The organism is Nisaea sp. (genome assembly GCF_039990255.1).
GTDB lineage: Bacteria > Pseudomonadota > Alphaproteobacteria > Thalassobaculales > Thalassobaculaceae > Nisaea.
In genome coordinates, this window is record NZ_JBDXGG010000004.1 from 1 (window position 1) to 452,348 (window position 452,348).

446 protein-coding genes, 3 tRNA genes, 1 other RNA gene and 1 riboswitch are annotated in these 452,348 nt (G+C 59.2%); of the genes, 204 read left to right on the forward strand and 246 right to left on the reverse strand.

The window, feature by feature from the left end:
• Nucleotides 1-371 precede the first annotated feature (371 nt).
• From ABJ076_RS00625 to ABJ076_RS00675, 11 genes are all read right to left on the reverse strand, one after another.
• Nucleotides 372-1,463, reverse strand: a complete 1,092-nt coding sequence (locus tag ABJ076_RS00625; RefSeq protein ID WP_348197901.1) for a polyamine ABC transporter substrate-binding protein — start codon at nt 1,461-1,463, stop codon at nt 372-374.
• 272 nt (nt 1,464-1,735) lie between these two features.
• Entirely contained in the window at nt 1,736-2,749 is a 1,014-nt protein-coding gene (locus ABJ076_RS00630; protein ID WP_348188267.1) for an Ldh family oxidoreductase, read from the reverse strand.
• Between the two features lie 94 nt (nt 2,750-2,843).
• Nucleotides 2,844-2,981, reverse strand: coding sequence for a hypothetical protein (locus tag ABJ076_RS00635; RefSeq protein WP_348188268.1), 138 nt, complete (start codon nt 2,979-2,981; stop codon nt 2,844-2,846).
• A gap of 13 nt (nt 2,982-2,994) precedes the next feature.
• Complete coding sequence (locus ABJ076_RS00640) at nt 2,995-5,028, reverse strand: TRAP transporter large permease subunit (RefSeq protein ID WP_348188269.1); 2,034 nt, start codon at nt 5,026-5,028, stop codon at nt 2,995-2,997.
• 88 nt (nt 5,029-5,116) lie between these two features.
• A complete protein-coding gene (locus ABJ076_RS00645) occupies nt 5,117-6,142 on the reverse strand; it encodes a TRAP transporter substrate-binding protein (RefSeq protein ID WP_348188271.1) in 1,026 nt (341 codons plus the stop codon).
• 447 nt (nt 6,143-6,589) lie between these two features.
• Nucleotides 6,590-7,189 carry a 2-hydroxychromene-2-carboxylate isomerase gene (locus tag ABJ076_RS00650; RefSeq protein WP_348188273.1) on the reverse strand — a complete coding sequence of 200 codons (600 nt, stop codon included), beginning with the start codon at nt 7,187-7,189 and terminating at the stop codon, nt 6,590-6,592.
• A 111-nt stretch (nt 7,190-7,300) separates the two neighbouring features.
• Nucleotides 7,301-8,233, reverse strand: a complete 933-nt coding sequence (locus ABJ076_RS00655; RefSeq protein ID WP_348188275.1) for an ornithine cyclodeaminase family protein — start codon at nt 8,231-8,233, stop codon at nt 7,301-7,303.
• Nucleotides 8,230-8,769, reverse strand: a complete 540-nt coding sequence (locus ABJ076_RS00660; RefSeq protein WP_348188277.1) for a GNAT family N-acetyltransferase — start codon at nt 8,767-8,769, stop codon at nt 8,230-8,232. Before ABJ076_RS00660 ends, ABJ076_RS00655 begins: the two co-directional genes overlap by 4 nt.
• A 3-nt stretch (nt 8,770-8,772) precedes the next feature.
• On the reverse strand, nt 8,773-10,401 hold the full coding sequence (locus ABJ076_RS00665) for an acyl-CoA synthetase (protein WP_348188279.1): 1,629 nt from the start codon (nt 10,399-10,401) through the stop codon (nt 8,773-8,775).
• 106 nt (nt 10,402-10,507) lie between these two features.
• Nucleotides 10,508-12,538: an elongation factor G gene (locus ABJ076_RS00670; protein ID WP_348188281.1), complete on the reverse strand. Its 2,031-nt coding sequence runs from the start codon at nt 12,536-12,538 to the stop codon at nt 10,508-10,510.
• A gap of 183 nt (nt 12,539-12,721) precedes the next feature.
• Complete coding sequence (locus ABJ076_RS00675; protein WP_348188283.1) at nt 12,722-14,437, reverse strand: FAD-dependent oxidoreductase; 1,716 nt, start codon at nt 14,435-14,437, stop codon at nt 12,722-12,724.
• Nucleotides 14,438-14,543: 106 nt separating this feature from the next.
• On the opposite strand from ABJ076_RS00675, the gene ABJ076_RS00680 reads away from it, so the two are divergent.
• On the forward strand, nt 14,544-15,290 hold the full coding sequence (locus ABJ076_RS00680; protein ID WP_348188285.1) for a glucose 1-dehydrogenase: 747 nt from the start codon (nt 14,544-14,546) through the stop codon (nt 15,288-15,290).
• Between the two features lie 15 nt (nt 15,291-15,305).
• On the opposite strand, the gene pyrF is transcribed toward ABJ076_RS00680, so the two are convergent.
• The 3 genes from pyrF to ABJ076_RS00695 form a co-directional block, all read right to left on the reverse strand.
• Nucleotides 15,306-16,214, reverse strand: a complete 909-nt coding sequence (gene pyrF, locus ABJ076_RS00685; protein ID WP_348188287.1) for an orotidine-5'-phosphate decarboxylase — start codon at nt 16,212-16,214, stop codon at nt 15,306-15,308.
• 83 nt (nt 16,215-16,297) lie between these two features.
• Nucleotides 16,298-17,713, reverse strand: a complete 1,416-nt coding sequence (gene pyk / locus ABJ076_RS00690) for a pyruvate kinase (RefSeq protein WP_348188289.1) — start codon at nt 17,711-17,713, stop codon at nt 16,298-16,300.
• A gap of 72 nt (nt 17,714-17,785) precedes the next feature.
• Complete coding sequence (locus ABJ076_RS00695; protein ID WP_348188291.1) at nt 17,786-19,087, reverse strand: glycerate kinase; 1,302 nt, start codon at nt 19,085-19,087, stop codon at nt 17,786-17,788.
• A 131-nt stretch (nt 19,088-19,218) separates the two neighbouring features.
• Here ABJ076_RS00695 and ABJ076_RS00700 point away from each other — a divergent pair, with 131 nt between their 5' ends.
• From ABJ076_RS00700 to ABJ076_RS00710, 3 genes are all read left to right on the forward strand, one after another.
• On the forward strand, nt 19,219-19,989 hold the full coding sequence (locus tag ABJ076_RS00700) for an N-formylglutamate amidohydrolase (RefSeq protein ID WP_348188293.1): 771 nt from the start codon (nt 19,219-19,221) through the stop codon (nt 19,987-19,989).
• A gap of 47 nt (nt 19,990-20,036) precedes the next feature.
• Nucleotides 20,037-20,360: a DUF1244 domain-containing protein gene (locus ABJ076_RS00705; protein ID WP_348188295.1), complete on the forward strand. Its 324-nt coding sequence runs from the start codon at nt 20,037-20,039 to the stop codon at nt 20,358-20,360.
• Nucleotides 20,361-20,439: 79 nt separating this feature from the next.
• Entirely contained in the window at nt 20,440-20,685 is a 246-nt protein-coding gene (locus ABJ076_RS00710; protein WP_028466638.1) for a DUF2312 domain-containing protein, read from the forward strand.
• A gap of 3 nt (nt 20,686-20,688) precedes the next feature.
• On the opposite strand, the gene ABJ076_RS00715 is transcribed toward ABJ076_RS00710, so the two are convergent.
• Nucleotides 20,689-21,138 (reverse strand): PAS domain-containing protein, encoded by a 450-nt coding sequence (locus ABJ076_RS00715; protein ID WP_348499771.1) that lies wholly within the window; start codon nt 21,136-21,138, stop codon nt 20,689-20,691.
• Between the two features lie 160 nt (nt 21,139-21,298).
• Nucleotides 21,299-22,450, reverse strand: coding sequence for an alpha-D-ribose 1-methylphosphonate 5-triphosphate diphosphatase (locus ABJ076_RS00720; RefSeq protein WP_348188299.1), 1,152 nt, complete (start codon nt 22,448-22,450; stop codon nt 21,299-21,301).
• Nucleotides 22,451-22,543: 93 nt separating this feature from the next.
• Between ABJ076_RS00720 and ABJ076_RS00725 the strand changes: the two genes are divergently transcribed.
• Nucleotides 22,544-23,287, forward strand: a complete 744-nt coding sequence (locus ABJ076_RS00725) for a DUF1045 domain-containing protein (protein WP_348188301.1) — start codon at nt 22,544-22,546, stop codon at nt 23,285-23,287.
• Between the two features lie 5 nt (nt 23,288-23,292).
• Here the strand turns inward: ABJ076_RS00725 and hisC are convergent, their stop codons facing one another.
• Both hisC and mntR read right to left on the reverse strand, forming a co-directional pair.
• On the reverse strand, nt 23,293-24,423 hold the full coding sequence (hisC, locus tag ABJ076_RS00730; RefSeq protein WP_348188303.1) for a histidinol-phosphate transaminase: 1,131 nt from the start codon (nt 24,421-24,423) through the stop codon (nt 23,293-23,295).
• A 102-nt stretch (nt 24,424-24,525) separates the two neighbouring features.
• On the reverse strand, nt 24,526-25,074 hold the full coding sequence (gene mntR / locus ABJ076_RS00735; protein ID WP_348188305.1) for a manganese-binding transcriptional regulator MntR: 549 nt from the start codon (nt 25,072-25,074) through the stop codon (nt 24,526-24,528).
• A 120-nt stretch (nt 25,075-25,194) separates the two neighbouring features.
• Between mntR and ABJ076_RS00740 the strand changes: the two genes are divergently transcribed.
• Genes ABJ076_RS00740 through ABJ076_RS00755 form a run of 4 tightly spaced genes read left to right on the forward strand, consistent with a single transcriptional unit; the run spans nt 25,195 to nt 28,753 of the window.
• Nucleotides 25,195-26,109, forward strand: coding sequence for a metal ABC transporter substrate-binding protein (locus ABJ076_RS00740; protein ID WP_348188306.1), 915 nt, complete (start codon nt 25,195-25,197; stop codon nt 26,107-26,109).
• Between the two features lie 15 nt (nt 26,110-26,124).
• On the forward strand, nt 26,125-27,024 hold the full coding sequence (locus ABJ076_RS00745; protein WP_348188308.1) for a manganese/iron ABC transporter ATP-binding protein: 900 nt from the start codon (nt 26,125-26,127) through the stop codon (nt 27,022-27,024).
• The gene (locus ABJ076_RS00750; protein WP_348188310.1) at nt 27,021-27,905 is read left to right on the forward strand and encodes a metal ABC transporter permease; all 885 of its coding nucleotides are present in this window, start codon (nt 27,021-27,023) and stop codon (nt 27,903-27,905) included. The genes ABJ076_RS00745 and ABJ076_RS00750 overlap by 4 nt, the downstream gene beginning before the upstream one ends.
• The gene (locus ABJ076_RS00755) at nt 27,905-28,753 is read left to right on the forward strand and encodes a metal ABC transporter permease (RefSeq protein ID WP_348188312.1); all 849 of its coding nucleotides are present in this window, start codon (nt 27,905-27,907) and stop codon (nt 28,751-28,753) included. Before ABJ076_RS00750 ends, ABJ076_RS00755 begins: the two co-directional genes overlap by 1 nt.
• Here the strand turns inward: ABJ076_RS00755 and ABJ076_RS00760 are convergent.
• The 7 genes from ABJ076_RS00760 to ABJ076_RS00790 all read right to left on the reverse strand — a co-directional run bounded on the left by ABJ076_RS00760 (nt 28,735) and on the right by ABJ076_RS00790 (nt 36,014).
• A complete protein-coding gene (locus ABJ076_RS00760) occupies nt 28,735-29,283 on the reverse strand; it encodes a GNAT family protein (protein ID WP_348188314.1) in 549 nt (182 codons plus the stop codon). The two genes, ABJ076_RS00755 and ABJ076_RS00760, sit on opposite strands and share 19 nt — an antisense overlap.
• 79 nt (nt 29,284-29,362) lie before the next feature.
• Complete coding sequence (locus ABJ076_RS00765; protein ID WP_348188316.1) at nt 29,363-29,563, reverse strand: hypothetical protein; 201 nt, start codon at nt 29,561-29,563, stop codon at nt 29,363-29,365.
• A gap of 320 nt (nt 29,564-29,883) precedes the next feature.
• A complete protein-coding gene (locus ABJ076_RS00770; protein ID WP_348188318.1) occupies nt 29,884-30,312 on the reverse strand; it encodes an iron-sulfur cluster assembly scaffold protein in 429 nt (142 codons plus the stop codon).
• A gap of 10 nt (nt 30,313-30,322) precedes the next feature.
• Nucleotides 30,323-30,772: a SufE family protein gene (locus tag ABJ076_RS00775; protein WP_348188320.1), complete on the reverse strand. Its 450-nt coding sequence runs from the start codon at nt 30,770-30,772 to the stop codon at nt 30,323-30,325.
• A gap of 117 nt (nt 30,773-30,889) precedes the next feature.
• Nucleotides 30,890-31,924: a methylmalonyl Co-A mutase-associated GTPase MeaB gene (gene meaB, locus ABJ076_RS00780; RefSeq protein WP_348188322.1), complete on the reverse strand. Its 1,035-nt coding sequence runs from the start codon at nt 31,922-31,924 to the stop codon at nt 30,890-30,892.
• Between the two features lie 26 nt (nt 31,925-31,950).
• Complete coding sequence (scpA, locus tag ABJ076_RS00785; protein ID WP_348188324.1) at nt 31,951-34,107, reverse strand: methylmalonyl-CoA mutase; 2,157 nt, start codon at nt 34,105-34,107, stop codon at nt 31,951-31,953.
• Nucleotides 34,104-36,014 (reverse strand): methylmalonyl-CoA mutase subunit beta, encoded by a 1,911-nt coding sequence (locus tag ABJ076_RS00790; protein ID WP_348188326.1) that lies wholly within the window; start codon nt 36,012-36,014, stop codon nt 34,104-34,106. Before ABJ076_RS00790 ends, scpA begins: the two co-directional genes overlap by 4 nt.
• A 216-nt stretch (nt 36,015-36,230) precedes the next feature.
• Here ABJ076_RS00790 and ABJ076_RS00795 point away from each other — a divergent pair, with 216 nt between their 5' ends.
• Nucleotides 36,231-37,706: a glycosyltransferase family 39 protein gene (locus tag ABJ076_RS00795; RefSeq protein ID WP_348188328.1), complete on the forward strand. Its 1,476-nt coding sequence runs from the start codon at nt 36,231-36,233 to the stop codon at nt 37,704-37,706.
• A 6-nt stretch (nt 37,707-37,712) separates the two neighbouring features.
• On the opposite strand, the gene ABJ076_RS00800 is transcribed toward ABJ076_RS00795, so the two are convergent.
• From ABJ076_RS00800 to ABJ076_RS00815, 4 genes are read right to left on the reverse strand one after another with little or no spacing between them, the layout of a single operon-like run.
• Complete coding sequence (locus ABJ076_RS00800) at nt 37,713-38,930, reverse strand: class I SAM-dependent methyltransferase (protein ID WP_348198640.1); 1,218 nt, start codon at nt 38,928-38,930, stop codon at nt 37,713-37,715.
• The gene (locus ABJ076_RS00805) at nt 38,894-39,733 is read right to left on the reverse strand and encodes a phytanoyl-CoA dioxygenase family protein (protein WP_348188331.1); all 840 of its coding nucleotides are present in this window, start codon (nt 39,731-39,733) and stop codon (nt 38,894-38,896) included. The genes ABJ076_RS00800 and ABJ076_RS00805 overlap by 37 nt, the downstream gene beginning before the upstream one ends.
• A complete protein-coding gene (locus ABJ076_RS00810) occupies nt 39,734-40,495 on the reverse strand; it encodes a TylF/MycF/NovP-related O-methyltransferase (RefSeq protein WP_348188333.1) in 762 nt (253 codons plus the stop codon).
• On the reverse strand, nt 40,488-41,300 hold the full coding sequence (locus tag ABJ076_RS00815; protein WP_348188335.1) for a phytanoyl-CoA dioxygenase family protein: 813 nt from the start codon (nt 41,298-41,300) through the stop codon (nt 40,488-40,490). Before ABJ076_RS00815 ends, ABJ076_RS00810 begins: the two co-directional genes overlap by 8 nt.
• A gap of 353 nt (nt 41,301-41,653) precedes the next feature.
• On the opposite strand from ABJ076_RS00815, the gene ABJ076_RS00820 reads away from it, so the two are divergent.
• From ABJ076_RS00820 to ABJ076_RS00855, 8 genes are read left to right on the forward strand one after another with little or no spacing between them, the layout of a single operon-like run.
• Nucleotides 41,654-43,189, forward strand: a complete 1,536-nt coding sequence (locus ABJ076_RS00820; protein ID WP_348188337.1) for a PfkB family carbohydrate kinase — start codon at nt 41,654-41,656, stop codon at nt 43,187-43,189.
• 56 nt (nt 43,190-43,245) lie between these two features.
• Nucleotides 43,246-44,376: a DegT/DnrJ/EryC1/StrS family aminotransferase gene (locus ABJ076_RS00825; RefSeq protein ID WP_348188339.1), complete on the forward strand. Its 1,131-nt coding sequence runs from the start codon at nt 43,246-43,248 to the stop codon at nt 44,374-44,376.
• Between the two features lie 16 nt (nt 44,377-44,392).
• The gene (locus tag ABJ076_RS00830) at nt 44,393-44,713 is read left to right on the forward strand and encodes a hypothetical protein (protein ID WP_348188341.1); all 321 of its coding nucleotides are present in this window, start codon (nt 44,393-44,395) and stop codon (nt 44,711-44,713) included.
• A gap of 7 nt (nt 44,714-44,720) precedes the next feature.
• Nucleotides 44,721-45,461, forward strand: a complete 741-nt coding sequence (locus ABJ076_RS00835; RefSeq protein WP_348188343.1) for a hypothetical protein — start codon at nt 44,721-44,723, stop codon at nt 45,459-45,461.
• Between the two features lie 33 nt (nt 45,462-45,494).
• Entirely contained in the window at nt 45,495-46,616 is a 1,122-nt protein-coding gene (locus ABJ076_RS00840) for a radical SAM protein (RefSeq protein ID WP_348188345.1), read from the forward strand.
• Nucleotides 46,617-46,632: 16 nt separating this feature from the next.
• Entirely contained in the window at nt 46,633-47,601 is a 969-nt protein-coding gene (locus ABJ076_RS00845) for a thiamine pyrophosphate-dependent dehydrogenase E1 component subunit alpha (protein ID WP_348188347.1), read from the forward strand.
• On the forward strand, nt 47,588-48,694 hold the full coding sequence (locus ABJ076_RS00850) for a transketolase C-terminal domain-containing protein (RefSeq protein ID WP_348188349.1): 1,107 nt from the start codon (nt 47,588-47,590) through the stop codon (nt 48,692-48,694). The genes ABJ076_RS00845 and ABJ076_RS00850 overlap by 14 nt, the downstream gene beginning before the upstream one ends.
• Nucleotides 48,694-49,842 carry a DegT/DnrJ/EryC1/StrS family aminotransferase gene (locus ABJ076_RS00855; RefSeq protein ID WP_348188351.1) on the forward strand — a complete coding sequence of 383 codons (1,149 nt, stop codon included), beginning with the start codon at nt 48,694-48,696 and terminating at the stop codon, nt 49,840-49,842. Before ABJ076_RS00850 ends, ABJ076_RS00855 begins: the two co-directional genes overlap by 1 nt.
• Nucleotides 49,843-49,847: 5 nt before the next feature.
• Here the strand turns inward: ABJ076_RS00855 and ABJ076_RS00860 are convergent, their stop codons facing one another.
• The gene (locus ABJ076_RS00860) at nt 49,848-50,828 is read right to left on the reverse strand and encodes a lysylphosphatidylglycerol synthase transmembrane domain-containing protein (RefSeq protein ID WP_348188353.1); all 981 of its coding nucleotides are present in this window, start codon (nt 50,826-50,828) and stop codon (nt 49,848-49,850) included.
• Nucleotides 50,829-51,073: 245 nt separating this feature from the next.
• Between ABJ076_RS00860 and ABJ076_RS00865 the strand changes: the two genes are divergently transcribed.
• Entirely contained in the window at nt 51,074-51,781 is a 708-nt protein-coding gene (locus tag ABJ076_RS00865) for a GNAT family N-acetyltransferase (RefSeq protein ID WP_348188355.1), read from the forward strand.
• A gap of 36 nt (nt 51,782-51,817) precedes the next feature.
• On the opposite strand, the gene ABJ076_RS00870 is transcribed toward ABJ076_RS00865, so the two are convergent.
• The 13 genes from ABJ076_RS00870 to ABJ076_RS00930 all read right to left on the reverse strand — a co-directional run bounded on the left by ABJ076_RS00870 (nt 51,818) and on the right by ABJ076_RS00930 (nt 70,124).
• Nucleotides 51,818-53,041 carry a TIGR04372 family glycosyltransferase gene (locus tag ABJ076_RS00870; protein ID WP_348188357.1) on the reverse strand — a complete coding sequence of 408 codons (1,224 nt, stop codon included), beginning with the start codon at nt 53,039-53,041 and terminating at the stop codon, nt 51,818-51,820.
• Nucleotides 53,042-53,115: 74 nt separating this feature from the next.
• Nucleotides 53,116-55,788: a methionine synthase gene (gene metH / locus ABJ076_RS00875; protein WP_348188359.1), complete on the reverse strand. Its 2,673-nt coding sequence runs from the start codon at nt 55,786-55,788 to the stop codon at nt 53,116-53,118.
• A complete protein-coding gene (locus tag ABJ076_RS00880) occupies nt 55,785-56,849 on the reverse strand; it encodes a homocysteine S-methyltransferase family protein (RefSeq protein WP_348188361.1) in 1,065 nt (354 codons plus the stop codon). The genes metH and ABJ076_RS00880 overlap by 4 nt, the downstream gene beginning before the upstream one ends.
• Nucleotides 56,846-57,715, reverse strand: a complete 870-nt coding sequence (locus ABJ076_RS00885; RefSeq protein ID WP_348188363.1) for a homocysteine S-methyltransferase family protein — start codon at nt 57,713-57,715, stop codon at nt 56,846-56,848. The genes ABJ076_RS00880 and ABJ076_RS00885 overlap by 4 nt, the downstream gene beginning before the upstream one ends.
• Nucleotides 57,712-58,578, reverse strand: a complete 867-nt coding sequence (metF, locus tag ABJ076_RS00890; RefSeq protein ID WP_348188365.1) for a methylenetetrahydrofolate reductase [NAD(P)H] — start codon at nt 58,576-58,578, stop codon at nt 57,712-57,714. Before metF ends, ABJ076_RS00885 begins: the two co-directional genes overlap by 4 nt.
• Complete coding sequence (locus tag ABJ076_RS00895; RefSeq protein WP_348188367.1) at nt 58,578-59,540, reverse strand: metalloregulator ArsR/SmtB family transcription factor; 963 nt, start codon at nt 59,538-59,540, stop codon at nt 58,578-58,580. Before ABJ076_RS00895 ends, metF begins: the two co-directional genes overlap by 1 nt.
• Before the next feature lie 234 nt (nt 59,541-59,774).
• Complete coding sequence (locus ABJ076_RS00900; RefSeq protein WP_348188369.1) at nt 59,775-60,956, reverse strand: nucleotide disphospho-sugar-binding domain-containing protein; 1,182 nt, start codon at nt 60,954-60,956, stop codon at nt 59,775-59,777.
• Nucleotides 60,956-62,764: a tetratricopeptide repeat protein gene (locus tag ABJ076_RS00905; protein WP_348188371.1), complete on the reverse strand. Its 1,809-nt coding sequence runs from the start codon at nt 62,762-62,764 to the stop codon at nt 60,956-60,958. The genes ABJ076_RS00900 and ABJ076_RS00905 overlap by 1 nt, the downstream gene beginning before the upstream one ends.
• Nucleotides 62,761-64,248: a glycosyltransferase family 4 protein gene (locus tag ABJ076_RS00910; RefSeq protein ID WP_348198638.1), complete on the reverse strand. Its 1,488-nt coding sequence runs from the start codon at nt 64,246-64,248 to the stop codon at nt 62,761-62,763. Before ABJ076_RS00910 ends, ABJ076_RS00905 begins: the two co-directional genes overlap by 4 nt.
• Before the next feature lie 337 nt (nt 64,249-64,585).
• A complete protein-coding gene (locus ABJ076_RS00915) occupies nt 64,586-65,899 on the reverse strand; it encodes a glycosyltransferase family 4 protein (protein WP_348188375.1) in 1,314 nt (437 codons plus the stop codon).
• 286 nt (nt 65,900-66,185) lie between these two features.
• On the reverse strand, nt 66,186-67,304 hold the full coding sequence (locus tag ABJ076_RS00920) for an ABC transporter ATP-binding protein (protein WP_348202574.1): 1,119 nt from the start codon (nt 67,302-67,304) through the stop codon (nt 66,186-66,188).
• A 14-nt stretch (nt 67,305-67,318) separates the two neighbouring features.
• A complete protein-coding gene (locus ABJ076_RS00925) occupies nt 67,319-68,140 on the reverse strand; it encodes an ABC transporter permease (protein ID WP_348188379.1) in 822 nt (273 codons plus the stop codon).
• A 259-nt stretch (nt 68,141-68,399) separates the two neighbouring features.
• On the reverse strand, nt 68,400-70,124 hold the full coding sequence (locus tag ABJ076_RS00930; protein ID WP_348188381.1) for a hypothetical protein: 1,725 nt from the start codon (nt 70,122-70,124) through the stop codon (nt 68,400-68,402).
• 194 nt (nt 70,125-70,318) lie between these two features.
• Between ABJ076_RS00930 and ABJ076_RS00935 the strand changes: the two genes are divergently transcribed.
• From ABJ076_RS00935 to ABJ076_RS00950, 4 genes are all read left to right on the forward strand, one after another.
• Nucleotides 70,319-71,092 carry a SapC family protein gene (locus tag ABJ076_RS00935; protein WP_348188383.1) on the forward strand — a complete coding sequence of 258 codons (774 nt, stop codon included), beginning with the start codon at nt 70,319-70,321 and terminating at the stop codon, nt 71,090-71,092.
• Between the two features lie 129 nt (nt 71,093-71,221).
• Nucleotides 71,222-71,818, forward strand: a complete 597-nt coding sequence (locus ABJ076_RS00940; protein ID WP_348188385.1) for a hypothetical protein — start codon at nt 71,222-71,224, stop codon at nt 71,816-71,818.
• Nucleotides 71,819-71,861: 43 nt separating this feature from the next.
• Nucleotides 71,862-74,936: a glycosyltransferase gene (locus ABJ076_RS00945; protein WP_348188387.1), complete on the forward strand. Its 3,075-nt coding sequence runs from the start codon at nt 71,862-71,864 to the stop codon at nt 74,934-74,936.
• A gap of 4 nt (nt 74,937-74,940) precedes the next feature.
• Nucleotides 74,941-76,023 carry a methyltransferase domain-containing protein gene (locus ABJ076_RS00950; RefSeq protein ID WP_348188389.1) on the forward strand — a complete coding sequence of 361 codons (1,083 nt, stop codon included), beginning with the start codon at nt 74,941-74,943 and terminating at the stop codon, nt 76,021-76,023.
• A gap of 128 nt (nt 76,024-76,151) precedes the next feature.
• Here the strand turns inward: ABJ076_RS00950 and ABJ076_RS00955 are convergent, their stop codons facing one another.
• From ABJ076_RS00955 to ABJ076_RS00995, 9 genes are all read right to left on the reverse strand, one after another.
• Nucleotides 76,152-77,708, reverse strand: coding sequence for an O-linked N-acetylglucosamine transferase (locus ABJ076_RS00955; RefSeq protein ID WP_348188391.1), 1,557 nt, complete (start codon nt 77,706-77,708; stop codon nt 76,152-76,154).
• Between the two features lie 506 nt (nt 77,709-78,214).
• Nucleotides 78,215-79,741, reverse strand: a complete 1,527-nt coding sequence (locus ABJ076_RS00960; RefSeq protein WP_348188393.1) for a methyltransferase regulatory domain-containing protein — start codon at nt 79,739-79,741, stop codon at nt 78,215-78,217.
• A 102-nt stretch (nt 79,742-79,843) separates the two neighbouring features.
• A complete protein-coding gene (locus ABJ076_RS00965; RefSeq protein ID WP_348188394.1) occupies nt 79,844-80,068 on the reverse strand; it encodes a hypothetical protein in 225 nt (74 codons plus the stop codon).
• A 191-nt stretch (nt 80,069-80,259) separates the two neighbouring features.
• The gene (locus ABJ076_RS00970; RefSeq protein ID WP_348188395.1) at nt 80,260-83,184 is read right to left on the reverse strand and encodes a hypothetical protein; all 2,925 of its coding nucleotides are present in this window, start codon (nt 83,182-83,184) and stop codon (nt 80,260-80,262) included.
• A 231-nt stretch (nt 83,185-83,415) separates the two neighbouring features.
• Nucleotides 83,416-83,700 (reverse strand): hypothetical protein, encoded by a 285-nt coding sequence (locus ABJ076_RS00975; RefSeq protein WP_348188397.1) that lies wholly within the window; start codon nt 83,698-83,700, stop codon nt 83,416-83,418.
• 43 nt (nt 83,701-83,743) lie between these two features.
• Nucleotides 83,744-85,102 carry an HlyD family type I secretion periplasmic adaptor subunit gene (locus tag ABJ076_RS00980; protein ID WP_348188399.1) on the reverse strand — a complete coding sequence of 453 codons (1,359 nt, stop codon included), beginning with the start codon at nt 85,100-85,102 and terminating at the stop codon, nt 83,744-83,746.
• A 42-nt stretch (nt 85,103-85,144) separates the two neighbouring features.
• The gene (locus tag ABJ076_RS00985; RefSeq protein WP_348188401.1) at nt 85,145-86,863 is read right to left on the reverse strand and encodes a type I secretion system permease/ATPase; all 1,719 of its coding nucleotides are present in this window, start codon (nt 86,861-86,863) and stop codon (nt 85,145-85,147) included.
• A 163-nt stretch (nt 86,864-87,026) separates the two neighbouring features.
• Entirely contained in the window at nt 87,027-88,250 is a 1,224-nt protein-coding gene (locus tag ABJ076_RS00990; protein WP_348199504.1) for a hypothetical protein, read from the reverse strand.
• Nucleotides 88,251-88,687: 437 nt separating this feature from the next.
• Nucleotides 88,688-89,008, reverse strand: a complete 321-nt coding sequence (locus ABJ076_RS00995) for a helix-turn-helix transcriptional regulator (protein WP_348188405.1) — start codon at nt 89,006-89,008, stop codon at nt 88,688-88,690.
• Between the two features lie 165 nt (nt 89,009-89,173).
• Here ABJ076_RS00995 and ABJ076_RS01000 point away from each other — a divergent pair, with 165 nt between their 5' ends.
• From ABJ076_RS01000 to ABJ076_RS01015, 4 genes are all read left to right on the forward strand, one after another.
• Nucleotides 89,174-89,599: a hypothetical protein gene (locus ABJ076_RS01000; protein WP_348188407.1), complete on the forward strand. Its 426-nt coding sequence runs from the start codon at nt 89,174-89,176 to the stop codon at nt 89,597-89,599.
• Nucleotides 89,600-89,800: 201 nt separating this feature from the next.
• Nucleotides 89,801-91,111 carry a Zn-dependent hydrolase gene (locus tag ABJ076_RS01005; protein WP_348188409.1) on the forward strand — a complete coding sequence of 437 codons (1,311 nt, stop codon included), beginning with the start codon at nt 89,801-89,803 and terminating at the stop codon, nt 91,109-91,111.
• Nucleotides 91,108-91,767, forward strand: a complete 660-nt coding sequence (locus ABJ076_RS01010) for a phosphoribosyltransferase family protein (RefSeq protein WP_348188411.1) — start codon at nt 91,108-91,110, stop codon at nt 91,765-91,767. Before ABJ076_RS01005 ends, ABJ076_RS01010 begins: the two co-directional genes overlap by 4 nt.
• Nucleotides 91,768-91,916: 149 nt before the next feature.
• Complete coding sequence (locus tag ABJ076_RS01015; RefSeq protein ID WP_348188413.1) at nt 91,917-92,837, forward strand: pirin family protein; 921 nt, start codon at nt 91,917-91,919, stop codon at nt 92,835-92,837.
• Between the two features lie 116 nt (nt 92,838-92,953).
• On the opposite strand, the gene ABJ076_RS01020 is transcribed toward ABJ076_RS01015, so the two are convergent.
• Nucleotides 92,954-93,820 carry a phytanoyl-CoA dioxygenase family protein gene (locus ABJ076_RS01020; RefSeq protein WP_348188415.1) on the reverse strand — a complete coding sequence of 289 codons (867 nt, stop codon included), beginning with the start codon at nt 93,818-93,820 and terminating at the stop codon, nt 92,954-92,956.
• A 54-nt stretch (nt 93,821-93,874) separates the two neighbouring features.
• Here ABJ076_RS01020 and ABJ076_RS01025 point away from each other — a divergent pair, with 54 nt between their 5' ends.
• The 4 genes from ABJ076_RS01025 to ABJ076_RS01040 all read left to right on the forward strand — a co-directional run bounded on the left by ABJ076_RS01025 (nt 93,875) and on the right by ABJ076_RS01040 (nt 99,854).
• Nucleotides 93,875-95,203: a nucleotide sugar dehydrogenase gene (locus ABJ076_RS01025; protein WP_348188417.1), complete on the forward strand. Its 1,329-nt coding sequence runs from the start codon at nt 93,875-93,877 to the stop codon at nt 95,201-95,203.
• A 175-nt stretch (nt 95,204-95,378) separates the two neighbouring features.
• A complete protein-coding gene (gene goxA, locus ABJ076_RS01030) occupies nt 95,379-97,433 on the forward strand; it encodes a CTQ-dependent glycine oxidase GoxA (RefSeq protein WP_348188419.1) in 2,055 nt (684 codons plus the stop codon).
• Complete coding sequence (gene goxB / locus ABJ076_RS01035) at nt 97,430-98,560, forward strand: glycine oxidase maturase GoxB (protein ID WP_348188421.1); 1,131 nt, start codon at nt 97,430-97,432, stop codon at nt 98,558-98,560. Before goxA ends, goxB begins: the two co-directional genes overlap by 4 nt.
• Nucleotides 98,561-98,837: 277 nt before the next feature.
• Nucleotides 98,838-99,854, forward strand: coding sequence for an SDR family NAD(P)-dependent oxidoreductase (locus ABJ076_RS01040; RefSeq protein ID WP_348188423.1), 1,017 nt, complete (start codon nt 98,838-98,840; stop codon nt 99,852-99,854).
• Between the two features lie 132 nt (nt 99,855-99,986).
• Here the strand turns inward: ABJ076_RS01040 and ABJ076_RS01045 are convergent, their stop codons facing one another.
• The gene (locus ABJ076_RS01045; RefSeq protein ID WP_348188425.1) at nt 99,987-101,000 is read right to left on the reverse strand and encodes a matrixin family metalloprotease; all 1,014 of its coding nucleotides are present in this window, start codon (nt 100,998-101,000) and stop codon (nt 99,987-99,989) included.
• A gap of 450 nt (nt 101,001-101,450) precedes the next feature.
• On the opposite strand from ABJ076_RS01045, the gene ABJ076_RS01050 reads away from it, so the two are divergent.
• A complete protein-coding gene (locus tag ABJ076_RS01050) occupies nt 101,451-102,086 on the forward strand; it encodes a putative 2OG-Fe(II) oxygenase (RefSeq protein WP_348188427.1) in 636 nt (211 codons plus the stop codon).
• Between the two features lie 3 nt (nt 102,087-102,089).
• Here ABJ076_RS01050 and ABJ076_RS01055 read toward each other — a convergent pair whose 3' ends face one another.
• Nucleotides 102,090-102,467 carry a hypothetical protein gene (locus tag ABJ076_RS01055; protein ID WP_348188429.1) on the reverse strand — a complete coding sequence of 126 codons (378 nt, stop codon included), beginning with the start codon at nt 102,465-102,467 and terminating at the stop codon, nt 102,090-102,092.
• A gap of 117 nt (nt 102,468-102,584) precedes the next feature.
• Nucleotides 102,585-102,813: riboswitch (cobalamin riboswitch) on the forward strand.
• A 102-nt stretch (nt 102,814-102,915) separates the two neighbouring features.
• Between ABJ076_RS01055 and cobW the strand changes: the two genes are divergently transcribed.
• The 3 genes from cobW to cobO are packed head-to-tail and all read left to right on the forward strand — an operon-like array spanning nt 102,916 to nt 108,440.
• Nucleotides 102,916-103,944 (forward strand): cobalamin biosynthesis protein CobW, encoded by a 1,029-nt coding sequence (cobW, locus tag ABJ076_RS01060; protein ID WP_348202575.1) that lies wholly within the window; start codon nt 102,916-102,918, stop codon nt 103,942-103,944.
• A gap of 36 nt (nt 103,945-103,980) precedes the next feature.
• Nucleotides 103,981-107,739: a cobaltochelatase subunit CobN gene (gene cobN, locus ABJ076_RS01065; RefSeq protein WP_348202576.1), complete on the forward strand. Its 3,759-nt coding sequence runs from the start codon at nt 103,981-103,983 to the stop codon at nt 107,737-107,739.
• Nucleotides 107,740-107,789: 50 nt separating this feature from the next.
• Nucleotides 107,790-108,440 carry a cob(I)yrinic acid a,c-diamide adenosyltransferase gene (cobO, locus tag ABJ076_RS01070; protein ID WP_348202577.1) on the forward strand — a complete coding sequence of 217 codons (651 nt, stop codon included), beginning with the start codon at nt 107,790-107,792 and terminating at the stop codon, nt 108,438-108,440.
• A 14-nt stretch (nt 108,441-108,454) separates the two neighbouring features.
• On the opposite strand, the gene ABJ076_RS01075 is transcribed toward cobO, so the two are convergent.
• From ABJ076_RS01075 to ABJ076_RS01085, 3 genes are all read right to left on the reverse strand, one after another.
• A complete protein-coding gene (locus tag ABJ076_RS01075; protein ID WP_348191535.1) occupies nt 108,455-109,744 on the reverse strand; it encodes an FAD-dependent oxidoreductase in 1,290 nt (429 codons plus the stop codon).
• Nucleotides 109,745-109,924: 180 nt separating this feature from the next.
• Complete coding sequence (locus ABJ076_RS01080; RefSeq protein WP_348191533.1) at nt 109,925-111,148, reverse strand: adenylate/guanylate cyclase domain-containing protein; 1,224 nt, start codon at nt 111,146-111,148, stop codon at nt 109,925-109,927.
• A gap of 84 nt (nt 111,149-111,232) precedes the next feature.
• The gene (locus ABJ076_RS01085) at nt 111,233-112,117 is read right to left on the reverse strand and encodes an SDR family oxidoreductase (protein WP_348191531.1); all 885 of its coding nucleotides are present in this window, start codon (nt 112,115-112,117) and stop codon (nt 111,233-111,235) included.
• Nucleotides 112,118-112,250: 133 nt separating this feature from the next.
• Between ABJ076_RS01085 and ABJ076_RS01090 the strand changes: the two genes are divergently transcribed.
• The 7 genes from ABJ076_RS01090 to ABJ076_RS01120 all read left to right on the forward strand — a co-directional run bounded on the left by ABJ076_RS01090 (nt 112,251) and on the right by ABJ076_RS01120 (nt 117,604).
• Nucleotides 112,251-112,385: a hypothetical protein gene (locus tag ABJ076_RS01090; protein ID WP_348191529.1), complete on the forward strand. Its 135-nt coding sequence runs from the start codon at nt 112,251-112,253 to the stop codon at nt 112,383-112,385.
• Entirely contained in the window at nt 112,376-113,281 is a 906-nt protein-coding gene (locus ABJ076_RS01095) for an NAD(P)-dependent oxidoreductase (protein WP_348191527.1), read from the forward strand. Before ABJ076_RS01090 ends, ABJ076_RS01095 begins: the two co-directional genes overlap by 10 nt.
• Before the next feature lie 168 nt (nt 113,282-113,449).
• On the forward strand, nt 113,450-114,232 hold the full coding sequence (locus ABJ076_RS01100; RefSeq protein ID WP_348191524.1) for a phytanoyl-CoA dioxygenase family protein: 783 nt from the start codon (nt 113,450-113,452) through the stop codon (nt 114,230-114,232).
• A 746-nt stretch (nt 114,233-114,978) separates the two neighbouring features.
• Entirely contained in the window at nt 114,979-115,500 is a 522-nt protein-coding gene (locus ABJ076_RS01105) for an SIS domain-containing protein (protein ID WP_348202587.1), read from the forward strand.
• A complete protein-coding gene (locus tag ABJ076_RS01110) occupies nt 115,500-116,252 on the forward strand; it encodes a transaldolase (RefSeq protein ID WP_348191519.1) in 753 nt (250 codons plus the stop codon). Before ABJ076_RS01105 ends, ABJ076_RS01110 begins: the two co-directional genes overlap by 1 nt.
• A 46-nt stretch (nt 116,253-116,298) precedes the next feature.
• Complete coding sequence (locus ABJ076_RS01115; protein WP_348191516.1) at nt 116,299-117,312, forward strand: SDR family oxidoreductase; 1,014 nt, start codon at nt 116,299-116,301, stop codon at nt 117,310-117,312.
• A 34-nt stretch (nt 117,313-117,346) separates the two neighbouring features.
• Nucleotides 117,347-117,604, forward strand: coding sequence for a hypothetical protein (locus ABJ076_RS01120; protein ID WP_348191513.1), 258 nt, complete (start codon nt 117,347-117,349; stop codon nt 117,602-117,604).
• 6 nt (nt 117,605-117,610) lie between these two features.
• Here ABJ076_RS01120 and ABJ076_RS01125 read toward each other — a convergent pair whose 3' ends face one another.
• Genes ABJ076_RS01125 through ABJ076_RS01145 form a run of 5 tightly spaced genes read right to left on the reverse strand, consistent with a single transcriptional unit; the run spans nt 117,611 to nt 122,941 of the window.
• Nucleotides 117,611-118,267, reverse strand: a complete 657-nt coding sequence (locus tag ABJ076_RS01125; RefSeq protein WP_348191510.1) for a class I SAM-dependent methyltransferase — start codon at nt 118,265-118,267, stop codon at nt 117,611-117,613.
• The gene (locus ABJ076_RS01130; RefSeq protein ID WP_348191507.1) at nt 118,260-119,147 is read right to left on the reverse strand and encodes an NAD-dependent epimerase/dehydratase family protein; all 888 of its coding nucleotides are present in this window, start codon (nt 119,145-119,147) and stop codon (nt 118,260-118,262) included. Before ABJ076_RS01130 ends, ABJ076_RS01125 begins: the two co-directional genes overlap by 8 nt.
• A 1-nt stretch (nt 119,148) precedes the next feature.
• Nucleotides 119,149-120,441, reverse strand: a complete 1,293-nt coding sequence (locus ABJ076_RS01135) for a nucleotide sugar dehydrogenase (protein WP_348199178.1) — start codon at nt 120,439-120,441, stop codon at nt 119,149-119,151.
• A 4-nt stretch (nt 120,442-120,445) separates the two neighbouring features.
• On the reverse strand, nt 120,446-121,372 hold the full coding sequence (locus tag ABJ076_RS01140) for a Gfo/Idh/MocA family oxidoreductase (RefSeq protein ID WP_348191501.1): 927 nt from the start codon (nt 121,370-121,372) through the stop codon (nt 120,446-120,448).
• A gap of 15 nt (nt 121,373-121,387) precedes the next feature.
• Entirely contained in the window at nt 121,388-122,941 is a 1,554-nt protein-coding gene (locus ABJ076_RS01145; protein WP_348191498.1) for a PfkB family carbohydrate kinase, read from the reverse strand.
• Between the two features lie 321 nt (nt 122,942-123,262).
• Here ABJ076_RS01145 and ABJ076_RS01150 point away from each other — a divergent pair, with 321 nt between their 5' ends.
• The 8 genes from ABJ076_RS01150 (at nt 123,263) to ABJ076_RS01185 (ending at nt 131,078) form a co-directional block, all read left to right on the forward strand.
• Nucleotides 123,263-124,378, forward strand: a complete 1,116-nt coding sequence (locus tag ABJ076_RS01150; RefSeq protein WP_348191496.1) for a sirohydrochlorin chelatase — start codon at nt 123,263-123,265, stop codon at nt 124,376-124,378.
• 14 nt (nt 124,379-124,392) lie between these two features.
• On the forward strand, nt 124,393-125,046 hold the full coding sequence (locus tag ABJ076_RS01155; protein ID WP_348191493.1) for a precorrin-8X methylmutase: 654 nt from the start codon (nt 124,393-124,395) through the stop codon (nt 125,044-125,046).
• Nucleotides 125,043-126,275 carry a precorrin-6y C5,15-methyltransferase (decarboxylating) subunit CbiE gene (gene cbiE / locus ABJ076_RS01160; RefSeq protein ID WP_348191491.1) on the forward strand — a complete coding sequence of 411 codons (1,233 nt, stop codon included), beginning with the start codon at nt 125,043-125,045 and terminating at the stop codon, nt 126,273-126,275. The genes ABJ076_RS01155 and cbiE overlap by 4 nt, the downstream gene beginning before the upstream one ends.
• A 4-nt stretch (nt 126,276-126,279) precedes the next feature.
• Nucleotides 126,280-126,999 carry a precorrin-2 C(20)-methyltransferase gene (gene cobI / locus ABJ076_RS01165; RefSeq protein WP_348191488.1) on the forward strand — a complete coding sequence of 240 codons (720 nt, stop codon included), beginning with the start codon at nt 126,280-126,282 and terminating at the stop codon, nt 126,997-126,999.
• Nucleotides 126,996-128,792, forward strand: coding sequence for a precorrin-3B C(17)-methyltransferase (cobJ, locus tag ABJ076_RS01170; RefSeq protein WP_348191486.1), 1,797 nt, complete (start codon nt 126,996-126,998; stop codon nt 128,790-128,792). Before cobI ends, cobJ begins: the two co-directional genes overlap by 4 nt.
• Nucleotides 128,789-129,553, forward strand: a complete 765-nt coding sequence (cobM, locus tag ABJ076_RS01175; protein ID WP_348191483.1) for a precorrin-4 C(11)-methyltransferase — start codon at nt 128,789-128,791, stop codon at nt 129,551-129,553. Before cobJ ends, cobM begins: the two co-directional genes overlap by 4 nt.
• A gap of 33 nt (nt 129,554-129,586) precedes the next feature.
• Nucleotides 129,587-130,552 (forward strand): DMT family transporter, encoded by a 966-nt coding sequence (locus ABJ076_RS01180; protein WP_348191480.1) that lies wholly within the window; start codon nt 129,587-129,589, stop codon nt 130,550-130,552.
• A 73-nt stretch (nt 130,553-130,625) separates the two neighbouring features.
• The gene (locus ABJ076_RS01185) at nt 130,626-131,078 is read left to right on the forward strand and encodes a GFA family protein (RefSeq protein ID WP_348191478.1); all 453 of its coding nucleotides are present in this window, start codon (nt 130,626-130,628) and stop codon (nt 131,076-131,078) included.
• 85 nt (nt 131,079-131,163) lie between these two features.
• Here ABJ076_RS01185 and ABJ076_RS01190 read toward each other — a convergent pair whose 3' ends face one another.
• Nucleotides 131,164-131,922 carry a cobalt-precorrin-6A reductase gene (locus tag ABJ076_RS01190; protein WP_348191475.1) on the reverse strand — a complete coding sequence of 253 codons (759 nt, stop codon included), beginning with the start codon at nt 131,920-131,922 and terminating at the stop codon, nt 131,164-131,166.
• A 2-nt stretch (nt 131,923-131,924) separates the two neighbouring features.
• A complete protein-coding gene (locus ABJ076_RS01195; RefSeq protein ID WP_348191473.1) occupies nt 131,925-133,016 on the reverse strand; it encodes a cobalt-precorrin-5B (C(1))-methyltransferase in 1,092 nt (363 codons plus the stop codon).
• Between the two features lie 162 nt (nt 133,017-133,178).
• Between ABJ076_RS01195 and cobA the strand changes: the two genes are divergently transcribed.
• Both cobA and ABJ076_RS01205 read left to right on the forward strand, forming a co-directional pair.
• Nucleotides 133,179-134,021 (forward strand): uroporphyrinogen-III C-methyltransferase, encoded by an 843-nt coding sequence (gene cobA / locus ABJ076_RS01200; RefSeq protein WP_348191472.1) that lies wholly within the window; start codon nt 133,179-133,181, stop codon nt 134,019-134,021.
• Between the two features lie 5 nt (nt 134,022-134,026).
• A complete protein-coding gene (locus ABJ076_RS01205) occupies nt 134,027-135,355 on the forward strand; it encodes a cobyrinate a,c-diamide synthase (RefSeq protein ID WP_348191469.1) in 1,329 nt (442 codons plus the stop codon).
• A 71-nt stretch (nt 135,356-135,426) separates the two neighbouring features.
• On the opposite strand, the gene ABJ076_RS01210 is transcribed toward ABJ076_RS01205, so the two are convergent.
• Nucleotides 135,427-135,930, reverse strand: coding sequence for a transcriptional repressor (locus ABJ076_RS01210; RefSeq protein ID WP_348191466.1), 504 nt, complete (start codon nt 135,928-135,930; stop codon nt 135,427-135,429).
• A gap of 223 nt (nt 135,931-136,153) precedes the next feature.
• On the opposite strand from ABJ076_RS01210, the gene ABJ076_RS01215 reads away from it, so the two are divergent.
• From ABJ076_RS01215 to ABJ076_RS01225, 3 genes are all read left to right on the forward strand, one after another.
• The gene (locus ABJ076_RS01215) at nt 136,154-136,684 is read left to right on the forward strand and encodes a hypothetical protein (RefSeq protein WP_348191463.1); all 531 of its coding nucleotides are present in this window, start codon (nt 136,154-136,156) and stop codon (nt 136,682-136,684) included.
• 181 nt (nt 136,685-136,865) lie between these two features.
• Nucleotides 136,866-137,933, forward strand: coding sequence for a hypothetical protein (locus ABJ076_RS01220; RefSeq protein ID WP_348191460.1), 1,068 nt, complete (start codon nt 136,866-136,868; stop codon nt 137,931-137,933).
• Nucleotides 137,934-138,100: 167 nt separating this feature from the next.
• Nucleotides 138,101-138,176 (forward strand) — tRNA-Thr (locus tag ABJ076_RS01225).
• A gap of 25 nt (nt 138,177-138,201) precedes the next feature.
• Here the strand turns inward: ABJ076_RS01225 and ABJ076_RS01230 are convergent.
• A complete protein-coding gene (locus ABJ076_RS01230) occupies nt 138,202-139,044 on the reverse strand; it encodes a hypothetical protein (protein WP_348191457.1) in 843 nt (280 codons plus the stop codon).
• 199 nt (nt 139,045-139,243) lie between these two features.
• Between ABJ076_RS01230 and ABJ076_RS01235 the strand changes: the two genes are divergently transcribed.
• Together ABJ076_RS01235 and ABJ076_RS01240 are read left to right on the forward strand one after the other, a co-directional pair.
• Entirely contained in the window at nt 139,244-139,600 is a 357-nt protein-coding gene (locus ABJ076_RS01235; protein ID WP_348191455.1) for a hypothetical protein, read from the forward strand.
• A gap of 4 nt (nt 139,601-139,604) precedes the next feature.
• Nucleotides 139,605-140,102, forward strand: coding sequence for a hypothetical protein (locus ABJ076_RS01240; protein ID WP_348191452.1), 498 nt, complete (start codon nt 139,605-139,607; stop codon nt 140,100-140,102).
• A 30-nt stretch (nt 140,103-140,132) separates the two neighbouring features.
• Here the strand turns inward: ABJ076_RS01240 and ABJ076_RS01245 are convergent, their stop codons facing one another.
• Both ABJ076_RS01245 and ABJ076_RS01250 read right to left on the reverse strand, forming a co-directional pair.
• Nucleotides 140,133-140,573 carry a hypothetical protein gene (locus ABJ076_RS01245; RefSeq protein ID WP_348191449.1) on the reverse strand — a complete coding sequence of 147 codons (441 nt, stop codon included), beginning with the start codon at nt 140,571-140,573 and terminating at the stop codon, nt 140,133-140,135.
• A 165-nt stretch (nt 140,574-140,738) separates the two neighbouring features.
• Nucleotides 140,739-141,461, reverse strand: coding sequence for a Bax inhibitor-1/YccA family protein (locus ABJ076_RS01250; protein ID WP_348198236.1), 723 nt, complete (start codon nt 141,459-141,461; stop codon nt 140,739-140,741).
• Nucleotides 141,462-141,635: 174 nt separating this feature from the next.
• Here ABJ076_RS01250 and ABJ076_RS01255 point away from each other — a divergent pair, with 174 nt between their 5' ends.
• Nucleotides 141,636-142,007 carry a hypothetical protein gene (locus ABJ076_RS01255; protein ID WP_348191444.1) on the forward strand — a complete coding sequence of 124 codons (372 nt, stop codon included), beginning with the start codon at nt 141,636-141,638 and terminating at the stop codon, nt 142,005-142,007.
• On the forward strand, nt 142,004-142,645 hold the full coding sequence (locus ABJ076_RS01260) for an SIS domain-containing protein (RefSeq protein ID WP_348191441.1): 642 nt from the start codon (nt 142,004-142,006) through the stop codon (nt 142,643-142,645). The genes ABJ076_RS01255 and ABJ076_RS01260 overlap by 4 nt, the downstream gene beginning before the upstream one ends.
• 5 nt (nt 142,646-142,650) lie before the next feature.
• Here the strand turns inward: ABJ076_RS01260 and ABJ076_RS01265 are convergent, their stop codons facing one another.
• Complete coding sequence (locus tag ABJ076_RS01265) at nt 142,651-143,046, reverse strand: VOC family protein (RefSeq protein WP_348191438.1); 396 nt, start codon at nt 143,044-143,046, stop codon at nt 142,651-142,653.
• Nucleotides 143,047-143,209: 163 nt separating this feature from the next.
• Between ABJ076_RS01265 and ABJ076_RS01270 the strand changes: the two genes are divergently transcribed.
• Nucleotides 143,210-143,662 (forward strand): hypothetical protein, encoded by a 453-nt coding sequence (locus ABJ076_RS01270; RefSeq protein WP_348191435.1) that lies wholly within the window; start codon nt 143,210-143,212, stop codon nt 143,660-143,662.
• A gap of 193 nt (nt 143,663-143,855) precedes the next feature.
• Complete coding sequence (locus ABJ076_RS01275; RefSeq protein WP_348191433.1) at nt 143,856-144,800, forward strand: hypothetical protein; 945 nt, start codon at nt 143,856-143,858, stop codon at nt 144,798-144,800.
• Nucleotides 144,801-144,815: 15 nt separating this feature from the next.
• On the opposite strand, the gene queC is transcribed toward ABJ076_RS01275, so the two are convergent.
• Nucleotides 144,816-145,511: a 7-cyano-7-deazaguanine synthase QueC gene (gene queC, locus ABJ076_RS01280; protein ID WP_348191430.1), complete on the reverse strand. Its 696-nt coding sequence runs from the start codon at nt 145,509-145,511 to the stop codon at nt 144,816-144,818.
• 422 nt (nt 145,512-145,933) lie between these two features.
• Between queC and ABJ076_RS01285 the strand changes: the two genes are divergently transcribed.
• Nucleotides 145,934-146,749, forward strand: coding sequence for a hypothetical protein (locus tag ABJ076_RS01285; RefSeq protein WP_348191427.1), 816 nt, complete (start codon nt 145,934-145,936; stop codon nt 146,747-146,749).
• 278 nt (nt 146,750-147,027) lie between these two features.
• On the opposite strand, the gene rlmN is transcribed toward ABJ076_RS01285, so the two are convergent.
• Nucleotides 147,028-148,197, reverse strand: coding sequence for a 23S rRNA (adenine(2503)-C(2))-methyltransferase RlmN (rlmN, locus tag ABJ076_RS01290; RefSeq protein ID WP_348191424.1), 1,170 nt, complete (start codon nt 148,195-148,197; stop codon nt 147,028-147,030).
• 111 nt (nt 148,198-148,308) lie between these two features.
• Between rlmN and ABJ076_RS01295 the strand changes: the two genes are divergently transcribed.
• Nucleotides 148,309-149,379: an FAD-dependent oxidoreductase gene (locus ABJ076_RS01295; RefSeq protein ID WP_348191421.1), complete on the forward strand. Its 1,071-nt coding sequence runs from the start codon at nt 148,309-148,311 to the stop codon at nt 149,377-149,379.
• 13 nt (nt 149,380-149,392) lie between these two features.
• On the opposite strand, the gene ABJ076_RS01300 is transcribed toward ABJ076_RS01295, so the two are convergent.
• Nucleotides 149,393-149,971 (reverse strand): invasion associated locus B family protein, encoded by a 579-nt coding sequence (locus tag ABJ076_RS01300; RefSeq protein ID WP_348191418.1) that lies wholly within the window; start codon nt 149,969-149,971, stop codon nt 149,393-149,395.
• Between the two features lie 227 nt (nt 149,972-150,198).
• Here ABJ076_RS01300 and ABJ076_RS01305 point away from each other — a divergent pair, with 227 nt between their 5' ends.
• Nucleotides 150,199-150,738 (forward strand): sigma-70 family RNA polymerase sigma factor, encoded by a 540-nt coding sequence (locus tag ABJ076_RS01305; protein ID WP_348191415.1) that lies wholly within the window; start codon nt 150,199-150,201, stop codon nt 150,736-150,738.
• Between the two features lie 2 nt (nt 150,739-150,740).
• Nucleotides 150,741-151,430 carry a ChrR family anti-sigma-E factor gene (locus ABJ076_RS01310; protein ID WP_348191412.1) on the forward strand — a complete coding sequence of 230 codons (690 nt, stop codon included), beginning with the start codon at nt 150,741-150,743 and terminating at the stop codon, nt 151,428-151,430.
• Here ABJ076_RS01310 and ABJ076_RS01315 read toward each other — a convergent pair.
• Nucleotides 151,427-152,008 (reverse strand): RNA methyltransferase, encoded by a 582-nt coding sequence (locus ABJ076_RS01315; protein ID WP_348191409.1) that lies wholly within the window; start codon nt 152,006-152,008, stop codon nt 151,427-151,429. The genes ABJ076_RS01310 and ABJ076_RS01315 overlap by 4 nt on opposite strands.
• A gap of 104 nt (nt 152,009-152,112) precedes the next feature.
• Here ABJ076_RS01315 and ABJ076_RS01320 point away from each other — a divergent pair, with 104 nt between their 5' ends.
• Nucleotides 152,113-153,174: an asparaginase gene (locus ABJ076_RS01320; RefSeq protein ID WP_348191406.1), complete on the forward strand. Its 1,062-nt coding sequence runs from the start codon at nt 152,113-152,115 to the stop codon at nt 153,172-153,174.
• 188 nt (nt 153,175-153,362) lie between these two features.
• Entirely contained in the window at nt 153,363-155,147 is a 1,785-nt protein-coding gene (gene aspS / locus ABJ076_RS01325) for an aspartate--tRNA ligase (protein WP_348191403.1), read from the forward strand.
• A gap of 72 nt (nt 155,148-155,219) precedes the next feature.
• Here the strand turns inward: aspS and ABJ076_RS01330 are convergent, their stop codons facing one another.
• From ABJ076_RS01330 to rfbC, 5 genes are read right to left on the reverse strand one after another with little or no spacing between them, the layout of a single operon-like run.
• Nucleotides 155,220-156,341, reverse strand: a complete 1,122-nt coding sequence (locus ABJ076_RS01330; protein WP_348191401.1) for a M23 family metallopeptidase — start codon at nt 156,339-156,341, stop codon at nt 155,220-155,222.
• Between the two features lie 24 nt (nt 156,342-156,365).
• Nucleotides 156,366-157,232 (reverse strand): glucose-1-phosphate thymidylyltransferase RfbA, encoded by an 867-nt coding sequence (gene rfbA, locus ABJ076_RS01335; protein ID WP_348191399.1) that lies wholly within the window; start codon nt 157,230-157,232, stop codon nt 156,366-156,368.
• A gap of 23 nt (nt 157,233-157,255) precedes the next feature.
• Complete coding sequence (gene rfbD / locus ABJ076_RS01340) at nt 157,256-158,134, reverse strand: dTDP-4-dehydrorhamnose reductase (protein WP_348191396.1); 879 nt, start codon at nt 158,132-158,134, stop codon at nt 157,256-157,258.
• A 5-nt stretch (nt 158,135-158,139) separates the two neighbouring features.
• Nucleotides 158,140-159,213: a dTDP-glucose 4,6-dehydratase gene (gene rfbB, locus ABJ076_RS01345; RefSeq protein WP_348191394.1), complete on the reverse strand. Its 1,074-nt coding sequence runs from the start codon at nt 159,211-159,213 to the stop codon at nt 158,140-158,142.
• A gap of 13 nt (nt 159,214-159,226) precedes the next feature.
• Nucleotides 159,227-159,787, reverse strand: coding sequence for a dTDP-4-dehydrorhamnose 3,5-epimerase (gene rfbC, locus ABJ076_RS01350; RefSeq protein ID WP_348191391.1), 561 nt, complete (start codon nt 159,785-159,787; stop codon nt 159,227-159,229).
• Nucleotides 159,788-159,954: 167 nt separating this feature from the next.
• Here rfbC and ABJ076_RS01355 point away from each other — a divergent pair, with 167 nt between their 5' ends.
• The 3 genes from ABJ076_RS01355 to ABJ076_RS01365 all read left to right on the forward strand — a co-directional run bounded on the left by ABJ076_RS01355 (nt 159,955) and on the right by ABJ076_RS01365 (nt 161,950).
• On the forward strand, nt 159,955-160,806 hold the full coding sequence (locus tag ABJ076_RS01355; RefSeq protein ID WP_348191388.1) for a glycosyltransferase family 2 protein: 852 nt from the start codon (nt 159,955-159,957) through the stop codon (nt 160,804-160,806).
• A complete protein-coding gene (locus ABJ076_RS01360; RefSeq protein ID WP_348191385.1) occupies nt 160,806-161,234 on the forward strand; it encodes a YqaA family protein in 429 nt (142 codons plus the stop codon). Before ABJ076_RS01355 ends, ABJ076_RS01360 begins: the two co-directional genes overlap by 1 nt.
• Before the next feature lie 185 nt (nt 161,235-161,419).
• Nucleotides 161,420-161,950 (forward strand): DUF4347 domain-containing protein, encoded by a 531-nt coding sequence (locus tag ABJ076_RS01365; RefSeq protein WP_348191382.1) that lies wholly within the window; start codon nt 161,420-161,422, stop codon nt 161,948-161,950.
• Between the two features lie 150 nt (nt 161,951-162,100).
• On the opposite strand, the gene ABJ076_RS01370 is transcribed toward ABJ076_RS01365, so the two are convergent.
• The 8 genes from ABJ076_RS01370 to ABJ076_RS01405 form a co-directional block, all read right to left on the reverse strand.
• Nucleotides 162,101-163,024 (reverse strand): glycosyltransferase family 2 protein, encoded by a 924-nt coding sequence (locus ABJ076_RS01370; RefSeq protein ID WP_348191379.1) that lies wholly within the window; start codon nt 163,022-163,024, stop codon nt 162,101-162,103.
• Nucleotides 163,011-164,060, reverse strand: coding sequence for a glycosyltransferase family 2 protein (locus tag ABJ076_RS01375; protein ID WP_348191376.1), 1,050 nt, complete (start codon nt 164,058-164,060; stop codon nt 163,011-163,013). The genes ABJ076_RS01370 and ABJ076_RS01375 overlap by 14 nt, the downstream gene beginning before the upstream one ends.
• 270 nt (nt 164,061-164,330) lie before the next feature.
• Nucleotides 164,331-165,185, reverse strand: coding sequence for a polyamine aminopropyltransferase (gene speE / locus ABJ076_RS01380; RefSeq protein ID WP_348191373.1), 855 nt, complete (start codon nt 165,183-165,185; stop codon nt 164,331-164,333).
• A complete protein-coding gene (gene speD / locus ABJ076_RS01385) occupies nt 165,182-165,691 on the reverse strand; it encodes an adenosylmethionine decarboxylase (RefSeq protein WP_348191370.1) in 510 nt (169 codons plus the stop codon). The genes speE and speD overlap by 4 nt, the downstream gene beginning before the upstream one ends.
• Nucleotides 165,692-165,976: 285 nt before the next feature.
• Nucleotides 165,977-166,375, reverse strand: a complete 399-nt coding sequence (locus tag ABJ076_RS01390) for a RidA family protein (protein ID WP_348191367.1) — start codon at nt 166,373-166,375, stop codon at nt 165,977-165,979.
• Between the two features lie 15 nt (nt 166,376-166,390).
• Nucleotides 166,391-166,618: a DUF1289 domain-containing protein gene (locus ABJ076_RS01395; protein WP_348191364.1), complete on the reverse strand. Its 228-nt coding sequence runs from the start codon at nt 166,616-166,618 to the stop codon at nt 166,391-166,393.
• A 110-nt stretch (nt 166,619-166,728) separates the two neighbouring features.
• A complete protein-coding gene (locus tag ABJ076_RS01400) occupies nt 166,729-167,298 on the reverse strand; it encodes a DJ-1/PfpI family protein (protein ID WP_348191361.1) in 570 nt (189 codons plus the stop codon).
• A 384-nt stretch (nt 167,299-167,682) separates the two neighbouring features.
• Nucleotides 167,683-167,756, reverse strand: a tRNA-Gly gene (locus ABJ076_RS01405).
• Nucleotides 167,757-168,030: 274 nt separating this feature from the next.
• Here ABJ076_RS01405 and apaG point away from each other — a divergent pair.
• The 6 genes from apaG to ABJ076_RS01435 all read left to right on the forward strand — a co-directional run bounded on the left by apaG (nt 168,031) and on the right by ABJ076_RS01435 (nt 174,732).
• Nucleotides 168,031-168,423 (forward strand): Co2+/Mg2+ efflux protein ApaG, encoded by a 393-nt coding sequence (apaG, locus tag ABJ076_RS01410; protein WP_348191358.1) that lies wholly within the window; start codon nt 168,031-168,033, stop codon nt 168,421-168,423.
• Between the two features lie 110 nt (nt 168,424-168,533).
• Nucleotides 168,534-169,157 (forward strand): GTP cyclohydrolase I FolE, encoded by a 624-nt coding sequence (gene folE, locus ABJ076_RS01415; protein ID WP_348191553.1) that lies wholly within the window; start codon nt 168,534-168,536, stop codon nt 169,155-169,157.
• Between the two features lie 134 nt (nt 169,158-169,291).
• The gene (locus ABJ076_RS01420; RefSeq protein ID WP_348191356.1) at nt 169,292-170,743 is read left to right on the forward strand and encodes a TrkH family potassium uptake protein; all 1,452 of its coding nucleotides are present in this window, start codon (nt 169,292-169,294) and stop codon (nt 170,741-170,743) included.
• Between the two features lie 25 nt (nt 170,744-170,768).
• Nucleotides 170,769-171,938 (forward strand): acetylornithine deacetylase, encoded by a 1,170-nt coding sequence (gene argE / locus ABJ076_RS01425; RefSeq protein ID WP_348191355.1) that lies wholly within the window; start codon nt 170,769-170,771, stop codon nt 171,936-171,938.
• A 122-nt stretch (nt 171,939-172,060) separates the two neighbouring features.
• Complete coding sequence (araD, locus tag ABJ076_RS01430; RefSeq protein WP_348191352.1) at nt 172,061-173,809, forward strand: L-arabinonate dehydratase; 1,749 nt, start codon at nt 172,061-172,063, stop codon at nt 173,807-173,809.
• 257 nt (nt 173,810-174,066) lie between these two features.
• A complete protein-coding gene (locus tag ABJ076_RS01435; RefSeq protein ID WP_348191350.1) occupies nt 174,067-174,732 on the forward strand; it encodes a HAMP domain-containing sensor histidine kinase in 666 nt (221 codons plus the stop codon).
• Nucleotides 174,733-174,741: 9 nt separating this feature from the next.
• On the opposite strand, the gene otnK is transcribed toward ABJ076_RS01435, so the two are convergent.
• The gene (gene otnK / locus ABJ076_RS01440) at nt 174,742-176,010 is read right to left on the reverse strand and encodes a 3-oxo-tetronate kinase (protein ID WP_348191347.1); all 1,269 of its coding nucleotides are present in this window, start codon (nt 176,008-176,010) and stop codon (nt 174,742-174,744) included.
• Between the two features lie 131 nt (nt 176,011-176,141).
• On the opposite strand from otnK, the gene otnI reads away from it, so the two are divergent.
• Together otnI and denD are read left to right on the forward strand one after the other, a co-directional pair.
• A complete protein-coding gene (gene otnI, locus ABJ076_RS01445) occupies nt 176,142-176,921 on the forward strand; it encodes a 2-oxo-tetronate isomerase (RefSeq protein ID WP_348191344.1) in 780 nt (259 codons plus the stop codon).
• A complete protein-coding gene (gene denD / locus ABJ076_RS01450) occupies nt 176,918-177,910 on the forward strand; it encodes a D-erythronate dehydrogenase (protein ID WP_348191341.1) in 993 nt (330 codons plus the stop codon). The genes otnI and denD overlap by 4 nt, the downstream gene beginning before the upstream one ends.
• A gap of 6 nt (nt 177,911-177,916) precedes the next feature.
• Here the strand turns inward: denD and ABJ076_RS01455 are convergent, their stop codons facing one another.
• From ABJ076_RS01455 to ABJ076_RS01465, 3 genes are read right to left on the reverse strand one after another with little or no spacing between them, the layout of a single operon-like run.
• Nucleotides 177,917-178,606 carry a sulfur transferase domain-containing protein gene (locus ABJ076_RS01455; protein WP_348191338.1) on the reverse strand — a complete coding sequence of 230 codons (690 nt, stop codon included), beginning with the start codon at nt 178,604-178,606 and terminating at the stop codon, nt 177,917-177,919.
• A gap of 38 nt (nt 178,607-178,644) precedes the next feature.
• Entirely contained in the window at nt 178,645-178,938 is a 294-nt protein-coding gene (locus ABJ076_RS01460) for a hypothetical protein (RefSeq protein ID WP_348191336.1), read from the reverse strand.
• A gap of 59 nt (nt 178,939-178,997) precedes the next feature.
• Nucleotides 178,998-179,927: a VOC family protein gene (locus ABJ076_RS01465; protein WP_348191333.1), complete on the reverse strand. Its 930-nt coding sequence runs from the start codon at nt 179,925-179,927 to the stop codon at nt 178,998-179,000.
• An 80-nt stretch (nt 179,928-180,007) separates the two neighbouring features.
• Between ABJ076_RS01465 and ABJ076_RS01470 the strand changes: the two genes are divergently transcribed.
• Entirely contained in the window at nt 180,008-181,249 is a 1,242-nt protein-coding gene (locus ABJ076_RS01470; protein ID WP_348191330.1) for a nucleotide disphospho-sugar-binding domain-containing protein, read from the forward strand.
• A 74-nt stretch (nt 181,250-181,323) separates the two neighbouring features.
• The gene (locus tag ABJ076_RS01475) at nt 181,324-181,800 is read left to right on the forward strand and encodes a hypothetical protein (RefSeq protein ID WP_348191327.1); all 477 of its coding nucleotides are present in this window, start codon (nt 181,324-181,326) and stop codon (nt 181,798-181,800) included.
• 95 nt (nt 181,801-181,895) lie between these two features.
• Here ABJ076_RS01475 and bfr read toward each other — a convergent pair whose 3' ends face one another.
• Both bfr and ABJ076_RS01485 read right to left on the reverse strand, forming a co-directional pair.
• Nucleotides 181,896-182,378 carry a bacterioferritin gene (gene bfr / locus ABJ076_RS01480; protein WP_028465942.1) on the reverse strand — a complete coding sequence of 161 codons (483 nt, stop codon included), beginning with the start codon at nt 182,376-182,378 and terminating at the stop codon, nt 181,896-181,898.
• 129 nt (nt 182,379-182,507) lie between these two features.
• Nucleotides 182,508-182,735, reverse strand: coding sequence for a (2Fe-2S)-binding protein (locus tag ABJ076_RS01485; protein ID WP_348202578.1), 228 nt, complete (start codon nt 182,733-182,735; stop codon nt 182,508-182,510).
• Nucleotides 182,736-183,056: 321 nt separating this feature from the next.
• Here ABJ076_RS01485 and ABJ076_RS01490 point away from each other — a divergent pair, with 321 nt between their 5' ends.
• The 3 genes from ABJ076_RS01490 to ABJ076_RS01500 are packed head-to-tail and all read left to right on the forward strand — an operon-like array spanning nt 183,057 to nt 185,617.
• A complete protein-coding gene (locus tag ABJ076_RS01490) occupies nt 183,057-184,526 on the forward strand; it encodes a cobyric acid synthase (protein WP_348191550.1) in 1,470 nt (489 codons plus the stop codon).
• A 49-nt stretch (nt 184,527-184,575) separates the two neighbouring features.
• Nucleotides 184,576-185,106: a peptidylprolyl isomerase gene (locus tag ABJ076_RS01495; protein WP_348191322.1), complete on the forward strand. Its 531-nt coding sequence runs from the start codon at nt 184,576-184,578 to the stop codon at nt 185,104-185,106.
• 46 nt (nt 185,107-185,152) lie between these two features.
• A complete protein-coding gene (locus ABJ076_RS01500) occupies nt 185,153-185,617 on the forward strand; it encodes a peptidylprolyl isomerase (protein ID WP_348191319.1) in 465 nt (154 codons plus the stop codon).
• Between the two features lie 69 nt (nt 185,618-185,686).
• Here ABJ076_RS01500 and ABJ076_RS01505 read toward each other — a convergent pair whose 3' ends face one another.
• Nucleotides 185,687-186,028 carry a DUF1491 family protein gene (locus ABJ076_RS01505; RefSeq protein WP_348191316.1) on the reverse strand — a complete coding sequence of 114 codons (342 nt, stop codon included), beginning with the start codon at nt 186,026-186,028 and terminating at the stop codon, nt 185,687-185,689.
• Nucleotides 186,029-186,188: 160 nt separating this feature from the next.
• Here ABJ076_RS01505 and ABJ076_RS01510 point away from each other — a divergent pair, with 160 nt between their 5' ends.
• The 10 genes from ABJ076_RS01510 to ABJ076_RS01555 are packed head-to-tail and all read left to right on the forward strand — an operon-like array spanning nt 186,189 to nt 196,099.
• Nucleotides 186,189-187,181: a BMP family ABC transporter substrate-binding protein gene (locus ABJ076_RS01510; protein WP_348191313.1), complete on the forward strand. Its 993-nt coding sequence runs from the start codon at nt 186,189-186,191 to the stop codon at nt 187,179-187,181.
• Nucleotides 187,182-187,200: 19 nt separating this feature from the next.
• Nucleotides 187,201-188,802, forward strand: a complete 1,602-nt coding sequence (locus tag ABJ076_RS01515) for an ABC transporter ATP-binding protein (RefSeq protein WP_348191310.1) — start codon at nt 187,201-187,203, stop codon at nt 188,800-188,802.
• Nucleotides 188,799-189,905 (forward strand): ABC transporter permease, encoded by a 1,107-nt coding sequence (locus ABJ076_RS01520; protein ID WP_348191307.1) that lies wholly within the window; start codon nt 188,799-188,801, stop codon nt 189,903-189,905. The genes ABJ076_RS01515 and ABJ076_RS01520 overlap by 4 nt, the downstream gene beginning before the upstream one ends.
• Before the next feature lie 9 nt (nt 189,906-189,914).
• Nucleotides 189,915-190,892, forward strand: a complete 978-nt coding sequence (locus ABJ076_RS01525; protein ID WP_348191304.1) for an ABC transporter permease — start codon at nt 189,915-189,917, stop codon at nt 190,890-190,892.
• On the forward strand, nt 190,889-191,713 hold the full coding sequence (locus tag ABJ076_RS01530) for a purine-nucleoside phosphorylase (RefSeq protein ID WP_348191301.1): 825 nt from the start codon (nt 190,889-190,891) through the stop codon (nt 191,711-191,713). Before ABJ076_RS01525 ends, ABJ076_RS01530 begins: the two co-directional genes overlap by 4 nt.
• Complete coding sequence (deoC, locus tag ABJ076_RS01535) at nt 191,706-192,434, forward strand: deoxyribose-phosphate aldolase (protein ID WP_348191298.1); 729 nt, start codon at nt 191,706-191,708, stop codon at nt 192,432-192,434. The genes ABJ076_RS01530 and deoC overlap by 8 nt, the downstream gene beginning before the upstream one ends.
• 12 nt (nt 192,435-192,446) lie before the next feature.
• Nucleotides 192,447-193,760 carry a thymidine phosphorylase gene (gene deoA / locus ABJ076_RS01540; RefSeq protein WP_348191295.1) on the forward strand — a complete coding sequence of 438 codons (1,314 nt, stop codon included), beginning with the start codon at nt 192,447-192,449 and terminating at the stop codon, nt 193,758-193,760.
• On the forward strand, nt 193,760-194,983 hold the full coding sequence (locus ABJ076_RS01545; protein WP_348191293.1) for a phosphopentomutase: 1,224 nt from the start codon (nt 193,760-193,762) through the stop codon (nt 194,981-194,983). Before deoA ends, ABJ076_RS01545 begins: the two co-directional genes overlap by 1 nt.
• A gap of 11 nt (nt 194,984-194,994) precedes the next feature.
• The gene (locus ABJ076_RS01550) at nt 194,995-195,519 is read left to right on the forward strand and encodes a DUF2937 family protein (RefSeq protein WP_348191291.1); all 525 of its coding nucleotides are present in this window, start codon (nt 194,995-194,997) and stop codon (nt 195,517-195,519) included.
• Nucleotides 195,512-196,099 carry a uracil-DNA glycosylase family protein gene (locus tag ABJ076_RS01555; RefSeq protein ID WP_348191288.1) on the forward strand — a complete coding sequence of 196 codons (588 nt, stop codon included), beginning with the start codon at nt 195,512-195,514 and terminating at the stop codon, nt 196,097-196,099. The genes ABJ076_RS01550 and ABJ076_RS01555 overlap by 8 nt, the downstream gene beginning before the upstream one ends.
• A gap of 8 nt (nt 196,100-196,107) precedes the next feature.
• Here ABJ076_RS01555 and ABJ076_RS01560 read toward each other — a convergent pair whose 3' ends face one another.
• The 6 genes from ABJ076_RS01560 to ABJ076_RS01585 all read right to left on the reverse strand — a co-directional run bounded on the left by ABJ076_RS01560 (nt 196,108) and on the right by ABJ076_RS01585 (nt 201,028).
• Complete coding sequence (locus ABJ076_RS01560) at nt 196,108-197,025, reverse strand: DMT family transporter (protein WP_348191285.1); 918 nt, start codon at nt 197,023-197,025, stop codon at nt 196,108-196,110.
• A 164-nt stretch (nt 197,026-197,189) separates the two neighbouring features.
• Nucleotides 197,190-198,365, reverse strand: a complete 1,176-nt coding sequence (locus ABJ076_RS01565) for a YeeE/YedE family protein (protein WP_348191282.1) — start codon at nt 198,363-198,365, stop codon at nt 197,190-197,192.
• Nucleotides 198,366-198,377: 12 nt separating this feature from the next.
• Nucleotides 198,378-198,860: a DUF302 domain-containing protein gene (locus tag ABJ076_RS01570; RefSeq protein ID WP_348191279.1), complete on the reverse strand. Its 483-nt coding sequence runs from the start codon at nt 198,858-198,860 to the stop codon at nt 198,378-198,380.
• Between the two features lie 93 nt (nt 198,861-198,953).
• Nucleotides 198,954-199,370: a nuclear transport factor 2 family protein gene (locus ABJ076_RS01575; protein ID WP_348191276.1), complete on the reverse strand. Its 417-nt coding sequence runs from the start codon at nt 199,368-199,370 to the stop codon at nt 198,954-198,956.
• A gap of 38 nt (nt 199,371-199,408) precedes the next feature.
• Nucleotides 199,409-200,155 (reverse strand): SDR family NAD(P)-dependent oxidoreductase, encoded by a 747-nt coding sequence (locus ABJ076_RS01580; RefSeq protein ID WP_348191273.1) that lies wholly within the window; start codon nt 200,153-200,155, stop codon nt 199,409-199,411.
• 24 nt (nt 200,156-200,179) lie between these two features.
• Nucleotides 200,180-201,028, reverse strand: coding sequence for a fumarylacetoacetate hydrolase family protein (locus ABJ076_RS01585; RefSeq protein ID WP_348191270.1), 849 nt, complete (start codon nt 201,026-201,028; stop codon nt 200,180-200,182).
• A 116-nt stretch (nt 201,029-201,144) separates the two neighbouring features.
• Between ABJ076_RS01585 and ABJ076_RS01590 the strand changes: the two genes are divergently transcribed.
• Nucleotides 201,145-202,062 (forward strand): 2-dehydro-3-deoxygalactonokinase, encoded by a 918-nt coding sequence (locus tag ABJ076_RS01590; protein WP_348191267.1) that lies wholly within the window; start codon nt 201,145-201,147, stop codon nt 202,060-202,062.
• A 25-nt stretch (nt 202,063-202,087) separates the two neighbouring features.
• Entirely contained in the window at nt 202,088-202,999 is a 912-nt protein-coding gene (locus ABJ076_RS01595) for an NAD(P)-dependent oxidoreductase (protein ID WP_348191264.1), read from the forward strand.
• Between the two features lie 6 nt (nt 203,000-203,005).
• Here ABJ076_RS01595 and ABJ076_RS01600 read toward each other — a convergent pair whose 3' ends face one another.
• The 6 genes from ABJ076_RS01600 to ABJ076_RS01625 all read right to left on the reverse strand — a co-directional run bounded on the left by ABJ076_RS01600 (nt 203,006) and on the right by ABJ076_RS01625 (nt 210,951).
• Complete coding sequence (locus ABJ076_RS01600; protein WP_348191262.1) at nt 203,006-204,058, reverse strand: SDR family oxidoreductase; 1,053 nt, start codon at nt 204,056-204,058, stop codon at nt 203,006-203,008.
• Between the two features lie 93 nt (nt 204,059-204,151).
• Complete coding sequence (ppdK, locus tag ABJ076_RS01605; RefSeq protein ID WP_348191259.1) at nt 204,152-206,815, reverse strand: pyruvate, phosphate dikinase; 2,664 nt, start codon at nt 206,813-206,815, stop codon at nt 204,152-204,154.
• 10 nt (nt 206,816-206,825) lie between these two features.
• The gene (glyS, locus tag ABJ076_RS01610; protein ID WP_348191257.1) at nt 206,826-208,892 is read right to left on the reverse strand and encodes a glycine--tRNA ligase subunit beta; all 2,067 of its coding nucleotides are present in this window, start codon (nt 208,890-208,892) and stop codon (nt 206,826-206,828) included.
• Nucleotides 208,885-209,811 (reverse strand): glycine--tRNA ligase subunit alpha, encoded by a 927-nt coding sequence (locus tag ABJ076_RS01615; protein ID WP_348191254.1) that lies wholly within the window; start codon nt 209,809-209,811, stop codon nt 208,885-208,887. The genes glyS and ABJ076_RS01615 overlap by 8 nt, the downstream gene beginning before the upstream one ends.
• 116 nt (nt 209,812-209,927) lie before the next feature.
• Complete coding sequence (locus ABJ076_RS01620) at nt 209,928-210,332, reverse strand: hypothetical protein (protein ID WP_348191252.1); 405 nt, start codon at nt 210,330-210,332, stop codon at nt 209,928-209,930.
• Nucleotides 210,333-210,525: 193 nt separating this feature from the next.
• Nucleotides 210,526-210,951, reverse strand: coding sequence for a hypothetical protein (locus ABJ076_RS01625; RefSeq protein WP_348191249.1), 426 nt, complete (start codon nt 210,949-210,951; stop codon nt 210,526-210,528).
• Nucleotides 210,952-211,597: 646 nt separating this feature from the next.
• Here ABJ076_RS01625 and ABJ076_RS01630 point away from each other — a divergent pair.
• Complete coding sequence (locus tag ABJ076_RS01630; RefSeq protein WP_348202579.1) at nt 211,598-211,810, forward strand: hypothetical protein; 213 nt, start codon at nt 211,598-211,600, stop codon at nt 211,808-211,810.
• A gap of 89 nt (nt 211,811-211,899) precedes the next feature.
• On the opposite strand, the gene ABJ076_RS01635 is transcribed toward ABJ076_RS01630, so the two are convergent.
• The gene (locus ABJ076_RS01635; protein WP_348191243.1) at nt 211,900-212,274 is read right to left on the reverse strand and encodes a DUF4170 domain-containing protein; all 375 of its coding nucleotides are present in this window, start codon (nt 212,272-212,274) and stop codon (nt 211,900-211,902) included.
• A 150-nt stretch (nt 212,275-212,424) separates the two neighbouring features.
• On the opposite strand from ABJ076_RS01635, the gene ABJ076_RS01640 reads away from it, so the two are divergent.
• The gene (locus ABJ076_RS01640) at nt 212,425-213,933 is read left to right on the forward strand and encodes a UbiD family decarboxylase (protein WP_348191241.1); all 1,509 of its coding nucleotides are present in this window, start codon (nt 212,425-212,427) and stop codon (nt 213,931-213,933) included.
• Nucleotides 213,934-213,942: 9 nt separating this feature from the next.
• Here the strand turns inward: ABJ076_RS01640 and ABJ076_RS01645 are convergent, their stop codons facing one another.
• Nucleotides 213,943-214,497, reverse strand: a complete 555-nt coding sequence (locus tag ABJ076_RS01645; protein ID WP_348191238.1) for a hypothetical protein — start codon at nt 214,495-214,497, stop codon at nt 213,943-213,945.
• Between the two features lie 167 nt (nt 214,498-214,664).
• Between ABJ076_RS01645 and ABJ076_RS01650 the strand changes: the two genes are divergently transcribed.
• Nucleotides 214,665-216,011: a TldD/PmbA family protein gene (locus ABJ076_RS01650; RefSeq protein WP_348191236.1), complete on the forward strand. Its 1,347-nt coding sequence runs from the start codon at nt 214,665-214,667 to the stop codon at nt 216,009-216,011.
• 104 nt (nt 216,012-216,115) lie between these two features.
• Nucleotides 216,116-216,601 (forward strand): YHS domain-containing (seleno)protein, encoded by a 486-nt coding sequence (locus ABJ076_RS01655; RefSeq protein WP_348191233.1) that lies wholly within the window; start codon nt 216,116-216,118, stop codon nt 216,599-216,601.
• Here the strand turns inward: ABJ076_RS01655 and ABJ076_RS01660 are convergent.
• Nucleotides 216,562-217,584: a diacylglycerol kinase family protein gene (locus ABJ076_RS01660; protein WP_348191230.1), complete on the reverse strand. Its 1,023-nt coding sequence runs from the start codon at nt 217,582-217,584 to the stop codon at nt 216,562-216,564. The genes ABJ076_RS01655 and ABJ076_RS01660 overlap by 40 nt on opposite strands.
• A gap of 228 nt (nt 217,585-217,812) precedes the next feature.
• On the opposite strand from ABJ076_RS01660, the gene ABJ076_RS01665 reads away from it, so the two are divergent.
• From ABJ076_RS01665 to lpxK, 5 genes are all read left to right on the forward strand, one after another.
• The gene (locus tag ABJ076_RS01665) at nt 217,813-218,583 is read left to right on the forward strand and encodes a UDP-2,3-diacylglucosamine diphosphatase (RefSeq protein ID WP_348191227.1); all 771 of its coding nucleotides are present in this window, start codon (nt 217,813-217,815) and stop codon (nt 218,581-218,583) included.
• A 13-nt stretch (nt 218,584-218,596) separates the two neighbouring features.
• Nucleotides 218,597-219,631 (forward strand): glycosyltransferase family 1 protein, encoded by a 1,035-nt coding sequence (locus ABJ076_RS01670; RefSeq protein WP_348191224.1) that lies wholly within the window; start codon nt 218,597-218,599, stop codon nt 219,629-219,631.
• A gap of 102 nt (nt 219,632-219,733) precedes the next feature.
• Entirely contained in the window at nt 219,734-220,447 is a 714-nt protein-coding gene (locus ABJ076_RS01675; protein ID WP_348191222.1) for a lysophospholipid acyltransferase family protein, read from the forward strand.
• Entirely contained in the window at nt 220,444-221,718 is a 1,275-nt protein-coding gene (locus tag ABJ076_RS01680; RefSeq protein WP_348191219.1) for a 3-deoxy-D-manno-octulosonic acid transferase, read from the forward strand. Before ABJ076_RS01675 ends, ABJ076_RS01680 begins: the two co-directional genes overlap by 4 nt.
• A gap of 44 nt (nt 221,719-221,762) precedes the next feature.
• Nucleotides 221,763-222,692, forward strand: a complete 930-nt coding sequence (gene lpxK / locus ABJ076_RS01685) for a tetraacyldisaccharide 4'-kinase (protein WP_348191547.1) — start codon at nt 221,763-221,765, stop codon at nt 222,690-222,692.
• Here lpxK and ABJ076_RS01690 read toward each other — a convergent pair.
• Nucleotides 222,689-223,507, reverse strand: coding sequence for a M23 family metallopeptidase (locus tag ABJ076_RS01690; protein ID WP_348191216.1), 819 nt, complete (start codon nt 223,505-223,507; stop codon nt 222,689-222,691). The genes lpxK and ABJ076_RS01690 overlap by 4 nt on opposite strands.
• Complete coding sequence (gene xseA / locus ABJ076_RS01695; protein WP_348191213.1) at nt 223,504-225,105, reverse strand: exodeoxyribonuclease VII large subunit; 1,602 nt, start codon at nt 225,103-225,105, stop codon at nt 223,504-223,506. The genes ABJ076_RS01690 and xseA overlap by 4 nt, the downstream gene beginning before the upstream one ends.
• Before the next feature lie 51 nt (nt 225,106-225,156).
• Here xseA and purD point away from each other — a divergent pair, with 51 nt between their 5' ends.
• Both purD and ABJ076_RS01705 read left to right on the forward strand, forming a co-directional pair.
• Nucleotides 225,157-226,446: a phosphoribosylamine--glycine ligase gene (purD, locus tag ABJ076_RS01700; protein WP_348191210.1), complete on the forward strand. Its 1,290-nt coding sequence runs from the start codon at nt 225,157-225,159 to the stop codon at nt 226,444-226,446.
• A 202-nt stretch (nt 226,447-226,648) separates the two neighbouring features.
• Complete coding sequence (locus ABJ076_RS01705; protein WP_348191207.1) at nt 226,649-228,382, forward strand: bifunctional diguanylate cyclase/phosphodiesterase; 1,734 nt, start codon at nt 226,649-226,651, stop codon at nt 228,380-228,382.
• Nucleotides 228,383-228,431: 49 nt separating this feature from the next.
• On the opposite strand, the gene ABJ076_RS01710 is transcribed toward ABJ076_RS01705, so the two are convergent.
• The 3 genes from ABJ076_RS01710 to ABJ076_RS01720 all read right to left on the reverse strand — a co-directional run bounded on the left by ABJ076_RS01710 (nt 228,432) and on the right by ABJ076_RS01720 (nt 231,825).
• On the reverse strand, nt 228,432-228,707 hold the full coding sequence (locus tag ABJ076_RS01710) for a hypothetical protein (RefSeq protein WP_348191204.1): 276 nt from the start codon (nt 228,705-228,707) through the stop codon (nt 228,432-228,434).
• A 117-nt stretch (nt 228,708-228,824) separates the two neighbouring features.
• Nucleotides 228,825-229,757: a diguanylate cyclase gene (locus tag ABJ076_RS01715; RefSeq protein ID WP_348198838.1), complete on the reverse strand. Its 933-nt coding sequence runs from the start codon at nt 229,755-229,757 to the stop codon at nt 228,825-228,827.
• Between the two features lie 109 nt (nt 229,758-229,866).
• Entirely contained in the window at nt 229,867-231,825 is a 1,959-nt protein-coding gene (locus ABJ076_RS01720) for an acetoacetate--CoA ligase (RefSeq protein ID WP_348191201.1), read from the reverse strand.
• Between the two features lie 202 nt (nt 231,826-232,027).
• Here ABJ076_RS01720 and ABJ076_RS01725 point away from each other — a divergent pair, with 202 nt between their 5' ends.
• Both ABJ076_RS01725 and ABJ076_RS01730 read left to right on the forward strand, forming a co-directional pair.
• Nucleotides 232,028-232,573 carry a GNAT family N-acetyltransferase gene (locus ABJ076_RS01725; RefSeq protein ID WP_348191198.1) on the forward strand — a complete coding sequence of 182 codons (546 nt, stop codon included), beginning with the start codon at nt 232,028-232,030 and terminating at the stop codon, nt 232,571-232,573.
• A gap of 170 nt (nt 232,574-232,743) precedes the next feature.
• Nucleotides 232,744-233,709, forward strand: a complete 966-nt coding sequence (locus ABJ076_RS01730; RefSeq protein WP_348191195.1) for a DMT family transporter — start codon at nt 232,744-232,746, stop codon at nt 233,707-233,709.
• 353 nt (nt 233,710-234,062) lie between these two features.
• On the opposite strand, the gene ABJ076_RS01735 is transcribed toward ABJ076_RS01730, so the two are convergent.
• On the reverse strand, nt 234,063-234,560 hold the full coding sequence (locus ABJ076_RS01735; RefSeq protein ID WP_348191192.1) for a DUF3429 domain-containing protein: 498 nt from the start codon (nt 234,558-234,560) through the stop codon (nt 234,063-234,065).
• A 138-nt stretch (nt 234,561-234,698) separates the two neighbouring features.
• On the opposite strand from ABJ076_RS01735, the gene ABJ076_RS01740 reads away from it, so the two are divergent.
• On the forward strand, nt 234,699-235,460 hold the full coding sequence (locus ABJ076_RS01740; protein ID WP_348198836.1) for an SDR family NAD(P)-dependent oxidoreductase: 762 nt from the start codon (nt 234,699-234,701) through the stop codon (nt 235,458-235,460).
• A gap of 139 nt (nt 235,461-235,599) precedes the next feature.
• Here ABJ076_RS01740 and cobB read toward each other — a convergent pair whose 3' ends face one another.
• Both cobB and ABJ076_RS01750 read right to left on the reverse strand, forming a co-directional pair.
• On the reverse strand, nt 235,600-236,325 hold the full coding sequence (cobB, locus tag ABJ076_RS01745) for a Sir2 family NAD+-dependent deacetylase (RefSeq protein WP_348186962.1): 726 nt from the start codon (nt 236,323-236,325) through the stop codon (nt 235,600-235,602).
• Between the two features lie 9 nt (nt 236,326-236,334).
• A complete protein-coding gene (locus ABJ076_RS01750; RefSeq protein ID WP_348186960.1) occupies nt 236,335-236,790 on the reverse strand; it encodes a nucleoside deaminase in 456 nt (151 codons plus the stop codon).
• 77 nt (nt 236,791-236,867) lie between these two features.
• Here ABJ076_RS01750 and ABJ076_RS01755 point away from each other — a divergent pair, with 77 nt between their 5' ends.
• The 3 genes from ABJ076_RS01755 to ABJ076_RS01765 are packed head-to-tail and all read left to right on the forward strand — an operon-like array spanning nt 236,868 to nt 238,962.
• Nucleotides 236,868-237,938 (forward strand): pseudouridine synthase, encoded by a 1,071-nt coding sequence (locus ABJ076_RS01755; RefSeq protein WP_348186958.1) that lies wholly within the window; start codon nt 236,868-236,870, stop codon nt 237,936-237,938.
• Nucleotides 237,889-238,461, forward strand: coding sequence for a 16S rRNA (guanine(966)-N(2))-methyltransferase RsmD (gene rsmD, locus ABJ076_RS01760; RefSeq protein ID WP_348186956.1), 573 nt, complete (start codon nt 237,889-237,891; stop codon nt 238,459-238,461). The genes ABJ076_RS01755 and rsmD overlap by 50 nt, the downstream gene beginning before the upstream one ends.
• Nucleotides 238,462-238,491: 30 nt before the next feature.
• Entirely contained in the window at nt 238,492-238,962 is a 471-nt protein-coding gene (locus ABJ076_RS01765; protein ID WP_348186954.1) for a GFA family protein, read from the forward strand.
• Between the two features lie 20 nt (nt 238,963-238,982).
• Here the strand turns inward: ABJ076_RS01765 and ABJ076_RS01770 are convergent, their stop codons facing one another.
• From ABJ076_RS01770 to ABJ076_RS01795, 6 genes are all read right to left on the reverse strand, one after another.
• Nucleotides 238,983-239,867: an ABC transporter ATP-binding protein gene (locus ABJ076_RS01770; protein ID WP_348186952.1), complete on the reverse strand. Its 885-nt coding sequence runs from the start codon at nt 239,865-239,867 to the stop codon at nt 238,983-238,985.
• The gene (locus tag ABJ076_RS01775; protein ID WP_348186950.1) at nt 239,867-240,616 is read right to left on the reverse strand and encodes an ABC transporter ATP-binding protein; all 750 of its coding nucleotides are present in this window, start codon (nt 240,614-240,616) and stop codon (nt 239,867-239,869) included. The genes ABJ076_RS01770 and ABJ076_RS01775 overlap by 1 nt, the downstream gene beginning before the upstream one ends.
• Nucleotides 240,613-241,671, reverse strand: coding sequence for a branched-chain amino acid ABC transporter permease (locus ABJ076_RS01780; RefSeq protein ID WP_348186948.1), 1,059 nt, complete (start codon nt 241,669-241,671; stop codon nt 240,613-240,615). The genes ABJ076_RS01775 and ABJ076_RS01780 overlap by 4 nt, the downstream gene beginning before the upstream one ends.
• Nucleotides 241,668-242,564, reverse strand: coding sequence for a branched-chain amino acid ABC transporter permease (locus tag ABJ076_RS01785; protein WP_348186946.1), 897 nt, complete (start codon nt 242,562-242,564; stop codon nt 241,668-241,670). Before ABJ076_RS01785 ends, ABJ076_RS01780 begins: the two co-directional genes overlap by 4 nt.
• A gap of 113 nt (nt 242,565-242,677) precedes the next feature.
• Complete coding sequence (locus ABJ076_RS01790; RefSeq protein WP_348186944.1) at nt 242,678-243,928, reverse strand: amino acid ABC transporter substrate-binding protein; 1,251 nt, start codon at nt 243,926-243,928, stop codon at nt 242,678-242,680.
• Nucleotides 243,929-244,087: 159 nt separating this feature from the next.
• Nucleotides 244,088-244,924, reverse strand: coding sequence for a nitroreductase family protein (locus ABJ076_RS01795; protein ID WP_348186942.1), 837 nt, complete (start codon nt 244,922-244,924; stop codon nt 244,088-244,090).
• 261 nt (nt 244,925-245,185) lie between these two features.
• On the opposite strand from ABJ076_RS01795, the gene ABJ076_RS01800 reads away from it, so the two are divergent.
• From ABJ076_RS01800 to ABJ076_RS01845, 10 genes are all read left to right on the forward strand, one after another.
• Complete coding sequence (locus ABJ076_RS01800) at nt 245,186-245,332, forward strand: hypothetical protein (RefSeq protein ID WP_348186940.1); 147 nt, start codon at nt 245,186-245,188, stop codon at nt 245,330-245,332.
• Nucleotides 245,333-245,393: 61 nt separating this feature from the next.
• On the forward strand, nt 245,394-246,830 hold the full coding sequence (locus tag ABJ076_RS01805; RefSeq protein WP_348186938.1) for an amidohydrolase family protein: 1,437 nt from the start codon (nt 245,394-245,396) through the stop codon (nt 246,828-246,830).
• 119 nt (nt 246,831-246,949) lie between these two features.
• Nucleotides 246,950-247,684, forward strand: coding sequence for a 2Fe-2S iron-sulfur cluster-binding protein (locus ABJ076_RS01810; protein WP_348186936.1), 735 nt, complete (start codon nt 246,950-246,952; stop codon nt 247,682-247,684).
• Complete coding sequence (locus tag ABJ076_RS01815) at nt 247,684-248,013, forward strand: succinate dehydrogenase (protein WP_348186934.1); 330 nt, start codon at nt 247,684-247,686, stop codon at nt 248,011-248,013. Before ABJ076_RS01810 ends, ABJ076_RS01815 begins: the two co-directional genes overlap by 1 nt.
• The gene (locus tag ABJ076_RS01820; RefSeq protein ID WP_348186932.1) at nt 248,010-248,351 is read left to right on the forward strand and encodes a succinate dehydrogenase; all 342 of its coding nucleotides are present in this window, start codon (nt 248,010-248,012) and stop codon (nt 248,349-248,351) included. The genes ABJ076_RS01815 and ABJ076_RS01820 overlap by 4 nt, the downstream gene beginning before the upstream one ends.
• Nucleotides 248,348-250,105 carry an FAD-binding protein gene (locus ABJ076_RS01825; protein ID WP_348186930.1) on the forward strand — a complete coding sequence of 586 codons (1,758 nt, stop codon included), beginning with the start codon at nt 248,348-248,350 and terminating at the stop codon, nt 250,103-250,105. Before ABJ076_RS01820 ends, ABJ076_RS01825 begins: the two co-directional genes overlap by 4 nt.
• Nucleotides 250,106-250,262: 157 nt before the next feature.
• Nucleotides 250,263-251,567, forward strand: coding sequence for a DUF3422 domain-containing protein (locus tag ABJ076_RS01830; protein ID WP_348186928.1), 1,305 nt, complete (start codon nt 250,263-250,265; stop codon nt 251,565-251,567).
• Between the two features lie 304 nt (nt 251,568-251,871).
• A complete protein-coding gene (locus ABJ076_RS01835) occupies nt 251,872-252,414 on the forward strand; it encodes a hypothetical protein (protein WP_348186926.1) in 543 nt (180 codons plus the stop codon).
• Nucleotides 252,411-253,688 carry an XRE family transcriptional regulator gene (locus tag ABJ076_RS01840; protein WP_348186924.1) on the forward strand — a complete coding sequence of 426 codons (1,278 nt, stop codon included), beginning with the start codon at nt 252,411-252,413 and terminating at the stop codon, nt 253,686-253,688. Before ABJ076_RS01835 ends, ABJ076_RS01840 begins: the two co-directional genes overlap by 4 nt.
• Entirely contained in the window at nt 253,675-254,760 is a 1,086-nt protein-coding gene (locus ABJ076_RS01845) for a beta family protein (protein WP_348198837.1), read from the forward strand. Before ABJ076_RS01840 ends, ABJ076_RS01845 begins: the two co-directional genes overlap by 14 nt.
• Here ABJ076_RS01845 and ABJ076_RS01850 read toward each other — a convergent pair.
• Complete coding sequence (locus ABJ076_RS01850; RefSeq protein WP_348186920.1) at nt 254,702-255,319, reverse strand: sce7726 family protein; 618 nt, start codon at nt 255,317-255,319, stop codon at nt 254,702-254,704. The two genes, ABJ076_RS01845 and ABJ076_RS01850, sit on opposite strands and share 59 nt — an antisense overlap.
• A 189-nt stretch (nt 255,320-255,508) precedes the next feature.
• On the opposite strand from ABJ076_RS01850, the gene ABJ076_RS01855 reads away from it, so the two are divergent.
• The 5 genes from ABJ076_RS01855 to ABJ076_RS01875 all read left to right on the forward strand — a co-directional run bounded on the left by ABJ076_RS01855 (nt 255,509) and on the right by ABJ076_RS01875 (nt 258,887).
• A complete protein-coding gene (locus tag ABJ076_RS01855; protein WP_348186918.1) occupies nt 255,509-255,760 on the forward strand; it encodes a hypothetical protein in 252 nt (83 codons plus the stop codon).
• 28 nt (nt 255,761-255,788) lie between these two features.
• On the forward strand, nt 255,789-256,214 hold the full coding sequence (locus tag ABJ076_RS01860) for a hypothetical protein (protein WP_348186916.1): 426 nt from the start codon (nt 255,789-255,791) through the stop codon (nt 256,212-256,214).
• A gap of 267 nt (nt 256,215-256,481) precedes the next feature.
• Entirely contained in the window at nt 256,482-257,093 is a 612-nt protein-coding gene (locus ABJ076_RS01865; protein WP_348186914.1) for a hypothetical protein, read from the forward strand.
• 190 nt (nt 257,094-257,283) lie between these two features.
• Nucleotides 257,284-258,246 carry a fumarate hydratase gene (locus tag ABJ076_RS01870; RefSeq protein ID WP_348186912.1) on the forward strand — a complete coding sequence of 321 codons (963 nt, stop codon included), beginning with the start codon at nt 257,284-257,286 and terminating at the stop codon, nt 258,244-258,246.
• Nucleotides 258,210-258,887 carry a fumarate hydratase C-terminal domain-containing protein gene (locus ABJ076_RS01875; protein ID WP_348186910.1) on the forward strand — a complete coding sequence of 226 codons (678 nt, stop codon included), beginning with the start codon at nt 258,210-258,212 and terminating at the stop codon, nt 258,885-258,887. Before ABJ076_RS01870 ends, ABJ076_RS01875 begins: the two co-directional genes overlap by 37 nt.
• A gap of 90 nt (nt 258,888-258,977) precedes the next feature.
• Here ABJ076_RS01875 and ABJ076_RS01880 read toward each other — a convergent pair whose 3' ends face one another.
• From ABJ076_RS01880 to ABJ076_RS01920, 9 genes are all read right to left on the reverse strand, one after another.
• The gene (locus ABJ076_RS01880) at nt 258,978-259,949 is read right to left on the reverse strand and encodes a reverse transcriptase family protein (RefSeq protein ID WP_348186908.1); all 972 of its coding nucleotides are present in this window, start codon (nt 259,947-259,949) and stop codon (nt 258,978-258,980) included.
• A 145-nt stretch (nt 259,950-260,094) separates the two neighbouring features.
• Complete coding sequence (locus ABJ076_RS01885; RefSeq protein ID WP_348186906.1) at nt 260,095-260,808, reverse strand: helix-turn-helix domain-containing protein; 714 nt, start codon at nt 260,806-260,808, stop codon at nt 260,095-260,097.
• Nucleotides 260,805-261,287: a hypothetical protein gene (locus tag ABJ076_RS01890; protein WP_348186904.1), complete on the reverse strand. Its 483-nt coding sequence runs from the start codon at nt 261,285-261,287 to the stop codon at nt 260,805-260,807. Before ABJ076_RS01890 ends, ABJ076_RS01885 begins: the two co-directional genes overlap by 4 nt.
• Before the next feature lie 344 nt (nt 261,288-261,631).
• Complete coding sequence (locus ABJ076_RS01895) at nt 261,632-262,168, reverse strand: GNAT family protein (protein ID WP_348186902.1); 537 nt, start codon at nt 262,166-262,168, stop codon at nt 261,632-261,634.
• A 262-nt stretch (nt 262,169-262,430) separates the two neighbouring features.
• On the reverse strand, nt 262,431-262,715 hold the full coding sequence (locus tag ABJ076_RS01900) for a HigA family addiction module antitoxin (protein ID WP_348198629.1): 285 nt from the start codon (nt 262,713-262,715) through the stop codon (nt 262,431-262,433).
• A 12-nt stretch (nt 262,716-262,727) separates the two neighbouring features.
• Nucleotides 262,728-263,012 carry a type II toxin-antitoxin system RelE/ParE family toxin gene (locus tag ABJ076_RS01905; protein ID WP_348186898.1) on the reverse strand — a complete coding sequence of 95 codons (285 nt, stop codon included), beginning with the start codon at nt 263,010-263,012 and terminating at the stop codon, nt 262,728-262,730.
• A 309-nt stretch (nt 263,013-263,321) separates the two neighbouring features.
• On the reverse strand, nt 263,322-263,702 hold the full coding sequence (locus tag ABJ076_RS01910; RefSeq protein ID WP_348186896.1) for a ribonuclease domain-containing protein: 381 nt from the start codon (nt 263,700-263,702) through the stop codon (nt 263,322-263,324).
• A gap of 334 nt (nt 263,703-264,036) precedes the next feature.
• Complete coding sequence (locus ABJ076_RS01915) at nt 264,037-265,110, reverse strand: Gfo/Idh/MocA family oxidoreductase (protein WP_348186894.1); 1,074 nt, start codon at nt 265,108-265,110, stop codon at nt 264,037-264,039.
• A gap of 230 nt (nt 265,111-265,340) precedes the next feature.
• On the reverse strand, nt 265,341-266,240 hold the full coding sequence (locus tag ABJ076_RS01920) for a LysR family transcriptional regulator (protein ID WP_348186892.1): 900 nt from the start codon (nt 266,238-266,240) through the stop codon (nt 265,341-265,343).
• A gap of 178 nt (nt 266,241-266,418) precedes the next feature.
• On the opposite strand from ABJ076_RS01920, the gene ABJ076_RS01925 reads away from it, so the two are divergent.
• Nucleotides 266,419-266,829 (forward strand): DoxX family protein, encoded by a 411-nt coding sequence (locus ABJ076_RS01925; protein ID WP_348186890.1) that lies wholly within the window; start codon nt 266,419-266,421, stop codon nt 266,827-266,829.
• A 70-nt stretch (nt 266,830-266,899) separates the two neighbouring features.
• The gene (locus ABJ076_RS01930) at nt 266,900-267,775 is read left to right on the forward strand and encodes a VOC family protein (RefSeq protein ID WP_348186888.1); all 876 of its coding nucleotides are present in this window, start codon (nt 266,900-266,902) and stop codon (nt 267,773-267,775) included.
• Nucleotides 267,776-267,821: 46 nt separating this feature from the next.
• Here the strand turns inward: ABJ076_RS01930 and ABJ076_RS01935 are convergent, their stop codons facing one another.
• From ABJ076_RS01935 to ABJ076_RS01945, 3 genes are read right to left on the reverse strand one after another with little or no spacing between them, the layout of a single operon-like run.
• Nucleotides 267,822-268,118, reverse strand: a complete 297-nt coding sequence (locus ABJ076_RS01935) for a YciI family protein (protein ID WP_348186886.1) — start codon at nt 268,116-268,118, stop codon at nt 267,822-267,824.
• 57 nt (nt 268,119-268,175) lie between these two features.
• Nucleotides 268,176-269,051, reverse strand: a complete 876-nt coding sequence (locus ABJ076_RS01940; RefSeq protein ID WP_348186884.1) for a prephenate dehydratase — start codon at nt 269,049-269,051, stop codon at nt 268,176-268,178.
• Between the two features lie 19 nt (nt 269,052-269,070).
• On the reverse strand, nt 269,071-269,856 hold the full coding sequence (locus tag ABJ076_RS01945; protein ID WP_348186984.1) for a 3-deoxy-manno-octulosonate cytidylyltransferase: 786 nt from the start codon (nt 269,854-269,856) through the stop codon (nt 269,071-269,073).
• A gap of 267 nt (nt 269,857-270,123) precedes the next feature.
• On the opposite strand from ABJ076_RS01945, the gene ABJ076_RS01950 reads away from it, so the two are divergent.
• The 8 genes from ABJ076_RS01950 to ABJ076_RS01985 all read left to right on the forward strand — a co-directional run bounded on the left by ABJ076_RS01950 (nt 270,124) and on the right by ABJ076_RS01985 (nt 276,334).
• Nucleotides 270,124-270,723 carry a cytochrome c family protein gene (locus tag ABJ076_RS01950; protein WP_348186882.1) on the forward strand — a complete coding sequence of 200 codons (600 nt, stop codon included), beginning with the start codon at nt 270,124-270,126 and terminating at the stop codon, nt 270,721-270,723.
• Nucleotides 270,724-270,793: 70 nt separating this feature from the next.
• Nucleotides 270,794-271,570, forward strand: a complete 777-nt coding sequence (gene hisN, locus ABJ076_RS01955) for a histidinol-phosphatase (RefSeq protein ID WP_348186880.1) — start codon at nt 270,794-270,796, stop codon at nt 271,568-271,570.
• A 583-nt stretch (nt 271,571-272,153) separates the two neighbouring features.
• A complete protein-coding gene (locus ABJ076_RS01960; protein WP_348186878.1) occupies nt 272,154-272,690 on the forward strand; it encodes a hypothetical protein in 537 nt (178 codons plus the stop codon).
• 310 nt (nt 272,691-273,000) lie between these two features.
• Nucleotides 273,001-273,294, forward strand: a complete 294-nt coding sequence (locus ABJ076_RS01965; RefSeq protein WP_348186876.1) for an inositol monophosphatase family protein — start codon at nt 273,001-273,003, stop codon at nt 273,292-273,294.
• Nucleotides 273,295-273,534: 240 nt separating this feature from the next.
• Complete coding sequence (locus ABJ076_RS01970; protein ID WP_348186874.1) at nt 273,535-273,744, forward strand: hypothetical protein; 210 nt, start codon at nt 273,535-273,537, stop codon at nt 273,742-273,744.
• A gap of 512 nt (nt 273,745-274,256) precedes the next feature.
• Nucleotides 274,257-274,712: a hypothetical protein gene (locus ABJ076_RS01975; RefSeq protein ID WP_348186872.1), complete on the forward strand. Its 456-nt coding sequence runs from the start codon at nt 274,257-274,259 to the stop codon at nt 274,710-274,712.
• Nucleotides 274,687-275,181, forward strand: coding sequence for an ImmA/IrrE family metallo-endopeptidase (locus ABJ076_RS01980; RefSeq protein WP_348186870.1), 495 nt, complete (start codon nt 274,687-274,689; stop codon nt 275,179-275,181). The genes ABJ076_RS01975 and ABJ076_RS01980 overlap by 26 nt, the downstream gene beginning before the upstream one ends.
• 220 nt (nt 275,182-275,401) lie before the next feature.
• Entirely contained in the window at nt 275,402-276,334 is a 933-nt protein-coding gene (locus tag ABJ076_RS01985) for a glyoxylate/hydroxypyruvate reductase A (protein ID WP_348186868.1), read from the forward strand.
• 27 nt (nt 276,335-276,361) lie between these two features.
• Here ABJ076_RS01985 and ABJ076_RS01990 read toward each other — a convergent pair whose 3' ends face one another.
• Nucleotides 276,362-276,724, reverse strand: coding sequence for a MarR family transcriptional regulator (locus tag ABJ076_RS01990; RefSeq protein ID WP_348186866.1), 363 nt, complete (start codon nt 276,722-276,724; stop codon nt 276,362-276,364).
• Between the two features lie 127 nt (nt 276,725-276,851).
• Complete coding sequence (locus ABJ076_RS01995) at nt 276,852-278,240, reverse strand: leucyl aminopeptidase family protein (RefSeq protein WP_348186864.1); 1,389 nt, start codon at nt 278,238-278,240, stop codon at nt 276,852-276,854.
• A 160-nt stretch (nt 278,241-278,400) separates the two neighbouring features.
• Here ABJ076_RS01995 and ABJ076_RS02000 point away from each other — a divergent pair, with 160 nt between their 5' ends.
• Nucleotides 278,401-279,060 (forward strand): glutathione S-transferase family protein, encoded by a 660-nt coding sequence (locus ABJ076_RS02000; protein WP_348186862.1) that lies wholly within the window; start codon nt 278,401-278,403, stop codon nt 279,058-279,060.
• Between the two features lie 21 nt (nt 279,061-279,081).
• Here ABJ076_RS02000 and ABJ076_RS02005 read toward each other — a convergent pair whose 3' ends face one another.
• On the reverse strand, nt 279,082-280,398 hold the full coding sequence (locus ABJ076_RS02005; protein WP_348186860.1) for an MATE family efflux transporter: 1,317 nt from the start codon (nt 280,396-280,398) through the stop codon (nt 279,082-279,084).
• Nucleotides 280,399-280,551: 153 nt separating this feature from the next.
• On the reverse strand, nt 280,552-281,529 hold the full coding sequence (gene cbiB / locus ABJ076_RS02010) for an adenosylcobinamide-phosphate synthase CbiB (RefSeq protein ID WP_348186858.1): 978 nt from the start codon (nt 281,527-281,529) through the stop codon (nt 280,552-280,554).
• Nucleotides 281,530-281,935: 406 nt separating this feature from the next.
• Between cbiB and ABJ076_RS02015 the strand changes: the two genes are divergently transcribed.
• Nucleotides 281,936-282,076 carry a hypothetical protein gene (locus ABJ076_RS02015; RefSeq protein WP_348186856.1) on the forward strand — a complete coding sequence of 47 codons (141 nt, stop codon included), beginning with the start codon at nt 281,936-281,938 and terminating at the stop codon, nt 282,074-282,076.
• A gap of 31 nt (nt 282,077-282,107) precedes the next feature.
• Here ABJ076_RS02015 and cobU read toward each other — a convergent pair whose 3' ends face one another.
• Nucleotides 282,108-282,638 carry a bifunctional adenosylcobinamide kinase/adenosylcobinamide-phosphate guanylyltransferase gene (cobU, locus tag ABJ076_RS02020; RefSeq protein ID WP_348186854.1) on the reverse strand — a complete coding sequence of 177 codons (531 nt, stop codon included), beginning with the start codon at nt 282,636-282,638 and terminating at the stop codon, nt 282,108-282,110.
• 99 nt (nt 282,639-282,737) lie between these two features.
• Here cobU and ABJ076_RS02025 point away from each other — a divergent pair, with 99 nt between their 5' ends.
• Entirely contained in the window at nt 282,738-282,941 is a 204-nt protein-coding gene (locus ABJ076_RS02025) for a hypothetical protein (RefSeq protein ID WP_348186852.1), read from the forward strand.
• 18 nt (nt 282,942-282,959) lie between these two features.
• Here ABJ076_RS02025 and ABJ076_RS02030 read toward each other — a convergent pair whose 3' ends face one another.
• Nucleotides 282,960-284,480, reverse strand: coding sequence for a gamma-glutamyltransferase (locus ABJ076_RS02030; RefSeq protein WP_348186850.1), 1,521 nt, complete (start codon nt 284,478-284,480; stop codon nt 282,960-282,962).
• A 232-nt stretch (nt 284,481-284,712) separates the two neighbouring features.
• On the opposite strand from ABJ076_RS02030, the gene ABJ076_RS02035 reads away from it, so the two are divergent.
• On the forward strand, nt 284,713-285,711 hold the full coding sequence (locus ABJ076_RS02035) for a 2-hydroxyacid dehydrogenase (RefSeq protein WP_348186848.1): 999 nt from the start codon (nt 284,713-284,715) through the stop codon (nt 285,709-285,711).
• 275 nt (nt 285,712-285,986) lie between these two features.
• Here ABJ076_RS02035 and ABJ076_RS02040 read toward each other — a convergent pair whose 3' ends face one another.
• Together ABJ076_RS02040 and ABJ076_RS02045 are read right to left on the reverse strand one after the other, a co-directional pair.
• On the reverse strand, nt 285,987-287,087 hold the full coding sequence (locus tag ABJ076_RS02040) for a porin (RefSeq protein ID WP_348186846.1): 1,101 nt from the start codon (nt 287,085-287,087) through the stop codon (nt 285,987-285,989).
• 128 nt (nt 287,088-287,215) lie between these two features.
• Nucleotides 287,216-288,094 carry a LysR substrate-binding domain-containing protein gene (locus ABJ076_RS02045; protein WP_348186844.1) on the reverse strand — a complete coding sequence of 293 codons (879 nt, stop codon included), beginning with the start codon at nt 288,092-288,094 and terminating at the stop codon, nt 287,216-287,218.
• 148 nt (nt 288,095-288,242) lie between these two features.
• Here ABJ076_RS02045 and acdA point away from each other — a divergent pair, with 148 nt between their 5' ends.
• The 3 genes from acdA to ABJ076_RS02060 all read left to right on the forward strand — a co-directional run bounded on the left by acdA (nt 288,243) and on the right by ABJ076_RS02060 (nt 292,520).
• Nucleotides 288,243-289,478, forward strand: coding sequence for a 3-sulfinopropanoyl-CoA desulfinase (acdA, locus tag ABJ076_RS02050; protein WP_348186842.1), 1,236 nt, complete (start codon nt 288,243-288,245; stop codon nt 289,476-289,478).
• Nucleotides 289,479-289,502: 24 nt separating this feature from the next.
• A complete protein-coding gene (locus ABJ076_RS02055; protein WP_348186840.1) occupies nt 289,503-291,110 on the forward strand; it encodes a thiamine pyrophosphate-binding protein in 1,608 nt (535 codons plus the stop codon).
• Between the two features lie 261 nt (nt 291,111-291,371).
• Complete coding sequence (locus ABJ076_RS02060; RefSeq protein WP_348186838.1) at nt 291,372-292,520, forward strand: Fic/DOC family N-terminal domain-containing protein; 1,149 nt, start codon at nt 291,372-291,374, stop codon at nt 292,518-292,520.
• 40 nt (nt 292,521-292,560) lie between these two features.
• On the opposite strand, the gene ABJ076_RS02065 is transcribed toward ABJ076_RS02060, so the two are convergent.
• The 4 genes from ABJ076_RS02065 to ftsE form a co-directional block, all read right to left on the reverse strand.
• Entirely contained in the window at nt 292,561-294,897 is a 2,337-nt protein-coding gene (locus ABJ076_RS02065) for an adenosylcobalamin-dependent ribonucleoside-diphosphate reductase (protein ID WP_348186836.1), read from the reverse strand.
• Nucleotides 294,898-295,027: 130 nt separating this feature from the next.
• Complete coding sequence (locus tag ABJ076_RS02070) at nt 295,028-295,699, reverse strand: YdcF family protein (protein WP_348186834.1); 672 nt, start codon at nt 295,697-295,699, stop codon at nt 295,028-295,030.
• Nucleotides 295,696-296,601 (reverse strand): hypothetical protein, encoded by a 906-nt coding sequence (locus tag ABJ076_RS02075; RefSeq protein WP_348186832.1) that lies wholly within the window; start codon nt 296,599-296,601, stop codon nt 295,696-295,698. Before ABJ076_RS02075 ends, ABJ076_RS02070 begins: the two co-directional genes overlap by 4 nt.
• A gap of 3 nt (nt 296,602-296,604) precedes the next feature.
• Nucleotides 296,605-297,348, reverse strand: coding sequence for a cell division ATP-binding protein FtsE (ftsE, locus tag ABJ076_RS02080; protein WP_348186830.1), 744 nt, complete (start codon nt 297,346-297,348; stop codon nt 296,605-296,607).
• Between the two features lie 212 nt (nt 297,349-297,560).
• Between ftsE and ABJ076_RS02085 the strand changes: the two genes are divergently transcribed.
• From ABJ076_RS02085 to ABJ076_RS02095, 3 genes are all read left to right on the forward strand, one after another.
• A complete protein-coding gene (locus ABJ076_RS02085; protein WP_348186828.1) occupies nt 297,561-298,376 on the forward strand; it encodes a zinc-ribbon domain-containing protein in 816 nt (271 codons plus the stop codon).
• 126 nt (nt 298,377-298,502) lie between these two features.
• Nucleotides 298,503-299,390, forward strand: a complete 888-nt coding sequence (locus tag ABJ076_RS02090; RefSeq protein WP_348186826.1) for a class I SAM-dependent methyltransferase — start codon at nt 298,503-298,505, stop codon at nt 299,388-299,390.
• Nucleotides 299,391-299,414: 24 nt separating this feature from the next.
• The gene (locus tag ABJ076_RS02095) at nt 299,415-300,326 is read left to right on the forward strand and encodes a cyclic nucleotide-binding domain-containing protein (RefSeq protein ID WP_348186824.1); all 912 of its coding nucleotides are present in this window, start codon (nt 299,415-299,417) and stop codon (nt 300,324-300,326) included.
• Nucleotides 300,327-300,351: 25 nt separating this feature from the next.
• Here the strand turns inward: ABJ076_RS02095 and ABJ076_RS02100 are convergent, their stop codons facing one another.
• From ABJ076_RS02100 to argH, 4 genes are all read right to left on the reverse strand, one after another.
• Complete coding sequence (locus ABJ076_RS02100; RefSeq protein ID WP_348186822.1) at nt 300,352-303,021, reverse strand: TIGR02302 family protein; 2,670 nt, start codon at nt 303,019-303,021, stop codon at nt 300,352-300,354.
• A gap of 167 nt (nt 303,022-303,188) precedes the next feature.
• Entirely contained in the window at nt 303,189-304,436 is a 1,248-nt protein-coding gene (gene lysA, locus ABJ076_RS02105; protein WP_348186820.1) for a diaminopimelate decarboxylase, read from the reverse strand.
• A gap of 42 nt (nt 304,437-304,478) precedes the next feature.
• Nucleotides 304,479-304,625 (reverse strand): hypothetical protein, encoded by a 147-nt coding sequence (locus tag ABJ076_RS02110; protein WP_348186818.1) that lies wholly within the window; start codon nt 304,623-304,625, stop codon nt 304,479-304,481.
• A 23-nt stretch (nt 304,626-304,648) separates the two neighbouring features.
• Nucleotides 304,649-306,064: an argininosuccinate lyase gene (argH, locus tag ABJ076_RS02115; protein ID WP_348186816.1), complete on the reverse strand. Its 1,416-nt coding sequence runs from the start codon at nt 306,062-306,064 to the stop codon at nt 304,649-304,651.
• A 14-nt stretch (nt 306,065-306,078) separates the two neighbouring features.
• Between argH and ABJ076_RS02120 the strand changes: the two genes are divergently transcribed.
• Together ABJ076_RS02120 and ABJ076_RS02125 are read left to right on the forward strand one after the other, a co-directional pair.
• Nucleotides 306,079-306,657, forward strand: a complete 579-nt coding sequence (locus ABJ076_RS02120) for a TlpA disulfide reductase family protein (RefSeq protein WP_348186814.1) — start codon at nt 306,079-306,081, stop codon at nt 306,655-306,657.
• Nucleotides 306,658-306,709: 52 nt separating this feature from the next.
• Nucleotides 306,710-307,744: a TAXI family TRAP transporter solute-binding subunit gene (locus ABJ076_RS02125; protein ID WP_348186812.1), complete on the forward strand. Its 1,035-nt coding sequence runs from the start codon at nt 306,710-306,712 to the stop codon at nt 307,742-307,744.
• Between the two features lie 90 nt (nt 307,745-307,834).
• Here ABJ076_RS02125 and ABJ076_RS02130 read toward each other — a convergent pair whose 3' ends face one another.
• The 6 genes from ABJ076_RS02130 to ABJ076_RS02155 all read right to left on the reverse strand — a co-directional run bounded on the left by ABJ076_RS02130 (nt 307,835) and on the right by ABJ076_RS02155 (nt 311,785).
• The gene (locus tag ABJ076_RS02130) at nt 307,835-308,062 is read right to left on the reverse strand and encodes a hypothetical protein (RefSeq protein ID WP_348186810.1); all 228 of its coding nucleotides are present in this window, start codon (nt 308,060-308,062) and stop codon (nt 307,835-307,837) included.
• A gap of 134 nt (nt 308,063-308,196) precedes the next feature.
• Nucleotides 308,197-309,072 (reverse strand): 3-hydroxybutyryl-CoA dehydrogenase, encoded by an 876-nt coding sequence (locus tag ABJ076_RS02135; protein ID WP_348186808.1) that lies wholly within the window; start codon nt 309,070-309,072, stop codon nt 308,197-308,199.
• Nucleotides 309,073-309,162: 90 nt separating this feature from the next.
• Nucleotides 309,163-310,098, reverse strand: coding sequence for an FAD-binding protein (locus ABJ076_RS02140; protein ID WP_348186806.1), 936 nt, complete (start codon nt 310,096-310,098; stop codon nt 309,163-309,165).
• Nucleotides 310,098-310,847 carry an electron transfer flavoprotein subunit beta/FixA family protein gene (locus ABJ076_RS02145; protein ID WP_348186804.1) on the reverse strand — a complete coding sequence of 250 codons (750 nt, stop codon included), beginning with the start codon at nt 310,845-310,847 and terminating at the stop codon, nt 310,098-310,100. Before ABJ076_RS02145 ends, ABJ076_RS02140 begins: the two co-directional genes overlap by 1 nt.
• Nucleotides 310,848-310,972: 125 nt before the next feature.
• Nucleotides 310,973-311,542 (reverse strand): cob(I)yrinic acid a,c-diamide adenosyltransferase, encoded by a 570-nt coding sequence (locus ABJ076_RS02150; RefSeq protein ID WP_348186802.1) that lies wholly within the window; start codon nt 311,540-311,542, stop codon nt 310,973-310,975.
• A 39-nt stretch (nt 311,543-311,581) separates the two neighbouring features.
• Nucleotides 311,582-311,785 (reverse strand): twin transmembrane helix small protein, encoded by a 204-nt coding sequence (locus ABJ076_RS02155; protein WP_348186800.1) that lies wholly within the window; start codon nt 311,783-311,785, stop codon nt 311,582-311,584.
• Between the two features lie 277 nt (nt 311,786-312,062).
• Between ABJ076_RS02155 and ABJ076_RS02160 the strand changes: the two genes are divergently transcribed.
• The 3 genes from ABJ076_RS02160 (at nt 312,063) to ABJ076_RS02170 (ending at nt 314,144) form a co-directional block, all read left to right on the forward strand.
• Nucleotides 312,063-312,773 (forward strand): J domain-containing protein, encoded by a 711-nt coding sequence (locus tag ABJ076_RS02160; protein ID WP_348186798.1) that lies wholly within the window; start codon nt 312,063-312,065, stop codon nt 312,771-312,773.
• 176 nt (nt 312,774-312,949) lie between these two features.
• Complete coding sequence (locus ABJ076_RS02165; protein ID WP_348186796.1) at nt 312,950-313,267, forward strand: hypothetical protein; 318 nt, start codon at nt 312,950-312,952, stop codon at nt 313,265-313,267.
• A gap of 28 nt (nt 313,268-313,295) precedes the next feature.
• Nucleotides 313,296-314,144: a DUF4743 domain-containing protein gene (locus ABJ076_RS02170; RefSeq protein WP_348186794.1), complete on the forward strand. Its 849-nt coding sequence runs from the start codon at nt 313,296-313,298 to the stop codon at nt 314,142-314,144.
• A 20-nt stretch (nt 314,145-314,164) separates the two neighbouring features.
• Here ABJ076_RS02170 and ABJ076_RS02175 read toward each other — a convergent pair whose 3' ends face one another.
• The gene (locus ABJ076_RS02175; RefSeq protein WP_348186792.1) at nt 314,165-314,869 is read right to left on the reverse strand and encodes an SDR family oxidoreductase; all 705 of its coding nucleotides are present in this window, start codon (nt 314,867-314,869) and stop codon (nt 314,165-314,167) included.
• A gap of 102 nt (nt 314,870-314,971) precedes the next feature.
• Here ABJ076_RS02175 and ABJ076_RS02180 point away from each other — a divergent pair, with 102 nt between their 5' ends.
• The gene (locus tag ABJ076_RS02180) at nt 314,972-315,865 is read left to right on the forward strand and encodes a LysR substrate-binding domain-containing protein (RefSeq protein WP_348186790.1); all 894 of its coding nucleotides are present in this window, start codon (nt 314,972-314,974) and stop codon (nt 315,863-315,865) included.
• Nucleotides 315,866-315,880: 15 nt separating this feature from the next.
• Here the strand turns inward: ABJ076_RS02180 and ABJ076_RS02185 are convergent, their stop codons facing one another.
• On the reverse strand, nt 315,881-316,507 hold the full coding sequence (locus tag ABJ076_RS02185) for a gamma-glutamylcyclotransferase (RefSeq protein ID WP_348186788.1): 627 nt from the start codon (nt 316,505-316,507) through the stop codon (nt 315,881-315,883).
• Nucleotides 316,508-316,542: 35 nt separating this feature from the next.
• Between ABJ076_RS02185 and ABJ076_RS02190 the strand changes: the two genes are divergently transcribed.
• The gene (locus tag ABJ076_RS02190) at nt 316,543-317,628 is read left to right on the forward strand and encodes a DUF2125 domain-containing protein (RefSeq protein WP_348186786.1); all 1,086 of its coding nucleotides are present in this window, start codon (nt 316,543-316,545) and stop codon (nt 317,626-317,628) included.
• Here ABJ076_RS02190 and ABJ076_RS02195 read toward each other — a convergent pair.
• From ABJ076_RS02195 to ABJ076_RS02215, 5 genes are all read right to left on the reverse strand, one after another.
• Nucleotides 317,605-318,579, reverse strand: a complete 975-nt coding sequence (locus ABJ076_RS02195) for a prephenate/arogenate dehydrogenase family protein (protein WP_348186784.1) — start codon at nt 318,577-318,579, stop codon at nt 317,605-317,607. The two genes, ABJ076_RS02190 and ABJ076_RS02195, sit on opposite strands and share 24 nt — an antisense overlap.
• On the reverse strand, nt 318,576-319,718 hold the full coding sequence (locus ABJ076_RS02200) for a histidinol-phosphate transaminase (protein WP_348186782.1): 1,143 nt from the start codon (nt 319,716-319,718) through the stop codon (nt 318,576-318,578). The genes ABJ076_RS02195 and ABJ076_RS02200 overlap by 4 nt, the downstream gene beginning before the upstream one ends.
• Nucleotides 319,719-319,781: 63 nt before the next feature.
• Complete coding sequence (locus tag ABJ076_RS02205) at nt 319,782-320,573, reverse strand: chorismate mutase (protein WP_348186780.1); 792 nt, start codon at nt 320,571-320,573, stop codon at nt 319,782-319,784.
• Between the two features lie 212 nt (nt 320,574-320,785).
• A complete protein-coding gene (locus tag ABJ076_RS02210; protein ID WP_348186778.1) occupies nt 320,786-321,070 on the reverse strand; it encodes a putative quinol monooxygenase in 285 nt (94 codons plus the stop codon).
• The gene (locus ABJ076_RS02215) at nt 321,067-321,849 is read right to left on the reverse strand and encodes a class I SAM-dependent methyltransferase (RefSeq protein WP_348186776.1); all 783 of its coding nucleotides are present in this window, start codon (nt 321,847-321,849) and stop codon (nt 321,067-321,069) included. The genes ABJ076_RS02210 and ABJ076_RS02215 overlap by 4 nt, the downstream gene beginning before the upstream one ends.
• Before the next feature lie 125 nt (nt 321,850-321,974).
• On the opposite strand from ABJ076_RS02215, the gene gloB reads away from it, so the two are divergent.
• From gloB to ABJ076_RS02230, 3 genes are read left to right on the forward strand one after another with little or no spacing between them, the layout of a single operon-like run.
• On the forward strand, nt 321,975-322,745 hold the full coding sequence (gene gloB / locus ABJ076_RS02220; protein WP_348186774.1) for a hydroxyacylglutathione hydrolase: 771 nt from the start codon (nt 321,975-321,977) through the stop codon (nt 322,743-322,745).
• A gap of 57 nt (nt 322,746-322,802) precedes the next feature.
• Complete coding sequence (locus ABJ076_RS02225) at nt 322,803-323,414, forward strand: glutathione S-transferase (protein WP_348186772.1); 612 nt, start codon at nt 322,803-322,805, stop codon at nt 323,412-323,414.
• 7 nt (nt 323,415-323,421) lie between these two features.
• Complete coding sequence (locus ABJ076_RS02230; RefSeq protein WP_348186770.1) at nt 323,422-323,865, forward strand: cupin domain-containing protein; 444 nt, start codon at nt 323,422-323,424, stop codon at nt 323,863-323,865.
• Nucleotides 323,866-323,879: 14 nt separating this feature from the next.
• Here the strand turns inward: ABJ076_RS02230 and ABJ076_RS02235 are convergent, their stop codons facing one another.
• The 5 genes from ABJ076_RS02235 to ABJ076_RS02255 form a co-directional block, all read right to left on the reverse strand.
• Nucleotides 323,880-324,773, reverse strand: a complete 894-nt coding sequence (locus tag ABJ076_RS02235; protein WP_348186768.1) for an EamA family transporter — start codon at nt 324,771-324,773, stop codon at nt 323,880-323,882.
• 2 nt (nt 324,774-324,775) lie between these two features.
• A complete protein-coding gene (gene recR, locus ABJ076_RS02240) occupies nt 324,776-325,363 on the reverse strand; it encodes a recombination mediator RecR (protein ID WP_348186766.1) in 588 nt (195 codons plus the stop codon).
• A gap of 31 nt (nt 325,364-325,394) precedes the next feature.
• Nucleotides 325,395-325,718 carry a YbaB/EbfC family nucleoid-associated protein gene (locus ABJ076_RS02245; RefSeq protein WP_348186764.1) on the reverse strand — a complete coding sequence of 108 codons (324 nt, stop codon included), beginning with the start codon at nt 325,716-325,718 and terminating at the stop codon, nt 325,395-325,397.
• Nucleotides 325,719-325,722: 4 nt separating this feature from the next.
• Nucleotides 325,723-327,507: a DNA polymerase III subunit gamma/tau gene (locus ABJ076_RS02250; RefSeq protein ID WP_348186762.1), complete on the reverse strand. Its 1,785-nt coding sequence runs from the start codon at nt 327,505-327,507 to the stop codon at nt 325,723-325,725.
• 125 nt (nt 327,508-327,632) lie between these two features.
• Nucleotides 327,633-328,547: a LysR substrate-binding domain-containing protein gene (locus tag ABJ076_RS02255; protein ID WP_348186760.1), complete on the reverse strand. Its 915-nt coding sequence runs from the start codon at nt 328,545-328,547 to the stop codon at nt 327,633-327,635.
• Nucleotides 328,548-328,642: 95 nt separating this feature from the next.
• Between ABJ076_RS02255 and ABJ076_RS02260 the strand changes: the two genes are divergently transcribed.
• Together ABJ076_RS02260 and ABJ076_RS02265 are read left to right on the forward strand one after the other, a co-directional pair.
• Complete coding sequence (locus ABJ076_RS02260; RefSeq protein WP_348186758.1) at nt 328,643-329,821, forward strand: hypothetical protein; 1,179 nt, start codon at nt 328,643-328,645, stop codon at nt 329,819-329,821.
• Nucleotides 329,818-330,339, forward strand: a complete 522-nt coding sequence (locus ABJ076_RS02265; RefSeq protein ID WP_348186756.1) for an N-acetyltransferase family protein — start codon at nt 329,818-329,820, stop codon at nt 330,337-330,339. The genes ABJ076_RS02260 and ABJ076_RS02265 overlap by 4 nt, the downstream gene beginning before the upstream one ends.
• 49 nt (nt 330,340-330,388) lie before the next feature.
• On the opposite strand, the gene ffs is transcribed toward ABJ076_RS02265, so the two are convergent.
• The 7 genes from ffs to greB all read right to left on the reverse strand — a co-directional run bounded on the left by ffs (nt 330,389) and on the right by greB (nt 334,548).
• Nucleotides 330,389-330,486: signal recognition particle sRNA small type (ffs, locus tag ABJ076_RS02270), an RNA gene on the reverse strand.
• 50 nt (nt 330,487-330,536) lie between these two features.
• Nucleotides 330,537-330,746 (reverse strand): hypothetical protein, encoded by a 210-nt coding sequence (locus ABJ076_RS02275; RefSeq protein ID WP_348186754.1) that lies wholly within the window; start codon nt 330,744-330,746, stop codon nt 330,537-330,539.
• Between the two features lie 111 nt (nt 330,747-330,857).
• Nucleotides 330,858-331,778: an NAD(P)-dependent oxidoreductase gene (locus tag ABJ076_RS02280; RefSeq protein WP_348186752.1), complete on the reverse strand. Its 921-nt coding sequence runs from the start codon at nt 331,776-331,778 to the stop codon at nt 330,858-330,860.
• Nucleotides 331,779-331,781: 3 nt separating this feature from the next.
• Complete coding sequence (locus tag ABJ076_RS02285) at nt 331,782-332,162, reverse strand: carboxymuconolactone decarboxylase family protein (protein WP_348186750.1); 381 nt, start codon at nt 332,160-332,162, stop codon at nt 331,782-331,784.
• A 134-nt stretch (nt 332,163-332,296) separates the two neighbouring features.
• Nucleotides 332,297-332,980, reverse strand: coding sequence for a gamma-glutamyl-gamma-aminobutyrate hydrolase family protein (locus ABJ076_RS02290; RefSeq protein ID WP_348186748.1), 684 nt, complete (start codon nt 332,978-332,980; stop codon nt 332,297-332,299).
• Nucleotides 332,977-333,960, reverse strand: coding sequence for an amidoligase family protein (locus ABJ076_RS02295; RefSeq protein ID WP_348186746.1), 984 nt, complete (start codon nt 333,958-333,960; stop codon nt 332,977-332,979). The genes ABJ076_RS02290 and ABJ076_RS02295 overlap by 4 nt, the downstream gene beginning before the upstream one ends.
• Before the next feature lie 33 nt (nt 333,961-333,993).
• Entirely contained in the window at nt 333,994-334,548 is a 555-nt protein-coding gene (gene greB, locus ABJ076_RS02300) for a transcription elongation factor GreB (protein WP_348186744.1), read from the reverse strand.
• A 143-nt stretch (nt 334,549-334,691) separates the two neighbouring features.
• Between greB and ABJ076_RS02305 the strand changes: the two genes are divergently transcribed.
• The gene (locus ABJ076_RS02305; protein ID WP_348186742.1) at nt 334,692-335,717 is read left to right on the forward strand and encodes a proline racemase family protein; all 1,026 of its coding nucleotides are present in this window, start codon (nt 334,692-334,694) and stop codon (nt 335,715-335,717) included.
• 28 nt (nt 335,718-335,745) lie between these two features.
• Here the strand turns inward: ABJ076_RS02305 and ABJ076_RS02310 are convergent, their stop codons facing one another.
• From ABJ076_RS02310 to ABJ076_RS02325, 4 genes are read right to left on the reverse strand one after another with little or no spacing between them, the layout of a single operon-like run.
• On the reverse strand, nt 335,746-336,810 hold the full coding sequence (locus tag ABJ076_RS02310) for a DUF4340 domain-containing protein (RefSeq protein WP_348186740.1): 1,065 nt from the start codon (nt 336,808-336,810) through the stop codon (nt 335,746-335,748).
• Between the two features lie 10 nt (nt 336,811-336,820).
• Nucleotides 336,821-338,830, reverse strand: a complete 2,010-nt coding sequence (locus tag ABJ076_RS02315; protein WP_348186738.1) for a Gldg family protein — start codon at nt 338,828-338,830, stop codon at nt 336,821-336,823.
• 1 nt (nt 338,831) lies between these two features.
• Complete coding sequence (locus ABJ076_RS02320) at nt 338,832-339,566, reverse strand: ABC transporter permease subunit (protein ID WP_348186736.1); 735 nt, start codon at nt 339,564-339,566, stop codon at nt 338,832-338,834.
• The gene (locus tag ABJ076_RS02325; protein ID WP_348186734.1) at nt 339,559-340,284 is read right to left on the reverse strand and encodes an ABC transporter ATP-binding protein; all 726 of its coding nucleotides are present in this window, start codon (nt 340,282-340,284) and stop codon (nt 339,559-339,561) included. The genes ABJ076_RS02320 and ABJ076_RS02325 overlap by 8 nt, the downstream gene beginning before the upstream one ends.
• A gap of 158 nt (nt 340,285-340,442) precedes the next feature.
• Here ABJ076_RS02325 and ABJ076_RS02330 point away from each other — a divergent pair, with 158 nt between their 5' ends.
• Nucleotides 340,443-342,158, forward strand: coding sequence for an adenylate/guanylate cyclase domain-containing protein (locus ABJ076_RS02330; RefSeq protein WP_348186732.1), 1,716 nt, complete (start codon nt 340,443-340,445; stop codon nt 342,156-342,158).
• On the opposite strand, the gene ABJ076_RS02335 is transcribed toward ABJ076_RS02330, so the two are convergent.
• Together ABJ076_RS02335 and ABJ076_RS02340 are read right to left on the reverse strand one after the other, a co-directional pair.
• Nucleotides 342,151-343,983, reverse strand: a complete 1,833-nt coding sequence (locus ABJ076_RS02335; RefSeq protein WP_348186730.1) for a methyl-accepting chemotaxis protein — start codon at nt 343,981-343,983, stop codon at nt 342,151-342,153. The genes ABJ076_RS02330 and ABJ076_RS02335 overlap by 8 nt on opposite strands.
• Nucleotides 343,984-344,051: 68 nt before the next feature.
• Nucleotides 344,052-344,882, reverse strand: coding sequence for a helix-turn-helix transcriptional regulator (locus ABJ076_RS02340; RefSeq protein ID WP_348198468.1), 831 nt, complete (start codon nt 344,880-344,882; stop codon nt 344,052-344,054).
• 58 nt (nt 344,883-344,940) lie between these two features.
• Here ABJ076_RS02340 and ABJ076_RS02345 point away from each other — a divergent pair, with 58 nt between their 5' ends.
• Complete coding sequence (locus ABJ076_RS02345; RefSeq protein WP_348198466.1) at nt 344,941-346,116, forward strand: MFS transporter; 1,176 nt, start codon at nt 344,941-344,943, stop codon at nt 346,114-346,116.
• A gap of 27 nt (nt 346,117-346,143) precedes the next feature.
• Here ABJ076_RS02345 and ABJ076_RS02350 read toward each other — a convergent pair whose 3' ends face one another.
• Nucleotides 346,144-348,156 (reverse strand): HAMP domain-containing methyl-accepting chemotaxis protein, encoded by a 2,013-nt coding sequence (locus tag ABJ076_RS02350; RefSeq protein ID WP_348186724.1) that lies wholly within the window; start codon nt 348,154-348,156, stop codon nt 346,144-346,146.
• 229 nt (nt 348,157-348,385) lie between these two features.
• On the opposite strand from ABJ076_RS02350, the gene ABJ076_RS02355 reads away from it, so the two are divergent.
• On the forward strand, nt 348,386-349,192 hold the full coding sequence (locus ABJ076_RS02355; protein ID WP_348186722.1) for an N-acyl homoserine lactonase family protein: 807 nt from the start codon (nt 348,386-348,388) through the stop codon (nt 349,190-349,192).
• A gap of 5 nt (nt 349,193-349,197) precedes the next feature.
• Here the strand turns inward: ABJ076_RS02355 and ABJ076_RS02360 are convergent, their stop codons facing one another.
• From ABJ076_RS02360 to ABJ076_RS02395, 8 genes are all read right to left on the reverse strand, one after another.
• The gene (locus tag ABJ076_RS02360) at nt 349,198-349,641 is read right to left on the reverse strand and encodes a MarR family transcriptional regulator (RefSeq protein ID WP_348186720.1); all 444 of its coding nucleotides are present in this window, start codon (nt 349,639-349,641) and stop codon (nt 349,198-349,200) included.
• Nucleotides 349,634-350,737 (reverse strand): hypothetical protein, encoded by a 1,104-nt coding sequence (locus tag ABJ076_RS02365; RefSeq protein WP_348186718.1) that lies wholly within the window; start codon nt 350,735-350,737, stop codon nt 349,634-349,636. Before ABJ076_RS02365 ends, ABJ076_RS02360 begins: the two co-directional genes overlap by 8 nt.
• A gap of 87 nt (nt 350,738-350,824) precedes the next feature.
• Nucleotides 350,825-351,226 carry a carboxymuconolactone decarboxylase family protein gene (locus tag ABJ076_RS02370; protein ID WP_348186716.1) on the reverse strand — a complete coding sequence of 134 codons (402 nt, stop codon included), beginning with the start codon at nt 351,224-351,226 and terminating at the stop codon, nt 350,825-350,827.
• Between the two features lie 63 nt (nt 351,227-351,289).
• Nucleotides 351,290-352,012 (reverse strand): acetoacetyl-CoA reductase, encoded by a 723-nt coding sequence (gene phbB, locus ABJ076_RS02375; protein WP_348186714.1) that lies wholly within the window; start codon nt 352,010-352,012, stop codon nt 351,290-351,292.
• Nucleotides 352,013-352,104: 92 nt separating this feature from the next.
• Entirely contained in the window at nt 352,105-353,280 is a 1,176-nt protein-coding gene (locus ABJ076_RS02380; protein ID WP_348186712.1) for an acetyl-CoA C-acetyltransferase, read from the reverse strand.
• A 139-nt stretch (nt 353,281-353,419) separates the two neighbouring features.
• Complete coding sequence (locus tag ABJ076_RS02385) at nt 353,420-354,535, reverse strand: alpha-hydroxy acid oxidase (RefSeq protein ID WP_348186710.1); 1,116 nt, start codon at nt 354,533-354,535, stop codon at nt 353,420-353,422.
• Nucleotides 354,532-355,650 carry an alpha/beta fold hydrolase gene (locus ABJ076_RS02390; protein ID WP_348186708.1) on the reverse strand — a complete coding sequence of 373 codons (1,119 nt, stop codon included), beginning with the start codon at nt 355,648-355,650 and terminating at the stop codon, nt 354,532-354,534. The genes ABJ076_RS02385 and ABJ076_RS02390 overlap by 4 nt, the downstream gene beginning before the upstream one ends.
• Nucleotides 355,607-356,122: a hypothetical protein gene (locus ABJ076_RS02395; protein WP_348186706.1), complete on the reverse strand. Its 516-nt coding sequence runs from the start codon at nt 356,120-356,122 to the stop codon at nt 355,607-355,609. The genes ABJ076_RS02390 and ABJ076_RS02395 overlap by 44 nt, the downstream gene beginning before the upstream one ends.
• 247 nt (nt 356,123-356,369) lie before the next feature.
• Here ABJ076_RS02395 and phaR point away from each other — a divergent pair, with 247 nt between their 5' ends.
• Complete coding sequence (phaR, locus tag ABJ076_RS02400) at nt 356,370-357,074, forward strand: polyhydroxyalkanoate synthesis repressor PhaR (protein ID WP_348186704.1); 705 nt, start codon at nt 356,370-356,372, stop codon at nt 357,072-357,074.
• 23 nt (nt 357,075-357,097) lie between these two features.
• Here phaR and ABJ076_RS02405 read toward each other — a convergent pair whose 3' ends face one another.
• From ABJ076_RS02405 to ABJ076_RS02425, 5 genes are all read right to left on the reverse strand, one after another.
• Nucleotides 357,098-358,078 (reverse strand): DUF2333 family protein, encoded by a 981-nt coding sequence (locus ABJ076_RS02405; RefSeq protein ID WP_348186702.1) that lies wholly within the window; start codon nt 358,076-358,078, stop codon nt 357,098-357,100.
• 98 nt (nt 358,079-358,176) lie between these two features.
• On the reverse strand, nt 358,177-358,938 hold the full coding sequence (locus ABJ076_RS02410; protein ID WP_348186700.1) for a TVP38/TMEM64 family protein: 762 nt from the start codon (nt 358,936-358,938) through the stop codon (nt 358,177-358,179).
• 126 nt (nt 358,939-359,064) lie between these two features.
• Nucleotides 359,065-361,014, reverse strand: a complete 1,950-nt coding sequence (locus tag ABJ076_RS02415; RefSeq protein WP_348186698.1) for a PAS domain-containing sensor histidine kinase — start codon at nt 361,012-361,014, stop codon at nt 359,065-359,067.
• A 410-nt stretch (nt 361,015-361,424) separates the two neighbouring features.
• On the reverse strand, nt 361,425-362,300 hold the full coding sequence (locus ABJ076_RS02420) for an isocitrate lyase/PEP mutase family protein (protein WP_348186696.1): 876 nt from the start codon (nt 362,298-362,300) through the stop codon (nt 361,425-361,427).
• 58 nt (nt 362,301-362,358) lie between these two features.
• Entirely contained in the window at nt 362,359-363,132 is a 774-nt protein-coding gene (locus ABJ076_RS02425) for an NADPH-dependent oxidoreductase (RefSeq protein ID WP_348186694.1), read from the reverse strand.
• A 201-nt stretch (nt 363,133-363,333) separates the two neighbouring features.
• Here ABJ076_RS02425 and ABJ076_RS02430 point away from each other — a divergent pair, with 201 nt between their 5' ends.
• From ABJ076_RS02430 to ABJ076_RS02440, 3 genes are all read left to right on the forward strand, one after another.
• Nucleotides 363,334-363,795, forward strand: a complete 462-nt coding sequence (locus ABJ076_RS02430) for a flavodoxin family protein (RefSeq protein WP_348186693.1) — start codon at nt 363,334-363,336, stop codon at nt 363,793-363,795.
• 158 nt (nt 363,796-363,953) lie between these two features.
• Nucleotides 363,954-364,277, forward strand: coding sequence for a hypothetical protein (locus ABJ076_RS02435; RefSeq protein ID WP_348186691.1), 324 nt, complete (start codon nt 363,954-363,956; stop codon nt 364,275-364,277).
• Nucleotides 364,258-364,461: a hypothetical protein gene (locus tag ABJ076_RS02440; protein WP_348186689.1), complete on the forward strand. Its 204-nt coding sequence runs from the start codon at nt 364,258-364,260 to the stop codon at nt 364,459-364,461. Before ABJ076_RS02435 ends, ABJ076_RS02440 begins: the two co-directional genes overlap by 20 nt.
• On the opposite strand, the gene ABJ076_RS02445 is transcribed toward ABJ076_RS02440, so the two are convergent.
• Nucleotides 364,458-365,156, reverse strand: a complete 699-nt coding sequence (locus tag ABJ076_RS02445; protein ID WP_348186687.1) for a DUF599 domain-containing protein — start codon at nt 365,154-365,156, stop codon at nt 364,458-364,460. The two genes, ABJ076_RS02440 and ABJ076_RS02445, sit on opposite strands and share 4 nt — an antisense overlap.
• Before the next feature lie 71 nt (nt 365,157-365,227).
• Nucleotides 365,228-366,481 (reverse strand): phosphoglycerate dehydrogenase, encoded by a 1,254-nt coding sequence (gene serA / locus ABJ076_RS02450; protein WP_348186685.1) that lies wholly within the window; start codon nt 366,479-366,481, stop codon nt 365,228-365,230.
• 303 nt (nt 366,482-366,784) lie between these two features.
• Here serA and ABJ076_RS02455 point away from each other — a divergent pair, with 303 nt between their 5' ends.
• On the forward strand, nt 366,785-367,423 hold the full coding sequence (locus ABJ076_RS02455) for a hypothetical protein (RefSeq protein WP_348186683.1): 639 nt from the start codon (nt 366,785-366,787) through the stop codon (nt 367,421-367,423).
• Here the strand turns inward: ABJ076_RS02455 and ABJ076_RS02460 are convergent.
• A complete protein-coding gene (locus tag ABJ076_RS02460) occupies nt 367,420-368,067 on the reverse strand; it encodes a VOC family protein (RefSeq protein ID WP_348186681.1) in 648 nt (215 codons plus the stop codon). The two genes, ABJ076_RS02455 and ABJ076_RS02460, sit on opposite strands and share 4 nt — an antisense overlap.
• A gap of 179 nt (nt 368,068-368,246) precedes the next feature.
• Between ABJ076_RS02460 and ABJ076_RS02465 the strand changes: the two genes are divergently transcribed.
• From ABJ076_RS02465 to ABJ076_RS02480, 4 genes are all read left to right on the forward strand, one after another.
• Nucleotides 368,247-369,110, forward strand: a complete 864-nt coding sequence (locus ABJ076_RS02465; protein ID WP_348186679.1) for a PhnD/SsuA/transferrin family substrate-binding protein — start codon at nt 368,247-368,249, stop codon at nt 369,108-369,110.
• A gap of 81 nt (nt 369,111-369,191) precedes the next feature.
• A complete protein-coding gene (locus tag ABJ076_RS02470) occupies nt 369,192-369,947 on the forward strand; it encodes an ATP-binding cassette domain-containing protein (RefSeq protein ID WP_348186677.1) in 756 nt (251 codons plus the stop codon).
• The gene (phnE, locus tag ABJ076_RS02475) at nt 369,937-370,746 is read left to right on the forward strand and encodes a phosphonate ABC transporter, permease protein PhnE (protein WP_348186675.1); all 810 of its coding nucleotides are present in this window, start codon (nt 369,937-369,939) and stop codon (nt 370,744-370,746) included. The genes ABJ076_RS02470 and phnE overlap by 11 nt, the downstream gene beginning before the upstream one ends.
• A 142-nt stretch (nt 370,747-370,888) precedes the next feature.
• Complete coding sequence (locus tag ABJ076_RS02480; RefSeq protein ID WP_348208791.1) at nt 370,889-371,185, forward strand: hypothetical protein; 297 nt, start codon at nt 370,889-370,891, stop codon at nt 371,183-371,185.
• Nucleotides 371,186-371,262: 77 nt separating this feature from the next.
• Here ABJ076_RS02480 and ABJ076_RS02485 read toward each other — a convergent pair whose 3' ends face one another.
• The 5 genes from ABJ076_RS02485 to ABJ076_RS02505 all read right to left on the reverse strand — a co-directional run bounded on the left by ABJ076_RS02485 (nt 371,263) and on the right by ABJ076_RS02505 (nt 377,714).
• Nucleotides 371,263-372,051 (reverse strand): hypothetical protein, encoded by a 789-nt coding sequence (locus ABJ076_RS02485; protein WP_348186671.1) that lies wholly within the window; start codon nt 372,049-372,051, stop codon nt 371,263-371,265.
• A 21-nt stretch (nt 372,052-372,072) separates the two neighbouring features.
• Nucleotides 372,073-373,239: an alanine--glyoxylate aminotransferase family protein gene (locus ABJ076_RS02490; protein WP_348186669.1), complete on the reverse strand. Its 1,167-nt coding sequence runs from the start codon at nt 373,237-373,239 to the stop codon at nt 372,073-372,075.
• 119 nt (nt 373,240-373,358) lie between these two features.
• Complete coding sequence (locus tag ABJ076_RS02495) at nt 373,359-374,000, reverse strand: hypothetical protein (RefSeq protein ID WP_348186667.1); 642 nt, start codon at nt 373,998-374,000, stop codon at nt 373,359-373,361.
• 122 nt (nt 374,001-374,122) lie between these two features.
• Nucleotides 374,123-375,904: a sulfotransferase gene (locus ABJ076_RS02500; protein ID WP_348186665.1), complete on the reverse strand. Its 1,782-nt coding sequence runs from the start codon at nt 375,902-375,904 to the stop codon at nt 374,123-374,125.
• A 109-nt stretch (nt 375,905-376,013) separates the two neighbouring features.
• On the reverse strand, nt 376,014-377,714 hold the full coding sequence (locus ABJ076_RS02505; protein ID WP_348186663.1) for a S8/S53 family peptidase: 1,701 nt from the start codon (nt 377,712-377,714) through the stop codon (nt 376,014-376,016).
• 394 nt (nt 377,715-378,108) lie between these two features.
• Between ABJ076_RS02505 and ABJ076_RS02510 the strand changes: the two genes are divergently transcribed.
• From ABJ076_RS02510 to ABJ076_RS02530, 5 genes are all read left to right on the forward strand, one after another.
• The gene (locus tag ABJ076_RS02510; RefSeq protein ID WP_348186661.1) at nt 378,109-379,794 is read left to right on the forward strand and encodes a site-specific integrase; all 1,686 of its coding nucleotides are present in this window, start codon (nt 378,109-378,111) and stop codon (nt 379,792-379,794) included.
• Nucleotides 379,795-380,143: 349 nt separating this feature from the next.
• Nucleotides 380,144-380,392, forward strand: coding sequence for a hypothetical protein (locus tag ABJ076_RS02515; RefSeq protein ID WP_348186659.1), 249 nt, complete (start codon nt 380,144-380,146; stop codon nt 380,390-380,392).
• Between the two features lie 238 nt (nt 380,393-380,630).
• The gene (locus tag ABJ076_RS02520; RefSeq protein ID WP_348199044.1) at nt 380,631-381,455 is read left to right on the forward strand and encodes a hypothetical protein; all 825 of its coding nucleotides are present in this window, start codon (nt 380,631-380,633) and stop codon (nt 381,453-381,455) included.
• A 442-nt stretch (nt 381,456-381,897) separates the two neighbouring features.
• Nucleotides 381,898-382,437, forward strand: a complete 540-nt coding sequence (locus ABJ076_RS02525; RefSeq protein ID WP_348186655.1) for a recombinase family protein — start codon at nt 381,898-381,900, stop codon at nt 382,435-382,437.
• Between the two features lie 106 nt (nt 382,438-382,543).
• On the forward strand, nt 382,544-384,010 hold the full coding sequence (locus ABJ076_RS02530) for an ATP-binding protein (protein WP_348186653.1): 1,467 nt from the start codon (nt 382,544-382,546) through the stop codon (nt 384,008-384,010).
• 295 nt (nt 384,011-384,305) lie between these two features.
• Here ABJ076_RS02530 and ABJ076_RS02535 read toward each other — a convergent pair.
• Both ABJ076_RS02535 and ABJ076_RS02540 read right to left on the reverse strand, forming a co-directional pair.
• A tRNA-Ser gene (locus ABJ076_RS02535) sits at nt 384,306-384,395 on the reverse strand.
• Between the two features lie 64 nt (nt 384,396-384,459).
• On the reverse strand, nt 384,460-384,909 hold the full coding sequence (locus tag ABJ076_RS02540; RefSeq protein ID WP_348186651.1) for a DUF1801 domain-containing protein: 450 nt from the start codon (nt 384,907-384,909) through the stop codon (nt 384,460-384,462).
• Between the two features lie 315 nt (nt 384,910-385,224).
• Between ABJ076_RS02540 and rplU the strand changes: the two genes are divergently transcribed.
• From rplU to ABJ076_RS02610, 14 genes are all read left to right on the forward strand, one after another.
• Entirely contained in the window at nt 385,225-385,638 is a 414-nt protein-coding gene (gene rplU / locus ABJ076_RS02545) for a 50S ribosomal protein L21 (RefSeq protein WP_348186649.1), read from the forward strand.
• 3 nt (nt 385,639-385,641) lie between these two features.
• Entirely contained in the window at nt 385,642-385,908 is a 267-nt protein-coding gene (rpmA, locus tag ABJ076_RS02550; protein WP_028466096.1) for a 50S ribosomal protein L27, read from the forward strand.
• 147 nt (nt 385,909-386,055) lie between these two features.
• Nucleotides 386,056-387,159, forward strand: coding sequence for a GTPase ObgE (gene obgE, locus ABJ076_RS02555; protein WP_348186647.1), 1,104 nt, complete (start codon nt 386,056-386,058; stop codon nt 387,157-387,159).
• Nucleotides 387,156-388,301 carry a glutamate 5-kinase gene (gene proB / locus ABJ076_RS02560; RefSeq protein ID WP_348186645.1) on the forward strand — a complete coding sequence of 382 codons (1,146 nt, stop codon included), beginning with the start codon at nt 387,156-387,158 and terminating at the stop codon, nt 388,299-388,301. Before obgE ends, proB begins: the two co-directional genes overlap by 4 nt.
• Before the next feature lie 39 nt (nt 388,302-388,340).
• Complete coding sequence (locus ABJ076_RS02565) at nt 388,341-389,630, forward strand: glutamate-5-semialdehyde dehydrogenase (protein ID WP_348186643.1); 1,290 nt, start codon at nt 388,341-388,343, stop codon at nt 389,628-389,630.
• Nucleotides 389,631-389,661: 31 nt separating this feature from the next.
• Complete coding sequence (locus ABJ076_RS02570; protein ID WP_348186641.1) at nt 389,662-390,279, forward strand: nicotinate-nucleotide adenylyltransferase; 618 nt, start codon at nt 389,662-389,664, stop codon at nt 390,277-390,279.
• Between the two features lie 69 nt (nt 390,280-390,348).
• Nucleotides 390,349-390,798 carry a ribosome silencing factor gene (rsfS, locus tag ABJ076_RS02575; protein WP_348186639.1) on the forward strand — a complete coding sequence of 150 codons (450 nt, stop codon included), beginning with the start codon at nt 390,349-390,351 and terminating at the stop codon, nt 390,796-390,798.
• Between the two features lie 86 nt (nt 390,799-390,884).
• The gene (gene rlmH, locus ABJ076_RS02580; RefSeq protein ID WP_348186637.1) at nt 390,885-391,343 is read left to right on the forward strand and encodes a 23S rRNA (pseudouridine(1915)-N(3))-methyltransferase RlmH; all 459 of its coding nucleotides are present in this window, start codon (nt 390,885-390,887) and stop codon (nt 391,341-391,343) included.
• A 61-nt stretch (nt 391,344-391,404) separates the two neighbouring features.
• A complete protein-coding gene (gene gpmI, locus ABJ076_RS02585; protein WP_348186635.1) occupies nt 391,405-392,964 on the forward strand; it encodes a 2,3-bisphosphoglycerate-independent phosphoglycerate mutase in 1,560 nt (519 codons plus the stop codon).
• A gap of 28 nt (nt 392,965-392,992) precedes the next feature.
• Nucleotides 392,993-394,354: a peptidoglycan DD-metalloendopeptidase family protein gene (locus ABJ076_RS02590; RefSeq protein WP_348186633.1), complete on the forward strand. Its 1,362-nt coding sequence runs from the start codon at nt 392,993-392,995 to the stop codon at nt 394,352-394,354.
• Nucleotides 394,351-395,685 carry a S41 family peptidase gene (locus ABJ076_RS02595; protein ID WP_348186631.1) on the forward strand — a complete coding sequence of 445 codons (1,335 nt, stop codon included), beginning with the start codon at nt 394,351-394,353 and terminating at the stop codon, nt 395,683-395,685. The genes ABJ076_RS02590 and ABJ076_RS02595 overlap by 4 nt, the downstream gene beginning before the upstream one ends.
• The gene (locus ABJ076_RS02600) at nt 395,682-396,962 is read left to right on the forward strand and encodes a divergent polysaccharide deacetylase family protein (protein WP_348186629.1); all 1,281 of its coding nucleotides are present in this window, start codon (nt 395,682-395,684) and stop codon (nt 396,960-396,962) included. The genes ABJ076_RS02595 and ABJ076_RS02600 overlap by 4 nt, the downstream gene beginning before the upstream one ends.
• A 27-nt stretch (nt 396,963-396,989) precedes the next feature.
• Nucleotides 396,990-397,469 carry an RNA pyrophosphohydrolase gene (locus ABJ076_RS02605; RefSeq protein ID WP_348186627.1) on the forward strand — a complete coding sequence of 160 codons (480 nt, stop codon included), beginning with the start codon at nt 396,990-396,992 and terminating at the stop codon, nt 397,467-397,469.
• A 120-nt stretch (nt 397,470-397,589) separates the two neighbouring features.
• Nucleotides 397,590-398,810: a hypothetical protein gene (locus tag ABJ076_RS02610; RefSeq protein WP_348186625.1), complete on the forward strand. Its 1,221-nt coding sequence runs from the start codon at nt 397,590-397,592 to the stop codon at nt 398,808-398,810.
• A gap of 86 nt (nt 398,811-398,896) precedes the next feature.
• Here the strand turns inward: ABJ076_RS02610 and ABJ076_RS02615 are convergent, their stop codons facing one another.
• The 7 genes from ABJ076_RS02615 to ABJ076_RS02645 all read right to left on the reverse strand — a co-directional run bounded on the left by ABJ076_RS02615 (nt 398,897) and on the right by ABJ076_RS02645 (nt 407,233).
• Nucleotides 398,897-399,298, reverse strand: a complete 402-nt coding sequence (locus ABJ076_RS02615; RefSeq protein ID WP_348186623.1) for a F0F1 ATP synthase subunit epsilon — start codon at nt 399,296-399,298, stop codon at nt 398,897-398,899.
• Between the two features lie 32 nt (nt 399,299-399,330).
• Nucleotides 399,331-400,755 carry a F0F1 ATP synthase subunit beta gene (gene atpD, locus ABJ076_RS02620; RefSeq protein WP_348186621.1) on the reverse strand — a complete coding sequence of 475 codons (1,425 nt, stop codon included), beginning with the start codon at nt 400,753-400,755 and terminating at the stop codon, nt 399,331-399,333.
• A gap of 77 nt (nt 400,756-400,832) precedes the next feature.
• A complete protein-coding gene (locus ABJ076_RS02625; RefSeq protein WP_348186619.1) occupies nt 400,833-401,717 on the reverse strand; it encodes a F0F1 ATP synthase subunit gamma in 885 nt (294 codons plus the stop codon).
• Between the two features lie 35 nt (nt 401,718-401,752).
• Nucleotides 401,753-403,288 (reverse strand): F0F1 ATP synthase subunit alpha, encoded by a 1,536-nt coding sequence (gene atpA, locus ABJ076_RS02630; RefSeq protein ID WP_348186617.1) that lies wholly within the window; start codon nt 403,286-403,288, stop codon nt 401,753-401,755.
• Nucleotides 403,288-403,839 (reverse strand): F0F1 ATP synthase subunit delta, encoded by a 552-nt coding sequence (locus ABJ076_RS02635; RefSeq protein WP_348186615.1) that lies wholly within the window; start codon nt 403,837-403,839, stop codon nt 403,288-403,290. Before ABJ076_RS02635 ends, atpA begins: the two co-directional genes overlap by 1 nt.
• 228 nt (nt 403,840-404,067) lie before the next feature.
• Nucleotides 404,068-406,293, reverse strand: coding sequence for a primosomal protein N' (locus tag ABJ076_RS02640; protein ID WP_348186613.1), 2,226 nt, complete (start codon nt 406,291-406,293; stop codon nt 404,068-404,070).
• 70 nt (nt 406,294-406,363) lie between these two features.
• Nucleotides 406,364-407,233: a LysR family transcriptional regulator gene (locus tag ABJ076_RS02645; protein ID WP_348186611.1), complete on the reverse strand. Its 870-nt coding sequence runs from the start codon at nt 407,231-407,233 to the stop codon at nt 406,364-406,366.
• Between the two features lie 92 nt (nt 407,234-407,325).
• Here ABJ076_RS02645 and ABJ076_RS02650 point away from each other — a divergent pair, with 92 nt between their 5' ends.
• From ABJ076_RS02650 to ABJ076_RS02665, 4 genes are all read left to right on the forward strand, one after another.
• Complete coding sequence (locus tag ABJ076_RS02650) at nt 407,326-407,619, forward strand: YciI family protein (RefSeq protein ID WP_348186609.1); 294 nt, start codon at nt 407,326-407,328, stop codon at nt 407,617-407,619.
• Nucleotides 407,620-407,791: 172 nt separating this feature from the next.
• On the forward strand, nt 407,792-408,445 hold the full coding sequence (gene fsa, locus ABJ076_RS02655; RefSeq protein WP_348186607.1) for a fructose-6-phosphate aldolase: 654 nt from the start codon (nt 407,792-407,794) through the stop codon (nt 408,443-408,445).
• A 16-nt stretch (nt 408,446-408,461) separates the two neighbouring features.
• Entirely contained in the window at nt 408,462-409,211 is a 750-nt protein-coding gene (locus ABJ076_RS02660; protein WP_348186605.1) for a DUF484 family protein, read from the forward strand.
• On the forward strand, nt 409,190-410,137 hold the full coding sequence (locus ABJ076_RS02665) for a tyrosine recombinase XerC (RefSeq protein WP_348186603.1): 948 nt from the start codon (nt 409,190-409,192) through the stop codon (nt 410,135-410,137). The genes ABJ076_RS02660 and ABJ076_RS02665 overlap by 22 nt, the downstream gene beginning before the upstream one ends.
• On the opposite strand, the gene ABJ076_RS02670 is transcribed toward ABJ076_RS02665, so the two are convergent.
• Nucleotides 410,134-410,550 (reverse strand): RidA family protein, encoded by a 417-nt coding sequence (locus ABJ076_RS02670; protein WP_348186601.1) that lies wholly within the window; start codon nt 410,548-410,550, stop codon nt 410,134-410,136. The genes ABJ076_RS02665 and ABJ076_RS02670 overlap by 4 nt on opposite strands.
• A gap of 37 nt (nt 410,551-410,587) precedes the next feature.
• Nucleotides 410,588-411,091 (reverse strand): hypothetical protein, encoded by a 504-nt coding sequence (locus ABJ076_RS02675; RefSeq protein WP_348186599.1) that lies wholly within the window; start codon nt 411,089-411,091, stop codon nt 410,588-410,590.
• Nucleotides 411,092-411,252: 161 nt separating this feature from the next.
• On the opposite strand from ABJ076_RS02675, the gene ABJ076_RS02680 reads away from it, so the two are divergent.
• Nucleotides 411,253-412,611, forward strand: a complete 1,359-nt coding sequence (locus ABJ076_RS02680) for an FAD-binding oxidoreductase (protein WP_348186597.1) — start codon at nt 411,253-411,255, stop codon at nt 412,609-412,611.
• 164 nt (nt 412,612-412,775) lie between these two features.
• Here the strand turns inward: ABJ076_RS02680 and lpdA are convergent, their stop codons facing one another.
• The 11 genes from lpdA to ABJ076_RS02735 form a co-directional block, all read right to left on the reverse strand.
• Complete coding sequence (gene lpdA / locus ABJ076_RS02685) at nt 412,776-414,182, reverse strand: dihydrolipoyl dehydrogenase (RefSeq protein ID WP_348186595.1); 1,407 nt, start codon at nt 414,180-414,182, stop codon at nt 412,776-412,778.
• 69 nt (nt 414,183-414,251) lie between these two features.
• Complete coding sequence (odhB, locus tag ABJ076_RS02690; protein ID WP_348186593.1) at nt 414,252-415,535, reverse strand: 2-oxoglutarate dehydrogenase complex dihydrolipoyllysine-residue succinyltransferase; 1,284 nt, start codon at nt 415,533-415,535, stop codon at nt 414,252-414,254.
• A gap of 89 nt (nt 415,536-415,624) precedes the next feature.
• Nucleotides 415,625-418,546, reverse strand: coding sequence for a 2-oxoglutarate dehydrogenase E1 component (locus ABJ076_RS02695; RefSeq protein ID WP_348186591.1), 2,922 nt, complete (start codon nt 418,544-418,546; stop codon nt 415,625-415,627).
• Nucleotides 418,547-418,774: 228 nt separating this feature from the next.
• A complete protein-coding gene (gene sucD / locus ABJ076_RS02700; protein ID WP_348186589.1) occupies nt 418,775-419,650 on the reverse strand; it encodes a succinate--CoA ligase subunit alpha in 876 nt (291 codons plus the stop codon).
• The gene (sucC, locus tag ABJ076_RS02705) at nt 419,650-420,846 is read right to left on the reverse strand and encodes an ADP-forming succinate--CoA ligase subunit beta (RefSeq protein WP_348186587.1); all 1,197 of its coding nucleotides are present in this window, start codon (nt 420,844-420,846) and stop codon (nt 419,650-419,652) included. The genes sucD and sucC overlap by 1 nt, the downstream gene beginning before the upstream one ends.
• 179 nt (nt 420,847-421,025) lie before the next feature.
• Nucleotides 421,026-421,979 (reverse strand): malate dehydrogenase, encoded by a 954-nt coding sequence (mdh, locus tag ABJ076_RS02710; RefSeq protein WP_348186586.1) that lies wholly within the window; start codon nt 421,977-421,979, stop codon nt 421,026-421,028.
• A 154-nt stretch (nt 421,980-422,133) separates the two neighbouring features.
• A complete protein-coding gene (locus ABJ076_RS02715) occupies nt 422,134-423,177 on the reverse strand; it encodes a hypothetical protein (protein WP_348186585.1) in 1,044 nt (347 codons plus the stop codon).
• 64 nt (nt 423,178-423,241) lie between these two features.
• Complete coding sequence (locus tag ABJ076_RS02720; RefSeq protein ID WP_348186584.1) at nt 423,242-424,249, reverse strand: hypothetical protein; 1,008 nt, start codon at nt 424,247-424,249, stop codon at nt 423,242-423,244.
• Nucleotides 424,250-424,444: 195 nt separating this feature from the next.
• Nucleotides 424,445-425,569, reverse strand: coding sequence for a cell division protein ZapE (zapE, locus tag ABJ076_RS02725; RefSeq protein WP_348186582.1), 1,125 nt, complete (start codon nt 425,567-425,569; stop codon nt 424,445-424,447).
• 149 nt (nt 425,570-425,718) lie between these two features.
• The gene (locus tag ABJ076_RS02730; protein ID WP_348186580.1) at nt 425,719-426,468 is read right to left on the reverse strand and encodes an SDR family oxidoreductase; all 750 of its coding nucleotides are present in this window, start codon (nt 426,466-426,468) and stop codon (nt 425,719-425,721) included.
• 48 nt (nt 426,469-426,516) lie between these two features.
• Entirely contained in the window at nt 426,517-427,218 is a 702-nt protein-coding gene (locus tag ABJ076_RS02735) for a hypothetical protein (RefSeq protein WP_348186578.1), read from the reverse strand.
• A 174-nt stretch (nt 427,219-427,392) separates the two neighbouring features.
• On the opposite strand from ABJ076_RS02735, the gene ABJ076_RS02740 reads away from it, so the two are divergent.
• Nucleotides 427,393-427,521, forward strand: coding sequence for a hypothetical protein (locus ABJ076_RS02740; protein WP_348186576.1), 129 nt, complete (start codon nt 427,393-427,395; stop codon nt 427,519-427,521).
• Nucleotides 427,522-427,636: 115 nt separating this feature from the next.
• Here ABJ076_RS02740 and ABJ076_RS02745 read toward each other — a convergent pair whose 3' ends face one another.
• Genes ABJ076_RS02745 through sdhC form a run of 4 tightly spaced genes read right to left on the reverse strand, consistent with a single transcriptional unit; the run spans nt 427,637 to nt 431,060 of the window.
• Nucleotides 427,637-428,416, reverse strand: coding sequence for a succinate dehydrogenase iron-sulfur subunit (locus ABJ076_RS02745; protein ID WP_348186574.1), 780 nt, complete (start codon nt 428,414-428,416; stop codon nt 427,637-427,639).
• 35 nt (nt 428,417-428,451) lie between these two features.
• Nucleotides 428,452-430,242: a succinate dehydrogenase flavoprotein subunit gene (sdhA, locus tag ABJ076_RS02750; RefSeq protein WP_348186572.1), complete on the reverse strand. Its 1,791-nt coding sequence runs from the start codon at nt 430,240-430,242 to the stop codon at nt 428,452-428,454.
• A gap of 5 nt (nt 430,243-430,247) precedes the next feature.
• A complete protein-coding gene (gene sdhD / locus ABJ076_RS02755; RefSeq protein WP_348186570.1) occupies nt 430,248-430,637 on the reverse strand; it encodes a succinate dehydrogenase, hydrophobic membrane anchor protein in 390 nt (129 codons plus the stop codon).
• 39 nt (nt 430,638-430,676) lie between these two features.
• Nucleotides 430,677-431,060 (reverse strand): succinate dehydrogenase, cytochrome b556 subunit, encoded by a 384-nt coding sequence (sdhC, locus tag ABJ076_RS02760; RefSeq protein ID WP_348186568.1) that lies wholly within the window; start codon nt 431,058-431,060, stop codon nt 430,677-430,679.
• A 740-nt stretch (nt 431,061-431,800) separates the two neighbouring features.
• On the opposite strand from sdhC, the gene ABJ076_RS02765 reads away from it, so the two are divergent.
• The gene (locus ABJ076_RS02765; protein WP_348499772.1) at nt 431,801-432,256 is read left to right on the forward strand and encodes a pentapeptide repeat-containing protein; all 456 of its coding nucleotides are present in this window, start codon (nt 431,801-431,803) and stop codon (nt 432,254-432,256) included.
• An 11-nt stretch (nt 432,257-432,267) separates the two neighbouring features.
• On the opposite strand, the gene ABJ076_RS02770 is transcribed toward ABJ076_RS02765, so the two are convergent.
• On the reverse strand, nt 432,268-433,161 hold the full coding sequence (locus ABJ076_RS02770; RefSeq protein WP_348186564.1) for a CoA ester lyase: 894 nt from the start codon (nt 433,159-433,161) through the stop codon (nt 432,268-432,270).
• 143 nt (nt 433,162-433,304) lie between these two features.
• On the opposite strand from ABJ076_RS02770, the gene pdxY reads away from it, so the two are divergent.
• On the forward strand, nt 433,305-434,144 hold the full coding sequence (pdxY, locus tag ABJ076_RS02775; RefSeq protein ID WP_348186562.1) for a pyridoxal kinase: 840 nt from the start codon (nt 433,305-433,307) through the stop codon (nt 434,142-434,144).
• An 8-nt stretch (nt 434,145-434,152) separates the two neighbouring features.
• Here pdxY and ABJ076_RS02780 read toward each other — a convergent pair whose 3' ends face one another.
• From ABJ076_RS02780 to leuC, 5 genes are all read right to left on the reverse strand, one after another.
• On the reverse strand, nt 434,153-434,908 hold the full coding sequence (locus ABJ076_RS02780) for an RNA polymerase sigma factor (RefSeq protein WP_348186560.1): 756 nt from the start codon (nt 434,906-434,908) through the stop codon (nt 434,153-434,155).
• 185 nt (nt 434,909-435,093) lie between these two features.
• Complete coding sequence (locus ABJ076_RS02785) at nt 435,094-436,119, reverse strand: aspartate-semialdehyde dehydrogenase (RefSeq protein ID WP_348186558.1); 1,026 nt, start codon at nt 436,117-436,119, stop codon at nt 435,094-435,096.
• A gap of 101 nt (nt 436,120-436,220) precedes the next feature.
• A complete protein-coding gene (gene leuB / locus ABJ076_RS02790; RefSeq protein WP_348186556.1) occupies nt 436,221-437,339 on the reverse strand; it encodes a 3-isopropylmalate dehydrogenase in 1,119 nt (372 codons plus the stop codon).
• A 129-nt stretch (nt 437,340-437,468) separates the two neighbouring features.
• Complete coding sequence (gene leuD / locus ABJ076_RS02795) at nt 437,469-438,083, reverse strand: 3-isopropylmalate dehydratase small subunit (protein ID WP_348186554.1); 615 nt, start codon at nt 438,081-438,083, stop codon at nt 437,469-437,471.
• 15 nt (nt 438,084-438,098) lie between these two features.
• Nucleotides 438,099-439,508, reverse strand: coding sequence for a 3-isopropylmalate dehydratase large subunit (leuC, locus tag ABJ076_RS02800; RefSeq protein ID WP_348186552.1), 1,410 nt, complete (start codon nt 439,506-439,508; stop codon nt 438,099-438,101).
• A gap of 200 nt (nt 439,509-439,708) precedes the next feature.
• Between leuC and ABJ076_RS02805 the strand changes: the two genes are divergently transcribed.
• Nucleotides 439,709-440,467 carry a sulfite exporter TauE/SafE family protein gene (locus ABJ076_RS02805; protein ID WP_348186550.1) on the forward strand — a complete coding sequence of 253 codons (759 nt, stop codon included), beginning with the start codon at nt 439,709-439,711 and terminating at the stop codon, nt 440,465-440,467.
• A 92-nt stretch (nt 440,468-440,559) separates the two neighbouring features.
• Here ABJ076_RS02805 and rplS read toward each other — a convergent pair whose 3' ends face one another.
• From rplS to ffh, 5 genes are all read right to left on the reverse strand, one after another.
• Complete coding sequence (rplS, locus tag ABJ076_RS02810) at nt 440,560-440,940, reverse strand: 50S ribosomal protein L19 (RefSeq protein WP_348186548.1); 381 nt, start codon at nt 440,938-440,940, stop codon at nt 440,560-440,562.
• A 168-nt stretch (nt 440,941-441,108) separates the two neighbouring features.
• Nucleotides 441,109-441,822 carry a tRNA (guanosine(37)-N1)-methyltransferase TrmD gene (gene trmD / locus ABJ076_RS02815; RefSeq protein ID WP_348186546.1) on the reverse strand — a complete coding sequence of 238 codons (714 nt, stop codon included), beginning with the start codon at nt 441,820-441,822 and terminating at the stop codon, nt 441,109-441,111.
• On the reverse strand, nt 441,812-442,375 hold the full coding sequence (gene rimM, locus ABJ076_RS02820; RefSeq protein ID WP_348186544.1) for a ribosome maturation factor RimM: 564 nt from the start codon (nt 442,373-442,375) through the stop codon (nt 441,812-441,814). The genes trmD and rimM overlap by 11 nt, the downstream gene beginning before the upstream one ends.
• 6 nt (nt 442,376-442,381) lie before the next feature.
• The gene (gene rpsP, locus ABJ076_RS02825; RefSeq protein WP_348186542.1) at nt 442,382-442,792 is read right to left on the reverse strand and encodes a 30S ribosomal protein S16; all 411 of its coding nucleotides are present in this window, start codon (nt 442,790-442,792) and stop codon (nt 442,382-442,384) included.
• A gap of 46 nt (nt 442,793-442,838) precedes the next feature.
• Entirely contained in the window at nt 442,839-444,302 is a 1,464-nt protein-coding gene (ffh, locus tag ABJ076_RS02830; RefSeq protein WP_348186540.1) for a signal recognition particle protein, read from the reverse strand.
• 342 nt (nt 444,303-444,644) lie between these two features.
• Between ffh and ABJ076_RS02835 the strand changes: the two genes are divergently transcribed.
• A complete protein-coding gene (locus ABJ076_RS02835) occupies nt 444,645-445,862 on the forward strand; it encodes a mandelate racemase/muconate lactonizing enzyme family protein (protein WP_348186538.1) in 1,218 nt (405 codons plus the stop codon).
• A gap of 1 nt (nt 445,863) precedes the next feature.
• Here the strand turns inward: ABJ076_RS02835 and ABJ076_RS02840 are convergent, their stop codons facing one another.
• On the reverse strand, nt 445,864-446,934 hold the full coding sequence (locus ABJ076_RS02840; protein ID WP_348186536.1) for a malate/lactate/ureidoglycolate dehydrogenase: 1,071 nt from the start codon (nt 446,932-446,934) through the stop codon (nt 445,864-445,866).
• Between the two features lie 88 nt (nt 446,935-447,022).
• Between ABJ076_RS02840 and dapF the strand changes: the two genes are divergently transcribed.
• On the forward strand, nt 447,023-447,868 hold the full coding sequence (dapF, locus tag ABJ076_RS02845; RefSeq protein ID WP_348186534.1) for a diaminopimelate epimerase: 846 nt from the start codon (nt 447,023-447,025) through the stop codon (nt 447,866-447,868).
• On the opposite strand, the gene ABJ076_RS02850 is transcribed toward dapF, so the two are convergent.
• Nucleotides 447,869-448,285, reverse strand: a complete 417-nt coding sequence (locus ABJ076_RS02850; RefSeq protein ID WP_348186532.1) for a hypothetical protein — start codon at nt 448,283-448,285, stop codon at nt 447,869-447,871.
• Nucleotides 448,286-448,398: 113 nt separating this feature from the next.
• The gene (locus ABJ076_RS02855) at nt 448,399-449,133 is read right to left on the reverse strand and encodes a hypothetical protein (RefSeq protein ID WP_348186530.1); all 735 of its coding nucleotides are present in this window, start codon (nt 449,131-449,133) and stop codon (nt 448,399-448,401) included.
• 249 nt (nt 449,134-449,382) lie between these two features.
• Between ABJ076_RS02855 and mtaB the strand changes: the two genes are divergently transcribed.
• Together mtaB and ftsY are read left to right on the forward strand one after the other, a co-directional pair.
• Entirely contained in the window at nt 449,383-450,666 is a 1,284-nt protein-coding gene (gene mtaB, locus ABJ076_RS02860) for a tRNA (N(6)-L-threonylcarbamoyladenosine(37)-C(2))-methylthiotransferase MtaB (RefSeq protein WP_348186529.1), read from the forward strand.
• Complete coding sequence (gene ftsY / locus ABJ076_RS02865) at nt 450,663-451,610, forward strand: signal recognition particle-docking protein FtsY (protein ID WP_348186527.1); 948 nt, start codon at nt 450,663-450,665, stop codon at nt 451,608-451,610. Before mtaB ends, ftsY begins: the two co-directional genes overlap by 4 nt.
• A 119-nt stretch (nt 451,611-451,729) precedes the next feature.
• On the opposite strand, the gene ABJ076_RS02870 is transcribed toward ftsY, so the two are convergent.
• On the reverse strand, nt 451,730-452,266 hold the full coding sequence (locus tag ABJ076_RS02870) for an NUDIX hydrolase (protein WP_348186525.1): 537 nt from the start codon (nt 452,264-452,266) through the stop codon (nt 451,730-451,732).
• Nucleotides 452,267-452,348: the final 82 nt, after the last annotated feature.

Here is a 452,348-nt window from a genome sequence, read left to right on the forward strand (position 1 = left end):
AACCATTCCAGAGACTTCGGCCCCCGCCGCCGCGCCCCACTCAGTGGTCCGCTCCGCAACGGGAGGCGCCTTATACGACCCACCCCAACAAACCGTCAAACACTTATTTGCAAAAAAATGACGATCATAAAAAAATAATCCGAAAACCGAGGAAAACAGCCAAACACGTCAGCCAAATTCCCCGTTAATAACCGCACCATCTCTCCATCGCCCCCCGGACATTCGGACAATCAGTTCGGCGAGTCCGCTCGCAAGGTCGTCCTGCCCCATAAAATCAGGATGCAAAGAAGTTCGGGCGTCAGGATTCTCTCCTGACGCCCGAACAGACATCTTCAAGCCCACCCCGCTTTTGCAGAGGCTCTCGTCGGTCGCTACTGGCCGGCCTTGAGCTTCGTCCAACTACGCTTCAGCAGCCGATCGTATCGAGCCGAACGGGCCAAGGTCGGGAACAGGTTCTTCTTGATCTCGTCGGTCGGATAAATCGACGGGTTCGTCCGGACCTCTTCGTCGACCATCGGCAGCGAAGCCGCGTTCGCATTGGCATAAAGCACATAGTTCGAAATATCCGCCGCGATCTGAGGTCGCATCACGAAATCGATAAAGGCATGAGCATTATCCGGATGCGGTGCATCGGCCGGGACGGCCAGCATGTCGAACCAGACGACAGCACCTTCCTTCGGGATGACATACTTCACCTCGACACCCTGATTGGCTTCCGCCGCCCTATCAGACGCCTGCAGGATGTCTCCGGAGTACCCCATGGCCAGACAGATCTCGCCGTTCGCCAGGTCGTCGATATATTGGGATGAGTGGAAGTAACGGATGTGGGGCCTGACCTTTGCCAGCATTTCTTCCGCCCTGGCCAGATCTTCCCGGGATTCGCTGTTGGGATCGAGACCGAGATATTTCAGCGCGGTCGCCATCACATCGACTGGAGCATCCAGCAAGCCAACACCGCAGCTCGCCAGCTTGGAGACCACCGCGGGGTCGAAGAACAGGCTCCAAGTATCGGCCGGCATTTCTCCGAGCCGCTGCGTGATAGCCTTCACATTATAGCCGAACCCAGTTGTGCCCCACATATAGGTCACCGAATGTGCGTTATCCGGATCATGCAGCGCCACGCGTGCGCTGATCACCGGGTCCATGTTCTTCAGGTTCGGCAGTTTCGCCGGATCCAGCTTCTGGAACACACCGGCCTTGATCTGGCGCTCCAGGAAGTTAGCGGTCGGCACAACCACGTCATAGCCGGTCGATCCGGTCAGCAATTTTGCTTCCACGATCTCGTTGCTATCAAAGACGTCGTAATTGACCTTGATACCAGTTTCCGCCTCGAACGTCTGGATCGTGTCCTCGGCGATATAATCGCTCCAGTTATAGACGTTCAGAACCTTTTCTTCGGCGTTGGCAGCTCCGCCAATCATTGTTGCGGCAACGGCGACCGCCGCGAATAACCCTCGTGACACCATAACGGCTGCTCCTCTCACGCCTCTGCTGATCCCTGATATTCCTATTGCCATAGCTCGGTTTGCCGGTCACGCGGAATGCAGGGCCCATCATAACGGATGAGGAGAAATTATTATTGAATACTCGCCCGCATACGTTATGATGACATTACTCCAAATGCCTTCAGGGCAAGAACAAGCCTCCGCCCTGTTCGACTTGGCCCGGGCGCGTCAAAACGCGACCCGGTCCACTTTTATCCAACGTCGGCATCCCCGCTCGCCGGCAACCAGACTCAATTGCCAATGAGCTCCTGTAATGTACGCGACAGGCTCTCCTGAACATGGATGCCGTCCCGCGCAGTTTCCTCACGCGCCTTGCGCCGTCGGTCCCCCGGCAGCCGTACACCGTCATCCGACAACATCCGCTCGAACAGCAGATCCGCATGGGCCGCGAACCCTGCGCCGTCCCCGAACCGGGCCGGATCGAGAGCGATGATCAATTCTCCTCCAACCGGCGGGCCGCCATCGCCGTTATCCGCTGCCTTTGCCTCAAAGCTCAGCTTGTCACCAATCAGGGCCCCGACCAGCAACTCAACCATCATCGCCAGCGCCGCGCCCTTGTAGCCGCCGAAGGCCAGCTGGGCGCCGCCGTCGAGAATTGCCTTGGGATCGGTCGTATCCTTGCCGTTACGATCTATCCCTGCCCCATAGGGTACGGAATGACCGTCGCGGGCGGCTATCATGATCTCACCCCGCGCCATGGTAGAGGAGGCCTGATCGAAGACCATGGGATGCTTGCCCGGCCGCGGCCAAGCAAACGCCATCGGGTTGGTCCCGAAGATCGGCGTCCGACCTCCCGGTGCCACCACATAAGGAAAGGCCGCAGTGAAGGCGAATGCCGCCAGCCCCTGCTCGGCCAATGCTTCTGTTTCCGGCCAGAGGGCTGCGAAATGATAGATATCGTTCAGAGCCAACGCCGCGATACCGTTGCTCTTCGCACGCTCAACAAGCGCCGCACGCCCGACTTCCAGCGCGAGAGGTGCAAAGCCGCCATCGCCCGCAACCTGAACCACCGAGGGAGCAAGATCGCTAACCGCAGGCCGCGCCTTACCGTTCACCTTGCCGCTTTTCAGCGAGGCGACATAGCCGGGGATCCGGAATAGCCCATGGGAATGACAAAGATCGCGCTCCGCCGCCGTTACGATATCGGCGACCGCGCGCGCATTCTCCTCATCCGCTCCATGCTGCATGAGGCACCGCACCGCAAGCGCATGTGCCTCTTCCAAACTCATCTTGACTGACTGCATCGACTCCCTCCATCCGTCTCTCCTCACAAAAGCACGGAAAGACGGATCTTGGAATCCGGTTGCTCCGGATTATCGGTGCCCCGACGGCCAGGGTTCAGGAAAACCCGTCAGCGATCGCGAACATGAAGACGATAAGGGCAAGGCCTATGAGGATACCGATCACGGTCGGCGAAATCCCGTAGGACCCGGCGATAGCGTCTTCGTCATCTTCATGCTGGTCGTACATCGACATAAATGATCTCCGATCAATTCAGCAATTGTGGCATCCACAAAGCGATCTGGGGGAACACCATGACCAGGAGCATGCCGATGATCTGCAGACAGATGAACGGAATGACACTGACAAATATCTCCTGCAGCGTGACGTCCCGTGGGGCAACCGACTTCAGCCAAAAACAGGCCGGCCCGAATGGCGGGCTGAGGAAGTAGATCTGAATGTTCATGACAAACAGAATCCCGAACCAGACCGCAGCCCATTCCGGCTCCATCCCAAGCTCGGGCGCCAGGTCCCGCACCACCGGCGCGAAGACCGGCACGGTAATGAAGATGATCGCAATCCATTCCATGAAGGTGCCAAGGATGACCAGGATCGCCATCATCACGAAGATCGTGCCGAAAGCCCCCAGACCGGCCCCCTTGATCAGATCCCGCATGAAATCTGCACCGCCGATCAGGTTATAGAGACCGACAAACGCCACCGCACCGAGGATCAGCCAGATGATAGTCCCGACCACGGACATCGTGTTGGCGAGACAATCGCGGATCAAGGCGTAGTTGAACTGGAACCTCACAGCGGCAACGACGATCGCTCCGAAGACACCGACCGCAGCCGCCTCCGTAACACTGGTGATGCCGCCATAAATCGAGCCCATCACACAGAAGATAAGCAGAATACACAGGACAACTGCCCAGACCTGATGACGACCGAGCTTGGTCTCCTCACCGGTTTTCGCAGCAATCTCGGCGGCAGTCGGCGCCAAGTCGTGATTAAGATTGCAGCGGACCAGGACATAGGTCACGTAGAATGCGGCGAGCATCAGCCCGGGGATGAAACCGGCCGAAAACAGGTCGCCGATACCGACATTGGCGCTCAGACCGTAAACGATCATCACGATTGAGGGCGGTATCAGGGTTGCCAGGGCGCCCGCCGCGCAGATCAGGCCGATCGTCAGCTTACGGTCGTAGCCGAGACGCAGCATCTGCGGCAGAGCCACCAGTCCCAGCATCACAATCTCGCCTCCCATCACACCGGACATAGCGGCCAGAATCACAGCCACGATTGTCGTCTGGAGTGCGACGCCACCGCGCAACCCGCCAGCGAAGATCGACATGGCATCGAACAGATCCTGTGCAATACCGGATCGTTCCAGAATAGAAGCCATCAGAACGAAGAACGGCACGGCCACCAGCGGATATTTTTCCAGCAGGTCCATCGCGTTAGTCGAGACCAGGTACATGCCGGTGGTGCCGTAGAACATCAGCGCACAAACGACGGAGATAATCAGGGTCACAATGCCCAGAGGCATTCCTGTCATCATCAACGCAAGCAGCGCGGCAACAATCAGAAACGAGATCGTCGCGATCCCGATCTCATCACGGTCGACATTGAAATGATCGACAAAGGCGCTGCCATTCTCGGCAAGTGTCTCCTCGAAACCATACCAGAGGCTCTCGGTACCGCCGTAATGACCAAAGATTTGCAGCAACAGACGAAGGCAGATCAGCGCCATGACGGTCAAGACGGCTATCTGAAGAGGGCGGGTTCTAAAATGGCGCCTCAGATTGACCAGCAACTGCATGAGATAGAGGAATAGTCCGCTGACCAACACGGTCTTCAAGACCATCGGCAAAGGCGAATTCCACGCTGTCCCGCCGCGTTCCGTCAGATCGATGCTTTCGAGCGCACGAATCAGAGTGTCCGACACCAGCATATAGAGAGCGAAGACCCCAACCACCATTGCGAACAGATCGAGCCACCACCGGACCCTGTCGGACGCCATCAGGTAGAAAACCGTGATCCCAATATGTCGTTTGCGGAGCGTCACGAAGCCGGCCGACAGCATCCATGCGGAGGCGCAAAGGACCATAACGACTTCAAAGACCCACTGGGTGGGGCTGTTGAAAACGTAACGGGCGATCACCTCCCACAAGGTACAGGCGGCCGCCAGCAAATAGAGATTGCTTACGGCCAGACCGAGAAACCTGCTGACATGGTCAACAGAGCGGCTGAAGGCCGCAGCAACCGGTGCCCCGACCATTAATTCAGTATGTCCGGCCATCGCGCGTGCGCTCCGTATGGTCGTCAAAAAAACTGGAAATGAAAGGAGCCGCCGCGCCCAGGAAGAGCGCGGCGGCATGCAGAAGGTTTTATTCCTTCAGAAGGCCGACACTGCGCATGTATGCGAGATGCGCGTCCAGAGCTTCCTTAGCCAACGGAGACTTGGCAGCGAAATCGTTCCAGGCACCGACGGCAATTTCGCGGAACTTGGCGCGTTCTTCCTTCGACCAGTCGACCACAGTGATGTCGCCACCAGCCCGCTGCTCGGCAGCGATCGCACGATCCTGCAGGTCGGCTTCACGCCGCATGGCGTCGTAAGCGGCCGAATACCAGACCTCAAGCGCAGTCTGGCCTTCCGCGCCGAGCTTGTCCCAAACCTTCTTGTTCACGATGAACTGGAGGACAGCCATGGAGTGAATCCCCGGATAGATCGGGAACTTGGCCACCTTGTACATGCCTGAGGCATGGTTGTTGACGTGGGCCGACGCATCGGCAGCGTCGATCACACCTTTCTCAAGTGCGGTATAGACTTCGGAGAACGGCAGCGACACCGGAGCTGCGCCCGCGCGCTTGAACACTTCAGCCGCAAGACCCTCCGGAGAACGGACCTTAACGCCTTTCATATCGGCAACGGACTTGATCGGAATGGTGGAAACAAAAGCTTCCTTGGCATAGGGGCCACAGCCGACGACATGGACTTTGCCCTTGGTGTACTTGTCATACAGCTTCTGGAGAATTTCCTTGCCGCCACCATGCATGCAAAAGGTGCGGACCTGGTCCACGGTATCGTATCCGGCGATCAAGTCGCCGATCACCGCGAAGGCCGGGTCACGGCCGGAGAAATAGCTCACTGCGTTCAGGTCACCGTCGAGGATCCCGTTCGCCACCGCGTCGATCGTCTCGCGATGAGGGACAACTGCCTTCGTCGGCAGCACCTCAATCTTGACTGAACCACTGGTCATCTCACTGAGCTTCGGCGCCCAGGTCTCCCCCATGAACCGGTGAGCCCAGTCGCCTGACTTCGAACTTGCCTGTACTTTGAGTGTTTTCGCATCGGCTACGCCCGCAAAAGCGACAAGCATAGCAGCGCTCAGAATCGCGATTCCGCGTTTCATTGTAGTCCTCCCTGTTATGGTCGGCCCGCTTATGCTGGACCGCTTTTTTGGAGCCTTATCCGAGACAGCTGTGGTTTCACCGCCAGCCACAATAAATGCTCATTACACCAGTAACCGTAAGGGAGGAGACGCGCATAGCCAAGCAACAACGTATGCGTAAATCGTTTCAAGATGGAATGATTGCCATTACGGAACCCGCAGCCCGCACTAAAACGCGGCGCGGAAATCGCACAAGTGCATTCGGACAACGCCACAAAAAACAGAGGAAAACCGAGCTGTCGCAAGGCTATCACCCGGAGTTCCCGGCCCCGATCACTTGCGGAAAAAAGAGTCCTTCAAGGCCGACACAACCGCTTTGGGGACCAAGAGAACTTTCTGCTCAGTGAAATCTTCATGCCTCCATCGCGTCAAAGCCCGTCAAATATCAACGGTCGGATAAAGTTGCATTCAAACAACGCCCAATTTCTCGGCAACGAAATCGAGCCGGTCCTGCCCCCAGAACAATTCCTCGTCGATGATAAAGGACGGTGCACCGAAAACGCCGCGATGGAGAGCCAGTTCTGTGTCTTCCTCGAACGCTGCCTTGGTCTCTTCGCTCTTGGCTGACTGCATCAAAGATACGCCGTCGAGACCGGCCTTCTGACAACACTCCACCAGAACGCTGTCATCGTCTATTGACCGGTCCTGCTCCCAGAGGGCTTCCAGTATCAGGGTCGACAAGGTCAGGGCATCGCCTCCGGCAAGGCGGGCGGCGGTGACCAGATGAGCCGACAGAGGGGTTCTCGCCGGAAAATTCTCCGGCTCAATGACTATTGGCAAACCGAGATGCCGCTTCCAGCGGGCGAGCTCGACAAGCCGGTAGGCCCGCCGCTGTGGCGCCCTCTTTGGCAGCGGCAAACCTCCAGATTGCGAAAAGATCTGTCCAAAATCGACCGCATAGACGTTCACCTCGGCGCCGACTTTCTCCGTCATAGCCATAAACCGCCGAGCACCAAGATAACTCCACGGACTGGACGTGGTCATAAAATAGTCGACGGTCACGGTCATGATCCGGTTCCCTGCTGAAACATTTAGTCTGGTTATCAGGAACGCACATTCTAAACAGCTTTGGGCCGTACCGCGAAGCAGATAGAGTCCGGATTCTGGACAAAAACCAAATCAGACACCAGCGATCGTCATTATGGCCCGCGCGGTCATCAAATCGAGATGCGCGCCGCCACCATTCTTGAACAGGGTTATCTCCGCATCGCCGGTCCGGCCTTGCTGTCCGGCAGCGAGATCGTACAAGTCAGCCCGCACATCGCCCGGTCCGACAAGTCCAGCCGCAATCGGAATGGCAAAATCGCCCACATCCGCGAGCGTGGTCTCCCGGCAATCGACAAACAGGCGCGCTTTACCGATCAGTGCATCGTCAGCCTCCCGCATCTCCGGTGTAAAACCACCAACCAAATCGACATGGGTTCCAGAGGATACCCATTCCCCCATCAGAACCGGAGCGCGCGCCATGGTCGCCGTAGCGACGATGTCGGCATCGCCGACAGCGGCCGGCAGACTGTCGACCCGGATGACAGGCAAACCATCCCGGCGCAATTGCTCACAGAGGTTTTCTGCCCGTTGCTGGGAGCGATTGTGGATCTCGATCCTCTCAAGGCCAGGAAACAGTTCCGCATAGGCCCGGGCCAGAGTACCCGCGACCTTTCCCGCACCGATAATGACCAGTTTGCGGCTGTCAGGGCGAGCGAGAAAACGGGCGCCTAGAACGGAATCGGCCGCCGTTTTCCAGTCTGTCACCATGGTGCCGTCCAGCACAGCTTCGGGCGTTCCAGTGCCGTCCGCAAAGACCAGCATCGCCGCCTGCACGGTCGGCAATCCTTCGCCGGCATTGCCCGGCACCACACTGGCGGACTTCACCCCCATACCAAGCCCGTCGATCCAGGCACAGCGTGTCAGCAGCGCTTTACCCTCTCTTTCAAGCATCTGGTCTCCGATCCGCGCACGCGGCAACCGGTGACCGTCCTCAAGTGCATCCACGATCTTCCGCCAGGACAGGCGTCCAGCGACATCCTCGGGGCCGATAGAACGGAGCGTCATGCCATCTCTTCCCGTTTGATCCGGTAGAGCACATGCCGCCGGAGCGGGTCGCCCGGCTCCAGCAATGGGTGGTCGAAATCGTCCGCCCTGTCGTGATGCAGGCCGATCTTCTCCATAACGCCGCGCGAGCGGATGTTAATCGGCACAGTGAAGGAGACGATTTCCTCCAAACCAAGCGACCCGAAGCCGTAGGCCAATGTTCCGCATGCCGCTTCCGTAGCGAAGCCCAAACCCCAATGGGCGTGGTCCAGCCGCCAGCCGATTTCCACCGCCGGCATGAAAGGCGCGTCGAAGCGCGGCACGGAGAGACCGGTGTAGCCAATGAAATCGCCGCTATCCTTACGCTCAACCGCATAGGGACCAAAGCCGTGCTCTGCGAAATGACCCTCAATCCGGTCTGCAAAGGCGTCCGATTCTTCCCGGTTGAGCTGCTTCGGCAAAAACTCACAAACCTCAGCCGAGGCGTTCAGCGCCGCGAAGGGCTCCCGGTCCGCCTCCTTCCAACGTCTTAGGATCAGCCGTTCCGTCTCGATCATTATTCACTCACCCTCCGCATCGTGCAGGGCGCGCAAATCCTTGCGCACGATCTTGCCTGTCGTGGTCATCGGCAGGGACGCCACGAACGCGACATGGCGGGGATATTCATGCGCCGCCAGCCGGGTTTTCACATGATCCTGGATATCCTTCGCCAATGCATCGTCGCCGGAGACACCCTCTTTCAGGACGATGAACGCCTTCACGGCCTGGGTGCGTAACGGATCCGGCACCCCAATCACCGCCGCCATCGCCACCGCCGGATGCCCCACCAGGCAATCCTCGATTTCTCCCGGGCCGATCCGGTAGCCCGCCGAGGTGATGACGTCGTCGTCACGGCCGACATACCAGAAATAGCCATCGGCATCGCGCACCGCCTGATCGCCGGTCAGCAGCCAGTCGCCGGCAAACTTTTTCTCCGTCGCTTCGGGATTATTCCAGTACTGCAGGAACATCACGGGATCACCTTTCGCGATACCGACATTTCCCTGGGTGCCGTCCGGCAAAAGCTTTCCGTCATCATCGACAATGGCAACATCGTGCCCCGGAATGGCCCGACCCATCGCCCCCGGACGGACTTCCATAACGTCGGCGCAATTACCGACCACGACATTGCATTCGGTCTGCCCGTAAAACTCGTTGATGGTGAGCCCGAAAGTCTCCCGGCCCCACTCCAGCAATTCAGCGCCAAGAGTCTCTCCACCGGATACGACAGAGCGCACATCATAGCTGTATCGGTTCCGTGGGCTCTCCACCTGGCGCATCAGTTTCAGCGCGGTCGGCGGCAGGAAGCTGTTCCGTACGCCATGCTCCTGCATCAGCCAGAAAGCCTCTTCCGGGTCGAACTTGCGCGCCCTGTAGGCCAGCACCGGCACACCGTGATGCCAGGCTGGCAGCAACACGTCGATCAGCCCACCAATCCAGGCCCAGTCCGCCGGGGTCCAGAACAGATCGCCTGGCTTCGGGAACAGCCGGTTCGGAAATTCCACACCCGGTAAATGGCCGAGCAGGACCCGGTGGGCATGCAAGGCGCCCTTGGGCGGTCCTGTCGTGCCGGAGGTATAGATAATGAGAGCCGGATCATCAGCTTTTGTATCGACGATCTCGAACCCGTCCGACGCCCGCTCCAGCGCGGGCGTGAACGCGGTAAAATCATCACCGTCTACCGCCACGTCGGTCACGAAGATATGACGGAGCGCAGGCACCTGATCCCGGAAGGTCCGGATTTTCTCCAACCCAAGCTCGTCGGTAACGACCGCCGTGGCGCCGGAATTGACCAGCCGGTAGACCAAAGCCTCTTCTGCAAACAGCGCGAAGAGTGGCACCGCTATCATCCCGGCCTTGTAGATTGCCGTATGGGCGAAAGCGGTTTCGGGACGCTGCGGCAGCAAAATCGCTACCCTGTCCCCGCGCTTGATACCGCTGGCAGTCAGCACATTCGCGAAGCGGCTTGAAGCTTTCGCGATATCGCCGAAGCTGTAGCGGGCAACCGCGCCGTCCTCTGTCCGGTAGATCAGCGCCGGGGCGTCTGGCTTCTGCCCGTCCGCAATATCGCGGCCAATATTATAGTGCTCCGGAATGCGCCATTCGAAGGTATCGCGGATCCCGGTGTAAGTACTGCCGTTCGGAAGCATGTTCTGAGTTCCCTCCCAAGAAGTCAGGACGGGAAAAAGATCATGGAATGAGGCGCCCGGCCAGTGGAAAGCCGGACACCCCTATTACACTGTTCCAGTAGCGGCGTCAGACAGTTGCGACGGCGGTTCTGCCTTCCACCACCTGATCGGCGATCCGGCCGGTCAACTCCGCCAGATGATCGAACGCGCCGTTATAGAAGCCGATCCCGCCGGTGTGTGAGCGGATCTCGATGATCAAGTCACTGGTTTCGCTTTCCGGCAGGTAGGCCTCGACCTCGTCCCAACCGCTCCAGTCCGCCTTTGCCTGGAAACCGAGAATCTGGCCGCGCCGTCCGCTGATGATCCGCTGCACCCGCGCCGTCGCATCGTTCGGCACGGAGATAACGACTTTCATGACCGGCTCCAGCAGCACCGGCTTGCATTTGGGGAGCCCCTCGTTCATGGCCATGCGCGCCGCGGCCTTAAAGGCCATGTCGGAGCTATCAACTGCATGGGCCGAGCCGTCGCAGAGCTCCACCGCGACATCGACAACCTCAAAGCCGAGCGGCCCCCGCCGCATGAAGTCCTTCACCCCTTCCTCAACGGAAGGAATGTATTGCTTCGGTACCGAGCCGCCGACAATGCTGTTCTTAAAGGCGAATCCCTTGCCACGGCCAAGCGGCGCGATCTTGATCTTCACGTCGCCGAACTGCCCGTGCCCGCCCGTCTGTTTCTTGTGCCGGGCGTGCTGCTCCGCGCCCTTCCGGATCGATTCTTTATAGGGCACACCGGGCTCCCGGGCCTCGACATGCAGTTTGAACCGGCTCTCCAGCCGTTCGATCATCACCCTCAGATGTGTATCGCCCTGCCCCCGGATCACCAACTCGCCAAGGGCTGCATTTTGCTCCACCCGGAATGACGGATCCTCCTCCGCCAGCTTGGCAAGCGCGCCGGAAAGCTTGACCTCGTCACCGCGATTTGTCGGGGTGATGGCGAGGCCATAGACCGGAGCAAGCGGTGCGGGCCAATCCAGCGCGGCCACGCCGCCCGGAGTCAGCAATTCGCCCGTCTCAATCACGTCCATCCGGCCGAAAGAGACAACATCTCCTGCCGATGCAGAGCCGCATTTTTCCAATTTCACGCCCGTTACACGGTTGATGCCGCTGACCCGCTGGCCGTTCAACTCCTCACCGTCCTTCACCGTGCCGTGCCAGACCCGGACATAGGAGAGCTTGCCCATATGCGCCGCGTGTACGGTCTTGAAGATCTGACAGACCGCATTATCGACAGCGCTAATGCCAAGCCGCCCGGCAGTCGCAGCGACATCCGGCGTCTCATGGCGCAGCGTCTTGAGCAGCCGCTGCACACCATGATCCTTTTCCGCCCCGCCGAGCAGGACGGGGACAACCAGATCGCCCTGAAGCGTTTCAGTGAGCTGGCCATAGACATCCGGCGCGGCCGGCTCGACATCCTCAAGCAGTTGTTCCAGCAACGCGTCGTCGAAGTCCGACAGGGTCTCCAGCATCTCGTTCCGGGCTTCCTTCTCCCGATCTGTCACAGCCTCCGGGATCTGCACAAGCTTTGACGGCTTGCCGTTCTGGTATTGGTAGGCCCGTTCGCTCACCAGATCGACATATCCGGTCACCGCATCGCCACTGTCCCGGATCGGCACCTGGCGCAGTGCCACAGGCCGGTCGGAGACATCCTGCAGGGCATGCACGATGTCGCGCATACGATCGTTCGAGTCCTCTATCTTGTTGACGAAAATCACATGCGGGATGTCATGGGCATCAAGGAATTTGAGATAGGGAGTGAGCGCTGCTGCCTTGCCGATTTCCGGATCGGCTACCACGATCGCAATATCGGCGACCATGCAGGCGTTGCGCATGTCCTGATTGAAATCGAGACCGCCGGGTGTGTCGATGAAGATCCAGTCCTCATCCAAATATCGACCGCGCCCGAGGGTAGTCTCGGTGCTCGCCTGGCGTTTGCGGGATTCTTCGGCATTGTCACCGACGGTCGAACCATCCCTGACAAAACCTTTCTTGTGCAGGGTCCCTGTCGCCAGAAGCAACGCCTCGAATAGCGAGGTTTTACCGCTCAGATAGGGACCCACGAGCACCGCGCAACGGGGGGTGTTTCCACTCTTGTCTGCCATTGTATCCTCCCTGTGGTTTGCCGGTTCCGGATCCTTGATCGGATCGGTCCGTCCCCGCTCTTTTTCAAGCGGGTTTCAAGCCGGCGGTAGGCGCCAGCACCAGGGAGCGGCGCGAGCGCACACGCCACCGTCATTCCCGCACTTCCGGCGGCAAGAGGCAAGGAGATTCGCCGATTCGCGGGTTCAGGCATTACCTCCCGACATGTGCCGGGCCGCGATGTAACCGAAGGTCAGGGCAGGTCCGAGCGTGATGCCACCACCGGGATAATTTCCCCCCATGATGCTCGCCGCATCATTGCCGGCGGCATAGAGGCCGGGGATTGGCGTGCCGTCCTCATTTAGGACACGGGCACTACCGTCCGTCGACAGGCCGGCAAACGTCCCGAGATCGCCGATCTCCAACCGGACAGCGTAATAGGGTCCATCGCCGATCGGGGCGACGCAGGGATTTGGTTTATGCTCCGGATCTCCGAGCGAGCGGTTATAGGACGTGTTGCCCTTGCTGAACTCAGGATCTTCTCCCCGCGCCGCCGGGCCGTTAAAGGCCTCGACGGTTGTCCGCAAACCGGCTGGATCGGCGCCGATGGCCCCCGCCAGCTCCTCCAGCGTCTTGCCGGTCTGCAGGTAACCGCTTTTGATATGCGGACGGAACGGCACCGGATAAGGCTTCACATAACCGAGCCCGTATTTCCGGAGCGTACGGTGATCGACGATGAAATAGGCACAGATCTCCCCGCCTTCCTCAGTACATCGCGCATACATGGCCTGGCAGAAATCATGATAGGACTCTGCCTCGTTCACAAACCGCCGGCCCGAACGGGTAACCGCGATCACGCCGGGCTTCGAACGATCGACGAAATGCGGAAAAGTACCCCGTGTTCCATCCGACCAGACCGGACGCGAGATCGGCACCCAGGCTGCAGCATTGGGCAGGTCATCCTGCACCGTCGCGCCGACACTCTCGCCCAGGCGCAACCCGTCCCCGGTATTGCCGGGAGGGGCCGGACTCAGATGTTCATGGCCCGAAGGCGCGTGGGGAAAGAGCGCGGCGCGGCGCCGGACATCCTGAGGAAATCCGCCGGCAGCCAACACGACTCCCTTGTTGGCCATAACCTCGACACGGCCTTCGGGTGTTTCCACGACAGCGCCGACAACACGGCCAGCATCATCCCGCAGGATCTCACGCACCGGTGCACGGATCCGGATCTCAACGCCCTTGTCGAAACAGGATTTCGCCAGCCGGGCGACCAGCGCATTGCCGTTCATCAGGCGCATGGAACGGCCATGAAACAGCAGGTCGCGCATATATTTGCAGAACAGGACGGCGACAAAGAAAGCAGACACAGGCGAGCGTGTCACGTTGAAGAAATGCAGCAGCTCCTTGCCGGTGCCGATCATCATGCCAAGGAAGGTTATTTCCTTCAGCGGCTTGCGCAGCCGCTTGATCTCCGGGCCGAGCGCGCGGCCGTCGAAGGGCCGGGCGACGATGGACCGGCCGCCATCAAGGCCGCCCGGTGCATCCGGGTGATAGTCGGCGAAGGTCGGCCCAAGATCGAATTGCAGACTGGTCTCGCTCTCGAAGAACTCGACCGCCTTTGGGCCGGCATCGAGGAAAGCATCCACCCGTTCCGGGTCGTAGAACTCTCCGGCTTCGTGCTTGAGGTAGGTTTGCGCTAGCTCGCGGCTGTCCTCCACCCCGGCACGCCGGGCGGGAGCATTCATCGGGATCCACATCCAGCCGCCGGAACGGGCCGAGGTGCCACCGAACACCGGCTCCTTCTCCACGACCAGGACCTTCAGCCCGCGATGCGCTGCAGACACCGCGCTGGCAAGTCCGCCAGCGCCGGACCCGACCACCAAGACATCGACGGCTTCCTGCCGGCGCACCTGTTCCGTCATTCACTGCCTCCCCATGTGTGCTCTTTTCTTTCGACTCTACCCCCTTCCCGAGACCGGTCCATCGCCGTAATTGTCATAGAGCCATTCGTGGCAGGGGAGGAATGACATGATCGAAGGAAAACTGGCGCTCGTAACCGGCGCCGGACAGGGACTTGGTGCTGCCATCGCGGGCGGCTTCGCGGGAAAAGGCGCCCGGGTGATCTGCGCGGACATCGACGAAGAGGCCGCCCGCACGACAGTGCGCGCTATCGAAACCGCTGGCGGCACCGCATATCCGGTGCAACTCGATGTCTCGGAGCGTGCAACAGCGGATCGCACAGCCACGGAATGCGCGTCAGCTTACGGTCCCATAGATATATTGATCAACAATGCCGGGATCTGCCCACGCAACCGGATCGACAGTCCGGACGTGGAGGAGACCTGGCGCCGGGCGATGGCCGTCAATCTCGACGGCACCCTGCACATGACGCTGGCGTTCGTCGCGCAGCTTCGCGAGACTCGAGGCACGGTCGTGAACATGGCTTCCGTCGCGGCCTTCGTGTCGACCGCCACCTCGCTTGCCTATTCAACGTCAAAAGCGGGGGTGAAAATGCTGACGCAAAGCCTCGCCCAGGAACTCGCGGCCGACGGTATCCGGGTCAATGCCATCGCGCCGGGGCCGATGAAAACGGATATCACCCTTCCGACCCGGGAAGACCCGGAACGTTATCGGCAATTCCTGACCCGCATCCCGCTCGGCCGGTTCGGCGATCCGAATGAACTGGTCGGCCCCGCCCTGTTCCTTGCATCGGACATGTCGAGCTATGTCACCGGCACCACGCTGGTAGTCGACGGAGGATATCTCGCGGTTTAGACCCAGTTCGCTTTTTTAAACCGAAACGGCCTCGCCCAACTCGGTCTCGGCCTTGTCGATGGCCGCGTCGATGGCCTGCTCCCAATCCAGCGCGCTGGCGGTATCGCCGCCTGCCGGAAAAAGGATGCCGCGCGAGGAGCTGACGATCCCGCCTTCGAGGCCGTTCGGGCCTTTGACAAAACCGTTCACGGCAGCAGCCGCGCTGCCGCCCTGTGCGCCATAACCCGGCACGAGGAAAATCGTGCGCGGCATGATTTCGCGAATGCGCTCCGCTTCGCCGGGATAAGTCGCACCAACGACAACGCCGAGGGAAGACCAGCCGGTCTTTCCTCCGGTCAGCGTGTCCGCTTGGGGGGTCAACGTGCTTGCGACAGTCTCGGCAAGACTGTGATCGCCGATCCTCAGATCCTGGAAATCTCCCGACCCCGGATTGCTGGTTTTCACCAGAATGAAGAGGCCGCGCCCATGCGCCTTCGCTGCCGTGAAAAACGGCTCCAGCGTGTCCATGCCAAGATAGGGGTTAAGCGTCAGGGCGTCGGCCGGAAGCGGTGCATCTCCGGTTAGATAGGCACCGGCATAGGCATCGGCGGTGCTCCCGATATCGCCACGCTTGGCATCGAGCAAGACCAGCATGCCAAGTTTTCGGGCATGGGAGCAGACCTCCTCAAGCGCCCGCAGACCGCGCCACCCCATCCGCTCGAAGAAGGCAATCTGCGGCTTCACAACCGCCGTCTTGTCCTCCGCCCGATCCAGCACTGCCTTCAGAAAGGCTTCCACTGCCGGCGCCGTCAGCGGATTGCCGGGCGACATGTCACCGTCGCGGAACAGGGGCGGGATACGGTCGAGATAAGGGTCGAGACCAACACAAAGCGGGTTTCCGAGCGCGCGCACGCGTTCGATTAGGGCATCGCCAAAATGTTGCATGGAAATCTCCGGAGAAGTTTCCAGCTTGTAAGGCAAACCCTCCTGCTCTGTCCAGAGCTAGAGCTCAATGCCAGAATGAGCGCTCAGAGAATGCGCTCAACCCGAAGCACGTTGGTCGACCCCGGTGTGCCCATCGGGACTCCCGCCGTGATCACGATCTTATCGCCGGCATTGCCGAATTCCTCGGCCTTCGCCACCTCGACCGCTCTCTTCACCACCGCCGAGAAGCGCTGTTCCTGCTCGACATGCACCGCGTGCACACCCCAGGCCATGGCCAGACGCCGCGACGTACGCTCGTTCGCGGTCACGCAGAGGATCGGCACCGCCGGCCTTTCGCGTGAGGCGCGGACCGTGGTCGAGCCGGAGGTCGTGTAGGTGACGATGCAGGACGCATTGACCGTCTCCGCCACATGCCGCGCGGCCAGCGTGATCGCATCGGACACCGTCGGCTCAGGCTCATCATGGCTGGCATTGATGATCTGCCGATAGTTTCGGTCCCCTTCAACCTCAAGGATGATGCGGTTCATCATCTCGACTGCTTCTACCGGGTAGTCGCCTGCTGCCGACTCAGCCGAGAGCATGACCGCATCCGCAGAGTCATAGACCGCCGTTGCCACGTCAGAGGCCTCAGCCCGGGTTGGGGTCGGGCTGGTGACCATGGAATCCAGCATCTGTGTCGCAACCACCACCGGCTTGCCGAGCGAGCGACAGAGCTTGATGATACGCTTCTGCAGCATAGGCACCTTTTCAGGCGGCATCTCCACCCCGAGATCACCACGCGCAACCATGACGCTGTCCGTCAACTCGCAGATTTCCTCCAGCCGGTCGATTGCCTGAGGCTTCTCCAGCTTGACGATGATCGAAGCCTGATCTCCGATCAATTTGCGCGCCTCGGCGACATCTTCCGGGCGCTGAACGAAAGACAGCGCGACCCAATCGACACCAACACTGAGTGCGAATGAAAGATCCGTACGATCCTTCGCACTCAGGGGCGAGAGCCCAAGCATGACATTCGGAACATTAACGCCTTTATTGTTGGAGAGCGGCCCACCGGTGATCACCTTGGTCTCCGCGAACCCATCGCCGCATTTCGTCACGGTGAGGCGGATCTTGCCGTCATCCAGCAAGAGGTCGGTGCCCTTGTGGATTGCTTCGAAAATCTCGGTATGTGGCAAGCAAACCCGCTTCTGGTTGCCCGGCGCCCGGTCCAGATCCAGCCGAAACTTGGAGCCCGCCGTCAATTCGATCTTGCCGTCCGCGAAACTTCCGATGCGGAGTTTCGGGCCCTGCAGATCCGCCATGACGGCGATCGGGCGACCGGTTGTCTTCTCGAGTTCCCTGATCACCCGCAGCCGTTCGGCGTGATCCCGGTGCGATCCATGACTGAAATTCAGGCGGAATACATCCACCCCGGCCCGGAAGAGCTCTTCGATGCGCTTCGGGGTTGAACTCGCGGGCCCAAGGGTCGCGACGATCTTCGTGTTTCTATATCTTCTCATGACACCAGTTAAGCGCGCCCATGATTACAATTCAAATCGTCTTTCAAGACATTCCACGAACAGTCACTCGAATCACTCGATCAGGATAGCGCGAAAATCGTTCACATTCGTGAGGGTTGGCCCCGTCATAACGAGCCCTCCGGCCTTCTCGAAAAACCCGTAACCATCATTATTCGCGAGATAAGGCTTCGGATCGTCGAGGCCGCTCACCAGAAGGTCGAAAATCTCGCCGCTCATGATACAACCGGCATTGTCTTCCGTCCCGTCAATACCGTCCGTGTCGCAGGCAATCGCGGAGATTCGGCGGCAACAATCGGGCATCCGCTCCTGCAATGTGACCAAAAACGAGAGCAGGAACTCGGCATTGCGTCCACCCCGGCCGGAACCGCGCACGGTTACCGTGGTCTCACCACCGGAAAACAGCACCAACGGTGCCTTTGCCGGCTGGCTGTGCCGCGCGACCTGGGCCGCGATGGCCGCGTGCATTTTCGCGACTTCCCGGCTTTCCCCCTCGATGGCATCGCCAAGAATAAGGGCGCCATATCCTTTCGCCGCCGCAAGCTCGGCCGCCGCTACAAGGGAGCGTTGCGGTGCCGCGACCAGGTGAGTCTCGGTCCGTTCGAACGCAGGGTCGCCAGCTTTCGGTGTCTCGGAGCCGGCATCCATCAGCAAAGCCGAGACATGTACGGGCAGCTGGATATCGTACTTCGTCAGGATGGCGCGCGCATCAGCGAGCGTCGACGGGTCCGGTACGGTCGGGCCCGAGCCAATCACATCAAGATCGTCGCCCGGCACATCGGAAATCGCCAGCGTCACCAGCCGGGCCGGGGCTGCCGCAGCCGCCAGCCTGCCCCCCTTGATCGCCGATAGGTGCTTCCGGACACAATTCATCTCGTGAATGGTCGCGCCCGATTTAAGCAGCTCGCCGTTCAGCGCCTGTTTCTCCTCAAAGGAAAGACCATCTGCAGGTGCGGTCAGCAGCGCCGAGCCGCCACCCGAAATCAAACAGACAGCGAGATCGTCAGCGCCGAGCGTTTCGGCAAGCTCAAGAATACGTGCGGCCGCGGCACGGCCTTGCTCGTCCGGCACCGGATGGGCGGCCTCGACGATCTCGATCTTTTCGCATGGAACGGCATGATCGTAACGGGTCACGACAAGCCCTTCGAAGGCACGCCCCGGCAAGGTCTCGGTGAGATAATCCTCCACCGCCTTCGCCATAGCCCCACTTGCTTTGCCCGCGCCAAGGATAACAATACGGCCCTTCACTGGGCGCTCGAACAGCGTATCGAGGAACGGTCTCAGGCAACGGACAGGGTCCGCAGCGGCAACGGCAGCGTCAAACAGCTCCCTCAACAGATTACTCTGCGGTCCCATGTCTCATCCCCCTAAAAGAGGCGGGAGTCTAATCGGGCGATCTGCGCCGGGCAAGCATCTGCATTTGCTTGTCAGCACGTGGCAAAGAGACTAGATCGCAGCGACACAATTTCTTCCAACTCCGGGCTATCATGACTGCCATCCTGACTGATCGGGACGCTTGTGCCTTCGGCGAACGCAACCCAGAAGGCCGCGGGACCATTCTCTTCATCTCGGACCACCACCGGAATCGCATCCCGGCCTCACTTAACAATCTCGGCTTGTCCGAAACAGAGCTGGCGCAGCATATTGGCTACGATATCGGTGTCGCCTGGATTGCAGAGTATCTGTCGGACCGGTTCGATTCTCCGCTCGTCCACGCGAACTATTCCCGCCTCCTGATCGATTGCAATCGAGTTCCCGGCACGGAGGGATCGATCCCCGAGATTGCGGACGGCACGCCGGTTCCAGGCAACCTAGGACTAAGCGAGGCAGATCGGGAACATCGGCGGATCGCGTTTTTCGAGCCCTATCACAATGCCGTTCGCCGACGCATGAAGGCAATGGAAGCGGAAGGACGGGCGCCGATCACGGTCGCCCTGCACAGCTTCACGCCAATGATGCAACACAATGGTATACCTCGACCCTGGGAAATCGGTTTTATCTGGAACCAGGACGGCCGTCTGGCCCTGCCGCTAATCGAGGCACTACGAACAGACCCCGCACTTACCATCGGCGACAACGAGCCCTATTCCGGGCGCGACGGCGGCTACTCGCTCAATCAGCATCCGGAGGCTGCCGGGCATCCCCATGTCGGTGTCGAATTCCGTCAGGACCTCGTCGCGACCCGGGAAGATGCGCACAAATTGGCGCGGGTTTTCGGAAACGCACTGGAATTCGTCGTTTCGTCGCTTACTCTCTAACTCACTAAGAGAAGAACGGAACCGTCAGGACCGAGGGAGAAGACATCATGGGGAATCCGGCAGAGAAGTTCGACGACCAGACACGACTGGAGTTGGAAGCAGCTGCCTTCCGACGGTTATTGTCACATCTGGACGAACGCAAGGACGTGCAGAATATCGATCTGATGAACCTCGCCGGGTTCTGCCGTAACTGCCTGTCGAAATGGTATCTGGCAGAAGCCGAGTCGCGGGACCTTGAACTCGATTACGGTGCGGCCCGCGAAATCGTCTATGGCATGCCCTATGACGACTGGAAGGCAAAGTACCAGTCCGAAGCCAGTGGCGACCAGAAGAAGGCCTTCGACGCCGAGATGGCGAAACAAAATCACTGAGGCCCGATGCGGCGCTTGATGGGATCGGGCGCCGCGACTATTGTCCGGGCGATTTTCCTTCTATTGACGAGGATATTCCATGACCGAAGTCGGTGGCATCGCTGCGGAACAGCTTGTTTCATACATTGAACGGATCGAGCGGCTCGAAGAAGAAAAGGCGGCTCTCTCCGCGGACATCAAGGATGTCTTCGCCGAAGCCAAGGGCAATGGCTTCGACGTCAAGACGATGCGTCAGATCCTGAAGCTTCGGAAGCTGGACAAGGACGACCTGCAGGAGCAGGAGCACCTGCTTGAACTCTACAAACGCGCGATCGGCCTCGAATAGGATTCAGTCCAGAACCGCGTGATATCCGAGGACCCGGCTGATTAGTTTTCCGTCCTCGGATATCGGCACAAGCGCGACTTCGAGATTGACCTCAACCAGCTTCAATGTGCGCGCCTTGTCCCAAAGTCCATGCACTGGCTTCTTTGACTCAACGCAAAGCTTCAAAGCATCCAGAAGCGCATCCTTGGTTTCAGGCGCGCAGTCCACTTGCGACACGATTTTCCGGGTCACCAGCCCGTAAAGCTTCGCGAGGCCGGTCCCCAGAAGGCTGAATTCAAAATCCGAACCTTCATCGATCACCTTGATCATTGAGATATTCGGCAGGAACTCGAACAGATCCAGTGGGTCGACTTCCGCCCTTTTCGGCGCCATCCTGTCCTTGCGAAGGGTGTCCCAATGGGAAACCAGCCTCTCAACGACGGGGCTATCAAATACGGTTGTCTCGTCGATCACCGCATTGCGTCTTCCGGAATCCGTCGACGTCACTTTGTTACCGCTTCACAGTTGTATCGGTTGATAAAAAATTCTCCACTTATAGCATTGCACGATAGCGACGATAAGTCGGTCAGCCAAGGTTGCATTTAACAATAATGCAGTGAATTCACCATGATCGCTAAATCCAATCCGAGACCATGACAGGTTTGCCGGTGCAAAAGGTTGCCTTGACCCTCGCGCGCCCGCCATCCGGCAGCGCCACGAGAAGAAGGTCGGCGCGTTTGCCGACAGCAATTTCCCCTCGATCATGCAGACCGGCGGCATGCGCCGGATTGCATGAGACAAGATCCCAGGCATCTGCCAGCGAGGCATCCCCTGCTTCGGCGAGAATAAACGGCGCCTGCGGCAGTGCCGGATAATAGTAATCGGAGACCAGCGCGCTGCACCGGCCTGCCCGGACCTCATCTGCCGCGCGAATGCCGCCGTCTTTCATATGACTGCCGCCACGCAGCACATTGGGTGCGCCGAAGATTGCCGTATTGCCAAGCTTGCGGCTTTCCTCCGCCGCACCCAGCGTCAGCGGGAATTCGGCGATACCGCAGCCGAGCGCGTTGAAGTGCCGGCGCTCGTCCGGCGTGCGATCATCGTGAGAGGCCATCGGAATATTGTTTGCCTTGGCAATCTCAGCCAGCCGGCTCACCGTCGGCGCAACTTCATCCGTGCGGGCCTCGAGGCCACGCACCAGGGCGAGGAAATCCTCCTCGGACAGCCCCGTGCGGCCGGTATAGGTACCAAGCGACTCACCCCTGTCCGCCTTGCGCAGGATTGGCGCCATATGCTCGTTGAAAGCCAGCAGATCGACCCGGCCGCGCTGCATCCAGTCCGCTACTTCGTCCGCGACATCCAGATTGTAGAGTTCAAACCGCAGGTGAAAGCGCGAATCGGCCAGCAACCGCGGCCGGGCTTCTTCCAGTCCATCCACGATTGCGACCACGGTGTCCCGCCCGCGCAAGCCAGGCTCCCAGGAAAAGGTGACGGCGTGATAGGCCGTGGTGATGCCATTGGAGATCAGTTGCCGGTCGGTATCGGCAAAGGCCACCTGCATCGGAAAATGCACGCCGGGCCGCGGCATGATCTGACGTTCAAACGCATCGCCATGAAGATCAACAATGCCCGGCAGAAGCAGCAGACCACGCGCATCGACAAGGCGATCCCCCAGCCGGGCATCGACACCGACCCCCGCGATCTTCTCACCCTCGATCCGCACGCTCGTCTCAACGATACCCTCGCCCGGGACCAGCACCCGAGCCCCCTGAACCAACGCCCCCAACACACTTCTCCAAACGCCAGCACCATGCCATAAGTGCTCGACTATACACGGTCGGCCTGACAGTTAGATGACCCTTTCGGAACCAATCTGATCATGACCAGCAGCTCGCCACAGTTCCCGGCATTCGCCCCAGCCACGAACCCGGACGGTCCGCGTTATGCGATCTATTTCGCACCGGACACCAACACACCGCTACACCGCTTCGGCTCGACCTGGCTTGGCCGCGATGCAGTGAGCGGCGCAGAGGTGACGCAACCCAAACTTGATGGGATCGATGCCACACGGCAAACCGAGCTGACAGCAACAGCGAACAATTATGGCTTTCACGCCACGCTGAAGCCGCCGTTTCATCTGAGAGACGGCACTACGGCCGACCAGTTGCTCGAAGAAGCGGCGGCATTCGCATCGGCGCGCGCACCGTTCCAGACACAGCTGGTAGCCCGTGATCTCTCCGGCTTCCTCGCGCTGATGCAAAAGCAAAGCAAGGCGGAGATGCGAGAGCTTGCCGCCGATTGCGTTCGCCATTTCGATCCGATGCGCGCTCTGCCCGGCGATGCGGAGCTTGAGAAACGGCGGGCCGCAGGGCTCTCGGCACAGCAGGAACAGATGCTGCAGCGCTGGGGTTATCCTTATGTGATGGGGGAGTTCCGTTTCCACATGACCCTGTCAAAGCGGATCAAAGACGACAGCGAGCGCAACGCGCTGATGCAGGAAGTCCTGAAACACGGCGCCGAGGCACTGGCGACACCAGTCACGGTGGACGCCATATCGATCTTCCATCAGGAAAACAAGAAAACGCCCTTTACCCGTCTTGGCTGCTTCGTTTTCGGAAGCTAGCCGGCTCAGCTGGCCAGAACGTCTTTAAGGGCAGCGAGAAAACCGTCGGTATCCTCATCGCTGCCGACAGTGACACGGATGTAATTTTCATATCCCGGATGCATCAGCCGTCCAATCATGACGCCCTTTTTTAGAAGCGCCGCTACGATATCAGCCGCCGGCCGGTCCATCTTCGCTGTGACGAAATTCGCCACCGTTGGGAACGGCTCGGCGCCGAGCGCCGTCAGACCCGCGACCAGACGCTCCCGCTCGATGCGGGTCTTCTCCAGCAGCATGTGGCGATGATCCTTATCATGCCACGCCGCCAGCGCACCTGCCTGGGCCACCGCGTTGACATTGAACACGCTGCGCATCTTCTGGAAGGCATTCGCGATCTCATCCGATCCAGCCAGGATGTACCCGACGCGAATGCCGGCAAGGCCATAAGCTTTGGAAAAAGTACGGAACACGGCCCAGGGGCCAGTACGTTTCGCCATCACAGCCAGATGGTCCTCGCCTCCATCATGAATGCCGAACTCGTAATAGGCCTCGTCCAGCACCAGCAGCGTCGTATCGGGAATACCGAGAGCCAGCCGTTCCACCTCTTCGGAGGTCAGCACGTTGCCGGTCGGGTTGTTCGGAGAGGCTGCGAAGACGAGACGGGTGCGATCCGTCGCAGCGGCGATCATCGCGTCGACATCGTTACTGCCATCCGCCTTCAGCGGCACCGTCACAAGCGTTCCGCCATTAACCGCGGCCGCATTGTTATAGCTCGGGAAGGACGGCACCGGCACCAGCACCTCGTCGCCCGGCGAGACAGACAACCGGCCAGCGGAAACAATCGCCTCATCGCTGCCATTGCCCATGACAATCCGGTGCTGCGGGATACCGGTCTCTTCCGAGATTGCCGCCGTCAACTCACGCCATTGAGGATCGGGGTAGCGGTTAACCCGGGTGCAGGCTTCCTGCATCGCCACGATGGATTTCGGGGACGGTTGGATCGGCGACTCGTTCAGGTTCATCCGCCGGATCACCAGATCCGGATTGTCCCGCGCAATATCCGCCTCCACCGGCGGCCGCCCAGGACTGGGCAACGCCCGCAGCGCGGGTTTCGGGATGGTCGGCTCGTTGGAATTGTCGGCGGAGAATTCAGCCATCGGATGGCTCCTGGACGTCATTCGAATGGAAGAGGGAACGCGCTGCATTCCCGAAGAGATATCTGATCCTATGGTCAATCAGAGAAGCCGTACAGACGGTTTTCAGCCCTGATTGTCACCATGCCCGGACACTTTCTTAAGCGCTGCGGTCGCCAGCGCCAAACAATCCAGCGTTTGCTCCGACAGATGATGCTCCAATCCTTCCGCATCGGCTTCCGCGATATCGGCTGGCACGCCGATCGTATGCAGGAAATCGAGAACCATGTGGTGCCGTTGACGGGCATGCTCGGCAACGGTCCTGCCCTTATCGGTCAGAAAGATCGAACGGTAGGGTTTGCTCTCGACATAACCTTCTTTCTGCAATCGCTGGATCGTGTTGTTTACGGTCGGGCGGCTCACTCCGAGCAGATCCGCCAGATCGACCAACCGAGCCTCCCCGTTGGTCTCTATCAGATCCGCGATCAGCTCTACATAATCCTCGGCGATCTCGACGCTATGGTCACGCCGGATACGCTCAAACAGAGCCGCGCGCTTGCTGGAATCCTGCAGATCGATAACCGGCACGTCCCTATCTTCCGCCGCCTTGCTGTTCCGACTTCTGACCAAATCCCGACCCTTTTGCCCGATTATATTTATGCCATAAGTTAGCACATACTAATTTTATATTGACTCACTAATCATATGAGCCATATCTATCATACACCTATCCTAACACGAACCATCCAAATGACCTGTTCTGTCTTGCAGGTCACCCATGGGAGCAATCGCTAAATGAATATCGGCAATCGCCTTTCAGCTCTGGCCGCGATCAGTGCCATCCTGATCATGGGGACGTCGCTTTCGAACGCCGCCAACGCGAAGATGAAGGTCGTAACGACCTTTACCGTGCTGGCTGATATGGCCTCGAATGTCGCGGGCGAAACGGCGGAGGTTGTCTCAATCACAAAGCCGGGCGCCGAAATTCATGGCTACGAGCCGACACCCCAGGACATCGTGCGCGCCAGCGGTGCGGATCTGGTGCTCTGGAACGGGATGAATCTCGAACTCTGGTTCGAACAGTTCCTCTCTCATCTCGGCGACAAGCCGTCGGCGACCCTAACGGACGGCATTGTACCAATCTCGATTGCCTCTGGTGCTTATGAAGGCAAACCGAACCCACATGCCTGGATGGGACTGAGCAACGCCCTAGTCTATATAGACAATATCGCCAACGCCTTCTCCAAATATGACCCATCGAATGCAGCGACCTATGCAGCCAACGCCGCCGCTTACAAGGACAAGCTGCGCGCAACCATCGAGCCACTCAGGGTCCGGATCGACAGCATCCCAGAGTCTGAACGCTGGCTGGTCACCTGCGAAGGGGCCTTCAGTTACCTCGCGCGGGATTTCGGTTTGAAAGAGCTCTATCTCTGGCCGATGAACGCCGATCAAATGGGCACGCCGCAGCAGGTCCGGAAAGTCATCGACGGCGTACGCGAAAGCAAGATTCCGGTCGTATTCTGTGAAAGCACCGTAAACACCTCACCGGCGAAACAGGTTGCGCGGGAGACGGGAGCGAAATATGGGGGTGTACTCTATGTCGACTCTCTCAGCGAGCGGGACGGCCCCGTGCCGACCTATCTCGACTTGCTGACTGTCACCTCCAAGACCGTTGCCGACGGCCTCACCGCTGCCGCAGCAGACTGAAACCGGATATTTCCAATGCGTCCCCGCAAGGATCAACAGAACAGCCCGCCCCCGGAAAAGGATAGCGCCGGAGGTATCTACGCCCACGACGTGACCGTGACGTATCGCAACGGTCAGACAGCCCTTTACGACGCCAGTTTCGAGATTCCGCGCGGCACGGTGACAGCTCTGGTTGGAGTGAATGGCGCCGGAAAATCGACCCTATTCAAGGCCATTATGGGTTTCGTGCCCACAGGCAAGGGCGAAATCAGGCTACTCGGCCGGACCGTCAAGGAAGCAATGCGGGAAAGCCTGGTCGCCTATGTGCCGCAATCCGAAGATGTCGATTGGGCCTTCCCCGTGCTGGTCGAGGATGTGGTGATGATGGGCCGTTACGGCCATATGGGCTTCCTGCGCCGCCCCTCGGCCTCCGATCATGAAGCGGTCGAGCAGGCTCTAGCGCGGGTCAACATGCAGGACTACCGGAAGCGGCAAATCGGCGAACTTTCAGGAGGCCAGCGCAAGCGCGTGTTCCTCGCCCGCGCCCTTGCCCAGGATGGCCAAGTGATCCTGCTGGATGAGCCCTTCACCGGCGTCGATGTGAAGACCGAGGATCAGATCATCGCGCTCTTGAGGGAACTTAGGGGCGAAGGCCGGGTCATGCTGGTCTCCACACATAACCTTGGGTCCGTTCCGGAATTCTGCGACCGCACGGTACTGGTTAAAGGCACCGTGCTGGCCTATGGGCCTACCGAGACAACCTTCACACGTGAGAACCTTGAACGCGCCTTCGGCGGCGTGCTCCGGCACTTCACGCTCGGCGGCGATGTCCTGCACGAAGACGGCGACCCTCGGGAAGTCACTATTTTCACCGACGACGAACGGCCTTTTGTCCAGTATGGCGAGCGGACCGTACGCGGCGAGGACCTGCCGTGATCGCATATCTCCTCGAGCCGTTCGGCTATGGCTATATGACCAACGCCATGTGGGTCTCGGCACTGGTCGGTGGAGTCTGCGCCTTCCTGTCGGCTTACCTGATGCTCAAGGGCTGGTCGCTGATCGGCGACGCACTGTCTCATTCCGTCGTGCCCGGCGTGGCCGGAGCTTACATGCTCGGCCTACCGTTCGCCCTCGGTGCTTTCATCGCAGGCGGATTGGCCGCCGGTGCCATGCTGTTTCTCTCCGAGCGTTCAGGCCTGAAGATCGACGTCATCATCGGGTTGATCTTTACCTCCTTCTTCGGCCTCGGCCTGTTCATGGTTTCGATCAATCCGATGGCTGTCAGCATCCAGACCATCACCATGGGCAACATCCTTGCCATAACGCCGGAAGACACGTTGCAGCTCGCCCTGATCGGGTTCATCTCGCTGGCTGTCCTGCTGGCGAAGTGGAAGGACCTGATGGTCACGTTCTTCGACGAGGACCATGCCCGTTCCATCGGTTTGCGGCCCGGTATGCTGAAAGCAGTCTTCTTCGTCCTGTTGTCCGCCTGCGTGGTCGCCGCGATGCAGACGGTCGGCGCTTTCCTCGTAATTGCTATGGTGGTGACGCCGGGCGCAACGGCCTATCTGATCTGCGACCGTTTCCCGCGACTGATCATGACCTCGGTTGCCATCGGCACCTTGACCAGTTTCTTCGGCGCTTACGTCAGCTACTTTCTGGATGGCGCCACTGGCGGCATCATCGTTACCTTGCAAACCCTGATATTTCTGGCGGCCTTCGTTTTCGCTCCGAAACACGGACTGCTCGCCGCAAAACGCAAGGCCGCCGAGGCGCTGAAGCGCGGTAGCGGACGACCGGCAGGAAACCCAGTCTGATGGACCTTTCCCTCGAAACATTACTAATGCCGTTCCGGTTCGGTTTCATGCTGAACGCCTTCTACATCTCCCTGCTGGTTGCAATTCCGACCGCCCTTCTCTCCTGCTTTCTTGTACTGAAAGGCTGGGCACTGATGGGGGATGCGGTAAGCCATGCGGTTCTTCCCGGGATCGTGCTCGCCTATATTCTCGGCTGGCCTCTGATCATCGGCGCTTTTCTGGCCGGCATGACCTGCGCGCTCGCCACTGGCTACCTCTCGCACAACAGCCGGGTGAAACAGGACACGGTGATGGGCGTGGTATTCTCCGGCATGTTCGGGATCGGTATCGTGCTCTATGTCTCGATCAAGACGAATGTGCATCTCGACCACATTCTTTTCGGCAACATGCTCGGGGTTGATTCAGGGGAACTCTGGACAGCCGGTCTGATCTCGCTCGCCGTTTCCGGCGCCGTGGCGCTGAAATGGAAGGACCTGCTGCTGCACGCTTTCGATCCGGCGCAGGCTCAAGCCATCGGCTTGCCGGTTGCCTGGCTACATTACGGCCTGTTGGCAGCGTTATCTCTCACCATCGTCGCCACGCTCTCCGCCGCCGGACTGATCCTTGCCATCGGCCTGCTGATCTCTCCGGGCGCCATCGCCTTTCTGCTGGTCCGCCAGTTCGGCGCGATGCTCGTTGTCGCAATCGGTGTCTGCATGGTCTCAATGCTGCTCGGCACTTATCTCAGCTTTTTCATCGACAGCGCTCCTGCACCGACCATCATCCTGATCCTGAGTGGACTTTTCGTGATCGCGTTCGCCCGGCGTCTGATCCTGACACGTGAGGCCTCTCAGCGGAGAGCAGCCTGATTGCCCAACGCTTCATATTCGGGCCGAAGGATACTCATGATCCAGTCATCATGTCTGACGCCATCGATGAAGGCAGACTCTCGTTCCGTTCCCTCGTGCCTGAAACCGCAGGCCCGATAGCACCGGATGGCACGGTCGTTAAAGGAAAGCACGCGTAGGTCCACGCGATGCAGCCTCATCTCGCCAAACGCCTGATCCAGCACCAGACGGACGGCCACCCGCCCTATGCCGCGCCCGAGACTGCGGTCGCTGAACAACCCCATCGCCATTCTGGCTCGTTGATCTTGCCGGTTGATGTTGTCCAGCCTCGCCTCACCGGCAAGCACACCGTCCACCTCGATGATCCAGCCACAGGGATGCTCTGCAAGTTGACGGTACCAGTCGGAAGCCTGCTCGAGCGTCATCTCCGTATCAGTTCGGGCACTGCCGCCGAACATACGTGTCACTTCCGCTGAATATCCAAGCGCAAGCCGGGCCTCAATGTCAGGTGGTTGCGGCGCACGCAGCGTCACCGAGTGGTCCGGTCTCATGGCGCTAAACCGAAAACAATGCTGAAAAACAAAAAGGACGCTCGAAAGCGTCCTTTACAAACCCTGTTTGCGCCAGACTTCAGTCGAGCCAGTCGGCAATCACATAGGGTGCGCGATCAACCGGAACTTCCGGGTGATGATGGCGATAAACCGCAACGGCGGAATTGAAGCAAATCTGCTCCTTCTGCCCCAGCCTCTTCATTTGGGTGTAAGCGGTTCTCACGGCCCTATAACAGGTGTCCGACGGCCCGCAGCCCAGCTCTTCGTCACATGAACTCATGATATGTTCCAACAACAACAACCACCGTTCGAATACATCGGCAGGATATGATTCCGCCTCCCGAACGCAAGGAAAATCTTTTGTCTTTCAACATTCTAGAACGATTCTAAGAATCAATCTGTGAAGTTCAAAATCCAATAGGGACCTAAAATGGTCTTATTTCAATGAATTATACTGCAGTTTCCAACCGAGCGCGTTGTCCGTCGATCACCTGTTCCATAATGCCGTGCATATTGTATTGCAGGCTCCAGTCTGGGGAATCGGTCTTGAACCTGGAGATATCGCCATATCTCACCCAAGAGCGCCGCATGTGCCACAGCTCATGATTTGGAATTCAGCGCCCTGACCGAGGCATCCAGCGCCAGCAACATTGAGCTGTGCCGGTTCGTCAGAGAGCGCGCGGACTGCAACAAGCCGAGTTCAGCAAATTCCCCATTGGGAACTGCCCCGTCATCTTTCAGCATCGCGCGCATTTCGTCGCGGGCCTGCTCAACCTCGACAGGCGAGCGGCCGACAATCGCACGTGCCACGATGGAGGCTGCCGCAGAGCCAAGTGCACAGGCATCGACCTTCTGCGCATAGTCGACTATCAGCCCGTCTTCGAGCCGCAGATAGACACTGATTTCGCTGCCGCAGGCCCGGCTGACCGCTTCACCCTTGTGGGTCGCATCCGGCAACTTGCCGAGCCTTGGAATATCCGCGGCGTAGGCGAGGATCTTGTCTTGATAGATCGCGTCGATACCGCTCACGAGCCGATCCCTATCCGCCAGCGGCGGCGCGCGCCTCAGCCTTGATCTTGTTCAGCATCGCGCCGAGGCCGTTCTTGCGGGTCGGGCTCAGATGCTCCTCAAGACCAACCTCGCGGATGAAATCCGGCTCCGTCGCGAGGATCTCGTCCGCGGTCCGGTTGCTATAAATGCGCAGGATAATGGCGATCAGGCCGGAAACGATGGCGGCGTCGCTGATGGCCTTGAACACCAGCCGGTCGCCATGTCGCTCTCCTACCAGCCAGACCTGGCTCTGACAGCCCTTCAGCTTGAACTCGTCACGCTGGAATTCCTCATCCAGCGGCGGCAGCTTGCGCCCGAGATCAATCAGATACTGATATCGGTCCATCCAGTCGTCGAAGAAGGCGAACTCGGAAATCAGCTCTTCCTGTTCCTCGGCGATAGAATGCGCCGGAGCCTGCATCTCGGTCTCAGCAACCATGTCTCTTCCTGTCTTGTCGATCTGGTTTCGAATTGGCGCGGAACCTGTGTCTTGTCAACGTCAGGGCGAAAGAAAGCACTTGTTCATCAGCAAAGACCTACGGAAAAACTAAATCCGTCATCCGGCTTCCGGAGACGGCGACAAGCCGAATGTCTGCAACAACCGGTCGGCGGCTGCGCTCGCGGTTTGGCGATTGCCTGCGACATCCGCTTCAAGATCAGCCACAAGCGCGCGAACGGCCTCATCTTCCTCGAAGCGTGCCATCAGTCGATCCCGCACCATGGACCACATCCAGCGCACCTGCTGGTTCTGGCGTTTTGCCTGAAACTCCCCGGTGGCGCTGAGCGTCTCGCGATGCCGCGCGATCTCGGCAAGAATATCCTCGAGCCCGACCTTACCGAGCGCGCTGCAGGTGGTCACCGGCGGCTGCCAGTTCGGGCTGGCCGGGGTCATGATTTCCAGGGCGCGGCGATATTCGGAAGCGGCCCGGCGAGCGCGTGACTTAACCTCGCCATCCGCCTTGTTGACCGCGATCATGTCTGCGATCTCAAGCACGCCCTTCTTGATGCCCTGCAACTCGTCACCGGCACCGGGCAGCATCAGGACGAGGAAAAAATCCACCATTTCGGCGACAACCGTCTCCGACTGGCCAACCCCCACCGTCTCCACCAGCACATGGTCGAACCCAGCGGCCTCGCATATCACCATGGTCTCGCGGGTTGCCCGCGTCACCCCACCGAGCGTGCCCGCCGACGGGCTCGGTCGAATATAAGCATCGGGATCGCGGCCGAGTTCCTGCATCCGCGTCTTGTCGCCGAGGATCGAGCCGCCGGTCCGATTGCTCGACGGATCCACCGCCAGCACCGCGACCTTATGGCCGGAGCCGGTCAACATCTTGCCGAAAGCCTCGATGAAGGTGCTTTTGCCAACACCCGGCACGCCAGTGATGCCGATCCGTCGCGCTTCACCGGAGAAAGGCAATAAAGCCTGCAAAACTTCCTGCGCCTGGCGGCGGTGCTCTGGATTGCGGCTTTCTATCAGGGTAATGGCGCGCGCCAGCACGGCACGGTCGCCCGCACGGACGCCGGAGACATAATCGTCGACACTCATCTGGCGCCGCTTCGGCGTGACGTCGGCTTGTTGAGAGATCATTTAACCCACGCGAACAGGGTAAAGGCTCACGCTGCCTCGACCGTATGGCCGAGCACTTCACCGATCTTGGCAATCAAATCCACCGCCGCGTCACTGATCACGGTGCCTGGCGGGAAGATCGCCTTGGCGCCAGCTTCATAGAGCGCACCGTAATCCTGCGGCGGCACCACCCCGCCGACAACGATCAGGATGTCCCCGCGCCCAAGCTTCTCCAATTCAGCCTTGAGCGCCGGAACCAGCGTCAAGTGACCGGCGGCAAGCGAGCTGGCACCGATCACATGCACATCGTTCTCCACCGCCTGCCGCGCTGCTTCTTCCGGCGTCTGGAACAGTGGGCCGATATCGACGTCAAAACCGAGATCGGCGAAAGCCGAGGCAATCACCTTCTGGCCCCGATCATGGCCGTCCTGCCCCATCTTGGCGATTAGGATACGCGGACGCCGACCTTCAACTGCTTCGAACGCGTCGACTGCTTTCAACACCCGATCCACGGATTCGGCTCCCTTGCCGACTTCACTTGCATATACGCCTGACACGGTCTTCACCTCCGCGACATGTCGCCCATATACTTTTTCCAGCGCATCGGAAATTTCGCCAACCGTTGCCCGCGCCCGTGCCGCATCGACCGCGATCTCAAGCAGATTACCCTCGCCGGAGCCGGCAGATTCCGTCAACCGGTCCAGCTGGCGCTTTGTCTCGCGCTCATCCCGTTCGGCCCGAAGCCGTTCCAGCTTCTCGAGCTGCTGGCGGCGCACCGACTGGTTGTCGACCCGCAGCACCTCGACATTATCAAGCTCGTCCGTGCGGTATTTGTTCACACCGACGATGGTCTGCCGGCCGCTGTCGATCCGCGCCTGAGTGCGGGCGGCGGCTTCCTCGATCCGCATTTTCGGGATACCGGCCTCAATCGCCTTGGCCATGCCGCCGAAGCTCTCGACTTCCTCAATATGCTCCCACGCACGCTGCGCCAGATCGTGGGTCAGCCGCTCGACGTAATAGCTGCCACCCCAGGGATCGATGACGTTACAGGTGCCGGTTTCCTGCTGGATCAGCAGCTGGGTATTACGGGCGATGCGGGCGGAGAAATCTGTTGGTAGAGCCAACGCCTCGTCCAACGCGTTGGTGTGCAAGGACTGGGTGTGTCCGTGCGTCGCCGCCAATGCCTCGACGCAGGTGCGGACCGAATTATTGAACACGTCCTGTGCGGTCAGGGACCAGCCGGAAGTCTGGCAATGAGTCCGCAAGCTGAGGCTTTTCGGGCTCTTCGGATCGAACTGCTTCATCAGCCGGGCCCAGAGCAGGCGCGCGGCGCGCATCTTGGCGACTTCCATGAAGAAGTTCATGCCGATGGCCCAGAAGAAGGACAGGCGCGGCGCGAACGCATCGATACCGAGCCCTGCTTCCATCCCGGCGCGGGCATATTGCACCCCGTCCGCCAGCGTATAGGCCAGCTCCAGATCCGCCGTAGCGCCGGCTTCCTGCATGTGATAGCCGGAAATACTGATCGAGTTGAAACGCGGCATCTTTGTCGAGCTATAGCCGAAGATGTCGGAGATGATCCGCATCGAAGGCGTCGGCGGATAGATGTAGGTATTGCGGACCATGAACTCCTTCAGAATGTCGTTCTGAATGGTGCCGCTGAGCTTTTCCGGGGAAACGCCCTGTTCTTCCGCCGCGAGGATATAGAGCGCCATCACCGGTAGAACGGCACCGTTCATGGTCATGGACACGCTCATCTGGTCGAGCGGGATACCATCGAAAAGCTGGCGCATGTCCAGAATACTGTCGATCGCGACCCCGGCCATGCCAACGTCGCCGACGACTCGCGGATGATCACTGTCATAGCCTCGATGGGTCGCCAGATCGAATGCGACTGAAAGTCCCTTTTGACCGGCTGCAAGATTACGCCGGTAGAAAGCATTCGACTGCTCGGCCGTGGAGAAGCCTGCATATTGCCGCACCGTCCAGGGCTTGTTCACATACATGGTCGGATAGGGCCCGCGCAGGAACGGCGGCAGGCCCGGCCAGGTCTTCAGGAAGTCGAGACCCTCGATGTCTTCGGCTGTGTAGAGCGGCTTGACCGCAATACGTTCCGGGGTCTCCCAGACGGCGCCCTCCGCAGTAGAGCTGCCGCCAACAGGTTCACCGAGTGACACTGTCGAAAAATCGGGTATCGCGCTCATTGTTCGATCACTCCCAATCCGGCCGCCAGATCGCGAAGGGTCGACAGCGTCTGGTCTCCCACATAGATGAAACCGTCGATCCCCGCTGCCCGCCAGGCATCTTCATTATCGCCGGGACGCCCCGCCAGAAGAATGCGCTCCGCCCCGATTTTTTTCAGGGCTGCAGCAGTTTCCACCACAGCCTCGTCATAGATTTTATCAGAGGAGCAGAGAACTGCAAAACGGCAGCCGCTCTTTTCAAAGGCAGCTGTCAGATCGCCATCACCAGTTTCCGCCGGAACGCTTTCGATACCGCCCGCCGCGAAATAGTTCTGCGCGAAGGTTCCCCGCGCCGTGTAATCCGCAGGAGTGCCCAGATTGACCTGGAAGATTCGGGGCCGTGCACCTGATTTCTCAAGCGCCGCATCGCTCGCAGCCCGCAGGGCTTCAAACCCTTCGCCGAGCGTGTGCCGAGCCAGCGGCGCCATCTCCACACCAGCTTTCGCACGATCCGGCAGAGCACCTTGCCCAAGAGCCGCGCGCAGCGCGTCCCGGTCACAAACAACGCCTACCGCCGTTTCCTCACTCAAGTTCGGGAAGGTGCTAACGCCCGTGACCTCGTCCTTGCGACGGGCGAGGTTCCGTTCCCGTTCGGCCCAGCCATCGGCAACCATCGAAGCAACCCGGCCAGATGTAAGCGCAGCGACCATGCCACCATCAGCCTCTATCGATTGCAGGATGTCCCAGGCCCGGACCGCATATTCCTCGCTGAGCGTTTCCACATACCAGGACCCGCCCGCCGGATCGGTCACCCGATGCAGGCCGGATTCTTCCATCAGGATGATCTGGGTATTGCGGGCAATGCGGCGGGCAAACCCATCCGGCAAACCAACCGCATGATCATAAGGCAGCACCGTCAGACTGTCCGCCCCGCCAACACCGGCAGCGAAGGTCGAGACCGTGGCGCGCAGCATGTTGACCCAGACATCCCGCCCGGCAATCGCCCGTTCCGCCGTCACCACATGCAGGCTCATCGGAGCTTCTACGGCATCAGCTCCGGATGCCTCAAGCACCCGAGCCCAAAGCCGCCGCGCCGCGCGCAGCTTTGCGATCCCCTGAAAGACATCGACTCCGAGCGCAAAAGTGAATTCCACCTGCTTCGCCGCTCCCGCGACATCGAGACCTGCGGCGGTCAGCGCACGCAGATAGGCGATACCGGTCGCCATCGCGAAAGCCAGATCCTGAACCTCGTTGGCTCCCGCTTCGTAATAAGGCGCGGTGTCCACAGCGACGGACCGCACCTTCGTGTAATTGGCGGCGCATCGCTTGGAGATATCCGCCATTTCCATGAGCGCGTCTTCCGCCGCCTTCGGCAGCCAACCTTCCCGGGCCAGCGTGCCGAGCGGATCGATCCGAAAACTGCCAGAAACCTCGCTCGCATCACAGCCGCGGCGGGTCCAGAGCTCTTCCAGCATGGCGGAGGCGGCAGGGGCGTAAGCGCCAGCGTCGAGCGCGACCGGCGCCATGTTCAGGTGAATGCCGGCGAGCGCCTTGTCGAGATCGTCAACCGAACCAATGACCACACCCTCAACGCCGGGCCGGTCGACCCGCAGCAGAACCGATGTCGCGCCGCGCTCGAGATCCTGTTTTACCGTCTTGGCAACCTCCACCGGATCGCCATGCGCCTGCATCTGCCGCACGTCCCAGCCGGTCTCGGTCCGGTCGCCGCACGGAGTTGGCGCAGTCCTCCCAGCCGGCGCGTCATCGCCGGTATAAATCGGTTGCAGCTTCAGGCCTTCATAGGTCTGACGGGTGAGAACCTTGTCGAAAGACGCACCTTTCAGGACCGTTTCGAGGGCACTCATCCAAGCTTCACGAGACGTTTCGGGAAATTCCTCCGCGAGCGTCATCAAGGTTTTTTCATCCATGGTCTTCATCGCCGTGGTCGCCTCTTTGTCACGCTATTGCGTTTGTCCTACTGGGTTGCGGCTCCTTCGGCAAGAAACTCTGGCGGCGGGTTCGAGGCGTCTGATCAAGGTCAATTTACCGCACCGCACCGATTCCCGATTGTTTCGGAGGCGCGCCTCAGCTAAGGCGGGGCATCTCCGGTGCGCATTGCCGGCACGTAAGGAAAGCATCGACGCATGCCAACCGTGATCAAAGATGACAGCCGCCCCTACTTCCTGTGGCTTCTCCTCGCCGTCGCCGCTTTAACGGCCGTGCGGCTTGGCGTTCTCGCAGGCAGTGGCCTTGGATTGCATGGCGACGAAGCACAATACTGGTCCTGGAGCCGCGATCTGGAATGGGGCTACTACACAAAGCCGCCGCTGATCGCTTTCATCATCGCCGGAGCCCAATCCCTCTGCGGTGACGCCACGGCCTGCATTCGCGCGCCGTCACCCTTGCTGCATGCGGGCACGGCGCTCGCCATCTACGGCATTGCCGAGACCCTGACAGGGAGCAAAAGGATCGGTTTCTGGTCTGGGCTGAGTTTCGCGACGCTGCCAGCCGTCTCCCTCTCCAGTCTCCTGATCTCGACCGACGTGCCGCTGCTGTTTCTCTGGGCCATCGCACTTATGGCATTCGTGCGTAGCCTGAAAAGCGATGCCCTCGGGTGGCCGCTGCTGCTGGGCCTCGCTCTCGGCGCCGGGTTCCTCGCCAAATACGCCATGGCCTATTTCGTCCTCGGCCTGGTGCTGTTCACACTGATCACGCCTGCACACCGGTCCTGGCTGACAAGCCGGAAACCGCTGGTCGCGCTCGTCATCATGCTTGCTGTGTTCTCGCCGAACCTGATCTGGAACTTCGAGTCCGGCTGGGTGACCTTCACTCACGTCAAGGACAACACGAACCTGAAGGGCGACCTGTTCCATTTCGGCAAGATGCTGGAATTCGTCGGCAGCCAGGCAGGTGTCTTCGGGCCGGTGCTTTTCGTCGCTCTGCTCTGGCGCCTCGCCGTGCTGCGGCGGGATCCGGCGGCGCAAACAGAAAAGCTGCTGCTCTGCTTCTCCCTGCCGGTGCTGCTGATCATCACCGGCCAGTCCTTCCTCAGCCGCGCGAATGCCAACTGGGCGGCCACCGCCTATGTCGCGGCAACGATCCTGATCGTCTCATGGCTGCTCCAGCGTGATCGACTGAAGCTGGTTGTCACCGGTATCGGCATCAATCTCACCGCCGCCGCCGTGCTGGGCTTCTTCTTCCTTGATCTGCCGGGCGTCGACGTGCCGCTGAAAAAAGACCCGCTACGCCGCTTGCGCGCGTGGGATCAGGTGGCGGACCAACTACGCCCCGTTATTGCAGCCCACCCGGACGCCGTGTGGCTGACCGAAGACCGCAAGACCATGGCCTCCCTGCTCTACGCCCTGCGTGACCTGAAGCATCGGCCAAAGATGTGGGATTACGACGGCCATCCGGACCATCATTACGAGTTGACGGAACGCTACTTGCCGCAGCCAGGGGATACAGTGCTGCTGGTCGCGAAATGGGACAATCCGTTTCCAATTCTTGAGCAGTTTGGAGAAGTTACGCAGCTGGCCCCAGTTGAAGTGCATACTGGCGAAAAGGCATTACGCCGCTTGCACCTATTCTATCTAGCCAGCCCCAAGACCAATCGCGACTAAACCAGCCTATACCGATGCCTTGGCATCATCCGCGCCGATCTTCGTAAATGTTTCCGGGAAGTCGTCTGGAATAGCCACAGTCTCAAATCCCGTAAGCCTCTCGCTAATCTGGGCAGCAAGAGCCGGAACAAGTGGGATATAGACCGATGATGGTCTTTGCGCGTCTGCCGGAGCTAGGATAGGTCTATCAAAGAACGTACTGCCGACCCGCGAGCGATCTTCGTCGAGATAAAAATCGACCTTGCGCTCAAGATTGGATGAGGCCCATGCCGCCGCGATGGACGTGCCAAATAGCCCGAACCCGCCATCGCCGAAAGTTTCCATCGACTTCTTGACCGTTCCAAGCCAGTCCAGCGCTGCATGGAGACCGCGAACAGTCGCACCGACATCAACAGATGGTGCCTGCCAAGTTCCTGTCCCCGGGCGGGCCACAACTGTTATCTCGCGCTTCAATACATCCACCCGCAAAGCTTCGATGTCATAGCCCGCGCTTGCAACTACAGAGGCAATACTCGTCTGGGTGAAATGGCTGCTATGATCCGCGATCATCAGATCAAACGGGTTGTGAGGAAAATACGGGACCTGAATGAACAAGCGTCCTTTGGTCGGATCGAGCAGCCTGCGAATCTCACGAATGGCTTTCGCCGGTGACGGAATATGTTCGAACACATGAATAAGCGTAACGAGATCGAAGCTCTTGTCGATATCATCAAGTCGCTCATAGATGTTTTCGACCTTCTCGATCCCAGAAAGAGCATCAAAGTCTTTGATGTTCGGGTCATATCCGCTGAGCCGCCAGTCCGACAACTCCTGCGCGAAGGCCCGCAGTGTGGAGCCCGTGCCGCATCCGAAATCTAGCAGACGACCACCGCCGTCCAATTTCAATTCTCTGCGCATCCAATCAATTAGGTGGACAGATCTTGAGCTGAGACCAGACTCTCCCGCGATCAGTTGTTCCACTCCTGACCGGGACTGATGATAGAGCACATAGCCTTCATAGATCCTATCCGCTTCACGCGACCACTCATCCGTGATTGGCTTCTGAACCAGACCGCATGCGCTGCAAATCGCTAACGCGCCGCCCTTCGCCCAACCACGGCAATCCGACGTGACCCGGCACCAATCGGAATAACCCTCAACTGTTTCAAGCTTATTGGAACCGCAATGGTGACAAGCAACTGAGGTCATTAAGGTTTTTCTTTCTGATAGACGACAGGAAAACATTGGTTGGTCACGAGTTCCCCCGGGGCTTCACAAATCTGCCGCACAAAGGTCGCCGACTTCCCGCTCTCCGGAGCATAACGGCTTGGCTGCGTCAGAAACCGGAGGGACATCCCCCGCCGATCACTGATGAGCGACCTGTTCGGGGGACTGCAGTGCATTGTGTACCCATTGAAGAACACGACATCACCAGGCTGCATGTCGACACGACGAATCTCCAGGCCGAGGGCCGATGGATCGGACAACGCCTCTGTCCCGGCGCCGCTGTCAGTTAAGCGCTCTCCGGTCTTCACGTTAACCGAGCCAACATCCTTGTAGACTTGGGAGCCGACAGCAAACTGCAATGCTCCGGTTTCCTCGTTACACGTATCGAGCGCGATCCACGCCGAGATATGATCTACAGGATCAACGGGATAGAACGAAGCATCGTTATGCCAAGCAAAAGCTTCCCCAATCCCGGCCGGTTTGCTGAAAACAACTGCTTCCATCAGTTGAAGGTAGTCCGACTTCGATAACTCAGAACAAAGACCCAGAAGCTGGGTCCTATCAAATACCGATTGGCAATAAGGTGCAGCGCTCAACGGAAAAATACTGCGGTTGCCGTCCGGGCGATGTCGCCAACAAACCAGCATGGGCTCGTTCGTAGGGACGGTCTCCTCTACCGGCGCATCGAACAGCACCTCCAGCTCGGCCTGCACATCTCGCGTAAGTTTGGGCGAAAGCAGCCTCTCAACGTGAACAAAGCCGTCTTCGCGAAATTTCTCGACAACTCCTCCGGCGATCAATTTTTGAGTCACCGTATTCATTCAGGTTTTAACCAAGTACGCTGCCGGAGCATTGGTCCAGGTCAGTGTTTTGAGTTGAGCTCCCGGTAAGTCATCCAGAAATTCATCTACGGCTTTTGTCTCTCCTGGCCATTCTTTAATTGCATATTCATCAAACATAATAATGCCACCGCGGCTCAGCCGGTCCCAGATAGGCTTTAGTGCAGCCTTTGTCGGAGCGTACATATCGCAATCAAAGTGTATTAAAGAAAACCGCACGCCGGGAAACTCGTCCAAAAATGCTGGGACCGTTTCCGAGATGTCTCCTTCGATGAGCTTTATTCTTGGTTTTTGCGGAATAAACCGGTCTGCATCGAAAATCTCAATTGCAGCCAAAAGCTCTTCCTTGAAGTGCGCAGGTGAATAGCCTCCGACCTTGCGCTGCATAGTCGGATCTTCGCCACCATCTTGCTCGTCAACAGAAACAAAGCCCTCCCAGTTGTCGAACCCATAGATAGTCTTGGTGCGGTTCCCAATCGCGTAGGCTTCCAACAGATTTGCCCATGTCATCAGGTCAAAACCCCGGAAAACTCCAAGCTCCGCTATGTCTCCCGGAACCTCAAGAGTCATCTTGAACAGATCAATATGGGCGAAGAATCGCTTCAGCAACTGCCGCCTGGCCAGCACAGGAAAATGTTTGACGGCATCGAGAGGAGATACATCGAACCGTTCGGTGTGCTCTCCCAAAAGCCGCTCTACATCCTCATCAGTCTTGTGCTTAACAAAGCCGTCGAAATTAGACATGACGCTCACCCGTCAATGGTTCAAAAATTTTCTTTTCCTGCAAATCCAGGTAGTGCTTAGTCGTTGAGTCCCGGTCACCAAACACTCGAAGATCGGCGCTCAGCCGTACATATCCTGATAAATTTAAAGCCGATTCATGGACAAGATCTCTGTGCAAGAGAAGCGCACTTCCTTTGGTGACTGTCGCCAAAACTCCGTCACCCAAGTCACTTCGTATCGGTGCGAACCACAAATCGTTTTCCAACCGCGCACTTTCGTCTATTTCGGGATTGCGAGCGACGTCATGACTTTTGGGAAACACCCGGACACCGCCCATATTTTCCGAGAAAGCCTCGATCGGCACCCAAACAGTCACGAAATTCGACATATGACCGTTATACTGACGATCAACATGGCGCGGAACCGCTGCCAGGGTTGAACTCGGCGCCACATGCCTCGGAGACGGAAACATATGCAGGTAGAGACGCTCCGCGACAAGAATACGCTTCAGCACGGAAGTCAAACGCTCGCCCCCAAGGAGCTCCCAAAGAGCCGGGTGAGCCTTGATATTCCGGGGAAAGTTGCCGGAGACAAGCGCCTTGAGCTCACTAAACTCACTTGCGTCAATGTCGGCAGGCGGCTTTGCTAAAAAACTCTCAACATTACCGACCCCAACCCCTCTCTCACGAAGAATCTTACCGATCTCGGCGCTTGATGACGACAAGAGCGTCTTGACAGACCCAAGCGATGGTAACGGGATGCAATCGTCAAGAATCAAATATCCCTCACGATGGAATTTTTCAGCCAAGTGCGCTGTTGAATCCATAGGTCCTTCCGTGAAGAAAATTTTATCTAGCCTGCGTACTAAGTACTTAAGCAGCAATAAACTGTGGAACAACTTTGCGCATAATACGATTAATTTAATTGTCGCAATCTAACAGGCTGTCGATGTTCGCGTATAACCTGATCTGAGATTACGGCTTCGACCGGACCATGCCCCCTCCCTAATATTTCCCGCTCAACGCCCCGTTGAAACAACCTGAATCAAAGGCCGAAAGCCGGTCTACGCCACGGTGCGCCTCAAGGCTGAGAGTAAACGCTTCAATTAGATTTTGTTTTCCCGGCACGCGATGAAACTGTGATACGCTTTGCGTGTTTTTAAACAGTTGAATCAATCGGATGCAGGCATCAGCGAGAGACAAGATCAAACCCGTCTCAGAACTCTCTGAGATAGCGCAAAAAATTCGGTCTTCAGGTGAAAAGATCGCTCATGCTCACGGCACCTTCGATCTGCTGCATATGGGGCATGTCCGGCACCTCGAGCAGGCGCGCCGGGAAGGCGATGTGCTGTTCGTGACCGTGACCGCCGACGAGCATGTTCACAAGGGGCCTGGACGGCCCGTTTTTGCCGATCAACTCCGTGCCGAAATGCTCGCCGCACTCGAATATGTCAGCTGGGTCGGGATCAATCACGACGCATCGGCGGAGCAGGTGATCCACGCGATCAAGCCGGACGCCTATATCAAAGGCTCCGACTATGTAGATGCTGAGCAGGATGTCACTGGCAAGATTGTTGACGAGCGCAACGCCGTCGAAAGCCATGGCGGCAAAATTGTTTTCACCAGCGACATCACCTTCAGCTCCAGCGAGTTGATCAACCGGCATGTCGATGTCTTTGAACCGGAAGTCCGGGACTATCTGGACCAGGTCCGTAACCGGGTCGGTCTGCGACAATTGCTGGATTTGGTCGACAGCATCAAAGACATGAAGGTCCTTTTGATCGGTGACACGATCCTGGATGAATACCAATACGTCTCGCCCTCGGGTCAGCCGTCCAAAGAAAACATTATGTCCACCCGTTATCAGGACATCGAGATTTTCGCGGGCGGCGTTATCGCGGCGGCGAACCATGTCGCAAGCTTCTGCAAACAGGTCGATATCATCACGTGCCTTGGCGAGGACGATCCGCGGGAAAATTTCGTCAATAAGCAGTCGCGCGAGAATGTGAATATCATTCCCGTCTACAGGCCAAATGCACCGACCACCCGGAAGGTCAGGTTCGTCGACAATAGCTATCTGCGGAAACTCTTCGAGGTGCAATTCATCGAGGACTCGCCTCTGCCTCCGGAACCGTTGGCCGATCTTCACGCCAAGATCGCCGAGCTCGCCCCGGGGTACGATGTCGTCATGGCGGCAGATTTCGGCCACGGGTTGATCTCCGGCGCCACCGTGGATCTGATTTGTGAGACCGCCCCATTCCTTGCCGTCAACGCACAGACCAACAGTGCCAATCGTGGCTACAATCTGATCACCAAGTATCCCCGCGCGGATTATCTCTGCATCGACTCGCCCGAAGCACGGCTCGCGGTCGGCGACCGGTTCAGCGATCTCGGGGAGATTGCCCAAAAGATACTGCCGAAGCAGATTGATTGCCCCCGCATGATCCTGACCCATGGCCGTCACGGATGTGTCGCCTACGACGCGGGGAGTCCGATAACCCAGATCCCCGCTTTCACCCGCCGGGTAGTCGATACGATGGGTGCTGGCGACGCTTTTTTCTCAATCACCTCACCTCTGGCCAAGGTTGGAACGGATATTGCTAGTATCGGGCTGATCGGGAATATCGCCGGTGCCATAAAGGTTGGCATCGTCGGACACCGTGACTCGGTCGACAAGATCAGTGTGGTCAAGGCTTTAACCGCGCTTTTGAAGTAACAGCGCCACGATGGGGCAGGATAGCTAGCAGGTGAAGTTGGCACGGACAGGAAAATATGACCAATACGAGCGTGACACAGTCTCCGATACCCTATGTCGATATAGGCACCCAGTTCGCCCAGGAACGCGACGATTTGATGCCGATCATCGAAGAAGTTCTCGCCAGCGGCATGTATGTCGGGGGACCGTGGAACGATAAACTGGAAGTCGCTCTGGCGGAGCGCTGCGGTACGAAACACGCGGTTGCCGTGAATTCCGGAACGGATGCGCTCATCCTCTCTCTCGCCGCGCTCGGAATTCGTGCGGGCGATGAAGTGATCACGCCGCCCAACTCATTCATTGCCTCTGCTGCAGTGATCTCCCATCTCGGCGCAATACCGGTTTTTGCCGATGTGCTTCCCGACCAAAATATCGACCCGGTGGAAATCGAGAAAAAGATCACGCCAAAAACCAAGGCAATCATGCCCGTGCATCTGACCGGACGGATCGCCGACATGGGACCAATCCGGGAAATCGCAGAGCGGCACGGGCTCGCCGTCGTCGAAGATGCAGCACAGTCCATCGGCTCGCTCTATGACGGCAAACCGAGCGGCGCGCTTAGCGACGTAGGCTGCTTCTCTGCCCATCCGCTGAAAAACCTGAATGCCTGCGGCGATGCCGGCTTCCTGACCACCGACAGGGACGATATCGCCGAGTTTGCCCGTCTCTACCGCAATCACGGGCTGATCGATCGCAACACAGTCGTTCGGTTCGGCTCAGTTTCGCGTATGGACCACATCCAGGCCGCCATTCTTTATTACCGGCTCGGAAAGATGGACGACCTGATCGAGCGGCGCCGTAGCAATGCAGCGCTCTATAGAAACTTACTCGACCCAGCGCTTGCCTTCTCCCCGCCGTGCCGGGATATCGAATTCAACAGTTTCCATATCTTCGTCATCCAGGTTGATCATCGAGATGCGTTGCAAGAGCATCTTTCCAGCCTCGGGATCGGCACAGCGGTTCATTATCCGGTGCCAATCCATCTGCAACCGGCGGCGGCCTATCTGGGGCACAAGGCCGGGGATTTCCCGGTAACCGAATTGCAGTCGGAGCGGATTCTCACCTTGCCAATCCACCAGAACCTGACCGAAGACGAAATCCGCCGAGTGGCGGGCGCGGTCAACGCCTTCCTTGCAGCGGCAGCGTAACGCCGGAGAAAGACAGATGAGCGAGCAAGCAATTAATTACGAACAGCTTGTCGAGTCTTACGAGAACCGACTGCTGAACCAGTTGCGCAGCCACGGCGTGGATCTGGATTTTCTGGAGATGTGGGTTCCGGACGAGGACACGGTCTCAAGTGTCCTGAACATGGTCGAGGCCGCCGGTGCGTTCGGCGTTGAGAGTTTCACCATCCGGGTCAATCGCACGACTTTACCAGCAGCTCGAACCGACGACCTAAAGAGCGCACTCGCCCCGATCTGCGATGTCGAAGTCGACGAATATGAGGATCATTGTCTTGTCCAGATCAGCAGCATTACCGCGTGAGACGGATGTGAGCGTACGCTCCGACATTCCGCAGGCCTTCGCCGGGCCGATAGAAGACCGGCTCCGGCGTTTGACTCATCTTGGCAGGGCATCCGCGTCGGACAGTGCGAAAATCTCCGTCAACGCCGATGGCATGGAGCTGACGGTTGTTCTAGACGGCGAGACCGAGACCATCTCAGATGCTTGCTTTGAGGCGCCGGCCGATGCTCCTGAAGCTGCTGTACTGGATTTACTCTGCGATCATGCCATCGGCGCCCCGGTGCGCGAAATGGCCGAGCACGGCTTGATCTATGCGCTGCAGGCGCTCAGAAACCCTGACATGCCGGCACCGGTTTCCGGAATTCTCACCCCGCGCAATGCAGCAGCCTGCTTCGCAACGCCTTTGCGCCTCGTATCTGCCATCCGGCGCGAGATCGAGGCCAAATCCGGACGCCATACCGATACAAATTTCTTCGACCAGCCTTACAGCGAGGCCTGGAGAAAACTCGACAAGACGGGCAAGCGTGATCTTGTTCTGCCCCATATCACTGTTTTCAAGGCAGACAACGGACTTTCGGACAGTGCCTTTGAACTGGTCGAGATCGACCAATATGATCGTCTGTTCCTCGCTTTCACCGACGAGATTGCAGCGTGGCACAAGCCCGTGCTGCTGATGAGACTTGAACGCTGGCTTCGCGAGCAGACCGGCGAACGCATTGAACTCTTCACCGAGGTGGTGAAGGACGCGAACCGTATCCGGCGCCTCTGAAAAACCGGGACCAACAGTCCAAGGAACGAAGCCATGACCGGAATGACTGATCACGTCGAACTGATTCTTGATGGCACCAAAATCGCCTGGCATCAGGACCGCGTCAACGCCTGGGAGCGTGGCGAACGCATCGCCCCGATCACCATCGACATGTCGCTGACACGTGCCTGCAATTTCGCCTGTCACTTCTGCTACGCGATGTTGCAGGAAAATGAGCGCAAGGTGATCGACAAGAAGGCAATCTTCGAATTCCTTGAGGATTGTGCCGAGATCGGCGTCAAGGGCATCAGCCTGGTTTCAGACGGCGAGAGCACGATCTCACCTGTCTTTGTTGATGCCTGCAAATATGGCCACGAACTCGGCCTTTCGATGGCCGTCGGCACAAACGGCTTCGTGCTGAACCGGCGCAAACTGGAAGAGGTCTTGCCGTCCCTCACCTATCTCCGCGTCAACATTTCGGCCGGCGAGCGCAAGCGTTATGCCGAAATCATGGGCGTGAAGGAGCACTGGTTCGACCGGGTCGCGGAAAACATCAAAGCCATGGGCGAAATCAAGCGGGAGCAAAATCTCGATGTAACCATCGGTATGCAGATGGTGCTGATGCCGGAGTATCATGATCAGATCATGCCTCTTGCCCAACTCGGCAAGGAGTTGAGGCCGGACTATCTGGTCATCAAGCATTGCAGCGACGACGAGGACGGGTCTCTCGGCGTCGATTACAGCGGCTATGCCAGCCTCTATGAGACCCTGCACGCAGCCGAAGCGCTTTCGGATGAGACCTATAAAGTGCAGGTCAAATGGTCGAAGATCGAGACCGAAGGCACACGCAGCTACCAGCGTTGCTACGGAGCGCCCTTCATGCTGCAGATGTCCGGCTCCGGCCTGGTCGCGCCCTGCGGCATGCTGTTCAACGAGCGCTACAAGAAGTTCCACATCGGCAACATCACCGAGGAACGGTTCCGCGACATCTTCTACAGCGACCGCTACTGGGAAGTGATGAACTACCTCGCCAGCCCGGATTTCAACGCCCAGAAGATGTGCGGCAGCCTGTGTCTCCAGCACAAGGTTAACGAGTTCCTCGACGGCTACCAGAAGGGCGATTTCGAGTTGCCGGAAATGAAGGGCGAACAGCCCATGCATATCAACTTCATCTGACGCCGGAGCTGGAAATATGACCGACACCGGGAACGATTACAGGCTGCGCTGCCTGAAACAGATGCTGCGGATCCGTCTGGTCGAGGAGACCATCGCGGAACGCTATGCCGAACAGGAAATGCGCTGCCCGGTGCATCTTTCCATCGGCCAGGAAGCCTCCGCCGTCGGCGTCTGCGATGCCCTACGATCCGATGACCGGCTCTTCAGCAGCCATCGCTCCCACGCGCACTATCTTGCCAAGGGCGGGAATCTGAACGCCATGATGGCCGAGATCTACGGCAAACGGGATGGCTGCATCGGTGGCCGTGGCGGCTCCATGCATCTGATGGACCCGGATGTCGGCATGATGGCCAGCATCCCCATCGTCGCAAGCTCGATCCCTCTAGCAACCGGCACAGCACTGTCTGACAAGTTCGACAACAACGGGAAGGTCACGATCTCCTTCCTCGGGGACGCCTGCCTTGAGGAAGGCGTGTTCCACGAATCCGCCAATTTCGCCAAGCTGCGCGGCCTGCCGATCGTCTATGTCTGCGAGAACAACCTCTATTCGGTCTATACCAACCTGGCCGACAGACAGCCAGACCGCCCACTGACGAGCATCCCCGCCGCGCACGATATCGAGCATCGCCATATCGACGGCAATGACCTAGAGGCTGTCCGGGAGGCCGCACTCTGGGCCGTAGAGGCCGCGCGCTCCGGGAACCCTACATTCCTGCAACTCGACACCTACCGGTGGCGGGAACATTGCGGACCGAACTACGACAATCATATTGGCTACCGAACCGAAGAAGAGTTTCAGACCTGGCGCCTTCAAGATCCTCTTGAACGCTATCGCAAGGTACTTGAACAGAATGGGACGCTTGGCGCCGGAGTCTTCGAGAAACTTGAACAAGATACTCAGACCGAAGTGAACGAGGCGTTTGCTTTCGCCATCAATTCCCCACTGCCGGAACCGACCGAGGCCCTTGCCCATGTCTATGCCTGACACAACCAGTGCGCCGGACGCGCCGGTGATAAACATGGGCACCGCCATCCGTGATGGCCTGCTTGAAGCGGCACGCCATGATCCGTCGGTCATCTTCTTCGGCGAAGGGGTCGAGGATCCGGCCGCTCTTTTCGGCACACTTAAGGATATCGGCAAACATATAGGCCACGACCGGATGATCGAAATGCCGATCGCCGAGAACGGGCTGATTGGCGTCGCCATCGGGGCCGCCATGGCGGGCAAGCGCCCGGTGGTAAGCCTGCAGCGCGTCGAATTCGCCCTGCTCGCGCTGGAGCAGATCCTGAACAATGCAGCCAAGACCCGCTATGTCAGCAACGGGCGCCACAGCGTGCCTCTTGTACTGCGCATGATTGTCGGGCGCGGCTGGGGTCAGGGACCGGAACATTCACAAAGCATGGAAGCGATCTTCGCCCATGTACCCGGCCTGAAAGTCATCATGCCGGCCTTTGCCGAGGACGCGAAAGGCATGATCGCCGCCGCCGTCGTGGACGACAATCCAGTGATCGTGATCGAGCATCGCTGGTCTCATTATACAACAAGCCCTGTCGCGGAAGGCTATATCCACCGCCCGCTCGACGGCCCTCGCACCGTGCGCGAGGGCGACGGGCTGACCATCGTTGCCACCTCCTACATGACGCTGGAAGCCGTCCGCGCCGCCGATAAGCTGGCAGAAGCCGGATACCCGGTCGAAGTGCTAGACCTGCGCGTCATCCGCCCGCTCAATCTCGATCCTATTGTCGAAAGCGTAGCCCGTACCGGGCGACTGCTAACCGTCGATACCGGGTTCCGGATGTTCGGTATCGGCGCCGAGATCGCTTCCGAGGTGACAAGCCGCTGTTTCGACCTGCTGGAAGCAGCACCCGTTCGCCTCGGCCTGCCGGATCACCCCACACCGAGCTCGCGGGGGCTGGTCAAGGGATTCTACCCAGATGCCGCCAGGATCGCCCGCACTGCGGCCGAAATGATGGGGCTGGACGATGCCAGGATCTCTGCCATCGAGGAAGGCATCCTGGCCGACCGCAAAGACCTCCCGCTTGACGTGCCTGATCCTTTCTTCAAGGGGCCATTCTGATGACCTCTGAGGCGGGCGGGGCCGCTAACCAACTCATGCAGGTCCGTTACTCTCCCCTGGAACAGCAGTTCGCCGACGTCGACGAGATCTTCGACGAGTTGCGCACGCTGGTCCGCTCCACCGATTTCACCCTCGGCAAAGTCGTCGGTGAGTTCGAGGAGATGTTCGCGGCGGCCGCTGGGTCGAAATACGCCATTGGTGTCGGCTCCGGCACGGACGCCCTCAAGATCCCGTTGAAGGCGCTCGGCATCGGGTCCGGCGACGAGGTCATCACCGCCGCCAATACTTTCTACGCCACCGCAGGTGCCATCGCCGAGACCGGTGCACGGATCGTTTTTATCGATTGCGACGACACGTTCGGGATCGACCCTGACCAGATCGAGGCTGCGATCACGCCGCGCACCAAAGCGATCATGCCCGTTCATCTGGCAGGTGACATGGCAAACATGACCAGAATCACGGAGATTGCCGAAAAGTACGGCCTGCCGGTCGTTGAGGATGCCTGCCAGAGCCTGCTTGCTACCGAAGCCGGACGTCCGGCTGGGACCTGGGGCATCGCTGGCGGGTTCTCCATGCATCCTCTAAAGATCATCAATGTCTGGGGTGACGCCGGTGTCATCGTCACCGACGACCCCGAGATGGACCGGATGTGCCGGCTCTTACGAAATCACGGTCTGCGCAATCGCGATGAGATGGAAATCCTTGGCTACAATACACGCCTCGATTCCGTGCAGGCGGTGGTTGGCAAATGGATTGTCGCTCGGGTTGAGGATATCGTCAGCGGCAGGATAAAGGCAGCCGAGCGCTACGATGCGGCCTTCGCAGATATTCCTGAGATCACGCTTCCGATCCGGCGCGCCACAAAAGGCCCGGAAGAACGCTCAGTCTATCTGAACTATGTGGTTTATGTCGAACGGCGGGATGAATTACTGGCCCATTGTCACGCACACCGGGTCGACGCGAAGGTGCATTACCCGATCCCGCTCTACAAACAAGATGCCCTGCGTCATCTCGGCTATCCGGACGGAGCATTTCCAGTGACTGATCGGCATGCGGAAACGATCATCAGCTTCCCGGCGGACCAGCATCTTTCAACGGCTGAGCTGGATTACCTTATCGGTGTGGTTCGGAATTTTTACGGACGCTGAATTGTTTATGAGCGTTCGCTGACCGGGCCGCCCGCGACTTCGCTCAATTTCTCGGAGCGTTCCGAAATTGGGCGGCTCAACACCCAAAGCAAACCACCCAGGCCCGCCGCCACCATGACTGACAGTCCCCAGAGGATAGAGGCTGCGAGCGCATGTTCCAGTGGCATACCGGTCATCGCGAAGATACCAACCATGAGACCTTCCCGCACGCCCCAGCCACCGACAGAGATCGGCAGCAAAGTGCCGAGAATCACCAGAGGTAAAGCGCCAAGCACCATCAGAAAATCGACTCCGACCGAAATCGACTGGAACACGACCCAAAGCCCGAACGCACTGATGACGTGTAGTAGGTAGCTGAGGCCGATAATGATGGCGGATCGATATCCTGCTCGCCAGAGCAAACGGGAATCCCTGAGCATGGCGGCCAAAGGCCGCCCGAACCGATGATCTTCGATCATGGCGGCGAGGCAATCTGCGCAGGAAAGCCCAAGGGCAAGTAGCGTAATCGCTCCGCCGACAACAAGGATCGCTACGGTACTGATCTTAGCATCAGGTGCGACCTTCGCGACTGTCACGCTGGTCACAACCAGAAGCGTCAGAATAGAGACAAGCCCGGCAGTTCGGTCAAGAAGTACCGTGCTTGCTGCGCGAGACATAGGCAGGCCGTGCCGGCTGACAAGCCAGATGCGCACAGTATCGGCACTGAGAGAGCCAGGAAGTGCCTGATTGAAGAACATTCCCGCCAACAGAATTCGGAATGTCTGCCAAGGAGACAGAGGCACCCCGGTGCCCCGGATGAGCAGAAACCAGCGACAGGCACCGACAAAGAACTGAAGGATGACGACTCCGACAACGCAGGCCAGCAACGGAAGAGACGGCGACCGCGCTGCGGAAATCAGGCGTGAAAGATCGACCTGATAGATAAGGGAGCCAATCAGGAGACAACTGACAGCAAGTTTCAGGAACAGTTTCGCTTTTGCCGTCAACTGGATACGCCTACTCCAAGCTTTACATACGGGCAGCCAGGAAAAATCTACATGCGCCCACACGATGCCCGGCAAGCTATACGCCCTACTTGGTATGATCCACGGAAATTAAAAAGGTAATGCCCGCAATATTGATCACAATTATATTTTCATAATCCGATCAAACAATCGCTACCGTTACGCGGTTGGGCCGTGCAATCTTTTTGCAGCAATGATTTCGGGCGTTTGCTACAGGAACAGTCACGATGGCAAGTCAGGTGAAACAAGCTTTCGACACCTCCATACTCGGGGGGCCTGTCTATCGCCTGGAAATCACCAGCGAGTCCGAACTCTCTGACATACGAGCTTTAGTGCCGGACGATGCGATTCTGGTATCCGCTAGACTGCCAGTGGCTTGGTCCAAGCCGGCGGAGGAAAGCGGTTTCCGGGAAATCGAGACACTCGTACAGCTCAAACGAGATTTCGTCGAAGACGATCGCCAGCCCTCTGCCCCCAATATCAGGCCTTCAAATCCCAAAGACGGAGACTTTTGCTCTGTTATCGCTGAAGCCGTTTTCCGCTCTGACAGGTATCACGCCGACCCGATGGTCTCGGAGAAGGTCGCAAGCCGGGTCAAGGCCGCATGGGCTCAAAACGAAGTCAATGGACGAACGGACAGGACCTTCATCTGGGAAGAAAGCGGGGGAATTGCGGGCTTCAACGGGTGCCTCCTTCAAAACCGCATAATGACCGTCGACCTGATCGCTGTTTCGCAGGCCCATCAGGGACGGGGTATTGGCGCTGCACTCATAAAGGCAGCGTTTTCCCATTATGCCGGTTTAGCTGATTGCGCCCTTATTGCGACCCAGGACAGCAATACCGGAGCACTTGCGCTATATCGTAAGCTTGGTTTTGTTGAGACTGCCCGTTTCCGGACGTTCCACTATGTGCCAGCGCCGATTGGTTTGCATTAAGCGCCATCACCTAAAACGTCACGGGTTTCCTCGTCATCACATCAGAAATCTTGGATTGAGTTCCAGATAAGCAGAACACAAACGCTGGTGCCATCGCAACGGAGTGGAGCCCTGCGTTGCAGTACCGCGGACGTTTTCGTCGAACTCGGCTGTGATTTGCAGAAACCTATTCTGCAGTTCCAAATCCGGCTCTATCTGTTCCTCAATGAACCTGATCATTTCTTTAACCCCTGCGAGGACTTCCTCTCCGCTGTTGCTTTCAACCCGAAGGCCTTCGGCTTCGAGTGCCCCGGTAGTGGCAATCCCCTTAAGGTTGGCGTACCCCATTTCTCGATACGAGAGCCGCCCACCATCATCCCGCACATAATGGGTGAAAATTGACAACTCGTGAGGCAGGAACCCCCAGGACGAGACTGGATAAGCATTGGTGAGCAGGAACGGCTTGCCCAACGCCTGGAACATCGAGAAGGGTCCCGATTGAGTGCAAATGCCAAACGCAGCACCACCAATCAACCCGAAATCAAGCACTCGATCATGTGCTTCGTGCCGCATGGCTTCTATATAATTCGGATCGGTAAGGTCGAGTGCGGGACTCGCGACATCTCCGATCCGGACGACAGCGTATCCGTTGTCGAGCAGAAACCTCACTCCCTCGCGATAGGCTTCGATAGGCGTAAATCTGAACGAGTGATAGTCCATTTCCGGTGCGTAACCAGCATCGCGAACATGCAGCACCACGTAGGGTCGTGACGGATCTTCTATTGAGCTCGTGAGAAATCTCTTCGCTGCTTCACGCACGTGTTCCGGCGCGGAGAAAAACCGATGCGGCAGACCATTCGCCAATTGCTTGGTGAATTCCTTATAGAGCGTCTGCGGAGACCTCAGATAAAGATCGTAGTTACCGAGCCCAAAAGCTCCGGCGTCAATGAACCCCATTGTCGTCAGAACGATGTCGTCGGTCTCGACAACCGTAAACTCTGATTTCAGATACTCAAAAACCGCCGTATTGGCCGCCTGCTCGCCAGGGCCGGTGACAATCACAATCTCGTCGTAGCGCTCTCGGAACATCGTGTTCAAGCACCACGGCTCCGCTATCAAGTGACCCAAACGGCTCTGCTGGGCGAGCACATAGACAAGGTAGCGTTTGTCGCTATTAAGGCGCGCGTTGAGTAGCTCGACGAGCCGGCCAACATGTATTTTCAAACGTTCAGGATCGGCCAGTTCCTCACGGAACACTCTATCCCTCGGTGTTTCCTCCAAGACCAGCCTCCGGCTCTTGCACGAACATAGCTCCAGAACCTAACCCGTCTGAAGAGAGACGGGAATCCCTGAAGCTACGCAGCTACAGCCTTTGGGTCATAGTCGAGGTTGGAGGCCAGCCAGCGCTCGACTTCCTGCACTGAAGCTCCCTTGCGCACGGCATAGTCGGCAACTTGATCACGGCCGATCCGGCCAAGGCCGAAATAGCGCGATTCAGGATGCGAGAAATAGAGCCCAGAGACGGAGGAAGCCGGCCACATGGCATTGTTTTCGGTCAGCGACACACCGGTAACCGATTCAGCGTCCAGCAGGCGGAACAGTTCGGGCTTTTCCGTATGGTCCGGACAAGCCGGATAACCCGGCGCCGGACGGATACCCCGATAGTCCTCGGCGATGAGCTGCTCGTTGCTCAGGGTCTCGCCAGGAGCATAGCCCCAGAATTCGGTCCGCACCCGCTCATGCATGCGCTCGGCAAAGGCCTCGGCCAACCGGTCGCCGATCACTTTCATCAGGATCGCGTCATAATCCTCGTGCTCGGCTTCAAGAAGCTTCGCCCGCGTGTCGAACTCCTTACCAGCCGTCACCACGAAGCCACCGATGTAATCGGCCACACCGGTATCCTGCGGCGCGATGAAATCAGACAGCGCCAGATTAGCCCGGTCCGCGCGGCTGTGAATACGCTGCTGACGCAGCGTATGCAGCACGCTTCGACGCTCGGCGCGGCTATCGTCGCTGAACAATACGATATCGTCCTTGTCCGCAGCGGCCGGCCAGAAGCCGACAACCGCACGAGCCCGGACCCAGCCCTCGGAGATCATCCGGTCGAGCATGCGGCGCCCGTCATCATAGAGTGACCGCGCCGTCTCCCCGACTTTGGGATCATCCAAGATGTCCGGGAACCTGCCATGCAGCTCCCAAGCCTGGAAGAATGGCTTCCAGTCGATCCGGTCGGCCAATTCGGTGAGATCGTAATTATCGAAGACCTTGGTTCCAAGGAAAGACGGCTTCGGCGGTTGATAGGAGCTCCAGTCGATCTGGGTCGCGTTCTCCCGCGCCTCTTCTAGCTTTAGGCGTTTCGCCCCGCTGTTGCCGCGAGCGTGATGTGCCCGGATCTTTTCGTATTCGTTCGAGACTTCACCAGCGAAATTCTGGCTGTTGCTGGCCGAGAACAGATTCCCAGTCACACCAACCGCCCGCGATGCATCGGTGACATAGACCACCGGCCCGTCATAATTCGGGGAAATCTTGACGGCGGTATGCACTTTGCTCGTAGTCGCGCCGCCGATCAGCAGCGGCAATGTCATGCCTTCCCGCTTCATCTCCGAAGCAACATAAGCCATCTCTTCCAGGCTCGGCGTGATCAGGCCGGACAGACCGATAGCGTCAACCTTCTCCGCCTTGGCGGTTTCCAGAATCTTGGCCGACGGCACCATGACGCCGAGATCGATGACCTCGTAATTGTTACACTGGAGGACGACACCGACGATGTTCTTGCCGATATCGTGAACGTCGCCTTTGACGGTCGCCATCAGGATTTTGCCGTTCGACCGGGCCTTGCCGTCCGCCGCCTGCTCCATGTAAGGCAGCAGGATCGCGACCGCCTTCTTCATCACCCGCGCGCTCTTGACCACCTGTGGCAGGAACATCTTGCCCGCCCCGAACAGATCGCCGACGACATTCATGCCGGCCATCAGCGGGCCTTCGATCACGTCCAGCGGGCGGCCGAGTGAAAGCCGCGCCTCCTCGACATCCTCGTCGATAAAGTCGGTGATACCGTGCACCAGGGCATAAGAGAGCCGGCCCGACACATCCTGTTCGCGCCAGGTGAGATCCGCTTCCTTCGCCTTGGCCTGGCCGCGGAAATTCTCGGCAACTTCCAGCAGGCGCTCGGTGGCGTCCTCGCGGCGGTTGAGAACCACATCCTCGGCCCGCTCACGCAGATCTTCGGGGATATCCTCATAAACCGGAAGAGCACCCGCATTGACGATCGCCATGTCCATGCCCGCCTTGATGGCATGGAACAGAAAGACGGCATGGATCGCTTCGCGGACGGAATTGTTCCCCCGGAAGGAGAAGGAGAGGTTCGAAAGGCCGCCGGAAACATGCGCGCCCGGAAGCTCTGTCCGAATTCGTCGCGTTGCCTCGATGAAGGCCCGACCGTAATCGTTATGCTCCTCGATCCCCGTCGCTACGGCAAAGATATTAGGGTCGAAAATAATGTCCTCGGGGGCGAAACCGACAGTCCCGACAAGAAGATCGTAGGACCGCTTGCAGATCTCGAACTTGCGGTCGGCGGTATCCGCCTGCCCTTCCTCGTCAAAAGCCATGACGACGACGGCGGCGCCATAGCGCCGGACCAGCCGAGCCTGCCGCAGGAACGGCTCTTCACCCTCCTTAAGGCTGATGGAATTCACCACCGATTTGCCCTGAACGCATTTAAGGCCTGCCTCGATGATCTCCCATTTCGAGCTGTCGATCATCACCGGAACCTTCGAGATATCCGGCTCGGACGCGATCATGTTCAGAAAGCGGATCATCGCCGCTTTCGAATCCAGCATCGCCTCGTCCATGTTGATATCGATGATCTGGGCGCCGCTCTCGACCTGCTGGCGGGCAACGTCCAGCGCCGTTTCATAGTCGCCTTCAAGGATCAGCCGCTTGAAGCGGGCGGAGCCGGTAACGTTTGTACGCTCGCCGATGTTGACGAAGCGGGCGCCGGTTTCGGTCACTACTGTTTCATCACTCATGCCGGCACCTCGAACGGCTCAAGGCCGGAAAGCCGCATACGTCGCGGCGGATTTGGAATGTCACGGGGCGGTATGTCCATCACAGCCTCCGCAATGGCCCGGATATGATCCGGCGTGGTGCCACAGCAACCGCCGACGATATTGACCAACCCGTCGCTGGCCCAAGCGCCAATCTCGCTGCCGGTCTCTTCGGGGGTTTCGTCATAGCCGCCAAAAGCATTCGGCAGACCGGCATTCGGATAAGCACTGACGCGAGTCTCGGCGACGCGGGAAAGCTCCGCCAGGAAACCGCGGAGCTGATGTGCCCCCAGGGCGCAATTCAGCCCGACGCTAATTGGCTTGGCGTGGCGCACCGAGTTCCAGAAAGCTTCAGGTGTCTGGCCCGAGAGTGTGCGGCCGGAAAGATCGGTGATTGTGCCGGAGATCATTAGCGGCAACCGGATACCGGTCTCTTCCGCCAGCTCGTCGATACCGAAGAGAGCCGCCTTCGCATTCAACGTGTCAAAAATGGTTTCCACCAGCAGCAGATCGGCACCGCCCTCGATCAAACCGCGTGCGGCTTCCTTGTAGGCTCCGGCCAACTCGTCGAAGCTCGTGTTCCGGAAAGCCGGATCGTTGACGTCCGGGGAGATGGACGCGGTCCGGTTGGTAGGGCCAAGCGCACCGGCAACAAGACAGATCCGGCCCGGCTCATCTTCCTCGGCTTGGTCTGCGGCTTTCCGTGCAAGCCGTGCGCCCTCGAAGTTCAGGTCATAAACCAGATCCTCGGCGGCATAATCCGCTTGGGCGATTGTGGTCGCGCTGAACGTATTGGTCTCGACGATGTCGGCACCGGCCTCGAAATATGCTTGATGGATTTCCTCGACGATTTCCGGTCGGGTCAGGTTCAGTATATCGTTATTCCCGCGCAGGTCGGAGCCATGCCCCGCCAAGCGCTCACCGCGATAGCCGGCTTCGTCCAGGTTATAGCCCTGCACCATTGTACCCATGGCACCATCCATCACGAAGATGCGCTCGCCGAGCAGGGTCTCGAAAGCTTTGATCCGGTCTTCCCGATTCATTTTCTTTTCCGTCTCCGGACCAGCGTCGTGGCCCCCAGGCTTGTTTTGATAATGCGGCGAAGATCGCGCGGAGAGGAGGACGGCAGATAGGCGAGACGCCCGCCCAGCAACGGGTCCTCACACAGCGTCCGCACCGTAATGGCATCAGCAGCCGGACTGAGAGCCACGGCCCCTTTCCAGTACGGCAACACGTGCTCCAGCAGTGCCGGGGCAGTTTCGGGAATATCGCCGGGATTCACACCGATCGCCGCAACCTGCATGGTCGCGGCAAGCGTGGCCGCCTGGGCGAGGTCTTCATGGATCTGGTCACGGTCAAACTTGCCAGGATGCAATGCAGGGCGAAGTAAAAGCATCAGGGGAACCTTCTGCTTTGCCTCCGTCATGCCCCAGCGCGCCCCGTTAATCGCCGCCGCGACATGCGCGGGACGGGCCGCGACATCAATCAGCACCGCATCGACACCACCGGCAACTTGCGCGGAGACAAGGCAGCGCGCGGCGGATTCGATTTCGTCCTCCGTCATGAAGCCCGTGACCGGAACCCTCGCCGGCAAGCGGACATCGCCGATCACCAGCACCTGATGGGCCGCTTCGTCCGCCACCGTCCGGGCCAGCTCGGCGCCGAGATAGCTGACGGCGAAAGCCTCGTCGAACATGCGGAAACTTCGCAGAAGCTGCGGAGCAGCGCCGCCGGAATTGGTGAAAAGCACCTCTGCGCCCGCTTTCACGAAACGCCGATGCACCTTCATGACCAGCTTCGGTCGCTCAATATTCAGCGCCTCGACACAGCCGCTCTTGCCGACCCATCGCGCAAGCTGCGAGGCCGGCGCCGGAGCAGCGTGCGGGATGCGCTCTCCCACTCCCGTCATGCGGCCTCCGACAGGTTCGGCCGCATGCCGAGCAGATGGCAGGTCGCGAAGGTCAGCGACGGCACATTGAGGGTGTAGAAATGGAAGTCAGACACACCTTCCTCGATCAACCGGTGGCAGAGATCAGCAGCGGTACTTGCCGCAACCAGCTCGCGCGTCTCCGGATCCTCGTCCAGCCCCTCGAACCGCTCAAACAGCCAATCCGGAACAGACGCGCCACAGCGCTTGCTGAAGTTCACCATCCGTCCAAAGTTCGTGATCGGCATGATGCCCGGTACCAGCGGTGCATCGATACCAGCCGCTGCGACCTTGTCACGAAAGCGCAGGAACAGATCAACATCGAAGAAATACTGGGTGATCGCACGGTTCGCGCCATTATCGATTTTTGCCTTGAGGTTGGCGATATCCGCCACCTCTGACGCAGAGTCCGGATGTGCTTCCGGATAGGCCGCGACGGAAATATCGAAATCACCGATCTTGCGCAGGCCGGAGACCAGATCCGCCGCATTCGCATACCCATTCGGGTGCGGCTGATAGCGACCTGAGTCCTGAGGCGGGTCGCCACGCAGTGCGACCAGCCGGGTGATACCCGCCTCAAGCCAGCCTTTGGCAATGCCGTCGACCTCAGCCTTGTCGGCACCAACACAGGTCAGGTGCGCGGCGGGCTCCATACGCCCGTCGCTCTTCAGTTTCTGCACCACTTTCAGAGTTCGTTCCCGCGTGGTTCCGCCAGCCCCATAGGTAACCGAGGCAAAGGCCGGGCCGAGGGGGGCAAGCTTTTCGACCGTGTTCCAGAGGCGCGCCTCGGCAGCTTCGTTGGAGGGCGGGAAAAATTCAAAACTGACAGAAAGATTATCGGTCATCAGAGCGCCTCCGCCACAAGATCGTTGGCAATTTCAATCCGGCTCTTACCGGTCCAGATACACACTGTGAGGTCTCCACCGTCGATCCTCTCGACGTCCTGAATTTCAAGGCCGGCCTTTGCGAACAACCGCTCCACATCGGCATCGGAAAACCCGAGCCAGCGATGGGCATGGCGTTCCCGCAAGTCCGCGAGGTCATGAGAGGCAAAATCGACCAGCACCAAACGGCCGCCGGGGCGCAAAACCCGCGCTGCCTCGCGCACCATGTCCGCCGGACTGTCGGCGTAATGCATCAGCATGTTTGCCGTGACGGCATCGAACCGGTGCGCAGGGAATGGCAGGCGATACATGTCCGCATGCCGGACCTGACAGTTCCGCAGCACTTCCTGATCGAGATAGCTGCGGGCAATTGCCAGCATCTCGCGGGAATTATCGACACCGACCGCAGCCCGGACATCCTCACCGACAAGGCGCAAGACGCGGCCCGTACCGGTGCCTATATCCAGAAGATCGCGCACCGGCGCGCTGAGGATGCGGCGTTTCAGACGGGCATCGACGCTCTCGTCATCAATATGCTGACCGCGCATATCCTCCCAGTTCTGGGCATTGCGTCGGAAATACTCCTCAGCCACCTGGGCGCGTTGCAGCTTGATTTCGTCCAGCCGCTCCAGATCGACGGAGATGACATCGTCATCATCCGGCGTCAGGTCGACCAGCATGCGGGCGAGATCCGACACATCGCTGTCCTCGCTCATCCGGTAGAAGGCCCGGCTGCCTTCCTGATGGCGTTCCAGCAGATTGGCCTCGACCATCAGCTTCAGATGACGAGAGACCCGAGGCTGGCTTTGCCCCAGAACCTGCACCAGCTCCGTCACGGACAACTCCGCATGCGCACACAGCATCAGGATGCGCAATCGCGTCGGCTCGGAGACGGCTCGGAGGCCCTGTAACAAAGTTTCCATCGGGTCAGTTAACCAGTTCGGTTAAACACAATCATATAAAGATGTCTTTATGTTTTTATATCTCTAAATTTCAGGAGTCAAGTCGAACCGATTTCGCAGACGGGTTTGCCGGTCGGCAAAAGAACACCGGGTGCGCGACCAGATATCGCGACCAAGAGCGGGCGGGTTTGGCGACGTGCGGGGGCTATCGAGCGAATTGTCGGTGGTCAGGTCTTGACCGGAAGATCTTTGTCTTCAGCGTGCGTTTAATACTGCCAAGACATAGTCCGTGATCCGGGTATACAGATTGAATGGCCCTCGGCGCTCAAGGTCCGCCGCTGCGATCCTGGCATTCTCGGCAAACCGTTCCTCAGTGAGGGTGGCCGTGATCGCCTGCGCTATATGCTCGGGCTGGAACCTGTTGCCGCTTTTCATCGCGGTGGCAGCGCCGGTCTTGCCGAGATATTCACTGTTCTTTTGCTGTTCGAAATGGCGTGGCACGATGCATTGCGGTCGGCCGATCGCCATCACCTGCTCCAACGTCCCGATGCCGCCATGATGGATAACAACCCGGGCACGTTCCACCGCCTGTTCTATCGGGCGGGGCGCGTTGTGTATCGTCAATCCGCGATCGCGCCACCGGCTTCTGATCTCATCGTTCGCATCGCGTAGATAGATTTCGCCGCTCCAGTTCGACCGGGCCAGAGCCTCCAGAGCTTTCGGCGTTCCCGCATAACCATTGGAGAGATAAGCGAAATAGTCCTGCTCCGGCTGCCTGCTGGCAGCTGCAGGCAGCGGCTGTAGCGGGGAAGTCTCCGTGTCCACACGGTGTTTCTGATAGGGGTCCAATTCAGGAACCGTCACGACGAAATTGCGGGCACCATGCATCAGCGCGGGAACCCGGTCAGGAAGTGCCTTGCCGCGACGGCGCTGTACCTCATGTACGGTTTCCAACAGACGTTCCGGGTCGACCCGGTTTGGCGCATCCTTGAACGTCCGGAACTCCGACCAGTTTCCCGGCGGCAGCGTGAACCAGTCCCCTATCGGTACCACTGGCCTCTCGCCAAAAGCGGCGAGCCCCGCCGTCGGCGAATAATCTGCAATCACAAGGTCGGGGTCGAAACTGTCGATGATCGCAGCCCACCCATCGGTTAGAGCGGTCAGTTTGTCCGGCTCGATATAACCGACAGTCGCCAGGACGTCCCCGATGGACGCGATCACTTTACCCCGTACATCCGGCGGCGCGTATGGCGTCACAAACGGGGCCTGGAAAACTCTGTGTCCCTCACGCACGATCATTGAATGCGTGACGACCAGATTGCGAACAGCAAAGGCACACTCGACGCCGCGAACCCTCAGGGCGTTCGCTATCGGCAGCAATCGGCTGACATGACCAAGCCCGTCACCCAGCTCCCAGGCAAACAGGACTTTCTTCATCAGGAGGTCTTCGCTTTTCGCATTTCGTTAAGCGCGACGCCGATCTTCTCAATGACACCCGGCCAGTCACCCGGTTTGGCCTGCCGGAACAGGCGCGCGGACGGATACCAAGGGCTGTCGTCGCGATGCTGCAGCCAGCGCCAGTCCGGGTTGTGAGACAGCAGCACAAAGACCGGGCAGCCCATACCGCCGACAAGATGGGCGACCGACGTGCAGGTGGTCACGGTCACGTCGAGCTGGCGGACGATGGAGACCGTGTCGGCGAATGATTTGATATCCCGGCTCAACGGAATGAGCGAGGGTGGAGCGTCGGCAAGATCGGCTTCTCGGGGTCCCTTCTGCAGGCTGTAGCACTGCACGCCATCGAGCCCGAAAAGCGGTTCATAATACTCGACCTTCGAAGACCGGATATCATCCCCGGGGAAGGCCGGGTTACCGCCCCAGACCACGCCTACATTCAGTTTGGCCGGATCAAGGTCCGGAACAGGAAAGCGGTCCGGGGAGATCGAATTGATGTAAGGCGCTTTTGGCAGGTCTTCGGTTGTCTTTACACCCAGGAGCTTCGGCAGAGACAATTGTGCGATGTGGCAATCGAAGTCCGGCTCCTTCCCGGGCCGCCGCGGGACCAGCTCAACCATGTCCTTGTAATAGGCATAAACGTCGAGAATCTCGTCATGCGCTTCGAGAAGAACACGGCCTTTCTTGGCGCCCGCCTGCGCCCGTTTGATAGCCTCCGGCACGAAACGGAGAAACTGAAGGGCATCGCCGATGCCTTGCTCAGACACAACCAATAGCGTTCGACCTTCAAGCGGAGAACCATCCCATTCCGGCTGGGTTACATCTCGCTTCTTGGTCGGGAATGACTCCGTCTCCCAGCGCCATTCATACTCGTCGAACCCCTCGCCGAGCTGGCCGTCCGCCAGCAAGGCGAGTGCCAGGTTCCAATGGAATGTCGCTTCCCCCGGTCGGCAGGCCACAGCACGGCGGAATGCCGTGATCGACGGCTTCAGGTTAGCCGCCTCTTTCTCCAAATTTCCAAGATTGTAGTAGCCACCAGCATTCTCCGGCTCGGCCAACAGCGCCCGCTTGAGAGTTTGCGCACCTTTCCGGAACTGCAAACTGTGGCGGTATGCTGACCCCAAATTTGAGTAGGCCGGGGAGTAATCCGGCTCGAGCCGGGTGACCGTTTCATAAACGACCGCCGCCCCGTTGTAATTCTTGACACGATACCGGGCATTCCCCAACTCCAGAAGGGACTCCCGAAGCTTCGGATCGAATTCACAGGCCCGACGGAGAACGCGGAGCGCGCGGTCTTTTTCACCTATTTCGTAATAGAAAATGCCAAGATCGCGCATGGCAGGCACAAATCTGGGCTTCAGATTTACAGCCGCCTCATAATGCGTCCGCGCCGCCGGAATCACGCCTTTGCGATAGCAAAAGCCCGCCGCAGCGTACCGTATTTCCGCGTCGCTCGGCGTAGTCTTGAGAGCAACCCGCAGCACAGTTTCAAAAAATGCGTCATCACCTATCTGCCGCCCTAACTCAACAGCAATCCGGTTAAAGACCAGATCGCCAACAACAGACATTTCCAGGCCTTTTTCAAGATATTGACGCGCCGCTTTCGGATTCTTCTGCGCCCATGCCGCTTTGGCTTCCACGCCCATCAATATGGCGGTCTGCCCAGCCTCCTTAAGCAAATCCGCAGTCGCCTTTTGGGCTTCATCAAACTTGCCTTCAGCAATATGCTTGAGAGCGGTTTTAGCACCTCTGAAGAGTTTCGAACGGGTGCGAAGATCGATTGGTTTCATTGTTCACTCAATTTGATGAGGCCGAACTTGGCCAACCAAGGCAACGTACGGTGCAGTGCAGACAATCCCCGGCCATCGATCCATTGCTCGATCTCTCCGACAGTGACAACTCCGCGTTCTGACACTCTGTCGAGCAACGCAGCCACCTGCTTTCTCGGAAGCATGTGTTCTTGTGAAAAGGTACAGAACCCGTGACTGAGAATTGTCTGGAAATCCGCTTCCCCCTTGCCGCCTCCAACGGCGACAACAGTTTCGGCCCCGAGAACAAAACTCGGATGCGGAGCAAAAACATCGAAAGGATCCGGATAGAACGGACTGGCCGTTTCGTTAGGCTGGCGCGGCGCGACTTCCGGGGCCTTTGCGCGAATGTCCCTCAGCTCCAGCCAAAGATCCTCGTAAGACCGGATGATAACGGACCAGTCGTAATGCGTCCTGGCACGGGCGCGGCCCGCCTCGCCCATCCTTGCACGCAACTCTGGATCTTCCGCCAATCGGACCAAAGCGTCCGCCGCCGCATCGAGGTCACAGGACGTCATCATGCAAGCGCGCCCGATGAAGCGGTCATAGTTGTCCCGGCCGGTCTGGTAGCGGACAGCCAGATCGACGCCATGGCCCGCTGCCGGAGTTACAGTCGGAACCCTGAAGCCCGTCTCGCCATCGATGATCGTATCCTTGTAGCCGTCCCAGTCGCTAACAACCGCCGGCAATCCCGCCGCCATCGCTTCGATTGGCGTCAAACCAAAGGTTTCCTGAATATTGTCTGAAAGAGAGAGGAAAACATCGGCACCCTGCCAAGAAGCCCCCACAAGCTCGTCGTCCTCACCATCGACAAAATGGACGGATGCTGTCTTCGCGAACTGCTCCGCCCCCTCTTTGTACATTGCCATGATTCGATCGTTCGGCGCCTGCCCCGCCATGACGAGATGAACCTTCCGCCCCGGCATCCGTCTTGCCGCCTGTTCCGCTGCGAGATACATCGGCACGGGATGCGCCTTGGCATGGAAGGTGAATCGGCCAAGGAAAAGGATAACGAAATCCTCCGCAGCAGCGCCAATCCTCTCCCGCATCATCTGCCGGGCAGCATCGTTCGCTGCATACCGGTCACCATCCACGCCGAGAGGAATGACCGGCAGTTTCAATGCCGCTTCGATCTGCATCCCGGACCGGCGGCCAAGATATTCAGCGTAGTTCTCCAGTGTGCGCATCACCACGTCGCGCGCGACATGCGATGTACAGACGAGCGCGTCCCATGGCTGGAGCGGTAACAGAAGGTAATTCGACAGGCTGGCAATAATCCGGTCGGACGACAGCGTGTGGGTCACGCCACAGAGGCTGTAAGCGCGCTGGCTCCCAGCTCGGCGTTCCCATGCAACCTCATCGAACGAGGGGCCGGCGACCATCAGACATTCTGCCGAGGGCCCGGCCCGCAGCATCGAGTCCACCCCTTTGACCGGCCTGTTGTTCGGGTCACGCTGCCGCGCCATCGCAGCAAACTCGGCTGCGTGATTGTCATTCCTCGTAACGCTTACGAGCTGATCCGCGCGGCCATGCTGGAACATCCCTGTCAGGAAGCCTGCCCCTGCGGAGTGTCGCCCCTTGAGGCGGGGACGGTCCGCCCGGTAGGCGTCAGGATGGTATTGAATTGCGCATACGGGTACTGGCGACACTTGGAACCTGCCGAACTCGAAAAGAGTCAAAACCAAACATAAAAATCATTGCGTTCATAGAGGACGGCGCGACAGATCGGGAGGACCGGTGCGAAATGCGGTCCGGCGCGCGCCTTGAGCGCAGAACGTTCTGCCTCGGCGATGCGGATCTGCCTCACCTGCCCAGCTCTGACCATAGTGTCAGATCACTCGTGCGCGTCACATCCCACCCCAAGGCCTTAGAGATATCGGCTGGAATGGTGTCAGTCGGGCGGGGTGATTCACCGAGACCAAGTTTCTCGACCATTTCCTTTTGTTGCGGGAGGCATACGCGCGTGAGATCGTAGCGCTCAACCACGGTCTTGCGCGCAGCCTTGCGCACGCGATCGAGCTTCTTCCCTTTCGCGAGCGCGCCGACAACAGCCGTCGCGAGCGCGTCCGCATCGCCATACTCGACCAGAATGCCGTTCTTTCCGTTCCGAACAACCTCACGTACGGGAGCCGTGTCACTCGCCACCACGACACATTCCTTCGCCATGGCCTCAAGCATCGACCAGGACAGGACGAAAGGGTAGGTCATGTAGATATGCGCCCGGGAGATCGACAGCATCCGGCCGAATTCCTCATACGGTAGGCGCCCCAGAAAATGAAGCCGCGAAGTATCGAGCGACCGATGCGGGATCAGGGCATCTTTCCAGCTTTCGGCATAGCCCGGACCGTTCCCATAACTTACGTCTTCGCCTCCGGTGATCAGAACGTGAGCGTTCGGCCTGCCATTCAGAATTTTCTCAAGAGACCGGGCGACCACATCGAAACCGCGATAGGGCTCAAGGTTGCGCGCCACATAGGTTACCACTTCATCCTTGGCAGTAAGGCGGCGTCCGTCGGCGAGGTCGATATAGGCATCCGGGTCCCTGACGCAGGCATCCGTGTCTATCCCGTCATGCACTACCGTCATGTTTTCCCGAAAAGCCTTCGGGTGCGTGGACCACTGCCAATAGGTCGGGACATACCCCCAGTCGGACGCCGCCATGCTCAACAGCATGTGGGCGTTTCTGGTCCGGGTCCGGCAGTCACGGTCGATATTCGATTTCTTGTCCACAAAATCGGTATCGGTGCCATGCGCCCGATAGAAAAACTCATTGAAGCCCAAAAGCCGAGCCTCCGGAAAAACGTCTTTCAGGAACATGGCCTCGCCCCATCCTGTATGGGCACAGATGACATCCGGCTCGAAGCCGGATTCCTGTAGCTTGACGCAAGCCTTCGCCACTCCCTGAGCATGCAGAATCTGATCCTCGTAACGATCAAAATACCGGTGCGGTGGCTGCCCGGCCTGGCGATGCAGATCGTACTCGACCTTGCGAACCCCAGGGAGGCCAGGCTTGCGCGGCTTTGTCAGGAAAACGACTTCATGCCCATCACTCGCAAGAGCCGGCGCCAGATGCTTGAATTGACCGGGCATATTCTGATGAACGAACAGAACTTTCATTGGCGCAGAACCTTAAGTTCACAGGAGATAGAATACCATGAACACTCTATCTTCACGCGTTGATGGATGCCTTAAAAACCTTGACGCAAGGGCAGTGCCAAGCAAGCGTCCACATACAGATTTTATCTTGTTAAAGTGCCGGCGCTGGAACCAAGGCTACGTTGAGCATCCGATGCATTTTGACCGGCTTGCAATCTCTTGCGCAAAATCCCGGCCGTCAATTCTTCCGTGCCGCCGAAAGATGATAGCAGCCAGAAGATGGTGAACCGGGACTTTTACCCGCGCGTTACGCGAGATCTGGATACAAACGTCGCGCCTCGTTGGGAGTAATGAGAGGGCAATCCTGGGCAGGAACAAAGTTTTCAGGGTATTTCAAGTTTCGAGCAGGTTTCCATTCCTGGGCGGGCCTAAATGTTTCCAGGAACGGCGCTATCTCTTCGATCCGCTCCGCTGCGGACAACCCGTCATGGGCGGCAAGAGCACGCTGAAAGACAGTGTCATTCGCAAATGCTTCGATTGTGATCCCGCGTCCCGGTGAACGCCCTTCAAAAATGCCGTACCGGATGAAATGCATCCATGGCGCCATTCCTGGCTCCGACATAGCTTCCTGCAGGTCTGGATACATGTCGATATACTGCTCTATATCGAAAAAATGGCTCGTTCCGAAAAAATGATAATGATGGAACACGTCCTCAACCGAGCCGACGGCCAAGACTTGACCTTGACCAAGCAAGATCGCCTTGTTGCATGTGGCACGAATTAGTTCCTCAGAGTGCGAGGCCAAAACCATAATGCTCGAACCGCGGATAAAATCGTCCAGCCGTGCCTTGGCCCGCTCAACGAATTGTGTATCCCCAACGCCGATCCATTCGTCCATCAAGATGATCTCGGGCTCGATCTCAGTCGCGATGGCAAATGCCAATCGCAACAGCATGCCGCTCGAATATGTTCGTAGCGGCATATCCAGGTAATTACCCAGCTCGGTGAACTCTGCGATGTCATCGACCCGGGCCTCTATTTGGGCTTTTGACAGTCCGAGGAACAATCCACGCAGAATAATGTTTTCGTAGCCCGAAGATTCGAGATCAAAGCCCAGTGAAATATCGAACAGCGGCGCGATGCGTCCCTCGCATCTGATATGCCCGCTCGTTGGCGTATAAACGCCAGCAAGGACCCGCAGCAGCGTCGTTTTACCGGCGCCGTTATGGCCAACCAGACCAACACGGTCACCTTTCTCAAACGTGATCGAAACCTCATCCAGCGCCCGAACACTTGTTCCGCGCTTCTTGCCTTTGGATAGGCGTCCCCCGATGACCTTGTCCAAGAGGCCGAGCCGAACCGAACGGGCAGAGGCATTGAAAATCGGAAAATCAACGCTGACATTATCAAGCTGTATGCTGGCCATTTTCTACAATCCTGTCAGAGCCAGTAGACAAGCTGGCGCTTCATCACGCCCAGCGTCGGTATAACAATAGCCCACCCGACGACAGCAATTCCGATCAGAACCAGCCATGTTTCCACCGGCACCGCGCCGCCCATCAATGGCGCTCGGACACTCTCTACAAAATGAAAAAACGGATTGAAAAACAGGATGAATTTCTTGTCGGGGATAAGAACGGGATTCCAGATTATCGGCGTCACGAAGAAGCTCAATTGAACAATACTGCCGATAATAGGGTTAAGGTCCCGAAACCGCGCGCAGAGCAGCCCCAAGAGCAATGCGACCCAAATGCCGTTTAGGATCAAAATCGCAAGCCCCGCCAGAACGAACAGACTGCTCCAATCAACAGGGACATCGAAAATAACAATGACGGCAAGAATAACGACCGCGTTGTGCAGGAACGTCAAAAAATTCCGCCATAGAACTCTGTAAACATGCAGTGATAGAGGTAAATTTACCTGCTTGATAACCCCTTCAGCGCCGATAAAAACAGTGCAGCCATCCAGCAGGATACCGGAAATCATCTGCCACAGAACAAAACCTATGGTCAAAAAAGGCAAGTATGTATTGATATCCATCTTAAAGAGGCTGGCATACAAAAACCCGAGGGCCGCAATCATCACGGCCATGCTGATCGTAAGCCAGAGCGGTCCAAGTATTGAACGGCGGTAGCGCTGCAGGATGTCCGTCCAACCGAGACGGCCCCAGAGCGGGAACATGTTCAAGCCGTCAATAATGTCAGCCCACGCGGATGTTAAAACTGAGCGTGAATTGTCAATTATATGCTTAGTGTCCGACACCGGTTTTCCTTAATAGAACGCCTTGTTCGGGTTGTAGGGGTATACCCCCCCGGACTGTCAAGTTTTATCCGGGGAATCGGCAACGTCGGGTTTACCCCGAAAAGAACCGATTATTTTCAGAGACATGTGACGAGATCCGGTTTGCGGAACTTGAGAGTGTCAGGGTATCTCGACCTGAGTGCTCTTTCTGTCGCCACATCAAAGCCCTGCCTGACGATGGGCCGGGGATCAGCTGTAGATAATGAGCAATCAAGATCATTCAGCGCACGATCGCCGATATTTCTCGCCTCACGGTCTCTTCGAAAGCTCTTACAGCCTCAGTATCTTTATAAAGTCGATCCCGTCGCTCGAGCACACGCTCCCGCAGAGCGGTCCGCAATTCCACGTCGCTCCCCATACGCACGGCAATGCGAACATAGTCAGCCTCATCGACAGCGATCAGATCATCAATCTCCATCAATTTCAGCATCGCCATTGTGTGGCGGCCTCTCATAAACCGCCCAGGTAAGGTGACAGGTGGCAAACCTTGGGCCAAAGCCTCCAGTGTCGTGTTCCCACCCGACCAACCAATTGAGTCAAGAAAGACATCAGAGACGCTGCAAAGCCGAAGGAAATCCTGCCACTCCTGCCACGGGAGAAAAACCAGATGCTTGTCGGAGTCCAAACTCTCCGCCCTGAAAGCCGCCTCAATCCGCTGGCGAAATGCTTGGTTCACTTTGGAAAACTGGCGATGCTCGATAAAGACGAACCGGGCCTCCGGTACTTTTGCGGCGATGGCAGGGAACAGGTAGTCATACTGAGGCAGGTATTTCTGCTGCGCCTGGCAACAGAGATAGACGATTGCCTTCTCGGGTAAGCCAAATGCTGCACGGTTGCCAGAAGTTGCATGGGTCGGATGATAATAGATGCCAAGCCTCGGCAACCGGACCAACCGCTCCGAATAAAAAGCCTCACCACCCTCTGGCTCCATAGCATCCGAGGTCAGGAACACGTCCATGGTCGGCAGACCGGTTGTCACCGGATGTCCCCACGAAACCATCTGCAACGGCGCCAACCGGAAGGCCGCAAGGACGAAGCTGTTCTTGCCCATACCAAGATCGGGAAAGACCAGACAGTCCAGTTCATCGTTACGGATTGTCCGCGCCATGTCCTCAATCGATGCATTTCGGAGGTCTCGAAAGACGGACTGTTTAGCCAAGAGTTCTGAGGAGGCGTCGCGTGCGCCTCCAACCATATAACTGTGAATTTCTACACGCGAGGTATCCGCCTGAAGCACCCAATGGCCGAAAAGAAGCATGATTGTGTGAGAATAGAGGTGCTCGGATACCAAACCGATCTTGAGACGTCTTCCTTTTAACGGGGCTGGCGGGGGACAGGGGGCGGTAAGATCCAGAAACCTCTTCGCCACCGAGGCGTGAACAAACTTTCCCCAGGCTTCTTGTAACGGCCTGTCATCCTCGCATTGGTAGGCCAGCTGGAAATTGGTCATCAACAGGACCCCAGCGAGAGCTAATTCTGCCTGCTCCGGAGTTTCAAGCGGCGTGCCCGTCAGGCTATGCAAAGCTGCTGAGAAGCGTTCGCGCCAGTGCGAAATCTCCGCGTTGTCCTGATAGACCCGAGGCAGTAGTCGCCCGCCGATCCAACGGGCTCGGAGGTCTGATGGGTTCGAGATTAAGGCTGCATGATAGGCTTCATAGGCGGAGCGGGTATCGCCTGTATCCTCCATTGCATTTGCAAGAGCAGAGCGAGCCTGACCCACCGCTGGCTGCACTTCGAGTAAGTCCTTTAGAATCTCTATCGCTTCGGCTGCACGGTTAAGCGCTATTAGAGAAAGCCCCAATAGAAAGCGTGGCACCGTAGCCTCACGCGGCGTGGCATCGGTCAGCTTCCGCATCAGGACCTCGGCCTCAGCTGGCCGGTTTTGATTCAGTGCTTTCTCGGCAATCGCGATGGCTTGATCACTGGTTATTGTCTGTTGGCTCACTGATCGCCTGCCACTTGGAAACTGTCCGTCATTACACCACCAAATACATTCTGGATCCGGGTATTCTGATCCTGACGCTCAAAAACTCTAAACTCATTTTTCCATGGCAGCGTGTAAGGCAAATAACTAGATAAAAGCCCATCTTGGGGTATAAGCCTCTTGAATCCAGCGCTTGCGAACAGGAATGCCTTCCAATGTCATTGATTGCCTTGACCAGAACCGCTCACGAGAACAAGAGTTGGGCTCGTTACTCATCATATGAATTTGCGATGCAGCAAACGCTTGCTGCTCTGGTTGCCTCCGAATTGCCGAAGGCAGTAATGCATCTACCTGTAGCGTTCGCGCGAATCCAGGATCGGTTTCATCCCGTGGCCGTCCTGAGTTTCGAGGAAAACCGCAATCTCTTCGTTACCAAAGAAGGAAAATGGATTGGCGGATATATTCCAGCCGGTTTCCGCGCTTTTCCTTTTGCACTCGCCAACACCGAAAATGATGAGAAAATCCTTTGCTTTGAAGATAGTAGCGGACTGCTTGTCGATGGCGCCGAAGGGGAGCCCTTTTTCGACAGCGAAGGTAACCCATCCGCCTCCACCAAGCAGGTCCTAGATTTCCTGCAACAGGTTGATGCGGACAGGCAACGAACTGACGCCATGTGCGCAAGCCTTGGAAAACACGATGTGATCGAACCATGGCCAATCAACCTTAAAACAGGGGCCGGCGAGAAGAATGTTGAGGGGCTGTTTCGTATCAATGAAAACGCTCTGAACGACCTCCCTGACGAAGCCTTTCTTGAGATTCGCCGTTCTGGCGCCCTTGCCATGGCATACATGCAGTTGCTTTCAATGACCCATCTGCCGCTGATCGGGAAGCTTTACGAGGCTCACGCAGCCAACGAAGCCGCGCTCAAGAATCTCGGGAACGAGATTTTCCAGATGCCACAGAATGACGAGCTTAATTTTAACTTTTAGCAGCCGGCAGCTTCATATCTTGAAATGAGAACACAGTTCGCCCTGCGGCCTTAAACCTGCTGACGGCATGTCCTCGGAACGGGGTGAGATTATCCCGGTCACAGCACCCCACGAGAGGGATCAGATTTTATGCCAAGTGAACAGACATCGATCACATTTCCGTCCGCCTTGAAACTGGACCTGGGAATCAATCCGACAGAAGATCGACTGGTCATGGTGGCTCATACAGCGGCAAACGGTGTCAGAGCCATGCTTCTGACCCGGCGTATGCTTGTTGTTCTGATGGACCATTATGGCAACATCCTCAAGCAAACGAGTCCGGCAGCCAAAGCGCAGCTAAAGCATCAGAACGAAATTCTCCAGATGGAGCATATTGGCGCGCTCTTCTCCGACAAAACCGCAAGCACATCCGCCCCGATTGAACAGCAATCGCCAGCCTCAAATGCGTTGCATCCGGAGACCATTCATCTTGTGACCGAAGTCACCATGCAGATGAACGACGATCACCTCTTAATCGGGTTTTCCGGTCAGCGTCAGAACACAGCCAACGGCAATGAAGCTGAAGTGACGCCGGTGGCCGCAGTCAACCTAGACCGTACCAACGCACATAAAGTGCTGGCCCTGTTGAACGACAAGGCCAGAGAAGCTGGATGGGGACTGGACAATCTATATCCCTGGCTGAACAATTCCCAACTCGTAACCTCGGAACAAAAGCCAGCCAACTAAGTTGGCCATCAAGGAAACACTTTCGCGAAAGCCCGATGCCCCAATGAAAAAACCTACCGACGACACCACTCTTTCGCGGAAGAACGACGAACTATATGACGCGTCGTACTACGAAAATTACAATGGCGAATCATACGGTCACACTGAGCACTGGACTTCGTTTTTTAACGGTATTGCTGACAATATCGTTCGCAGCATTCAGCCCAAAACGGTTCTTGAGGTTGGCTGCGCTTACGGCCTTTTAGTTGCAGGTCTCCGAGATCGTGGCGTTGATGCATTCGGCATGGATGTCTCTCAGCATGCTGTTTCTCAAGGGCGCCCGGACATTCGGAAATATCTGTCAGAAGCCTCTATTCTGAAGCCCCTTGATCGCCATTACGACTTAATCGTCACCATCGAGGTCATAGAGCACATCCAGGAAGAGGATTGCGATCTAGCCATTAAAAACATGTGCGACGCTGCCGACAGCGTTTTGCTTGCAACGACCCCGGATGGTTTTGATGACCCGACGCATTTCAATGTGAATGCGCCCTTCTACTGGATTAAGAAATTTTCGAAATTCGGTTTTGAGCCGGATGTCAGGCACGACGCCGGCTACATCACACCCTATGCGATGCTATTCCGGCGGAAGGATTCGATCTCGCTCGAGGATGTGCACGCGCTTTTCGGTGAAAAGAAGCTCCTGGATCTCAGTTTTTCGCGCGTTACGCATGAGAAAAATCTGCTGAATCGAGATTTGATCAACAAATCCAACGAGGTGGACAGCCTAAAGAAGGAGGTTTCCAAGCAAGCTGCGACGATTTCCGACAAGAAAAACCACATCAAAAACCTCGAAGCCACCATAGATGAGCTGCGACACGAAAACATAAATCTCGACCACGCTTATCGATCGTCAACATCATGGCGCATCACAGCACCCATCCGGTATGGCGCCCGTCTCCTGCAAGCCTTTTTCCCGCTATTCCCGAAGACCATTGCGGAAGCAAAAGGCGAAACGACTGTCTTGCTGGATTCGGGAAAATTCACCAAATGGGCGCTGATCGAGCTTGAAGACACAAAGAACTCTGATTGCCATCTGGCTCTTACGGCGGACACGAGATCAGGAAATCAGCGATTATCGCTCCTCAGATTATCTCCGCATGACCGTAATGTTTGGCTGGCCCGGGCACAGAGGGGCGCAAGAGGACATTCCTTAAGAGTTCTCAGGGGCGCGCCCTCCTCCATCAACGTGCTGCAGATCAGTGCACTCTCCGCATGGCGGACAATCATCCTCGATCGATGGCAGCGCGGTCAGGGCCTCACATCGGCCTTACGGTTCGCGCGCAATACTGTGCGCTCGCTTACACGCCGGGGCCTCGGGGCAACTCTCAACGAGTTCTGGCCTAACGCATCTGAGCCGCATCAGGATTATGATGATTGGGTGCTGCGCCATGACACACCTGAACAGCATAAATCCATAGCGTCATGGGTCGCGGATCTCGATTACCAGCCACTGGTCTCGATTATTCTGCCGACATACAACGCCAATCTCGATTGGCTGTCTCAAGCAATCGCATCGGTAACCAGTCAATCCTACGGCAATTGGGAATTGTGTATCGCTGACGATGCCTCAACGGATTCCGCCATTCGCTCGTGGCTCGACTCCATCGAGAAGGACGACCGGATAAAGATCACCTTTCGACCGGAGAACGGCCATATCTCCGCGGCAAGCAATTCGGCTCTTGCCCTTGCGACAGGTGAGTTCGTCACTTTTCTGGACCACGATGACCAGTTGCACCCCCATGCTCTCGCGGCCGTTGTCGCGCAGCTGAACAAGGCGCCCGACCTCGATCTTGTCTACACGGACGAAGACAAGATTGACGAAAACGGAAACCGGTTCAGCCCTAACTTCAAATCCGACTGGAATCCTGACCTTCTTCTGTCACAGAACTATATTTGCCATCTGGCCGTCTATCGGCGCGCGCTCGTGGAAAAAGTCGGCGGACTGAGAGAGGGGTATGAAGGCGCCCAAGACTATGACCTCGCGCTGCGGGTTTCTGAGAACACCACGCGGATCGCTCATATCCCCAATATTCTCTATCATTGGCGCGCAGTCAGTGGGTCTACGGCACTGGCGGCAGGCGAAAAAGACTATGCTCATGAACGGTCAAAGCAGGTTGTTGCCGACGCTCTTGAACGTCGAAGCGTCGACGCGGAAGTCCTGGAAACAGGGATCGGTGCGTACCATCGCGTTCGCTACGCCCTCCCAGGCACGCCTCCCCGGGTCACTGTGATCATCCCGACAAGAGACCAGGTCCAGTTGATGGAAACCTGCATCGGCGGCCTGCTCAACGACACCGACTACCCGGACCTGGAAATCCTCATCGTCGACAATGACAGCCAGTTGTCTGAAACGCGCGCTTTCTTCGACAGGGTCAGGAGCGACACAGTGCGCATCCTCGACTATCCGGGGGCGTTCAACTATGCGGCCATCAATAATTTCGCGGCAAAACAGGCAACCGGTGAGGTTCTGGTTCTGCTCAATAACGATATCGAGGTGATCCACCCCGACTGGCTAAGCGAACTCGTCTCCCATGCGCTGCGTCCCGGCATCGGAGCCGTTGGTGCCCGCCTTTATTATCCGGATGATCACGTTCAGCATGACGGCATCATCGTCGGCATGGGGGGTGTTGCAGGATATGCCCACCCGAGGCTCGAACGATCCGCCTCCGGCGCGTTCGGCGGGAGCCGTATTATCCGGAATTATTCCGCTGTGACAGCGGCCGTCCTCGCCATACGCAAAGAGATTTTCGAGGAAGTTGGCGGTCTGGACGAGATCAACCTGGCGATCGCCTTCAACGATGTGGATTTCTGCCTGCGTATCCAGGAGGCCGGTTACCGCAATCTCTACACGCCGTTCGCGGAGCTCTATCATCACGAGTCTGTCTCGCGGGGGCACGATACGACGCCCGAGAAAGCAGCACGGTTCGAGCGGGAAGCCCTGTATATGAAAGAGCGATGGGCTGCCCTTATTGAGAACGACCCCTGTTACAACCCCAACCTCTCCTTGATGCGCGGCTTCTCGCTCGAGCTGGAGCGGGGGAACGCATGGCCATGGCAACAGAAAAAAGAGGGCTGAAACCATGACGGAGTCGCGCCGGGCATTTCTTCATGAACTCGTGGACATCGACGGACGCACCGGGCTTGAAATCGGGCCGCTGGACCGACCTCTTGTCGAACCGGCCGTCGAGGGCAAAGAGCGTAAGATCTCTTATCTTGATCACCTCTCCACCGAGGGTCTGCGCCAGAAATACGGAGCGGACGAGTCGGTCGACACCGACAAGATCGTCGAGGTCGATTTCATCTGCCCGGATGGCGACATCCTGAAAGCCGTCGGCGACCAGACGTTCGACTATATCGTCGCCTCTCACGTCGTGGAGCATGTGCCGAACCCGATTCAGTGGCTCAAGGACCTGTTCCAGATCCTCAATCCCGGCGGCATGCTGTTCCTCGTCGTCCCGGACAAGCGGTTCACGTTCGATATCCAGCGTCCCCTCACAACTTTCGGGCAGATGGTCGAGGCCTATCTGAACAAGCGCTCCATCCCCCCGGTCTCTGCGGTATATGACCAGTTTTCCAGTGCGATGAGTGTCGATGGCGGCGGGGTCTGGGCCGGGTCGATGAACAGTGAGAACGTTCTTCCCATGGGAACCAGCACGGACGCCTGGGCAGCGGCTCAGGATGTCCATGCGAACCAGGCCTATTATGACGTGCATGTCAGCATCTTCACCCCCTGGAGCTTCTTCGAGGTGATCCGGAAACTGATCCAGAACGGTATTCTGTACTGTCAGGTTGGCGGTTTCTCGGACACACTGCCCGGCCAGATCGAATTCATGGTCGGTCTGAAAAAACCAGAGGCCGTGACGGACGCACGCGCTGACACCTGTATCGCCAGCATCCCCAGACTGCCCTTTGAAAGCTTCATGGCGCCGTATATGCAGCAGGTCCATTCTCTGAGCGAATCCTACCACAAACTAACGGCCACCCTCACCGAGACGAATGAATTACTGCACAAGGCCAATTTCTCCCTTGCCCAGGAACGCGAGCGCAGCGAGCACATACATGATCTGCTGCGCAAGGCGAACGCCGAAAAAGAAGCCATTTTCCGCAGCCGAAGCCTACGGCTAGCCCGTAGACTATCGCGCTACCTGAATTTTTGGCGGTGACGACCGCGTGGCCCGGATCGGCTGGCCCTTCAGACGATCCGGAGAAGTTACGGAGTATTGGAAAGCCGCAGTGGGTTATGCGCCGTTATCAAGATGACCGGGTCGAAAGTGTAAAACTGCTTTAAGACTCAACGAACCTCGTCTGTGCCAGCTTCGACCCGCGTGTAAAGCTCACTCAATGATTTTTCCAATTCTCTTGTAAACCCATCTACGTCACCAAACCGGGAAACCTGCATGCGCTGACGCAAGGTGCTGCGGAGGTGCTTCAGTTGCGCTCTATCTTCAGCCAGTTCCAGCGCTATGCGACTGTAGTCATCTACATCTTTAGCCACCAATCCCGACAAACCGATCTGATGTAAAAAGGCTGTCGTCTGCCTACTGACGACGCGGCTCTGCGGCCATGTGATCACGGGCACTCCCATCCACAACGCTTCACAACTTGTGAGACCACCCGTGAAAGGGAAGGGATCGAGTGCGATATCAATATCGCCATACTCCTCGAGCATATCGACGTGAAAACTCGGGCCTCTGAGGTCAATACGACTTTCGGAAACTCCATGATTGGTGAACTTGGCCAGCACCTCTTGTTTATAGAGTTCGTCGTTGAAGGTGCGCCATTTAAGCACCAATCGGGAATTGGCAACGCTACTCAGAATCCTGGCCCACAGGTCAATGACCCCGGCATTGAGCTTTGCGGTGTTATTGAAGCTGCCAAAGGTGATGTGGCCGTTCCGAATGAACGCCCCCGGTACAACCTCCGGCATCCAGGGCACCGGAGTATAACAGAGGCGCTGAGGCAACCGAATGATCGGCTCAACGAAGTTCTTTTCGGTCCCCGCTGGCGCATGCCATTCATCCAGAAGAACCGCATCCATGTAAGGTAAGCCAGTCGTGGCGAAATAACCGAGCCACGAAACCATCACTGGTGCAGGCCTATGTGCAAACATAGTGAGCCGTGAACCGGAAGTGTGGCCGGAGAGATCAACCAGAACATCGATTTTGTCTGCGCGAATGAGGTCGGCCAGGGCTGTGTCATCCAAAGCAGCCACATTACGAAACCTGCAACAGGCAGAAACGGCCTCTGTGACCCAGTCTTTGATGTGACCGGCGCTGTAGGCAAAGACATTCACGTGCACGGGGTCATGTGCTTTGATCACGTCTTTCACGAACAAACCGACTGTGTGCTGGCAAAAGTCGGCTGACACGTAACCGACGCGCAAGGGTCGACCCTGATACGGCTGTCGCGGCGGACGTTTACGCAGGCCGGCCGCTTGTGCGATGGACCAGTCACCCCATGCTCGGGCCGCAGCTATCCGATCTTCGTCCGGTACATCGGGATCGTATTCCAAACTGACGACAACATTTCGCTGAATTACCGGGTGGTTGGGTAGCGATTCCAGAAGTGAAATGTAGAGAGAGCGAGCCTCTTTGTGGTCTCCACAATCACGGCTCAGATTGGCGAGATTCACAACTGCTCGAAGGTCGCGGGGGGCAATCGCACGCGCCTGTTCAAAGCACTCTCGAGCGGATGAAACAAACCCGAAGCTGGAGAGGAGAGCGCCGACATCAAGAAGCGTTGTAAGGTCATTAGGGCGCCCTGCCGTAATCTCAGTGCAAAGAGCGAGAAACTCTGTGAAGCGGGCGGCTTGAGCGTGCGCTTGGGCTGTTTGCAGCAATGCGTCCATTGTTCACATCTCTCGTGCGTTGCTGTCCATGTTTGACCGAGAAACCACTTGTCCGACAGGCAAATGCCAACGCCCCTATTCTGCCTCCCTCTAAAATTGGCAGTCCGTTGAAGATGGCATTATTGGAATATCAAGTTTCTCCATGGCTTATCGTTGCGGCAGAGAGAAGGACGTCAAGATATTCTGATGCAGAATACCACTTGGATATCCTCCATATGCTTCGCTTACATTTATCAAAATTGCCGGTTTCTAAGATGTCTGGCCCGGCGAGATCTAGTTCACGGCCGGAAACTGGCGTGGGCCGTTTCGGAGACGGGCGAACTGCTGCACAAGGCCAAATTCTCCCCTGCCCAGATTCGTGAGGAGAGCAGCGAGCACATCCATGACCTACTGCGCAACGCGCGGATGCCGAGCATGACAGAAAAGTCGTCTTGCGGCGCCGGAGCATCCGACGTGCCCTTAAGCTTGCACACGATCTGAAATTCTGGAGATCGACGAGTGGCCTGTCAGGCGATTCCGAGAGACTTCAGGACAGGTAGCCTATTGGCCTCGAACGAGTCGTGTTGGGCGCGCAGCTCGACCAGATTGGCATCGTCACCTTCGAGGGCCTTCCCTTCCTTCAGGATGCTTTGGCCCTGCACTTTCAGGAGACGCCAAGCATAACCGGGCGCGTCTTTTTCCTTCAGTTCGATAGCGCGGAGGAACAATTGTTCGAATCGGTTAACTTGAACCCCGGCGCCGGTTACAGGCGATGCCAGATGATTGACATCGGTCGAGGCCTCGGCCCGTCGGCATAGTTCGCTATTCAGTAATTTCGTGGCCTTTCGGGAGCTCTGGATAGATGACTTGTCCTGCGTTGGGGCGACAGCGCCTGCCCCTATCAGGACCTGAAGGGCCTGAATGATCTGGTTAAAATCCACCCCCTCACAGAGCGACTGGAGCTGTACGATCGTCTTGGGTGAATTGCCATCGGAGGCGAGAGCGTCGAATATCGGTTTGTAGACCGTCTCCTGGAGGTTTGCCTCTCCGAGAGACCCGGTGACTTTTTCCGGGCGTTCCTCGGTTGAAACCATTAGTGCGAATGCCTGTGCCTGAAGCCGTCGAATACGTTCGAGCGGGGGCAGGGGACGTGCGCCTTTGATGAAGACGTCGCGGCGAAATTGCTGGTTGACGAAATAGTCCCGCACTGTTTGCCGCAAAACCGGGTCTGGAATTTCACCGAGCAGTTTTTGCGCGTCGGCGCTGAGATTGACCGCATCGACATTGTCCAACAGATGCGCTGAGGCGGCAAAAGTCAGCTTCGCGGCTTCGAGCATCGCGGCAGTACGGCTGAACGGCATCGGATGCCAGTCCGCATTAAAATACTCATGGGCGAGATAATTGCGGTTGTGGTCTTTGATCTTCCCCAACCGCTCAGCGACTGCGGGGTTTGCCTTGAAGTAGGTGGCACCGGTATCGACGACCCTTTGTGCGAATTCGAGCGAATTGTTGATTCGGTCGGCGATCGGTCCCTGCCCGGAACGTTCAGCATGCTCCGTCAGGAGATGGCGGAGGGGCATGGCGGGTGACCAGCCGGGAGTGACGTTGTAGCTGATGTAAAACAGCCCGGCTGGCTTGAGGTGGCGCTTTGCGATATCGACAATCAGTGCCCGATTTGCGTCGGATATCCACGACCAGATACCGTGCAGGGCGATGATGTCGAACTTGGGTAGATCCGTGCGCGCAGCCAGCTCTCCGAACGAATCGTCGAGAGCCGTCAGTTCGGCTCCGCTGGCCGCCGCAAGACTTTGCGCATTGGCAGCGTGGGAAGGATTGAAATCGGTTCCGCAGAACCGCCCCCCCGTTGCAGCCGCATGAATGTTGACCGACAAACCCTGGCCAAACCCCAATTCAAGGTAGCTGAGCGCGCCGGGCTTGCATTCAGGAACATCATAACCTGCAGTGAGGGCGGCAAGTTGAAGCCGAGCGGGCGACAATTCGGGATAGTATCCGTGTGTGTAGTCGATGCCAGAAACATATCCCTCAGTCCACATGTCCCTCACCTAAAGTAGTATCGAAAATTAAGTACCTCCCATTTCTTTAAATCGTTCGGTCGCGTCGTGGAAGTCTGTTTCTCCGGATAGAAACAATTAGGATTAGATCTGGAGTTGGCTCCCCGCGTCACCCGGCCGGTCCAGCGCGATCGTGAGCGCTTGTCCATAGGCCGCCAGAGCGGTTTGCGCGATCGCAATTTGCGAATTGAGTCGCTGGATTTCAAGTTCGGTGATTTGAAGATTGTTGAGTTGCTCCTTCGCCTCGTCGGACATCTCGCTCAGCGCGTATTCCTTGCCATTGATGGTAATCTTCTGATCTTCGGTCATAGCCGCTCCTTGCGGTTCTTGGCTTTTCACAGTGTTTTTTTTACACGGGGCATAGAAGTTAAAACTGTCTCAGTATCGTTAGGTCAAGACCAATTCATGAACAAAAAACCCCTGCAGCTTAAGCCACAGGGGTTCCTTGATGCTTAGGTTACACAGCTAGCTATAAAACCAGCAGTGTACTTTTAAGCGATTTAGACGATCGTGATTGCTGTCGCAAGCTGAGCGCTCGACATAGCAAGGTCAATCGTACCAACAAGCGTCAACTCGCCTGCTGCAACTTCATTGGCACTTGCTGCTGTATCGGTCCACTCGTAGATAGCCGTCGAGTTGTCATCCGAGATTGCAATCCATGCCGTTGCATTAGCATCCGTGAATGTAGCAGCTGCATTCAATGCAGTTGCTGCAGCTGACGCACTGTCCGCAGAGCCAGCAGCCTGACCACCAAGTTGATAGAAGACATCAGCAGTGGTCGTCAGAGCACCCGTAACTTCCGTTTCTGCTCCACCCTGGACCCAATTGATGATGTCCGTAAGCGCGAAGCCGGTAATGGTGTCTGCTCCGTTAAGCGCAGCTGTGTTTTCAAACACCGCCGTGTTTACGCCAGAGCTTCCGAAGACAAGGGTATCGTCCCCAGCACCACCAGTGACTGTCGTTGCTTCAGCACCTGCAGATGTAATTTTATCGTTACCTGCGAAGGTCTTCACAACAGAAGTATCACCGGCCGCCGCTGCAGTCACTGTAATCGTGTCAGCACCTGAGCCAGTTTGAATGTTGATCGCACCCTCACCACCACCGGTACCAACAGTCGTTGCTGCAAGAGTGGCTGCTCCCGAGAATGAGGTCATGTCGATTGTGACATTACCAGTCGTCGAGTTTGTCGTCAGATTGACACCGGTTGCTTTGAAGTTGGTGTCAAAAAAGCCACCGGTCGTGATCGACTGGGCTGCAGTTCCTGACGTGCTGACAACAATTTCCTCAACTCCGGTGATCTTGCTGAGGTTGTTATCTACGATCGTAACCGCAGTGTTTGCACCATTGTTGATGGTCAGCTTATCAGTGCCGTCGCCAGCGTTGATGTTGTTGTAGTTTGCTCCAGTATTGATCTGAGCCACGGTACCGGTGATCGTGTCATTGCCCGCACCGAGATTGAAGGTAGCGCCGGCGGCGGTGCCCAGAGTAATCGCGTCGACAACAGCCGAACCAGTCACAGTGGATGCTCCGACCAGGTTACCAGCGATTGTCAGACCAGCAGTCAATGCCGAACCATCAATGGCGACAGCCTTTGTGGTTGCTGCGTTTGTAAAATCGAACGCACCACCAGTCAGATTAATTGCCGTGACAGAATCCGCAGCAAGCGCTGCGATGGTCGAGGTCTTAAGGGCGGTCGTGGTCGCCGTAGTACCATGGTTAGCGACCAGGTTCAGTGTTTCGAACCCGTTAACCGTCAGAGTACCGGTGTCGGTTGCCTCAGTTGCATCAGCAGCACCTGTACCGAGCGTAAGCGTCAAGCTATCGGCGGTACCGGTCGCATCACTCAGCGCCAAAGTGGTGGCAGCGATGTCTACTGTACCAGTCACAGCAGAGGCCTGCGTAGCGGACATCTTCGAAATGTTGTTAGTCGCGCCGGTCAGCTCGATAGCTGTAATGCCTGCAATCAGCGACGCATCGAACGTGCCATTCAGCGACAAGGTTTCGAAGTTGGTGTATTTGCCGCCCAAAGAAGACGTATTGGCATGAGCAACGTTCGTACCAAGCACAAGCTTGTCTGTACCGGCACCACCATCAGCGGTACCCGTCGTGAGAACGGCACCCGTCGTAAGGGTATCGTTACCTTCACCACCTGTGAACTTCGTCGTTGTCGCGGTACCGAGAGTCGTGGTGACTCCGCCAGTGTTAGCTGACGCATCAACAGTAACCGTAGCGTTATTCAACGTGCCCAGATTAACTGCGCCAGTTGTATTCGACACCGTTACAGCCGTCGCAGCGACAGCAGCAATGTTCGTGGTCACGTTTGCCGTACCTGAAACAGTCAGGTTAGCGCCAGTGACGCCAGCAGCAGTAATGGCACCAGTTGTCAAAGCGCTGGTAGCATTAATGGTGAGCGATGTTGACGATGCAGCAGCCGCAATCGTGCCCACAGTGTTTGAGGCACCAGTGGAGTTAATGGTGGTAGCAAGAACACCCGTTCCGGTGAGAGCGGTTGCTGCCGTGCCGACCATGCCGCCGGAAATGTTGAGCGTATGCGCTGTCGCACCCGCCACACTGCCGAAGCTGTATGTACCAGCAGTGGTCACTGTACCATTGCCGATCAGGCCGAAAGCCGTGCCATTAGCAGCATTTGTAGCGGTAATGTTTCCATTCGACCGGTCTGACGCAAAACTTGTCAGGCCGGAAACGTTGGAGAGATCGATGCCTGTGAGAGCGTTGGATGTGGCATTACGAACATTGATTGCTTCAATGTTAGAGATGCTTGCCACCGGGAGACCGGTGTTGGTTGCAAACGCGCCTGAGTAAACGATGTTCAGTGTATCGTTACCAGCACCGCCATCAAGCTGATCGGCCGCGCCCAACGTTGAGGTCGCCCCAACGGTGTTGGCCGCTGTCAGATCCTGCGTCGAGTTGAAAATGTCGTTGGTTGCAGCACCAGTGAAATTGTCCGCACCGGTCGTCAGGGTGAAAGTCGTCCCCGTCGGAGCCGAGACGCCAGCACCAGAACGCGTTTCATTCTGACCAAACGCGATGTAGTGCTCGAGAGCGGAGGTAATCGTGCCTGCAGTCAGGGCAGCCTGCACGTCAGCGTTCGCAGCCAGATAAGCATCGGCAGTGAAGCCTTCAAAGGCAGAGGACGGCGCACGGTTTTCAGTTTCACCAAAGGCCTGGTAATGCGTGAAAACGTTTGCGACCAGGCCGTTTGAAACAGCGGTCAGAACGTCCGGGTTCTTAGATGCGTAGTAGGATGCATCGAAGGTCGAGTTCGGATCGCGCAGCTCGCTCTTACCACCGAAGAGCTGGTAGTGCTGCAGCGCAGACGAAAAATGACCCTGGGAAATGGCAAGAACCACATCCGCGTTGTTCGAGAGATAAAAACTCTCGTCAAATGTTGTAGCGACTGACATGGGAATAACTCCACTTTTTTGGTTTTGACGTCACACCAGACGGCAGGCTGCTACCCCTTCCGCCAGACGGTTAGCGACCGCCCCGAAAACAGACTTCGTAATATCTGCTTTCGGGGCTGCCGCCAATAAATATTCCGGAACTTAACGGACCCCCCGTTCTGATCCCAAGTACAGTAATTACTATACCAGGCATCGCTCCGCAAGAGCGGAAATTCCGGAATGGAAAAATATTTAGTGTTTTCCGGCCATTGCCGATTTCTCTTCAAGCGAATCGATATGATCGGCATGGGCCCGCAAGAAGCCGGCGGCGGGCTTCGCGCCAAGGGTCTCGATCAGAAGGGCCGCATAGGCATTTGCGATCGCGCTGATGACTTCCATCTCAGGAGCTTCGGCCACCGCCTGCGTGATGGCTTTCCGCAATGCAGGCTCCATGATGTCCGCCGTCAGCCGGCTGACGCGTTCCTTGTCTTCGGCCGGCAATGTGGCTGTTTGGCCCGGATTTTCAGAATCGCTCATTTCGTTTTCCTTGAATTATGTCCTTATAGACGCGGGTGGCGCCTTACTCCTCGTTCAGCCCACGCGCATAAGCGTCGAGAATGGGTTTTATCAGGTATTGCAATGCCGTGCGCTCGCCTGCCTGGATCAGCACCTCGGCCGGCATCCCCGCCGAGAGTTTGACAGGCCCCAACTTCTGGAGCTCGTCATCCGGAATTTCGACACGGACACGGAAATATTGTTGCCCGGTATCCCTGGCGGTCAGCGCATCGCCCGATATTGTTTTCAAATTTCCGTAAATAGCTGGCGTGTTGCGCAAATTGAGGGCGGTAAGTCGCACTTCCGCGCTTTGACCAATGCTAACACTGTCGATGTCCGTGGTCGAAACCCGGGCGTCAACGACAAGTCCCTTATCCTGGGGCGCGATTTCCATCAATCCTTGGCCGGGATTCACCACGCCACCGATTGTATGGACCTGCAGGTTCTGGATGATTCCGGACTGTGGCGCGCGGATCTCAATGCGCTGATAGATATCGTTCGCGACAACCACGCGCTCTTTCAGATCCGCAATTTCCGCCTGCACCTCATGCAGTTCGGCAACAACCTCCTCCCGGAAGCGTTGTTTCATATTGATGATCTGGCTTTGCGATTCGCCGGCCCCGCTTTGAGCGCGCGCGATATCCGCATCGTCGCTGCCAACCGCGCCCTTGAGCTGCACCAGCGCGCGCTCCATCGCAAGCACCTGAGAGCGCGGATAGAATCCCTTCCTGTACAGATCGCGAAGACCAACGATTTCGTCTTCGAAAATGTCGATCTGATCGAGTCGCGATTGCCGCTGGATATTCAGGCCGGAAATCTGAGCGTTATACTGCTCTATCCGCTGCTCCAGGATCGTAATGTTCCCGTTGAAGCTCTCCTGGCGCGCGTTAAGCTGATCCTGCTCATCCGCCACCATATTCGAGATCTCCGGAACCGCGGATACGCGCTCCTGAAGCTCCCCGCTCAATGTGATGCTATCGTCGCCTCTCAGTTCGGCCTCCAGCCGCGCAGCACGGATCAGGGCCTGGTCAAGCTGGTATCGGAATCGGGAAGCCGTTGCGCCGGCCTGTATCGGGTTCAAACGAAGAAGCAATTGATCCTTCGTTACGTGCTCGCCTTCCTCGACATAGACGTTTTCAACAATACCGCCTTCGAGATGCTGCACGACCTTCAGCTCTCCCTTGACCGCGAGAACCGCCGGCGCCAGTACGGCGCGCGCCAAAGGTGCAACAGCCGACCAAACGCCGATCCCGCCAAAAATGGCCAAGACGACAATCAGACCGAACGCAACCACTCCGGATATGCTCGAAGAAGGGCGCTTCAGGGACGGCTTTCTCGGCATGATTTCCGGCGCGGATTGGGGCGTCGCTTCCTGAATGGACATTACTGTAATCCTCTGGTCTTCAGAAATTGCGTCTGGCGGCAATTACGAGCGGGTCCCGTCAGCGGTTGCCAATGCCTTTACGGGCGTCGGCGCGCTCAATTCATTCATGATCCGGTCTCTCGGCCCATATTTCACCAGCACTCCGTCCTTCAGAACGGCAATCTTGTCTACGCCTGCCAGCAGCGAAGGGCGATGGCTGATCACAACAACTGTGCAGCCGTCGGCCTTGGCCTGCTGCAACGCAGCTGACAAAGCCTGCTCGCCGTCCGTATCCAGATTGGCGTTCGGCTCGTCAAGGATGAGAATGCGCGGCTCGCCATAAAGGGCACGCGCCAAAGCGACACGCTGGCGTTGACCACCGGAAAGCGCCTGTCCGCCGGCACCGATGCTCGTATCGTAGCCGTCGGGCAACTCGAGAATCATATTGTGCACGCCCGCCTTCTGGGCGGCCGTTACCACGTCGCCCGGATCGAAATCCTGGAAGCGCGCAATATTCTCGGCGACCGTGCCATCGAACAATTCAACATCCTGCGGCATATATCCAAGGTGCGGGCCGAGAACTTCCGGATCCCACTGAGCCAGCTCGGCGCCATCATACCGGATTGATCCCGCCACGACAGGCCAGACGCCCACAAGCGCACGGGCCAGGGAGGATTTACCGGAACCACTCGGCCCGACAAGCCCGACCGATGTTCCCGGTGTCAGATCCAGTGTCAGACCCTTTACGACGGGGACACGCCCGCCCGGCGGCACCACCGTGACAGTCTGAACGGAGATATGTCCTTTCGGGGCAGGCAGTTCCATCGGAGCCGCTGTGTCGGGAATGGCTTCGAACATTGCGCTCAGGCGTTGATAGGCGCTTCGGCTGCTCGAGAAATTTTTCCATTGCCCGACGGCCAGCTCGACGGGCGCCAGAGCACGGCCCATGATAATTGACGCAGCAATCATGACGCCGGGAGAGATCTCGTTCTCGATCGCGAGAAAGGCGCCTGTCCCCAGAATGGAAACCTGCAGCGCCATGCGGACAAACCGCGAAGCCGCCATGATGCCGCCGGCACGGTCACTCGCGCGCGACTGATGCGTCAGTGTGTTGCCGTGGCTCCGGGTCCAGCGGTCCTTGATTGCCGAGATCATCCCCATTGCATGAACGACTTCGGAATTACGCAGGCTCGCCGTCGCGGTATTCGTCGCCTGTATGCTAACCGCGCCGCCCTTCGCCAGAAGCTTCCGGGTCAACAACTCGTTCGCCAATGCCAGGGCAAAAATTATTATCGCTCCACCGAGCGAAATTAAACCAAGCACAGGGTGCAGCAGAAAACCGGCAAAGATGAAAATCGGAACCCAGGGCGCGTCACAAAGCGCAATAATGGCCCCGCCGGAAATGAACTCCCGGACCATGTCCATATCGCGCAGGGCCTGACCGGTTCCCATTGCGGGATTGCGCACCGAGCCCCGGAAAACAGCTCGAAACAGCCGGTCGTTCAGAATTTCATCAAACTTCAGACCCGTCCGAACCAGAATGCGCGAGCGCACACCTTCCAGGATCCCATAAATTGCCAGCAGCCCCAACGCGAGGACTGTCAGCACAATGAGCGTTACCTCGCTTCGGCTTACCAAGACGCGATCGTAGATTTGCAGCATGTGCAACGGCGCGACGAACATCAGCAGATTGATGAAAAAGCTGAATAGGATCGTAACGCCCAGATTAGCCTTGCAGGCTGCTACAGCCTCTTGAAGGGCGGTCGTGTTCTTTTTTTTCATATTCTACTGAGACCGTAATTAGCGTTACGTCATGCCAATTCAAAGACTGTCCGGGCGAAAAACCGGGACAACGATATATCTCGCCCCTCCATAAGCCCTCGACACTCGATAAGCAATGACTCTATCGCTCCGTGGACACGCGCTCCTGGATCAAGAACAGCCATCAAATCAGTTCTGCTGCCGCAGCCCCGCCAAGGACATCTACGAACGTCAATGTCCCCACACCCTCAAAGGAAATCATCATATCGTCCCCATTGATGATCTCACTCTGCGCTGCGGAAATCTGATCCGGGGTCAGGAAGAACCACAAAAGGTCCTTACCGAGCTCAAATCCACTGACAGTGAAGTCTCCGCCGTCATAGAACAGAACATCAATGGAATCGGAAAGAGACACTCCCTCTCTTCCCAGATAATGACCCGCAATTGGAACAGCCGGGGTTTCCTGGACGGTAATCTTCTCTTCCCGATATGAAAAAGGGGTGCCGACCGCCTCCTCGGCATCGTCCGGCTCCGCTATTTCCGAGGCGTTGCGGAGGACAGGCCCAACGACAACTTCCCCCGACAGCATACCGACCGTGAACAGTTCGCCGCGACTATCAGTGGAGATGCCGATATTGGCCAGTTGAAGGCTACCTGAATCCTCTTTCAACAGTGACACCGTCTCTAAAGCTTCACGGGCGACCGCAGAGAGCGACGCAAGGTCGTCATCCTCAGTATCACTGACCTCAACAGTATCTGCACTCTGCTGATTGTCGGCCGCCTCTTGGGGGGCGTCTTGAAGCTTGTCTTGCGCAGAGTCCCCTCTGAGGACAATGAAGTCGGCAAGCTTCTCTTCAAGCTTCCCTGAAGAATCAGCTGTTTGCCCCGCATCAACCGGGCCATCATCAGCGTGAAGCAAAAGAGTAGGCCAATTATTGGCAACTAGAATCGAAGTCTTTTGGTCGACGTTTTCCGCTCCGCTCTCGCCTGTCGTTTCGGCGACAATGGCTCCAGCAGGTTTGTTCCTAATAAAGAACTCGGCCGCAGCATCATCGCCACGGGACCAGTTTTCATCGGCGACAAAGACTGGCTCGAGATCCGGCACCAGCTCATGCCCATCGCCCGTCACTTCAGCTCGATCATCCCAGACATCATTCAGGTTAAGGCGTTCCACCTCTTGAGACATGAGGCTGTAAGCCATCATCACCACGCCGAGCAGTGCCGCGTGACTATATCCAGTGTTGTCTTCACCCGTAGCGTCCATTCGCGCCCCAAGGATTTCGACCTCCGGAGCACCCGAAACACTTTTACCGGAAGCGCTCAAGGCAGGCGTGCTTCCGTCGGAAGGGGCCAGGACTTCAGCAAAAACATCTTCGAGCGATTGCGCCCGCGCTTCGTCGATCGCCATCACAAAAGCGGCCGCGACAAATGCTGTGAGCACTACACTTGGATGCAAGAAGAGCTTTCCGCCCTCCTCTGACCGAGGCACCATAAGCGGATGACGTTCCAGCATCTGATTGATGACGCTGCGGACATCGCGTCCCCGATAGACATCCTGGGTCAGAGAGCTAACGGAAACGAAGAAACCGTCGATCCGCGCAAAATGAGCGACGACGTCATCGGTCTCAGGACGCACGAAGACAAGCCAAGGCTCACCTTCGTCGGTTACTCCCTGATCGATCTCAACACGGAGACCGGCACGCGCCATGATGTCCGAGATCCGGTAGAACTCCGCGATCTCTTGAGTAGACCATCCTTGAGGCTGCTTTTCACGGCTTGGGCCCCAATGAAATTGGAGAATCGACATTCCGACTCCTCTAATGCCCGCTGTCTAACGAACGAGAACTATAGAGCTTCTTCTTCGGAAGCCGGAAAAATCAGTCGGTACATGTATGGATCATAATATTGCATGAGAGTTTTCGCCAAATTACGAGGCTCAAGCTCCAAGGCTTCAGCCCAGTCTTCCAATCGCTCGGCCGGCACACGTCCACGACCACTCTCAATCTGAGAGATAAAAGTATAGTATTCCATATTGACCCGTCGCGCCAACTCGCGCTGAGACAGGCCCAGGTCTTCACGGCGCGCCCGGAGCCAAAGTCCCGCCTCTTTGCGCAATTCTCCGGTAACAGCGGAGCCTCGCGTCTTTGCTGACAATTGAATGGACATCTCAGCCCTTTCTGGCCAGGTCGACCGTGGGTTTATGGGTTAACAATCTACTGTACATCGCCGGCATTGTCTAGTCTGTTGCGCCGCAAAATACGGGGCCGGGAAAGACAGGCAACTGAAGCAGCCCTCAGGCGTCTGGATTGACATGACTCGCCTGCCTGGAAAATGCCGCGCCGCGTCATCGACTGGCAAGACAACGGCCCCCCGCGCACGCAGGCGGGGACCAAGGTCAAATCGGCACTCAGCAGTCACGGGACCATCACATTCGGCCAGTCCGATTTCTTCTTCGATAATTTAGTCGCGGGCCAACAATTCGGCGTCGATGCAGCGGCACCTCGCTTTCAATCAATCAAGAATGCCAAACAGGTGGCTGATTTGCTGCGGTCAGCCCAGAAAGCCGCTCGACCCAAGAACAAATTGTCCCTGCCTGCCCCCCTTCTCCCAATCTGCTATCATCAGCCCATCACTCACTTCAGCGCCGCAGTTCCGCCGTGCTCTGAGTTTTGGAGACCTGTCATGTCGATCCGTGCGGTGAAGCTCGAATCCCATGCTCAGCCGTCCATGGAGAGCTTAGGCGTGCATCTGCATTGAGGTTCGGCTTCGGGGATACGTCCGAGACCGATCCGTTCCCAAAGATGGGCGGTTTCAGCAATGATGATCCGGCGAAATATGCGCGTTGATTTCTATTGAAGCACCGCTCCGATTTGCCTAGGCTTAACCGCTTTCTCGCCTCGAATCGGCGCCATCCGGCGCCGATTTATGTTTTCTAGGCTGTTCGCCAGGAGCCATGACATGCTGAAAGCATCCCCTGAAGAGTCCGGTTTTGTCGGTCCCGGTCTCCGCGCCTTGTCGCGGGAGCTGATGGACACGCTGCGGGAGATGTCCTTCGACGGTGTCGGTATCAGCCGGGAGACCTATGGGGCCAAGGAAACCGAAGCGCTCGAGCTGATCGAGACGACCGCACGCCGCTATGGTCTGGAGACCGCCTGGGATCAGGCGCGGAACCTCCGGATATGGCTGGCGGGCGAGGACACGTCATTACCGGTCATCGCCACAGGCTCTCACATGGACAGCGTCCCGCAAGGCGGAAACTATGACGGGTCGGCGGGCGTGATTGCCGGCCTCGCAGCCCTGATCGCGGCGAAAGAACAGGGCCGGTTCAGCCGGACGCTCGAGCTTTACGCCCTCAGGGGGGAGGAGAGCGCATGGTTCGGCGGTCCCTGCTATTTCGGCTCGCGGGCCATATTCGGTCTCCTGGAGGAAGCGGATCTGGCGAGCAAGCACAGGGACGGGAAGGTCACCCTGGCGCAGCAGATGGCGGCCTGCGGGGTGGACATGGACCTCGTCGAGCGGCGGAAGCCCCTCCGGCGTCCCGAGGAGTTTCACGCCTGGATCGAGCTGCATATCGAGCAGGGGCCGGTCTTGCTCGCCAAGGAGAGTCCGGTCGGCATCGTCACCGGCATTCGCGGGAACATCCGTCATCGCCGCGTGATCTGCCGGGGGCAGCCGGCCCATTCCGGCGCGGTGCCGCGCTGGTTGCGTCACGATGCCGTGCTCGCCATGTCCGAGCTTCTGATGCGTCTGGACGAGCATTGGCGGATACTCCTGGCCTGGGGCGAGGATCTTGTCTTCACGGCCGGTATCGTGGAGACGGACCCGCGCGAGCATGCGGTCTCCCGCGTGCCCGGATATGTCAGCTTCGCGGTGGAATACCGGAGCCAGGATGCCAAAACGCTCGAGAGTTTCAGCCGCATCCTGGAAACCGAATGCCAGAAGATCGGCGGCGAGCGTGGTGTGACCTTCGAGCTCGGGGACGCGGTCTCCTCGCAGCCCGCCCGCATGTCGCGGCCACTGGTCGCCCTTGCCGAGGAACAGGCCAGGGCCGCCGGGATCGACTACGAGATCATGCCGTCCGGGGCCGGGCACGACACGGCCGTCTTCGCAAATAGCGGGGTACCATCGACGATGATCTTCGTCCGTAACGAGCATGGCAGCCACAATCCGGACGAACATATGGAGATGGACGATTTCTATGCGGGGGCTGAAGTGCTCGCGCGGGTCATGATTGCCGCCGCGGGTGCGGAAGAGGATAGCTTCAAATGAGTATTTCGCCTGAACAGACGCCCGCCTGCGAGGCGGCGAAGATCATCCTGGATGGCGGCGCGGTTCATGTCCGTACCGGCGGCGAGCCCTATTTCTTCTCTTCCGGCTGGGCGAGCCCGCTCTTCATCGATCTGAAACGGCTGATCTCGGTGCCGAAGGCAAGAGGCCGGCTGATCGATCTGATGCTGGGTCACATCCGGTCGATCTATGGTGACGACGGGTTTGACCAGATCGCCGGATGCGAGCTTGCCGGCGTGCCCTTCGCGACCATCGCCGCCCACAGACTGGGCCTGCCGCTGGTGATCGCGCTGAAACAGGCGCGCGGCTTCGATCGTCTGTCTCAGTGCGAAGGCACGTTCGAGCCCGGAACACGGACGCTGCTCCTGGATGACCTGACGACAGACGGAAAAACAAAGGCGAATTTCAAGGATGCGCTGGAGCGTGCCCAGGCGGATGTCGTCGGTATCTTCGTGCTGTTCAATTACGGCATTTTCCCGGCCGTGCCGGAGGTGGGATCACTGACCTGTCTGACCGATCTCATCGCGGTTGCCGAGGCGGAAGGAAGCCTCGGAGAGGAAGCGCTTGCCCAAATCAAGACCTTTGCCGAGGATGCCGCGCACTGGTCCCGTTTCCATGGCGGCATAGGACGGACTTGAGCCAGAGGTCTGTCTCTCGGCGGTATGACGATGAAGGGGAACAGATTGTCCGTGTCTGCGAACAATCCACCTCTCCCAATCTGCTATCATCAGTCCATCTCTCATGAGGCACAGCAGTTCCGCCGCGCCCTGAGTTTTGGAGAAATCCCATGTCGATCCGTGCCGTGAAGTCCGAGTCCCATGCCCAGCCGACCATGGAGGGCGCAGGGGTGCATCTGCATCGGGTGTTCGGGTTCGGGGATACGTCCGAGACCGATCCGTTTCTGATGATGGACGACTTCCGAAATGACGACCCATCGAAATATGCGGCCGGATTCCCCTGGCATCCGCACCGTGGCATCGAAACCATCACCTATGTTTTGGCGGGTGAGGTCGAGCACGGAGATTCTCTCGGTAATCACGGGGTGCTCGGCGCAGGCTCGGTGCAGTGGATGACGGCGGGATCGGGGATCATGCATCAGGAGATGCCGCGCGGGAATGCTGCAGGCCAGATGCACGGCTTTCAGCTCTGGGCCAATTTGCCGTCCGCGCACAAGATGACCACGCCTCGCTATCAGGATATTTCCGGTAGTGATGTTCCGGAGATTACGGATGATGACGGCACGAAGGTGAAGATCATCACCGGGAATTTCTGGGGCCAGCGCGGCCCGGTCGACGGTATCGCCGCAGATCCGCTCTATCTTGATATCTCGGTGCCGCCAAACACGACCAAGCGGCTGCCGGTCGACACCCATGCGAACGCCTTCGCCTATATCTTTGCCGGCGCCGGACGGTTCCGGGACGCGTCGAACCCGGTGGGTGTGCTGGTAGAGAAGGAGTTCGCCGGAGAGGAAATGACTGTTCGCGACATGTCCGGCAACCGCACACTTGTGAAGTTTGACAGCGGCGACGAGATCAGCGTCACGGCAGGGCCGGAGGGCATCCGCTTCCTGCTCGTCGCGGGCAAGCCGATCAGGGAGCCGGTCGCCTGGCACGGCCCGATCGTGATGAACACGAAAGAAGAGCTGCGGCAGGCGATTCATGACCTGAACAGCGGCACCTTCATCCGTGAAGGCGCGACGGGTATTTGATCTTAACAGTCGTCACCCCGGCCGGAGAGCCGGGACCTCTTGGATCGAAGCGGCCGCCCAATCGTCGGGAGATCCCGGATCAGGTCCGGGATGACGGTTTGAGGCGGAGCCACTCCCTACTTCTTATGCTGCGCCTGCTGGTCAAAGAAGGACGCAGTGGACGGCAGTTGCGGCAGCGTAATTTCGTAGGGAATCGCACGGACACGTCCCGTCCGGATGCCACGCACGATGGTGCCCTCGAACTTGTTCGGCATCGGGCTGGGTGAGACCGGAACTGAATCTTCCGCAGAATAGACCGAGATGAACAGCGTGCGCGGGCTTGCCGAGCGGTTCGGGGCGGAGCCGTGCAGCAGGCGGGTGTGCATCAGGCAGACCGAGCCTGCGGGGCCAATGCTGCGGACGGCCTTTTCCTGGCATTCCGCCGCGATATCATCGTCGATTGCGCCGGTAAAAACGCCATCATGCCAGAGCCCGTGTATCTCGCCCTTGTGCGAGCCGGGCAGGACTTCCAGCGGGCCGTTCTCTTCCGTCACCTCGTCCACCATCAGCAGGGCCGTGATCACGTCATCATTGGTGTGCGGGGTGAAGGGGAAATCCTGGTGCCATTTCACCTGGGTGGCGCCACCGGGAAGCTTCGAGTTGATCTTCGAGTGATGGAACTTCAGATTCGGGCCGATCAGGTCGGCGACACAGTCAGTCATGTGGCTGGAGGCCATCGCCTCGTAATAGGCCTCGGAGACCTCGACCGGCGCATTGACCCGGCGCAGGCCCGGCTTTTCCGCAGTGTGGCCCGGCTCGACGTCAAAGCGCGGCTTGGCATTGATGGTCTCACCATAGGGGGAGGCATGCCCCCTGCTCTCTTCAACCCAACCGCTGAAGGTATCGCGCAGCCGGCCCAGAAGGTCTGGCGATACCGCGTTCTCGATCGTCAGATAGCCGTCTCGCCAGAAAGCATCTTTTTGCGCGTCGCTGAGACCGGCCATCGCATCATCTCCCGTGCTTGCGTGTGAACCGTCTTCAGGCTACGGACTGAGCCCATGATGGTGCAAGCATTCCTCGACAAAATTTCTGACAAGAGCGCCCGCATTGGCGTGATCGGGCTCGGCTATGTCGGCCTGCCCCTGGCACTCGCCTGCTTGCGCGCCGGGTTCCGGGTGACCGGTTACGATATTGATGCCGCGAAGATAAAAGCGCTGACGGCGGAGCAATCCTACCTGCCGCATATTCCTGTGGATGGGCTTGGCGCGAAGATCGCGGCAGGGGATTTCCTGCCGACGGACCGGATCGCGGATCTCGGCGACGCGGACGCGGTGCTGATCTGCGTGCCAACACCGCTGACGCCGGAGCGCGACCCCGATCTGCGCTATGTCCGCGACACGGCTGCTTCACTGGCGCCGATATTGAAGCCGGGCGCACTGGTGGTGCTTGAATCGACAACATATCCAGGCACTACGGACGAAGTGCTACGGCCGATCTTGGAAGAGACGGGCCGCTCGGTCGGCGAGGATCTGTTCCTTGCTTTCGCGCCAGAGCGTGAAGACCCTGGCAACGCGGATTATTCGATAGGCCGTATTCCGAAGGTGGTCGGCGGCGTTGACGTGGCCTCCGGGAAACTCGCCGTCGCGCTCTACAGTGCCGTGCTGGAAAAGGCCGTGCCGGTCTCTTCGGCGGCGACGGCGGAGGCGGTGAAGATCACCGAGAACGTGTTCCGGGCGGTGAATATCGCGCTGGTGAATGAGCTGAAGGTTATCTACGGAGCCATGGACATCGATGTCTGGGAAGTCATCGAGGCGGCATCGACCAAGCCGTTCGGTTACATGCCCTTCTATCCCGGTCCAGGCCTTGGCGGTCACTGCATCCCGATCGATCCGTTCTATCTTGCCTGGAAAGCCCGCGCCGTAGGCCAGTCGACCCGCTTTATCGAGCTTGCGGGCGAGATCAACCGGGCCATGCCGGATTATGTCATCGACCGGCTGCGTGAAGCCGTCGACCAGCAAACCGGCAAGGGCCTGAATGGCGCAAACATTCTGCTGATCGGTATGGCCTATAAGAAGAACGTTGCCGACCAACGCGAAAGCCCGGCGCTGACGATCCTGGAAAAGCTCCGGGCGGCAGGAGCCAAGGCCGGCTTCCACGATCCCTGGATTCCGGAAATCCTGCCGTCACGGGAGTTTGGCGTTTTGGCTGGCGGCAGAAGCGAGAACTTAACGGCAAAGCGGATCGCGGTGGCGGACGCCGTGCTGATCGTTACCGATCATGACGATGTGGATTATGGCCTGCTGGCGGAGCATGCCCGGCTCATCGTCGACACCCGCAATGCCATGCGGGCAAGAGGCCTTGAGGGACAGCATATTGTTGCGGCCTGACGGATAGCTCTGCTGACAACACATCTCTTGTGAATAGCCTAACCGGATTTCGCCATGGGTCGCGTAAAAGGACCATTCGAGATTCTATTTTTACAAGAAATAATAAATTTATATTCTATCAATATGCACGTAATGATGGCACTCTTTGCCCAGTCACTCAGACCGGGAGGGCATCATGGGACAGAAGACCGAAAACAAGAAATTGCACAGCAAAATAGTGCGCCGGAGGGATTTTCTCGCAGGCGCGGCCGTGGGGGTTCTTGGCGCAAATCTGGTGTGGCAGCCGAAGGCCGCTGTGGCGGCTGGCAACGCAAAACCAGCGCCGTCCGGGGCCGAGATTGCCAAGGTCCGGATCTACCCAGCCATTGGCATTTGCCGAGTTGGCGGCAGCGATGAGTGGTTCTATGCGCCTGAAGTGCCAGGCCTGCCACCGAAACCAAATGGCGGCTTCAAGGATGATGACGGTAAGATCAAAAAGCAGGTCCAGCGGTTCCGGGTTTACGCCTTTGACGCGCTGGATCGGGTGATCGGCGAAGTCACGGACGCTGAGGCGACGATCTCCTGGTCTGCCCATCTGGTGAATGCGAAAGCAGCCTGGTACGGCTTCAATAACCCGCTGGACAATGGCGATCTTGCTCCGGGGCTGCCAGGGCAAAAACGGAACCAGTATTTTACAGACAATGCAGAGCGCCAGCGGATGCTGGTGATTGATGGCGGGGAGAAGGATATCTCCGGGCCAAACGTGAATCCGGACGGAACCGACCCCGCCTATGCCTTCGAGGGCGAATTCTGGGGGGAAGAGAGAGTCGGCCTTGGCAAGGTCCGAACCGACGACGAGGGCAGACTGCTGGTTGTGCCGCCTTCCGGTGTCTCGAACTCTCCGACCAAGGCGGCGATCACCAGTTTTGCGGACAATGACGGTTGGCACGACGACTGGTGCGATGGGCCGGTGACAGCAACGGTGCAGCTTGCCAACGGTGTTACCTTCAAAGCCGACCCGGCCTGGGTCGCGTGTGTGGGCCCCAATTTCGCGCCTGACATTCCGCCGATCTCCACCATGTATGACGTGGTCAGCAACCTTAATGTCGAAGAGGGTTGGGTGGAGCCGCCCGAGGCGCCGATCTCGTTCCTGAAATATATCTACCCGACCTTCCGGCGCGCGGCGCTGATGGTTTGGCTGACCGATGCGGCGAATCTGCGGCAGGGCTGGCTGGATAGTGGTGACTTCTCCGACCCGGCCTTTATCGAGAAGCTGGCGGACCCGAGCGATAGCAACAAGGCGTTCCGGCTCGCCGTCTTCGAGAAGTTCCGCAATCCTTACAACACCGGGCCGGATGCCTTCAAGGAAGAGCGCCTGAAGATTCCCTACATGATGGGGGACGGGGTGAACTATTCCGGCAGTCCGCTGCAATGGTTCCAGTTCCCGAAACAGCAATACGAGCATCTGCGGATGTGGGCGGAAGGGCAGTTCTTCGACGACTGGAAGGATTCCGAGGTGGACGCAATCGAGCGGCTGGAGGACCTGCCCGTCGAGTTACAGCCCCATGCGCTGACGGAAGCCGCGCTGGAGCCCTGTTCTGGCGGTGCGTTCCATCCGGGAGTGGAGCTGACCTACTATCTCCGTCTGGCGCCGATGTATCAGCGGAATACAGACGAGAATGCAGAGCCGTTTCGGCTAGCCCATGGCGACCGGCCAAGCTTGATCCAGGATCTTGGTTTCCTGTTGACGCCGGAGATTGCCTTCAACGGTTACGGCGACACGCCGCCACCGATCGGCCCGCAAATGGCGGGCGATCTGACCCGGTGGATGGGGCTGCCGTGGCAGTGCGATGCTTTCTCGTGTCAGCAGGTGCTGATGCAGGAGAATTATCCGACCGCGGTATGGTGGCCTGCCCTGTTGCCGATCGATGTGCTGCCGGAGACTTATTACAAGGAACTGATGGACGTGACGCTCCCGGCAAGCGAGCGCCGAAAGTTCTTCGATAACCGCGTGGCTTGGTCTCGTGCGGTGGCCGGGATCGGATACCATGCCAATGGCAGTTACTGGGACGGCATCACCAACATGATCACCCTTTGGGAGCGGATGGGCTTTGTCGTGAAACTCCCCGGTCCGAAAGATGACAAGGCACCGGCAGGTGTACCGAAAGATGTCTATGTCGAGGTCGGGCGTGCGGACACGATGGAGTTCCGCTTTGACTGGAAACCGAAGGACGGCATGTTGCCTAAATGACGTCTGCGGCTTTTTCGACAGCGGAGATCGCGGTTGTTGGTGGCGGTATCGCTTCGACTGCCGCCGTCCTCCGTCTTCTCCGGACTGGTCACTCTCCTCTCTGGATCGCGCCAGCACAGAAAGAGGGTAATTTGCCGGGGGAGCATCTGTCCCCGGCAGCAAGACCCATGCTGGAAGAGATTGATGCGGCAGGACTACTTGGCGCCGCATATCATCGTCCGGAGCAATCCGTGTTTTCTGCCTGGGGCAGCGACCAATTGGCGGAACGCAGCGGGATCGTTCATCTCGAAGGGCCGGGCACGGTTCTTGAGCGCGCCGCGTTCGAACGCGATCTGAGAGCCTTGGCCGTTGCCTCTGGCGCGGCACCCGTCGAGGCCCGGCTGACAGGACTTGACCGGAATGGTGATGGCTGGGTTCTTGAGGTAGATGACGGTGACCGGTTGGGCCGCTGCGGAGCCCGGTTCGTTCTGGATGGCTCGGGCCGGGCCGCTGTGGTAGCCGGAATAGAGGCGCCGGATCATGCCGCCCGTTTCCGTGCGGATAAGCTTGTCGCGCTCTGTGCCGTTCTTTCGCAGGAGAAAAATGCCGGGGTGGAGCCCACCCGGGCGACCCTGCTTGAGACAGTGCCGGAAGGCTGGTGGTACGCAACCCTCTTGGCGGATGGCCGGCTGGTTCTGAATTTCTATACGGACCCCGATTTACTGCCTCTTGAAGTGACACGACATGCCGATGTTTTCCGGGCGATGCTGGAACGCACAAACTATGTCGGGCGATGGTTGCGTGACGCCGAATTCAACCTTGATGCCCCACCGGAGCTGGCGAGCGCCGGTACAACCTGGCTGGCCCCTGCGACTGGCGAAGGCTGGGCCGCTATCGGAGATGCCGCGGCGGCCTTTGATCCATTGTCCTCACACGGCATGACAACAGCGCTCTGGACCGGAATCAAGGGCGCTGATGCGGCGGTGGCCCGGCTTGGCGGCGATGCAGAACCGCTTACAGAATACGCCGAGAAGGTTGGTCAAGGCGTACAGGAATTCTTGCAAAGCAGAGCGGCGCTCTATGCCGAGGAGCGGAGGTTCATTACATCTCCATTCTGGGAGCGCCGCACCGGCAATTGCGAAGCTTAAAACTGATTCCGCTAGCCCATTACCCTTGTGATTACTGAGCGAAAACCAAATTCCAGCTCTCACTGCAACGCTTTTTCAGCGTTGCCTGCGCATCACCCCGCTATAGAAACAGAACACTATTTAAAAGGTACCGATCCCAGATCGGATTCAAGAACCCACTGGACCAAATTGTCATAAAAAATCGATCTATGGGCATCCTGTCCGGAATGCTCTGACTTGTGCTATGCAACGGGTTAGTTTGAGGGCGGCGTCGGTGTTCAACGGAGACTAGAAGTCAATGCGAAAAAACAGCGTGCTTGGGATCGCGGTAGTCACTGGCGGCGCCGGTTTCATTGGCAGCCACATGGTCGATCTCCTGCTGGAGCAGGGGTTCAATGTGCATGTGGTCGATAATTTTACCGGCGGGCATCGCTCGAATTTACAGCATCACGCGAACACCCCCGAACTCAAGGTATTCGAAGCGGACATCCGGGACATCGAGTCCATAAAGCCAGCCTTTGAGGGCGCACGGTTTGTATATCATTTCGCTGGCATAGGGGACGTCGTGCCATCAATCGAACGGCCGATTGATTATATGGAGACGAACGTGCAGGGCACGGTTCATGTCCTCGAATGCGCGAGAGCTGCAAACGTCGAAAAATTGGTTTATGCAGCCTCGTCATCCTGCTACGGGCTGGCGGCAACGCCAACGGTAGAATCTCACCCGGCACAACCTGAATATCCATATGCCTTAAGTAAGTTCCAGGGTGAACAGGCGGTGATGCACTGGCATCAGGTTTACGGTCTGCCAGCAAATTCGGTCAGGATATTCAACGCCTACGGGACCCGAGTCCGGACCACTGGTGCATATGGAGCTGTTTTCGGGGTCTTTCTTCGCCAAAAACTCGCGGGCAAACCCTTCACTGTTGTTGGCGATGGTACACAAAGGCGCGATTTCATATATGCATCCGATCTGGCGCGGGCATTTCATGCGGCGGCTCTGACCGAGGCAAATGGGGAGATCTACAATGCGGGCGGCGGCAACCCACAATCGATCAACCGACTTGTCGAACTGATCGGAGGCGAGGTGGTCTATGTCCCGAAACGTCCTGGAGAGCCAGACGATACCTGGGCCGACATCTCCAAGATTCAAAAAGATCTTGGGTGGGCACCGCAGGTGTCCTTTGAGGATGGCGTGGCCCGCATGCTGGCCGACATCGAGCATTGGAAGGACGCCCCGCTCTGGGATCCGAGTTCGATTGCGGATGCGACAAAGTCATGGTTCGCCTATCTGGGAGATGGCGCGAAAGCCTAGAGAGCGGAAGCCGAGCGGCAGTTCATGCCAAGAGCGCTAATCACCTTCAAACTCGTCCAGCTCACGAATCGTTGAGCATAATCCCCACACCATTGAGAATGAACCACACCCGCTGGCTGTGATTTCAGATTATTAGGCGATGTCCGTATTCAGATAGGCATAAAAACCGACACCTTCGAAACGAAAACCTTCAAAGTTCATAACAGCGGCTTGTTCATTACTATCAGCGGTAAAGAAATGCCCACCTGTGTTTATATTGAAAAACCTGTAGACAGGTTCCGTTGACGCCGTGTCTTCGTTAAAAGCACGAAACCCGACACCTTCAAAATTAAACTCGTCCATCAACTCAACTTGTGACTTCTCTTCCTCGCTTGCTGTGAAAAAATGACTGCCGAGATTTTTGTTGAAAAATCGATAAATTGGGATCGATAGCTCAACATCTGTCGCGGTTTGAGAAAGAGCCTCAAACCCGATCCCCTCCGACTGAAAAACAGAACTCGCCACAACACTGTCTTTTTCCGATGTTTCAGCAGTAAAGAAATGCCCTCCAACGGAGCTGTTCAAAAATCTAAAAACATCTATTTTTTCGATATTTGACGACCCATAAATTGCTTCAGCTGCTGCAATATCATCAGCTTGAAGACCGGATATATCGCGATTGTAAAATTCACTCATCAAAGCGCTGGTGTCGGTCGAATGGTCAATGCCTATCGCATGGCCGATTTCATGTGTAGCCACATATACAAAATCGGTTTGCGAAGGCGGTGAACTCCCCCCCGTAAACCAGTTTTCATCTCGGTCGAACCTAATGATCACGTTATCAAGCGGGCCGCTTGAAGGAACTATCGCCGCGCCAAGCGTACCGCCTTCTCCATCAATATTTGCCCACCCTATTCGAATGTCTACATTGGATGAATCCGAAACCAGTTTAAACTGAACGTTCGCGACATCTTCCCATGCTGCAAACGCTGAGGTGATGTCTGTTTGAAAGGCATCTTCGGTTATGAAGGAATCGAAATCGGCAAACTGATTGCCAAAATTCGCATTTGCATAACTATAGGTAACTGTCCCACCTGTCGTTTGCGCGACCTGACTAACGCCCCATTTCTGGCCAAAGATTTTGAATTCTTCTGTAGAGTGGCTCAAAATTCTAAATCCATTTAAGTGAATGGGTTATGTCGCATTGGCCAAAATTTATTCGAAAAGAGTAAATAGCGAATAAATGTAAGAGTCTTCAAAAGGCCTCACATTCCCACCGATCTTTACTGTCCTCTACAGGGATTACTCGCATGAATGGCCCCTCCCCCTATTCGGCGAAACTCGTTCAGACGAACAGTCATTTCACGAATATCGATTTCAAACCGCCAATCCGTTCGAAATTACTGCTGCGGGTGCAATTCTTGACCGTCAGAGCCAGCCACCCTTAACCGGTCGCCGATTAGCTCACGGGGGCGATGCGCGCGAAAGCGGAAAACTGCTAGCCATGCCTTTCCCCGCTTTAACAGAATAGCCACACAGCGCGGTTTGACCAGCGCCCCCACCCGCGTGTTAAGGAAGATGAAGTCGAATAGAATTGAGATTGTCCGGAGCCGCACTATGGAACTGAAATTCGATTCTCGTACGGATATTCTTGAGGTCTTCCCGACCAGGTTGTTCATGTTTGCAATCGACGGCTGCACGCCATTGAACGATGCATTGAAGGCCGCCGTTCTGACGCGTGAAACATCCGCACAGCCAAATGCCGGTGGCGTTATCGGCGGCTGGCGATCCGGCGGTGATCTGTTCGACTGGCCGGACAAAGGGATCGACACCATTCGGCAAACCGCCCTCGGCGCCGCCCAGACTGTTGTGCCGCAGATCGCCGGAGGTGACTGCACATTCGATGTCAGGCTCTTTGGCTCAGCGACGGTGCTACGCTACGGCGCCTACGAAAAAAGCCATTTGAAACCGGGGCATCATCTGACGATGATCTATACGGTGGAGGCTGGCGATACACCCAACGCCGACGCACCCGAGAGTGGGACCATAGAGATCGATGATCCCCGTGGTGCCGCATCTCTGACTGGACTGCCCATAGATCCTGTTGGCAGCCCCTTGCGCGTCGCCCCCAAGAACGGTCAGCTCACGGTTTTCCCGAGCTGGCTCACTTTCCGCACGAACCCATACTACGGGGATGGCGAGCGCGTGACACTGACACTCACGGCAGAAATCCTGAACATGAAACGGTCCTGATTTTCAGACAGAAATATTGACCAGAGAGCCTCGCTGAAGGTCTTCAGCAAGAGCCACCCGTTCGGCTCCCTCCGCCTCGGACAAAGTCCGGCGGCGCTGGTCGGCACGGTCTGAAGCAGCAGAGACTGCACTTTGCGCATCGCTTAATTCGGCCTCGCGCCGGGCGACGACATCCTCTGCCGAACGCAGCGCGGACTGGGCTTGCGAGACGGCGGCACTCTGTTGGTTGGATGACCCGAGCACTGCACTGGCAGCAACGGCCGAGCTGTTCTCCGCAGCCACAGGTGCTGGCGATTCAGCGGGCGCGTTTGCTTGCCCCGTTCCATTGCGGTTCAGGGTACTGAGTTGAGGCGCTATCGAAGCCGTCGCTGTGATGGCCATTTCTGGATGTCCGGTTCCGGCCCGCCGGGGCGGGGCTTCCCTTCGATATAGTCATGAATGTAGACGATTTAAGCCTCTCCGTCGACGCGCTCCCTTGACACTGCCCCCGCGCCGTCCGACAAGGGATTTGCTGACGGTTCCCACCCTTTCATTCGGAGGGGGGATCAAAAGGGAACGCGGACGGTCTAGCATCCGTGCCAGATCAAGCCGCGGCTGCCCCCGCAACTGTAGCCGGCGAGCGGTCTGTCCCAAAGCCACTGGACGCAGGATTTCCTGCATCCGGGAAGGCGGACAGAACGTTATGACCCGGCGAGCCAGGAGACCTGCCGTCAGCATCGTCGCCCGCCTTGATCCGGGGTGTGATCTGGGCACGGTCTTCCGTTCGGTGACGAGAGCGCAACGCACCGGCCCAAGGCATTTGCCGCGGAAGGCCCAGGAGACAGAAGACATGACAGAGAAAATTCCCGCCACCGTCATCACCGGCTTTCTTGGTGCCGGCAAAACCAGCCTGATCCGGCATCTGGTGGAAAATAACGGCGGCCGCCGCTTCGCCTTCATCATCAACGAATTCGGCGATCTCGGCGTCGACAGGGAACTGCTGACGGGTTGCGGCATAGAGGGTTGCAGTGACGATGACGTGGTGGAACTCGCCAACGGCTGCATCTGTTGCACCGTAGCGGACGACTTCTTGCCCGCCATCGAAGCCATTCTGGCGCGCCCGGAACGCCCCGATCACATCATCATCGAGACATCCGGCCTCGCCCTGCCGAAGCCGCTGGTGAAAGCCTTCGCCTGGCCGGAAGTACGCACCCGCACGACGGTCGATGGCGTGGTTACGGTGATCGACGCGGCCGCTGTTTCAGAAGGCCGCTTCGCCGACGATCACGACGCGGTACAGGATCAACGTACGGCGGACGAGTCACTCGACCATGAAAGCCCGCTGGAAGAGCTGTTCGAGGAACAGCTTCAGTGCGCCGACATGGTAGTACTGAACAAGACAGACCTGCTGGACGACGCGGGGCTCGCGAAAGTACACGAGACTGTCGCGCCCTATCTCAGGAGCGCGGTGAAGACCATCACCAGCGCCCATGGGCGGCTTGGTGCGGACGTGCTGCTCGGCCTTGGCGCGGCAGCGGAAGACGACCTCGACAGCCGCCCCTCGCATCATGACGACGGGCATGAACACGACCACGAGGATTTCGACAGCTTCGTGATGCCGCTCGGCGTCGTCGATGACGCCGACGCACTTGAGGAACGCATCATCGCCGCCGTCGAGAGTCACGATATCCTGCGCGTAAAAGGCTTTCTCGACATTCCGGGCAAGCCGATGCGACAAGTGATCCAGGGCGTCGGACCGCGTATCCAGCGCTATTTCGACCGCGACTGGCAGGCAGGAGAGACACGCGCCTCCCGTCTCGTGGTGATCGGCCATCACGGGCTCGACCGGGACGCCATCTCCAGCGCCATCGCCGGGTAACACCCACCCCGCAGACTCGCATAAGGCGGAGGCTCCATGCATCTCCTCGCGGCTACTCCCGGCTCGGTCACCGACGGCAGCGAAGCTGTTGATCTCGGCCAGACGCCAGGCGATATCCTGTTCCTGAGCGCAGCGGACACTGAACTTGCCTGCCTCGCCCAGGGCTATGCGCAGGTGACAACAAATCACGACTGCACTTTCCCCAGCCTGCGGCTGGCGAATCTGATGCAGCTCGGGCACAATCTTTCCGTCGACCTCTATGTCGAGGAAATGGTTGCCCACGCAAAGCTCGTCGTGGTGCGGGTGATCGGCGGAACCGGCTATTGGCCCTATGGCGTCGAGCAGCTCGCGGCCATCTGCCGGAAGAAGAAGATCCCACTCGCCTTCCTGCCCGGCGACGATCAGCCAGACCCGGAATTGACCGGGTATGGCAGCCTCGATATGGCCGCCACCCAGCGGCTCTGGCGCTACATGATCGAGGGCGGGATCGGCAATGCCGCCGAGGCCATCCGTTTCGCCGCCAGCCTGATCGGAACCGAGACTGAATGGCGCGAACCTGCGCCGCTGCCGAAGGCAGGATATTACCTGCCCGGCCGGGCTCATCCGTCTCTGGAAGATGTACTGGCCGCTTTCGAACCTGACGCGCACCCGGCGCCTATCGTGTTTTACCGGGCGCTGGTGCAGGCCGGGAACACCGCCCCGGTCGACGCCCTGATCGAGGCGATGCGCATTCAAGGTCTTGCCCCGGTACCGATCTTCGTTTCCAGCCTGAAAGACCCGGTTTCCGCCGGCCTCGTGCGTGGTGCCATCGAGCAGGCACCGCCGGGCGTGATCCTGAACGCCACCGGGTTTGCCGTCTCCAAGCCGGGCGCCCCCGGCGCTGAAACCCCGTTCGACGGCGGCGACTGCACGGTGCTGCAGGTTATCTTCTCCGGCGGAAACCGGGAGAGTTGGGAGGCCTCGACCAACGGCCTTTCCGCCCGCGACATCGCCATGAACGTGGCCCTGCCGGAAGTCGACGGGCGGGTGCTGACCCGCGCCGTTTCTTTCAAGGCGGAAGCCCGGCGGGACGATGCGACGGAATGCTCCCTCGTCACGTACGAGCCCGTCCCGGATCGCATTACCTTCACGGCGAGGCTCGCAGCGTCTTGGGCCAGCCTGCGCGCGGCCACTCCGAAAGACCGCAAGCTGGCCATCGTCCTTGCCAATTACCCGAACAAGGACGGGCGGCTCGGCAACGGCGTCGGGCTGGACACCCCGGCCGGCACGGTCACCGTGCTGCGGGCGCTGGCCGAGGCCCGCTATGGAATTCGCGATATCCCGATCAACGGCGATGCCCTGATCGGCCGACTCTCCGTCGGGCCGACCAACGATCTCTCCGACCGGGCCACCCGCAAGGGCGGCGCGCTGCTGTCCCTCACCGATTACAAAGCTGCTTACGACAAACTCTCGGAGACTGTCCGTACCGAGATCGAGGAGCGCTGGGGCGCGCCCGAGAGCGATCCCTTTGTCTCCGGCGATGCCTTCCAGCTTTCGGTACTCAGTCTCGGCAACGTGCTCGTCGGCATCCAGCCAGCACGCGGCTATAATATCGACCCGACCGAGACCTATCACTCCCCGGACCTGGTTCCGCCGCACGGCTATCTCGCCTTCTATATCTGGCTGCGTGAGCAGTTCGGCGCCCACGCGATCGTGCATATGGGCAAGCACGGCAACATGGAATGGCTGCCGGGAAAATCACTGGCTCTGTCCGAAAGCTGCTATCCTGAAGCCGTATTCGGCCCAATGCCGCATCTCTACCCCTTCATCGTCAACGATCCGGGCGAGGGCACACAGGCGAAGCGCCGCTCCGCCGCCGTCATCATCGATCATCTGACACCACCGCTGACCCGTGCGGAGAGCTACGGACCGCTGAAAGAGCTGGAAGCGCTGGTGGACGAATATTATCAGGCTGCCGGGGTCGATCCGCGCCGCCTGAAGCTGTTGTCACAGCAGATCCTGGAAAAGATGGCCGCCATTGGCATCGACAAGGATCTCGGCCTCTCCGACAGGGATGACGAGGCAGAGAAACTGAACCGGCTGGACGGTTATTTGTGCGAGCTGAAGGAACTTCAGATCCGCGATGGTCTGCACATCTTCGGTGCCGCTCCGGAGGGCCGCCTGCTGGAGGATCTGCTGACCGCGCTGGTCCGTGTGCCGCGCGGTAAGGGCGACGGCGGCGACGCCTCCCTGCAGCGGGCGCTGGCCCGTGACCTCGAACTTGAGCTGGATGGCGAGCCCTTCGACCCGCTGGCCGCCGACATGGGACTGCCATGGAACGGTGCCCGTCCGGACGCACTTGCGGGTGTCGATGAGCAACTCTGGCGAACCCATGGCGACACGGTCGAGCGGCTGGAACTGCTGGCACACGATCTCATTGCCGGACGTCGGGAAGCGCCTCAGAGGTGGGAACGCACACGGTCCGTACTGGAGACAGTCGACTGCCATCTTCGCCCAACCGTCTCAAGCTGCGGTGATGCGGAACTGAAAGGCTTGCTGACCGGCCTCGCCGGGTGCTTCGTTGTGCCCGGTTCCTCCGGCGCGCCGACACGCGGACGGCCGGACGTGCTGCCGACGGGCCGGAATTTCTATTCCGTCGATACCCGCGCGGTACCGACCCCAGCCGCCTGGCAGCTCGGCTGGAAATCCGCCTGCCTGCTGCTGGACCGCTACCGGCAGGAGAACGGTGCCTGGCCGGAGCGGCTGGCGATCTCTGCGTGGGGCACGGCAAACATGCGGACCGGCGGCGACGATATCGCCCAGGCCCTCGCCCTGATGGGCGTGAAGCCGGAATGGGACGTCGCCAGCGGCCGCGTCACCGGCTTCGAGATCCTGCCAACCTCCGTGCTCGACCGGCCACGCGTCGATGTCACTTTCCGCGTCTCCGGCTTCTTCCGGGATGCCTTCCCCTATCAGATCGACCTGCTGGACAGCGCCGCCCGTGCGGTTGCGAAGCTGGATGAGCCCGCAGCACAGAACCCGCTCGCAGCACGCTACAAAGCCGATGCGGACGCGTTCGAGAAAGCTGGCGCCAGTCGCGAGGCGGCGGAGAAGCAGGCCGGTTATCGCGTCTTCGGCTCCAAGCCCGGCGCCTATGGCGCGGGCCTGCAGGCGATGATCAACGAGCAGCTCTGGGAAAATGAGGAAGACCTCGCAAACGCCTATGTCGCCTGGGGCGGTTATGCCTATGGCCAGGGCGCCGAGGGCGAGGCCGCGCATGCGCTGTTCGAGTCGCGCCTGAAGGATGTGGAGCTGGTGCTGCACAATCAGGACAACCGCGAGCACGACCTGCTCGACAGCGACGATTACTACCAGTTCGAGGGCGGCATCACCGCCGCGATCCGGCATCTTTCGGGTGCCCAGCCGACGGTCTATCACAACGACCATTCCCGGCCTGAACATCCGCGTATCCGCTCGCTCGAAGAGGAAGTCGCCCGCGTTGTGCGAGCACGGGTGGTCAATCCGAAATGGATCGCGGGCGTGATGCGGCACGGCTACAAAGGCGCCTTCGAGATGGCGGCGACCGTCGATTACATGTTCGCCTTCGCCGCCACCGCGCGCTGCGTTGGCGATCACCATTTCGATGCCGTATTCGATGCCTATCTCGGCGATAACGAAGTCCGCACTTTTCTGGAACGGCATAATCCGGCTGCACTGAAGGAAATGGCGGCGAAACTCAGGGAAGCGCTGGATCGTGGGCTATGGCGTCCGCGCCGGAACGCAGCGCATGAGGAATTAATGGCGCTTGCCGGTTGACCCACGCGGGTCGCCGGGCACCACGATGGACGGCAACAGGGAGTGAAGCGATGAGCGACGAAAATACCGAGACCGGAACTGAGACCGACAACGAGATTGATCCGGAAAAGGCCGCCCGCCACGCCGAGAAAATGGCGAAGAAGAAGGCTGCCCGGAACAAGATCATGGCCACCAAAACTGAGACCGGAGGCCTGCTGATCGTCCATACCGGCAAGGGCAAGGGCAAGAGCACGGCCGCCTTCGGCATGGTCTGCCGGGCCCTTGGCCATGACATGAATGTCGGCGTCGTGCAGTTCGTCAAAGGCAAGTGGGAGACCGGTGAGCGCAAGGTGCTGGAAGCCTTCGCGGATCAGATCTCCATCCGCACCATGGGCGAGGGCTTCACCTGGGACACCCAGGACCTGAACCGGGACATCGCAGCCGCCCGCGCCGCTTGGGAGCAGGCGAAGGAGCTGATGGCCGATCCCGAAATCGACATGGTGCTGATGGACGAGCTGAATATCGTCCTGCGCTACGATTACCTGCCGCTAGAAGAAGTTGTCGAGACCCTGAAGAACAAGCGTCCGGACCTCCATGTCATCGTCACCGGCCGGAACGCCAAGGAAGAGCTGATCGAAGCGGCCCATTTGGTCACCGAGATGACCCAGATCAAGCATCCCTTCCGTCAGGGCTTCAAGGCCCAAGCGGGGATTGAGTTTTAAGCCGGGATCGAGTTCTAGGACGACAGCAGAGACAGCCGGGACCTCAGGGTCGATGCAATGCCGTTGATCTTCGGGTCTCGGGCATAGCTCTCCCATGCCCCGTCGACGAAATTGAGATAGCGCGTCATGCAGAGGCCACGGAAAGCGTCGAACCGCGCACGATCCGCCGGAGAGAAGAAGATATGGCGCCGCTGTGGCTGCTGGACCGCGATCTCGATCCGGACATCGCCATAGAACGACCGGCTGATCTCCTGCACATGCGCCTGCAAATCCGGCAGACTCCACCCGTCCGGCACATGTTCCACCGTGACGCAGTGCCCACCCTCGCGCGGATAGGTGAAAATACGCGTTACCGGGCTGCCGGTGCTGTAGACCTGCATATAATGCGGATCGGCAGGAAGCCCGGGGCCGAAGATGTGACCCGCACTTACAGTGACATCGACAAAATGATCATCAAGACGCCCCAATCCGGCAGCGGCAATCACAGGGGTCGGGTTGGCTGCCCAGACGACCAGATCCGGCCGCGAGGCCTCTCCGCGCAGCCTCAGGATGGCAGTGTCATTCTCGAACCGAGGCACCACCGGTTGCCCTTTATGAATGGCGACACCTGCCTCGGTCAAAACGCTTTCGAAGACGTCAAAGAATGCATTGTAACCATTGACCGGCAGACTGCCGATAGGCCGCCCCTCGCCCCGGACAGTGCGCGGTAAGCCCAGCAGATCGCCCGCAACGGGAGAGTTGGCCTTGAGAGCATCGACTGCTTTATCGTCACCGCGCAGATAGAGGCGGCCGAGCTGAACATAGTAGGCGTTCCCCGCATCGATCGCTTCCGGATCGGCTCCGAGATGTCTGAGCCATCCAAGCACGGCCTCTCCGATCGCCGGTGGATAGCAGCGCATCCGGTCCGCCAGACTGGCGCGTGCGCGGTAGGTCTCAAGATCGGCAAGACCATCCGTCGGAGCATCGAAAACCGGCGACTCGAAATCCTCATGTGAGACGGGACCGAAACCGAGATCCGTGTAGGAGCCTTGATAATGTTCAAACCTGTAAAGACTGGCTTGCAGCGTGTCGGGCAAAGCCTTGTGCCACGCCTGCTCCGTTCGCAGATACTGGCAGCCGTTGAAATACCATTTCCCGTCGCTCTCGAGGTCCCGAAGGATGCCGCCAAGCAGCGGTTTAGCCTCGTAAAGTGTCACCTGAAACCCGAGACGAGCAAGATCGAGAGCCGTCGCGCAACCGGTGATGCCACCGCCGACAACAGCAGCTGTTTTAGCGCCCCGCGCCGTATCGCCACACATCGTCATTACCTCGCCCGAGGGGCCGGGTCGGTTTCGACATCAGATATCAACAAAGCGGCATTCAGGGGCACTCGGCGATCCTCTTCACGCGCCGGCACTCTGGTATCGAGGCCGACCATCTCTGCAATCCTATAGGAAGAGGCCTATCAGGAGGCAACCCGCGTCTTCATTATGCGGCACACAGTCTCACGCCGGGACGAAGATATCCTGCGTGCCGGGCAGGCCGCGCAGACTGAAATCGCCAAGTTTGCGGACGGGAACCGGCAGGCATTCGGCGAAGGTCTTCGACATCAGGATCGGCTCGTGCAGGGTGCGGCACTTGGCGCCGAGCCGGGCAGCAAGATTCACGTCCTTGCCGATCACTGTGAAATCCAGCCTCTCGCCGGAGCCGACATTGCCGAAAGCAACCTTGCCGTGATGCAGGGCAACACCCGCCTTGACCTCGACATCCGCTCCCCATTGCGCGGTGTCCAACGCATCGAGACAGGCCTGCCCTTCTATCGCGGCCTCAAGCGCACCGCCCCGGCATAGCTGACACTCCCCGATACCCGAGGGATCCTGGAAAATCGCAAGAATCCCGTCACCGGTAAATTTCAGCACCTCGCCGCCATGTTTCAGGATCGGCGGGATGATGCAGTCGTAATAGGCGTCCAGCAGCTCCACTGTCTGCTTGTCGCCGAGCCGGTCCGACAGCAGAGTGAAATCGCGCATGTCCGCGACCAGAATCGCCGCTTCCATCTTGTTGACCACACCACGCCGGACCTCACCAGCAAGGATACGGCCGCCGGGCTCCCGCCCGACATACATGGCGAGCACATCGTCCATGCTGCGATAGACGGACATCAGCTCCAGCACGATCTTCGCCGTCGGCATGGTGTGCCGAAGCAAGGCTATATCCCGCTCGGAGAAACCGTTCGGCTCTCGACTGGCAAACGTCAGGGCATTACGCATGCCATTGGCGAAGATAACCGGCACACAAATGTAGTCCGAGTATCCGAGCGCCTTGAGATCAGAAAGAATCGGGAATTCCGCCGCACTCTTCTCGTCAATCGCTCGATGCAGCCAACTCCCGGTCTCATGCACCAGACGGAGCGGGCTATCGTGATAGATCCTGGCATTCCCGGGCGCATAATGCCACGGCTTAACCTCGGTCTCCTGTCCCAGACGCCACTCGCAATGCACGCCTTCCTTGATCGCGTGCAGAACCATCAGGATCGCCGTGCCACGCTCGACGGGAACACCGGCCAGAGCCAGACGGCGGCAAAACTCATCCCAGAGTCGTCCGAGATCACAGCCTTCGCGGGATACCAGCAACAACCAGTCGGATATTTCACGCGCGACCAGCACATCCTCGGCGCTGAGGATAAACGGCAGAGCTGCCGGGCGGGCAGAGTCGGTAATTGTTCTCATGCGCGGGTAAATGGGGCGAGCGGGGCGCCACAGCAAGCTGTTTCACGAACCCTTGTTCAAAGCCCTTCGTTTTGTGACTAAGCGCTACAATTCAGACTGAAGAATCGACTGCAGTCCTTCTCGATATGTTGGGTACGCCAGCTTAACGCCAAGTTCGGATTTGATCCGCCCGGTATCGAGCCTTTTGCACTCAGAGTAAAACGACCGGGCCATCGGAGACAATTCCGCGCTATCGAACGGTATCGGCTCCGGCGGCTCCATTCCCAGAAGCGCTGCCGCATAGCGGATGACATCCCCACTGGGGCAAGCTTCATCATCCGCGACATTGTAAATCTGGCCATGGTTCGGTCGCTGCATCGAGGCCAGCAATATGGTCCCGATATCGTCGACATGGATGCGGTTGAAGACCTGACCGGGCTTGTCGATGATCCGCGCTTTGCCGGAGCGCAACTGGTCTATGGCGCTCCGGCCGGGTCCGTAAATCCCCGAGAGCCGGAACACCTGAACGGGGGCGCCCTTATTATCGACCCATGCACGTTCCGCAGCTAGGCGTCTTTTGCCGCGTGTAGAGCCGGGATTAGGGTCGTCATCCTCATGCACTAAGGCGCCGCCACGGTCACCATAGACAGCCGGCGTCGAGAGATAGCCAACCCAACGAAGCGATGGTGCGTGCGACACCCAGTCCAGCTCCGCAGCCAAAGCCGGATCTCCTTCAGGTCCCGGAGGAATGGAACCGATGACATGTGTCACATCCGCAAAAGCTCTTTTGTCGAGCGTGTCTCCAGAGACGCCACCAAAAAGCGATGCTTCGATTCCGTCCTGTCTGAGGATGTCAGCTCCATCGTCTGACCGGGTCGTCCCAGAAACACGCCATCCCTGGTTCAGAAGCCGTTGCGCCAAGCGGTGGCAGGTATAACCAGCACCAAAGCAAAACAGGTGCCCCGGCGCAAGATTGGATGGAAAAGGCATCTCGGACAAATCGCTCAGACTCACTTCCAGAGGGCACACTTGCCAGAGTGGCAACAGTCCGGCGTTCTTTACCGGAATTAGCGATTCTGTTACTCGCTAAGTTTAGGAAGAGTCCACAAATTAGAAGGCATTCATGGCCGTGCAAGTCGCAAAGACATTGAATCTCCAGAGTGAAGAAGAGGTACGCGATGGCCATGCTCGCATCCTGCTTACGCGCGCCGCCGTCAAAACAGAACTTGGCGCTTTCTTCGGACTGCGATGGCTGTGACCAAATCGGTTATCGTCACCGGTGCCGGATCGTTTCTGGGCGAATATGTGCTCAAGGCACTTGATGCGGCAGAAATAGACACAATTGCCCTTTCCCGGCAGGCGGTAGCCGCATGCAGACGCTACGGCCTGTCGGCGAGGGTTAAGCCGGTTGATGTTGATCTGTCTGCTCCCAGACTAAATTGGTCCCTGCCTCTGGACAGACCGCATACAATTATCAACCTTGCTTTCGACCGTATGGTGGCAAACAGCAGCGCGCATGGTGCTGAAATTAACGAACGGCTTACACGCAACGTCCTCCGTCTTTGCCGAGCCTCTAAAGACTCCAAGATCGTTAATGCATCGAGTATGTCGGTATATGGAAAGCCGGAAGGCGGACTGGTTTCCGAAGACACTGCGCCATTATTTCCGTCAGACTATGGAATTGCAAAACTGCAGGCGGAACAGCTCTTCGCCGACGCGCCGGAAGTCGTTTCTGCTGTTTCAATCAGGCTTCCCGCCCTTCTGGGACGCGACGCCCATTCTGAAAACTGGCTGGTGCGCGTAGCACAGAGCTTGATACAGAACGAAGACCTGACCTACTCCTCGCCGCACTTCAGATTCAACAACGCGGTCATGGCATCGGACGTAGCAATGTTCTTCGTCGGACTTGCCATGAGAGACACTTTGCCCCCCGACGTCAGAGTGCCCATTGGATCCGCCCCAGGTCCATGCCTCGCAGACATCCTGGAACAGATGCGGAGCGATCTCAATTCGAAGTCCAGGCTGAAAATCCTGCCATCAAAAACCTCATCCTTCGGAATTGACAATTCCGCTGCTAAAAAACTTGGCTACCGCCCCCGCGATGTAATGGAAACAATCAAGCTGTTTGTTCAGGATTTCGCCCAAAACGCTTAAAGACATGCTCAATCAACAGAGGCACTCCAGCGCACTTCATCTGATTGGCACGACAAAGGGACTGGACAGCGAAAGCCTACGCCAGCAGCAATCATTGTGCCGCTAAAACGGTTATCATATTATTGGGGGTAATATAAAAACCTTCCCTTAGATTAGAGTGACATCGGAATGCTTGAACTCAGTCCGGAACAGTTAATAGACTATAAAAAATCAGGAATTTTCTCTTTTAAGATGCACCAGGAAAGCAGCCGATTAATTTCGGATGTTCGAGCACGGGTGAACAGCTATTTTTCTGAGCCATCGCAGCATTACGCATTAATGAGTGATTATACCTACCGGACGATCGTCGCCGAAGCGCAAGATGAAATAAACGCCCTCTCTTTGACAACTGAGTTTTGCCGCATCGAGAAACAAAGAATCAAAGAAATTCTTCAAATTGATGATTTACTGGTCACCAGAACTTCATATCTTCGGGCAACGCGGCCAAATAAAAAACAAACCCAGGAAAGTGTCGGATTTCACCGAGAATCGTTCTGGCATGAAAATATGAAATATGGTGTTAATATTTGGATTCCACTACTCAACGTAACACCTCTTAATAGTTTGCAGTACGTTCCCGAGAGTCAGAAAATTTCTGATTCGAATATTGAAACTATAAACGAAGGCGAAAAGAGCAGCACAGTTGAAAAACATTCAGCAGGCCACAAAATCGGGCTGCTTTATGATGTTAAAACCATTACGGGAGGTGTTGATTTTTCAAATATTAAGCGAATCTCCCTGCCCGAGGACCATTATGTAATCTTCGACACCAATCTCATTCACGGCGCAGCAAGTAACGAGAGCACACACATCCGCTTCAGTCTCGACTTTCGAGTTCTCCCGAGTGGCAAGGTCGACGAGAATCCCAGCAACTTCGCGTCACAAGGGAAAATGTGGACCCGCTTCGAATAGCTTCACGATGTGACAACGAAGCACAGGTTATGACGAATGGCACGCTCCTCTCATTCTCGAAGTCTCTGATAACGGATTGGAATTTCTGCTAACTCTCACCCGCGATCGTCTGTACGCAGGCCGCTCCTTTCAGGTGAGCGACGCCCTGAGGCTAGCATTCTTTTCGTCCAGAACCGGGAACGCCTTGGTCATGTATGGCGAAGGCTTGGAAGCTTCGAACAGAATGGACGCTTTCCGGTCAGATAAAGAACAGCCTTGATAGTACCGTCCGTAGCGGAACTGGCACGGCAGAATCAGATGTTCGAGAAAGGCTACCAGCCATCGCCTCCGGCAAAGGCCCCACGGTATGTGCGCCCAAGCCTCAGATGGTGATCGGACGCAGCCAATTGCACGAGAAATCCTTCCGCGACGGCGACCGGTCGAGCTTCCGATTGGCCGAACAGTGCAGGCCGCCCCCAAACGCCAAAGCCAATCGGGCCCCGTCTGTTTGAAGCATGCAGAAATACGCATTCAGGACCACAGAAAGACCACTCTCCTATCCGTCAATGACGGAGCCGACCTGTGAGATTCACCAAAGAATGGCAACGGCTTGAAACTTGCATCACCCGTCCAATTCTGGGAAAATCGTCCATGTGGTCTCGCTTTCCCAGTTTCGATGCGAAACGGGATGTTTGGAGATAGGTTTGCCGCATATTCAGCGTTTTCTTGAACTAGCAGGCGAAGTTTGCCGGTCCCTCAATCCAACGGTGATAGAGGACATGGCGTTAACCCTTAAACGCGTTCGTGAAGGCGGCGGTCGCCTGTTTATTCTCGGCGTCGGCGGCAGCGCCGGAAATGCAAGTCATGCGGTGAACGATTTCCGCAAGCTCTGCGGTATCGAAGCCTACGCTCCGACCGATAATGTTTCCGAACTCACGGCCCGCACCAACGATGAAGGATGGGAAACCGTCTTTCGTGAGTGGCTGAAGACCAGCCGGGCACGTGCTCAGGACGCGTTGCTGATATTTTCAGTCGGCGGCGGCGATGCTGAGCGCGGTGTTTCAATGAATTTGGTACATGCAATCGATCTGGCTCGCGACCGCGGCATGACAATCTGCTCTATTGTCGGACGCGATCAGGGCCACGCGGCACAGCACAGCACCCACGCAATCATCGTTCCTCAGGTTGACCCGACCCTGGTCACTCCGATTTCAGAGGCGTTTCAGTCGGTGATTTGGCACGCCCTTGTAAGCCACCCGGAATTGCAGATTGCCGAGACGACATGGTGATGTCAGAGCGCACAGACGCCCTCTCCATGGCTTCCATCTCCGCCCTTTCCGTTGCTGTCTATGCCGACGGCGCCGACCTTGAGACCATCGCGGCGCGCGCCAAGGACCCTTTGATCAAGGGGTTCACAACAAACCCGACCCTCATGCGCAAGAGCGGTATCCAGGACTACGAACGCTTCGCCAAGGACGCGCTTGCTCTGGTTGATGGCCGGCCGATCAGCTTTGAGGTTTTCGCCGACGATTTTCCGACAATGGAAAAACAGGCCCGGCGGATTGCCTCATGGGGCAGCAATATCTCCGTGAAGATTCCGGTTTCCAACACGAGAGGCGAGTCCGCAACCTCGCTGATCCATCTGCTATCCGCCGAAGGCATCCCGGTAAATGTAACGGCGATCATGACCGAGGCGCAGGTCGAGGCCATCAGTGCGGCATTGAATGCCGACACACCGGCAATCGTCTCCGTGTTTGCCGGTCGTATCGCCGATACCGGCCGCGACCCCGTGCCCACAATGCAGCGCTGCAAGAGCCTTCTCAGTGACAAGCCAGCAGCGAAACTGCTCTGGGCGAGCCCCCGTGAAGTGCTGAATCTGTTCCAGGCCGATGCCGCCGGCTGTGACATCATCACAGTGACCGACGACCTGCTCATGAAGTTGGTTTATATCGGCAAGGATCTGGACGAGTTCTCTCTGGAGACAGTGAAAATGTTCTTCGATGACGCGACATCAGCGGCCTACGACATCGTCGTCGATTAGAATTTAGAGTAAGTCTGAAGCAGACAAATTCAGGGGAGTGTACCAGTTGGCAAATCGATTCAAGAAGGTCCTGGTTACGGGTGGGGCCGGATATGTGGGAAGCCTGCTGATACCCCAGCTGCTGGATCAAGGCTACGAAGTCATATCGTACGACATTCAATTCTTCGGAGATGACTTTCTGCCGAAGAACGATCCCAAGCTGACCTCGGTTAAAGGTGATATCCGCGACACAGCGGCCCTCTCGGAAGCCCTCAAGGGCTGTGACGCGGTAATCAATCTCGCTTGTATCTCCAACGATGCCAGTTTCGAGCTGAACGAGTCGCTGAGTGAAACCATCAATTTCGATGCGTTCGAACCGATGGTGATCGCCGCCAAAGCCGCTGGCGTAAAGCGCTTCGTCTATGCCTCCTCCAGCTCGGTTTACGGCGTCTCTGACGCGCCCGACGTGAAGGAAGATCACCCGCTGCTGCCACTGACCCTCTATAACAAGTTCAAGGGCATGTGCGAGCCGCTGCTGTTCCAGCATCAGAGCCCGGATTTCGTCTGCGTCACCATCCGGCCGGCCACAGTCTGTGGCTACGGCCCGCGCCAGCGTCTCGATCTCTCGGTCAACATTCTGACCAATCACGCCATCAATAACGGCAAGATCACCGTGTTCGGCGGCGACCAGCTGCGCCCGAACCTGCACATTCAGGACATGTGCAATCTCTACAAGCTGCTGCTTGAAGTCGAGGACGAGAAAATCGCCGGCGAGACCTTCAATGCCGGCTACCAGAACCAGTCGATCATGGATATCGCCAAGATCGTCAAGAAGGTGGTCGAGCAGGAAATGCCGGAGCTTGGGGACATCGAACTGGTCACCACGCCGAGCGATGACAACCGCTCCTACCACATCAATTCCGACAAGATCGCGGAGAAGCTCGGCTTCCGACCGGCACATTCCATTGAGGACGCCGTCCGTGATCTCGTCACCGCGTTCAAGGCAGCCAAGCTGCCCGAGCCGATGACCGACGATTTCTATTACAACGTCAAAAGACTCAAGGCGATCAACGCGTCCTGACCATGTCCTGCCGAGATTCCGGAGCTGCCGCAGAGTGGCTCAGGATCACGCGATCTTCCGGACAGGCGGAGAGAAAAGAGTAACATGGGAGAACCTGAACTCGGCACCTCATCCCTCCGGTCAGCCTGCCATGCCGACACCGCCGCCTCAGGCCTTGAGCGAGCATTTCCATCCGCGCGTCATTGATACAGCGGAAGCGGGGGCGGTAACTTTCGGAGCCAAGGTCCGGCTCGCCGAGTCCAAGGCAGGCAAGTGGCACAACGTGCCAGAACCAAGCTTCACTGGACCCTAATGAACTCTACGAGATAATTGTCCAGGCCCAGTCACCCTGGTAGCCGGCTTCCTTGAAAACATCGAGCCAGCCATCCGGGTAATCATGGAACTCCGCCGTCAGTACCCAGTCTTCAAAGACGGCCTTCTGCTCAGGCGTGCGATAAGAATCCACACGGACGAAGGCATTGCCCTTGCCGACCCTGACGATCTCGCGGAGCGCCCGGATCGCGCCATCCCTCTTCTGATTGTGAATCACATCCAGCCCAAGCACGAGATCGAAGATCCCATCCGGAAAAGGCAGGAACTCACAATTACCGAGATGCAGCCGCCCGCCTACCTCCGGCGGGCAATGCTTCAGGGCATATTCCGAGATATCGAGGCCGAATACCTCAAGTCCGGAACAGGCATAGAGCAAGTCCTTGACCAAGAACCCTTTCGCGCACCCGACATCGAGCACCCGCATTCCCGGCTTCAACCCATAATGCGCAATGATATCCCGGGCGACCGGCTGCCACCGTCCGTCATAGCGGTACCCGCCATAGCCGTATTCCCGCGGCCCGTCGAAATAAAGCTCCCCGAATTGCTTGGAGAGCCGAACAACTTCCGGGTCCTTGCCGATCGTGCGCTGCTGGAGGTTCCGTTTGGTCTTCGGCAGCGCCCTCAGAAGATCGATCTCAGGCATCGCGCATCCCCCTCGACAGCGTCTTCTTCAGCCCCTCTTCAAGCGGCGTGAACCGAAAGTCAGGAAATGCGCGGGCCACATTGGCCGGATCGAACGCCCGATAGCCATTATGCGGCATCGCACCCTGTCGCGGCTGACCGATCACCGCACTCGACGATCTACACAGACGGATCACGGTCTCGGCGATGTCACAAAAGGCGTGAACGGCGCCGGTCGCGGCGTTGATCACGCCGGTGCTGCGGCGGAGCACCATCCGCCGGACCAGATCCGCAACGTCATCGACAAGAACATGATCGCGACGCTCCTCGCCTTCTCCGAAAAGCCGGATTTCCTCGTTCGCGTCAGCAAGCCGCATGAAGCGGTTTGGGCCATAGCCGTTATGCGGGTCGGAGGCTCCGTAAATCAGGGTCGGCCGGATAATCCCAAGCGGTACATCGAGCTCGGCCGCCAGCGCGACTTCACGGGCGAGATGCATGGCGCCGTGCAGGCTGGCCGGCTCGGCGACGGCACTTTCCGACATCGGGTAGAGGACGTCGCGATAGACTGCGTCGGAGCTGACATTGATCAGATGCGCAGGCACCTTCACACGGAGAGCCTCGATAACATTCGCAACAATCGTCATGTTGTCGCGGAGCATGGCGGTATTCCGCACAGGTGCCATGGCAGACACGAAGACAACCGTATCGCCTGGCTCAAGAAACGCGGACAATTTGTCCGCCGCATCAGTGGCAAGAAGATCGACATCGGACCGGCCGATCGACGCTACCGCGACGCCTTCCTTTTCCAACGCGTCGACCACCGCCCCGCCGACGAAGCCAGCCCCGCCAATAACCGCGACACGGCCTGGAAGAACATTGCTCTCGTTCAGATGTTTCAGCATGTCAGTCACTTCCCAATGGTCGGCCGAGCACGAAATGTGCAAATCCCATTGAACGCGCAGCGGAATTGTCCAACAGGCCGTAAGGATCGACCACAGCGCGTCCCCGCATTACTTCCGCAAGACGGCTGATATTCAACTTCCGAAATTCGGGCCACGGTGTTGTCAGGAAGAGCACATCGGCTTCCCGGCAGGCCTCCAGCGCACTCTCACAATGTGTCAGCTCCGGAAGCGCGTCAGCCTGCACCACTGGATCATAAGCCATGATCTCGGCGTCGCCGCCGAGGTTTTCGAGCAGAGCAAGAGATGGCGCATTCTTCAAGGAGTGGGTGTTTTCCTTATAGGCGAGTCCCAACACCGCAAGACGTGGTGCAGCACGGATCATCGGACGAATCAGATCCCGGTACGTCCTGAATGGCCAGTCCTTGCGCCATTTGCTGTTCGTCAACCAAGCCTCGACCACGCCCGCATCCGTGTCCTTCGCTTCCGCGAACCGGATGACGGTCGCGAGATCACGCTCCAGATTGCCTCCTGAAAGACCAAGGCCCGGCGTGAGGTATGAATATTGGCCAATTCGTCGATCAAGTTTCAGAGCCGGGACTATCTCCGACCAGTCAGCACCGATCCGCTCGCAAAGCTCCGCCAACGTATTCGCCGTTGATACGGACGCGACAAGACAGCAGTTGATTGAGATCTTCGCCAGCTCCGCACTCTCGTAGCGCATCGGCAGGATCGGGCACTCAAATGCGCCGAGCAGCGCCGTATAGGATTCCGGTAGCGGCCTCGTCGCATCGGCACAGCCGACGATATACCGCTCGGGATAGCGTGCCCGCTCGATTGCCCGACCGAAGACGAGCGTCTCAACCTGGTAAAAAAGGCGCTCTGTAGGGAAATCTAGCGCACGCGTGAAACCTGGCGGCACCTGACAGAGAATAACCAACAAGGCATCAGGGCCAAGCTCGGGCATGACCCGGTCCAACAAAGCTCGAATCTGCGTCAGGTCGGACTGGCCCTCATCATCCGTCGGCACATCGACGGAGATGTAGACGATATCGGCCCGTCCAAGATCGGAGACTTGAGCCGAGAAATTCAGGCGCTTCTTGTTCCCGGACAGCATCTCCGGCAGATCAGGTTCCATCACGGGAAGTTTTCCCCGGCCAAGCCGGCTTGCCTCTTCTTCCGTTTCAGCGAAACCGACCACCTCAAAGCCAAGATCCGCGACGGCGACGGCGGAGGTCAGGCCGAGATGGGTCATCCCTGCAAACCCGATAACGGGCTTTGTCACACCACTTGGCATTGTCTCACGCGGCTCCCTGAATTTCAGAAGAGAGGCGTCCAAGTGACCTGTAAAGCCACCGGTCATTTTCGAGATTGGATGCTCCCTGTCCTAAACAAAGCTCTTTGAAATGCGCGTACTCGGCTTCCCAGGTCGGGTCCTCCCGCTCCAGTGTTTCGACGTCTTCCGATGGCCTCCCGCTTGGCAGCACGCGGCGGCGGTGAGTGAAGCGGGACGGTCCCCATTTGCAGAGTGATTCAATATGGGCCGTGCCACGCTCCGCAAACACATCACAGGTGAAGTGGTTTCGCCAGGACAGCAGGGACATCTCAAGTTCGATCCGGGGACCTGCACCGTCCGAGACGATGACCACATGATCCGGCGCCAGATTCTCGAACCGGTCGGCGGAGACGATCCGGAAGTCGTCGACGATATCGCCAAACCAGAACCGTGCCGTGTCAAGCAGGTGGCTCCCAAGATCCGGCAGCACGCCCGCCCCCGAGTCGCGCCACGCCGAATCCCTGACGAGGCGCGCCGTGCCATTGCCGTAAAACATCCGGCACCGATAAATTTTACCGAGAGCGCCGGACGATATCAGGTCGTGCATCCGGACAAAATGCGGCTCGAAACGATGATTATAGGCCGTGTAACAGACCGCACCTGACGAGGCGGCTATCCCTGCAAGAACATCCGTCTCTGCCTCGTTGGAAAACCAGAGCGGCTTTTCCACCAGCACATGCTTGCCGTTACCGAGCAGGTATTTCAGCAGAGCGAATTTAGGATCGTCCGGGGTACAGACCAGCGCCGCGTCATAGCTGTCCAGCGAAACGCTTTCAAGAGTCCGGAAATCGGCTTCTTCATGAACCGGATCAACGGCACCGACACAATCAGTACCCGCAACACGGCGTCTTTTATGGCCCTGAATACCGAGGCCGACGACAAGGGCTCGCATGGCCGCAACTCCGTCCTAGCTCTCGAATTTGGCGCGCCGCTCGACGGCGGATATCTTCTTCAACACATCCGCCGGTGTGACCGGAATATTACCATCCTGCTCGCATTCGATTGCCGCCGCGAAAGAGCCGAGAATCGTCGCGATCGGCGCGCTACCCCGTGTCATCATCGCTAGAGTCGCATAAGCAAGAAGGGCATCGCCCGCTCCAACCGCGTCTTCCACCCGGTCCGCAAAGCTGTCTACAACAAAGAAGGAATCGAGCGCTTCGTGATCCGCGTTCCGGCAGGTCAGCACACCGCGATCAGCCAGTTTAAGGATAAGTGTCCGGCATTCCGCCTCGTCATAAATCCTGGAAGAAAGCGGACGGATACCCGAATCCTGATCTGCGATGCTGAACCGTGCTTCCCGTTCGTTCGGGGTGATCAAATCGAAGCCCTTGAACTCGGTGATATTACCCCACCGGCTCGCCACCTGGCTGTCGGCAACCTTGAACAGGTCCGGCTGGATCGCTTCGGTTAAGGACGGGATGGTCCATCGGTTGAAAATGCCGTGACGGAAGTCGCTGAAGACAACCGCCCCCTCTTTTGTCTCGCTGATGTGCTCGATTAAGCGCAAGCGGATGTCATCGGAAATACTGGAATTGTCGAGCGTGTCGATCTTCAGCAACCGATATCCACCGGCGACGATGGCATTCTTGTTCGTGGTCGGCCGCGTCGGGTCAATGATCGGCTTCAGCCTGATACCGGATTGCTCCAGATCTGCGATGACGAAATCCTTGTATTCATCATCACCGAGAACCGTCGAGAAAGTCACATCGGCACCGGCAGCAGCCAGATGTTTCGCGACGATCGCCGCACCACCGATATAATCGCGCCTGCCCTCGTAAGACACGCTGATCGTCGGTGTCTTCGTCTGACCGCCGATCATCGAGGTTTCCGTATAGCTATCGACGATCGTGTCGCCGATCACATGAACCTTATGCCCCTCCATCGAGCTGAGAGTGGAGGAAAGATCGTCGAACCCGCACCCTTCCTGATCCATCAGGGTCAGAAGCTTTTCCATCGGGATCTGCGGCGCTTTAAGATCGATCAATCTGGAAGATGAATAGACGATATCCCCTGGCGTGAAGATCACCTCCCCACCATAGGACTGGACCGTATCCAGCTCTTCCTTTGTCTTTGGGGGCAGACCTTGCGCCGTGTATTCGTAACCCTTCGCGAAAAAATCCGGCTGGATCTCCAGCAGATTGTCGAGCGGTTTGGCGTTCTGGTCGATGACGACATAATCAACCATTTCAAACGCGGCCAGATTGAGAGCCCGCAATTGCTCGGGCACGTGCGGGCGATAAACGCCCTTCGCGATGTGCCGGTCGGCGGTGAGGCTCGCGATCAAGATCTTGGCCTTGCTCTTGGCAAAGCCCAGGTGACGGAGATGCCCCGGATGCACGACATCGAACACCCCGTGGCACATGATCACCTTCTTACGACGCGGGAAGCCGCCGACAATCTCGGCGATTTCGGCCGCAGTCTTGATCTTGTGTTTGTAGCGGTCAGCGAATTCGGCACTCATAAAGAAGGTTTCCTGATCATCCAGACCGCCTCGCGTACGGGAAACAAGTTCTTGTAATCGCCTAGGATAACCTCTTCGGGATCAAGGGGCAAAGCCATGGCATCACCGAAGCAAAGGTCGCAGTGGCGACTCTATTGGTCCGATCCGGACTTGCCCCCATCCACCCTACCCTCTATCCAGAACGCTTCGGCCCGGGACACTGACGTGACGGGCGCCCCGGAACCTCCGGGGCCGGATAGATCCAGCAAGGATATCCGCGGCGGCTCGTGGCCGGGATCGCAACATTCCCGAGCCCCCGTGCACGCGGCGGTGGGGGATGAGATGAGCGTTTCAGATAAAAAAATCACCGGAAAACAGGGCGTGATGATCTGCGGACATGGCAGCCGCAATCAGGACGCCGTGGACGAATTTGCGAAACTCGCGGTTCGAATCAAGGAGCGTATGCCGGACATGCCGGTGGATTACGGCTACCTGGAGTTCGCAACACCGATCATCCGGACAGGGCTTGATGCACTGAAGGAACAGGGCGTGACGGATGTACTGGCAGTGCCAGGCATGCTGTTCGCCGCCGGTCACGCCAAAAACGATATTCCGTCGGTGCTGAACACCTATCAGGCCCAGTCGGACGGCATGACCATCCATTACGGGCGCGAGCTCGGCATCGATGTGAAAATGATCAGAGCCGCGTCGGCCCGCGTCGAGGAAGCACTGCAAGCGGCAGGCGATACCATATCCCGGCACGAGACCATGCTTGTCGTGGTCGGTCGTGGCGCGTCCGACCCGGACGCCAATTCGAACGTCTCCAAGGTCATGCGCCTGCTCTGGGAAGGCATGGGCTTCGGTTGGGGCGAAACGGCCTATTCCGGCGTCACCTTCCCGCTGGTCGAACCCGCCCTCGAGCATGCCGCCAAGCTCGGTTACAAGCGCATCGTCGTGTTTCCCTACTTCCTCTTCACCGGCGTTCTGATCAACCGGATCTATGATTATGTGGACAAGGTCGCGGCCCGGCATCCGGAGATCGAGTTCGTCAAGGCGCCGTACCTGAACGACCACCCGCTGGTGATCGAGACTTTTATCGACCGGGTAGCGGAGATTACCGACGGCACCGGCAACATGAACTGCCAGATGTGCAAGTACCGCCAGCAAGTACTCGGCTTCGAGGACGAGGTCGGCCTGCCGCAGGAAAGCCATCACCATCATGTCGAGGGCATCAACGACAGCGGCGGCCATAGCCAAGATCACGACCATGGGCACCATCATGATCATGATCACAAGCACGGACATTCCCATGACCATGGGCACGATCACAGCCATGAGCATGCAGATGGACATTCGCATGGACATGATCACGGGCACGGACACGGTCATGACCATCATCATCACCCCTATCCCCATGCGGACCATCCCCACGGCCCGCGCACGCTGACCGATTCCTGATCCGGTCTGCCGTCATGACCGCGCCAGTTTTCGAATATGAGAAAGATCCGGCCGCCATCTACCGGCGATCCTTCGAGATTGTCCGGGCGGAGACCGATCTTTCCCGCTTCGACACCGACGAGGCCGAGGTCGCGGTGCGCCTTGTGCATGCCTGCGGCATGCCGGAGATCGCCCCCGATCTGATTTTCTCGGCCGGCGCCGTCGCGGCTGGGCGGACGGCACTTGCCTCGGGAGCACCGATCATCTGCGACGCGGCCATGGTCGCCCATGGCGTGACACCGAAATTGCTTCCGGCAAGGAATGAGGTGATCAGCCTGATCCGTGATCCGCGCCTGCCGGATCTGGCGAAGGCCGAAGGAACGACACTCTCCGCCGCCCAGGTAACGCTCTGGCAGGAGCACCTTGACGGTGCGGTGGTTTCCATCGGCAATGCACCGACGGCGCTGTTCCGACTGATGGAGAGCATTCTTGCCGGTGGCCCGTGCCCGGCCGTCATTCTCGGCTTCCCGGTCGGCTTTGTCGGCGCGGCGGAATCGAAGCAGGCGCTGGCGGCGACGGATAACCTGCCGCCCTTCCTCACCCTGCCGGACCGGCGCGGCGGCAGCGCCATGGCGGCGGCGGCGGTGAATGCTCTAGCGATCCTTGCCGGGAAGGATGCCGCCCGATGACGCGCGAGACACCCTGGCTGCGCGTGATCGGCATCGGCGAGGACGGGCTGGACGGCCTCACCCCCACCGCCCGCGCCCTGGTCGACAGCGCCGAGGTGCTTATCGGCGGCGCGCGGCATCTGGCCATGGTGCCGGAGGACGGACGCGAGCGGCATGAATGGCCCTCCCCGCTCAGCAAGCTGGTCGAAGCAATTATCGGAATGCGCGGCCGCCCGGTCGCGGTGCTGGCGACGGGCGATCCGATGCAATTCGGCATCGGCGCCACTCTTGCCAAGCATCTCCCGGCCAGTGAAATGGCGATCCATCCGGGACCGTCCGCCTTCTCTCTCGTCGCCGCGCGCCTTGCCTGGCCGCTGTCAGAAGTCCGGACGCTGACCCTGCATGGCCGCCCGCTTGCGCTGCTCGCCGCCGGACTGCAGCCGGGCCTGAAACTAATGCTGCTAAGTGACGGGCGAGAGACGCCAGGGCAGGTCGCGGCCTATCTCACCGGGGCGGGGTTCGGCGCCAGTACCATGAGCGTGTTCGAGCATATGGGTGGCGCGTCCGAGCGGCGGTTGGACGGCTCGGCATCGGACTGGCCGCACCAGCCCGGTGCCGATTTCAACACCATTGCCGTGACGCTGTGCCAGCCGGACAAACCCGTCGCCCTCGGCCCTACACCTGGGCTCGATGACGATTTTTACGAAAGCGACGGGCAGCTGACCAAGCGTGAGGTGCGCGCGGCAACACTCTCGGCACTCCGGCCAGGGCCGGGACAGTTGCTCTGGGATGTCGGCGCGGGCTCCGGCTCCGTTGCCATCGAGTGGATGCGTACGGACCCGCTGGCGAAAGCCATCGCCATCGAGAGTAATCCGGAACGGATCGAAACCATCCGGCTCAATGCACACGCCCTCGGCGTGCCATTCCTCAGGATCGTCGAAGGCCGGGCACCGGCGGCTTTGAGCGACCTTGAAGCACCGGACGCGATCTTCATCGGTGGCGGGATCACCGGCGACAATGTGCTTGACGCCTGCTGGTCCGCGCTGAAACCCGGCGGAAAACTGGTCGCGAACGTGGTGACGCTGGAAGGCGAAGCGGCGCTCTTCGCGGCGCAAGCCCGGCTCGGCGGACACCTCTCGCGAATCGCTGTCTCCCGGGCAGAGCCTGTCGGCCCCTACCAGGGCTGGCGGCCATTGATGAGTGTCACTCAGTGGGCTGTGATCAAGCCCGCAGATGAAAAGGCGGAGTAGCGGCATGACCGGTTTGCTCACGGGCATCGGTGTCGGGCCGGGCGATCCCGACCTGATCACGCTGAAGGCACTGAAGCGGCTGCAAGCGGCGGATCTGATCTGCTATCCGGCACCTGAGGATGGCGACAGTCTGGCGCGCGAGATCGCCGCACCGCATATTCCGGAAGGCCGCGCGGAATACGCCATCCGCATGCCGATGGTGACCGCGCGGTTCCCGGCGGCGCAGGTCTATGACGCGGCCAGCCTGCATATTGGCGACGCGCTCGACGTCGGCCAGAATGTCGTCGTGCTGTGCGAGGGCGATCCGTTCTTCTATGGCTCCTTCATGTATCTCTATGAACGGCTGGCCCCGAAGCACCGGGCCGAAGTCGTGCCGGGAATCTCCTCGCTGATGGCTTCCGCCGCCGCGCTCGGCGCCCCGCTGGTCTCCCGCAATGACGTGCTGACGGTTTTGCCCGCCCCCCTGCCGGACGACATCCTGCGGGACCGGCTGGAAAACACGGACGGCGCCGTCATCATGAAGGTCGGCCGCCATCTAGAGCGTGTCCGTAACCTTCTGGCCGATCTCGACCTGCTCGACAGTGCCCGCTATATCGAGCATGCCACGATGGACAGCCAGCGCTGCCTGCCGCTCGCCGAAGTGGATGCGTCCGCCGCCCCCTATTTCTCCATGATCCTCCTGCATAAACGCGGTGAGGCCTTCCTTGAGGGAAGCCGCCTATGACAATCGTCGTTCTGTCCCCGTCCGGCCGCGAGACCGGTGAAAAACTCGCTAAGGCGCTGGAGATGGAGTTGCATGCCCGCACCGCGCCTGCCGACCGTATCTTCACCGAAGTCGCTGAGCATCTGCGTGATCTCTTCACTATCGGCTCACCGATCCTGTTCGTCGGCGCTGCCGGAGCGTTGATCCGCATCCTGGCGCCATTGCTAGCCAACAAAGAGTCGGAACCGCCGGTGCTGGCCATCGCCGAAGATGGTTCAGCCATCGTTCCGCTGCTCGGCGGTCACCACGGCGCCAACGATCTGGCACGACGGGCCGGTGAAGCCCTCGGCACCGCGCCATCGATCACCACCGCCAGCGACCTCAGCCTCGGCGTCGCGCTCGACAATCCGCCGACTGGCTGGCACCTCGCGCACGACGCCGATTACAAGAGTGTTGCCGCAGCCCTGCTGGCCGGAGAGCCCGCCGCCATCGACCCGGCGCTGGACTGGCTGGCTGACGCGGGCCTCAAGCGGGCCGATACGGCCGATTGCCGGATCACGGCCTCCGTCAAAATCGCCGATGCCGCACCGAAAAGCCTGACCTATCACCCCGAACGCCTCGCCCTTGGAGTCGGCTGCGAGCGGGATGCGGAGCCGGAGGAACTGATCCGTCTGGTCGTGGAGACGTTGGCCGAAAACAATCTCGCCCCCGAGGCGATTGCCAGCGTCTATTCCATCGACGTGAAGATGGACGAGGCGGCAGTGCATGCCCTCGGCGCCCATCTCGGCCGGCCAGTCCGGTTCTTCGATGCGGCCCGGCTGGAAGAGGAAACCCCGCGTCTCGCCACACCGTCGGACGTGGTGTTCCGGGAAGTCGGCTGCCATGGCGTCAGCGAAGGCGCGGCCCTTGCCGCTGCCGGGCCGGACGCGGCCTTGATTGTGCCGAAGCGGAAATCGAAACGCGCCACCTGCGCTATCGCTGAAGCTCCGGCACTGATCGACGTCACCTCCACCGGCACGGCGCGCGGACAGCTCGCCCTGGTCGGCATCGGCCCCGGCGCTGATTACTGGCGCACGCCGGAAGCCGATATGGCCATCCGCAATGCCGATGTGATTGTCGGCTATGGCCTCTATATCGATCTGCTCGGCCCGCTCGCAGCGGGCAAGGAGCGGCATGACTTCGCACTCGGAGAAGAAGAGAAGCGCGCCGCCTACGCCCTCGATCTCGCGGCGGAAGGCAAATCGGTGGTGCTGGTGTCTTCCGGCGATATCGGCATTTATGCCATGGCGACGCTGGTCTATGAGTTGCTGGACAAGGCGGACCGGAAGGACTGGGAACGGCTGCATGTCTGGGTCACGCCCGGCATCTCCGCCCTGCAGGCCTGCGCCGCCCGGATCGGCGCGCCGCTCGGCCATGATTTCTGCACCATCTCCCTCTCCGACCTGCTGACACCGTGGGAGGCGATCCAGCAGAGGGTGAAGGCCGCAGCCGAAGGGGATTTCGTGATCTCCTTCTACAACCCGGTCTCCATGCGCCGCCGGACCCAGCTCGCCTATGCCCGCGACGTGCTCCTGCAGCACCGCCCGCCAGAAACGCCAGTGATCCTCGGCCGTTCGCTCGGCCGCGAGGAGGAGAAGATTACCGTGACGACGCTGAAGGATCTCTCGGTAGATCAGGTCGACATGCTGACGCTGGTTATGGTCGGCTCCAGCGAAACCCGGTTCAACGGCAAACACGTCTACACCCCGCGCGGTTATGCCGGGAAGGCTGGCACCAGCATTCGGGCGGACAAGACTTCAGAGGCTGCACAATGACTGTCTATTTCATCGGCGCCGGACCCGGCGATCCTGACCTGCTGACCATCAAAGGCCGGGATCTGATCGCCCGCTGCCCGGTCTGCCTCTATGCCGGATCGCTTGTCCCTGAAGCGGTCGTCGCCCATGCGCCGGACGGCGCCAAAGTGATCGATACCGCGCCGATGACGCTGGACGAGATCCTGAGCGATATCGAGGCTGCCGATGCAGCGGGGCATGATGTCGCCCGGGTGCATTCCGGCGACCCGTCACTCTATGGCGCCATCGCTGAGCAGATCCGCCGCCTGCGCGCGGCAAGCATCCCGTTCGAGATCATCCCCGGCGTGCCCGCCTATACGGCTGCCGCCGCCGCGCTGGAAACCGAGCTGACCCTGCCGGAAATCAGCCAAACCCTGATCCTGACCCGCACCACCATGCAATCGAGCGCGATGCCAGAGGGCGAGGAGCTGGAAGAGCTGGGCCGCTCGAAAGCGACGCTGGCAATCCATCTCTCGATCCGCAATCTGCGCCATATCGAACGCGCGCTGACACCGCATTACGGCGCGGACTGCCCGGTCGCCGTGATCTACCGCGCCAGCTGGCCGGACCAGCAGATCATCCGGGGAACGCTGTCGGACATCCGCGGCAAGGTGCGCGCGGCAAAGATCACCCGCACCGCACTGATCATGGTCGGCCGGGTGTTGAGCGAAGAGGATTTCCGGGATAGCGCGCTCTATGACGCCGAGCACACGCATATTCTAAGGCCGGAGGTTAAGGCCTAGACCGCGAGACCACGGCACAGGGACCATAGGGACATGGAACAGGGCGACGATACGCGGCCGGACCAGATTGCTTTTGGCATCGCGTGCATTCTCGTCTCAGTGCTGTTTATGGCCTTCGCAGATGCGGTGGTGAAGCTGGTCAGTGCCGAGCTCACTCTGTGGCAGGTTTTTGCCGCACGCGCACTCATGGCACTTCCTATTCTGGTCCCCCTGATGCTTGTGAGGAAAGCCGGATTTTGGCCACATACGCCAAGCTGGACCTGGCTGCGCAGCGCCTTGCTGGTGCTCACCTGGATCGCGTTTTACGCCTCGCTTCCGGAACTCAAACTCTCTGTCGCCGCCGTCGCCGTCTACACAAACCCGATCATCACCGCCCTGCTCTCCGCCGCGTTGATCGGCGAGAAAGTCTCGCCGCGCCGCTGGGGCGGTGTCCTACTCGGCTTTCTCGGTGTTATCGCTATTCTCCGGCCAGGTACTGACGCCTTTTCCTGGTACGCGCTCCTGCCCTTGCTGGCTGCCCTGCTTTATTCCCTCTCGATGATTCTGACCCGGAGCAAGTGCCGCGGCGAAACACCGCTAACGCTCTCCTTCACCCTCAACAGCACGTTCCTCGTCACCGGGCTGATCGGGACGATACTGCTCACGCTCGCTAATCTTGGCGCGGAGACACAAGCCAGCGCGCCGTTCCTGCTCGGCGACTGGGGAGCCATGGGAGTCCGAGAGTGGAGTATAATGGCACTTCTCGGCGCACTCATGGCGCTCTATTCCGCCGGAACAGCCAAGGCCTACCAGATCGCGCCGCCATCGATCATCGCGACATTTGACTATGCCTATCTGGTCTCCGCAGCGCTCTGGGGCTTTGTCTTCTTCGCCGAACAACCGGACCTGCTGACAATTTGCGGCATGATACTGATCACTGCAGCGGGCCTGCTTGTCGCAGCACCGGGGCGAAGGAACCCCCCAGCCATAGTTACGGCCGGAGAATCAGGCCCCAGATGATCGGGGCAGCCATCCAGGACTGCAGTTCGGATGTCTGATAAACTTCGCACTCTACCTCAGCAGGAATTTCACAATGAACGCTCCCAAGCTTCCTTTGGAAGGCTCATGCCTTTGCGGATCGGTGCAGGTCCGTGTGACCGAACAACCGCTTCTGACGCTCGCATGTCACTGCAAAGATTGCCAGAAGCTCAGCGCAAGCGCTTACTCCTTGACGGTGATGTTTCCAGCCGAGGGCTTCTCGGTAACCGGCGAACTTGTGACCGGTGGCTTACGGACTGAACAGCGAGAGCACAACTTTTGCGCCAAGTGTCTGAATTTCATATTCACACGTATCAAAGGCGCAGACACCCGGATGAATTTACGCGCGTCTGTGCTTGATGATCTAACGTGGTTTGAACCCTTCATCGAACTGATGACGGAAGAAAAACTGTCATGGGCGAACGTTCCTGCAGTCCATAGTTTTGCCCGGTTCCCGGGAAGTAAGGAGGAGCTAGAGGCTTTTCTGCTGGACTATTCAAAGCGCTAGCGCATATCAGGTAAGCTCCCAAGTGGATGGGCTGATTGAAGCCTTTCGGACTATTCAGCGCGACCATTTGTGCTACGCGCAGCGACTAATGAAGTCGTCCCCCTACCCAGACGAGAGCGCTTTCCAAGTCTCCGACTATCTCTCCTTCTGGCAGCGACGGGCGTTCCACCATCACTACCGGCATGCGGAGCGAGCGGGCAGCGAGGATCTTGCCGTAGGTGGCCGTGCCACCGCTGTTCTTCGAGACGATGACGTCGATCCTGTTTTCCTTCAGGAACGCGGCCTCGTCCTCTTCCCTAAACGGCCCGCGTGCCAGCACCACGCGGGCGCCGGGCGGCAATTCAGCCTCGTCCGGCTGCTCGACCGAGCGGACGACGTGGGTGCAATTCATCAGGTGATGAAACGGCTTCAGCTCCTGACGACCCACAGTCAGGAAGACCGTCAGCGGATGGGTTTGGGAGAGTTCGTCCAGATGCTTTGCCGCCTCCTCATAATCCCGCGCATGATGCCAGTTATCGTAAGGGGCCTGCTCCCAGGTCGGGCGCACCAGATGCAAGCATGGCGTTCCGGCTTCGACGGCGGCTTTCGCGGCATTGGCCGAGATTTGCGCCGCATAGGGATGGGTCGCATCGACCAGCGCTGTGATGCCTTCTTCCCGGAGATAGTCCGACAATCCCTCGGCACCACCAAAACCGCCCGTCCGAATCGTGCAGTCCGGCAGCTTCGGGCTGCGGGTCCGCCCCGCCAGCGACAGCACGATCTCAAGATCCGGGTGTGCCGTCTGAAGCGCTTTGATAAAAGCATTGGCGAGATCCGTCCCGCCAAGCACCAGAACGCGTGGCATCCTCAAACCTCTCCCGCCGCGCCGACCAGAGTGCCCTTGCGGTCGAACACCTCGACGATGATTTCCGTCTCCGTGCCCGCGACCATGGCCGCCGCCTCTGCACGGGCCAGCGCGCCAATCCGGTCGCCCAGCGGCAACCCGGCCTCGAGCGCCATATTCAGGATTTCGAGCGCGGTGTTCGCGACCTTCGCCCGTTCGACCAAACCAGCTTCGCCGCCCACCGCCGCAAGCTGCTCTGCCAGCCAGTCCATATCCACTTGGCTTCGGCCAGAATGCAGATCCATATGGCCCTGCGCCAGCTTGGTCAACTTGGCGAAACCACCGCCGATCAGCACCTTCGGCAGCGGATGACGGCGCAGATATTTCAGCATGCCACCGACGAAATCGCCCATATCCAGCAAGGCGGTCTCGTCCAGACCGTGGCGCTTCACCACCGCTGCTTCCGAGGTCGAACCGGTGCAGGCCGCGACCAGTGGGAACCCGCCGGCGCGGGCGACGTCGATGCCGCGATGAATGGAATGTATCCAGGCCGAGCAGGAGAACGGGATTACCACACCGGTGGTGCCGAGGATCGACAAACCGCCGGCAATGCCGAGGCGCGGGTTCCAGGTTTTTTTCGCCAACGCCTCACCGCCCGGCACGGAAATCTCGATTTCCACATCGCCACTGCCGCCATGGGCGCGGGCAACCTCCGCCACAACACCACACATCAGCTCACGCGGCACCGGATTGATGGCAGGCTCGCCCGGCGGGATCGGCAGGCCCTCGCGGGTCACCATCCCGACGCCCTCACCTGCCCTGAACACCACACCACTTCCGGGGGCGCCGGGCCGCACCGTGGAGACGATGGTCGCGAGGTGCGTCACATCCGGATCGTCGCCCGCATCCTTGACGATGGCGGCGCTTGCCTCACCATCGCACAGCGATTCGCGCGCCAATGCAAAACCCGGTTGCTCGCCTTTTGGCAATTTTATGGAAACAGGATCGGGGAACTCACCGGTCAACAGCGCCGTGTAGGCAGCCTTTGTCGCCGCCGTCGCGCATGCGCCCGTGGTCCAGCCTCTTCTCAGCGGTCCGTCCGGTTTTCTTGCCATGAAATCTCTTAACCGGTCCGGCGCCGCGCATCCATGTCGAATTCACGCGGCTTCAAGACGCAGAGGCAGTAGATCATCGACTTAACCACCGGTATTTTCACCATGAAATATCATTGTCCGCCGTGCTGGAAAACACTCCGGCGCGGGAGTAGGGTCTAAGCCATGACAAACGTGACAGAATTCGCCGCTGACTTCGCACCGGGCAGCGTCTGGCTGGTCGGTGCCGGGCCGGGACATGCCGGGCTTTTGACCCTGCAGGCCCACGCCGCCATGCAGGCCGCCGATGTGATCGTCTACGATGCGCTGGTCAGCGAGGATATCCTGGCTCTCGCGCCCGCCGACACACCGCGCGAATATGCTGGCAAGCGTGGCGGCAAACCGTCACCGAAACAGGCCGATATCACACTTCGCCTGATCCAGCTCGCCCGGCAGGATCTTCGCGTGCTGCGGCTCAAGGGCGGCGATCCGTTCGTCTTCGGACGCGGCGGCGAGGAAGCCCTCTCCCTGGTTCAGTCTGGTATTCCGTTCCGAATCTGCCCTGGTATTACCGCCGGCATCGGCGGCCTTGCCTTCGCCGGCATTCCGCTCACCCACCGTGACACAAACCACGCCGTCACCATGATCACCGGGCACGATGCCACCGGCAACGTCACCGGGGTCGACTGGGATGCAGTTGCCAGAGGCTGCCCGGCTTTGATCCTCTACATGGCGATCAAGCATCTGGGCGCGATCGCGGACAAGCTTATGGCTGCGGGGCGCAGTGCGGACGAGCCGGTTGCGCTCGTCACCAATGCCTCGATGCCAGAGATGCAGGTGCTGGAGACAACGCTCGGCCGCGCGGCAGAGGATATACGCCTGCATAACGTAAAGCCGCCCGCAATCGTCGCCATTGGCGAGATCGTGCGTCTGCGCGCTGGTCTCGACTGGCTCGGAGCCACTACAGGAAAAAGTCTGGACGCTGACCCGCTCGGGCTCTCCAAAAACGACACCCTGCAGACCGGATAACAAATGTGTCCAAAGGCCTGATCATCGCGGCACCGGCCTCGGGCAGCGGCAAGACCACAATCACGCTTGGTCTGTTGCGGGCGTTGCGGCGGAAGGGCATCGACGTTTCCAGCGCCAAGGTCGGCCCGGACTATATCGACCCCGCGTTCCATGCCGCCGCGACCGGTCGTGCTTGCATCAATCTCGATAGCTGGGCGATGCGGCCGGAAACGCTATCGGCAACGCTCTCTCCCGAACCGGTGCTCACCATCGTAGAAGGTGTGATGGGACTGTTTGACGGCGCTCATCTCGGCAGCAGCCCCGATCCTCTGGCCGACGGCTCGACGGCCAGCCTTGCACGTCTCACGGGTTGGCCGGTGTTGCTGGTCGTCGATGCGGGACGACAGGCCCAATCCATCGCCGCGCTCACAGACGGTTTCGCCCGGTTCGATTCAGATGTCCGGTTGGCGGGTGTGATCCTGAACAAGGTCGGCAGCGAGAAGCACGAGACGATATTGCGCCAGGCGCTTGTCAGAGCCGGGCACGCCGTGCTCGGCGCCGTCCGCTCGGATACGCAGATCGCCCGGCCAAGCCGTCATCTCGGACTGGTTCAAGCGGGTGAGCATCCCGACCTTGAAGGGTTTCTGGAAGCTGCCGCTGACCGGATGGAGAATGACCTCGATCTTGATGCGATCATGAAAACCGCATCACTCCGCACCACAGCAACTGGCGCCGCTCCCGCCGCAATATCGCTGCCGCCGCTCGGCCAGAGAATCGCCGTTGCGCGGGATGCCGCCTTCGCCTTCTCATATCCTCATGTTCTCGATGGCTGGCGCCACGCCGGGGCGGAGCTATCTTTCTTCTCGCCGCTCGGTGACGAAGCGCCAGCCCCGGATGCCGATGCAATCTATCTGCCCGGCGGCTATCCGGAGCTGTATGCAGGGCGCCTCACAGTGGCAACGATCTTCATGGAAGGACTGCGCACGCACGCCCGTGTCGGCGCGCCGGTCTATGGAGAGTGCGGCGGCTACATGACGCTAGGACAAACTCTGACGGACGCAGATGGTGTGGTTCACCGGATGTCCGGTTTGCTTCCTCATGCGACAAGTTTCGCGGAACCCAAGCGCCATCTCGGCTACCGAATCGCCACGATGCTCGCAGACACCCCGCTTGGCGCTGCGGAAAGCAGCTGGCGCGGGCATGAATTCCATTATGCCACCACGGTCGGGGCAACGGGCAGCGCGCCACTGTTCCAGGTCTCCGATGCTTCAGGGTCGGAGATCGGCAAGATTGGTGCTCAAATCGGAACCGTCTTCGGATCCTTCATGCACTTGATCGACCGCACGGATGCCTGACATGACCCACGCGCGGCTTCACTCGGCCGGCGCTTCACGCACCAAACACCCATGATGGAATTAGAAAAGGCTCAGGCTGGCGGTTTGCCGCTGATGATTTTCGTTTTGGCCTTTGGCTTGTATTTCGGCGCCGTTTTCGCCTCCGCCTTTTTCAGCGGAACGCCAAACAATTCGAGATGATGATCCACCAGCTCGAAACCTAACTCCCTGGCGATGTAGTCCTTAAGTGCCTCGAGTTCCTCGTTATAGAACTCGATCACATTGCCAGTCGTCACATCGATCATGTGATGGTGATGGTCTTCCTCACCATTGATCTCCTCATAACGCGCCCGGCCATCGCCAAAATCGCGCTTGGTGACGATCTGTGCTTCCTCAAAGAGCTTCATCGTCCGGTAAACGGTTGCAATCGAGATCGAACGATCAATCTCTCGCACCCGCTCATGCAGGGATTCCACATCGGGATGGTCCTCTGCCTCGGACAGGACGCGCGCGATCACCCGGCGCGGCTCCGTCATCTTCAGTCCTTTTTCGAGGCACAGGGCCGCGACCCTGGATTCCATACTGGCTTCAGCCATTCCCTGACAACGCTCCGTATCCTGTCGGGACCACAGTCTGCTGGGGAGGGTATACCAGCGCTACGGTCATGACAAACCAGCTTTCCGCATGCCCCTCAGAGCCTTGGGATCGCAGTCCCTTTACGAAGGCACCAGAGATCCGTTTTACATCCGAATCCAATAAAAATTGAATTTCGACGATATTGTACTAAAATACTTATCCAAGTTCAGGAGTCAGGCTGTGATGCAAGAGAGCACACAATTGCTGTTGAACCGAGACAGCATATGCAGACTATACAATGTCTGGTCGACGTTACCGGCTGGAAAGCCGCGCACCTCGCTGGATCCGCTGCAATTTGGCTCCCGCCTGCTTCCCCATCTCGCCTTGCTGAAAGCAACTTCTGACGATTATCGATACGAGCTTGTCGGCCAACGTATTGGGGAACTGTCCCGCAGCCTGAAACCCGGCAGTACGGCCGGAGGAAAGTACCAACCAGCCGCCTGCCGCTCCAATATGTTCCGACTGATGCGTTCCGTTGCGGATTCCCGAAAACCCGCAGCCCAAACGGCTGCCTTTGAAGGCACTAACGGTATTCCAAGGCGCTGCTTCAGCATGGTGCTTCCGTTATCGATGGACGGCATGGTGGTGAACGACTTGCTTCTCGGCTTGTGGCCCGTCCCCAATCCCGCTGAGTACAGCCTCAATATCCAGGTTGAGCCTGTCCCATCGGTTCCAGATCTTGTCGAAGAGCTGGATCACTCCCACACAGCATAGCGCTCTCGGTAGCTGAATACCTCGCACTGACAGAAATCTCTTGCCCGCCGCTAGGCAATTCCGACCCTATTCAACGAATGAGTATACGCCGCAGTTTCAGTTTCCATCTCGCCTCTGCACGGTAAGTGCTTGGAGTCGTAAAGAGTCCTCCAGCAGGCACCAAAATTGCTCATACGGTGGCATGGCATTTTCCCTTTCAGAGGTTGGCGCCACCGAACCCGGTCCCGTCGGCTCGCACATCGACACTGCTGATATGGACAGCCTGTACCGGCTGCCGCTCGGTTTGCTTCCGCTCAAGACCCTGGCTCTGAAACGCCATTCCTTGATCAAGAACGCACAGCTTCACGCTGTTGTGGAACTGTTCAAAGACAGCGGCTCCGGCAGCGGGCAGATCAAGCCGGACCACCTGCCCAACCATTTCAATTCCCAAGCCCCTGAATTGATAAGCGACGTTGCGATCCTGAAGCGCCTGGCGGCGATCGGCAGCTACGATGTCTACACCCTGCGCGTGGCATTGCGGGAGTTGGATATAGGGTTCGAGAACTATGATGCTCTCCGGCTCTCACCGGAGAAATACCGTGAGCTGACCCAGTTCATGAAGCACTATACAAGGCCGATTGTTCGCCGGCTTTTTGCAAGGGACGGCGCCGCGCTTGGCAGTTACGGAAACCTCGTCGAATACCTGCGCAATCCGGATCGGGATACTGTTCTCTGCGAGCTGGAGAAACTTGCGGCCGATCTTGAAACCGATGTCTCCGCGATCCCTCGCTTTCTCGAGAATTACGGCGACACCTTCCTCGGGTTCTCTTATTTCCGAAGCTGTCTGACCGAGTCGGAAAAACGCATCAAACATTTCCGACCCTGGGTTGAGGAATTCCTCAGCTCACCGATCGCTCAAGACAGCCCATCACTGAAGAGCAGGACGACGCAGGCCATGCGAGCGCTATACGGGATCGTCGCGTCGGTTAAACAGCGGTTCGACCATTTCGATCAGAGTTCCAGCCATTTCTGGGAAGACCCGACAGCTGAGTCCTTCCATACGCTTCGTGCACAGATCGTGGAGCAGCATGGAGCCACCGGCAGCGTTTTATGCGGGCTTGTCGTCAAGCTAAACCTCTGGGAAGAGCGATTCACATCGCACGGCGGCAGCTCCCAACGGCGACTTGAATTTCTTGAATCAGAAATTTTCCCTGGACTGAATGCTCTTGCCGCAACGGAAAAACGCACGGCGAATCGTTACCAGAACTGAACGGCCGACCCGTCAATACAAACGACCGAGGCAATAGCAGGAGTGTACAGGGCGCTTCGGCGCGTTGGAGCAGAACCGCCACCGTGACCCGCAGGCCCGGCACGCACCGATTTTCCCCTTGCACCAACAGCCGTGAAGGCTTAAGTAGCCGTTCCCGCGCGAGATATGCCGCAGTAGCTCAGGTGGTAGAGCACGTCATTCGTAATGATGGGGTCGGGGGTTCGAGTCCCTCCTGCGGCACCACTCCCTCACAGTGAAGCGCTCCTGATCAGGAGCTTGGAATCAGTACCTTGGGGGGCTGCGGAAGATTTCTTTTCTGTGGAGAGATTGGCCTCTGTGCCGACGGAATCGGCATAATCACGGCGTATTCTCCTTCGTCCCGAATCTGATCCTGCGCTTTCGCCAACCAGTTCTGATCACGCCCGGCCCCAACCATCAGACGAATGAACAGCCCGGCAACAGTATCGACCTCAACAAAGAGCGGGCTCTCAGCGGCGAGCAGTTCCGGGAATTCCGTTCGCAACAACTCCCATCCGGCCAGCGCGGCCTCTTGGGTTCGATAGGAGGCCAGATGCAGCCCGCTACCACCGTTCTGTTCCGGCCAGTTCAGCTCGCTCGTTCGCAATTCCAAGCGCTCGAATCGGGCATTCGCCCGTGCGTCAGCCGTTTCCTGATCCGCATTCAGTTTGCTGACCGCCCTGAGGGCTGCGTCGACATCCGCCCTGATATCGGACAGCTGTTCCAAATCCAATGACCCTGCCTGCGCAGGCGCACGCGTTGTCTGCGTTCCGCCAGGAATATTAGCGCCAAGCTCGATCCGCTTCTCAACTTTGCGAGCGACAATATTGAGGTCGGTCTTCAAACGGCCGAGCGTGTTTTCCATCTCCGAAAGACGGGCATCGTCGGTATTCGCTGCAGCCACGGTTTCGGAAACTCTCTCGTCAATATAGAGCCGTCGGCGTGGGCCACGCACCGTTTCAACGCGGTCAAGTTCATCCCTCACATAGGCGCGCACCCGCAGCTCCTCGCTGCCGCTTCCAAAGAGGTCGCCGAGACCGCATCCGCCAAGCGCCAGCAAGAGCGTTACGGCACAAATATGGGTAAATTTCATCGGGTTCCTCAACGGACCTACAATATCTTGTAGAATCATAGCAGAGTCACGGCGTCATGAGAATCCCATGTCTGACAGACTGTTTCTCGCGTCTTCCGCCTGTCATTTCTCGCGGGCCACTATCTGCCATGGCTTGGCAGCATTGCCGACACAGGCAATCCGTCATTAAGCTGCCCCAAAAATTCAAGGATTGTGCCTTATGACTAAATACACACCCGGCCCGTGGCGAATGAACACGAGTGGTGAGCTCTGGTCCTATGCCCGCGGCAATTCGCCTGCACAAATAGGCACCATGAGCTGGGCCGGCGATCCACTGGAACGACAGGGTAACGCCCAGATGATCGCCGCGGCGGCCGACCTTTGCGAGTGCCTCGATGAAGTGATGCTGCTGATCTCCCAGCCGGAAGTCGCAAGCACTATTCTCGGCACAGACAGACTGAAGACGCGGGCCAAACTGATCCTGGGGAACGCCCGCACGGTGCTGGCCGAAGCAACCGGTCGCGACCTGCCGGAATGGCCGGGACGCGACGACACCGACACCCGCCTCGACGGGTGATCCCATGGATCTGAGTGCGTTCGTTACAATCATCGCCGACAGCGATGTAGTCGACTGGCTACCGATTCTGCGCCCGACCCTGCGCCATCGCTTCATACCCCGGACCAATGCGAAGGGCGAAGAGACCGGACTGGCCGCGGATCAGCACAGCCTACATCTGACCTTCCTGAAGGATATCCGCATCACGATGGCCTACGGCATGGTCGAGAATGCTCACTATCAGGTGCCCTCCCCTAACCGGTTCGCCAGCGAGAATGCACGCACACTTCTGCTCGACTGCTTCTGGGAAGGCCGTCTGACTTTTCGCGAGACCATTGTGAATATTGGACGGAACCGGTGTCTGCTGCCGCTGCCCAAGGACTGGACGGAAACCGGCATGGAAATTCCGGCTCTTCGCTATGGGCTGGCAAGACTGATCCACGAGCTTGCGGGACCGCCGACCATTTTCGATGAGTATTTCAGCATGTCCGGCATGCAGCGGGTCAACCGCCGTTGGCCCTGATGGAGCGGGTGGGCGGCTCGTGAAACGGGCTCAGAACAGCTTCTGGAAATTTCCACCCGCATAATGCAGCAGATAGATCGTACCAAGCCCTCCAGCGAGGATGAGAACCAGCAAAAGCGTGACCTTGGCGGCCATCGCATAATCGCCCTTCGTGTTCTTCCCCTTCGCTCCGCGCGCTTGTGCTGACGCAGACCGCGCCGGTGCCGCCGCAGCGGCCGCCGGCTGTTCTGCTGCTGGCGGCGGCGTCTTGTCTCGCCCCACCTTCGAGGTGGTATCGAAAACCACGATTTCCTTACCGCTCCCGGTCACCTCATCGAAGGTGTCCTTGATGACCTTGACGGCATTGAACTGTTTCTCGCCGTGCAGCGACTTCGCGACATCAATGGCGGTATCTCTATCCGGATAGGTCGAATCAACTGCCCAGCTCCCGCCTTTAAGCGTGTGCACCTCGTAAAGGGTCTGAACCGCCATCGCCACCAAGTCCCAACTAAAAAAACAACCTAACCGGACATCCGGCATTGCCGTGTATATATAAGTTAAACTTTATGACCGGTTAACAGCCATCTGAAAAAAGCCATAAAATAAAAAAGGTCGCGCCGGAGAACCGGCGCGACCCCTCAATTGAAACCCGTCAGACTATTCGCGGTTGCCGAACAGCTGCAGCATGAAAATGAACATGTTGATGAAGTCGAGATAGAGCTGCAAAGCGCCCATGATCGACTTCTTGGTCGCGACCTCGTGGCCATCGGACTCCACATACATGTTCTTGATGTTCTGGGTGTCGTAAGCAGTCAGGCCAGCAAAAACCAGCACCCCGCCAACAGAGATGATGAACTGCATCATGGTCGACGCCAGGAAGATGTTAACAACGCTGGCGATCAGAATGCCGATCAGGCCCATGAACAGGAAGGTGCCCATGCCGCTGAGGTTTTTCTTCGTCGTGTACCCATAGAGGCTGAGACCGGCAAAGGCAGCAGCGGTGATGAAGAACACCCGCGCGATACTCTCCCCCGTGAAGACGAAGAAGATGCTGGCGAGCGACAATCCCATCGCTCCGGCATAGATGTAGAAAGTGGTGCGTGCTGCCGACGCTGACATCGACTGAACACGCGCGGCGAGGAAGAACACCATGCCAAGCGGGGCGAGCATAATCACCCATTTCAGCGGCGAGGCGAAGATCAGCTGCGCAAAGGCCGGCGAGCTCATCGCCAGCAGCTTGGTGCCGATGGCAAAGAAACCGGTCAGCGCCAGGCCGATGGTCATGTGGTTGTAAACGCCGAGCATGTAGCTGCGCAGGCCGACGTCGATTTGTGCGGCCTCCGCCTCGGCAGCAGTCATGTGTTTGCGATCCAAGTTCATGTCTCACTCCCAATGAGCCGAAGGTCAAAAAAACAATTCAGTGAAGAAATAGTGAAGGACGCCGGGCATTTCAACTGAAACCGGACGGGAAATCGCAAGACTTGCACCTCTTCGCGGAATAGCCCAAATGAAATGACGTAAAAGCCTTATGATATTTTGAATGAAAGCGCAGCCATGGTCGATCTCGGAGAGCTCAAACCACTCTTTCGCGGCAACAACGAGGCCGAGTATGAGCTGGACCTGCGCGGTCTCGACATGCCTCACTCCGTCGCCTCGACCGAGCGCATGCTGGAACGCAACAGGTTCCGCACATCGCGCTCCGTCCGCATCCTGATAGACGCCCCCGACGGCGAAGGCGGCACCAGCCATTTCCAACCCATCGGACGATTGCTGCTCGACGCGCGGAAAGAGGGTATCCTCGAGCAGATGTCGACCCTGCCTCCGGATGACGGTCTTGGCTTCCACATTGTGACGACCGGCAAGCCGGACGCGGAGGAAGAAGACAACCTGGGTGGCGAAACGGAACCGGAGGGAGAAGACGTTTGAGTAGTCTGGCGGACCGCACGGCGCACTATTTCGAGACCCTGGCCCGCCTTACCCGCGATGCCGACGTGAGTGACCATGCGGGGCACCGGAAAACACTCAGCGACGGCTTCGACGACTTCCTCACACGTGGCCGGGCCGCCCACGATGCCGACAAGAAGATGATCTTCATCGGCAACGGCGCCAGTGCGTCAATGGCCTCACATTACGCCCTCGATTTCGTCAAGAACGGCGGCATCCGCTCCCTTGCCATCACAGATCACGCCATGCTGACAGCGCTCACCAACGATATCGGTGGCGACACGATCTTTGCCGAGCAGGTTGGTTTCTATGCCCAGCCAGGCGACATCCTCGTCGCCATCAGCAGCAGCGGCTCCTCGCCTAACGTCCTGAAAGCCGTAGAGCGGGCGCGGGATATGGGATGCTCAATTGTCACTTTCTCCGGCTTTGCCCCGGACAACCCGCTCCGGTCATCCGGCGATCTCAACTTCCATGTCGCCGGTGACGAATACGGCCTCGTCGAAACCGCCCACGCCGCGTTGATTCACGCCATCATCGACCTGTCGCTCGGCTGGGGCACGGCGGAAGATCGCAACCCGGGCGCTCTGAAACGTCGCCGGGCGGCGGATGCCGGAGAGTAAGGGCCCTAGCGGTAACGGCCGTGCCGTTCCAGCACCTCAATCTTGTAGCCGTCCGGGTCTTGCACGAAGAAGAACCGAGCCATCAGCGTGCCGTCGCGATGGAATTCCTTGATATCGGCCGGATTGAGGCCCTCCTCGGAAAACCGCCTGTGTTCCGCCGCCGCGTCATCGACGCAGAAAGCGATATGCCCGTATCCGTCCCCATGGCTATAGGGTTCCGTCCGGCCCTTGTTCAGGGTCAGCTCGACCTCAAAATCCGCCTCTTCGTTCCGGAGGTAGACCAGAGTGAAATCCTCGAAGTCGAAATGATCGGCCACGTCGAGTCCGAAAGCTGTCTGGTAGAAGGCAATGGACCGGTCCAGTTCGAGCACCCGAACCATGGTATGCAGCACTTTAGCCATTTGTCTTTTTCCTCATCTCGAAAACATCGGAATAACCAGCGGAACAGGCCGAGCTGTAAAACAGCGGCACATCCCTGTGAAGCCCGGCCGCAGGCGCTTGTCTCAACCGGGCAGGAGCCCGTATTCGAAACCTCTCCGCCCGTTCGCGAAGGATATCCACTCCATGCAGACCGTCGCCGTTCCAAAAGTAGCCCTTACCTGGTCTTTGTTTCTCCTGCGGCTCGGAGTCGGACTCGTGCTCGGCATGTGGGTGCTGAACAAGTTCGTCAATCCGGTCGGCACATCCGGTATGATGCAGCATTTTTACGGAACGCCGGATATAGGCCAAGGCGTCTCCTACGCACTCGGCGCAGTGCAGGGCTTCATTGTCCTGGCCTTCCTGATCGGCTCCCGGAAACGCGTTGCGACCGCTTTGGTCTTTCTGATGCACCTCGGCTCCACCCTCACCCCGATCGCGAACTATCTTGATCCCTGGACAGCACCGAACCTGCTGTTCTATGCCGCCTGGCCGATGCTGGCAGCGATCGCGGCGCTGTACCTGCTGCGGGACTACGACACGCTGTTCTCGATGGAGGCCGCACCGGAAGCTGAAGCAGCGCCGGACAGCATTTCTTGACGCAGGCACCAACCCCGACAGAGGGATCCGCGAAAATATCCTGAATTTTTTTCCGTAAATCCGCCTGCCACCCGATCAGACGGCATGCATCTTGCTTTTGGTTAATGACATCGGCGAACAGCCCGCGATGGCTGCCGCGCGTCCTTGAGACCCGTTCGGAAAAATCAATCCGGCCAGCATAGCAGAGGCAGACATGATCACCGCTCTAGGCAATTATTCTGAAAACGTTCTGACCCGGCTCTTTGCAACCTCCAGTGCCGAAGAACCGAGCGCCAGGACCGCCGCCGACAGCAACCAGTCCCCGGGCATTAACGGTGTCATCCAGGACGTAATCGAGATCTCCCCCGAGGCGCAAAGCCTGCTAGAGGCGGAACAGGCCAAGGACACCGCGCTTGAAGAGCGCCTCAGCTATCTCGAGCAGTTCCGGCCGACGCGCGAGGGCTTTTCCGCCCGCAATCTGGCGCTCGGCATCGCCGACCCGAGCGCACAACCCTTCTCCCAGGAGCGTCCTTTCGAGGAAGTCGCCACCGCCGCCCGCGAGAATCTCGACGCGAAATACGCGGCGATGAAGGAAAGCGGCGAGCCCTATAACAGAAACGGCAACGAGGGCACTGATAATCACTCCCTGTTCGGCGACCTTGACCGAAGAGCCCTTTTTGCCGTCGCCAGCAATGACGGCGGCCAGTTCACGGAGGACGAGCAGTCCACCGCCCGAGACATCATGCGCGGACAGCAGGGTATGGCCATGGGCCTCTATAACGGCCCGAGCCGACTCATTGGGCAGTATACGGAAGGCTTGGGGGCGGACCCGGAACAAACCAGCAAGGCGGGCATCAACTATCTGGATCAGGTCAGCCTGGAGGAGAAAGCAACCGACATTGAATGGGCCCATCAGCGCGCCGCCGTGCAGAACAACTACGAGAATCAGGTCGAGGCACGCGGCGGCATCGCCGAGAACACCACTTCCGGCCACCCGCTGGTCGCGCTCATCCGCAGCGCGTTCGACTGGGGCATGGTGCAAAGGGGTAATATTGAGGATGCGGACGATCTCAGAAGGCAGGAATGGTTCGCACCTTTCGCCGACCGCCTCGACCAGACGATTGCCGAAACGCGAGAGCTGTATGGCGTCGAGGTCTGATTTTAACCCAGCTCGTCACACCGCCACATAGCGCTCCCAGCCCGACTTGCGCAATTCGCAGGCCGGGCAATCGTCGCAGCCATGGCCCCAGTCATGCAGCACGGTCCGGTCGCCGCGATAGCAGGTATGGCTCTCCCGCCGGATCAGCTCCACCAGCGCGGCACCGCCAAGTTCCTCCGCCATCCGCCAAGTCGCCGCCTTGTCCAGCCACATCAGCGGCGTGTGCAGCACATAGCGCTTGTCCATGCCAAGCGTCAGGGCGACCTGAAGCGCCTTGATGGTGTCGTCCCGGCAATCGGGATAGCCGGAATAATCGGTTTCGCACATCCCGGCGATGATATGCCGTGTGTCCCGGCGATACCCGACAGCGGCGGCCGTGGTCAGGAACAGCAGATTGCGGCCCGGAACGAAGGTATTCGGCAGCCCGGCCTCTGTCATCTCGATCTCTTTGTCCCGGGTCAGCGCCGTGTCGCTGATCGCGCCGAGCAGCGAGAGATCGATAAAATGATCCTCCCCGAGCTTCGCGCCCCACTCCGGAAAGCGCTCACGCAGCACCGCGAGGAAGGTCGTTCTCACCTCAAGCTCGACGGCATGGGTCTGGCCGTAATCGAAGGCAATGGTCTCGACATGATCGAACCGGTCCAGCGCCCAGGCGAGGCAGGTGGCGGAGTCCTGCCCGCCGGAGAAGAGAACCATCGCTGTTTCAGTCATGGGAATTTCGTCTTGTTGAGAGGAAGACCGGAACGCAGGGACCGCATTTCCGTCGAACCACATTGGCGCGCAAATCAGGTGATACCCCCGCGGGCAATCACTGTCCATTTGACACACAGGCCTGAGCTGCGGCTCAAGCCGTCAAATCAACCATTCACCCAATCCCACATCCGGTCGTCACCCCGGCGCAGGCCGGGGCCCAGAGGATCGTCGGACAGCGCACTTCATCCCTGGGTCCCGTCCTGCGACGGGATGACGGCGGAGAATCATTACGTGTCACCTGAACCCATCCACTGCCAACGGGGGTTTAAGTAGTGCGTCCTCGCAATTCTAAGAATTTAATAAATTCTCAACTACTAAGGGAAATTAAGTAGTGTGTCCCTGCAATTCAAATCCTAGAAACCATTGCTTGGGAGGGAAAAATGCCGCTTTCTGGAAAAACATCCGAAGAGATTGAACGTCTAGAAACACAATTTCTGGCGGCCCTACCGAAAGATGGCTCCCTTGTCTCAAACCTAAAGGTCCGTGACACAGACCTGAAGTGGGAACTCGGTCTCTACACCGCTCTGAAAAAGCGATTGAACGAACAAGGTCGTGTGCGGTTCGGTCGCGGTCGTGGCGGTATGATCGGCTTGTCCGAAAGCGTAATTCCAGAAGAGAAACCCAAGAAAGGGCAAAAACCATCAAACTCGTCACCTTATCCGGATGAGGTTTCACTGTATGACCCGATGCTGAAAGTCCTCAAGGAACGCTGGCTGCCTGATAAAATCTTCGAGTTCGCTGCTGCAGAACGAACAGATAGAGGTGGACGCCGTACTGATGGTATTTGGAGTCGCCCCGACTTAACGGTGGCCGCTATGACTACCTTTTCCCACATTCCAGGCCGTTATTTTGACGTAATTACCTTTGAGGTTAAGCACATTGAGGGGTTGAATTTGACTGCAGTCTACGAAGCTTTATCGCACCGACGGGCTGGCACGAGAGCATATGTGCTGGCATATATTCCCGACGATAAACTTGAAACGTTCCAGAGCAACACCTTGAAAGACCTGCTCGAAGAGGCGGGTCGCCATGGAGTTGGCCTAATTACCGCCGGCGACCCGGCGGATTTCGATACTTGGACGGAAGAGCTTGAAGCTGAGTTTGTCCAACCAAGCCCTGAGCGTCTCAACACATTTGTGAAAAATCAATTGAGCGAAGGCACCAGAGACCAGATAGCAAAATGGTTTAAAGCGTAACGATCTGGAATTTATAGATATTTTACTACTTTTGCCTCTAAAGAAATTTCATTCAGCGCGCCCTGAAGATATGGTGAGAAAGATTACGCGATACGGATGAATCTCGCCGAGATCATCTGTTTAGCCTTAGATTCCACTTTAGATCGAGGGATGAGTGTTTCATATCTAAAGAGCTAAAGTACTTAGTTCGCCACGTTGAATTCAACGCCGCTCGGCAATCTCAATACTTGGCCTCAACGTAAATAAACTCTCTGTCCTGAGTCGCACTTCGAGATTATCTACCCAGCACTCGCAGCCGCAATTGCCGCGATCCGGTCTTTCTTCCGCAGCCGCTCGCTCGCGGACTTCAGCTGTCCGCAGGCCGCCAGAATGTCTCGCCCGCGCGGGGTCCGCACCGGGGAGGCATAGCCCGCCTTCAGAACCACCTGAGCGAATTTCTCGATGGTCTCGTCGTCGGAACATTCATATTCAACGCCGGGCCACGGATTGAAAGGGATCAGATTGATCTTGGCCGGAATGTCCTCGATCAGCTTCACCAGCGCGCGCGCGTCATCCAGGCTGTCGTTCACGCCTTTCAGCATGACGTATTCGAAGGTGATGCGGCGGGCATTGTTGACGCCGGGATAGGTCCGGCAGGCCTCGATCAGATCCTTGATCGGGTATTTCTTGTTGATCGGCACCAGCTTGTTGCGGATCTCGTCGGTCACCGCGTGCAGGGAGACCGCGAGGTTCACGCCGATTTCGGCGCCGCAGCGCTCCATCTCGGGAACGATGCCGGAGGTCGACAGGGTGATGCGGCGCTTGGACAGGCCGAGGCCCTCGCCATCCATGGCGATCATCATGGCGCGCTTCACATTGTCGAAATTATACAGCGGCTCACCCATGCCCATCAGCACGATGTTGGTCAGCTTGCGGTCGCTCTGAGCCGTCGGAAAACCGCCGAGCCGGTCGAGCGCGACCAGTATCTGGGCCACCATTTCGCCGGATGTCAGGTTACGGACAAGGCGCTGGGTACCGGTATGACAGAAGGAGCAGGTCAGCGTGCAGCCGACCTGGGAGGAGATGCAGAGTGTGCCCCGGTCGTCGTCCGGGATAAACACGGCCTCGGCCTCGTTCCCGTCGTCGAATTTCAGCAGCCACTTCGCGGTGCCGTCCTCGCTCCACTGCTCGCGGGTGATCTCGGGGCGGCCGATCTTGTAGTGGGTGGCCAGCTCTTCACGCAGAGGCTTTGCCAGCGTCGTCATCTCGGCAAAATCTGTCACACCCTTGTGGTAGATCCAGTGCCAGATCTGACCCGCACGGAATTTCGGCAGGCCGCGCGTCTTCAGCTCTTCTATGAGCTGCTCGCGATCAAGGCCCACCAGATCCTTGACGGCAAGGTCTGTGGCGAGATCGGTCATCGCCGACTGGTCGGAGGCGGCGGAAGTAGATAAAGCATGTGTCGACATGGGCCGTAAAATGAGTGCACAAGCCCGCAAAGGCAAGCCGAATCGGCGGAAAGCAGCCATGCCAAACCCGCGTATCTCGTGGGCGAGAGAAGAAGTTCTGGGAGACCAGCAATGAGCGCATCGCAGAAGGTCGTCATCGCCGGTGCCGGGATCATCGGCGCCGTGGCCGCTTTCGAGCTAAGCCGCGCCGGTGCGGACGTCACGATTGTCGAGGCCCGGCCAGGCCCCGGCGAAGGGGTCTCGGCAGCCTCCTTCGGCTGGATCAACGCCATCACGTTCGATCCGGAAAACGACCCGGCGATTTATGCCCTGCGTCAGAATGCGTTCCGGGCCTGGGCGGCGCTGGAACGGGCGCTCGACTGCCCGCTCCCGGCGCATCGGCAGGGCGCACTGTTCTGGGGCGACTCGGTCGCGGAAACCATGGAGGCGCTGGAAGGGCACCGGAAGGCAGGCGGCAACTATAAGCTTCTCAATCAGGCCGAGATTGCCGCCATGCTGCCGCAGCTTGCCGTACCGCCGGAGACGGCACTGTACGCGCCGGAGGAGTTCGCGCTGGATGTTACCGCTACCACACGACTGTTGCTGAAAGCGGCGGCGGAGGCAGGCACGACATTGATCACCGGCACAGAAATCACTGCCATCGAGAGCAAGGGCGGACGTGTGACCGGCGTCAGGGCCGGAGATACCCGGCTGGAGGCTGACAACCTGATCGTCGCGGCGGGAACAGGGAGCAGCCGGATCCTCGCCCCGTTTGTTCAAGACCTCGGCGTCAAGGCCTCACCAGCCGCGCTGGTTACCGTCACTGGGAACTTTCCGCAAACAACCTGCATCACGGACAGCCCGGAGCTTGAATTCCGCGTCCCCACACCCGGCCTGCTGATATCGGCCCACAGCATGCCCAAGGGCGAAGATCCGGAAGGCACCCTCGCTCAACGCACTGTCGACCGGGCACAGCGCGTCCTGAAAGAGACGGGAGAGGTGACAGTCCAGTCCGTGCAGATTGGCCAGCGGCCATTCCCGGACGGCGGCATTCCGCTCGTCGGTCCGGTGACATCATTGCCGGGAGCCTATATTGCCGCTGCCCATCCGGGTGTGATCCTGGCGCCTGCAATCGGCGCAACGATCCGCGATCTGGTTAACGGCCGTATTGCCGGCAGCGGGCTTCAGCCTAGGGCAGTCTAAGCCCGGCCGGCGGTTACTTCCGGCATTTTCCGTCGATCAGTTTCTTGGTTGCTGTGAAACCGCGCAGGGAATAGGTGTCGGAGGTCTTGGTGCCGCGCGTAGAGACCCCGGCCACCACCATATTGCTGCCCTTGATCATCGCGTTGACGATGGAGCTGTCCGTTTTGGCATCCGGCGCCCAAGCCCGGTCCTTGTCGGTGAAGAGCGAGAATTTCCGCCCGCCGATCTCGACCTCGACCTCGCTGTCCGGCTTGTAGCTGTAACCGGTGACGATGCTGAACTCACCCTTGCTGTCCGCGTCGGGGTGATGGGTGACCAGCGCATAGATATGGCCGCGCTTGGAGTAATTGCCTTCTGCCTTGGTCGGCGTGCTGGCCATGTAACAGACCGTCTTCCCGCCACTCTCGTAGGTGTAGGCAATCCAGTCGCTATTGCGGCCGATGGTCTGAGGTTCCTGGGCCAAGGCGATTGGGGCAGAAACGATTGAAGTCGCGCCGAAAGCAACGGCGAGACCGAGCAAAAGCAAGCGGAAGTGCGTCATAGTGATAGAGCCAGCCATTCCGGTTTTCGTGTTGAGGGTTTTGGATGCCATCCCGGCGGTCAATATACAATGCAAAGAATGTGGCGGCATTGAGAAATCAGCCGGGTATCGAGAAATTTTTCCCGCCGAGTGATCCGTCGCTATGCGCTGACCGTATCTTCTCAGTCATGTTTGAGCAAGCCAGCCTGGAAACTTTGGATCACGCACTTGAGTCCGCGCCTTTCGAAACGGTACAACCGGATCGGGCAGCAAAGCGGATGGGTCGGCTCACATTGAACATGACGCATGAAGACCAGATTGAGGCCATTGCCGAGACGCACGACAAAGTGGCGTTCCGGCAGCTCTTCGAACATTTCGCTCCGCGGCTGAAATCGTACCTCTTGAGACTCGGCGCGGACCCGGCAATGGCAGAAGATGTCGCACAGGAAGCGATGGTGATGGTCTGGCGCAAGGCAGCAAGCTTTGACCGTAGGCAAGCTGGAGCCAGCACATGGATCTTCACGATTGCCCGGAACAAGCGAATCGATCGGTTGCGCCGCGAACGGCGGCCGGAGCTGGACCCGGAAGATCCCGGACTCGTTCCGGCAGCGGAACCCGCACCCGACAGGTCGCTTCAAGACACACAGGCACGCCAGCACATCGCGTCGGCCATGCGGGCCTTGCCGGACGAGCAGGCCGAACTGGTTCGCCGTGCATTTTTCGATGACGCGTCTCACAGCCGGATCGCCGAGGAAAGCGGTCTGCCGCTGGGAACTGTCAAGTCACGCATCCGTCTGGCCCTGACCCGGCTCAGACACGAGATGAAGGAATTTGAATAGTCATGGCTGAAGCAAAATCAAACACCGGCGTCATGCCCGGCGAAGACTTGCTGCTCGACTATGCAAGCGGCGCCCTGCCGGAGCCGGTATCGGTGCTGGTGGCGACCATGCTCGCCCTTCGCCCGGACCTTCGTGAAACCGTCTCCGAGATGGAGGCTGTCGGTGGCTATCTGCTGGAAGAGATTGAGCCGGCCGCATTGTCGGACGATGCGTTCGACGCCGTACTGGCCCGGATCGGGGCTTCCGGCATGCCCGGCGAGGCCACCGCGAATAACGACAATACAGCCTCTTTCGACGCCGAAACCGTAGCGATGATACCCGAGCCCCTGCGCTCCTATCTTGGCGGCCCGCTCTCCGAACTGGCCTGGCGCAAGCGCGGTCCGGGTATCGAGGAACATCGCCTACGCGTCGCGGATGATCGGTTCGAGATGTCCGTCCTCCGCCTTGGCCCCGGACGGAGTGTGCCAACGCACAGTCATGAAGGGAGCGAGCTGACACTGGTTCTCGACGGCGCCTTCAGCGACGCCGCAGGCCAGTACGCGCGCGGCGATCTCGCCGTGAATGGCGAGGAAGACCAGCATGCACCGATGGCCGATCCGGAGCTTGGCTGCGTCTGTCTCGCCATAATCGGTGGACCACTGCGCTTCAGCAATCCACTGATCCAGCTCTACGACAGGATGACCCGAGGTTAGTTCCCGCTCTCCGCTGCCTTTGCAGCCGCAGCTTGCCGTTTTCGGTTCTTCCGAACCCACAGCGGCGGACCGAAGCTCGGGACTTTTTCCGGCGGCGGTTCGGTCGGGCCTCCGGGCATCACCGGACGGCGGGCGAAATTGCCAGTGGACTGCAGCCGGTCATACATCACCAGCGCGCCTGCCAGCCCGACATTGAGCGAGAATTTGGTCGGGATCTTCACAATGTGATCGCAGCGCGCCACCATCTCCTCGGAGAGGCCGCCGCGCTCTGGACCGAGCACATAGGCGGCGATTTTCGGGTGATGGAAACTCGGCAACTCGACCGCATCGTCGGTGATCTCGATGCCAACCAGGGCGCAGCCTTTCGGCAGCAGCATGTTGCCGACTGTATCGAATTCATAGAACGGCAGGCTGCCTGCTGTACCGGACGTGTCCGTCTGCTTGAGCTCTTGAATCGAGAGCGCCGCCTCGACACTGAAGACAAAACTGGCGCCGAAAGCGTGCGCCGTTCTGTAGATCGCGCCGACATTGCGGGATTTGCTGATCCCCTCGACGCCCATTCCGAAATATCCTCGCATGGCGTCTCTGTTGCACAAACCCGTGCTCCAAGGCAAGTTGCCTTGAACGTCAATTCACCGGCCACGAGAGCCGGAACAAGCCATGACAAACCAGGAGACGCCTAATGAGCCCGGACAGCCTCGTCGCTGACGACCGTATAGCGCGCACCCACATCTCGGAAGCCGATGCGGCTCCGCTGCTCATCGAAATCACCCGTGGCGATATGGTCGAATCCGTGCATCGCGGGATCGTTTCCGTGGTCGACGCCAACGGCAAGGACGTGCTGTCCCTCGGAGATGTCGAGCGCCCGACCTATCCGCGTTCCGCGATCAAGCCGTTGCAGACCTTGCCGGTGATCGAAAGCGGCGCCGCCGACGCCTTCAATCTAAGCGAAGCGGAAATCGCGCTCTGTTGCGCGTCCCACCGCGGCGAGCCGATCCACGCGGATAAGGTCATCCCCTGGCTCGCCCGTCTCGGCCTCGGTGTCGATGATCTGGAATGCGGACCGCAACTGCCCTTCCACGAAGCATCCGCGCATGCTCTGATCAAGGCTGGCACCGAGCCGAGCCGGGCGCATAACAACTGCTCCGGCAAACATTCCGGCATGCTGACCACCGCCGTCCATCTCGGCAAGCCCACCAAGGGCTACACCGAAGCCGACCACCCTGTGCAGACGCGTCTGATCGAACTGATCGGCGAGATGGGCGAGATGGACCTCTCGCGCACGGCGCGCGGTGTTGACGGCTGCGGTATTCCTGTCTTCGGTGCGCCGTTGCGCGGCGTCGCCTATGCCATGGCCCGTCTCGCCGCGCCGGATGCGCTCGGCGCCGACCGAGCCGCTGCCTGCCGCCGGATCGTCAAAGCCTGCGCTAACAATCCGCTGATGCTCTCCGGCACCAATGCCTTCAATTCAGTGGTGCTGGCCGAAACCGGCGAGACCTGTTTGCTGAAGGGCGGGGCCGAGGGCTATTATACAGCGGCATTGCCAGAAAAAGGACTTGGCGTTGCGATCAAGATCGACGATGGCGCGGGCCGGGCGTCCGAGGCCGCCGTCCTCGCGGTGCTCATCAAGCTCGGCGTGATTGATGAGGCACAAAAAACCCGCATCCAAGCCTCTTGCTCCCCGGAAGTCCGGAACTGGGCTGGCCGTCTCGTCGGCTTCATCCGCCCGACGCCCGCGTTCTGACTTTAAGAAAACCTGCTGTGGCTCTATCTAAAGCCCCCGTCGGAAGACGCGACCCGACTCCTGGGCAGCGTCACTTTCATGGTCGTCTGGCCCCCTGCCAGCCGGTTTTCATGCATTTTTCCTTTGCGGGCCGCCCTTTCGCACGCTAGGAGATGCCGCGCGCGCAATTCCGAAAAGATTGAACACCCATGCATCGCTATCGCAGCCATACCTGTCACGATCTCCGTATTGACCATGTCGGTGAAACGGTCCGCCTCTCCGGCTGGATCCATCGTCGCCGCGACCACGGCCAGCTGGTCTTCATCGATCTGCGCGACCATTACGGTCTGACCCAGTGCGTCGTCGATATCGAGGACGAGACCTTCAAGACGGTCGAGAAGCTGCGCGTCGAGAGCGTGGTGACGATCACCGGCCGCGTGGTGAAGCGCACGGACGAGACGATCAACGACAGGCTGCCGACCGGCCATATCGAACTCCGGATCGACGAGATCGAGGTCCAGTCCATCGCAGACGTGCTGCCGCTGCAGGTCAATGCGGATGAAGATGCCGGCGAGGACACCCGCCTGCGCTACCGCTTCCTGGACCTGCGCCGTGAACGCATCCACAACAACATCATGCTGCGCAGCAAGGTAATCTCCTCGATCCGCCGGCGCATGACCGACCAGGACTTTATGGAGTTCCAGACTCCGATCCTGACTGCCTCCTCACCGGAAGGCGCACGCGATTTCCTGGTTCCGTCGCGCCAACATCCAGGCAAGTTCTACGCCCTGCCGCAGGCGCCGCAGCAGTTCAAGCAGCTGATCATGGTTTCCGGCTTCGACCGGTATTTCCAGATCGCTCCCTGCTTCCGTGACGAGGACAGCCGCGCCGACCGCTCGCCGGGCGAGTTCTACCAGCTCGATGTCGAGATGAGCTTTGTCGAGCAGGAAGACGTCTTCCAGGCCATCGAGCCGGTCATGGCGGGCGTGTTCGAAGAATTCTCCGACTGGAAGGTACCGGGCCCGTTCCCGCGCATTCCCTACAAGGAGTCGATGCTCAAATACGGTAACGACAAGCCGGATCTGCGCATTCCGTTCGAGATCTCCGACGTGACCGAGATCTTCCGGGACAGCGACTTCGCCGTCTTCGCCAAGGTCATTGCCGGCGGCGGTGTCGTCCGCGCGGTGCCGGGTCCGAAATGCGGCAGCCGGGCAATTTGCGACCGGATGAATTCCTGGGCCCAGGGCGAAGGTGCGCCAGGCATGGGCTATATCATCTTCGGTGACGGCGAGGCTCGCGGCCCGATCGCGAACCGCCTGACAGCGGAGAAGATCGCGGAGCTGAAAGCACAGACCGGCATGGGCGATGGCGATGCCATCTTCTTCTCCGCCGGCAAGGAAAGCGACGCCGCCAAGCTGGCCGGCACCGCCCGCGTGAAACTCGGCAACGATCTAGACATCGTCGAGAAAGACACCTTCCGGCTTTGCTGGATCGTCGACTATCCGATGTTCGAGCTCGACGAAGCGACCGGCAAGATCGACTTCTCGCACAACCCGTTCTCCATGCCGCAGGGCGGTCTCGAGGCACTGGAGACCCAGGAGCCGCTGGATATCCTCGCTTACCAGTATGACATCGTCTGCAACGGTATCGAGCTCAGCTCCGGCGCCATCCGGAACCATCTGCCGGAAGTCATGTACAAGGCCTTTGGCATCGCCGGTTACGAGCCGGAAGTGCTGGAAGACAAGTTCCGCGGCATGCTAAACGCCTTCAAGTACGGCGCCCCGCCTCACGGAGGCATCGCGCCGGGTATCGACCGCATCGTCATGATGCTGGCAAACGAGCCGAACATCCGCGAGGTAATCCTGTTCCCGCTGAACCAGCGGGCCGAGGACCTGATGATGGGTGCTCCTAGCGAAGCAGAGCCGCAGCATCTGAAGGAACTCAGCGTCCGTCTCGCCCTGCCGCCGAAACCGGCAGCACCGGCCGCCGAGTAAATAAACACATGCTTGGTGCCGCCGAGGCGTTCAAACGCGCACAGGCGGTACCTGGTGCGACAGACCGCAGCTCTAGTCGATCTTGAGATCGACTGTCTGAACCGCATGGTTCTTTCCGGGTCCGGACGGTCGCTCGACCTGAATCACACCGCGGTAATTCCCTTTCGGCCAACCCTGACGTGCCTTCTTTCCGATATATTTGAAGGTCCTGAGCCGGTTCTTTTCCTGGACCCAATCGGTTTCAGCCAGCACGCTTCCATCCACGCCCGTGAACCGCATCGAGATACGATCTCCCTTGCGCAAGCCATAAAGATCCGTCCAGAGAACCAGAAGCGGTGCGTCGGATGAAACCTGCAGGTCGGTAAACTTGCCGTCAGACACGCCAAGCGTCTCAGGCACCTCTCCGGCGATTCCGCTGGCCTGGATAAGGGGCGCGGAATAGCGGAATTTCCGCAGTACCGATTTTTTCCACAGCGGCGCTTTGCCGAGACCGCAAGCCCCTCTCGGGGCGTCGAGACCGACAAACGGGTCGACAATTACTCCGTCTTTCTCGAACTGAACGTGCAGATGCAGGAACTCGGTCGAGCCGGACAGCCCGACAAGGCCGAGCCGGTCGCCGCTGACCACGGTATCGCCCGCCTTCACGGCAACGCTACCGCGCTTCAAATGACAATACTGACTGACCCATCCTCCGCCATGATCGATCCGGATCCCGTTACCGCAGTCCCGCCCTTTCAGGGAGGCCTTACCAGCAATCCGGATATTCACGTCAGGCATTTCATCTCTGACACCGACGACTTTTCCGGTCGCCGCCGCCAGCACAGGCACTTCATTCCGGTTAAGCCGGAGCGGATCCGAGATGGCAAAATCAACGCCCTTATGCCCGTCCACGGTCATAACCCCGCACTGGTAGTCGCGTCGCCCCTTCGTTGGGTCGAGGTCAACATACTTCAGCGGCCAGCAATCCACGCCCGGATCGCAGGCAAGCGGCATGGAAAGAGGCAGAGGAGAAGGTTCGAGGTTTTCCAGATCCAGCGGCGCCTGTTCCGAGACTTGAGAGAGCACCGTCTCGGAAGCCATTGCCTCTGTCGGCCGCGATGCCTCGCCAGGATAAAGCAGAGCGGTCAGGAACCAGATGAAAGCGCCGCCGAGAAACATAACAAGCGCGGCATATAGTGCGATCAGTCGTCCCAAAACCAGCTCCGTTTTCCGGTGTCCCTAGCCCTTCACCAACGACCGCATATAAATACCGTAGCCACTTTTCGCCAGCGGCTCCGCCAGCTTCAGAAGCTGCTCGTCGTCGATATAGCCCATATGGTGGGCGATTTCCTCGACGCATGCAATTTTCAGTCCCTGGCGTTCTTCCACAGTGCGGACGAACTCGGACGCCTGCAGCAGCGAGTCATGGGTGCCGGTATCGAGCCAGGCATAGCCGCGCCCCATCCGTTCCACATGCAGGTCGCCCCGCTCCAGATAGACCTTGTTGACGTCTGTGATCTCAAGCTCGCCGCGCGGCGACGGCTTGATCGACTTGGCAATGTCGATCACGTCCCGGTCGTAGAAATAGAGCCCGGTTACCGCCCAGTTGGATTTCGGGTTCTCCGGCTTCTCGACGATCTCGTTGGCCTTACCGGATTCATCAAAAGAAACAACGCCGTAGCGTTCCGGATCGCGGACGTAATAACCGAACACCGTGGCTCCACTCTCGCGGTCGGCGGAGCGCTGCAGCATCTCGGTCAGGCCGTGGCCGTAATAGATGTTGTCGCCGAGTATCAGGGCGCAAGTATCGTCACCGATGAAGCTCTCGCCGATGATGAAGGCTTGCGCCAGACCGTCCGGCGAAGGCTGCACCCTGTATTCCAGCGAGATGCCCCACTGGCTGCCGTCGCCGAGAAGGCGCTGGAAGCCTTCCTGATCCTCCGGTGTGGTGATGATCAGAATATCCTTGATCCCCGCCAGCATCAGCGTGCTGAGCGGGTAATAGATCATCGGCTTGTCGTACACAGGCAGGATCTGCTTGCTGACGCTGACGGTCAGCGGATAGAGCCGTGTGCCGGACCCGCCGGCGAGGATGATCCCTTTCATCCCTCTCCCTTTCTCTCGTTTATTCAGACCTCGGCCAGAAGAACCTCAAGCACATCGTCGAGGCCGTCCTGCCAGGGCCGGCGCGGCACAGCAAAGGCCGCGAGAATCTTACTCGCATCAAGCACGGAATTGACCGGTCGTTTCGCCGGAGTCGGATAGTCGCTCGCCGGTATCGCCTCTACCTCGGGGCGGCGGCCCCAGACAGGTTGCGCCCCGGCGAAAATCGCCTCGGCAAAGCCGTGCCAGCTTGTCCGGCCTTCGGCTGTGTAATGGTAGGTGCCCCAGGCGCTCCGGTTGCCGTCAGATATTCGAGTAGCGATGGTCAGGATAGCGTCCGCAATATCAGCAGCAGATGTCGGCGCACCGAACTGATCGGCAACAACGCGGAGCTGGTCACGATCCTTGCCGACCCGCAGCATGGTCTTCACGAAATTCGCCCCATGGGCGGCATAGACCCAGGAAGTCCGCATGATGACATGCTCATCCAGTGCGCTGCGCACGGCCTGTTCGCCCGCTTCCTTGGAGGCACCATAGACGCCGAGGGGCGCCACCGGGTCGCTCTCCAGATAGGCGCCGTCCTTGCTGCCGTCGAACACGTAATCGGTCGAGATATGGATCAGCGGAATACCGGTGGCTTCCGCAGCGGCGGCGAGATTGGCCGGGCCGTCCCTATTGATGGCATAGGCCGCTTCCTCGTCCTCTTCCGCCTTGTCGACGGCCGTGTAGGCCGCCGCGTTGACGATCATAGACGGTTTGATATTGGCCACAGCCGCCTGAACGGCGGCCGCATCTGAAATGTCGAGATCCGCCCGGACAAGCCCTATCACGTCGTGGCCGTGCTGCGCTGCGCGCGCCAGCAGTTCCGTGCCAACCTGCCCACCAGCGCCAGTGACAAGGATCATTGCCACTACTCCTTGGAGCCGGTACCGAGACGCTCGCCGGCATATTTGCCGTCGAGGATCGGCTGCCACCAGTCCTTGCGGTCAAGATACCATTCCACGGTCTTGCGCATCCCGCTCTCGAAGCTCTCCGACGGCTCCCAGCCGAGTTCCGCCTTGATCTTCGAGGCGTCGATGGCATAGCGGAAATCGTGGCCCGGACGGTCGGTCACATGGGTGATCTGTTCGGCGTATTTCTTGCCGCCCTGCTGCGGTACCAGCTCGTCGAGCAAATCACAGATACCGGTCACCACGTCGATGTTCCGGCGTTCCTCGTTACCGCCGATATTGTAACTCTCGCCAGGCACGCCCCTGGAACAAACCGTCCAGAGCGCGCGGGCATGATCGTCGACAAACAGCCAATCGCGCACATTTTCACCCTTGCCGTAGACCGGTAGCGGCTCGCCCGCGAGCCCCTTGATGATCATCAGCGGGATGAGTTTTTCCGGGAAGTGATACGGGCCGTAATTGTTCGAACAGTTGGAAAGCACGGTCGGCAGGCCGTAGGTCTCCATCCAGGCCCGGACCAGATGGTCCGAGGACGCCTTGCTGGCGGAATAGGGAGAGCGCGGGTCGTAGGCGGTCTCTTCGGTGAAGAGGCCGTCATCGCCGAGCGAGCCGAACACCTCATCCGTTGAGATATGATGGAAACGGAAGCGCTTCTTCACGTCCTCGGGAGCGGCATTCCAGTAGGTCCGGGCCGCCTCCAGCATCGTGTAGGTGCCGACAATGTTGGTCTCGATGAAAGCCGCGGGGCCATCGATGGAGCGGTCGACATGGCTTTCCGCCGCCAGATGCATCACTGCGTCCGGCTTGTGCTTCTTGAAGATCCGCGCCAGCGACGGAGCGTCGCAGATATCAGCCTGCTCGAAATGATACCTGTCCGCGCCGCTGACTTCATTGAGCGAGGCAAGGTTCGCCGCGTAAGTCAGTTTGTCGAGATTGATCACCGTGACGTCTGTGTCTGCGATCAGATGACGGATGACGGCGGAGCCGATGAAGCCGGCGCCCCCGGTAACGATGACGGTCTTGACGTCGCTCATGCTCGGGGTTTCCTCAGGCTTCGTAGGTGAAGGGGCTGTCAAAGGAGGCAAAGGGCGTGTAGGCCTCGTCCTTCGCAGAGAGGATCGGCGCACCATCCAGCGGCCAGTCGATGCCGATATCCGGATCGTTCCAGGTCAAACCACCCTCACACTCGGGGGCATATTTACCGGTCACCTTGTAAAGCACCTCGGTATTTTCCTCGATGGTGCAGAAACCATGTGCGAAACCGACTGGCACCAGGATCTGGTTCCAGGCCTCGGCGCTGATCGTCCGCGCGACCCACTTGCCGTAGGTTGGCGAGCCCTTGCGGATATCGACAGCGACATCAAAAATGGCGCCCCTGATCACCCGTAACAGCTTGTCCTGCCCATGCGGCGGGGCCTGGAAATGCAGTCCCCGCAGGGTGCCTTTCGGCGCGGAAAAGGAGTGATTGTCCTGCACAAAGGCGAGGTCGAGACCGGCAGCTTCGAAAGCGCCCTGATTGTAAGTCTCAGAGAAAAATCCGCGATGATCGCCGAACTTTTTCGGCGTGATGATCTTAACGTCCGAGATCTCGGTTGGCTCGACCTGCAAGGCCCTGTCTCCCCCAGTATACGCTCGGCCTCATAAGGCCAGCGCGGCTATAACATGCGGTGCTCGAGGGCGGCAAGCCGCGCGCCCCCGGGAAGCCGTGCCGGAGCTTGTAACAAGGGCCGAAAAGATGGCACATCAGGGCTATGAAAACTCCGCGTCCAGAAACGATGCTCCCAGGTTGTGCCGTCATCGTCGTCAGCTACCATACCGGCCCGTGCCTTATGGACTGCATCCTGGCGGTTCTCGGTGAGGCGTCGGCCCACGAGGTGGTCATAGTCGACAACGGCAACCCGCCAGATGTCGTGGCGGCATTGCAAGAGATGGCAGCATCCGAGCCGCGCCTCACCCTGCTAACCGGGCACGGCAATGTCGGCTTCGGGAAAGCCTGCAATCTCGGCGCGAAGGCAACAACCAGCCCCTACGTGCTGATGCTGAACCCGGACAGTGTCCTCGGGTCCGGCAGCCTCGACGGTGCAATGTCGTTGCTCGGCACACGGCCAGACATTGCGCTCTACACAATCCGGATCGAAAACCCGGACGGCAGTGAGCAACGCGGCTGCCGACGCAATCTGATGACCCCCTGGACCTGCCTGGTAGAAGCGTTCGGCCTTTATCGGCTCGGCTTCCGGCGGATCAATCTCAACCACACACCGCCCCCGCCAGCGCTGGTCGAGGTCGAGTGCATCTCCGGCTCTTTCATGCTGTTTCCCCGCCCCGTCTTTGAGAAAATCGGCGGGATGGACGAAGAGTATTTTCTGCATATGGAAGATGTCGATACTTGCCAGCGCGTCCGAAAGGCGGGCGGCAGCATCTGGTTCGATCCGGCCTTTTCCGCGGTCCATGTTCAGGGCACCAGCGAGGTAACCAAACTCTATATCGAACGCCAGAAGACAAAAGGGGGCACACTCTATTTCTCCAAGCACTTCGGCGGTTGGGCCAACCCGCTGGTAACCTTGGTGAACATCGCTCTTTGGCTCCGGTTCAGCCTAATCGCCATTCGGCTCCGCCTGAAGCGCTGATGGAAGAACTCGGCATCTATGGCGGGCTCTTTCTTCTTTCCTTCCTGGCCGCGACCTTCCTTCCCGCGCAATCTGAACTAGGTTTGATCGGGCTGGTCCTGACAGGCGATTACTCCGTGCTATGGCTGATCATAGTAGCGTCAATCGGTAATACTCTTGGCTCTGCGGTGAACTGGCTACTGGGCCGTTTCATCGATCGGTTCAGCGACCGAAAGTGGTTTCCCATCACCCCGACCCAAATGGATCGTGCCTGCGGCTGGTATCGAAAATATGGCCAATGGAGCCTGTTACTGAGTTGGGCTCCCTTCATCGGCGATCCGCTAACGCTCGCCGCAGGGGTTCTGCGTGAACCGTTCGGGCGGTTCTTGCTGCTCGTTGCAATAGCCAAAACCGGACGCTACATCGTCGTCGCAGCTCTGATAATTTAGCCAGACTCACCACTTTCAAATTCTCGGCGGACACCATAACGCATTGAACACTCTACGAATTTTAAGGTTTTTAAAAATAAAAAACATGGTTAGCAATTGATTAAGTTTTTTAAATAAAATTTGTGTTAATTATCACATCGCATTTTAAATACGGCTGCCACTGACAGAAAGTTGGAGCCCTGATCATGAGACATGCCTTTCCCGGCGCCCCCGCTTGCGGCTTGACTTCCGCTACATTCAATACTCTGTTCTTCGTCGATCATGAGGTTCTGACTTCTGACGAAATCCTGTCCAGCCTCAAACAGGGAACTATCGTCAAACGGCTTCCCCGGACCGGCGACGCCCTAGATGCGATAGCATCATTTGTGGAGATACGGACGGCGCCGGTAGACCGTATTGTCATCCTGTCACACCGCAGCGCGGGAAGCCTCAGACTATCCGGCCGGGACATCGACAGCACGGTTCTGAGAGACGCGGGAGAAGCAATGAGCCGCATCCGCGAAATTCTCGCCCCGAGTGCGGAGATTGTGCTGATGTCCTGTGCAACTGAAGCCAACTCAGTCTGTCGTACTTTCCTGCGGACACTCGGCATTGCGACGGGCGCGACCATCAAAGCTGCGAACGCTGACATTGGCGGAATAGCCGATTGGGGTGCATTTGCGGCAGCAACCATCCTGGTCGACGAAGCAGCCTTGAAAGGCTATTGCACCGCCTAACTAGGGAATTGCAGGGCCAGGACTGACCCGCTTGAGAGCAATCGCAGTGACGACATACTGATTGGCGTCTCGAAAGCACAGCTCGGCACCCCTTCGACTGCCGGCTTAGATAGCCCATAGAACCTTTGGATCTCAGGGGCCATCTGAGTCTCAGGCAGCCGGTCGTACGTCCCGCCCGAGTACAGCATGCATCACACCGCGCCCTATTCCGCCAAGCTTTTCCAGCTTGTCGTCCTCGAGCAGAATGAGCTTGGCCAGATCAATCAAAATCGACGCGGCCTCGAATGCAAAAAAGGCCGGCAACCGGAAACCGTGTGCCCACCAGACGCGCATGCGGTTGCGGTAGATGTAATACCGGCGGAAACCAGAATGGCTGTTAAAGCGAAAATCCCGTCCCAATAGCCGTTTTTGCTCGAACTCGCCCAGCCGGTGTTCCAGCCCGGCATCCCCGACTGCAACCAGCCCCCAGCCGAACCGTTTCATTCGGAAAGCGAAATCGAAGTCGATATAATCGACAAAGAAGTCCTCGCGCATCATCCCGACTTCCCGGAAGACCTCGGCCTTCACGAGGCTGCCAGAGGCTATGACAAAGGCAACATTGTCGAGCACATCGCCCGGCCCAAACCGTACAGGACGGAAGTCAAAGGCATGCTTCGAGATATAGGCCCGGGCTTTCAATGTGCCTTCTGCATCGTGCAGACGCGGCGCCACAAGACCGATCCGATCTGGAGCCGGATGGCTGGCATGTGCGGCCAGCAGGGCCGCAACCATGCCCGCGTCGGGAACACTGTCATCGTCAAGCAGCAGAACCCAGTCTGCGCCTTCTTCCAGTGCCAGCCGGATACCCTGGTTCTGGGCGGCTGCGAGCCCAACATTCTCGTCATTTAAAACGAGCTTGATCTTATTATCGTGGGCTTCGGCCGCTTCTCTCAGTTTGTCTGTCACCTGATCGCCAGAATCGTTATCGACGACGATGATACGGCCGACCTGCGGGGTCAGCGCTTCCAGCCCACGGAACAGCCGTTCATCGGACTGGTAGGAGATAATAACGGCGGCAACGCTAGTCTGCTGCATGTTCCACCCCGGTTGACGGGACCGGTCCCGCTTTGTTTTCGCGCCGGATCGGCCGACGGTCGCCTTCGCTGGCGAAGATTTTTACAGGATTCCAGCTCAATGCAGAAAGAAACGTGCACTTTCCCGCCTTTCGGCCAGCCTGAATCTCGGCCCGTTGTTTCATGACGGCAGGGAAAGCACGAAGCGCATCCCTGATTGCCCTCACACGGACAGGGCTGTCGCCGCGCACGGGACCAAGCAGGACAATGAGCGCAAGCTGGGCGAGCAGCAATGGCAAGAAGAGATGGAACACGGGTGCTGGCATCGTACGCAAGAATGTCCAGATCCGGTTCCGCGTGATGTGATAGCGGGAAAAATCCGAATTTTCTCCCGCAATTGCGGAAGCGACATGCCGGACCCGTGCACCGACAAGCTGGATGCAACGCTCGCCGGCGAGACGGAACCTCAGCCCAAGCTCCACATCTTCGTAATAACAGAAATAGGTCTCGGCAAAGCCGCCGACAGCTTCAAACACATCCCGTCGGTAGAACGCGGCGGCAGCACAGGGGCCCATCACTTCCGCATCCTCCGTCACAAGCGAAGCAGGCTTCAGCCGGTCGCCCCGCCAGGCAAGGCCAAGCGGGCTGTAATGATCTCCCGCACCGTCAAGCAGCGCCGGATCGCTGTCGAGAAGCTGGGTCGAGCCGAAGACAGAGATGCCATCATAGCGAACAACAGCATCCGCGAATGCCTGGAGCCAGCCGGGATCGGCAAAGGCATCCGGATTCAGCAGGGCAAGCCAAGTGCCCTGCGCCTGCCGGGCAAGCAGATTGTTACCGGCGGCAAAGCCTATATTTTCCGGGCTGCGCACCACCTTGGCCGGAACGCCGAGATTGCTCAGGTCAATATCATCGCCGTCCGGAGACCCGTTATCGAGCACCAAGACGTCAAAATCGCGAAATGTCTGCGCTTCCAGCGCCGCCAGGCAGCGGGGCAGATACGTGCCCGAGTTATAGGCGACGACAAGGACGGTGATCAGTGGCGCTCTGGCTACCATGCGAGTCTGCAAGTTGCTGATTTTTCATGACCATAGCATGGCCTTATCTCCGCTTTCGAGCCCAGAGAGACAATTCGTGCAAACAAAAGGGGCTCGTCAGTGACGAGCCCCGTAGGGAGTGTCTCGGAAGGATCACTTTGTCAGGTTAGAGGGATGCGCGAAAGCGCTCCTGACCGTGATTGATGCCGCTGGGGGAAACGGCGTTTCCTTGAAACTCAATGTAGCGGTCAGCCGTAAAGAAAGCCTTAAAAGAGCATCTAAAAAACGACGTCAGTCCAAAACCAGCAACTTGCGGATAAACTGGGGCAGACCGAAAGCACCGGCATGGGCTTCGGGCGTGTAGTAACGGCAATCCACTTCGGCCGCTTCGAACCGCTCCGCAATCACCGGAACAGGAAGTTGCCGCAAAGACTTGTCGTCGCTTGCCCAACCGAAAGCCATTAGCCCTCCCTGATAGGTCGGCACCGCCGCCGTGTAGAACCAGACATCGGCAAAGTACGGACTAAGGCGATTGAAGCTCGTGGTAACCTCACCGCCCTGGACAAACGGAACCCCGTTCTGGGTGACAAGAATGCCGCCATCCGTCAGGCATCGCTTGCATGCCTTGTAGAAGCTTTCCCGGAACAGCACTTCGCCCGGTCCGATGGGATCGGTCGAATCGACAATGATTACATCCCAATGGCCGTCCGTCTCCTCGACGAACCTCGCCCCATCCGCGAATTGCAGATCAAGCCGGGGATCGTCGAACGCACCATTGCTGAGAGACGGCAGATGCTCGATGCACATATCGACCACACTGCGATCGAGCTCGACCATGGTCACCTGCTCAACCGATCTGTGGCGCAGCGCTTCCCGCGCCATACCGCCATCGCCGCCACCGATGATCAGGACGCGCTTCACCCGGCCATGGGCTAGAATCGGCACGTGCGTCAGCATCTCGTGATAGACGAACTCGTCGCCCTCAGTGGTCTGGACGATACCGTCCAGCGCCATCACCCTGCCGAAGGTACGATTCTCGAAGATAATCAAGTCCTGGTGCTCCGTCCGTTCCCGGAAGAGCACGTTGTCGATTACCAAACGTTGTCCGTAGCCGCTGTGGAGGGTTTCGCAAAACCACTCGCTCATACGGTCAGGCCCCGTTTCAGGTCGTTGAGCTGGATCGAGTCGGGACGGAAGGCCCGGCGCAGCACTGCAATCGCCTTGTGCGGCTCCGCATCTCCGCACATGAACACGTCGAGCGCGGCATAGCCCCGCTCCGGCCACGTATGGATGCTGATATGAGACTCAGCAAGCACCGCAACACCCGACACTCCGCCGTTCGGCGTGAAGTGATGCAGGTGAATGTGTAGCAAGGTCGCCCCGGAAACCTCGACGGCTTCGCGCAGGGTTTCCTCGACATGCGCGAGGTCATCCAGCCGCGAGGCGCCAACCAGATCGATGATCAGATGCGTGCCGGCAAAGACCAGCCCATCCTTCTTCACGAAATGATCGAGAGATGCATCCGAATGCGTCGGTGCCAGTTGAACGACCGTGCCATCGATATTGGCCGTGCCGGTGGTGTCGGAATTGGTTCTGCTCGGTTGAGTATCCGAGTCCATCCCCAAATCAGCGAAGGCGACGTTTTTATCCATCAACCCCTCCTATCCAGTAGATGTCCCAGTTACCCCGTCGCATCCCGCTTGCCGCAACACCGTTGGGCGGAATGGTCTGGCGTTCCTTTCGCTCCGCACAATGCGGATGTAAGCGCGGCGTTCTGAGGCTTTTCGCCCCCGGTAGCAAGTTAAATCTGACCCGCCGCTCGAAAAAGTTCGACCGGGAGCACGCCAAGTCATCGCGGCGCCCTACCGGTCGTGTCTTTCTAAATACAAAATGCGCAATAAGTGCGCCTACGTCAAGTGGGGAACCTGACGAATTTTTCAGCGTGGACGCAAGGCGATGCAATCGATTTCGACAAGTGCCTTCCGGGCCAGCCCGGTGACCCCAACACAGGTCCTCGCCGGCCGCGTTTCGGCCCCGAAATACTCCGCATAGACCCCGTTCATCGCATCGTAGTCACGCTCGAATTCCGTCAGGAATACGCGGGCGGAGACAACGTGGCTAAAATCGAGCCCGAGCCCCTCAAGGACCAGCCGCAGGTTTTCCATAGTCCGGCGGGTCTGCGCCTCGACGCCATCCGGCAGCGGTCGCGTATCATCGTCGGGATCAGTCGCTAGCTGGCCGGTGATCAGGCACCAGTCATCGATCTCCACGGCATGGCTGTACGGCGCGACCGGAGTCGGCGCCTGATTGAATAAATGAAATACCGGTCCCGTCATGCCGCGTCTCCTCAATCAGTCCACACTGGTCGCCGTACCGGCCCTGCGTCGGTTTTTGCGGCGCAACCTTGGCGCGGCCGCGCCACGCCGGTCATGCAGCTCTGCAATGATCTGAAGTCTGCGCTCCCCGTCGAAACCGGACCAGCCCGAAATCTCCTCGATCGTCCGCCAGCAGCCGAGGCAGTGGCCGCTTTCGCGGTCGATCTGGCAAACGGCAACGCAGGGAGATGGGATGTCAGACATATCGAAAATCTCGCGACCGCAATTTCAGAACACAGAAGCATTCCAGATAAGAAAACGGCGTGGATCAAAAATCCACGCCGTCTGCGTCAGTTTATGATCCGAAAGCGGCGTTAAGCGGCTTCGGTCACGTCGCTTTCGAAAGCGTTGACCAGGGCTGTGAAGCTCTGGATCAGCTCAGCGATGCCGTCGACGCCACTGGCGGTAACCAGGTTGCCCTCGGTCACGGAAGCAACTTCTTCCCAGCTGGCACCGGCGGCTTCGAGAGCCTCACGGGTGTCGGCGGAAGACGTAACAGTCCGGCCTTTGGCGTCTTCGATAGTGACCATCAGGGACGTGGCGTCGCCGATCAACGCAACCGGCATTCCGGCGCGCATGAATGCTTTCAGCACGCGCTGGGCGTGGGGGTCTTCAGCCAGCTTCTCGACGCCACGGACACCGCCCGGAATAACAAGACCGGCATAATCGACGGCAAGCGTGTCAGCCAAGTCCGCGTCAACCGGGAAGAAATGGCCCCAGGAACCGTCGTACCAGCCATTGACGAGGCCGGTGGCGCGGGAAACGGCTTTGACCGTTGCGCCAGCGGCAAGCAACTGCTTTTGGGGCTCGACGAATTCGACTTCATCGAAACCGTTGGCGACCATGATTGCGATATTTTTTCCGGTGAGCGGCTTGTCCTGCATCTAGTTCTCCTTTTTCTAGCGTCTCGTCGGGTGCGGCGGGGCCGGAACGGTCCTGGATCAATATACTCCCGGTATGCACCGAAAAACCGGATGCCGGAAAGCAAGTCTGATCAAAACGCCGAATGTGGGCTGGATCCCTCAACACCCGGTCAAGGCCGGGAGCGGGATCGAAACAATTGAAACCGACGAGCATTAGCTCGCGGCGACGGGGATAGCGAAAATCGAGACTAAATTCAAGTCAAGAGATGTGCATGGCTGCGTTGCGCGGATAATCCGGGGCCGTGCATGTCGACAAATTCCCGCTTCATCCGAAGATCCTGTCGTCTCTGCATCGGATGCAACGACTCCCATCGTTATCGTCAGCAAAGGCACGATTGGCATCGCTGGAGCGGGTGAAGGGAATCGAACCCTCGTATTCAGCTTGGGAAGCTGATGTTCTACCATTGAACTACACCCGCGACGCCGCCAAAGATGCGCAAGCTGCGCCTTGCTTACAAGTGAAATCGATTCTGAAGAATTTCCCTTCAATTGAATGCATATCGAATGACAGCCCCATATAGTCACGACATGGTGAGAGATTGTGCAGCCGTTGATGCTTGCCCGACAGTTGGCCGAGGCGCGCGTTGCGCGTATGTAGACTCTTCGGAAATTCGCTCCACATATAGTTCGGACACCAGAAGCGCCAGTAGCGAGGGCCAAAGGTAGCGGCGGCGCGGGTGAGGAGTAAAAAGAGTGTACAGCGAGACAACGGGCGCGATCAGGGTGTTTGTTCAGCCTCATTATCTTCCGGATCATTCGGACCCGGAGGAACATCGATTTGTTTGGGCCTACAAGGTCACGATCGAGAATCTAGGGGATGAGGACGTTCGCCTGCGCGCACGTCATTGGGAAATTACGGATGCTCTCGGGCGCCAACAGAAAGTCGACGGACCAGGCGTTGTCGGCGAGCAACCAGTGATCCGACCGGGCGAAAGTTTCGAATACACAAGTGGCACACCTCTCGGGACGCCCTCGGGCTTCATGAGTGGTCATTACGACATGACCGGCCCGGACGGACACATTTTCACTGTTTCGGTACCCAGTTTCTCGCTGGATTTACCGGAATCGGCCGGACGGCCAAACTGAGCGGATGCGCAGATCGGGCATCCATTGGGAACACTGAGGGCGTAACCCCATCACAATTCATGCGCCCTTGACCGAGAAGGAATTCAAGAATGTCGCCTTATGACAACGCAATGCGGACAGATGCCGCGGCGAGCCAAGATGCCGACGTCAAAGTTGTCGGATCTCGCCCAACGCGCGAACAAGCGGAAGCGGCGGTCCGTGTCCTCATCGAGTGGGCTGGAGACAACCCAGACCGAGAAGGATTGCTGGATACACCGGCACGCGTCGTGCGCTCCTATGAAGAACTGTTCAAGGGCTATCACAGCGATCCCCGAGGCTATCTCGAGCGCATATTCGAAGAAACCGAGGATTATCACGAGATGGTCCTGTTGAAGAATATCCGCATGGAATCCCACTGTGAGCATCACATGCTGCCGGTCGTCGGCAGGGTCTCCATCGCTTATATGCCAAACAACCGCGTGGTCGGTGTCAGCAAGCTGGCGAGGGTCGTCGAGACTTTTGCAAAGCGGCTGCAGATACAGGAAAAAATGACCGCGCAGATTGCTCATTCGATCCAGGACGTGCTTCAGCCCAAAGGCGTTGCCGTCATGGTCGAGGCGGAACATCAGTGCATGACGACGCGTGGCGTGTGCAAACCGGGCGCTAGCATGGTCACCAAGACATTGACCGGCTGCTTCAAGGAGGATGCTGAGCTTCGGAAGGAATTCTTCGACCTGGTCGCGAATGCCAACTGACGTTTCTCTAGCCGGGACCTGAACATCGGGGGCGCAGCCGCAAGGCAGCGCCCCTTTTCCGTTTCGGTGCTGGACATCCGGCGCGAGCCAGTCCAATGATCCCCGCTCTGTGCAAATGGATTTGGAGCGCGGACTTGGTCGCCATTGGTCCGGTCCTTCACATCGTCGGTCTTCTCATGTCGATCATGGCCGTGGCCATGTTGCTGCCGGCCGGTGTGGATCTCATCGTTGGCAATTCCGATTGGGAGGTTTTCACCGGCGCGTCTGCGTTGTCCCTCTTCATCGGCGTCTCGATGATGTTGAGCACTAAGAGTCCCTCCGCAACCAATCTAAGCCTGCGTCAGGCCTTCCTGCTGACCACCCTCAGTTGGCTTACGATCGCCACAGTTGCGGCTCTGCCCTTCGCCTTTTCCCAACTCGACATGACCGTCGCCGATGCGTTCTTCGAGAGCATGTCGGGTGTGACTACCACCGGGGCGACCGTTATCGTCGGGCTCGACCACGCACCGCCAGGCATCCTGCTCTGGCGTGCCCTGCTTCAATGGCTCGGCGGAATCGGTATTATTGTCATGGCCCTTGCCGTGCTGCCGATGCTCAGCGTCGGCGGCATGCAGTTGTTTCAGACCGAAGCGTTCGATGCGCCGGACAAAGTGGTGCCTCGCGCGGCGCAACTTGCAGGCGGAATCAGCGGCATCTATCTGGCCTTCACAGCAATTTGTGCGACAGCACTATGGATCGCCGGTTTGCCGGGATTCGACGCCATCACCCATGCCATGGCAACGATAGCAACTGGCGGCTATTCGACCCGCGACGATTCCATTGGCCACTATGACAGTGCCCTGGTGGACTGGATCGTCTTTGTAGGCATGATCGCGGGCAGCCTGCCGTTCGTCTACTATCTGCGGATGATGCGCGGATCGCTCCGCCCGCTGTTCCAGGACAGCCAGGTGAAGTGGTTTCTCGCCATCGTCGCAATCGTGGTCTGCACCGTCTCTCTGTGGAACTGGCATGTGCTTGATTTCGCGCCGATGCAGTCGGTGCGGTACGCCGCCTTCAACATGGTCTCGGTTATGACCGGGACCGGGTTTACCACGACCGACTACGGAAACTGGGGAGGGTTCCCGGTCACCCTCGTCATGTGTCTGATGTTTGTCGGCGGATGCGCCGGGTCGACGACCTGCGGCATCAAGATCTTCCGGATCCAGGTGCTCTATGCCACCGCGCAGGTACAGATCGAGCGGTTGCTGCGCCCGCACGGCGTTTTCATTCCCTACTACAACCGCAAACCGATCCCTGAGACAGTGTCGGAATCGGTGATGGGTTTTTTCTTTCTCTACATGCTGTGTTTCGGGGCACTGTCGGCCATGCTGGCCTTTATCGGCCTTGACTTCATTACCGCCGTATCCGGAGCAGCAACCGCGATCAGTAATGTTGGCCCCGGCCTTGGCCCAATCATCGGACCGGCGGGCAACTTCGACTCGCTGCCAGACAGTGCAAAATGGCTCTTGTCATTCGGCATGCTGCTCGGCAGGTTGGAGCTGTTCACCGTCCTGGTGATGCTCTCTCCCTCCTTCTGGCGCCGTTAGGCGCTGCCCGGAAAGGTATCGCGACATGAGCGAGATGCTCGCCCAATCCATTTCCATGCTCGACCGTCTGGTCGCCTTCGACACAACGTCCCGGCTCTCCAACCTCGCGCTGATCGATTTCGCGCGGGACTATCTGGAAGGCCACGGTATTCCGACGCGCACGACCTTCAACGAGGATAAGACCAAGGCCAATCTCTGGGCCACCATCGGCCCGGAAGACAGGGGCGGCGTCGTGCTCTCCGGCCATGTCGACGTGGTTCCCGTCGACGGCCAGGACTGGAGCGCCGAGCCGTTCAAGATGTGGGAAGCCGACAAGAAACTGTTCGGACGCGGCACCGCCGACATGAAGGGCTTCTGCGCCATCGCGCTGGCCATGGCGCCGGAGATGAAAAAGCGCGGCCTGAAGACTCCGATTCATCTCGCTTTCTCCTACGACGAAGAGATCGGCTGTATCGGCGTGCGCGGCCTGATCAAGGACATGACGGAGAACCTGCCTCTACCAATCGCCGTCGTGGTCGGCGAGCCAACCGGTATGAAGATCATCGGCGGCAACAAGGGTAGCCGCAGCCTTGCCGTTGTGGTTCGTGGCGTGCCCGGTCATTCGAGCGAGCCCCATCGCGGCGCCAACTCCATCATGTTCGCAGCGCGGATCATTAACATGCTGGAACAGATCCAGACCGAGCTTCGCGAAAACGCTCATGAGGACAGCCCGTTCGATCCGCCCTACACCACAATCGATCTCGGGATCATCGAAGGCGGTACCGCGCATAATATCATTCCGGAGTTTACGAAGTTCCGCTGGGGTATGCGCCTGCATCCGGGGGACGACGGCGAAGCCATAGAACAGCGTGTCCGCGACTATATCGAGAGCGAGCTGAACCCGGCCCTGAAGGCAGTCTCTCCGGAAGCCGGCGTTACCATGGAAATGGTCAATGACGTGCCGCCACTTGTACCGGACACAGAATCCGCCGCCGAAGACCTGATCCGTCATCTGACCGGCCTAAACCAGTCAGGCGCGGTGTCCTTTGGAACCGAAGCCGGCTTCTTTCAGAAAGCCGGCGTTCCGGGCGTGATCTTCGGCCCCGGCTACATTCAGCAAGCTCATCAGCCGGACGAGTTCATCGAAATCAGCCAGGTCCAGGAATGCGTCGAGTTCATGACCAAGCTGACGGACTGGGCCGCGCAAAACGGCTGAGTCGGAACGGCTCTCGCTCCAGTCAGCATCTTGACCGCGTCGCGAACCGGTGAGACGGTTCGCGACAGTTAAAAAACGTCTGGTATCAAAATCGGACGATGGTCAAAGGGGAGACCGGCGCGATGGCCGAGGACAATTCCAAAAAGAACGATCCGAACAAGGGAAAAAGGCGATCTTCCGACTGGTACGGGAAGGCCGACAAGGATGGCTGGGCGCATCGTTCCTGGATGAAGAACAGAGGCATTCCAGCCGATTTGTTCGACGGGCGTCCGGTGATCGGCATCTGCAACACCTGGTCTGAATTCAATCCCTGCAACGCCCATTTCCGCGATATCGCGGAACGGGTGAAACGCGGGGTCTACGAAGCCGGCGGCATGCCGGTTGAGTTTCCTGTTTTCTCGACATCCGAGAGTCAACTCCGACCGACGGCGATGCTGTACCGGAATCTCGCGTCTATGGACGTGGAAGAGGCGATTCGCGGCCTGCCGATGGATGGCGTCGTGTTGCTTGTCGGCTGCGACAAGACCACGCCGTCGCTGATGATGGGGGCGGCAAGCTGCGATCTCCCGACTATCACGGTTTCCGGCGGCCCGATGTTGAACGGCCACTATCGCGGCGAATTGGTCGGCAGCGGGACCCATGTCTGGAAGTTCTCCGAGATGGTCCGCGCCGGCGAGATGACGCTGCAGGATTTCATGGATGCCGAGCAGGACGGCGCCCGTTCCGCCGGTCATTGCATGACCATGGGGACCGCCTCCACAATGGCATCGATGGTGGAATCGCTTGGCGCCGGACTGCCTCACAATGCGGCGATCCCCGCTGTTGATTCCAGGCGCAATGTACTCTCGCAGATGGCCGGCCGCCGCATCGTCGATATGGTGCGGCAGGACATCAAGATGTCGGACGTGCTGAAGCGCGAGAATTTCGAGAATGCCATCATGGTCAATGGAGCGATTGGCGGATCGACCAATGCCGTGGTCCATTTGCTCGCCCTCGCTGGACGGATGGGCATCGACATCACACTGGACGATTGGGACCGGCTGGGCCGGGACGTGCCCTGCCTGCTCAACCTGATGCCGTCCGGTGACTTCCTGATGGAGGACTTCTTCTATGCCGGCGGTCTGCCCGCGATCATCCGGGAGCTGGAAGGCTACATCCACAAGGATGCGCTGACAGTCAACGGACGGACGCTTTGGGAAAACAACAAGGACGCGGAATGCTGGAACCGGGAGGTCATCTTCCCGCTGGACAAGCCATTCAAACCGAATGGGGGCATCGCCGTCCTGCGCGGCAATCTCGCGCCCGATGGCGCCATCATCAAGCCATCCGCCGCCTCGCCGGAATTGATGAAGCATCGCGGGCGTGCCGTGGTGTTTGAAACTATCGAGGATTACAAAGAGAAGATCGACGACCCGGATCTCGATATCGATGAGACCTGCATCATGGTGTTGAAAAACTGCGGCCCGAAAGGATATCCGGGCATGGCAGAAGTCGGAAACATGGGTTTACCGCCGAAAGTCCTTAAGAAGGGCATCAAGGACATGATACGGATTTCCGATGCCCGAATGAGTGGGACCGCCTACGGCACTGTGATCCTGCATTCAGCACCGGAGGCCGCCGCCGGCGGGCCGCTGGCCTTCGTCCAGAACGGTGACATGATAGAGGTCGATGTCGATGCGCGGCGCATGCACCTCGACGTTTCGGACGAGGAGATAGAGCGCCGTCGGGCTGCCTGGCCCGGGTTCGAATCGCCCTATGACAGGGGCTATTCCAAACTCTATGTTGATCATGTGGAACAAGCTGACAAGGGCGCGGACCTGGACTTCCTGGTCGGGCGCAGCGGAACGCCGGTCATGCGCGAATCACATTAACAAAATCTTCTGATTTCAGTGCGATCATTTCGGCTGCATTCCGATACTAAAGTATGCAACGATTGATGAACAATCGTTCCATAACGCGCCGAAGTGCTTTGCACTGAAATCAAAAAACACTTTAATGCTGCGGCGTCGTTACCTTTAATTGGTCACAAGCGGCGCGTACCGGCATGAAAACGACGCATATATCGGATAGGTCCGGCGCATCGGATAGCGCAGGGACAGAGACAAAACCTAACGGTGAGAAGGAATTCGTGACCGACATTGCGCATGAAATGCGTAATGCATTGAGCGCGCTTCGTGCTTACACGCATCTCCTGAAGGTCGAGAAGCATGGCCCGCACAGCCATCCTCAATATCAACGCTATTCGACGGTGGCCCATGATGCTGCCGAGGCACTGGTGCGTATCTGCGACCGATTACTCGACGGAGATGAGACGGACACATCACGTCCCGCCTCGCCAACGGATGCAAAGGCTGTCTCCCAAAACACTGCCGAACGATACATGGCACTGGCAGGCGAGAAAAACGTTTCGCTATATGTCCAGTTCGAGCAGGGTTTTCCATCCCTCCCGATCCCTCAGACAATCCTCGAAGACGTACTCGGTAACCTGATCACGAATGCGATCAAGTTCACCCCATCGGGCGGAACCGTCGCAGTGATCGGCAAATGCGATCCGAAATCCGGTGCGGCGATCATGGTGATCCGCGATACCGGCGTGGGGATGTCGCCCGAGAAGCTCTCGGAAGTTCTCCAGTTCCTGCCGGTCAAGCCGGCGGAAGGATCGGAGGGCGAGCTCGGTACCGGCCGGGGCCTGTCGATCATGAAATCACAGCTCGTGCCCTACGACGTGGATATTGAAATCAGGAGCAATCCCAATTTCGGTACCTCAGTCGCTCTTGTCTTCCAAAACGCTTAGCCGCATCAATTAGGGCATAGCCGCCAACGCCTTGGCAAAGAAATCGGGGCCGCCAAAATTGCCCGACTTGAGCGCCAGTGCGATGGGCTCGTCATCCAGCGAGACCGTTGCGGGGACCCCCGGATCAATCTGTGCACCGATCCGAAGCCCTGATACATCGAGCGCAGACACAACGGCACCAGACGTCTCGCCACCCGCGACCACAAGCCGCCGGACCCCCGACGCAATCAGTCCTTTCGCAATCCCGGCCATTGCCTCTTCGATAAGCGCTCCCGCCTCTGCACGGCCCAGACGCTCCTGTATTGCACGCACTGTCTCCGAGGGCTGGCTGGCATAAACCAGCACAGGGCCTGCCGGAATCTTCTCACGCGCCCAGTCGAGCACTTCCTCAACCACGTTCTGGTCATCCGCCAGACGCAACGGGTCAATGCCAAAGGACGGATGATCCGCCTTGAACCGATCAATCTGCCCGAGTGTCGCGACGGAACAGCTCCCAGCGAGAACTGCGGCATGACCCGGAATAGCTGGGATCGCGTCGGCACCGGCTGTTTCGTTCAGCAAACCCTGCCGCCGGTAGTTCTCCGGAAGCCCGAGGGCGATCCCTGAGCCGCCGGTGATCAGCACAAGATCAACTAGAGAATAACCGATTGAAAATAAATGGCGATCCAGAACCGCATCGACGATTGCGACACCACCACCGGCCGCTTTCAAAGCACTCATTTCAGCCGAAACAGCCTCTGATCCAGCTTCCACGGTAGCGAATTGGATCAATTTAACTGATTTTTCAGTTTGTCGTTGCAGGACCGACACGAGATTGCTGTCTGTCATCGGCGTCAGAGGATGATTCCGCATCGGACTGTCGGACAATAGCTGATCTCCGACGAACAGATGGCCTTTGAAAATCGTCCGCCCCGTCTCGGGGAAAGCCGGACAAGCAATGGTGAAGTCCGTCTTCAGATCGGCCATCAGTGCGTCCGTCACCGGTCCGATATTACCTTCGTCGGTCGAATCGAATGTGGAGCAATATTTGAAGAAAAACTGACGGCAACCCGCATTTTCCAGCCATTTCAAAGCGGCACGCGACTGAGCGACGGCTTCCTCCACCGGGTTGGTTCGCGACTTTAGGGCGACGACGATGGCATCGGCCTCGGGAACAACCTTGTTCTCGTCGGGGACACCGATCAGTTGCACGGTCCGCATACCGCCACGCACGAGCATGTTCGCAAGGTCCGTTGCTCCGGTGAAATCGTCCGCGATACAGCCAAGAATTGGCGCCATAACCGCATGTCTCCCTTGGAAAATCAGTTTCTGGATTGAGCAACGCAGTCTGCTGTACGCTGCGTCTCCAATCAAGCACGTGTCCGCGCTTTAACCGGCAATTTCAAGGACCGGCAACCAAGGGGGTGTTCATGCCAAAACTGGCAGCCAATCTATCCATGATGTTCCAGGAGCATGCGTTTCTTGATCGGTTTCAGGCTGCGGCCGATGCCGGTTTCAGGGGCGTGGAGTTCCTTTTTCCATATGATTTCCCGGCCGAAACAATCCGGACACGCCTTAAGGATACCGGGCTCGAACAAGCCCTGTTCAACCTGCCACCGGGCGATTGGGACGCGGGAGACCGCGGTTTCGCTGCAATCCCGGGACGGGAAGACCGTTTCGGCGAGGCGCTGGAGCGAGCCCTCGATTATGCCGATACGCTCGACTGCCCCCGCCTGCATGTGATGAGCGGTATGGTCCCGGACGGCGTCTCCCGCGAGGCTTGTACAGAAACCCTGACGGCCAATCTGCACAAGGCCGCGCCAATCGCGGCAGCACGCGGCAAGACCCTGATCATCGAGCCGATCAACACCGTGGATATGCCGGGCTATTTCCTGAACTATCAGGCCCAGGCTCGGGCGATCCTCGAAGCAGTTGGCGCGGACAATGTCCGGCTGCAGTTCGATCTCTATCACTGCCAGATCATGGAAGGGAATCTCGCGGTCCACATGCAGGATTATCTCGACCTGATCGAGCATATCCAGATCGCAGGCGTCCCGGGCCGGCACGAGCCCGATATCGGGGAAATCAATTATCGTTACCTGTTCGATCTGATGGATGAGCTTGGCTATGCCGGCTGGGTCGGCTGCGAATATCGGCCGGAAGCCGGGACCGTCGACGGCCTCGGATGGAAGAAGGATTGGTCCCTATGAAAATCACCATCACCGGGGCCACAGGCTTCATCGGCCAGAAACTGGCTCGCCGGCTGCTTGATTCAAATGCGATTGTCGCCGCCGACGGAAGCCGGAAGAGCATTACCGAACTGACCCTTCTGGATACAGTGTCAGCACCAGCCGCCCTGACGGACGATAGCAGGGTACGCAGCCTTTCCGGCGATATCACAGACAGTGCTTTGTTGGCCGAGGCCATCCCGGGCGATACGGACAGCGTCTTTCATCTTGCCGCCATCGTCAGCGCCGGGGCGGAAGAAGATTTCGAACTCGGCATGGCCGTCAATCTGGACGCCACGCGGGACATTTTGGAAATTCTCCGGCAAGCAGACGGCACACCGAAGATGGTTTTCGCCAGTTCCTGCGCAGCTTTCGGCGGAGACCTTCCGAATATTGTCGAGGACATGACTGCAACGACGCCACAGACTTCCTACGGCACCCAGAAGGCCATCGGCGAGCTGCTGGTCTCCGATTACAGTCGACGCGGCTTCGTGGATGGACGCTCGCTCCGTTTCCCGACCGTCGTGGTCCGTCCAGGCAAACCGAACAAGGCCGCCTCAACTTTCGCCAGCTCGATCTTCCGTGAACCGTTACAGGGCCGGCGCGCAGTCTGTCCGGTCGCCGGAGACGCCAAGATGTGGCTCGCCTCCCCGCGCAGCATCGTAGAAAACACAATCCATGCTCACAATCTGGCGGGCGATGCTTGGGGCGCATCGCGTACGGTCTCGCTCCCAGGTTTCTCGCTGACGGTCGCGGAGATGGCGAAGGCTCTGGAACACGTCGCAGGCCCTGGCGTCGCCTCCCGCATCGACTGGGAACCCGATCCCTTCATCGAAAAGATCGTGCGTGGCTGGCCCCCCGCCTTCAACACCAAGAAGGCAGCAGCACTCGGCTTTACCCAGGACGAAGGCATGGAAGCCGTTATCCGAGCCTTCATCGAGGATGAGCTGGATGGCAAGATCGTAGCGTAAACCGGCTTATTCCCGGCGCAGCACCTTGTCGACGATCAGAGAATAGAACCACTGATCGGGGAAGGAAGCCTGCAATGCATCGGGATCATATTCCGTCTCGACCCAGTCACGGAATGTGATCCCGGTTTCGTCGTGCCGGTCGGCAAAAGTTTCGAAGACGAAATCGACAACACCGGTCCTGCCCTGCCGCAGGTGACCAAAGCGAAGCGATAGCTGGTTCATCGCCTCACGCATCGGCACGTCATGCTTCAGATGCAGATAAAGCGTGCACATCAGCCCGGTACGGTCCGCACCGGACTTGCAGTGCATCAATGTCGGCCCCTCAAGCTGGTCCCAGACTTTGATCGCGTCGATCATGGTCTCCCGCTTCAGCGGATTGCGGGAACGGATCGGCAGGCTGATCAGCTTCAGTCCGAGCCGTTCGCAGGCTTCCCGTTCCAGCCGATAACGGTAATTGTCCTGCTCCGAGCCGCGCAGATTAAGGACGGTTTTGAACCCGGCCGCGGCAAAGCGCTCCAGATGCCACGGAGAAGGCTGGGCCGAGCGCCACAGGTCATCCCGCACCCGATGCTTGTTCAGATAGATCGAGCGGACGATTCCATGATCCTGCGCCATCAGGTGCCACCAGGCGCGCAGACGCTCAAGACCCTCAAGGCGCGGAAGAACAGGTCTCTCGGGCAAAGATGCGTCGGTCATCGAATTTTACTCACGGCTGCAAAAGTCGAGGGCATGGATTAATCTCGATCCCCACGCTCACTGATCATCAGAGTAAATGGAATCAGGCCGCGCTCGAACACCACCTGACCCATTGCTGTTACACATTTATGCTCTTCGTTCTTAAAGGAGGCGTTAATCTCGAAGTCCACCATCTCGTCAGGAAATACCTTCTCGTCGACAAATTCCGCGAAAGCACGATTGATCCTGATCTGTGTCTTCGACCAGAGTGCGTCATCCTGGATTATGAATCTGTGTTCTTCCTGAGTCTGCCGCGTCGCACTCATCATTGCCGCAACCAAAGTCTTGGACATGACTGGGCTCCTCTAAATCCGAGGCTGTTCTACACGCATTTGCTAGCGCTTTTGTGATTCTATCCTTTGATCCAGGGTAATTTCGCCTCATCCTCCGCAATAAACAGCGTTCCGCCTATGGTTTCAGGCAAGGACAAACGGAGAAAACCGTCCATGCTCTCCGGGGAAAAACCGCGCTCCGTCAGAAAAGCCGCAGTCTTCGCCAGATCTTCGGACAGCAACCCGTAACCGACGATCAGTGGGCCGTCATCAGGTAACTCGGCGTCTGGCGCAAGATCGCCGAGCACCCCCTCGTCAACGATCACGACACCGCCGCGGTCGAGAGGGATGCGCCAGACATGCTCGCTCACAGGCTTAGGGCCACCACGGTTGAGAAACCAGCAATAGCGCGCTGCCGCCTTATCGAGAGTCTCTACACCGACCACCACATCGCGCAGCGCGACAATGCCATTGCCATGATGAAGCCAGCGGTCCTGCCAGACGATCTCCTCGGTATGGTGCGCGACATATTGCACCCGCCCCTCCGGCATGTCCTGCGGCCGTACCCGGCATACCGTGAAAGAAGCCTCGTCCTCCCCCCCGCTGGCCAGACTGATCGGACGTTTCAGGTGCACCAGAGGCTCTGGATGAAACCCCGTAAGCGTCAACCGCCCCTGTACACTTTCCGGGTCCGCGCAGGAGAAGGCAATCAGATGCAGGCCGACATAACGCTCCATCTGCGCCGTCGAACGCTCACCAAGCGGCGTTGTGGCATCCGAGACCGAGATCACCTCGATATATCCTTCGGGGAGCATGATGCACCGGTTGGCCGTTCCAGACGGCACCGGCTCCGTCTCCTCACCAACAATATGGCGGTGCTCGGTATAGGGAGTCTGCACGAACCCGAGCCGATTGAACTCGCGATGAGCCTCCGCCATATCTGGTACAAAGTGCGCTATATGATCGAGGAAGACCTCCTCTCCGACTGGCAATTGCCTCGGTTGTTCCATATTCCGTTCTTTCCCAGCTTGCTTTCCGAATCTGCGCCGTCACTATGCGGAGAAATCAAAGTACCGAAAAGTAACGGTTGATGCGCATTTTATTCGGGTGGGAATTCGGAGCCGGGTTAGGCCACATTAACAGGATCAAGCCAATCGCCCGAGCGCTTCGGGAACAAGGCGCAGAGATCTTCCTGGCCCTGCAGGAAACGGAACGCGCGGATGCATTCTGGGATCCGGGTACAGGCAAATTGCCGGACGGCTATAGTTTGCTTCCGATTCCCCGCTGGAACATGCCGTCCGATCCGAAGGCGCGTACGATACCGACCCATTCCTTCGCCGATGTGCTGAACCTGATCGACTACGGCGACGAACGCGCCTTCGCATCACGGCTCGAAGCCTGGTGCGGCTTGTTCAACGCTGTGCGCCCGGATCTGGTGATCGGCGATTTCAGCCCGACCATGAACATCGCGGCACGCGGCCGGATCCCGTCCATGACCATCGGAAACGGCTACACCATGCCGCCTGGCGGCCGCCCGATGCCGCCGATCCGGCCTTGGCAGGAAAGGTTGGAAGATTTTTCGAAAGAGCATGAGGCGAAATTGCTCGCCATCATCAACAAGGTGCTGCGATTACGCGGCGAAGGAAAGCTGCCTTATCTGAGTGATGCCTTTCACGGCGACCGGTCTTTTCCGCTCACCCTTTCTATCGTCGATCCCTACGCAGCCCACCGCGAGGAAAAGACAGTCCCGCCTTTCAACATGCCGACGGACATCACGCCGCTGCCGAAGGACCAGCGTCCGGCGGATGGTGTGTTCTTCTATATGCCGCATTCCCATCCGCAGCTGAAGTTGGCGATCGATTCCCTGAAACAAAGCGGCCTCCAGGTTCTCGCCTATATCAGCGGCATCAACGCCGGGGCAGCACGCTCGAATTCCACGGCCCGATTCCGGATCAGCCCGACGCCTCTGCCCTTCAACGAGGTCATGCCGAAGGCACGGCTTCTGGTGCACCATGGCGGCCTTTCGACAGCGGTTGCCGGAACCATGGCCGGAACCCCGCAAGCGATTCTGCCCTGGAACCTGGAACACCTCGTGACCGCCAAGCGGATTGAAACGCTCGGTGCGACGCGTGTGCTGAACAATCCGGCAAAAGAACTTCCCGGCAAGGCGCTGACACAATTTTTCGTCCGGGCGACACGTGATGATGCCATGCTTGAAACGGCCATAGGTGCGGCCAAGTCTGTCGAGTTGGGTAGCCTCGATGCAGGACTCCAGACCATTGTCTCCGCCTGTTACGATTTGGCGGGAAAAACGGTGAGTCATCGCTCGTGAGATGAATTGTTTTAATTGCAACTCATTCTCATAATCACTAATGTATCCTGACCATACTACGGGAGAGATACATCGTGCAGCACTTGCTGACAGCACAAACTGACATTCAGGCCCGGACCGGGAGTGGGCCACTCCCTTCCACACTGATCACACCTGCGCTGGACGAGTTCGAAGCCCTGATTCTCTGGGGCATGCGACAATGGATGCGCGCCCACAAGGAGCGTCGTTGCGCAACCGGCTCGATTCTGGACGCGTTCGAGTTTTCGGGATTGGTCCCCGCTCTTGCACCGCTGAACCGGATGATGACCATGCTGGTCCTCGGCAGCCGGCGCAGCCTCGCTATCGCCAACACACCGGCCGCCCCACTCAGCATTGACGAGCAGGTGCTGCTCAGAATGCTCAATGCCGCACGTCAGCGGCAGACCGACCTTGTGGAGTCCCGTTTGAGCATGTGGATGGAGCAAGTCAGCATTCGGGCAACAGCGCAGGCTGCATTGCTTCTGGCCCAGACAGTGTATGCATCCGGCGCAACAGCGGCATCAGATGCATAAGCGCGCCTTGGGATGTTGGCGCCCAAAACGCAAAGGGCACCCTGCCTTTCGGCATGATGCCCTAATACGCAGCAAATCCGTTCAATAGATCAGCTTCAATCCATCTCATTCGCTTCGGACTGAAGCAGCAGATAGTTCTGAATGCCCATCTTGTCGATCATACCGAGCTGAGTCTCGATGTAATCGACATGACCTTCCTCGTCTTCGAGGATCTCGGCAAAGAGATCACGGGTTACATAGTCACCGACAGCCTCACAATGCTTGATGCCGGCCTTGTAATTGGCAATGCCGTCCAGCTCGAGCTTCATGTCGCCTTCGAAGATCTCTTTGACATCCTCGCCGATCAACAGCTTGTCGAGATATTGCAGATTCGGCACGCCTTCGAGGAAAAGGATGCGCGCCATAAGCGTTTCCGCATGCTTCATCTCGTCGATGGATTCGTCGTACTCGTGCTTGCCGAGCTTCGAAAAACCCCAATCCTGCAACATCTTAGCGTGCAGAAAATACTGGCTGATGGCGGTCAACTCGCCCTTCAGACCATTGTTCAGAAACTCGAGAACCTTGCTGTCGCCCTTCATAGGCCTTGCTCCAGAATGAATGTCCCGGAGCGGAAGATAACACTGTTTAGAATAATTCCAAGCGTGTTAGCGAAATCAATATTGCGAATTAAACTCAATATAACAATAGCTTAAGGCTTTACTCAGCACCTATGCGGCATCCGTGGAGGACATTTCGATCTCTCCTGTTCGCGCAGAGAGCTGTTCGCGGATGGTATTCATACAGGTGCCGCACTGCGGACGGCAGCCGACATTCTGGTACACCTGACCAACTGTTCTCGCCCCGGCATCAATAGCCTTGTCGACACAGCGATTGGTAAATCCATTGCATAGACACACATACATCGCGCGATACCCGCAATTGAGAGTCATTCGCATATGATGCTTTTTGCGATTGATTGTCAATACGAAATAAAGGACCAAAAATGGTCTGTATTTATTTTTCCTGAGAACGCGCGGAAATCGGCCAGTATTTCTTGGAGCATAAATAGGTCGGGCGGCCCCGAAGGACCGCCCTAGCTCGAGCCGAGAGGGAGGGAGCGAAGTCGAAAGGCTCGAGTGTTTCGTTGCTAGCGCCCGTCCGAAGAACAACGCTGGCTTGGTACTTTTTTACCCGCTAAACCTGAACATTTCGTAAACAAGACAAATAAATCCACCTACGGTATTAGCCTGCAAGGGAGCATGGGACGCGTGGCAAAAATGACGGCAAAAGCGTTGATGTTTCAGGGAACTGGTTCGGATGTCGGGAAATCCGTTCTGGTTGCCGGTTTATGCCGACTGGCGGCACGAAATGGTCTCAGAGTCCGTCCGTTCAAACCACAGAACATGTCCAACAATGCCGCCGTCACTGTCGATGGCGGCGAGATCGGCCGGGCGCAGGCATTGCAGGCCCGCGCATGCGGGATCGAGCCACATACGGATATGAACCCGGTACTACTGAAACCCGAAACCGATCTTGGCTCCCAGGTGGTTGTGCAGGGCAAGGCGCGCGGTCACGCCAAGGCACGCGCCTATCAGGCCATGAAGCCGGATCTGCTGGGAGCGGTCTGCGAAAGCTTCACACGTCTGAAGGAAGATGCCGATCTCATCCTTATCGAAGGCGCCGGCAGCCCGGCGGAGGTCAATCTGCGGGCCGGTGATATCGCAAATATGGGGTTCGCCGAAGCCGTGGGATGCCCAGTAGTGCTGATCGGCGATATCGACCGCGGCGGTGTCATAGCATCCCTGGTCGGCACTGACGCGGTAATCCCGGAGGCAGACCGCACGCGTATCGCTGCCTACCTGATCAATAAATTTCGCGGCGACGTCTCACTTTTCGATGAAGGGTTACGCCTCGTCACGGACAGGACCGGCTGGCTCTCGCTCGGCGTGGTGCCATATTTTGCAGAGGCCCGGAAACTCCCGGCCGAAGATGCCGTCGCCCTAGAAAGCGCGATCAGGGAGACCAATGGGCCGGTTAAAATCGCTGTCCCCCGCCTTTCCCGCATCGCCAATTTCGACGATCTTGACCCGTTGCGACTGGAGCCGGACATCACGCTTGATATCGTGGAGCCCGGACGTGCCCTGCCCGGTGATGCCGCGCTGATCCTGATCCCTGGCTCGAAATCGACTATCGGCGACCTCGCCGACCTGCGCGCACAGGGCTGGGATGTGGATATCGCCGCGCATGCCCGGCGCGGCGGCAGGGTGCTCGGGATCTGCGGCGGCTACCAAATGCTCGGCCGCAAGATACATGATCCGGACGGATTGGAAGGCCCCGCCGGATCAGCTGAAGGACTCGAGCTGCTGGATGTCGAAACAGTACTGTCCCCGGAAAAAGCCCTGACCCGCGTCACCGGCTTCGCCGTCACCGGGGAACCGATTACGGGTTACGAGATCCATATCGGCCGGACCGATGGTCCCGACAGAACCCGACCCTTCGCGACTATTGATGATGGAAACGGCGCGCATCAGGACGGCGCCGTCTCCGCCTCAGGGCAAATCGCCGGCAGCTATCTACATGGAATGTTCTCGGATGACGACTTCCGCCGGAGCTTTCTCGCCGGGCTGGGCGCCTCCCGTTTCTCGGAGATGAATTTCACCACCGAGATTGACAGCGTCCTCGATCGGCTTGCCGATCATTTGGAAGTCCATCTGGATACAGAAACTCTGTTCGGTCTTGCCCGTTGAGCGCGGTCGTTTATGGTGCCGCCGGAAACGCTCAATCTCGGAGGCATACATGGCCCATCGCCTTTGCGCCCTATTGGTGCTGATGACGGCAGTCCTGTTGACTGGCCCGGCGCGCGCTGCGGATCTTGAAAATACACTTTATCTCGACCTCGACTATGGACGCGTCGAAATAGAGCTGCGCCCCGACCTGGCCCCAATGCATGTGGCACGGGTCAAAGAGCTGGCGCGGGAGAAATTCTACGACGGCATCATCTTCCACCGGGTGATCGACGGCTTCATGGCACAGACAGGCGATCCGACCGGTACCGGCATGGGTGGGTCCGGCCAGAAGCTCGACGCCGAATTCAGTAATGCACCCTTCGTGCGCGGCACTGTTGGCGCAGCACGGTCGAGCAATCCGAACAGCGCAGACAGCCAGTGGTTCATCTGCTTTACGGATTGCCAGTTTCTCAACGGAAAATACACCATTTGGGGCGTAGTCTCGAAAGGCATGGAATTCGTGGACATGATCAAGCGCGGCGAGCCGCCTCGCACTCCGGATCATATCGTGAAACTGCAGGTAGCCGCGGACGCTCAATAAGTCCTCAACTCGCCTCGCCCCAGAAACTCAGAAAAGGATCGAAACCTTGAGTGATCAGGAAAACACCCTCTTCATCGATCTCGACCACGGCCGTGTGGTCATCGAACTGAAACCCGACCTGGCTCCGAAGCATGTGGCTCGGGTCAAGGAACTGGCCCGCGAAGGCTTCTATGATGGCATCGTCTTTCACCGTGTGATCGACGGCTTCATGGCACAGACAGGCGATCCGACCGGTTCCGGCATGGGCGGCTCCGGCCAGAAGCTGGATGCCGAATTCTCCGACGCGCCGTTCCAGCGCGGCACGGTCGGCGCGGCACGCTCGCAGAGCCCGAACAGTGCAGACAGCCAGTTCTTCATCTGCTTCAAGGATGCCCGCTTCCTCGACGGCCAGTACACCGTCTGGGGTGAGGTCACCGAAGGAATGGAATTCGTCGACATGATCAAGAAGGGCGAGCCGCCGGTCGACCCCGACAAGATGGTCAAGGTCCAGGTCGCGGTCGACGCCGAATAAACTGAAATACTTCAATCCGATCCAGGACCGGCTTGTTGGGCGGTCCTGGATCCGGCCTGAATACCCACTTTAGAAGAACATAGCGTCTTCCAGCGGATTGCGGCCCTCGCGATCCTCTATTTCAAGAACCCAGATGTCCGGATCTATCCGGCGCTCCTTTTCCAGAACGGCATCCGCATCTGCTTCCGGCACTGGCTCCTCGCCTGTTCGCGACCGCCATTTCAGGTTGCCATCCAGCTCACGAGCCAACGCCAGGATCGTGAAGCCGGGTCCTAGACGGTTGATCTTGAGATAAACTGTGCCCGCATCGTCATCCCCTGAGCGCACCACGGTTGCCATCAGGCCAAGTGCCATGCATTGGCGCAATCCGGCTTGAACCAGCATTTTCGACTTGAGGCGCGGTCCACTCATCGGCTATCCCCCGGCGATCTCTGAAACCTGCGGGATTTCCGCAGTTTTACTAAACGGTAAAAGCAGTAGGACTCCAGCCGGTTTCTTTTTTAGACTACCGGTACGGATGGCAATCCGAGAACAGGCCCTGAGCGGCCTTAATAAACAGGGGTGGCAGAGAATGAAACAGTGGGTAATCGCGGCGATCGCCGCAATCGGGATCGGCGCCGCTGCCGATGCCGCCGAATTCAAGCCGGCCGTCGTGTTCGACATGGGTGGCAAATTCGACAAGAGCTTCAATGAAGGTGTCTACGAAGGAGCTGAGCGCTTTTCCAAGGAAACCGGAGTCAAGTATCTCGAATTCGAAGTAACCAACGAAACTCAACGCGAGCAGGCGATCCGCCGCATGGCGCGCAAGGGCGCCAACCCGATCCTCGGTGTTGGCTTCGCCCAGGGTCCGGCTATCGAGAAGATCGCCAAGGAATATCCGGACACCAGTTTCGCCATCATCGACAGCGTCGTCGATGTGCCGAACGTCCAGTCCATTGTTTTCAACGAGCATGAAGGCTCGTTTCTGGTCGGCGTGTTGGCGGCGAAAGCCTCCGAAACCGGCAAGCTCGGCTTTGTTGGCGGCATGGACATTCCGTTGATCCGCCGTTTCGCCTGCGGCTATGTCGGCGGCGCCCAATGGGCAAACAAGGACATTGAGGTTCTGCAGAACATGACCGGCAGCACCCCGGCCGCCTGGAACGACCCAACCAAGGGCGCGGAGCTTGCACGCAGTCAGTTTGATCGTGGCGCAGACATCGTCTTCGCCGCCGCCGGCTCCACCGGTCTCGGCGTGCTGCAGGCCGCAGACGACGCAGGCAAGAAAGCCATCGGCGTCGACAGCAACCAGAATTACCTGCATCCAGGCACCATGCTGACCTCCATGCTGAAGCGCGTGGACATCGCTGCTTACAATGTCTTCCAAAGCGCCAAAGCGGGCGAACTGAAGCCGGGTATCAATGTCCTCGGTCTCGGCGAGAACGGCGTCGGCTGGGCGTTGGACGAGCACAACAAACCTATGATCACCGATGAGATGAAAGCAGCGGTCGCAAAGGCCGAGGCAGGCATCAAGTCTGGCGAGATCAAGGTGCATGACTACATGGCCGACAACACCTGCCCTTACTAAAGGCCGCGTATCAGAAAACATGACATCTGATCATCAACAGCCCATGGCGGGCGGCTTGCCGCCGCCCGCCATCGAGTTGAAGGGCATCTGCAAGAATTTCGGCCCGGTTCAGGCAAACCGGGATGTGACGTTGCGCGTCATACCGGGCACCGTTCACGGTATCGTTGGCGAGAACGGTGCGGGTAAATCGACCCTGATGTCGATCCTCTACGGCTTCTATCATGCCGATGCAGGCGAAATTCTGGTCGATGGCACTCTCGTCACCATTCATTCCAGCCGCGCCGCTATCGATCTGGGTATCGGCATGGTGCACCAGCACTTCATGTTGGTCGACACGATGAGCGTGCTCGACAATGTAATGCTCGGCTCAGAGGGCGGCGCTCTGCTTGACAGGGGTGAGCAGGCGGCAAGGGCCGAACTAGCGCGGCTTTCTACGGATTACGGACTGACAGTCGATCCGGACGTGCTTGTCGGCGATCTTTCGGTCGGCCAGCAGCAGCGGGTCGAGATCCTGAAAGCGCTGGTGCGCGGCGCCCGCATTCTGGTGCTGGACGAGCCTACCGGCGTGCTGACGCCACAGGAAGCAGACCGGCTGTTCGAGATTCTGGACGCGCTCCGGGAACGCGGCGTCACAATTATCCTGATCACCCACAAGCTGCGCGAAATTCTCGCTGCGACTGATAGCGTCTCCGTCATGCGCCTTGGTGAGATGGTCGCGCACCGGAAGACATCGGAGACCAGTGCCGAGGAACTTGCCGAACTTATGGTCGGCCGCAAGGTCCTGCTGCGCGTGGACAAGGCAGCGCCGAAGACAGGCGATACAATCCTTCAGGTCGACGGCCTCAGCGTCGTCGATGCGAAGGGCGTGGACCGAGTGAAAGCTGCCAGCTTCACCGTTCGGGCGGGCGAGATCGTCGGCATTGCCGGGGTTGCCGGTAACGGGCAGAGCGAGCTGCTCCATGCACTTGCCGGTATCCGCCCGCTTTCCAACGGTTCCTTCTCGATTAACGGAACCCGCACCGTTTCCGCTGCGGTACCCTACAGCCCGCATGAAGCGCGCGACCTCGGTATCGCCCATGTGCCGGAAGACCGGCATCACATGGGCCTGGTCACCGCCTTCCCGGCGCACGAGAACCACATTCTCGGACATCACGGATGGGAGCAGTTCAACAACGGCATTCTGCTGGACCGCGAGGCAGCTGTCGCAGATTGCGCGGCCGAGATGGAGCGCTATGACGTGCGGCCACCCAACCCGCATCTGGCCGCAGCCATGTTCTCCGGCGGGAACCAGCAGAAAATCGTTCTGGCACGTGAGTTGGAAACCCAACCCAAGCTGTTACTGGTTGGCCAGCCGACACGCGGCGTCGATATCGGCGCCATTGAGTTCATCCACAACACCCTCGTCGCCATGCGCGACCGGGGCGCGGCGGTACTGCTCGTATCCGTAGAGCTGGACGAGATCATGTCCCTCTCCGACCGCATCCTCGTTATGTCGGACGGCCGTATCGTCGGCCAGATGGACTCGGCGGAAGCCGACCCCAAACGCATCGGCCTGATGATGGCGAATATTTCAGAAGACGACGCCCCTCAGGGCAGTCCCGAGGGTGACAAAGCCATATGAGCCAACCGATCAAACTCCCGAAATGGGTCGATGTCGGGGTCATCCCCGCCCTGAATATCCTGGCCGCACTCGCGGTCTCGGCTCTTGTTATTCTGGCGCTTGGCGAAAACCCGATCGAAGCGCTGGATGTCATGCTGTACGGGGCTTTCGGGTACGAAGAGGCGATCGGCTACACACTTTATTACACGACCAATTTCATCTTCACCGGGCTTGCCGTCGCAGTCGCTTTCCATGCCGGGCTGTTCAATATCGGCGGCGAGGGGCAGGCCTATATCGGCGGGCTCGGGGTCGGGCTTGTCATCCTGACGCTCGATGGTCTCCTACCCTGGTACGCGATCCTGCCCCTGGCCATGATCGGGGCGGCTGTTTTCGGCGGGGTCTGGGCGGCGGTACCGGGCTGGTTGCAGGCCTATCGCGGCAGCCACATCGTCATCACCACCATCATGTTCAACTTCATCGCCTCGGCGCTGATGGTCTATCTGCTGGTCAATGTGATGATCAAGCCAGGGCAGATGTCGCCTGAAAGCCGGGAATTTGCCGAAAGCGCCTGGCTACCGATGGCGCATCAGGTCTTCGCTGTAATCGGCATTGATGTATCCCGTTCGCCGCTGAACCTGTCTTTCATCCTCGCCCTGATCGCCTCCGTCCTCGTCGCCATCTTCATCTGGCGCACGCGCTGGGGCTATGCCATCCGCACAGTCGGCCGGAACGAAACGGCTGCCGTCTATGCCGGCATCGACCCTAAGAAAACGATCTTCTGGACCATGGCGCTGTCCGGGACACTGGCCGGTATGGTCGGCATCAACGAGATCATGGGGGTGCATCACAAGCTGCTGCTGAATTTCACCGCCGGATATGGCTTCACCGGCATCGCCGTCGCCCTGATGGGCCGCAATCATCCGATCGGCATCGTGCTGGCCAGTCTGTTGTTCGGCACGCTCTATCAGGGCGGTGCCGAACTCGATTTCGAGTTCGAGCAGATCACACGCGATATGGTGATCGTCATTCAGGGTTTTATCATCCTGTTCTCCGGCGCGCTCGCCTACATGTTCAATCCGCTGGTTGCACGGCTGATCAGCCGGCTGATGCCGGTACGGGACTAGGAGGCGCGCATGGCGGACACATATCTCCTGATCCTGCTGACGATAGACGCCACGCTGCGTGTCGCCACGCCGCTGATTCTGGCGGCAATGGCCGGTCTGTTCTCGGAACGCTCAGGCGTTATCGATATCGGGCTGGAAGGTAAAATGCTGGCGGCCGCCTTCGCTGCTGCCTCGACCGCTGCGGTTACAGGCTCGGCATGGGCGGGACTCGGCATGGGAGTTTCCGTTTCCATCGGACTGGCTTTGCTGCACGGCTTCGCATGCATCACCCACAGGGGCGATCAGGTGATCAGTGGCGTTGCCATCAATGTCGTCGCTGCCGGGCTGACAATCGTGCTGGGCATTGCCTGGTTCCATCAGGGAGGTCGAACACCGACGCTCGATGCCTCCGCCCGCTTCACCGAACATGCCCTACCCTTCGCGGATGCCGCACGCGGCATTCCGCTGATCGGACCGCTCTATGCGGAAGTGGTCAGCGGCCATAACATCCTCGTCTATCTCGCCCTTGCCATCGTGCCGCTCACTTGGTGGGTGGTTTATCGCACCCGGTTTGGACTGCGGCTGCGGGCCGTTGGCGAAAACCCGGCGGCGGTCGATACTGCCGGGATCAGCGTCACTGGCCTGCGTTACAGCGCACTGGTAATCGCAGGAATTCTCTGCGGTATTGCCGGAACCTATCTCTCCACGGCCCATTCCGCCGCGTTCGTCCGCGACATGACCGCAGGCAAGGGATACATGGCGCTGGCGGCGATGATCTTCGGAAAGTGGAAACCGGTGCCGACCCTTTTCGCCTGCCTGCTTTTCGGTTTCCTCGACGCCATGGCCGTCCGTCTGCAGGGTGTCGAGCTGCCGGTAATCGGCATCTTCCCGGTTCAGCTCCTGCAGGCAATGCCCTACATCCTGACCGTGGTGCTGCTGGCCGGCTTCATTGGTAAGGCAATCGCACCGAAAGCCAGCGGGACCCCTTATGTAAAGGAGCGGACGTGACCCCTTACAGCACTGCGGCCAAGGCCATCCGCGCAGCTCTGTCCGGTCGAAGCGCCAGGATCGCTCTCGTACTGGGCAGCGGCCTCGGTCCCGTCGCCGATGCGGTGGAAAACCCGGCCTCGGTTCCATTCGACGACATTCCCGGTTTTCCAAAGCCCGCCGTTGAAGGCCATCACGGCCGCCTGATTCATGGCACGCTTTCGGGCCGCGAAGTCTTCGTCCTGCAAGGCCGGGCGCATGCCTATGAAGGCCATCCGCTGTCCGACGTCGTTCTGCCGGTGCGGGCGTTGGCCTTGCTTGGTGTCGAGACACTGGTACTAACCAATGCCGCTGGAAGTCTTCGGGAGGACATGGCGCCCGGCAGCCTGATGATGCTGACGGACCATATCAATTGGTCCGGCGCCAATCCGCTGATCGGACCAAACGATCCAGCCCTCGGATCTCGTTTCTTCGATATGACCCAGGCCTATGACATCGGCTTGAGGGATGCGCTCCGGCGCAACGCCGAGGCCCAGGGTGTGGCGCTGAATGAAGGCACTTATCTCTGGGCGCTCGGCCCGAACTTCGAGACCCCGGCGGAGATTCGCGCTTTCCGTATTCTCGGTGCTGATGCTGTCGGCATGTCAACGGTCCCGGAAGTGCTGGCTGCCCGGCATGCCGGCCTCAGGGTTGCCGCAATTTCCGGCATAACTAATTTTGGTGCGGGTATGGTTGCGAACGAGATACTCGACCACGAGCATACGCTGAAGCAGGGCGCGAAAATTGCGGAATCCATGACCCGCCTGCTGCTGGAATTTCTGAAGGGCCCCATTCATGAGTGAAGCCGCCCGCGCATTGTCGATGCTCGACCTGACGAGCCTTGGAGACGATGACACTCCGGCATCGGTCGGCGCCATGCTGAAGCGCGCAGTGACACCCGCCGGACCGGTCGCCGCCGTTTGCGTCTGGCCGGCTTTCGTCGCGCAGGCAAAAACCGCGCTGGCTGGAACATCCGTGCGCATCGCCACGGTCTCGAACTTCCCGCATGGTCGCCCGGATATCGCGGGCGCCGTCGCAACCACAAAACAGGCCGTGGCAGATGGCGCGGATGAAGTGGACGTGGTCTGGCCCTACGACAATTGGCTGAATGGCAATACCGCCATCGCCAGGAATCTGGTTGAGGCTTGCAAGAGCGCCTGTGGCAACACCGCGCATCTGAAAGTCATTCTGGAAACAGGGCGCCTGCAGACTGCGGGGGCTATCGCAGGCTCCAGCCGGGATGCGATTGCCGCCGGCGCGGATTTCATCAAAACCTCCACCGGCAAGACATCCGTTTCCGCAACCCTCGAAGCCGCCCACATCATGCTGGAGGCAATCAGGGAGAGCGGGAAGCCGGTCGGCCTGAAACCTTCGGGCGGAATCCGCACCACTGAGCAGGCCATTGCCTACCTCAGGCTCGCCGACAAGATTATGGGGCCGGACTGGGCCACGCCGGAGACATTCCGCTTCGGCGCCAGCAGCCTGCTTGATGCTCTGTTGAAGACTCTAGGGCACAAAGAGTGAGACACTGTCGCCATGCTGAGCCAGGAAATCATCCGCAAGAAGCGTGACCGCATCGCCCTCTCGGACACCGAGATCGCGACATTCGTCGAACGCATTGCCCGCGACGAAGCGAGCTCGGCGCAGATCGCCGCTTTCGGCATGGCCGTTTTCCTGAATGGTATGGCAACCGAAGAGACGGTCGCCCTCACGTTGGCGATGCGGGACAGCGGCACTGTGATCGACTGGGACGCGGACGCGCTCGGCGGCCCGGTGCTGGACAAACACTCGACCGGCGGAGTCGGCGACAAGGTCAGCCTGATGCTGGCGCCGATGGTCGCCGCAGCCGGTGGTTTCGTGCCGATGATCTCCGGACGCGGGCTCGGTCATACCGGCGGCACGCTGGACAAGCTGGATGCAATAAGGGGCTACGATACCGCACCGACCCTCACCCACTTCCGCAAAGTTGTCGAGCAGGCAGGGTGCGCCGTCATCGGACAAACTGAAGACCTTGCTCCGGCAGACCGGCGCTTCTATGCCGTGCGCGACGTGACGGCAACGGTGGAATCCATTCCGCTGATCACCGCCTCCATCCTCTCCAAGAAACTCGCCGCCGGGCTGCAAGGCCTTGCCATGGATGTGAAGACTGGCTCCGGCGCATTCATGGAAACGCTCGACGATTCCCGTGCTCTCGCGCGCTCCATCGTCGATGTGGCGAACGGCGCGGGGCTGCAAACCACGGCCGTTATCACGGACATGAATCAGGTTCTCGGTCACAGCGCGGGCAATGCTGTGGAGGTGCGAGAAACCATCGATTACCTCACCGGGGAGCGACGTGACGAGCGTCTGCACGACGTCGTTATCGCCCTTGGTGCGGAAATGTTGGTCACCGGCGGGCTCGCATCAAACCGGGAGAGCGCCACACTGAAGTTACTCGGCACCCTGGCCTCGGGTTCCGCGGCAGAGAGATTTGAGCGGATGGTCTCCGGTCTGGGCGGACCACCCAATCTTTTGCGGGACACGAGTGCCCTCGACGAGGCCTCGCATGTTGTTGCCGTTCACGCCGACCGCACCGGGACAGTCACGGCAATAGACACACGCTGCGTCGGCCTTGTCGTGGTCGAGCTCGGTGGCGGACGGCGCCGCGCCAAAGATCTTATAGACCATTCCGTCGGACTGACTGAGATCGCCGGCCTCGGCGATAGGGTCGATGGCGAACACCCGCTTGCGATCGTTCATGCGAAGAGCGCGGCGGATGCGGCGCGCGCCGAAGCAGTACTGAAGACCGCCTTCACCCTTGGCGAGGATCCACCGGCAAAAACCTCACCCATTGTCGAGCTCATCACCTGATGGCCCGGGCCTTCCTCCTCGTTCTCGATTCCGTCGGTATCGGCGGCGCGCCCGATGCAGAGGCGTTCGGCGACACAGGCGCGAATACAGTCGGCCATATTGCAGAAGCATGCGCCGCTGGTCATGGGGACAACGAACAGCGCTCGGGTCCTCTTTCTTTGCCGAACCTCTGCCGGATCGGTCTTGGAAGTGCCATCGAAGCCAGTACGGGGAAGCCAGCGCCAGACCTGACAGCGGCACCAGCAGGTGCAAGCTGGGGATATGCCTCCGAGATCAGCAACGGCAAGGATACGCCGAGCGGGCACTGGGAGCTGACCGGCGTACCGGTCTCCTTCGACTGGGGATATTTCCCTGAAACGGAACCCTGCTTTCCGCGCGACCTGATGGAGCGGTTGATGAAGGCCGCTGATCTGCCCGGCTGGCTCGGCGACCGGCATGCCAGCGGCACGGTCATCATCGAGGAGCTCGGCGCGGAACATATCAGCACCGGCAAACCGATTTTCTACACGTCTGCCGACAGCGTGATGCAGATTGCTGCACACGAGCAGCATTTCGGGCTCGACCGTCTGCTCGCGCTCTGCGAGACAGCGCGCGATCTTGTCGACCCGTTGAATATCGGTCGGGTGATTGCCCGACCATTTGTTGGCGAAGACGCGGCCAGCTTTCGCCGAACTGCCAACCGGCAGGACTATTCCGTGTTGCCGCCGGCACCAACATTGCTGAAGCGCCAATCGGATCGCGGTGGCGCCGTCATCTCCATCGGTAAGATCGGCGATATCTTCGCCCATGACGGCACCGGCAGGGAAGTCAAGGCGCCGGACAATGACGCGATGTTCGACCTGCTCCTAACGGAGACACGCACTGCAGGGCCCGATAGCCTTATCGTCGTCAATTTCGTCGATTTCGACGTGCATTTCGGCCACCGCCGCGACACGGCGGGATACGCTGCCGCGCTCGAAGCCTTCGACCGGCGTCTGCCAACGTTCGAAGCTCTGCTAGGCCCGGACGACCTTGCCGTCATCACCGCCGATCATGGTTGCGACCCGACTTGGCGCGGAACAGATCATACCCGCGAGAATGTCCCAGTTCTCGCCCTCGGCGGTGCACGCCCCGGCGGTCCGGTCGGGCACCTTTCCAGCTTTACAGACGTAGGCCAGACATTGGCACGGCATCTCGGAATTGACGATATGCCCCACGGTCAGCCTTTCGGCCAGGCAGAGTAGAGGTACGGGCGATGAAACTCTTCCGAGACCTGTGTCTCATTGCCATGATCGCCGCAGGCGGAATCGGCGGCTCCCAGATCCCGCAGCTCGTCCAGGAATACGAACAGCGCCTCGGCGGTGCCCGGGACGAGGCCGTAGCGGCGCACAATAAGGACATTGAGGACGCAGGAGCCTTCGGCCTTTCTCTCGAGGATTTCGCCGATCGATACCGAGCGTCCGACGATGCCGCGATCCGGTCAGGCGCCGACAACATGCTGCGCCGACGCGACCGGGCACAAGCGCTGGACAAGGCCCTGGTGGCACTCGATGAGGCGCCTTACATGCTGCGTCCGTGGGCCGCTTTCCAACATATCGATCCCGTGGTCGGACCGGCCACATGGAATGCGTTCCAGCCAACGCTCACCATCGATCCGAGGTTTGCCGTCAGCGGGCTTCTGATCGCCTGGATCATGCATGCGCTGCTCGCCCTGATCTGGCGCATGATATTCGCACGCACGCGCCGGGAACGGCGCCGCTTCGACCGCCGCCGTGCCTGACCCGCTTGAAACTCTCGTAGCGCGGATTTCCGCCTGCCGTACCTGCGCAGACCATCTGCCACTCGGTCCGCGCCCCGTCGTTGTCCCACGCCACGGCGCCCGTATTCTGATCGTCGGACAAGCACCCGGAACAAAAGTGCATGAGAGCGGCATTCCCTGGAATGACCGCTCCGGCGACCGACTTCGAGATTGGATGGGATTGGACCGGGAGACGTTCTACAGCTCCGAGCGGATCGCCATCATGCCGATGGGCTTCTGCTATCCCGGCGTGCTGCCGAACGGCGGCGATGCCCCGCCACGGCCCGAATGCGCGCCGCAATGGCACGAGCAACTGCTCGGCCATATGCCGGAGATCGAGCTGACAATTCTGGCCGGTATGTATGCCCAGAAAGAGTATCTCGGGGGAGCCCGGAAGAAGACCCTGACGGAAACCGTCCGGAGCTGGCGTGACTATGCACCGCGCTATCTGCCGCTGCCGCATCCGAGCTGGCGGAGCGGCAATATTCTGAAGAAGAACCCATGGATCGAGGGTGAGATTCTGCCCCATCTCCGGAAGAAAGTGACGCAGCTCGTCAGATAAATAGGGGGCTAAAGGCTGGAGCGTTTCAGCTTCGGCTTTTTCACACCGAGCTTGGTCTCACGGTAAAGGATGAAGAGACCGGCGCAGCAGATGATGCTGGCGCCAGCGATGACCTGGTTCGACGGAATGTTGCCAAACACCAGATAGCCGAGGGTCGCTGCCCAAAGCATGGCCGTATAGTCGAACGGGGCGATAACGGATGTCGGCGCCTGACGGAAAGCTTCCGTCATGAACATCTGCGCGACACCCCCAATGACACCCACACCGATCAGCAAGGCGAGATCCACGAGGGGTGGCGTCACCCATTCGAACGGCATCATCACGCCGCCAACGATCACACCCGCGAGGGTGAAGTAAAACACTGTCGCCGCGCTCCGGTCGATACCGCCGAGCTTGCGCATCACCACCATGATTGAGCCATAGGCAAAGGCCGCAGCCAGCGCGAGCAGAGCATAGAGGCTGATCCCGCTGCCATCCGGGGCAGCAGCCAGCGCCACACCAGCAAAGCCGGTCAGTACGGCTGCCAGACGCTTGAAGCCAACCTTTTCACCCAGGAACGGGATAGCCAGCAGGGTACCGAACAGAGGCGCCGAGAAGCTGATCGTGACGTAGGTGGCGAAATCCATCTGCGAGAGTGCGTAAAAGCCCGAGAACATCGAGATGACACCGATGCCCGCCCGGATGAACTGCAGGTCGGGCCGCTTGGTCAGAAGCGCGCGCCAACCGCCCTGTGCCGGCAGATAGAGGAAAAGCGGCAACAGCGCCGGCAAGCTTCGGAAGAAGATGATCTGCGAGGTCGGATAGGTATCTCCGAGGCCCTTGACCAGGATACCCATGATCGCGAACAGGAAGACAGCGGTGAGCTGGCAGGCAATGCCGCGTCCATATCCGGCAGACGTGGCGACAACGGGAAGCGCGGTAGTCATGAGATCGCTTTCGGGCAGCAACAATCACTTCACGTTACGCCCGCAACTACCGATTGAGGCATGCAAATAACGAGGATCTGACGGCTAAGGAATCGATAACGCCTTAATAAATCTATAATTTTTGTCGCAACCGGAATACCCAGTCGGATTTTGAGCATTTCTGCCTAGCCAAGACGAAACAACGGTCGCAGCCTGACCCCAATCACATTTCCGGCCATCGCCACGAAGATCCAGACCCAGCCATGCAGGCTTGTCGAGGATATGCCGGCGAAAAATGCCCCTATATTGCAGCCATAGGCCAACCGGGCTCCGTAACCGAGCATCAACCCGCCAACAACAGCCGCAAGAAGTGGAAGCCAGCCCATGCGCAGGTTCGGCGCGATCTTGCCTGCGAGGGAGGCAGCCATCCCGGCGCCAAGGATGATCGCGATATTCATCAAGGAGGTTGCCTCCTTCAGCAGATCTGCCCGCAGCGCTCCCTGCCGCCACGCCGGTGTCCAGAAACTGCTGCTCGCCGGATCCCAGCCCAGCGCCATTGCGGCTTTGGCGCCCCACAGCGTGAAGCCCCAGGTCACCCCCCAGGGGAAACCCTTTGCCAGCAAAGTAGCGAAACCGAGCAGCGCCAGCAGGATGGCACCGAGCAGCAATGGCCAGGGCCCATGAACGAGTGTCCGCCAGCTCAACGCCATCTCGCCGCCCCAGAGCGGTTTCCTGATCCGAGCCCCCCAAAGCCAGAGAGCGCCCAGAATGGCCCCAAGCATGGCAAGCTGGATTGCAACGCCCCCCACATAACCAAACTCCCGGCCGAGAGAGACAGCGCCCAGACTGGGCAGCGAGCGCCAGAAGGGGAGATCTAGCGAGCCCCAGAAAGAGCCGGCACAGAAAAACACCAGCACCACAATCATCCGGACATTGCCGCCACCGGCGGTAAAGAGAGTGCCCGAAGCACAACCGCCCGCGAGTTGCATGCCGAGGCCGAAGATTAAAGCGCCGGTGACGAGGGAGACATTGAGCGGTGCGATCGCGGGCCCCGCCTTCAGGCCGAAGGCGCCGCCTGCGCTCAGCACAGGTGCGAACAGGATCATGGCGATGGCCAACATGACAGCCTGGGCGACGATGCCGCTCAGATCCCGCTCCATCAGCAATTTGCGGTAAGCCCCGGTAAAACCGAACGCGGCGTGATACAGCGTGACGCCAAGTCCGCATCCGATCGCCAGCATTGCCAGACGACGCCAATCCGAATCCTGTAGATACAGAAAAGCGATTGCCAGAGCCGCGCATGCGCAGATCAAAAAAAGCGGGCGCTGTGTGGCCGGGACGGACGGAACGGCAATGGTCATGATTACACCAGTTTAGCTATTGGTTCTCGCGACGGAAAGAATGGCCTTCACATCCGCGTCCAGTTCAGCTCCGAGCACATCGAGCGCCGGCACCTGATAAGCACCGAAAACATGGGAGGGCAACCGGTAGGTCACATTGGCAGAACCGTCACCTGCCTCCGTAACATAAAGGCGGATCGGCGCCTCAATCCCCGCCGCTTCCGCAGCGGCGAGCATACGCACTGCATAAGCCGGTTTAAAGAAGAAGAACACCCTGTTGCCCGGGATTGTAACACCCTGAGATTTTGCGGCACATGTCGCGCAGGCGATCCCGACAATGTTAAATCCCCTGGCCTTGATCGCGCCGGATAATGCCGTGATGAAAGGGGTAAAGAGTTTTCCCGTGGCAACGGTTTCCATGCCAGAGTATGGCGCCTGCACTACCGCATGGGCTGGCGCGACGGCCAATCCGAGCGCGACACAAAGCGCAAGCAAAACTAGACGCAACCGAACCATGCCTCTTCTCCCTGACCGTTATCATTGGTCGGGGTGACACAGATTACTCCTCGCGGGAAATGAACACCCTGTGACGGCAGGGACGCTATCGCCCTATTGCAGCAACCGCGGTTGCGGAATATCCGCCAACGCGCTGACGTCCGGCGCAATCGGCCCGGACTGGTGATGGATCAGCATCCAATCGTCACTCTCGAACGCGAAAATATTCGTCGCTGCCAGGGTTTCAGGGCCATAGCGCTCGAAACACACGACAATCGCCAAGTCTTGGTTCACGAAATAAACCTTCGGCTCCAAGCATTGGAGCGAATATCGGACCGGGCTGGATAGAATGCGCGCCCAGCTTTCGATAACCGCATCACGGCCGAGAAGCGGTGTGTCGCCCGGATGAATGCAGATCACATGAGTCTCGGTAGCCCAAAGGTTTTTCATAGTCGAAAGATCACGTGTGGTGAAGGCTGTATAGAATGCCTCGTTCCGGATCAGTACATCCGCCTGCCGAGCTCGACTCATATTTTGCCGCCTTGATGCTGCGCGCCCCGGGCCGGACATCAGTAGGTCGCGCGCCCCCCGGAACAATCGAATACGCCACCGGTGCTGAAGCTGCAATCCTCGGAGCTCAACCAGGCCACAAGATTTGCGATCTCCTCAACCTGACCGAACCGCTTCATCGGAATTTTAGAGAGCATAAAATTGATATGCTCCTCAGTCATCTGGTCGAAGATATCCGTCTTCACCGCCGCCGGAGTGATGCAGTTTACGGTCACACCTGTTTCGGCCAATTCCTTGCCGAGAGACTTGGTCAGACCAATTACGCCAGCCTTGGCAGCGCTGTAGGCGGGCGCATTGGGATTGCCTTCCTTGCCCGCCACCGAGGCGATATTGATGATGCGCCCATAATCGTTGCGCAGCATGTACGGCACCGCTGCCCGACAGCACAGGAAAGTGCCATTCAGATCGATATCGATCACCTGGCGCCAGTCGGCGACGCCATATTGCCAGGTCGGCACGTTCGGGCCGCTGATGCCAGCGCTGTTCACCATGATGTCAAGGCGCCCGAACTCCCGCTCGACCTCCGCCGCTGATCGGTCAACAGCGGAATCATTCGTTATATCCACCACCGCAGTATGGATATTTCCGCCCAGTTCAGCAGCAGTTTCCGCCAGCTTGTCACCATCCGTGTCCCACAGGCTAACGGACGCTCCGGAGGCGGCAAGACGGGCTGCAACCGCCTTGCCAATACCGCGTGCGCCGCCGGTAACCACGGCGGCACGTTTTGCAAAATCGTAACTCACCATGGCCGTCTTCCCCGCTCGGCTGTCTTAGCTGTCTGCAACGCAGGTCTGACGCTGAACGCCAAGACCGTCGATACCGAGTTCAACCACATCTCCCGCCTTCAGGTATTTCGGCTCCGGCTTGAAGCCCATACCGACGCCGGGCGGAGTGCCGGTCGGGATCACGTCGCCAGGCTCGAGGGTGAAGAACTGGCTGAGATAATGCACCAGGAAGGCCGGCCCATAGACCATGGTGTTTGTGTTTCCGTCCTGCCGAGTCTCGCCATTGACCTTGGCCCAGAGGCCGAGAGCTTGCGGGTTCGGGATCTCGTCCTTGGTGACCATCCAGGGACCAGTCGGACCAAACGTGTCGCAGCTTTTGCCCTTGGTCCACTGGCCGACACGCTCCGCCTGGAACTCACGCTCGGAGACGTCGTTCACCACACAATACCCGGCGACATATTCGAGCGCTTCGGCTTCGGAGACATACTTTGCCTTCTTGCCGATGACGATGCCGAGTTCGACTTCGTAATCCAGCTTCTTGGAGCCACGCGGCACGACAGTATTGTCGTTCGGGCCACAAATTGCGGAAGTCGCCTTCATGAAAATAATCGGCTCAGGGGGCACGTCCATGCCTGATTCGGCAGCGTGATCGCTATAGTTCAGACCGACGCAAACCATCTTGCCGATCTTACCGACGCAAGCGCCGAGGCGCGGATCACCGGCAACAACGGGCAGAGACGCAATGTCCGCTGCCTTGATTTTTGTCAGGCCCTCGGGGCTGAGCGCCGCACCGTCGATATCACCGACAATGCCGGAGAGATCGCGGATCTTCCCGTCGGCATCCATAATCCCCGGCTTCTCGGCACCCGGCGCGCCATACCGCAACAGCTTCATGAGGGTCGTTCCTTCCCTTAGCGTTTTTCTGATTAGCAACCTATTAAGGACGGCAGCGAGGTTTGCAACAGGACACCGGCAAGTCAAGCTGTTGCCGAATTCAGGGGAGTAAGGACATGGGCGATACGGCAGTGCTGGCACTGGATTGGGGAACCACCCGGCTGCGGGCATTCCGCATGGCGGAAGACGGCAGCATTCTCGAGCAGCGCGCTGCAGAAGCAGGCATCCGCCAAATAGACGACAACGATTTTGAAGATGTCTTTCATACAGTCGTGGGGGATTGGCTTCCGCCAGCAAGGCAACCATCCCCGCTGATTGTCCTCGGCGGTATGATCGGCAGCCGGCAAGGCTGGTTCGAGACACCCTATGTGCCATGCCCGGCCGACCCGATACGCCTCGCCGACCATGCCATCGCTGCGCACACGGATTCGGGTCACGCACTCTGGATCGCTCCCGGCCTGTCCCTAACGTCGGAAAGCCGGGCCGATGTCATGCGCGGCGAAGAATTACAGATCTTTGGCGCACTCGATCAACTCGGACCGGGACGGCATCTGATCTGCCTGCCGGGAACCCACAGCAAATGGGCCTTGCTCGAAGATGGCATCATTCAGGACTTCCGTACCTACATGACCGGCGAGCTGTTCGATGTACTGCGGCGACACTCAATCCTCGGCACCACGATCGAACATGCGGTCTGGTCGGATACGGGTTTCCAAAAAGGATTAGCGGCCTCCCGGTCGGAGGCCGGACCGTTCGCCCATCTCTTCACTGCTCGGGCCGGTACGCTGCTGGACACGCTACCCGTGGAGGAAAGCGGCAGCTTCCTTTCCGGATTACTTATCGGCAGCGAGATTGCCTCCGCGACCCGCGAACTCGCAGAAGGATCGGAGGTTTGCATAATCGGCAACCCAGACCTCACCGATCTCTACACCCCGGCGGTAGAACAGCATGGTATACGCTGTCGCCAACTGGGAGAGTATACGGGCGCATATGGCCTGTTCCGGCTGGCCATGGGCCTTCGGGAAAAGTGCTAGAAGCGCAGAGGACGAAGGGACGGGTATGACGCCGAATGTCACCTTTCTTGGCATCGGGCGAATGGGTCTTGGAATGGCCACCAACATCGCTCGCGCCGGATTTCCACTGACGGTCTGGAACCGGACCGCAGGCAAGACGGACGCACTTGTCAGCCATCACGCCACCATCGCGGAAAGCGCAGCTGAAGCGGTCGCCGATGCAGATATCGTCTGCACCAGCGTCACAGATGCGGAGGCCGTCCGTGAGATTCTGTTTGAGCGTGGCGTGGCCGATGCCATGAAGCCGGGTACGATCTTCTGCGACATGAGCTCCATCGCGCCGCAGGCCGAGCAAGAATTCGATACCACCCTTACGAAACATGGCATCCGCCATCTGGACGCGCCGGTCTCCGGCGGCACACAGGGCGCAGAACTTGGCAGCCTTGCCATCATGGTCGGCGGTGAAAAAGACACCTTTGTCGAAGCGACACCCGTGCTGGCCGCCATGGGCAGGCCGTTCCGGGTCGGTCCCTGCGGAGCTGGACAGCTTACCAAGCTCTGCAATCAGGTCATTGTCGCGATCTCCATCGCCGGGCTTTCCGAAGCGATGTTGCTGGCTGAGGCCGGCGGCGCCAATCCGGAGTCGGTACGCGATGCTCTGCGCGGCGGGTTCGCCGAGAGCCGTGTCCTGCAAGAGCACGGCAACCGCATAATCGAGCGGAATTGGGGCCCGGGCGCCCAGGTCAGAAATACGCTGAAGGACTTGGACACTGTGCTCAGCACGGCCAAGGAATGTGGCCTTGAGCTGCCATTTATCGCTCTCGCCCGCGACCTTTACAACTCACTCAGTGAACGCGGCCTCGCTGAATATGACCAGACCGCCATGCTTCTGGAACTGGAGTATCGCAACTCCCCTCACCGGGTCGGCGAAAAGCCTGATAGCGGTCCAGACAGCTAACGCTCCCTACGGAATAGCCTTCCGGGCTCGGAATTCATCGAACAGCTCAATGAACATTTCCTCCGAGCGCACATAATCATTGAACCCGGCCATGCGGATTTTCAGCGTGTCGGTCATCACATCCCAGTCGGTGCCAAACACGTAGTCCGCGAAGGGCCATGCGGCAATGTCGGCGTACGGCGTGCGCATCAGATCCTCACGCTCCACGATCCGCGCCCAAAGCGGTGCCTTGTCCGCCATGAACTCGGTGAGAGGAATGGTCTGCACGTCCCCCAGGTCCATCTCGAAAAACTCGGCGAAACGCGGCCAGACGTTCTTCCATCGGAAAAAATCTCCGTTGGTAATGTTGAACACCTCGTTCCGCGCACTGTCGGCTGTTCCCGCCCAGACCATCGACCGCGCCAGCAAGGCTGAGTCGGTCACCTGATAAACCGCCTCATAGGCTCCCCTCTTGCCGGGAAAGCGCAGCGGCAGGCCAAGTTCCTTGGAAATCGTCGCGTATACAGCAATGCAGGTCGTGATATTCATCGGGTTGCCGACAGCAAAGCCGCAGACTGTGTGTGGGCGAAGCGCCGACCATGTCCAGCGCTGCCCTTCCTGGGCATCGCGTAGCCAGCTTTCCTGGGTGTGATAGAAATTCGGCAACATGTGCGGCGGGTCTTGTTCCCGGGCCGGTGTCTTAAACGGACCGAGATGGCTGCCATAGATCTTGTTGCCTTCCATGAGCTGGACATGTTCCAGCACCGGAGAGACAGCCGCAACTGGTTCCACCGCATTCACCAGCATGGCGAGATTGGGCGCATCATGCTCCGCCCATGTCGGCCGGGCCTGGAAGGCTGTGTAGAATATATGGGTGACATCCGTCAGATGAGCGAGTTTCGCTTCCGCGTCAGATCGATCGAGCAAATCGACGGAAATGTATGTCGCCCTGCTCGGAAAATCCGGAGCCCTGCGGCTTAGGCCAACGATGTCCCATCCACCGATGTCTTCAAGGTGCTGGATAAGCCGGCGCCCGATAACGCCTAGCGCACCGACTACTAGTGCTTTCTTCTGCCTCATAGTTTCCTCCGCAAAATTTTTGCGGGCAGTGTGAGAGGCATATATTTTTACGTCAACGCAACAGGGTTCCCGGAAAAAAGATACTAAGAGTCTTTACGTATTTTCATCGCCCATAATCGTCGCCTGGGCGGCGGCGATGCGGGCCACCGGCAGACGGTTCGGCGCGCAAGACACGTAATCGAGCCCGATGGAATGGCAGAAGCGAACAGTCTTGGCATCGCCGCCATGCTCGCCGCAGATGCCGATCAGCAATTCCGGGTTTTCCGTCCGGCCGCGTTCTGTTGCGATCCGCACCAGCTCCCCGACGCCTTCGATATCGAGGGTGACGAAGGGATCGAGATCGACCACGGAGTTGTTCATGTAAGTGGTCAGGAACGCATCGGCATCGTCCCGCGACATGCCGAAGACGGTGCGTGTCAGATCGTCCGTGCCGAAGCTGAAAAAGTCCGCGCTCTTGGCAATCTCGCCGGCACGAAGGGCTGCGCGCGGCAGCTCGATCAAGGTACCTACACGATAGCTGATGGTACACCCTGTCTCCTGCTCGACCTCCGCCGCCACCCTGTCGACGATAATCCGGACAAAATCGAATTCCCTCTTCCCAACAACCAGCGGCACGGTGATTTCCAACGTTACCGTATCGCCGAACTCCTGCAGCACATCGCTCGCGGCCACGAACATAGCGCGGACCTGCATGTCGGTGATTTCCGGATAGGAGATCGCCAAACGGCAGCCCCGATGCCCCAGCACCGGCACGATCTGACGCACCGCCGCGACCCGCTTGCGCACGGCCTCGACCGGCAAGCCAAGCGCTTCTGCCGTTTTCTGATAGTCCGCATCGCTCTCCGGCAGCACCTCGTCGAGCGGTGGATCAAGCAGACGGACTGCAACCGGGAAGCCACGCAGCTCCCGGAACAGCTTGGTGAAGTCCGCACGCTGCAACGGGAATAATCGGTCGAGCGACGGGCGCCTCTCCTTCTCATCCCTCGCCAACGTCAGCTCTCGTACGGTCATGATTCGGGAAGGCGCGAAGAAAGTATGCTCTGTGCTGACCAGTCCGATGCCATCCGCCCCGAATGCATGGGCGGCCCTTGCATCCTCCATAGTCTCGACATTGGCACGCACGTCGAGCTTGCGGATCTCGTCGGCCCAGGACACCAGCGTTGTCAAATCATCCGGAAGCTGTGGCTCTATGGTCGGAATGCGGCCGAGATAGATACCGCCACCGGTGCCGTCGAGGGTGATTTCATCACCGTCGCGGATAGTGATATCGCCAACGGTGAATAACGTGTTCGCCGCATCAATCCGGACCGTGCTGGCACCGCAGATGCAAGGCCGCCCCATGCCGCGCGCCACCACCGCCGCATGGCTGGTCAGACCACCACGCGCGGTGACGATACCAACCGCCGCATGCATACCGTGAACATCGTTCGGGCTGGTTTCCTTGCGGACCAGAATGACATGCGCGCCATCGCGGGACCGGCTGATTGCATCATCCGGATCGAACACGACGATACCGCTGGCTGCCCCCGGTGAGGCAGGCAGACCGCGCGCAACCGGCTCCGCTCCCGTTGAGGGATCGACAGACGGATAAAGCAGGCTGTCGAGGTCGTCTGGATTGACCCGCATCACCGCGGCGCGGCGTGAGATCAGGCCTTCCCGTTCCATATCGACGGCGATCTTCAGTCCTGCCTCGACAGTGCGTTTGGCGGATCGGGTCTGTAGCAGGAACAGCTCACCAAGCTCTGCCGTGAATTCAATGTCCTGCACGTCGCCATAATGACGTTCCAGGCGATCGCAAAGACTCTGAAGCTTGTCGAACAGACCCGGTGCATGGGCGGAAAGCGCCTCCGCCGCACCATGCATCGGGCTTTCAACGAGCGGCAGCGGAGTGCGGAGCCCGGCAACCACATCCTCGCCCTGCGCGTTGGGAAGGTATTCGCCGTACGGTTCCTTCACGCCGGTCGAGGGATTGCGGGTAAAGGCGACACCGGTGACGCTCTCGTGACCCAAATTTCCGAACACCATGGCCTGCACGGTAACGGCGGTGCCGGTCGTGTCCGCGATATCGTGCAAAGAGCGATAGATGACAGCACGCTGATTATTCCAGGACCGGATAACCCCACCAATGGCGCCCCAGAGTTGCTCCAATGGATCTTCCGGAAAACGTTTGCCGGACTCGCTCTCAACGATCTCCTTGAAGCGCACCGTCATTATGGCGAAAGCGTCCGCAGTGAGGTCGCGGTCGAAATCTGCGCCGTGATCTTCCTTGATCTCGTCAGCGGCCTCCTCGAACAGGAAGCCGTCCACATCGAGCACGACCTCGCCATACATGTTGATGAAACGGCGGTAGCAATCGTAAGCGAAGCGGCGGTCGCCGGATTTCCGTGCCAGCCCCTCGACCACGGCATCGTTGAGGCCGAGATTGAGCACCGTGTCCATCATCCCCGGCATCGAGGCCGCACTGCCGGAACGCACGGAAACGAGCAGCGGGTTTTCCGGATCGCCGAACCGGGAACCCCGAGCGTTTTCTAGTTGCGAAAGTCCTTCGCGGACAGCGCCATCAAGCGTGTCAGGAAAGTTGCTGCCGTGGCTGTGATAGTAGCCGCAGACATCGGTGGTGATGGTAAAACCGGGCGGCACGGGCAGCCCGATCGTACTCATCTCGGCAAGATTAGCGCCCTTGGAGCCAAGCAGATCTTCCATGCCGGCGGAGCCTTCTGCCACTCCCCCGCCGAATGTGTAGATCCACTTCTCCATCGCGCAGTCGTCAGGCCTCTATGTTCGAGAAATCCGCAATCCTGTGCGCGGCAGATCCGACCCTGGCGAGCAGCGCCAACCGGTTCCGGCGCAGCGCTGGATCGTCAACATTGACCGTAACCTTGTCGAAGAAGGCATCGACTGGCCCGCGCAGACCTGCGAGAGCCGCCATGGCCGCTTCGAAATCCTCATCGGCAAGGGCTTTGTCGGCTCCATTTTCCGCCACAATCAGAGCTTGCGAAAGCGCCTTCTCCTCATCCTGCGCAAGCAGGCTGTCGTCGGTGCCGCCGTCATGGGCCGCCCCGTCCTTCTTTTCCTCGGCACGAACAATGTTCCCTGCCCGGCGAACGCCCGCCAGAAGGTTGGCACCGTCATCGGTGGAAAGCACAGACTGTAATGCGGTTACACGACCAAGCAGACGCACCAGATCGTCCTCACCACCAAGAGCAAACACGGCGGACACCAGGTCGTGCCGAACACCGCCTTCGCGCAAATGGACTTTCAGGCGATCAGCGAAGAAATCGAGAATCCCGTCCGGCGCACCGAGCCCCGGATACAGTCCGGCAGCCCTGGCAAAGGCATCACCGAGCGGCAAACGCAGCTTGTTCTCGACGATCAGACGAATGACACCAAGTGCGGCGCGGCGCAGGGCGAACGGGTCCTTGGAGCCAGTCGGTTTTTCGTCGATGGCAAAGAAACCGGCGAGCGTATCCAGCTTGTCCGCGAGCGCGACGGCAATGCTTTCAGGCGCAGTCGGACACCGGTCGTTCGGGCCCTGCGGCGCGTAATGGTCCGCGATGGCATCGGCGACTTCCGGTGCCTCACCGTCATGCAACGCGTAGTAGCGGCCCATGATGCCCTGCAGTTCCGGGAACTCGCCAACCATCTCGGTCACGAGATCCGCCTTGCAAAGCGTTGCCGCGCGCTTTGCCTTGGAGGCGTCCGCTCCCGGCACAAAGCCGGCAATCCATTCCGCCAACGCTTCCAGCCGCCCGGCCTTGTTCGCAACAGTACCGAGCTTTTGATAGAACAGGATATCGGACAGCTTGCCTGTCCGGGCTTCCAGCTTCACCGCCCGGTCCTGATCCCAGAAGAATTTCGCGTCAGACAGGCGAGCGCGCAGAACTTTCTCGTTCCCGGCCCGAATGGTCGCGTCCCGCTCCGGGTCCGCCGCCATGTTGGAGACGGTGATGAAGCGGCTGGCCAGCGTGCCGTCGGCATGCTCGGCGGAGAAATATTTCTGATGGCTGCGCATTGAGGTGACCAGCGCTTCCGCCGGTACGTCCATGAAGGCATCGTCGATCCGGCCCATGATCGGCACCGGCCATTCGACCAGACCGCAAACTTCTTCGAGCAGCCCCTGATCCGGCTTCACCGTCAGGCCTTCGGCCTTGGCGAGCGCGGCGGCGCCTTCCTCGATGATCCGCTTGCGTTCTTCGCGATCGATGATGACGAAGGCCGCATGCAGCTTTGCCTGGTAATCCTCAAAATCACTGACCGCCACCGCATCGGGCGCCAGGAAGCGATGACCACGCGTCTGGTTCGTGAAGGCCAACTCACCGCCGCCAAGATCGACGGCGCCATCAAGCGTCTCACCGCCGAATACCGCCAGCACGCCATGCATCGGGCGCACCCAGCGGAATGCGTGACGGCCCCAGCGCATGCTTTTCGGCCAGGCCAATTCCTTCACCGCCTCGGCAAGAATGCCCGGCAGGACGGTGCGGGTTTCTGCACCCTTGGTTTCAACCACGGCATAGAGGAACGTGCCTTTCGGCGTTTCCCGCTTCTCGCACTGGTCCAGCGTCAGGCCCACAGACCCGAGGAAACCCGCGAGGGCTTTTTCCGGCGCATCGGCTTTCGGGCCGCGGCGTTCCTCACTGGTATCCGGCTGCTTGTCCGGCAAGCCATCAATCACGGCGATCAGGCGGCGCGGCGTCACATGTGCGGTGGCCGAGCTGTAGTCCAGACCGGCTTTCTTCAGCTTCTGAGTCAGCAGGGACAGCAGGTCGTCCGCTGCCTTCTTCTGCATGCGGGCCGGAATTTCCTCACTGAAGAGTTCGACGAGCAACTCAGACATTGGCCGCCTCCGTGCTCTCGGCCTTACCGGCCTCGACCCACCGCTCGCAACAGCGCTTCGCCAGCGCCCGCACCCGGCCGATATAGGCCTGCCGTTCGGTCACGCTGATCACCCCGCGCGCATCAAGAAGATTGAAGGTATGGCTGGCCTTCATGCACTGGTCATAGGCCGGTAACGGCAGAGGCCGTTCATCGGCCAGAATGCGTTCGCACTCCGCCTCGGCATCCTTGAAATGCTGGAACAGGGCGTCCGTCCCGGCGATCTCGAAATTCCAGGTGGAGAATTCCCGCTCGGCCTGTTGGAAGATATCGGCGTAGGTCTTGCCGCCCTCTTCTTTTGGCACGCCGTCCCAGTCGAGATCAAAGATCGAGTCCACGCCCTGGATATAGGTGGCGATACGCTCCAACCCATAGGTGAGCTCCAGCGGAACCGGATCGCAATCGATACCGCCGACCTGCTGGAAGTAGGTGTATTGCGAGATCTCCATGCCGTCGCACCAGATCTCCCAGCCAAGCCCCCAAGCGCCCAGTGTCGGACTTTCCCAGTCATCCTCGACAAAGCGGATATCGTGCTTCATCGGATCGAGCCCGATGGCCTTCAGAGAGCCCAGATAAAGCTCCTGACTGTCCGCCGGGGACGGCTTGATCAATGCCTGGAACTGATAATAGTGCTGCAGCCGGTTCGGGTTCTCGCCGTAGCGGCCATCCGTCGGACGGCGCGAAGGCTGCACATAGGCCGCCTTCCAGATATCGTCCGGACCGAGCGAGCGCAGGGTCGTCGCCGGGTGGAAAGTACCAGCGCCGACTTCCATGTCGTAAGGCTGCAGGATCACACACCCTTTGCTCGCCCAATAGCTCTGCAAGGTGAGGATGAGAGACTGAAAATCCGTCCGCGGGGCGGACTCTGCCGGGCTCGACATCGGAAAATGCTCGCTTGCTCATAAGTTTTGCGGTGCGGCAACCTAATGGAAGCGCCGCCGCCACGGCAAGAAGGGAGTTTCATACAGAGGCAGACATCAGAAACCCTGCTACAGCGCTACAAGCGATCGATCTCCGATTTGAGCCATTCCTGTGCATCGGCAACAGTGTCGAAAATCCCCCAAGACAAGCCAAGCTTTTCGTAGAAAGAGGTTACCAGACCGACGGTCAATTCGCGAAACTCGATCGCGCCGACGACAATGCCGGAGGCGCATAGCCCCAACTCTATATCCCGAACCACCAGTTCCTGAGACTTCGCAACGGCTTCAGCCGTCAAAAAAGCTTCGTCACCAAACTCCATCAGAAGAGCGAAGGGTCTCCCCGCGAGAGGTTGAACCTGGCGCAAGATTTCTTCTCCAATCATCTCTAACTGCTCGAGATTGGTCTGGCCGACAACCTTCAAATGGATGATGTGATCTTCAAAGCTGAGCTCAAAAGTCCCGTGGGGCGCAAATCGTCCCATTTTCATGCTTCCTCATCTGAAACAGCAGCCTCGCTCCTCACGATAAAACGTCCAAAGCATTCGAAAAGGCAGCTAATCTTCTTGGCATCACGCCGTTGAACATCCTCCGTGATCCACCACAGTCTTCCGCAGCAAACCGCTCTGCCTTCAGGGCATGGGCACATTTGGCGCAGATTCACGATCAGAAAGTTCGTCAGTTTTTCCCTTTGGCTTTACGTGCCTCTTCGATTCTGGCCTCAAGCCAAGGCTTAGACTCCTCGTAACTATTGACCGTGCGCCAAGGCACACCTGCATTTTTATATAAGCGGTCCATCTGTGCAGAGACAATGAGACGGGAAGTCGAATTGTTGAGGTTCAGCGCGCACGCGCACAGCCCCTTCTCAGCACGCTCCGCGATGCTCAGCGCGAGTACCGCTTCCGCCTCCGGAGTGAGGATCACATTCTGATCGTAGACCGAATACATCGCAAACGGGGCTCCGGCAAAGCTATCGACCAGAGATCTGACTTCCCGCACATATGCGTCGATCGTCTCCTTATTTGCCGCTCCGGATGCAAAAAGCTTTATGATGCAATCATCGATTTCAAGACTGTATTCACCGTGAGGCTCGAATACATGCAAAGCAACATTCCCTCTCTTTTCGTCAACTTCGACGCCGATTGCGTCAACATAGAATCCGAGAGGTAAAAATAGTTTGAAGTCTATCCATGATAGCGGAGCACTAGAAATCCGGCGTTTTCCCGACTAACTCCACACGCAGGATATTCACTGATAATTCGAACTCACGACTTGGGTCGCTGTGCAGTTGAAATATCATCATTTGTCCGATCCCTCCGCCACATCGCGGATACGGATTTCCAGTCAAGGCTTTACGGGCTCGCATGTATCGATGATGTGCACCTTGAGCCCACGGCCATCACCCATGCTTCCGATTTGGAAGTCAGGGGCCTAGGAAGAGGATGATTGCGACAGAGTGACCGTTGTCGCCCCTTGGCCGCACCTGATCCGCCCCTTCAGACTTGCGTTGAGCCACATGTTCTCATCTGGAATCAGCAGGACATCCTTCATAAACTCGACATAAGTCGCGAAAGAAGCACCCAGCGGCCAGACGCGAAGCGCGTATCAGACCCCGTCCTCGTTAATTGCGATCCGCTTCGGCCAACTGCGTTAGCACCCACGTCAATGCAGTGGGTTCGTCCACCGCCTCGATCTAATGCACACCGATTGAATCAAACACGCGGCTGACTTGATGGCGCACGAGCAGCTTATGATCCGCACGACAGTCAAAATGGTAGGCGACACAAGTCCAGCCTCGTGCGACCCGACCAATGGCGCTTTTGACCCAAGCATCTTCTGCCTCCGGCGTCATAAGCATACCGTCGTCGAAGTCGCAAACCATACCATAGGGCCGACCGCGGAAGCCCTCGACGATTTCATTGGTCAGGTTGTTGTGGTGACGAAGCATCTCGATATTGATTGAGCCCGAGGCCGCGACCCGGATCACCCGATCATGGTCGGGATGGAGTGATATTTCGTAGTTTCCGTGAGGCGCGTATTCAGGCACTAGCGTCAATCGCTGACTTTTTCGATCCGATAGCGGGTGTGCGCGTCGTCAACACTTTCCCAGGCCCGCTTCTGCCATTCGGCCTTGGCATCCTCGTAAGTGTCGAAAGGACCGACCCTATGTTCGGGCGAACCATCAGCGGTCTCGCTAAAATCAGTCGACTTGTAGGTACCGCCGACAACCCAGAACTGCTGAGAGCCGTCATCCCAGATCCGGTATCGCGTATGCGCATCGTCCACATGTTCCCAGGCCAGCTTGCCCCAAACGGATTTCGCAGTTTCATAGTCCGGGAAGGGACCGATCTTGGTTTCCGCGTCTCCGCCCTTGATGTGCGTGAAAGACGTGTCCGTGTATTCGCCGCCGATGACCCAATAAGCCATGAGAAAACTCCGTGTCGACATTACCGGTTCGGTATACAGCGACCAGCGCGCCCTATCAATCGCGGCAGACGGTCACAGCTGGCACCAAAGAGGCCGCGCGGTTATATCTGACAGCGCGTCCACGTGGCGCGCGAACCAACGGAGTGCCTCATGCCCTTTTCCTCCCTGCGCGACTTCATGGCCCAGCTTGAGAGCAAGGGGCGTCTCGTTCGCGTCAACGAGCCAGTCTCGCCCGAATTGGAGATGACGGAGATCCAGACCCGCCTGCTGGCCGAAGGCGGCCCGGCGGTCTTGTTCGAGAATGTCGTCGGGCCGGATGGGCAGAAATACGAAATGCCCACGCTGGCCAATCTATTCGGCACCGTCGAACGGGTTGCCTGGGGCATGGATCGGGAACCGGAACAGCTCCGCGAAGTGGGCGAGACGCTCGCCTTCCTTCGCCAGCCGGAGCCACCCGGCGGCTGGCGCGAGGCGCTTGATATGCTGCCCCTGCTGAAAACCGTGATGTCGATGAAACCGCGCACGGTTGGCTATGGTCCCTGCCAGGATGTGATTCTGCAGGGCGACGATATCGACCTTTCCCGCCTGCCAATCCAGAGCTGCTGGCCGGGCGAGCCGGCGCCGCTGATCACTTGGCCGCTGGTGGTCACGAAAGGCCCCGGCAAACGCAAGGAAGACGATTTCAATCTCGGCATCTACCGCATGCAGGTGCTGGGCAAGGACAAGACCCTGATGCGCTGGCTGAAGCATCGCGGCGGAGCCCAGCATTACCAGCGCTGGAAGAATGAGAAGCCGGAGCCACTGCCTGCCGCCGTCGTGATCGGCGCCGATCCGGGGACCATTCTGGCCGCCGTGACCCCAGTGCCGGATACGCTCAGCGAATATCAGTTCGCGGGTCTGCTCAGGGGCAAGAAAGTCGATCTGGTCGATTGCAAGACGGTGCCCCTGAAAGTCCCGGCAGAAGCGGAAATCGTTATCGAGGGCTATGTCTCGCTCGACGAATATGGCGATGAGGGGCCTTATGGCGACCACACCGGCTATTACAATTCTGTCGAGAAGTTCCCGGTCTTCAACGTGTCCGCAATCACCATGCGGCGGGACCCGATTTACCTGACCACCTTCACCGGCCGCCCGCCGGATGAGCCGTCGGTGCTCGGCGAAGGGCTGAACGAGGTCTTCATTCCGCTGATCCAGCAACAGTTTCCGGAAATCACTGACTTCTGGCTGCCGCCCGAAGGCTGCTCCTACCGGATCGCGGTCATCGCGATGAAGAAGGCTTATCCGGGCCACGCCAAGCGGGTGATGATGGGCGCCTGGTCCTATCTCCGGCAGTTCATGTACACGAAATGGCTGATCATCGTGGATGACGATATCAATGCCCGCGACTGGAAGGATGTTATGTGGGCGATCTCGACCCGCATGGACCCGGTCAGGGACGTGACGATGATCGAGAACACGCCGATCGACTATCTCGACTTCGCCAGCCCCGAATCCGGCCTCGGCGGCAAGATCGGCCTCGACGCGACAAACAAGTGGCCACCCGAGACTAAGCGGGAATGGGGCGAGGAGATCCGGATGGACCAGGACATCATTGATCTGGTGGACCAGAAATGGTCCTCGCTCGGGCTACCGGGCAGTGGCAAGCCTATCTGGAAATAGTCCGGCGTCTTATTTTGCCGGATATTCCCGCTCGATTCGCACGTTGTCCCAGGCATCCAGCGCCGCATCCACTTCCAGCATGGCGTTCAGGAAACCGTTGCGACAGGCGGCGATATCGTCCGTCTGATGTCCTTCCTCCGCCTGTTCGACCCAGCAATCGAACTGGGCCTGTGCGCGGGCGGAAGCGTGCGGCGCCAAGATTCGGGAATCGCGCTCGAACGCGGAGATCAAGCGGTCGCGGGAGGATTGCAATGCCGGGAGTTGAGCGTCGCCCAGCTTCCAGTCGGCAAGGGTCTCCGGAGGCACGGTTTCGCCCCGCGCGGATGCGAGGGTCTTCTCAGCGAAATACTCGGCATCGATCCAGTCCGCCATATCGTCCGCCTCATAAAGCGCGAAACGGCGGTATTCGGCAGCGAGGCTGTGCTCGAACCCGTCACGGGCATCGGCCTGGTCACGGACGGCGGCAACTCCGTCATAGAGTTGGAACATTTGAGCAGTGGCCGGCCCGGCAACGACCGTGAACAAAGCGGCGGAGACGGTAAAAGCTGTGAGAATATGTTTCATCTGTTCCTCCTTCTCAAAAGTGCGGTAAGCGTGGTTTACCGGCCGGCTTTGACAGGAACAGGACGGGTTTCGCCACATTCGATCCGCAATCACGAACCTCCCTCGGTTGCGCACGCCACCGATCCGCCCTATGTCTCAATCGGTTCTGTGACGGAGACGGAAAAGACATGTCAGATATCGGCGGACTAGACCTGCTGGACAGCCTTATCGCCAAAGCCCGAAAAGCTGGCGCCGAGACGGCAGACGCCATTCACCTAACCGGGCGCTCGCTTTCCGTCTCCCAGCGTTTGGGCAAACCGGAAGCGGTCGAGCGGGCGGAAGGTAACGATATCGGCCTGCGCGTTCTGGTCGGAAAACAACAAGCTTCCGTCTCCGGCTCCGACGCGAGACCGGAAGCGCTCGACGAACTCGTCGAGCGGGCGGTTGCCATGGCCAAAGTTGCTCCGGAAGACCCCTTTGCCGGGATTGCCGATGCCTCCCAGATAGCTGGCAACAGCCCGCGGATCGAAATGTTTGATCCTTACGAGCCATCCGCCGAAGACCTTACAAATCTCGCCGCCGCCGCCGAAGAAGCCGGTCTTGCGGTGAAGGGCATTACCAACTCGGAAGGCGGCGATGCCGGCTGGAGCACCACCGAGGTTGCCTTCGCGGCAAGCAACGGTTTTTCCGGCCAGTACCAGCGCTCCAGCTTCTCCGTCTCCGCCGTGATGCTTGCAGGCGAAGGTCAAGGCATGGAGCGGGATTACGATTATACCGCCAAGGTCTTCTTTGCGGATCTTGAGGACGCTGCAGAGATCGGCCGCCGGGCGGGCGAGCGGACCATTCGCCGCTTGAACCCGCAGCGCCCGTCCTCGCAGCGCGTTCCGGTGATCTTCGACCCGCGTGTCAGCCGCTCGTTGCTCGGACACCTCTCCTCCGCCATAAACGGTGTTTCGATCGCGCGGGGCACGAGTTTCCTGAAAGACAAGATGGGCGAGCAGATCTTCGCCGATAGCATCCGCATCGTCGACGACCCGCTGCGCGACAGGGGCTTCCGCTCCCGGCCATTCGACGCTGAGGGTCTGCCGACCGAAAAGCAGATGATCGTCGAAGATGGCCGTCTTGCCTCCTGGGTCCTGGATCTTTCGACGGCCCGGCAGCTCGGGCTGAACAGCAACGGGCACGCCTCGCGCGGTGTCGGTGGGCCGCCGAGCCCGTCCGCCACGAATCTTTATCTCGAGCCGGGCGACATGAGCCCCGAGGACTTGATCAAATCAGTCGGCACCGGGCTCTACATCACCGACATGATGGGCTCCAGCGTCAGCACCGTGACCGGGGATTACAGCCGGGGCGCGGGCGGCTACTGGATCGAGAACGGCGAGCTTGCCTATCCGGTCTCCGAAATTACCGTTGCCGGACACCTCACGGAAATCTTCCGGAACATGACGCCAGCGAACGATCTGACGTTTAAATACGGTACCGACGCCCCGACCCTCCGCATCGACGGGCTCACCCTCGCCGGATCGAACGCATAGCCCTTTCGAAATCTTTCACTAATTCGTGACTCGAAAATTCTGGCAATTGCGATTGCGCCTCCCCAGATGAGGCCCAATCGAGAAATTTCCTATGGAGATCAAAGATGAGCTGCAAACGTAGCTTGTCGCGCCTGTTGCTTGTGCTTGTCGCGGTTGGACTAGCTGCCGCCGCATCCCGCGAACCGTCAGACGCGACCGAAATAAAAATTGTCGACCCGACATTCAGTGTGCAACAGGGTTTCGCCATTAATGGATATGACCCCGTTGCCTACTTCACCGACTATGCGGCCATCCATGGAGACGAGGCGCATGCCGTGGTATTCGACGGCGTGCGGTTCCTCTTTGCGAATGCCGAAAACCGTACTCAGTTCTTGCATGATCCGAAGCGCTATCTGCCGCAATTCGGCGGCTACAGCACGTTCGCCCTCTCCAAAGGCAAACTCTATGGCGCAGACCCGAGAGTCTTCGACATTATCGACGGGCGGCTCTATCTCAGCCGCAACGAGCGAGTGCAGGAACTCTGGCACCGGAATCCGAATGGCTATATCAGTCAGGCGGAAGAGAACTGGTCTGAGCTTAGCGGCCGCTGAAGACCAGCACCTCTCGGCACGACCAGTTTGAGAGGTTGTGATGGCAAGGAAATACTGGCGGGGAGATTGGTGACGATATCCCCGTCCGCTTGCACAGGATCGCCGCTATAGGCCCCTTCTTCCGCCCAGATCGACACGGATCGGGTCTGAATTATCCGGTAGCCAGCCGTTGTTGGCAGACGGCCCATCATCATGTTGGCGGCATAACGGACCGCGTTCCAGCGCCCGGCCCGCTCGAACAGGCAGACATGCAGGATCTGCGCGTCGAGCCTCGCGTCCGGTGCGCAGATGAACGTTCCGCCGTAATAATGCGCCTTGGCGACCACAACAGAGGCGGCTTTATAGGTGTGGCCGTTAATAGCGACCCGGTAATAATGCGGTTTGTAAGATACCAATTCCGACAGGGTTGTCAGAGCATAGGCCCCTTTGCCGAGCCGGGCCTTCACCCGCGTGTTCACGTTCGCCACCACATCTGCGTCGAGACCGACCCCGGCCATCAAGGTGAAACGGTGACCGTTCACATCGCCGGTATGCGCATCAATTGCCGGACCGCGCCAAATCGTATCCGCTATCGCCTCGGCCTTTACTTTCAGGCCAATCTCGGCGGCCAACACGTTCGCCGTGCCGAGCGGCAGGATGGCCAAAGGTAGCTCCCCGCCACTCATACCATTCACCACCTCATTTATGGTCCCGTCCCCGCCGGCCGCCACCACCGCGTCCGGCGCATTTGCCGCTTTCATCAGACTGTGCTGCCGAGCATGACGGGCAAAGGCCTCCGCATCGCCCCGCGCGCCTGTCTCCAAAACCGTGACTTCAACGCCGTGTGCTTTCAGCCGCTCGATGACGGATGAGAAAAGCGCATACCGACGCTGTCCTGCTATTGGATTGTAGATCACAAGCACATGGCCCCGGCCTCCTTCGGCACCGGAAGCTGGCGGTTCGCTTCTTTTCACCCGGGCCGAATCGCGGATGATCTGATCCAAGTGAAACTCCCCCACGCGGATTTTTACACGGCCATATAGATGACAATTTTATTAAACGGCTACTGTACTCAACAAATATAAATCGACTTTTTGTTACGAATTCATGAAGTCATACAAAGTTCATTTTACAAATTGTTGGGCGATTCATAATAGAACGCCTAACAGATAATGACCCCAATCGGTATTCATTCAAGGTCCGGTAAGTTTTCAGAGACAGGATGACGGCAAGTGAACAGCCAGAAGGGTATCGACCGTTACCGGGCAATCTGGATTTCCGACATTCATCTCGGAACCAAAGGGTGCCAGGCCGAATATCTCCTCGATTTTCTGAAGCATACGGAATCCGACTATCTCTACCTGGTCGGCGATATCATCGATATCTGGCGCATGAAGCGCTCCTGGTCTTGGAAGCAGAGCCATAACGACGTGCTGCAGAAGCTGCTACGCAAGGCACGCAAGGGCACTAAAGTGATGTTCCTGCCAGGCAATCACGACGAAATGTTCCGCGGCTTCCTTGGCGAAAATTTCGGCCAGATAGAAGTCCGCGACGAGCATATCCATCTCACCAAGGATGGTCGCCGTTTCCTGATTCTGCATGGCGACCAGTACGACGTGGTGGTGAAGTACAACAAGTGGCTCGCGCTGGTCGGCGACGGCGCCTACAACCTCGCCCTCACGCTCAACACGCATTTCAACCAAATCCGCCGCTTCCTCGGCTATCCCTACTGGTCGCTCTCCGCCTACCTGAAGAACAAGGCGAAGCGCGCAGTCGAGTTCATCGGCAATTTCGAGCATGCGCTGGCCGACGAGGCCTCCAAGCGCGGCGTCGACGGCATTATCTGCGGCCACATCCATAAGGCCGAGATGAAGCAGATCGGCGACATTACATACTGCAACGACGGCGACTGGGTGGAGAGCTGCACGGCACTGGTCGAGCATTCCGACGGTCGGATGGAAATCCTCAACTGGGCCGAGGTTAGGCAACTCACCTTCGCATGAGGCGGTAAGCCCTATGAAAATCCTTCTCGTTTCCGATGCCTGGTTCCCGCAAGTCAACGGCGTTGTCCGCACACTGAACACGGTGATCGGCGAGCTCAGGGCAATGGGCCACGATGTCGAAACCATTACGCCGGACCAGTTCACCACCATCCCCTGCCCGACCTATCCGGAAATCCGTTTGGCCTGCTGGCCCTTCTTCCGGGTCCCGGCGATGATCGAGGCGGCCCGGCCGGATGCCATCCATATCGCCACAGAAGGGCCGCTCGGGATGACGGCGCGGCGCTATTGCGTGCGCAACAAACTGCCTTTCACCACCGCCTATCACACGCGCTTTCCAGAATATGTCGAGCCGCGCCTCGGCGTGCCGGTGTCATGGACCTATAGGGTCATGCGCCATTTTCACGGCAAATCCGCAGGCGTCATGGTCGCTACCAAGTCCATCCGCGCCGACCTTGAGGCGCGCGGCTTCGACAATATCAAAGACTGGAGCCGGGGCGTCGACACGGAACTGTTCCGGCCCCAGGCGAAAGACGCCATCGATGCACCGAGGCCGGTCTTCATGTTCGTTGGCCGGGTGGCTGTAGAAAAGAACCTGCCCGCCTTTCTCGAACTGGATCTGCCCGGCAGTAAAGTTGTGGTCGGCGACGGCCCGGACATGACCATGCTGAAAAAGCGTTTCCCCGACACCATCTTCGTCGGCGCCAAAAAGGGGGAGGAGCTGGCCAAGCATTACGCGGCGGCGGATGTGTTCGTCTTTCCAAGCCGGACCGACACCTTCGGGCTGGTCATGCTGGAAGCGCTTGCGTCCGGCGCACCCGTCGCCGCTTTCCCCGTTCCGGGTCCACTGGATGTGATCGCCTCCGAGAAGGTCGGCATGCTCTCCGAAGATCTCGGCATGGCGGCACGGGCGGCGCTAGAGCTGTCCACGGAAGACTGCCGAGCCTACGCGCTCGGTTTCAGTTGGCGGGCCTGCGCGGAACAATTCTTCAGCAATCTCGCTCCGTTCGATTCCGAGGCCGCTTTCGGTCGTTTCAGCAAAGCTGCCTGACGCTTTACGCCAATAAGAACTTGGCCCGGCAACGGCGCCCTAGTATGCATTCCCGTAATCGCCAAATGTGACCCATCAGGTCCTGAAGCTCGAACGGAAAGCATGCTGAAACGTCTGTTGCGCACGGAGATTGGCCGGGAGGTCGCAAGCCGCCTGCTGGCCGCCCTGATCCGGGGCCTCGCGCGCACCATCCGTTGGCAGATCGTCAATCCCGAGATCGCTGACGCCGTCTTCCGGAGCGACAAACCGGTTATCGGCGCTTTCTGGCATAATCGCATCATGCTGATGTCGAAGATCTGGAACAGCGACCGGCCGTTCGCCATGCTTCAATCGAAACACTCCGACGGACGCCTGATCGCCCGCACGATCGAGCATCTCGGCATCAGGGACATTGTTGGCTCGGCCGGCAAGGGCAAGGGCGGCGCCCAAGCACTGCGCGTCATGCTGAAAGCGTTGCAAAGCGGTACAGGCGTTGGCGTCACTCCTGACGGGCCGCGCGGGCCGCGCATGCGGGCCTCCGGCGGCGTCATCGCGCTTGCCCGAATGAGCGGCGCGCCGATCTATCCCGTGACCTGGAACGTCTCCCGCCGCCGAGTACTGCGCAGCTGGGACCGTTTCATCCTCGCCCTGCCTTTCAGCCGTGGCGTCTATATCTGGGGCGAGCCAATCCTCGTGCCGCGCGATTCGAACGCGGCGCAGATGGAAGCCTTGCGCCTTGAGCTGGAAGAACGCCTGAACCAGCTCTGCGCCGAAGCAGACGCCGCTCTCGGAACTGAGACGATCGCGCCCGCCGATCCGGCGCCGGAAGCCTCATGATCTTCCGGCTGTACAACGCGGCCACGCGTCTCGCCGGGCCTCTCCTCGACAGGCTTCTTGAAAAACGCCTCGCGCGCGGCAAGGAAGATCCGGAACGGATCTCTGAACGCCGGGGCATCGCAACACTGGAGCGCCCGACCGGGCGCGTGTTCTGGGTACACGGCGCCAGTGTCGGAGAATGTCAAACCGCACTTGCCCTGATCAACCGGTTGTTGGCGCGGGATCCCAGCTTGCAAATTCTCCTGACCAGCGGCACCAGAACGTCAGCAGAACTTATGACAGGCCGGCTTCCGGAAAGAGCCCTACATCAATTCATTCCCATCGATCATCCACACTGGATCGCGCGTTTTCTCGACCACTGGCAGCCATCGGCCGCCGTGTTTGTGGAATCCGATCTCTGGCCAAACCTGGTGCTCACGGCGCAGGCAAGGAACATCCCGCTCGTTCTGGCCAATGCACGCATGTCCAAGAGCTCTTTTGCCCGGTGGCGCAGGTTCGGGTTCCTGACCGGCAGGCTGTTTCAAGGCTTCTCGTTGATCCTGGCCAGTAACGACCAGCAGATGGAAAGTTTCAAAAGCCTGACGGACGCACCAGTGATCTCCGTCGGCAACTTGAAGCGTGCGGCGGCGCCGCTCACTGTCGACAAGGCAGCCCTTGATGCTCTGAAAAAAGCCACTGATACTCGACCGGTCTTTCTTGCAGCCAGTACCCATGACGGCGAGGATCTCGCAGTGCTCGACGCTCATCGCAGGGCCGCCGGGACCGTAACGGACCTGCTGACCATCATCGTTCCGCGCCACCCCAACCGCGGCTCGGACATCGCAGCGCTGGCTGCCACGGAAGGCTTTCAGACGATGTGCCGGTCAAGCGGAAGCCTGCCCAATGAGACAACCGACATCTATGTGGCGGACACACTCGGGGAAATGGGCAGCTTCTTCAAGCTCGCGGATACGGTATTCGTCGCCGGGTCTTTGATCCCTGTTGGCGGGCATAACCCGCTGGAGCCGGCCTATTTCGGCAAACCGGTTCTGTTCGGCCCGTTGATGGCAAACAATGCCGACATCGCCGCCGACATGATCGCAGCGGGCGCCGCCGAAGAGGTTGAGGCATCAGGACTTGGCGACCGGGTCGCCGTTCTGATGGGAGACAGCCCGGAGCGGTCCAGAATGACCTCCGCCGCCCTCGCCTTCGCGCAGGGGCAGGGCCGGATCGCGGACGACATGGCCGAACGAATTCTCGCGACGGCATCCCGTACGGGAGAGACCCGGTGAAAGCGCCCGGGTTCTGGGGTCGCGGCGGATTGCTACCCACCGTGATGACACCCGCCTCATGGCTCTACCAGGCTGCGGCATCCCTAAGATCCAGCTTCATCAGTCCATATCAGGCGTCGATACCGGTTCTATGCATCGGGAATCTCGTTGCAGGCGGAGCCGGCAAGACACCTGTCGCGTTGGCACTCGGACGGGCTTTGGTCCGGCGCGGCCTGAAGGTCGCCTTTCTCAGCAGGGGCTACGGCGGCAGCGAGTCCGGCCCACTGCAGGTTCTCCTGGACCGGCACAGTGCCAGCGCCGTCGGCGATGAGCCGCTGCTGCTCGCCGAGGCAGCACCGACATGGATTTCCCGCGACCGACCGGCCGGAGCCCGAATGGCAGCGGAGGCTGGCGCGGACATCATTCTGCTCGATGACGGCTTCCAGAACCCTGCCCTCTCGAAGACGATGTCCGTGTTGGTGGTTGATGGCGGTTACGGGTTTGGCAACGGTCGTGTCATCCCGGCAGGGCCGTTACGTGAACTGGTATCACAAGGACTGTCTCGCGCCGATGCCGTCGTGTTGCTGGGAGACGATCCCCGCAATCTGGAGGAAGTGCTGAAGGCAACACTCCCGGTTTTTCGAGGTCATCTGACACCAACCCGCGCGAGCGCAGGGTTGCGTGGTGAGCGGGCCATCGCTTTTGCCGGAATCGGGCGGCCTGGGAAATTTTTTGACACGCTACGAACGCTCGGCGTCGAGCTGGTTGAAACCCGGTCCTTTGGCGATCATGAGCCTTATCGCGGAGAAGATCTGATCGATCTGATCGCACAAGCCGAACAGAAAGATGCCCTGCTACTGACCACGGCCAAGGATCATGTCCGGTTGCCGGAAGAGCTTCGGCTGCTGATCAGGCGGGTCGATGTCGAGCTTGTCTGGGAAGACCCGGCTGGCATTGAAACCCTGCTGGACAGGATCGACGTGTCCGGCAGCTAGTTTTTCGGCGGCAGCGGCGGCACCAGAACGGCCGCGTCCACGCGCACATCGAACCAGTTAATCCGCCAGTCGAGATGCGGCCCGGTCGCCCGGCCGGTCGCCCCGATGGTGCCGATCCCCGCGCCCCGCTTCACTTCATCGCCGACCTTTACAGTCACCTTCTGCATGTGCAGGAACGCCGAGCTGAGCCCGTGTCCGTGGTCGATGATCACCGTGCCGCCGGTATAATAGAGATCCTTCTCCGCCAATCGGACGATCCCGCTCGCAGGCGCGACCACCGGAGAGCCCACCGGTCCAGCGACATCAACGCCGAAATGCGGCCGCTTCGGAACACCATTCAGGACTCTCTGACTTCCATAAACCCCGGAAATTCGCCCTTTTGCCGGCCAGATGAAACCTTCGACGAAATAAGGCCGGTCCGTGTCGATCTCCCGCACTTTCTTGATTCCGGCATTCTCGCTGCGGATGCGGGCAAGCACTTCCGGCTTCGGCTCGACATATTTCTGCGGCAGCCCGTCGATCCGCTGGATGTTGTAGGTCCGTTTGGAGATCTTCAATACCTTGCGCTCTTCCGAGCCGTCCGGCGCAGCAGCAACCAGCGTGGCATCGCGTTCCGCATCGCGCCCGAAACCGAACACGAACACCCCGTCGGCACTGACCCGCACGGGGCGGCCATCGAGAGTCAGTTTAACGCCCGGGTCGGTGCGACCCATGATGATCCCGCCTTGGGTGAAGGCACCATTCATTTCCAGAGTCACGGCATCAGCAGGATTGACCAGCAGAGTGAGGGCAGCGACAAGCAGAAGGCGGATCACAGCAGACTCCCTTGAGCCGGGTCGGGTTTCTTCGGTTTAGGCTTGGGCGAGGCTTTCGGCTCCGACGCTTCCTCCGCCGGTTTGCTGGTGCCTGCGGCAGCCGCAGCAGCTACGCCGGCGATTACTGCATCACGCGCACCGTCGCCGAAATGGATGGAAACTCCATCGCCTTCAGACAGGCCGCCCGCACTGGTGACAGGCGCGCCATCCGCATCCCGGACCAGCGCAAAACCGCGCTTCAGGGTCTGCTCGTAGGAATTGCTTTCCAGCAGGCGTCCCGCAGCATCCAGACGATTTGCCTGTTGATCGACAACACGCACAAAGGCCTGTTCGAACTGGCCCCCAAGCCGTCCCAAATCACGATCGCCGCGTATTGTCCGCTCGGCGATCGGCTCAAGCCGCAAGCGTCCAGCGACCGCACCGAGCTTGCTGACAGCAACCTCTCCGACCCGCCGGATCGATGATGTCCTGCGTTGTTCCGCAACCTTGAAGCGGCTTTCCATCCGGTTCAGCTCGGCCTGCGGATCCGCGATTCTCGACGTCAGATCACGCATCCGGTCATTCGCCCGGGACAGCCTGCGTTCCACCGCTGCACCCGAAGCCTGCCAGCGGTAATCCACCGTCTGCGCCTTCGCCTCGATGATCGAACGCGGATCGCCAAGCCCGCGTGCGAGGCCGGAGAGCCGGGTTTCTGACTCTGCGAACTTGCGGCGCAAGCCGTTGAACAGACGGGTCCCGTCCTGCATCAGCGTCGCCAGCAGATCCGAGCGCACCGGCACTGCGATCTCGGCGGCGGCGGTCGGGGTCGGTGCCCGGCGGTCGGAGGCATAATCGATCAGGGTCGTATCGGTCTCGTGCCCAACGGCGGAGATCAGTGGGATTTCGCTCGCCGCAGCGGCACGAACCACGATTTCCTCATTGAAGGCCCAGAGATCCTCAAGGCTGCCGCCGCCGCGGGCGACGATCAGCAAGTCCGGTCGCGGCACAACAGCATCCGGCGCCATCCGGTTAAAGCCTTCGATGGCGGCGGCGACCTGATCCTTCGCCGTCTCCCCCTGCACCAGCACCGGCCAGACCAGCACATGGCTCGGGAACCGGTCGGAGAGCCTGTGCAGGATATCCCGGATTACCGCGCCGGTTGACGAGGTAACCACGCCTATGACCTTCGGCAGAAACGGCAGCGGACGCTTGCGGGCGGCATCGAACAGGCCTTCGGCCGCCAGTTTCTTGCGCCGGTCTTCCAGCAGTTTGAGCAGTGCGCCCTCGCCTGCCAGCTCCATCTGCTCTATCACCATCTGGTACTTGGAGCGTCCGGGGAAAGTGGTGAGCTTGCCCGTGCAAATCACCTCCATGCCTTCTTCCGGCTGGATCGAAAGCCGCTGCGCAGCACCGCGCCAGCAGATCGCGTCGAGCACCGACTTCTCGTCTTTCAGGGTCAGATAGAGATGGCCGGAGCCTGCCCGTGTCGGCCGGGAAATCTCGCCCCGGACGCGAACATGCTCGAACGCCCCCTCGACGGTGCGTTTGACCTGATGGGAGATCTCGCTGACGGAGAATTCGGGAATATTGCCGAGCGGCGGCGCGCTGTCGTCTTGCATGAGGGGAATTTATGCTACAAGGCCGCCAAGTGAAAGCATGGGAACAGAAAAATGAAGATATTGGTTGTCGGATCGGGTGCGCGGGAACATGCCTTGTGCTGGGCCATTTCAGCCTCTCCCCTTTGCGATCACCTTTATTGCGCGCCGGGTAATGCCGGGATCGCCACTGTCGCCGAATGCATCGCGGTAAAGGCCGAGGATGTCGACGGGGTTGTTACCTTCGCCAGGGAAAACGCCATCGACTTCGTCGTTGTCGGCCCGGAAGCGCCGCTCGTCGCCGGTCTGGTCGACAAGCTGGACGAAGCCGGGATCAAGGCCTTCGGGCCGAGCGCAGCCGCAGCCCAGCTCGAAGGTTCCAAGGCTTTCACCAAAGGCATCTGCGACCGGCACAATATTCCGACGGCCGCGTACGCCCGCTTCACCGATCAGGAAGCCGCGAAGGATTATGTTACCAAAATGGGCGCACCCATCGTCGTCAAGGCTGACGGGCTTGCCGCCGGCAAGGGCGTGACCGTTGCCCAGACGGTCAAGGAAGCAATCGCCGCTCTTGAAGACGCCCTGTCTGGTGGCGCCTTCGGTGCTGCAGGTGAAGAGGTGGTGATCGAAGAATGCCTGATCGGCGAGGAAGCAAGCTTCTTCGCACTCTGCGACGGCAAGACCGCGCTGCCGCTGGCCACCGCCCAGGATCACAAGGCTGTCGGCGACGGCGATACCGGCCCGAACACAGGCGGCATGGGCGCTTACTCACCGGCCCCGGTAATGGACGACGCCATGGTCCAGCGGGTGATGGACGAGATTGTTCAGCCGACGGTCGACGGCATGGCGGCCGAAGGCATGCCGTTCAAGGGCGTGTTGTTCGCCGGACTGATGATCACCAGGGACGGCCCCAAGCTGATCGAACACAATGTCCGCTTCGGCGATCCTGAATGCGAAGCGCTGATGGTGCGTCTGATGAGCGATATCCTGCCGGCGCTGGTTGCCTCCGCGGACGGCCAACTCGACCAGATCACCCTGCGCTGGCGCCCGGAGAGTGCGCTGTGCGTCGTGCTCGCCTCAAAGGGCTATCCAGGTTCCTACGAGAAAGGCACGTTGATCGCCGAACTTGCGCCGGATAGCGAGACCGTGACCACCTTCCATGCAGGCACCGCACGCACGGATAAGAACGTGTTACATGCGACGGGTGGACGGGTCCTTGTCGTGACCGCGCTGGGTGAGAGCGTTACTGCCGCCCAGACCCAAGCCTACGAAACGGTAAAATCCATCAAATGGTCCAATGGTTTCTGCCGGAACGACATCGGCTGGCGTGCCGTGGCGCGAGAGTCTGCCAATCAGGTTAAGTAAAATTTTCTAAAAAACAGAATGAATTCTTATATTTGTTTCACTTAATATTCATACACAAAAGGATTTAAAAACCCTCGGAATGAAATAGAAAGCACAGTAACATCCGCTCCTTAATTTATTAGGGCGAGTTTTTTTGTTTGATATAAACTCAGCAGTTGCAGCGCCTATCGCCGACGTGGAGACTGTTGGAACGTTCCCCCCGTTGAAAGATGTAATTCATGGGGTCCGTCACGCATTCCAGCCAATCGTCCATCTCGACACCGGCCTGACCCATGGGTTCGAGGCATTGCTGCGCGGTACGGATGCGCTTGGCTTCGACAGCATCGCCCAACTGTTCGATCGTGCTTCAGAGAACGGGGTTTTGGAAGAGCTCGAAACGCGATTGCTGACCAAGGCGCTGAACGATTTCGGTGGCCTTGCCTGTGCCGAGGGACTGCATCTCTTTTTCAATATAGACGCCCGCAGTCTGCCTGCACTCGGCCGTAAAGTTCCAAAGACCCTGAATGCCATGTCCGATCTTGGACTTTCCAGCACGCAGCTCTGCCTTGAAGTCTCCGAAAAGTCTGACATCTCGCAGGACAGCGCGGCCATCCAGGCCCTGCGCTGCGCCCGCGACAGCGGCATCCAGATCGCGCTCGATGATTTTGGCGAAGGCTATGCCAGGCTCCGTCTGCTGCATGAAGAGCACGCCGAATATGTGAAATTCGATCGTTACTTCATCAACAATGTCGCCCGTGACCCGAAGAAAAAACTGTTCGTTTCCAGCCTGATCGACATGTTCGAGGTGCTCGGCATCCAGACCATCGCCGAGGGTGTGGAAACAGAAGAGGATCTGGCCAGCTGCCGTGAACTCGGCTTCGACATGGTGCAGGGGTATCTCGTTGCCCGCCCGACGCTGGATTATGAAAGTCTCAGCCGAAGCTACGAGAGCCTCATATCGGCCCGGCGGCGCGACCGGCGCTCCCGGACATCGGACCAGCATCTTCTGCGCGAACAGATCGTCGAGGTACCGACCCTCAGCATCGAAACGCCGATGCAGGACGTTTTCGACGCCTTTCGCAAAAACGAAAGCGCCCGCCTTTTCCCGGTGCTCGACCCGAATCAACGGCCGCTCGGCATTGTGAGTGACGCCGATCTCAAGGCCTATGCTTTCTCGCCCTACGGCAAGGACCTGATCGTGAACCGCAGCTTCGGCAAGCGGCTCGGCGATTTCGTTCGCCCCTGCCCGATCGCCGATATCCATACCCAGGCGGAACGCATCCTCCAGATTTACAGCCATAACGACGCGCTGAACGGTGTGATCATCGTCGAGAACGCGCAATATGCGGGCTTCCTCGACAATTCATCGCTGCTGCGTGTGCTAAACGAAAAAAACCTGATCACCGCCCGCGAGATGAACCCGCTGACCAAGCTGCCCGGCAATACGGCCATTTCGGATTTTATCGCCGATGCGCTTGCCGAGGATGACCAAACGCGGACGCTACTGCACTTCGATTTCGATAATTTCAAGCCGTTCAACGACACCTACGGCTTCCGCCAGGGTGACCGTGCATTGCTGCTGTTTGCGGAGAACCTGCGACAAGTCTTCGCCAGCCAGGACTTTTTCATCGGGCATATCGGCGGCGACGATTTCTTTGTCGGAGCCCGCGACGTGCCCGTATCAGATGTCAGCCAGCTGGTCCGCGAAGCCCGCGAGCAGTTCGCCACGGATGTGGAAAGCTTCTACGATAAAAAAGCGCGCGAACGTGGCTCCATCGAAGCGCGCGGCCGTGACGGCAGCCTGCGCTCCTATCCGCTTCTGACATGCAGCGCCGCCATGCTGGTGATCGATTCGGGCGAACATCAGTCAGATCTGGAGACCGTGCTGACGGCGTTTGCTGACCTGAAAAAACGGGCGAAAGAGGAAGGCGGCTTCGCCTTCCATCAGATTCGGTAGCTGGGCCTTCCATCAGATTCGGTAGCTGGCTTAATCCGGTCAGCCTGCCTCAGATGCTGCTCGGCGGCTTGCCGTAGACTTTCTCGAATGCGGCCTTCAGCTGCTCGGTCTCCTCCTCAGTGAGATCGACCATCTCGTCGACGAAATCTTTTTGTTCCTTGAGGGAGCGCTCGCACATTGAATGGAAGATATCCATCAGGACGCGAAAGGCACTGAAACGCGGGTTCCCGACCGGGTCGGAACGGATTTCAAACACCGAGATAATGCCACCCATCTTGCGAACCATATGGTCCAGTTCGGCTGCTCTGCCCTTGTCTATTGCCACTTTGGTTTTCCCCTTAGCCGCTCGAACGGATTGTTAAAGATAAAAGCGCGCCATCATACCCGGCGAGCATAATGCAGCAATCTCATTCCCTTTTTTGGGAAATGCGCATGCTCGCAGTCAGGCCGACTCCGCGGTCCAGACCACCACTTGGTTTCGTCCGCCACTCTTGGCCTCATAGAGCGCACGATCGGCACGCTCCATGATGTCCTTCAGGTTTCGCCGCGGAACGAGTTGCGCCACGCCAAATGACACGGTCACGGAAAGTGGATCGCCACCGTCGATCATGATCGGTGTTTCAGAGATCGTATTGCGCACCCGGTCAAGGACCCGGCGCGCATCTTCCGGGCCGGAATCAGGCAGGCAGATCAGGAATTCCTCGCCACCAAACCGATAAATCGAATCATACGGCCTGAGCGTGTCTTCGATGATCCGTGTCACACGAGCCAGAACCCTGTCACCAGCCTGATGCCCATAGGTGTCGTTGACCGACTTGAACTTGTCGATGTCGGCAATGGCAATGGAACAGGGGCGTCCGCTGCGGCGCATTCGCTGCTGCTCCCGGATCAGCTCCCGCTCCATGGTACTGCGGGTATTGGTGCCGGTCAGCGGATCGAGATCGGAAAGTGCAGCCCGGAATGCCCGGGCCATGCGGCCGGCCTGTTCGTTGAAGCTGTCGATCTTGTGCAGCAGCGCGTCGTATTCCTCAGTCGAAATCCCGTCGTCTTTCCATCCCCGCACAGCAAGGATAGCTGCATGCGCGTAAAGCCCTTGATGCATCTCAACGAGCATGGCGAAGGCGGGCTGCGAGAAGATATCGTCATCGCGGTTTGTCGAATACCAGCGGCCGAAACGGCTCACCCGATGCGCGTCTTCCGTCACCACTTCGGGGTCGGGGCGCAATCGGCAGACCAGCGCGCGGTGAAACAGCGCGAGCCATTGCCGCGTTTCCTCGACGGCGACCTCAAGCTCACGCACGATTTCTTCGAGCTGCCTGCGGGACAGCGCGGAGTCCGGTACCTGCTGTTGCGCGGAATTATCCTGAGCAGAGATCGTCCTATTCCCTTGTTATCGTCTGCCGATCCCACGCCCCAGCCAAAGCCTATCGACTCCGCCGCTCGCATCCAAGCTCAATAAGCAATATCTCCCGCCGAGCGACGGGTCAGTCAGCCAACTCCGGGCGGTTTCCAAAGAGACTCAGCGCCTCCGGGTTAGCCAGCGCCTCAACATTCTTCACCGGACGACCATGCACCACATTACGCACAGCCAGCTCGACGATCTTGCCGCTCTTGGTCCGCGGAATGTCGGCGACCTCGATGATCTTGGCCGGTACATGGCGCGGCGACGCACCCTTGCGCACCGTGTCCTTGATCTTCTTGATCAGCGCATCATCAAGAGTCATACCCTCCGCCACGCGAATGAACAGCACGACGCGCACATCATCGTCCCAATCCTGGCCAATGACGAGCCCTTCCAGCACTTCCGGCAGCTTCTCGACCTGGCGATAGATTTCCGCCGTGCCGATCCTCACACCGCCCGGATTGAGCACCGCGTCGGAACGGCCATAGATCACCATGCCGCCGCGCGGAGTCAGTTCTACATAATCGCCATGGCACCAGATGTTTTCGTAGCTCTCGAAATAGGCGCTGCGATACTTGGCGCCATCCGGATCGTTCCAGAACATGATCGGCATACAGGGGAACGGACGGGTGCAAACCAGCTCACCCTTCTCGCCAACCACCGGCTTGCCATCATCGTCAAACACGTTCACCGCGAGGCCGAGGCCGCGAGTCTGGATCTCGCCGCGCCAGACCGGCCCAACCGGGTTGCCGAGCACGAAGCAGGAAACGATGTCAGTACCGCCGGAAATAGAGGAGAGCTGTATGTCTGACTTGATAGACCGGTAGACATAGTCGAAACCTTCCGGCACCAGCGGCGAGCCGGTCGAGGTCATCGCCCGAACGGTCGAGAGGTCATGTGTTTCCTTCGGCAGCAAACCGCTTTTGTTCAAGGCGTCAATGTACTTCGCCGAGGTGCCGAACAGCGTCATCTTCTCCGCGTCGGCATAGTCGAACAGAATGTTGCCATCAGGATGGAACGGGTTGCCGTCATAGAGCAGCAGCGTGGCCTCAGAGGCGAGGCCGCTGATCAGCCAGTTCCACATCATCCAGCCGCAGGTCGTGAAGTAGAAGATACGGTCGTCCTTCTTCACGTCGCTATGCAGCTGATGCTCTTTCAGATGCTGAATCAGCGTGCCGCCGATGCCGTGCACGATGCATTTCGGTACGCCCGTGGTGCCGGAAGAGAACATGATGTAGAGCGGCTCGTTGAAGCCCATCTGGGTAAACGAGATTTCGCCCGCCTCGAAAGCGCCGGTGAAGTCCGCATAGCTGACCCCACCTTTGATATCGCCAATCGGTGGCTCGTCGCGGGTGTATGGCACGATGACTGTCTTCTTCACCGTCGGCAGTTCGGCCAGAATGCCGGTAATCTTGTCCAACGTGTCGAAGCTCTTGCCACCGTAATAGTAGCCTTCAACGGCCACAAACACCGTCGGCTCGATCTGGCCGAACCGGTCCAGCACCCCGCGAATACCGAAATCGGGAGAGCAGGAGGACCAGACGGCCCCGAGGCTTGCTGTCGCAAGCGTGGCGACGATGGTCTCCGGCATATTCGGCATGAAAGCCGCGACCCGATCACCGGGGCCAACACCCTCGGCTTTAAGGGCCTGGGCGAATTTCGAAACTTCGTCATAAAGCTGGGAGAAGCTCATTCGGCGCTTCACCTTGTCCTCACCCCAGAACACGATAGCGTCGGAATTGTCACGGCGGCGCAGCAGGTTTTCCGCGAAGTTCACTTTCGCGTCCGGGAAGAAAGCGGCACCCGGCATCTTGTCGCCATCCTTTAGAATGGTGTCGCCCTTTTCGCCTATGATGCCAGTGAAATCCCAGACAGCATCCCAGAAGCTCTCCAGCTCCGTCACCGACCAATCGAAGAGACTGTCGTAATCCGTCAGGCCGGCGCCGCGCTCGCGGTTCACGAAGTCGATGAAACGGGTGATGTTCGCATCTGCGATCCGCTCGGCACTCGGTTTCCAAAGCGGCGTCATTTCTGTCGTCATGTCTCTCGGCGTCCCCTGCTTGCCAGCGTCCCAGTTCGTCGCGCCATTCCCAGATTGTCACCCGGTTAGCGTCTTGTTCGTTGCTTAATCCTATAACGGCGGCAGGTGTCAGCGGCAATGCTGCAATGCGCAATCGGCGCTGGTTCTCCCCCCACAGGACCGGGCTAGCTTCGGTATTGCACACCTTTCGTGGACTGACGCCATGGCGGCAACACAGAAACCCGACGATATCGAAATCAGGGCAGCGACCACGGAGGAGGCCGTTGAGATTGCCAATTTCCACGTAAAGGTCTGGCGCGAGACTTACAAGGATATGGCGCCAGAAGAAGCGATACGCGTGCTGAACGAGGAACGCCGGCTGCCCGGTTGGATCGAGGTCCTCGCCTCGACCGATGTCCGAAAAAATACGCAGATCGCTCTCGCTGATGGAAAGATCGTTGGCCTGGTCAGCTACGGGCCTCCCTCATCCGAGGTTTTCGGCCAACGGGGCGAAATCAAACATCTCTATGTCGATGGCAGCCAACGCGGCCGGGGCCTCGGTCGACATCTGCTGCAGCAGGCACTTCAAGAGATGGGAAAACTCGACTTCGATGGAATTGGCCTGTCCGTGGTTCGTGAGAACATGGCGGCGCGGCGTTTCTACAAATCGCTTGGAGGTACGGAGCACAGCGAATTCCAGGACCCGGGGCCAATCTGGAAATCCAGTAATATCCTTGTCATATGGCCGACCAGCGCTGAAGTGGACTGACTCAAAATCACAGCGGGCCTAGCGTATCCGAAAGCCCATGCGCCCGCGCGTTCTTAAGATCAACAAGGCAGCAATGCGCAATCAGCGCTGGTAGAACGCACGGCGAAGCGTATCGTGAAGCTCTTCCGCAGATTATGGACACGGCGCCGATGAGCGCCTGATGAGTCTCAATGGCGTTCGCCGAAACATCTCTGTCTTCCCGCTGGGCCGCGCTCTCGCCAAATACCCAGGGCGCGGTCTGGATCGTAATATCCTGTGTGCTTTTCTCTATCATGCAGGCGGCGGTGAAGCTGCTCGGTGCCCGGCTCGATACCTTCCAGATCGCTTTCTTCCGTTGCGCCTTCGGCCTTGCCGTGATCCTGCCTTTCATGGCCAAGGCAGGGCCTGCCGTGTTCAAGACCAAACGCCCCCTTGCCCATTTACTGCGTGGCTGCCTCGGCGCTGGAGCAATGTCCTGTGGCTTCTATTCCGTGACACACATGCCTCTGGCCGACGCCACGGCGATCAGCTTCGCCAAGCCACTCTTTATGATCGTACTGGCAGTGCTGTTCCTGAACGAGCAGGTTCGCTGGCGGCGCTGGTCGGCAACCGCCGTCGGCTTTGTCGGGGTCCTGATCATGGTCCGGCCCGGCTCGTCAGAGATCGGCTTTGCCGCCGGTATCGCCCTGCTCGGCACGCTGTTCGTTGCCCTCGTCGTAGTCGTGGTGAAGAAGCTGGCCGATACGGAATCTCCGCTGACCATCCTGTTCAGCTTCGGGATCATCTCGACCACGATCATGACCGTCCCCGCCATCCTGGTCTGGCAGCAACCGACCTGGGCCGAAATGGCCATGCTGCTCGCAGTCGGCACCCTCGGCTCGGCCGGACAAGCTTGCGCTGTACGCGGTTTCAAGATCGGAGAAGCGACGGCGGTGGTGCCGTTCGATTATTCACGGCTGATCTTCGCCGGCTTCATCGGCTACTGGCTCTTCGCCGACGTGCCCGGCATTCACACCCTCGCCGGTGCGGCCCTGATTGTAATCTCAACGCTCTACATCGCCCGCCGCGAGGCGCAGCTCGGTAAAACGCCGATGCGCAACAAGACCGATCATCATCCGGTTGTGCTTGTTGAGGAAGACGAGAAACAGCGGGGCTGAGCCTCTGCCCTATCTCGAACAGAACGCCCCGATTAAGCGATCTGCTTCCGCATTGAGGCCGGCGAGCATGATTGTGACGCTGTCCCCGCTCGCTGTGATCTTCTCAGCATACCGGACCTCTCCGTCGCGCCCAGCCATTGAGCTTCTTCGGGGTGCGGCGCGGGTTTTATCACCAAAGGGCCCTGCGCCGAAGCAATGCGGTAAGAATGGCCCATGCCGCCCGGAGGGTGGCGGATCGGCGGGCCTCCGCCGAATTCGGTCGCGATCGCACGCAACCGCGCCTGCACCACATCGTCCGCCACATTACCTTGCTTTGATATTACCTCACCCCGGAACAGCGAAACGCTCCCGGCCTAAATCGCCCCGACCACCCCCGAAATCGACGCGTTCGCAAGCGCCAAGAGCACGAGGATCGTCAGCCACTTCCGCAACTTCGCATACCACTCCGGCAGAAAACCGGCATTGCAGGCGCGGACATCGATGAAATAGGCGAGCGCAACACCAAGCGCGATCAGCAGCAGGCCAAAAAACGGGCCCAGCATGGTGGCTATCCAGGCAATCAGCGCCGGCACCACGCTCCAGCCATAGCGGGCCCAGGCTGCCCTGTCCATTTCCTCCTCATCCTCTTCTCGCGCCTCTTCCAGCTCGCCCTGCCACATGGCGGCGCCCCAATGCACTGCACCGAGAAAGGAAAGGATCGCCGCACCATAAGTGATCAGGCTGTCAATCAGCACATAGCCGTAGAGGGGGTCTGTCAGCCAGACCGGCAGGGAGATCGCATAGAAAGGCACCAGCCCCCCGAAACCGAGGATCAGGGCAGGACGGGGCACGTCCTGGAATGAAGGCATCATCTCGGCGCATCCCTTTGTCGCACTGGCCTTTGCCGCGCTGGACGCGCGGGCGGCTTTCGGTTTCACTGCGCCCCGTTATACCGTTCAAACATCCGGCCAGCAAAGGCCGGACCCGAAAGCACCGGAGGAAACAGGAACATGCAGGTTCAGGGACAAGCCGCGATCGTGACAGGCGGCGGCAGCGGGTTGGGTGCAGGCACCGCGCGCGCGCTGGCAGCCGCAGGCGCAAAAGTAGCGCTGTTCGACGTGAATGAAGAGGGCGCGAAGAAAGTCGCGGCCGAGATCGGCGGCATCGCCGTGTCGTGTGACGTTTCCGACGCCGCTTCCGCCGAAGCGGCCATCGCCACCGCGCGCGAGGCTCATGGCCCGGCCCGTATCCTGGTGAACTGCGCCGGCATCGCGCCCGCCGAACGGATCGTCGGCCGCAACGGCCCAATGCCGCTCGACAATTTCCGCAAGGTCATCGAGGTCAACCTGATCGGCACCTTCAACATGATGCGCCTCGCCGCCGCCGACATGCAGGGCACGGACCCGCTTGAAGACGGCGAGCGCGGCATCGTCATCTCCACCGCCTCCGTCGCCGCCTTCGAGGGCCAGATCGGCCAGAGCGCCTATGCCGCATCAAAGGGCGGCGTGCATGCGCTGACCATCGTCGGCGCCCGCGAATTCGCCAAGGCCGGCATCCGCTTCAACACCATCGCGCCGGGCCTGTTCGGCACCCCGATGTTGCTCGGCATGCCCGAAGACGTCCAGAACAGTCTCGCCGCGACGGTTCCCTACCCGTCCCGCTTCGGCACACCGGAAGAATACGCGAAACTGGCAATGGCGATGATCGACAATGTCATGCTGAACGGCGAGACCGTGCGGCTCGACGGCGCCATCCGGATGCAGCCGCGGTAAAGAAAGCTATCCTCATCCCGGACCACGATCCGGGACCTGGGTAATCAAAGCGCCGTGCATCTCAGAAGTGTCGTGCCCGTCATCAAAAGATCCCGGATCGTGGTCCGGGATGTCGGTTAAGTGTGGAGTCGGGTGAACATCAAACTCCGCCCAACAGCTCTTCCACATAGGCCGGCACGATTTCACTCGCGGGGCCGTAGCGTTTCTCCGCGAACAACGTGGCTCCCTCCGACGGCTCAAGATTGAGCTCGATCGTATGGGCGCCGTGCATGCGGGCTTCCTGGACAAAACCCGCGGCGGGGTAGACATTGCCGGAGGTGCCGATGGAGATGAAGAGATCCGCGTCGGAGAGCGCTTCGTAGATCTCCTCCATATAGAGCGGCATTTCGCCGAACCAGACGACATGGGGACGCAATGTACCTGCCTCATTCGTCGTCGGGTTTCGGCTTTCCAGCGTCAGATCATCCCTCCAGCCGAAAACTTCGCCGGTGCGCTCACAGCGCGCTTTCAGCATTTCGCCATGCATGTGCAGCAGCTTCGAAGAACCCGCCCGCTCATGCAGGTCGTCGATATTCTGCGTCACCAGCAGCACATCCCCCTGCCAGTCCCGCTCCAGCCGGGCAAGCGCCGCATGGGCCGCGTTCGGCACCACATCGCTGTCGGTCAGGGAACGGCGGCGGGCGTTGTAGAACTCGTGCACCATCACCGGGTTGCGCAAATACCCCTCCGGCGTCGCCACATCCTCCAGATTGACCTTCGACCAGATCCCGTCGGCATCCCGGAAGGTATCGAGGCCGGACTCCTTGGAAATACCGGCGCCGGTCAGAATAACAATGGAAGCATCGGGTGAGAGATTGAGCTGCATGGGAGGCTCCTAGCGACGGTCCTGAAAGAATTTGCGAAGCAGATTACCGGCGCGGCTTTCCTCAACCCCGCCAATCACCTCCGGCGCGTGATGACAGGTCGGCTGGCTGAAAATCCGGGGGCCATGCTCGACCCCACCACCTTTCGGATCATAGGCACCGAAAACCAGACGGCGGATACGGGCAAAGCTGATGGCCGTCGCACACATCGGGCACGGCTCCAGCGTCACATGCAGATCACAATCGATCAGACGGGGCGAACCGACTTCCACCGCTGCCGCCCGAATAGCCAGGATCTCCGCATGGGCGCTCGGATCGTTCAACTCCTCGACCCGGTTACCGGCCACCGCCAACACCGTGCCGTCCGGGCCGGTCACAACCGCGCCCACCGGAACCTCGCCCCGTGCAGCCGCCGCTTCCGCTTCGGCCAGCGCTCGTGCCATAATTGTCAGATGTTCAGTACTCATAGCTCCATACCTAGCGGGAAGCGGTATTGCATCCAAGCCGTTTGCATCCGCGCCCGTCCCCGCGTAAGACCTGCTTCATGAGTGATTTCAGCGAAATTTTCACCGAAGACCGCGGCCCTGAACGCATTGCCAAACGGCTGGCCCGTGCCGGGCTTTGCTCGCGCCGTGAGGCGGAGCAGTGGATTGCCGACGGACGTGTCGAACTGGACGGAGAAATCCTGACCAGCCCTGCCATCACCGTCACCGGGGAGTCGAAAATCCGGGTCGACGGGAAGGCTTTGCCTGTGATCGAGCCAACCCGGCTCTGGCGGTTCAACAAGCCGCGCGGCGTGGTGACAACGAACAAGGACCCCGAAGGCCGGGAAACCGTGTTCGACCGGCTTCCTGCGGATCTGCCGCGTGTGGTCACGGTCGGCCGCCTCGATTTCGATACAGAAGGCCTCCTGCTGCTGACCAATGACGGCGCGCTGTCCCGGCTGTTGGAACTGCCGTCAACGGCGTGGCTGCGGAAATACCGGGTCCGGGTCTATGGCTCCATTACCGAGAAATCGATTGCCCTGCTGAAGTCCGGCCCGACGGTCGACGGCATCAAATATGGAGCGGTCACGGTCGAGCGTGATATCGAAGGTAAGGCGAATACCTGGCTCACCCTCGGCATCCGTGAAGGCAAGAACCGCGAGATTCGCAAGCTGATGGAACATGTTGGTCTCAAGGTGAACCGGCTGATCCGGGTTTCCTACGGCCCGTTCCAGCTCGGCGATTTGCCGGAGGGCGAGGTTCTGGAGGTGCGGCAAGCCACGCTTAAGGAACAGCTCGGCATTCGCGAGGAGAAAACCGGCACCGCGAAGGCAAAAACGAAAGCGCCGTTCAAGGGCACACGCCGACCCGCGCCGAAAGACGATTCAGGAAAGCCAAAAAGTGCGCCAAGACCAGGCGGTGCCGTCAAGGTCAGCGGAGCCGGAAAGCCCGGAGCCCCCGGTAGACACGGTGACACCAGGAAAACAGGCGACGACCGAACTCCCTCGACGCGGGGTGCCGCCGGCAAGCAGAATGTGAGACGGGACGCGTCCAAGTCCGGCCCGGATCGAGGAGACAAGAATGCGGATCGTCGCGGGCAAAAATCGCGGAACCAAACTCGCCGCCCCTGAAAACTGGAACACTCGGCCAACGGCCGACAGGACCCGCGAGTCTCTGTTTGGTGTTCTTGAGGGCGGTAGGCTGGGCGACGCGCTCACGGACTCATTCGTGGTGGATGTTTTCGCAGGCACCGGTGCACTCGGCCTTGAGGCCCTGTCGCGCGGAGCGACGGAAGCGGTCTTCATCGAGAGTGATCGGGAAGCCGTCGAAGCACTGCGCGAGAATATCGGGCGCGTTAAGGCCAGTGATGCAACCACAGTGATCGAGGGCGACATCCGTTCCTTGCATCGCACGGCGCCGCGTCCGGCAGGCCTGATCCTGATGGACCCACCCTACAATAGCGGACTTGCCGCCCCTGCCCTCGACCAACTGCACAAATGCGGCTGGATCGACGGTAAAACTCTGATCGTCGTCGAGTGCGAGAAATCGGAGGAGCTGGAAATTCCGGAATGGCTGGAGGTGCTGGATAACCGGCGCTACGGCAAGGCCCAGATCAGCTTCCTGCGTCCGAGCATGTCCGGCGACGCCGGCTGAGGAATACGACCAACCGGGAGGGAGTGCACCATGCATCTGGAAGGATCATGCCATTGCGGCGCCGTGAGCTTCAGCCTGGAGAGCAAACACCCCACCCCGTTCAATCGCTGCTACTGCTCGATTTGCCGGAAGACGGCAGGTAGCGGCGGTTACGCGATAAACCTGTCCGGTGACTTCGACAGCCTCATCATCGAGGGCACGGAGAACATCTCGAAATATCGCGCAAAAATCGACGGTGGCGAAAGCCTGGCCGAGCGCAGTTTCTGCAAGACCTGCGGTTCCGCCCTCTGGCTCTGGGACCCGCGCTGGCCGAAGTTGGTACATCCGCAAGCCGGCTCTATCAACACACCGCTTCCCACGGCGCCGGAGTTGACACATCTGATGCTTGAGGCGAAGCCGGACTGGGTACCGCTGGAAAAAGGCGCGAAGGACCAGTGCTTCGATGCCTACCCGGAGGAAAGCATCGAAGCCTGGCACAAGAGGCTGGGTTTGGAGCGCTAGGGACGCTCCCGCCCCACCCTCTAGCCCCCCAGAAACAACCGGCCGACTTCCGGGTTAGCCAGCAATTCCTCGCCGGTACCTGCCATGGCCGTCTGCCCAGAGACCAGCACATAGCCGATATCGGCGAACTCCAGACCTTTTTTGGCATTCTGCTCGACCATCAGGATGGTCTTGCCCTCGACCCTTTGCAGGTCATCCAGGATCTCGAACACCATATCGATGAAGCGCGGCTCCAGACCGATGGAGGGCTCATCAACCAGTAGGATTTCCGGCTCCATGACAAGCGCCCGGCTGATCTCCAGCAGACGGCGCTCGCCTCCGGACAACACCTTGGCCTGATGATTTCGGCGAGCAGCAAGACGCGGATATTTTTCGAAGATGCGCTCCGCCGCTTCCTTGGCGTCCGAGGTTTTCTCCTTCAGGTATCCGCCCATCCAGAGGTTTTCCTCGACGGTCATGCCGCCGAACACGGACTTGTCCTGCAGGATGTAAGCGATTCCCGCATTTTTCGGCTTCTCGTTGGAGGAAAAGTTCGTGACGTCCTGGCCGCCGACATTAACGGAGCCGGAGAAGATGTTGGTGAAGCCGAAGATCGAATGCAGCACGGTCGACTTGCCCGCACCGTTCGGTCCGATCAGGCAGCAGGATTGCCCCTTACCAACCTTCAGCGAGAACTCATGCAAGATCTCCATCTTGCCATAACCGGCTTTCAACTTGTCGATGGTGAGATATGGATCTGGTCCGGCGAGTGCATCGATCCGCGCCTGATCCGGACCGTCGGCGATAGCCTCGACCTGCCGGACCACATCCTCGACGGAGATAACGGTCTCGACACCGCCTTTGCCATAACCGCTGATGCGCGTTTCGCTGACCGTTACAGTCACGGTTTCTTCCTTGTCGCTCATCAGTGGGCTCCCAGATAGGCTTCAACCACCCGCGGATCGTTTTGAACCTCATCCGGTGTTCCGGTGGCAAGCATCTCGCCATGGGCCAGACAGGAGATCCTGTCAGCGAGGTTCATAATCACCCGCATATTGTGCTCGATGACGAAGAGGGTGATGCCGAACTGCTCGTTCGCCCGCTTCAGCCGGTCAATCAAGCCATTGATCAGGGTCGGGTTGATCCCCGCGGTCGGCTCGTCCAGCAACAACACTTTCGGCCGGTTCATCAGAGCCATAGCGAATTCCAGAAGCTTCTGCTGACCGAAGGACAGCTCACCCGCGATCAAAAACCGCTTCTGGTAGAGCCCCACAAACTCCAGAAGTTCCTCGGCGAAAGCCTCGGTTTCCCGGTCATGCATGGAGCCGAACATGGAGCCGAGGCCCTCATCCCGGTGCGAGACCGAGATCAGCATGTTCTTCATGCAATCCATTTTCGAGTAGATCCGGGTCTGCTGGAATGTCCTGAGCAGGCCCAGCCGGGCAATATCCGGAACCCGGAGTTTGGAGATTTCCTGGCCCTTGAACTTGATTGAACCCTCATCGATGGGGTGATAGCCGACGACCGAATTAAAGAGGGTCGTCTTGCCAGACCCGTTCGGCCCGATCAGCCCTGTGATGCCTCCTTCGGCAACATCAATGCTGATCTCCTTGTTCGCAACGACACCGCCGAAACTCTTGGAGACGCCGCGCACCTCGATTAGCGATCCGCTCATTCCGCTGCCTCCGTCTGGCCCGACCGGGTCATTTTCTCGTCAACCGTCACACCGAACAGCACCGGCCAGCGATCCTGCGCCCAGCCGAGAATGCCCTGCTGGAAATAGACGATATTGATGATGATGATGGCGCCGAGCGCAACCCACTGCCAGCCGAGCAGATGGGTCCAAGTCACCTCCTTCACGATATGGAACAGAATTGCTCCAAGGACCGGCCCCCAGACCGTTCCCTTACCGCCAAGCAAGGCCATGGCAACCATGAAAATGCCGAAGGTTGCCGTCGGGAAGGCCACTTCCAGAGGCTCAATGAAGCCGGACATATTGCCGAAAACGGCGCCCGCCATACCCATGAACAAGGCAGGGACCATCCAGGCCGTCACCTTGTAGCGCGTGGTGTGGATACCCATCGCCTCGGCCTTGTCCTCATCGTCCCGGATCGCATTGATGGCAAGTCCGAAGCGGGTCTTGTAGATCGCACGGATCACGACATGTGAGAGGATGGCGAGCACGAACAGCATGACATAGAAGACCTGCGAGCCGCTTGCCGCCTCGCCCGGGAAAACCGGCATGGATATACCGCTGCCCCCGCCGACATAAGCCCAGCCGCTGACCAGTTCGGCCACCGCGACCGCCAGCCCCAGCGTGCCGATAGCGAAGTAGGGTCCGCGTAGACCCAGCATGAATGGACCGATGATGAGGGCAAATATCATTGCCATGACACCACCGAAACCGATGCCGAGAAGCAGTCCTGTCCAATACTGCTCAACGGTGAAATCTACCTTGATGCCGCCAAAGGCTGCTGTGTATTCCGCGACATCGTAGACAATGCCGATCTGGACCACCGCAGAGGCGTACATACCAATACCGAAGAAGGCGATGTTACCAAGCGAGTTGTAACCCATCTGGCCGCCGGTCATATCCCACGTCACCGCCATCAGCACCATCAACCAGAGGACTGCCATCTGACTGGTGAAAGCAGGTGCCAGCAAAGGCACCAGGATCCCAGCAGCGATCAGGACGCCATAGATGGAAAGATCGAGTCTCTGAGCGCTCATCGGACGACCTGCCTTAACCGGTACATTTGGAAGAGCCGCACCATGAGCACGACGACGAGCAGGCCGACCACGGCCGCGACCGCAAATTCCGCACCAAAGACAAATCCGGAATAGTTCTCCCAGACCCCAAGACCGAAACCTGCGACGATCACACCTGGAAGATTACCAAGCCCGGCCGCCGTAACGATGATGAAAGCCCGGATCGAATGCACGATCCCGTAGAAGGGCTGAATGTTCCAGATCATCGCAACCAGAACGCCTGCGGCGCCGCAGATGGCTGCGTTAAGCGCATAAGTGAAGGCATAGACCTGATCCGTATTAATCCCGAGAACACGGGCCGCGCGAGGATCCTGCGCCGTTGCCCGGATCGCCTGCCCCATCCGCGAATTACGCATGAAGAGCACGATGCAAATTGCCAGGGCGGCCGCAAGTCCCAACCCGACGAAACGGATCACCGGAATGCTGAGGTCCCCGATATCAAGGGTGCCGAACCCGGCTTCGGCGATCTTCACTTCCGGACCGAAGCGCAGGTTCAGCGCCTGCTGGATCAGCAGACTAAGCCCGAATGTGGCTAGCAGGGACGTGAACATGTCCCGGTCGACAACACGGCGGATGATCGCCGCGTAAACGCCCCAACCAAGTACGAACAGGACGACGAAAGCGATTGGAAGGGCCAAGATCGGATGCATTCCCCAGAGGGTGCATTGATAGGCCACGTATCCGCCAAGGATCACCATGTCGCCCTGCGCCAGATTCTTCACGTTCATGACGCCCCAGACCAGGGCCAGGCCATAGGCGGCGAGGACGAAAATCCCCCCGATCAGCAACCCCTGGACCAGCAGGTCCACGGCGAAGATCGGTGCCTGTAATAAAATCGAGATATTGTCGAGCATTGAAAACCGCATCCTTCCCGCGAGCGTGTCCGGACGCAGCCAGGGCGTTCGGACGATAGAGACACGGAAGAAAGGTTACCCCTCCCGCCGTGTCCCTTCGGTTCAAGCGATGACTATTTCGGCGAACGCGGATGCCGGACTTTCGAAGATGCCCATTTCACAGGGGCAACCACTTTATATTCGCCGTCCTGGATCTGACGCAGCACCATCGGCTTCGCAATGTTGTTGCCTTCCGGTGCAAATTTGATCCCGCCGTAAAAGGTCTTCATGTCGGTATCGGCAAGTGCGTCACGCAGTGCGTCCGTGTCGAAGCTGTTTGCCCGCTCGAACGCATCCTTCCAGACCATCACAGCGGCTGTCGCCTGAGCGGCTTGGTATGGCACGTTCTTGTAGCCCTCAAAGGACTTCTTGAAGAGCGCGTCATACTCTGCGGCGGTGCCGAAAAGATCGTCCTCGTAACTGAGGGTCTCGGCCCATTGCGTTGGACACAGAATGCCTTCGGTGGAACCCGCCCCGAATTTCGAGACGATTTTGGCTGCCTCGCAGTGGGTCATGGCGATCATCGGCGTCTTGATTTTCAGCTCCGCGATCTGGCGGGCTGCCGTCGCAGCTCCCTTGGAGTGGCCCGAAATCACAAGGAGGTCGGGCTTCAGGGCTTTCACCTTGGTCAGCGTGGACGTCATGTCAGACAGGTCGCGCGGCAGCTTGTCGTCAATGACGATCTTCATGCCAAACTTCTTCATGTCATCGACGACACCGGCCCGGACATCAAGCGAGAATGGGTCGTTTTCAAAAGCCATTGCGACTTTCACGCTCGATGAGTCTTTGCCATTCGCTTTCGCGACATCGGCAGCCAGCTCAATCGAACTCGCGAGATACTGCTCCGACGTGGAAAGGACGGCGAACAGATAGCGATAACCCTGCGAGAACAGGGAGCGGGACGCACCTTCCGCCTCTACCATCGGAATTTTGTATTTCTCCGTGACCGGCGCGATCGCCTTGGTCAAACCGGAACTGTACGGGCCAAGCATATATTTGACGCCGTCCTGGCTGATCAGACGCTCGGCAAGCTGCGCGCCACGTGCAGGTGTCGATTCATCGTCATAGTAAACGACCTTGAATTTGTAGCTCTTGCCGTTGACTTTCACGCCACCATTATCGTTGATCATCTTCACGCCAAGCTCGTATCCGTTCTGAGCGTGAATGCCATTTGTTGCATATTTGCCGGTCAGCGAAATCGCCGAACCGAGAATGATTGTGTCGCCATCGACCTTGGCTTCCGCCGGTGCGGCTGCAAGACCGAACGATGCTGTCAACGCGGCCGCAACCGTAGCAGCACGCAAATCCATTTTCAGGAAACGCATTTCAAATTCCTCCCTTGTCCTAGGGAGGACGCAGGCACATGCCCTAACCGCAATTTTTGTTTTTTTAGCGGCGCACTCTCCCTATTGGATGAAACGTTAGGTAATCCCCCACGGCAACGCCAGCCCTTTTTCCGCCATGCGCGAATACCAAGTCACGCCTCACTCAAGATTGAATCCTTTTCCCTTTAAATATTTAGCCAATTGCTTGCGCTCAGGTTTCGAAACTTGACGCGCTTTGTCCTCTGACCATCCGTATTCTTGCGCCAACCCGTATTCATCGATCGATCTTTGTTTTTCATCCGGGATTTGAAAACGTGCGCTGCGGCGAGCGTCATACGCCGCGACGTCCTGTTCAAGAGCACTGTCGTCATAACGATCAGTGTGAACGAACACCGAGGGCGGCAACCGCAAGCTGATATGCCCCTCGCCAGAGGGCCAGCCGAGGCAGAAGCCGCAGATCGGGAAGACATGATCCGGGAGCTCCAGCAGCTCGGAAACCACCTCAATATGGTTCCGGACCACACTGATCGGACAGCAGCCAAGCTCTGCAGATTCCGCCGCCCGGATGAAATTCATTAACACCAACCCGGCATCGACCGCTGCATTCAGCACTGAATCCAGATGGTCGTTGGCGAAGGGCTTACCGCGCAGTTCCGAGACCTTCCGAATACGCCTGTTGTCAGCAAGGAAGACCATGAAGACGGGCGCGTCCGCGATCCAGGGCATTGCCGGCATCAGCGCTTCGATCTTCCGGCGCTTCTCCGCATCCCGCACGATCAGCACCCCGGATTGCTGAAGGTCAGATTTAGCCGGAGCCGAAAATGCCGCCGCCAGCAGTACCTCCAGAAGATCATCCGGCACCGGATCCGGCTTGTACCGGCGATGAGAGCGGTGGGTGAGAATATGGGCAAGATCACCCTCGGCCGGCATATCCCGGCCCGCATCGACCGGCAGGCCGAACCTGTCTTCAATCAGATCTGCGATTGTATTCTTCACGTGTCCGTCCCCTCGCTGCGGCTGGCCAGAGAGTAAGCAGGCCATGTACCGGACCGCAACACCTCGTCAGCATTGACGCACAACCACCGGTGTCGCACGGGACGGTTCACGAATACCTCTCTCTGCCTTGACTCATCCGGTTGAATGATAGGGAATCGGATTCCCAACGACGGGTTTGCGCCGCTCTCATGGAGTATAAAGGTGTCTGACAAATCGGGTTTCGAGAATCGGAATCGCCAATCTATTTTCAAGCGCCTCGGAATGATGGAACTTGAAAATCATGACTTTCCTGCCACACCGACGACGGAAGGAACGCTTTCATCCGATGCCGCCGGCAACACCCCTTGCCCGGAGCACCCGCTCGGTAGCGATCTTTTTTATGTCCTCAGAAACGCGTATCGCGCCTGATCAGATACCTCTCTGACCTCAGGATGTCCTTTAACTTATAGTTGCCTGCCTAGGAGAAACGATGCGCAATCTTGTGATAGGCGGCGGTATCGTCGTCACGATGGATTCCGGCCGGCGGGTTATCGAGGGCGGCACGGTGCATCTACGGGACGGGCGGATCGCAGCCATCACAGGGCCGAACGAAGCGATCACCACAACGGAAAGCGCGGAAATCATCGACGCGACCGGTATGCTGGTGCTGCCGGGCCTGATCGACGCCCATGCTCATGCCGGGCACGCATTGGTGAAAACTCTCGGCAGTGACGACAGCGCGACCTGGTTCAACGCCTGCCGGCAGATTTACACGCTCGGCTCGGACGAAGAATTCTGGCACGCCGATGCCGCGCTTTTCGCCTTGGAGCGGATCAAGGCGGGCGTCACCACAGGCGTCTCCATGCTGGGTGGTGGCGACAGCATCAGCAGAACCGATCACCCAGGCGTCGCGGATGCCCATTTCAGCGCGATCAAGCAGGCAGGAACCCGCGCCATGCTCGCCGTCGGGGCTAACCGGCCGCCCTTCCCGTGGCGGTTCAGGAACTGGGACCATGGCGAGGATGAGCGGGATATCAGCTTCGAGCGACAGCTTGAGGTCAGCCGCCGGATAGCCGCCTCTTGGCACGGAGCAGAGAATGAACGGCTTTCAGTAGCCTTGACCTACCCCGTTTCACGGCCGGACGAGCCCCTGCCAGATGGCGTGACAGCGGAACTGGTGACAGAGCATGCGCGGCAGGTTCGCGCACTGTCGCACGAGTTGGGCCTCCGCTTCACCCAGGACGGGCACCGCGAGGGCAGTATTGCCTATGCTCATGACGTGCAGGATCTACTCGGCGAGGATGCTTTTCTGTCCCACAGTACCAACCTGACCGAGGCGGATATCGCCGTCCTGCGCGAAACTAGTGCCAGCGTCGTGCACAATCCGTCCGCCGTCGCCTCGATCAAGGGCCGCTGCCCAGTGCCGGAGCTGATTGATCAGGGCGTCACTGTCGCCATCGGATCGGACGCGCCCGCGCCGGATCGGTCCGGAGACATGATCCGGCATATGCAGCAGGCCATGCATTATCACCGCCGCCATTTCCGTGACGACCAGATCCTGCCACCCGGCAAGGCTCTGGAGATGGTAACAATCGATGCCGCGAAGGCCATCGGCATGGAGACCGAGATCGGCTCGTTGGAAGCTGGCAAGAAAGCCGACATCGTGCTGCTCGACCTCCGCAAGCCGCATCTGGTGCCCGCCAACATGCCGCTGCACCGGGCGATCTATTTCGCCAACGGCGCCGATATCGACACCACCATTGTCGACGGTAGAATTCTGATGCGTGGCCGTTCAGTCAGCAGCGTCGACGAAGGCAATGTGCTGGACGCGGCGGACGCCGCAATTGCCAAGGCGCTGGAGCGGACAGGCCTCACCTCGCTGCTGGAGACCCGATCCGGCTTCTGGGGCCAAAGCCGGTACGACTAACTCCCTGGGACTAACCACCGGGACTAGCTGCCGGGACTGAACCGGACTTTTTCCACGAGCGGCTCTATCCGTCCTCCGATTTCGGCGCCACACTCCCCTGATAAAAATGGAGTGGTGGAATGCAAGACACCGCCGATAGGGAAGAAATGCTGACGGTAGAGATCTGGCGCGGCCGCGATGACGGCGCGCTCCGGACCTATCATGTGCCACGCCGGGAAAGCCAAACCGTGCTGGACGTGGTGACCTGGGTGCAGCGGAACGAGGAGCCGGCGCTGGCCTATCGCTTCGCCTGCCGGGTCGGCATGTGCGGCTCCTGCGCCATGCAGGTGAACGGCAAGCCGCGCTGGACCTGCCGGACCCATGTCTCCCGCGTTGCAGAGAACGGTCATCTCAGGATCGAGCCGCTGGCAAATCTCCCGAGGATCAAGGATCTCGCCACCGACATGGCGCCGTTCTTCGAGAAATGGCAGGGCGCCCGTGGTCGGCATGAACCGACCCGCACCCGGCACGAGCCGATGGCACCGGTCTCGTCCGAAAGTCCGGCCCGGAAAGCCGCGAATGCCGGGATCGAATGCATCAATTGCGCGGTCTGCTATGCCGCCTGCGATGTTGTCGGTTGGGACGAAAGCTATCTGGGACCCGCAGCCTTGAACCGGGCCTGGACTCTTGCCAATGACGAGCGGGACGCGGACAAGGCGGGCTTGCTCCGGGCGGTCTCCGAGAGCGGCGGCTGCCATTCCTGCCATAGCCACGGAAGCTGCGTCGAACATTGCCCGGTCGGTCTTAACCCGACAGCAGGGATCGCAGGGCTGAAGCGGATGACCCTCACCGCCCTGATGAAAGGCGCGCTCTGATGCTGGAGGCACGGCTCTATCTGATGCAACGCGCCAGCGCGATGCTGCTTGTCCCGCTGGTGCTCGCCCATCTGGTAATGATCCTCTATGCCATCGAGGGCGGACTTTCAGCCGCCGAGATCCTCGGCCGAACCCGGGGTAATCTGCTCTGGGCTGCGTTCTACGGCCTGTTCGTGACGGCAGTGGCGCTGCATGCCCCGATCGGCTTGCGCAACATCCTGCGGGAATGGACCAGCTGGCGTGGCCGCTCCCTCGACCTCGCCACGCTCGGCTTCGGCGTCCTGCTGTTTGGTCTCGGTCTGCGGGCCGTACTGGCGGTCACGGCATGATGCGCGCCTCGCGCAACCATCCGGGTTGGTGGGCGGCACTCGGCCACCGGCTTTCCGGCCTCGCGCTCGCGCTGTTTTTGCCGGTGCACTTCCTTGTGCTCGGACTGGCGCTGGATAGCGACGCCGCGCTCGACAGCGTGATCGCCTGGACCGATCAGCCGTTGGTGAAAATCGCCGAATGGGGATTGGTCATGCTGCTGACACTGCATCTCGGCTTCGGGCTACGGGTGCTGGCGCTGGAATTCCTGCCCTGGCGCGATCCGCTGAAAACCCTGATTTCCCTCGGCGCCGGCGCGTCCTTGGTCGCCGGGCTCCTTTTCTGGATCGTCGCGCTATGAGCCAACCTCTCGAAATACTCCGCACCGACATCCTGATCATCGGCTCCGGCGGGGCCGGGCTGATGGCGGCGCTGCATGCCCTGCAGGCGGACCCGGATCTGGACGTCACCATCGCTGTGAAGGGGCTGATCGGCAAATGCGGCTGCACCCGGATGGTGCAGGGCGGCTACAACGTGGCGCTGGCGCCGGGCGATTCTGTCGAGCGGCATTTCATGGACACCATCGTCGGCGGCAAATGGCTGCCGCGTCAGGATCTCGCCTGGAAGCTGGTGGACAAGGCCGCGGAGCGGATTCACGAGCTGGAGAACGAACTCGGTTGCTTCTTCGACCGCAATCCGGACGGCTCCCTGCATCAGAAAGCCTTCGCCGGGCAGAGCTTCGACCGGACCGTGCACAAGGGCGATCTGACCGGGATCGAGATCGTCAACCGGCTGATGGAGCAGGTCTGGGCGCGCGGCGTGAACAAGCTGGAGGAACACCGCGCCATCGAGCTCATCCCCGCCAGTGACGGAAGCGGCATCGCCGGGGTTCTGCTGGTGGATATGCGGACCGGGCAATATCGCTATGTCGAGGCCAAGGCGGTGCTGCTGGCGAGTGGTGGCGGGCCGACCATGTATCTTTATCACACGCCGTCCGGCGACAAGGCGTGCGACGGCATGGCGATGGCGCTGCGCCGAAACCTGCCGTTGCGGGATATGGAGATGGTGCAATTTCATCCGACGGGATTGCTGGCGGGGACGGATACGCGGATGACCGGGACCGTGCTGGAAGAAGGCTTGCGGGGCGCCGGAGGATATCTGCTGAACGGGGCGGGCGAGCGTTTCATGAGCCGCTATCATCCACATGGAGAAAGGGCGACGCGGGACATTGTCAGCCGGTCGATCTATGCGGAAATGCGGGCCGGAAATACCACACCAAACGGGGGTATTTTTATTGAGATGGCGCACCTCGGAAAAGAGAATGTTGCCAATAAATTCAAGGGGATGGTCGAGCGCTGCGCCGATTGCGGCTTCGATCTGGCCGGCGGACGTGTGGAAGTTGTGCCGACCGCCCATTACATGATGGGCGGTGTGGAATTCGAGCTGGATTGCGGCACCGGCCTGCCCGGCCTGTTCGCCGCAGGCGAGGATTGCGGCGGGGTACACGGCGCCAACCGGCTCGGCGGCAACGGCGTTGCCAACTCCACCGTCTTCGGCGGCATCGCCGGGGAAAGCATGGCGGCCTATGTGCAAACCGCAAACGCCACATGGCGCGAAGCCGACAAAAATGTGCTCGAGGCCGGCATTTCCCGAGCAGAACGCCCCTTCCAGGCGCGCGGCGGCACCCTTTCCGACCTGCGCGAACGGCTCAGCCACTGCATGTGGGACGATGTCGGCATCCTGCGCACCCGCGACGGGCTGCGCGCGGCCCTGACCGCGCTCGGCGACTTCCGGGCGGAGCTGCACGAAACCGGCCTCGCCGACGGCGACCGGGCCTTCAACATGACCTGGCACGACTGGATGAACCTGGAGAGCCAGATCGACACCAGCGCCGTGATCGCCACCGCCGCGCTCGGCCGCGAGGACAGCCGGGGCGCCCATTTCCGCGAGGATTTCCCGGAGACCGGCGCGTTGGAAGAGACCAGTTTCACCCGCATCACCCAAACAGACACCGGGCTGGCGCTGGAGATGGTGCCGGTGGATTTCTCCATCGTCGCGCCGGGCCAGTCGCTGATCGAGGACGAGGCCGGCGCTCCTCCAAGCGCAGCGGAGTAGAGGGCAACCGCAGCGGAGTAGATGGCCACCGCAGCGGAAGTGCGGCGCGAAAACAGGCGCGGCGTCTCGCCCCATAGGCGAAAGTGCCGCATCGGGTTATTTTACAACTGGACCGGCCCTGTTTTTGCCCATCCTGGCTTCTGAAGGGTGCTGAAGAGTGAAATTTCATCCCGAACGGGACTCGCTGACCCTGGAGCTGCACGCACGGCCAATCCGGCCGGTGCGGGCGCCGCTCCGCATCAGCCATATCGGTTTCGGCACCGGCGAGCATGGCGGCGACCGGGATTTCGAGGATCTGGTCGCGCTCTGCCGCAAATTCGGCGCCGCCGGGCCCTCCGCCGAGATGAAGCATTTCACCGCCGATCTCGGCCCCTTCACGGTGAAGTGGGAGCGGCATACCGAGTTCTCGACCTACACCTTCCTGCGCGAGGAAAGTTTCGACGCGCCGTTCGAGGAAACCGTTTTCGGCCTGCTGCCGGCGGACTGGAAAGAGTCGAAGTTCGGCGAGGTCATGGTCGCCGTGCATCTCGCGGTCGCGGACGGCATGAAGACACCGCTCGATCCCAACAAGCTGTCCCGCTGGTTCGACGGCAACGAGGTCTTCGCCAATTGCATGGAGAAGGCCAATCGCATCGAGAAGGAAGGCGTCGAGATCTACGGCGATCTCCGCACCCATGATGACGGCTTCGACCGGATGTATCTGCGCGCCGGCGATCTCGGCCCCGAACTGCTTGGCCAGACCGTGCAGCGGGTGCTGGAGCTCAACACCTACTGGCGTCTCTCCCTGCTCTCCCTGCCGATCGCCCGCGAGAGCAGCCCGAAGCTGGAACGGATCGAGCGCGGCCTCGCCAAAATCGCGGCGGAGCTGGCCGACGGCAATCAGGACCGCACCGACGAAAGCCTGCTCGACCCGCTGGCCGCGCTCTCGGCCGAGCTGGAGACCATCATCGCCAGCACAAGCTACCGCTACCGCGCCAGCACCGCCTATTTCGAGATCGTCGAGGGCCGCTTGCGCCAGCTCGGCGCGGTCAGCCTGAACGGCTATATCCATCTGTTCGACTATCTGATGCGCCGGATCGATCCGGCCCTGCGCACCTGCTGGTCGGTGCAGAGCCGCCAGGAAGCCATCTCGAAACGCGCCTCGCGCCTGTCCAGCCTGCTGCGCACCGGCATCGAGGTGAAGGTGGAGCGGCAGAACCGGGACCTGCTCGACAGCATGAACCGCCGCGCCGCCCAGTCCCTCGCCATCCAGCGCACGGTCGAAGGACTGTCCGTGGTGGCGATCAGCTATTACGCGGTCAACCTGCTGAAATATCTGCTGGACGGCATGGTGAAAGCACACCTGATCACGGTCGATCCGACAATCGTCTCGGCCGCCTTCCTGCCGGTGCTCGTCATCGCGCTCTGGTTCAGCCTGCACCGGCTGACCCGGCGGGCGCTGAAGAAGCCGGACGGGAAATAGCGCCGCTTAACGCATGTTTTGGATGTTTGTGTTTTTTTTCAAGCCGACTGATGAGCACCATGTGAAGACTGTATGAGCAGCGTCGGGAGAGGTGCTATGCCGCGCAGTTCATGCATGAGCTCAGTCTGCGGTCAGCGATACGCTGTTCGCGCAATAGGGGAGGCGCGCCTGGTGGTCAAAATCTGACGCTTGGTACCCGCTGGTAATGGCGGGAACCGACCCAAAGCGGACCATGCGATGCGCGATTAAAGGGGTATGTCGGCGCTAAAGCGCTCCATCTGGGCTCCCAAAGAGGGATTCGGCTATGGTCGCAGTCCATGCCCTCATATGCTTGCTTTTTGCCACTTACAACATTATTGTTGTAATCATGATTCCCGCTCTCGTCTCATTGCCTGGCTCTCCATGGACTGTGCTGCCCTCAGGGGTGCACGCGGCAAGCCTAGAAGATTTAGCGGCGACTTTCGCAAATAATAAGTGGCGGCGTGAGCTTTTCGATGGCCTCGTTCTCGCTTCCGGTAAGCTGCGTTCTGCGGGATGTCTGACTATTTATCTTGACGGTAGTTATGTGACAGGCAAACCGAAGCCGGGAGACTTTGATGCATGTTGGGATCCTAATGGAGTCGATGTGGCTAAACTGGATCCCGTGTTCCTGGAATTTGCGAACGGTCGAGCACTACAGAAAGCGGCATTTAAGGGCGAGTTCTTTCCGTCCTCGATGATGTGCAAGGATGTCGGGCAGACATTCGTCGATTTTTTCCAACTGGATCGCTTCACAGGAAAACAGAAAGGGATCATCTCCATTCCGCTTTCGGCCGATCGGCTTCTCTCAGGGAAGGTGCAGCCATGATCTACAGTGACAAACAGTATAGCGTATCGAGCGCGCAACTAGCGAAGTTGCGAGATGCGTTTTCTACTGCGAAGGCTCGCGCATCGGATCAGGCATGGCTCAAGCAGGCGGAGATCGATGGACTCAAAAGCCAGATCGCCGACATTGAGGTCGAGCTGGCCGAATACAATCTGCTGAAATCCGGTGAAGTCTCTTTCTCGAAAAATTACGCGCTTGAACAGCTACCGCGGGTACTTGTGCAGGCGCGAGTCGCCTCTGGTTTGCGACAGACTGACCTAGCCGAAAAACTTGGCATTAAGCCACAACAGGTACAACGCTACGAGGCGACCGACTACATGGGTGCGAGCCTTGGTCGGCTGATTGAGGTTTCGAAAGCTCTTGGCGTGAAGACGTCAGGAAGCTTTGAAGGACCGAAGCAGGCCACCGGATCAATGTTCGCATGGGGCAATGCCGACGATATCGCTTGGAGTCAGCTTCCATACAAAGAAATGATCAAACGCAAGTGGTTTGATCTGCCGCACGGCGCAAACCCGATTGAGTGTGTGAAAGAATATTTCCTGCATTCGGCCGGACCGGAATTTGCAACGGCATTTCATCGCAAGAAGATGCGCAGCGGCAACGTGCCGAACGAATATGCTCTACTCGCTTGGCAAGCGCGAGTACTGGAGCGAGCACATAATGAAATTAAAGCTAGAGAGGTTGGGAACTTTGAACTAGATGACCGCTGGCTGCCGGAATTGGTACGTCTCACCAATCGTAAAGACGGGCCAAAGCGAGCCCGGGACCTGCTGGCTGAGAAAGGCATAGTTCTCATTGTTGAGCGTCATCTTCCGGGGTCATATCTCGACGGTGCAGCCATGCTTGCCGATAGTGAGACACCAGTTGTAGGCCTTACGCTGCGCTATGATCGGTTGGATAATTTCTGGTTTGTGTTGATGCACGAATTGGGGCACGTCTTTCAGCATCTTTTCGACGGTCTGCGTTTTGACTTCTTCGACGAGGAAGGCGGCAATGACAGTGATTTGATTGAGGCAGAGGCCGATAGATTTGCACTCGACGTCCTTATGCCAGAAGCATTGTGGGACCAATGTCTTTCGCGGTTCGCGTTGTCGGAAGAGGCGGTGCGGATTGATGCAGAGACGGTTGGCGTCGACCCGAGCATCATTGCAGGGCGCATCAGGAAAGAGCGCGGCAACTATACCATTCTAAACAATCTGGTTGGTTTGGGTCAGGTGCGTTCGCAGCTTGAGGAGGCGAATGATGATCTTGACTAAGGACATGTATGTTCCCGCGCTGCGATGGCGCATGGCTGAATACCAAGCCCTATTGCGCTTGAGTGCAAATGCAAAAGAACGAGTTGTTCCATTCATCACGATTCCAGAACTCGAATTCGACTTCGATTCCTGGAAACCGAAAAAAACGATACATGAGCACGTCCATCCATTTGTCGCCCGATACAAAAATAAATGGGGCAAAAGACCTGCTTGGATCGGCCTCCATCCAAGCATTGTCGACGGTGCAATGGGTGACGGACGAGATATTCTTACTTTCGTATTTGCCGGATTGCGGGAGTTCGAAGCCAAGGCCATTCCGCTGATACGCCTTGATGCGGAAAGTCGTTTTCAGAAATCTGTTGCAGCTATTATCGGGCAGGATGGGCAAGGTGTAGCTATCGCCGCTCGGCTCGAAGACCTGATGAAAAAGGATGCGTTTTCACGTGTTGTTGCGATGTTTAGATCGCTTGGTGTCGATGAGGACGAAGTCGACCTGATTATTGACCTCGGTGAGCCCAATTTTGAGCCCTACGATACATTCTCGGTTGCGCTAATCGCTGCTTTGCGTCGGCTGGGGGACCTCAACCGATTTCGTAACTTTGTGCTCGTGGGTACGGCGATTCCGGAAACATTTAAAGGTATTGCCAAGGGACAAGATGAGTTACCGCGTCACGACTGGCTTTTCTTCCAGACACTTCTCTCAAAATTGCCATTAGGCATGAGGCGACCGAACTACGGAGACTATACAATCGTCCATCCGAATTTCACTCCGCAGGATATGCGCAAAATCAAAGCGGCTGGAAAGATTGTTTACACTACAGGTAGCTCCTGGTGGGTCCGCAAGGGCGGTGCGTTTCGAGGTAATGAAGAGCAGATGCACGAGCATTGTAATGTGCTCGTGGGGTCAGGTGTCTTCAAAGGAAATGACTATAGCTACGGAGACGACTACATCGGCAATTGCGCTATTATGAAAGTCACGCCAAGCAATCTCACGCGATGGAAAAACGTAGCAATCAACCATCACATGATGCACGTGCTGGACGATCTCTCCACGTCCGGCGCTGCGCCATGAAGCCACGGATGGAAGCAGTGATCTCTCGAAGAGTCATGGCTTCACACAGCATTACGTAAAGCCGTTTCCTGGGCTGTCGGAGTTCTTTCCGCGCATATCCAGCATGCTCCAGTAGTTCGATAACTTCATCACGCCAGAGCAGATGTGCCATCATGACCGGATCGATTTCGGGATTGGCGACCGCGTTTCGCAACACTTGGAAGTTGATTCCGCCTCTTGGTCCCTGCTCGGCTGCGATCAGGCCGCACCATTCGGGAGCTTGGTTTATAATGCCTAAAACATGCTTCGGCGCGGCCACGAGCGTGAGCTTTTGAAGCGTTTGGCGGTAGATTTCGATCTGAGTCGCGAACCGGTCGAGGTTGTCCTTGGCGCTCTTGATTTCGTAGCCATGTATGCAGCCGTTGATGACGGCCACGTCGATGCGGCTCCGAGCGTGCGCGAGGCCAAGTTCGTCTATAACAAGGGTGCCCGGATGAGACTTGGCGCGTCGCAATCGTTTGGCGTGTAACGCCGAGCGAATGTCTGCGTCTGTCGTCCCCAACTTCGCCATAGCCGGCATGTTTTTGCCTCCCCCAGCATCTTTTGCCAGAGGCTCGGCTCCATGCCAAGATGCCAGTTAAAGGGACACGCGACTTAATTGCCGGTCGCAAGCGTTTCGCGCTCAAACCCGGCCGTCACTCCGACCAGGCCGATTTTGTCATTGCGGAAATTACGGAACATGCGTATTTTACGGAATAGGAGATACGCCATGTTTGCAGGAAAATCCGTGACCGCATCCGAATTTGCGAAGAAGTTCGGACAGTTTCAACATAGCGCCCTGGCCGGAGAAATCGTGACAGTCACCAGTTACGGGCGAGATGTTGGAGCCTTTGTGCCTGTAAGCCTTCTTGAGGATTACAAGCGGTTGAAGCAGCAGGAGCGCGAGGTTCTGATCACCGGTCAACTTCCTGACGACATCCTGGCCGACATAGCGGCTGCTGAATATGACACGGCTCCCTGAGCTTGACGTCCAGTGGGCCTGACTTCTGGTGAGCCTGCCTGAAATTCGTCCCGGCCTTCTCATCCATTACGGCTTCCTCTGGAGTGAGGAGCGGCGCCGGGGTCAGGAACAAGCATCAAAGGATCGCCCCTGCGCTGTCGTCGTCGCTACAGCGCAAGCCGATGGCGGTACACGGACCATCGTTGTTCCTGTAACACGCACGCCGCCTGACGAGCCGGATGCCGCCCTGGAAGTTCCGGACAGCATGAAACGGCAGCTCGGCCTTAAACCCGACAGACAATGGGTTCGCCTGGACGAGCTGAACCGGTTCATATGGCCGGGATACGATCTGACCAAGATCCCGGGCACCGATCACTATGACTACGGCATGATCCCGGGACCATTCTTCAGGCAAATCAAGGCTGGCATCATGTCCTTGGATGCAAAATTGCGGAAGACGTCGGATCGGGAATGATCATGAAGCCCCCTCGACCTAACCTGATCTCCAGCTCTTCACTTCCGCGCCGCTCAACACTGCAGTCTTCCGCCGGCCGCCAGCACCTGGAGAGTTCACTCCGGGTTTGACACCGCAGACCGGCTTCTCAAGATTTCGGACGGCGGGCGCTGAAGACGCCGGACGGGAAATAGCTGCTTAACGCATTTTTACACTGCATCCCGCGACGGATTTCCCGAGCTGGGCCGTTCTTATTCCGAGACGCCATTTCCGGGATCGGAGACCGCCATGACCATGCACAGCATCCTGCCTCCCCGCCTTCTGGTATTACGCATCGCCGCCGGTCTTGTCGGCATGCTGATCATCTTTGCCGCAGGCGAGGCTTTCTCCGCGTCCTGGAACAATCCGGACAAGCACCACAGCAGCAGGGCCAAGTATCCCGACAGCTATTGCCGGACCCATTACAAGAACAAGAGCATGCAGCATCGCGGGCCGGGGCATTACGAGATCGTGCGTGGCAAGTGCCACTGGGTGACGCCCCGGAAAAAGCATGTCCGGGTCCATAAAGTCATCCCGGTATATCCGGCACCGCCCCCGCGCGTGATTCAGGTACCGGCCTATGTGCCTGTACCGGCCCCAGCTCCGGCGCCCGTCACCACGGCCCACTGCCGCGAATATCAGGACACGATCAGCGTCGGCGGCACGGCCGTTCCGGCCTATGGCAATGCCTGCCTGCAGGCGGATGGCTCCTGGCAGGTCCGCTCCGGGCCGGTGCCCTCCTCAAGCGATCATTGCCGGGAGTTCCGGCGGACCGTCGCTGTCGGCAGTAGCGAAGAGCAACAGGTCGGCACCGCCTGCCTGCGGCCCGGCGCCGTCTGGGAAATCGTCAGCGTTCGCTGATGGTAGCTGGGCGCTGACACCAGGGACCACTGACACCGGGGGCCACTGATACCGGGGGCCACTGATACCGGAACGGCACCCGTTCCGGCCTCCCCCTTCCCCAATCGCGGGCAAAGGGGCTAGGCTTTCTCCCGACAGACGGCTCTGCCTCCGCTTCAAAGGGGCGCCTGCCGGTCAGGGAGAAACGCTGGTGATCAGTAAAGAAGCAGCCGAACAGGCCGCCTACGAGATCATGTTCAAGGCCGGGATCGACATTCCGGACGACTATCTCACGGGCATCAAACGGATGGCCGCGGCCGAGGACGGGGATCTTTCCTCCTTCGTGCTGGAGGCCATGCTGGAAAATTACGAGGCCGCGACGGAAGACCGGCGGCCGATGTGCGCCGATACCGGCGTGCCGCGCTATTACGTGAAGGCCGGGAACGAGGCAAAGATCGAGGGCGGTTTTATCGCGCTCGAGCAGGCGCTGCGCTCCGCCACCGCCCGCGCCACGCACGACATTCCGCTCCGCCCGAACCGGGTGCATCCGCTCTGGCGCACGGATCACAACAACAATATCGGCCTCAACGCGCCCGAAATCGAATACAGCTTCGAGCCGGACGCGGACTGGGTCGACATCACAACCGTGCACAAGGGCGGGCTGTTCGGCACCGATTACCGGATGCTGTTTCCGGGCGACGGCATCGACGGCATCAAGCGCTTCTTCCTCGACGGCATGATCGCCTTCGGCAAACGGGGTCTGGCCTGCCAGCCGGCCATTGTCGGCATCGGGCTGGGCGGCTCGAAAGACACCTGCATGGTGCTCGGCAAACAGGCCGCCTGCCTGCGCATTGTCGGCGACCGCAACCCGGACCCGGAAATCGCCGCGCTGGAGCTGGAGCTGATGGAGCTCGGCAATTCCATCGGCATGGGCGCCATGGGGTTCGTCGGCAAGAGCATGGTGGTCGATTGCCATATCGAGGCCGGCTTCACCCACACCGGCGGCATGCCGATGAGCCTGCACGCCTTCTGCCTCTCCTCGCGCCGCGCCACGGTGCGGCTTCACGCCGACGGACGGGCGGAATTCCGCACAGATCCGACCTGGTTCACCCCCTATATGCGACGGGAGACGGTCTCATGGGAAAAGCCCCAGAGCGCAAGACAGTCCGCCTGACGACACCCGTCACCGACGAGGCCCTGGCCGAACTGGAACTCGGCGACGTGGTCTATCTCGACGGGCTGATCTACACCGCCCGCGAGGGCGTCTACAAAAAGATCCTGGCAGACGGCGCCGCCCCGCCGGCCCCCTTCGCGGAGCTCGGCAACGTCAATTTCCACTGCTCCCCCGCCGCCGCCGAGCAGGAAGACGGCAGCCTGCGTGTCAGCGCCGTCACCGCCACCGCCAGCTTCCGCTTCTCGAAATGGATGAAGGACTGGTTCAAGGCCTCCGGCGCCAAGATGGTGATCGGCAAGGGCGGCATGTCGGAAGAGGATTACAAAACCCTCTTCGTCCCCGCAGGCGCCGTCTACCTGACCACAGTCGGCTACGGCACAGGCGCCCTCTTGGGGCGCGGGATCAAGAATGTGCGGGCGGCGCACTGGCTGGATGAGTTGGGCATCGCCCAGGCCATGTGGGTGCTGGAAGTGGAAAAATTCGGCCCGCTGCTGGTGGAAAGCGACCATGCGGGGAACTCGCTGTTCGAACAGAACAACCGCGAGATCAATGCCGGGATCGACAAGCTCTATGAGGGGCTGAAGAAGCCGTCACTGCAAAGGTTCGGGGAGACGGATGATCGGGAGCAGGAGTTGATTTGAGGGGTATTATTATGTTTGCACAATCAGACATTGGATGGATTTAACACGACGGGTAGAACAAAGAAATTAAATAGTTTTTTTCTTAAAAATCTAACTATTATTTATTTTATCAATATGATTGGAGAAATTTACATGCCCTATGATTCGCGCAACATCTACTTCTTGGATGTTTTTATTTTTCAGTAAGTGCTTGTATGCACGAATTTTATTTCTATACCCTCTCGTCATTCTCAGCTTCTCTCCTGAAACCAATAATCCGTGCACTTTAATTCGCCTTGGATAATGAGCTATTTCTGTTTTGTTCTTTGCAATGTCGAATTTTGAATTTTCAAAAATGCTACAAACACAATTTTGTAAGTTTTTTGGAAAATCATACAGGCCAGAAAATACTATATCGTCTGCGTACCTCGTCAGCCTTACATCATACTTCTTCGCAAGTTCATATAATTTCATATCTATTTTAGAAAAACAAATATTCGATATCACTGGACTTGTTGGCGCGCCTTGCGGAAGTTCGTTTTTAAATGTCACTATTTTAGTTACATGTTTTGCGGAATGGACATCGTAGCCTAAATTCATTAGCTCTTGAGAAACCGTTGTATCGTCTATCGAGGGAAAGAAATCCTTTATATCAATTGAGAACATCCATTTTGCTCTCAAGTGCGCCTGAGCTGCAGACAAATGTGATCGACCCGGAACAAAACCATGCACATGATCGGGGGCGCTATAGATTTGTGCAAGTTGAACAGAGAGCCATTTCTGCAAAATTTTTAACGCAATTCTCGGCGCGGAAATATCACGTATCTTCTTTCCCTTCTTCACAGGAAATGTATTATAATGCTTCGCGGGCCGGTTTGCTAAAGACCAAGCTAAGCCGGGGTTGATGCCTAATATTACTGCTATGGCGTCATCTGAGATGCATGGGGGCAATCCCGCTTCGTATACTCTCTCAATTCGTCGATAGTTTTCGAGCGGAATCTGGCCGTAAAGCGCCTGACGCAAATCTGATTTGCTATTCAAGACGCCCAGCGATGAATCTAGAAAGGGTTGTGGAAGCCTCATTTAGCAAAGATTACTTTCATAGAGTGACGTCCATACACTGGACGTACCGAAGGGGCGTCCAGTGTATGGACGTTCACCTTCTGTCCGTAGCTTCAGCATTAAGAGCATGATACATGCTCGCGCCTGAGGCCTCCACCCGTACACCCTACGGTGCTGATCGCGCTAGTTCAAGCATCCTGATTATGTCTGGGCTTTTCCCGTCTTTGCGAGTGCCCAGTGTTTTTAACCCCGTGAGCGTCAAAGCGTACTCTTTGTTTTCTTTTCGTAATATCAGTTTTCTTTTTCTTAAGCGGTCTAATATGCGTGACAATGGTTTTTTCGATACACCACTATCTATTTTGGACAAAGCAGAAATCAACTGGTCAAAACTACATGGCGCAAGCTTCCGCAACATACCTATTACATCAAACTCAGATATTTCGTATGGCTCAGCAACAAATTGGATTTTTGGCTTATACCCAATCATCTCTATTGCCCCTGAAAATCTATTCTCTATTTCCTCTTTTTCTACTAAAAACAATGTTTTCTTAGGCACAATCCAAACATTCACAATTGATTTTGATCTAGATAAATAGTATGATTTTATATATTTATTAAAAAACTTCCGAACTATATTTGAAGCAATATCGTTCAACGATTTATCATCCGAATTTATTTCTAGAAAAACTGGTGTCTTACCAATTTTCTTTAGATCTACTGATAGATTTTGCAAATCTTTTTTAGTTATTATTTGATTATCTATTCTTCTAATATAAAATAAGTAAACATCTTGATCCTTACCTGGATCTTGAATCGGTTCATGTCGCAAAAATTTATGAATCTTGCTGTTTTGGATGATTTCAAAAAGCTCCCCTCTCATACGATTCTCCATGCTTCCGCGACAGTTTTTGCTAATATTTTTGCATTACTAGGCCATTGCTTCGCTGCTGAGAGCTTCGAAGGGCCCAGTTGGAAATCGGAGTCCAAAAATTGCACTTTATTTTCGGGAAAATAGTCGGCTTGTATCCGGCATGCGTTTGCTGAATTCATGATACTAGATAAATTTTTTGCTGCTGTTGCAGCGCTTGAGAATGCGCTTACTTTTCTAGTATCTCCTAATTTCCTTGCCGCTTTTATATTTTTTTTAAATTCTGCCTGCATAGTATTCCCAATAAGCTTTGGGTAAGAAGCGTGCCCCAAATTTTCCCACTTTTCGTCAAGGGGGCTGATTTCATTTCTAACAGCTAAAAAAGTCGCATAATAAAATCTATTAAAAGACGATCGTGCAAAAAGATCTTTCTCTGCTTTTTTTTGTCTTTTCTTTGACTCTGTGGCCAAATGTGATGCTACCTCATACATAGCTTGTAACCCTTCTGATCAAGCTTCTCGCATTGTTCACGCTATGAATGGCGCCGTCAATTTTTAGGGAAATAAGGGGACACACCACTTAATTGCCCGCCGCACGCGTATTGCGCCCAAACCCAGCCATCATCCCGTCGAAGGACGGAATCCATGGATGACGGGCACCGCTCCATGATCGCTGGACCCCGGCCTGCGCCGGGGTGACGGTGGTGGGTGTCGTTGGAAAAAGGATACCGGGCTTATGCTCAAGGGCAACGGCTACTGCCCTTCCGTCACGACGCAGATTGAAACCGCCGTACGTCACTCTCCTCTTACCGCGTGCGCGCTCCGTCATCACAGGATCACGTATCGCTGTTCAAGATTGAATAGAGATAGCTATCGCGCCACGCGCCGCGCATCAGTTTATCCTGACGCAACAGGCCTTCACGCTGCATCCCAACCCGTTCCATGAGCCGCCACGAAGCCGTATTCGAGACATCGGCAGTCGCCCAGATGCGGTTAAGCCCGAGTTCCTCGAAACCGATTTGCAGAATTCGGCTCACAGCCTCGGTCATGTAGCCCTTTCCTGAGAATTCGTCATTCAACGCAAAGCCAACGTCACCGCCTCGATGTTTGGCATCGGTCACGGCAACGCGCACTGTTCCGATCAGATGCGACGCGTCGATCAGCTCAACTGCGCAACAATAGCTGCCGTGTCCCCAAACATCGGCCAATCTACGCTCCAGGAAAGATTTCACGCCTTCCGGTGTTTGCGGTTCGAGTGGAAGAAACTTCCAGAAGTATTCCCGCAAGGCATACCTCTGAATGAACGAAAGATCTTCCGGCCGAAATGGCCGAAGGCGAAGGCGGGGCGTCAGAAATTCGGACAGGTCAGGCATTGAGCCGTTTTCTCAATCGGATTTAGGGGGCACCTCTCTTGAGTTAAAGGAACTCCCGACTTAATTGTCGCCGCAATCTTAACGTGTCCAGATACGGCCGTCATCCCGCCTGAGGACGGGATCCATGGATAACGGGCACCGCTCAATGATCGCTGGGCCCCGGCCTGCGCCGGGGTGACGGTGGTGGGTGTGGTGTCAATTTCGGGACGTGAAATTTAAAGAACACGCGGCTTAACAACACCGCGCTCCGTGGAAGACATCGCTAAGACGCCGATTGAAACCGCTGCACGTCGATCTCGTCTTCCCGCATCCGCGCCCGGGCGAGGTCATAGGCGAGTTGCACGCGCAGCAGATGCTCGGCCTTGGGGCCGAACGCCTTTTCGATCCGGATCGCCATCTCGGGGGACAGGGCGGCGTTTCCGTTCAGGAGATGGGACAGGGTGTTGCGCGCCACGCCCAGCACCGCAGCCGCCGCTGTCACCGTCAGGTTCAGCGGGCCGATCACATCCTCGCGGATGATCTCGCCGGGATGAGCAGGGTTCTTCATCATTGTCTCCCGCTAGTGATAGTCGACCAGGTCGACATCCATTGCCGCCGCCTCTTCCATCCGAAAAACCAACCGCCAGTTTCCGGTAACCGTCAGGCTCCAGGCTCCCTTCATGGAGCCTTTCAAACGGTGCAGCCGCCAGCCGGGATAAAGCCCCATATCCTCCGGCGCGCCCGCCGCATCCAGCACGGTCAGCATCCGCGTCAGCTTGCCCCGCATCTCCGCCGGAACGCCCCGCGCATCATCCTCTTCATAAAGACGCCGCAGACCGCGATGCCGAAAGGAGCGGATCGCCATTTGCCTCCCCACTGTAAGCTGTAACGGCACACCTACCAAGTCTGATGGGAGGCTGAGGGCGGAAAATCCGCGAGCAATGGGAATACGACCCAAGGGCGCAGGCGGGGGTCCGGCGATCATAGGGCCGTGTCCGTCCTCCCAGGGTCCCGTCTTTCGACGGGATGACGGTGGTGGGGGTAGTGTCTGGGGAGGAGAACGGCCCGTGATTGCGGGCTGAATAGGCGGGTCAGGCGCCAGCCCATGATGACCGCCCTCCCGCCGTTGCCGGAGGAAACAGCGGCGGGAGGGCATTCGGGGCTTACAAACCCGTCACTGAATTTCGCAGAAGGTTTCGTAGTGATTGGCCGTGAAATATCTTTCGAGCACGACTGCGTCAGATGATTTCGCCGTTCCCTGAACCAGATAGACAAGCCGGCGCTTTCCGGGGCCGCCGCTGCGGTCCTCGCCCACGCGTCCTTCGTAATATGACTGATTATGCCCGATGGACGGCAGCCGTTTCGGGCTGTTGTTGTAGACGGTGGCGTTCAGGCCGGTGCAAACGTTGTTCGTCATGCAGTAGTTAAGGTCGCGGACCGCCTCCCTCACATCTTTCGGCAGACTGCTGCTGCAGGCTCTGATCCTCGCCTCGGCTGCCGAGACAGCGGAGAACGTCATGAAGGCGACAGCCCCCATCAAAACAAACCTCTTCATTCCAGTTCCCTTTTCCTTTGCAAGGACAAGACGGCCTTGACGGTTGCGATCTCCGGCGGTGGAGGCGCCGGATCGTTACAACCTTCAGACGTTTTCATGCGGATACTGTGAAGCGCTCTTTATTCCCTCGCCGGAATCAAAAGAGGCACGCCTTGACGGCGGTGGCAGGGACCCAGGGGATGGCGGGCACCGCTCCATGATCACTGGGCCCCGGCCTCTCGTCGGGGTGACGATGTTGGAGGGGACGATCTGGAGAGAACAGATTTGCAGAGTGGCGATGGCGCAGCCCTTGATGCCGGGTCAGGAACCGGGTCTCGCGCCAGAGGTCTACCCGTTACGGGGCGCCGCTGTCCTGCAATCCCTCCAGCATTTCCGCGATATCGACCGTCCGCGCCTCAGCGGCGGCCCGCTTCACGGCAAGGATCACGGCGAGCGTTCTGGCAGCGTCCGCCGCGTCGATGACCGGCGGCTCGTTCCCGGCGATCACCTGCAGGAAATGGGCGAGCTGGTTGTCGTAGGTCTGCGTGCCGTCGAGGGGCAGGGTCTCGCGGGTGAGGTCGGCCTGCCAGTCCCCTCCCTCCGGCCCGTGGTGCCAGTATTCCATCGTCGGCACTTCCAGCGCGCCGTCGCGACCTCCGATGAACAGATAGTTTTCCGGCTGGTGCGGGAAATAGAGCGCCTGGCCCGAGGTGCGCTCCCAGCTATAGGGGGAGGCGACCGCGTCGCTGATGGTGAAACTGCCGAGCACGCCGCTGTCGAACTCGAAGGACACGCTGGCCGTGTCCTCGACATCAAGGCCGCGCACATCGTTCGAGACAAAGGCACCGACACGGCGGATCTCGCCCAGGATAAAGCGCAAGCAGTCGACATCGTGGATCAGGTTGATCAGCAGCGTGCCCCCGCCCGGCTCCCGCCGCCAGGCGACGTCGAAATAGCGGTCGGGCTTGTCCACCCAGGCCATGCCGTTCACCGTCACGATCCGGCCCAGTTTCCCGCTTTGTACAACCCGCCGGGCCTCGCGAATGTCCGCGCTGTGGCGGCGGTGGTGGCCGACGAGAATGGGGATACCGGAAGCCTCGCTCGCCCGGGCCATCTCGAAAGCGTCGGCAAGAGTGGCCGCGACCGGTTTTTCCACCAAGCTCGGAATACCGCGCCCGATACAGGACAGCGCCGCGGATTTGTGCAGCCCGGTCGGCAGGGCGACGATCGCCCCGTCCGGACGGACCGCATCCAGCATGGTCTCGAGATCGCCGAAATGCGGGACGCCAAGGCTCTCCGCAAGCGCCTGCGCTTCGGGCGCCGGGTCGGCGATGCCCGCGATCACCGCGCCGGGATGGCTGGTGATCAGCGTGCAATGCTCCCGGCCGATCAGCCCCGCCCCGGCAACCGCGATCCTGAGTTTCTGCATACCCCGCTCCCCCTCGTCTGCGCCCGAACGGCGCTGGCACCGCCGTCAGTGTCAGGGATCGGCAAGCCGCCGTCCACGCCCACTTTCAACAGACGGGACAGGCTGGCACCCCCGTCCGGCGACAGGACGACGGTTCGGATCAGGAGTTGGGACCGCCCGCTGCTCGCCACCGTCCAGCAGCGTTATGCCGTCCAGCGAGGTGATGCTGCGGCAAAGAGTGAGGACGGGCTTCAGTCACTGGCAGACGGCGGGGACACGGCATCGCGGGATGTGGCTGACGCGATGAAAGCCTTGACGGTCAAGGGGACGAACCGCTGGGCGGGATAAGCGAAATAGACCGTTACCGGATCGCTGCACAGCTCCGGGAGAACCCGAACCAGCGGCGTCTCACCCTCACTGGAGCCGCCCAGAAAGTCCGGCAACAGGCCGATACCGTTTCCGCGTGCAATCAGCGTGCGGATATTTTGCAGATCGTCGCTGGCCAACCGTCCGGAAAAATTGATCTCGGCGACCTCGCCGGACGATGTCACCAGCGGACTGGACTCCCCCAAACTCGAGAACCGGATCATGTCATGGCGGGCAAGGTCGGCCACGGTTTTCGGCACCCCTCTTTCCTTCAGGTAACCGGGCGATGCCCATAGACCAGCGCGTCCCTCAAGAAATTTCCGGACTATGAGAGAAGCCTCGTCATGAAGTCCGAGCCGTATCGCAAGGTCAACACCTTCGGCAATCAGGTCAACTCTCCGGTTTGTCACGATCAGCTCGACCGATACTTTCGGATACAGCTTCAGAAACCGCTCTATCGCGGGCGGAGCAGCCGTCTGCGCGAGATCCGCCGGCACCGTCAGCCTCAGGCGTCCCGCCGGTTCCTGTGACAGATCCGCAAGTTCGCGTTCCGCTTCCTCCAATTCACCGAGCGCGCGGACACAGCGCTGGTAATATCGTTGCCCCGCGGGGGTGACGTGAAGCTGTCGCGTGGTTCGCCGGATAAGGGTCACGCCCAACCGCTCCTCAAGACGCGCAAGCTTCGCGCTCACAGTTGTCGAAGGCATTCCAAGCCGTTCAGCGGCGCGCCGGAAGCTCTGGGCAGCAACGACTTCGACGAAGATCTCTATGGCATCGACAGTCATGGCAGCTTGGTCCGGTGCGGTTAGGTGCAGTGATTATCCTGATTTTGGGACAGTATATCTCATTTATCCCACATTTACTACTTCACGCAAAACCACCAGTTTCTGGTCCAACACAAGCGAAACGAGCCCGCCCCCCTGCCGGGCCGTTTCGCTCCACTTCGTGAAGGTATGTATCCCAATGACAATCGACGAAACCCTCCCCAAGCGCAGTCTCACGCTTCACATCGCCCTCTGGGCTGCACAGGTGCTCCTCAGCGCTGTTTTCCTGCTCGCCGGGTTCACGAAGTTGACGACACCAATGCCCGAGCTGGTGGCGATGATGCCTTGGGCCGGCGACGCATCACACGTCTTCGTCAGGTTCGTGGGTATGGTCGATCTCGCGGGCGGCCTGGGGCTGATCCTTCCGACGCTTACCCGCATCTGGCCACGGGTCACCGTTTTTGCCGCTGCCGGCTGTATCGCGCTGCTGATTTGCGCTTTCTCGCTTCACGCCTATCGCGGTGAGTACGAAATACTTTGGGTCAACGCCGTGATGATTGCCATGTCGGGATTCATCATCTGGGGCCGCGAATGGAAGCAGCACCTCTGAGCCCTGACCCGGCCTCTGGCCAGCGCAGACAGGCCCCTCCGCGCCACCATCCACCTCCCCGGAGTGAATGATGACAGATCAAAAGAGAACGGAGCATCTCAGCTTCGGGCCCGTTGAGCTCGAAATCACGGATGCGGATCGGTCCGTGGCTTTCTGGCGCGACGTGATCGGCATGCGTGTCCGTTCATCGGCCGAGAGCATCGCTCTCGGAACCGAGACCGAGACGCTGGTCATCCTGCACCCGGTCGCCACCAGCCCGGCGGTTAAAGGTCATGCAGGTCTCTATCATCTCGCGATCCATGTCCCCGACGAGGGGGAATTCGCCCGCATCCTCGCCCGCTTCAACGAGAAGCGTCACTATGCCTCGGCAATCGACCACATTATGTCAAAGGCACTTTATCTTTCGGACCCCGATGGGTTGGGGATAGAGATAACTCTGGAAATGCCGGAGCGTGTCAGGGAATTCCGCACCTATCGCGGCGGGGTGGAACTGATCGACGCCGAGGGCCGCACGCGGCAATTCAGCGAGACGTTGGATGTGGGAGCCGTCCTGGCTGCTTTACCCGACGACGATATCAGCCGGCCTCTCGCATCCGGCACGCGGATCGGCCATGTCCACATGCATGTGGGCAATCTGGAGGCTGCCTCGGCGTATTATGCGAAAATAGGCTTTATACCCCATTTGAGCCTGCCGTCCTTTGGCTTCGCGGATCTTGGTGCTGGAGGAGACTATCCCCATCGGATCGGGCTCAATATCTGGCAGGGCCTTTATGTGGAGCCCGCCCCCGCCGGCACAGCGCGCATGCGGCGTTTCGAGATCCGCTTCTCGGAGCCGAACGGCATGGCGAAATCGCTCGAAAAAACCAGCGCTTACGCCATTGAGGGCATGGAGAACGCCCGTCAGGACCCATTCGGCAACCAGATGGTACTGACAGCGACAGGCTGAGCCCTGCCGGGCTCAGCCTGTCGTCAGGAAAATCCGGGGCGGCACCTTAACCCTGCAGTGCCTTGTCCCAGATCGTCTTGCGCCAGGGCGTCACAATCACCGCCTCGAACACGCCGTTCAGCGCGAACGGATCGTTCTTCGCGAAATCTTCCGCCACCGCGCGGTCCTCGGTGTCGAGGATCAAGAGACTGCCGTCCATGGCTTCGTCCGGGCCGCCGAGGGTTGCGCCGCCGCACAAGATCAGGTCCATCTTGGACTTCAGATATTCGACATGGGCCGGACGATGTTCCACGCGTTTGTCGAGGGCGCCCGGTTTGTCGCGGGCGATGATGGCGTAAGGCATGATGTGCTCCCTGATGTGATCCTAAATAGGCGTGATCGTTGATAATAACGGTGGCGTTCAGACGCCATTACCGTTCTTTGCCTGTTCCAGACGGAACGGGTGGGCCGGGTATGTGCCGAGGATCTTGACCGCACCTTCCGGGCAGAAGAACTGCAGCTCCTCCAGCGCCAGCTTCAGCGATCTGTCTTCCGGATGGCCCTCGGCATCAACATAGAACTGCGCCGCCGAGAAATGGCCGTCGACAAGATAGGATTCCAGCTTGGTCAGGTTGATGCCGTTGGTGGCGAAGCCGCCAAGCGCCTTGTAGAGCGCGGCGGGCACGCTGCGCACCCGGAAAATGATGGTGGTCACGCTCGGGCCGTTTCCGGCCGGCGGCACCACGCCCTCGCGGGCCATGACGAGGAAGCGGGTGGTGTTGTGTTCGGCGTCCTCCACGCCCTCGCGCAGGATTTCGAGACCGTAAAGCTCCGCCGCAAGTTTCGGGCCGATCGCGGCGATGCTCTTATCCCCTTTTTCGGCAATGGCACGGGCGGCGCCTGCCGTGTCCGGATGCTGCACCGGGCGGGCACCAAGTTCGGCCATCAGCAACCGCGACTGGGCGAGCGCATGGACGTGAGAATGAATCTCCGTCACGTCCGCGACCTTCGCACCAGGAACACCCAGCAGCATGGCGTTGATGCGCTGGTAATGCTCGCCGATGATATAAAGACCCGAGCCCGGCAACAGGTGGTGGACGTCGGCGACCCGGCCCGCGACGGAATTTTCCACCGGCACCATGGCGCAGAGCGCGTCCCCGTTCTTCACCGCATCCAGCATGTCCTCAAAGCTTGAACAGGGAAACGGCTCCAGGTCGGGGCGGACGGCCTGACAGGCCATGTGGGAGTTGGCGCCTAGTTCGCCCTGGAAGGCGATTTTCTGCTTTTGCTCGGACACGGGACGGGAACTTTCGGGTTCAGGATTTTTCAAGAATTCTGCGGGCTTTTTCCAAGTCCGCCGGAGTATCGACACCGAGCGGAACCGTGTCAACGCGGGCCACGTCGATCCGCATACCCGCTTCCAGCGGCCGGAGCTGCTCCAGCTTCTCGCGCAGCTCCAGCGCCGACGGCGGCAGCGTCACGAAGCGCTCCAGCGCAGCCCGGCGATAGGCATAGAGCCCGATGAAGTGAAACAGCGGGCCCGGACCATGCGGCACCGTGGCGCGACTGAAATAGAGTGCCCGGCCCCGGCTGCCATCCGCCTCCCAGGCCACAACCGGTTTGGTCACGCTCGGATTGGTGATGTCGTCCTCATCCACGATCGGTGCCGCAGGCGCGCCGATATCGACTTCCGCCCGGTCCAGCATGGCCAGCGCAGCGCGCGGCACCGCCGGGTCGAGCACCGGAAGATCGCCCTGGATGTTGACGATGGCATCGTGGCGGCCGTTGGCATCGAGTTTACACAACGCCTCCCAGATCCGGTCGGAGCCGGAGGGGTGGCCGGGATCGGTCAGCACCGCTTCCCCGCCATGATCGCGCACCGCATCCGCGATTTCCTGCTCGGCGCAGGCGACGGCGACCCGGCCGAGATCAGCCTCCTCCGCCCGGCGCACCACATGCACGATCATCGGCAGGCCGTCGATGAGGGCGAGCGGCTTGTCGGGCAGACGCTCCGATTTCATTCGGGCGGGGATCAGGACGATCGGGTTTGCGGGTGCCCTGTTCGGGGGTGTCGCGTTCGGGGTCGTCTCGTTCGCGGCCATATCGATCTCGCTCTTCTTCTTTCCAGTCCCGGTCAGGTACCTCAATTTGCCATTTATTGCGGCGAAATGTCGCGTGGCCAAGCGGTTCTGCCGACACACTTGATCATGTCCGGACTTGCGTCTTAGAGGGCGGAACCTTATAGGAAACTGTCAAAGGACTGTCGCCTTCCGAATTTGGCGAAATGGTCCAGATGTGAGATAGCTGGGCTGCACGGAGCCTTTTCGGTAACCGGTGCGGCAGGAATCAAAGGCGGAACGAGGTTCGGCATGTCATCTTCTCTTGAATTCAACAAGCTGGCCGCTGGCGTTTTGTGTGGCGGACTTCTGCTGATGGGCGTTGGAAAATTCGCCGGCGTGCTGGTGCACCCCGAACAGCTCGAAACCAATGCCTACATGGTGGAAGTCACCGAAGGCGCCGCAACGGCCGCCGCGCCGACCGGGCCCGCCCCGATCGAGCCGATCCTCGGTCTTCTCGCCAGTGCCGATGTGGCCAGCGGGCAAAAGATCGCGAAGAAGTGTGCGGCCTGCCACAGCTTCGACAATGGCGGCCCCAACAAGGTTGGCCCCAATCTGTGGAATGTCGTCATGGCCAAAAAAGGCCATATTGACGGCTTCGCCTATTCCGATGCGCTCCTGACATCCGGTGAAAACGATAACTGGACCTACACATCGCTGAACCACTTCCTGAAGAAGCCGAAGGATTACGCACCGGGCACGAAGATGAACTTCGCCGGTATCAAGAAGGCTTCCCAGCGCGCGGACCTCGTTGCTTATCTGCACTCACTTGCAGACACCCCGGCACCGCTGCCGTCGGCCGAGGAAATCCAGGCTGCGAACGATGCGTTCAAAGCCGCTTCCGGCGGCTGATCGCCGATTAGAATTCTGGATTGAGCCGGGCCCTTTTGCGGCCCGGCTTTTTCATTTTGGGAGATAAGACGTGACCCGGCCCTCCACCTCAGAGCTTGCCAGCTTCGCCGCCTCTCTCGCGGATGCCGCCCGGGGCGTGATCCGGCGCTATCACAATTTCGGCGTCACCGTTGATGCCAAGGCCGACGAGAGCCCCGTGACCGCCGCCGATCGTGGCGCGGAGCGCGCCATGCGCGCGCTGATCGAGGAGCGGTTCCCGGAGCACGGCATCGCCGGCGAGGAATATGGCAAGGTCCGCGAGGATGCGGAATTCGTCTGGTCGCTCGACCCGATCGACGGCACCAAGGCCTTCATTACCGGCAGCCCCCGCTTCGGCACCCTGATCGGCCTGGTCGAAAACGGCAAACCGGTCCTCGGCGTGATCGACATGCCGGTGCTGGACGAGCGCTGGATCGGCGGCCGGGATTACATGGCCCGCATGAACGGCTCCCCGGTCGAGGTCCGCGCCTGTGCGCAGCTCTCCGACGCCATCCTCGCCGCGACCTCGCCCAGCATGTTCGAGGGCACCGAGGAGATCTATGCCAAGCTCTGCACCGAGACGCGCTATCAGGTCTATGGCGGCGACTGCCACAATTTCGCGACCCTGGCCGGCGGCCATGTCGATCTCTGCGTCGAGGCCGGCCTGCAGGATTACGACTTCCTCGCAGTTGTTCCGGTGATCGAAGCCGCAGGCGGCATCGTCACCGACTGGGAAGGCAACCGCCCCGCGCCGGGCTCCACCAACCGTGTCTGCGCGGCGGGCGACAAACGCGTCCACGAAGCCGCCCTGAAGATCCTGAACGGCTGAGCGCCGCCCCCGTTTCTGTTTTCCCGGACCCGATCCGGGACCTCATCATGACGGGCTGAGCCCTATGATCCCTGGATCCCGTCCTTCGACGGGATGACGTTTCAGGGATGATGAGAGCGCCTTGACCTGTCAGCGGATTGCTGTCTAGGCGCAACCCGGATAGCACCTCTCCAGAGACCGTCTCAAAGAAATGGCCCGCCGGCCTGTACGAGGCGGGCCAGATTTAATCGACTGATCCGCCCATGTATTGCAGGGCAGCCCGTTCCCGGGAGATCGATTGAATGCTCGTTGACGTAAAACCATCCATTTCGTTGACATATGTCAACACACAATCCATATTTGGCACATGCAATGGATAGGCCTCGCCACCCGAGCAAGGAGGTCGAGGCTGCGGTTCAGCAAGCCGAATCAGAAGGATGGACCTGGCGATCTCAGGGCCATTGGGGACGGCTGTACTGCCCGCACCATGACCGTGACGGATGCCAGGTCGGCATAAACAGTACGCCCAGAAATTCCGGGAACCACGCCAGGCAGATCCTGCGAGCAGTGGCGCGCTGTCCGCACAGACACGGGGAGGCCGACGATGAAGACGTTTGAATTCAGCGTTATCGCATCCGGGCTGGACCCGCGCGCGAAGGACTTCGAGGCCCGGTTCTATGACGGCGGATGCGACGACGCGCTGGTGTCGTTTCAAAAGGGGCACATCATTATCGACTTCGCACGGGAGGCGGAGACATTCGAAGATGCACTTGCCTCGGCCCTCGAGAATGTCACCTCGACCGGAGCGCATATCGATCGGCTTGAACCGGACCCTCTCGTCAGTCTGTCCGACATCGCCAAACGCGCGGCCATGACCCGCGCCGCCGTTTCCAACTATTACAGAGGGCAGCGCGGCCAGGCCTTTCCGCCGCCGGTGGCCAGAATCACCTCGGACAGCCCGCTTTGGGAATGGTCCGCCGTTGCGCAATGGCTGGCCTGCAATGGCAAACTCGCCCCTTCCGTTGCTCTTGAGGCGGAAACGGTCCGGCAGGCAAATCTTGCTGTTGCGCGTGGCGACACCCATATCGGACCGATGCTCCGGCAACGCGCCAAGGAACATGAAGAGCAGCTCTGCGCCTAGAAGAACGCCCCCGGCGCAGACCGGGACCACCCCATCCCCAAAAATCGTCATCCCGTCGAAGGACGGGACCCAGGGATGGCGGGCAGCGCTCTATGATAGCTGGGCCCCGGCCTCCGCCGGGGTGACGAAGGACGATGGGTTGATACAATGAGGCTTAACCTGAAGTAGCTCTATACTTGCCGAGATGCTCTTGTACTGGCTGATCGTCCCATAACTGAATTTCGACAAACCTGTCGAACCGTCGCGCGGGATCGCTTTCCCAGAGATCGCCGGGCATGCACGCAACTCTCCGACGCCATCCTCGCCAGCCATGTTCGAGGGCACTGAAGAGATCTACGCCAAGCTCTGCGCCGATACCCGCTATCAGGTCTATGGCGGCGACTGCCACAATTTCGCGACCCTCGCGGGCGGCCATGTCGATCTCTGCGTCGAGGCCGGCCTGCAGGATTACGATTTCCTCGCCGTGGTCCCGGTGATCGAGGCCGCAGGCGGCATCATCACCGACTGGGAAGGCAACCGCCCCGCGCCGGGCTCCACCAACCGGATCTGCGCCGCAGGTGACAAACGGGTCCACGAAGCCGCCCTGAAGATCCTGAACAGCTGAGGTTTCGCCTGACACTCCCCCCATCGTCATCCCGACCGGAGAGCCGGGATGACGGTCTTGGATTGGTGAAAGCGTGATGACTCATCGGCGGGCCACTGCTTGAGCGCAATTCAGGCGGTTACCTAAGCCGAAAAAATCTTCGCCGAAAGGTAGAGTTTTTAAACACGAACTTCGACCTTAAGGACTCGACTTATAAAAAAGATTAAGTGAGGCTGGAAACTTCATAAAGGAGAGGTATCCATGTCAGACACAACGCATTTGCACGTCGGCGAGAATACTCAAGAACATATCGCCTTCAAACTTTTAGAAGTTGTCGCCTCCGTAGAGCAAAAAAACTTGTTCCACTACGAAGGGGCGCCCGAGAAAACCCCTACCCGTGAATGGGTTCTGAATACCTTCGCAGAATGTCTACAGGCTGCGAGGAGTCACCGAAAGTGGAAGAAGGATTGATTCTGCCGCGCTCAGGACATGTCAAAACAGGTATATCCACTTAGTTACTGCCCGGTCGCAGACGCCGCATTTGAGTGCGGCGATTAATGCAGAAATCCGAAGTTCACCATATACTAGGTTGGTCCTTTTCGCTGTCCTTGTTCGATCATTTTCGGTTCGTCGTCTTCGTTCGGAGTGTCTGACATGACAGATGATGACGTCCGCCACAGATTGGGGCCACCCCACCCCAAAATCGTCATCCAGGACCTGATCCGGGATCTCGGTATGACGGACTGCGTTCGATGATCTATCGGCTCCGGCTCACTGACAAGCTTGCGGCTATGGGTGTACCTACAAAAGAAGCGAACATTCGCAACAAGCTGCCACAGGGAGATTGAAGTGCCGCTTTTCTGATCCAATGTTCGGCTGCAATCAGTTTTCGCACAATGCATGTGGTAAAAGAGTAGCTGTAACACCATATGTAACCAAGCCCATAGGTGTTAGAATACTGATTCGTAACGAGGGGCACGGAGATGGCGTGGGGTGGCAACGACCTTGAAATGGCGCTTCAGCGCCATCGTGTTTGGTTGATTGTCCAAGCTATTTTCTTGTTCCTTGGCTTTGTGCTGATTGCCCTGTCTTGGAATTTTCAGGTAACTGACGGCAAACCGAACGCGGATGTGCTTGCGGTTTCGCTGACAGCAATCGAAGTAGTGTTAGCCGTATTGGCGATTATCTTAGGCGCTGGAGCATTTTTTGGCTTTTGGATGATCCGAGAGGCGGCTATTGCTGCGGCACAACGCGAGGCCCGTCAGGTGATTGAGGAAAAGGCGGGCGCAATGTTTGGTGAGGTAACCAAATTAGCTGCATCTAGAGAAAGCCAAACCCCGAGCATTCACCTCTCCAGGCAAAGCGAGGACGCCATACTTGATGCTGCCGAGGAAGTAACCGAGGACCCTGACGATGAAAACCGTGACGCAAAAGCTTAAGGTCGTTAACAACTACATTGATAACGCCAGCGTGCCGATTCAGGTCGTCCCTCTTGCGAACGACCTTGGGATCAAAGTCTATAATACGCCTTGGCCAGATAACATCTCCGGCAAAATCCAAAAGGATCAGCAGCGGGGCGGGGATAGCGGTTTTGCAATCTTTGTGAACAAGAATCACCATAAGAACCGTCGTCGCTTTACGATCGCACACGAAATAGCCCATTACGTCTTGCATGAAGACAAAATCGGTGACGGCGTTTTTGACGATGCGCTCTATCGCAGCGGTTTATCCAATCGTGCAGAGACGCAAGCCAATGCTCTAGCGGCAGATATTCTGATGCCATGGCGAATTTTGAATAAGTACGTGGAAACCCATGGCAACGATGTCTCTATGCTTGCGGACCTATTTGAGGTTTCCAAAAGCGCTATGAGAATTCGCTTGGGTGTTCCGGTGGATGCCGATTGGTAATCAATCTACCAGGTAAATTTGATGCCTAGTCCGGTCGGAAAGCCGGGACTAGGTCCTTCATAAAGGACAGCCCGACATCGCATGGGTCCCGGCTCTCCGTCCGGGATGACGATTGGGGAGAGGTGAAACCGCGCCTCTCACCCCCGTCCGCCTTTGCTCCGGTCCCGCTCCGTGCTAGGACCGAATCCCCGCCTTGATGAACAGATTTCCGGAGACTTCCATGCCCGCCGTTTTATTCCGGTCCACGAGCGATTCAGCGCCTGCCTGGGAAGAAATGCTGAAGCAGAGGATTCCCGGCCTCGACTTCCGGGCCTGGCCTGACGTCGGTAATCCGGAGGATATCGAGTTCGTGCTCGCCTGGAAGATGCCTCCGGGCACGCTGGACGGCATGCCGAATGTGAAATGCATCTGTTCGCTCGGCCAGGGTGTGGATCATATCTTCGCCGATCCCGGCTTGCCGGAAGGCGCCCAGATCATGCGGCTGGTCGATCCCTGGATGTCCCAGGCGATGAGCGAGTGGGTGTTGCTGCATGTGCTGCGCTACCACCGGCAGGCGCCGGAATATGAAGAGCTGCGGAAGAGCAAGACCTGGACCGCCCTGCCCGCCCCGGATACGGCGAGCCGCAAGGTCGGCATTCTCGGGCTCGGCGCGCTCGGGGCGGACGCGGCCTCGAAGATCGCCGCGCTCGGGTTCGATACCGCTGGCTGGAGCCGCACGGAAAAACAGATCGACGGCGTGAAGAGCTACTATGGCGAAGACCAGTTGATGGACTTCCTGGGCCGGACCGAGATCCTCTGCTGCCTGCTGCCGCTGACCAAGGCGACCGAGGGCGTGATCAATGCGAAGACCCTCGCGGCGCTGCCCAAGGGTGCTTTCGTGATCAATTCAGGCCGGGGCGGTCATGTGGTCGAAGAGGATATGCTTGCGGCACTGGATAGCGGGCATATCGCCCATGCGGCGCTTGATGTGTTCCGCACCGAACCGCTGCCGCAGGACAGCCCGTTCTGGGAGCATCCGAAGGTCGATCTCTGGCCGCATGTCTCGGCCCAGACCAATCCGGTCAGTGCCGGAGACCAGGTCGCCGATGCGATCAGGAAAGTGTTCAGCGGCGAAGCGCCGGACAATCTGGTCGATCCGAAAGTTCAGTACTGAGAGTGATGCCAGGATAGGCGGCCGGCGTCAGTCGGCCGCGTCTGCCTCGAACCGGCTGCCGCGTGACGCGCCGACGACAAGATCGCCGAACTCGGTCAGGAAGACCGAGCCTTTCACTGTCCGCTGCACCAGCACGCTGCGCCGGTCCGCCTCGTCCGGACGGCGGCGCACAAAACCATACTCGCCGAGACGATCAAGCGCCCGGGTAATGGCCGGTTTCGAAACGTTCAGGGCAGCGGCAAGCCCCCGCACCGTGTGGGGCGGGTTGTCGATATAGACGGTCAGCAACACAGCCAATTGCCGTGCCGTCAGGTCCGGCGTATCGCGCCGGACGCTCTCGACCAAGGCTTTGCGCCAAATTCCAAGGGCTTGTATCGAATCCACGGGCATATTTGCTACCGTCAGAACCCTGTTTGTTACGAATTCGATTTGACAATACAGGCAGCAACCGCAGGGCGCAATAACAGATCGTTCGCAAAACGCTTATTTACTATCAGCCAGTCCTATTTACCGACTGTTAACCATAACGTTTACGCAACATTTTGTAAAAAGCCCGCATACCCATGGCTTCACCGCCCTCGGGACGCCCGGGCCGCGCTTTGAGATTCCAGGCCATCACGTCGACATGCGCCCATCGTGTCTCCGGCGAAATGAAGTGCTCCAGGAAGAGCGCCGCCGTGATCGCACCGCCATAACCACCCGATCCGGTACTGGAAAGATCGGCGTTCGGCGATTTCAGCATGTCCCTGTAGGGCTTGTGCAGCGGCAGCCGCCACAGCGCATCCCGCATTTCCAACCCGCCGTCAAGCAAATCGGCGGCGAGGGCGTCGTCATTACAGAACAGCGCGGGCAGGTCGGTGCCCAGAGCAACCCTGGCGGCGCCGGTCAGGGTAGCAAAATCGAGGATCATCTCCGGCTGTTCGCTGTCCGCTTCAGTCAGAGCATCGGCCAGCACCAGTCGGCCTTCGGCGTCGGTGTTGCCAACCTCAACGGTCAGCCCCTTGCGCGACGGCAGGATATCCATGGGCCGGAAAGCATTGCCGGAGATCGCGTTCTCCACCGCCGGGACCAGCACCCGGAGCCGCACCGGCAAGCCCGCATCCATGACCAGTTTGGCGAGCCCAAGTGCATGGGCAGACCCGCCCATATCCTTCTTCATCGTCAGCATGCCAGAGGCCGGCTTCAGATCAAGACCACCGCTGTCGAAGATCACGCCCTTGCCGACAATCGTCACTTTCGGGTGGCTCTTTTTGCCCCAGCGGATATCGATCAGCCGCGGCGCCCGGTCAGCGGCACGGCCAACGGCATGGATCATCGGGAAGTTCTCGGCCAGGAGTGCCTTGCCCTCGATGGTCTCGATCTTCGCATTGTAGGATTTGGCGAGCGCGGCCGCCGCGTCTGCAAGCTCTTCCGGACCGAGGTCGTTGGCCGGCCGGTTGATCAGATCACGGGCAAGACCGGTTGCCTCGGCAAGGCGGCGCACTTCGTCCTGATCAGCACCTGCGGGCCAGACCAGATCTGCGTTGAAGACAGTCTTTATCTTGAATTTGTCGAATTGATAATGGGCCAGTGCCCACCCCGTCGCGGCGCTGGTCGCTTCCTCAGCCGTCAGTTTCGCGTCGAGATAGTAGCATCCCTTCGGCAAGACAGCGGGCAATGGAGCCAAAGCCCAGAGGCCGCTACCCGGTTTGCCTTGATCCTCGACACCGAAAAGCACCCGCTCGAGTCCGCCATCCGCATCCGGCAGGAAACAGGTCGCACCGGGCGCTGCCGAGAAGTCCGATTCGCCGACCCACCGCGCGATCCGTGCATCCGATCCTTTCAGCCATTCCGGAAGGGTGGAGGCGCTGACAGGCGTCAGCGGAACGGATTTCGGGGTTGCTTTGGCAACGAAACGAAACGACATGGGGAGCTCCTGATGAGAGACAATCTATCCGTTCTAGCCCGCACGGAAGTGTCGCTCAAGAAGAGCCGCCTTCATTGAAACCCCGGGACGGCATGTCAGAGGTTGCGCAGCGGCCCCGGGCCGGTTCAAATGGCGGCAGCAAAGTCCGGAGGAAACCGTCATGGCGCCGTATAGCCTCATCATTGGGAACAAGAACTACTCGTCCTGGTCAATGCGGCCTTGGCTGATGATGACCGCCTGCGACATCCCGTTCGAGGAGACAGTGATTGCCCTCGACACACCGAACACGCGCCAGGAAATCCTGCGGCACTCGCCGTCAGGGTTTGTCCCGGTCCTGAAAGACGGTGAGTTGACGGTCTGGGACAGCCTTTCGATCGGTGAGTTTCTTGCCGAAAAACATCCCGAAGCCGGTCTTTGGCCCGCTGATCCCATCGCCCGCTCCCGGGCACGGTCGGTCTCGGCAGAGATGCATTCCGGCTTCGGCGCCGTGCGCCAGAATATGCCGATGAACATCCGCTCCAGCTTCCCGGGACAAGGCCGCGCGCCCGGCGTGCAGGAAGACATCAACCGGATTGCATCAATCTGGCGCAATCACCGGCGCCGTGTGACCGACCCAGCCGACGGGCCGTTTCTGTTCGGAGGTTTTTCCATTGCCGACGCCATGTTTGCGCCGGTTGTCTCACGGTTCCGCACCTATGGCGTCGAGCTTACGGACGAGGCAGCAGCCTATGCCGAAGCGGTCTGGAATTTCCCTGCCGTGAAAGCCTGGGTGGAAGATGCCAAGAACGAGCCGATGGTGATCGACCGGCACGAACTCTAGGCCGCGAGCGGTCCGCCGGGACTATCCCGCCAATCCGCGCTCCAGCCGTGGATAATACAGAGCCATGGCCCCGGCCCGGACCATCAGGAACAGGCAATAGGCGGCCCAGAGCCCATGGTTGCCGTGAAGGCTGGTCAACGGATATGCCGCCGCGATGAAGAGTGCGAGGGCGATCAGCATGCCGTTCCGCATCTCCGCCCCGCGCGTGGCCCCGATGAACATCCCGTCGAGCTGGAATGACCAGACCGCGACAAGCGGGATCACCGCCGCCCACGGAAGATAGTCACGGGCAACATCCCGCACCGCCTGGATGCTGGTCATCATGTCGATGAAGAGGGTGCCTGCGGCGAAGAACAGCACGGTCATCAAGACGGCCAGAACGGCGGCCCCCTTGGTGGTGGCAATCACCGCCGTGCGCAGCTGTACGCGCGACCGCCGTCCGATCGCCTCGCCCACCAGAGCCTCGGCGGCGTGGGCATAACCGTCCAGACCGTATCCCGCGACACTTTTGAAGATCAGAAACACCGCATTCGCAGCCAGCACCGTGTCTCCGAGCTTCGCGCTTTCGTTCATGAAAAAGGCGGAGGCGGTCAGCACCGCCAGCGTGCGGATGAAGATATCCCGGTTCACCGCCATCATCGCCTTCAGGCGCCGAACCGCCGCCAGCTCCCTGATACGGGGGCGGCGGACATCGCGCGGCGCCAGCCGCCAGACCAATACAGCGCCGACCAGAAGCCCGGCATACTGGGCAATCACTGTCGCCAGCGCGACGCCCTCGATGCCCCAGCCGAGCCCCAGAACGAATAAGAGGTTCAACGCTACATTCACAGAGTTGATGAAGACCTGCTGGATCAGGCCGCCGCGCATGGCCTGCATGCCGAACAGCCAGCCAAGGATCGAGAAATTGCACAAGGCCGCCGGTGCGGCCCAGACCCGGATCATGAAATAAGACCGGGCCGCCTGCTCAACCTCGTCGCTGCCATCGAGGATGGAAAACGCGACATCCGCCATCGGGGATGTCAGCGCGAGGCAGGTCCCGCCGAACAGCAGCGACAGCAGCAAAGCCCGGCCGAGGCTGGCCAGAACCTCCGTGCCATCACCTGCGCCTTTCGCCTGGGCGACGAAACCGGTCGTTCCCATGCGCAGGAAACCGAAACCCCAATAGATGTAATTGAACAGCAGAGAGCCGAGCGCCACGCCGCCGATATAAAAGGCCGCGTCCAGATGGCCGACCACAGCGGTATCCACCGCACCGACGAGCGGCACCGTCAGATTTGACAGCACGACGGGCCAGGCGAGGCTCCAGACCCGGCGATTGATGGTTGGCTGCGCAGACACGTCTCTTGCTGCCTTCGATTTCTCGGGGTGGCGGGATGCAGTCACCCCGGACCATAGAGACAAGCCTGTCCGGCCGGTCCGAATAAATTCGAACGGCTCCCCGTCAAATCTGTCGAGGGCCAGATCTGTAGAGCCGGATCGTTAGAGACGGGTTTAAGTGGCCAGTGCCAGGAACCCGGTAACAAGGATCAATGCGCCGCAGGCCAAGCGAAACAGGGTAAGTGCCCGGCGGATATCACTCATATCAGCATCGGCCCCGCCTGCCCCCATCCAGGCGTCCTCGACAATTCTACCGCCATAAACGCGTGGCCCGGCAAGGCGCAGACCAAGCGCGCCCGCCATCGCAGCTTCCGGCCAGCCCGCATTGGGCGAGCGATGCTGCCTGGCGTCCCGCAGAGTAGACCGGATCGAAGAGCGAGCATCCGCTCCGGGCACCACAAACGCGGCAGCCCATATCAGCATCGCAGAAAAGCGGGCCGGGATGAGGTTTGCCAGATCGTCCAGCCGTGCGGAGGCCCAGCCGAACATGAGATAGCGTTCGTTCTTGTGGCCGATCATGCTGTCGGCGGTGTTCAAGGCCTTGTAGGCCAGCAAACCCGGCAGACCGGCAAGCAGATACCAGAAAGCCGGCGCGACCACGCCGTCGGAGAAATTCTCCGCCGCCGTCTCGATAGCTGCCCGGCTGACGCCGCCCTCGTCCAGTTGTTCGGGATCGCGCCCGACGATCATCGAAACCGCCCGACGGGCGCCCTGCAACCCCTCCGTCTCGAAGGCACGCGCCACCGCCGCCACATGATCATGCAAGCTGCGTTGAGCCAGGAATACCGAAGCAACCACAGCCTCCAGTAACCAACCGTAGCTGACAAAGGACAGCACGCGATGCAACAGCCAGCCGGTAAGCACGGCGGCGATAAGCAGCAAAATCACCAGCAAGACACCGCCACGGCGGCATGCAGCAATGCTTGTCTCCGACCGGTTCCAACGGAGTTCGCCCCAGCCGATCAAATTGCCGAACAGGACCACCGGGTGCGGCAGCCTGTTCCACAGTGCCGGGGGGTCGCCGATCACTGCGTCAAACACCAGCGCAAGACAGAGAATGCCAGCCGTGCTCTGCAATGCAGCCTCGATCATATCCACTTGTTCCCGCTGGTTTTCAGGTTCACGCCGTCTGACACCATTTCTGGCGCCATTTCCAGAGAATTCCAGAGAATTCCAACGGTGGCGGAATCAATGGCCCGGGCCCGAGTTCAGCGCTCACAAGACAAAAAAGCGGCCCGGTCATGACGACCGGGCCGTTTCGATTCAAGTGAGTTCTCACAAGGAGAATCGGCTAAGGGACTCACCACATACGATTATGTGCCTTCCGATTTTAATTTACAATAAGTAAATACATATCGTTTAATTAGTTAAATCGTCTCTTCATTTACGTTTGAAAGGTACGCTGATGAGACGGCGCTATTTCACACGCAGACGGCACGCTATAAAGGCAAGCCTTCTCTGGGTCAGAACCACAACGTGGCTTGCTGTACCGTGTCTCATGGCATGGCTGGCTTACAAAGCTGTCACGCAGGGTGCGCTGGATTTTTCAGCGGTCGCCGTGATCGCCGTTTTGGCTGCTATTTATCTGGTTTCGGTCCTGCGCGTACGCGGGCTGTCCGGCGAATGGACTTTCTTCTGAGGCGGCCGCCCTTTGGACCAACGACCGCCCGTCAGCTTTCCTTTACCTGAACAGGCAGCCCGGCAACGACCAGGGTCACCCGATCCGCGATCTCCGCAATGCGCTGATTGAGCCGCCCCGCATGGTCGCGGAAGACACGCGCCAGTTTGTTCTCGGGAACGATGCCGAACCCGACTTCATTGGCAACCAGCACCAGATCGGCGGATGACGCACTGACGGCGACACAAAGGCGCTCGATCTCCGCATCCACATCTGCATCGGCAAGAAGATGGTTCGTCAGCCACAGCGTCAGGCAATCGACGAGAAGAACCCGTCCCGGCGCCGCCTCGCCTTTTAAGATGGCCGCAAGATCCTTCGGCTCCTCAATAGTCCGCCAGCCGTCCGCCGCACGGTCCGCGCGATGTTTGGCAATACGGGCCTTCATCTCGTCATCATGCGCCTCGGCCGTCGCGACATAGATCAATGCGCGCCCGTTCTGTCGGCAGATAGTCTCTGCATACCGGCTCTTGCCCGAACGTGCGCCGCCCAGAACCAGGGTCACCGATCTGCTGCTCTGCGTCATACTGGTTGTTCCTCATTCGGCTGTCCCGCACGGACGGTGCAGAGTACACTTCGATAAGGCCTGACTATACCCGGGCAGGCCGGTAAACAGGAGTTAGACATGCCACAGGACGATCTGACCATGAGCGCGCAATTGCTCCTGGAATCCGTCGAGGAAGACACCGCCGACCTGCATGAGGCGTGGGAGCAGCTCCAGCGTATTCTCAACACCATGCGCGCCGAAGGCTTGCAGCCTCCGGAAGACCTGCTGAAGCTGGAAGAACGCATGCAGGCCGATTTCGCGGCAGACAACAAAAATGCCTGACGCGAACCGGCCCGCCCGTTAGCGCACCATCCCCGAGGCCCTGGCCCGGGGATCGCCGACGGCGGCCATCGTCCCGTCATCATTCACCGCCACCGCCTGCACCGATGCCAGCATCGGGTCACGGCCAGGGCTGAGCTTAAGCTGCAATTTGCGCGCCTCGGCGATGTCGGCAACGGTCTCCTCAAGCTCGGCATCCGCCAGAAGCATCTCGGTTTCCGCATGCAACCGGGCGCGACCGACCGCATCGGGCAGATTGTCGCCAAGCACCAGACTGTTGAAAAGCACCTGCATGATCGATGTCGGAATCCGGGTCGAACCGGAAGCGCCGATAGCCATGCGTACCTTGCCGTCCCGGAACATCAGGCTCGGCATCATGCTGGAAACAGGGCGCTTGCCTCCGACCACCTCATTCGGATTACCCGGCCATGGGCTGAACAACATCATCTGGTTGTTCAGCAGGATACCGGTCCCCGGCAGCACGACACCGGAATGGTTGTTGTTGGAATAGGTGATGCAGGCCGCATTGCCGTCCTTGTCGATCACAGCGAGACTCGTCGTCTCGCTCGACTCCCCGGTGGCAACCTTTACAAAAGCCGGGTCGCCATAACCGGCGGCCCGCTTCCGGAACATCTCGAGCATTGCCCCCGCCAGCAGATCGTAATGCGCACCATCCGTAACGCTTTCGCGTTCCAGCGCCGCCAGTCCGGCAAAGACCAGTCCGCCAGATGAGGGCGGAGCCATAGTCGCAACATCGTGTCCTTTGAAACGGGCAGTCGCAGGAGCCCGCCAGATCGCCTCGTAGTTTTCCAGATCGGCACGGCTCAGGAAGCCGTTATGGGCCTCCATTTCCGCCAGCAGCAGATCCGCGAGAGCGCCTTTATAGAAACAGTCGGGGCCGTCGTGCGCGATCATGCGGAGGGACTGGCCATATTCCGGATTGGCCATCTCCTCACCGGCCCGGTAGAGGCTGCCATCCGGCTTCAGCAATAGTTTGCGTGTTGCTTCGGTGAAATTCAGCAGCTCTTCCGTCCGGGCCATGCGCAGCGCCGCCTTGTGGCCGACCTTGAAGCCGCCTTCCGCCAAAGTGATTGCCGGCTCAAGCACATCGGCCATCGCCAACTTGCCGAACTTCGCCTGCGCTTCGCCAAGCCCGCGCACCGTACCCGGAACGCCGACCGAACGATGGCCGCGCTCGTTCTCGCGGCCTTTCACCCGGATGATGTAGTCGTTGCCGGCACCCATCGAGGGGTAAAGCTCGTAGCTGGCCGCCATCGGGGCCACGCCGAGGAAATCGACGGACTCAGTCTTCCCGGAAGCGGCGTCGTGCATGATCATAAAGCCGCCAGCACCGATGCCGGAATCGAGCGGTTCGACCGTCCCCATGACATAAGCGGCTGCAACCGCCGCATCGATGGCATTGCCGCCACCTTCGAGAATGTCCAGCGCCGCACGGGACGCATCGGCATTGCCGCACGCCGCGGCACCCGCCTCCGGCGTACCTTGTTGCCATGTCGTGCTGCTCGGTTCCCGCTCGGCCATATCGTCCTCTGAGTAAATGTTCCGGGTACATATATCGAGCGCGGGAGTGTGGTCGAATTCGGCACATCTCGCACAGGAATATTGAGATAGGCAGAATATTCATTCCGGCATTGATCGCGCTGCTTGCCGACAATCATGCAAGCACCGTCTATTGCCCACCGCTCTCGACCGGTTTATGTCGGATCCTGGCCCCGCGTCGCTTCCATGATCCGCCCCGAGAAAGAGATATCCCGTGTCAAAGACCCATCGCCTGCTCCTGACCCAGCCGAAAGGCAGCCCACGCTACGAGTTACTGAAAAAAAACCTGAAGACGGACTGGGAGATCGAGACCTGGGCTAAGGATGACGGCGACGATGCCTTCCGCGAGCGGGTTGCGGATGTGGACGTGCTGGTCGGCGGCGGCGTGCCGGATCTGCCAAAGGGCATTCCGCTGAAACTGTTCCAGATCCCCTTCACCGGCTTCGACTGGACCGGCCCGGACAAGATTCCGGCGGGCACCGTATTCTGCAATACCTTCGAGCACGAGACCACGATCGCCGAACACGTGCTGGCCGGCATGCTGGAATTCCAGACCGGCCTGATGCGCGAGACCCATCCGATGATGAAGGAGCAATCCTACAACGGCCGGGACATCTCCAAGGGCCCGATGCACCGGGAGATGCGCGGCGCGACCGTCGGGATCGTCGGCTACGGCCATATTGGCCGCGAAGTGGCCAAACGCTGTAAGGCGTTCGACATGCGGGTCATGGCGCTTTCCCGCACCAAGCGGGACGAGCCGGACCTGGTCGACTGGTACGGTACCCTCGACGATATGGACACGTTGCTGGCGGAGAGTGATTTCGTCATCGTCACGGCACCGCTAAACGACGACACACGCAGCATGATCGACAGCAATGCTTTCGGCAAAATGAAGCCGGACGCGGTGATCTGCAATGTCGGGCGCGGAGCAGTGGTCGACGAGGCAGCGCTTTACGAAGCGCTGTCCAGCAAGCAGATCCGGGGCGGGATCATCGATGTCTGGTATACCTACCCGTCGAAGGAAGACCCCAATCCCTGGCCGTCCAAATTCCCGTTCCAGAAGCTCGACAACATCATCATGTCGCCGCACAACTCGGCCTGGAGCAACGAGATGGCCAATCGCCGCTGGGCCTTCGTCGCCGCCAATCTCGATCGCTTCGCCCGGGGCGAGGAGCTGCAGAACTTCTGTTTCGAGGGTGCTCGCCAAGGCTGAGTGGTAAAGGATGCCTGATCGCATTCCCCTACTCCGTTACCTAACACACCGCCGTCACCCCGGCGAAGGCCGGGGCCCAGTGATCATGGAGCACGGACCGCCATCCCCTGGGTCCCGTTTTTCAACGGGATGACAAATGAGGTACGGGACCAAAGTGCGGGGAGCGGGGTGACAAATGACGAACGGCTAAGCGACGTTCACGTCTCCCAGTCCAGAAACAAATCGGCCGGGCACTAGGCCCGGCCAATCCGCACTCTCGGGTAAGGGGTACCCGATCAGAACTCGATGGTCATCCCGACCAGAGCCGCCGTTCCTTCGTTCTCGGAACCGGTCTCGTCCTTGAACTCGCTGTGGAACAGGCTGCCAACCAGGGCCACGCCCGGGCCAACTTCGTAGTTACCCGACAGCATGATCGTGTCGTTCTCGCTTTCACCTGCAACAGCGACCTGATCTTCAAACTCACCGTGATAGTAAGAGAGACTGACCGTCACCGGCTCGAAGGCGTATGCAACACCGATATCGAAGCCCTCGCCGTCGAGCGAGGTCGCGGTATCGGTTCCGCCGTCGGCATTGCCATCCGTATTGGCGTAGGATCCGCCAACCGTGAAGCCAGCATGGACGAACTCGAAGCCGACGCTGTAACCCTTGGCCCGGTCCGCAGTACTGTTATCCGGCGCGGATGCCGTCAGGAAACCGGCTGCCACAGCAAGTGAGGTGCCTTCACCGAAATCACGAATATAGTTCACGCCGATGCCGATACCGTTGTTGTAACGGTCGTCGCCTGGCTGTCCGTTGTTATCGCGCTCGAACTCCGGAATGTAGGACACGCCGAGCTGCAGATCCATGACGCGGGGCGAGTAGTAGGTCAGCTTGGTGGCCTTGTCCTCACCAAGGAACAGATAGGTAGACTTGAAAGCCGAATCGGAATCGCCACCGGTTGAATTGACGATCCAGTCATCGATATCCGCGTCGTTGATGCCGAGGCCGACATCGGGCGCGGCATAATGCATCTGGGCAGCGGCGTTATCGCGTTTGCCAAGCTCGAACCGGCCGAAGTCCGCCTCGACCCAGCTGTAGCTGTCCTTGATCTGCTCGTCATTGTTGGAATTGCCGTTCATTACGACCTCGACACCGACCTGCAGGCCGTTATCCAGCGTGGTGTCGCCGACAAAGCCAATTTCGGTGTCGGACTTGACATCAAAGCCGGACGTATCAGCCGTGCCGATATCATCATTGTCGGCATACCCGAAATACTGGGTCATGGAGCCTTCAATGCCGAGATGCAGTTTTTCCGCCGCATTTGCCGACGGCGCCCAGGCAACCGCAATGGTGGCGAACAAAAGCGGCAAGCCGCCGCGTCTGAGAGACAGGGTCAATGTAGTACTCCTTGGAAGAGATTTGCTCGCCGCAAAAAAGCGTAGAGCAATGGTGATCATTTTAAGTTATTGCGAATAATTCGCAATATCATTTTTGATGATACCTGATATTATGTTATGTTATAACATTAAAGCAAGCCGGTTAATGCTCGCACGAGCACGGCGGTAAGCGCGGACCGGGTCGAGGCGTGTCGCTCGACAACGATCACCCGGCGGCTCGCAACAGGGTCGCCGAAGGGCAGAACCCGGATCATCCCACGAGGGCTCGGACGTGTCTCAGGATCGAGCGCGTAGGCGGGCACCACGGCCACGCCGAGCCCGCAGGACACCATTTCGATGATCGGCTCGATCGCATCCAGCTCCATCGCCTCATCCACCGCGAGGTCGCGGTCGCGCAGGGCATGCTCGATGATCCGGCCAACGCCGGTGCGCCGGTTGAAACGGATAAAGGGATGACGCGTCAGCAGGTCCGTATCCGTCTCCCCGGCAAGCGCCGAAGGTGCGATCACGGAAAGCGGCTCCTCGAAGATCAGATGGTCTTTCAGCTCCGGCGGCAGACGATCCGGCGCAGTCAGGATGGCAGCATCCAGCTCCCCATGCGCGACCCGCCCCAGGAGACCCGAAGAAAGACCGCTTTCGATCCGCACCCGAAGGTCCGGATATGTTTCGTGCAGGCTGGTCAGCGCGTCGGGAAGGATTCCGGTGCTGGCTGTCTGAATCACGCCAAGCCGGAGCGTGCCTGCGATATGCCCATCGGGCTGCACCGATTGTTTCAGATCCTCGTACTGGGTCAGGATCGCCCGTGCCTGCGGGATCAGTGCGCTCCCCCGGTCGTTCAGCACCGGCGGCCGGCGGGACCGGTCGAACAGATCCGCACCCAGTTCCTGCTCCAGGGTCCGCATCTGCATGCTGACGGCGGACTGAGCCAGTCCGAGCCGGTCGGCGGCAGCAGCAAAGCTGCCCCGGGAAGCGACTTCCAGGAAAATCTGCAGGCGACGCAGGGACATCGATCTTTCTTCACTATTTCTGACTTTAAGTATCAGAAATATGCGCTTGCCTGAAGTTATTCCACGCCACACACTTCACGGAACCGTGAGACGCGCGTGACTATCGCGCTCCGCAAAGAACCAAGAATGCCCGCGTGAGGAAACAGCCATGTTTTTCGACCTGACCCCGGACCAGAAAGACCTGCAGGCCCGCGCCCGCGCGCTGGCAGCGGACGTGATCGCTCTCCGTGCCGCCGAGGTGGATCGCAGCGAGCAATATCCGTGGGACAATATCAAAGCGCTGACCGAGGCCGGCTTCATGGGCATGACCGTGCCGAAAGAGTTTGGCGGGCCGGGCCGCTCCTATCTCGACACGGTGCTGGTGATCGAGGAGATGGCAGCGGCCTGCGGCGTTACCGGCCGCATCGTGGTCGAGGGCAATATGGGCGCGATCTCTGCGATCATGACCTACGGCACCGAGGCCCAGAAGAAACTCGGCGCCGAGCATGTGCTCTCCGGCGACAAGCTGGCCATCTGCATCACCGAGCCGGATGCGGGTAGCGCCGCGACCTTGATGACCACTAGAGCTGACAAACGCGACGATACCTATGTGCTGAATGGCAAGAAGCACTGGATCACCGGCGGCGGCGTTTCCCGCCTGCATCTGATCTTCGCCCGCGTCTTCGACGAGGACGGCACCGAGCTCGGCATCGGCGGCTTCCTGGCCGACAAGGACAAGGCGGCGGGCCTTAGGATCGGTACCCGCGAGCCGACCATGGGCCTGCGCGGCATTCCGGAAACTGAAGTCATCTTCGAGGATCTGGAAATCCCCGCCTCCATGGCGCTGCTACCGCCGAGCGGCTTCAAACGCGGTTTCGCCGACCTGATGAGTGCCTATAACGCCCAGCGTGTCGGTGCCGGAACCGTGGGCATGGGCATCGCCGCCGGCGCTTACCGTCACGCCCTCGCCTTCGCCGGGGAGCGCGAGCAGTTCGGCCGCCCGATCGCCGAATTCCAGGGCCTGCAATGGATGCTGGCGGATATGTCCGTACAGCTCGAAGCCGCCCGCTCGCTGATTTACCGGGCAGCGGCCAGCGCCGAAGGCCCGAGCGCCCCGTTCCCGGATGCGACCCTGGCGGCGCAGGCCAAGATCATGGCCTCCGAGATGGCCATCAAGGTGACCACGGACGCGCTTCAGGTGTTCGGCGCGCGCGGTTATTCCCGGAACTATCCGATGGAACGGATGCAGCGGGACGCCCGCATGTTCACGATCGGCGGAGGCACAGCGCAGATCTTGCGCACCGTCGTCGCCTCCCGCATTCTCGAACGGAAATTGCCGCAAACCCGCGACGGCCACCAGCGTCTCGCTGAAAAAGAAACCGCCGCGCGCCTTGCCGCCGAATAGGCCCCGTCAGACAGGAACAGCCTCATGCGTATTGCCGATGTGATTGCCCGCCGCCTGTATGAGGCGGGGGTCCGCTATGCCTTCGGCGTGCCGGGGGGCGAGGTGCTGACCCTGGTGGACGCGCTGGAGAAGGCGGGCATCCGCTTCCTGCTGGCCAAGCATGAGAACGCGGCCGGTTTCATGGCCGAAGGCGTCTGGCACATGACAGGCGCGCCGGGCGTGCTGGTCTGCACCGTTGGCCCCGGCGCCGCGAACGCCATCAACGTCACCGCCAATGCAGAGCAGGACCGGGTGCCGCTGATCGTGCTGACCGGCTGCGTCGATGCGGGCGAAGCTGTCACCTACAATCACCAGGTCTTCGATCACACGGCGGTTTTCGGCCCGGTCACCAAGGCCAGCGTCACCATGCCGGAAAAGAACGCGGATGCGCTGATCGACAAACTGGTGCGCCTCGCCACGGCGGACCGGCCAGGCCCGGTACATATCGACCTGCCCATCGCCGTCGCCGCGAAGCAAGCCGAGGACAAGGCCCCGGTCAGACGCCCGGCACCCATGCCCTCAGCACCCGCGCCGGGAGACGCTCTGGATGCCGCCCGTGCCGCGCTGGCCAAGGCCGAACGCCCGCTGATCATCGCCGGGCTCGACGTGGTCAATCAGAACGCTTCCGAAACGCTGGCCGATTTCGCCCGGAAGTTCGGCGCGCCGGTGATAGCCAGCTATAAGGCGAAGGGCGTACTCTCGGAAGACAACCCGCTGTCCCTCGGCGGCGCTGGCCTGTCGCCGCTCGCCGACACGCATCTGATACCGGTGATCGAGGCGGCGGATTTCATCCTGCTTGCGGGCTATGACCCGATCGAGATGCGCCCCGGCTGGCAGAACCTCTGGGACCCGGCGGAGAAGACAGTCGTCGAGCTTCTGGCCGCGCCCGAATATTCCTACATGCATGACGCCACGATGACCTTCCATGCCCATGTCGGCGAAAGCCTGAAGGCTCTCAGTGACGGCATCACGCCGCGCGCAACCTGGCCCGGCACCATCATCGCCGACACCCGGTCGGCATTGGCAGGCGCCTTCGGCCAGAACGAGGCCTGGGGCCCCGCGGCCATCACCACAACCGTCCGCGCCAACACCCCGCCCGACACCGTGCTGACCATAGACAGCGGCGCCCACCGCATTCTCGCCAGCCAGGTCTGGGAAGCGCAGGTGCCGCACGCGGTCCTGCAATCCACCGGCCTCTGCACCATGGGCTGCGCCCTGCCCCTCGCCACCGGCGCCAAACTCGCCTCCCCGGGCAGGGCGGTGGTGGCCTTTACCGGTGACGGCGGCCTGGAGATGGTGCTGGGGGAACTGGTAACGCTGCGGGACCTGAAACTCCCGGTCATCGTCGTCGTCTTCGTCGACGCCTCTCTGGCGCTGATCGAGAAAAAGCAGCGGGAAATGAAATACGGCAATGCCGGGGTCGATATGGTGGAGACCGATTTCGTCACCATCGCCAACGCGCTTGGCGGCAAGGGTGTCTGGTGCGAAGACCGCGAGACGCTGGCCGAAACGGTGAAGGCAGGGCTATCGGCGGAAACGTTCACCCTCTGCGCCTGCCGGATTGATAGGCAGAGCTACGACGGGCGGATCTAGCCTCTTTAAGCACCCACTGACTGCTTGCTCCATCAAACTTACAAATCAACATATTGATTTTGAATTATTCCACCATACTAATTTTCTAACCTTTGTGAATCACACGAGGCATCCAGATGACACACAACATGTGTATCACCTCATGGATGATACGCTACACACGTTGCTTATCAGATTATAGAAAAAATGAGACGCAAAACATTTTGTGATTCAAACATGAGATGATACACATGTTGTGCGTCATTTTTCCGGAATTATGAGATGCAAAATAAATACAACATAAAAGATTACGGTCTCGAAGGTGCTGTTGAATATCACTATGGCCAGTTCCCTCCGAAAAGTCTCGATTATGAAAAGCTTATCAACCCATTAGGATCCGCAGCCTCCGCCATCGCCAAATATGATGCAGCCCTAAACAATCTCCATAATAAGCAGCTTCTTCTTGCCCCTCTCAAAAACAAGGAAGCGGTAATTTCCTCGCGCATAGAAGGGACCGTTGCGACACTTGACGAATTGCTGACTTTCGATGCGTACATCAGCGATAAGGACGATACGAAAGAACAGCAGATATACCGAAATGAAATTATCGAGGTCCATGCTTATACGCGCGCAATTTCCCATGCTTTTAAGCGCATGTCGGAAGGTCTCCCTATCAGCAGCCGGCTTATACGCGAAGCTCACGACCGAATGTTGTTTCTCGGAAGAGGAGCAGACAAACAGCCTGGAAAGTTCAAGCTAGAACAAAATTTCATTGCGGATAAAACTCAGAAGAAAATTCTTTTCGTTCCAATCAGCGCTGACAAATTAGAAGACGGCGTCAAAAATCTTGAAAATTACATAAACGACCCCGTGCCAAACCCGCTTCTCGCGACCGCAATATCTCATGCAGAATTCGAAGCCCTGCACCCGTTTAAAGACGGAAACGGGCGTATCGGGCGAATGTTAATCACCCTAACCATGTGGGACAAACACCTGATTGAGGGACCCTATTTTTATATCAGTGGGTATTTTGAGAATCATCGCGAGGAGTACATTGAACGGTTACGCCGCATTTCATCCAATGGAGAATGGACCGAGTGGTGCATTTTCTTCCTTGAAGCACTCGCAAACCAAGCGAATGAAAATATTGAAACAACACAAAAAGTCTCGTCTCTCTATGATGAGATGAAAGAAAGATTTAGAGAAGCCCTTGCATCCCAATGGCTTTTGCATGCCTTGGATTTCGTCTTCGAGAGGCCTGTATTTTCCACAACTCAATTCAAGCTAAGAAGCGGTATTCCTAACCAAACGGCGTCAAGGTTCACTAAAGCCCTCGCCGAGAACGGCCTCTTGAAGGTAGTTATACCAGGAGCTGGGCGCCGCCCCACATTGTACTCATTCGAGCCATTGCTTGAAATTGTCCGAGGTTAAGCAAGCCAACGCGCATTGACGTGCGAGAGACCTCAGCCCCTCACCCGCACTTCGAATAGCCGCAGGACGTGCAAAGGTCGCACCCTTCCTGCTTCATGAGCGAGACATCGCCGCAGGTCGGGCATTGGGCCGGAATCGGGCCACCGACGCCGCGGCCATCCATCGCGACGACCTTTTTCTTCCCGCCGAAATCCATTTCCATCGTGCTCGGGTCCTTCAGGAAGCCGATATCCTGCAGATGCTGCTCGATCACGCCGCCGATGGCCGCGAGCAGGGAGGGTACGTATTTGCCGCCCATCCAGCAGCCGCCGCGCGGATCGAAGACCGCTTTCAGCTCCTCGACCACGAAGGAGACATCGCCGCCGCGCCGGAATACGGCGCTGACCATCCGGGTCAGGGCCACGGTCCAGGCGTAATGCTCCATGTTCTTGGAATTGATGAAGACCTCGAACGGACGGCGGCGGCCGGCCTGGAGCACGTCATTGATGGTGATGTAGATGGCGTGGTCGCTCTCCGGCCACTTGATCTTGTAGGTCTTGCCCGGCAGCTCTTCCGGCCGGCCCAGCGGCTCGGTCATGTAGGCCACGCCCGGATCCGCCGCCGGGTCTGTCGTGGCTGACGCTTCCTGGTTCGTGTTCGCGGGCGTGTTGGCTTGAGCCGGGGACGCCTCTTCCTTCTTTTCGTCGGTCATAGTCAGGACCGAGCCTGTGATCTCGTTCGGACGGTAGGTCGTGCAGCCCTTGCAGCCCTGCTCATAGGCCGAGAGATAGACGTCCTTGAAATCCTCGAAGGAAATGTCGACCGGCACGTTGATGGTCTTGGAGATCGAGCTGTCGATGTATTTCTGAACCGCAGCCTGCATCGCCACATGGTCTTTCGGCGTCAGGGTCTGGACACTGACGAAGGCGTCCGTCAGCTCCGCGTCGTCGCCCTTCAGATGCTTGTACATCCGGTAAGCATAGTCCGAGACCTCTTCGGTCTTTCGGCTGCCATCCGGCATCAGCACGGTGCGGTTATAAGCATAGGAGAAGACCGGCTCGAGGCCCGAGGACACATTGTCCGCGACCAGAGAGATGGTGCCGGTCGGCGCGATGGAGGTCAGCAGGGCGTTGCGGATGCCATGCTCCCGGATCGCGTCCTGCACGTCCTGATCCAGCTCTTTCACCGATTCGCTGGCCAGATACTTGTCCGCGTCGAACAGCGGGAAAGCGCCCTTCTCCTTCGCCAGATCGACCGAGGCGAGATAAGAGTGACGGCGCAGCGCGGCCATCCATTTCTCCGTCATCGCCACCGCGTCCGGTGAGCCATAGCGCAGCCCGCAGAAGATAAGCGCGTCTGCTAGGCCCGTAACACCAAGGCCGATGCGGCGCTTGGCCTGAGCTTCGTGTTCCTGCTCCGGCAGCGGAAATTTCGAAGCGTCGACCACATTGTCCATCATCCGGACGGCGAGCGGCACCACACGGGCCAGCTCGTCCATATCCAGCTCCGCATTCTCTTCGAACGGGTTCTTCACGAAGCGGGCGAGGTTGATGGAGCCGAGCAGGCAGGCGCCATAGGGCGGCAACGGCTGCTCGCCGCACGGGTTGGTGGCGGCAATCGTCTCGCAGTAATGCAGGTTGTTCCGCTTGTTGATGCGGTCGATGAAGATCACGCCCGGCTCGGCATAGGCATAGGTCGCGGCCATGATCTTGTCCCACAGATCGCGCGCCTGCACGGTCTTGTAGACGGTGCCGTCAAAGACGAGATCCCAGGGATCGTCCTGCTTCACCGCGTCCATGAAGGGATCGGTGGCGAGGACGGAGAGATTGAACATGCGCAGCCGGGCCGGATCCTGCTTTGCCTCGATGAAGGCTTCCACGTCCGGATGGTCGCAGCGCAGCGTCGCCATCATGGCGCCACGGCGGGAGCCCGCGCTCATGATGGTGCGGCACATGGCGTCCCAGACATCCATGAAGGAGAGCGGACCCGATGCGTCCGCCGCCACCCCGTGTACCCGCGCGCCGCGCGGCCGGATGGTAGAGAAATCGTAACCGATGCCGCCGCCCTGCTGCATCGTCAGGGCCGCTTCCTTCAGGCCCTCGAAGATCCCGGCCATGTTGTCCGGAACCGTTCCCATGACGAAACAGTTGAAGAGCGTGACCTGACGGCCGGTGCCCGCACCGGCGAAGATCCGGCCGGCGGGCAGATAACGGAAATCGGCCAGCGCGGTATAAAACTTCTCCGCCCATGCCTCCTGATCGGTCTCGACCTCGGCGAGCGCGCGCGCGACACGATGCCAGCTCTCCTCGATCGTGCGATCGACAGGCTCGCCGTCTGCGGTCTTCAGGCGGTACTTCATGTCCCAAATCTGCTGGGAAACCGGGGCGATTGAAGTCATTCCGGGCTCGTCCGTTCTATCTCGTCAAACACTATATATAGCTGCGCGCTATCGGGAGAACGCTATATATATACACCATGATCACATGTCTATCGTGTCACGCCGAAACGGCAGCATAACACGATAAGCCTCACACCGGCATCATCGATGCAAATGTCACCCGCAGCCAGGCGGCCTGATATTTGACGTATTCCGATAGCATCAGGAAGCGTGACTCTGGCGATTTCCACCATTCGGCAAGGCCTGGATCGGCCGGACGCACCGGGTATTCGCTGATCTCGATATCCGGCATTGCCGCGCGGAACTCAATTCGCGAACGGGCCATGTGATAATTCGAGGTGACGAGGATCATTGAGTGATAACCGCCCGACGTCATCCAGTTGGCCGCTTCCTCGGCATTGCCGATGGTATCGTGCGCGCCATATCCGAGCGCCACACAGCAGTCCATTGTCTCGGCATCCAAGGCGACTCCACTCTCCGCCATGGCGGCGCGGAATTCGGACGGGCTGACGATATCGTTGACCCCTGTGACCAGTAACGCCCGCGCATGGCCTTCGAGCAACAGAGAGACCGCGACGGGAATCCTCCGGCTGCCTCCGGTGAGCACCACAATGGCATCGGCCTGGGGCGCGGCACGCGGTCCATCAGACGGCATATCGGCAAGAAACCAGAAAAACCCGCCAATCCAGAGACCGCCCGCGACGACGGCCACGACCAGAATTCCGGCGAGCCACCCCCTAAGCACCCCGACTTTCCAGTTCCGGCCATGTTTCCGGTTCTCCTGACGGCACTCCGCACTCACGGGTTCATCCTTCTGAGCGCACCCAACACGGAAAGTCGCGCGGCAATCCAGGCGACAAAGGCAACCAGCACCGGGGCGGACGCTATCAGAGCCCACTCGGTCATCCCGGCAGACAGCCCGCCGAACAGGGTCGGGATCAGGTTCGCGCTGTCAACAGCCTCGGGCTCCAGCGCCGCAGCGAGGCCAGCCAGTGTTGCAATGGCAAGAAACCCGCCAACCAGACCGCCGCGCAGCGCCATCTTCAGAACATGGGCCTGGAACTCGGACGCGATATAACCATCGCGTGCCCCGATCAGATGCAGGATCGCGATCACCTCGCGGTGAATCGAAACCGATGTGCGCACGGCGAAGATCACGGCGACGACGGAGGCACCCATGACCAGAGCAAGCACGGTCAGACCAAGCGCTTCGACCGCGCGGGTCAATTTCGCCACATGGCCCATCCACTGGGTATGTGCCTCGACCAGGGCGCCGGGAAAGAGCTCGCCCAGGCGCGCTTCGAACTGTTTCAGATCGACCTCCGGCGGGGAGGCGAAATGCAGATCGAACAGACGCGGCAGCGGCAGGTCCGCCGCGAGGTCGGCACCGAGCCATGGCGCCAGAAGCTCGGCGCTGCGGGAGGTATCCACACGCACCATACGGAGGATCCCCGGCAACTGCCGCATCATGCGCTCCGCCTGGCTCAAGCGCGGCGCATCGCTTCCCTCGTTCATCGTCGCCGGGATCTGCACCGTGACCACGCTCCCGAGGGCAAAATCCCAGCGCGCAGCGAGCTGGTGCGAGGTCACCGCGCCGACCGAGGCGAGCACGGCGAAATAACACATTATACCCAGCAGCCAGGGCAGATAGCGGGCGGATGGATCATGCGAAAGGGGAATGTCACCACGGGTCAAAAGAGCCATGCCTCAGCCCCCGCGGCGCTGCTGGCTGGAAGCGGCCGCGCCAGCGGTAGAGCCGACCGGACGAGGCGCGCTGCGCCTCCGGCCCGGCCCGCGCACACGGGTCACGCGCCCACCATCGACATTGAGACAGGGATGGTCAAAACGTTCCACCAGCGCCCTGTTATGGGTCGCGATCAGCACCGTGGTGCCCATTTTGTGCAGTTCCTCGAAGAGATAGAGCAGCCGGACGGCCACACCGTCATCGACATTGCCCGTCGGCTCGTCGGCGAGCAAGAGTTGTGGCCGGCCAATCACAGCGCGAGCAATGGCTACGCGCTGCTGCTGACCGCCCGAAAGCGTCTGCGGCAGGGAGTCGAAATGACCGGAAAGACCGACCCATTCAAGCAACTCCGGAACGTATTCGCGAATCGCCGATTCGCGTGCACCTGCGATGCGTAGCGGCAACGCGACATTGTCCAACGCGCTCAGATGCGGGATCAGCCGGAAATCCTGAAACACGATGCCGATGCGCCGGCGCAGCGCCGGAATACCATCGCGGCTGATGCTGGCCGCGTTCTGGCCGAACAGGGACAAACGCCCGCGCGACGGCTTGAGGCCGAGATACATCAGCTTCAGCAGGCTCGATTTCCCGGCCCCGCTTGCCCCGGTGATAAACTGAAACGAACTCTCCTCGACCGCGAAATTGACATCGCTGAGGATCGCCGGGCTCCCGGGATAGCGGAGCTCCACCTTGTCAAACTGGATCACGGCGCGGTGCGCCTCCCTTTCCCAGATACTGGGCCCAGACGCCGGAGCACCCCGCGATTATCGGATTCGCGGGATTTTCCGGTTGCTCACGCCCCCATGATTTCAGATCGTCACCGCTATTGAAAGCGTGGCCGTTGAAAGCATTTGGGACAGTAGGCGCGACCGTCGGCTTTGCCTATAGTAGCCGGACCGTCAGTGGACAACAGGATCACATGAAACTCACCTGTCCCGAATGTAGTCAGCCTTTCAGCGTACCGGACAACGCTATCGGCCCCAAGGGCCGGAAGCTCCGGTGCAGCAAGTGCAGCCACGAGTGGCATCAGACACTGGAAATGCTGGAAGAAAAAAAGGCATCCAAGCCGGCCGCCGAACCGGCTGCGGCCAAGCCGCGCGCAGCCGCACCTGACGGCGAAGAGGAAGAGGTCGTTCCGTTCGGACGATTCGGTAGTGGCGAGGCCGATCCCGACTCAGAACCAGCCTTCGAAGACGACGAACAGGAAGATCATGAAGGCGTTTTCGGAGCACCGCCGATCCCCCGCGGCCGCATGCCGCTATCCCGGCCTCCGAAGCGACGGCGCAAGGGACTCATAGCCGCAATCGCCGGTGTCGGCGTGCTGGTGATGCTCGGCATATTGTTCGGCGCGCGCGGTTCTCTGGTCGCCGCCTGGCCGCCGATAGACAGGCTCTATGCCTCGATTGGGCTCGGTGTTTCGGTGATCGGCGAGGAGCTGGTGATCCAGAATGTCGCCGCCTGGCGCAAGGCGGACGACTCGATCGAATTGTTGATCATCAAAGGAGAGATCCGCAACCCGACAGAACAGATGCAGACCGTTCCAACGCTGGCCGGCAAGCTTACCGGCAGTCAGGGCGACATCATGCAGGAATGGCTGTTCCGGGCGGAAAACCAAGTCATGCTTCCGGGCGAGAAGACCAGCTTCGAATACGAGCTGCCGCAACCCGGCGCCGATGCGGCCGAAGTCACCATCACTTTTTCAGAACAGGCTCTCGGCGGCGGCCTTGGATATTAGCCCAATTCAGCAGTACGAACCGCCTGTCCGAGTTCCTTTTGCGGCAAAGGCATAAGCCTGTATTAGTTGTGGGTAATGCCTGCGTAGGACCTACAGGCACTCTCACTCTGATCAGGAACCGCGACGATGGATGCCAATAAGGCCAGCTCTACAGCTTATACAGTCATGCAGGGGCTTTTGTGGGCATCGAATCAGCCGCAATACGCACCACTTGTAGACGCCGACATCAGTCAGTCGATACGGACATTCCTATCCGCATCCCCTGAAGGACGGCGCCGGATTCAACAAGTAGAAGGCGTAATCTCGACACGCATGCTGCGTATCTTCGAGAAACTTCTGGCGCCGAATATCAGCGTTCATTACGCGCTGCGGAAAAAATTCTTCCTGAGCAACGTTGAAAAGCTGATCGCATCAGGCACCCGGCAAGTCGTGAATATCGGCGCGGGCTTTGACCTTCTTGCCTGGAATTTGCACAAAAAATACCCGGACGTGAAGTTTGTCGAGATTGATCATCCGTCAACCAGTTACGAAAAGCTGGCGATCATCAATGCGGTTTCCGTCCCGGAAGCCAATCTGTCTTTCCTGGCTTTCGACCTTTCCGAGGAGGGTCTCTATACGGCGCTTTCCTCTCAAGACATAATCGAGCCGAACGTCTCCACGGTCTTCATTTGCGAAGGTGTGTTCATGTATCTGGATGAAGGCTCCGTCATCAATACCTTCAATGACATCCAGAAATTCGACCCTAAAGCGGCTTTCCTCTTCACCGCATTGGCGCCGTTCGGGTCCTCTGAAAATAATTCGACCTGGCTGCTGCGCACATACCTTCGGCTGAAAAAAGAGCCGCTTGACTGGTGTATCGAACCCTCGGCAATTGGGGCGTTTCTGACAGGCGTTTCCTTCAAGTGTGATGCCATTCTGGATGATGACAAAGCGTATCTGGAATATCTGTCCCAATCCTCGGAAACGGTGCTCCACAAGGGAGAATTCATGGTCTCCGCGACCTCAAGCATTTAATCGCTCCTCCGGAAAAGGCTCCCAATGCCTGTTCAGATTAAAATCGCTAATACGTCTGCCTTGCTGGATGAACTTTATAAAGTTCGGCACGAGGTTTTCAGCACCGAGGAAGGCCTGTTTGCGCCAAAACCCGATGGCCGGGTTTTTGACCGGTTCGACGCCTATCCAACATCCACGAATATCGTTGCGGTTATCGATGGCAGGGTCATCGGCGGAATGCGTATCACCCTTGATTCGGGCATCGGTTTACACGCTGATGATTATTACGATTACGAACCGATGATTCCAGCGGGCGCCGCCCGGGCGAGCCTGGGACACTTCTGTATTCTCAAACAATACAGATCGTCCCAGGTCGCATATGCGCTGATGTTGATGGCTTGCTATTACGGCTGCTCACAAAATACGGACTGGGTTTTGGCGCCAGTCAATCCGTCGATCGGGCGGATGCTGGGACGGATTGGCTTCAACAAGGCCGGCGACAGTTTCGAAGTACCCGGAATCGCGAGTAAAGTGCTGCCGATGATCCTGGACGTGCGTGATCTGCAGGACATCTTCATTGATTTCCTGCGCCAGAATGATCTCTACAACTTTCTTCAGTCCTATGAATGTCACGTCTTCAATCCGGACGAGACGATCATCCGTGCAGGGGATGTGGGCGATATGGCCTATGTCATCCTCGAGGGTGAGGTGAAAGTCTTACACCCGGTCGATAACAGTGTTCTCGCCACCCTTGGCGAGGGCGATATTGTCGGTGAACTCGCAATCTTCATGGATGATGTGCGGACCGCAAATGTGGTTGCCACCTCTCCCGTAAGAGCGATGACGCTGCATAAAGACATTTTCCTGGAGTTCCTGCGCTCCAACCCTGATGAAGCCCTCAATCAGTTGAAGCTGCTGGGGCGGCGCATGAAGGCAATGGTCGCCAGTTACGGCTGACACTCGTCTGAACGGGCAAGCCCGATCAGAACCGCTTCAGCAGACGCTCGATATAATCCAGCTCAAGGCTCGGCCGGGACCGGTCGCCCGAGCGCTCCCGCAGCTCATCGAAAATCCGCCGGGCTCGCTGTATATCGCTTTCCGTCGGGATCTCGACATCGTTGTTGTCGTTGAAACCGTATCCGGTACGCCGCCGGTTAAGAGGATCGCCGTCCTCAGTTTCGAAATCATCCTCATCCGCGCTCTGGGCGTTCGGGTTTTCCTGTCCCTGACCGTTCGCCATCTCGCGCAGGGCCTCGTTCAGGGATTCCGCACCTTGCTGCATCTGGCCGAGCGCATCGCCTTGCGGCCCGACAGCCTGCCCGGGCGCATTCTTGCCGAGCGCCTCAGTCGCATCGCGCATAGATTGCTCCGCATCACCGAAGCCCTCCGGGATCTGCCCGAGACCCTCGCCGACCTTGCGCATGAACTCTCCGAGCTGCTTGCGCAGCCGTTCCTGCATATCCGCAAGCTCCGCCGCCAGTTCCTCGGCCGTCATCTGGCCGTCGCCCTGCCCGGGTGACTGCCCCGGCTGCTGCTGGCCGTTCTGACCCTGTTGCTGGCCTGGTTGCTGCCCCGGCTGTTGGCCTCGCTGCCCCTGTTGCTGACCCTGCTGGCCTGGTTGCTGACCGCGCTGGCGCTGGTGCTGCTGGAAGGTCCGGTCCATCAGGTCACGCTGCTGCTGTGACAGGTCCTTCAGCTGGCGCATCATTTCCTGCAACGCCTGCTGCTGCGGCGACATCTGCTGCTGCTGCATGCCCATACGCAGGTTTTCCATCATCTGCTGGAGCTGCGAGAGCATCTGCCGGGCCGCGTCCCGGGCGCCGGTCTTCGCCATGTCCCGCATCTGGTCCAGCATCTTCATCAGATCTTCGCGGCGCATCATCTGGTTAGGGTCGATCTGCTGGCGCTGCATCTGGTCGCCACGCTGGGCCTGCTTCATCATCTGTTCGGCCATGGCCCGCAGATACTCGTCGATCGCCTGCTGCATCTCCTGCATCAGACGCTCGATTTCCTCATCACTGGCATCCCCGGCGAGTGCCTCTTGCAGCCTGCGCTCGACATCACGCAGCTTCCGCATCGCGGTGGAAACCTCGCCATCCTCGATCCGCAAGGCGACGTCCCAGAGCAAACTCTGCAGCGCCTCGATATCGTCCCCGTCGGGCGCCTTGAAATAAAGCCTGTTCGCAGCCGTCTTCAGGCCGAGAAACACAACAGTATCGTGGAAATAGCGACCCGGCCGAGCAGCGAGGGTCAGCAAGATTTCCGAAATATCAATGCGCTCTTCCGGCTCGGTCACAAGGCGCTTGCGCTGCTGGATCACGGCGATCGCAACCGGGTGATTGAAAACCCGCTCCGGCAATATAATGTCGGCCGGCGTGCTCGTTCCCGCCTGATCCAGGTCGTCCGACGCCTCAAGCGTGATCCGAACTTTGTGCCCAGCCCATGGGTGCGGGGTCAGATCGCTGAAACTGCGGCCTGTAATCTCCTTGCGCGCTCCAGCGACCACCGGCATGGCGATCTCGATGGGCTTCTCTTCAGTGACACTGCCGTCCTCAACGCGATGGATAAGCGCCCGGACCCGGGCCACCCCGTAATCGTCCGTCGCCTCGTAGCGTAGAACAAGCGCCTGTCTCTCGGACGCGGTCGGCGGTTCCATAAAGTCGACCGACGGCACCAGATCCGGCAGCACATTGATGCGCCATTGGGCAAGAGCCTCGTCATCCTGCATCACGGCAAGCCGCGTACCGCGAGAAATGGGTGTCTGTATCTGATGGCTTTCGGGCGCGATGGTCTCGAAACTGACCCGCTCCGAGGTGCCTTGCGAGGCACCTTCAGCAGTTTTGTCGGCGGTGCCCGCCTGAACACCGTCCTCAATAATCAGCTCCGGCGTATCCTCGCCCCCATTGACCGTTGCCAGGAAACGGCTGCCAATCGGGATCGCAATGGTTTCCGGCTCTGAGGGAGCCTCGGCTGATGTATCCTCCGACCGGATCGCGGAGCGGGAGAGCAAGATCGGCGCCAGCCCGGTGTAATCCGGCGGACTGACCCAGACATCGGCGAGCGAGGACGGCGCAGCGCCAGCACCCCGCAGTTCGGGCGTCACCGCTGCACGCAGCCGCTCGCCCGGATTCTGCCAGCCCGCGACCAGCCCCACGAAAAGAATGAGCCCGACAAGGGCGCGGAAGCCGAACGGGTCGAGCCGGACCGCGACAGGCTCCGGACTGCCGACATGAACCTGCCGGCGGACATCCCCAAGCCGCTTCAAATGCGCCTGCCAGAGGGCGGCTTCCGTCCGTCCGCCACCCGCGACCTCATCACTCAGTGCAGAGAGCGGCCGGTGCCGCAGCCCCGACCAGCTTTCCAGCCTGCGCAGGATCTGGTTCTCGTCGGGCCAGGAGAACGCGATGATTGCACGCCGGAATGTCCAGAGGAAAAGCGCAAGAACAATGGCAAGAAAGCCTGCCTGCAGCCAGCCACCACTCATTTGTCCAAGCGCCTGGGGCACCTCGATCAGGGAAAACCCGAGAAACAGTCCAAGCAGCGCAAGTGGCCACCTGAAGGCCGGGAAAAATCTTTCCCACGCCAGGACAAGGCCGGTCGTCCATACCTTCAATCGGTAGGAGAAGGAAACCGTCTGGGCATCATCACGCATGCAAAGACCCATCCCCGGCATAAAGCCGTGTCATCAGGGACGGATCCCGACCGCCTCCCCCGCTGGCTTAATCACCCGCGGCGGCACGGGAACCTGTCGATAGCTCATACTCTCCCGGAGACGAACGCCCCGGTCAAGCCTGCGACAGGTCAGCTAGCCCGGCCGGACTACTCTTCAAGAGCCAGCATTTCATCGAGCGTCTGACGCCGGCGGACAACTTTGTAGCTGTCACCGTCGACCAGAACTTCCGGCACGAGCGGCCGCGAGTTGTAGTTCGAACTCATGACGGCACCATAGGCACCCGCCGATTTCAACACGATAAGATCCCCGTCACTGATCTTGCCGAGACGACGGCCCCGGGCCAGATAATCTCCGCTTTCGCAGATCGGACCGACGATATCGGCCAGACTGTCTTCCTCATCGGCACCTGTTTCGGCAACGGTGACAATGTCGTGATGTGCCTCATAGAGGGTCGGGCGGATGAGATCGTTCATGGCGCCGTCGACGATGACGAAGCGCCGTGCACCGCCCTGCTTCACGAACATCACCCGCGTCATGAAATAGCCCTCGTTACCGACCAGATAGCGGCCCGGCTCGACCGAGAGCCGGCAATCGAGATCGCCAACCGTGTCCTTCACGATCTCCGCATATTCGTCGAGATCCGGCGGGGCGCTGCCATCATAGGAAATGCCGATACCGCCACCAAGATCGAGGTGATCGACCTTGTAGCCCTGCTGGCGAAGATTGAGTGTCATGCCGCGCAGCCGGTCATAGGCCGCTTTGTAGGGCGTGACATCCATCAGCTGAGAGCCGATATGGACCGACATGCTGCTGAGGCTGATATTTTCCAGTTCGGCCGCGAGCGCAAACATGTCCGGCGCCCGTTCGATATCGATACCGAACTTGTTTTCCTTGCGGCCGGTCGTGATCTTCGCGTGGGTCTTGGCATCGACATCCGGATTGACCCGGATCGCCGCCGGCGCGATCACGCCCTTGGAGGCGGCAACCTGATTGAGAAGCCGGAGTTCGTTTTCAGATTCGACGTTGAACTGATGAATGCCCGCATCCAGAGCGGCCGCCATCTCGTCCGCCGTCTTTCCGACACCAGCGAAAACGATCTTGTCCGCTGCGACACCGGCCCGAAGGCTGCGCTGCAGCTCGCCACCGGACACCACATCCATACCAGCGCCCAATTCGCCGAACAGACGGATCACCGCAAGGTTCGAATTGGCTTTCAGAGCGTAGTAGATCGAGACAGGAAGACCGGAGAGCGCCTTTTCCAGAGCGCGATATCGCCCGATCATTCCGGCCTTGGAATAAACGTAGACGGGGCTGCCCACTTCGTCGGCGATACGCGCGAACGGAACCTGCTCAACAGTCAGGGCGCCGTCCACATAGGAGACTTGCTCACTCATTTCATCAAACTTTCGGTCGGGTAACGTATTCTGGCTAACGCGTTATTGCGTCGGATAGGTGCGCGGGAAACCGGAGGATTGTCCGGAGGGCGGTTTGAGGCTGCCCTTCTTGCCGCACGCGGCCTGGCTCAGCGCCAGACCTGCGAACAGGACCGCAAGCAATCCAAACCGGGTCATCCGTTTCAACATCGTACCTCTCCCCTGTCCGTGCGTCAGCCGAGGAACCGGTCGCGGGCACGGGCGACCTGTTCACGCACATTGTCCGGCGCGGTTCCGCCGTAGCTGGTCCGGCTCGACACCGAGGCATCAACCGTCAACACATCGAACACACCTTCCGTGATGCCCGGCTCAACCGCCTGCATCTCCGCAAGGCTGAGATCTTCTATACCGCAGCTCTTGTCCTCGGCCAGCTTCACAATGGTGCCAGTGACATGATGAGCCTGGCGAAACGGCATGCCCGCCGCACGGACCAGCCAGTCGGCAAGATCGGTTGCGGTCGGGAAACCGTCCTTCAGGGAGGCCCTCATGGGCTCCGCATTAGCCTTCATGTCGCGGACCATGCCCGCAGTCGCCGCGATGCAGAGACCAAGAGAATCAACCGCGTCGAACACGGGCTCCTTGTCTTCCTGCATGTCCTTGCCATACGCGAGCGGCAGGCCCTTCATGACGATCAGCAGCGCATTGAGATCGCCGATGATCCGGCCGGACTTCGCCCGCACCAGCTCGGCCGCATCGGGGTTACGCTTCTGCGGCATGATCGAGCTGCCGGTGGTGAAGGCATCGGACAGCGTGATGTAATTGAACTGCGCACTGGTCCAGATCACGATCTCTTCGGCCAGACGTGAGAAGTGTGTGGCGCAGATCGACATGGCGGATAGGAACTCGAGCGCGAAGTCCCGATCGGACACCGCATCGAGCGAGTTCGCCGCAGGACGTGCAAAGCCGAGCGCTTCCGCCGTCTTGTGCCGGTCGATCGGGAAGGACGTGCCGGCCAGCGCCGCGGCGCCGAGCGGACATTCGTTCATCCGCTCCCGGCAATCCCTGAAACGGCCGAGGTCACGGCCGAACATCTCGACATAAGCCAGAAGATGGTGCCCGAAGGTAACCGGCTGCGCCGTCTGCAGGTGTGTGAAGCCCGGCATCACCACATCGGCATTGCGCTCGGCCTGGTCGACCAGCGCCTGGATCAGCCCCGTCAGGCTCTCATCGACAGAGTCGAGCGCGCCACGCACCCAGAGCTTGAAATCGGTCGCCACCTGATCGTTTCGGGAGCGTGCCGTGTGCAACCGTCCCGCCGCATCGCCAATCAGCTCGGCCAGACGGTTCTCCACATTCATGTGGATATCTTCCAGCGCGCGCGAGAATTTGAAGCTGCCATCACGGATTTCTGAGTCGATTTGCTCTAGACCCAGACGGATTGCCTTACCATCTTCTGCACTAAGCACCCCTTGGGCCACGAGCATCTCGGCATGGGCAATAGAACCCTGGATGTCCTGGGCCGAGAAGCGCTTGTCAAAACCGATCGAAGCGTTGATCTCTTCCATGATCGCCGCAGGTCCGGATGCGAAGCGTCCGCCCCAGATCGTGCTGGCGCCGTCGTTCTTGGGGTCGTTGTGCCGTTTGTTCATTAGGGAGTTGCCCGGTGTCTTGGATTTCATCAGTAGCGGTCAGGAAAACAATACTCGCCAGCCTCGCCGCAGCTTTCCTGGCCGCGAGCGCCGGTTCCGCCAAAGCCGAGCCCCCGCTGGTAGGCGACATGGTCAAGTTCGTGCCCAGCGCCGGGGACCGGACAGCGCCGGACACCCCCTTCATAAGCGCCACGGGCGATGCCATCAAGCTGGACTCGTATCGCGGGAAGACTGTTCTGCTGAATTTCTGGGCCACATGGTGCGCGCCCTGCGTCAAGGAGCTACCGGCTCTTGATCGATTGAACGCCGAACTCGGGTCTGAACTGGGGGACGACAGGTTCGAAGTGTTGCTGGTTTCGATCGATCGCGGCGGCGCCCATGTGTTCGAGCCTTTCCTGGAAAAACTCGGAATCAAAAGCCTTGCATCTGCCGCCGACCAGAAAACCGCGCTTTTGCGGGCCTTCAAGGCGCCGGGCCTGCCGACCAGCTTCCTGATTGCCGCCGATGGCACGATCAAGGGCCGGTTGGTTGGGGATGCGGAATGGGATTCTGCAGCTGCGAAAGATCTGATTAACTATTATGCGTCAGAATGATAGTCGTTATAGATAGTTCGATTACCCACCGCCTGACCAAGTCCGGAAGACGATGACGCAGATCCCCCGCCCGTACTTCATCCTGATTGTCATGATTCAGGCTGCGGTACTCGCGGGGAGCGGAATCATCGGCAGCAAGCCCGCCTCCGCCCAGAATCAGATGATTTTCTTCCAGATCGCCACCGGTGGTGTGGACGGAACCTATTATCCCCTTGGCACGACAATAGCGAATGCCATCTCCCGGCCGCCGGGCTCGCCGCCCTGCAAGGAGGGCGAGGAGTGCGGGGTGAAAGACCTCGTGGCCGCCGCTCAGAGTTCCAGCGGTTCGGTCGATAATGTGAATGCCGTGGAAAGTGGACGGATTAACTCGGCCTTCGCCCAGGCAGACATTGTCTATGCCGCTTATTCCGGTACCGGACCGTTCGATGGCCAGAAACCGATGACCAAGCTGCGCGGCCTGGCGCACCTCTATCCCGAGGTGCTGCATGTGCTCGCGCGGAAGGCGGCGAAAATCACCGGCGTCAAGGATCTGGTCGGAAAGAGGGTTTCCATCGATGAGCCCGGCTCGGGGCTTCTTGTTATGGTGCGGGATATTTTCTCTGCCTACGGCATCGGTGAGAACCAGATGATCGCGTCCTACCTGAAACCGGGGCCGGCGCTGGATATGCTCGCCCGGGACGAGATGGATGCCCTGTTCCAGATTTCCGGCATGCCAAGCCAGCTTGTCGCAACCACCGCAGAAAATCGTGATGTCGATCTGCTGACATTGAACGGCCCGCCGATCGGCAAATTGCTCGACACGCACCGCTTCCTGACACGGTACACCATTCCGGCAGGCACATATCAGGGTGTGGGAGAGGTGGAAACACTCTCCGTCGGCAGTCAGTGGATTGTCTCGGAAACTCTTCCCGAGCAACTGGTGTACGATATCTGCCGCGCGCTCTGGAACAAGAACACCCGGAAAGTCCTGGACGACGGCCATCCCCAAGGCCGCAACGTCAAACTCGAGTCCGCACTAAATGGTATCGCTATCCCACTGCACAGCGGGGCAGAGCGCTGTTATCGTGATCTCAGTGTCTTGCAATAGCAGGAGAGGCACGGAGAAACCGGTACCGTGACAAAGTCACTTCAAACCGGCCGCCTGGTCCCCCGAAAACAGCGCGTCTAGCCTGCTCTGTCAGTGCACCGAGAACGTGTGGGCTTCGTTGATCGCGTGCCCTTTTATGCGCTTGCGCGTATGGAGATCGAGGTTGTCAAAGCGCTGTTGCGCAAAGATAAGGTCAATCGCTCTTCCCGAATTGAGGGCAGCATTAAGCGCGTCCGCGACATGATTTTCGCGTCCGGCAATATCCGCCACTGAAATCTGGAGAAGCCGCAGTGCCTTTTCGGCAACCGATACGGTCATGGTCCAATCCTTCCTTCTAAAGGATATTTACTCCCTACCGTTTTGGTAGGTTCGAGAGTTATAGATAAAATTTTATCGAATTACAAGGAGTTTTCTGCCTATCCGGCAAAATGTGCCGGGCCGAGCTGCGCGGCTCAGCGGGTCGGCACCGGCTCATCGCCGGAATAGTCATAGAAACCGCGGCCCGTCTTGCGACCGAGCCACCCTGCTTCGACATACTTCACCAGCAGCGGGCATGGCCGGTACTTGCTGTCCGCCAGCCCATCATAGAGTACATGCATGACGGCAAGGCAGGTATCGAGACCGATAAAGTCGGCGAGCTGCAAAGGGCCCATCGGATGATTGGCGCCGAGCTTGAGCGCTGTATCGATGGAACGCACCGAGCCGACACCTTCATACAGCGTGTAAATCGCTTCGTTGATCATCGGCATCAGAATGCGGTTCACGATGAAGGCCGGGAAATCTTCTGCCACGGACACGGTCTTGCCCAGCGCCAGGGCCAGGGCCTCGACCGCTTCGAACGTATCCTGCTCAGTGGCAATCCCCCGGATCAGCTCAACAAGCTGCATGGCCGGTACCGGATTCATGAAATGCATGCCAATGAAGCGGCCCGGGCGGTCCGTAACAGCCGCCAGACGGGTAATCGAAATCGAGGAGGTGTTCGTTGCGATAAGTGCATCGGCCGAGAGATGCGGCACCAGCGCCTTCAGGATCTCACGCTTGATCGACTCATCCTCGGTCGCCGCTTCGACGACGAGGTCGCAATCCCCGAAAATACTGTAGTCGGTACTTGTAGAAATCCGGGCAAGGGCCGCGCTCACATCGCTGTCGCCAACCTTGCCGCGCGACGCCTGGCGGTGCATGTCCCGCTCGATCTTTTCCTTGGCTTCGGCAAGCCGGGAGTCGTCCAGATCAAGCAGCCGGACATCAAAGCCCGAAAGCGCGCAGACATGGGCAATACCGCCGCCCATCTGTCCAGCTCCGATCACACCGATCGTGCGCAAATCCATATTCCTTCTCCCCGGCCATTCCGGGCGGTCGCACAGGGCCGGCCGGTGACGGGCAGCATGGGACGCCCGTCACCGCTTGGCTGTCAAGTATTAGCCGTCCAGTTCCTTGCTGAGAGCCGGAACGGCCTCGAACAGGTCAGCGACGAGGCCGTAATCGGCGACCTGGAAGATCGGCGCTTCCTCGTCCTTGTTGATGGCGACAATGACCTTGCTGTCTTTCATACCGGCAAGATGCTGGATCGCGCCGGAGATACCGACAGCGATATAGAGATCCGGCGCCACGACCTTACCGGTCTGACCGACCTGATAATCGTTCGGCACGAAACCCGCATCGACAGCGGCGCGCGAGGCACCGACGGCGGCGCCGAGCTTGTCAGCGACATCTTCCAGCATGGCGAAATTCTCGCCGTTCTGCATACCGCGACCGCCGGAGATAACGATCTTGGCTGAGGTCAGCTCCGGGCGTTCCGAGCTGCTAAGCTCAGCACCAACATAGCTGGTCAGACCGGAATCGCCCTTGGCATCGGCGGCTTCAACAGCGGCAGAACCGCCCTCGGAAGCAGCGGCATCGAACGCCGTGGTCCGCACGGTGATGACTTTCACCCCGTCGGAGGACTTCACCGTGGCCATCGCGTTACCGGCATAGATCGGACGCACGAAGGTGTCGGCATCGACAATGCCGGAGATCTCGGAGATCTGCTGCACGTCGAGCAGGGCCGCAGCACGCGGCAGCACGTTCTTGCCGAAGCTGGTGGCCGGGGCCAGGACGTGGCTGTAACCGGCGGCGAGAGCCACCACCAGCGGCGCAACGTTCTCCGCAAGGCCATTGGCGTATTCCGCAGCATCCGCATGGAGAACCTTGGAAACACCGGCGATCTTGGCGGCAGCGTCCGCAGCGGCAGAAGAGCCGCTTCCGGCCACGAGAACCGTTACGTCGCCGCCGATCTCGGCAGCGGCGGTCACGGTGTTCAGGGTGGCGGGGGCGATTTCCGAACTATCGTGTTCGGCAACGACGAGAACGCTCATCAGATCACCTTTGCTTCAGTACGCAGTTTCGAAACCAGCTCGGCGATGTCGGCGACCTTGACGCCTGCTTCGCGCTTGGCCGGCTCTTCCACCTTCAGAGTTTCGAGGCGCGGCGCCGGATCGACACCAAGATCGGCCGGCGACATCTGGTCGATCGGCTTCTTCTTCGCCTTCATGATATTCGGCAGCGAGGCATAGCGCGGCTCGTTCAGACGAAGGTCCGTCGTCACGATCGCGGGCAGCTTGAGAGTGATGGTCTCGAGTCCACCGTCAATCTCACGCGTGACCTTTGTTTCGCCATCGCCCATTTCGATCTTCGAAGCAAAGGTCGCCTGGCCCCAACCGAGCAACGCGGCCAGCATCTGACCAGTCTGGTTGGCATCGTCATCGATGGCCTGCTTGCCCAGGATCACGAGTTCCGGCTGTTCCTTGTCGACCACGGCCTTCAGCATCTTGGCGACGGCCAGCGGCTCCAGGTCGCCATCATGCAGCACATGGATACCCCGGTCGGCGCCCATGGCGAGCGCGGTACGGATGGTTTCCTGGCACTGCTGGGCGCCCAGCGATACGGCGATAACCTCGGTCGCGGTCCCGGCTTCCTTGAGGCGGATCGCCTCTTCGACGGAAATCTCGTCGAACGGATTCATGGACATCTTGACGTTGGCGAGCTCGACCCCGGTCTGGTCCGCTTTCACACGAACCTTGACGTTGTAGTCGATGACCCGTTTGACGGGTACGAGAACCTTCATGGCGACCCCGGTATAGATTTCAGTTTCAATAGCGGCACACGGTCATAGGCGAAGCGTTTTTCGCCTGTCAAGCTGACGCCGCCGCCTTATGCCCTTTATCCGACATCCGGCAACGTGGCGGCTTTTCAGCGATTTTTACCCGGAACCCATAGCACATCGCCTGCTCCGTCATCATTGATATGCCGAGCAAGCACGAACAAATGGTCCGATAGACGATTGATAAACTTGATAGCATCCGCACTGACAGCCTCTTCTTCGGCCAATGCGGTCATGGCCCGTTCCGCTCGTCGCGCCACTGTGCGCGCCAGGTGCAGATAGGCCGCGGCAGGCTTGCCGCCCGGCAAAATAAAAGAATCCAGCGGCTTCAGCTTCTCATTCATCGCATCGATCTCGCGCTCGAGGCGCTCGACCTGTGCAACATCGATGCGAAGCGGCGTCCATTTCGGGTTTTCCTGCTCCGGCGTTGCCAGATCGGCACCAAGATCGAAGAGATCGTTCTGAATCCGGGCCAACATCGGATCGATCTCCGGATGCCCGTCCGTATGCAGCCGGGCAAGACCGATAACGCTGTTCGCCTCATCGACCGTACCATAGGCTTCAGGACGGAGCGCATGCTTCTTGACCCGGGTTCCATCCCCCAGAGACGTCTCACCGGCATCCCCGCCGCGGGTATAAATTTTGGTTAGCCGAACCATCTGAACGCCCCCGAAACTATTTTATCCAGAGCCGTTGCGTCAGCGGCTAATGGCCAATGCGATCATGAAGATAACAACCGCAACGAATTGAAATAAAACGCGATATCGCATCAGCTTATTTGAGCGCTGCGGGGCGTCAGTGCCGCCGCGGGCCATGGACACAAGGCCGCCGAAGAGCGTGCCAAGCACGAGCAGCAGCGAACAGGCCATCAGGATGATTACAAAAACGTTCATGAGCCCCATATAGAACGCAGAGCTACGATTGACCAGTGCCGAAGGGTTATGGCGGCAATCCGCCACAGCACAAAAGCGAAACGATTTGATGCAAATGCTGTCTAATTCCGATCCAAAATTTACCCAATGTTAAGTAATCGGACCGAGATCGAAACAGATTTAACATTTCGTAACTCCGTTATGAGTTGATTCACCCCCTTTTTCCGAAATACACTTCCTGAGTGGCCCCAAGATTTGCTATTCGAAGCCCGTGAACCCCAATTTGTAGTAGGATACCCGCTTCCAGATGCCTGACGATTCAGCCCTCAATTATGCAACCGCAAACCACAAAAATGACGCGATTTCAATTAATTACAAGAAGAGTCAGTCCTACATCGTCCCCTGCTCGAGCAGTTTTCGCGACCGTGTAACAGCATTTGCAGATTCACAAGGCGCCAGCGTTGCCGATCTGGCGCGCAGTGTGTTCCTTCTGGTGCCAAACGAGACCGTGATGGCAACTGACGATCCGGGAGAGCCCGCGCCGGACGACCGGGAAGTGGTCAAACTCCAGTCCGGACCGTCGAAAGGCCGCACTCTGCGCCGGAAACCGCGTTTGCAGCTTCGCCTGCCGATCGGCTACGATATTGCCCGCCTGCGCCGCGCCCTGTCTCTTGCGCTGAAAATGGCCGATGGCGAGAAGATGCTCAGCGTCGAGTCAGCAGATGACCGGAAAAAACGCAGCGACGACCAGGTTGCCCGCACACGACTTGAAGAAGATATCGAACAATTACAGCGTATTATCGGCGATCTCGCCTTCGAGCCACTGCGCGAGGGAATATCCAGCCGGAGTGAGGCACTGCACGTCATGGGCTTCGCGCCGACAGCCGTGCCGGATCAGAAAGCCATCCGCGGACGGTATCGCCGACTGGCGCTGGTGTTCCATCCGGATTCCCCATTCGGCGACCATCAGCGCATGAGCCAGCTCAATGAAGCTCTGGAGAAACTGACCCGCGCTTGACGCCGGGGCTCTTGACGGTTCTCCTGGGGCACAATAGGTTCTGTTTCATGATGAATTACGCATTCCGGCGTCTGGCCGGTCGAATTATCGGGCGAATTAGCACCCCGGTCCTCTGATGGGGCCGGGCACCTTGCTATTTTCTCTTATTCGACCCCCAAAGCCGGAGTGGTTTTGTCATGCAAGACGTTGTTGCGTCTCAGTCTTTTCTCCCAGGTTCTTCCGAAGCCCACACCGAAACGGATGTCACCGCCTGCTTTTCCGTTCAGGCCGTCGCGGATCCTTCAGTCATGCCGCGCGTCCTCGAGCTGTTTGCCAAGCGCGGCCTGATTCCTGCTCGCTGGCACAGCGATCTCGGCGGCCGGCGCCGGGACGAGCTGACCATCGACCTTCAGGTCCAGGGCCTGACCGACTCCCAGCGCGACCATACGGCGGCCATCCTGCGCGGCATGGTCTACGTCACGTCTGTGCTGGTATCGGAAAAGCGTTACTCCTGATCCAACACGCCGGCGGAAAGGTCTGCCGGTGAGCGGATATCTGCACTATCTGAAGGTCTGCAATGCCTTTAATCCGGCCGATTATCGTCCCTGGTCGATTTCCGGAGCGCTGATCGGACAAGTCCGCCATCCGGTGGCCGGTCACCTGACCGGGTTAGGCTTTGCAGAACAGGACGGCGTCCTCACGCTTCCGCCGGCTTCCTTCGAGGAGCTGAGCGGAACCCTGGAGACAGCGGCCAACGGATTGCGCGCGGCCGGTCTCGCGGCAAAGCCCCGGGACGAGCTTTACCCGCTGCTCGCCCATCCGGACAGCGCACCTCTGGCTGCGCTTGACCGAGGCGCTGCCACCGAATTCGGCATCCTGAACCGTGGCTTTCACCTGAATGGCATTGTCCGGCGCGTTGACGGGACGTTCATGTGGGTCGCCCGGCGTGCCCGCAACAAGTCGACCTATCCCGGCAAGCTGGACAACATGGTCGCAGGCGGCCACCCACTCGGCATCTCGCCCTTCGACAATCTGTTGAAGGAATGCCACGAGGAAGCCGGCATTCCGCCGGAGATCGCCGCGACAGCGCGCCCGACCGGCACCATCAGCTACCAGATGGCCGTTCCCGCAGGCCTGCGGCGGCACATGTTCTACACCTACGACCTGGAACTCGATCCGTCCTTCATCCCGCAGCCGCTCGATGGCGAAGTCGAAAACTTCGAGCTGTTGCCCATCGGCCAGGTCATGGAGATCGTCGAGAACGATCCGGACGCCTTCAAATACAACTGCAACCTCGCGATCATCGACTTCCTGGTCCGGCATGGCTTCATCGCGCCGGACCATCCGGATTATTTCGAAATCGCATCGGGATTGCGCCAGCCGCTCTTCTGATCAGCCAGCCGCTGTTCTGCTCAGACGGAACGGGTGACACCACCGTCGATCCGGAGGTTCTGGCCGGTCATGTAGCCGCCATCGTTGGATGCGAGCCAGGAGACCAGCGAGGACACTTCCTCGGCGCGGCCATAACGTCCGAGTGGGATACGCGCCTTGCGATCATCGGTTTCGGGCAGACTGTCGATGAAGCCCGGAAGAACGTTGTTCATCCGGATATTGTCCGCCGCATAGCGGTCCGCGTAGAGCTTGGAGAATGCGGCCAGACCGGCCCGGAACACACCGGATGTCGGGAATAGCGGGTCTGGCTCGAAAGCGGCGAAGGTCGAGATATTGATGATCGTGCCGCCGCCCTGCGCCTGCATGAGCGGCGTTACCAGCCTGGTCGGGCGAACGACGTTCAAGAGATAGACCTCCATCCCGTCGTGCCAATCCTCGTCGGAGATGTCCAGGACAGGGCCTTTTGGGCCATGCCCCGCCGAGTTCACCAGCACATCGACCCGCCCCCAACGCTCGACGGCACCATCGACCAGACCCGTTAAATCCTCGACAGACCGGTTCGAGCCGGTCACGCCGAAGCCGCCCAGCTCTTTGGCAAGGGCTTCACCCTTACCCGATGAAGACAGAATGCCAACGCGAAATCCGTCTGCCGCCAACCGGCGCGCGGCATCTGCGCCCATTCCACTGCCACCGGCCGTGACCAGTGCGACTTTTTCTACAGCCATTGGATTTTTCCTTCGAAAGAATTTTCCTACTGGATCATTATATGCGGAGAATCTAAGGCATGATCCAGCCAGTTCCTCTGCCACATGAAAGTAGAAAATCTATTGACTGAAAAACTCCACCTTCCACCAGTCAATGCACTGAAAGCCTTCGACGTCGCCGGGCGACACCTGAATTTTCGTGCCGCCGCGGAAGAGCTGGGAGTTTCCCAGGGCGCCGTCGCGCAACAGATTCGCGGCCTTGAGGCGCATCTCGCCCTCAAGCTGTTCGACCGGCATTCCAAGGGGCTTGCCTTCACGGCCGAGGGACGCGGCTATCACCAGCAGGTCAGCGCCGCCTTCGCCATGCTGCAAGAAGCAACGCTCCGGCTCGCCCCCACGCCTTCCAAGGTGACGATCAGTGTCACTCCGACCTTCGCCGCCAAATGGCTGATACCGAACTTGCCAAACCTGACCGCCCTCCACCCGGAGATCGACCTGCGGGTACTCGCAACCGATAGCGTGCTGAGTTTTCATGGTGACGGTATCGACCTTGCCATTCGTCAGGGAGCGCCACCCTTCGGGGCAGCGATCGACGCACGGTTATTGTTCCACAGCGACATTGTCGCGATTGCCGCTCCAACCTTTGTGCAGGGGCGAGACCTGCCGCTCGCGGCACATGCCTTCGGTGAACTCCCCCTCCTGCAGGACATGCATGATCTGTGGCCCGCGTTTCTGCGCGACGTTCTTGGAGTCAGAGACTGGGTCGGAAAGAACAGACTGAGTTTCAGCCAGACATCGCTTAGCATTGATGCTGCGCTGGCCGGTCAGGGCATTGCCCTGGCCAGCCGGTTTCTGGTGGAGCAGGATTTCCTGGCCGGACGTCTGGTCGAGGTTGCAGGCGGCTCTTTCAATGGCGGGCGGGACTTTCATCTGCTCGCACAAAAGAACGCCACCCGGCGCCAGGCCGTCACAGCCGTGATGGAATGGCTCCTCGGCAAGAGCGAGGTGCAAAGCTGAAGAGTCAAATGCCGGTCAGATTGCGGTTTCCGGCCGGACGCCCGGATGGTTCGCCGGGTGGGCGGGCGGCCCTTCCGGCGCGGGCGGGGTCTCAAGGTCGCCTGCCAGCATGGCATCCACCGTCTTGAGCAAGGCGCCCAGCCTCCGGTCCGGCATCCCGAGATCGACCAGATGGGCCACCGTGTTGACCAGATAGTCCCGGCACGGGCCTGCGGTTCCGACGCCCTGAATGACGAGGGCCGCCCGTTGTTCCACAGTCAGGTCCGCTGCATATTGCGCATGGGTACGGTCCACGACATAAGACTGGGCCACGACGCGACGCCCGGACACACCTTCAATGACCGGCAGATGGCGGGGATCGTAAATACCGGTGATCATTTCCCGTTCGTGCAGATAAGCCAGCGCCGCATCCCTGTTTCCCGGCGCGATCCGGTAGGCAATGCCGCGGCAAGACCCGCCGCGGTCAAGACCAAGCACCAGTCCTGGCCGCTCCGGCGTGCCACGATAACGATGCGACCAGACACAGAAATCGCGATGATATCCATTGAGACGGACCGGTAGCCGCTCCACATAGTCGAAGCCCGGCCGCCACATCAGCGAGCCGTAGCCGAAAACCCATAGATCGTCGCTCTCGGTAGTCATATCTTTCGGGACACTCGGGAAGTAATTTGCATCAGATGACGAACCAGATAACCACACCTCCGGCACGGCACAAGAGCCCGCGACGCATCGGTACCGTTCTTTCCTTCGTTGTGGCGCTCGCCGTGCTGACCTATGTCGGCAACTGGTTCGCGGCAGCCTTCTGGCTGGAAGGTCGGATTGAGGACTGGGCCGTAGCGGAACGCGCCAAGGGGAACGAGGTCACTTTCGGCACATTGAGGTTCGAGGGCTTTCCCTTCGAAATGAGCATTCTTGCGCCTGACGTGCTCTATCGGCGTGACCGAGACGCCGTAATCGAAACAGCGGCGGCCGACCGGCTGCGGCTCTCTGCCAAACCGTGGGCACCCCTCGATCTGACGCTGACGGCGGAGAATGGCCTGACCGCAGTCCAAAAAGCCCCCGCACAAGGCACCACCGTGACCCTCACATCGGCGCCGGACACCAAGATCAATGCCCGTTTCTTCAGTTCAGGCATGCTGGAGCATGCACGGCTGAGCACTGCAAGCGGCCGGCTCGTCTCGCAACGGAACGGAGACCCCGTGGGCCCGCGCGAAGCGGCCCGGCTCGGCGCAACAATCGCGACCCTCGATCAGGCCGACGGCATTGTCAGTCACACGGATGCGGCGGCCGTCGTGAGCCTCACTACCGCCCGCCTGGAAACGCCTGCCCTGAAGCAGCTCGGCACAGCCGCCGACCATGCACGGTTCTCTCTTGAGGCCACTCTGCGCGGCGCACTTTCCGGCACCGATGCAACGGATCTCGCGCTCTGGCGGGATACCGGCGGAACCGTCGATATAGACCACTTCACGCTATCGCTCGACCCGGTTGCGCTGAAACTCAACGCGACACTTGCATTGGATCAGCTGCTCCGGCCGGAAGGTGCGGGCACCCTGGAGATCAAGGGGTTCGACGAGGCCATCGAAGATCTCATCAAAGCCGGACATCTGAAACGGGACGCAGCAGAAGTCGCCCGGCTTGTGCTCGGGGCCTTCAGCCGCAACAGCGGCGCAAACGGAACCAGGGTTGTCAGCGTACCGGTCGCGGCACAGAACGGACGGGTTAGCGCCGGTCCCTTCACCCTATTCCGGTTTCCCGCTTTCTAAGTCCGGATCTTCGCCATTGGCGTCCGGTCCCCAGGGGTTGGTGCCTTCCTGATGCGCTTCGACAACGCTGCGCCGGATATCTCGCGTTCGGTCGAAAAACTCATAGAGCTTGTCGCCCTCACCCCACCGGATCTGCCTCTGCAAGGCCGTCAGATCCTCGGTAAAGCGCTGCAGCATTTCCAACACCGCTTCCTTATTGTTCAGGAAAATGTCGCGCCACATCGTCGGATCTGAGCCCGCTATTCGGGTGAAGTCCCGGAAACCGCCGGCGGAGAACCGGATCACGTCCTGCCGTTCCTGCTCCTCAACATCGAAGGCCGTGCCGACGATTGTGTAGGCGATCAGATGGGGAAGATGGGAGGTCAGTGCCAGCACCTTGTCGTGATAGGCCGCATCCATCACCTCAACGATGGCGCCGACACGTGACCACAGCGCCTCGACCTTCGCCGTGGCTGCGGTGTCAGCCCCCTCCTCCGGCGTCAGCAGCCAGAAGCGGCCCCGGAAAAGCTCGGCAAAACCGGCATCGGGACCTGATTTCTCCGACCCGGCGACCGGGTGACCGGGCACGAAATGCACGCCTTCGGGAACCAGTGGTGCCACATCACGCACCACAGCCAGTTTCACCGAACCAATATCTGTTAGAACTGCACCTTGTTCGAGATGTGGTGCGATTTCGGACATGATCGCGGCGTACGCGCCGACCGGCGCACAAAGGACAGCACCGTCAGCACCAGTCACGGCCTCTCCGGCGCTCTCATGCACACTGTCGACGATGCCGAGCTCCAGCAACCGCGCCCGGACCGCCGGGTCACGGTCAAAAGCCGCAAGATGCCTGGCTCCGTTGCCTGCCTGCTGCACGGCGCGGGCAATGGAAGAGCCGATATTACCAACGCCGATCAGCGCAAGCCGCTTAAAGACAGGCTCGTCCTTGGGAAGGTCCACAGCGCTCATGACGCTGGCCTTTCCTTGCCGAGAAAGTCCGCGAGCGCATCGACCACATCGTGCATCTCATCGCCTGTACCGATGGAGAGCCGCACCGTGTCGGGCACGCCATATCCGCCCATCTCCCGCACTAAAATATTACGCTCGGCAAGAAATGCGCGGGCCGCTGCGGCATCTCGGCCTTCCTCTTCAGGAAAACGCAGCAGCAGGAAGTTCGTCACGGTCGGGAGCGCCTCGAGGCCAAGCTCAGTGAACTTCTCCACGCTCCAGGGCAGCCAGCGGTTGTTGCTCTCGACAACTGCCTCCTGAAAGGCCAGATCCTCGACAGCGGCGATTCCGGCGGCAATTGCCAGCGAGTTAACGCCGAACGGCTGCTTGATGCTTTCCAGCGTCGCGGCGATGTCCTTCGGCGCATAGGCCCAGCCGAGCCGGAGACCGGCCATGCCATAGAGTTTCGAGAAAGTCCTCAGCATCACGACATTGTCATGCGCCTCGACCAGCTCGATACCACTGTCGAAATCGTTCTTCGTTACGTATTCGCAATAGGCGGCATCCATCACCAGCAGAATATCGTCCCGCAGACTGGCCCGCAGTCGTTTCACTTCATCCTGCGGGATGTAGGTGCCCGTCGGGTTATTCGGATTGGCCAGAAACACCATGCGGGTGCGGTCGCTAACGGCGGCAAGAATAGCATCGACGCTGACCGTGTAATCGTCATCCGGCGCCATCACCGGCACACCGCCCGCGATCCGGGTTGCCATCGGGTAGACGAGGAAGCCGTATTGGGTGTGGATCGCCTCATCGCCCGGCTCAAGATAGGCGAGGCACAGTGTCTGGATCAGCTCGTCGGAGCCACAACCGAAAACGATCCCCGCCGGGTCAATCCCGTTACGCTTGGCCACGGCCTCGGTCAGCCGGCTGGCGGCAACGGCCGGGTAGCGATGCAGGTCCGGATCGGCAGTACGCATGGCCGTGAGTGCCTTCGGACTCATGCCGAGGGCGCCTTCGTTGGCGGACAGGCGGATCACCCGCCCAGGCTTGCTCGCGCCGCCATGGTTCGGCGTGTAGCTGACCATGGTCGCGATGGAGGATTTCGGTTTGATAGCCGATGTCTTGTTACGGGACGGTGTCTGATTGCTGGAAGACATGATTTTATCAGTTCAAATAGCGTATAGGGAGATCGGATCCGGGTCCGGCGGCGGGCCGAAAAATCAGCCGGCGTGAACCGGGACCGCGTAAGCACCGATGCGGTAATAGGGCACCTCGCCTTCGCGGCCGCCCAGATGTCGCTCCAGACCTTCCGGGACCTCCAGGAACCCGTCCTGCTCAATCAGCCGGTAGCCGTCGCCTTCATCGATCACATTGCCCGCGATCTCAACGCCGGCGCGCACCGCGAACAGCGTCTTGTCCTCACCCGAGGCTTCCGGCTCCTGCCCCGCGACGATGAAGGCGTCGCCGGCAAAACCGTTGATCCCGGCAGCGGCGCCTGTCTCGCAAAAAGGAAGCCGCGCAATGATGCGCGGCGTCGCCAGACCGGTTCTGTCGGAAACCAGCTGCGGCCACCATCGTGCAGACGTCATCGGAAAGCCGGGCAGCACGCCCAGTGTCGCCGAGCCGTCTGCGACCGCAACCAGCACAGCTTCGGCACTGTCCATACGCTCGATCGTGGCCGAGATGCCGCAATGGTCCCGCGCCAGGTCGTAGACCTTCTCCGCGCCCTCCGGCAGATAGACTGCGGCATGCACGTGGGTCTGCATGTTGAGGTTAGCACTCAGGATTTCGCGCCAGAACCGGATCAGCGTCGGAATGTTCAGATAGGATTCGTTACGCTCAACGAGACGGCGGATGATCTGCGCCTCGCGGCCCGGACGGAAATAGGGACCGCGATCGCCGCCCTTGGCATCCGCGACCTGCTTGCCGATCTCGACGCGACGCATCAACAGATCGTGCAAAGCCACGTCGATCCCGTCGATCTCCCGCCTCAGATCATCAAGCGTGCTCACCGGTCCAGCCTTCCAATCGAACCCCGAACGGGTCCGTCCGGACCCGGAAAAACGATAATGCCAGAGAGTCGAACTCCCGGCGCGGCGGCTAGCAATAGCCGTGGCAGACGCCGAATTCAAGCGGACTGAGAACCACTTGGCGGAAATCGGGACAGCTGTCGCCGGTTAAATGCCTGATCAACTGTCCCGTATGTTTGAGAACTATTTCACAGTCAGGCGATCTGGTCGCAGATCGCCAGCACCCGTTCCTTGACCAGCGGCGTGGAGAATTCCCGGAAGTCAGCCATGAAATCGGCCGCTTTGTGTTCTTCGAACGCCGCCATGTCGGTATAGGTTTCCCAAAGCTGGTAAGCTCCTGGGTTTTCCTGGTCCCGGGCGACCAGAAAGCCTTTGCAACCTTCCTGGGTGAGGCTGTTGGCGGCGTGCTGCTTCAGACGCGCTTCGAAAGCTGCGGCATCACTTTCGGCAACAACCAGTTTCACGGCAATCACGATCATTTCGGTTTCCTCCTCTGTAAATTTTCAGCAATACGGCCATGACCGCCGGCTGAGTTCAGGGCTGTCGCCCGACGCCTGGGCATCGGCAACAGTTGTCTGATTTTCACAGCCCGTCCCTTTGGCCGGGCATAGATCTGTTTCGTTGCCTCGATCAGTACCACACCGGAGAACCGGTTGAACCAGCGCTCACCGAGTTTTTCCACGGCGGAGGCTGAACGCAGCAGGAGTGGCGAATTCGAGGGCGGCATATAGAGCGCGTGCGCGGTCAGCGAGGGCGCGAACATGTTGTCTTTCAGCAAACGCGAAAGCTGCGAGGGGGAATAGGGGTGGCCGTGTCCAAAGGGAGTGCGGTCGAGCCGAGCCCAGATGCCGCGCCGATTCGGCACAACGACCAGCAGCCTGCCATTCCCGGCCAGCACCCGCCAGATCTCCTGCAGCATGGGCCGCAATTGCTCGGTGCATTCCAGAGCATGGACCAGCAGTACACGATCAACGGAAACGTCCTGCAGCGGCAGCTCGGCCTCGTCGGACAGACAGACCAACCCCTTGCCCTCGCGCGGCCAGTGCAGCACGCCCTGCTGGGACGGCATCACCGCGATCACCCGCTCCGCCTCGTCCCGGAACGGGCGCAGAAACGGCGTCGCGTAGCCGAGCCCGAGCACAGTTTCGCCCTTGGTACTCGGCCATAGCTCACGGATACGGCGACGGATCATCCGCCGGGCTACCTGCCCGACGCGCGTGCCATAAAAATCCCAGAGATCGACTGCATCGTTGAACATGTTCCATACCGGCAGTTCACATGTCGCGAAGGGATCATAGTCGTCCGCTTGGCCGCGTCAAAAGGTTGATGCTACGGTCCGGTCAGCGTTTTCACGATGCCCCATCGATTCCAAGGAGCGAAGCAATGGCCCGTCTCGAAGTGGTGCTGGTCCCCGCCAGATCCGACAATTACGTCTATCTGCTGCATGACGCGGATAGCGGCGCGACCGCCGTTGTCGATCCCGGCGAAGCCGCCCCAGTGATCGCAGCACTTGAAGCGCGTGGATGGAAGCCGAGCCATATCATCAACACCCACCATCACGGCGACCACATCGAAGGCAACGACGCCGTACGGGCCAAATATGGCTGCACCCTGGTCGGGCCGAAATCGGAGACGGCGCGTATTTCCGGCATGGACGTGACGCTGGCCGAAGGAGATGCGTTCGAGTTCGCAGGACACAAGGCGGAAATCTTCGAGACGCCGGGACATACGCTGGGCCATATCGCCTTCTTCTTCCCGGATTCGGATATCCTGCTCTCCGGCGACACGCTCTTCGTGCTTGGCTGCGGCCGGGTCTTCGAAGGAACGATGGAGCAGATGTGGGGCTCGCTGAAAAAACTGCGCGCCCTGCCAGCCTCGACCCGGATCTATTGCGGCCACGAATATACCCAGTCGAACGCCCGCTTTGCGCTCTCGGTCGATGGCGGCAATGCCAAGCTGAAAGCCCAGGCGGAGGCGATCGACAAAGCCCGGGCCGATGGTAAACCCACAGTGCCGTCAACGCTCGGCGACGAGCTGGAGACGAACCCGTTCCTGCGTGCGGACGATCCGGCGCTGGCCGCCGCCATCGGCATGGCGGGCGCAGATCCGATTGCGGTCTTCACCGAAGTGCGGCATCGCAAAGACAATTTCTAAGCCCATATTCAGGGCAACCGGCTCACCGAGCCGGGGTATCCAAGGGAGCGAACATCAATGAAACTGTTTTATGCACCGGCATCCCCCTTCGTCCGGAAGGTCCTCGTCTTCATCAAGGAACTCGGGCTTGAGGACAAGGTCGAGTTGGTCAAGATCTCGACCACGGTGGTTGACCAGAACGCGGAACTCGCCGCCAGCAACCCAGTCACCAAGATCCCAACCCTGGTGATGGATAACGGCAAGGGCCTGTTCGATTCCCGTGTCATCACCGCCTATCTCGATTCTCTCGTCTCCTCGCAGTCCTTCTATCCCGCTGAAGGCGAGGCACGCTGGGACGTGCTGTGCATGGAAGCACTGGCGGACGGCCTGATGGATGCCGCCGTGAACAACCGCTACGAGCGCGGCATGCGCCCGGCCGAGAAGCAGTGGGACGCCTGGAGCGACGGCCAGGTGAAGAAGGTCCATGGCGCGCTGAAGGCGCTCGACGGCATGGCGTCCTCCTTCGGCGACAGGATCGATGCCGGCCTCGTCGGTGCGGGCTGTTCCTGTGGCTATCTCGACTTCCGCTATCCAGATCTCGGCTGGCGCGAAAACTATCCGGCACTCGGCGCCTGGTACGCCAAGTTCTCGGAGCGCAAGTCGATGCAGGAAACCCAGACGCCGTCCTGATCCAGACATGAGCACATCCGACTGGAAAGCCATCGTCGCAAAACTCGGGATGCAGCCGCATCCCGAGGGCGGCTATTACGCTGAAACCTGGCGCGATGCGCCGGATGACGGCAGCCGGGGCACGATGACCCAGATCTATTACCTGCTGCCGGTCGGGGAAGTCTCCGCCTGGCACCGGGTCACCGACGCCACCGAAATCTGGCATCATTATGCAGGCGCACCGCTTGTCCTGACTCTGTCGCCGAACGGCCATGACGCGGAAGCACACCACCTTGGACCAGATGTCCTGGCAGGCCAGAAACCGCAGGTCGTTGTGCCAGAAGGTTGGTGGCAAGCAGCGGAAAGCCTCGGGGAATGGACGCTGGTCGGCTGCACCGTAGCACCCGCTTTCGATTTTTCCGGCTTCGAAATGGCCCCGCCCGACTGGCGGCCGACCCCACGCGGTAGCTAAGAGGCCTCGATCGATTACCGCGTGCGGCGCCGGAAAATCATGTCCCGTGAGGCCAGTACAGCACCGCCGACAATCAGCAGACAGGCCAAGGCGACCACCCCTGTGAAGGGAGTCATTCCGACCGCGATGAGCAGGATTGTCGAGAGCAACGGTGCCGCGTAGGACGACGCGCCAAGCGCCTGGATATCGCCGCGTTTCACACCGTAATCCCAGGTGAAGAAAGCGCCGCCCACCGGCCCCAGTCCAAGCAGGGCGACAGCGCCCCATTCCAGCATGCCGTCCGGCCAGACCGTCTCCTCGAATATCAGATGACAAATCACGCCAAGCAAAGCCGCGACGGCGCAAAAGCCGCCGACAGCCTCGGTCGGAACGGAACCGAAACGGCGGGACAGGACTGAGTATCCGGACCAGGTGACCGCGCAAATACAGGCCGCGCCATAACCGAAGCTGTAACGCGGATCGAGTTCCAGGCTCTGACCACGCGTCACCAGCAGGGCCGCACCGCCTAGCCCGAGCAACGCGCCCGCGACATGAAACCAGCGCAACCGCTCACCCGGCAGCAGGGCCGAGAAGATAACGATCAGCAAAGGCCAGAGATAGGCGATCAGGCTGGCCTCGACGGTAGGGGCGTTATCGATCGCGACGAAATAGAAGAAATGGTAGCCGAACAGCCCCCCGACTCCGAGCAGCCAGACCATCGGTTTCTGACGCATATAGCTGAGCGGGTTCTGCCCGCGTACCAGCCAGAAAACGCAGGCGATCAGGGTCGCTATCGCGAAACACATGGCGAGAAGCTGGAACGGCGGTACCTTGCCGGTCAGCGCTGTGAAAAGGGCCAACGCGGCCCACATGAGCACTGCGGTAAAGCCGATGGCCGTCGCCTTCAGGCGCGTTGCACGCTGATCCACGATCAAAGTGCCCGGCGGGCTTTCAGGGCCTGGGTCAGGGTTCCGTCATCAAGGAAATCAAGCTCGCCCCCAACCGGAACGCCGCGCGCGAGCCGGGTGATGGAAATGTCCAGACCGGCCAGCCGGTCCGAGATGTAATGGGCGGTGGTTTGCCCGTCGACGGTGGCATCCATCGCCAGAATCACTTCCTTTACCTCCGGCGCGCCGGAGCGGCTGATAAGTCCATCGAGATTAAGGTCGTCCGGCCCGACGCCGTCGAGGGCGGAGAGCAGGCCGCCAAGCACGTGGTAGCGGCCCTTGAAAGCACCGGCCCGCTCGAGCGCCCAGACATCGCCAACATCCTCGACAACGCAGATCACCGAGCCGTCCCGACTTTCGTCCTTGCAGATGTGGCAGGGATCGCTGGCATCGAGATTGCCGCAGACGGAACAGTCACGCACCGCTTCCGCCGCCGCGCCGAGCGCATCAGCCAGAGGATGCATGAGCGTTTCACGCTTGCGCAGAAGATGCAGCACTGCCCGGCGGGCCGAGCGCGGGCCAAGGCCCGGCAGCTTCGCCAGATAGTGCATGACGCGATCTAGCTCATCCATAGCGCTGGGTATCCTGCCGGCCGCTATCGGATCAGAACGGCAGCTTGAAGCCCGGGGGCAAAGGCAGCCCGCCGGTCAGCTTCTGCATTTCGTCCTGCATCTTTTCGTCCGCCTTCGCCTTGGCGTCGTTGGCGGCGGCGATGATCAGGTCTTCCAGCACTTCGGTATCGGCCGGATCAACGAGGGAAGGATCGATCTTGATCCCTTTCATCTCGCCCTTGCCGGTCATCCGAACGGCAACCATCCCGGCGCCGCTAGAGCCCTCTACTTCCAGCTCCTGCAATTCCGCCTGCATTTCCTGCATGCGCTCCTGCATCTGCTGGACCTGCTTCATCATGTTGCCGAGATTTTTCATCTGGTCATGCCTCGTTCGCTTGACTGTCTTCGTCGCTGTAAGGAGCGGCCTCAGGGGCAGCGTCCTCCGGAATTTCCCTGACCAGCGGTCGAATGGCTTCTATCGTGCTTTCGGGGAAGGCTTCAAGCACCGCCGCGACCACCGGGTGTTCGGAAATCGACTTCCGCTTCGCCGCCTCGGCATTCGCCTTGCGCTCCGCCAGGGTATGAATGTCCTCGTCGCCCGGCATCGCATCGTTCGACTCAACGGTCCAGGGAATGCCCGTCCACTGTTTCAGCAGGGACGCAACCTGACCCGGCAAGCTATCAGGAGCGCTGGGGTCCAGGACGATTTCCAGCCGACCCGCCTCGGCGAAAATCGGCCGGACCGAGCGGCTGAGCTGTGCGTGCAGCAAGGCTTCGCGCTTCTCCTCGAACAGCGCGACCACGGCCTCGAATGTTTCCGGGATGGCCGGAGCCGCTGGCTCTTCCGGAACCGGCGGCGCGACAGGCGCTGGAGCAGAGACCGGAGATGGCACGATCGCGACCGGTGCCGGCGTTCGTTCCGTCTGAGCTGCCGTCTGATTTTGCGCGGCCGCCGGTTGGCGCCCCGGAGCCGCGTCAGGCTTTCCCGCCTTGATCGCCTTTACCAGATCGCCGGGCGGCGGAAGATCCGCCGTGTAAGCCAGCCGGATCAGCACCATCTCGAGCGCGGCCAGCGTCGAAGGTGAACCCTGCACCTCGCCAAGGCCCTTCAAGAGCATCTGCCAGGTCCGCGCCAATATTGGCAGCGTCAACTGGTCCGCAAAGGCAACGCCACGCGTCCGCTCCAGCTCGGAAGCGCCTTCGAGCGCCGATTCGCGGGCTGTCTTCAGTCGGGTGATCAGATGTGTCAGATCCAGCAGATCCTGCAGAACGACCACCGGATCGGCGCCGGAGGCGTACATCGCGCGTACATCGCCCAGCGCCTCGGCGACCTTGCCGCCCATCACCTTCTCGAACAGGTCGAAAACCAGTGCCCGGTCGGCAAGGCCGAGCATGTCCTGCACCTGGGCCGCCGTGATCTTGCCATCCGCAAGTGCCATCGCCTGATCGAGAATCGAAAGACCGTCACGGGCCGAGCCGTCGGCAGCGCGGGAAATCAGCGCCAGCGCCTCTTCGTCCGCCTCGACGCCTTCCTTGCCGCAGATGGTGCCAAACAGCTCCATCAGCTCGGAGACGTCGAACCGGCGCAGATCGAATCGCTGGCAGCGCGACAGCACGGTGATCGGCACCTTGCGGATCTCGGTGGTCGCGAAGATGAATTTCACATGCTCCGGCGGCTCTTCCAGCGTTTTCAGCAACGCATTGAAGGCGTTGCGGGAGAGCATGTGCACTTCATCGATGATGTAGACTTTGTAGCGGGCGGAAACCGGCTTGTAGCGCACCCCGTCGATGATCTCGCGGATATCGTCCACGCCGGTGCGCGAGGCCGCATCCATCTCCATCACGTCGACATGCCGGTCCTCGGTGATCGACCGGCAAGGATCACACACACCGCAGGGCGTCACAGTCGGACCGCCCGTGCCGTCCGGCCCGATGCAGTTGAGACCCTTGGCGATAATCCGCGCCGTCGTCGTCTTGCCGACCCCGCGCACGCCAGTCAGCACGAAGGCGTGGGCCAGACGGCCAGAGGCCAGCGCGTTGCGCAAAGTGCGGACAAGCGCGTCCTGGCCCTTCAGGTCGTCAAGCGTCTGCGGCCGATACTTGCGCGCCAGCACGCGATATTCGCCAGGCGCCTCTTCTGTCGCGGAAAGTGTCAGATCATCCATACAGGCGATCATAGGGGAGAGGTGGAGGTCAGGGAAGCGACGCAGGCCATCCGGCACCCGACAAATGCGAGGGCATGTCGAACTCCCTGCCGGAAACCCGCTGCGGGCGCCGGATCAAGGCCGGATTACGAGATTGGCGAGACGGCGCGGAAAGCCTCAAGGATCCAGTTTCTGACCGAATCGCAGGATTCATTCGCCTCCACTTCCGGCGGATAGACAAGCCAGTAACTGTAACTCGCCTCAAGGGTCGTGCCGAACGGGGCGATGAGACGGCCGGCGGCCAGATCCCGGTCAGTCAGGACGGATCGCCCAAGAAACGCCGCCTGGTGCCCCAGAACGGCATTAAGCGCCGCAGTGTCGTCACTGAATTTGGGGCCGGACGGAATCGCCCCGGTCTCGACCCCCTCCACGGCAAACCAGTCCACCCATCCCTCCTCGGTATCCGGATGGATCAGTGTCGCACGAAGCAGATCGGACGGACGGTCGATGCTGTGCCGGGCGGCATATTCCGGCGTACACATCGGCTGCACGGTTTCCGAGGCGAGAAACTCGGCGGCAAGACCCGGCCAGCTGCCGATGCCATACCGAATAGCGAGATCAATTCCTTCGGCAGTGAAAGAAACCAGATGCCGGGAGGCGGAGATCCGCAGGTCAATGCAGGTATGCGCCTTGCCGAATTCCTCAAGACGCGGCGCGAACCAGAGCGCGGCAACCGACGGCAACATCGACAGGGTCACGATGTTCGACTTGCCTTCCGCGGCCCGGCAGGCCGCGAGGCCGGTCCTCAGCTCGGAGATCGCGCGCATCGCGCGCTCACAGAGAATTTCACCGCCGCGTGTCAGCGTGATGAGTGGGCCGGAACGCTCGAAAAGGCGCAGACCAAGCCGCCCTTCAAGCTCTCCTATCTGCCGGCTGACAGCGCTTTGCGTAATGCCGAGCTCATCACCGGCCCGGGTGAAGTTACCAAGCCGCGCCGCTGCCTCGAACACCTGCAATCCGCGCATCGGCAACGGACGCAAGTCATCATGATCCATGCTCATGCTATTAGGTCAATTTTCTCATTTTTACAGCCAACCAAGCACAAATAACATGAATTCAGCGCAGAATGGAAAATGCAGGACTGGAGAACAGAGTTATGGGACGTGCAATACCGGTTGATACCGGTGAACGGGGATTACTGCCGAGTCTTCCGCTCCCGGTCTGGATGGTTCTGATTACGATTGTCTTCGGTCTCGGCGTCGGGATGAGCGCTCCGGAGTTGATCAGCTCCTTCAATAAAGGCTTCGGACTCGCCCTCGGTGAGTTCGCGCTGATCCTTCTGCCATCCTTCACCCTGGCCGCGGCCATGGAACAGCGTGCGCTTGCCCCTGACAGCCGCGTGGCGGTTCTCGTCTCTCCGGCAGCGGGTGCCGGTATGATCTGCCCCGACACCGCCTATGCCGCTCTCTCCCCTATCGCAGGTGATCGGAAACTGGACGTCGCATTCGGCTCCTATACCGGCTTCAAGTTACTTTATCCGGCGGGCCCGCTGATCGTTGCAACCGGCCTCGGAGTCGAGAGTGATGCCATCGTGATCACGGGGCTCGCCCTCGCCGTGCCGGTCTGGGTATCGGGTCTGATCTGGCGGCGTTTGATCGGCTCCAGCGCGCCCTCGTTCACACCGGCTCAAAAAGACACAATATCATCTCCGGGCAGTCTGTCGGCACTTCTGCCCTTCGCCGTGCTGGCCGGGCTCCTTGTCCTCGGCATCGCCCCTCAGATCTCCGGGATTGTATTGCTGGATTTCCTCACCGGGCCGAAAGGCGCTCTCCTCGCCGCCGCATTACTGGCGCTGATCATGGTGGATAAGGAGAAGCGGCGGGCCTGCCTCGACAGCGCCGTGCGCCGCACAGGCGGGCTGCTGCTGCTGATCGGCTGCGCCTCCGCATTTGGAACGGTGCTGACCCAGAACCTTCCCCTCTCCGATATCCTGCCTGGAACCACGGGCATTCTGGGTATTCTCAGTCTTTTTCTATTGAGCGCCCTCTTCAAGCTGGTTCAGGGATCGAGCATGGCGACCTTCGCCGCTGTCGCGCCTGTTGCCGCCCCTATCGTTACGGAACTGGGCCTGCCCGGCGTCGCGGCGGTCTTCGCCATCTGCCTGGGGTCCTTTATCGCGATCCTGCCGAATGACAGCTTTTACTGGATCATCCGGACAACCGGTTTCAGCGAAGGGCAGGACCGGAGCCTGGCAATCCTGTCCGCCGGATCCCTGGTTCAGGCTCTGGTCGGTCTGCTCCTGCTGATCGCAGCCATCCTGGGTGGATTGATATGAACAACATGGAGATCAGAGATGTCCAACAGACGGATTTTCCGGCCATCGCTGAGATCTACCAGCCCCATGTCCTGAACGGGACCGCGACCTTCGAGGAAACGCCACCTAGCCCCGAGACGATGGCGGAACGCCACGACGCCCTCCGTGCTTCCGGACACTTCTGGATCTGCGCCGAGATCGACGGGACCCTCGCCGGATATGCCTATACGACACAGCACAAGGCCCGATCAGCCTATCGCTATACCGCCGAAGACTCGATCTATCTGGCGCCGGAACATTCCGGCAAGGGAATAGGGACCTGTCTTCTGACCGAAGTGATTGCCCGCTGCAGAGGACTCGGCTTCCGGGAGATGATTGCGGTCATCGGCGATAGCGGGAATTCCGGCTCCATCGGTTTGCACCGCAAACTCGGCTTCCGGCATATCGGCACAGCAGATGGGATCGGGTGGAAATTCGGCCGGCCACTGGACGTTGTCTATATGCAACGCAGCCTCATGGCCCCAGGCCCAGAAACCTAATTGCATCGTGGAGACTTGCCAGGAGGCTCATCGAAAGAATGTCTGGCAAGGTGGAAGACTGGGAAGCGACCCGAGCGAAAACTCGTTACGGCTGCTTCCTTCCGGACCTGACCGGATTGGCGAGGAGCTCGTCCGTCCCAGCCTTCCGAGGGTTCTATATCGGGGGAACGGTGCGGAATGCAAGCGGAGTCGCCAAGTTAATGCTCTCCCGAGGCCCTAAACGCACCTTCCGACCAGACCAGCACCTTCGCGCAGCGCCACAGATTGGTGCCGCCGCAAAACATGGCCCGAGATCTTGAGCAGCCGAGTTCCTTCCCGTCGATCACCGGGTCCTGCTTGCCGTCGCCGGTAAGATCCAGCGACCGGACCGCGACCGCCTCCACTGTCAGGACCCCGCTATCGATCACGGCGCACAATGAGCCCGACGATTTCTGGGTCGTCGCTTGCGCGAGGATGACGGCATAAAAAGTGTCGTCATTCCTCCGAAAGCAGGAAGACGGGCTCCGCGAGCGCAATAATCAGCCCTTGGCCGCCTCCAGCGTCTCCCCGTTCCGCTCTTCCCAATACTGGATCGCGGCGGAATGGTCGCTGCCGGGGTGGGCTTCGTTGAACTCGCGCCAGATGCCGGTCAGCAGGTTCAGGATCGGCATGTCCTGACCCTGTGACTCCGCGAGATCGGCGGCGATACCGACATCCTTGGTCATCAAGGCGGTAGCGAAACCGGCGTCGAACTTGCGGGTCAGCACCGAGGGCTTGAACTTGGTCTCGGTATTGTTGCTGCGGCCGGTCGAGACATTGATGACGTCGATCATCACGCTCGGGTCGAGGCCAAATTTGGCGCCGACCAGAATGGCCTCGTTGGTGGCGCTGAGAGCGATGGCCGAGAGATAGTTGTTCAGGCACTTCATGGCATGACCGGAGCCAAGCGGGCCGGTCCGGATGACCACACGGCTCATCGGCTCCATGATCCCCTCGGCAGCATCCAGCGCCGCTTCGTCAGCCCCGCCGAGCATGATGGCGAGCGAGCCTTCCTCGGCGCGCCAGGTGCCGCCGGAAACCGGCGCATCGCACAGCACGATGCCCTTTTCCTTCAGGGCCGCGCCAAGTTCGACCGTACCGGTCGGCTCCGACGAGCTCATGTCGATGGCGACAGCGCCTTTCTTCATGCCCTTCGAGGCATTGTCCGCACCGTCGAGCAGTGCCATGCGGGCAGCCTTGCCGTCCGGCACCATGGTGACGACGATATCGGAGGCCGCACCAAGCGCTTCCAGAGTGGGAGCCACCTCGCCGCCGATTTCACCCGCGAATCGCTGAGATATCTCGGGTTTGAGGTCAAAGACGCGAACATCGTAGCCCGCCTCGACCATGTGCCGGGCCATCGGCCAGCCCATCATGCCAAGACCGATCCAGCCGACGATTGGTTTCTTGCCGGAAGCCATGCCTCAGACTCCCTGTTCTTTGAAAACTTCTCGGGCGATTTTGAAAGCGCTGACGGCCGCGGGAAAACCGGCATAGGTCGCAACCTGAAGAAAGATCTCCGCCATCTCGTTCTTGGTCACGCCGTTGTTCAGCGCGCCGACGAGATGCAGGCGCAGCTCATGCTCCCGGCCCATCGATGCCAGCATGGCAAGGTTCAGCATGGAGCGGGTTTTCAACTCCAGCCCGTCCCGGCCCCAGCAGGCACCCCAAGCATGTGTAGTAACGAACTTCTGCAGGATCATCGAGAACTCGTCGGCATTGTTAATGCTGCTCTCGACATATTCCTTGCCGAGTACTTTCTTGCGAGTCTCCAGGCCCTGGTCGAATAGCTGATCCAAATCCATTGCAGTCCTCCTCCCACGAAATCAAAGTTGTATGTGAAGGTACCCAGCGTGGCAGTGCGTGACCAGCAAGCGGTCCGGAACAAGCCGCACCCTCAATCGGCAGGAAAGCGTCGGCGACAGGGAAAGCAGCGGCGTCAAGAAAGCCCGTCAGCGGCAGCGCGGATCAGAGCACGATAGAGGCGCTGCTGGGACCGGTTGAAGATCAGAAATTCCGGATGCCATTGCACACCGATCAAGACGGCACTGCTTGTGCTCTCGATCCCCTGGACAATATCCCGCCGGTCGCGGGCGGAGACTCTGAGGCCATCACCCAGCCTGTCGACGGACTGGTGATGAATACTGTTCACCCGGCACCAGCTCACGCCGAGCATGTCGCGCAGGCGCGACCCTGCGTCGATTTCAACCCGCTTCACCGGCAACGGCGTCCGCCGGGCGCGGACGCCCGGATAGGCCTCGGAAATTTCGCTGTGCAGCGTACCGCCGAAATAGACGTTCAGCATCTGTGCACCACGGCAGATACCAAGGACCGGCCGCCTGCCGTCCCTGAAATGATCAAGCAACGCGAGCTCGAATGCATCCCGCTCCGGATCAATCCCCTCTTCGAGGGCCACCTCGCTGCCGTAGAGCGTCGGCGCAAGATCACTGCCGCCACCGATAATCACGCCATCAAGCGCTTCCGGAGCCAGCGGACAGCCCGGCCCCAGCCGCACGCTTCGGCCACCGGCCCGCCAGACAGCAAGCCGTTGAAAGAACAAGGAAATCACACCAGAGTTGGCCGAGGTCGATATCCCGATCAGAGGGCGCTTGCGGCTCTTCATTCAACACCGAACAAACGCCGCAACCGGACCGGTAAACTGTCATCGGAGACCACTGAAAACTCAGCAACAGCCGCTTCCAGACGGCGGGCATCCATTGCCAGTTCTTCCACCGTGACCCATCGGTTCCATTCAGTCACCGCCGACCAGTCCGGATCACCAAGATCTGCATTCGGCAACCGGTAATGATAGGTCGGACGCGGCTTTATCAACACGTCGTCCATAATCTCCCCCATCAGCTCCGGCGCCAGGTGCGCAAAAAGCGGAAGCATGTCGAGCTCTCGGTTTCGGGTCGGGTTCATGGAGACATAATCCTCAACCATCCGCTCAAGTTCCGCCGGATAACCGGCGGCAAGAATTGTTTTGGCATAGCTCTCCGGAAAAGACGCGGTGTGCGGTAAAATCCGGCGGGTAATATCGACCGATACGGCGCTTCGCAGGCTTTCGGAACGCAGCAGGTACGCCTGCAACACATGAAGAACCTCCTCAGCCGAACCTGTGGCCACTTCCACGTTCAAATGTAACCCAAAAGCATAGAACGCACTCTCCCTCGTACCGAGGGCACCACGCGCGCGTAGCAGGGCAAAGGTTTCGTCCAGATCGCCAAGCCGGAACCATGGAATTGGCGGGAAAACGATCTCCACCGGCACCAGCCCGGTCAGCGCATCACCGAGCGGGCCACGCCAGTCATCAGAAATTTCGAAATCCTGCAAAAGTGAACCGGATCTGTCCGTGCTGTCGTTTTCAATATTGTTCTTGTGGACATACTGAACATCGAGCTCGACGATTGTCTCACCCCATTCCTCATGCTGAAGGATGGTGCGGTGCGTATCGACCTTCTCTGCCTTCCCGCCGAAAGAATCCTGCAGAAGGTCCACCGTCTGATCCACGGACAGACCTGCGAATTCCAGCTCTACTCCGACCTTGCGATCCTCGTCCTGCGCATTATGTGCGACCGGCGGTGACTTCGGTAATAGCGACATCAGACTTCCAGTTAATTGTTCTTGTACAGTTAGTTACCTGGTTTCGTAGGAAATTTTGGTCACCTCGACCGATTGTGGACCGCGCGGCGTGCGCACCTCGACCACATCACCGATTTCGGATTTCAGAAGGGCACGGGCGATCGGCGAGACCCAGCTCACCTCACCACGATCAAGATCGGCTTCATCTATACCCACAATGCGAAAGGTCCGCTCGTTCTCCTCCTCGTCCGCGTAGGTTACCGTGGCTCCGAAGTAGACACGGTCCTTGTTCGGCTGCGCGGCCGGGTCGACGATTTCGGCGGCTTCCATACGCTTCAGAAGAAAGCGCATGCGGCGGTCGATCTCGCGCAGCCTCTTTTTGCCATAGGTGTAATCCCCGTTCTCCGAGCGGTCGCCGTTCCCGGCGGCCCAGGAGACTATCTCGACAACCTTCGGGCGCTCGACCCGGCGCAATTGCTTCAACTCATCCTGTAGCGCCTTGAAGCCAGCGGGCGTGATGTAATTCTTGACGCCTTTCGGGGAAGGATCGGGAATATCGTCCTCCTCCTCGAAGTCGCTGTCGTTTTCTTTGACGAAGGCTTTGCTCATCTCTGATTTCTGACCGTCATGTCACCCTGCAGACTGGTCTCCAGAGTGCAGGCACAGGCGCCCCTGTTCAAGCAGACCTGTTGCCTGGCCAGGCATCGTCATGCGCTACTGATCCCAAAAGTAGCGCGAGGACGGAAAGTTCCATGAGAAGCACCAAGCAGATCCATGTGGTCGGCTGCCATGCCGCAGGCGAAGTCGGTGACGTCATCGTCGGCGGGGTCGCGCCACCGCCCGGCGACACGATCTGGGAGCAGTCCCGCTGGATTGCCGCAGACGGGACGCTCCGGGATTTCATGCTGAACGAGCCACGCGGCGGCGTCTTCCGGCATGTGAATCTGCTGGTGCCGCCGAGGGACCCGCGCGCCGCCATGGGCTGGATCATCATGGAGCCGGTGCATACCCCGCCCATGTCCGGCTCCAATTCCATCTGTGTTTCCACTGTTATGCTGGAGACCGGTATCGTGCCGATGAAAGAGCCCGTGACCCGCTTCATGCTGGAGGCACCCGGTGGCCTGGTCGGAATCGAGGCACACTGCCGGGACGGCAAGGCAGAAAGCATCACGGTGCGCAACCATCCCTCCTTCGCTGCGGCCATCGACGTCCCACTCGAAGTGGAAGGGTACGGCACCCTGACGGTTTCGACAGCCTATGGCGGAGACAGCTTCGTGATCGTCGACGCCGATGCTCTCGGTGTCGCCATCCAGCCGGACGAAGGCCGCGCTCTTGCGGATCTGGGAGCCCGGCTCACCCGGTCAGCGACCGAACAGCTCGGCTTCAGCCACCCGGCGAACCCGGACTGGCGGCATATCTCTTTCTGCCTCTTCGCTGGCGGCCTGAAAGACGTCAAGGAAGGGCTGGAGACACGGCATGCCGTCGCCATCGAGCCAGGAAAGATAGATCGTTCCCCGACCGGAACGGCTCTTTCCGCCCGCATGGCTCTGCTCAAGGCCACCGGACGGATGCAGGTCGGGGATAGGCTTACCGCCCGCTCCATCATCGACTCGGTTTTTAGCGGAAGGATCGAGGAAGAGACGGAAATCGGCGGAATACCGGCCATCATCCCCTCGATCACCGGCAGCGCCTGGATCACCGGTACCTTCCAGTACCTGCTCGATCCGACGGACCCCTGGCCCGGCGGCTACCGGGTCGGCGACACCTGGCCGCCTTGAGGCTTCGACCGAGTAGGCGCTTACCGAATCAGCCTTCGGTTGCTGGTTTCGTTGCCGATTCCATGCTGTGGCGGAGCCTTTGCAGACGGCTGTCGGACAAGCGATAGGCCCAGCGCGCCAGCCTCTCTGTATTCGCGGCCGCGAAGGACTTGGCATCTTCCGAGGCATCCGCCGCCACATTGATCGAAAAATGCGTCCAGGTTTCCATGATTCCGGCATTATTGGGAACCTCGGCTAAATCGACGATCACGGTCAGGCCCCCACGAGTCTGGTAAATGGCGTTGCCGAGTGAAGGCTCGAAGGTCATGCCGTCCATCGAACGGACATCCTCGAACTTCAGCTTCGCGAGGCCATCTGTGATTTCGTTCAGCGTATAGAAAGTCGCGAATTGCCGATCCTCAGGCATGTTCATCAACTCGAACGGCGTCTTTCCGTCGCCGGTGCGGCGGACTTCGAGCACCTCGCCGCTCGGACCCGTCAGATGGATCTCCTGCAACCGGTCAACGCCGATATCGATCACCGCCTCATCCGTCCAGGAGGCGATACGATGCACATCGTCGACCTGACCCTGAGCGAGCCAGGAACGGGCTTCGGCGCTTTGCCGCATATAAAGCATCGATCCGCCGGTCCCGCTGGTCCGGTCACTGCCGATCAGGGCATCGACGAGAGCGCCGCCGTCACGGCCGAGCAGCCGGACGCGGGTCGCCTTGGAGCCGGCATCCGCAACGTCGGAGACACCAAGCCTGTCGTAGCGCGCCGGATCAGCGGTTTTTGCCTCCACCAGCTGCAGTTCAGCCAAAGACAGGACGAAACCCCGCACTTTCCCGGTATCAGCCGGATAACCGTTCTGTTCCGCGATGCGCCAGATGCCGTCTTCACGAATGACGCTGGCCTGCTCGACCGCCCCATCCGTGTTCCAGGACATCTCGATCCGTGCAATATCCGGGATCTGCTGTTCCAGCCCCGGAAAGGCCAGAACGTTGTCCGGCACGGAAACCGTTGCATCGTTGCGCCAAAGGACGGCAAGAACCGCCGCCACAAACACGGCTCCGGTGACAGCGGCCAGAATTCGAAGCGAACGCAAGCTCAGCATCTGTTTCTCCCTAGCCGGCGGCCACGGACGCATGACGGCGTCGGCGGCGCAGGCTGCGCCAGAAGGCAAGGATGAGCGCCAGGACGGTAATAAGGATCGGCACAAGGGCGATATTGTAGAACCAGAGTGCGCTCTCCAGCCGGTCGACATCCTCGCGGACAGAACGCTGCACGGCGCGAAGCTCGCTGCGTATCCGAAGGATTTCCTGTCTGTATCCCTCGATTTCAGCCTGTTCCTGCTCCGTCACAATGGCGGCCGATCCCTCCGGCATACTGCGGCGCAGCTCGTCGAACCGCTGTTCCGTTTCCGCGAGGGTCTTCTGAAGCTGCTCTTCCCGGGCCGCGTACTGCTTTTCAGCCTCACGCTCGATCTGCTCCAGCACCTCGAACGGACGGGAGGTGGAGCCACGGCCACGCAAGCCTAAAAGAGTACTGCTGCCGGACAATGCATCGAGGCTGTTCAACACGAAGTCGCCATTGCCCGATACCGGCACCGGGACCCGGCGCCCGAAGAACTGCTGCACACGGACCCAGAACCGGTCCGCCAAGACATCGCTGTCGGCAATGACAATGACATCAAGCGGCGCAGTGGATACCGTCAGGACCTGCGGAAACTTCGCCTTGTAGGCGGCGTCCTCTTTCGCATCCGGCGCCTCATCGCCTTCCTTCAGCGCCTTCTCCGGCGGGCCGTCTGGAAACGCGGTGGTCATCTTGTCTGCGGTCAGCCGTGCGGCAAGAACCAGCGGCCTCGGGCCCGGCTCGTAGCTCCGCAACAGAGCTTCCGGCGAGCGCATGCCCTTGACCTGCTTCACGTCCAACTCCGCCGAGCCGAGCGAGGTCGTCAGCAGCGGCGTCATCGTCACCGCCGCGCCGTCCGCCAGCGCGATATGACCGGCACTTGCAACGGCGACTGTGCTGACATTCGTGGTGATTGGCGAGGATTGGTCGATATTGCCGCCCCTGAGTTCCAGCCAGGCAACGTAATCCACGGGCCGACGTCCCTCACCCGGCTGCACCTTGCGCGCGGTCAGACGATCGGCCGCGACCTTGGTCGGGTCGTAGACCACGCCCCAGTGATCGAACAGCATCTCAAGGTTGCTGCTGTCGGGCGTGGTCTGGCCGAAGAATTGCGCCTGTCCGCTTTCCGCTTCGGCAAAAGGATCGACGAGGATCAGCGCCTTGCCACCGCCGAGCAGAAACTGGTCCACTGCAAACTGGGCGCGCGGCCCGAGCGCGGCCGTATGGGCCAGCATCAGCACGGTAACGTCGTCTGGCACCTTGTCGAAATCAGCGTTCAGATAGCGGGTCTCGTAGGTGGCGCCGATCTGATCCGCGAGGATGTAAGGCGCGACGGGCGTCTGTTGCCCCATGGCGTTCATCCGCACCGTGCCTTGCATCGGCAGACTGGTGACAATCCCGACCGCGGTTCGTTTCGGCTTCGCAAGGGCAAAGATCAGGCGCGAGATATCATATTCGAGGAAGGTTTCCCGCTCCGGCTGCAGGAATGGAATGACTTCGAGATCGTCGGTCAGATTGGTTCCGGCGATACCGAAGAACACCTGCTCTCCACCTTCCTGCAGCGGTATCTGCTGCAGCCCATCCGACACGGCGCGGTCCTCAAGCTCCGTAAAGGGCTCTGGATCGTAAATCTCGATGCGCACCATGCCGTCCGACCGGGCGGCGTATTCGCCAAGCAGATCCCGGACCCGGCCCGCATAGATGCCATAGAATGGAACCTCCCGGCCCAGCGCCTCCGAATAATAGAACTTCAGAGTGACCGGCTCCTCCATGCTCTCAAGCAGCGCCTCGGTCCCGTCAGAGAGGGAGAAGAGGCCTTCTTCAGTCAGATCGAGCCTGGTTGACGTAAACAGCGTCGTGGACAGCACGTTCAGCGCCAGAAAAAGCGTGAGCAGCAGGAACAGGGCTGCAACAGCCAGGCGGCCTTGCGTGAAGAAGCGACTGATGGCCCCGGCTTGGGTAGACGAGCCGGTCTGGGTAGAAGAGGTCGAGGGAGTGCTCATCCTATTCCGCCTTCTTCCAGTCGATGACATACGCATTCGCGGTCAACGCGATAACAATCGCGGAGCCGAAGAAGATCAGATCGCGCAGATCGATCACGCCGCGCTGAATGGCCTGAAAATGCGTCATGAAGCCAAAGCTGGCGATGGTCTGGACCAGCTCGCCCGGTGCCCAGTTCTCGAAATAGTTCAGCAGGATAGGCGAGCCCGCCACTGTGAAGAGGAAGCAGACAGCCGCCGCCACGACAAAAGCGATGACCTGATTCTTGGTCATCGCCGAGATCAGCGAGCCGATGGCCATATAGGCGCCCGCCATCAGGTAGCTGCCGAGATAGGAGGCGACAATGACGCCATTATCCGGGCTGCCGAGGTAATTGACGCTGATCCAGAGCGGGAAGGTCAGGGCCAGCGCGACGCCGGTAAAAGCCCAGGCCGCCAGAAACTTGCCGATCACGGCCTCGAACATGGTGATGGGCAGTGTCAGCAGCAGCTCGATGGTGCCGAGCCTGCGATCCTCGGCCCAGAGCCGCATCGAGAGGGCCGGTACCAGAAACAGGTAAAGCCACGGATGGAATCCGAAGAAAGGCTGCAGATCCGCCTGGTCGCGGGCGAGAAACCCGCCGACGAAAAACGTCATTGTTCCGGCCATGACCAGGAAAATGACGATGAAGATGTACGCCAGCGGCGTGGCGAAATAGGCGGCGAACTCGCGTCGGAAGATCAGCCCGATGTTACGCATGACCGGTGACCTCACGGAAATAATCATCAAGGCTTGCAGCGCCGGAGCGCGCCTTCAGGTCGGCGGGTATACCGTCCGCCAGCACGCGGCCCCGGGCGATGATCATGGCCCGGGTACAGACCGCGTCGACCTCTTCCAGAATGTGTGTAGAGACGACGATGCATTTCTCCGCCGCCATGCTCTGGATCAGACCGCGCACCTCGTGCTTCTGGTTCGGGTCGAGGCCATCGGTCGGCTCGTCCAGGATCAGAACTTCGGGATCGTGAACCAGCGCCTGCGCCAGACCGACCCGGCGCTTGAAGCCCTTGGACAGGGTCTCGATCGGCTGCATCACCACATCGGACAGACGGGTTTGCGCGATCACCCGCTCGACAGCGTCCGCCACATCTTTTTCGGCGATCCCGCGAATGCGCGCGACGAAGCGAAGAAAAGAGAGCGGGGTCATGTCCGGATAAGCCGGTGCGCCCTCGGGCAGATAGCCGATCGCCGCCTTCACCGCCTGCGGCTCCTGCCGCACGTCATGCCCGGCGACAAGGACAGTTCCGTCTGTCGGCGCGAGGAAACCCGAGATCATTTTCATGGTGGTGGATTTGCCGGCCCCGTTAGGACCGAGGAAGCCGAGCACTTCGCCGCGCCCGACCTCGAACTCCAGGCCGTCAACGGCTGTGATCGCGCCGAAACGCTTTGTCAGCTTCTGAATAGATAGTAGCGCACTCATGATCTTGCGAACCCGGCCCCTATCGGCATCTGCTTTGTGCCTTCCTGCTCGTGTACCCGATCCCACAGAAAATTCAAAGGATTGGGTTTTTGCCAGGATCCATTATCTAATATCCTCGTGGCCAAATTGAACAGACGCGGATAGCCGGAGCGAAATGCTTGCCTGACGATTTAGCGAAACCGCGTGGCTGGAACAGCCCGCTTTGGAGGCGGCTGCACACTCTCTCCGGTTTGGTGCTGTTTTTCTATGTTGCATCGCATCTGCTGAACCATACCGTCGGCATCGTCTCGGTCGACGCACTGCAGGTCAGCGGCAGATGGTTTTCAATTTTCTGGCATCAGGAAATCACGACCGCCGCGCTCTATGGCGCCCTGACTGTTCACCTGCTTCTCGCGCTGCTCGCCGTTTATCGTCGGGAATCACTGAGGGAGATGAGCTGGGGCGAGATTGTTCAACTGGCGCTGGGCCTCGCCATTCCGGTTTTTATGATTAGCCACGTCATGGGCACACGGATGCTGGAAGAGGTGTTCGGCACCAAGTCTTCCTATCTCTATGTTCAGCTGACGATCTGGAAATTCGCACCGCATTACATCGTGACTCAGACCCTCCTGCTGCTCGCGTCCTGGGTTCACGGCTGCATCGGGTTGCATCTCTGGCTCCGGTTCAAGCCGGGATATCGACGCCTGCTGCCCCTCTGGTTGATCCTGGCGGTCATGGTTCCAACACTTTCCATGGCTGGGTTCGTGTCCTCCGGCATTGAGGTCCTCCGCCTTGCCGAAGATCCTGCATGGCTCGGCGGCGCTGTGAAATCCTTCGAATTGCCATCTGGCGCCGCACAGAGAGAGTTTCTGCGCTGGGTGCAAAATACCGAATTCAGCTACTATGCGCTGGTCGCCGTCGCATTTGCCGCGCGTTCGATCCGGCTGCATCGGCTCAAAAAATCCACACCGGATATCACCCTGACCTACCATAACGGCCAGAAAGTGGGCCTGCGCGCCGGTGCAACCATCCTGGAAACAAGCCGGCTCGCCGGCATTCCCCATGCCGCCGTTTGCGGTGGCCGCGGCCGTTGCTCCACCTGCCGGGTACGAATCGGTGCCGGACTGGAAGCCCTGCCGGAGCCGTCCGAGCTTGAAGCCAAGGTCCTGAAACGGGTCGGCGCCCCTGACAATGTGCGCCTCGCCTGCCAGACCGTGCCAACTGTTGACACGGAAATCACGCCACTATTGCCTCCCAATCAGACAAGCGTCGAGGATACCGGCGCGCGGCCTGACTACCTTGCCGGACAAGAGCGCGACATCGTTGTGCTGTTCGCCGATATCAGGGGCTTCACGCAACTCTCCGAACAGCGTCTGCCTTACGACACGGTATTCATCCTTAACCGCTATTTCTCTGAAATGGGCCACGCTATCGAGAGTGCCGGTGGGCGAATCGACAAGTTCATCGGCGACGGGATCATGGCTCTTTTCGGAATCGACCGGGGGATCGAGGCTGGCGCTCGTAACGCGATCATCGCCGCCCGGCTGATGGGCGAGAACCTGAAACGACTGAACGAGTCACTGGCTGCGGACCTGAACGAGCCGTTGCGCATCGGCATCGGTATCCATGGCGGGCCGGCTATTGTCGGAGAGCTCGGCTATCGGGAAACGCGAGGCCTGACGGCGGTCGGCGACACGGTGAACACGGCCAGCCGCCTGGAGGCACTGACCAAGGAACACGGCGTGCAACTCATTCTCTCGGAATCCGTGATTTCGGCTGCCGATGCGTCGTTCGAGAACGGCGAGCGGGCGGAGATCACCGCCCGCGGCCGGGAGCAGAGCATCAGCGTCCGTCTAGTCGAAGACGCTACTACTCTGCCGTCTGCTCTCAGCTAGAGCGGCGATCCACCTGGACCGGAACCGTCTTCTCCCGCCGTTCGACTTCCGGAGTCGCCGTGCGGACAACCCGGATTACGGTATTCTTGAGCTGTTCAACTTCATCGCCGAGTTGCTTCGTCGCGGTGGAGACGTCGGCTGACAATGAACCCACGCCCTGAGCATCTCGGGAAACGACGGTGATCCGCTCCGTGACTTCACGCGCGCCGGCGGCCGCTTCAGTCACATTGCTGGCAATCTCGCGAGTCGCCTGATCCTGGCTTTCAACCGCAGCCGTGATTTCCTCGCTCTTCTCGTTGATGCTGGCAATCGTTTCGATAATGCTGGTGATTGCCTTCACCGCTTCTGAGGTCACTTCCTGCATCCGGTTGACCTCGCCGGAGATCGAAGCGGTCGAATTCTGCGTCTGGGTCGCCAGATTTTTAACTTCAGATGCGACCACCGCGAAGCCCTTGCCAGCCTCTCCGGCCCGGGCAGCCTCGATCGTCGCATTCAACGCCAGCAAGTTAGTCTGCTCGGCAATATCGTTGATGAGACCAACGACCTCACCAACCTTCCCGGCGGCTTCGGACAGGCTCTCCACAACACTGCGGGATTGTTCTGCCTGGGTTGCTGCCGACTGCGCAATGTCACCGCTTTGGGCAACATGGCTCGAAATCTCGGCGATAGATGCCGCCAATTCCTCGGCCGCGGACGCGACGGCTTCAGCATTGACGAGAGATTCTTCCGACGCGGCACTCACGGCCGTGGCGTTCTCACCCAGATTATGGGCCGACCCGGCCATCTGCTCAGCAATGCCATCCAGATGCTTGGACTCGCTCTGGACACGGGCCCAGACCGTATTCGTTTCCATCTCGACAGTGTTCGCCATCTCATTAAGGGACTGTTTGCGACCAGCGGCCGAAGATTGCTCGAGTGCTTCCTGGGCAGCGCGCGCGCTGATGACTTCCGCAATAGAGTCACGCAATTTCGCGACCGCATCCATCAGGTGGCCCATTTCCGCCCGATACCCTTCCGGAACGCTGACGTTCGTATTTCCGCCAATGACAGAGCCAATAAGTTCGACCACCTTTTTCATCGGATTCAGGATGGAGTTCGCGATCAGGATGCTGATGAGAGCGCTGATTATGACCGCTGCCAACGTGGCGTATATCAGCATCGTCTCAGTCGTATGCTCGTGCTCTTCAGCCAGTTTCGCCGTTTGTTCAGTGAAATCGAGCACCCGCTCTGAGGTCGCCTCCAGATCCTTGATGAATACTTCTTCTTCTTTCGCGATCGCTTCGATCTGAGCGTGGATTCCGTCCGTACCACCAGCCCGGAATCTATCCATCAGTTCAACAACATGCTCTTCATAGACTTTGTGAGCCTTGAGGATATCGACGATGTGCGCGTCAACATAGTCGTAATGGTCGAGCGCTGCCTGGTTGAGAGCCCGTTCGACGGCAATATCGTGCATGCCATGGACAGCTTCGCCCTTTTCCTCCACCAGCTTGGAATAATAGAAAAACTTTTCGATCTCTTCGTCGAAATGCTTGCGAGCACTTTCGCGCACATCATCAGATAAGTCGGAAAAATTCATCTCCTCCCCATACCTCACGGCGCGTTCAAAATGTACAGACTGTTCGAGCTGGTGGACCGTGACTTTCGTCAGCAGTGAAGCGATCGGCACATCCAGTTCCGCGATCTCTTCGATCTCGGCCCCGATAGCCCGAAGCTGAATCCCGGTAAAAACCGAGACACCAACAAGAAAGGCGACATTAACGGCAAGCAGCGCAAACATTCGCGCGCGGATTGAAAAAGCGTTCAGCATTTCAAAAAGCCCCATCGATACTCTATAATGAAGAGTTAGCTTCTCGCGAATCCATTAAAAATTCGTTTAGAGTGTGATCTTGATCAGAGACGGTGATCAGACGCAGCCCTGTAAATCCGCGGGGAAATACCGAAAAACTTGTTAAATGCCGCAGAAAATGCACTCGGGCTGCGATAACCGGCATCGAATGCTATTGCTGTGATGGACCGGCCCGCGGAGAGCATTTCGAGCGCGGCGAAGAGCCGGCAGCGCCGCCGCCATTCCGAAAAAGAGACCCCCGTCTCGGCAACAAAATGGCGAGTCAAGGTGCGGCCGCTAGCACCGACCTCATGGCCCCAGGCAGCAAGGTCCCGACCATCAGACGGATCTTCAATCATCGCCAACGCAACGCGCGCCGCGCGCCTGTCCGACGGAATTGCAAGATGCAGGTCGGCCGAGACAAGCTCCTTTAGCTCATCGGCGATGACAGCGGCCACCCGGTTCTGACGGTCCCCGTCCTGTCCGGCGGAAAGCTCTTTCAGATGGACGATCAATTGTTTGAGCAAGGGGGGTACAGTGACGACACCGCACCGGGACGGGACCGGGATTTCCGGCTCGTCTCGATACGGAGCTCGAATGTAGAGCGAGACGAAATCCGCATCGCTGATGGCCCGGACCCGATGCTGAACCCTGGCCGGAACCCACACTGCCATCCCTGGCGGCACCGACCATTGCCCCCCCTCGGCCCAGACCTGGAGCAGACCGCGCTCGGCATGAACGAACTGGGCCCGGTCATGCTGATGTTCGCCAGTATCGTGTCCCTGCGCGAAGAAGGTGCCGAACGCCATGATCTGCGGCGCGCTGTCGGAGAGAGCCGCTACAGCATCCCGAATGGGTGAAATTTGTCCGTTGAGCGATATTTCTTGGCTTTTCATCGTGAGACAGACGCTACAGCGCATGTCATCCTGTGGCCAGAACTTAGGGAGCCCCACCATGAATCCGCGCCGTCTACTGCTGCTCAACCTGGGCCATGCGCTCGATCATCTCTTCATGCTGCTGTTTCCGGCTGTGGCTGCCCTTGCCGCCGCCGATATCGCGGACAGCTACGGCTCGGTCCTGATGCTTGCCACAGGCAGTTTCATCGCCTTTGGCGTCTGCTCGCTACCCGCTGGCTGGCTTGGTGACCGTTGGGGCCGGGAGCGGATGATGCTGATTTTCTTCACGGGGATCGGTGGCGCCAGCATCCTGACCGGATTTGCCACTTCCTACTGGCATCTGGCCACCAGTCTCACACTGATCGGCGTGTTCGCTGCGATCTATCATCCTGTCGGCATCGCTATGGTCGCCAAAGGCGGCGGCAATCTGGGACGCCGGCTCGGCGTCAATGGGGTCTGGGGCAATATGGGGGTCGCGGCATCCGCGCTGGCCATCGGTGCCTTTGTCGATTTCGCCGGCTGGCGGGCAGCCTTTTTCTTGCTCGGCGCGCTCTCCATTCTGGCCGGGTTTTTCTGGACACGGCTGCAGCCCGACGCTCCCACGGAGACCGTGCAGTCACGCGGTGCCGATCATGGAGCTCCGGCGATAGGCTGGCAGCGGGTCCTGCTGGTCATCGGCATCTCGGCCGCAATCGGCGGATTCATCTTCAATTCAATGACCGTTGCGCTACCGAAAGTACTGGATGACCGGCTGGCCTCCCTCTCCTATTCCGCAACCGAGGTTGGCGCTATCGCAAGCGCGGTTTACGCGCTCGCCGCCTTTTCCCAGATCGTCGTCGGCCGGGCAATCGACAGACATGCGATCAAACCGATCTTCCTGGCCGTCACCGCCGGTCAGGCCGTCGCACTGTTCGTTGCAATCAATCTCGATGGCTGGGCCATGGTCGCCGCATCCGTCGCCGTCATGGTGCTGGTCTTCGGGCAGATCCCGATCAACGACACGCTGGTTGCGCGCTACACCCCGGACCGCTGGCGCGGCCGGGTCTATGCGGTGAAATATGTGCTGACCTTCACGGTATCGGCTGCCGTGGTGCCTGGCCTCTCCTGGCTCTATGACACGGGTGGGGGATTCCCGGCCATGTTCCTCGGAGCGGCTATCGCGGCAGCAATCATCACGGCGGCTGTGATGCTGCTGCCCCGCCCGTCATCCGCCGCCGTTGCGGCGGCGGAATAGGCGGTTAGATCGGGCGCATCACGCCGGTCAGACCTGGCGCATCTCGGCCAGGAACCGCTGCACCACCTTGCTCAGGTCTCCGGATTTTGCGGAGACCTGCTCAGAAGCACTCAACACCTCGCCTGAGATCGTCATCGTCTCTTGTGTCGCATCGCTGACCCCGCCGATATTCTCGTTGGCGGAGCCTGTACTGGAAGCGGCATCGCTCACATTGCGGGCTATTTCCTGTGTTGCGGCGCTCTGTTCCTCGACCGCTGTCGCCACGCCAGCAGAGATCTTGTTGATCTCCTCGATCCTCTCGGCGATGTGCTGGATGGACGATACGGTATGCTGGGTGTCGTCCTGGATGGTCTGGATCTGGGTCGAGATCTCTTCCGTCGCCTGTGCTGTCTGTGTGGCCAGGTTCTTTACCTCAGATGCCACCACGGCAAACCCCTTGCCGGCCTCACCCGCGCGGGCTGCCTCGATAGTCGCGTTCAGGGCAAGAAGGTTGGTCTGCTCCGCGATGTCGGTAATGAGTTTGACCACCTCACCGATCTTGGCGGAATTATCCGCCAGCCGGTGAACCAGCACGCGGCTTTGTTCTGCATCTTCGACCGCCTGATCGGCCACCTGTGTCGAGCGTGAGACCTGCTGGGAAATTTCCGTGATCGATGCAGACAGTTCTTCAGCGGCGCTGGCCACGGTCTGCACATTCTCCGTCGCCTGGTTCGAGGCAGACGACGCCATGCCGGCCATGCTGCTGGATCGATCCGCCGTCTGGGTCAGGCTGTTGGCAGAGCCACGCAGATTTTCCGCCGCTTCTGAGACGGACGTAAGGGTCTCCGCCGCCGTGCTGTCGAAACTCTTCGTCAGCTCCTCGATCCTGAGGGTGCGCTGATCTCGCCTTTCCTGATCCTTCCTGGATACTTCCTGCAGTTCCTCGGCCTTCAGCATACTCTCGCGGAAAACCATTACCGCCTTGGCCATTTCACCCATTTCGTCGCCGCGCTCGGTCATCGGCACCTCGGTGCTCGACTCACCGTCAGCCAGTCGTGCCATCACCCCCGTCAGCACCTTGACGGGCCGCGAAATACCGCGCGCGATGAGAAAGGCCGCCGCCAGCCCGATCACGACGCAGATCGCCGTCGCGATGGCCGAAAGAATCTCTGTATTCTTGATACTCTCCTTGGCTTCCGTCCCGATCGCGATCTGCTCGCCCCGGATCGCCTCGTAAGCAACAGCAGCGTCGTCAATAATCCTAGCAGCCGCAGGTTCAAGATCTTCAGCGAGGATCACGTTGAGCGAAACGACATGGTCGCGCACTCTAAGTAACCCCTGCTGATAGGAAGCGACCTTGTTCTTGAGCGACTCAGTCAGCTCATCGTCCTGACCAAACTGAAGATTTGCGATCAGCTCATCGAAGCTTGCGTCCAACGGCGCCTTTTCTGCCTCGACCAGGGCAAAAGTCTCTGCCTTTTGATCAAGCAAGTAGCGGTTAAGCTCCGCGCGCTGGATCAGCAGACTACGCAGCACCTGTCCGGCCTTGAAAGCGAGCTCCGCATCATAGGCCTCGTTTGCATCCGCCATCACAGCCGTCAGCTTGTTCTCCAGGTCAGAGCCATCCTTGTTGATTTCAGCGCTGGTAACGTCACGTCGTTCCCTGCTCGCGACAACCGCATCGAACGCCGTTTCATAACCGTTAAGCATCGCCTGAATTTCGGCATACTTGCTACGTGCAGCGTCAGCTTTCGCACGGTTCTCCGCACCCTCGAGGTTCTGACGTACAATATCAATTCCGTCGTGCGCCAGTTTGGCAGACTCCGCGCTGCCATCCATCAGAAACTGCTGTACGTCAGCTGAAGCCTTAAGCAGATCAGCCCTCGCAGCGGTCACCTGCGCAGCCTGATACGTCAATTGCTGATAACGGGTCAAAGCGGCGCCCGCCTCCAACAAACCGAAAAACGACGTGGCACTGTTGATCAAGAGCAAGATCAAAATCCCGCCAATTCCGATCAACAGTTTGAGCCCGAATTTCATGTTGTTAAACTTAGAGAACATTTGCCGCCTCCCCTCATTTGTTTCGTAGGCCAGCGCCAGCCATCTTGCGTGACTGTATCGCCAGACTTTTTACTAAAGCTCAGATTAATTTTTAAGAAAATTGTCTAATGAGCTGATTTATAACTACAAAATGATTAATTTCATATTTTTTCCTAGCTGGCAATGCTGTGCCATACTGGTTCTGTGAAATAATTCGGCTCAGAAACGATTTCGGCGAGGGAGGAACCATATGAGCAGTGAACAGACTTACGAAGTGTATGCCGTCCGCTATGCCCACAATGCCAAGCGCAAGCGCAACGAGAACTTTGTATTTCCAGATGCCCATGACGTTCCGATGCCGCTCGATTACTTCATCTGGGTTATCCGGAACGAGGAACGCACCTTTGTTGTCGACACCGGTTTCGGCGAAGTTGCCTCTCTGAAACGCGGCTCACCGCTCCTGCGATCGCCGACCGAAGGGCTGGCACTGCTCGGGGTCGACGCTGCCGAGGTTGAGGATGTCATCATCACGCATATGCATTACGACCATGCGGGCGGGATCGGCGAGTTTCCGAAGGCTACGTTCCATCTGCAGGATTCCGAAATGGCCTATGCGACCGGCCGCTGCATGTGTTTCGAGGCGGTGAAAAAGCCATTCGAGGTTGAGGACGTGGTCGCCATGGTGCGCAAGGTCTATGGCGGGCAGGCAAAGTTCCACGACGGCGATGCGGAGCTCGCGCCCGGTGTCAGTATTCACAAGATCGGCGGGCATTCGGCGGGCCTGATGTGCGTCCGGGTCAGAACCGAGCGCGGCTGGGTCGTGCTTGCGTCCGATTGCGCGCATTTCTACGAGAACATCCGCGAGCGCAAACCGTTCGTGATCTGCTACGACCTCGGCGCAATGATGAACGGGTTCAACACGCTTGAGCTTCTGGCGGACAGCCCGGATCACATCGTACCGGGGCACGATCCGCTGGTGATGGACTACTATCCGGCCCCCTCTCCTGATCTGGAGGGCGCGGTGGTACGGCTCGATGTGATGCCAAAATCAGGCTAGGTAAATTACCGCCGTGAATCCAGAAACGCCCTGATTTCTGAGAGTTTTGGGACAAGGTCGGAAATCATTTCTGGGTCGAACTGATTTCCGATCATCTGCATGTCCGGGTCCAGTGCCTTGATTGCGTCATCCCGAAACGCGCGCCCGGCATCGGTCAGGCAGACCAATTTGCTGCGCCCGTCCTCGGGGTTGGGGCGCATCTCGATCAGCCCCCGCTTCTCGAGGCCGGCCAATGTGTTCGTCATAGAGTTCTTCGGGACCTGGAATGCGCGGGCAATGGCCAGCGGGGTCCGGCCGTCTCCCAGCCGGACCAGATGGTTTAGGACCCCGAAATGAGCGCTGCTGAGTCCCTCCGGAAGACACGATTCCATTACCGCCCTGCTCAATTGGGCGATGATCCCGATCTCATTGAAAAAGCGGAAATAGAGTGCGCGAGTGTCCTTATCCATGCCTGATCCGGGTCTCCAGGGGCCAGCGGGGCGATCTCGGAACGGCAGGACCATATCCAAGGCGCCCCAGCATCTGAACCGTTCCTCCGTCAGGGGCAAGCAAGGCGTGGGCGCGCCGATAATGTTCCGCCATTTCCGGGAACTCTTGCAAGGCCTGGCTGACGGGGTGCAACGCAAGACCGAGCCGGGTTGCCTCCAGATTCAACCTGACCCAACGGCGGCCCGCATCGAGCTGAGCCGAACGGTCATTGCCCTTTGTCGTCACAACAGCATAGGCCGGCGTTGCCGATAGCATCTCCTGATACATCCGGACCCCCTCCTGAAATCCGGCCGAGTCCGGGTCCAGCTGGCCGTCGCGGGTCAGCATGCCGAACAGCATCAGCGTCTCGAGAAATGGCCCGCCGAGATCGATTCCGTCAGGACTCCGATTGATTTCCGTCTTGCCGAACCGCATCAGCTCGACGCTCTCCTTCAGGGTCCGCTCCGTCGACATCTCGACCAACCAAGACTCAAGAGTCAGCGCGCGGATCTCGGAAACACGATCCGGGTCTGTCACGATTGCCGCAAGCGCGGCGAGTGCGGGCGCGGCCTCGGCGGGGATCTGACGGTCCTCGAACGGCTCCTTGCAGGACTGGCGCTGCAGGATGTGATGGAAGAGCGGGTCCTTCTGCGCACCCTCCTGGAAATGTGCGATCGCGACCGGGCCGTTCTCGCCCTCCGGGAAGGGTGTGATTTCCGCGGCGATACCGGCTTCCGCGGCCGCGACCCGCATCACTTCGAGAAAACAACCGAGGCCGATTGTGAGTTGCCGGTGATGAGGGTCGGTCTCGGGAAGGTCACGATCCGGGTCCCGGTACAGGTGGACCTGATCGGGCTGGCTCAGATCGACCAGCCAAGGCTGCCGATTGTGCGGATTGGGCGCCAGGATCGCGTAAGAGAGGGCGCGCCGTCGCGGGTCTTCATAGTGTCCGGCCGCCTCCCAGGGTGCGAGCGCGTTCTTCGGCTCACGGGTCAGATAGAACGCTCCCGCACCTCCGGCTGCAAGAATGAAACCGCCGCCAACCACGCCAAGCATCTTTCTGCGGGACAAAGACATGATAATCTCCATAAAGTTCGATCTCGAACTATATTGTTCGAGATCGAACTTTGTCAACGTCGCATGCGCTTTGACTAGAGGAAGGGCTCAGACGTCTTTCAGAAATGCATCGACTTCGACCTGATAGCCCTCGATCAATTTGTTCGTCTGATTGAACATGCCGATCACGGCCATCAGCTCACCATACATTTCCTCAGTCATGCCATGACCCCGGGCCTGCTTTGTGTGGGAACGGATGCAATATTCGCAGCCATTCGTCGCCGAGACAGCGACAGCGATCATTTCCTTCGTCCGGGCATCGAGAGCACCGGGCGCCATCACTTCCTTCAGTCCGTACCAGACCCGGGCCAGGGTCGGCGGATGGGACGCCAATGTGCGCCACACATTCGGTATGAAATCGATGTTCCGGGACGACATGATGTCGTCATAGACTGCGCGGACCTCGTCCGATGCGTCTTCGTAAGAAACCGGCGTGACCGTGGCGCTCATGGCCGTCTCCCCTCTCTCGGCTGGCGGAAGGTGGATACGGGCCGGATACCGGCCCGCACCCGATCAATACATGTGCTGGCCGCCATTGATCGACATGGTCGATCCGGTAACGAAGCCAGCATCGTCGGCGCAGAGGAAGACCACGCCGCGGGCAATCTCCTCGGCGTGGCCGAGGCGGCCAACCGGAACCCGTGCCACAATCTTTTCAAGCACGTTGGCCGGGACGGCAGCGACCATATCGGTATCGATATAACCGGGCGCGATGGCGTTCACAGTGATGTTGGACCGGGCGCCTTCCTGGGCCAGCGCCTTGGTGAAACCGTGGATGCCGGACTTGGCGGCGGCATAGTTGACCTGACCGTACTGACCGGCCTGACCGTTGATCGAGCCGATATTGACGATCCGGCCGAACTTGCGCTCCCGCATACCCTCAATCACGTTGCGGCACATGTTGAAGCAACCGCCGAGATTGGTGTCGATCACGTCCTGCCACATTTTGTGATCCATCTTGTGGATCGTTCCGTCCCTGGTAATGCCAGCATTGTTGACCACGATATCGACCGGCCCGAGTTCGGCCTCGACCTGTTTCACGCCTGCGGCGCAGGCATCGAAATCGGAAACATCCCATTTGAAAGAAGGGATGCCAGTGCGCTCGGTAAATGCCTTTGCCCGTTCATCATTGCCCGCATAATTCGCGGCAACCGTGCAACCCGCCTCTTTCAGTCCGAGGCTGATTGCTTCACCGATTCCGCGGGTCCCACCCGTTACAATTGCGACGCGTCCCATTGTTCCCTCCAGTTTTTTGATTTAGCCGATTCAGGCTGAGAGAAGTTCGGAACCGGCCCCTCCGGTTCCGACCCAGGTATTATTGGGCGTATTCAGTCCCGCTCAACGCAGAGGGCGACACCCATGCCGCCGCCGATGCAGAGGGTCGCAAGCCCCTTCTTCGCATCGCGCTTCTGCATCTCGTGCAGCAGCGTGATCAGGACACGGCAGCCAGATGCACCGATCGGATGCCCAAGCGCGATGGCGCCGCCATTTACGTTCACGATCTCCGGGTCCCAGCCGAGATCCTTGTTCACGGCGCAAGCCTGCGCTGCGAAGGCTTCGTTCGCCTCGACCAGGTCGAGATCGCTTGCGGCCCAACCGGCCTTCTCAAGCGCAGCCCGGCTTGCCGGGATCGGCCCGGAGCCCATGATCGCGGGATCGACGCCACGGGTGGCAAAGGAGACGATTCGGGCCAGCGGTGTGATTCCCCGCTTACCCGCCTCGTCGCCGGTCATCAGGATGGCGATGGCCGCACCGTCATTGATGCCGGACGCATTACCGGCCGTGACGCTGCCCTCTTTCGTGAAGGCCGGACGCAGCTTGGCCAACGCGTCGATCGTGGTGCCGTGACGCGGATGCTCATCCATGTCGACCACGGTATCGCCCTTCCGACCGGAAATCGTTACGGGAACGATCTCATCCTTGAACTTTCCGGCTTTCTGCGCCGCTTCAGCCTTGTTCTGGGAAGCCGCCGCGAAAGCGTCCTGCTGATCCCGGGAAATTTGCCACTTTGCTGCAACATTCTCGGCGGTGTTGCCCATGTGGTAACCGTTGAAATGATCCCAGAGCCCGTCCTTGATCATAGTGTCGATGAGCTGCACATCGCCCATCTTGTAGCCGTTGCGCAGAGTCTGGGCATGCGGTGCGTTACTCATGCTTTCCTGACCGCCGCAGACCACGATCTTGCTGTCGCCGGCACGGATCGCCTGATCGCCGAGAGCGACAGCGCGCAGACCGGAGCCGCAAACCTGGTTGATCGTAATCGCCGAGCTTTCCTGCGGAATACCCGCGCCAATAGCCGCCTGACGGGCCGGGTTCATACCCGCCGCTGCGGTCAGCACCTGACCCAGAATAGCCTCGTCGACCTCAGCCGCATCGACCTTCGCGCGACTCAGCGCCTCCTTGATGGCGATCACACCCAGATCCGCGCCTGACAGCGAACTCAGACCACCGCCAAAAGCACCGATCGGGGTTCGCGCCGCCCCGGCAATTACCACATCGGTCATAGTCTCTCTCTCCCTCGGCGCCGCTCCTGACGCCCTTGGTCTATCCGGAGGTCATCGCATGGCGACTTCCCTGCGGAACACCGTCACACAATAGACCAGTACGCGCAAATTGCGACCGGCGCCTTGCGCTAAATCAAAACTATGACGGGTAAGTGCCGATCAAAGGAAACGCACTGAAAACGTCAGCCTCTGCAACAGGAAGCGCCGGGTGAACATGGCTTGCCCGCACATCGGAAAGACTGTTCTCGCCGAGCAGGGCCACAGCGGTCCGCACCTCGTCCCGCAAAAGGGTCAGCATGCGCACGACCCCGGCATCACCGGCCGCCGCCAACCCGCAACAGAACAGGCGCCCCATGCCAACCGCATTGGCCCCGAGCGCGATGGCCTTCACCAAATCCGTGCCGCGCTGGATCGAGCCATCGACAACGATCTCCGCTCGCCCGGCGACCGCATCCACGACCTCCGGCAACACATCGAGCGAGCCACGTCCGTGATCGAGCTGGCGTCCGCCATGATTGGAGACATAGACCACCTCCACGCCCCGCTCGACCGCCATGACCGCATCCTCGGCCGTGGCGATGCCCTTCAGAATCAGCGGAATGTCGTAACGCTCCTTGAAGCGTTCCACGTCTTTCCAGTTCAGCGCCGCCTGCCAGTCCGCGCCGGCACCGGCACGCCACGGCTTCACGAAACGGGCAGCGATATCCCGCTCACGCCGGCTGTAATAGGCGCTGTCGACTGTAAGCGAGACCGCAAAGCTCTTGGCATCCTTCGCCCGCTGCACCTGCTCATCGAGCCAGCCATCGTCGCCACGCTTGTAAAGGGCGGAGATCAATAACCCGTCGGCCTCGGCAGCGACATCCTCAATCGGAATAGAGCCGACATTGCTCAGCATCAGGGCATTACCGAATTCCGCTGCCGCTCGCATTGCGGTTTTCCCGCCTCCCGGCTCAAAGCTCTCCAGCGAGCCGACTGGCGCCAGAAGGACCGGCAAGGTCAGATCCTTGCCAAGCAGACGCCCGCTGACCGAAACCTCGCGCATATCGTTCAACACCCGGGGCCGGAAGGCGACGCTGTCCAGTGCCTGACGATTCCGTTTCATCGTCGTTTCGGTTTCGGTCGCGCCGCGAAGATAATTCCAGATATTCTCGCTCAGCGCCCGTTCCGCTGCCTCGACAATCTCGTGCAGACACAAGAACCGTTCCGAGGGGTCTGTATTGTCCGCCTCATTCATGCCGGACACCGCTCTATTCATCTTATTGTTTCCTCCATCCAAGCCCCGAGCGGCTCCCAGACCGCTTTCTTGGCATTCGAACTCGCCATCATGCCGACATGGCCGAGCGGCGCACCCAGAGTTTTGGCATGCGGCAAAGCCGCCGCCAGAGCTTCGGCGGAAGGCGGCGGAACAATCCTGTCCCGCGACGGAATGACGATTGAGGTCGGCAGGCTGATATCGGCGGGGTCAATCGCACGTCCGGCTATCTTCCAGCGCAGCCGCGCGGGTGTATTCGCGCCGTACCAGTCAAGAAACGCCTCGGCCGCGACCGGTCCCATCAACGGCACCCCATCATTCAGCCAGTCCTCAAGCGCGACGAAATCGATCGCTTCCGCACCATCGGCATCCAGCGACCTGAAACGCAGAAACTTCTTTATGACCAGCATCGGATCCAGCATGTGGAACAATGCCTGCAGCAAATCGGTCCCGACCTCATGCCCCCTGTCAGAGGTCGCCGTCAGAAATGGCCTCATAAGCGGCAAGAGCGCGGCGACGGGCGGCGCGCCAGCGGTGAAATCCCAAGGCGTCGCCAGCAACCCAAGCGCCCTTATGTCGGCCTGACGCCGGGTTGCCAATGCGAGCGCAAGCAATCCGCCCATACAATAGCCAAGCACAATCGGCGGCTTTCCCGTAATGGCCCGAACAGCATCGAGAGCCTGATCCAGCCGGCCCGCGACATAGTCGGTCAGGGTGAACCGCGCCTCACTCGGTCCGGGGGCATCCCAGTCCACCACGAAAGGGCGGAAGCCGCGACTTTCCAGATAGCGGAGAAACGACCGGTCTGATCTGAGATCGAGGATGTAATAGCGATTGATCAGCGACGGAATGACGAGCAGCGGTTGGCCGTCAAGATTGCTCTTTCCATAGTCCAGAAGCGCCGTGCTTCCCGCCCGCCAGGCCACTGGCGCCGGTTCCGTTTCGCGAACGTAAGGATGGCGTCGATAGATCAGGACCGCGTCGAGAAGATCCTGACTGCGTTCCAGGATCGCCTGGTCGACGGCGGAAACAAAAGCGTCCCAGGTCGCCTTTTCCGGCTGCGACTCATCGCCTTCAGGAACGCCGTTTCCGGCTATCTCCGCGGCGTTGTCTTTCATTTGACGTTCCAGGTCCCGCTGCAGAGTCTCGAGGCCGGGATTCAAGGGAGGCAAGCCGCTCCTCAAGCTCTCTGACGCGAGCCGCGAGCCGCTCCAGTTCAGCATCGCGGTCGTCAGATACAGCGGCAACGGGCGCGGCCCCAGTCTCGGCGGGCGGTCCGGATGTTTTGGCTTCGCGTCCGTCGTCGACACCGCGTTTCTCTCCTAAATCGCCCGGCCCGGCGTCTGCCGGCCAGTCCGCACCATGCGCTCGGCCGGCGCCACCTGCCCGATAATCCGGGGCAAACCCGTCCTGCTCCTTTGCGGCAACACCATCCGGCTCCGCCGGTGCTTGAGCAAACGGCATGAAAAGGGCCATCCACTGCTCCGCAAAGGTCCGCATTTCCGGGTCACGGGCCATCCGGGTTGCCTGATCTTGCCAAAGATCAAGAAAGCTGTTGGCCAGCGCATCATAGTCGACCTGCTTCGACATTGTTCCTTGAGCACCAATTTTCCGCCGGTTTTAAGGGCATCTTTGCCACCCGCCAAATCCTGAACGGGACAGGCGATTTCCGCAATCGCTGTGAGAAAATTTCAATGACCGGAAAGATCATCGCAATATTTCGCATTGCAACGAAGGATTTTCCGAATACGCTTTTCACTGTGCGATGCAATATCGTCGAATATCGTGAATCCGAAATCGGACACGGTCACAAGGGTGGAAGCAAGGGGAAACCGGCATGGCAACTCAACGCAAGAAGACGACCCAGAACAACCCGGCTGCAGGCGCAGAGGGTTCTGCCGAAGCGACCGCCGGGGTCATTACGATCAAGAAGTACGCGAACCGGCGCCTCTACAACACCGCGACCAGCAGTTATGTGACGCTCGATCACCTGTGTCAGATGGTCAAGGACGGTCAGGACTTTGTGGTTTACGACGCCAAGACGGGCGAAGACATCACCCGACCAGTGCTGACGCAGATTATTGTCGAGGAAGAAAGCAAAGGCCAAAACATGTTGCCTATCAGTTTCTTGCGACAACTCATCGGTTTCTACGGCGACAATTTGCAGATGGTGGTCCCGCGCTATCTCGAATTCGCGATGTCGGCGTTCACCAAGGATCAGGATCGCACACGCGATTACATGCAAGAGGCTCTCGGCGGCATGTTCCCGTTTTCGAATTTCGAGGAAATGGGCAAGCAGAACATGGCCATGCTCGAGAAGACCATGGGCATGTTCAACCCCTACCGACCGCAGGATAGCGAAGGCAATGGGGCACCCGAGAGCAAACCCGCCAGCCCGGCGGCTGATCCCGCAAAGGGTGCGGTAGACGCGCTTCAGTCACTGCAGGAGCAGATTGTGCAGTTGCAGCAGCAATTGAGCGCCTTGGGCACGGCTAATGTAACCACGCAATCGTCGAAGAAGGACGACAAAGACGACGCTTGAGCCGCTGCAGGCCCGAAAGTGCGCTACTTCTGCAAGATGTTGGTGATTTCACGCAGTTGCGTTCTGGCGCGTAACAGATAGAAGCCCTGCACCGAGAGATGGCTTGGGAATATCAGACCATCTGGCGCCCCGTTCATGATCACCAGCGGGTCGAGCGCTGCTGCCGCACGCATGGATGCAAGCATCTGGTTCCAGGCCGCTCCGAGGTCGCGATCCTGAATCACCCGGTCGAAATCGACGCCCAGCTCCCGCAGCAACATGTAATAGCCGTATAACCGGCCTTTAACGTTGTAAAAGATATCGTCCACCTTGGTGTCCATGCCCCAGCCACCGGCATGTGTCAGATGCTGGTCGATAATCGCGGAGGAGGAGCCGAGATCGGCGGTCATCCGCTCCAGCGTCGCCTGCAGATTGTCCGAACGCTTCTCGAATGTGGCGTCACCGGCGGCAAGGCGCTGATTATAGGCAATCAGTGCACGACGTGCGGCGGCATATTGCTTTTCCGCAGGAGTGGTCGGAGCCCAGGAAGTCTCGAAATCAAATAGCCAGATGGTACCTGGAAACTTCAGCTTCCCTGCAGCATCTTCCAGATCCTTGTCGACTTCGCTGGAAGCACGTGTCCGTCCAAGCTGATCTGACATTTCGATAGCGAAACGGCTGATCGCATAGATGATGCCCTGCTGGAAGTTCGGCATGTTGTCGAGCATGTAGCCGGGCAGGAAAAACGGGTTGTTCGCGACCCAACTGTTCTGCTCGGTCTCGCGATAAATCAGGTCCGCCGCCATTTGCACGGCGCGGCTGGCGCCCGGCGGAGTTTCGCTCAACGCCTGATCGACATCGTCGGAAATCCGATGCGTCAGAGCCATCCCGATAAGGTAGTAAGCCACGACGGCAACGATCAGAAGCCCAAGACTGTATCCGCTAAGACGCGCTATCCAGGGCGCGGTAGGGCGCCGTTTTGCCGGAGTATCATCGTCCCAGTTCAGATCGTGCTTTTGCGCCATCACTCTTTTCCGTCGGTCACAAGTCCACCTAACATGGGAATGTTACGGAGAGAGCGCAATCGAATTGAGGAAGCGAAGCGGAGCCGCGCTGAGCTGATTTAGCGGCGGCCCAGGAAACGCTTGGCGACAACGGGCACCAACGCCAGCAGTCCAAGCCCGACCATGGCCAGGATGATTTCCAGGGTCATGATATCGCCGAGGCCGATCTCGCCTTGCTGATCGAATATACTGCCGAGGCCGGCGCCCACGGTCGCGAAAACAAACCCGCCCGGAATGATGCCGATCACAGTTGCCAGCACATAGGTTCGCGTGGACACGCCAAGGAAAGCAGGCACCAAGTTTACGATAAAGAACGGGAAAGCCGGCACCAACCGCAGAAACAGAAGATAGTTGAACGCATCCCGGCGAAAACCTTCACGCATCATGTCGATCGCCTTGCCGGCCCGGGCCCGCAGAGTATCGCCAAATGCTGTCCGCGCGGCCCAGAAGATCGCCGTCGCACCCATCGTCGCCCCGATCACCGCATAAGCCGTGCCGCCAAATGCCCCGAAGAGAAAGCCGCCGCTCAGTGTCAACACAGCCGCCCCCGGCACGGAAAGCCCGGTGACAATGGCATAGAGGGCGATGAAAGCCAGCGCCGCCAGCACATAATGGTCGGTTACAAAACCAGTCAGAAGTTCCCGGTTATCCCGCAGCAGCTCGATACTGACATACCGGTCGAGGCCAAGGCCGAAGAACAGAGCCATGGCGAGCAAGAGGCCAAGAACCGGCACCAGACGGGACACCCAGCCCCGCTTACCGCCATCGGCCCGCTCCTCGTCGCAATTCTCCACCCCGTTCACTCCAGCTTCTTCAACCACCTGGACCCTCGCACATCTGCCTGTCGTTCAGGCTGGAGGTAATCCATGCAGGGCAAATCCGCACATGAAAGGATTTCACACCAGCGTGACCGGCGCGCGACGCGATAGGCGCCAGCCTCTTCGAATCTAACGCAACCGGCTCTCCGGGAACCGCAATGTCACAAGCGTTCCCTTGCCGATTTCACTGCTGATGCTCAGATTTCCCTCATGCAGATCCATAAGTCGGGAAACGATGGACAGACCGAGGCCCGATCCCTCCTGCGCCACCAGACGGCCTCTGCCAACCTGACCGAACGGTGTCAGCGCGATCTCGATATCTTCCGGAGCCATACCGATTCCGGTATCTCCGACACGGAACTCCAGATAGCCGTCGACGATTTCTCCGCCCTCAACCCAGACCTTTCCACCCTCGTCGGAAAACTTCACCGCATTGGACAACAGATTGAGCAGGATCTGGCGGAACATCCGCTGGTCGGCTTCGATGGCAAGCTGCTTTTCATCGATGGAGACCGTTATTTCAATCTGCTTCCGGGCAGCGCGTTCGTTCATGAAACGGACGCAGCGGCCGACCGCCGGGATAGCGTCAAATAGATCTTTGGAGACAATGAACTCGTTTGCCTCGATCTTGGCCATATCGAGAATATCGTTGATCAACTCCAGAAGATGCACCGCGCTGCTGTTGATATCGCCTGCATATTCCTTGTACCGGTCGTTCGAGAGCGCCCCGAACATTTCCGATGCGATCGTTTGAGAAAAACCGAGGATTGCATTCAGCGGCGTACGAAGTTCGTGGCTCATGTTGGCGAGGAACTCGGACTTGGTCCGATTGGCGAGTTCGGCCTGCTCCTTGGCCGCGCGCAGCTCGTCTTCGTGTTTCTTGCGCGCGGTGACCTCTGTTACCGAGCCGGCCATGCGCGCGACCCGGCCAGCCGCATCGCAGACCACGCGGAAATGATTGGAGACCCAGACGGGTTCCCCGTCACGATCCTCGATCCGATACTCCAGCGAGAAACTGTCCGCACCCTCGCGCAGCTTCCGTATCAAGGCGCGGCGCGCTGCCTTCCGCTGTTCCTTATGGATGTGTGCACTAGAGGCACGGCCCGTCATGGTACGGGGCTCCTCCCCCCATCCTACCGTCCGGCACATCTGCGCCGACGCAAAGAACTCGTTACCGGCGAGGTTCCAGTCCCACAGCCCGTCACGTGCTCCTTCAACCGCAAGCTCGTATCGCTCCTGCGCCGTGCGGAGCTGATCCTCCATTTCCTTGCGGTCGGTGATGTCCTCTACTGTCTGCAGCACCCACCCCCAACTCTCCTCGAAGCCGGGCATGATGCTGGTGCTGGTCCGCAGATAGACAAGACGTCCGTCGAGGGTCTTATCCCAACCTTCGACCACGGCCTTCGTTTCGCCGGAGAAGAAACGCGTAAGCAATTCGACAAAAATATTCGAAAGCCCGGTTTCCTGATTGTAGGAAGAAAGATCCGGCGCCTGATTGAAATGGTCGATCAGAGTTCGCTTGTCTGGCGCATTGTAGGTTTTTACCGCCGCCTCGTTGAGATCGACGATCCTTGCACCATCGGCAAGATCCAGCAAAATTTCGGGGTTCGCTCTCACATAGGCTGGAATATCGGTATGGCCGTCCCGTTTCAGACGTTCCAGTACCCGGCGCGCGCCGGTCCAGTCTTCGTCCGTGCTGCCAACCGGGTAATCGTCGAATCTCGAGCGTTCCAGTTCCAGATTACGGAGAATCGCTTCTTCCCGACGGGCAGCCGAAGCATTGTCAGCCGTGACCACAGCGACCCCGGCGATCGCTCCCTCCGCATCGCGGATCGGATAAGCATCAATACGCAGAAAGCGCTGACTTTCTGCTACTCGCGCCCGGAGATTGCGGCTACGGGTTTCCCCGCTGGCGAGAACCGATTTCAGCAGGGAAAGGTAACCGGGATCGACCTCTTCGAGACCGCGAACGTCGAAATCCCGTAGCGCCGCCTCGAAACCCGGTGTGCGATGCAGAATTCCAAGATCGAGTCCGCGATATTCCGACGGAACAGCCGAGGCAAAGCCGCCACTCGTCATTGTCGTGACTATTTCCCCCACATCGTCAATTGAGCGGTTCTTTGTGCTCGCTACCAAATCAAACTGCCAGTCACAGATCTCAGATTACGTCATCGACGATTGCAGAGTGACGTATTCCCTACTCAAAGGGAAACCGCAGAATGCCTGCTTTATTCAATCCTACCTGAGGCTGTTACGCAGATTGCTCCGCATGGCAGCAAAAAGCTCGGACGCGAAAAAAGTTAAATATTTGTAAAGACACTTCATTTTCTAAAAAACTTTCCCCGAAAGCAATTCCGACACGGCTTACTCGCCTGAACTCTCTTGCAGGCACCGTGATCAAGGCCTTCGCGTATAGATAATCGTCAAGAATTCCCGGTCGATTCCAAATCGGGTCCGAATCGCCGATATGCTTCGGCTATTCGCTCCATTCAGTCGCCCGAATTCCTGCCAAGCGTGCGCTCCGAGATGTCCTCATAACTGTCCGCACGGGTCAGACGCCGCATCAGATCCGGTGATGCGAGCGAGCCAAGTTCGGACGGATGACAGCCATCGCGCAGGGCCCGCAGCGTTGCCTCCACAGCCGCGATAGCCGCGGCTATCGGCTGATGCCCCTGAAGGGCAATGCGAACGCGGCGCGCTGAGAGATAATCCCAATCGTCCAGCTCCGGCGGCACCCCGCCGATGATCAGCGGGCGGCTCACCGCCTCGGAGACCGCATCGAGATCTGCCCGTGTCTTGATGCCAATCAGAAAGATCACATCGACGCCAGCCTCTTCGTATGCCTTCGCCCGTGCAATGGCATCCGCTACCCCATTGATGCTTGCCGCACTGGTCCGCCCGGCAATGACCAAATCCGGGTCCTGCCGCCCGGCAAGCGCCGCACGCATCTTGCCCACACCTTCTTCAAGGCTGAGCAATCGGGCCGTGCCGCCGCTACTGAATGGCTCGGGCAGATCCGTATCCTCAATCGAAAGCCCCGCCGCACCCGCCGTCTCCAGCTCCTCCACCGTGCGGCGAACGTTCAGCGCATTGCCGAAGCCGTGATCCGCATCGATCATCAGCGGCAAGCCACCCGCACGATTGATCCGCAGCACCAACCCGGCAAGCTCGGACAAGGTAAGCACCATCACATCCGGTGCACCGAGGACTGCGAGCGACGCAACCGAACCGCCAAGCATTCCCGCCTCGAAGTCAAGATCCTCGGCGATTCGGGCAGATAGTGCGTCATGCACGGAGGCTGGACGAATGCACCGCTCGCCCTCGATGATGTCGCGAAACCGTCGGCGGCGGTCTTTCCAGTCCATGTCCAGTCCTCCCTGTGCAGTCCGGGCCGTTACAGCCCGACTCTGCTTTTACCCCGTTCTAGCGGAAATCAAATCCGAGCTCTTTAAGCCGCTCACGCAGATCGTCGCGCAGCGGCGGAGCGAATTTTTTGTCCATGTCGTCGGACCATGACGCATCGGTGGTCTCGCGGCCCTGGGAGCGATAATGCTGCGCAAGCGCCGCATCGTAACTATCCACGATTGCTGCCGCGTCGGCGCCGGTCCGGCTTTTGCCGAACTGTTCGAAATGCACCACGCTGTCATAGTCCATCCGCGGCTTCTGGGCCGGTGCTTCCGCCGGCCAGCCGAGACACATGCCGAAGACGCAGAAGACCCGATGCGGCAGGCCGAGAATCTTGGCGACCTCGAACGGCTTGTTACGGGCGCCACCAATCATCACGCCCTTGAGCCCCAGGCTATCCGCCACGAGGTATGCCGACATCCCGACCAACGACGCATCGATGGCGGACACCAAACCCGTTTCGAGGTTGTTGCTTTCTAGGTCATGATCGTTGCGAACGACCGCATTCTCGATCCGCGTGATGTCCGCGCAGAAAGCGAGAAAGACAGGTGCCGTGCCGATATGCCGCTGGTTACCGCAAGCCGCCATCAATGCATTGCGCCGTTCCTGATCGCGCACCACGACAACGCTGTAGGTCTGGATGTTTGAGGATGTCGGCGCCCGGAACGCAGTCTTCAGGATCGTGTCGAGCATCTCCTCAGTGACTGGCTCGTCAGTGTATTTGCGAACGCTGACCCGGTTGAGGAGCGTCTCGATCACATCGTTTGAAGGGATGTTCTGGCTGTCAGGCATTTTTCGGTATTTCTCCGGTTCAGGTTACGTAGCCTCGGCTACGTCTGTTGGCGGCAACTCTACTCGGTCGCCGCCGGGCTGCAAGCGGCACTGCCACGATTTGGAGTCGATCACTGGAATTCCAACGGTTCCCCATCGGCAAGAATAAGCACAGCGCGACCCGATGCGGATTTGCTGGTTGGGATTTGCTACGGTTGATGAATGAGGAAATCACTTCTTATCGTTGCGCACGCTCCGTCGGACAATACGCGTGCCCTGCTGGATGCGGTTCACACCGGCGCCGTGGCGGCGGGCGGCGGTGTGCAAGTGACCTGTCTTTCTCCGTTTGATGCGGATCCGGACGCAGTCCTTGCCGCCAATGCCGTGATCCTCGGAACAACCGAGAATCTTGGCTACATGAGCGGGGCGCTGAAGGACTTCTTCGACCGGATCTATTATCCCTGCCTGGAGGAAACCCAGGGCCTGCCTTATGCGCTATTTGTCCGCGCGGGGCACGACGGAACCGGTACCTGCCGGGCAGTACAATCGATCACCACCGGACTGCGTTGGCGGGCGGTTCAGGAACCGCTGGTCTGCCGCGGCGCATTTGACCGGAGATTTATCGAGGATTGCCGCGATCTCGGAGCCGGCATGGCTGCGGGACTGGAAGCCGGAATTTTCTAGGAACGGCATTCATCTCGTCTTGAAGCGTTCACATAGGCCGCAAACTGCTAGCGTGATGTCTCCCGCCCTCTCTTCTCGGAGACGCTGATGACCAGAAACCCGAGCCCCGCTTCTGTAGCCCCTTCAGGCCAAGCACCTCACCCTACTCACCTGGCCGGGTGCTGGTTCTTGATGATTATGGCGGCCATCCCGGCATGCAGGCGGCGGAAATGTTGATCGAGAAGGGGGCGGAGGTCGAAGTCGTCACGCCGGAGCGCTTCTTCGCGCCGGAGATCGGCGGGCTGAACCATGCTGCCTATGCCAAGGCCCTGCATCAGTCGGCCAGCCGGATCACGATCAACACCCAGCTGAAAGGCGTTTCGCGCAACGGCAACGAGTTGCTCGTCACACTTGGTGGAATATGGGGAACGGACGGAGACCCGTGCGGTGGATCATGTGGTCGTCGAACACGGCACCCTGCCGATGGACGAGCTATATTTTGATCTAAAACCTCAGTCCCGCAATCTTGGCGCCGTGGATTACAAAGCCCTGATCCGGGGCGAAGACGCCTTTCCAGCACACAATCCTGAAGCAGGTTTCACATTGGCTCGGATAGGCGATGCCGTGGCCTCCCGCAACATCCACGCATCGATCTATGACGGATTACGCTTCGCCAAGGACCTCTAGTTCCGTCGGACCGTACGTAATGCCCGCGAACGAAACTCCCGGCGATGCAGCACCGCGACGACCCAGAGCGATGCGGCGATGAAAGCGAACGGATGCACGAACCATGTGCAGACCGCGAGGCCGAAATAATAGGAGTGCACGCCACCGTTATAGTGCCGGGCAGCCAGGCTCGTGAGCTCCGCGGCAACCCCACCGCGCTCACGGCCAACCTCCCGCAGATTCTCGAATTCGGGCTGAGGGATCGCCCCCAGAACCACCGCCGCGTTGTTGTGCAGCCTCATCGACCAGGCCAGCCGGAAAAAGGCATTGATGAAGATGAAGATCAGCAAAGCGATCTTCAGACCGAACCGGTCCTGACTCGTTTCGACCAGAAAACGAAAACGGTTGAGCACTGCGACGGCCTGCTCAGAGGCACCGAACACAGCAGCAAGACCACCAACTACAAAGATGCTGGTCGAGGCCATGAAGGCCGAATTTCCGGCAAGCGAGCGCAGGATCTGGATATCGATGATCCGGTTTTCACGAGTGGCAGACGCTTCGAACCAGTCGCGCCGCCAAGCCTGCATCGCAGACGGCAAACCGTGCCCGCGCTTGATCCTGACGGCGACGAAGGTCTCGTAGCCAAACCAGCAGGTTATGAAGACCGCGAGCGCAACAAGATCGTCACGCCGCAACATGTCAAAGAGTGCATCCATTTCAGTCTCCCCGACACAACTCTATCCTGCCGGTATCAGTACACCAAGAAGCCTGGCCCCCCGAGACGTGCTCAGCTGACCCGGTTAAGAACCCGGGCGCGGATCGTGCCTTCAAGCGCCCGAACGGCGCGGATCACGTTGTCCGCCTCTGGAACATGACCTTCCGCGTCCAGCACGACGTAACCGATCTCGCCGTCCGTTTGATAATGCTGAGCCGCGATGTTGATATTGTGAGCGGCGAAGACATCGTTAAGGCGCCCAAGTTCGCCCGGCAGATTACGCTGCACCTGGATGAATCGGGTCCCGGCAGGACGCGGCGGAAGCTGCACTTCGGGGAAATTCACCGCTCCAGCAGTAGATCCGACATCGGAATATTCGATCATCTTGCGGATGACTTCCTCGCCGATGCGCTCCTGCGCTTCCTCGGTCGAGCCACCGACATGCGGCGTCAGGATCACGTTGTCCAGCCCCTGCAGCGGAGACTGGAACGGGTCCGCGTTCGATTTCGGCTCTGTCGGAAATACATCTACAGCCGCCCCGGCAAGATGCCCGCTTTTCAACGCTTCAGCCAACGCAGCCACGTCCAGAATGGTACCCCGGGCATTATTAATGAGATAGGCGCCCGGCTTCATCTTGCCGATCTCGCGGGCGCCAATCATGTCCTTGGTTTCCGGGGTTTCCGGCAGGTGCAAAGAAACCACATCGGACGCTTCCAGCAATGCGTCCAGTGTCCCGGCGGGCTCCACGTTTCCGTGACTGAGCTTGTCGGTACGATCGAAATAGATCACCCGCATACCCATTACCTCGGCCAGATTCGCCAATTGGGTGCCGATATTTCCGTACCCAACGATCCCGAGTGTCTTCCCGCGGATCTCCCGGCTGCCCAGCGCTGATTTTTCCCACCGGCTTTCATGTGCCCCGACGGAGCGCGGGAAAGTCCGCCGGAACAGCATGACAATCTCGGCGATCGTCAGTTCCGCGACGCTGCGTGTGTTTGAGAAAGGTGCATTAAAGACAGGAATGCCCTTGCGCTTTGCAGCTTCCAGGTCGACCTGATTGGTGCCGACCGAAAAGCACCCAAGCGCAATCAGCTTGTCCGTCGCGGCGAAGACGCTCTCGGTCATTTTCGTACGAGAGCGGATACCAAGTAGCCTGACATCCTTCAGTGCTGTTTTCAGCGCATCTTCTTCCAGAGCCTTCGCCTGCCGCTCGACGCAAGGGTATCCGGCAATCTCAAGCTGCCGCAATGCTGTCTCGGAAATTCCTTCAAGCAACAGAAATTTGATTTTGTCTTTCGGCAGGGACGGGTTCTGGATCTTGCTCATGCTGGCGCGGGTCCGGGTGGGTTTCAGATGCCACTCGCGTGCTTAATGCGCTTGATCGCACTGCAGCGCGGCGGCGGCGTACAGATATAGCGACCCTGACCTAATCGCAAGACGCCGCCTTGTCGCGCATCTAACGGCGACTCCGGGAGAAAACATAACGCCCGGCAAAATCGGTACGGATTCTGCATTGGCCTTATGAGCCATTTACGAATTCGAAAGCCATCTGGTCGAGAGTAACGTGCAGAGCAAAAGTGAGTGTCCATCAAAGGAAGCTTCTCTGCCGCCTACAAAGGGAAGTCATACATGTCGCGCTGGATCTCGCACAAACCCGATTACCATGCAGAAATCGCGACTGCGCTTCCGCATTTCGTGACACGCAGCTGCACGTTGCTCGCAACTGGATATGCAGAGCTCATGCAGAATGGCGATGGCAGAATTCCTTTCAAGAACGGCTTGGATATTTCCAAATTCGGGCCAATCATGGCCCGTCTCGCGCTCGCGGCCGTCTCCCTCGACTCCACTTGTACTTTCCGTATCGCAGGAGAGGGACTCCGGGAGCGGTTCTCTCAAAAGCTTGTGGGCACCAGTTACTACAATCTCGTCGATCCGGCGCACCGGAGTTATGCCATGCAATCTATGGAAATGGCCGTAAGCATCCCTTGTGCATTCAGGGTCGAGTTGCTCCAGAAGTACGACAATGGTGAAGAACGCCGCTCCGAAAGTTGCGCAGTTCCCTTGCGGTCGGATGAGCCGGGCATTGATGGGTTCATCATGTTTGCCGATGACGAAATCGACCGTCTTCGCCCTTCGGCAGCGGCTCGGCCTGTCCTGGTTAAATCAGAGGTGATCCGGCGCGAGCTGATCGACCTCGGGTTTGGCCTCGACGAGAGTTTTGAGGACCTGGTGCCGCGGGACGAGGTGCCTACCGCGCCTTCACTCTAGTCAATCAGTACAGTTGGACCGTCCGAGCGTGAAATTTCAGCCGCTATACCCGGATGGCCAACCTCCAGCTGAACCATATCGCGGACACCAAGCCCCGACAGGTATCGGCCCAGTTGTTCCGGCTCCGGATGGCGTAAAATAAGCCCTGAGATCGAAAGGCCGAGATCCGGCATACGGGTTGCAGGATGCGGCCCCTCCGGCCACTGGATAAAAACGGGCAGAGTCCCGGCCTCAGGCAAATCTCCATCATCTCGAACGGCAATCCGCCAGGTCAGGTCTCCCCGGCTGACCTGAACTGGCCGACCCAGATCGAGACCAAGATCCCGGGCCGTGCCAAGCATCGCGTCCAGATCGTCTGTCGCAACAATCCAGGAAAGCGGCCGCGGCGCCGCCCGCGTCATTTCATGAACCACTGGATCGTCCATCCGGTACCAGCGCCGCCTTCCCGGTTCGGCTTGTTCAGGGTCAATGGCGATGATCTCGAGGAAATTGTCCGCGCCGGTTCGGGTCAGTCTGTTGTGGGTGCACATTTTAGGATGCGCGCCGCCAACAGTCATATCGACGCCGAGCCGCTCGCTGGCCCAGTCGGCACCAGCTTCAAGATCCGCAGCCACTATGGCGAGATGATCAAAAACAAGACGCATGAGAATCGCTCCGGTGGAGATAAAGATCACCTTTACAGCGGATGATAAAGCCATGACATGAAAACGTCACCGAACCGACATCAAGACAACACGGCCCCAACATCAGAGAGAGATACCACTCCGATAATGTCGATCGCTCAGATTAACCGGGCGACAAGCCGACATTTGGAGGCATTACGATGCTGCGCAAAATCCTTGCGGTCACGATCATGGCCATCTCTTTTCCGACCATTGCACAAGCGGCCGATGCTGTCCGCGTCGCCGTTACCGATATTGAAGGGCTTGAGGCCCTGCATCAGGAATTCGGTCCCTTCGAGACGGCAATAGAGAAAAGCACGGGTCTTGAGGTTGAACTCTTCCCGGTCGGCAACCGGACTGCGGCCGTCGAAGCGATGAAATCCGGCCAGGTCGATTTCGTACTGACCGGTCCGGCTGAATATGTCGTGCTCAAGGAGCTTGCCAAGCCGGAAATTGTTGTCGCATGGCAACGTCCCGACTATTTCGCCCAGATCGTCACTCTGGCGACCGGTCCCGTGAAGTTGGTCAGCGATCTGAAAGGCAAAGTGATCTCTTTCGGCTCCGTCGGCTCCACCTCCCAGCATCTCGGCCCAGCGCAGGCATTGGCCGATCTCGGCCTTGATTACGGTCGTGACTACGAGCCGAAAATCATCTCCCGCAACATCGCCATCGAAGCCCTGATTCGCGGCGACATCAGCGCCATCGGCATGAATTTCGGCCATCTGCAGAAAGCCCGGAAGGCCTATCCGGACGTTGCTTTCACAGTGATCGCACGCGGCCGAGACCTGCCGAACGACATTCTCGTCGCACGCTCTGGTCTCGACAAGGACGTCGTGGAGAAAGTCGGCAAAGCCTTTGAAGAGGATGGAAAAGACCTTCTGGCCGCCGTGTTGAAGGGCGATGACAACCAGAAATATCGTGGCGGTTTCTTCCTCTCGTCGGTCAACGATGCCGACTACGATTATGTCCGCTCCATGTACAAGACCATTGGCGTCAAACGCTTCACCAGCTTCGTCGGCGACTGACAGGAGCAAGCCGGGCACGGGCGCCGGGACCTGCTGTCTCGAGCGTTCGTGCGATGGCATCACCCTCATCGGTACCATTGCATGAGTTCATCCATCATCAAGGTCCGCCGGGCGCAGAAGAGCTTCGCGCCCGGTAAGCCCATTCTGAAAGACGTCACTCTTGATATCCGTCGGGGCGAGCGTGTCGCCCTGATCGGCGCGAACGGAGCCGGCAAATCGACCCTGCTGCGTTGTCTCGCTGGGCTTGTTCCTTTGAGCGCAGGGGATGTCGATATTCTCGGCGAGACATTTTCCGGCAGCCCAAGCGCATGCCAGCGCAAGGCTCTGCGCCGCCAGCTGGGTTTCGTCTTTCAGTTCCACGGATTGGTACGCCGTACCAGCGCTCTGTCGAACGTGGTGAACGGCTATCTCGGCCAAGGCCTCGGCATGCGAGTCTGGCATCAGATGCTCGCCCCGCATGCAGTCCGCGAAGACGCCCGCGCCGCACTGGATGCGGTCGGCCTAGGTGACAAATGGGATGCCCGTGCGGATACACTTTCCGGCGGCCAATCCCAGCGCGTCGCCATCGCCCGGGCCATCGTCCACAAGCCCACCCTGATCATCGCGGACGAACCAGCGGCCAGCCTGGACCCGGTGGCAGGGAGCGACATCATGACATTGTTTCACCGGCTGGCCGGGACGCGCAGCTGCACCCTGCTTTTCACCACGCATGATATGCGCCACGCCTTGTCTTACGCGGACCGGGTCATCGCGCTGAAAGCCGGCTCTGTGATGCTGGACGCCGCCTGCACAGATCTCATAACTGCCGATCTGGAGCCCGTGTTCCATGGCAACTGATCTCCGTGCGGCACAATCCGTCATGCCTCGCATTGCTCGTCTCAACCCGCTGCGCTTCGCTCTTCTGGTTGCATTGGGCGCGCTTCTGGTCGCCTCCATCGGTGAGGTCACGCCTTCACCAGAGCGGCTGGCCGGCGCCCTGCCGCGGATGGGCTCCCTGCTCGACAGAATGCTGCCGCCCGAGACAGACCCCGCCTTCCTCGGGCGGATGGCGATGCGCCTGCTTGAGACCGTTCAGATCGCCCTCGCCGGAACATTCTTCGGCATCCTTGTCAGCTTTCCTCTGGCCTGGTGCGGCGCCATGGGACTGTCCCCGCTGGGACCCCTCCGCTGGGCCGCCCGCATGCTGGTGTCCCTGTTCCGCACGGTGCCGGATCTGGTGTGGGCATTGTTCTTTGTCTCGGCCGTCGGCCTCGGCCCTGTTGCTGGAACGCTGACGATCATTGTCGATACCGCCGGCTTCTGCGGCCGCTTTTTCGCCGAATCCATGGAAGATTCCGACCGGCAGTCCCGCGAGGCACTCGACGCTGCTGGCGCCCGCAAGATCGATATCCTGTTCGCTGCCGTCGTGCCGGATTGCATGCCGTCCTTCATCAATACCAGCCTGTTCAGCCTGGAGCTGTCCGTGCGGTCCTCCGTGGTGCTTGGGATCGTCGGCGCCGGCGGCATCGGTCAGGAGCTGAAAAGCGCCTTCGAGCTATTCCAGTACCCGAAAGCCGCGACAATAATATTGGCGATTTTCGTGATCGTTCTGGCAATGGAACAATTGACGGACTGGCTCAGGCGAAGGATCGCATAGCACGCTTCGCGCCGATTCGCCTCACCCGTTCCACCCCCATAAATCCATATATTCGATATAACTATTTGGATTTGTTCACGACCTGACACATCGTTAAGCATTGCTTTGCCATTTAGTTCATAGTTTGCGGGGTTCGAATAGGTTGACTGCAACGGTCCATGTCATCGCCTTCTTCAGTAAATTTGGGGACGGGCCGTTTTTGTTTGCAAAGATTCTGACCCGGATGATCAAGAGCGGGACGATCACGACTACCGGACCCGGCGACCAGTGCCGGACTGTTGGATCGGGCAAACCAGATGTCACGATCCACTTACATGACCGCGCAACCGACAAACAACTTGCGCCTTATCCTCAGCGCGCACTCCGCGAAGCATACATGGACGGCCGGCTAAGTATCGAAGAAGGCCGACTTGATGAGCTTGTCGTGTCGGCACGGTGAATTACCAGCGCGTTCAAAATCGGCCACAGCAACGCGTGCTCGGCACGATAAGCTGAGGCGATACGGGCGTCTGTCAACTACCCTGCCAGTAGGCTCCCGTACCCGTCAGCTTTCGTCCGCACACCCGCAAGCTTTAAGCAATGCCAGAGACTCGCCTGATTGGCACTGATTACGGGTCGCTGCAGATCCTCCTCCAGCGCTGCAATGATCCCGACGCAGCGGAAGCCGGTACCGAGAATAAGTACACCATCGGCTTCATCCGGGCAGGCGGCTCTGATCTGGGCATAGAGCGGTTCGATCTGCTGCTCAAGGCCGAGGCCGAGCGGGTACATGTCGCCGGTCGGCACATCGCGCCAGCCGGGGCCCGGATCGAAGCGCAGCATCCCGGCGGGCTCGATGCCGTGGTCACGGAAATAACCAAGGCCGACAGCAAGAGTCGCATCGTTGAACCAGGGCGGTAGGACCAGGAACGGGTTTTTAACGTTCGAGGTTTTCAGAGCGGCAAAACAGTCGAGAGCATTAGTGGTTACAGGGACATCGGACCCGAGGAGCTCCGACAGACCCTGCGCGACAGCGTCGTCCCAGCCCTTGCCGCCAACCAGACTGCTGGAGCTGTGGCCGAGCACCACGGCGGAGAGACGCATAGAGGCGAATTGCCGCGCTCCTCGCGCCAGATCCTCTGACAAGGTGACATGTGTCCGGGCAGCGTCCCATGTCGCCCAAGGGGCAGGCGCGGTGACACGAGCGGCATGGACGGAGACATGAGGCGGCAGCATCGCCCACCATTCCGCTTCCGGAACAGCCTCACTACCGACGATGAACATGCCGATACGGGCTTTCCAACCCCAATTGTCCCGCGCAGTCATGAACCGCTCCCCTTCTGTTTTTTATCTGGCGAAAACGGCCTTTGCGGCCGCCAGCGCGTGTTCCTTGTCCGCCTTGCCACCAAGGCCGTTCAACGCGGCAGTGATCTGTTCTAAATCCAGCAGGATATCCGCATCGTCGACCCAGCCCATGGTACCGATCCGGACTAGGCGATCCCTCAGTTTTTCGAAACGGGTCCCAGCGATCATACAGTTATAGCGGTCCGCCAGATGCGCGATCAGCGCCGGGGCGGAGACCCCGTCCGGGGTTTTCACCACAACCAGTGTCGGGCTCGGTGTGCCGGTTGGAAAGACAGAGAAGCCAAGTGCTTCAAGCCCCGCAGTGAGCGCGCGATTGAGCCGCAGGTGCCGTGCCAGTGTCGCGTCCAGCCCCTCCTCGCCGATCATGGTCAGGGCCTCGTCGAGGGCATTCAGCATGGCAACCGGCGCCGTATAGGTCGGCTCGCCCTTCTCCGCCATCGGCCGAAAGCGGCGATAATCGAAATAGCCGCGCGGGCCGCGATCATCGCGCTCGATCACGCCCCAGGCCTTCTCGCTGATACTGGCAATACCGAGACCCGGCGGGCACATCAGGCATTTCTGCGAGGCGGAGAGAACGACGTCGACACCCCATTCATCAGCCCGCATCTCGGCTCCGCCAAGACCGCTGACACTGTCGCAAACCAGAACAGATTCCGTTTCCGCAACAATCCCGCCAAGGGCCTTCAAATCAGTCAAAGCGCCGGTCGAACTTTCGCTATGCACCGTCAGGACGGCGGCATAGCACTTCTCGCCGAGCGCCCGGCGCACGCCATCAAGATCGATTGGCTCGCCAACCTCCGTGACCACCTCGTCGACCTCGGCGCCGATTCCTTCGGCCAGACGCCGGAATACCGGACCCCACTGTCCATTGGTCGCGATCAGCACCCGTTGGCCGGGCCCGGCGACATTGATGATACCGGATTCCATGGCGCCAATGCCGGTCGAGGCGAACAGGAAGGGCGGCACGCCGGACCGGCCGAGGATCGGTTGCAACCGATCCTGTATCGCCTTGAAACGGGCCAGGAATTCAGGCCCGCGATGAGCAATCATCGGTTGGGCTGCAGCTTGAAGGACACGATCGGGAACGGCGGTCGGGCCAGGCAGACGTAAACGGTAGGGCAGAGAAGCACCGGTACTGGAGGCGAACATTGTTTTGCTCTTGAAATGAATCTCGGGATGAGGAGACCAAAGCATGGAACCAGCGCCGGCGCGTCAGCGCAAGGGGGCAGTCCGGAAACAAAAGTCGGCGATAGCGGCACCGATCGCGATCAAAGCATCAAGAAGTCGTCGGCGCTCTGAATCAGTGGTTGGCTGGCTGCATCAAGCTGGAAGGGCTCAACTTCTGCCGGATTAGAAAAAGTGTCTGCTTCCCGATCCGTTACCCGGCGAAGCAGGCCGATATCGTCGAGATTAGCTTCAGGGAAGCTCTCGACCGCGTCCATGCCCCGTATGGCGGCATGCATGGGAGAGCCCTCAAGCTCAGCGCGCCGGGCCGCACCGGCAACCGTATCAACCAGTTCAATCCCGTATAAGTCCTCACCAGACGGCTGGACGAGAGCATCTGCGTCGATCGCTTCCCCTTCAGCATCTGTTCCATAGGCCGCAACCAGCCGCCCAACCGCAGCAATGGTTTCTTCAGAGGTCTGCCCGGCAACAAGACTTCCTGTCTCGACCACGATCTCATCCGGCTGTGCATCTCTCGCCTCGGGCAATAGCGCGCCCGCATCGCGCAGATGAGACGGATCCGAGGCCCGCCGGTATTCTTTAAAGTCCTCTCCCTCCAGATTGCGGGCAATGACCTCCCGTGACCAGTCGCCCGGCACAACTCCCTGGTGCCAGAATCCAAAACTGTGCATCTGGAGGCCGTCGGCGACTGAAGACTTGGAATCCATTCTTTCGGCAAATGCCATCGGCCACTGCTTCCATCACGTGTTCAGGCCCGCCCGGCGGCGTGCCTCTGTCGTGAGGATAGGCAAGCAAGAAGCGTTCCAAACCTGGAGTTTATTGGAAAGGACAGGTTCAGGACCCGGCGTTAACTCTCGGAGTCGTCTTCCCCGCGCGGGATCGCCCTCGGATCGCCATAGCCGAAATGCGCGGCATAGGGCGCAAGCGTATCAAGATAAGGCGACATCTGGTCCCAGTACCGCGCCCACCGGCCAACGGCACGTGTATAGATCGGCTCGGACACCTGCCGGAAGCTGGGGGTCCGGATCATTCCCCGCGCCTTGGCATGCGCTGTGTGATCGAGAACCGCGTCGGTCCAGTCGAGACCGAGGAAGGTGGTCACCCGCCGCGCAGTTCCTTCCGCATCCGCAACGAGATCCTCGTACCGCACGGTAATATGGTCAGGCGAAAGCGTCCGCTCGATCTCCTGCCACAGCGCCATGACGCGCGCATAGAAACCGGCGGCACCCTCCATCGAGGTGAAGCTGGCCATAGCCGAATTGAGCTTGATCGACTGCATGAAACAGCTCAGGCAGCAGTCGCATGGATGGCGCAGAGACAAAATCACCTTCGCATTCGGATAGAGCCTGAGGGCAAGCGGAAGATAGACGATATTGAGCGGCATCTTGTCGATCACCACACGCGGCCGACTTCCCTCTTCCCCTGCCCAGCGCGCCAGCTTTGCCCGGTATTCCGCGCGCAGCCGGTTGGCGTCAGCCTCCGTGAGCGCGGCAAGCCGTTCGGCCAGCGTTCCCTCGCCCAGCGCCGCGAACCCGGCCCCGACGCTGGAAAGCACGGGCTGCTCCTCAATCACCCCTGCATCCGGGTGGGCATCCAAAATCTGGTCGAGCAATGTTGTCCCGGAGCGCGGAAAACCGATCATGAACACGGCGGGCGGCTCCGCCTCCAGAAGCGGCGTCCAGCGCGCCGGCCATCCGTTCGACACCGCCCCGGCATAGGCATTGAGCGTGTTCACGAACAGGCGCGGATCGGCAGTACCCGACGGCGCGCGCTGGACCGCGATCTCATTGCCCCGCTCGAAATGAGCCCAGGCCTCATCGTACCGGCCAAGCCGGTCAAGAACGGTCCCGAGCTCAAACTCGACCGCATCACGCCCCGCCTCACCCTCCAGCGCCTCAGGCAGAGCCTGCAAACGCTGCCGCGCACTTTCAAGATCGCCCTGACGGCGCTCGACAATCGAAAGGAACACCGCACTCACGTGATCCTCAGCGTCAATCACCAAAGCCCGGCGGGCCGCTCTGCGCGCAAGATCAAGCTTCGAAAGAGTCTCGGCAAAGCCAGCCATCCGCCGCCAGGCCAGATTAGTCCCCGGCTCGGCAATCACGGCACGGCGCAACTCCGTCTCCGCTCCCACCTCACGGCCGGATTCACGCAGGATCACAGCAAGATTGACACGCACCCACGCCATGCTCGGATCGGCATGCAGGGCATCCCGCGCAGCCCGTTCGGCCTCCCGGGACTGCCCCAATTCCTGGTAACTGCTCGCCAGCGCGCCCAGTGCCTCTGCCTTGCCCGGATGGGTCAGCGCCCAGAGCGCGGTCGCCCTGTGACGGCCGGCCAAAGGTTCTGCAGTGGAGGCAACAGTCAACAAAGCCGCCGCGGATGGGGACGCAGGATCAATAAGCATCGCCCGCCGCGCCGCCGTCAGGGCAAGCGAGGATACTCCAGCCCGCAATCCCGCCGCCGCCGCCTGAACCCATCCACCCGCTATCGCCGGGTGGCGCCGGGCGACATGCACGAAACCGTCCACCGATCCCGCCAGATCGCCACGCTCAAACGCCGCCTGGGCGTCGGCCATCAGGCGGCGGGTTTCTGTCAGATAGTCAGGATCTGCAGCAAAGGCGGACATCAAGCAAACTCTTCAACAATTCAATGCGAGAGTAGTCGATCATCATCGGCCCGCGATAGCCATCGCTTTGAAATATGGCTGGGATTTGGTTTTTGAACCAAAGAGCCCGCTAGAAAACCCAATCTGCATAGGTTCCACTACCCGCAAGATTCGCCGCCTGAACATCATCCACAACCGGGTCTTTATAGACATCAAGCGAGGCCGTCTCTTGCTCCAATGTGGAAAGTGAAGCATTGGATGCGGAATCGACCTCAATCGTGTAGCTGCCGGTATAATTGTAGAACCCGTCAACCTCGATGTAGAAGTCTCCGCTCGTGGTTGGCGTGTAGGTCAGATAGGCGTCCCGGCCGACGCCACCGTCATCGTCATATCCCAGGTAGTTATTGTTGGCGTCATACAACCGCAACACCGGATCGTTCAGAGTTCCACCGTCGGAGACACTGCCGCGCGCCTGAATGACGATCGTTTCTCCGGCGGTAAGCTCCGTGCGAAACCAGTCGTGGTCGTAGAGAGTAATCGTGCCGGTGGCCGACTGTCCTATCCCGACATAGCCTGATGTGCCTGAGTTTTTAGGCAAATCGGACGAGCCTTCGGAAACAGCTTGCGCGACCGTCACCAGCGCGGAGGTCGAACCAACAGAGATGCCTGTCGACCGTCCTTCATAGATCCCATGCGAGATGTAGTGTTGCGTCGCCAGGTCGTCGTCCGCGCCGAAGGCGGCGGCAACGTCCGGATTGGCATTCATGTAATTGTCGGCGTCGAAGGTGACCGTGCGCCCCTCGTTTCGACCGAAATCAAGATAGTGCGTGGCTGCTGCTTCGCGGTTTGTCCCGAAGACGCCAATCAGATCAGAATAGCTTGCGACGTATTCCAGCCCGTCGAACGCGACGGTCCGGCCTTCATAAACGCCGGTGGAAATATAATGGGACCGCGCAGCGCCGGCATCCCGGACGAATGCAGACTCGATGTCGCTATAGGAGGCGATATATTCAAGGCCGCTGAACACCGGGTCGACATAAGTCGACAAAGCATAATCGACCGATCCGGAATGGGTGTGCAGGAAATAGGTCGTCACGCCGTCGACCGGATCCGCACTCGACTGCGGACCGGCGCCACCCAGTTGCAACACATCAATTGTCTCGTCGAACGAGAGCCGGTCCGACGTGACGCCTTCGACAAGCGCCTGGATGGTGGTGACCGTCGCGGATACCTGAGGCGCAGCGAAGCTTGTCCCATCATCACCAGTGCCCGGGAAGTCCTCGCCGTCAGCAAGCAGGTGAACGGTGGAGGAGTTGTTCTGCGAGAACCAGCTCGGGTTGCCGCTACCGTCATGGCTGCCGACCGAAATCACGTTGGAGAGACGCGCCGGATAACTCGCGTTCTCAAATCCAACGCCGGTGCCGTCATTGCCCGAAGCCGCGACCCCGAATATGCCGCGTTCGGCAAGTGCATCGATCTGCGCCTGAAAAGTCGACGTCCAGGAATAACTCGTGCTGCCGAAGCTCATATTGTAGGCGCCGATATGCCATCCGGCATCATGCAGGACACCGATCTGAGTGAGCGCGCTGTTAACCGCCGAGGGCGAAATTTCTGTTTCGCTGTTACCGCTGACCTTCAGGTCGAGCCGCTCAAGTGCCTCATTGGTGAGTTCAACCGATGTCGCAACAAGGGAGCCATGGGAGGTTGTCCGCCCTCCGTCGGTATCGCTGTCCCCGTCGTAGTAATCGTACTCGAACAGACTGGCGCCGTAGACGCCTTCCGTCTCGTCCGTTACCCCCGTGTCAACAATCCCAACCGACCACACGCCCATCAATTCCCCCGGCGCCACTATGCGCATGAAAACTGAACATAAGAGTTATATGTACTCAGTCAATCTCACGACACAGTGCGCTCATAACTCTCCCGCATCAGTGCGGTTTCGGCTCAGGTTTGCCGCTTTCCGATGAAACAACTAGACCGGGGCCAGTTGAGATGGGTTTAGCTTGCCGGAAAAGATCGGCGCTCCGGCACCTTGGATCCCGTAACGGACTTACTCATCTACATGAAGAATATATGACTTATGGAAGTCTGGCGGAGAGAGAGGGACACTCCGCCAATCGGGCTCAAGCCTCGCAGAACCCTTACAAACCACCGATATAATTGATATTTTCGCCCACTTTGATGTTACAAACCATGTTACAAAATCGAAATTCTGAGGGCCTTCGATGGCGGGGAAAACCAAGCACATTTTATATCGCGATGGACGGTTTTATGCCCGAGTCGTAGTCCCGCCGGGGCTGCGCCGCATCATCGGAAAGACTGAATTGCGGGAACCTCTGGGGGCGGACAAGCGCACCGCAGAGCGAAATCATCATTCCGTCGTCGCGAGCTTACTCGATCAAATTGATCAAGCCAGAAACCAACTTGCTTCCGAGGCGCCGCCTCTGACAAAGATCGCCCGAGATTTCTACAAACGGGAGCTTGAGAGAGACGACGACGAACGCGCGAACGGTGGCAAGAAGCAGGCCAGAGAATTCAACGAGCTGACCAGTAGCATTGCCGCAACCTCTCTTCGTCGCCTGGCCGTGGGGCGGGTAGGTGTAGAAGAGGCCGAAACATTAATGGGCTGGGCTGCTGACGAAATTGCGGATAGAGGCGAAGCGCCGGCGATCAAAGGCACTCCCGAACGTCTAGAACTCCTCAGACTGCTCGCCGAGGTGAAACTGGAGGTGCTTGCAAGAGCGCTTGAACGCGACAACGGCGCAATCACTCTTTCGGAGCCCTCCCTTCCCGTCCTGCTCGACCAGAAGCCTACTATCCCGTCGACCATCAGTGAGCTTGGCCGCTCTCGGGTTATCAGCGAGCACTCAACGAAGACGCTGAGTGAACTGCTCCCCATGTTCCATGAGGAGCGAACGACCATTCGACCGGACACTGCTAAAGAACATGCGGTCGCGGTTCGAATGATCGAAGAATTCTTCGGCGAGGCTAAGTCCGTATGCGATATCTCACGGCAGGATGTGCTCGCATACAAGCGGGCGCTGCTTCGAACTCCGAGTAATTACGTCAAACGATTCCGCGGTTTAACGCTACCGGAGGCCATAGAGGCCAATGACAAGCGGGCAGAACCTTTTCCAAGGCTGAATCCCGGCACAATCAGCGACAAATGGCTTGCGCACATCAAAGCAATTTTTTCTTGGATGGCTAACAACGCCATTATTCCCGACAACCCTGCTGCCGGGATTCGCGTAGAGGAAGGGGCCGGTCAAAAAGACCCATCGCGGCTGCATTTCAGTCCGGACGACTTGGCCAAAATCTTTGGCCCGCCTCTTTTCGCCACTGGAGTGCCGTTAGAGACCAGGCATTGGGCTTTGCTGCTTGCCCTTCATACGGGCGCGAGACCGGCGGAGATTGCTCGAATAGAACTCGACGAAATCAGGCGGGAGCGGGGTGTTCTTGTAATCGATTTCGCAAAAGGCCTCAAAAACAAAGCGAGCATCCGGCTCGTCCCAGTGCACCAGCGTCTAATCGAGTTTGGTCTTTTGGAACGAGTTGAATCACTGCGTGAGAATGGCGCGCGCCGGCTTTTCCCCGACTGGCTCCCGACAGCATCGGGCAAATTTACTGATCGGCTCCCTCGGTGGTTCAATCGGACCTATCTCCCATCACTCAAGATCCATGATCGGACTAAGACTTTTTATTCTTTCCGGCACAGCCTTAAAACCGCGCTCTCGCTGGCTGGCGTTAGCAAAGAATTGAACGACGCAATCGCCGGCCACGCTGATAAGTCTTCCGGAGCGGTCTACATCCACGAATTTTCCATTGAAGCGCGCCAAGAGGCTCTCAATAAAGCTAACTTTGACAGCATCGACTGGTCGGCCATCACAAAAATTTGTAAATATTCAATTTAGAAAATCCCTTATTATCCGATAAATTTGTAATGGTATAGGCGCGAAAAACCGAAGTCCTTTAGATTTATACAAATATTGACCCCCATCCTGCCATCGTTTTTTCATGTCTTATTCTACTAGACATTTATCTATTCTTTATATACAATATTTCATATCTTACTTATTCTGAGAACGCCATGCCTCACAGCCCGAATCGGACAACGGTCTACGTTACAAAATCAACACGGGAAGCTCTAAGACGCTTGGCTCGCATTGAGCGTCGCCCGATGGGGACCATTATCGAGCTTGCCATCGTGGAGCGCACCCACCGCGTCGAAGCGCCCCTGACTGAGCGCGAGCCCTCCAATACATGAGCAAACTCGACACCCACCTGGTGAGCGATGAAGAATTCGCCGCACTTGAGGAGTCCATTAACACCTTCATGAAGGAGCCCGCTCCGTGCCTTACAGACCTTATCTCACCGGAAGATGAGAAAGCTCTTGAGGAGTCCATGAACACCTTCATGAAGGAGCCTGGTCCGTGCCTTACCGATCTTTTCTCACCGGAAGACGAGAAAGCTCTTAAGGAGGAAGAATGGGAGTTTTTTGCCGCAGCCTGAAATGACGAACGGCGTTCGTCAAACTGGCCCAGGCGAATATACCTCAGGCGAGACATCAGAGCCTACACAACGAGCGCTCCGAATAATCGAAACTACCTTAGCTTAGGCTCTTTTGAGAAAATTTCCCAAATCGTCTGCATACCTCTGATCAACCGCTATAGACATTTCTAGAGGGTTCGACACCGCCCCCTCCAACAGCTCGGCGCCATGCACCAAAAGCGTTTGACTGAGAGGTTTAATGTCTAATCGCAAAACAACTATCGGCCAGGACCGGAGCGCCCGTTCTTCGGCGATTTCGACGACAACAACCGACAAATTTTCCCGCCGTCGCGACCGGCCCACAATCTCATACGACCCGGAAGCCCGTGGCTCTCTGCGGCTTTGCCGCCTTTCAACGGAACCTCACGCTTCTGCCCTTACAGTAGTATCAAATGACCATCTCCGGAAATGGCGGAATCTCACCGGTCAGGAGAAGGCTCTCTTGGCTCAATCCGCAATAGCCAAGGGCAGCCACGCGAAGCCGTTCACCATCAATCTCGACCACGACATTGCCTCTAAGGCCTACAAGTCTCCAAAGGGGGCCGTTGGATACGTAGCCCACCGCCTCAACCGACATCTAACTAAAGATGGTCACATCTTCCCCGCTTGGTTCGCTTTGGAGATCAGCAAGTCGAATGTTCTTCACCTTCACGGCTGCATCATCACCCAGACCGATGAAGACCTCTCCGTTATCAAAGCTGCGTTCCGTAGGGTCTCAGGCCCGTTTGCGAGTGACCCCAAAATGGTTGCCGGTCGTTTCGCTGTCCGGATTGCCAAGCATGACGACGCTAAATGCTTCCAGGGTTCATTCGGTGCGCTGGGATGGGGTCGCTATTGCCTTAAGTCAGTCATCAAGACAGAAAAAGCTATCGGCTGCCCGCCCATATCCATGAACCACCACATGACCAATATTGCCCGCGATTACTGGGGTGATATCGTTTCGGATGCAAATCGAACACACGGAAACCGTTTAAGCGCCAGCGACCATGGTGAAACATCGGACGAGTTCAAATTGGCCGGATAAGCTTGACCTGCCACTTCCGCTACTACGGCTCCGATCTCGTGTGACTTCACGATAACAAATAGAGACCAACTTCCGGTCCGCCTCGTCGTGCGCTCAAGCGACCGTCGCGTCCTTGCACTTTGCTCACTCTCGGCTCACATCGCGCAGCACCTGGCTCCTTTCGCGATTCAGACAAATTCAAGCTGGTTTATGGAAGTTAAGCGGCTTTAGAAATTTCCCGGGCATTTTACCGCTGCCGTTTTCGGCAACCCGGCAGTTTGAGCGACCAAGCTTTCTGCCCTTTGCCCATTTGCGTTAAGGCGCTGAATTAGTCCCATTTAGGTATACCCAAGAGACTCACTCACATGAGACACACAATTCGTCTTATTAGAGTTTCTTTTCGCATTACGAGACAATACAAAGATAAGGTCTAGAGTCAAACGAGACACAAAGAGGCCGCGCCATGACTATGATCGGATACGCCCGCGTCAGCACCACCGACCAAGACACATCACTGCAGGTTGAAGCGCTACGCGCTGCCGGATGCGAAGTTGTGCGGAAGGAGAAAGCATCCGGAACCAGCACTCAAGGCCGCTCTGAGCTTGCCACAGTGCTCGACTTCCTCCGGAATGGAGACACGCTCGTAGTAACGCGGATTGACCGCCTAGCGCGCTCTATCGCAGACCTACAGCGCATCGTGTCTACGATCCGGGAAAAAGGCGCTGCTCTCGCATGCACAGAGCAGCCGGTGGACACCACGACCGCCGCCGGGAAGGCGTTCCTTGATATGCTTGGCGTTTTTGCTGAATTCGAGACTAATTTGCGCAAGGAGCGTCAGGCTGAAGGAATTGCCAAAGCCAAAGCAAAAGGGGTCTATAAAGGCCGAAAGCCAGAGATTGACCCCAACATTATCCGTAAGCTGCATAACGAAGGTATTGGCGCAACCGACATCGCAAAAAGGCTATCTATCGGCAGAGCATCGGTTTATCGCCTCTTGAGCTAGTTCATCGATAAGGCGTTTGCCATACTTTGACACCCAACCAGTTACCTGGACTCTCTGCAGAGGGTCCAAGGAACACCAACCCCACCCCGCTCGGACTGAGAAAATAATGATAAACGCAAATAATTCAAACCAACTAGAGCGGCTAGTAAGAGAAATGTGCAAGCTCCCTGCCGAGACAGAATGGACTGAATTTAAAGAAAATAACGATGATCCTCAGATGATTGGCGAACTGATTGCTGCATTATCGAATACAGCCGCCCTCTGTGAAGTAGAAACCGCTTATTGTATTTGGGGCATTCGTAATTCTGACCACAACATCGTCGGAACGACCTTCAAACCAGAGACAGCGAAAAAAGGTAATCAAGACCTCGAAAGCTGGCTTGTTCAAATGATGCAGCCGAGGCTGCATTTTCAGTTTCATAGACTGCAGGTCGATGGGCAGCAGATCATAGTTCTAGAAATTCCTGCTGCGCGAGGTCGACCGACAGCATTTTCGGGAAAAGAGATCGTCCGTATTGGATCTAACAAACGATCACTGCAAGATGTTCCTGAAATCGAAAGAAAGCTTTGGCGATCGTTCGACAATACACCATTTGAAAAGCAAATTGCACTATCAGACCAAAACGAAAAAGACGTCCTTCGTTTATTGGATTACGAATCTTATTTTCAAATACAAGATATTTATTTACCATCTGAGACGGATGGTGTTCTGGAATGTCTTATAAACGATAGACTCATACAGAAAAATGATTCTGGACATTACGACATCACCAATCTTGGCGCTACTTTACTTTCTCGCGATCTTGGCTCTTTTCCAACTGTATCTAGAAAACGGATTCGACTTGTAATTTATGACGGCCGGGGACGCATCAAGACCAAACGAGAAATCGAGGGCACTAAAGGCTACGCAACCGGCTTTAGTGGCCTGATGGATTACCTGAAAGCTCTATTGCCTCGCAATGAAGTGATCGGTGACGCAATTCGGCGTGAAGTTCCGTTATACCCGGATCTCGCTTTACGCGAGCTAATTGCGAATGCACTGATTCACCAAGACTTCACTATCAGCGGTGCAGGACCAATGGTGGAGGTTTTTGATGATCGTGTAGAGGTTACCAATCCAGGCATTCCTCTCGGCGATGTAGAGAGGCTTCTCGACCAACCTCCAAGATCGCGAAACGAAGCCCTAGCGGCATTTATGCGCCGAATCGGATTGTGTGAAGAGCGCGGAAGTGGCGTCGACAAAGTAGTTTTCGAAACCGAGTTTTATCAGCTACCTCCGCCTCGGTGGGAGATTAGCGGAGAGTCGTTTCGAGCAATCCTCTTCTCACACAAAGATCTTCGCGACATGGATCGTGATGAACGAAATCATGCATGCTACCTGCATGCCAGCCTAAAGCATGTCATGCGTGAGCCGGTCACTAATACCTCAGTCCGAGAGCGCTTTGGAATCGAAGAGCACAACAGCGCCCAGGCATCCCGGATTATTCGGGACGCGTTAGACGCCAAATTAATCAAGCCCTACGACCTTAACCAGGGGAAGAAAAATGCACGCTACCTACCATTTTGGGCTTAGCGTCTCTTTTTGATAGTTAAATGATTGACTCGCCCCGAATCACCCTCTGAATGAAAATTTTTACTTTAAAAACAATTTGTTAATCACGTAACAGCTTATTTGACTGTTATTTGATAGAGAGAACAAAGCAAGGACAAAAAGTAAGGATCGAAACATAGCGACTACAGCGCCATCAAAAATAGCATCCGGCTATACTGGAACCTGTCGATATACAACAAATTCACGCCCATAAAATCGTTACAAAGGCACCCACAGATACCATTCCAATACTTTGATTTTAATAGGGAAAAAGGTCTGGCGGAGAGAGAGGGATTCGAACCCTCGGAACGCTTGCGCGCTCAACGGTTTTCGAGACCGTCCCGTTCAACCACTCCGGCACCTCTCCGAACAGGGGCCGGAACATAGCGGGGCGGGTAGCCGGTTTCAATACCGGAATTCAACAGTGCCGCTCATTCTCCCGACGCGGCGGGAACACGGGCCGGTGCGGCCTTCTTGAGATGATAGGTCAGGGCGCTGCGGACAAGCATCCGCAAGGGGTCGAGCGGTAGAGACGCGCCCTCCTTGAAATGCACCGCTCGATTGCCTTCATAGTCGAATTCATCCGGGAACAGGTTCCTGAAATCCGGAATGATCGTCGTCTGGCAATGGGTATAGAGCGCAAACCCGCCCTGTTTCGGCAGCCCCAGCCGGATGGTCGAACCCGATCTGGTTTTTGGCGTCAGATAGGACGGCTGGCCCCATTTCAGCGTTTCCTCAAGCGGCCCGACCCCCGGCGTATCCGCCGCCGTCTCGAAAATAAGACCGCGCAATATCAGCAACCCTTCCCGCTCCTTAACGGGAAAAGACTGGTATGCGGCCGCGACTGCCGGATCTTCGAAAGAGCGTCTTCTCTGGGTCATGAAACCTGATCTCTGCATCTGATTGGATCGTATCCGGCACCGCATCGCCGCATCAAAACCATACCGGAAGCGAATACAGTACCGTGAGCTGCTTTACCTATATTACAGGGGCTTTGCGCCACCTCTCTTCAGACACTATATATAGGGGGCGGATCTGGCGACGATGCGGACATCCGGGGGCAGCATACCTGCCCCGCAGATTCTCTCAAAAACCGGGCAATCCGCTGTTGACTTGAAGTTCGTCAGGAGTATAGTCCGCCGCTCTGACGCGGGAGTAAGTGTCCGCGCGCCCTTTTCATTGCCAGAGTATTGACAATGTTCGCAGTCGTTAAAACCGGCGGTAAACAGTACAAAGTCACCCCGAACGACGTTATCAAGGTTGAGAAGCTTTCCGGCGACGCCGGTTCTTCCGTTGATCTTGCTGACGTTCTGATGCTGGGTGAAGGCGAAGACCTCACAGTTGGTGCGCCGACTGTTGAAGGAGCTGTTGTACGCGCCGAAGTGCTTGAGCAGACCAAAGGCGACAAAGTCGTCGTCTTTAAAAAGAAGCGCCGTCAGGGCTATCGCCGGACCCGCGGACACCGTCAAGAACTGACAGTGCTGCGCGTGACCGACATCCTGGCCGACGGTAAGAAGAAAGCCGCGCCGAAGAAGGCCGCTGCCAAGAAAGCTCCGGCGAAAGCTGAAGCTCCGGCAGAGGTTTCGGCCGAAGCCGAGACGAAGGAGTAATCCATGGCCCATAAAAAGGCAGGCGGTAGTTCCCGTAACGGTCGCGATTCCGCCGGACGCCGTCTTGGCGTCAAGAAGTTCGGTGGCGAAGCCGTGATCCCGGGCAACATCATCATCCGGCAGCGGGGCACCAAGTTCCATCCGGGCGAGAATGTCGGCATGGGACGTGACCATACCCTGTTCGCGCTGTCGGAAGGCAAAGTTGCTTTCCGCCGGAAGAGCAACGGCCGCACCTTCGTGGAAGTGGCGCTGGCTGAAGCAGCAGAATAACGCCTCACCCGCTTTCGGGCGGGTCATGGCTGCGGATGAGGGAACGGTCCTTTGGCTGTTCCCTTTTTTCGTGCCCGAATTCCGGCCCCAATTCCGCCCTCAATTCCGGATCGCTGGGCCGGGCCGGGTATTACTGGATGACATGAGATGAAGTTCCTCGATCAGGCCAAGGTGTTTCTGAAGAGCGGTGACGGCGGCCCCGGCTGTGTCAGTTTCCGGCGCGAGGCTTTCATCGAATATGGCGGGCCGGACGGCGGCGATGGCGGCCGCGGCGGCGCCGTGATTCTTGAATGCGTCGACGGCCTGAACACCCTGATCGACTACCGTTACCAGCAGCATTTCAAGGCAAACAGCGGCCGTCCCGGATCCGGTGGTAACCGCAGCGGCGCCAGCGGCGGCGACTCCGTGCTGCGCCTGCCGGTCGGAACGCAGATCCTTGACGACGAACGCGAGCATGTCATTGCCGATCTGACAAAGGTCGGTGAACGGATCGTCCTGATGAAGGGCGGCGACGGCGGTTTCGGCAACGCCCATTACAAAACCTCGACCAATCAGGCTCCACGGAAGTCCCTCCCCGGCTGGCCCGGCGAGGAGATGTGGGTCTGGCTGCGCCTGAAACTGATCGCCGACGCCGGGCTGGTTGGTCTGCCCAATGCCGGAAAATCGACTTTCCTGTCCAGCGTCACGCGGGCCCGCCCGAAGATTGCGGATTACCCCTTCACCACATTGCATCCAGGTCTCGGCGTCGCCACGGTCGGCAAGGACGAGTTCGTCATTGCGGATATTCCGGGATTGATCGAGGGCGCATCCGAAGGAGCCGGGCTCGGCCACCGTTTTCTTGGCCATGTCGAGCGCTGCGCTGTGCTGCTGCATCTGGTTGATGCCACGCAGAACGATCCGGCTGCGGCCTACCGCACGGTGCGCCAGGAGCTTGAGGATTACGGCGGAGGACTTTCCGACAAGCAGGAAATCGTCGCCCTGTCCAAGATTGACTCGGTACCCGAGGAAGACATTCCGGTCCTGATCGACATGGTGCAGGAGGAAATCGGCCGCGAGGTGATCACCCTTTCAGCGATATCCGGTGCTGGCCTCGATTCTGCGCTTTCTGCCCTTATCGGGCCCGTTCAGGAAGCGCGCCGTGCGCGTAAGGACGCGGCGGCCAAGGACGACACCGATTTCTCCGAGCCTGAAGACGAAACAGAAGCCTCCGAAGAAACCGGCAAGACTGGAGCCGGCTGGTCACCCGTATGAGTCCCGACGGTACCGAACTTCTGAAGAGTGCCGGTCTGGACGATGCCGAACGGATCGTCGTCAAGATCGGGTCTGCCCTGCTGGTCGATGAAGACGGCGGCGAGGTCCGGCGCGACTGGCTGAACTCGCTGGCCGACGATATCGCGGACCTGAAGACGCGCGGCAAGCAGGTGCTCGTCGTTTCCTCTGGCGCCATTGCCGTCGGTCGGCGCCATCTCGGTCTGCCCAAGGGCCCTCTGAAGCTCGAAGAGAAACAGGCCGCCGCTGCGACGGGCCAGATCCAGCTGGCCCACGCCTATCAGGAAGCACTGGCACGGCACAGTATAACGGTCGCGCAGATTCTGCTCTCCCCCGACGATACGGAAGAACGGCGGCGCCATCTGAATGCGCGCTCCACGCTGACCGCCCTGCTCGGTCTCGGCGCGGTGCCCGTGGTCAATGAGAATGATACAGTCGCAACCGAGGAAATCCGATTCGGGGACAATGACAGACTCGGCGCCCGCGTCGCCCAGATGGTAAGCGCCGATGCACTGATCCTGCTCTCCGACATTGACGGCCTCTATACCGCCGACCCGCGCCGCGATCCCGCTGCCGCTCATATTCCATTCGTCGAGCATATCGATGCAGAGATCGAAGCCATGGCAGGGACCGCCGGCAGCGATCACGCGTCAGGCGGTATGGTGACCAAGATTGCCGCCGGGAAAATCGCCACCGCTGCCGGGTGCCGCATGGCCATCGCCAAAGGCTACGCGCCGCATCCGCTCCGCGCCATCAGCGACGGAGCGCCTGTGACCTGGTTCGCGGCGGCGACCACACCGCGCGGCGCTCGCAAGAACTGGATCGCGGGCTCCCTCACACCAAAAGGCTCTCTCACACTTGATGAAGGTGCCCTGAAAGCGCTGAACCGAGGCAAGAGCCTGCTCCCGGCAGGCGTCACTAAGGTCGGCGGCAGTTTCGAGCGCGGCGATCTGGTGGAAATCCTTGATCCGGCGGGGCGACCGGTTGCACGCGGGCTTTCGGCCTATGGTGCGGCGGACGCCAAGCGCATCGCCGGGTACAAATCCCGTGAAATAGAGCGGGTCCTCGGCTACCGTGGCCGGGACGAGTTGGTCCACAGGGACGATCTGGTGCTTGAACGCTGACCGGCGCGCACCGGAAGACATTGGGGAGCGGATGGACCCATGGCCATTCTTGAGATCGACAGCGCAGATAACGGCGATATTGCCGGGATGATGTCCAGCCTTGGTGCGGCCGCGCGTGAAGCCGCCGCAGCTCTGGCCATTGCGACAGCGGAACAAAAAAAAGCGGCGCTTCAGGGTGCTGCCGATGCAATCCGTGCGTCCCAGCCTCAAATCCTGGCCGCGAACGCAAAAGACCTTGATTTCGCGAAAGAAAAAGGCGTCCGAGACTCCCTGATGGACCGCCTGAAACTGGATGCGGGCCGGATCGAAGCCATCGCTCAGGGCATGGAAGACGTCGCCGCGCTGCCCGATCCGATCGGCGGCGTGATGGCCGATTGGGACCGCCCGAACGGGCTGAAAATCGCCCGCGTCCGGGTGCCGCTCGGCGTCATTGGCATCATTTACGAATCCCGCCCGAACGTGACGGCGGATGCTGGCAGCCTTTGCCTGAAATCGGGCAACGCGGCGATCCTGCGTGGCGGATCGGAGAGCTTCCATTCCTCGAACGCGTTGGTCGCGTGCCTGCATCAGGGCCTGAAATCAGCCGGTCTGCCGGAAGCTGCGGTGCAATTGATCCCGACCCGCGACCGGGCGGCGGTCGGCGTACTGCTGACCATGAACGACAGCGTGGACATCATCGTGCCGCGTGGCGGCAAGAGCCTGATAGAGCGGGTGCAAAAGGAAAGCCGGATTCCGGTCATCGCCCATCTCGACGGTGTCTGCCATGTCTATGTCGACGCGGCGGCGGACCCGGCCATGGCGCGCGATATCGTGCTGAACTCGAAAATGCGCCGGACCAGCGTTTGCGGGTCCGCCGAAACGCTGTTGATCGATGGAAAAGTCGCGGTAGACCAACTCCCTGGCATCGCCGCTGCACTTCGGGAAGCGGGCTGCCAGCTCAAGGGCGACGCGGCCGCTCGGAAAATCGTTCCGGATATGCAAGAAGCGACGGAAGCCGACTGGTCCACCGAGTATCTCGACGCCATTCTCTCGGTCCGGGTGCTTGATGGTGTTGATGCGGCAATCGACCATATCAACCGTTACGGCTCGCACCACACGGACAGCATCGTGACCGATGACGACGCAGCGGCTGCCCGCTTCGCCGCCCACGTGGATAGCGCCATCGTGCTGCATAACGCCTCGACCCAGTTCGCCGACGGTGGCGAGTTCGGCATGGGCGCGGAGATTGGCATATCCACTGGCAAGTTGCATGCACGGGGACCGGTCGGGGCGGAACAATTGACCAGCTTCAAATATGTCGTGACCGGAACGGGCCAGACGCGCCCGTGAGCGGGCAGCAGAGTTGCACCGGCACCATGTCATGATCAGAAATCCCAAGGCCCGCCGTTTCCTTGCCGCCGCACGCGGCAAGACGATCGCGGTCATGGGCGGGTCTTTCAATCCCGCGCACAAAGGCCATCTCGACGTCGCACTCTATGCCCTGCGCAAGCTGCGGGCGGACGAGGTCTGGTGGATGGTCTCACCGCAAAACCCTCTGAAAAGCCCGGATGAGATGGCGCCGTTCGCCGAACGCAAGGCTTCCGCCGAGAAACTCGCACGGCATCACTCCAGGATACGGGTGACGGATATAGAGGTTCTGCTCGGCACGCATTTCACTGCCGACACGCTCTGCGCCCTGGTAGACAATGCCCGGGACACACGGTTCATTTGGGTCATGGGGGCGGATAATCTGATCGGCTTTCATCGCTGGGCGGAGTGGCAACAAATCTTCAACAGTGTCGTCATTGCAGTTTTCGACCGTCCATCCTATTCTCTAAGGGCCTTGTCGGGTCCGGCGGCCCGCCGTTTTGCCAGAATGCGTACACGGGAACGTTCCGGTTCGCTGCTTCGCAATCGACGGGCACCGGCGTGGGTGTTCTTTCACACCCCGCTTAATCCGTTGTCCGCTACCCGCATCCGGTATGAGGCGGGACAGTAAGACAGGCGGACGCTTACCCTGACATGTGCTAGAAACTGGCGCCGTTCCGGATTAACGGCACCGCAATATTTGTTCGGCTTAGCGCCACTGGCGCGAAAGGAGACAGTCATACCGAAAAAAACCGCTCTCCCTTCACGGGAAAGCCTCGTCGATCTGGCCTCTCGCTCGCTCGACGATATTAAGGCCGAGGATTTGGTCGTTATCGACCTCGAAGGCAAAACCTCGATTTGCGATACCATGCTCATCGCAAGCGGGCGATCCACCCGCCAAGTCGCCGCCATGGCGCAACATCTCATCGAAGAACTGAAATCCGCCGGAATTAAGGGAATCTCGGTAGAGGGTCTCTCGCAGGGAGATTGGGTTTTGGTCGATGCCGGCGACATCATCGTGCATCTGTTCCGCCCGGAAGTCCGAGAATTCTACGGGCTTGAAAAAATGTGGGGCAACGAGCCCGCTGACAGCGGCAGAACAGTCCAGATCGGTGACATGGACGACGCGCGGGAAGCTGCCCACGCTTAAGCTTGAACAGATGACTGACGGGTGGCGCGGCGCTGACAGCACGGACTGGCGCCCGCTTCGATATCGCCCAGTCACGGAAAACATCCATGAAACTGACCCTCGCTGCGGTCGGCAAAGGCCGTCGTGACGTCCATTCGGATCTGTTTACACATTACAAAGGGCGCCTTTCCTGGCCGCTGGAGCTCCGCGAAGTCGATATAAGACGCAAACTTCCGCCCGAACAATTGCAGGAGGAAGAGGCGATGCAGCTCCTGGCCCTTGTGCCGGACGGCGCCATCGCTGTGGCGCTGGACGAGCGGGGCAAGACGCTTTCGAGTGCGGAATTTTCAAGTAGAATCGGCACCTGGCGCGATGACGGTATCCGCGACATTGTTTTCCTGATCGGCGGTGCGGACGGGCACCATGATCGCGTGCGCAACCGTGCGGATCTGCTGTTCTCGCTCGGCCGGGCAACCTGGCCGCACATGCTGGTTCGCGGGATGATCGCCGAGCAGCTTTACCGGGCACAGCAAATCCTGGCAGGGCATCCTTACCATCGGGAATGACCGGCATCATCCCCGATCACCGGGATGACCAGGGGCCTCTAATTCTGTATAAACCGGTGCTATGATCAAACATCAGAACAAACCGCGTCCCGTCGTCTTGTGCATCATGGATGGCTGGGGACAGCGTGCCGAGAGTGACCACAATGCCGTGGCCCTCGCCAACACCCCTAATGTCGACCGTCTGACAGCCGCCGAGCCGAGCGGATTCATGCGTGCCAGCGGCGGCGATGTCGGCCTGCCGAACGGGCAGATGGGCAATTCCGAAGTCGGGCACATGAATCTCGGCGCCGGACGCGTGGTCATGCAGGACCTACCGCGCATCAGCAAGGCCGTTACCGATGGCAGCCTCGCGAGTATACCTGCGCTGAAGGCATTGATAGATCAGGCAAAAGCCGGAAGCGGGCGCTGCCATTTGCTCGGTCTCACATCGCCGGGCGGCGTGCATGCGCATCAATCCCATATCGCCGCACTCGCCCGGGTGCTGACGGATGCCGGGATCGAAGTTCTGATTCATGCCTTCCTCGATGGCCGCGACACGCCGCCGAAAAGTGCCCGCAGCGATATCGAACGCCTACTGGGCGAGCTTCCTGACGGCGCGAAAATCGCCACACTCTCAGGCCGGTTCTACGCTATGGACCGCGACAATCGCTGGGAACGGGTGGAGCAGGCCTACAAGGTCATTGCGGAAGCGGAAGGAAATACTGCCTCCGATCCTCTGGCCGAGATTGACCGGGCCTATGCCGCCGGTGAGACCGACGAGTTCGTCACTCCGGCCGCAATGCCGGGCTATGACGGCGTGAAGGATGGCGATGTTCTGCTTTCCGCCAATTTCCGGGCCGACCGGATGCGGGAAATTCTGGCCAGCCTACTCGATCCCGCATTCAGCGGCTTCACCCGCAAACGCCCGCTTAAATTCGCCGCTGCCGCAGGTATGGTGAGCTATTCCAGCGCCCTTGATCCGTTCCTGTCCGTGCTGTTCCCCGCGCTGGACCTGAACAACACCCTCGGCGAGACCGTCTCGAATGCAGGCCTTGCCCAGCTCCGCATGGCCGAGACCGAGAAATACCCCCATGTCACCTTCTTCCTGAATGGTGGCCGCGAGGACGTGTTCGAGGGTGAAAGCCGGATCATGGTGCCCTCACCGAAAGTCCGGACCTACGATCTGCAACCGGAAATGTCCGCGCCAGAGCTGACAGAGAAACTGGTCGGTGCCATCGAGAGCGGCAAATACGATCTGATCGTCTGCAACTTCGCCAACCCGGACATGGTCGGCCATACCGGCAGTCTGGAAGCGGCAATCAAGGCCGTGGAAACCGTGGATTGCGCTATCGGCAAGGCCGAAGCGGCTCTGCGCAAGACCGGAGGCTGCATGTTCCTGACAGCCGATCACGGCAATTGCGAAATGATGCAGGACCCGGAAAACGGCGGTCCGCATACGGCACACACCACCAATCTGGTGCCGACTATTCTGGTCAACGCCCCAGCCGGAATTACGAGTCTGGCAACAGGCCGCCTTGCAGATGTGGCACCGACCCTGCTGGATCTGCTTGGGCTGGCCCAGCCGTCGGATATGACCGGCACCTCCATGTTGCGCACCAGCGCCGACGGCGCCGCAGAGTAGCGGCGGCGCACGCGATGACCCGCGCTCCATGACCTGCATCACGAGAATCAAACGCGGCATGGCGGGCCGGGTGCTGATCACTCTCGCCGTGCTTAATATGGCAAGCCAACTTTTTGGGACCATACCGGCTCACAGCGCAGAGCCGCTTCCCGAAGCGGGAATTCTGGACCAAAACCTCGATCAGGTAGAGAAGGCGCTGCAAAACGGAGCTGCGCGCAAGCGTGACCTGGACGCGCTCGCAGACAGCGTGGAGCAGGAGCTGCAACGCCTGAGGCACGCACTGGTTCAGGCCGCCGAGGCCACGCAGGAGCGCGAAGCGGCACTGACCGCGGTAGAGCGAAAACTTGCCGAACTCCACAGCAAGCGAACACTGAGCGCGGGAACTCTCGGGGTGAAGAAGCGACAGCTCGCCCAGGTATCTGGCGCCCTCCGCCGTCTGGCTGCCCGGCCACCGGTCGCCATGGTCGCGTCTCCCGCCAATCCACTCGACATTGTGCACACGGCCATGCTTCTCAGCTCCCTCGCACCGACACTGCGCCGGGACGCCCGGCAACTCGCAACCGAGATTGCCCAACATGAAGCTGTCGAGCGCGGGATCATGGATGAGAAACGACGCCTTGCAGCCGCGACAAGCGCGCTGGACCGCGAACGCTCAACCGTCGCCGCTCTGCTCAAGGAGAAACAGGAAGCACGGCGATCGATGGCCAAGGAACGATCCGCCGTGGTCGACCGACTAAATGCGCTCGCCGCCTCGGCCCGGGACCTGCGCGACCTGATGCAGAAAATAGAACGCCACAAGGCGGCTGGAGATGAAGCACGGGCCCGGTTGGATTCGATGGTCCAGAAAGATGCCGTACCGTCCAGTGAGAGCGCCGTGGCACCGGGCGCCGCACCGGCGGGCACCAAACCTTTGGCCTCGAAAGTGGTGACAATCTCACCTGATTTTGTGGCTGATCTGCCAACTGGCCCGAAGATTGGCGCGAGCAAGGGCGGGCTGACCTATCCGGCGGCAGGTAAAATCAGCCAGCGATACGGTATCGCGAACCGGCTGGGCCTGACCGAACAGGGGGTTGTGATCGCGACACGCGAAAACGCGCAAGTCGTTGCCCCTTTTGACGGAAAAGTCATTTATGCCGGACCATTTCGCGGATATGGTCAGATTGTGATGATTGAACATGGCCAAGACTACCTTACCTTGATGGCAGGTATGTCGTTGGTCGATGTTCAGGTCGGGCAGGGCGTGCTTGCAGGCGAGCCTGTGGCTCGCATGGGAGATGCTGGGACGAGTGCAGACGGATCCGAGGGGCTGTATGTGGAGTTTCGCCACAATGGTGCCCCGATCGATCCGTTACCATGGTGGTCCGCGCGCACGAACAAGGTAAGGCGATGATGAAATCGATCCGTCAGACGAAATTCTGGACCAGAGCTGCTCTGGTTGGTGCCGTAGCCGCGGCCGCATTGCTGTTCGTGCCGCCATCGGAAGATGCCAAGGCGCAGCTGCAACCGACACATGACACCTACGACCAGCTCAAGCTGTTCGCCGACGTGTTCGAGCGTGTCCGCTCCGAATATGTTGAGGAAGTGACCGATCAAGAGCTTATGGAAGCAGCCATCAACGGTATGCTGACCTCGCTCGATCCGCATTCGAGCTTTCTCAATTCCAAGAGCTTCCGCGATATGCGGGTGCAGACCAAGGGCGAGTTCGGCGGCCTCGGCATTGAAGTTTCCATGGAAAACGGCCTGGTCAAGATCGTCTCCCCGATTGACGACACACCGGCGGCGGCGGCCGGACTGGAGCCGGGCGACCTGATCACCCATCTCAACGGCGAGCCGGTCATGGGCCTGACCCTCGGCCAGGCAGTCGAAAAGATGCGCGGCCCGGTGGCATCCGATCTGACCATCTCCATCCGGCGCGGCACAAAAGAGCCGTTCGACGTCACGCTTACCCGTGCGGTCATCAAGATCCGCTCTGTTCGCTCCCGGATGATCGACGATGTCGGCTATATCCGGATCACGACTTTCAACGAACAGACCACTTCCGGTCTGCGCAAGGCGATCGACAAGATCAAGGCCGAGAAGGGTGACGAACTCACCGGCTACGTGATCGATCTGCGCAACAATCCGGGCGGCCTACTCGACGAAGCAATCACGGTATCCGACGCCTTCCTTGAGCAGGGCGAGATCGTGTCCACCCGCGGCCGCGATCCGGAGAACGCGTCCCGCGTTCATGCCAAGCCCGGCGATCTGACCGACGGCAAACCCCTCGTTGTGCTGATCAATGGCGGTTCGGCTTCGGCCTCCGAAATTGTCGCCGGCGCATTGCAGGACCATCGCCGCGCGATCCTTCTCGGTACCAAGAGCTTCGGCAAGGGGTCGGTCCAGACGATCATCCCACTTTCCGGCCAGGTTGCCATGCGCTTGACAACGGCGCGCTATTACACGCCGTCCGGCCGCTCCATCCAGCAAACGGGCATCGAGCCGGACATCGACGTACCGCTGGCCAGGATCGAAAAACTCGATAACGGACGGGGACGCCGTGAAGCCGACTTGCGCGGCGCGCTGAACAATCCGGCAGGCAACGGCGACAGTAAGCCGGAAGGCGCACCAGAAGCCACTGACGACACGGCAGAGACAAATCCCGAGCAGGAAGACTACCAGCTCGCCCGGGCCATCGATCTGCTGCGGGGCATTGACCTTTACCAACAGCGCATCGTGAATTGAAACTACCCATACCAAAGATAAGCCTGAAGCTGCCGGGACTGCCGTTTCGTAAACGGACCCCGGTAGATGGCATTGAAGACGATACCGCAGGCAACGCTAGTCCGCCGCGGAAGACCCGCCGGATTGTCGGAATCCTGCGCATAGCCGGGACGGCGGTGCTTGGCATATCCGTAATCGGCGGCCTCGGTGCCGTCGTCGGATGGCTGGTGGTGAACGGCCCGGAAACCGTCGCCGAGCGTGAGGCCCGTCGGCCGTTCCTTAAAGTCTCCGTTTTAGAAGACGGTGCCTCTCCGGAACCGAATACAAGCCTCGACAATAAGCCCTCGCCAAAGCCCGACAATCACGGCGACGATCACGCTATGGCCAGCGATGAGGGTGACGGCCATGGGCAGCCAGAAGATGGTATGGGTCCGAATGGACAGGACACCCAAGGTGCCGACCCGGCCGGTCATGAGACCGCACCGGAAGAGCAGAAAGGCCCGCGGTTCGAACTGGCGCTTACCGAGGAAACCGAGAAAGGCATGCTCCCGATGGTCGCTCCCGACGGGCGCAAGGCATGGGAGACTTATGCCCGCCCCTTTGACGGAGATACAAAGCTTCCCCGGATCGCCATTATCATGACCCGGATGGGTGTGTCCCACTCTCTCACGGAGGCCGCCGCCGAAATTCTCAGCCCCGAAATCTCGTTCTCCTTCTCCCCCGCCGCGAGCGATCTGGACGACCAGGTCGCAATGGTGCAGCAGGCGGGACATGAGATTTTTCTCGATATTCCCATGGAGCCTTTCGGATATCCGATAAACGATCCCGGTCCTTTTACATTGCTCACTTCGCTCAGTGCTGTCGACAATCTCAACCGTCTGGAATCTGCGCTCGGCCGGACTGTCGGCTATGCCGGCGTGATCGGTGTCAAGGGATCTCAATTCACCACTGATGAAGAAGCGCTGACACCAGTCCTCGCGGTCCTGAAGGAGCGCGGTTTGATGTATGTGGACAGTGCCGCGACCTCACGGACAATCGCGCTGGAAATCGCAGGTTCCATTCAGCTTCCCCGCGCCGTGGCGAATGCGAATATAGACGACAATCCGGCTATTTCGGAAATGGAGCGGCGGTTCGCCGCCCTGGAGCGGACCGCCCGACGCACAGGATATGCGCTCGGTGTCGTTCCTCCCCTGCCCATGACGATCGACCTCTTGGCATCCTGGTCCGCAACGCTTGCCGAGCGCGGCTTCACACTGGTGCCTGCTACATCCATCGCGAACAAGCAAAGCCTGCGCTAGACACATATAGAATGGACCATGCCACTTATGGCGACTGAACCCGCCGCTCTCCCTTACCGTCCCTGCGTCGGGGTCGTCCTGATCAATGACGAAGGCAAAATATTTATCGGCCGCCGTTCGGATATGAAGCCCGCTGCCTGGCAGATGCCCCAGGGTGGCATAGACGATGGCGAGGACCCGCTGCAGGCCGGCCTGCGCGAACTCGCTGAAGAGACCGGTGTCACGGCCTGTGAGGTGATCGACATGACACCGGACTGGCTTACCTACGATTTTCCGCCCGAAGCCGTTCGCAAGGGAATTAAATCGCGGTATCGCGGACAGAAGCAAAAATGGATCTTGGCCCGCTTTACCGGTGTTGACGGAGATATTGATCTGTCCGCCCACACTGTAGAATTCGATGCTTGGCGCTGGGCTAATAGCGATGAGGTTCTTCACCTGATTGTGGAGTTCAAGCGCCCCGTCTATCAGGCCGCGCTCGACCGGTTCGCCCATTTCTTATTACGCTAGCTAGTCTCCTTGCCTTCAGCCGCTGGACTGATAGGGTTGGTCCAGACCGTCAGCTGCGAGCGTGACGTTTCCACACAAATTTCGACCACCGGTTGAGCATAGCATAAGGCCGATTACATAATGTCCGGGGCCGCCAACAACCTCCCACAAACATTCGAACGTCGCGGGACTTGTGTCCCCTTTGTATCCGTACCGGCGTTCAACCATCTCCGTGTGCGCGAGTATCTCGGCGGACGTGGGCGCTTGCTGGAAGCGACGATCCCGAATTTCTCCGGTACCCGTCGCGGAGAATTTGCCATTGTCGACTGGAAGCAGCTCCCCAGCATGGGCGTCCTGTCCGAGCGTGACGAAGAGGTTCACGGCAGGATACTAGGCACACGAAACGCGCAGGATCTCGATCCGCTCAATATCCGTTCCATCCTGCAGCAGGCCGATGCTGCCTATAACCCGGACGAAGTACGCCGCCGTCTGGCCCGTGAGCAGGCGCAACGCGACCTTGAGGAAAAAGAGATCGTCCGGATGTCCTGCATCGCGCAAATGACACGCGAATGCGGTGTGGCGCAAGGCGATGCCTTCATGGCGCGGGCGAGTACACAAACCCTGCTGAATTTGATGACCGGCAAAAGTGCCGTCTCCGATTTTCGGATGGAGGAGCTGGTCTCCAAGGTAATGTCTCACACGGCACTGCGCGCCGGCTGCACCGTCGACGAAGTCCGGGACTGGCTTGAACCGCTGGTCGGCCTCATTGCACCATTTGGCTCTGTTGCATCCGACCAGGAAAAGAAAGCGGACGGCTTTCTTTTCCGCCAGCATCTCCGTCTACTGGAGCTTCGGGGCTCACTGCAGATCTATGCATCCGATTCCCGGCCCGAGGTGGCTGATTCAGTCAGTCTTGTCCTCAGAGTGGTGGATCAAACAATCGGCTATGTCAGCGAGCGAATCGTCACCCTTGATACACTTCTGGCCAGCATCGCCGGCATGTTCTCACAGGTGAATAACTCAGTCACCAAGCTACAAAAGCTGAGGCGGGAAGTCGCCTATGGGCTGGACGGCTGGGACGATCTTGTATCCATCTGGCTCGACGCGTTCGAGAACAGGCATCTGATCGGCGGTGAAGCAGGGCTGGAACGCGCAATCATACACATCCTGTGGCATCTGCCCGTGTTGCCATACAAAGAGCTGCATGGCGATGCGTTCGACGCTCAGTCCTCAGTCGAGCGGGCACGGGTCAGGATCGTCAGCCAGATGCATTCCTGGCAGACCGACGAAATCGATCACGAGCTGAAAGCACGTGTCGAGAACGGAAAGAAAAAGGCCAACGAGGAAAAACTCGGCTGGTAAGCCTCCCTCTTCCGCGCAACTCCAAATGCAAAACGGCCGACGCAAGCGTCGACCGTTTCGTTATATCAGTGTTTTGACCCGGTAACTTATTCGGCAGCAGCGCGAAGTGCTTCCAGAATTTTGATCCGACTCTCGATCCGCTCGCGTTCGAGGTCTGTCGTCGCATCTTTCAGATCGTCCCGCAGGTCGGAAAGTTCAGAATCGACCTTGGCCGTGTCGACATCCTTCAGCACCTGAGCCTCTTCGGCCAGCACCGTGCAGCGAGTCTCCGTTACTTCGGCAAAACCGCCGGCAACGAAGATCCGTTCGGCGACGGAGCCGTTCTGATGGATATCGATCACACCGGGCTCGAGGGTCGAGATCATCGGCGCGTGGCGCGGCAGCACACCAAAATACCCTTCCGTACCAGGTACCACGACCATTTCGGCCGCTTCCGAGTAGAGAAGCTTTTCCGGCGATACCAGCTCGAACTGTGTCGTCTCGGCCATGTCTATGGCTCCACTCCGTTAGGCGGCCTGAATTAAGCCGCTTCCGCCGCCATTTTCTTGGCCTTCTCGACGGCCTCCTCGATGGTGCCGACCATGTAGAAGGCGCCTTCCGGAAGATCGTCGTATTCGCCGGCAATGATGCCCTTGAAGCCCTTGATGGTGTCTTCGAGAGACACGAGCTTGCCAGGAGAACCGGTGAAGACTTCGGCAACGTGGAACGGCTGGGAGAGGAAACGCTGGATCTTCCGGGCGCGAGCCACGGTCTGGCGGTCTTCTTCCGAGAGTTCGTCCATGCCGAGAATGGCAATGATGTCCTGCAGGGACTTGTAGGTCTGCAGCACTTCCTGCACCGAACGGGCGATCTCGTAATGCTCGTCACCGATGATCCGCGGATCAAGCATCCGGGAGGTGGAGTCAAGTGGGTCAACAGCCGGGTAGATGCCGAGTTCGGCAATCTGACGGCTGAGAACCGTGGTCGCGTCAAGGTGCGAGAAGGACGTGGCAGGTGCCGGATCAGTCAAGTCATCGGCCGGCACGTAAATAGCCTGAACCGAGGTGATCGAGCCCTTCTTGGTGGTGGTGATACGTTCCTGCAGCATACCCATATCGGTCGCCAGGGTCGGCTGATAGCCCACCGCCGACGGGATACGACCGAGAAGCGCGGACACTTCGGAGCCTGCCTGCGTGAAACGGAAGATGTTATCCACGAAGAACAGCACGTCCTGGCCTTCTTCGTCGCGGAAATACTCGGCCTGGGTCAGACCGGTCAGCGCGACACGGGAACGGGCACCTGGCGGCTCGTTCATCTGGCCATAGACGAGGGCAGCCTTGGAGCCTTCGCCGTCCGGCACGATAACGCCGGATTCAACCATCTCGTGGTAGAGATCGTTACCTTCACGGGTCCGCTCACCAACGCCCGCGAACACGGAATAACCGCCGTGCGCTTTCGCGACGTTGTTGATCAGTTCCATGATCAGAACGGTCTTGCCAACACCGGCGCCGCCGAACAGGCCGATCTTACCGCCCTTGGCGTACGGTGCGAGCAGATCGACGACCTTAATACCAGTGACCAGGATCTCCGCATCTGTCGACTGCTCTGCAAAATCAGGCGCAGCACGGTGGATCGGGGATTTCGTCTTGGTAACAACCGGCGCACCGTCATCAACCGGGTCGCCAATCACGTTCATGATCCGGCCCAGGGTTTCCGGACCAACCGGGACCAGGATCGGAGAGCCTGTATCTTCCACCGGCTGGCCACGTACCAGGCCTTCTGTTCCATCCATGGCGATCGTACGAACCGTGCGCTCACCGAGGTGCTGAGCAACCTCCAGAACCAACAGATTGTCGCCATTTTTTGTATGCAGGGCGTTCAGGATGGCCGGGATCTCGCCGTCGAACTGAACGTCGACAACGGCGCCAATTACCTGTGTGACTTTGCCTGTCGCATTCTTAGCCATAAGTCAGCTCCAAACCTCTATCCGGGATATCCGGATCCTCGTTAATTCCATTCGATCGAGAGTGTCTTCAGTGCGGCCTAAACGGCCTCGGCACCGGAGATGATCTCGATAAGTTCCTTAGTAATGTTCGCCTGACGCGCCCGGTTGTAGTTCAGCGTCAGCTTGTCGATCATGTCGCCTGCGTTCCGCGTGGCATTGTCCATCGCGGTCATCCGGGCACCATGTTCACTGGCATTGCTTTCCAGCAGAGCGGTGAAAATCTGCGTCGCAACGTTACGCGGCAGCAACGCAGCCAGAATGGCTTCTTCGTCCGGCTCGTACTCATAGAGAGCACCGCTCTCGGAAGCGGACGAATCATCTTCCACCTCCGGCACACTTGCCGGAATGATCTGCTGGTTGGTGATGATCTGGGTCATCGCCGACTGGAAGCGGTTGAACAGCAGGCTGCAGACGTCGAAATCTTCGCCTTCGAACATCTTCAAGATCTGAGCCGCCAACTCGTCGGCCGAAGCAAAAGCCACGCCCTTGCGGGTCACGTCCTGAACGGAACCGACCATGATATCGCCGAACTCGCGCTTCAGGGCATCCTTGCCACGACGACCGACGCAAAACAGCTTGACCGTCTTGCCTTCACCACGAAGCGCACGAACGCGCTGGCGCGCCGCCCGGATGATCGTGCTGTTGAAACCACCACACAAGCCCCGGTCTGCCGTGAACACCACCAGAAGGTGGATATCGTCACGACCGGTTCCCGACAGCAGCTTCGGACCACCGGCCTGCGTCGCGGCGCCTGCCAGCGATGCAATCATCCGGTTCATCCGCGCGGCATAGGGCCGGGAGGCTTCCGCCTGTTCCTGGGCACGACGGAGTTTAGCCGCCGCGACCATTTTCATGGCAGAGGTGATCTTCCGCGTCGACTTGACGCTGTTGATCCTGATCTTCAGGTCCTTGAGGGTGGCCATGTATGCTCCTCGCTCTGCTCGCTAGCTGCCGATCCTCAGGCGAAGGTCTTGACGAAGCCGCTGAGGAATGCCTTCAGCTTTTCTTCGATATCGGCGGTCAGCGCCTGCTCGGAACGGATCGCTTCAAGGATATCCTTACCCTTGGCGCGGATTTCCGAGAGATAGGCCTGCTCGAAGCGGGTAACATCGCCGAGCGGCAGCTCGTCGAGATAGCCACGCACACCGGCATAGATCACAGCGACCTGCTCTTCCACCGTCAGCGGAGAGTATTGCGGCTGCTTCAGCAGCTCGGTCAGGCGAGCACCGCGAGCGAGCAGCTTCTGCGTGATCGGGTCGAGGTCCGACGCGAACTGTGCAAAGGCAGCCATTTCACGATACTGGGCAAGTTCCAGCTTGATGGAACCGGCAACCTGCTTCATCGCCTTGATCTGGGCGGCAGAACCAACACGGCTGACCGAGAGACCAACGTTCACGGCCGGGCGGATGCCCTGGTAGAACAGTTCGGTCTCGAGGAAGATCTGACCGTCGGTGATGGAAATCACGTTGGTCGGAATGTAAGCGGAAACGTCACCAGCCTGGGTTTCGATAACCGGTAGCGCAGTCATGGAACCGGCACCCTGATCGTCGTTCAGCTTAGCTGCACGCTCAAGAAGACGGGAGTGCAGATAGAAAACGTCACCCGGGAATGCTTCACGCCCCGGAGGACGACGAAGAAGCAGGGACATCTGGCGATAGGCAACGGCCTGCTTGGAAAGATCGTCATACACGATAACGCTGTGCATACCGTTATCGCGGAAGAATTCACCCATGGTGCAGCCGGTATACGGCGCCAGGTACTGCATCGGCGCCGGCTCGGAAGCGGTGGCGGCCACGACGATGGAATATTCCATCGCGCCGTAGTCTTCCAGGGTCTTCACGATCTGTGCGACGGTGGAGCGCTTCTGACCGACCGCAACGTAGATGCAGAACATCTTTTTGGTTTCGTCGTCACCTGCGGCGTCGTTCACGGCCTTCTGGTTGATGAAAGCATCGATGGCGATAGCGGTCTTGCCGGTCTGACGGTCACCGATGATCAGCTCACGTTGGCCACGGCCGACCGGGATCAGGCTGTCGATGGCCTTGAGGCCGGTCTGCATCGGCTCATGCACGGATTTACGCGGCATGATGCCCGGCGCTTTGACTTCAACGCGCTTGCGCTCGACATCTTCCAACGGGCCTTTGCCGTCGATCGGGTTACCGAGACCGTCGACAACGCGACCCAGCAGGCTTTTGCCGACCGGAACGTCCACGATCGCACCGGTCCGCTTGACAGTGTCGCCTTCCTTGATCGAACGGTCGTCACCAAAGATAACGATACCGACATTGTCGTCTTCAAGGTTCAGCGCCATGCCCCGGATACCGCCCGGGAACTCGACCATTTCACCAGCCTGGACCTGATCCAGACCATAGACGCGGGCGATACCATCACCGACGGAGAGAACCTGGCCGACCTCGGCCACTTCTGCTTCGGTACCGAAATTCGCGATCTGTTCCTTCAGAATCGAAGAAATCTCAGCGGCGCGGATATCCATCAGCCAACACCTTTCATGGCAAGCTGCAAGCGCTGCAGCTTGGAACGGATTGAATTGTCGATCATGCGCGAACCGACGCGCACGATCAGCCCGCCGATCAAAGCCGGATCGACAGAGAGATTAACGGAGACCTTCTGTCCGACAGCCTTTTTCAGGGCATCGGAGATATCGGCAAGCTGTGCTTCGCTAAGCTCGATTGCAGAGGTCACATCGGCCGTCACTTCGCCGCGCCGGGCGGCAAGCTGAGCCAGAAAAGCAGTGATCATTGCGTCCATCGCGAAAAGACGGCGGTTGGATGCAACGGTACCGAGGAATTTCTGGGTCAGCGCATGCGCTCCCATCTTTTCCAGCACCGCCGCAATACCGCGCGTCTGATCTGCCCGCGTCAGAACCGGGGAACGCACCAAGCGAGAGAGGTCCGGGCTTTCGATCAGAGCCTGCCGCAAGGATTTCAAATCCGCTGCAACGGCATCCAAAGCCTTTTCCCCTTCCGCCAGCTCATAGAGGGCGGAAGCATATCTTCCGGCCAAGCCTGTCGTTTCGGAAGCCACCAGGGAACGCCTCATTCCAGATATTATCGCCGTTTGCCGGGCACCGTTTCGGAAGTGCACCGTTTATCGGCGAATATTGACCAATAAAAACCCTCGTCGACGGCAGTTTCCGCCAAGCGCGGCGGTTCTCTAGCATAGAGGTTCAGACCGTGCAAGCGGTGGGTTGCCGGTTCTCGCAGGGTGGACCACGCAGTCCGGACGGCCGCGCGGCCCGGACGGCCGCGCGGCTCAGAGGAAACTATAGGGATCTATATCCACCGCCACGCGCACCGAATTCGGAACCTCCACGCGACCTAGCCAATCGCGCAGCACTGCCTGGATATTGACGTCGCGCCGGGTCTTTATGAGCAGGCGCCGGCGATGCCTTCCGCGGAGCAATGCCAACGGGGCCGGCGCGGGGCCGAGCACGGAGACGCCGTCGAAATCCGGCGCCGCCCGGCCGATCCGGCTGGCCACCATATCCGCCTGGTTTGAATCCGCCGCACTGACGATGATCGCGGCCAGGCGTCCGAAAGGCGGCATTCCCTGCTGTTCACGTGCCGCGGCCTCTTCGGCAAGGAAGCCATCCCGGTCCCATGCCGCGATCGCCTTCAGCACCGGATTCTCCGGCTGATGGGTTTGCAGCAGCACCCGGCCCGGATGTTCCGCCCGGCCAGCCCGGCCCGCCACCTGATGCAGTAACTGGTAGGTTCGTTCCGCCGCCCGCAGGTCTCCACCGGCAAGGCCGAGATCCGCATCAACCACCCCCACCACAGTCAGTTTAGGAAAGTGATAACCCTTGGCCACGATCTGGGTGCCGAGTAAAATATCCACCTCACCCGCCCGCACACTGCGGACGAACTCGGCCGCCGCCGCCGGCCCTTGCAGGGTATCACTGGAGACGATCTGAAACCGGGCGTCGGGGAAAACAGCCGCGACTTCCTCTGCCATCCGTTCCACGCCAGGGCCGCTGGCAACGAAACTTTCTTCAGCTCCGCATTCCGGACAGGTTTTCGACAATCGCTCGCTATGACCGCAATGATGACACTGCAACCGGCCCAGTAAACGATGCTCGACCAGCCAGGCCGAGCAACTGGGGCACTCCAGTCGGTGTCCACAGGCACGGCAAAGCGTGAGTGGTGCATAGCCCCGGCGGTTAAGGAAGACCAGCGACTGCTCACCAGCAGCAAGAGCACCCGTCATCGCCTCGATCAGCGGCTGGGATAGCCAGCGGCCCCGCACGGGCTGATGGCGGCGCAGGTCGACCAGCTCCACCGACGGCAAGGTCGCGACACCATGCCGCGCGGTCAGACGAAGCTGGCTATAGCGGCCATTCTCTACATTGCGCATGGTTTCCAGCGCGGGTGTCGCGGACACAAGCACGATCGGACAGGGAGTCAGGCTGGCCCGGACCACGGCCATGTCCCTGCCGTGATAGATCACGCCTTCCTCTTGCTTGTAAGCGGATTCGTGCTCCTCATCGACCACGATCAGACCGAGATTCGGAAATGGTAGATAGAGGGCCGAACGGGCGCCGACCAGCACCCGGACCTTGCCCTCGGCGATCTGGCGCCATGTGTGACGGCGCCGGCGCGGCTTCAGCTCGGAGTGCCATTCCGCCGGACGCACGCCGAAGCGCGCCTCGAACCGGTTCAGCCACTCCGCCGAGAGCGCGATTTCCGGCAGCAGCACGAGCACCTGCCTGCCCATGCGCAGTGCGGTCGCGACCGCCTCGAAATAAACTTCTGTCTTGCCCGCCCCTGTCTCACCATCAAGCAGCACCGGCGCGAAGCTCTCAGCGCTGACCGCCTCGCACAGCGCATCAGCCGCTTTCTGTTGTTCGTCCGAGAGCGGCGTTGTCCGCGGCAAGTCCGGATCGGGCTCCGGAAAGGGCGTATCCGCCGGCAGGGCGACACTCGCCAGCCCCCCAGCTTCCGCCAATCCCTTCACAACGGATGTGCCAACACCGGCCTCATCCGCGATCTCCCGCGCTGTACGCGGCGGCCCGTCCGCCAGCAACTCCACCACCCGGCGCCGTGCCGGCGTCAGTCGCAGCCCCTGCGCTTCCACTGCCTCGATCCCGCCGGAAAGCGCGGCATAAGCCGTGACCGGCCTTGCCGGCTCGAACGCATCGGGCACGCTGATGGCCATGCGCAATACGGCGCCCTGGGCGGTCAGCGTGTAGGAAGCCGTCCAGTCCACCAGCTTCAGAATCGCTTCCGGCAACGGCGGTACCGGCAGGGCGCGAATCACCGGTTTCAGGCGGCTTCGCGCCACCTGGCCGCCATCCGGATTCTCGGCGACATCGAGCGCCCACACCACCCCCGTGGTACGGCGATTTCCAAGTGGTACTTCAACAATACTGCCGCATTGCAACGCCATCTCCGCGTCCGCCAGATAGTCGTAGGGACCGGCCAGCGGCAGCGGAATCAACACCTGGATACGGCGGGACTCATCAGGGAACAGATCGGACATGGGCGGAGTGTGGCGAGGTGTTTGGCTCTCCGCAACGGTCTCGGTTTTGTACCGGCAAGACGTGACTCCGTCAGGACCGGAACAACCCTTCCAGCCAGGCCGTGACAACACCGATTGCTGCCGCATTCGGCTGACGGGCATGCGAAAGCAGCCAGACCTCCCGCTCCGGCAACGGCTCCGCCCCTGTAACGGCGATAGCCGCGAGCCGATGGTCCTGATCGGCGATCATGGCAGGGAGAATCGAGCATCCCAATCCAGCAGCAATAGCTTCCAGAGCCGTTTCCGCATCACCGACCCTTAAGCCGCCCGCACCTTGTCCATCCCGCCGGGCACGGCGCTCAAGCCAGCGGGCATGCGGCAGGTGCGCCATTGCATCCTCGAAGAGAATCCATGGGGCAGGCGTATCAGTCGCCCCTCCATTCGGGCCGTAGGCGTCATAGCGCAAAGCACCGAGCTTCCGGATCTTTACGGCGCTGCCGCCACTTTCCGGCCGCGCCATGCGCAGTGCCAGATCTGCCTCGCGCCGGGTCAGGCTGAGGTCCCGGTTCTCCGGAATCAGTTCAAGCGTAAGATCCGGATGCTCGGAGAGAAGCGGTACTGCCGCCGGAGCGAGTATCCGGTTCACCAGCATCGGAACGGCGGTGAGCCTGACCGTTCCCGCCACCCGCTGCCGCTGTTCCCCGAGGAGCGCGGACGCGGCAATCGCTTCCCGCTCCATTGCAAGAGCCCGTTCCGCGACTTCCTCGCCCGCAGGTGTCAGCACCAGGCGCCGATCACCAGTCCGAACCAGAAGATTGACCCCGGTTCCCTCCTGCAAGGCGTTGAGCCGACGACCGACGGTGGTCTGGTCGATACCCAACAGACGTGCCGCCGCCGCAATCGAACCACCGCTCCGCACCGCTGCCAGTATTTGCAGGTCGTACCAATTTCTTATCTGCATAAATGCACCTTAGAACCGCAAATATACATGTTCAATTCTCTCAATCGCATCTTCATTATCGGGAAATCGACGCCCGTAACGAGGAACCACTCATGAAGTTCGCCGTTTTGCTTGAAGACAACCCGGCTGCCAGCACAGAAATCCGGCAGAGGTACATGCCTGCCCATCTCGACTTCCTCGAAGAGAACCGGGACCGAATAGAGGCCGCAGGCCCCCTGCCCGTCTTGGGTGCTGGCTCGGGCGGGCTCTGGGTTGTCGAAGCTCCGGACAAAGGGACGGTCGAGACACTGCTCCATACGGATCCGTTCTGGTCGACCGGATTGCGGAAATCCGTTCAGATACTGATCTGGAAACAGGTCTTCGCGAACGGCAAGAAGTTGATCTGACCAGCCCGGACCCACGCCCCCTTTTTCCGGCCCCTGTTTCCTGCAGTTCCGTGAAAAGCCGGTGACGTTACCCCAGCGTCACTGGCACCGGTCCCTTGTATGAGCTAGACTCGCTTCGTCGATTCGGCCATACGAGGCCCGGATTCATCACCTGCCGAGGATACAGGACGACATGAAGTTTTTCATCGACACAGCGGATGTTACGGAGATCAAGGATCTGGCCGCCACCGGTCTCGTGGACGGGGTGACGACCAACCCGTCGCTCATCGCCAAGTCCGGGCGCCCGATCCTCGAAGTGATCAAGGAAATCTGCGACGTCGTCGACGGACCGGTCAGCGCGGAAGTCACCGCGACCGACCACGAGACGATGATGAAAGAGGCAGCGCTGCTGCTCAAGCTGGCTGACAACATCGCCATCAAGGTGCCGCTGACTGTCGATGGCCTGAAAACCTGCAAGGCGCTGAGCGACGACGGCATTCCGGTCAATGTCACCCTCTGTTTCTCCGCCGGACAGGCATTGCTGGCTGCCAAGGCCGGTGCCGCTTTCATCTCGCCCTTTGTTGGCCGTCTCGACGATATCGGCATCAATGGCATGGACCTGATCGCGGATATTGCGGATATCTACGCCAACTTCGATTTCGACACGGAAATCCTCGTCGCCTCCGTGCGTGGCCCGCAGCATGTCATCGAAGCGGCCAAGCTCGGCGCGGATGTCGCCACGCTGCCACCGGCCGTGCTGCGCAGTCTGTACAATCACCCTCTCACCGACAAAGGTCTCGATGCCTTCCTGAAGGACTGGGCGAAAACCGGTCAGAGCATCCTCTAGGGACGGACGGCAAACGATGACAGGCAAGGGCTCCGCGGCGGAACCGGGCAAGAAGAGCGTCAAGCAGGCGGCAAATCAGCCTGCCCCAACGCTGACGGCCGGGCAGGTCACAGAATACCTTGCCGCTCATCCGAGCTTCCTGATCGAGCACCCCGAACTGATCGACATCCTGACCCCGCCAAGCCGGACCAGTGGCGAAGCGGTGGTCGATATGCAGCATTTCATGCTGGAGCGGCTGCGCTCGGAGAATCAGAAGCTCAAGGATTCCCATGCCGGTCTGGTCGCTACAGCGCGCGGCAACCAGTCGACCCAGAACCGCATCCACGCGGCAATCTTGCGCATCGTGGCAGCGAATTCTTTCGATAACCTGATCCAGTCAGTGACGATAGACCTGCCGGTCATGCTCGGCATCGACGTGGTGACACTCTGCATCGAGGCTGGCGATGTGCCGATTCCGAAGGCCTATGCTTCGGGCGTGCGCTCCATCCCGGCCGGGACCATCGATCGCAAGATCGGCGTCGGCAAGGACGTGATGCTGGCCGCCAATGTCGAGGGCGATGAAGAGATTTTCGGCTCGGCTGCCGGTCTGGTCTCCTCCATGGCTCTGGCCCGTATCCAAGTCAGCCCGCACTCACCGATGGGCCTTATGGCTTTCGGAACGCGGGACGGCGAGGCCTATCATCACGGGCAGGCCACCGAGCTTTTGAGCTTCCTTGCCCGCACCACGGAGCTGACCATCCGGCAATGGCTGAACCTTCCGGGCTGACAAAAGCCGAGACCATCACAGACCTGACCAGCGCAATCAATGCCTGGAGACAATGGCTGGCGAGTGAAAAGCGCGCCTCAAGCCACACCCTGTCCGCCTATGAGCGGGATCTCGATCAGTTTCTCGATTTTCTGCAGAATCATCTGGGTGCAACTCCCGGCTTCTCCGATCTCGCCGCCTTGAAACCCGCGGACTTCCGGGGGTATTTGGCCCGGCGCGTCTCGGAGGGCTATGCGAAAACCTCCACAGCACGGGCGCTCTCCGTCATACGCGGGTTCTTTAGATTTCTCGAACGGCGCGGCGTGCTTGCAAACGCGGCCATCTTCGCGATCCGGGGACCGCGCATTCCTGTCTCGGTACCGAAGGCGCTGACGGTTACCGAAGCGGCTGAAACCCTCGATGCCATGGGTGATCTGGCGTCAGAGCCATGGATCGCAGCCCGTGACGTTGCCCTCGTCTCCCTGCTTTACGGCGGCGGGTTACGGATCGGCGAGGCACTGGCGCTCAATCGCGATGATTTTCCGGTGGGCGACACACTCACCATCACCGGCAAGGGCAACAAGCAGCGCATCGTGCCGATACTGCCCGCCGTCCGCGCCGCCATCGACGATTACGTCGCCCGCTGCCCGTATCGGGGCGGGCCAGATGCTCCGCTGTTTCTCGGCGCCCGGGGCAAACGGCTGCAGGCCGGTGTTGCCCAGCGCGCCATGCGCTTGGCGCGGGGCTGGCTGAATCTGCCAGAAACCGCAACGCCCCACGCCTTGAGGCATTCCTTTGCCACCCACCTGCTGGCCGGTGGCGGCGATCTACGGGCGATCCAGGAACTGCTCGGCCATGCCTCACTGTCTACCACCCAACGCTATACCAGCGTGGATGCGGAGCGGCTGATGGATGTGCATCGCCGGGCACATCCGCGAGACAATTAGGGCGTTCTGAAGCGATCTGCCGGAATCACTGCGACCGGTGTGATCTCGACCAGAAAGTCCTCGTGCCCAAGGCCAGCGACCATGACGGAGGTCGACACCGGCTCCCGTCCTTCCGGAAAGAAAGCCGCCCGGACTTTCTGGATTTCCGGAAGCTGGGAGCGGTTGGTGAAATAGGTCGTGGTTTCGACAATATCGCCGGGAACACCACCGACATGGGCAAGCAGCCGCCCGATATTATCGAATATCTGCCGGGTCTGCAGGGTGACGTCTCCAAGCCCGACGATGTTCTCATCCGCGTCCCATGCGACTTGGCCGGTCAGGCGGACGATAACGCCCTCATGCTGGGTCACGCCCATCTGAAAGCCGCGTCCCCGCGCTTTCCAGACCTCGGGAACTTCAAAACCGTTTGCCATTTATGGCTCTCCGCCGACGAAACTATAAATTCGGGCTTCAGTTTCGGAAAAAGATCAGCTTTCGATCCTCTTCCCAGTCCGGCACCCAGAAATAGTAGTGCAGGTCGCACATGCCATCCTCAAGAATGATCGCGACTGGACAGGCGTCGTCGATGCCGGTCATTTCCCGGGTTTCCTCCTGTGTCAATCGCTCCAGAGAGATCTTAGGCGGCGGCTCGCCATTACCGCATAAGCCCATTTGGTTTGCGCTGTCGAAGAAGGTCACCACCCCTTCCGAGACCAGAGCACCCTTCTCGTGTGTCACCACGACCATAAGGAAGGTAGAGCCTTCCGGATTATCGTGGCTCACATAGCCGGCAACCTTGTCCTGATAACCGTCGCAAGTGACATCTCCACTTTCGACCTGCCAGTCGTTATGAAAAACGTACTGGCTGCCCTGATACCGCATCTCGGCATTGAGCTCCCCCTCCGTGACGTCCTGAGCTTGACCGATGCCGCACCATAGAAACACAAAACCAAGGGCCATCAAGACAACCCGCATCTGCCAGATACTCCTCATTCATTTCGACCAAATGTTTGGCCGAGTGAGCTTGCGCGGCCTCGCCCGCTCGGCCATGCTCTTTATCACATCACCCGGCGACCACTCACTGCCATCAGCACAAGACGCCACTCTCATTATACCGCCGGAACAGGGACCTGCCGATGCCCGAGATAGCGCATAAAGGCTACGCGCCGACCATCTGGGAAAATCTCGCCAGTGCGCCGCATCCCTCCCTCAGTTTCCAGAGTTCCTTCTGGCATTCCGTCGCACCTGCCGGCCCCGTCTGCACCCGCCTTGAGGGCGAGGCACGGACAGACATCGCGGTGGTCGGCGGCGGTTTTCTCGGTCTCTCGACCGCCCTGCATCTGGCCGAGGCCGGGCACAAGGTCACGCTGCTTGAAGCGGACGAGGCCGGGTTCGGTGCTTCCGGGCGAAATACAGGTTTCGTCGTACCCAACCTCCTCACCGGTCTCGACCCACGTTATGCAAAAGAGAAATTCGGGCCGGAGAAAGGCGATCTGCTGGTTCGCATGCTGGGCGAAGGCGGCGATCTGGTGTTCGACTTGATAAAGCGCCACGGCATCGACTGCTGGGGCAAGCAGACGGGCTGGATGCAGCCGATCCACATCGCGAAGAAGCTGGACTGGCTGGAAGACCGGGTGAAGCAATGGCAGGCGCTTGGCCGGCCGGTGAAGCTGCTGTCCCGCGACGAAGCCGTGGCCGAGACCGGCTCGGAAGCCTATCACGGCGCTTTCCTGGACCCGACTGGCGGTCATATCAACCCGCTCGCCTTCGTGCGCGGGCTTGCCCATGCCGCGGTAAAAGCCGGTGTCACATTGCATATCGACAGCCGCGCCAACGGAATCGCCAAACAAGGCAGCGAATGGCACTTGAAGACTGATCACGGCACGCTGATCGCCGATCGCGTTCTCTTAACCACCAACAGCACCGGTGGCGAGCTCGCGACAAAAGCGGAAGGCACCCAGTTCCCGATCACCCTGTTCCAGGTGGCGACCCAGCAACTCGATCCCGAGCTACGCAAGAGCGTGCTGCCGAACGACCGCTGCTCGGCCGACACCCGCAAGGACCTGATCGCCTATCGCTGGACCAACGACAACCGGATCGTCACCGGCGGTCTGTTGGCGAACCCGCTCGGCTCATTGGAGCGTGGCCGTACACACCATCTCGGCCGGTTGCAGGATTTGTTGCCGCAATTGCCAAAGCTGGAAGCTGAATTCGCCTGGCAGGGGCGCCTCGCCGCCGCACGGGATTACATGCCCCGGCTGATGCAGCTCGGCGACGGCGCATGGTCCGCCATCGCCTGCAACGGGCGCGGCATTGCCATGACCACCGCACTTGGCCGCAAGCTGGCCTACTGGCTCTCGGGTGGCGCCAACGCGGACCTGCCACTGCCGATCACCGATCCTGACCCGGTAATGTTTCCGAAGCTGGCCCCGCTCGCGTTTTCTTTGTGGCTGCCCTTGGGGCGGCGCGAGGATGCGAAGGATTTAAGGGAGTAACTTCCCACACATCGTCATCCCCACGGCGGTCGGGACCCAGGAGAAGGCGGACAGAGTTCTATGATCCCTGGACCCCGGCCTGCGCCGGGGTGACGGTTCGGACAACAGAAACAAAAACCGCGGCTCGAAAGCCGCGGTTTTCTATTCGATATCGATGAAATCGATCAGATGTGAATCGCGCCGGTGCTGGCTGCGAGGCCCGCTTCCTTGACCGCTTCGGACAAGGTCGGGTGGCCGTGGCAGATCCGGCCGATATCCTCGGACGAGCCGCCGAACGCCATGACGGCCGCGACCTCATGGATCAGATCGCCGGCACCCGGGCCCATGATATGGGCACCGAGAACCGCGTCGGTCTTCTTGTCCGCCAGGATCTTCACAAAGCCTTCGGTGAAGCCGGTAGACTTTGCCCGCGCGTTTGCGCTGAACGGGAAGGAGCCGGATTTATACTCGACGCTCGCTTCCTTCAGCTGCTCTTCGGTCTTGCCGATACTGGCAACTTCCGGCCAAGTGTAGACGATTCCGGGAACCAGATTGTAATCCACATGGCCGGACTGACCCGCCATCGTCTCGACCGCGGCGACGCCGTCTTCCTCGGCCTTGTGGGCCAGCATCGGGCCCAGGATCACGTCGCCGATGGCGAAAATACCCGGCACATTGGTTTCGAAGTCGGCATCGACCGGGATGAAGCCGCGCTTGTCCATCTCCACGCCGGCCTTGTCGAGGCCGAGCCCTTCGGTGAAGGGACGGCGGCCGATTGCGACCAGCACCACGTCGGCATCAATGGCCTCCGAATCGCCGCCTTTGGCCGGTTCTGCCGTCAGGGTGACACCGGACTTGGTCTTTTTCGCCGCGGTCACCTTGGTGCCCATCTTGAAGGTGATGCCTTGCTTCTGCAGCACGCGCTGGAACTTCTTGGCGATCTCGCTATCCATGCCGGGGACGATCCGGTCGAGGAATTCGACCACCGTCACCTTAGAACCGAGACGGGCCCAGACAGAGGCCATCTCCAGCCCGATCACACCACCGCCGATAACCACGAGGTGATCCGGAACCTTGGCGATGTCGAGCGCGCCGGTGGAGGTGACGATCTTCTTTTCGTCAATCTCAAGGCCCGGCAGCGGGGTCGGCTCGGAGCCGGTGGCGATCAGGACACGCTCGGTCTTGAGAACTTCCTTCTTGCCCTTCTCGCCCGTAACCTCGACCTCGGTCGCGGATTTCACCAACGCGGTGCCGGTCTTCCAGTCGATCTTGTTCTTCTTGAAGAGAAAAGCGACGCCACCGGTCAGCTGCTCGACGACGCTGGCTTTGTTAGCCATCATCTGCTTCAGGTTCAGCTTCACGGAGCCGACCTCAACGCCGATATCTTTCAGATGATCCTGCGCTTCGGCGAATTTCTCCGACGAGGAAAGCAGTGCCTTGGAGGGTATGCAGCCGACATTGAGGCAGGTGCCTCCGAGGGTCGCGCGCTTTTCAACGCACGCCACTTTCATGCCCAGTTGCGCAGCGCGGATGGCGGCCACATAACCGCCCGGACCCGCACCGATGACGACGAGATCGTAGCTGTCAGCCATGATAAATTGCTCTCTTGTCCAGCTCGTTCTTGAAAGGCCGCGCGCGGGACTGGCCCGCGCGCGATGAAATTACATGTCGATCAGCAGACGGCGCGGATCTTCCAGCGCATCCTTGACCCGGACCAGGAAGGTAACCGCTTCCCGGCCGTCGATGATGCGGTGATCGTAGCTCATCGCCAGATACATCATCGGCCGGATCTCGACCTTGCCGTTCACGACCATCGGCCGTTCCTGGATCTTGTGCATGCCCAGAATGCCGGACTGCGGAGGATTCAGGATCGGGGTCGACATCAGCGAGCCGTAAACGCCGCCATTTGTGATGGTGAAGGTGCCACCAGTCATGTCCTTCATGGTGAGCTTGCCGTCCCGCGCCTTGCGGCCGAGATCGCCAATACCCTGCTCTACACCCGCGAAACTAAGAGTGTCCGCATCGCGCAGAACCGGCACGACCAGACCTTGCGGCGTGCCGACCGCAACACCGATATCGTAGTAATTCTTGTAGATCAGCTCATCGCCGTAGATCTCGGCATTAACCGCCGGGAGTTCCTTCAGAGCGGCGACGCAAGCCTTCACGAAGAAGGACATGAAGCCGAGCTTCACGCCGTGCTTCTTCTCGAAGCCATCCTTGTATTCAGAACGCAGGCCCATGACCGCGCCCATATCCACCTCGTTGAAGGTGGTCAGCATGGCGGCGGTGTTCTGGGCATCCTTCAGTCGGCGGGCGATGGATTGGCGCAGGCGCGTCATCTTCACCCGCTCTTCGCGCGGATCTTCCGCACGCGGCGGCAGCGGCCCGGCGGCTGCCGGTACAGCCCCTGCAGGAGCCGACGCGGATGCCTTGGCAGTACCGGCTTCGATCGCGGCCAGCACGTCACCCTTAACCAGACGGCCGTCCTTACCGGTCGGCTTGATCTTGGCAGGGTCGAGATTGTTGTCCTCAACCAGCTTTCGCACGGCAGGGGACAGGGTTTTGACCTCATGGGTGACGGCAGCAACCGGTGCGGCGGCAGGAGCCGAAGCGGGCTTCGGTGCTTCCTTCGCGGCGGGCGCCGGAGCGGCTTCGGCCTTCGCCTCGGCAGGCTTGGCTGCCGGTTCCGCCTTCTTCGCCGGCGCGGCGCCTTCGGCGATCACACCAAGCAGCGCATCGACACCGACGGTCGCATCCACGTCAGCGACGATTTCCTGCAGGGTTCCGGCAGCCGGTGCGTTGACCTCCAGGGTCACCTTGTCTGTTTCCAGCTCAACCAGTGGCTCGTCAAGACCGACAGCATCACCGACGCTCTTCATCCAGCGCGCCACAGTTGCCTCGGACACCGATTCCCCAAGAACCGGGACCTTGATTTCCGTCGCCATTTTTCCGTCCATTCTCTCTTTTTGCGCCATGACCGGCGCGTGGTGTCAAATGCCGCCGGGGATGGGCCGGCGGCTGATATGTGTCAGAGTTATTCGGCCGCGTGCCGGCTGCCTTTGCTCATTTCTTCACCAACAGCGAGAGCTTCCTGCACCAGGGCTTCCTGCTCACGCACATGGCGTCCATGGTTACCTGTCGCCGGCGATGCCGCTTCGGCCCGACCTGCATAAAGCGGGCGCTTGCAGGCTCCCTCGAGCTCAACCAGCACACTTTCGATCCGGCGATCAACAAAGGACCAGGCGCCCATATTCCAGGGCTCTTCCTGGCACCAGACCACTTCAGCCTGCGGGAAGCGTGACAGCTCTTCCATCAAGGCCTTGCGCGGGAACGGATAGAGTTGTTCCAGGCGCAGGAAGAAGACATCGGTCTGACCGCGGCGGGCCCGCTCTTCGTACAGGTCGTAATAAACCTTGCCGGAGCAGATCACGACCCGCTTCACGTCCTTGTCCTCGCACAGCACCTCGTTGTCATACATGACCCGATGGAAACTGGTACCATCCGCCATGTCGTCCAGCGTCGAGACGCAGAGCTTGTGGCGCAGCAGCGATTTCGGGGACATCACGATCAGCGGCTTGCGGAAATCGCGGCTCTGCTGACGGCGCAGCGCGTGAAAATAGTTCGCCGGCGTGGTGCAGTACACAACCTGCATATTGTCCTCGCCGCAGAGCTGCAGATATCGCTCGAGACGGGCGGAGGAATGCTCCGGACCCTGACCTTCGTAACCATGCGGTAGCAGCATGACGAGACCGGACATGCGCAGCCATTTGTGCTCACCGGAACTGATGAACTGATCGACCACGACCTGAGCGCCATTGGCGAAGTCGCCGAACTGGGCTTCCCAGAGTGTGAGGATATTCGGCTCCGCCTGACTGAACCCGTATTCGAAGCCGAGCACGGAGGCTTCAGACAACGGGCTGTCGATAACTTCGTAATGCACCGGGTCCGTGCCGAGGCTGTTGAGCGGAATGTGCCGCTCTTCAGTGTTCTGATCGATCCAGACCGAATGCCGCTGGGAGAAGGTACCGCGGCCGGAATCCTGACCGCTGAGGCGCACACCATCGCCCTGCACGAGCATCGTCCCGAAAGCCAGGCTTTCCGCATTTGCCCAGTCGATGCCTTCACCGCTCTCGATCGCCTTGCGGCGCTGTTCGACCACACGCTTCAGCTTGCGGTTCATGGCGAAGTCTTTGGGTGCTTCGGTCAGCTTCATGCCGACCTCGCGCAGCGTTTCCTTGTCGACCGACGTCTCGCCCCGGCGGGCTTCGCCGTGCGCCTTGGTAAAGCCGGACCATTTTCCCTCAAGCCAGTCGGCCTTGTTCGGCTTGTAGTTCAATCCGGCCTCAAACTCGCTGTTCAGATGGTTGTCTTGCTCCTTGACCATACTGTCGGCCTCACCGGCCTTAATCACGCCTTCGCGCTCAAGTTGCTCGGCATAGAGCTTGCGAGTGGTCTTCTGGGTCGCGATCTTCGAATACATGAGAGGCTGGGTGAACATCGGCTCATCCCCCTCGTTGTGGCCGAAGCGGCGATAGCAGAACATATCAATCACCACGTCCACGCCGAATTCCTGGCGGAACTCGATGGCGATCCGGGCGACGTGCACGACGGCTTCCGGATCGTCCCCGTTCACGTGGAAGATCGGCGCGTCGACCATCTTCGCTACATCCGTCGGATAGGGCGAGGAGCGCGAGAAAGCCGGCGCCGTGGTGAAACCGATCTGGTTGTTCACGATGACATGGATCGTGCCGCCGGTACGATAGCCACGCAAGTCGGAGAAAGCGAAAGTTTCCGCAACCACGCCCTGGCCGGCAAAGGCCGCATCGCCATGCATCAGGATGCCGAGCACTTTTCGGCGATCAGATGCATCGTCGCGCTGGGTCTGTTTCGCGCGGACACGGCCGATCACAACAGGATTGACGATTTCCAGGTGGGACGGGTTGGCGTTCAGCGTCAAATGAACGTTTGCCCCGTCGAACTCACGGTCGGCGGACACGCCCATATGATATTTCACATCGCCGGAGCCGCCCACGTCTTCCGGATTCGCCGGATTGCCGAGGAACTCGGAAATGATGGCCCGGAACGGCTTGCTCATGAAATTGTTGAGCACATTGAGGCGGCCGCGATGCGGCATACCGATCACGACCTCTTCCAGGCCGATCTGGCTGCCCCGTTTCAGGATCTGTTCCAGCGCCGGGATCAGGCTTTCGCCGCCATCAAGACCAAAACGCTTGGTGCCGACATATTTCCGGCCGAGAAACTGCTCGAAGGTCTCCGCGGCAGTCAACCGTTCGAGGATCGTGTGTTTGCCGCGTTCGGTAAATTCGGTCTTGTTGCGGATCTGCTCGATCCGCTCCTGGATCCAGGCTTTCTGATCCGGGTCCTGCATGTGCATGAACTCGACACCGATGCTGCCGCAATAGGTACGGTCCAGTAGCTCGATGATCTGCCGCAATGTAGCCGTTTCCAGCCCGAGCACATGATTGATGAAGATCGGACGGTCCCAATCCTCTTCGGTGAAACCGTAATGGGCGGGATCGAGTTCGGGGTGCGGCGTCGGCGGCTCAAGACCCAGCGGGTCGAGCTTGGCTTTCAGGTGCCCCCGGATCCGGTAAGCCCGGATAAGCATGATCGCCCGGAGTGAATCCAGACTGGCCTGCCGGATATCGCTGCCTAAGAGCGGATCTGCGGACGCAGCAGGTTTATCGTCCGTAACCGGACCCGACCCATCTGCCGCCTCGCCAGTGCCACCGATGACTCGGTTGCCTCGGTCAGCCCAGCTTGGCCCATGCACATCCCCCTGGACGAGGCCAACATCGTCATGGAGGTCAGCGAAATAATCGCGCCAACTTTCATCAACTAAGGCCGGGTTCTGGAGAAATCGTTCGTAGAGTTCACCGATGAAAGGTGCGTTAGCACCAGAAAGAAAGGATTGGTCGCTCACTGCCGTCGCCATATTGGAACCTGCCCCTTTGCGAAGTGGCTGATGGTCCTGTCTGTTTCGGCTCCGCGCGCCCCTCGCGCAGGGCCTAGGTAACCCTTGCGGCAAAGCGCCGCACGGGCAAGCATCTTCTTATACTAGCTAAGAAATTACTAACTTGAAGCCGTTCTGCATGGCAGATGGCAAAAAATCGCAAGGGTGTGTCCGGACGGCAGCAGTTTGATGCCGTCCGGAACACGTCAATCAACCCTTGATCGCCTGGACCATGGTGGTGCCCAGCGAAGCCGGGCTATCGGCAACAAGAATGCCGGCGGACTTCATGGCGTCCATCTTGGAATTGGCATCGCCTTTGCCGCCAGAGATGATCGCACCGGCATGGCCCATGCGACGCCCCGGAGGCGCGGTAACACCGGCAATGAAACCACACATCGGCTTCTTCACCTTGTTTTGCTTGAGAAATTCGGCCGCGTCCTCTTCTGCCGAGCCGCCGATTTCACCGATCATGATGATCGCTTCGGTCTCCGGATCGCCAAGGAACAGGTCCAACGCATCGATGAAGTTGGTGCCATTCACCGGGTCTCCGCCGATACCGATACAGGTCGACTGGCCAAGACCGGCCGCCGTGGTCTGGGCCACCGCTTCATAGGTCAGCGTACCAGATCGGGAGACAATCCCGACCTTGCCGCGGCGATGGATGTGGCCCGGCATAATTCCGATCTTGCAAGCGTCCGGCGTGATCACACCGGGGCAGTTCGGGCCGATCAGACGGGTCTTGGAGCCATTAAGGGCACGTTTGACCTTGACCATGTCGAGGACCGGGATGCCTTCGGTGATGCAAATCACCAGCGGAATTTCCGCATCGATGGCTTCCAGGATCGAATCGGCGGCAAACGGCGGCGGAACATAAATCACCGACGCATTGCAACTGGTCCGGTCCTTGGCTTCGGCAACCGTGTCGAACACCGGCAGGTTAAGGTGGCTTTGACCGCCCTTACCTGGAGTAACGCCGCCGACCATCTTGGTGCCGTATGCGATCGCCTGTTCAGAGTGGAACGTGCCCTGGCTTCCGGTGAAGCCCTGGCAGATGACTTTCGTATTCTCGTCGACCAGAACGGCCATCAGGCTGCCTCCTTCACCGCAGTGACAATTTTATCCGCTGCATCCGCGAGATTGTCAGCGGACGTGATCGGCAGACCGGAATCGGCGAGGATCTGCTTACCAAGATCGACGTTTGTACCTTCCAGCCGCACAACCAGCGGCACGTGCAGGCTGACTTCCTTGGCCGCCGCGACGACGCCTTCGGCGATCACGTCACAGCGCATGATGCCCCCGAAGATGTTGACCAGAATGCCTTCGACGTTCGGATCGGAAAGGATGATCTTGAAGGCTGCGGTGACCCGCTCCTTCGTTGCCGACCCACCGACATCGAGGAAGTTCGCGGGCTCAGAGCCGTAGAGCTTGATGATATCCATGGTGGCCATCGCGAGACCCGCGCCATTCACCATGCAACCGATGCTGCCGTCGAGCTTCACGTAGTTCAGCTCGTACTTGGCTGCTTCGAGTTCGGAGGCGTCTTCCTCGGTCTCATCACGCAGCTCGGCAACGTCCTTGTGCCGGAACAGCGCGTTGTCGTCGAAACCCATCTTGGCATCAAGCGCGATCACGTCACCGGAGCCGGTGATGACCAGCGGGTTGATCTCAACCATCGCAGCGTCGAGATCGGTGAAGGCCTTGTACATGGCCATCAGGAACTTGACCGCCGACTTCACCTGGTCACCTTCAAGGCCCAGCGCGAAGGCGATGCGGCGGGCATGGAAGCCCTGCAGGCCTGTCACCGGGTCGATGGCGATGGTGATGATCTTTTCCGGGGTCGCCTCAGCGACTTCCTCGATCTCCATGCCGCCCTCGGTCGAGGCCATCACGGTGACGCGGCTGGTGTCGCGGTCGACCAGCAAGCTGAGGTAAAGCTCGCGCTTGATATCGCAGCCTTCCTCAACATAGATCCGACTGACTTCCTTGCCATCCGGGCCGGTCTGCTTTGTGACGAGCGTGGCACCAATCATCTCGGCAGCGTTCGACTTGACGTCTGCCACAGACTTGACGACGCGAACACCGCCAGCGCCGTTTTCATTGCCCTTGAAGCGTCCTGCACCTCGGCCACCAGCATGAATCTGAGACTTCACGACCCAGACCGGACCGCCAAGTTCGTTGGCGACCTTCTCGGCCTCCTCCGGGGTGTAGGCAACGCCGCCCCGCGGCACTGCAACACCGAATTTGGCCAAGAGTTGCTTGGCCTGATACTCGTGAATGTTCATGGCTCTCCCATTTCTCTTGCACCGGTTTTGGCGCGAGAACCGCCGAAGCCGTTGCTGCAACTGACCCAACAGGCCAGCTTAATCCCCAAACGCGGGAAGCGGCCCGGCGCCGCAGTCACACTGTAGCACCGAACCACCCGATAACATATCGTGGTATACTGTATACCACGATATCGACCTTAGAGGCCGAATTTCGCCGCAACTTCGTTCAGGCTCTTCACCGCGCCGACCGAATGATCGAACATGGCTTTCTCGTCCGCATTCATCTCGATTTCGACAATACGCTCAACGCCATTCGCGCCGATCACGCACGGCACGCCGACATACAGACCGTCGAGGCCATATTCGCCGGTGCACTGCGCTGCGCACGGCAGAACGCGCTTTTTGTCCTTAAGGTAGGAGTCCGCCATCTGGATGGCAGAGGACGCCGGCGCATAGAAGGCCGAGCCGGTCTTCAGCAGGCCGACGATCTCGGCGCCGCCGTCACGGGTGCGCTGAACGATCTGGTCGACCTTTTCCTGAGTGGTCCAGCCCATCTTCACCAGATCCGGAACCGGAATACCGGCAACGGTGGAGTAACGGGTCAGCGGCACCATGGTATCGCCGTGGCCACCGAGCACGAACGCGGTAACGTCTTCAACAGAGACATTGAACTCTTCGGCCAGGAAGTAGCGGAAACGGGCGCTGTCGAGCACGCCGGCCATGCCGACAACCTTGTTGGCAGGCAGGCCGCTGAGCTTCTGAAGAATACCGACCATGACGTCGAGCGGGTTGGTGATGCAGATCACAAAAGCGTTCGGGCAATTCGCGCTGATGCCGTCGGCAACCGCCTTCATGACCTTGGTATTGGTTTCGATAAGATCGTCGCGGCTCATGCCCGGCTTACGCGGGATACCTGCGGTTACGATAACAACATCGGAGCCTGCGAGAGCGCTGTAATCGTTTGCGCCGAGCATCTTGGCATCAAAGCCCTCAACCGGAGAGGCTTCCGCTATATCCAGAGACTTACCCTGGGGGATGCCCTCAACGATATCAAAGAGCACCACGTCGCCGAGTTCCTTCAGGCCGGCGAGCAGCGCGAGCGTGCCGCCGATATTCCCAGCGCCGACCAGCGCGATTTTGTTGCGAGCCATCTTGTTCCCCACTCCTCTGATTCGGGACAGATCCGCCGCGCCATCTAAGGCTTCGGCCTCCTCCTGGGCGGCGGAAAACCGAGGCGCGGTGTAGCGCGATTCCGGCACCCCCGCAAGGCCTCAGCCGGTCCGACATGCCGACAAGGCACAAAGATCAGAAGCGCGGGGCCGAACTCTCAACCTTAAGCAAATGGTCTAGACCCGGTTGAAGATCGGACAATACAAAGTCCACACGCTGCTGAATTCCAACGTTCGGCTTGGCAAAACGGCTGCGCCACTCGAAGATTTTGACCGCAATTCCACAGAGAACCTCGGCCAAAGTTGCCTGATGTTCCAGGATTTGCTGCCGTGCCGTGCTGAACTCCCCAAGCGTCAGCGCTTGCCAATCGAACACCGCTCTCCGGTCGAACTCGTGGAAACGTTCCACAACATTTTCAACGATATGATTGATGGCGGAAGACACATGCTTCATCCGATTGATCGCCGGATCTCCCTTCCGGAACGAACCACGAGAAATCGCTTCCTCGATCCAGCCATGCAGCTCCTTAACCCGCGGTACGATCAGATTGAGGTAGCTTCGATAATAGCCAAGGGAGAGAAATGCATCGCCATAATCCTCCAGCAGCTCGGGCAGTTTATCGAGATCCGACTCCAGAGCTGCGGACAACAACTCAAGCTTTTGCCGCGCGGCCGCCTTATCCGCCATATCCATGATATTCCGCAGGCTGCTGGGATCCGTTATATCCATCCCGACATCGCCGAAGACGTGCCGCACGAGCGGCCGGGTCAGATTACGCATATGGCCCGCAAGCTCACGCTTCTTCTCATTCGACAGACTGAGCACGTCGGTCGTTTCCAAATCAATGCCACTGGAGCGGACCGCGCGTCGCAGTGAATAGCAGTCGAACGCTGGTAGCGCGGCCGCCTCCTTGAGCATCGGAATATCGTGCTTGATCAGGTCTTCGTCCCGGTTGACGTAGTTCGGCAACTCATCGATCCCGAACTGGCCACTGCCCATCCCACTGCCACGAAACAGCTCGACACGGGTTTCAAGCCGCACATTCTTGATAAGACGCAGTCTGGACAAACCCCTGTTGCGAATGGGGAGTGCCGCACAGGCAAACGTGTTTATGGAATCCCGGTCCTCACGGTCGATGACGATGCGTTCACTGTCTTGCTGGATGGTCGATCCGGGCATGATCTCTCACGGCAATAGGCGCTGTACGGGGCATGGCTTCCGAGGCACCGGGCTCTTCTGAGGCCTATTCGAAAGTGGGCGCTTCGCGTTCGATCGCGGTCATGCGATCTAGCCCCGACCGAAGGTCTGACAAAACAAAGTCGGCGCGGCGCTCGAAACTGCCGCCTCCGCCGGGAAAACGGGATTCCCATTCAAAAACCTTGACCGCGAGCCCGCACAGAACAGCGGCAAGGCTCTCCTGGTGGTCAGTGATCAAGGCACGCAGCTGATTGAAAGTGCCAACAGTTACCCGCTCCCATCGGATGTCCGTTTTGCTCTCGAAATTGTGGAGCCGGCGCTTCAGGGACTTTCGCAACACTCCGAGAGTGCGCTCTGCCTTGATCAACCCCGGCCCTGTCATTGGATCCTTGCCTATATGAGGCACTTCATAAGCCTCCCGAACCCACGCCTGAAGCAGTGAGATCCGCGGGCCGATTTCCGCGAAATATTGTTTGTAAAAGCCAAGGGACAGAAAGACGTCACCGTAATCCTCAAGCAGATCCGGCAGATCTTCGCGTGTGGTCCCCAGAGCCGAGGCAAGGCCATTAATCCGCTGGAGAACGAAAGCGCTGCTTGCATTAAGCAGCCTGTCACGGAGCAAATCCGGGTCAGACAACTCGATGTTGCTCGCGTCGAACAGATACTGCAGCAAAGGTCGTGTCAGGTTCCGCATATGCGGCTGCAATTCGTGCTTCTTCACATCGCTCAGTGTGAAGGCTTCAAGACTGTCGATCTCAATGCCCGCCGCCCTGAGGCCACGACGCAAGGAATAGGGATCGAAACTCTCCATCTCGCCGACGCTCGTCAACATCGGAATATCGTGGTGCAGGAGATCGTCCGTCTCGGTCATGAAATCGGGCAACTCGTCGATTGTGACCTGCCCGCTACCCATGCCCGCTTCGCGATAAAGCTCGATACGGGTTTCCATACGCACATTCTTGATCAGCCGGACTTTTTTCAGCCCTTTGGTACGCAGCGGAAGAATGTTGCAACGGAGCGTGTGAAGGGAGTCCTGATCGCGATCAGGAAGCAACGGATTACGCTGTGCCGAAAAGTCGATGGCGTATGCGATGACACACTCCCGGATGAGATGGCTCTATACGGGGCCTTCTGCCATCCGTGATGATTTATCACTCTCTATCATAAGTTACTCTAAAGAGTTATATTTAAATTTAAGTCTATTTGTGATTATCGGGCAAGTCATTGCACCATAGTATATTCTCGCGCATCACCGGCGGCGCGATTCAAAGTAATCAGAGGATTGCATTTCCATCAGCCTGGAAATCGTCCGATCGAATTCGAAGCCCCAATCCTCGCCGTCATAAAGCCTTTCAGGAGCGGCTTCGGCCGACGCCACCAGACGCACGCCCTGATCGTAGAGCGCGTCGATCAGCGTCATAAAACGGCGCGCCTGATCCCTGTTCGCAGCACCGAGGATAGGGATGTCGGAAAGAATCACGGTATGGAATCGTTCCGCAACCGCAAGGAAGTCGGCGGCGGCCAGCGGCATATCGCAGAGATCCCGGAAACCGAACCGCGCAATACCTGCGGCGGCCGCCGGAACCGCGATCTCCCGTCCCTTGCGATTGATCACATCCGGCTTTGCCTCGGCATTGTCCGTCAGCTCGGCAAAGGTCCGGTCCAGCGCCGCGTCCGCCTCGGGGCCACAAGGAACATGATAGACGGTCTGCCCCCGCATACGCCCGAGCCGGTAATCTTCCCCGTCATCAAGGCGGAACACCTCGTGCCGCGCTTTCAGGATTCCGATAAAGGGCAGAAAAAGGTCCCTCTGCAGACCATCCTTGTAGAGCTCGTCCGGTGCCCGGTTGGAGGTCGCAACAACCACGACACCCAGCTCGAACATGGCGAAGAACAGACGGGAGACGATCATCGCGTCGGCAATGTCCCGGACCTCAAACTCATCGAAACAGAGCAGCCAGGCACGGTCGGCAAGTTTCTGAGCCGTCGGCCGAATCGGCTCCGCCGTTTTGGAGACTTTGTTCTCTTGCCGCCATTCATGGATCAGCTCATGCGCTTCGCGCATGAACTCGTGAAAATGCACGCGCCGTTTCCGCTCGACCTTCGCCCCTTCGAAAAACAGATCCATCAACATGGATTTGCCGCGCCCGACAGAGCCGTAAATATAGAGGCCTTGCGGCGGCGTGGACGGTTTGCTCCGGGCAAAGCCGAGCTTCGCGGTCCAGCCCGTCTTGGCTTGCGGGGGCCGGTAGTCGATCAGCTGATCGTGGAGCCATTGAAGTTTCGCAGTGGCCGCTGCCTGTGCCGGGTCGGCCGAAACGGTCCCCTCGGCGATCAGGGCTTCATAGCGGGCCAACGGCCCTTCTTTAGTCACAATGCGTTCTCCCCTCGGACGAGCGGACAGCCCGTTCCCCCTCAAAGACAGAAGTCGCCCAAGTTACAGGCAAGGTCAAGCCAGAGCCAAAGCCGACTCCAGGACTCGATGCAGATTTGGATACAGTACAAGGCCCTACCGGACGCAGGTCAGCGTCCTCCCGATACGTCCAGTATAGAGCCTGCGCAATACCCCGCGGCATCGCTCAGCAACCAGACAATGGCCTCCGCCACTTCCTCAGGCGCGGCAGCGCGCCCGATCGGAGTCGTCGCGCCGAGCCGGGCGGCTCGGTCGGGCGCCCCTGCACTGGCATGGATGTCCGTATCAATCATGCCCGGCGCCACCGCATTAACGCGCACTCCCTCGCCTATGACCTCACGCGCAAAGCCGAGGGTAAAGGAATCCACCGCCCCTTTCGAAGCGGCATAATGCGTGAATTCATTAGGCGCACCGAGCCGGGAGGCGATGGAGGAAAGATTGACGATGGCGCCACCGGCGGCACCGTCTTTATTCGACATCCGGCGCACAGCCTCTCGGCAACAAAGCATCAATCCGATCACGTTGAGCTGCATGACCTCGCGGATAGCGGCTTCGGACATGTCCCGAACCTGGGATATTTTGCCAGTGATCCCGGCGTTATTGACCAACCCTCGCACCGGTCCGAGCGCCGCCTCCGCCTCATCGAACAGCCGTACAATGTCGGCTTCCTTTGAGGTATCGGCCTGGATGACAACGGCCTTTCGTCCCTCGGCTTCGACTCTGGCTGCGACAGTACGGGCCGCAGACTCATTGCCTGCATAATTCACGGCAATGTCCCAGCCATCACGCGCCGCCAACAGGGCCGTGGCCGCGCCGATACCCCGGCTGGCACCGGTGATGATGCAAAGTCCCTTACTCATTGTTCGTTCCCCCCAGAACTTTTGAGTCCAGCGGGATCATAGCGTGGTTCAATCGCCGGAGCGAACTTCCGCAGCAAACCGGACCGATGCGCGCAGCTCAGCTTTCTGGGCAACGCTGTCACCGCCACCGCCGCCGCTGGACGCGAGTTTCGACACAGCTTCCGTCCGCATCATCATGGCCGGCTGCGGGCGCTGCGCAGTGCTTGGCGCGATGTGAATTGCCGCCACACGATAGCCGCGATCCGGATAAACCGCTTTCAGGCGCGCCAGCTCATCGGCGGCGCTCTGATAGATGTCTGCTCGAAGCTCGGCCAGCGCCGCTTCTCGCTCCGCCAGGGTCGGGGTGAAATCGATGCCGAGCAGGGCGAAGCTCCGGCCCGCCTCGCCAAGACCATCGACAGTGCTGCCGATGCCGCCGAGGGCCATGCTCGGCAGTCGGGCTTCCGCCGTGATACGCCAGCGCTCGAATCCTGCCTCGTCCCTCAAACGATCATATCCGACCAGGCGCCAGGGGGCCTTGTCAGAAATTTTCGCCAGATCCGCCTGCACCGCAGCCCGTGCCAACCCGAACCCTCCGGCCTTGACCGCAAGATCGGCAGCTACTGTGACGGTCGCCGAATCGGTCTCGACCCATTTCTCCAGGCTGAGATCGAGCGTAACAGTATCGTCGCGGACTGTTTCCGCCTGCACCACGGGAGCGGCGAACAGCATTAGAATCGCAAGGGCTGCAGAGAGAAAGAGTCGGGTCATCAGATGGCTCCGGCTTGGCTGAAATGTGGCGTAACATTACCCACAATTGCGTCGGCAAGATGACATGGATGCCAAATTTTCACCATCCCGCATCAATCGCTCACAAGATCGCGACTGGCTTGATAATGGAAATCGCGGTACGGTAGCGTTGCAACTGACCGTGGAGGTTCACCTATGCGTAAACTCATTGGATTGTTCGTTCTCGCGGCTGCCGTCGTTGCCTTTACCGCGCCAGCCGCCTTTGCAGGCTGCTCTTCGTCGCACAAAACCGCAGAACAGAGTAAACCAGCACAGACCTCGTAAAAGACTTACGGCGGGACATTCCTGAAACCCGTCAGGACAGTGCCTCAGACTCACCCCTGAATAAAAACGGCCGCTGTTTCCAGCGGCCGTTTTCCTGTTCGAATTTCCGTCAGCGCTACATGCGCTGCACCATCAACTTCTTGATCTCACCAATCGCCTTGGCCGGGTTCAGGCCTTTCGGGCAAGTCTTGGTGCAGTTCATGATGGTGTGGCAGCGATAAAGCCGGAACGGATCTTCCAGCTCGTCAAGCCGCTCACCGGTATATTCATCACGGCTGTCCGCGATCCAGCGATAAGCCTGCAGCAGGATCGCCGGGCCGAGATACCTGTCGCCGTTCCACCAATAGCTTGGGCAGGAGGTCGAGCAGCAGAAGCACAGAACGCATTCCCACAAGCCATCGAGCTTCTCGCGCTCTTCGGTGCTCTGGCGGCGCTCCTCATCCGGCGGCGGCGGCGATTTCGACTTCAGCCACGGCTCGATAGAGGCAAGCTGCGCATAGGGTTGGGTCAGGTCCGGCACCAGATCCTTGACGACCGGCATGTGCGGCAGCGGATAGATCTTCACGTCGCCCTTCACGTCCTCGATGCTTTTCAGACAGGCGAGTGTATTCGTACCGTCAATATTCATCGCGCACGACCCGCAGATGCCCTCACGGCAGGAACGGCGGAAGGTGACGGTGGTGTCGACCTCGTTCTTGATCTTGATCAGCGCGTCCAGGACCATCGGGCCGCATTCGTCGAGGTCGATCTCATATGTATCGACCCGCGGATTTTGCCCGGTATCCGGATCGTACCGGTAGATCTTGAATGCCTTGACCCGTTTAGCGCCGGCTTCAGCCTTGTGCGTATTGCCGATCTTGACCTTCGAGTTTGCCGGCAAAGAAAATTCAGCCATCTCTCAATTCCGATCTTTTCTTCGTTCTCAAGCGATCAGTAGACGCGTGCCGCCGGCGGCACGACCTCGACTTCGTTCGAGAGCGTGTACATGTGCACGTCGCGATACATCACCTTGTGCTTGTACTTGTCGTCGAGCCACATGACGGTGTGCTTCATCCAGTTCGCGTCATCCCGATCCGGGAAATCCTCATGCGCATGCGCGCCTCGGCTTTCCGGACGAAGGCTCGCCGAAGTCAGAGTGATCACCGCCTGGCTCATCAGGTTCTCAAGCTCCAGTGCCTCGACCAGATCAGAGTTCCAGATCAGGGACCGGTCGCTGAGGCCGATATCCGGCAGCGTGGCCGCGATATCCTGGATTTTCTTAACGCCATCATCCATCAGCTCGGTAGTGCGGAACACCGCCGCGTGCTGCTGCATGGCGCGCTGCATGTCGAGACGGATCTCGGCAGCCTTACGCTCACCCTTGGCATGGCGCATCTTGTCGAGACGCGCGATCGCGTACTCGCCCGCATCGGACGGCAGCGGCTTGTGCAGCTCACCCGGACGTACGGTTTCCTTGGCCCGCAAGGCAGCGGCCCGGCCGAACACGACGATGTCGAGCAGGGAGTTGGTGCCAAGACGATTAGCACCATGCACGGAAACGGAAGCCGCCTCACCAATGGCCATCAGCCCCTGGCACACCCGATCCGGATCGTCCGCCGTCGGCGCCAGAACCTCGCCGTGATAATTCGTCGGGATACCGCCCATATTGTAGTGCACGGTCGGCAGAACCGGGATCGGCTCCTTGGTGACATCGACGCCGGCGAAGATCTTCGCCGTCTCGGAAATCCCCGGCAACCGCTGTGCCAGCACCGCCGGCTCAAGATGTTCAAGGTGCAGATAGATATGATCTTTCTGCGGCCCGATACCCCGGCCCTCGTTGATCTCGATCGTCATTGCCCGGCTAACGACGTCGCGCGAGGCCAGATCCTTGGCCGTCGGCGCGTACCGCTCCATGAAGCGCTCGCCTTCGGAGTTGGTCAGGTAACCACCCTCGCCGCGTGCTCCCTCAGTGATCAAACACCCGGAGCCGTAGATGCCGGTCGGGTGGAACTGCACGAACTCGAGATCCTGCATCGGCAGACCAGCACGGACCACCATACCGCCGCCGTCGCCGGTGCAGGTATGAGCGGAGGTGCAGGAGAAATAGGCACGGCCGTAACCGCCGGTCGCCAGCACCGTCTGATGTCCGCGGAAGCGGTGCAGAGTGCCGGTCGCCAGATCGATCGCCATGACGCCACGGCAGGCGCCTTCTTCGTCCATGATCAGATCGATAGCGAAATATTCGATGAAGAACTCGGCATTGGCCTTCAGGCTCTGCTGATAGAGCGTGTGCAAGATGGCGTGACCGGTCCGGTCAGCCGCAGCACAGGCGCGCTTGGCCATGCGCTTGCCAAAGTCCAGCGTGTGCCCGCCGAACGGGCGCTGGTAGATCTTGCCCTCGTCGGTACGCGAGAACGGCACGCCAAAATGCTCAAGCTCGATGATCGAGGGAATGGCGTTCCGGCACATATATTCGATGGCATCCTGGTCACCCAGCCAGTCCGACCCCTTGACGGTGTCGTACATGTGGAATTTCCAGTTATCGCCCTCACCCATATTGTTGAGCGCAGCGCCAACACCGCCCTGCGCAGCCACAGTATGGGAGCGGGTCGGGAAAACCTTGGTGATGCAGGCGGTCTTCAGGCCTTCGTTTGCCATCCCGAAGGCGGCACGCAAGCCGGCACCACCGGCGCCCACGACGACGACGTCGTAGGTATGATCAATGATCTCATAGGACTTCATGGAGCTCAGCCTCCGAAAGCGAGTTTAAGCACCGCGAACAGGGCGGCAATGGCAAGAAGGAAAGCGAGCAGCTTCACTCCAAGAAGGGACACCAGCTTGATGCCCTCGTGATGGACATAGTCCTCGATCACGACCTGCAAACCGAGAGCCGCGTGATAAAAGGTCGCAATGATCAGAGCGATCATCAGAACAGCGACGATGGGTGAGCTGAGCCAAGCCACAGTCTCCGCATAACCGGCGCCTGCCAGCGAGATCAAGGATGCCACGAACCAGAGTGTGAGCGGGATCAGTGCCACAGCGGTCACACGCTGCATCCACCAGTGATGCAGACCGCTCTTGGCGCTGCCAAGGCCGCGCACACGGCCGATCGGCGTACGCATTGAATTGTCAGTCATACCAGCCTCTCAAAAGAGTCTTTTTGTTGGCCTTGCCTCTTAAAGGGCGAAGGCAAGTATCCAGGCCAGAACGGTCAGGACCACCGCGGAGGCGATGACCAGCTTGGTCGCCTTTTCGGCTGTCTCGATCTCGAAGCCGTAACCGCTATCCCAGAACAGATGGCGGATGCCGTTGCAAAGATGGAAGAACAAGGCAAAGGAAAAGCCGAACAGAACCAGAAGTCCGATCCAGGAGCCCATTACGCTCTGCACAAACTCGAAATAACCCCCACCGGTCGCCGTCGCCATCAACCACCAAACGAGAAACAACGTGCCAATACCGAGCGCAACTCCTGTCGCGCGGTGTAAAATCGACGTTATCGCGGTGAGAGGTAGCCTATAGACCTGAAGATGTGGGGAAAGAGGGCGGTTGGAAACGCTCATAGTGCGCCTTTCCTGAGGAACATCAACAATGAAGCCGCACCATATTGCAGTGCGAACGTGATCTCAATTTATTTCGCCCCCTTGACTTGTCCAGTCCCCGGCCAGATTGCGGCCGAGAAACTACACGCCACGCCACGACCCACCGCTGTGGATAATGTTTTGACATAACTGTGGATAATTTGTGAAAGAATCACTTGCGGGGGATTTTTATCCGTTAATTCAAATGACTGACTTCACCCTTGAATGTGAGTATTTTTCTTCATACTTAACAAAAAAATGTGCATTAATTGATATTGACTTTGCCCTTACTAAAATTTTGACCTCTTCATGACGGATTTTTCATATTTTTATTGATCTAGTCTCGAAAAATAATGATAGTTTTACTCTAGATATGGAAGCGTTGCTTTAGGTCGGTCTTGTTTTCAGGAGCGGGTTAATGCGGGGCGCCACAAAGTGTACCGGCGGAGTCCGTGCCAAGACAGTCGCATTGGTCCTGTTGGTGTCTGCCTTCCGTGTCCGACGGGCCGCGCGTCATCTGACGGGCGGCCCGTTCGTTTTCCAGAAGCTTTCTCGCATCCATTTGAAATCGCGACGATCTGTCGGCTGGCATTGCCCGGCTCATCTGTTACGGTACGGTCGCGCCATTCGACGAGATGTCCGGGATGCACCGATCCGTGTTTCAAGCTATCCGATCCAGATGCCTGCACTTAAGCGGGGCCGCCGCCTTTCTCGCGGCGCTAATGCTCTTTCCGGCCATAAGTCAGGCGGCCTGTGCCGATCCACCGAGCCCCGGCGTCGACTGGAGGCGCTGCAATTTCGACAATTATCCGCTGGCCGGCGTCGACCTGAGTGGTGCCAATCTTAACGATGCCAGCTTCAACTGGGCCGATCTGACTGGCGCAAAATTGGACGAGAGCCGGGGTCGTGTTCGTTTCGCACGTGCAAAAATGGAAGGCGCCACCTTCCGGGGCGCACAGCTCCGCGATGCCGATTTCAGCCAAGCCAATTTGACTGGCGCCGACTTCACTGGCGCCAATCTGATCAAGGTCCGTTTTCAGACTGCGATCCTGCGTGGCGCAAACCTGACAAACGCCCGGGTGCGTGACTCCGACTTCTTCCGGGCGGATCTCTCCGGCGCGACCTGGACGGACGGTAAGAAAATCTGCGCGGAAGGCTCGATCGGTTTCTGTCGCTAGATGACAGACCGTTAACCATCGTGCTCACCGCTGGACTCGCGGTACTCAATCATCTCGGCAAGTGCCAGAATGCGACGCGCATTCTCGACATGCAGGGATTCGACCAGTTTGCCCTCGACCAGAGTCACACCGCTGCCTTCCGCATCTGCCTGCTGATGTGCATCGATGATCTTACGGGACCAGGCGATCTCCTCACCGCTCGGCGCAAAGATCCGGTTGGCCGGCTCAAGGGTCTTCGGGTGGATCAGGGTCTTGCCATCGAATCCGAGCTGGAGGCCTTGCCTGCACACTTCCTCGAATCCTTTGGCATCATCCAGATCGAGATGGACCCCGTCCAGCACCGCCAGACCATAAGCCCGAGCGGCCAGGATACAGAGCCCCAAACTTGTTACGAAAGGCAAACGATCTCGCGTATGCAGGGCGTGCAAATCTTTGGCAAGATCCGACGTACCAAGCACGAGACATCCTAGGCTCGGACTGGCGCCGGCAATCTCCTCGGCATGTAACATACCGAGCGGGGTTTCCATCATGCACCAGATCGAGAGACTCGCGGGCGCCCCGGACGCAGACAACGCCTCTTCGGCGAACCAGACCTGATCGGCATGCTCGACTTTCGGCAGTAAAACGGCATCCGCACCGGACTGAGCCACAAAAGCGAGATCTTCTGGGCCCCACTGGCCATCCAACGCATTAACCCGAATAACGATCTCTCTATCGCCGTAGCTGCCTTCTTTCAGGGCGGATGCAATGGTCGTGCGGGCCTCAGCTTTCTTGTCTGGCGCAACAGCATCCTCGAGATCCATGATCAGCACATCCGCCTCCAGCGTTTGCGCCTTCTCCAGAGCGCGTGCGTTGGAGCCTGGCATATAGAGCGCCGAACGGCGTGGCCTGATGGAAGCGGTCATTGATCGATCTCCGAATGTCCCTTTCAGCGCATCCTAGTGGATAGCGGAAGAAAACCAAGCAGAGAGAGTGACTTGTCACTTGACCCACGGCCCCTCGCCGCTTCATCTCAAGGAAGATGGAACGGCATGGTCAGGGGAGCCACATGGCAATTTTATCGATCCAGTCGAGGGTCAGTTACGGCTATGTCGGCAACAGCATTGCCGTTCCGGCGATCCAGGCGGCCGGCCTTGAGGCCTGGCCGCTCGACACCGTCTCCTTCTCCAACCATCCGGGGCATGGACGGTTCACGGGCGAGGTCAGGTCTGCTGCGGAACTCGACGCACAGATCGACGGGCTGACCGCACTGGGTGTGATGGACGGACTCTCGGCCGTGCTCTCCGGATATCTCGGATTGCCCGATACCGCTGCGGTGGTTGCCTCTGCCATCGACAGGACCCGCGCATCAAACCCGACAGTCCCGTTCGTGCTTGATCCGGTAATTGGAGATAACGGCCGGCATTTTGTCCGCGATGGCGTTGCCGAAGCTATTTTCGAAAAACTTCTGCCGCGCGCTGATATCGTGACCCCGAATCTCTACGAACTCGGAGTGCTGTCAGGTGCAACACTTACCAACGAGACAGATGTCATCACAGCGGCGGCGCGGAATCTGATCCGGAAATCCAGGTTGGTGGCAGTTGCCATCACCGGCATCGAGCGTTCTGACACGATCTCCAGTTTGCTGGTATTCGACGACACCCACTACGAAGCCATAACACCGCGCCTAGATCGGGGATTCAATGGTACCGGCGATCTGTTCGCCGCGCTGCTCACAGCATGGTTTGTCCGCTCGGGCGACATCCGGTCCGCGTTCGCACGCGCGGCCGGCGGGCTCGATATTGCGACGCGAATAACGGCAAATGTGGGAAGTATGGAGCTGGTTCTTCCGGCTATCCTCAAGAACCTGAAGACTCTTCGCCCGGCAACTTTGCTGCAGAGTCAGTAAGCGGGAATTCAGACTGGCTCGGCTTCATGCCGGCGGAGCCGCTCGCGGGCGAGCTGAACACGCTTGCGGGCTGTACAATTCGTGATGCAGAGCCGCTCAGCGATCTCTGCATAGGAGCGTCCTTCCAGAAATCGCAGGATGACCGGACGGCGCAAGCGTTCGGGAAGATCGTCAAGACCGCGCTGCAAAGAACGCATGGACTCGCCCGTCTCAGCAACGTCCTCCGGTGTCGGCTCCGGCAATGGTGCGGAAGGTATGAAGTCGCCGTCGGCCATGGCCACGATCTCATCGGTCCAGCGTTTCTGGCGAGATCGAGCGCGGTAAAAATCGATACAGGCATTATGAGCAAGTCGGGACAGCCAGGCGCGTTTATTGACAATGGACTCGCCACCACCTTCGGCGAAATGAGCCGAAGCCCTGACTAAAGCGTTTCCCAATGCATCTTCAGCATCCGCCATGTTGCCGGACATCATCTTCATGCATTGACGAAGCAACAGATGCTGATGCTCGAACCAGAGATCCCAGAAGGTATCAGGCGGTAAAACGGGAGCGCCGTCGCAAGGATTATCTGAATCGAGGTTGTCCCGGGGTCTTTGGTACTGCGCCTCCTGATCCGGCGGCCGTGTCGCCGACCGGATTTGCGGCGGCGCGGAGATGGAGATGCTATCTACAGCGTTTATCATCGCCTCGGCGACGATGTCGCCCAGGACACTCGCTTGACTGGCAAACCGGCTATTGCCGGTGTCCCGATTTTCAGTCCCCACGTGAAGCCCCAACACATTGCAAAGTGTTCTGTTCTTTCAATGCGACGAAGTGAGTAATTTATTACTCACATCATCACACCAAAGACGGGCTCACGCGAAATTATGTGAACTTATAAATTGAAAATCTTTTCAAAAAAGAGGCCGGCAATATGCCGGCCTCTTCAATATTCGTGTTTCAGTCTGGCTTAAGCAGCTTTTTCAAGATGCTCCCGTACCAGGGTCTCGGCGATCTGAACCGCGTTGAGGGCTGCGCCTTTACGCAGATTATCGGAGACACACCAGAAGATCAGACCGTTCTTGACTGTCGGGTCCTTGCGCACCCGGCTCACATAAACAGCATCCTCTCCAGCACACTCATGCGGCGTGACATAGCCCTCGTCTGCCCGATGATCCACCACAACCAGACCCGGGAAGTCCTGCATTGCATCGCGGGCTTCCTCTTCGCTCAGAGCCTTCTCCGTCTCGATGAAGACCGCTTCGGAGTGACCGATGAAAACCGGGACCCGAACACACATGGCAACCAGATCAATAGCCGGGTCGAGGATTTTCTTCACCTCGCCGGTCATCTTCCACTCTTCCTTCGTCGATCCGTCATCCATGAAAGAGTCGATATGCGGAATCACATTGAAGGCAATCTGCTTGGTGAACTTCGTATTTTCCACCGGATCATTCACATAAACCGCACGGGTCTGGGTGAAGAGCTCATCCATGCCTTCCTTACCGGCACCGGAAACCGACTGGTAGGTCGACACGACGACGCGCTTGATTTTGGCAAGGTCATGCAGCGGCTTCAGCGCGACAACGAGCTGCGCCGTAGAGCAGTTCGGATTGGCGATAATGTTGCGCTTGCCATAGCGGCCTACCGCATCCGCATTCACTTCCGGCACAATCAACGGCACGTCAGGGTCCATCCGGAAATGCGAGCTGTTATCGATGGCCACGCACCCGGCAGCTGCTGCTATCGGCGCAAATTTCTCCGAGATCGAACCGCCTGCGGAAAACAACGCGATATCGGTGCCTTTGAAATCGTATGTCGCCAGATTCTGGACCTTGAGTGTTTTATCCTCGCCATAGGACACCTCTGTGCCCGTCGATTTCTCGGAAGCAAGCGCGACGACTTCGGTCGCCGGAAAATCGCGCTCGGCAAGGGTTGTCAACATCTCACGACCAACGGCGCCCGTCGCGCCGACTACGGCAACTTTGTAGCCCATGGTTCTGGTCCAATCCTTAGGTTGTTGAAGTCCATAAACGACTTCGGCGGGAGACTTACGCCCCCCGCCGAGTAAACTCAAGTAATGCTGGTTGGGGAGGGCTATCCCGATACAAGTTTGTCCAGCTCTTTAAGCAGGCTGTCTGTCATCACCGTAGTCGACACACGCGCCATGCCATCCTGCATGATATCCGCAGTTCGCAGCCCCGATTTCAGCACATTCTGGATCGCCGTCTCGATCATGTCCGCTTCCTCGCCCATGTCGAAGGAATAGCGGAGCGCCATGGCGAAGCTCAGCATTTCAGCGATCGGGTTGGCGATGCCCTTTCCGGCGATGTCCGGGGCGGAGCCATGTACCGGCTCGTAAAGCGCATGGCGCTTGCCGGTCACTTCATCCACCGCACCAAGCGAGGCGGACGGCAGCATCCCGAGGGAGCCGGTCAGCATCGCGGCGCAGTCCGAGAGGATATCGCCGAACAGGTTGTCGGTGACAATCACGTCGAACTGCTTCGGATTGCGGACCAACTGCATAGCGCAGTTATCGGCATACATATGGTCGAGGGCAACGCCGTCGCCTTCGGCCTTGTGCAGATTGGTCATGACCTCGCGCCAGAGCACGCCGGACATCATCACGTTGGCTTTCTCAACCGAAGTGACCCGACCGTCACGCTTGCGGGCCATGTCGAAGGCAACGTGGCCGATCCGCTCGATTTCCGGTGTCGTGTAGACCTGCGTGTCGTAACCCTTCTTGGTGCCGTCCGGCAGGTCGTCAATGCCGCGCGGCTGGCCGAAATAGACGCCGCCGGTCAGCTCCCGCAGGATCATCATATCGAGCCCGGCAACCAGCTCGCGCTTCAGCGAAGAGGCGTCGGCCATCGCGTCGAACACCATGGCCGGGCGCAGGTTGGCGAACAGATCCATTTCCTTGCGCAGACGCAACAGGCCGCGCTCAGGCTTCAGCTCGAAAGGCAGGCTGTCATATTGCGTACCGCCAACGGCGCCGAACAGCACCGCGTCGGAGTGCATTGCATCCGCCATGGTTTCATCGGTCAACGCAGTCCCGTGCTTGTCATAGGCAGCGCCGCCGACAAGACCTTCCTGAAGGTCAAAACTGACGGACCGCTTCTTCGCCATCCAGTCGACGACACGGAGCACTTCCTTGACGACTTCGGGACCGATCCCGTCACCGCCGAGAACCAGCATTTTACGATTGGAGGCCATGAACTCTGCTTACCTTGGTGAAACTGGCCCGCTACGAGGCCCGAATTCTGTGTGCTTCTTATAGAGAGACCGGCGCTTCGGTGAAACCCCCGAGCGCCGGAATGTTTCCGTTATCCGGGATATTTCCCGTCAGGAGGCCGCCAGCCAGGGCCGGTCAGCCTTCCGCTTCTCCTCGAAACTCTCGATCGAGTCGCCCTTCGCCATGGTCAGGCCGATATCGTCCAGACCATTGAGCAGGCAATGCTTGCGGAAGGAGTCTACATCGAAGGAAATCTTCTCTCCGTTCGGACGGCCGATTTCCTGGTTTTCGAGGTCGATTTCCAGAACCGCGTTGGAGCCCTTCTCGGCATCATCCATCAACTCATCAAGCTGCTCCTGGGTCACCTTGATCGGCAGGATCCCGTTCTTGAAGCAGTTGTTGAAGAAGATGTCGGCGAAGCTGGTCGAGATCACGCAGCGGATGCCGAAATCGAGCAATGCCCACGGCGCATGTTCACGCGAGGAGCCACAGCCGAAATTCTCGCCGGCCACGATGACCTGTGACTTGCGATAAGCAGGCTTGTTCAGCACGAAGTCGGGATTCTCGCTGCCATCGTCGTTGTAGCGCATCTCGGCAAAGGCATGCTTGCCAAGACCCGACCGCTTGATGGTCTTCAGAAAGTTCTTCGGAATGATCATGTCGGTGTCGATGTTCATAATGTTCATCGGCGCCGCGACACCGGAGAGCTTGGTGAACTTGTCCATTGTCTCTCTCCTCCCTTAGTTCAGCAGATCGCGGACATCGGTCAGATGACCGGTTACCGCTGCTGCTGCCGCCATTGCCGGGCTGACGAGATGGGTCCGTCCACCACGGCCCTGACGGCCTTCGAAGTTACGGTTCGAGGTCGAGGCACAACGCTCACCCGGCTCAAGCCGATCGGCATTCATGGCCAGACACATGGAGCAACCCGGCTCACGCCACTCAAAACCGGCTTCGACGAAGATCTTGTCCAGACCCTCTTCCTCGGCCAGCTCCTTCACCACACCCGAGCCCGGGACAATAATGGCATTCACACCGTCGGCGATCTTGCGGCCCTTGACCACACCGGCAGCGATCCGCAGATCTTCCAACCGCCCGTTGGTGCAGGAGCCGATGAAGACACGGTCGATCTTCACCTCATTGATCGGCACACCTGCTTCCAGACCCATATATTCGAGCGAGCGGGCGATCTTCGCCTTGCGCACAGGGTCTGCAAGCTGTTCGGGGTCCGGAATACTAGCGGTGATCGGGATCACCTCTTCCGGGTTTGTGCCCCAGGTGACTTGCGGGACGATATCGGCCGCGTCGAGTTCCACTTCGGTGTCATAAACCGCAGCATCATCGGACGGCAGCGTCTTCCAGTAAGCGACGGCCTGCTCCCAGGCGGCGCCCTTCGGCGCGAAAGGCCGGCCCTTCAGATAGTCGAAGGTGGTCTCATCCGGCGCGATCAGACCCGCGCGGGCGCCCGCCTCAATGGACATGTTGCAGATGGTCATCCGCGCTTCCATCGAGAGGTTGCGGATCGCGTCGCCAGCGAACTCGATGACATGACCGGTCCCGCCTGCGGTGCCGATCTTACCGATGATGGCCAGAACCACGTCCTTGGAATTCACGCCCTTCGGCAGCGCGCCCTTGACCGTGATCCGCATGTTCTTGGCAGGGGACTGCACAAGCGTCTGGGTTGCCAGCACATGCTCTACCTCGGAGGTGCCGATACCGAACGCCAGCGCGCCGAACGCGCCATGAGTCGAGGTATGGCTATCACCGCAAACAATCGTCGTTCCCGGCAGAGTGAAGCCCTGTTCAGGGCCTATGATGTGCACGATGCCCCGGCGATTGTCGGTCATGCTGAAATAGGGCACGCCGAAATCGGAGACATTCGCCTCAAGGGTCGCGACCTGGATCCGGGACTCCTCGTCGGTAATGCCCTGGTCGAGATCCTTTGTCGGAACATTGTGGTCGGCGACCGCAAGGGTAAGATCCGGGCGGCGCACCTGGCGGCCGGCGTTCCGGAGCCCCTCGAAGGCCTGTGGGCTGGTTACTTCATGAACCAGGTGTCGATCGATATAGATCAGGCATGTACCATCGTCCTGGACGTCGACCAGGTGATCCTGCCAGATTTTATCGAACAGCGTACGCGGCTTGGACATCGCTGTTATGCTTCCTCTCGTCTCTCTGCTCGGCCCCGGTTTATTTGGGAACAGATGTCCCACCGGATGCCACAGCACCATATCTCTCGTCGTTCACGACGGGGCCGGAGCATACCGAGTCGCTCCCGGCGACAAAAGCTGAATCTTGCGGTAAATCCGGGCTTTTTAGAAATAATCAAACTGATAAAGGCCAATCCCGAATGGATCTGAACTCGATTACTTCCATATTGGAAGCGGCCAACCATTGGCAACTCGGCTTCGGTGCTGCTGCGGTTGGTCTGGCCGGTCTGGTACGGGGATTTTCCGGGTTTGGCGCGGCCATGATTTCCATCCCGTTATTGAGCCTGCTTTTCGGCCCGCAAACCGCCCTTGCCTGCCTGACGACGATGGAAATTCCGGCACAGATCCAGCTATTGCGCATGTCGCGCCGGGAGGCGGACTGGAAGCAGGCGGCCCCCATGGCGCTCGGCGGCATCGTCGCCCTGCCGCTCGGCACCTGGATTCTGGTCAGCATTGATCAGGACCTGCTGAGACGGCTGATTTCCGGCATCGTCCTGCTTCTGGTCGTGCTGCTGGCGAGCGGATACCGGCACACGATCTCCCGCCGGCTGGGGATCGATGTCGCTGTAGGTGCCGTTGCCGGTTTCCTGAACGGATCGACCGGGCTCGGTGGGCCGCCGATTATCTTCTACCTGCTTTCCGGACCCTATGCCCCGGCAGCGGTGCGGGCCAACATCACCGCGTTTTTCCAGATCGGCTTCATCTTCGTTGTCGCCAGCTATTTCTGGTTCGGCGTGCTCACGCCTGAACGCATGCTGCTTGGCGCAGCATTCGCGCCCTTCTATGTGGGCGGAATCTGGCTGGGCGGGAAGTTGTTCTACAAGGCGAACGAGCAGACCTTCAGGCGCATTGCCTATCTGCTGCTAGCCGTGATCGGCGGCGGAACGTTGTTCAACTGACCGGCCCCAACTCCCGAAAGACCTAAAGCAGACCCGCAAACGCAAACGGGAGCGCCAAGGCGCTCCCGTCCGGAATTCATATGGACCAATGCTTATGCCGTCTTGGTCTTGGTCCAGGTGTTCTTTTCGGCAATACGAGCCGACTTACCGCGACGACCGCGCAGATAGTAGAGCTTCGCGCGGCGCACTTTACCGCGACGAACTACTTCGATGCTGTCCAGGCGCGGGGAGTAGAGCGGAAATACTCGCTCGACGCCTTCGCCATAGGAAATCTTGCGGACGGTGAACGCGGAGTTCAGGCCGTCATTCTTGCGCGCGATGCAGACACCTTCATAGGCCTGGATACGCTCGCGGGTACCTTCGACAACACGCACGTTAACACGCACAGTGTCACCCGGGCCGAATTCCGGAATCGGACGTTCGGAAGAGAGCTTTTCAACCTGCTCTTGTTCGATCTGTTGAACGATATTCATTCTTCTTCTCCATTTCGTGCCAGTGGCGACCGGTCCATCCAGGGACCGGTGAATACCGGCTTCTTCTATAAAACACACAGCTCTTGCGTGCCCGGTTATCGGACCGCAGAGGAGCGGCGTGCCGCTACCGTTCGAGCGAGATCCGGACAGCCAAGCCGTCCATGCCGCTCACTCTTCCGATCCGCGATAACGGGCCCAAAGATCGGGCCGGCGCTGCCGCGTGATCTCTTCCGACTGTTCCCGCCGCCAGGATCGTATCTTGGCGTGGTGGCCGGAAAGCAGGATCTCGGGGACGGACACACCGTTCCATTCCCGAGGCTGCGTATAGTGGGGGTACTCAAGCAACCCCTCTTCAAAACTTTCCTCGTCCAGCGTTTCCGCCGCACCGAGTACGCCCGGCAGCAGACGGATGCAGGCATCCAGCAGCGCCAGGGCCGGGATCTCGCCGCCCGAAAGCACGAAATCCCCAAGGCTGACCTCTTCCAGGCAACGAGCATCGATCACCCGCTGGTCAAGGCCTTCGTAACGCCCGCAAACCAGCACCACACCAGGTTCGGCCGCAAGCTCCCGCGCCATCGCCTGGTCGAACCTGGCACCGCGCGGGCTTAGATAGATACGCCGGCCCGGCATATCATCGACAGAGGCCATAGCCGCGTCGACCACATCGGGCCGCATCACCATTCCGGAACCGCCCCCAAAAGGGGTTTCGTCCACGGAGCGGTGCTTATCGCGTGCAAAATCCCTGATGTCCAGAGATTTCAGGGACCAAAGCCCGGACTTCCGGGCCTTGTCCGCAATAGAGTGACCCAGCGGCCCCGGAAACATTTCCGGGAACAGACTGAGCACGGTCGCCTGCCATGGCGCACCGCCCTCAGCGCTCATCGCCCAATCCCTCAGCACCGGCGCCCTCGGCGCCGGAGGCTTCCGCCTCGTCCTCCAGCAAACCTGCCGGCGGATCGACCACCAGACGGCCTGCGTCGAGATCGATTTCCGGTATCACCTCACCATTGAACGGCACCAGTACCGTCTTGCGGCCGCCGTCGAGTCGGATTTCCAGAAGATCGCCGGCGCCGAAATTCTGCACCGCAACGACCTCTCCGAGAGACTCCCCCCCGACCAGATCCGCCCGAAGACCGATCAGGTCCGCGTGGTAGAACTCGTCCTCGTCCGCTTCCGGCAGCCTATCCCGGTCGATCTGCAATTCGGTGCCCTTCAGGGCTTCGGCCGCGTTACGATCGCTGACCCCCGCAAGGCGCACCAACAGCACACCCTTTGCCCGGCCGGTCACCTCAAGCTCGTAGCTCTTCCCGGCAGCATCCTTCAGTGGCCCATAGGCAACGATATCGTCCGGATCCTCGGTGAAACTCTTCACCCGGACCAGACCCCGCACCCCATGGACGCCGACAATGACGCCAAGTGTGACCGGCTCGGCCATAAGGTCTTAGCCCTCAGCCGGTGCTTCCTCGGCCGGAGCAGCAGCAGCGGCTTCGGCGGCAGCAGCTTCAGCGGCATCGGCGGCCTTCTGGGCTTCTTCTTCTTCACGTTCCTGGCGCTTGCGGCCAGGTGCGGATTTCTTCGGCTGGTCGCGATATTCGAACTTCTCGAGCAGTTCGATGCTGGCCAGCATCTTGTGGACACGGTCGGTCGGCTTGGCGCCAACGGACATCCAATGCTTGATGCGGTCTTCCTTGACCACGAGACGTGCTTCGTGACCCTTCGGCAGCATCGGGTTGTACGTGCCGAGCCTTTCGATAAAGAGGCCATCGCGCGGGGACGTGCCCTCAGCGACGACGATGCGGTAGAACGGGCGCTTTTTGGCGCCGCCGCGTGACAGACGAATGCGAAGTGACATTGGGTATTCCTTTCAGTAACGCTCTTAGCTTTTCACTCGTGTTCGATTATTTCTTGCCTGGGAAACCGGGCGGCAGCATGCCTCCCGGAAGCTTCGGCATTCCCTGACCACCAAGACCCGACGGCAATTGTCCGGGCATCTGACCAGGCGCCGGCATGCCGGGCATGCCGCCCCCACCGCCGAGAAGCGCCCCGAGGCCCTTCATGCCGCCCTTCTTGCCCATCTGTTTCATAACCCGCGTCATGTCCTGGTGCTGCTTCAGGAGCTTGTTCACTTCCTGAACGCTGGTCCCGGACCCGGCCGCGATACGGCGGCGGCGCGAGGCATTCATCAGTTTCACGTTCTTCCGCTCCACCTTCGTCATGGAGAGAATGATCGCTTCCTGCTTCTTGATGACGCTGTCGTCCATATTGGCGCCGGCCATCTGTTTCTGCAGCTTGCCCATGCCCGGAAGCATGGACATGACACCGCCGAGGCCGCCCATCTTCTTCACCTGACGAAGCTGCGAGAGCATGTCCTCAAGATCGAAGGCGCCCTTCTGCATCTTCTTGGCGATGCGCTCGGCTTCCTCGACCTCGATGGTCTCGGCAGCCTTCTCAACCAAGCTGACCACGTCGCCCATGCCGAGAATCCGGCCGGCGACCCGTTCCGGATGGAAATCTTCCAGCGCATCCGCGCGCTCACCGACACCCACCGCCTTGATCGGCACGCCTGTGACGGCCCGCATGGAGAGAGCCGCACCGCCGCGCGCATCGCCGTCCATCCGGGTCAGCACGATACCGGTCAGCCCAACCCGCTCATTGAAGTTACGTGCCGTGGTGACGGCGTCCTGGCCGGTCATGGCGTCGGCAACCAGAAGGGTCTCTACCGGCTTCACCGCCTCGCGGACCTGGATCACCTCATCCATCATCGACTCATCGATGGAGAGCCGACCGGCGGTATCCAGCATAACCACATCGAAGCCTTGCAGCTTGCCAGCGGTCATAGCCCGTTTCGCAATCGAAACAGGTGTTTCATTCTCGGAAATCGGCAGCGTCGCCACCTCGATCTGCTCACCCAGTACGCGAAGCTGTTCGCGGGCAGCCGGGCGGTAGATATCGAGCGAGGCCATCAAGACCTTCTTGCGGTCCCGTTCCTTCAGGCGCCGGGCCAGTTTGGCCGTGCTGGTGGTTTTACCGCCACCCTGCAGTCCCACCATCAGGATCGGCACTGGCGGGACAGCGTTCAGATTGATACCGCTGGCATCGGTGCCAAGCATTTCCACGAGATTGTCGTGAACGATCTTGATGACCTGCTGGCCCGGAGACACCGACTTGATGACTTCCTGGCCGATGGCGCGCTCACGCACCTTGTCGACGAATTCCTTGACCACCGGCAGCGCGACATCGGCCTCAAGCAAGGCCACACGCACTTCGCGCAGCGCCGCGGTCACGTCCGCTTCCTTGAGCGCGCCGCGTTTCTTGAGGCGATCGAAAACGTCGCCGAGCCGGTTCTGCAAACTGTCGAACATGTGTTCGTTAGCTCCAATTTTTCCCGGATTTACCAGACAGTCGAGACGCAAAACGAGAGCGCGCCCGTGCTCGAACACTCGAGGACGGACGGAACCCGTGAAGGTCTCAGCGCACTGATTTTTGCCGAGAGCGCCGGAACATATGAGCGTCAACGTGCCGAGTCAAGCATTCCCGCGTTCCTCACGCCCTCGGATGAGGCTCGTCCGATCCAGACACAAGAGCCGTCATTCTGTCGTTTTTTCATTAGCCTCAAGCAGCCCGGACTCTTAGCGTGGCCCTGGCACCGGATCACCCTGCCGGATCGACCGGATGGCCAAAGAAGCGCGACGGAGTCTACCTTAATGAAACTGGAAAGCCTGAAGACTTTCATTGTCGGCAATCCGCCTCCCGGCTTCGGCGGCCGTTATTTCCTGTTCCTGAAGCTGCGCACCGCCTGCGGTATCGAAGGCGTCGGCGAGGTCTATGCCGCCAGTTTCGGCCCGAAGACCACCGTCGCCATGGTCGAGGATGTTTTCAGCCGCTATCTCGAAGGCCGGGACCCGCATCATATCGAGCGGTTCTGGCGCCGAGCGCATGGCTCCGGCTTCAGTCAGCGACCCGACCCATCAATGATGGGTGTGGTCAGCGCGCTGGAGATGGCCTGCTGGGATATTGTCGGCAAGGCGGCCAACAAGCCGGTCTACGAGCTGCTTGGCGGACAGGTGAACGAGCGGCTGCGGACCTACACCTACCTCTATCCGCGTCCCGAAGACGATCCGGCCACCTTCTACAACAGCCCGGAGAAGAGCGCCGAGGCCGCAGTGGCATGTGTGGCCGAAGGTTTCACCGCGCTGAAGTTCGACCCTGCAGGCCCCTATACCGCATTCGGCGGGCACCAGCCGGACATGGAGATCCTCGACCGCTCGGAAGCCTTCTGCCGATTGATCCGGGAGGCCATCGGCGACAAGGCCGACCTGTTGTTCGGCACCCACGGCCAGTTCACCGCCTCTGGCGCAAAGCGCCTCGCCCGGCGGCTGGAGCCTTATGACCCGCTGTGGTTCGAGGAACCCACTCCGCCGGACATGCCGGAAGAAATGGCGAAGGTGGCCGAGGCAACCTCGATCCCGATTGCCACGGGAGAGCGGCTGACCACCAAGTGGGAATTCAAGCGCGTGCTGGAAACCGGCGCCGCCTCCATCATACAGATGAATCTGGGCCGGGTAGGCGGTATCCTCGAAGGCAAGAAGATCGCCGGCATGGCCGAGGCCTTCTACGCCCAGATCGCCCCGCACCTCTATTGCGGCCCGGTGGTCGGCGCCGCCAACGTCCAGCTCGCCACCTGCACGCCGAACTTCCTGGTGCTGGAAAGCATCCGGAAATGGGACGGCTTCCATGCGGACATCCTGAAGACGCCGATGCGTTGGGAAGAAGGCTATGTCATCCCACCGAAAGCTCCAGGTCTCGGAGTAGAGCTGAACGAAGAGGTGGCGCTCGCTCATCCTTACGAAGGCAACGAGCTGCATCTGCAAATGAGCCAGGAGCCGTTCGAAGTCGCAGGCAAGCCGTTCGGGGGCGGATGATCTATCCTGCAAGACCATCGAACTGGTGCCGGTCCATGCCTGCCTCGACACCGGCCTCGACCAGAAGAGCCCAGGTTCCCGGATCGACCGGAACACCATTAGCCCGGCGATCAGCGCCGGTCTCGCGCTCCGGCTCGCCCGGCACCCGAACCTTGTCGACGCCCTCACCCGGCCGGGCGCCCGCAACGTAGCCAAGCATGGCATCGATGGTGCTGGCGAACGGAATGTCGGCACCGAAACCTTTCGGATCGATGATCACCGTCAGCATATTGTTGCAGATCGTGTCCCTGCCCTCATGCACAGGATCGGTGACCGGTCCGCCAAGCAGTGCGGCGCCGAGGATTTCGCCAAGAAGGGCGAGCCCATAGCCTTTGTGCTCGCCAAAACTGGTAAGGGCTCCCCTCGGCTCCTCGAACATCACAGCCGCGTTTCGGGTCGGCACACCTCGGTGATCGATCAGCGATCCCGCCCCGACTTCCTTCCCCGCATTAAAAGCGACCCGCGCCTTGCCAAAGGCAATCCGGCTGGTTGCCATATCAAGAACGACCATCGGATTCTTTTCAGTCGCTGGGATAGCGGTGCAATAGGGGTTGGTCGAATAGCGCGCTTCCGCCCCGCCGTGGGGCGCGACGATGGGCTTGTGACCGATCACGTTGACGAAATGGATGGAGATAAAACCCTCTTGCGCGCAGATCTCACCCCAGGCCCCGATACGGCCCAGATGGTGCGTGTTGCGCAGGCCGACTATGGCGGCTCCCGCCGTCCGCGCCCGGTCGAGACCAAGCTGCATCGCCTCGCCGCCCGTCACCTGACCATAGGCCATGTTACCGTCCAGCAGCAGATAGACGCCATTGTCCGACACAAGACTAACATGGCCATTGACGGTCAGCGTGCCAGTCTTGGCGTGCCGCATGTATTGCGCGACCAGCCCGACCCCATGACTGTCATGACCGAGCAGGTTGGCTTCCACAAGATTATGCGCCACCTGCCGCGCTTCTTCGGGATCACTCCCAGCCCGTCCGATCATCTCCGTGACCAGGTTTTCCAGTGCGTCATGCGCGACGGTGATCATAGCTCGCTCCCCAACGTAAATTTAGGCACACGGTAACGATGGCAACGGCATATTGGAACTGCCGGAAACAGAGGATATATATGCTCGCATGAGACAGATCGAATTCCTCAAGATGCATGGCCTCGGCAACGACTTTGTCGTGCTGGACGGTCGCCTTCCCGGCCCCACCCTCGGGGTCGCGGACTATCGCGCAGTCGGCGACCGGCGGCGCGGCGTTGGCTATGACCAGTTCCTGACCATCGAGGCACCGAAGAATGGCGGCGATGCCTTCATGCGCATCCATAACCCGGACGGCAGCGAGGCCGGCGCCTGCGGTAACGGCACGCGCTGCGTCGCAGGTCTGGTGATGGACGAACTCGACAAGGACCGGATTGATCTCGAAACGGTTGCGGGCACGCTGGTCTGCGAGCGGGTCGAGGGTGGTCGTGTGCGGGTCGATATGGGACCAGCGCGGCTCGATGCCGCCGCCATTCCGTTGTCGGTGGAGACCGACACGCTTTCCGTCGAGATCCCGGACGCGCCCTATTCCGGCGCCTGCTGCGTCAATATGGGCAACCCTCATGCCGTCTTCTTCGTCGATGACGTGGAGGCGGTGAAGCTCACCGAGGTTGGCCCGAAACTGGAACTGCATCCGATCTTCCCGGACCGGGCGAATATCGAGTTTGCTGAAATTCGCGGGCCGGAACTCATCCGCATGCGGGTCTGGGAACGCGGCGCGGGCATCACCGAGGCCTGCGGGTCGGGTGCCTGCGCGGTACTGGTCGCAGCCGCGCGCAAGGGCCTGACCGGGCGCAAGGCGGACGTTGAACTGGACGGTGGTGTTCTCACCATTGAGTGGCGCGAGGACGGCCATGTGTTGATGACGGGGCCCGTCGCCACCAGCTTCCGCGGCACGCTTGACCTCGATACGCTTTTATTGAGGCCGGAATCCTAATTACTTTTCATCACCGTCTAAGAAACTGCGTTGAGCATACTGAGGGGGCAGATCTAACTCCCAAGTGTGCTTGACGCTTATCCCTAACTTATTCGCAAAACTCGCTTGATTGGTGTCGTCGGTATAAAAAATCTCTGCAGAGTTAACCTTTGCAACAATAGCGATTTGTCGATCAAATTTAACCTCGTTCCAACTTGCCTGAATTCCGCTTTTTTTATCACCCAAACTTATCGCATTTTGCGTTTCTATAGCTAATTCGATGGCACTCTTTGCATCAAATGACGCTATCTCAAAATAGGATGAGTTATTAATTTCAGATACTGCCGCCGCCACACTGGGAACCGCTGTAAGTAGCTCCGCTAAACATGGAGTAGGGAGGATTATCGTATCTCCTGAGTTGGAGTGGCGATCTATCATCGCATCAATTCGTTCCCTGCAGTAACTCACTGGCTGATTTGTGGCTGGATCCGGCCGTGGTTTTGAATGAGGATTCAGAATGAGAGTAAGAAACGTATTATCTAGAGCCACAATCAATGTAATTGACCACCTGTTTCTTCAATCTTGTCGATTTCCAGCAACGGGTCCTCTGGCCAATTTATATCCAGATTTCGAATTTGATCTACTGTGGCCCTCAATCCCTTCGCATTAACCGGAGAAAAATCAGTTATTACAAAATCATCAATATTCCAATTTCCTTGAACAGACCGCGTCCAGTTACCTCGGCCACTTACTTTTACGTTTTCGAATAAAAAATCTCGGAGGGATTTTCCAATAGACTTGGTAGTTGTACAAAAAACAACACCATGATTATCAGTATTAATTCTGATTTTCACATCATCTTTATTTCCAGCTATATGATAGAGCTCACCAGAAAAGGTGGCCATATCGCGGATATGATATAGAGCCTGTTCTTCAGATTTTTTACCTGGGAATTTAATTATATTATTTCTTGTGTTGTCAAAAAATTCACCGCTTGTTCCATCTTCACAGAGCATAGCATTTAACGTATCGCGAGCACGGACAGCACGCTTAGGCGCTTCACCACTATTAAGCTGTTTTACTCTTTCAGAAATTTTCGCTTCGGTGTCTGGATCGACCTTAAACGCACTTCCGTGAGAGCTTTCGAATAAGCGAACCAAGTGCATACCATCCGCAATATCAAGCATTTGGTTGATTTCGTTGTAATAATTAACCAGCCGCCCAAACGGCATGGTTTCGGGCGTAAATCCGTCAATTTTAAAAGTGTAATTTGTATTTTTCGTCATTGAGACAAATTCCTTCAAGCCGATTCTAGGCTTCTAGGATTTCTAGGTAAAGACTTCTATTTAAGTACAAAAATAGGTGCACCCTACGAGATTCTAAAAACTCTTACACTCATATCCCATACCAAATCTCTATGCCGTCGATGTTTATGCCGCATATCTATGAGATAGCGACTTAATGTCAGACGTCCACTCCAATTGCCGCCACACTTGCATTTCGCGCCGATTCCGGCCATTTCTCCGGCCATGACCATGACTGACGATAATTCGGATGGACGCGAAAAGGCCCGGCCGGTCGAGACTTTCGGCTGCCGGCTGAACGCGTATGAGTCCGAGGTGATCCGCGACCATCTCGTCCGCGCCGGGCGTCAGGATGTTGTCGTGATCAATACCTGTGCCGTCACCAAGGAAGCCGAGCGGCAGGCCCGGCAGGCGATCCGCAAGGCTCGCCGCGCCAATCCGGACGCCGAGATCGTGGTCACCGGTTGCGCCGCGCAGATCAATCCGGATGCCTATGCAGCGATGGACGAGGTCAGCCGGGTGGTCGGCAACGAGGAAAAGCTGAAGGCCGAGACCTGGAGTTCTCCGGGTGAAGCCAAGATCCTCGTGAACGACATCATGAGCGTGAAGGAAACCGCCCCTCATCTGGTGGCCGGTCTAGAAGGACGCGCGCGGGCCATCGTGCAGGTCCAGCAGGGCTGCGACCATCGCTGCACCTTCTGCATCATTCCCTTCGGGCGCGGCAACAGCCGCTCGGTACCGATGGGCGAAATTGTCCGTCAGGTGCGCGAGCTGGTCACCAACGGCTATCGCGAAATCGTGCTGACCGGCGTAGACATCACCTCATACGGTGGCGATCTGCCGGGCAAGCCGGCACTCGGCCAGATGGTCCGCCGGCTGCTAGCGCAGGTGCCGGAACTGCCGCGCCTGCGGCTTTCCTCAATCGACGCGGTAGAGATCGACGACGACTTGCTGCGGCTGGTACGGGACGAGCCGCGCCTAATGCCATATCTCCATGTCAGCCTGCAGGCTGGCGATGACATGATCCTGAAGCGGATGAAGCGTCGGCATACCCGTTCCGACATCGTTACGTTCTGCCGCGAGATGCGCGCCGCACGCCCAGACATCGCCTTCGGGGCCGACATCATCGCCGGGTTTCCGACCGAGGATGAGGAGATGTTCGCCAACAGCCTCGCTCTGGTCGAGGAATGCGCCATCGCCTTTCTGCATGTCTTCCCTTATTCGGCCCGGCCCGGCACCCCCGCCGCCCACATGCCGCAAGTCCACGGCCCCGTCCGCAAGGAACGCGCGGCCCAGCTGCGCGCCGCCGGTGTACGCTCCCTTGCCACCTTCCTTGACGGGCTTGTCGGCAGCACCCAATCGGTGCTGGTCGAAAAGCCCGGCCTTGCCCGGGCGGAGAATTTCGCGCCAGTACGGATCGAGGGCGGAATCGCGGGCGAGCTGCTGTCGGTCCGCATCACCGGGACGGACGGCACCCATCTTCTTGGACAGATCGAACGGAAATCCGCCGCATGAGTGACGAGCAGGGTGAGGGCGGAGAGCGCAAGGGCTGGTTCCGGCGCCTGAAGGACGGGCTTGCCAAGTCCTCTTCAAAACTGGTCGGCGGAATTTCCGGTGTCTTCACCACAAAGAGGCTGGACGATGCCAGCCTTGAAGAGCTGGAAGACGTCCTGATCACCGCCGATCTGGGTATCGAGACATCCGCCCGGCTGATCGCCAGCCTCTCGAAGGCGAAATTTGGCAAGGACGTGACCGACGAAGAGGTCCGGACGTCTTTCGCCGAGGATATCGCCGAAATCCTGCGCCCGGCTGCCAAACCGCTCGATGTTGCGACAGACAAGAAGCCGCATATCGTCCTCATGGTTGGGGTCAATGGTAGCGGCAAGACCACAACCATCGGCAAGCTGGCCAAACAATTCAAGGATCGCGGCCTCTCGGTAATGATGGCCGCCGGAGACACTTTCCGCGCCGCAGCCATTGAGCAGCTTCAGGTCTGGGGCGAGCGCACCGGCACACCGGTCATTGCCAAAGCGCAAGGATCGGACGCGGCAGCCCTTGCCTTCGACGCCATTAACGAGGCGAAAGCGGCGGGCGCGGATGTTCTGCTGATCGACACTGCCGGTCGGTTGCAGAACCGGGCAGAGTTGATGGAAGAATTGGCCAAGGTGATCCGGGTGATCCGCAAGCAGGACGAGACGGCGCCGCACGATTGCGTGCTGGTGCTGGACGGCACGGTCGGCCAGAACGCACATAATCAGGTCAAGGCTTTCAAAGAGATGGTCGCGGTCAGCGGCCTCGTCATCACCAAGCTCGACGGCAGCACGCGGGGTGGTGTTGTCGTGGCATTGGCGGATCAGTTCGAGCTGCCCGTCCATGCAGTTGGCGTCGGCGAAAGCGCGGAAGATCTGCAACCCTTCGACGCAGATCGTTTCGCTCGCGATCTGATGGGGCTGAATTAGGTTTCCCCTACACCGCCATCCCTCCCTGCATCGTCACCCCGGCGCAGGCCGGGGCCCAGGGATCACGCAGCGGTACCCGTCATACGTGGATCCCATCCTTCGATAGGATGACGGTGGAATCATACCCCCATCGGCATTTCGGAGCGCGGGGCGAATTCGCCCTGGCCCAGCGTTTCCCGGTAATGAGCGAAGGCCCAATGCACCGTCGGGAAAGCAATCTCGTCCCACGGGATCTCGTCCCAGGTGAACAGGCCGACATCTTCGGATTCAATTCCGGGAGAGACATCTGGCGAAAGCAACCGCGCGCGGTAGATCATCTGCACCTGGCTGATACGGGGGATGTTGTAGACGCCGAGCAGCGGGCCGATCTCGATCCGGGCATGCGCCTCTTCCCAGGCTTCCCGGGCTGCTCCGTCCTGGGTCGACTCGCCCTCTTCCATGAAACCCGCCGGCAGGGTCCAGTAGCCAATCCGGGGTTCAATCGCGCGTTTGCACAAGAGGAACTTGTCCTCCCAGGTGACCACCGCGCCGACGACGATTTTCGGATTTATATAGTTGATGAAGCCACAATCGGTGCAGACCAACCGCTCGCGCTCATCCCCTTCCGGTACAAGTTTCGTTACCGGGCCTTTCAGTTCCGACCGATCCGCGGTCATGTCGCTCACCACTTGATCAAGCTTATACAAATGCCTGGAAACCGTAGCAGAGCGAAAAAAATAAAGCGCGGCCCTTTGCAAG

Excerpts from the sequence above, each read along its gene's own strand:
- ABJ076_RS01125 (WP_348191510.1), bottom strand. The coding sequence starts at position 118,267 with ATGCCTGAGATCGATCTTCTGAGGGCGCTGCCGAAGACCAAACGGAAC.
- trmD (WP_348186546.1), bottom strand. The coding sequence starts at position 441,822 with ATGAGCGCTGAGGGCGGTGCGCCATGGCAGGCGACCGTGCTCAGTCTG.
- ABJ076_RS01485 (WP_348202578.1), bottom strand. The coding sequence starts at position 182,735 with ATGCGAATGACTCTCAATTGCGGGTATCGCGCGATGTATGTGTGTCTA.
- ABJ076_RS02455 (WP_348186683.1), top strand. The coding sequence starts at position 366,785 with ATGTCGCGCTGGATCTCGCACAAACCCGATTACCATGCAGAAATCGCG.
- ABJ076_RS02540 (WP_348186651.1), bottom strand. The coding sequence starts at position 384,909 with ATGACCCAGAGAAGACGCTCTTTCGAAGATCCGGCAGTCGCGGCCGCA.
- ABJ076_RS02095 (WP_348186824.1), top strand. The coding sequence starts at position 299,415 with ATGCCTGTTCAGATTAAAATCGCTAATACGTCTGCCTTGCTGGATGAA.
- ABJ076_RS01590 (WP_348191267.1), top strand. The coding sequence starts at position 201,145 with ATGGGCGATACGGCAGTGCTGGCACTGGATTGGGGAACCACCCGGCTG.
- ABJ076_RS02165 (WP_348186796.1), top strand. The coding sequence starts at position 312,950 with ATGCAAGACGTTGTTGCGTCTCAGTCTTTTCTCCCAGGTTCTTCCGAA.
- ABJ076_RS01505 (WP_348191316.1), bottom strand. The coding sequence starts at position 186,028 with ATGAGTGGACCGCGCCTCAAGTCGAAAATGCTGGTTCAAGCCGGATTG.
- ABJ076_RS02380 (WP_348186712.1), bottom strand. The coding sequence starts at position 353,280 with ATGACCGATGTGGTAATTGCCGGGGCGGCGCGAACCCCGATCGGTGCT.
- pyk (WP_348188289.1), bottom strand. The coding sequence starts at position 17,713 with ATGAGAAGATATAGAAACACGAAGATCGTCGCGACCCTTGGGCCCGCG.
- ABJ076_RS02445 (WP_348186687.1), bottom strand. The coding sequence starts at position 365,156 with ATGGATGCACTCTTTGACATGTTGCGGCGTGACGATCTTGTTGCGCTC.
- ABJ076_RS01235 (WP_348191455.1), top strand. The coding sequence starts at position 139,244 with ATGACTAAATACACACCCGGCCCGTGGCGAATGAACACGAGTGGTGAG.
- ABJ076_RS02365 (WP_348186718.1), bottom strand. The coding sequence starts at position 350,737 with ATGTCTTTGTCCCGCAGAAAGATGCTTGGCGTGGTTGGCGGCGGTTTC.
- ABJ076_RS02440 (WP_348186689.1), top strand. The coding sequence starts at position 364,258 with ATGGACGAGCTATATTTTGATCTAAAACCTCAGTCCCGCAATCTTGGC.
- ABJ076_RS02160 (WP_348186798.1), top strand. The coding sequence starts at position 312,063 with ATGCCTGACGATTCAGCCCTCAATTATGCAACCGCAAACCACAAAAAT.
- ABJ076_RS02625 (WP_348186619.1), bottom strand. The coding sequence starts at position 401,717 with ATGGCCACCCTCAAGGACCTGAAGATCAGGATCAACAGCGTCAAGTCG.
- ABJ076_RS01825 (WP_348186930.1), top strand. The coding sequence starts at position 248,348 with ATGAGCCAACCTCTCGAAATACTCCGCACCGACATCCTGATCATCGGC.
- ABJ076_RS02250 (WP_348186762.1), bottom strand. The coding sequence starts at position 327,507 with ATGGATGATCTGACACTTTCCGCGACAGAAGAGGCGCCTGGCGAATAT.
- ABJ076_RS00850 (WP_348188349.1), top strand. The coding sequence starts at position 47,588 with ATGTCTATGCCTGACACAACCAGTGCGCCGGACGCGCCGGTGATAAAC.
- rpmA (WP_028466096.1), top strand. The coding sequence starts at position 385,642 with ATGGCCCATAAAAAGGCAGGCGGTAGTTCCCGTAACGGTCGCGATTCC.
- ABJ076_RS02280 (WP_348186752.1), bottom strand. The coding sequence starts at position 331,778 with ATGGCTTCCGGCAAGAAACCAATCGTCGGCTGGATCGGTCTTGGCATG.
- ABJ076_RS02200 (WP_348186782.1), bottom strand. The coding sequence starts at position 319,718 with ATGTCTTCCAGCAATCAGACACCGTCCCGTAACAAGACATCGGCTATC.
- ABJ076_RS02870 (WP_348186525.1), bottom strand. The coding sequence starts at position 452,266 with ATGACCGCGGATCGGTCGGAACTGAAAGGCCCGGTAACGAAACTTGTA.
- ABJ076_RS02510 (WP_348186661.1), top strand. The coding sequence starts at position 378,109 with ATGGCGGGGAAAACCAAGCACATTTTATATCGCGATGGACGGTTTTAT.
- glyS (WP_348191257.1), bottom strand. The coding sequence starts at position 208,892 with ATGTCTGAGTTGCTCGTCGAACTCTTCAGTGAGGAAATTCCGGCCCGC.
- ABJ076_RS02215 (WP_348186776.1), bottom strand. The coding sequence starts at position 321,849 with ATGTTCAACGATGCAGTCGATCTCTGGGATTTTTATGGCACGCGCGTC.
- ABJ076_RS02715 (WP_348186585.1), bottom strand. The coding sequence starts at position 423,177 with ATGCCCGGATCGACCATCCAGCAAGACAGTGAACGCATCGTCATCGAC.
- ABJ076_RS02290 (WP_348186748.1), bottom strand. The coding sequence starts at position 332,980 with ATGAAGAGCCGCAAGCGCCCTCTGATCGGGATATCGACCTCGGCCAAC.
- ABJ076_RS01265 (WP_348191438.1), bottom strand. The coding sequence starts at position 143,046 with ATGGCTAAAGTGCTGCATACCATGGTTCGGGTGCTCGAACTGGACCGG.
- ABJ076_RS00645 (WP_348188271.1), bottom strand. The coding sequence starts at position 6,142 with ATGAAACGCGGAATCGCGATTCTGAGCGCTGCTATGCTTGTCGCTTTT.
- ABJ076_RS00965 (WP_348188394.1), bottom strand. The coding sequence starts at position 80,068 with ATGACCGAAGATCAGAAGATTACCATCAATGGCAAGGAATACGCGCTG.
- ABJ076_RS01005 (WP_348188409.1), top strand. The coding sequence starts at position 89,801 with ATGCTGAAAGCATCCCCTGAAGAGTCCGGTTTTGTCGGTCCCGGTCTC.
- rimM (WP_348186544.1), bottom strand. The coding sequence starts at position 442,375 with ATGGCCGAGCCGGTCACACTTGGCGTCATTGTCGGCGTCCATGGGGTG.
- ABJ076_RS00635 (WP_348188268.1), bottom strand. The coding sequence starts at position 2,981 with ATGTCGATGTACGACCAGCATGAAGATGACGAAGACGCTATCGCCGGG.
- ABJ076_RS01755 (WP_348186958.1), top strand. The coding sequence starts at position 236,868 with ATGAGTGATTTCAGCGAAATTTTCACCGAAGACCGCGGCCCTGAACGC.
- cobO (WP_348202577.1), top strand. The coding sequence starts at position 107,790 with ATGAGCGACGAAAATACCGAGACCGGAACTGAGACCGACAACGAGATT.
- ABJ076_RS01750 (WP_348186960.1), bottom strand. The coding sequence starts at position 236,790 with ATGAGTACTGAACATCTGACAATTATGGCACGAGCGCTGGCCGAAGCG.
- ABJ076_RS01375 (WP_348191376.1), bottom strand. The coding sequence starts at position 164,060 with ATGGTAGCCAGAGCGCCACTGATCACCGTCCTTGTCGTCGCCTATAAC.
- greB (WP_348186744.1), bottom strand. The coding sequence starts at position 334,548 with ATGAGCAAAGCCTTCGTCAAAGAAAACGACAGCGACTTCGAGGAGGAG.
- ABJ076_RS00680 (WP_348188285.1), top strand. The coding sequence starts at position 14,544 with ATGATCGAAGGAAAACTGGCGCTCGTAACCGGCGCCGGACAGGGACTT.
- ABJ076_RS02135 (WP_348186808.1), bottom strand. The coding sequence starts at position 309,072 with ATGGATTTGCGCACGATCGGTGTGATCGGAGCTGGACAGATGGGCGGC.
- ABJ076_RS01735 (WP_348191192.1), bottom strand. The coding sequence starts at position 234,560 with ATGATGCCTTCATTCCAGGACGTGCCCCGTCCTGCCCTGATCCTCGGT.
- ABJ076_RS02140 (WP_348186806.1), bottom strand. The coding sequence starts at position 310,098 with ATGAGCGTTCTCGTCGTTGCCGAACACGATAGTTCGGAAATCGCCCCC.
- atpD (WP_348186621.1), bottom strand. The coding sequence starts at position 400,755 with ATGGCTAAGAATGCGACAGGCAAAGTCACACAGGTAATTGGCGCCGTT.
- serA (WP_348186685.1), bottom strand. The coding sequence starts at position 366,481 with ATGAGCAAGATCCAGAACCCGTCCCTGCCGAAAGACAAAATCAAATTT.
- ABJ076_RS00865 (WP_348188355.1), top strand. The coding sequence starts at position 51,074 with ATGGCAAGTCAGGTGAAACAAGCTTTCGACACCTCCATACTCGGGGGG.
- ABJ076_RS02640 (WP_348186613.1), bottom strand. The coding sequence starts at position 406,293 with ATGTCCGATCTGTTCCCTGATGAGTCCCGCCGTATCCAGGTGTTGATT.
- ABJ076_RS00650 (WP_348188273.1), bottom strand. The coding sequence starts at position 7,189 with ATGACCGTGACCGTCGACTATTTTATGACCACGTCCAGTCCGTGGAGT.
- ABJ076_RS00940 (WP_348188385.1), top strand. The coding sequence starts at position 71,222 with ATGCCAAGTGAACAGACATCGATCACATTTCCGTCCGCCTTGAAACTG.
- deoC (WP_348191298.1), top strand. The coding sequence starts at position 191,706 with ATGAGTGAAGCCGCCCGCGCATTGTCGATGCTCGACCTGACGAGCCTT.
- ABJ076_RS01580 (WP_348191273.1), bottom strand. The coding sequence starts at position 200,155 with ATGGTGAGTTACGATTTTGCAAAACGTGCCGCCGTGGTTACCGGCGGC.
- denD (WP_348191341.1), top strand. The coding sequence starts at position 176,918 with ATGAAAATCACCATCACCGGGGCCACAGGCTTCATCGGCCAGAAACTG.
- ABJ076_RS02350 (WP_348186724.1), bottom strand. The coding sequence starts at position 348,156 with ATGTTCTCTAAGTTTAACAACATGAAATTCGGGCTCAAACTGTTGATC.
- ABJ076_RS01900 (WP_348198629.1), bottom strand. The coding sequence starts at position 262,715 with ATGAAGAACCCTGCTCATCCCGGCGAGATCATCCGCGAGGATGTGATC.
- mdh (WP_348186586.1), bottom strand. The coding sequence starts at position 421,979 with ATGGCTCGCAACAAAATCGCGCTGGTCGGCGCTGGGAATATCGGCGGC.
- ABJ076_RS00900 (WP_348188369.1), bottom strand. The coding sequence starts at position 60,956 with ATGAAGAAAGTCCTGTTTGCCTGGGAGCTGGGTGACGGGCTTGGTCAT.
- rfbA (WP_348191399.1), bottom strand. The coding sequence starts at position 157,232 with ATGAAAGGGATCATCCTCGCCGGCGGGTCCGGCACACGGCTCTATCCG.
- ABJ076_RS01920 (WP_348186892.1), bottom strand. The coding sequence starts at position 266,240 with ATGACTGTCGATGCCATAGAGATCTTCGTCGAAGTCGTTGCTGCCCAG.
- ABJ076_RS00755 (WP_348188312.1), top strand. The coding sequence starts at position 27,905 with ATGGACCTTTCCCTCGAAACATTACTAATGCCGTTCCGGTTCGGTTTC.
- ABJ076_RS01025 (WP_348188417.1), top strand. The coding sequence starts at position 93,875 with ATGATGGTGCAAGCATTCCTCGACAAAATTTCTGACAAGAGCGCCCGC.
- ABJ076_RS02230 (WP_348186770.1), top strand. The coding sequence starts at position 323,422 with ATGAGCACATCCGACTGGAAAGCCATCGTCGCAAAACTCGGGATGCAG.
- ABJ076_RS01835 (WP_348186926.1), top strand. The coding sequence starts at position 251,872 with ATGGTCGCAGTCCATGCCCTCATATGCTTGCTTTTTGCCACTTACAAC.
- ABJ076_RS02740 (WP_348186576.1), top strand. The coding sequence starts at position 427,393 with ATGCGTAAACTCATTGGATTGTTCGTTCTCGCGGCTGCCGTCGTTGCC.
- leuB (WP_348186556.1), bottom strand. The coding sequence starts at position 437,339 with ATGGCCTCCAATCGTAAAATGCTGGTTCTCGGCGGTGACGGGATCGGT.
- ABJ076_RS01875 (WP_348186910.1), top strand. The coding sequence starts at position 258,210 with ATGGGAAAAGCCCCAGAGCGCAAGACAGTCCGCCTGACGACACCCGTC.
- ABJ076_RS01915 (WP_348186894.1), bottom strand. The coding sequence starts at position 265,110 with ATGCAGAAACTCAGGATCGCGGTTGCCGGGGCGGGGCTGATCGGCCGG.
- ABJ076_RS01210 (WP_348191466.1), bottom strand. The coding sequence starts at position 135,930 with ATGGCTGAAGCCAGTATGGAATCCAGGGTCGCGGCCCTGTGCCTCGAA.
- rlmH (WP_348186637.1), top strand. The coding sequence starts at position 390,885 with ATGAAACTGACCCTCGCTGCGGTCGGCAAAGGCCGTCGTGACGTCCAT.
- ABJ076_RS02190 (WP_348186786.1), top strand. The coding sequence starts at position 316,543 with ATGACGAACCAGATAACCACACCTCCGGCACGGCACAAGAGCCCGCGA.
- leuC (WP_348186552.1), bottom strand. The coding sequence starts at position 439,508 with ATGTCCAAGCCGCGTACGCTGTTCGATAAAATCTGGCAGGATCACCTG.
- ABJ076_RS02185 (WP_348186788.1), bottom strand. The coding sequence starts at position 316,507 with ATGACTACCGAGAGCGACGATCTATGGGTTTTCGGCTACGGCTCGCTG.
- ABJ076_RS02175 (WP_348186792.1), bottom strand. The coding sequence starts at position 314,869 with ATGGCTGTAGAAAAAGTCGCACTGGTCACGGCCGGTGGCAGTGGAATG.
- ABJ076_RS01670 (WP_348191224.1), top strand. The coding sequence starts at position 218,597 with ATGAAAATCCTTCTCGTTTCCGATGCCTGGTTCCCGCAAGTCAACGGC.
- ABJ076_RS02565 (WP_348186643.1), top strand. The coding sequence starts at position 388,341 with ATGGCCATTCTTGAGATCGACAGCGCAGATAACGGCGATATTGCCGGG.
- aspS (WP_348191403.1), top strand. The coding sequence starts at position 153,363 with ATGCATCGCTATCGCAGCCATACCTGTCACGATCTCCGTATTGACCAT.
- ABJ076_RS00975 (WP_348188397.1), bottom strand. The coding sequence starts at position 83,700 with ATGAGCGATTCTGAAAATCCGGGCCAAACAGCCACATTGCCGGCCGAA.
- ABJ076_RS02570 (WP_348186641.1), top strand. The coding sequence starts at position 389,662 with ATGATCAGAAATCCCAAGGCCCGCCGTTTCCTTGCCGCCGCACGCGGC.
- ABJ076_RS02075 (WP_348186832.1), bottom strand. The coding sequence starts at position 296,601 with ATGGCTCTTTTGACCCGTGGTGACATTCCCCTTTCGCATGATCCATCC.
- ABJ076_RS00955 (WP_348188391.1), bottom strand. The coding sequence starts at position 77,708 with ATGGACGCATTGCTGCAAACAGCCCAAGCGCACGCTCAAGCCGCCCGC.
- speD (WP_348191370.1), bottom strand. The coding sequence starts at position 165,691 with ATGGATAAAAACGTCGCCTTCGCTGATTTGGGGATGGACTCGGATACT.
- cobM (WP_348191483.1), top strand. The coding sequence starts at position 128,789 with ATGACTGTCTATTTCATCGGCGCCGGACCCGGCGATCCTGACCTGCTG.
- ABJ076_RS01890 (WP_348186904.1), bottom strand. The coding sequence starts at position 261,287 with ATGTATGAGGTAGCATCACATTTGGCCACAGAGTCAAAGAAAAGACAA.
- goxB (WP_348188421.1), top strand. The coding sequence starts at position 97,430 with ATGACGTCTGCGGCTTTTTCGACAGCGGAGATCGCGGTTGTTGGTGGC.
- ABJ076_RS02495 (WP_348186667.1), bottom strand. The coding sequence starts at position 374,000 with ATGGCATTTGCCGAAAGAATGGATTCCAAGTCTTCAGTCGCCGACGGC.
- ABJ076_RS02100 (WP_348186822.1), bottom strand. The coding sequence starts at position 303,021 with ATGCGTGATGATGCCCAGACGGTTTCCTTCTCCTACCGATTGAAGGTA.
- ABJ076_RS02485 (WP_348186671.1), bottom strand. The coding sequence starts at position 372,051 with ATGACTGCGCGGGACAATTGGGGTTGGAAAGCCCGTATCGGCATGTTC.
- ABJ076_RS00950 (WP_348188389.1), top strand. The coding sequence starts at position 74,941 with ATGACGGAGTCGCGCCGGGCATTTCTTCATGAACTCGTGGACATCGAC.
- ABJ076_RS01975 (WP_348186872.1), top strand. The coding sequence starts at position 274,257 with ATGGCGTGGGGTGGCAACGACCTTGAAATGGCGCTTCAGCGCCATCGT.
- ABJ076_RS00905 (WP_348188371.1), bottom strand. The coding sequence starts at position 62,764 with ATGAAACCAATCGATCTTCGCACCCGTTCGAAACTCTTCAGAGGTGCT.
- ABJ076_RS02530 (WP_348186653.1), top strand. The coding sequence starts at position 382,544 with ATGATAAACGCAAATAATTCAAACCAACTAGAGCGGCTAGTAAGAGAA.
- ABJ076_RS02285 (WP_348186750.1), bottom strand. The coding sequence starts at position 332,162 with ATGGATTTGGATCAGCTATTCGACCAGGGCCTGGAGACTCGCAAGAAA.
- ABJ076_RS01935 (WP_348186886.1), bottom strand. The coding sequence starts at position 268,118 with ATGCCTTACGCCATCATCGCCCGCGACAAACCGGGCGCCCTCGACAAA.
- ABJ076_RS01100 (WP_348191524.1), top strand. The coding sequence starts at position 113,450 with ATGCTTGAACTCAGTCCGGAACAGTTAATAGACTATAAAAAATCAGGA.
- ABJ076_RS02155 (WP_348186800.1), bottom strand. The coding sequence starts at position 311,785 with ATGGGGCTCATGAACGTTTTTGTAATCATCCTGATGGCCTGTTCGCTG.
- ABJ076_RS02055 (WP_348186840.1), top strand. The coding sequence starts at position 289,503 with ATGCGTATTGCCGATGTGATTGCCCGCCGCCTGTATGAGGCGGGGGTC.
- ABJ076_RS01355 (WP_348191388.1), top strand. The coding sequence starts at position 159,955 with ATGCTCCCAGGTTGTGCCGTCATCGTCGTCAGCTACCATACCGGCCCG.
- ABJ076_RS02855 (WP_348186530.1), bottom strand. The coding sequence starts at position 449,133 with ATGACGAAAAATACAAATTACACTTTTAAAATTGACGGATTTACGCCC.
- ABJ076_RS00985 (WP_348188401.1), bottom strand. The coding sequence starts at position 86,863 with ATGAAAAAAAAGAACACGACCGCCCTTCAAGAGGCTGTAGCAGCCTGC.
- ABJ076_RS01075 (WP_348191535.1), bottom strand. The coding sequence starts at position 109,744 with ATGACGATGTGTGGCGATACGGCGCGGGGCGCTAAAACAGCTGCTGTT.
- ABJ076_RS01600 (WP_348191262.1), bottom strand. The coding sequence starts at position 204,058 with ATGAGGCAGAAGAAAGCACTAGTAGTCGGTGCGCTAGGCGTTATCGGG.
- ABJ076_RS02665 (WP_348186603.1), top strand. The coding sequence starts at position 409,190 with ATGGCTGAACCTTCCGGGCTGACAAAAGCCGAGACCATCACAGACCTG.
- ABJ076_RS02745 (WP_348186574.1), bottom strand. The coding sequence starts at position 428,416 with ATGGCTGAATTTTCTTTGCCGGCAAACTCGAAGGTCAAGATCGGCAAT.
- ABJ076_RS01790 (WP_348186944.1), bottom strand. The coding sequence starts at position 243,928 with ATGCGTTTCCTGAAAATGGATTTGCGTGCTGCTACGGTTGCGGCCGCG.
- ABJ076_RS00845 (WP_348188347.1), top strand. The coding sequence starts at position 46,633 with ATGACCGACACCGGGAACGATTACAGGCTGCGCTGCCTGAAACAGATG.
- ABJ076_RS01465 (WP_348191333.1), bottom strand. The coding sequence starts at position 179,927 with ATGGAACAACCGAGGCAATTGCCAGTCGGAGAGGAGGTCTTCCTCGAT.
- acdA (WP_348186842.1), top strand. The coding sequence starts at position 288,243 with ATGTTTTTCGACCTGACCCCGGACCAGAAAGACCTGCAGGCCCGCGCC.
- ABJ076_RS00960 (WP_348188393.1), bottom strand. The coding sequence starts at position 79,741 with ATGTGGACTGAGGGATATGTTTCTGGCATCGACTACACACACGGATAC.
- ABJ076_RS02325 (WP_348186734.1), bottom strand. The coding sequence starts at position 340,284 with ATGAGTGCGCTACTATCTATTCAGAAGCTGACAAAGCGTTTCGGCGCG.
- ABJ076_RS02345 (WP_348198466.1), top strand. The coding sequence starts at position 344,941 with ATGAATCCGCGCCGTCTACTGCTGCTCAACCTGGGCCATGCGCTCGAT.
- ABJ076_RS01255 (WP_348191444.1), top strand. The coding sequence starts at position 141,636 with ATGGTCGATCTCGGAGAGCTCAAACCACTCTTTCGCGGCAACAACGAG.
- ABJ076_RS02090 (WP_348186826.1), top strand. The coding sequence starts at position 298,503 with ATGGATGCCAATAAGGCCAGCTCTACAGCTTATACAGTCATGCAGGGG.
- ABJ076_RS01250 (WP_348198236.1), bottom strand. The coding sequence starts at position 141,461 with ATGAACTTGGATCGCAAACACATGACTGCTGCCGAGGCGGAGGCCGCA.
- ABJ076_RS02310 (WP_348186740.1), bottom strand. The coding sequence starts at position 336,810 with ATGCTGAGCTTGCGTTCGCTTCGAATTCTGGCCGCTGTCACCGGAGCC.
- ABJ076_RS02465 (WP_348186679.1), top strand. The coding sequence starts at position 368,247 with ATGCTGCGCAAAATCCTTGCGGTCACGATCATGGCCATCTCTTTTCCG.
- cobU (WP_348186854.1), bottom strand. The coding sequence starts at position 282,638 with ATGACGCAGAGCAGCAGATCGGTGACCCTGGTTCTGGGCGGCGCACGT.
- ABJ076_RS01360 (WP_348191385.1), top strand. The coding sequence starts at position 160,806 with ATGGAAGAACTCGGCATCTATGGCGGGCTCTTTCTTCTTTCCTTCCTG.
- ABJ076_RS01770 (WP_348186952.1), bottom strand. The coding sequence starts at position 239,867 with ATGAGCGACAAGGAAGAAACCGTGACTGTAACGGTCAGCGAAACGCGC.
- ABJ076_RS01775 (WP_348186950.1), bottom strand. The coding sequence starts at position 240,616 with ATGAGCGGATCGCTAATCGAGGTGCGCGGCGTCTCCAAGAGTTTCGGC.
- pdxY (WP_348186562.1), top strand. The coding sequence starts at position 433,305 with ATGGCAATTTTATCGATCCAGTCGAGGGTCAGTTACGGCTATGTCGGC.
- ABJ076_RS02610 (WP_348186625.1), top strand. The coding sequence starts at position 397,590 with ATGTCCGGGGCCGCCAACAACCTCCCACAAACATTCGAACGTCGCGGG.
- cbiE (WP_348191491.1), top strand. The coding sequence starts at position 125,043 with ATGACGCGCGAGACACCCTGGCTGCGCGTGATCGGCATCGGCGAGGAC.
- ABJ076_RS00910 (WP_348198638.1), bottom strand. The coding sequence starts at position 64,248 with ATGGCGCGGCAGCGTGACCCGAACAACAGGCCGGTCAAAGGGGTGGAC.
- ABJ076_RS01460 (WP_348191336.1), bottom strand. The coding sequence starts at position 178,938 with ATGTCCAAGACTTTGGTTGCGGCAATGATGAGTGCGACGCGGCAGACT.
- ABJ076_RS01180 (WP_348191480.1), top strand. The coding sequence starts at position 129,587 with ATGGAACAGGGCGACGATACGCGGCCGGACCAGATTGCTTTTGGCATC.
- ABJ076_RS01635 (WP_348191243.1), bottom strand. The coding sequence starts at position 212,274 with ATGGCTTATTGGGTCATCGGCGGCGAATACACGGACACGTCTTTCACG.
- ABJ076_RS01015 (WP_348188413.1), top strand. The coding sequence starts at position 91,917 with ATGTCGATCCGTGCCGTGAAGTCCGAGTCCCATGCCCAGCCGACCATG.
- ABJ076_RS02515 (WP_348186659.1), top strand. The coding sequence starts at position 380,144 with ATGAGCAAACTCGACACCCACCTGGTGAGCGATGAAGAATTCGCCGCA.
- ABJ076_RS01040 (WP_348188423.1), top strand. The coding sequence starts at position 98,838 with ATGCGAAAAAACAGCGTGCTTGGGATCGCGGTAGTCACTGGCGGCGCC.
- ABJ076_RS02425 (WP_348186694.1), bottom strand. The coding sequence starts at position 363,132 with ATGCCTGACAGCCAGAACATCCCTTCAAACGATGTGATCGAGACGCTC.
- ABJ076_RS01190 (WP_348191475.1), bottom strand. The coding sequence starts at position 131,922 with ATGCCACGCGTTCTGGTGCTTGGCGGGACGGATCTCGCCAATGCTTTT.
- ABJ076_RS01565 (WP_348191282.1), bottom strand. The coding sequence starts at position 198,365 with ATGACCATTGCCGTTCCGTCCGTCCCGGCCACACAGCGCCCGCTTTTT.
- goxA (WP_348188419.1), top strand. The coding sequence starts at position 95,379 with ATGGGACAGAAGACCGAAAACAAGAAATTGCACAGCAAAATAGTGCGC.
- rplS (WP_348186548.1), bottom strand. The coding sequence starts at position 440,940 with ATGAATATCGTTCAACAGATCGAACAAGAGCAGGTTGAAAAGCTCTCT.
- ABJ076_RS00700 (WP_348188293.1), top strand. The coding sequence starts at position 19,219 with ATGACTGCCATCCTGACTGATCGGGACGCTTGTGCCTTCGGCGAACGC.
- ABJ076_RS02305 (WP_348186742.1), top strand. The coding sequence starts at position 334,692 with ATGAGAAGCACCAAGCAGATCCATGTGGTCGGCTGCCATGCCGCAGGC.
- ABJ076_RS01785 (WP_348186946.1), bottom strand. The coding sequence starts at position 242,564 with ATGCTCGACAATATCTCGATTTTATTACAGGCACCGATCTTCGCCGTG.
- ABJ076_RS01575 (WP_348191276.1), bottom strand. The coding sequence starts at position 199,370 with ATGAGTCGAGCTCGGCAGGCGGATGTACTGATCCGGAACGAGGCATTC.
- ABJ076_RS01155 (WP_348191493.1), top strand. The coding sequence starts at position 124,393 with ATGACCGCGCCAGTTTTCGAATATGAGAAAGATCCGGCCGCCATCTAC.
- ABJ076_RS01285 (WP_348191427.1), top strand. The coding sequence starts at position 145,934 with ATGCCGCTTTCTGGAAAAACATCCGAAGAGATTGAACGTCTAGAAACA.
- ABJ076_RS01095 (WP_348191527.1), top strand. The coding sequence starts at position 112,376 with ATGGCTGTGACCAAATCGGTTATCGTCACCGGTGCCGGATCGTTTCTG.
- ABJ076_RS02430 (WP_348186693.1), top strand. The coding sequence starts at position 363,334 with ATGAGGAAATCACTTCTTATCGTTGCGCACGCTCCGTCGGACAATACG.
- ABJ076_RS02415 (WP_348186698.1), bottom strand. The coding sequence starts at position 361,014 with ATGACGAGTGGCGGCTTTGCCTCGGCTGTTCCGTCGGAATATCGCGGA.
- ABJ076_RS02060 (WP_348186838.1), top strand. The coding sequence starts at position 291,372 with ATGCAAAATAAATACAACATAAAAGATTACGGTCTCGAAGGTGCTGTT.
- ABJ076_RS00665 (WP_348188279.1), bottom strand. The coding sequence starts at position 10,401 with ATGCTTCCGAACGGCAGTACTTACACCGGGATCCGCGATACCTTCGAA.
- ABJ076_RS01520 (WP_348191307.1), top strand. The coding sequence starts at position 188,799 with ATGAGCCAACCGATCAAACTCCCGAAATGGGTCGATGTCGGGGTCATC.
- ABJ076_RS01455 (WP_348191338.1), bottom strand. The coding sequence starts at position 178,606 with ATGACCGACGCATCTTTGCCCGAGAGACCTGTTCTTCCGCGCCTTGAG.
- ABJ076_RS00670 (WP_348188281.1), bottom strand. The coding sequence starts at position 12,538 with ATGGCAGACAAGAGTGGAAACACCCCCCGTTGCGCGGTGCTCGTGGGT.
- ABJ076_RS01910 (WP_348186896.1), bottom strand. The coding sequence starts at position 263,702 with ATGAAGAGGTTTGTTTTGATGGGGGCTGTCGCCTTCATGACGTTCTCC.
- ABJ076_RS02615 (WP_348186623.1), bottom strand. The coding sequence starts at position 399,298 with ATGGCCGAGACGACACAGTTCGAGCTGGTATCGCCGGAAAAGCTTCTC.
- deoA (WP_348191295.1), top strand. The coding sequence starts at position 192,447 with ATGCTGAGCCAGGAAATCATCCGCAAGAAGCGTGACCGCATCGCCCTC.
- cobN (WP_348202576.1), top strand. The coding sequence starts at position 103,981 with ATGCATCTCCTCGCGGCTACTCCCGGCTCGGTCACCGACGGCAGCGAA.
- purD (WP_348191210.1), top strand. The coding sequence starts at position 225,157 with ATGAAGATATTGGTTGTCGGATCGGGTGCGCGGGAACATGCCTTGTGC.
- ABJ076_RS01370 (WP_348191379.1), bottom strand. The coding sequence starts at position 163,024 with ATGCAGCAGACTAGCGTTGCCGCCGTTATTATCTCCTACCAGTCCGAT.
- ABJ076_RS02785 (WP_348186558.1), bottom strand. The coding sequence starts at position 436,119 with ATGGGCTACAAAGTTGCCGTAGTCGGCGCGACGGGCGCCGTTGGTCGT.
- cobB (WP_348186962.1), bottom strand. The coding sequence starts at position 236,325 with ATGCAGCTCAATCTCTCACCCGATGCTTCCATTGTTATTCTGACCGGC.
- cobJ (WP_348191486.1), top strand. The coding sequence starts at position 126,996 with ATGACAATCGTCGTTCTGTCCCCGTCCGGCCGCGAGACCGGTGAAAAA.
- ABJ076_RS01725 (WP_348191198.1), top strand. The coding sequence starts at position 232,028 with ATGGCGGCAACACAGAAACCCGACGATATCGAAATCAGGGCAGCGACC.
- scpA (WP_348188324.1), bottom strand. The coding sequence starts at position 34,107 with ATGAGCGCGATACCCGATTTTTCGACAGTGTCACTCGGTGAACCTGTT.
- ABJ076_RS01620 (WP_348191252.1), bottom strand. The coding sequence starts at position 210,332 with ATGGGACGATTTGCGCCCCACGGGACTTTTGAGCTCAGCTTTGAAGAT.
- ABJ076_RS02295 (WP_348186746.1), bottom strand. The coding sequence starts at position 333,960 with ATGTCGCTATTACCGAAGTCACCGCCGGTCGCACATAATGCGCAGGAC.
- ABJ076_RS00695 (WP_348188291.1), bottom strand. The coding sequence starts at position 19,087 with ATGGGACCGCAGAGTAATCTGTTGAGGGAGCTGTTTGACGCTGCCGTT.
- ABJ076_RS00640 (WP_348188269.1), bottom strand. The coding sequence starts at position 5,028 with ATGGCCGGACATACTGAATTAATGGTCGGGGCACCGGTTGCTGCGGCC.
- ABJ076_RS01680 (WP_348191219.1), top strand. The coding sequence starts at position 220,444 with ATGATCTTCCGGCTGTACAACGCGGCCACGCGTCTCGCCGGGCCTCTC.
- metF (WP_348188365.1), bottom strand. The coding sequence starts at position 58,578 with ATGACCGATAATCTTTCTGTCAGTTTTGAATTTTTCCCGCCCTCCAAC.
- ABJ076_RS01585 (WP_348191270.1), bottom strand. The coding sequence starts at position 201,028 with ATGAAGCTGTTGCGGTATGGCGCGCCGGGTGCCGAGAAGCCGGGGATT.
- ABJ076_RS01305 (WP_348191415.1), top strand. The coding sequence starts at position 150,199 with ATGACGCATGAAGACCAGATTGAGGCCATTGCCGAGACGCACGACAAA.
- ABJ076_RS02315 (WP_348186738.1), bottom strand. The coding sequence starts at position 338,830 with ATGAGCACTCCCTCGACCTCTTCTACCCAGACCGGCTCGTCTACCCAA.
- ABJ076_RS02805 (WP_348186550.1), top strand. The coding sequence starts at position 439,709 with ATGGATCTGAACTCGATTACTTCCATATTGGAAGCGGCCAACCATTGG.
- ABJ076_RS02045 (WP_348186844.1), bottom strand. The coding sequence starts at position 288,094 with ATGTCCCTGCGTCGCCTGCAGATTTTCCTGGAAGTCGCTTCCCGGGGC.
- ABJ076_RS02525 (WP_348186655.1), top strand. The coding sequence starts at position 381,898 with ATGACTATGATCGGATACGCCCGCGTCAGCACCACCGACCAAGACACA.
- rsmD (WP_348186956.1), top strand. The coding sequence starts at position 237,889 with ATGCGGATCGTCGCGGGCAAAAATCGCGGAACCAAACTCGCCGCCCCT.
- meaB (WP_348188322.1), bottom strand. The coding sequence starts at position 31,924 with ATGATCTCTCAACAAGCCGACGTCACGCCGAAGCGGCGCCAGATGAGT.
- ABJ076_RS01805 (WP_348186938.1), top strand. The coding sequence starts at position 245,394 with ATGCGCAATCTTGTGATAGGCGGCGGTATCGTCGTCACGATGGATTCC.
- otnK (WP_348191347.1), bottom strand. The coding sequence starts at position 176,010 with ATGGCGCCAATTCTTGGCTGTATCGCGGACGATTTCACCGGAGCAACG.
- ABJ076_RS02595 (WP_348186631.1), top strand. The coding sequence starts at position 394,351 with ATGATGAAATCGATCCGTCAGACGAAATTCTGGACCAGAGCTGCTCTG.
- ABJ076_RS01950 (WP_348186882.1), top strand. The coding sequence starts at position 270,124 with ATGTCATCTTCTCTTGAATTCAACAAGCTGGCCGCTGGCGTTTTGTGT.
- ABJ076_RS01630 (WP_348202579.1), top strand. The coding sequence starts at position 211,598 with ATGATCCGCACGACAGTCAAAATGGTAGGCGACACAAGTCCAGCCTCG.
- ABJ076_RS01655 (WP_348191233.1), top strand. The coding sequence starts at position 216,116 with ATGAGCTGCAAACGTAGCTTGTCGCGCCTGTTGCTTGTGCTTGTCGCG.
- ABJ076_RS00820 (WP_348188337.1), top strand. The coding sequence starts at position 41,654 with ATGCAGGCATCAGCGAGAGACAAGATCAAACCCGTCTCAGAACTCTCT.
- ABJ076_RS02390 (WP_348186708.1), bottom strand. The coding sequence starts at position 355,650 with ATGAAAGACAACGCCGCGGAGATAGCCGGAAACGGCGTTCCTGAAGGC.
- ABJ076_RS01130 (WP_348191507.1), bottom strand. The coding sequence starts at position 119,147 with ATGCTGAAACATCTGAACGAGAGCAATGTTCTTCCAGGCCGTGTCGCG.
- ABJ076_RS01295 (WP_348191421.1), top strand. The coding sequence starts at position 148,309 with ATGAGCGCATCGCAGAAGGTCGTCATCGCCGGTGCCGGGATCATCGGC.
- ABJ076_RS01400 (WP_348191361.1), bottom strand. The coding sequence starts at position 167,298 with ATGCAGGACAAGCCGCTCACCGGAAAAAATATCGCAATCATGGTCGCC.
- ABJ076_RS02835 (WP_348186538.1), top strand. The coding sequence starts at position 444,645 with ATGAAACTGGAAAGCCTGAAGACTTTCATTGTCGGCAATCCGCCTCCC.
- ABJ076_RS01320 (WP_348191406.1), top strand. The coding sequence starts at position 152,113 with ATGAGCCCGGACAGCCTCGTCGCTGACGACCGTATAGCGCGCACCCAC.
- ABJ076_RS01880 (WP_348186908.1), bottom strand. The coding sequence starts at position 259,949 with ATGAGGCTTCCACAACCCTTTCTAGATTCATCGCTGGGCGTCTTGAAT.
- ABJ076_RS01080 (WP_348191533.1), bottom strand. The coding sequence starts at position 111,148 with ATGAGAACAATTACCGACTCTGCCCGCCCGGCAGCTCTGCCGTTTATC.
- ABJ076_RS02195 (WP_348186784.1), bottom strand. The coding sequence starts at position 318,579 with ATGAGCGCTGTGGACCTTCCCAAGGACGAGCCTGTCTTTAAGCGGCTT.
- ABJ076_RS01195 (WP_348191473.1), bottom strand. The coding sequence starts at position 133,016 with ATGGCAAGAAAACCGGACGGACCGCTGAGAAGAGGCTGGACCACGGGC.
- phnE (WP_348186675.1), top strand. The coding sequence starts at position 369,937 with ATGGCAACTGATCTCCGTGCGGCACAATCCGTCATGCCTCGCATTGCT.
- atpA (WP_348186617.1), bottom strand. The coding sequence starts at position 403,288 with ATGGATATCCGCGCCGCTGAGATTTCTTCGATTCTGAAGGAACAGATC.
- ABJ076_RS01945 (WP_348186984.1), bottom strand. The coding sequence starts at position 269,856 with ATGGCCGCGAACGAGACGACCCCGAACGCGACACCCCCGAACAGGGCA.
- ABJ076_RS00675 (WP_348188283.1), bottom strand. The coding sequence starts at position 14,437 with ATGACGGAACAGGTGCGCCGGCAGGAAGCCGTCGATGTCTTGGTGGTC.
- ABJ076_RS00840 (WP_348188345.1), top strand. The coding sequence starts at position 45,495 with ATGACCGGAATGACTGATCACGTCGAACTGATTCTTGATGGCACCAAA.
- ABJ076_RS02680 (WP_348186597.1), top strand. The coding sequence starts at position 411,253 with ATGCCCGAGATAGCGCATAAAGGCTACGCGCCGACCATCTGGGAAAAT.
- sucC (WP_348186587.1), bottom strand. The coding sequence starts at position 420,846 with ATGAACATTCACGAGTATCAGGCCAAGCAACTCTTGGCCAAATTCGGT.
- ABJ076_RS01315 (WP_348191409.1), bottom strand. The coding sequence starts at position 152,008 with ATGCGAGGATATTTCGGAATGGGCGTCGAGGGGATCAGCAAATCCCGC.
- ABJ076_RS02025 (WP_348186852.1), top strand. The coding sequence starts at position 282,738 with ATGCCACAGGACGATCTGACCATGAGCGCGCAATTGCTCCTGGAATCC.
- metH (WP_348188359.1), bottom strand. The coding sequence starts at position 55,788 with ATGAGTGATGAAACAGTAGTGACCGAAACCGGCGCCCGCTTCGTCAAC.
- ABJ076_RS00795 (WP_348188328.1), top strand. The coding sequence starts at position 36,231 with ATGCCAACCGTGATCAAAGATGACAGCCGCCCCTACTTCCTGTGGCTT.
- ABJ076_RS02840 (WP_348186536.1), bottom strand. The coding sequence starts at position 446,934 with ATGATCACCGTCGCGCATGACGCACTGGAAAACCTGGTCACGGAGATG.
- ABJ076_RS00800 (WP_348198640.1), bottom strand. The coding sequence starts at position 38,930 with ATGTTTTCCTGTCGTCTATCAGAAAGAAAAACCTTAATGACCTCAGTT.
- ABJ076_RS00935 (WP_348188383.1), top strand. The coding sequence starts at position 70,319 with ATGTCATTGATTGCCTTGACCAGAACCGCTCACGAGAACAAGAGTTGG.
- ffh (WP_348186540.1), bottom strand. The coding sequence starts at position 444,302 with ATGTTCGACAGTTTGCAGAACCGGCTCGGCGACGTTTTCGATCGCCTC.
- ABJ076_RS01365 (WP_348191382.1), top strand. The coding sequence starts at position 161,420 with ATGAGACATGCCTTTCCCGGCGCCCCCGCTTGCGGCTTGACTTCCGCT.
- ABJ076_RS00970 (WP_348188395.1), bottom strand. The coding sequence starts at position 83,184 with ATGTCAGTCGCTACAACATTTGACGAGAGTTTTTATCTCTCGAACAAC.
- sucD (WP_348186589.1), bottom strand. The coding sequence starts at position 419,650 with ATGGCCGTTCTGGTCGACGAGAATACGAAAGTCATCTGCCAGGGCTTC.
- folE (WP_348191553.1), top strand. The coding sequence starts at position 168,534 with ATGCGGACAGATGCCGCGGCGAGCCAAGATGCCGACGTCAAAGTTGTC.
- cobW (WP_348202575.1), top strand. The coding sequence starts at position 102,916 with ATGACAGAGAAAATTCCCGCCACCGTCATCACCGGCTTTCTTGGTGCC.
- rplU (WP_348186649.1), top strand. The coding sequence starts at position 385,225 with ATGTTCGCAGTCGTTAAAACCGGCGGTAAACAGTACAAAGTCACCCCG.
- ABJ076_RS01245 (WP_348191449.1), bottom strand. The coding sequence starts at position 140,573 with ATGGCGGTTCAGACCCTTTACGAGGTGCACACGCTTAAAGGCGGGAGC.
- ABJ076_RS02360 (WP_348186720.1), bottom strand. The coding sequence starts at position 349,641 with ATGGATAAGGACACTCGCGCACTCTATTTCCGCTTTTTCAATGAGATC.
- ABJ076_RS01150 (WP_348191496.1), top strand. The coding sequence starts at position 123,263 with ATGAGCGTTTCAGATAAAAAAATCACCGGAAAACAGGGCGTGATGATC.
- ABJ076_RS02000 (WP_348186862.1), top strand. The coding sequence starts at position 278,401 with ATGGCGCCGTATAGCCTCATCATTGGGAACAAGAACTACTCGTCCTGG.
- ABJ076_RS01855 (WP_348186918.1), top strand. The coding sequence starts at position 255,509 with ATGTTTGCAGGAAAATCCGTGACCGCATCCGAATTTGCGAAGAAGTTC.
- ABJ076_RS02265 (WP_348186756.1), top strand. The coding sequence starts at position 329,818 with ATGAACAACATGGAGATCAGAGATGTCCAACAGACGGATTTTCCGGCC.
- ABJ076_RS01930 (WP_348186888.1), top strand. The coding sequence starts at position 266,900 with ATGACAGATCAAAAGAGAACGGAGCATCTCAGCTTCGGGCCCGTTGAG.
- sdhD (WP_348186570.1), bottom strand. The coding sequence starts at position 430,637 with ATGACTGACAATTCAATGCGTACGCCGATCGGCCGTGTGCGCGGCCTT.
- ABJ076_RS01845 (WP_348198837.1), top strand. The coding sequence starts at position 253,675 with ATGATCTTGACTAAGGACATGTATGTTCCCGCGCTGCGATGGCGCATG.
- sdhA (WP_348186572.1), bottom strand. The coding sequence starts at position 430,242 with ATGAAGTCCTATGAGATCATTGATCATACCTACGACGTCGTCGTCGTG.
- obgE (WP_348186647.1), top strand. The coding sequence starts at position 386,056 with ATGAAGTTCCTCGATCAGGCCAAGGTGTTTCTGAAGAGCGGTGACGGC.
- ABJ076_RS02110 (WP_348186818.1), bottom strand. The coding sequence starts at position 304,625 with ATGTTGAAACGGATGACCCGGTTTGGATTGCTTGCGGTCCTGTTCGCA.
- ABJ076_RS01650 (WP_348191236.1), top strand. The coding sequence starts at position 214,665 with ATGTCAGATATCGGCGGACTAGACCTGCTGGACAGCCTTATCGCCAAA.
- ABJ076_RS00745 (WP_348188308.1), top strand. The coding sequence starts at position 26,125 with ATGCGTCCCCGCAAGGATCAACAGAACAGCCCGCCCCCGGAAAAGGAT.
- ABJ076_RS01645 (WP_348191238.1), bottom strand. The coding sequence starts at position 214,497 with ATGAAACATATTCTCACAGCTTTTACCGTCTCCGCCGCTTTGTTCACG.
- ABJ076_RS01815 (WP_348186934.1), top strand. The coding sequence starts at position 247,684 with ATGCTGGAGGCACGGCTCTATCTGATGCAACGCGCCAGCGCGATGCTG.
- ABJ076_RS01490 (WP_348191550.1), top strand. The coding sequence starts at position 183,057 with ATGACGGCAAAAGCGTTGATGTTTCAGGGAACTGGTTCGGATGTCGGG.
- ABJ076_RS02490 (WP_348186669.1), bottom strand. The coding sequence starts at position 373,239 with ATGTTCGCCTCCAGTACCGGTGCTTCTCTGCCCTACCGTTTACGTCTG.
- ABJ076_RS02645 (WP_348186611.1), bottom strand. The coding sequence starts at position 407,233 with ATGCAGATAAGAAATTGGTACGACCTGCAAATACTGGCAGCGGTGCGG.
- lpxK (WP_348191547.1), top strand. The coding sequence starts at position 221,763 with ATGACACCCGCCTCATGGCTCTACCAGGCTGCGGCATCCCTAAGATCC.
- ABJ076_RS02395 (WP_348186706.1), bottom strand. The coding sequence starts at position 356,122 with ATGTCGAAGCAGGTCGACTATGATGCGCTGGCCAACAGCTTTCTTGAT.
- ABJ076_RS01020 (WP_348188415.1), bottom strand. The coding sequence starts at position 93,820 with ATGGCCGGTCTCAGCGACGCGCAAAAAGATGCTTTCTGGCGAGACGGC.
- ABJ076_RS01310 (WP_348191412.1), top strand. The coding sequence starts at position 150,741 with ATGGCTGAAGCAAAATCAAACACCGGCGTCATGCCCGGCGAAGACTTG.
- ABJ076_RS02260 (WP_348186758.1), top strand. The coding sequence starts at position 328,643 with ATGGGACGTGCAATACCGGTTGATACCGGTGAACGGGGATTACTGCCG.
- cobI (WP_348191488.1), top strand. The coding sequence starts at position 126,280 with ATGACCGGTTTGCTCACGGGCATCGGTGTCGGGCCGGGCGATCCCGAC.
- ABJ076_RS01985 (WP_348186868.1), top strand. The coding sequence starts at position 275,402 with ATGCCCGCCGTTTTATTCCGGTCCACGAGCGATTCAGCGCCTGCCTGG.
- ABJ076_RS01885 (WP_348186906.1), bottom strand. The coding sequence starts at position 260,808 with ATGAGAGGGGAGCTTTTTGAAATCATCCAAAACAGCAAGATTCATAAA.
- ABJ076_RS02770 (WP_348186564.1), bottom strand. The coding sequence starts at position 433,161 with ATGACCGCTTCCATCAGGCCACGCCGTTCGGCGCTCTATATGCCAGGC.
- ppdK (WP_348191259.1), bottom strand. The coding sequence starts at position 206,815 with ATGGAGAAGTGGATCTACACATTCGGCGGGGGAGTGGCAGAAGGCTCC.
- ABJ076_RS02370 (WP_348186716.1), bottom strand. The coding sequence starts at position 351,226 with ATGAGCGCCACGGTCACGCCGGTTTCTTACGAAGACGCATCGGACGAG.
- ABJ076_RS01470 (WP_348191330.1), top strand. The coding sequence starts at position 180,008 with ATGCGCATTTTATTCGGGTGGGAATTCGGAGCCGGGTTAGGCCACATT.
- ABJ076_RS02385 (WP_348186710.1), bottom strand. The coding sequence starts at position 354,535 with ATGAATAGAGCGGTGTCCGGCATGAATGAGGCGGACAATACAGACCCC.
- ABJ076_RS01640 (WP_348191241.1), top strand. The coding sequence starts at position 212,425 with ATGCCCTTTTCCTCCCTGCGCGACTTCATGGCCCAGCTTGAGAGCAAG.
- ABJ076_RS01995 (WP_348186864.1), bottom strand. The coding sequence starts at position 278,240 with ATGTCGTTTCGTTTCGTTGCCAAAGCAACCCCGAAATCCGTTCCGCTG.
- ftsY (WP_348186527.1), top strand. The coding sequence starts at position 450,663 with ATGAGTGACGAGCAGGGTGAGGGCGGAGAGCGCAAGGGCTGGTTCCGG.
- ABJ076_RS01525 (WP_348191304.1), top strand. The coding sequence starts at position 189,915 with ATGGCGGACACATATCTCCTGATCCTGCTGACGATAGACGCCACGCTG.
- ABJ076_RS00895 (WP_348188367.1), bottom strand. The coding sequence starts at position 59,540 with ATGGAAACTTTGTTACAGGGCCTCCGAGCCGTCTCCGAGCCGACGCGA.
- ABJ076_RS02520 (WP_348199044.1), top strand. The coding sequence starts at position 380,631 with ATGTCTAATCGCAAAACAACTATCGGCCAGGACCGGAGCGCCCGTTCT.
- ABJ076_RS01595 (WP_348191264.1), top strand. The coding sequence starts at position 202,088 with ATGACGCCGAATGTCACCTTTCTTGGCATCGGGCGAATGGGTCTTGGA.
- ABJ076_RS01140 (WP_348191501.1), bottom strand. The coding sequence starts at position 121,372 with ATGCGAGCCCTTGTCGTCGGCCTCGGTATTCAGGGCCATAAAAGACGC.
- ABJ076_RS01765 (WP_348186954.1), top strand. The coding sequence starts at position 238,492 with ATGCATCTGGAAGGATCATGCCATTGCGGCGCCGTGAGCTTCAGCCTG.
- ABJ076_RS01800 (WP_348186940.1), top strand. The coding sequence starts at position 245,186 with ATGATGGAACTTGAAAATCATGACTTTCCTGCCACACCGACGACGGAA.
- ABJ076_RS01905 (WP_348186898.1), bottom strand. The coding sequence starts at position 263,012 with ATGGCGATCCGCTCCTTTCGGCATCGCGGTCTGCGGCGTCTTTATGAA.
- ABJ076_RS01000 (WP_348188407.1), top strand. The coding sequence starts at position 89,174 with ATGCCGCGCCGCGTCATCGACTGGCAAGACAACGGCCCCCCGCGCACG.
- ABJ076_RS01185 (WP_348191478.1), top strand. The coding sequence starts at position 130,626 with ATGAACGCTCCCAAGCTTCCTTTGGAAGGCTCATGCCTTTGCGGATCG.
- recR (WP_348186766.1), bottom strand. The coding sequence starts at position 325,363 with ATGGATGAGCTAGATCGCGTCATGCACTATCTGGCGAAGCTGCCGGGC.
- ABJ076_RS00920 (WP_348202574.1), bottom strand. The coding sequence starts at position 67,304 with ATGGCCAGCATACAGCTTGATAATGTCAGCGTTGATTTTCCGATTTTC.
- ABJ076_RS01085 (WP_348191531.1), bottom strand. The coding sequence starts at position 112,117 with ATGCCTTTTCCATCCAATCTTGCGCCGGGGCACCTGTTTTGCTTTGGT.
- ABJ076_RS00830 (WP_348188341.1), top strand. The coding sequence starts at position 44,393 with ATGAGCGAGCAAGCAATTAATTACGAACAGCTTGTCGAGTCTTACGAG.
- ABJ076_RS01740 (WP_348198836.1), top strand. The coding sequence starts at position 234,699 with ATGCAGGTTCAGGGACAAGCCGCGATCGTGACAGGCGGCGGCAGCGGG.
- ABJ076_RS02355 (WP_348186722.1), top strand. The coding sequence starts at position 348,386 with ATGAGCAGTGAACAGACTTACGAAGTGTATGCCGTCCGCTATGCCCAC.
- rlmN (WP_348191424.1), bottom strand. The coding sequence starts at position 148,197 with ATGTCGACACATGCTTTATCTACTTCCGCCGCCTCCGACCAGTCGGCG.
- rfbB (WP_348191394.1), bottom strand. The coding sequence starts at position 159,213 with ATGAGCGACGTCAAGACCGTCATCGTTACCGGGGGCGCCGGCTTCATC.
- cbiB (WP_348186858.1), bottom strand. The coding sequence starts at position 281,529 with ATGATCGAGGCTGCATTGCAGAGCACGGCTGGCATTCTCTGTCTTGCG.
- ABJ076_RS02590 (WP_348186633.1), top strand. The coding sequence starts at position 392,993 with ATGACCTGCATCACGAGAATCAAACGCGGCATGGCGGGCCGGGTGCTG.
- cobA (WP_348191472.1), top strand. The coding sequence starts at position 133,179 with ATGACAAACGTGACAGAATTCGCCGCTGACTTCGCACCGGGCAGCGTC.
- leuD (WP_348186554.1), bottom strand. The coding sequence starts at position 438,083 with ATGGACAAGTTCACCAAGCTCTCCGGTGTCGCGGCGCCGATGAACATT.
- argE (WP_348191355.1), top strand. The coding sequence starts at position 170,769 with ATGAGCGAGATGCTCGCCCAATCCATTTCCATGCTCGACCGTCTGGTC.
- hisC (WP_348188303.1), bottom strand. The coding sequence starts at position 24,423 with ATGGCTGAATTCTCCGCCGACAATTCCAACGAGCCGACCATCCCGAAA.
- rfbD (WP_348191396.1), bottom strand. The coding sequence starts at position 158,134 with ATGATCCTTGTCACTGGCGCTGGTGGGCAGGTTGGCACGGAACTGCTG.
- otnI (WP_348191344.1), top strand. The coding sequence starts at position 176,142 with ATGCCAAAACTGGCAGCCAATCTATCCATGATGTTCCAGGAGCATGCG.
- ABJ076_RS01560 (WP_348191285.1), bottom strand. The coding sequence starts at position 197,025 with ATGACTACCGCGCTTCCCGTTGTCGCCACGTCTGCCGGATATGGACGC.
- ABJ076_RS01965 (WP_348186876.1), top strand. The coding sequence starts at position 273,001 with ATGTTCGAGGGCACTGAAGAGATCTACGCCAAGCTCTGCGCCGATACC.
- phaR (WP_348186704.1), top strand. The coding sequence starts at position 356,370 with ATGGCAACTCAACGCAAGAAGACGACCCAGAACAACCCGGCTGCAGGC.
- fsa (WP_348186607.1), top strand. The coding sequence starts at position 407,792 with ATGAAGTTTTTCATCGACACAGCGGATGTTACGGAGATCAAGGATCTG.
- xseA (WP_348191213.1), bottom strand. The coding sequence starts at position 225,105 with ATGCAAGACGACAGCGCGCCGCCGCTCGGCAATATTCCCGAATTCTCC.
- ABJ076_RS00990 (WP_348199504.1), bottom strand. The coding sequence starts at position 88,250 with ATGGCGATCGACGAAGCGCGGGCGCAATCGCTCGAAGATGTTTTTGCT.
- ABJ076_RS02660 (WP_348186605.1), top strand. The coding sequence starts at position 408,462 with ATGACAGGCAAGGGCTCCGCGGCGGAACCGGGCAAGAAGAGCGTCAAG.
- ABJ076_RS02695 (WP_348186591.1), bottom strand. The coding sequence starts at position 418,546 with ATGGCGACGGCAGTGAGCGACCAATCCTTTCTTTCTGGTGCTAACGCA.
- ABJ076_RS00825 (WP_348188339.1), top strand. The coding sequence starts at position 43,246 with ATGACCAATACGAGCGTGACACAGTCTCCGATACCCTATGTCGATATA.
- ABJ076_RS02420 (WP_348186696.1), bottom strand. The coding sequence starts at position 362,300 with ATGGACTGGAAAGACCGCCGCCGACGGTTTCGCGACATCATCGAGGGC.
- pyrF (WP_348188287.1), bottom strand. The coding sequence starts at position 16,214 with ATGCAACATTTTGGCGATGCCCTAATCGAACGCGTGCGCGCGCTCGGA.
- ABJ076_RS01840 (WP_348186924.1), top strand. The coding sequence starts at position 252,411 with ATGATCTACAGTGACAAACAGTATAGCGTATCGAGCGCGCAACTAGCG.
- ABJ076_RS02255 (WP_348186760.1), bottom strand. The coding sequence starts at position 328,547 with ATGAGCATGGATCATGATGACTTGCGTCCGTTGCCGATGCGCGGATTG.
- odhB (WP_348186593.1), bottom strand. The coding sequence starts at position 415,535 with ATGGCGACGGAAATCAAGGTCCCGGTTCTTGGGGAATCGGTGTCCGAG.
- ABJ076_RS02340 (WP_348198468.1), bottom strand. The coding sequence starts at position 344,882 with ATGAAAAGCCAAGAAATATCGCTCAACGGACAAATTTCACCCATTCGG.
- ABJ076_RS02225 (WP_348186772.1), top strand. The coding sequence starts at position 322,803 with ATGAAACTGTTTTATGCACCGGCATCCCCCTTCGTCCGGAAGGTCCTC.
- ABJ076_RS01135 (WP_348199178.1), bottom strand. The coding sequence starts at position 120,441 with ATGCCAAGTGGTGTGACAAAGCCCGTTATCGGGTTTGCAGGGATGACC.
- ABJ076_RS01395 (WP_348191364.1), bottom strand. The coding sequence starts at position 166,618 with ATGTCTGACATCCCATCTCCCTGCGTTGCCGTTTGCCAGATCGACCGC.
- lpdA (WP_348186595.1), bottom strand. The coding sequence starts at position 414,182 with ATGGCTGACAGCTACGATCTCGTCGTCATCGGTGCGGGTCCGGGCGGT.
- ABJ076_RS01145 (WP_348191498.1), bottom strand. The coding sequence starts at position 122,941 with ATGAGTGCCGAATTCGCTGACCGCTACAAACACAAGATCAAGACTGCG.
- ABJ076_RS02675 (WP_348186599.1), bottom strand. The coding sequence starts at position 411,091 with ATGCGGGTTGTCTTGATGGCCCTTGGTTTTGTGTTTCTATGGTGCGGC.
- ABJ076_RS01230 (WP_348191457.1), bottom strand. The coding sequence starts at position 139,044 with ATGAAATTTACCCATATTTGTGCCGTAACGCTCTTGCTGGCGCTTGGC.
- ABJ076_RS02650 (WP_348186609.1), top strand. The coding sequence starts at position 407,326 with ATGAAGTTCGCCGTTTTGCTTGAAGACAACCCGGCTGCCAGCACAGAA.
- ABJ076_RS01780 (WP_348186948.1), bottom strand. The coding sequence starts at position 241,671 with ATGAGCGCTCAGAGACTCGATCTTTCCATCTATGGCGTCCTGATCGCT.
- ABJ076_RS02335 (WP_348186730.1), bottom strand. The coding sequence starts at position 343,983 with ATGGGGCTTTTTGAAATGCTGAACGCTTTTTCAATCCGCGCGCGAATG.
- queC (WP_348191430.1), bottom strand. The coding sequence starts at position 145,511 with ATGACTGAAACAGCGATGGTTCTCTTCTCCGGCGGGCAGGACTCCGCC.
- ABJ076_RS02735 (WP_348186578.1), bottom strand. The coding sequence starts at position 427,218 with ATGACCCGACTCTTTCTCTCTGCAGCCCTTGCGATTCTAATGCTGTTC.
- ABJ076_RS00885 (WP_348188363.1), bottom strand. The coding sequence starts at position 57,715 with ATGACGGGAGTGGGAGAGCGCATCCCGCACGCTGCTCCGGCGCCGGCC.
- phbB (WP_348186714.1), bottom strand. The coding sequence starts at position 352,012 with ATGGGACGCGTCGCAATTGTAACGGGTGGGACCCGCGGAATCGGTGAA.
- lysA (WP_348186820.1), bottom strand. The coding sequence starts at position 304,436 with ATGAGTGAGCAAGTCTCCTATGTGGACGGCGCCCTGACTGTTGAGCAG.
- ABJ076_RS01010 (WP_348188411.1), top strand. The coding sequence starts at position 91,108 with ATGAGTATTTCGCCTGAACAGACGCCCGCCTGCGAGGCGGCGAAGATC.
- ABJ076_RS02470 (WP_348186677.1), top strand. The coding sequence starts at position 369,192 with ATGAGTTCATCCATCATCAAGGTCCGCCGGGCGCAGAAGAGCTTCGCG.
- ABJ076_RS00805 (WP_348188331.1), bottom strand. The coding sequence starts at position 39,733 with ATGAATACGGTGACTCAAAAATTGATCGCCGGAGGAGTTGTCGAGAAA.
- ABJ076_RS02505 (WP_348186663.1), bottom strand. The coding sequence starts at position 377,714 with ATGGGCGTGTGGTCGGTTGGGATTGTTGACACGGGGGTAACGGACGAG.
- rpsP (WP_348186542.1), bottom strand. The coding sequence starts at position 442,792 with ATGTCACTTCGCATTCGTCTGTCACGCGGCGGCGCCAAAAAGCGCCCG.
- ABJ076_RS01390 (WP_348191367.1), bottom strand. The coding sequence starts at position 166,375 with ATGACGGGACCGGTATTTCATTTATTCAATCAGGCGCCGACTCCGGTC.
- ABJ076_RS00710 (WP_028466638.1), top strand. The coding sequence starts at position 20,440 with ATGACCGAAGTCGGTGGCATCGCTGCGGAACAGCTTGTTTCATACATT.
- ABJ076_RS01850 (WP_348186920.1), bottom strand. The coding sequence starts at position 255,319 with ATGCCGGCTATGGCGAAGTTGGGGACGACAGACGCAGACATTCGCTCG.
- bfr (WP_028465942.1), bottom strand. The coding sequence starts at position 182,378 with ATGAAGGGCGACAGCAAGGTTCTCGAGTTTCTGAACAATGGTCTGAAG.
- ABJ076_RS01270 (WP_348191435.1), top strand. The coding sequence starts at position 143,210 with ATGCAGACCGTCGCCGTTCCAAAAGTAGCCCTTACCTGGTCTTTGTTT.
- ABJ076_RS01970 (WP_348186874.1), top strand. The coding sequence starts at position 273,535 with ATGTCAGACACAACGCATTTGCACGTCGGCGAGAATACTCAAGAACAT.
- ABJ076_RS02030 (WP_348186850.1), bottom strand. The coding sequence starts at position 284,480 with ATGGCCGAGCGGGAACCGAGCAGCACGACATGGCAACAAGGTACGCCG.
- ABJ076_RS00980 (WP_348188399.1), bottom strand. The coding sequence starts at position 85,102 with ATGTCCATTCAGGAAGCGACGCCCCAATCCGCGCCGGAAATCATGCCG.
- ABJ076_RS01810 (WP_348186936.1), top strand. The coding sequence starts at position 246,950 with ATGCAAGACACCGCCGATAGGGAAGAAATGCTGACGGTAGAGATCTGG.
- ABJ076_RS02460 (WP_348186681.1), bottom strand. The coding sequence starts at position 368,067 with ATGCGTCTTGTTTTTGATCATCTCGCCATAGTGGCTGCGGATCTTGAA.
- araD (WP_348191352.1), top strand. The coding sequence starts at position 172,061 with ATGGCCGAGGACAATTCCAAAAAGAACGATCCGAACAAGGGAAAAAGG.
- ABJ076_RS02405 (WP_348186702.1), bottom strand. The coding sequence starts at position 358,078 with ATGGCGCAAAAGCACGATCTGAACTGGGACGATGATACTCCGGCAAAA.
- sdhC (WP_348186568.1), bottom strand. The coding sequence starts at position 431,060 with ATGAGCGTTTCCAACCGCCCTCTTTCCCCACATCTTCAGGTCTATAGG.
- ABJ076_RS00760 (WP_348188314.1), bottom strand. The coding sequence starts at position 29,283 with ATGAGACCGGACCACTCGGTGACGCTGCGTGCGCCGCAACCACCTGAC.
- ABJ076_RS01960 (WP_348186878.1), top strand. The coding sequence starts at position 272,154 with ATGAAGACGTTTGAATTCAGCGTTATCGCATCCGGGCTGGACCCGCGC.
- ABJ076_RS02850 (WP_348186532.1), bottom strand. The coding sequence starts at position 448,285 with ATGATAGATCGCCACTCCAACTCAGGAGATACGATAATCCTCCCTACT.
- ABJ076_RS02130 (WP_348186810.1), bottom strand. The coding sequence starts at position 308,062 with ATGACCGTATCGGTTGCCGAAAAGGCACTGCGGCTTCTCCAGATTTCA.
- argH (WP_348186816.1), bottom strand. The coding sequence starts at position 306,064 with ATGAACAAACGGCACAACGACCCCAAGAACGACGGCGCCAGCACGATC.
- gpmI (WP_348186635.1), top strand. The coding sequence starts at position 391,405 with ATGATCAAACATCAGAACAAACCGCGTCCCGTCGTCTTGTGCATCATG.
- ABJ076_RS01055 (WP_348188429.1), bottom strand. The coding sequence starts at position 102,467 with ATGGCCATCACAGCGACGGCTTCGATAGCGCCTCAACTCAGTACCCTG.
- ABJ076_RS02085 (WP_348186828.1), top strand. The coding sequence starts at position 297,561 with ATGAAACTCACCTGTCCCGAATGTAGTCAGCCTTTCAGCGTACCGGAC.
- ABJ076_RS00630 (WP_348188267.1), bottom strand. The coding sequence starts at position 2,749 with ATGCAGTCAGTCAAGATGAGTTTGGAAGAGGCACATGCGCTTGCGGTG.
- ABJ076_RS00765 (WP_348188316.1), bottom strand. The coding sequence starts at position 29,563 with ATGAGTTCATGTGACGAAGAGCTGGGCTGCGGGCCGTCGGACACCTGT.
- ABJ076_RS01865 (WP_348186914.1), top strand. The coding sequence starts at position 256,482 with ATGACCATGCACAGCATCCTGCCTCCCCGCCTTCTGGTATTACGCATC.
- dapF (WP_348186534.1), top strand. The coding sequence starts at position 447,023 with ATGAGACAGATCGAATTCCTCAAGATGCATGGCCTCGGCAACGACTTT.
- ABJ076_RS01570 (WP_348191279.1), bottom strand. The coding sequence starts at position 198,860 with ATGGTTCGGTTGCGTCTAGTTTTGCTTGCGCTTTGTGTCGCGCTCGGA.
- ABJ076_RS01515 (WP_348191310.1), top strand. The coding sequence starts at position 187,201 with ATGACATCTGATCATCAACAGCCCATGGCGGGCGGCTTGCCGCCGCCC.
- ABJ076_RS01615 (WP_348191254.1), bottom strand. The coding sequence starts at position 209,811 with ATGTCGAGCCCGGCAGAGTCCGCCCCGCGGACGGATTTTCAGTCTCTC.
- ABJ076_RS01990 (WP_348186866.1), bottom strand. The coding sequence starts at position 276,724 with ATGCCCGTGGATTCGATACAAGCCCTTGGAATTTGGCGCAAAGCCTTG.
- ABJ076_RS01895 (WP_348186902.1), bottom strand. The coding sequence starts at position 262,168 with ATGCCTGACCTGTCCGAATTTCTGACGCCCCGCCTTCGCCTTCGGCCA.
- ABJ076_RS00815 (WP_348188335.1), bottom strand. The coding sequence starts at position 41,300 with ATGGATTCAACAGCGCACTTGGCTGAAAAATTCCATCGTGAGGGATAT.
- ABJ076_RS01050 (WP_348188427.1), top strand. The coding sequence starts at position 101,451 with ATGGAACTGAAATTCGATTCTCGTACGGATATTCTTGAGGTCTTCCCG.
- ABJ076_RS01275 (WP_348191433.1), top strand. The coding sequence starts at position 143,856 with ATGATCACCGCTCTAGGCAATTATTCTGAAAACGTTCTGACCCGGCTC.
- ABJ076_RS01925 (WP_348186890.1), top strand. The coding sequence starts at position 266,419 with ATGACAATCGACGAAACCCTCCCCAAGCGCAGTCTCACGCTTCACATC.
- ABJ076_RS01675 (WP_348191222.1), top strand. The coding sequence starts at position 219,734 with ATGCTGAAACGTCTGTTGCGCACGGAGATTGGCCGGGAGGTCGCAAGC.
- ABJ076_RS01510 (WP_348191313.1), top strand. The coding sequence starts at position 186,189 with ATGAAACAGTGGGTAATCGCGGCGATCGCCGCAATCGGGATCGGCGCC.
- ABJ076_RS00660 (WP_348188277.1), bottom strand. The coding sequence starts at position 8,769 with ATGATCGAGACGGAACGGCTGATCCTAAGACGTTGGAAGGAGGCGGAC.
- ABJ076_RS01730 (WP_348191195.1), top strand. The coding sequence starts at position 232,744 with ATGGCGTTCGCCGAAACATCTCTGTCTTCCCGCTGGGCCGCGCTCTCG.
- ABJ076_RS02145 (WP_348186804.1), bottom strand. The coding sequence starts at position 310,847 with ATGAAGGTTCTCGTACCCGTCAAACGGGTCATCGACTACAACGTCAAG.
- ABJ076_RS02605 (WP_348186627.1), top strand. The coding sequence starts at position 396,990 with ATGGCGACTGAACCCGCCGCTCTCCCTTACCGTCCCTGCGTCGGGGTC.
- ABJ076_RS00740 (WP_348188306.1), top strand. The coding sequence starts at position 25,195 with ATGAATATCGGCAATCGCCTTTCAGCTCTGGCCGCGATCAGTGCCATC.
- ABJ076_RS01300 (WP_348191418.1), bottom strand. The coding sequence starts at position 149,971 with ATGGCATCCAAAACCCTCAACACGAAAACCGGAATGGCTGGCTCTATC.
- proB (WP_348186645.1), top strand. The coding sequence starts at position 387,156 with ATGAGTCCCGACGGTACCGAACTTCTGAAGAGTGCCGGTCTGGACGAT.
- ABJ076_RS01495 (WP_348191322.1), top strand. The coding sequence starts at position 184,576 with ATGGCCCATCGCCTTTGCGCCCTATTGGTGCTGATGACGGCAGTCCTG.
- ABJ076_RS02210 (WP_348186778.1), bottom strand. The coding sequence starts at position 321,070 with ATGATCGTGATTGCCGTGAAACTGGTTGTTGCCGAAAGTGATGCCGCA.
- ABJ076_RS00995 (WP_348188405.1), bottom strand. The coding sequence starts at position 89,008 with ATGTCCATTCAATTGTCAGCAAAGACGCGAGGCTCCGCTGTTACCGGA.
- ABJ076_RS00880 (WP_348188361.1), bottom strand. The coding sequence starts at position 56,849 with ATGAATCGGGAAGACCGGATCAAAGCTTTCGAGACCCTGCTCGGCGAG.
- ABJ076_RS02015 (WP_348186856.1), top strand. The coding sequence starts at position 281,936 with ATGGCATGGCTGGCTTACAAAGCTGTCACGCAGGGTGCGCTGGATTTT.
- ABJ076_RS01550 (WP_348191291.1), top strand. The coding sequence starts at position 194,995 with ATGAAACTCTTCCGAGACCTGTGTCTCATTGCCATGATCGCCGCAGGC.
- ABJ076_RS00655 (WP_348188275.1), bottom strand. The coding sequence starts at position 8,233 with ATGACGCTCCGTTCTATCGGCCCCGAGGATGTCGCTGGACGCCTGTCC.
- ABJ076_RS01820 (WP_348186932.1), top strand. The coding sequence starts at position 248,010 with ATGATGCGCGCCTCGCGCAACCATCCGGGTTGGTGGGCGGCACTCGGC.
- ABJ076_RS01220 (WP_348191460.1), top strand. The coding sequence starts at position 136,866 with ATGGCATTTTCCCTTTCAGAGGTTGGCGCCACCGAACCCGGTCCCGTC.
- ABJ076_RS00725 (WP_348188301.1), top strand. The coding sequence starts at position 22,544 with ATGACCAGCAGCTCGCCACAGTTCCCGGCATTCGCCCCAGCCACGAAC.
- mtaB (WP_348186529.1), top strand. The coding sequence starts at position 449,383 with ATGACTGACGATAATTCGGATGGACGCGAAAAGGCCCGGCCGGTCGAG.
- ABJ076_RS02320 (WP_348186736.1), bottom strand. The coding sequence starts at position 339,566 with ATGCGTAACATCGGGCTGATCTTCCGACGCGAGTTCGCCGCCTATTTC.
- ABJ076_RS01215 (WP_348191463.1), top strand. The coding sequence starts at position 136,154 with ATGCAAGAGAGCACACAATTGCTGTTGAACCGAGACAGCATATGCAGA.
- ABJ076_RS02765 (WP_348499772.1), top strand. The coding sequence starts at position 431,801 with ATGCTCTTTCCGGCCATAAGTCAGGCGGCCTGTGCCGATCCACCGAGC.
- ABJ076_RS01090 (WP_348191529.1), top strand. The coding sequence starts at position 112,251 with ATGGCCGTGCAAGTCGCAAAGACATTGAATCTCCAGAGTGAAGAAGAG.
- ABJ076_RS01980 (WP_348186870.1), top strand. The coding sequence starts at position 274,687 with ATGAAAACCGTGACGCAAAAGCTTAAGGTCGTTAACAACTACATTGAT.
- ABJ076_RS01110 (WP_348191519.1), top strand. The coding sequence starts at position 115,500 with ATGTCAGAGCGCACAGACGCCCTCTCCATGGCTTCCATCTCCGCCCTT.
- ABJ076_RS02065 (WP_348186836.1), bottom strand. The coding sequence starts at position 294,897 with ATGACTTCAATCGCCCCGGTTTCCCAGCAGATTTGGGACATGAAGTAC.
- gloB (WP_348186774.1), top strand. The coding sequence starts at position 321,975 with ATGGCCCGTCTCGAAGTGGTGCTGGTCCCCGCCAGATCCGACAATTAC.
- ABJ076_RS00855 (WP_348188351.1), top strand. The coding sequence starts at position 48,694 with ATGACCTCTGAGGCGGGCGGGGCCGCTAACCAACTCATGCAGGTCCGT.
- ABJ076_RS00705 (WP_348188295.1), top strand. The coding sequence starts at position 20,037 with ATGGGGAATCCGGCAGAGAAGTTCGACGACCAGACACGACTGGAGTTG.
- ABJ076_RS00810 (WP_348188333.1), bottom strand. The coding sequence starts at position 40,495 with ATGTCTAATTTCGACGGCTTTGTTAAGCACAAGACTGATGAGGATGTA.
- ABJ076_RS00790 (WP_348188326.1), bottom strand. The coding sequence starts at position 36,014 with ATGGATGAAAAAACCTTGATGACGCTCGCGGAGGAATTTCCCGAAACG.
- speE (WP_348191373.1), bottom strand. The coding sequence starts at position 165,185 with ATGAGCGAGTGGTTTTGCGAAACCCTCCACAGCGGCTACGGACAACGT.
- ABJ076_RS01545 (WP_348191293.1), top strand. The coding sequence starts at position 193,760 with ATGGCCCGGGCCTTCCTCCTCGTTCTCGATTCCGTCGGTATCGGCGGC.
- ABJ076_RS02125 (WP_348186812.1), top strand. The coding sequence starts at position 306,710 with ATGACGCAGATCCCCCGCCCGTACTTCATCCTGATTGTCATGATTCAG.
- ABJ076_RS02150 (WP_348186802.1), bottom strand. The coding sequence starts at position 311,542 with ATGGTTCGGCTAACCAAAATTTATACCCGCGGCGGGGATGCCGGTGAG.
- ABJ076_RS00915 (WP_348188375.1), bottom strand. The coding sequence starts at position 65,899 with ATGAAAGTTCTGTTCGTTCATCAGAATATGCCCGGTCAATTCAAGCAT.
- ABJ076_RS01720 (WP_348191201.1), bottom strand. The coding sequence starts at position 231,825 with ATGACGACAGAAATGACGCCGCTTTGGAAACCGAGTGCCGAGCGGATC.
- ABJ076_RS00775 (WP_348188320.1), bottom strand. The coding sequence starts at position 30,772 with ATGGTTGCTGAGACCGAGATGCAGGCTCCGGCGCATTCTATCGCCGAG.
- ABJ076_RS02670 (WP_348186601.1), bottom strand. The coding sequence starts at position 410,550 with ATGGCAAACGGTTTTGAAGTTCCCGAGGTCTGGAAAGCGCGGGGACGC.
- ABJ076_RS00945 (WP_348188387.1), top strand. The coding sequence starts at position 71,862 with ATGAAAAAACCTACCGACGACACCACTCTTTCGCGGAAGAACGACGAA.
- ABJ076_RS01240 (WP_348191452.1), top strand. The coding sequence starts at position 139,605 with ATGGATCTGAGTGCGTTCGTTACAATCATCGCCGACAGCGATGTAGTC.
- ABJ076_RS02730 (WP_348186580.1), bottom strand. The coding sequence starts at position 426,468 with ATGAGTAAGGGACTTTGCATCATCACCGGTGCCAGCCGGGGTATCGGC.
- ABJ076_RS02500 (WP_348186665.1), bottom strand. The coding sequence starts at position 375,904 with ATGTCCGCCTTTGCTGCAGATCCTGACTATCTGACAGAAACCCGCCGC.
- ABJ076_RS02245 (WP_348186764.1), bottom strand. The coding sequence starts at position 325,718 with ATGAAAAATCTCGGCAACATGATGAAGCAGGTCCAGCAGATGCAGGAG.